Here is a 352957-nt window from a genome sequence, read left to right as displayed (position 1 = left end):
AGAAGGACCTGGAAAGGTCCGCCATAGTGGGTGACAGCCCCGTATGAGAAGCATAATTGGACGTATCAAGTAGGGCGGAACACGTGAAATTCTGTCTGAAGATCGGAGGACCACCTTCGAAGGCTAAGTACTCCTTACTGACCGATAGTGAACCAGTACCGTGAGGGAAAGGTGAAAAGCACCCCGACGAGGGGAGTGAAACAGTTCCTGAAACCGAACGCCTACAAGCAGTCGGAGGCTCCATGCGAGCTGACGGCGTACCTTTTGTATAATGGGTCATCGACTTGGTCTCACGAGCAAGCTTAAGCCGTTAGGTGTAGGCGCAGCGAAAGCGAGTCTTAATAGGGCGAATGAGTTCGTGGGATCAGACCCGAAACCGAGTGATCTAGGCATGTCCAGGATGAAGGTTAGGTAACACTAACTGGAGGTCCGAACCCACACCTGTTGAAAAAGGTCGGGATGAGGTGTGCCTAGGGGTGAAAGGCCAATCAAACTCGGAGATAGCTGGTTCTCCGCGAAATCTATTTAGGTAGAGCGTCGACCGAATACCACGGGGGGTAGAGCACTGGATGGGTAATGGGGCCTCACCGGCTTACTGATCCTAACCAAACTCCGAATACCCGTGAGTACTAGTCGGCAGACACACAGTGGATGCTAACGTCCATTGTGGAGAGGGAAACAACCCTGACCTCCAGCTAAGGCCCCTAATTCATGGCTAAGTGGGAAAGCAGGTGGGACGACCAAAACAACCAGGAGGTTGGCTTAGAAGCAGCCATCCTTTAAAGATAGCGTAACAGCTCACTGGTCTAAATAAGTTGTCCTGCGGCGAAGATGTATCGGGGCTCAAGCCATGAGCCGAAGCTGAGGATGCACATAGTGCATGGTAGCGGAGCGTAGTGTGACTAAACTAATCTCTCTTTATTGCCCTTAGGGGTGATCCGGAGAGAAGGGTTTTTCTGTGAAGCCGGGGCGTGAGCCATCCGGTGGAGAGATCACTAGTGAGAATGATGACATGAGTAGCGACAAACAGGGTGAGAGACCCTGTCGCCGAAAGTCCAAGGGTTCCTGCTTAAAGTTAATCTGAGCAGGGTAAGCCGACCCCTAAGGCGAGGCCGAAAGGCGTAGTCGATGGGAACCAGGTTAATATTCCTGGGCCAGCCAGTAGTGACGGATCGTGAAGGTTGTTCACCCTTATTGGATTGGGTGGGCCGCTAATCGGTTCCTGGAAATAGCTCTGGCATAAGATCGTACCCTAAACCGACACAGGTGGACTGGTAGAGAATACCAAGGCGCTTGAGAGAACTATGTTGAAGGAACTCGGCAAAATACCTCCGTAAGTTCGCGAGAAGGAGGCCCAGTTTCTACGCAAGTATTGACTGGGGGCACAAACCAGGGGGTGGCGACTGTTTACTAAAAACACAGGGCTCTGCGAAGTCGTAAGACGACGTATAGGGTCTGACGCCTGCCCGGTGCCTGAAGGTTAAAAGGAGGAGTGCAAGCTCTGAATTGAAGCCCAGGTAAACGGCGGCCGTAACTATAACGGTCCTAAGGTAGCGAAATTCCTTGTCGGGTAAGTTCCGACCTGCACGAATGGCGTAACGACTTCCCCGCTGTCTCCAACATAGACTCAGCGAAATTGAATTGCCTGTCAAGATGCAGGCTTCCCGCGGTTAGACGGAAAGACCCCGTGCACCTTTACTACAGCTTCAGACTGGCAACAGGACTGGGATGTGCAGAATAGGTGGTAGGCTTTGAAGCAGGAACGCTAGTTTCTGTGGAGCCACCTTTGAGATACCACCCTTCGCATTCTTGTTGTCTAACCGCGGTCCGTTATCCGGATCCGGGACCCTCTGTGGCGGGTAGTTTGACTGGGGCGGTCGCCTCCTAAAGAGTAACGGAGGCGCGCGAAGGTTGGCTCAGAGCGGTCGGAAATCGCTCGTTGAGTGCAATGGCAGAAGCCAGCCTGACTGCGAGACTGACAAGTCGAGCAGAGTCGAAAGACGGCCATAGTGATCCGGTGGTCCCGAGTGGAAGGGCCATCGCTCAACGGATAAAAGGTACGCCGGGGATAACAGGCTGATGGTGCCCAAGAGTCCATATCGACGGCACCGTTTGGCACCTCGATGTCGGCTCATCTCATCCTGGGGCTGGAGCAGGTCCCAAGGGTACGGCTGTTCGCCGTTTAAAGAGGTACGTGAGCTGGGTTTAGAACGTCGTGAGACAGTTCGGTCCCTATCTGCCGTGGGTGTAGGATATTTGAGAAGAGTTGCCCCTAGTACGAGAGGACCGGGGTGAACGATCCACTGGTGTACCAGTTGTTCCGCCAGGAGCAGTGCTGGGTAGCTATGATCGGAAAGGATAACCGCTGAAGGCATCTAAGCGGGAAGCCCCCTTCAAAACAAGATATCCCTGAGAACCGAGGTAGACCACCTCGTCGATAGGCCAGAGATGTAAGCGTGGTAACACGCTCAGTTGACTGGTACTAATTGTTCGATAGGCTTGATTTGATCCAGTGAAAGACAGGAATTGTCGTGCGCCTCGAAAGAGGAGCGACTTTACCTGATCCTCATGGACAATGAAGCATCACCAACACCATACAGTGTTAAAATCTGGATAGTATTGTTACACATCGTGTAGCTTAGCTGATTGTTTGTTTCTTTCTTGGTTTGGTGGTCATAGCGCGAGCAAAACACCCGGCTCCATTCCGAACCCGGCCGTTAAGTGCCGTTGCGCCGATGGTACTGCATCTCAAGGTGTGGGAGAGTAGGTCACCGCCAAACCTAGTAAGAAACAAACATATCTCTCTAACGATACCCAAGCCTCATCATGACCGCACTGGCCACGAGGCGATATTGTCGCGGGATGGAGCAGCCCGGTAGCTCGTCAGGCTCATAACCTGAAGGTCGTAGGTTCAAATCCTACTCCCGCAACCAATAATCTCTCTACTTTAGACGCTTAAGTGCCTCCCTCCGGGAGGTTTTTCGCGTTTTGTGGCCATTTGGAGTTCCGAAAACCGGCTCTGAGGGGCGTTTTGTGGAAAAACACGAAGAAAAACCCGGAAAATTGCCCGAAAATCGGTCCTTTGGAGGGCCATAGGTGGTCGTTTTGAGCATGGAGAGAGGCCGATCTAAGCCCCTTGATGCCATCGAATCCGACCCTAACGTACCGCGCGAAGGCCCAGAATCGTTCGTGCCTGGGCCGGTCCTGAAGGTCGTAGGTTCAAATCCTACTCCCGCAACCAATAATCTCTCTACTTTAGACGCTTAAGTGCCTCCCTCCGGGAGGTTTTTCGCGTTTTGTGGCCATTTGGAGTTCCGAAAACCGGCTCTGAGGGGCGTTTTGTGGAAAAACACGAAGAAAAACCCGAAAAATTGCCCGAAAATCGGTCCTTTGGAGGGCCATAGGTGGTCGTTTTAAGCCAGGGGGAGAGGCCGATCTAAGCCCTTTAATGCCATCGAATCCGACCCTAACGTACCGCGCGAAGGCCCAGAATCGTTCGTGCCTGGGCCGGTGTGGCGACCGGTCGGTCATACTTCGCGCAGAGGTCCACGGCTCGCTCCACCAGCGCTGCGTTGGACGGCGCAAGGGTGTTGCGGTCCAGGCGGATGTTGTCCTCCAGCCCTGCGCGCGTGTGCCCGCCGCGAGAGATCGCCCATTCATTCACCGTCAGCTGAGCCGGGCCGATGCCCGCCGCACACCATTGGGCGGTGGGGGAGAGGCGATTGAGCGTCTCGATATAGAAATCAAAAATCCGCTCGTCCGCTGGCATCGCGTTCTTAACCCCCATCACAAACTGCACGTAGAGCGGCCCTTTGAGCCGACCGTCCGCGGCCATGCGTGCGGCCTGGACAATGTGGCTTAGATCGAAGGCCTCAATCTCGGGTTTCACGTCGTGGGAGATCATCTCGGACGCCAGCCAATCCACCAGATCGGGCGGGTTTTCGTAGACGCGGGTGGGGAAGTTGTTGGACCCCACAGAAAGCGACGCCATGTCGGGGCGAAGCGGCAGCATGCCGCCCCGCTCGGCCCCGGCGCCAGAGCGACCGCCGGTAGAAAGCTGCACGATCATCCCGGGGCAATGGGCCTCTAGCCCCTCTTTCAGGCGGGCAAAACGCTCGGGGTCCGAGGTCGGTTTGCCCGCGTCATCGCGCACATGACAATGGGCAATGCTGGCCCCTGCTTCAAAGGCGGCATGGGTGCTTTCGATCTGCTCGGCGATGGTGACAGGCACGGCGGGATTGTCGGCCTGCGTCGGCACAGATCCGGTGATCGCGACACAGATGATGCAGGGGTTGGTCATGGAAACCTCTTGTCCGGGGCCGCGCAGAATGCGCGTCAGAGGATGACCCTGCCCAATGCCCCCTTAGATGTCAAAAAACACCGTCTCATCCGGCCCTTGCAGATGGATGTCGAAGCGATAAACGCCGTCGCCCTCGGGCTTTGCCATAAGGGTGGGGATGCGGCTTTGATGCTCGATCCGGGTCAGGATGGGATCGGCGGCATTGGCCTCGGACTCGTCCTCGAAATAGATGCGTGTGTGCAGGCCGATGTTGATACCGCGGGCCACGATCCAAGCGGTGATATGGGGCGCTTGCATCCGACCATCGGGGAAGGGGACGGCACCGGGCTTGACCGTGCTGAAGGTGAACTCACCGGTTTCCATATCGCCGGGCGATCGCCCCCATCCGGTGAAATTCGGGTCTGCCGTGCCGCGGGTTTCATTGGCCGAGGGGAACAGCCCCGCCGCGTCCGGCTGCCAGATCTCGACCATCGCATCGCGCAGGGGCGTGCCCATGCCGTCAAAGACCGTGCCTTTGATGGTGATCTCTGTCCCCTGCACGGGGCCGGTTTTCATCGAGGTACCCAGATCGCCGCCATAGATATCAATGCCAGTAAAGTTTGGCGTGCAGCCGATATGCACATAGGGTCCCGCGGTCTGGCTGGGGCTTTCTTTCAGGTAATCCAGCTTGTGAGCCATGATCAAAGCCCCTCCTTACGGTTCTCAAAATAGGTTTGCCGTTGCCCGCGCAGGACCATGTCAAAGCGGAAAGCACGGCTATCCATCGGCACTGTCCGGTTCATGTCGAGCGGCGCGGTCAGGGCGTCCACTGCCTCTTGCGACTTGAGGATACCCACGATGGGGCACAGCGGAATATGGGGGTCGCCCTCAAAATACATCTGCGTAATCAGGCGTTGGGCAAAGCCGTGCCCGAACAGGGAAAAATGAATATGCGCAGGCCGCCAGTCGTTCATGCCGTTAGGCCAGGGGTAGGGGCCGGGCATGATGGTGCGGAACTCGTAGCTGCCGTCTTCCCCCGTGATCGTGCGCCCACAGCCGCCAAAGTTGGGGTCCAGCGCGGCAAGGTAGCTTTCCTTCTTGTGGCGATACCGGCCGCCCGCATTGGCTTGCCAGAACTCGACCAAGGCACCGGGAACGCCGCGCCCCATCTCGTCCATCACCCGACCGTGGACGATAATCCGCGGGCCAATCGCGCTTTCGCCGGGGCGCGCGTAGTTGAGGATCAGGTCGTTATCCAGCTCTCCCAACATATGATGCCCGAACATCGGTGAGGTCTCTTCGCTCAGCGTTGTGGGAAACGACAAAAGCGCCGCCTGAGGGCTGCGTTTCACGCTGGTCTTGTAGGGGGGCGTCAGGGCATCGGGCTGCCAGTTGCGATCCCGAGGGATAAAGCCACCGGCCTTGGGGGGCGTGTTGTGGGTGCTCATAGATCTACTCCCATCTCGGCGTAGGTTTGCTTGGCCAATTTGATCGCATGATTGGCCTTCGGGACGCCTGCGTAAACGGCAACGTGCATAAAGGCCTGCAAAACGTCCTGCGGGCTGGCGCCGGTGTTGGCCGTGGCACGGATATGCATGGGGATTTCCTCAAAATTACCCATCGCCGCCAGAAGCGACAGCGTCAGCATCGACCGTTCGCGGTGCGAGATCGCGTCATCGGCCCAAACCGTGCCCCAGGCACCTTCGGTAATCATCTGCTGGAACGGCGCATCAAAGGCGCTTTTGTTGGCCTCGGCCCGGTCCACATGGGCATCGCCCAGAACCTTGCGGCGCGTGGCCATGCCTTGGGTTTGGCGCTCAGTCATCGGGGATTCCTTCTTGGGGGCGGGCATCAATAGGGCAGGCCAACATAGTTTTCCGCCATGGATTTCTGTGCCGCTTCATTGGAACGCAGAAACTCGATCTCGGCCAATTGCATCTTCAGATCAAAGGGCGATTGGTCCGGGTAAGTGTGCATCAGGGATGAGAACCACCAGCTGAACCGTTCCGCCTTCCAGACCCGCGCCAGCGCCTTTTCCGAGTAGCTGTCGATCCCCGCCGTGCTGGCGTTCTCGTAGAAATCACGCAGGCCGTTATAGAGGTAATGCACGTCCGATGCGGCGGTATTCAGCCCCTTCGCGCCGGTGGGCGGCACGATATGGGCCGCGTCCCCGCAAAGGAACAGGCGGCCCCAACACATGGGTTCCGTCACGAAAGACCGCAGCGGCGCGATGGATTTCTCGATGCTGGGTCCGGTAACGAGCTTGTCGGCCACCGCCGTCGGAATGCGGCGCTTCAGCTCGGTCCAGAACGCCTCGTCCGTCCAATCCTCGGGCCGGTCAGACAAGGAACATTGGATGTAATAGCGGCTGAGGTTTTCATTGCGCATCGAGCACAGCGCAAAGCCGCGGGGCGAGTTGGCGTAGATCAATTCGTGGTTCACCGGAGGCGTTTCCGACAGAATGCCGAGCCAGCCGAAGGGGTAGACCTTCTCATATTCGCGGCGCACATCCAGCGGGATGGTCTGGCGGCTGACCCCGTGGAAGCCGTCGCACCCCGCGACGAAATCGCATTCAATCACGCGGGCCTCGCCATCGACGGTGTAGTGCACCTGAGGCGTGTCGGTATTGGCCCCCTGGATAACCACGTTCTCGACGTTGAATTCGATCTTCCCCCCGGCCTTTTCGCGGGCTTCATAGAGGTCTTGGGTCACCTCGGTCTGACCGTAGACCACCACGGGTGTGCCCGTCAGTTCGCGGAAATCTATGCGGAACTGTTCATCTCCGTAGGACACGATCGTCCCGTCGTGAGGATACCCCTCGGCGTGCAATCGGTCGGCGCAGCCCGCTTCTTCCAGCAAGCGGACCAAACCTTGTTCCAGCACGCCCGCCCGGATGCGCCCCAGCACATATTCCTTGGTCTTGCGCTCCAATACGACGCTATCAATGCCGCGCCTCTGCAGCAGTTGCGACAGGAGCAGCCCGGATGGGCCGCCGCCAATAATTGCTACTTGGGTTTTCATAGCGTCCTCTTGCTTCTTTTGAACATATTACGCTTGTTTGAAGGGGTATTTAAATTGAGATATTGGGTAACTTACTTACCGAAATTGGAATGAGTATGGACCGTCGGATCAAATTTCGCCACCTCGAGGCGTTCAGCGCCATCGCCCGCGCCCGCAGCTTCAAACACGCGGCGGAACAATTGAACCTGACCCAACCCGCGATTTCCAAGACGATGAAAGAGCTTGAGGACATCCTCGGCGTCGTCGTGATGGTGCGCAGCCGGTCTGGCGTGTCCCTTACCCCCGAGGGGGAGGTGTTTCTTCAGTTTGCCGAACAAAGCACCGCGGCCCTGCGCCAAGGTTTGCGTAGCCTGGCTGCCGGGGCCAAAGCCGCAGGGCAATTGAAGGTTGGCGCACTTCCCAGTGTCGCCTCTGCCTTGATGCCCCGCGCCGCTGTCTCCTTTGCCAAGGCCAACCCCGATACCCACCTGGAGGTACACGAAGGGCTGCACCGGGATCTGACAGCACGGCTCCGCAGTGGTGGCCTTGATCTGGTCGTGGGGCGGTTAGGCGCCCCCAATGCGATGGTCGGCCTGGGGTTTCAGCAGCTTTACACGGAAGAGGTGGTGATCGTCACCAACCCCCAAAGCCCCGCCATTCACGTCCGCGACCTTGCCGAGCTGGACCGGTTCCGCGTGCTCTACCCGCCCAAGGATTCCGCCATTCGCCCCCTTGTGGCACGGATGCTTATCGCCCGCAGCGTGCCCCTGTTCCCGCATCGGATTGAAACCGCCGCCCCTGCCTTTGGCCATACGGCGACCTTGGCGGACCCCAACACAATCTGGGTTATCAGCCGGGGCGTTGTGGCCGAGGCGATTGCCCAGGGCCGCCTTGTGCCTCTGGCGATAGACATGAGCGCGACACAGGGCGCGGTGGGTATCATGAGCCGGGCAGAGGATGTCCCCTCGGTCGCGCAGCGTGCCTTCGTCAAAGAACTGCGCCACCTCTGTGAAGGCCCAGGTTTGGGGGCGATCTCGCTTGCTCCGGCCCCGAGGGAACCGTAAGAAAAGGAAACAGAACTGCGCCTGTGTTTGCGCTTATGGAAAGCGTTGTTTCCGAAAGTGACCATCCGCCTCCTCAGAACCCTTGTGGCCGTGGCCGACGCCAAGACCTTTTCGGCCGCCGCCGAGACGGTCCACGTGACCCATGCCGCCGTCAGCCAGCAGATGCGCGCACTCGAGGCTGACTTGGGCGTTGCCCTATTTGATCGCAGCACCCGCACGCCCGAACTCACCCCCATCGCCCACCAAATCGTTGCCAAGGCGCGGGTGCTCTTGTCCGATTACGATAACCTCGTCTCCTCGGTTCTGGACAAAGATGGCCTCAGCGGCGATGTCCGCTTGGGCGCTTTGGGCACCACGTTGACCGGGCTGACGCCCCGCGCGATGGCCGTCTTGAAGGACCGGTTCCCCGGCATCGGCTTGCACATTCGCCCCGGCCTGACCGGCGACCTTCTGGCCGAGGTTGAACGGGGCGCCTTGGACGCCGCAATCGTCACCAAGCCGATGCTACTGCCCCTGCGGCTGCAGTTTCGCCCCTTGGCGCACGAGGCCTTGCAGCTGATCGCCCCCGCCGATGAGCCAAGCGATGATTCCATCGCGTTGCTTCAAAACCGCCCCTTCATCCGTTTCAACCGCAGCGCCGTGCTGGGCGTGTTGATCGAGAACTGGATACTCTCCAAACGCCTGCGCGTGTCCGAGGCGATGGAGCTCAACAGCGCCGAGTCGATTTCCTCCATGGTGCAGGCGGGGCTTGGGGTGTCGATTGTCCCCGATCTGGCCGTGCGCCCCGCCGATGGCGTCACCGTGAAACGCCTGTCCCTTGGGGCCGATGCGCCGTCGCGGACCCTTGGGCTTGTGTACTCCAAAGACCAGTTCAAAACCCGCGTGATCGAAGAGGTTTTTCAATCCTTGCTAAGCGTCATTCCTCCTGAACAGCGGGCCGCACAACCGTGAGTGCGCAACTCATCACCTATCTGCTTTTGGGGGCTGCGGCAGGCGGCTTCATCAACGGGCTATCGGGCACAGGCACGGCCCTGTTCGCGCTGGGGTTCTACCTTGTGGTGCTGGACCCGGTGACCGCCGTGGCGATCGTGGCGCTGATGTCCGTGGTGGCGGGCCTGCAAGGCGTCTGGGTCGTGCGCGAGGCGATCCTTGCGCAACCGCACCGCCTGTTGCGTTTCGTGCTGCCGGGGCTGGTGGGCGTACCCTTGGGCGTTTGGCTGCTGAACGGGCTGGACGCCACGGCCCTGCGCCTTGGGGTGGCCGGCTTCCTGATCCTGTACGGTGGCTACTTCGCCATCCGCCGGTCCTTGCCCGCGTTTTCGCGCCGGACCCCGGTGCTGGATAGTCTGATCGGCGGCTTGGGCGGTATCCTTGGCGGGGCGGCGGGTATGTCGGGGGCGTTGCCGTCGATGTGGATGTCCCTGCGCCCCTGGACCAAGTTTGAGACCCGCGCCGTATTACAGCCCTTCAACATGGTGATGCTGATCACGACGGTGACCCTTTTGTACCTGCGCGGCGCCTACGAGGGCGCAGGAACGGCGCTTCTTATCACCATCCCCACGGGCCTTATCGCGGCGCAAATCGGCATCGCCGTGTTCCGCCGCCTGTCCGATACGGCGTTTCGTTGGGTGCTGATCCTGCTGACCCTCGCCATGGGGATCGGCGTGGGCGCGAGTGAGCTTCTCTAAATAACCTCACCCTGAGGCGGACGCCTCATATCACCTCGTCCGTGCGGTCATCGCTCTCGCCATAGCGCTTTAGGGTCGCCGGCCGCGTGCCCTCATACACCCGCGCCACATTCTCCGCGATCTTGGCGTTTTCGCGCTCGAACAGGCAGTCGCCTTTCATGTCCGAGGCCACGATAAACGGCCCCATCTTGTTGCACTTCAACACCCACATCGCCTGCGCCAGGCCCAACTCCTCGTTCCAATGGACGGCCTCGACGTTCTCCACTCCGCGCCCGAGCAACGCGCCGGTGCCGTAACCCACAGTGGAAAGGTAAACCGCGCCATTGGGCACGAAGTATTCCTTGTAATCCTTGGAGGTCATCCCCCCCTTGCCCACGATCAGCTTTGCGCCGGTCTTCTCCATCCACTCCGGCAACCACTTGGCAAACCGGAAGGACGCCGTGGCCGTCACCGCCCCCATGTCGAAGCTGCCGTCAGGGTTGATCCGTGCCGCCGGAGAGCAATGAAAATTTGCCGCCGATTGCGTGGGCAGTTCCATCGGAATATTCGCGCGGTCTTCCAACGCCCGCATGTAGACGCCTTCGCGAGCGGTATACATCAGGCCCGAGAGGTAGACGATATCGCCCAACCGCAACTGGGCAATGTCCTCGTCCGAGGGGGTGGTCGACAGGATGATTTCACGCAGGCTCATGAGGTGCCTCCTAAAGTTGTGAGGGTGCGGGCCGATGACCTTCGCGATGCGAAGACATCCTTGACCACCCGATGATTTTCTCGGCAAAAAATCATCGTCATTCTGCAGCCTCCAAACCCGCTTCCGGCCAGTCCACCGTTTCCCGACGCTGATAGGGCGTGAACCAATCGGGGTCCGTGCGGTACTCTACCCGACCATCGCCATAGACCCTCGCGACCGCGCGCCGTGACGACAGACAGAAAGCATGCACAGACATCGGCATGCCCCCGGTGTGGCAGTAACCCACCTCGATATTGCAATCGATCACCATGTTCTTGCCCACAAACCCCATGGCCCCCATCCCGATAGAGTTCCCGAGCTCCTTGAACTCATCCTCCATCTCGGCAATGCGCGGGTCCGAGTTGCGCGAGCCAACCACCCGCAAGGTCGAGGCCCGCTTGCCAAGGTTCATGCACACATCCTTGGAGCCCCCCAACCCGATCCCGATGATCGCCGGCTGACACGCCAACCCGCGCTTGCCGAACGCCATCAGACTGTCCAGATAGAATCGCTTGATCCCCTGTACCCCGTCGCTTGGGAACAACATCCGATAATCAGTGCCAAACAACCCGCCCTTGTGAACGGTAATCAGATCGACCCAATCGGCCCCCTCTCCCGGTGCGGCGGGCTCAAATCCATATTCGATCTCAGGCGCCCCGATGCCGACGTTGTTGTTGTGGTCCGTGCGCCACAAGGGATGCACCCTATTGGGCCTCAGCGGCACGCCATTGGTGGCGCTGGCCGTGGCGCGCCTCAACGCGGCCTCCAGCCCCACCATGCCCCCCTCGACGCTGGCATCATTGCCCATCTTCACAAACCAGCGCGGCACGCCGGTATCCCCGCACATCGCGCGGCGATCTTCCTTCGCGGCCTCGTAATTCTCCAACATCGCCTTCAGCACGAAAGACGACAAATCCCCGTCCTCGGTTTTTGCCGCCTCCTGCAACCCATCCAGATAATCCTGGGGGATCTCAATGGCGGCCTTATCCATCAAGGCCTCAGCTGTCTCTTGTATCAACTTAATGGGGATCACGGACCCGCTCCTTCATCTTGGCCTTACAACTCCGGGGAGCGCGAGGGGCAGCGCCCCTCGCCTTGGGCGCCGACACTGTCGGCGCAATCCCTCTATGACTGGCATTGCACCCTATTGCGCCGCCACCAATGTCTCCGGTGCGCCCTCGGGCAACACCGTCTCTCCCGGGCGCACGATGGTGAATTGCACCGGCTGCTTTTCCACTTGAACCACCCCGTCCTGCAATCTCGCCACCGTAAACGCGCTGTCTTCCATCGCGCCCGGCTCAGGGAAATCTTCACGGAAATGCGCCCCGCGAGAGTTCTCTCTCTCGATCCCCGCCTTGGTAATCACCTCCGAGATATCGCAGAGCGACCGTAGGTTCAGCCAATCGTGCCATGTCAGGTTGAACGCCAGGTTCTCCCCGTCCACCCCCACATCCATCAAGGCGTCAGATACCTCTGCGATCCCCGTCAAACCGCGTTTCATCCCCGCTTCGGTCCGCATCACGCCGACCTCTTCCCACATCAGATCCTGCAACTGCTTGCGCAGGGGCAGCACCAGATCGGGCCTGCGCGACAATGGATAAATCGCCCGCTCAAACTCCGCCGCCAACACCTCTTCATCCGGCTCGCGCAGCGCCATGCCCGCCACATCGCGGCCCATCGTGTCGCCCGCGATGCCGCCATAGACGGTGGAGTTTGCAACCCCGTTGCCCCCTAATCGGTTAGAGCCATGGGCCCCGCCCGCGTCCTCTCCGGCCACATACAGCCCTTCCATCGCGGTGCGCGTATCCACATCCACAATCACGCCGCCCATGAAGTAATGGGCCGTCGGCACTACTTCCACCTTGCCAGCGGCCAGATCAAAGCCGCTGTCGGCACAGCGGTTCACCATGCCTTTGAACTTCTTGCGCACAAAGTCCGGGCCAAGGTGGCTCATCGAGATAAAGACCCCCTCCTGCTCGGGGTTATTGTTCTTTCGCATCTCGGCATAGATCCCTCGGGACACCACATCGCGTGTCGCCCGTTCGCCCTTGCCGTCATAATCAAACATGAACCGTGCGCCGGAATGATTAATCAGCTGCCCCCCCGCGCCGCGCAGACCCTCCTCCAATACGGTTCCGGTCATCCGCGTATGATCGCCCGCCAGAAGCCCAGTGGGGTGGAACTGCACCATCTCCATATCGCGCAGGGGCAGCCCGGCCCGCAGCGCCATGGCGAGGCCGTCCATCGTCTTGTCACCGCTGGGCGTGTGATACTTGTACATCGTCGGCCCGCCGCCCGTGCCCATCAGCACCGTCTTGGCCCGCACCAACCGGAACCTGCCCGTCCGCATGTCGATCATCAGAACGCCCGCCAGCGCAGAGCCGTCCTTGGTGGGGATCAGCCCCACGGCCCGGTGCTCCTGCAGCTTCTCGACGCCGCTGGCCAAGACCTTCTCCATCAGGCGGTTGATGATCTCGATCCCAGTCAAATCACCCTTATGAACGGTCCGGTCCGCCGTCTGACCCGCAAAGGCCTTCTGGTGGAGGGAGCCGTCCTTGTTGCGATCAAAGAAGCACCCGACCTCGTTCTCCAACTCTCGGATGCGCACGACGGCCTGTTCACACAACCGCCACGCCATGTCCTGGTTCGGCAACCATTTGCCGCCGTTGATCGTGTCCATGAAGTGCCGCTCGACCGTATCACCGCCGCCAAGGGCCACGTTATAGCCGCCCTGCACCATGCGCGTGCAGCCACATTTGCCGATCAGGCCCTTCACGGCGATGGTGATCTTGGTGCCTTCGGGCGCGGTCTGCTTGGCGTGCAGTGCAGCAAACAGCCCCGCGCCGCCAGTGCCGAGGATCAGGATATCGGTGTCGTGCCGCTCAATGTCCGAAATACGCATCAGATGGCCTGCATGAAAAAGAGGGTTGCGATAAAGAACGACGCGGCGGCGGCGCCTGCGGCCAGCGATTTCTGTGGCCCGCTCCACGGCAGGAACTCCATCGCCATCAGGCGCAGCCCGCCGAACATGTGAACTGCCAGCAAGAAGACGAGGCCGAATTCCGCCACCTTCACAAGGCTGACGCTGGTGACCTCGGCGAAAGCGTCAAAGCGGGCGGGGTTGGTCAGCGCCATCGCCATCACCCAGAAATGCACGGGCAAAAACAGCGCCAAAGCAAGGCCTGAGAGGCGGTGGATAATGAACGCCACCCACAGGGGATGGGCGCGGTTGATGACAGCTTTCATAGCGCCCCCCCGAAGGTCACGGCCCACACGGCGCGGGCGCCAACGGCGAGCAGCCCCGCGCCGATGATCCACATCAAGGCCTCCAGCGCCGGGCCGCGCAGTCCGCCCCATTCATGGGCAAGGACGCGCAGGCCAATGGCCCCGTGGATCGCCACGGCCACAACAAAGGTGCCGTAGAAAAGGAACCACGCGACTGACCCTTGGGTGCGGCCCAGAATTTCCTCGGCCGAGATCCCGCCCTGGATCGCGTAGATCATCACCGCCAAATGGCCCAGAACCAGCGGCGCCATCAGCAGCGCCGTGATCCTTTGCATCATGTAAAGCCTCAGCGTCAGCATGGTTCAGCGCCCCTTCCTGAAGAAGTTCCGCGCGGTTTCCCGCTTTAGTCCCGCAATCGCCGACATCGGGTCCAGATCGTTCGGGCAATAGGCCGTGCACGACCCCATCGAATGGCAGTTGTGACAGCCGCCAGAGCCGGAAACCGCGTCCAAAATCGCCTCGCGCCCCTCGTCCTTGGTGTCGTTCAGGAGCGTCCACGCCCTCTGCAACGCCGCAGGCCCAAGGTAATCTTTGTTGCCCGCCACCGTATCACAGGCTGCATAGCAGACCGAGCAGTTGATGCATTCGATCCCGGCATTGGCCTCCACCCTTCCGGCGCTTTCCTCATCCACGGGGGCGATTGGATCATCGCGAGTCAGCGTGCCATGATGCACGCCCTCGGCGGCGGTCCATTTGTCAAAGAACGGGTCCATATCCACGGCAAGGTCTTTGATGACGGGCAAGTTGCGCAGCGGCCCAATCGTCACCTCGTTGCCGTCCAACACCTTGTTGATGTGGGTGCGACAGGTCCAGCGCGGCACGCCGTTTACCATCATCGCGCAAGACCCGCACATGCCGACCCGACACGCGAAACGGTAGCTGAGCGTCGGGTCCGCGTTTTGCTGCACCCATGATACGACATCCAACACCGTTTGGCTGTCATAGGCGGGCACCTCGAACACATCTTCGCCGTCCGGGCCGCGTTCGATTGTGACTTTCAGCACATCTGTCGTCATGGTGGCTCGCATCTTCCAAAGGGGCTTGCTTTGTGCGCAGTATAACAGGCAACATTACTTTATGAACGTGATATCTCGTTTACGTTTCTGTAAGACTTTCTAACATTGAAATGTCGGAGCTCCAATGGCCACCTCCCTCCCAGACCTCCTGTCGGCCCGCTATAGCGACGCGCCTGAAACGCCGGATATCGCCGCTTTGCAGGGGATGGCCGCGCGGGGGTCGTGCCGCGACTTCACCGATCACCCGGTGCCCGACGCTCTGTTGCAAACGCTCTGCGCCGTGGCCCTTGCCTCGCCCACCAAAAGTGACCTTCAACAACGCGATATCATTCTGCTGAAATCGGCTGAGTGTCGCGCGAGTCTGGCGCAGTTGGTCAGTGGACAGGCGTGGGTTGCTAGTGCGCCGATGATCGCGATCTTCTGCGGCAATAACCGTCGCCAACGGCTGCTGCACCAGTGGCACGACGTGCCCTTCGCCAACGACCACCTTGATGCGCTGGTCAATGCCGCCGCCGACGCCGCCATCGCGCTGGGCGCTTTCGTTACGGCGGCCGAGGCCGTGGGCCTTGGGTGTTGCCCGATCAGCGCCGTGCGAAATGAGGCGCAGGCAGTGTCCGAGATGTTGCACCTGCCCGATCACGTGTTTCCCTTCGCGGGCCTTGCCATCGGCTTCCCCTCGGCGCCGCCGCCAATCTCCAAACGCCTGCCCCTTGCCGTGACCGTCCACACAGATCGCTACACAGAAGACGGGCTGCGAAAGGCGGTCGCAGACTACGACACGACACGCCCCTATGCCGCCCAACGGTTCCCGGACCTGTTCGGCATGTCAGACACCTACGGCTGGTCGGACGATAAAGTGCGCCAATACAGCCAGCCCGAGCGTGCCGATTTCGGGGCGTTCATCCGCGCCAAAGGCTTCACGCTGGACTAATGGCGCAGGCGGCTTAGCGGGTTTCCAGATAATCCAGAAACTTCATCCAACGGATGACGTGCTTCATCCCCATCACCTTGAGGTTGCGCAGCGGGATGCCTGCCACCTTGGTGACCGGGAAGGGCAAGTCTTTGGGCGCGGCCCCCAGAATGCGCTCCGCCATGACGCGGCCCATGACATTGGACATCGCCACGCCGCGTCCGTTGTAGCCAAGGCCCACGATCAGGCCCGCTTGCGGCTCGTGCAGGTGGGGCAGGTGGTCTTCCGTCACCGCGATGTTGCCGCCCCATTTGTGCGTCCAACGCACCCCTTCCAGCTGAGGGAACACCCGCACCGCGTCTTTCATCAGCCAGTCAAACCCCTTCATGCCGCCCTTGCCGTCCGGCTCTCCGTGGCCGCCATAGACCATGCGGTTGTCGGGCTCTCGGCGGGCGTACATGATGACCCTCCGACTGTCCGAGATCGTGTGCCCTTGGGGGAGGATATCCCCGATCACATCGTCGGGCAGGGGGTCGGTGGCGATCTGAATCGGGGTGATGGGGAAGATCGACTTTGCCAGATTCTTCACCAAACCGTCAGAATATCCGTTGGTGGCCACCACCACCCAATCGCTGCGCACCTTGCCGCCCTCGGTCTGGGTCAGCCATGTGGCGCCGTCCCTGGAAATCGCGCTTACGGCGGTTTGGCCAAACACTTCTACCCCGCGGGCCTTGCCAGCGGCGGCCAACCCGCGCACGAACATCAGCGGATGCACCGCGCCGCCTTTGGGGTTGAGCGTGGCCGTGCTGTAGGCGCGGCTGCCCGACAGGGTGGCGACCTCGTCTTGGTCAATCACACGCATGTCCGCCCCCACGGCGTTCCAATCGGCGATATCGGCCTTCGCCTTGCGCTGGGCGGCCTTGGAGTGATGCACCCTCAGCCAACCGTTCTGCCTTGCCTGACACTCTATCTGATAGGTGTTAATCAGCGAAAACACCTCATCGGCTGATCCCAGGGATTGCGCGGCCAACTTCTCAAACGCTTGACGCCCCACGATCTTTTCCACCGTTGCGGGGGCGTTGAAGGGCAGCATCGGGTTCACCTGCCCGCCCGTGCGCCCAGACGCGCCAAAGCCCACGTCGCCCGCGTCCAGCACGATTACCCGCATTCCCGCCTCGGCCAAAGCCAGCGCGGCACGCAGCCCCGTGTAGCCCGCGCCGATTACGGTCACGTCGGCTTCCCGGTCTTGGGTGAGCGGCGGGTTGGGGGTCTCTTCGGGGGCGGTGGTCTTCCAAAGGGATTGCGGCCAAGGCAATGCGGTCGTCATCGGCTTGTCTCTGTCTTGGGGCAGGGGCTTAGATGCAGGGGCGTCGGGGCAGGGGCTTGGAGCAAGGCAATACTGCGCCCCGACAGAGGGGCGTCAAGACCTTGTGGTCATAATTTTGAGCGCAACGGTCTCATTGATTGAGACAGTCTATTTTGCGGGCGACAGGGCATCTGGGCAGTTTTTGCCCCCGAATTGGCCCTATAGAATTTTCTTGACGCAAAGAAACCTCACTGCCTAGCTGTTGCCGAGCGGGGCTTATGTTCCGTTGACTGAACATGGTGAAGCGATGCGAACAGAGGCCGGGAAAACTCGGACAGGCGCGACGCGATTACCGAACAACAAGACGATCCCGACAGGAGAGACCAAATGAAAAAGACAATCGCATCGCTGCTCGCGGGCACCGCGATCCTTGCGTCCGGCCAAGCTGCTCTGGCAGACGGTCACGTAGAAGAAATCACCGTTGCTTACTTCCTTGAATGGCCGCTGCCTCTGTACGACGCATGGGCCAACGGCGAGTTTGAAGAAGCCATGGGCATCGACCTGAACTGGGTCTCCTTCGAGACCGGTACAGCCATGTCCGCCGCCATGGCATCGGGCGACGTGCAGATCGCCGTTTCCCAGGGCCTGCCGCCCTTCGTTGTGGCCGCTTCCGCCGGTCAGGACATCGAAGTGATCGACGTTGCCGTGACCTATGCTGACAACGACAATTGTGTTGTCCGCTCGGACCTGGAAATCGACGCCGAGAACGCGTCCGAGCTTGCCGGCCGCCGTGTTGCTGTGCCGCTCGGCACCGCCGCCCATTACGGCTTCCTGCGCCAGATGGACCACTTCGGTGTTGATCTTGCCGGATTGGAAATCGTTGACATGGCGCCACCGGAAGGTGCGGCGGCTCTGTCTCAGGGCGCTGTGGACTTCGCCTGTGGCTACGGCGGCGGTCTGTCGCGCATGTTGGAATACGGCAACGTGCTTCTGACCGGTGAAGAAAAGACCGAGCTTGGCATTCTGGTGTTCGACGTGATCGCAGCCCCGGCTGAGTTCGTGGCCGAGAACCCCGATCTGGTCGCCCAGTTCCTGGCCGTGGGTCAAGCCGCCAACGACCGTTGGAACAGCAACCCCAACGACGAGATGCTGGCAAATATCGCGAGCGCCGCCGGTATGGAACTGGATGCTGCCCGTGGCGCCATCGGCACAATGGGTTTCCCATCGGCTGAAGAAGTGCTTGGCCCGATCTGGATGGACGGCGGCATGGCCGAGTTCATGGGCGGCGTGGCAAACGTCTTCGTGGAAGCAGGCTCCATCGACGCTGCGCTGGACGACTACACCGACCGCGTAAACGCCGGCCCGCTGACCGAAGCTGCGGCAAACTAAGCGCAAGGCCCACTCTTTGGGCGGGGGTCCGGTCACCGGTTTCAGGGTGGCCGGACCCCTACTTCGCTTCCAACACCTACTTATGACACGGAAGGGCCGCAGATGACCGGCTTGGCCATTCGCAATATCTCCATGCGCTTCGATATCCCCGGCGGCGGGGCGGTGCAGGCGCTGCAAGATGTCTCCCTCGACATTAAACAGGGTGAAATCATGTCTGTCCTTGGCCCCTCGGGCTGCGGCAAGACTACACTTCTCAACATCGTTGCCGGTTTCCTTGCGCCCACCGAAGGCGTGATTGAGCTCAACGGCCACGAGGTCCACGGCCCCGATGCCGAACGCGGCATGGTGTTCCAGAAGGGCGCCTTGTTTGAATGGATGTCGGTGCGCGAAAACGTCAGCTTCGGCCCTCGGATGAAGGGGCAGCGCGAAGCCGAATACGGTGCCAACGTGGACCACTTGCTGGATATCGTCGGCCTGCAAGACTTCAAGAACAAGGCCATCTACGAGCTTTCGGGTGGGATGCAGCAGCGTGTGGCCCTGGCCCGCTGTCTGGCCAACGATCCCGACGTGATCTTGATGGATGAACCCCTGGGCGCGCTGGACGCGCTGACCCGCGAGAAGATGCAAAGCCTTGTGCTGAAGCTGTGGAAAGAGACGGGCAAGACCATCATCCTGATCACCCACTCCGTTGAAGAGGCGCTGCTTCTGGGGGAACGTCTGATCGTCATGGCTCCGCGTCCCGGCCGTATCCACAAGGAATACCAACTTCCCTTTGCCGATGAAGGCGTGGACGCCGACCTGCGCGATGTGAAGAAGAACCCCCGGTTCGCAGAGGTGCGCGAGGAAATTCTGGGCATGATCTGGGACATGGAAGAAGAAATTATGGGCCGGACGGAGGCAGCATCATGATCCCACTGCTCCTTTATATCGCGATCTTTATCGCCTGCTTCTACGCCGTCCGCCTGATCTCTGGCGGGGCAAAGCGCACCGGGTATACGGCGCTCAAGACCGTGACCTTTGGCGACGAAAGCGCCGTGACGCCGAACCGCTGGGCCTCGGTCCTGTCGATCATCACGCTGTTCTTCTTGTGGGGCACGTTCACGGGCTCGGTCATCGTGCCGTCGCCTCTGCACATGCCGGGCCCGCCCTTGGGCGAGCATACGTTCACCCACACGGTTCAGGATGCCGAAGGAAACACCGATGACGCAACCGTCACCTTCCTTCTGTACCAGACAACCGTAGACGCCGAAGGCAACGAATCCGCCGAGCCCGAGCCCCCCGTGGTCGATCCCGGCGATGGCTTCGCCCTGAACGACTCTTTGGTGATCGAGGCTTACGGGTCCGAACTGGCCCCCCTGCAAAACAACGATGTTCTGACCCGGGACGATGGCACCAGCATCATCGCGGTGAACGGGCAACCGATCGCGCCCGGCGATCGGCTGGAGTTCGACTTCGGCACGCTGGCCATGTCTACGCGTGGGTCGATCAACATCTCTCCCGCGCAGGGCATCCAGATGGAGCCGATCTGGCTTCCGCCTCCAGAGGACGTTTTCAACCGGTTCCTGGAGATCAGCTGCATCAACAAGTTTTGGGAGCGCGGCGTCCCCATGGCAGAGCGGTGGAGCAACTTCACCGGATGCGAGGGTTTCCGCAACTACTCGCTTTGGGAACACTTGGGCTTCTCGCTCTACCGTGTTGTCGTGGGCTTCCTTTTGGGCGCACTGGTCGGCATTCCCTTGGGCTACGCCATGGGCCTGTCCAACTGGGCACGGGGCTGGTTTGACCCCATCGTGGAGTTCATGCGCCCGGTGCCGCCGCTTGCGCTGATCCCGCTGGTCATCATCTGGGCCGGTATCGGTGAAAACGGAAAGGTCGTGCTGCTGTTTCTGGCCGCCCTTTGGATCATGGCGATTGCCGCGCGTTCCGGCGTGTCTGGGGTCAACCTGTCGAAGGTCCACGCGGCCTATTCGCTGGGTGCCAGCAAGGCGCAAATCATGCGCCACGTGATTATCCCGAACTCCTTGCCCGAAATCTTCACCGGGGCCCGTGTTGCGATGGGCGTGTGTTGGGGCACGGTTGTGGCCGCAGAACTTGTGGCGGCGGTGCAGGGGGCCGGCATGATGATCATGGTCGCCTCGCGGTTCCAGCTCACGGATATCGTGATCTTGGGCATTATCCTGATCGGCATGATCGGCTTCGGCATCGATATCCTGATGCGCATGGCCGAGAACAAACTCGTGCCTTGGAAGGGGAAGAGCTAGCGCTCAAGTAGCCGAAGGCGGTAGCGCATGAACCGGCGCTCAAGCAGCCGTCAGGCGGTAGCGGAATAAGCACAGGCGTTGGCCCCGGATACGGGCCAGCGCCTTTCTACTGTCCCACCACAACCTCTGCCGGGGCGCGGAACACGAAGCTATCGGCACCGTAGGCATCTGCGGCCCAGTCATAGGGGCCGTGCGTGGGGGCGGGCTTGGCGGTGTTCGCGACTTCGGTCAGTTCCATTGTCGGAAAGACGGGCTGCGGCGCGGTGTAATCTGTTGTTTCCAACATTCTGTGTCTCCTTGTTATTCTGTTTGCGGACCGCTCTCTGTGCGGTGTTAAGCTTTTCTCCATCAATCAGATGGCGCAAACCGGGCCTAGGCCGGGTCAAAACTGTGATTGGATTTGGGGAAATTGAGACTTTCCACGACACTCCGATTAAAAGTGTCCGCAGTGCTCCTTGTTTCACTGGGGCGTATCCATTTCCGGCCCGCAGCGCCCCTGACTTCGGGCAGTCGCCTTTAAGCCGATCTGCTGCTAATCCATCCCCATGACCGAGCAAGCCTTCCACCCGTCGCGATTCCTTCCCTACCTGCTGAACCAGGCGGCCGAGGCATCGAGCCGGGAATTTCAGGCCTACTATCGGTCGCGCTACGGCATGTTGAGGGCCGAATGGCGGGTGCTGTTTCATCTGGGGTGCTACGGCGAACTTTCGGCAAAGCAGATTTGCGAAAAGGCCTCGATCCACAAGACCAAGGTCAGCCGCGCGGTTGCCGCCCTGGCCGAGAAACGCTTCCTCACCCGGCGCCCCAGTGACGCCGACCGCCGGATCGAGGTTCTATCCCTGACCCCCGCCGGAAACGCCGCGTTCAAGGATCTGAGCCGCGCCGCAGAAGGGTTCGACGCCAAGCTGTTGGCGCGCCTTGATCCCGCCGAGGTCGAGGCCCTGCGCCGGGCGCTTCTGGTACTGTCAGATCCCGCGCCTTGAGGCCGAGCGAATCGCGCTTTCGCGAAATCGGACGAAAATTTGCCTCGTGCCGCGAAAATTACTGAACGCAAATTGATATACCATTGATATACCCCCAAAGCCCCTCAGCAACGCCAAACGCCCCTGAGCGGGGGGATTGTTATATCCCTCTCACGTTCCGCGTTGAGCCGCGAAAATAGGGCCTTCGATAACCTGTGGACGGAGAGCTCGCATGTCTTCTATCGTCACGCAAAAGACGAAAAATACAGGACCACCAGATGGACTCTATGGGAGGATTCCAATGACCAAACTGCACACACTGCGGCTTACTTGTGCTGCGACTGCCTTGATGGCGGCAGGCACCGCTTCTGCTGATGATATCACGTTCCTGTGCTACCAAGATGGCAACGAATGCGATGTCTACGCGTCGATCGCGGAAACCTTTAACGCCGAGACAGGTCACAATGTTGTCGTGGATACCGTCAGCTATGAAGTGATCCGCGATCAGTTGGAAAACCAGCTGCAAACAGGCGCCGCCCCTGATGTGGCACGCATTACCAACACAGGCGGTCTGAACCCCTATTACCTTGACCTGACGCCCTATGTGGACGCCGCATATTTCGAAGAAAACTACGGCGCGGCTCTTCCATGGTATCGTGCGCCCGGTGGCGAAGATCGGGGCATTTACGCTTGGCCTTCGCAGTTGACCGTGACCGGCCCCTTCGTGAACGCTACCATGTTCGACGACGCGGGCGTGGACATGCCCGGCGATGGCGCGACGTGGGATGATTGGGCTGCCGCCCTAGAGGAAGTGCAAGAGACGCTCGGCATGGATGCGGCTTTAGCAATGGATCGGACCGCGCACCGTTGGGCGGGGCCAGCGTTCTCGTATGGGGCGCAGTTCTTTGACGACGCAGGAGAGCCGATCCTCGTGGACGATGGCTTCCGCGCCTATGCAGAAACCTTTGTGGGTTGGCACGAATCCGGCCTGATGCCCGCCGACGGTTGGCCCGCAGGTACAGGCACAGCGTTCCGCAACGCCGCGCCATTGTTCCTTGATGGATCTGTCGCCATGCACATGTCTGGCTCGTGGATGATCGGCAACTATGCCGAGAACATCACAGACTTTGAATGGCGTGCGGTGCCGGCGCCTTGTGGCCCCGGCGGTTGTGGCGCAATGCCCGGCGGTGCCGGTGTTGTGGCGTTCGAATCCACCGAGCATCCAGAGGCAGCAGCGGCATGGATTGCCTATCTCGCTCAGGCCGATAACGCAGAGCGTGTCGCGGCCGAGACGCTTTCGATCACCGCGCATCAGGGCCTTCAGGCATCTGGTGTTGACTACGGCGATGCCGACCCAACCGTTGCGCAGGCACTGTCGACCTTTGCAGGGTCCATCGGCGTTGCCGCGGAAACCACTCCACAGGCCTATACGTTCATCGGCTATCCCCAGAACTTCGTGATCTACGGCGTTGTGCCAGATTACATCACGCAGGTTATCACGGGCGAAATGTCCTTGGATGACGCTCTGGCCGCCATCGACGCGGATGTTGCCGCGCAGATCGCGGAATAAGGCTGGGAAAGGGTCAGGCCGATGTGGACGGCGATTGAGAATGCCTTCGCAGGTTCGTCCTGGCCCTTGGCTTTCCTTGTTTACCTCATCGTGGGGGCGGTCATTGCCCGCCCCTCCGGCACCCTCGGCTCTCGCGCCATGGCCGTGCTAGGCTGGCCGATTGAGCTGGCCCAGAAGATGCGCGGTCACGGGCCTTTGCCGTATCTTTTCCTGCTACCTAACCTCTTGGTTTTCGGCGTTTTCACCTTCGCGCCGTTGTTCATCAACGTGGGCTTCTCGGTGACCGAGGGCCAATCCATCAACTTCGCGGATCGCCCCTTTGCCGGCACGGATAACTGGCAACGCCTGTTGGCTGAAACGCAGATTGACACCGGTAATCCCAATCTGGAGGACGACCAATTCTACCGCGCCGTCATGGACACGAGCGTGTTCGTGATCTTTCAGGTGCCGATCATGGTGCTGTTCTCACTGATTACCGCGCTGGTGCTGAACCGCGATATCGTGGCCCGTGGCCTGTGGCGCTCGATCTTCTTTTACCCCGTCATGTTGTCGCCCGTCGTTGTCGGCTTTCTGTGGACGCTGATCCTGAAACGCCAAGGCGTGCTGTCAATCACCCTGATGGAATGGGGCTGGATCGAGGAACCGATCCAATGGCTGGTGGACCCTGCGTGGACGATGTTCTGGTCCGTCTTCGTGTTCACTTGGGCGCATCTGGGCTTCTACATGCTGATCCTTCTGGCAGGCCTGCAAGCGATCCCCTCGGATCTCTATGAAGCCGCCGAGATGGACGGCGCGTCGCCTTGGCGGGTCTTGCGCAAGATCACTCTGCCGCTGTTGATGCCGACGCTACTGGTCGTCACCGTCTTGTCGCTTATCAAGGCATTCCAGGCGTTTGAGGAGCTTTACGCCATGCAGGTCGGCTGGATCTCCATCGTCGCCTACATCTTCGAGACCGCAGGCCTGCGCGGGAACCCAACGCCCAACGGGCTTGGCATCGCGGCGACGGCTTCGCTTATCGTTGCAGGCGCGTTGGCGATCTTCTCGATCATCCAAATCTTCCTCAGCGGAAGGAACGCCCGATGACCGCCCTTTGGGATTTCCTGTCGCGCACCAACGGTCGCGCCAAGTTGAGCTGGACGGATTGGCTGTCCTACGCCTACTTGATTTTCGGCTTCCTGATTATCCTTGTTCCCGTGGTATGGCTTGGCCTGAACTCGGTCAAATCGCAGTTCCAGATCGAAAGCCAGGACCTGTCGCTGCTACCCGGCGACTTCGACCGCGTGGCGCGGGCCACCGTGAATGGACCCGAGGGGCGAGAGATCTTTATCATCGCGGACCTGCCCGATTGGGTGCTGAACTGGTCGGATCTGAGCGCCGAAGAACAAGCCGCCCAAGACGTGAACGGGTTTCTGGCGGGATACGAGGGCAACGCGCTTTACGCCCTACGCTCGCACCTTGGCCAAGTCTCCGCAGCTGCGAGGAGGCAAATCGCCGAGGAGGGGCTGCCAGAATGGCTGAACCGCTACGGCGCGTTGACGCCGCAGGCGCGAGAAGCGTTTGATCTGGACTCCGTCGCCGCGTCTCTGTCCCCCGATCAGGCGCGGTTGATCCTCGAATATCTGGGTGTTGATCCCTATCAGCCCAACCGCATCGTCACCCAAGCCCTTGTGACCGCGCCCCATCCCGAAACCGGAGAGGTCATGGAATGGGCGATCCCCAATCCCAACGCGTCCTCTGCCTTCTTCCCCGGTCGTGCGGTTAATGGCGACGCCAGCCAAGTCGTGCGCCTGCCTGCGGAAAGCGTCACCGCCAACCGCACCATCGCGCCGTCCTGGGGCAACTACTCTGAGCCGCTCACCGGCACCGCTTACGGCGTCAACGTGGACTTCGCGACCTGCATTACCAACTCTGTGCTCGTCACCGTCATCGCGACGCTGATGACCCTGCTGATCAACTCCATGGCCGCTTTTGCGCTGTCGAAATACACGTTCAAGGGCCAAACGCTGTTCCTCGTCGTGATCCTCGCCACCCTCATGGTGCCCGCCACGATCACTCTGGTGGGGGTGTTCAAGGCGATCAACGCGACGGGGCTGTCAGGCAGTATCTGGGGCGTCATCATCCCCGGCGCGGCCACGCCCGCGGGCGTCTTCCTGCTCCGCCAGTACATGCTGACGATCCCCGATGAACTGCTAGAGGCCGCCCGCATGGACTCTGCCTCCGAATGGAAGGTCTACTGGCGCATCGTCCTGCCCCTCGCGCTTCCCGCCATTGCGGCGCTTGGAATCCTTAGCGTGATCTGGCGCTGGAACGACCTGATCATTCCCATGGTCGCCATCGCCACCAATACCGACGCCTACACCATTCAACTGTGTCTGCTGGAATTCCGCGGCGAGCATATCAGCCAGGAACATTACCGCCTTGCGATGACGGTCGTGTCGCTGATCCCCACGACGCTCGTTTTCGTGTTCCTCCAGAAATACATCACCACCGGTATCGCGAATACCGGCATGAAATAGATGCCCTCAAGTAGCGAAGCGGTAGGGCGTAAAAGAAAACCCGCGCTCAAGTAGCGAAGCGGTAGGGCGTAAAAGAAAACCCGCCCTCAAGTAGCGAAACGATAGCGCATAGAAAGTTAAACCATGGCCCTGTTAGAACTGCGCAATGTGAAGAAAGCCTACGGCGAGGTGGAGGTCATCCACGGCGTCGATATCACCGTGCAATCCGGCGAGTTCTGCGTTTTCGTCGGCCCCTCGGGCTGCGGGAAATCCACGCTTTTGCGGATGATCGCGGGGCTGGAGCCGATCACATCGGGCGAGATTGCCATTGATGATGAGGTGCTTAACGACGTCGCCGCCTCCAAGCGCGGGCTGGCGATGGTGTTTCAAAGCTACGCGCTTTATCCGCATATGTCCGTGCGCAATAACCTGTCGTTCGGGCTGGAAAACATCGGCATGGACCGCGCCGAGATTGACCAGCGCGTGGGCGAAGCCGCCCGCATGTTGCAGATCGACGACTACCTCGACCGCCGCCCCGGCCAGCTATCGGGTGGCCAGCGCCAGCGCGTCGCCATCGGTCGCGCCGTGGTGAGGGAGCCGCGCGTATTCCTGTTTGATGAGCCGCTCTCCAACCTCGACGCGGAACTGCGCGTCGCCACAAGGGGCGAGATCAGCGAACTACATCAACGTCTTGGAAACACGATGGTCTACGTGACCCACGACCAGGTGGAAGCCATGACCATGGCCGACAAGATCGCCGTTTTGCGTGCCGGGCGTCTAGAACAATTCGGCCCCCCGCTCCAGCTGTTCAACGCCCCCGCCAACCGCTTTGTGGCGGGTTTCATCGGGTCGCCCAAGATGAACTTCATCCGCGGCACGATGGGCGAGAACGGCATGTTCGTATCCGAAGGCGGGGCGTTTGTGGGGCTGGACGAGAGCCGCTTCAACACCCGACCCGGACAAGCAGTGGAACTGGGCGTGCGCCCAAGCCATACCAACCCCGCCGACGGCGAAGGCGTGCCCCTGCACGTGCGCGCGGTAGAGCAATTGGGCACAGAGACCTTCGTTTACGGGGCCGTGTCGGGATCAGATGATTTTGCCATGCAATTGCCCGGTCAAGTTCACATTCAGGCCAAGACGACGCTTCAGGTCGAGATTGACGCCTCAGCCGCGCATCTTTTCGATCTTGAGACAGGTCTAAGCTGCGCCAAACCCCAGACCGCGTCCTGACTGCGCCTTGACATGGGCCGTGGAACGTTCCAATTATCGCGAAATAGGAACGTTCCAATTTTGTCGGGAGAGCATCATGCGTTGGGGATTGATCGGGGCGAGTACCATCGCGGCAGAGCATATGATCGGAGCCATTCGCGCCTCAGGCGGGGAGGCGGCAACGGTCCTCAGCTCCAGCGCTGACCGCGCCGCCAGCTACGCCAAGACCCACGCCATCGGCAAAGGCGTGACCGATCTGGAGGCGGCGATGGACGGGGTGGATGCGGTCTACATCTCTACCACCAACGAAAAGCACCTGCCCCAAGCCATGGCCGCGATCAAGGCGGGCAAGCACGTGCTGTGTGAAAAGCCTCTGGCGATGAGCGTTGCCGATGCCGTGACCATGGTGAACGCGGCGCAAGCGGCGGGCGTTACCTTTGGCACCAACCACCACCTTCGCAACGCCGGCAGCCATCTGGCGATCCGCGAATTGATCGAGACGGGCCGCATCGGCACCGTCTTGTCCGTGCGCGTCTTCCACGCGGTCCACCTGCCGCCGCACCTGCAAGGCTGGCGCATCGACAATCCCGCCGCTGGCGGTGGCGTCATCCCCGATATCACCGTCCACGACGCCGATACCGTGCGCTTCCATCTGGGCGAAGACCCGGTGGATGTGGTCGCCATGAAGACCGCGAGCGGCATGGGCCAAGGGGTGGAAGACAGCGCTATGTCGGTCTGGTCCATGCCCTCGGGCGCGATGGTTCACACTCACGAAAGCTTCACCCACCGCTTCGCCGGATCGGGGATCGAGGTGCATGGCACCGAAGGCTCGATCATCGCGCGGGGCGTCATGACGCAGCAGCCGGTGGGTGAGGTCACCTTGCGGTTCGAGGGCGGCGAGCAAGCCGTCGAATACGCGACCCACGGTCTCTATGACCGTGCCGTGGACCTGTTCACCAAGGCCTGCGCCGGTGAGGGAAGGCCCGCAGCGGACGGCGTCGACGGTGTGAAATCTCTGGCGGTGGCCGAGGCTGTCGCAAAGGCTGCCGAAACCGGCCAGCGCACTGCCGTTGATTATGGCGGGGTCTGAGATGTCGAAGGTTGTCACAGGGGCACAAGCGGCCGCCCGGATCAAGGACGGCGCGGTGGTGACCGTGTCCGCCAGCTCTGCGCTCGGCTGCCCTGATGCGGTTTTGCAAGCCATCGGCGCGCGGTACGACGCGGAAGGTGCGCCGCGCAACCTGACGACCCTGCACCCCATTGCGGCGGGGGACATGTATGGCGTCAAGGGTGTGGACCACATCGCCAAGGACGGCTTGCTGGCGCGGATTATCGGCGGCAGCTATCCCTCGGGGCCGTCGTCCCTGCCGATGCCCGCGATCTGGCAGATGGTGGTAGACGACCGCGTGGCGGCCTACAATGTGCCCTCGGGCATCCTCTTTGACATGCACCGCGACGTGGCCGCGCGCCGTCCCGGCGTGTTGACACAAGTGGGGCTAGAGACCTTTGTGGACCCGATCCGCGAAGGCTGCGCCATGAATGCGCTTGCGGCGGAAACGCCCATCGTCCACCGCACCGAATTCGCGGGCGACACGTGGCTCCACTTCCCCAATATCGTGCCTGATGTGGCCATCATCCGCGCCACCACGGCAGACGAAAACGGCAACCTGACCTATGAACACGAAGGCGCGTATCTGGGCGGGTTGGATCAGGCGATTGCCACGCGCAACCACGGCGGCCTGGTCATCGCGCAGGTCAAGCGTGTGACAGCGGCGGGCAGCCTGCGGCCCCATGATGTGCATGTGCCGGGACATCTGGTGGATATGATCGTGGTCGACGCCGATCAGAAACAGACAACGGAAACCCCCTATGATCCCGCGATCAGCGGAGAGGTGATGCGCCCGTGGGACAGCTTTGCCTTGGCCGAGCACGGTGTCGAGAAGATCATCGCCCGCCGCGCCGCGATGGAGCTGAAGCGCGGCATGACCGCCAACCTCGGCTTCGGCATATCGGCCATGGTGCCCCGTGTTCTGCTAGAAGAAGGTGCCCATGACGCCGTCACTTGGGCCATCGAACAAGGCGCCGTCGGCGGGATGCCCCTGACCGGGTTCGCGTTCGGCTGCGCCTCGAACGCCGATGCCTTCGTGCCGTCCCCTCAGCAATTCAGCTACTTCCAAGGCGGCGGGTTTGACGTGTCCTTCCTGTCGTTCATGGAGGTGGACGTGGACGGCAACGTCAACGTCTCCAAGCTTGGGAAAAAGCCTTACCTCACAGCGGGGTGCGGCGGCTTCGTGGACATCACCGCCAACGCCCGAAAGATCGTGTTCAGCGGCTATTTCGAGGCGGGCGCTCAGCTCGATATCACCGACACTGGCCTGCATGTCTCCAAGCCCGGCAAGTTCACCAAGATGGTGGACGCGGTGGAGCATGTGACCTTCGCGGGCCGCCGGGCCCGGGCGCGGGGGGCAGAAGTGCTTTATATCACCGAGCGGTGCGTCATGGTTCTGGGTGACAGCGGCCTGATCGCGACCGAGATCATGCCCGGCATCGACCCGGACCGCGATATCATCGCCGCCAGCCAAGGCCGCGTCAGCATCGCGGACGACGCGAAAACCTTGCCGCTATCGTTGCTGCAAGACGCACCAATGGGGATCGCATTATGAGCGCAGTACATCTTTCCATCGACGGGGCCATCGCCCGGATCACGCTGGACAACCCGGCCAAGTTGAACGCGTTTACCGGCGCGATGCTGCAAGAGCTGGACGCCGCCTGCGCGACCCTTGAAACCTCGCCGCTGGTGCGCTGCGTTCTGATTACCGCCAAGGGCGACCGTGCCTTCTGCGCCGGGGCCGACATCGCGGCTTGGGGGGCGCTTACGCCCACACAGTTTGCCCGCCTTTGGGTGCGCGAAGGCCACCGCATTTTTGACCGCTTGGCACGTCTGTCCATGCCAACAATCGCTGTGCTGGAAGGCCATGCCTTCGGCGGTGGGTTGGAATTGGCCGCCTGCGCTGACCTTAGGGTAATGGGCCCAGGCGTGACCCTTGGCTTGCCCGAAGCGCAGGTGGGCATCGTGCCCGGTTGGGGCGGCTGCACGCGCCTGTTGCGGTTGCTGCCCGAACCTGTGGTGAAGGACATGGCGCTGTTCGGCCGCCGGGTAAGCGCCGCCAAGGCAGAGGCCCTTGGCTTTGCGGAAGTCTCCGATACGCCGCTTGCGACGGCTCTTGCCATCGCCAAAGGCGCGATCTCGGCCTCTCCGCGTGCCCACGAGGTTGCAAAGTACCAGATCCACGCGGCTGTCGGCGAAGACCGAGGCGCGATGATCGAGGCGTTGGGCGGCGGCATGGTCGGCGCGACCGACGATAGGGACGAAGGCGTCGCCGCCTTCGCCGAGAAACGCTCACCTGATTTCCGAGGGACCTGACCCATGACAAAGATGACGATTATCCCCTCTGCCGGGGCCACGATGCCTGCACCCTTCGTGGGGCGGCATCTGATTGACGGTCAGTGGCGCGACAGCGCCGATGGGGCCGTGTCGGAACGGCACTCTCCGGCCCATGGCACCCATGTCAGCACCGCCGCCAAGGGCGGGGTGCCCGAGGCCGAAGCCGCGATAGCAGCGGCGCGGGCCACGTTTGATGCCGGCGATTGGGCGTTCTCCAGCGGGGCGTCGCGCGCGGCGATCCTGTTAAAGGTCGCCGATCTGATCGAGCGGGACCTGGACCGCATCGCCCTGTTGGAGACCTTGGAATCTGGCAAGCCGATCAGCCAGGCCAAAGCCGAAATCGGCGGCGCGGCGGACCTTTGGCGCTATGCCGCCAGCCTCGCGCGGATGGTGCATGGCGACAGCCACAACGCCCTCGGCCCGGACATGCTTGGCGTTGTGCTCAAGGAACCCATCGGCGTCGTCTCGATGATTACCCCTTGGAACTTCCCCTTCCTGATCGTCTCGCAAAAGCTGCCCTTTGCCTTGGCCGCGGGCTGCACGGCGGTCATCAAACCCTCGGAACTCACCCCCTCCACCACCTGCATTCTGGGCGAGTTTCTGATCGAGGCGGGCCTGCCCGCCGGTGTGGCGAACATCGTGCTGGGTTACGGCGATCCGGTGGGCGAGGTCCTGTCGACCGACGCCCGCGTCGATATGGTCTCCTTCACCGGCTCCACCGGGGTCGGCAAGCGCATTTCGGCGGCGGCAAGCGGGACGCTCAAGAAGGTCTCGCTGGAACTGGGCGGCAAGAACCCGCAGGTGATCTTCCCCGATGCGGATCTGGATCAAGCCGCCGACGCCATCACCTTCGGCGTCTATTTCAACGCGGGCGAATGCTGCAACTCCGGCTCTCGCATCATCGTCCATGAGGACGTGGCCGAGGAACTCACCGCCAAGGTCGTCGCCCTGTCGCGCAAGGTGCCCTTCGGCGATCCGCTGGACCCCGCGACGCAGGTCGGCGCGATCATCTCGCCCGAGCATATGGCAAAGATCGACGGCTATGTGCAGGGTGCCGTGGCCGAGGGCGCGACCCTCGCCATTGGCGGCGCGGCGTTGGATGTGGACGGCGTCGGCCCGCAGTTCTACCAGCCCACGGTGGTCACCAACCTGCGCCCCGATATGCCCATCGCGCGGGATGAGGTCTTTGGCCCGGTCCTTGCCGTGCTGACCTTCACAACCCTCGATGAGGCCCTAAGCCTTTGCAATGACGCCGCTTATGGCTTGTCTGCGGGCGTGTGGTCCAAGGATATGTCCACCTGTCTTTCTTTCGCCAGACGGGTGCAGGCGGGGACGGTCTGGACCAACACCTGGATGGACGGCTTCCCGGAAATGCCCTTCGGTGGCGTGAAGGAAAGCGGCCAAGGCCGAGAGCTGGGGCGCTATGGCCTGGAAGAATTCCTGGAGGTCAAAACCGTGCAAATGCGCATCGGGGACACCCGTCAACCTTGGGTCGCGGGGTGACCCGATTGCTCGAACTCGGGCATCAGCAGGTGCGTCAGCCCGTCCGGCGGGTTGCCCGCCATGCGGTGCAGAAGCATCTCGGACATTTTGTGGCCGGTCATGCGCAGGTCCTCAAAGACGGAATCGATGCGCGGGCGGATGTTGTCGAAGATCGGAGAGGCGCGTTTGGCAAAAATATCCGCATCGCGCCCCAAAACCGCGCCGCTGTCATACAGGGCCGACAGGGTCACAAGGGCCGTCACCTCGCCCACGCACACGTAGCCATCGGGCGGTGTGGCGGACAAACGGCTTTCGCGGGTGGCCCGCACAATGTCCTCGGACGAGCTATCAAGGGTCACACCTTCCATGATCTCATAATCAACGCCCGCCTCGCGCACGGCACTCAGAAAGCCGTAGCGCAGGTGTTGGGTGAAGGTGAATCGGTCCTCCGGCAGGATCATCGACAGGCGGGTGCGGCCCTTGGCGACCAGTCTTTCAACGGCAGTGCGGGCGAAAGCCTCGTTGTCGAAATCCACATAGGGGTGGGGCGTCGTGAACTCGGTACGGCCATGGCTGACGAAGGGGAAATTGGCCTCCATCAGCAATCGCACGCGGGGGTCAAACGCCTCGGTCCGGGTGAACAAGATGCCATCGGCAAGCTGGTTGCGCAGGATGTTGCGAACCGGGGCCAGGCGGTCCTCGCCCACTTGGTCAGGCACGACGTTCACGGAATAACCGGTGCCGCGCAACGCTTCGGTCATGCCGGCCAGAAATTCATGGGAGAAGCCAAGAAACTCGTGCTCGGTGTTCAGCAGCAATGTCACGACCTGGGTGCGCCCGGTACGCAGGCGGCGCGCCGCACGATCGGGCACGTAACCCGCATCAGCCGCCGCCTGTGCAACAGTGGCCCGGGTTTTTGCAGCGATTCGCGGATCGTCCGCCAAAGCCCGGGAAATCGTCGCCACAGAGAAGCCAGTGGCCTCGGCCAAAGAGCGCAGCGTCGGCTTGTCGCCAGTCTGTGTCAGGCCAATATCTCGGTCCATCGTGAAGGGTCGCCCAAAGTTCACATTCCGCATTGTATTACGCAGGATTTCAAACGTTACAATAGTGCAGATTGCTGCGCTCGTCATTTCTGCAATGCAGAAAACGCCAATGAAATATGCCGCAATGCGGCGAGATTGGCGGGTGTGCGTCGAAATTTCTGGTTGACTTGAACCGGATTTGTAACGTTTTAATTCTTACAGCCCCGGGAGGGGGATCGGTCAATTGGGAGGAAATCGAATGACCATGATGAAAAAACTCTATACGGGCGCCGCTGTCGTTGCGCTCTCGACCAGCGCTGTGATGGCGCAAGAGGTTGAAGTTCTGCACTGGTGGACATCGGGCGGTGAAGCCGCTGCGTTGAACGTTCTGCGCGAAGATCTGGCAGGCAGCGGCATCGGCTGGACCGATATGCCCGTTGCGGGCGGCGGTGGCTCTGACGCCATGACCGTTCTGCGTGCCCGCGTCACCGCAGGCGACGCCCCCACCGCCGTTCAGATGCTGGGCTTCTCGATCCAGGATTGGGCCGCGGAAGGCTCGCTGGCAAACCTCGACGCGCTGGCGGAAGAGCAGAACTGGAACGAAGTTGTGCCCGAGGCGCTGCAAGCGTTCTCCACCTACGATGGCCATTGGGTTGCAGCCCCGGTGAACGTCCACTCCACCAACTGGGTTTGGGCCAATACGGCGCTGATGGAAGAGCTCGGCATCGAGCAGCCCGAGACGTGGGAAGACTTCGTTGCGGCCATGCAGACGGCGCAAGATGCCGGTTACACGGCGCTGGCCCACGGCGGTCAGGCTTGGCAAGACGCCACTGTCTTCGATTCGATGGTGATGGGTGTTGGCGGGCCAGAGTTCTATCAGGCTTCCATGATCGATCTCGACCCCGAGGCGCTTGGCGGCGCGCAGATGGTTGAAGCCTTCGACCGGATGGCCACCCTGCGTGGTTTCGTTGACGACAACTTCTCGGGCCGCGACTGGAACCTGGCCTCGGCCATGGTGATCAACGGCGAAGCGCTGTTCCAGATCATGGGCGACTGGGCGAAGGGTGAATTCGTCAACGCCGGTCAAACCGCTGGCGAAGAATTCCAGTGCTTCCGCGTGCCCGGCACCGAAGGCACCGTGACGTTCAACTCGGACCAATTCGCCATGTTCGGCGTGGACGACGAAGGCGATCAGGCATCCCAGCTTGCCATGGCAACAGCCGTGATGAGCCCTGAGTTCCAGATCGCGTTCAACGTGGTCAAAGGCTCTGCGCCCGCACGGACCGACATCGACGCATCGTCCTTCGATGCCTGCGGTCAGGCGGCCATGGCCGATCTGGCAGCGGCTGGCGAAAGCGGCGGTCTGTTTGGGTCCATGGCCCACGGCCACGCCAACCCACCCTCCATCCAGAACGCGATGTTTGACGTGATTACGGCACATTTCAACGGTGAGTACGACTCCGCCACTGCGGCAGAGGAAATGGTCACAGCGGTTGAACTGAACCAATAATCACCAACCGGACTGGCCCCTTTCGGGGCCGGTCCATCCCCGTCGGGCGCCTCCTGTTTCCTGCCCGCCCGCAACTTCTTGTTTGACCTAAGGAGACGCTCCATGGCCGCAACCGATCCCATGCTATCTGGGGGCGCGGATTTCCGCACACGCCTGCAGAACTGGCTGCCCAAGATCGTGCTCGCCCCGTCATTCGCCGTGATGGTCCTGTTCGTCTACGGCTTTATCGCCTTCACGGTGTACCTCAGCTTCACCGGCTCGCGCATGTTGCCGAGCTTCGATCTGGTCGGTTTTCAGAACTACGAGCGTCTGTTCCGGGTGCGCCAATGGGACACGGCTATTATCAATCTGGGGATCTTTGCGGGCCTCTATATCGTCATCAGCACGATCATCGGACTTTTCCTTGCCATCTTCCTCGACATGAAAATCCGGGGCGAGGGCCTTTTGCGCCCGATCTTCCTGTACCCCATGGCCCTGTCCTTCATCGTGACGGGGACAGCCTGGAAATGGATTTTGGACCCCGCCATTGGGCTAGAGGTCACGGTGCAGCGCTGGGGGTGGGAAAGCTTTCAATTCGACTGGATCAAAGACAGCGACATGGCGATTTATACCATCGTGATCGCGGCCGTCTGGCAGTCGTCAGGCTTTGTGATGGCGATGTTCCTTGCAGGCCTGCGCGGGATCGACAACGAAATCCTGAAAGCGGCCCAGATGGACGGCGCCTCAAACTTTCAGATGTACCGTCGGATCATCCTGCCGCAACTGCGCCCGGCGTTCCTGTCGGCTTTCGTGATCCTGTCGCACCTCGCCATCAAATCCTACGACCTCGTCGTGGCAATGACCGACGGCGGGCCCGGCACCTCCACATGGCTGCCTGCCCTGTTCATGTATGAATACACCTTCACGCGAAACCAGATGGGGATCGGCGCAGCATCGGCTGTGATCATGCTGATGACCATCGCCGCGATCATGGTGCCCTACCTCTATGCAGAGCTGCGGGAGAAGAACTGATGTCGATTGCTTCCAACGATACCGTTATTCGGTCCTCCAAGGTAACGCGGGTGTTCCTGTACCTTGTCCTGGTGCTCTTCGCGCTGTTCTACCTGATGCCGTTGTTCATCATGGCGGTGAACTCGCTGAAACCGCTGGATGAGATTACCAGCGGCGGAATGCTGTCCTTGCCACGCAACTGGACGATCGAGCCGTGGTTGTCCGCCTGGTCCACTGCCCAGATCGGCGTGTCACCCACGGGGCTTCGGCCCTACTTCATCAACTCCATCGCGATGGCCGTGCCGGCGGTGGCGATCTCCACCATCGCGGGGGCGCTGAACGGCTACGTACTGACGAAGTGGCATTTCCGGGGCGCGACATGGGTCTTTGGGCTGCTGCTGTTTTCCTGCTTCATCCCGTTCCAGATCGTCCTGATCCCCATGGCACGTGTCTTGGGACTGCTGAACATCTCTGGCACGACCTATGGGTTGATCTTGGTCCATGTGGTCTATGGCATCGGTTTCTCGACACTCTATTTCCGCAACTACTACGCCGCCTTCCCGACCGAGCTGGTCCGCGCCGCCCAGATCGACGGGGCAGGGTTCTTCCAGATATTCTGGCGGATCATGTTGCCTTCGTCGGGGCCGATCATCGCGGTCTGCTGCATCTGGCAATTCACCAACATCTGGAATGACTTCCTGTTCGGCGCGTCCTTCGCGTCCGGCGGGGCCGCACCGATGACGGTCGCGCTCAATAACCTCGTGAACTCCAGCACCGGTGTGCGCGAATATAACGTTCACTTCGCGGGCGCCATCATGGCCGCCGCGCCAACTCTTCTCGTCTACATCGTGGCCGGTCGGTACTTCGTCCGAGGTCTCATGGCCGGCAGCGTGAAGGGATGAATTTTCGTACGAAAATTCGGGGGGACGATTCTTCGTACGAAGAATCCGTGCTCTCGATCACTGAAAGGACCTGATCCATGGGTTTTCTAGACATCAATAACGTCACCAAATCCTACGGCGCGGTGGAGGTTCTGCATAAGGTCGACATCCAGGTGCAGGAGGGAGAGTTCCTTGTCCTTGTCGGCCCATCGGGCTGCGGCAAGTCCACATTGCTCAACATGATCGCAGGGCTCGAAGGGATCACCTCGGGGGAGATCTCGATCAAGGACCGCGTCGTCAACGATGTGACGCCCTCCAAGCGCAACATCGCCATGGTGTTCCAAAGCTATGCTTTGTACCCGAACATGACCGTGGGCCAGAACATCACCTTCGGGCTGGAAATGCAGGGCACCCCCAAGACAGAGCGGGACGCGGCCATGGCCGATGTCGCCAAGCTGTTGCAGATCGAGAACCTCTTGGACCGCAAGCCCGGCCAGCTTTCCGGCGGCCAACGCCAGCGTGTCGCCATGGGCCGCGCTTTGGTGCGCGACCCCGATGTGTTCCTGTTTGACGAGCCGCTGTCCAACCTCGACGCCAAGCTGCGGGTGGATATGCGGACCGAGATCAAGAAGCTGCACCAGAAGCTTGGCACCACCATCGTCTACGTCACCCACGACCAGATTGAGGCGATGACCCTCTCCACCCGTATCGCCGTGATGTACGACGGCTACGTGCAGCAACTCGGCACCCCGAAAGAGATCTACGACAACCCCGCCAACCTGTTTGTGGCGACGTTTATGGGCTCGCCCGCGATGAATGTGCTGAACGCGCGTCTGATCGAGAAAGACGGCGTGATCCAAGCGGTGTTCGCGGGGGCTGACGGGGCCGATATCCACCTGCGGATCGAAGACGCGCCGGTGGCTTACCGCAATTACATCGACAGCGACGTGATGCTCGGCATCCGGCCCGAGGCAATCACGGATCCCGAAGGGGCCGACCGCAATGCACGCAACATTCAGACGATGACCAATACCGTTAGCGTCACCGAACCCGCCGGGGCTGATACCTTCGTGTCCACGACGCTTTCCGGCAAGGATTGCATCGCGCGGATGCGGGCGGACGCTGATGTTCACGCGGGCCAACCGTTTGAATTTGCGGTGAACATGGACAAAGCCGTCTTGTTTGACCCAAAGACTGAAGACCGCATTGCCTGAATGAACGGACCCGGGTGGAGACGCTCGGGTCTATTTTTTGCTTGAAATTGGAACGTTCCAAATCTAACAGGATGATCATGAACGACGCCGATATCATCATCGTGGGCTCTGGCATGGGGGGCGCGACGCTGGCCGCGGGGCTGGCGGCGACGGGCCTGCGCGTGTTGATCCTGGAGCGGGGGCAATTACTGCACGATTGCCCCGAGGCCCGCGATCCCCTGGCGGTATTCAAAACCGGCCACTACCGCCCGGACGAGACCTGGCTGTCCCCAGAGGGGACGCGTTTCGATCCCGGAAACTACGCCTATGTCGGCGGCAACTCCAAATTCTACGGCGCGGTGATGCTGCGCTACCGTGAGGCGGACTTCAGCCCGATCACCCATATGGGCGGCAGGACGCCCGGTTGGCCGATCAGCTATGAGGACCTCGCGCCATTCTACACGCGGGCCGAGGCGCTTTACCAAGTGCGGGGCCGTAGTGGCCAAGACCCGACAGAGCCGCCCCGTCAGGATTACGCGTTTCCGCCGATCCCCCATGAACCCGCCATCGCCGACCTCGCCGTGCGGCTTGGCCGCGCCGGTCTGCATCCGTCCCCCTTGCCGTTGGCGGTGGATCTGGAACGTTGGATGCAGCGGGGGCGCACCCCTTGGGATGGCTTCCCCGACACCACTGGCGGCAAGCTGGATGCCGAAAGCGCGGCCCTTGTAGCGGCTCTGGCGCACCCGAACGTGACCCTGCGCACCGGGGTCGAGGTCCGCCAGGTCGAGGTTGAAGGAACCCGTGTCACCGGCTTGCTGACGTCCGCGGGCCGGCTATCCGCACCCCGCATCGTGCTGGCAGCGGGGGCGGTCCATACGGCGGCACTGCTGTTGCGCTCGACCTCCGAGGCGCACCCAAACGGGTTGGCCAACCGCTCGGACCAGGTGGGGCGCAACTTCATGAACCACAACGCCAGCGCGGTGCTGGCGCTAAGCACGCGGCGCAATCGCTCGGTCTATCAAAAGACCTTGCAGTTGAACGATTGGTATCTGTCGGGCGGGCCTGACGGCGCGCCCTTGGGGAATGTGCAGCTCCTCGGGCGCGTCTCCGCGCCCATCCTCGCCGCGCAAACGAATTTACCAAGACCGCTGGCCAAAGTGATCGCGGACCGGGCGATTGATTTCTACGCCATGTCCGAGGATTTGCCGAACCCCGATAGTCGCGTCACCCTTCGCGGAGACGATATCGTGCTGGACTGGAAACGGTCAAACTTCGCCGCCCATCAGGCGCTGGTAGCAAAGCTGAAGACGACCCTGAAGCGCATCGGTTTCCCGGTGGTTCTGTCGCGGGCGTTTGATCGCCGTACGCCGTCCCATCAATGCGGCACGGCGCGGATCGGGAAGGACCCAAACCGCAGCGTTTGCGATGCGTTCGGCAAGGCCCATGACCTCGACAACCTCTACATCTGCGATGCCTCCTTGCTGCCGACCTCGGCAGCGGTGAACCCGTCGCTGACCATTGCCGCGCTGGCCTTGCGCCAAGCGGACCACCTCGCGATGACCCTGTCCGCCAACGGCGACACGACAGGGCTTGGAAAGGGCACGACATGAAAGCGCTTATCACTGGCGGCCAGCAGGGCATCGGCCTTGGGATTGCCACGGCCCTCCATAAGGCGGGGTGGGAAATTGCGGTCGCCTCCGAGGCGGCCTCGGCAGAGCTGCCGTTCCCGGCCAGCTATCACCAGCATGACGTGCGCGACATCGCCGCGATCCCGGCGCTTCTGGATGCGGTCGGCCCGATCACCACGTTGATTTCCAACGCGGGCGTGGGGGCGATGGTGCGGGGTGACATGCTTGAAATGACGCCGGAAAGCTACGACCGCTGCCAAGAGGTCAACACCCGTGGCGCGATCTTTCTGGCGCAAGCGGTGGCGAAACGGATGCTGGATATGCCAGCGGAGCCTTACCGCTCCATCACCTTCATCACCTCGGTCAGCGCGACAATCTTGAACCCCACACGCGTTGAATACTGCATCTCCAAGGCGGCCACGGCGATGGCGGCGACAGCTTTTGCGGAGCGTCTTGCGCCCCACAATATCGGCGTCTTCGACATCCGCCCCGGCATCGTCCAGTCGCCCATGACAGCCCCCGTGGCCGCGCGTTACGACGCCACGATCCCCGACATGGTGCCCATGGGCCGTTGGGGCGCGCCGCGCGACATTGCCGACGTCGTCGTGCCCTTGGCGCGGGGCGATTTCGCCTTTGCCACCGGTGCGCAAATTCCCGTGGATGGCGGCCTGTCCATCCAGAAGTTCTGAGGCGGTCCCATGGCTGAAGGTTACGATTTCATCATCATCGGCGGCGGCTCTGCGGGCTCTGTCATCGCGTCCCGGCTGTCGGAAAACCCCGATGTCCGCGTTTGCCTGCTGGAAGCCGGCGGGTCCGACCGCCACCCGTTTTTCCACCTGCCTGCGGGCTTTGCCAAGATGACCAAGGGCATCGGGTCCTGGGGCTGGAGCACGGTTCCCCAAGCCCATATGCAGGGCAAGGTTTTTACCTATACGCAGGCCAAGGTGATCGGCGGCGGATCGGCGATCAACGCGCAAATCTACACGCGCGGGCACCCACTGGATTACGACGAATGGCGGCAATTGGGGTGCGAGGGGTGGAGCTATGAAGATGTCCTCCCCTACTTCCGCAAGTCCGAGGGGAACGACACCTTTTCAGGCCGCTACCACGGACAAGACGGCCCCTTGGGGGTGTCAAAACCCATCGCGCCCCTGCCGATCTGTGAAGCCTATTTTGAGGCCGCCCGCGCGGTGGGCATTCCGTTCAACGAAGACGTGACCGGAGAGGTTCAGGAAGGCGCGGCCTACTATCAGCTCACCCAGAAGAACGCCCGCCGGTCCTCGGCCGCGATGGCGTTCTTGCACCCGAACCGGGGGCGCAAGAACCTGACGGTGAAACTCCGCGCGCAAGTGCGCCGCATCATCGTGGACCATGGCCGTGCCGCTGGGGTCGAGATGATGGACGGAACCCGCCTGATCGCCGACCGGGAAGTGGTGCTGTCCAGCGGGGCCATTGGCTCACCCCGGTTGTTGCAGCTGTCGGGCATTGGCCCCGCAGATCATCTACAAGAACTTGGGCTGCAAGTGGTGCTGGATCAGCCGCAGGTGGGCAGCAACCTGCAAGACCATCTGGACCTTTATTGCATTGCCGAGGTCTCCGGCCCCCACACCTACGACCGCTTCGCCAAACCGCACCTGAGCGTTCTTGCGGGGCTGCAATATCTGACGACGCGCAAGGGGCCTGTGGCGTCCAGCCTGTTTGAAACCGGCGGCTTCTGGTACGCAGACCCCGACGCGCGGTCCCCTGATTTGCAGTTCCACCTTGGCCTCGGGACCGGGATCGAGGCGGGCGTTGCCTCCATGCCCGATGGCGGCGTGACGCTGAATTCGTGCTATCTGCGGCCCCGGTCCCGTGGCTCTGTCCGGCTGGCCAGCGCCGACCCGGCGAAAGCGCCGTTGATTGATCCGAACTACTGCGCCGACCCACGGGACCGTGAGATGTCCATTCGGGGCCTAAAACTGACGCAGAAAATCCTTGGCCAAGACGCACTGTCCCACATGATCCGGGCCGAGCGTTTGCCGGGCCCTGACGTGCGCACCGATGAGGATTACTTCAATTTCATCTGCGCCCATTCCAAGACCTCGCATCATTGCGCGGGCACTTGCGCCATGGGGCCGGGCGACAGCGCCGTGGTTTCGCCGCGATTGGCGTTCAACGGGATCGAGGGGCTGCGGGTTGCCGATGCCTCGATCATGCCGCGCGTCGTGTCCTCCAACACCAATGCACCCGCGATCATGATCGGTGAAAAAGCCGCCGATATGATCCGCGAAGATCAGGGAGTTTAGACCATGTTGTTGCCCACCTACGCCGGCACTCTGGAACCGTATTCCTTAACGGGAGATCCCCTGGTGCCCCGTGCCCCAAAGGTGGCGCTAACCCGCACGGCCTTTGCCGCCGCCCATGTCATCAGCGACCCTGTGGCCGAGCGTGACCCTTGGCAGGGCCGCCCCGCCGTGGATTGGGAAGCGACATTGGCGTTCCGGGTTGGCCTTTGGGATCAGGGGCTTGGGCTGGCCGAGGCGATGGACACCTCGCAGCGGGGAATGGGCGTGGATTGGCCCACCGCGCGGGAATTGATCGACCGCACCATGGCCGCCGCCAAGGCCCACCCCGCGCGGCCCAGGGTCGCTTGCGGGGCAGGGACGGACCACGTGGCGCCAGAGGCGTTAACCACGATCGACGCGATCCGAGAGGCGTACTTTCATCAGATGGAGGCGGTCGAGGCCGCAGGCGGGCAAGTGATCTTGATGGCCACCCGTGCCCTGCCCGCGATCGGCGCAGGGCCGCAGGAATACGCGCGGCTCTATGACGATCTGATAACCCAAGCGCAGGCGCCGGTGATCCTTCATTGGTTGGGCGATATGTTTGACCCGGCGCTGAAAGGTTACTGGGGCAGCGCCGATGTCGCGCAGGCCGACGAGGTGGTGCACGACCTCATCGCGCGCAATGCCACCAAGGTCGATGGCTTGAAAATTTCCCTTCTGAATCAATCTCATGAAGAAGCGTTTCGCGCCCGCTTACCGGATGGCGTCCGCCTCTATACCGGGGATGATTTCAACTACGCCGCCCTGATCGAGGGCGACGGTACCCATCATTCCCACGCGCTTTTGGGCATCTTCGCCGCCATCGCCCCCGCCGCGTCCCAGGCGCTGGAGGCGCTGACCATGGGGGATGGGGAAACCTACCACGCCCTTCTTGCGCCGACCGTGCCGCTCAGCCGTGAGATCTTCAAAGCGCCGACGCAATTCTACAAGGCGGGCATCGCGTTTCTCGCCTGGCTCAACGGGCAGCAGAGCCACTTCATTATGCCGGGCGGCTTCCAATCCTCTCGCGAAATCAGTCACTTCGCCGAAGTGTTCCGCCTTGCGGATAAAGCCCGCCTTCTGTCCAACCCGGACCGGGCGCAGGCGAAAATGGCCAACCTTCTGGCGCTCCACGGGATCGGCGGTTAAGCATTTACCATGACCCGCCGCCCCACCATCCTTGACGTTGCCGCAAAGGCCGGCGTCTCGAAATCCACCGTGTCCCTGGTGTTGCAGAACTCCAAGCAGGTGAAGGCCGAAACCCGCGATGCGGTGCGTGCGGCGATGGCGGAAATCGGCTACGTCTACAACCGCGCCGCCGCCCAGATGCGCAGCCAGTCGGCGGGGCTCGTGGGCCTCGTGATCAACGACCTCCGCAACCCGTTCTTCACCGAATTCGCCACGGTCTTGCAAATGACCCTTGCCGCAAAAGGCTATGCGACGGTCATCGCCAACAGCGATGAAGACCCTGATTTGCAAGAGAAATTGATCGGCTCGATGATCGAACACGGAGTTTCGGCGCTGGTGGTGTCCCCGGCCTACGACGACGCGGGCGACGCCTTCGACCAGATCGAGAGGGCGGGCATTCCGGCGATGCAGGTGTTGCGTAAAACCGACCCGCGCACCGGGCTGTTTCCCTTCGCGTCTTTTGATTACGCGGCGGGCTCGGCCAAGGCGACGCGGCACCTGATGAACCAGGGCGCGAAACGCATCGCCTTCGTCGGCGGCATGGAAGGCCGCGCCATCACGGAAGAGCGGAAGTCCGGCTATCTGGCCGAGATCAAACGCGCCGGGGCCGAGCCGTTCACCCTCCACGGTCGCAGCAGTCGCGCCTTCGGCGTGGAGGCGGTGAAGGAATTACCCTCTGACGTAGATGCGGCCATATGTTTCAATGACTTAGTGGCCTTGGGCATGTTGTCCGGCTTCGCCCGAGAGGGTGTGGCATTGGGCCGGGAATTTCGGCTTGTGGGCTTTGACGACATCGAAGATTGCGCCCAGGTCTGGCCGCAAGTCTCCTCTGTGGGGTGCGATATCGAAGGCTTTGCCCGCAGCATCGCCGACGGGCTTTTGGCGTGGATGTTGAACGGCGACACGCCATTACCCGAACGCCGCTTCCCGGTAGAACTTGTGGCGAGGACCTCCAGCACGGGTAGAGGCGCTTGAAAGTTAACGATTTTCTGCGGGGTTTGTTCGATTGCGCGGTGCGCGTCGCGGACCCGATGCAATCGCTGGCCAGCGCGTTGCCCCCCAAGCCCAAGGGCCGCGTTGTGGTGATCGGCGCGGGCAAGGCCAGCGCCCGCATGGCCGAAGCGGTGGAGGCCGAATGGGGCCCCTGTGAAGGCTTGGTCATCACCCGATATGGCTACGAAAGACCCTGCCAAGGCATTGAAATCGCTTCGGCTTCCCACCCGGTGCCCGACGCGGCGGGGGTGGCGGCGGCCCAGCGGATGCTGGCGTTGCTGGACACGGTGGGGCAGGGGGATTTCGTGCTCGCCTTGATCTCGGGCGGTGGTTCGGCGCTGCTGTGCGCCCCGGTCGACGGTGTGACTCTGGAAGAAAAACAACAGCTTACGGCGGATCTTCTGGCGTCTGGTGCGCCGATCGGCACGATCAACGGCATCCGGAAAGAGCTTTCGGCCGTGAAAGGTGGAAGGCTGGCTGCCGCCGCATATCCGGCGCGGATGTTGGCGCTGATGATCTCGGACGTGCCCGGCGATGACCCCGGAGATATCGCCAGCGGGCCGACGGTTGGCCACGCGGGAAGTGCAGCCAGAGCCTTGAGCGAGTTGGATAATTGGGGCGTCGTGCCCGCGCCCGCCATTGGCGCGTATCTCAGGGCGGGCGGCGATCCGGTCCGCCCCGACGACCCGCGCCTGTCCACCACGACGAACGTGATCTACGCGGCCCCATCGCAATCGCTGGCAGCGGCGGCAGAACAGGCGCAGACGGCAGGCTACACCGTTGAAATATTAGGGGATTCCATCGAGGGAGAGGCGAGAGATATCGCCAAAGCCCACGCCGCCCACGCCCTGAAGGCTGCCCCCGGCACTCTGATCCTGTCAGGCGGAGAATTAACCGTAACAAGGCGCGGTGACGGGATCGGCGGGCCGAATGCGGAATACGCGCTCGCCCTCGCTATCGCGTTGAACGGACAGGAAAATATCCACGCCATCACCTGCGATACAGACGGCGTGGACGGCGCGGCAGAGGTTGCGGGCGCGATCATTGGGCCGGATACGTTAACCAAAGCCACTACGCTTTCGCCGCAGGACGCCCTGGCCAACAACGACGCCCACAGCTTTTTCGCCAGTATCGGCGATCAGGTCGTCACCGGGCCAACCCTGACAAACGTAAACGATTTCCGCGCGATTTTGGTCAAATAGGGCCGAGGGGGGTATATCAATGCTATATCACTTGGTGATGCTGGAGCCCGACGACCCCGGCGCGATGCCTTGGATCGAGGAGGCGATGGCGATCTTGGCCACGCTGCCCGCGCAGCTTTCTGGCTTCACGGAATTCCGCCACGGGCCTAACCGCGATTTTGAACAAAAATCGGAACGCTACCCTTACGGTTTCCTTTGCACCTTTACCGACAAGGCGGCGCTGGATGCCTATACCGCCAATCCCGACCATCGTCGGGCGGGCGCGCTGTTGGTGGCGTCGTGCAAGAATGGCGCGGACGGGATCTTTGTGGTCGATCTAGAGGTCTGACACTGGCGCGGTGCGCCAATTGCGGGCAAGGTAACGCCCGAGCAGCAGATGCGGAAAACCGCCATGAATGACCCCAAATCCCTCGCGCTTTTTTATGTCGCGGACGGCTATCGCCTGGAAAAGCAATCGTGGCTTTTGGCGGCGTCGCTTATGGCGGCCCACAAGGGCGACGATCGGGTAAAGCAATTCGCCTATGCCAGCGCCGAAAACCGGGCCGAGATGCGCGACATCACCCATGCGATCTATGAGGTCTGCGGGGTGGAGCTTCGCACCTTGGCAAAGCCACCGAAGTGGAAGGGTCCGTATCCCCACGGCAACAAGATCATCGCCGCCTGTGATGACCGGGGGGCGACCCATTCGGTGTTCCTCGACACCGATATGGCCTGCACCGGCTCGCTTGCTGAATTCATGGACCTCGCCCCCGATACCTGCGCCGCCGCGCCCGAAGGGCGGCCCACATGGGGCGGCAAGAACGCCCGCTGGACGCGGGCCTACGCGCATTTCGGCATGGAGGTGCCGAAGGAAAGGGTGAAGCTGTTGCGCGGGGCGAAGTTGGAATATGTGCCCTATTTCAACGCGGGCCTGGTCGCCTTCCCCGAGGCCAGGCACGAAGATGGTCGCCGGTTCGGAGAACATTGGTTGGACACGGCGCTGGATTTCGACCGCAATTGTTCCATCGCCAACAAGCGCCCGTGGCTCGATCAGATCACGCTGCCCCTGACGATGAAGCGCTTTGGCTACAAGACGCGGGTGCTGAGCGAGCTTTACAATTACTCGCTGTCGCACCGGATGGATTACACCAAAACGCCGTCGGACGCGGTTATCCTGCATTACCACCGCATGCGGTTCCTGTTTCAGTCACCGCAATGGCCCGCGCTCAGGGATAATCTGATCGACACGATGCCAAGCAAGCACCGTGACGAGTTGGACGTTCACATCAAGGATATCGAAACGTCGCTAGAGGCCGACGCCAGCAGCGCTTCCACCTGATCTCGGCTGCCCATGGAGGCGGCGGTGCCGTGCTTGGTGACGCACAGCGCGGCGGTGGCCGTGGCGAACAGCAGCGCGTCCTTGATGGCTTTGCCCTCGGACAGGGCCGTGGCGAGGCCGCCGTTGAAGGCATCGCCTGCGCCGGTCGTGTCCACCACGGGGCCTGCGTTCATCGGTTTGGTGTGAATGGCCTGGGTCGCGTCCACGTAGAGTGATCCGGCCTCGCCCAATGTGACAACGACGCCCTTCGATACCCCCGCTGCGAGGAGCGGCCTTGCCGCGAGGAGGGCCTCTTCCACCGACGTCACGGGCAGGCCCGTCAGGGCCTCGGTCTCGGATTCGTTGGGGGTGATGTAGTCACACAGCGCCAGCATCCCGTCCGGCAGTTCTGCGGCGGGCGCGGGGTTCAGCATGGTGGTGACGCCACTGGCACGGGCCAGTTCCAGAAAGCGCACCGCGGCGTCCATGGGTTGTTCCAGCTGGGTCAGCGCAACCTTGGCGCCTGCGATATCCTCGGCCCGCGCTTCCACATCGGCGGCAGACAACAGGCCGGACGCCCCCGGCGCGATCACGATGGCGTTGCTGCCCGAGGCTTCCTCGATAAAGATCCCAGCCGATCCCGTGGGCACGTCGGCGTCTTCGATCACCAGCGGCTGCACCCCCGCCTCGGCCCAGACATCGCGGCCCATCTTGCCAAAGGTGTCGGCCCCTATCCGAGAGATAAACGCAACATCTCCGCCCGCTTTCGCAGCCGCCACCGCCTGGTTCGACCCCTTCCCCCCCGGTCCAAGTTGAAAGCTCGTGCCAAGCAGCGTTTCACCGACTGCGGGCATCCGCGCGGTCCGGTAAGCGGCGTCGGCGACGTAGACGCCCAAAATGATGATGTCTGTCATGTACTTGCCCCTTGGAGTTGCCGGCTGACCGAAGCATGATGCCGCCAAACAATGCAAGAGCGCTCAGAGCACAAGGGAAGGATCTTCGATGAAGTTTGTCAGATGGGGTGAAGCAGGGTCCGAGAAGCCCGGGGTTTTGGATCGTGACGGCAAGGTGCGGGACCTGTCCGGGGTGGTCAGCGATATTGACGGCAGCACCTTGGCCACAATGCCCGCCATCACGCCCGAAGATTTGCCGCTGGCGGGCGACGATGTGCGCCTTGGGCCGTGCGTCGGCAACGTGGGCAAGCTGGTTTGCGTGGGCCTGAACTACGCCGATCACGCCGCAGAGGGCGGATGGGATGTCCCGACCGAGCCGGTCTTGTTCATGAAGGCCACCACCTCGATCTCTGGCCCCAATGATCCGGTGATTCTGCCCCCCGGCAGCGAAAAGACCGATTGGGAGGTGGAGCTGGGCGTTATCATCGGCACCCGCGCCAAGAACACCTCCGACGGCGCGTCGCATATCGCGGGCTATTGCATCGTCAACGACGTGTCCGAGCGCGCGTTTCAGCAGGAAATGGGCGGCCAGTGGACCAAGGGCAAATCCTACGACACCTTCGCTCCCATGGGCCCATGGATGGTCACCGCCGATGAATTGGGCGACCCGACGGGCCGCGCGATCTGGCTGGAGGTCGACGGAGAGCGGATGCAGGACGGCACCACCGACACGATGATCTTCAAACCCGATTTCATCGTCGAATACGTCAGCCGTTTCATGACGCTAGAGCCCGGCGATGTCATCACCACAGGCACACCGCCCGGCGTGGGCATGGGCAAGAGCCCGCAAGTCTTTTTGCGGGCGGGCCAAGAGATGCGCCTTGGCATCGACGGCTTGGGCGAACAACGCCTGCCCGTACAGGGGGCATGACAGGCAACATCTGCGTGAAAACATGGGCGGCTGCCTTGTTGCCAAGGACCCAGCCGCCTACATCACATGGAATGAAGCACCTGATCCCCTTCCTCAAATCCGAGCCGAAAGTCGCCGTGATCCGCCTGCAAGGCGCGATTGCCTCTGGATCGCGGGGCGGCATCAGTGATGCCACCTTCGCGCCGGTGATCGAGAAGGCCTTTGCCAAGGGCAAGCCCGCGGCGGTGGCCTTGGTCATCAACTCGCCCGGCGGCTCGCCCGTGCAATCGGCCCTCGCGGCCGCCCGCATCCGCCGTTTGGCCGATGAAAAGAGCGTGCCCGTTCATGCCTTCGTTGAAGATGTCGCGGCCTCGGGGGGCTATTGGCTGGCCTGTGCCGCCGATGATATCTGGGTCGATCCCTCGTCGATCGTGGGCTCCATCGGGGTCGTGTCGGCGGGCTTCGGATTTGTAGAGGCGTTGGGCAAACTGGGGGTGGAGCGCCGCGTCCATACGGCGGGCGAGAACAAAAGCATCCTCGACCCGTTTTCGCCCGAGAAGGCCGAAGATATTGAGCGCCTCAAAAGCTTGCAAATGGACATCCACCAATCGTTCATTGACCACGTCAAAACCCGCCGTGGCGCCCGCCTGAACGAGACGCCCGAAATGTTTACCGGCGCGTTCTGGACCGGGGCCAAGGGTGTGGAACTGGGCCTTGCCGATGGCATTGGCCATCTGGTGCCGAAGATGAAAGACCTCTACGGAGAGAAGGTCAAATTCGCGCCCTACGGGCCGAAAAAGCCGCTGATCCCCCGCTTGGGGGCCCAGATATTGGCTGACCTGGACCAAAGCGTAGAGGAGCGGGCCTTGTATGCCCGATTTGGGCTGACGTAATGCTGAAGATCGTAACCCTTTTTCTGATCGGCATGGCCGTGCTGGCCATGTTCGGCAAACTGCATTGGCTTGGCGGCAACCGCATCGGGCGCAATCGCCAGAACGGTCCCTTGCCCAAACCTCGGACGTGCCCTGATTGCGGCCGGATGAACCTGCGCGGCGGCAAATGTCGCGTCTGTCGTGAGGACACCAATGGCTGAGACGTTTGGCTACGCCGCTCTAGGGCTGGTAATTCTGTTGCTGGCCGGGGACGTGCTTGTGAAAGGCGCGGTGAACCTTGCGTTGCGCTTGGGGATTCCGGCGCTGATCGTGTCGTTGACCGTGGTGGCCTTCGGCACCTCGGCGCCCGAATTGCTGATCTCGGTCCAGTCCATTCTGGACGGCGTGCCGGGGCTGGCGCTGGGCAACGTGGTGGGGTCAAACACGGCAAATGTGTTGCTGGTGCTGGGCGTGCCGGCGCTGATCACCGGCTTGGCGGCCAGCAGCGATTCCTTGCGCGAATATACCTTCATGATGATCGGCACGGCGCTGTTTATCGTGCTGTGTTTTCTGGGGCCGATTACCTGGTGGCACGGGGCGATCTTGCTGTTGGGCCTGGCCATTGTTTTGGGCGACGCCGTGCACTCGGCCCGGGCCCACCGCAAAGCGTCCAACGGCGAAGACCCGATCGACGAGATCGAGGAAGCAGACCCGAACATGCCGTGGTGGCAGGTCGGGGTCTATCTTCTGTTGGGCATGATCGGCCTGCCCCTTGGCGCCTCGCTTCTGATCGACAGCGCCACCACCATCGCCACCGAATACGGCATCAGCGATGCGGTAATCGGCCTGACACTGGTGGCGGTTGGCACGTCGCTGCCGGAGCTGGCAACAACGGTGATGGCCGCAATCCGCCGCCAGGCGGACGTGGCGATTGGCAATGTCATTGGCTCCAACGTGTTCAACCTTCTGGGCATCATTGGCGTGGCGGCTTTCGTCGGCCCGATCCCCGTGGACGCCGAGATCCTCCGCTTCGACCTTTGGGTCATGCTGGCGGCCTCGGTCGTGCTGGCCCCCTTCGTCTATTATCGCTGGCCCATGGGCCGAGGCGTGGGCTTGGTCTTTTCCGCGCTATATGTGGGCTATATCCTATTGCTCTTGATGTAAGGAGCCTGAGCCATGACTGCATTGGTAACCGGGGCCGCCAAACGGTTGGGCCGCGCTATGGCGCTGGAACTGGCCGCACAGGGCCATGACGTAGCGATCCACTACAACAGCAGCGATGACGCCGCCGAGGCCACCGCAGCGGACGCCCGCGCCCTTGGCGTGAAGGCGGTGACGGTGCAGGCGGACCTGCTGGACGAGGACGCCGTGCAGGGGCTGATGCCCCGGGTGATCGACGCGCTCGGCCCGGTGGAGGTGCTGGTCAACAGCGCCTCGGTCTTTGACTACGACAACATCAAAACGGCCACCCGCGCCAATTGGGACGCCCATATGATGTCGAACCTGCGCGCGCCCTTCGTGTTGACGCAGGCGCTGGCCGCGCAACTGCCCGCGCCTGATATCGACGCCGGAGGCGAGCCCGTTGCCCGCGGCCTTGTGGTGAACATGGTGGACCAAAGGGTGCGCAAACTGACGCCCGAATTCATGACCTACACGCTGGCAAAGGCCGGGCTTTGGACCTTCACCCAAACCGCTGCCCAAGCGCTTGCGCCGCGCTGCCGCGTGAACGCCATTGGCCCCGGTCCCACGATGCAAGGCGCCCGCCAATCGGCCGAACACTTCGCCGCGCAACGGGCCGCAACGGTCCTGAACCGGGGCGCCGGCCCCGAAGAAATCGTCGCGGCGCTGCGTTACTTTCTTGCCGCAAAGGCGGTGACAGGACAGCTTATTTGCGTGGATGGCGGCCAACATTTGGGGTGGAAAACCCCCGATGTTCTGGGCGTGGAATGAACGGCCCCGCAAGTATTCTCCACTGGGGCGCTGTTTCGGGTAGCATTTATGAAGATTTGGTAAATTCGCCCACCCCAAGAGTTAACGTAACGTTTTATTTGTTTAAAAACAGTAGCTTGCATAAGTGCCTAAAAAATAGGCAAACCGTAGAACCCTGCCAAAAACAAAGGAAATTTCCTATTCTCAAAGAGTTCTCCGCAGGGTTATCCACAAGATCGGTGGAAAGCTAAGGGGTTGCCAAGGGGATTGCTGCATTGCAGCGCTATGAAGAATCACAAAGCTGTCACATTTGATGAAAAATGAAACCGAAACATCTGAAGACTTTACGCCCGTAAAAACAGGCCATGAGGTCATTGCCGACTACGTTCGGACGCTGGATATGAGCCCCGGCGTCTATCGCATGCTCGACAGCCAAAGCCGGGTTTTGTACGTGGGAAAAGCCCGCGCCTTGAAGCGGCGGGTGGCGAATTACGCGAAACCGACGGGCCATTCGCCGCGCATCGCGCGCATGATCCGCGAAACCGCCTCGATGATGTTCCTCACCACAAGGACCGAGACCGAGGCGCTGCTGCTCGAACAGAACCTCATCAAGCAGCTCAAGCCCAAGTTCAACGTACTGCTGCGCGACGACAAGAGCTTCCCCAATATCCTCGTCTCCGACACCCACGCCTTCCCGCAGATCAAGAAGCATCGCGGCGCGAAGAAGGAAAAGGGCAGCTACTTCGGCCCCTTCGCCAGCGCCGGTGCCGTGAACCGGACACTGAACCAATTGCAGCGCGTCTTTCTGCTGCGCAATTGCACCGATGCGGTGTTCGAATCCCGGACCCGCCCTTGCCTGCTTTACCAGATCAAACGCTGCTCTGGCCCCTGCGTCGGGCACATTTCCGAGGCGGACTACAAGGCCTCCGTGACCGATGCCGTGCGCTTCCTCAAGGGCGACAGCACCGATCTGCAACGGCAGTTGGCCGAGGGCATGGCCGCGGCGTCCGAGGCGATGGAGTTTGAACGCGCCGCCGCCCTGCGCGACCGGATCAAGGCACTGACCAACGTGCAATCGGCCCAAGGCATCAACCCGCAAGGCGTGAAAGAGGCTGACGTGATCGCCCTCCATATGGAAGGTGGGCAAGCCTGCGTGCAGGTCTTCTTCATCCGCGCTAACCAGAACTGGGGCAACCGCGACTTCTACCCCCGTGTCGGCCCCGACATTGACGAACCCGAGGTGCTGGAAGCCTTCCTTGGACAGTTCTACGACAAGAAAGAGCCGCCCCGTCACCTGCTGCTGTCCCATCCGGTGGAAAGCATGGACCTGATGGCAGAGGCGATGGCCGGAAAGCGCGGCGGCAAGGTGGAAATCCTTGTGCCCCAGCGAGGCGAGAAGGCCGAACTGGTGGACGGCGCGCGCCGCAATGCCCGCGAAAGTCTGGGCCGTCGCATGGCCGAAAATCAGGCGCAGGGCAAATTGCTCGACGGTTTGGCGGGGGCTTTCGGCTTGGACGCTCCGCCCAAGAGGGTGGAGGTCTACGACAACTCCCACATTCAGGGTGCCCACGCCGTGGGCGCGATGATCGTGGCGGGGCCGGAAGGCTACCTAAAAAGCCAGTACCGCAAGTTCAATATTCGCGGCGATAGCCTGACGCCCGGCGATGATTTCGGCATGATGAAAGAGGTTCTGACCCGCCGGTTTTCGCGCCTGCTAAAGGAAGACCCGGACCGCGAAACCGAAGCATGGCCGGACCTTCTGCTGATTGACGGCGGCGCGGGGCAAATCTCGGCGGTGAAAGAGATCATGGACGAATTGGGCGTCGATGATGTGCCCTTCATCGGCGTCGCCAAAGGCATTGACCGCGATCAGGGCAAGGAAGAATTCTACGTCCCCGGCAAGTCCACCTTCGCGCTGCAACGCAATGACCCGGTGCTCTATTTCGTGCAGCGGATGCGGGACGAGGCGCACCGCTTTGCCATCGGGGCGCATCGCGCCAAACGCTCCAAAGCGGTCTCGGCGACGCCACTGGACGATGTGCCGGGCGTCGGCGCGGGCCGCAAACGCGCGTTGCTGGCGCATTTCGGCAGCGCAAAGGCCGTGGCCCGCGCCAACCTGTCGGATCTGACGGCGGTGGATGGCATCAGCGAAGGTCTGGCCCAGAAGATCTACGACTTCTTCCACGATCAGGCTTGAGTGGCACAGGCGTCAGGATTTCCGCCACTTCCCAAGGCCGTACCCTCAGATACACTCGGCCCGATCCCCTTTCGGAGCCTCCCATGATCGACTTTCGCAAACCCTCCTTCCTCATTTCCATGGCCCTCATCCCCGGCGGCATCGGGTGGAACATATTCAACACCAACACCTCAAGCACCGAAGTCACGGTGGAGGTCATGCTGCACCCCAGCGGCGAGGTGATCACAGACCTCGCCCAGATCGACGCGTTCGAGACCTATATCCCTGCGGAAGTCGGTGAAGATGGCGGCTATGAGCGTTACGGCCCGATTTTCAACGTCGAGGGTCAGTCCAACGTGTTCCACGTCGATGGCGGGGTTCAGGCCGGGTTTGCGGCACGCGTGGGCGCCACCGATCTGGGGATGATCGCCACAACCGGCGGCGGCGCCGAGACGCGCAACATCACCTTTCCCGCCACCGACGGGCTGGTGCGCCTTTCCGTGCAAACCGACAGCCCGCCCGAGTTCTTCGTGCAAGCGACCTCTGATCTGGCATCGGGAACGCTGGACGTCCAAAGTCAGGGCGCGCCCGAGGATGGCGAGATGGTGTTTCTGCTGCCGCCGGGCGAGTGGACCTTCTCCGCCGTCGATGATGCGTTTGACCAAAACGTCGTTGTCACGGTTCCACCGGGCGATATCGTAGAAGCCTCGCTGGACCTGCGCGCCGACAACTGAACGCCTGCGGACAGGTTTCGTCAGCGTTTATCCTCCGGTCGGCACAAGGTTAACACAAGGTTAATTGGGTCAGGGTTGCATTGTTTTTTCAGTGGCTTAGGTAAGGTGCTCAAGCTTGAGCACCCCTGCAAACCCCGCAGGCCGCGCGCATCCCCTCTGGCAAGTGCCCCGCAACAGCGCTAGGTGTTTCCCATGCAATGGAACGTACCCAATGTCCTGACCCTCGTGCGCCTGATCGCAGCGCCCATGGTGGGGTTCGTCTTCCTCCTTCTGCCGCGCCCCTTCGCGGATTGGGTCGCGTTGTTCCTGTTCATGGGGGCGTCGATGACCGATTATCTCGACGGACTTCTGGCGCGGAAATGGGGTCAGGAGAGCCGCTTCGGCGCGATGTTGGACCCGATTGCCGATAAGGCGATGGTGGTGATCGCGCTGGCGGTTTTGCTGGTTATCATGAGCCTCGATCACGGCTGGTCGGCGCTGATCCTTGTGCCTGTGATTATCATCTTGTTCCGAGAGATTTTCGTCTCGGGATTGCGAGAGTTCCTGGGCGCCCATGCGGGCACGCTGAAGGTGACGAAACTGGCAAAGTGGAAGACCACGTTGCAGATGGTCGCCATCGGTTTGCTGTTCTGCTGGGGGCTGTTCACCCACTATCTCTGGGCGCTGACCTATGGGATGGATGCCACGATGATCGAGAGCATTCTGGCCGGGGATACCGCCGATGAATTCGGTCTGGTCTGGATCGAGTTCGGGTTCTTCTGGAGCGGTCTTGTGGGCAAGGTCTTGCTTTGGCTGGCGGCCCTTCTGACCGCGATCACCGGGGTAGACTACTACCTGAAGGCGCGGCCCTTTTTGCAGGAAGACACCTGATGGACCTGCGGTATTTTTCTTGGCTCAGAGAGCGGATTGGCACGGGTCACGAGGTGGTCGAGACCCAGGCGCGCACCGTGGCTGAGTTGATTGAGGAACTCAAAGACCGCTCGGAAGCCCATGCTTTCGCCCTGTCCGACCTCAAGTCGGTGCGGGCGGCGGTGGACCAGCAGTTGGTCGGCTTTGATGCGCCCCTGGAGGGCGCGCGGGAAGTAGCGCTGTTCCCCCCCATGACAGGGGGCTGAGCGATGGATTTCGTGCGGGTTCAGGAAGCGGCGTTTGACAGCGGCGCGGAGCTGAACGCCTTCACCGAGGCCATGGCAGGCGCAGGCGCTGTGGTGAGTTTCACCGGCGTCACCAGAGATGTATCCGAGGGCGACATGGTCGCCATGGAGATCGAGCATTATCCGGGCATGACTGAATCAGCGCTCACCACGATCCGAGAGGACGCCGTGGCGCGGTTTGAGTTGCAGGGCGCGTTGGTGATCCATCGGTTCGGGCGTTTGGCCCCCGGAGAGGTCATCATGATGGTCGCCACGGCGGCCCGCCACCGGGCAGGGGCGTTCCAGGGCGCGGAGTTCCTGATGGATTACCTGAAGTCCCGAGCCCCATTCTGGAAGCGGGAAATCACCGAGCGGGGGGCCGATTGGGTTGCCGCGAAGGATGATGATGAGGCCGCGTTGGGGCGGTGGTAGGCCGGTGACGGGGTGACTGCCAAGCTGCTTTGGGGAACGGGCTGCGGGCCGGGCGCTTTGGCATACGGGGCTTCGGGCGCGCTGAGGGGGCAGGAGCCTCCGGCGGGAGTTGTAGGGCCAAGATGAAGGCGCAACGCCGCGTTTGGGGCGACGGTTACGTGCCTTGGTTGATGGATTCCACGTAGTTGCGAAGTTCCTCGGACTCGGTCCTGGCCTCGCGCAGGCCTTCCATGGCGGCGCGAAGTTCGGCCTCGGTCTGGCTGAGTTGGTTGGTCAGTTCGCCCTCGCGCTGTTGCAGGTAGGCGATGGCCTGGTCACGGGTTTCTTCCGCATCATGGAGCGCACGGGCGAGGTTTTCCATTTCGCCCAGATCCGCAGAGGATACCTGGTTGAACCGGGTCACGAGCCAATGGGCCAACCAGCCAAGGGCGAAGGCCACGAACAAGATGATCGCAATCGTGATGATGAATTCCAAGCGGTTCATGGGGTCTTGGCTTTCTGTCTAGTTTGCATCGGAGGCCTCGGGGGGGGCGATGGGGCGCGGCAGGGGGCGGATATCGAACGGCCAGTCGGCAATGGCGCCTGCGGCCAGCACGCCGCCACGGGTGCGGGGTTGGTCATCGGCGTCGGCGGCGGCATCCACAATCTCGGCGCTGGCCAAGAGGCGGAAGTCGATACGGCGGTTTTGTTCGCGCCCGTCTTCGGTATCGTTATCGGCAATCGGTTGGCTTTCGCCGTAACCTTGGGCCGTCAGGTTGGATACCAGAACGCCGCGCGCCAAGAGGCCGTTGAGCACCGCATCGGCACGGGCTTGGCTAAGATTGAGGTTCATATCCTCGCCGCCCTGCGCATCGGTGTGACCGCCGATTTCCATGCTCACGTGGAGGCAATCGGGCAGGACGTCGGCAATCTGGTCCAGAACCGCGCCGGCGGCGCGGTTGATCTCGGTCGAGCCGGGGTCGAAGGTGATCTTGGTCTCGTCCTGGATTTCGCGAATGCGAGCTTCGCATTGCTCGGGTGTGGGCTGAGAGGCGATGGGGTCGAGGGTTTCGTCGTAGCGCACATCCATCTGGAAGTTCACACCGGGCCCAAGGTCTTCGGAGAGTTGCCGGGTGAGGCGGGAGATCATCTCGTCATCGCCGGTGCGGCCGGAAAGGCGCAGAACGTCGGGCTCGACCGTGAGCATGCCGTCTTCCAGCTCCGACAGGGCGGTGAGGCCCGCCATGACCCGAACGGACCAACCTTGCGGCAGGTCTGGCACGCCACGGGTGGCGAGATCAGTCCGGTCCGCGCCGAAAATGGCCGTGGCGAAGGATTCAACGGATTCGCCGATACGGCCATCGGGCAAGCGGCCGCGAAGGCGCGCCCCTTGTTCGGCGTCATAGGTGGCGGTGAAACGGGCGGGGCCGGTGCTGGCCAATGTCTCGGGCTCGGGCAGGATCGCTTGCAGGGAGAACACGGCTGGCAGGTCTGCGTCCAGCTCGCCCACGACGGTGTCGAAGTGGTCCTGAGCCGTGCCCTGGGCGGCGATCAGGGTCACGTCAGCATCGGAAAGGGTGACGGAGCCATTGCCCAGTTCCGTCAGTGCCGCCAAGGAGGTGGCGACGGCATCGCCCCAAGAGGGGGACGGCACGCCAAGGCCGATGGTGCAGGGCACGGTGCCGGTGGCCCCGGCGGTGCGTCCGGCAGAAACGATCTGATCGCGGGCCGCGGGGGTGTCGGCGGTACAGGTTTCAAAGCGCGCGCCCCCGGCATCGCGCACGAAGCGCAGGGTGAAGGGGGTGATGACCGGGCGCGGGGCCGAGATATCGAGAACGACCTCGACGCCGGAGGGTTGGTTCTGTTGCAGGCGGGCGACGAATTCGGCCCGCTGTTCCCGGGTTTCGGCCACGGCCTCGACCTCTACCCGGTCGGCAAGCACCGTCACCTTGGAGCGCGGCAGCGCCTCGAGCGCGCGGAGGCCATAAGCGAGGGCGGCGTCCCAGTTCTCGGGCGCGGCGAGGCTGGCGGTTTCGACCATGTTCACCACATCGGCAGAGCCCGCGATATCGGCAATCGCTTCGGCGACGGCGAATGCTTCATCGCCTTCGGGGCCCGGGATCAGGCCGATCAACTGGATGCCATCACCATTGCGCAACATATCGAGGGAAAACCGGGGCGGCTCGGACACTTCGAAGGCGGCGACCTCAAGGCGGTTGATCACCCGGTCCGCATCGACCATGGCGCTGGCGCGGGTTTCGGCGCGGAAGCGCGTGGCCTCGTCCGGGGCGGTGCCATCGAGGAAGACTTGCAAGCCGTTGGCCGACACCTCGACCCAATGGATGCCATCGGCTTCCAGCGAGGTGATGATGTCCTCGGTGGAGCGATGTTCGATCGTGAGGGCCGCGAATATCGCGGTGACAACGGACAGGCCGCCCGCTGCTGCGAAGGAGGCGGGGCCGACCAGTGCGGATATGCGGTCTTTGTTTGACATGGGCGAAGCTACGCGAAATCCCTGCTCGGGGCCTAAATCTTGTATCGCAGTACCGCGTCCTGCGAGGGCTTTCAATCAAACGAGTGCGGCACAGGCGAAAAACAGCACAGGGATCAAGCCGGCATTCCGGTTGGAGCGGAACAGGCGCAGGCAGGTGTCGGCGTCGTGGATGTTCAGGTGGATCAATTGCCAAGACAGGTGCCAGCCCATGGCCCAAACCCCCGCAAGGGCAACGACGAGGGCCAAGACGTTTTGGGACGGCAGCAGCGCCACGATCACGCCCAGGCCGATAAGGCAGACCGTAAGAACGAGGAAGAAGCGCAGCCAGGCCTGGGTGTTGTCGCCAAATAGTCGGGCGGTGGATTTGATGCCAATCATGGCGTCGTCTTCGCGGTCCTGGTGGGCGTAGATCGTATCGTAGAACAGGGTCCAGCTGATGCCCCCGAGGTAGAGAAGGATAGGCGCGGCGGACAGGCTTCCGGTGTGGGCGGCCCAAGCCAGCAAGGCGCCCCAGTTGAACGCGGTGCCAAGAAACACCTGCGGCCACCAGGTGAACCGTTTGGCGAAAGGGTAGATGCAGACCAACGCGCAAGAGGCCACGCCAAGGGCGATGGCGGTCCAGTTGAACGTCAGAAGGATCAGCAGGGACACAAGGGCTTGGGCCACCATCCAGGCCAAGGCCCCTTTTACCGAGACCTGCCCCGAAGGGATGGGCCGAGACGCCGTGCGCGCGACCGAGCCGTCAAGGTGGCGGTCGGTGATGTCGTTCCAGGTGCAGCCCGCGCCGCGCATCAGAAACGCGCCAAGCCCGCAACCGATGAAGATCCAGGCGTCAAAGCTCGTGGCTGTCGCAGGGGCCGCCGCGATGGCCAACATCAGCCCCCACCAGCAAGGCAACAGCAACAGCCAAGTGCCAATCGGGCGATCCGCGCGGCTCAGGCGCAAGTAGGGACGGGTTGCCGCGGGGGCGAGGGTGTCGACCCAGTTACCCGACACGGCGTCAGCGACTTTTACGTCAGCATCTGCCGGAGTGTCTTGTCCATCGCCCTGCGCGCTCATACGTTCCACCCCATGAAAAATCGCCCGAAAATCCGCCTCTATGTAGATCACCCCTTGGGGGAGGCGCAAAGCGTTCCCGTGTCGCGGGACCATGCCAACTATCTGTTCAACGTGATGCGCCTTGGCGTCGGCGCGGAAGTGGCGCTGTTCAATGGCCAGGACGGGGAATGGCGGGCCGAGGTGGCGGCCAAGGGAAAACGCGGCGGCGTGTTGGTCTGCGCCGAGCAGACCGCGCCACAGATGATGCCACCCGATGTGTGGCTGCTGTTTGCGCCGATCAAGAAGGCGCGCACGGATTTTATCGTGGAAAAGGCCGCTGAACTGGGCGCGGCGCGGATCCTGCCCGTGCGTACGGATTTTACCAATTCCGAAAGGCTGCGACAGGACAAGTTGCAGGCCCACGCGATGGAGGCGGCCGAGCAATGCGGCGGGACGTTTGTGCCGCCGGTGGCAGAGATCCAGCCGTTGGAAAAGCTACTGGAGGGGTGGGATGCTTCGCGGATGCTTGTCTTTGCCGACGAGACTTTGGCCGACGATCCTTCCTCGGCCCCTGAGCGGGGCCTCCTCGCAGCGGTGCCTGCGCCAGCGGCGATCTTGATCGGACCCGAGGGCGGGTTCTCCGATGCCGAACGGGCGCGTTTGCGGGCGCTGCCCTTCGTACATACCATGTCCCTGGGGCCGCGCATTTTGCGGGCCGACACCGCCGCCGTTGCGGCCTTGACGCTTTGGCAGGCGGCGCAGGGGGATTGGGGATGATCGCGCGGCCCGCCGCGCGTCTGCATGTGATCCCGGCCATTGGGTGCAAGCTGGCGTTGGTGCTGCGGCGCGGACCATCGCGCCATGTGGCCTCGCTCCTGTGGGACCGGGCGTCCGACGTGGTCAAGAAGGGCCAATGGCTCAAGGGACGCATCTACGAACACCGCACCGACCTATCGCCCGATGGTCGGCACATGATCTACTTCGCGGGCAACGGTCAGCGCTGGTGGACAGCCCTGAGCCGTGCGCCCTTTCTGCGCGCGATCTGCTACCACCCGGTCGATCACACGTGGCACGGCGGCGGCGCGTTTGACGCCGACGGCGGCGTGTTCTTCAATGGGTTCCACGGGCCAGACGCGTTGCCGGACCGGTTGCGGCTCGCCAAGCCGGGTGCACTGCCACCGGCCACGGACGGGGTCCACATGGGCGGGCTTTTCGCGGCGCGTATGGCCTTGCGGGGCTGGCACGACGCGGGGGGCGCAGGCTACCAGCAAACGATGGAAAAGCCCGTGCCCGGCGGCTGGACCTTGCGCCAAACCTATGCCCTTGGCGCCCGCAATCGGGGGCTGCTGTCCAATGCCTATACGTTGATCCGTCAAGGCCAGCAGGTCGCCACCGATTGGGAATGGGCCGAGCCTTGGAAAGGCGGGCTGCAATTGGCACGGGCCGGGGCCATCTGGCACGCGCCGCTGACCAAGGATGGCCTCGGAGAGGCGCGATTGATCCACGATTTCAACGCCATGGCGTTTGAGCCCCTGGAAGCCCCCTATGAAGGCATCCGCGCATGAGTGGCTTTTTCCGCCCCGAAGCCACCGCCGCCGTCGCCCGCTGGCGCGAGGTTCTGGTGGCCGCTGCCATCATCGCCCTTGGCCTTTGGATCGCGGCGAAACCCGGCGGCATGATCATCACCGGCTTCGGCTACGTCCTGATCGGCCTTGGCGCTGTGGCCATGGTCCCCGCCGTGCGCCGCGCGCGGTTCATCACCGGAGGTAACGGGCCGGGGGTGGTGCAAATCGACGAAGGGCGCATCCTGTTCATGGGGCCAGAGACCGGCGGCGCCATGGCGTTGGATGACCTCAGGATCCTGTCCCTGCGCCGCGACCGGGATGGCAAAAGCGCTTGGGTGCTGGCCGATGCGTCGCAACTGCTGGTGATCCCGGTGGATGCCTCGGGGGCCGACGCGCTGTTCGATGCCTTCGCGGCGCTGCCCGGTCTCAACATCGACCGACTGATTGCGTCGGTGCAAAATCGCACGTCAGGGTCGCAAAGGTTATGGGTTCGTGACCGCCCGCTGGCCTTGACACCGTAGACGCTACGGGCGACCTCTTTAGCCCACCCTAGCGGCCCTTCAGCGGGTACACCTTCAGGAGACACGTCCCATGTCCATCCCCCAATCCGGCGGCGGCCCCATCGAGCATTACAGCCAGCTGGCTGAGTATCTGGCCGACGGCTGCAAACCCAAAGCTGATTGGCGCATCGGGACCGAGCATGAGAAGTTTGGCTACTGCCGCGACACCCAGAACCCGATCCCCTACGATGGCGAACGGTCGGTCAAAGCGGTCCTGGAAGGGCTGCGCGACCGCTTCAACTGGTCCCCGGTGATCGAGGGCGGCAATATCATCGGGCTGGAAAAAGACGGCGCGAATATCTCTCTGGAGCCCGGTGGTCAGTTGGAGCTTTCCGGGGCGCCGCTCGAAAATGTCCACCAAACCTGTGACGAGGTAAACGACCACCTGCGCCAGGTACGTGAGGTGGCGGATATCATTGGCGTCGATTTCATCGGCCTGGGCGCGGCCCCGATCTGGCGGCACGAAGACATGCCGCTGATGCCCAAGGGCCGCTACAAACTGATGGACGCCTACATGCAGAAAGTCGGCGCCATGGGCCGGACCATGATGCGCCGAACCTGCACCGTCCAGGTGAACCTCGACTTCGGGTCCGAGGCCGACATGATCCAGAAAATGCGCGTGGCCGTGGCCCTGCAGCCCGTTGCAACGGCGCTTTTCGCCAACTCGCCCTTCCTCGATGGTAACCCCAACGGCCACAAATCCTGGCGTTCTCGCGTGTGGCGCGACCTTGATGCTGACCGCACCGGCACCGTACCCTTCATCTTCGATGAGGGCTTCGGGTTCGAGGCTTGGGTGGAATATGCCCTCGATGTGCCGATGTATTTCGTCTACCGCGATGGCCAATACGTGGACGCCCTCGGACAATCCTTCCGGGATTTCCTCAAAGGCGAACTTCCCGCGCTACCGGGCGAAAAACCCACCCTCAGCGATTGGGCCGACCACCTGACAACACTGTTCCCGGAAGCGCGCCTGAAGAAATTTATCGAAATGCGCGGCGCCGATGGCGGCCCCTGGCGCCGGCTCTGTGCGCTGCCCGCTTTCTGGGTGGGCCTGATGTACGATCAAACGGCACTCGATGCCGCTTGGGACCTCTGTAAAGGCTTCGACGCCGAAACCCGTGACGAAATGCGTGTCCAAGCCTCCGTTGGCGCTCTTCAAGGCTCCGCGGGCGGCTACAAACTGCATGATCTCGCCCGTGAAGCCCTCGCCATTTCAGAAGCAGGCCTCAAAGCCCGTGCCATGCCCGGCGCCGGTGGCCTTGTTCCCGATGAAACGCACTTCCTCAACGCGCTCAAGGACTCGGTGGAAACCGGCCAGGTGCCAGCCGATGAGCTGTTGGAGAAATACAAAGGCGAATGGGCAGGCGACCTGTCGCGCATCTATGGCGAGTACTCCTACTAGACGCGCCGCTCCTCCCTTCATCTTGGCAGATACAACTCCCCCCGGAGGGTCCTCAACCTCCCCCTCATCCAACCGCTGAGGGGGCGCGATGCCTCACGCCCTCCCCAAGCTTACGCCTTCTGGATCGAGGGGAGAACATGGCGCCGATAATATTCCTGTGCTTCCGCTCGGCGGGCCACCTCGGCCTGCTCTCGCGCCTCCCCCTCCAGCGCGCCGGCAAAGGCCGGATGCGACGGAACCGGGCGCTTGCGATCCGGGGCGCTGTCGCCGCCAAAGCGGTTGTTGCCGTAGGTGCCGGGCAGGCACATCAGAACGAAAAACCAGATCGCGCCAATAATCGGGATAAGCTGGATAAAATACCACGCGCCGGACCGGTCCGTGTCATGCAACCTGCGGATCGTCACGGCAAGGCCAGGAAGCCAAAACAAAATCAGGTTCGCAGCCGCGTAATAGCCCGCATAGTATCGGTATTGCTCCACAAACGCCGGGTTTGCGGTCCCGTAGCGTTGAGCCTGTTGCATCTGGTAAGCCAGTTCCGGGCTGTTGATGGCGTAATACCCAATAGCTGCGCCTGCGGCCATGCCTGCGATAATCGTCCACAGCATGAACCACCAGAACTCTGACCGCCGCGCGCGCCCAGAGAAGTGCAACATGTTGCCGTAGCAATGAATAATTGCCTTTGCGAAACCCATACCCATCGTCCCTTGGTACTTATGTGCCTTAGCACCCCGTCATGACGGCGAAATGTGCCAAGGATGCGGCAAACGCGGGACAATCTTTGGGGCATGACCTCGAACGCAAAACGGCCCGCCGGGATGGGCGGGCCGTTTGTTCTGGCAAAAGGGCTGTGGATTATACGGCCACAGGTGTGTCGTAAGGGTCTGGGCCGTAATCGTTCGGGCCAACCGTACCACGCTGTACGAACCAGTAGATGTAAAGGATGATGCCGACGAGAGGGATCAGCACGATCAGGATCCACCAGCCGGATTTTCCGATGTCGTGCATCCGGCGCACGGCGACGGCGATGTTGGGGATCAGCAGGCCGAGGGTCGTGATGATGTAGAGGATCGGCATGCCAATTGCGCCGTCCACGATCTGCGCCACAACGCTGACGATCATGGCGAACAATGCCCACCACCAGAACTCCGAGCGCCGAGCGCGGCCCGAGAAGTTGGCGTAGTTAGCTAAGACGTGCTTAACAGCAGTCATGAAATCCATAGGGGTGTCCTTTCAGGGTCCGAACTTATCTTTGTGACGAAGGCGCGTTTGGGGCGCAAAAGACGCATTGTGGCCATCGTTCATTCACACAATCGCGTGAGGGGTCCGTAAAATCAACGAAATTAACCCTACGGTAAGGAAACCCGTAAGTCTCAGGTTTTCTTGCCAATACGCGGTTCTTGCCCCGTCGCAAGACGCGCGATGTTGGCGTGGTGCCGAATGAAGATCAGCACTGCCAAGGCGATGCAGAACAAGATCGCCGTCGGGAAGCCCAAGGCCCACGCGGCCAGCGGGCTCAGCGCTGCCGCCACCAGCGCCGCAAGCGACGAGATGCGGAACAGGCCAGCGGTCACGGCCCAAGCGGCACATGCGGCCGCCCCGATGGGCCAGGCCAAGGCCAGCAACGTGCCCAAGAACGTCGCCACCCCTTTGCCGCCCTTGAAGCCCAGGAAAATAGGGAAGCAATGGCCCAGAAATGCGGCGAAACCAGCGAGTTGCGCCGCATCTTCCCCGACGAGGAACCGTGCAACCAATACCGCAATCGCGCCCTTCCCGGCGTCCAGAACCAAGGTCAGAAACGCCGCGAGCTTATTGCCGGTGCGCAAGACGTTCGTTGCGCCAATGTTACCCGAACCGACACTGCGCAGATCTCCCAACCCAAAAAGTCGCGCCATCACAATGCCGAACGGCACCGATCCCAAGACATATGCGAGGAGGGCTGTAAGCCCGAGGAGGGGCAGCGCGGTTTCGATCATCGGAATCATAGGCTTGCCTCAAACACAGTTTCACCGCCCACAAGGGTGCGCAGCACCCGGCCTTGCATCCGCGCCGCATCAAACGGCGTGTTCTTGGATTTTGAGTGCAACGTCGTCCGGTCCAGTTGGAACGGCATGTCGGGATCAAACAGCACCAAATCCGCAGGCGCCCCCGCCGCCATCCGGCCCGAGGGTTGCCCAAACCGCCGTGCGGGGTTGAAGGACAAGGCGCGGAACAGCTCTGGCAGGGTCAATTGCCCCGAATGCACCAGCCGCATGGCGGCGGGCAAAAGCGTTTCCAACCCCACCGCGCCCGAGGCCGCGACCTCAAACGGCAGGCGTTTGCTTTCTTCGTCCTGGGGCGTGTGCATGGAGCAGATGATATCAATCGTGCCGTCGCGCACGGCCTCCACCATCGCCTGGCGATCATCCTCGGAGCGCAAAGGCGGCTTTAGCTTGAAGAACGTCCGGTAATCGGCCACGTCGAATTCATTCAGCGTCAGGTGGTGGATCGACACGCCCGCCGTCACGTCCAGCGCGGCCTTGGCGCGAGACAGGGCGGGCAGGGCGGCAGCGGTCGAGATCTGATCCGCATGATAGGCCACGCCTGTCATCTCAACCAGTGCAAGGTCCCGTTCCAGCCCCATGCGTTCGGCCATGGGCGACACCGCCGGCAACCCCCGCAGTGAGGCGAACTTGCCCGAGGTCACAGCCGCCCCGTCGCTGAGCATCGGCTCCTGCGGGTGGCCCACAATCAGAGCGCCAAGGGACCGCGCATAGGTCATGCAGCGGCTGAGCACCTTGGTGTTCTCGGTCACCGCATCGCCATCGGTAAAGGCCACCGCACCGGCATCGCGCAGAAAGCCGATCTCGACCATTTCGCGGCCCTCGCGGCCTCGGGTCAGCGCGGCCATGGGGGCGACGCGCACGGCAGAATGGTCGCGGCCCCGGCGGGTGACGAAATCCAGCACTTCGGGGGTATCAATCGCGGTGGTGGTATCTGGGCGGGTCACCATGGTGGTCACGCCCCCGGCGGCGGCGGCAAGGCCTGCGGTGCGGAAACTTTCCTTGTGGCGTTCGCCGGGTTCGCCCACTTTCACGCCAACATCCACGATGCCGGGCGCAAGGCAGAGCCCGCCGCAATCAACGCCTCCCGAACGCGCACCCTCACCGATTTCGGCAATCAAGCCGTCTTCGATCCGCACCCAACCGAGCTTTTCTGTCCCCGCCTCGGGGTCAATCAACCGGGCGTTGTGAAAAAGCGCATTGGTCATGAGACGTGCCTACCGTGCTGTGCCAGAGAGTGTGCCAGGAAGTGTGCATGAGTGCCCATCAGGACCACCCCACGAAGAAAATGAGCGCCGCCAGTATGGCCATCGCGATCAACGCATAAAGCGCAAGAGGCGGCCCCACCTCGTGGCGGGCCGGGGGCGCTGAAGATGGCAGCGGCGCGACTTTTGCTTTCGGTAAATCCGCCCCGTGATCGGCCTGCGCCAAGGCGAGGCTGGCAATCAACGTGGCTTTCGGGCCGGGCGTCGCAGGCGCGGATAGCGCCTTGTCGGGGGCCAGCAAAACGGCCCCCTCCAGGGCATCAAGGCGCGTCACCGTAGAGGCGGGAATGGCGGTTTCGGGGGCGAAGGCGAGGGTGATGTAATCGCTCAACCCCATGTCGCTCAGGTCGTTGACGGCAAAAAGCTCGATCTCATCGGTGTCGATGGCCTCGACCCCAAGCCATTCGGCCAAGGGCGGCAGAACCGCCACCTCCCCCTTCTGCCGCGTGAGATGCGTGTGAGTAACCGAGATCGGTTCGTTCAGGGCGAAGATGTGAAGCATGCTCATGCCGCCGCCCTCCGTTCGCGAAGGTTTTCAGCGAGGATTTCCATTGCAGCCATACGTACGGCAACTCCCATTTCGACCTGCTCCTGAATCACGGAGCGGTTGATGTCATCGGCCAGGAGTCCGTCAATCTCGACGCCCCGGTTCATCGGGCCGGGGTGCATGATGATGGCGTCATCCTTGGCTACGCTCAGCTTGGCGGCGTCGAGGCCGAAGCGGTGGTAGTATTCCCGCTCTGACGGGATAAACGCGCCGTCCATCCGCTCTTTTTGCAGGCGAAGCATCATCACCACATCGCAGCCTGCAAGGCCGGTTTCCATATCGTCATAGACCTCTACCCCCCAATCACGCACCCCCGATGGCATCAGGGTCGGCGGGCCAATCAGTCGGATGCGGTTTTCCATCTTGCCCAGAAGCATGATGTTGGACCGGGCCACCCGGCTATGGGCGATGTCGCCACAAATGGCGATGTTCAGGCGATGTAGCCGGCCCTTGGCGCGGCGGATCGTCAGCGCATCCAGAAGCGCCTGCGTGGGGTGTTCGTGGCGACCATCGCCCGCGTTCAGCACGGCACAGTTCACCTTGTCGGCCAGCAGCTTCACCGCGCCGGAATGCGGATGGCGCACAACCAGAAGATCCGGGTGCATGGCGTTCAGGGTCAGGGCGGTGTCGATCAGCGTTTCGCCCTTCTTCACGCTGCTGGTCTGCATGGCCATATTCATCACGTCGGCCCCAAGGCGCTTTCCGGCGATCTCGAAGCTGGCTTGGGTGCGGGTCGAGTTCTCGAAGAACATATTGATCTGGGTAAGCCCCTTGAGCGGCGCGCCATGGTCGCGTGCGCCCCGCTCGGCCTCGGCGTGGAGGTCGGCACGATCAAGCAATGTCGTGATTTCCAGCTGCGACAGCTCTTCAATGCCCAGAAGGTGTTGCTTGTTGAATGTCATCGGTACGCCCTTTTGGTTTGCCCGCTTATAGGGGGGGCATGGGCGAGGCGGCAAGTATTAGGGCCGGGTGATTGTGGCGGTGATCTGGTCCGCGTTTCGCATCCGGTGGCGGTATTTGTACAGGTGGCGGCCGACGCGCACCATGTAGCCGGTCAACAGCCCGCTATCGACGACGATCCGATCGGCCCAAATCGCGCCGCCCTCGGTCGGGGTGACGGTAAGCGTATGGTCCCATTGGCGGATCGCCCGACCCTGTTCCCGCGACTGCATCAGGCGTTCCGCAGGGTCGAGGCGTTCCACATGGATCTTGTATTGCGGGTTATGCATCCAGCCCCAGACCGTGACGTAGGTTTGATAGCTCTCATCCGCCTCAAAAGCGCCATCTGGCAGGCCTTGGTAGGTGGCTAGGCCGCGGGTCGCCGCGACCATGCCCGGAATGTTGATGGCTTCTGAAAACACCTGATCCGCTGTGCGAGGGTAAAAGGCGGAGACGGTAAGGATGCGGGCAGTTTTCATGGGCCGTGCTTGGCAGAGCGTTGGCGGCGCTGGCAAGAAGGCGCAGCGCAAGCCGGGCCATTGGAGCCGGGGCGTTGCCGATCCGGCCTACCCAAAACGATAGGATCGCAGCGCTGTCAGAGCGTTTTCACGACGATAGAGCCATCGCACACCCGGCGGCGGGCGGGAATGCGCGATCCGGTTGGTCCAGGACATGCGCCGCTGTCGGATAATGTGGGTCGTGTATCAGGTTCCGACGCGTCAGGTGCTTGCACCGTGGTCAACTCGCAAATGCGGGGGATTGGATCAATGCGCGTGCAGGCCACCCGTGTCTTCGGCATCAGGGGTGCCACCGTAACGGGCGGTTACGGTCAAGATGCGCATGGCTGAGGTATGCGCCCCCTTTCCGCCGCTTCCAATCCCGAATAACCTAGGCACCATGTTGGATGCGCATAACATGGACAGCTGGGGCTATTGGGATACGCTTGCCGCGTTGGAGTGGCAGGTGGAATTGGGCGCGGATGAAGCGATGCTGGATGATCCGCTCGACCGCTTCGATCTGCCCACCCCCGTCGCCATGCCCAAGCCCGAGGGCCGCAAAGCCCCCGCCGGCGCCCCGACGCCTGCCGCGCCCGCAAGGCAGGCCGCGCCCAAGGTCGATGCCGTGGCCATTGCCCGACAGATGGCGGAAGCCGCTGGCACCTTGGAGGCGTTGAAAACGGCCATGGCTGGGTTCGAGCACTGCCAGCTGAGGCGCGGTGCACGCAACCTTGTGTTTGGGGAAGGGGCCCCCTCGGCCCGCGTGATGGTGGTGGGAGAGGCCCCAACCCGTGATGAAGATACGCAAGGCAAGCCCTTTGTCGGCGCGGAGGGTGCGCTGTTTGACAAGATGTTCGCGGCCATCGGTCTGGACCGTGCGAAGGAAGGGGCAGAGGGCGTGTACGTCGCCAACATTCTGCCGTGGCGCCCACCCCAGAACCGAGAGCTCGCGCCCGAAGAGCTGGCGATGATGGCCCCATTCATGCAGCGCCACATCGCCCTGATCGCGCCCGATGTCCTTGTGGTGATGGGCAATGATGCCTGCGCGGGGCTGTTGGGACGGCGCGGCGTGTCGCGGATGCGCGGAAATTGGGGAGAGGTCGCAGGAACGCCAGCTCTGCCGATGTATCGGCCCGGATTTTTGCTACGCAACCCCGCCGCCAAACGAGAGGCATGGGCCGATCTGCTGGCGATCAAAGCGCGGCTGGCGTGAGGGCAGCGCGCCCTCCTCGGCCTATGCCAGGCCTCCTCGCAGGTGACCGTTCCTGCCCCTAACTGACCGTGGACCTCTGATGTCAAACCTTGATCTTTCCCGTGATTTCATCGCCTGCCGCATTGCTGTTCTGGCCGTTAGCGATACGCGCACTCTGGCCGAGGACACCTCGGGCGATTTGCTGGAGCAACGGCTGACGGAGGCGGGCCACCGCTTGGCCGCCCGCCAGATGCTGCGCGACGACCGCGCCGCAATTGCCGAGCAGTTGCGCGAATGGTGCGCGGACCCCGGGATTGACGTGATCCTGACCACCGGCGGCACTGGATTGACCGGGCGCGATGTGACCGTTGAGGCGCACCGGGATATCTACGAAAAGGAGATAGAGGCCTTTGGCACCGTGTTCACCCATGTCTCCATGGCAAAAATCGGCACATCGGCGGTGCAATCACGGGCCACGGGGGGCGTGTCGAACGGCACCTACCTGTTCGCATTGCCGGGAAGCCGGGGGGCTTGCGCGGATGCTTGGGATGAAATTCTCGTGAAGCAACTCGACTATCGGCACCGTCCCTGCAACTTTGTAGAGATTATGCCAAGACTGGATGAACACAAGCGGCGCAAGTGAAGCGGCCCCCTTTGGGTTGTGGGTTGCGGCAGTCTTCTGAACTCAAGGATACTAAATGCGGTTTCTCACTCGTGCTTTGATCGGTCTTTTCCTGACGGCTTGCACGGTGGGCCTTTTCGCTTTGGCAGGCAGCATTACCTACGGCGCGTTGCAGGCCCGCTGGGCGGATGAGGGGCGCCCGCCTCCGACGCGCGAACGGGTTTTTGCGGCAGAGGTGGCCCCCTTGGAGTTTGGGGAGGAAACCCCGATCCTGACAGCCTTTGGTGAAATCAGATCGCGGCGCACACTGGAGCTTCGCGCGCCCGCTGAAGGCACAGTGATCGAGTTGGCCGAGGGGTTTGAAGACGGCGGCGCCGTCACCGCAGGGCAGCTTTTGTTGCGGATTGATCCGGCAGAAGCGCAATCCGCCCGCGACACGGCAGCCACCGATCTGCGCGATGCCGAGAATGAACTGGCGGAAGCGACCCGCGCCTTGGAACTGGCCGAGGAAGAGGTCGCCGCCGCGCGGATGCAGGCCGAAATTCGCAGCCGCGCCTTGATCCGGGCCAGCGATTTGCTGGAGCGCGGCGTAGGCTCTGCCGCGGCGGTGGAAACGGCGGAACTGGCCGATGCCACGGCGCGTCAGCAAATCCTGTCGCAACGCCGCGCCTTGGCGGTGGCAGAGGCGCGGGTCGATAACGCTGATACAGCGCTGGACCGCCGTCGGATCGCCTTAGCCGAGGCCGAGCGGCGCTTGGCGCAAACGGAGTTGCGGGCAGAATTCAGCGGCGTGTTGACCGAAGTGGACGCCGCCGCAGGCCGCTTGGTAAACCGCAACGAACGCCTTGCCGCCTTGATAGACGCTGATGCGCTAGAGGTCGCTTTCAGGATCTCGACCGCGCAATACATCCGCCTTCTGAATGAGGAAGGCGCGTTGACCCAACGCCCGGTGCGCGTGATTTTGGATGTCTTTGGTCTGGATGTGCAGGCCAGTGCCACGCTGACCCGCGAAAGCGGCGCGGTAGAGGAAGGGCAATCAGGTCGCCTGCTGTTCGCCCGCCTTGAGACGCCACGGGGCCTGCGCGTGGGGGATTTCGTGCGCGTAGAAGTAGACGAGCCGACCTTGCCCCGCGTGGCACGCCTGCCCGCGGCGGCCCTCGGGTCCGATGGGCAAATCCTGCTTTTGGGGGAAAACAATGTGCTTGAGGCGGTCGATGTCTCTCTGATGAGCCGCCAGGGCGACACGGTCCTTATTCGCGGTGAACAGGGCGCAGGCCCGTTGCAAGGCCGCGATGTGGTGCTGGCGCGTACACCGGTTCTGGGGGCGGGCATCCGCGTGAACCCGATCCGCCCCGATGCCCCAGACGCCGCCGAAGTGCCCGATACCATCGCCCTCGATCCTGACCGCCGCGCCCGTCTGATTGCCTTTGTAGAGGGCAACGGTTTCATCCCCGCTGATGTCCGCGAACGGATGCTGCGCCAACTGGCCGAGGAAGAGGTGCCAACCCGCATGGTCAACCGCCTCGAAGCGCGGATGGGCAGCTGACATGCGCAATCTTCCCCCTTCGGCCGGCGGCATCCTAAGCTACTTCACCCGGCACAGAACGGCGGCAAACCTTGTCTTGGTGATGATGGTCGTCGCGGGCCTTGCCGCGCTCCCCCAGATGCGGGCGCAGTTCTTCCCCGATGTGGTCTCGGACGACATCACCATCGTCACCACATGGGACGGGGCCGGGGCCGAAGATGTAGACACCGCCATTGTCGCGGTGCTGGAACCGGCCTTGCTTCTGGTGCCGGGCGTCGCGGGAACCTCTGCCTCGTCCCGCGAAGGACGCGCAACGATCACCTTGGAGTTCGACCCCGGCTGGGACATGTCGCGTGCCGCCGATGAGGTGCAGCAAGCCCTCGATGCAGTTACAGACCTTCCCGACGATGCCGACGAGGGCTCGATCAGGCGCGGCAATTGGTTTGACCGGGTCACCGACGTTGTCATCACCGGCCCCGTGGCCACCGAGCAACTCGGGCGCTTTGCCGATGAATTCGTGACCCGCCTGTTCGAGGCGGGCGTGACCAACACGACGATCCGCGGCGTCGCCGCCCCCGAAACCTTGGTGGTTGTGCCCTCGGCCAATCTGATCCGCTACGACGTGTCGATGGCCGAGATTGCCAGCGTCATTGCCGATGCCGCCGATACCGCGCCCGCGGGCGACGTGGACGCTGCCAACGCGCGGGTCCGCACCGGGAGCGAATCGCGCAGCGCCGAGCAGATCGCCGCGCTGACCCTGCGCACCAACGATGATGGCTCTGTGTTGACCATCGCAGATGTGGCCGTGATCCAGGTCAACGGCATCGACAGGGACCGCGCCTATTTCGTCGGCGAAGACCCCGCCATCGTGATCCGCGTCAACCGATCCGAGGCGGGCGACGCCTTGGCCATTCAGGCCGATGTGGAACGCGTCGCCGCCGCGCTGGAGGCAACCCTGCCCACCGGCACCCAGATCGACCTGATCAACACGCGGGCCGAAGCGATCTCTGGCCGCCTGAACATCCTTCTCGATAACGCGCTCATGGGGCTTGGCCTTGTGATCGCGCTGCTGTTCCTGTTCCTGAACGCACGCACCGCGTTTTGGGTGGCCATGGGCATCCCCGTCGCCATGACAGCCGCCATTGCGCTGATGTTCATCGCGGGCATCACCATCAACATGATCTCGCTGTTTGCGCTGATTATCACCCTCGGCATCGTGGTGGATGACGCCATCGTTGTGGGCGAACATGCCGACTACCGTGCCCGGCACCTGGGGGAGCCTCCGGTCGTGGCCGCCGAAAACGCCGCCCGCCGCATGGCTGCGCCGGTGTTCTCGGCCACGCTCACCACTGTCCTTGCCTTCACGGGCCTCGTGGCCGTCGGGGGCCGGTTTGGTGATCTGATCTCGGACATTCCCTTCACCGTGATCGTGGTGCTCTTGGCGAGCCTTGTGGAATGCTTCCTGATCCTGCCCAACCACATGTCCCATGCCTTGGCTCATTCCGCGCAATCGCACTGGTACGATCTGCCCTCGCGCGTGGTGAATACAGGCTTCGATTGGATGAAGCGGGTCATCTTTCGCCCGCTGATGCGTTTCGTTGTCTGGGCCAGGTATCCGGTTATCGCCGGGGTGATCGTGCTCTTGTCCACCCAAACGGCGCAATTCATCCGGGGCGATGTGATCTTCCGCTTCTTCAGCGCGCCGGAAACTGGCAGCGTCACGGCGAATTTTGCCATGGTCGACGGCGCAAGCCGCGAAGACAGCCTTCAGCAGATGCTAGAGATGCAACGCGCCGCCGAAGCCGTCGGTGCCGCGTTTGAGGCCGAGCATGGGGTGAACCCGCTGGCCTATGTTCTGGCAGAAATCGGCGGCAATTCGGGCCGCCAATTGGGCGGGACCGAGAACAAGAGCACCGACCTTCTGGGCGCGCTGTCGATCGAGCTGATCTCAGCCGACCTGCGCCCCTACTCCAGCTTCGCCTTCGCCAGCGCAATGCAGGACGAGGTGCGGCAACTGCCCTTGACCGAAACTCTGGCGTTTCGCGGTGGCCGTGGCGGCCCCGGCGGCGATGCCATTGACGTGCAGGTCTTCGGGGCTTCCACCGATGTGCTGAAATCCGCGTCCCAAGCCCTGCAAAGCGCCTTGGCGGTGTTTGCGGAGGTCTCGGGGCTAGAGGATTCGATGGCTTACGACCGAGAAGAGCTGCTGCTGGAACTCACCCCACAGGGCGAAGCGCTGGGTTTCCAGATCGCAACCCTCGGCCGCACCCTTCGCAACCGCCTGGGCGGGGTCGAGGCCGCGACTTACCCCGATGGCCCCCGCACCGCATCGATCCGCGTTGAACTGCCCGACGGCGAGCTGACCGCAGATTTCCTTGACCGGACGCTGCTGCGCTCGGACAGCGGCCAGTATGTGCCCCTCGCCGATATTGTCACCGTGGCCACCCGTCAGGGGTTTTCCACAATTCAGCGTGAAAACGGCGTGCGGCTGATCTCGGTTATGGGCGACCTGTCCGAGGATGACCCCGCCCGCGCCGAAGCCGTGATGACCGAACTGCGTGAGGTCATCATCCCCCAGATCGAGGAATCCTTCGGCGTCTCCACCCGGCTTTCCGGTTTGGCCGAGGATGAAAACGCCTTCCTCACCGATGCCATGACAGGGTTCATCCTGTGCCTCATCGGCATCTATCTGGTGCTGGCCTGGATCTTCGCCTCTTGGGCGCGGCCCTTGGTGGTGATGTCAATCATCCCCTTCGGGCTGGTGGGTACAATCTTCGGGCATGTGGCTTGGGATGTGCCGCTAAGCATGTTCACGGTCGTGGGCCTGATCGGGATGACGGGGATCATCATCAATGATTCCATCGTTCTGGTCACCACCGTCGATGAATACGCCGAAAAACGCGGCCTGTTTCCGGCCATCGTGGATGGCGCCTGCGACCGCCTGCGCCCGGTTCTCCTGACGACACTGACAACCGTCCTGGGCCTGACGCCGCTGCTTTGGGAAACCTCCCAAGACGCGCAATTTCTCAAACCTACGGTGATTACCTTGGTCTATGGCTTAGGCTTCGGCATGGTGATCGTGCTCCTGGTGGTGCCAGCGCTGCTGGCCATCGGACAAGACGTCGGCCAGCAGATGCGCGGCTTCCGCCGGGCGCTGCACGCGCGTGCCCATAGCCCTGCCACAACCTTCGCATTCGGCGCCCTCACACTGGCAACTGCGGCGATCTTCTCGGCCACCCTTGGGGCGTATATCGTCCAAGGCGCCATGTGGCGCCCGCTTGCCCCCTATGCCTCCTCGGCCCCCATGGCCTTCGTCGTGTTCATCCTCACAACCGCCGTGCTCTGTGGCCTCGGGCTCATCCTCAGCCTGATCGCCACAACCCTGCACAAGCCGCGCAAACGCGCCGCATCGGCCTAGCCCCTTCATCTTTTCAAAAATATCGCGGGGAGTTTGAGGGGCTGGCCTCTCAATTCTTCCCTCTCACCCGGTGCAGCGGTCCAACTCAATCGCCATCCGGCTGCCAATAACCGTGATCCGCAAATCACCCCGGTTCATCGCAAAGGGGCCGTGATCGGCTGGTACAACATCCGCCGCTCCAGTCAGCCAGGCACCCTGTCGCTCCACCGATGCCTCCGACACCCAGATCATCGGATCTCGGTGCTCCACCACCAGCGCCTCGTCATTGCCTGTATCAGGGACCTGAGCGCGAACGGTGACCCGCAAGCCATCGGCGATCGGCTCAATCGCGCAAGTTACAGTACCGGCGCCCGCCTCACGCGCCGTGAACGGGCGATCCGACAAAGCCGCCGCAATCGCGCCGTCGCGTGTTGTAACCTGCGGCAACACCCCCGCCAGATCGACCGAGATCGGCATGCATACGTCTTGGCACACGCCCATTTCCAGCCGCCCGGAAACCTGCGCCACACCATCGGTGTTCAGGGCAAATTCCACCGGCAAAATCACATCGCCCTCATAGCCGATGGAGCGCAACCCGTTCGAGTAAAACACCCTCGGCCGCGGCCAATGCATCGCCATGCCTGCCACGCCGTCAGCCTGCGTCAGGCGCAACACCGTCGGCACCCCGCCATCACCCGGCGCGCGCCAATAGGTCTTCCAGCCCGGTGCCAAACGGATACGGATCGCGGCCATGTGGCGGTCGCCCTCCATCCGGTAGCCGGGCATCAGGCTCACATCCACCACGTCATCGGCGGAAAAGTACTGCGCCGAAGCGGGGAAAGCTGCCAACACCCCAAGGGCTGCGGCGCAAAGGAAACGGATCATACGTGTCATGTAACCTGACCTAGGAACTTGCCGTTGAAATGAAAAGTCACGTTCACGCGACGCGCATCCGCGAAAGGCGATTGATTGAATCCGGCAACAGGCCCATGCTGAGGCTATGACCATGCCCGACCTCTCACACGATCTCACAGGCAAGCTGCTCATCGCAATGCCCGGAATGGAAGATCCGCGCTTTGCAGGCGCGGTTATATTCCTGTGCATCCACTCCCCCGATCAAGCCATGGGCCTTATGGTCAACAAGCCGATGGAGGAGGTCACCTTCCAAGAGCTGATGGAACAACTCGATATCCCCAAGCGCGGTGCGGCTCCGACCGTTCCCGTCTGCTTTGGGGGGCCCGTCGAGATGCGCCGCGGCTTCGTGTTGCATTCCCCCGACTACGCCCCTCGTGGGGAAGAGGCGCTGCGCGTCGATCATCGCTTCGCCATGACAGGCACCCTCGATATCCTCGAAGACATCGCCGGCGGGCGTGGCCCCATGCGGTCGCTTCTGGTGCTCGGTTACGCCGGCTGGGGCGAAGGCCAGCTAGAGGCCGAAATTTCCCGTAACGATTGGCTGACCGCCGATGCGACACCGGAACTGGTCTTTGATCTGGCGATGGGCAAGAAGTGGGACGCCGCTGTGCAAAGCCTTGGCATCAATCCCCTGATGCTCTCGTCCGAGGCGGGGCACGCCTGACCCGCGGTTCCCCTACGTCGCCGCCCGTCGCAAACGATCATTGATCGCGCGCCCCAATCCGACCTCGGGCACATCGGCCACCCGGATCACTTGTGCGCCCTGTGCCTCGGCACGCGTGTCCGCGGCGTGGAGCGTAGCGAACAGCCGCGCGGCGGCCTCAACGAGGTCGCCCCGCTCGGAGAGCGTGAAGTCCCCCGAAACCGCCCCGAACCCAATCGTGACCTCACCGGGCGCGGTAGCGCCCCCAAGCACAACCTTGGTGCGCGGCGCATAATGGCGCTCCATCTGCCCCGGCGCTTCCACGCGGCCCGGCGTCAAATCTGCCGTGACCGGTCCCACCACTGCCTCCACGGCCTCTCGCGAAATACCGCCTTCTCGCAGCAGGCGCACGCCGCCCGGGCCGGGGGCCAGAATCGTCGATTCCAACCCTACGCCGCAGGCCCCGCCGTCCAGCACCGCCTCTACCTTGTCGCCCAGGCCTGCCACCACATGCTCGGCCAATGTCGGGCTGATCTGCCCTGACGGATTGGCCGAGGGCGCTGCGATCGGGCCGCCAAATGCCTCCAGCACGGCGCGGGCCAACGGATGGGCGGGCACGCGGATCGCCAATGTGTCCAACCCACCCGAAACCAGATCCGCCACTTGCCCCTTGGAGGGCACCACAAGCGTCATCGGGCCGGGCCAGAACGCTGTCGCCAAGGCCAACGCCGTGTCGGAAAACACCCCCAATTCCCGCGCTGCCTCCAGCGTCGAGACGTGCACAATCAGGGGGTTGAATGTGGGGCGGCCTTTGGCCTCGAATATCCGCGCCACGGCCCGGCTGTTGCGGGCATCGGCCGCAAGGCCGTAGACGGTCTCGGTGGGTAGCGCCAGCAGCCCGCCGTGGCGCAACACCTCAGCGGCGCGCGTGATGCCCGCGACATTTTCGTGCAACATTTCGGGTTTAGGGCGGGACATCTCGTGACGTAACGTTGAAGTTGCTGAACCAATTGCCGAGGCTCCATTGTTTGCCTCAACACGATAACGGCCCTAGCGCGAAACGTATCCGCGCGCAAATGGCCCCGCTCCGGGAGACCCCTGAAATGACCTATCGCGCCCCCGTTTCCGACATAAGCTTTTGCCTCGATCACATCGTCGGGTTTGACCGCTTGCAAGCTGCCCCCACGTTTGAAGACGCTACGAGCGACGTGGTTCAGGCGATTCTGACTGAAGCTGGCCGCATCTGCGAAGAGGTCATCGCGCCTCTCAATCGCGGTGGCGATCTGACGCCCGCGCGGTTGGAGAACGGCGTCGTGCGCACCTCTCCCGGTTTCGCAGACGGCTACAAGGCGATTGCTGACGCAGGCTTTCTGGCGATATCCGCCGGACAGGATCATGGCGGCATGGGCCTGCCCCTGACCGTGACCACCGCCGTGAATGAGATGATCGGTAGTGCTTGCCTGTCGCTCGAGTTGAACCCCCTGATGACCCAAGGCCAGATCGAGGCGTTGGAGCATCATGCCTCGGACGAGATCAAGGACCTCTACCTGCCCAAGCTGACGACCGGCGAATGGTGCGGCACGATGAACCTGACCGAGCCGCAGGCCGGATCGGACGTGGGCGCCTTGTCTTCCAAGGCGGAACCCAATGGCGACGGCACCTATGCGGTGTCGGGCCAGAAAATCTACATTTCCTGGGGTGACCACGATATGGCCGAAAACATCGTCCATCTGGTCCTTGCTCGCCTTCCCGGCGCGCCCAAAGGCACCAAGGGCATCAGCCTGTTCCTGGTGCCGAAGAAAATCCCCGACGAAAACGGCAACCCCGGTGTCGCCAACACCCTGAGCGTGGTGAGCCTGGAACATAAGTTGGGCCTTCACGGCTCCCCCACCTGCGTGATGCAGTACGACGGCGCGCAGGGCTGGCTGATCGGCGAGGAAAACAAAGGCATGGCCGCCATGTTCACGATGATGAACAACGCCCGCCTTGGCGTCGGCGTGCAGGGCCTGTCGATTGCCGAGGCCGCCTATCAGCATGCGCTGGCCTTCGCGCAGGAGCGCAAGCAGGGCCGCAGCCCGGTAGAGGACGGCACCGGCACGATCCTTGACCACGCTGACGTGCGTCGCATGCTGATCGAGATGAAAGCCGAGGTCTTTGCCGCCCGGGCCATGGCGCTGGATCTGGCGGTGGCGTTGGACCTTGCCAGAACCGGCGACACCGACGCCGCTGCCCGCGCAGCGTTCCTGACCCCGATCACCAAGACCTACGGCACCGAGATGGGGATCAAGCTGGCTAACATCGGTATTCAGGTTCACGGCGGCATGGGCGTGATCGAGGAAACCGGGGCCGCCCAATTCGCCCGCGACGTGCGTGTCACCGCGATTTACGAAGGCACCAACGGCATTCAGGCCATGGACCTTGTGGGCCGCAAGCTGATGGATGGCGGCGCGGCGGCCTTTGCCTTGCTCGACGAGATCGAAGCCGCAGGCGATCCCGCTGTCAACGCCGTGGCGCAAGAGCTTCGCAAGACGACGACGCATCTTCTGGGCCTCGATATGAACGACCGATTCGGAGGCGCTGTGCCTTACTTGATGGCATTTGCCCGTGTGTTGGGGGCGCATTACCACGCCAAGGCAGCCGCGACAGGTGACAAGACCCGCCAAAGCCTCGCCAAGTTCTACTTGTCGCGCCTTCTGCCCGAAGCGCACGGCCTGCTGGCGCAGGCGCAATGTGGGGCCGACGGGCTCTATGATCTGAGCGCTGATGAGTTGGCGGCGTAATCATGGCCGCACAGGGCTTCACGTGGTTGGCGGGCAAAGCTGGCGACGCGAAGCTCTTCCATCACGGCAAATTGGCGACCACCTTGCGGGGGCGAAAAGCGCAGGCCTTCCTTGACCTTACCGCCGCTGGCGACGAGGGTGCGGCACAACTCGAAGCGGCGCGACTTACGGGTAACTACAAGCGCGGCAACGAACGGATTTCCAAAGGACACGCACGCAATGCCTGATGGTAGTTTGAACCCAATTCGCACCCCTTTCCCCGACGCCCCATCCGAGGGCGAGGCTGTTGAGGTGGCCGAAGGCATCCTTTGGCTGCGCATTCCCCTGCCGATGGTTCTGGACCATGTGAATGTCTACGCCCTGCGCGATGCCGATGGCTGGACGATTATTGATACAGGCGTGAACTCCAAGCGCACCAAGGCGCTGTGGGAAACGATTTTCGCGGGCCCCTTGGGCGGTATCCCCGTGACCCGCCTGGTCGTGACGCACCACCACCCCGACCACGTAGGCCTTGCAGGGTGGTTCCAGAACCGCGGCGCGGAGCTGCATATGACGCGCACCGCGTGGTTGTTCTCGCGCATGTTGACGCTGGATGAACAGACCGAAGCCACAGACGAGCAGGTGCAATTCTGGATCAACGCGGGCATGTCCGCCGAAGTGTTGGCAGAGCGTCGCGCGGAGCGGCCGTTCAACTTTGCCGACATTGTCCACCCCATGCCCTTGGGGTTCGAGCGCCTGCACGAGGGGGGCACAATCGACATGGGCGGGCGCACGTGGGACATCCGCTTTGGCCACGGTCACGCGCCCGATCACGCGACATTCTGGAGCCGCGACGGCGATATCGTCATCGGGGGCGACCAATTGCTGGCTACGATCTCTCCCAACATCGGTGTCTACGCGACCGAGCCCGAGGCCGATCCGTTGGGCGACTGGATGGCAGCTTGCGAGGCGTTGCAAGCCCACGCCCGTGAAAGCCAATTGGTGCTGCCGGGCCACAAATTGCCCTTCACCGGCTTGCCCGCACGGATGCGGCAATTGATCGACAACCACCACAGGGCGCTGGTGCGCCTGCGCGATCACATCGCAAAAGGCCCCTGTAGCGCGGCAGAGTGCTTTCCGGCGCTGTTCAAACGCAGGATAGACGGCGGCACCTATGGGTTGGCGCTGGTCGAGGCGGTGGCGCATCTGAACCACCTGCACCAGCTGGGGCAGGTCACCCGGGCGCGGCGTGATGACGGGGCATGGGCCTACACGCTGGCATAGTGGCGCATCGCGGCATTGAGACACGCTTGACCGGGGCTGACATGCTGCGCGTTCTGCGGTATTTCGGGCGCAACAGAATTTTGAAATCTCCGACCCAAGGAACCCAACATGGCCGATCAAGACGACTACAAGCACGGCGAAATGGACATCAGCGAACAGGAAAGAGCGTTTGATGGCTTTATGAAAGCGTCCACAAACGTAGCGATTTTCTGCATCGTCGTGGTGATTTTCCTGGCGATCTTCGCAACATGATCGGGGCGCTGCGGATTGCCTTTGCGGGCCTTCTGGCGCTGACGCTGGGGGGCTGTGTCGGGGAATCCGTTTGGGCTCCGGACGAAGAGGTTGCCCGCGCAACCTATGTGGCGCCGGGCCCTGCGACGGTCACGTTGATCACCTCGATCAATACGCAAAGCAATTCCGGTGCTCATTCCGGGTTGCTGATTGATGGCGCCCAACGCTTGTTGTTCGATCCTGCCGGAAGTTGGCACAACCCCGGCGTGCCAGAGCGTAACGACGTGCTGTTTGGCATGTCGCCCGCCTATATGGATATGTACATGGCGTTTCAGTCCAATGGCGTGTTCGAAGTGCGGACACAGACCGTTGAGGTCTCCGCCGAGGTGGCGCAGCAATTGAGCCACGCCGTGCAAAGCTATGGCGCTGTGGCGCCGGCCTATTGCTCTCGCTCCATCTCAGAGATTTTGGGGAATACGCCGGGGTTCACCTCGATCCGGCAGACGTTCTTCCCGCTGAACACGATGGAACAATTCGCGCAGATTCCCGGTGTGCAAGAAGCAACGATCGTCGGCACCACCGGCGATGAGGATGACGCCAGCGATGCGGTTCTGGCGGCGCAACTGGCGAACTAGCCTTTTGCGTCTTTTCGTAGGGCGCACAAAGAAAAACCCCCGTCAGGCGTGGCCTGCGGGGGTTTTTCAATTCTTGATGATTCGCATGTGCGACCGACGCGGGGCTACTTAGAGCATCCCTTCGCGCTGGAGCTTTTTGCGCGCCAGTTTGCGGGCACGACGGATTGCTTCCGCCTTCTCGCGTGCGCGTTTCTCCGAGGGTTTTTCGTAATGCTGCTTGAGCTTCATTTCACGAAAGACGCCTTCGCGCTGAAGTTTTTTCTTCAGAGCACGGAGCGCTTGATCGACATTGTTGTCGCGAACACTGACCTGCATGTGGTGTCACCACCTTTCTAGGTTAGAATTGCAAGGATCTGCAGGAAGTGGCGCTATAGCAATTGCCCTCTATCTTGTCTAGCCAAGGGATAAGGAGACTGCGAATGACTGATACGAGTGATGCCATCCTAGATGCCGCGCGCCTGCATGTACCTTTCGACGGCTGGTCGGAGGCGACTTTTGAGGCCTCTGCCCATGATGCGGGGGTGTCGATTGCCGATGCGCGGGCGCTTTTCCCGCGGGGGGCCGTTGATCTGGCGATGGCGTTCCACCGCCGTGCGGATCGGGCCTTGGCCGAGACCTTGGCGGGTGCCGATCTGGCCGCAATGCGGTTTCGCGACAGGATCACCTTTGCCGTAAAGCGGCGCTTGGAGCTGGTCGCAGCAGATAAAGAGGCCGTACGCCGGGGGGCGACGTTGTTTGCCTTGCCGATCCATGCCGCCGACGGGGCCAAGCTGATGTGGGAAACCGCAGATGTCATCTGGACCGGTCTGGGGGACAGCAGCCGGGATTTGAACTGGTACACTAAACGCGCAACGCTGGCCGGAGTGTATTCGGCGACGGTCCTGTTTTGGCTGGGAGATCAATCCGAGGGCCATGGGGCCAGTTGGGAATTACTGGATCGACGCATTGGCGATGTGATGAAGATTGAAGAGATCAAAGCGAAGGTGCGCGGATCGGCCCTGATGAAGCCGTTTGCCGCCGGGCTCGACCGCTTCGCGGCCTCCGTGCGCGCGCCGCGCGGGGCGGAGCAAGATGATTTGCCGGGCCGCTGGACGCCTCCGGCGTAAACCCGCCCTTCGGGCGGTGGGGGCGCCTTCGACGCAATATGAACGATGCAAAACGAGGGATGGAAATGGCGGATATGATGCGGGCAGTCGAGATCGCGGAACCCGGCGGGCCAGAGGTGCTGCGGCTGTGTGAGCGCCCGGTCCCGTCGCCGGGGGCGGAACAGATCTTGATTGCGGTGGACCATGCGGGGGTGAACCGCCCCGATGCGCTGCAACGGGCGGGCAGCTATGCACCGCCGCCGGGGGCGTCTGATTTGCCCGGGTTGGAATGCTCAGGCCGGGTGGCCGCCGTCGGTCCGGGCGTGACGCGGTGGGCCGTGGGCGATGCGGTCTGTGCGTTGTTGCCGGGCGGCGGCTATGCCGAGCAGGTCGTGACACACCAAGACCATGCGCTGCCGGTGCCCGAGGGCCTGTCGATGGCCCAAGCCGCGGCTTTGCCAGAGACGTATTTCACGGTTTGGAGCAATGTTTTCATGCGCGCGGGACTAAGGGCCGGGCAGAGGTTTCTTGTCCATGGCGGCTCGAGCGGGATCGGTACGACAGCCATCCAATTGGCGTGCGTCTTGGGGGCGAGAGTGTTTACCACGGCGGGGTCGGCCGAGAAATGCGCTGCTTGCGAGGCCTTGGGGGCGGAGCAGGCGATCAACTATCGCGACGCGGATTTCGTGGCGGCCATGAAGGACGTGGGCGGGGCAGATGTGATCCTTGATATGGTGGGGGGAGAATACCTGCCGCGCAACGTGCAGGCTTTGGCCAATGACGGGCGTTTGCAGCAGATTGCGTTTTTGCAGGGGCCGAAGGTGGAGCTGAATTTCGCGCAAGTGATGGTACGACGGCTGACGATTTCGGGCTCGACCCTGCGGCCGCAATCGGACGGGGCGAAGGCGGAGATCGCAGCCGAGTTGCGCGACAAGGTGTGGCCGTTGTTGGCGGCCGGAAGAGTCGCTCCGGTGATGGACCAGACCTTCGCGTTGGAGCAGGCGGGGGAGGCCCATAGGCGGATGGAATCCAGCGCCCACATTGGGAAGATTGTATTGAAGGTTGCTTGAACGGCCCTTGGGGCGGGCGGCGGTCTGCCAGAGGTTGAGTTAGGTGGCTTTGGCAGAGTGCGGGCTCCCTCCGGGGGGAGTTGTACGGCCAAGGTGAATGGGGCGGCGCGGCCTGCGGTCAGGGCGCGTCGAAGGCCTGCCAGCCGGCGATGTAGCGGGTGGCAGCGGTGACGATACATACCGCAGAGAAGCCCCAAGCGATCCAGGCGAAAGCGGAGGGAAACAGGCAGAAGGCGGCAAAGATGGCGATGGTTTCTGCCCCCTCGGCCAAGCCACCCAGGTAGTAGATGCCCTTGGAGGGGTAGTCGGTTGCTTGCAGGCCGCGCCGTTCTGCGATGATCGAATAGGCAAGGAACGAGGTTCCCGTCAGGACAAAGCAGGCGATCAGGACCGCGCCGGGAAGGCCATTGGTTGCAGGGTCTGCGAAGATGAAGCCGATGGGGAAGGCGGCGTAGAAGACGAAATCCAGGGCGATATCCAGAAACGCCCCACGATCGGTGGGGGCGGTCAGGCGTGCAACGGCGCCGTCCAAGCCGTCGGCCAGGCGGTTCAGGGCGAGGCCCAGAAGGGCCAGGGAATACATCTCGAAGGCGGCAGCAAGTGCGGCCAGCAGGCCGATGCCACATCCAATCAGCGTGATCTGATCGGCGCGTACGCCACGGGCCACCAGCCACCGGGCGGGGGGCTGCATCAGCATTCGCTGCAAGGGCAAGAGGCGGGCGTCGATCATGGGGGCGTCATGGCTTGCAGCGGCATTCCGGTCAATGCACAGGTTTGTTAGCGGGGGCGCCGCTGCCACAATAAAACCGAGAGAAGGCAGGGCAGGCCGCCGATTGCAGCAAGGGCCTGCAACGTGCCGATCGGACCGAATGCGGGCAGCATCCCAAGCCCCACCAGCGGCGCAAGGGCCGAGACGCTAAGGATGGGCAAGGCCAAGCGGGCCATGGTGGCAGGATAGGCCGCCGGGCCGAACAGCGCCAAGGGCACGGTGCCCCGCGCAATCGTCCAGAGGCCCAAGCCCATGCCGTAGATTATGAGACACAGGGCAGCGGGCGCGTGGAGCGACAAGATGGCAAGGCCGCCCGCCACGCAAAAGGTTGAGACGACCATGGTTGTCAGCGGCGAATGACGCCCGCCGCCCAACATCTCGACCAGGCGCGCGCCCACTTGTGAGGGGCCAATGACTGCCCCCAAAGTCGCCGCTTGGGTGAGGCTATAGCCGCTGGCCATCAGAAGCCGGGGCAGGTGAAGGGCGACGGTGGAGAATATGAACACGAGGCAGACGCCCGCCAAGGCGATGGCGCAAAGGCGCGGGTCACGCCAGGGGATCGGGGCAGCGGACGGGGCGTCTTCCTCGGCTGTTTCGGGCGTCAGGGTGGCACGGGGCACCCCGAAACGGCAGAGCGGCAGGGTAACGAGAAGGTGCAAAACGGCGTAGGTGGCGCAGGTGCCGCGCCAGCCCCACGTCTCGACCAGCAGGGCAGAGAGTGGCCAGCAGATTGTGGCGCTGAACCCGCCCACAAGCGTGAGCGCGGTGATGGCGCGCCGTGCCTCTCCGCCGAAGATCTGCGCAAGGGTGGAGAAGGCGGCCTCGTATAATGTGGCGGCCATGGCGCCCCCGATCACGATCCACGCCAAAAGGTAGACGGGCAGGCTTGGGGCGAGCGCGAGCAGAAATAGCCCCATGCTCAACAGTATCACCCCGGCGGACATGACGGCCCGCCCCCCGTGCCGGTTGATCGCGCGGCCCGCCGGTCCGGCGGCCAAGGCCGAGGCCAGAAGCGCGAGAGAGATACCGCCGGTCACGGCATAGGCGCTCCATCCCGTGTCATGGATGATGGGCGGGGCAAGGATCGCCAGAAGGTAGAAAGAGCTACCCCATGTGAGGATTTGGACAGTCCCAAGAGTTGCGGCAAGAACCCGGTGGCTCGGGGCGAAAGGCATCGGTTACCTCACTCAAGCCTATCAATCAGCGCAGTCAGCCCGCCTAGGTCGGGAAGCTCGTGAAATTTCGGATGCCCCTCGGGTGTTTCAGCATGTTCCAGCGCCCAAGCGATGCCGTGGGGGACATAGACCGCATGGGCTCCCACATCGAGCGCGGGACGGATATCGGATTTCATCGAATTACCCACCATCATCGCGTGCTTCGGCCCCATGCCGTGGATCGAAAAGGCGTGTTCATAGGTGGCGGGGTGTTTCTCGGAAACGATCTCGACGGCGGCGAACAAATCGCCCAAGCCGCTGGCGGCCAGCTTCTGCTCCTGATGCAAAAGGTCGCCCTTGGTGATCAAAACCAGCGGATATCTGTCCGTCAGCCGACCCAGGGTTTCCTCCACATGGGGCAGAAGGTGGATTGGGTGGCGCAGCATTTCCTGGCCCATCTCAAGTATCTGACCGATGACATGGCCTTCAACGCGCCCGTCAGTCACCGCGACGGCGGTTTCGATCATCGAAAGCATGAAGCCTTTGATACCAAAGCCATAATGCCCGATATTCTGGACCTCAAATTCCAACAGACGCTCACGCAGGTGGGTATCCTCGGCGTAATCGGCCAGCAATTCAGCGAACCTGTCTTCGGTCAAACGAAAGAAACTTTCGTTTTGCCAAAGCGTATCATCGGCATCAAAACCGATCACGCTTAACCTTTCGCCCATATCACCCTCTTTTCGGAATCGATTGCAGTCTTATATACTGCGGTCTAACCACGGGACTTGGAACCGGGATCAGACTTCATGATGACACTTCAAATGATGGCAGATGAGCCCGACGACGTCGATACCGGAGACGGCGACGTCTCGCTTGCAACGAAGACCAAAACAAAGACCCAACGGCCACCGATGTACAAGGTGATGCTGCTCAACGACGACTACACGCCGATGGAGTTCGTCGTGCATGTGTTGGAGCGGTTCTTTGGCATCACCCATTCCGCCGCTGTGGAGATTATGCTGGTGGTTCACAAGAAGGGGCTTGCGGTTGTGGGCGTCTTCTCGCACGAGATTGCCGAAACGAAAGTGGCGCAGGTGATGGATTTCGCCCGCCGCAACCAACACCCCCTGCAATGCACGATGGAGAAGGAGGAGTAATCCTCCTCTGATCTTATGACCCCCGATAGATGGACCCTCGCCCTTGATAGCGGCGAATTAGAGGCGCCTTCCGGTGCCGTTCTGGTGCTGCAAGCGCGCGCCGACAGCGATTTTTCCGCGCTGGGTGAAGTGACCTGCGTGCAAGGCTTCGCGCCGGATTACGACCGGTTGGAGGCCCGTGGCCAAAACGTGATGGTAGAGGCCGAGGGCCAATTCGCCAGCGCCCTTGTGCAGATCACCAAATCCCGTGCCGGCACGTTTTCGGCGATTGCCGAGGCATTGGGACGAATCCCGCCGGGCGGGCTTTTAATGGTCGATGGCCAGAAAGAAGAGGGGATCGAGGCGATTGTAAAACAGCTCAAGCGGGTGTTTGCGGTCGATCACGTATACTCCAAGGCTCACGGCAAGCTGGCCTGGCTGCGCCGCCCCGATGCGATCCCGGCAGAGGTGCTGGATTGGATCGTAACGCCCGAGGTGGGCGAGCACGGCTATATGACTGTCCCCGGAGGCTTCAGCGTGGATGGGCCCGACCGTGGGTCCGAGATCCTTGTAGCGCTACTGCCAGAACTGAAAGGCCGTGTCGCGGATTTTGGGGCCGGTTGGGGGTATCTCGCTGCCGAGGTTCTGGCCGAGCAGGAGGGGATCGAGACACTTGATCTGATCGAAGCCGACCACGCCATGCTGGAAGCGGCGCAGGTCAACGTTGAAGACCCCCGCGCCGATTTCCATTGGGCCGATGTCACCCGCTTCACGCCGGACGCCCCCTACGACGCGATTATCTGCAACCCGCCCTTCCACACGGGCCGCCGCGCAGATCCTGAAATTGGCCGCGCCTTCATTCAGGCAGCCGCCCGCCACCTGACGGCAAGGGGCCGCTTTTTCATGGTAGCCAACCGGCATCTGCCCTATGAAGAGACCCTCAAATCCTGCTTCGGCTCCGGCTCGATGCTGGGAGAGCTAGAGGGCTACAAAATCTACGAGGCGATGAAGCCTCTTGGAAAACCAAAGCGCTAGAACGCATTTCTCACACATCTAGGGATCATCCAGATGAGCCTTTCCATCCAAGGTAAGACCGCCATTGTGACCGGTGCCGCCAACGGCGTTGGGCTTGCGATTGCCCGCCATTTTATTGACCGGGGCGCGAATGTCATGTTCGCCGACCGTGATAAGTCTCGGCTGAAAGACGAATGCGGAGAGACCGAAGGCAGCGATGAAAACATCCGCTACTTCTCCGGCGACCTGCGCGAACGTCTGACGGTCGAAAACCTGATCTCGGCCACGATCGACGCTTATGACCGGATTGATATCTTGGTGAATGCCTCGCGGCAGGTGATGACAACGGACCCGCTGGACCCGACCGACCCCTCGGTCGAGGCGATGCTGGAACAGAACCTGTACCCATCCCTGCGCCTGTCGCAGGCGGTGGCAAAACGGATGATCGCGCAGGCCGAGGCCGATGGCCACGACGACGGGCCGATTGGCTCTATCGTGAACATCTCGTCCATCGCAGCGCGGCGCACCCACCCCGATCTGTTGGGCTATTCCATCGCCACGGCAGCCCTTGATCAGGCCACGCGCAACCTGGCGGTCGCCTTCGCGCCCCATCGTATTCGCGTGAACGGCGTGGCGTTCGGCTCTGTCATGTCCGCGAGCCTGAAGGATTCGTTGAACGAAACTGACGGCCTGCGCAAGGAGATCCGCGAATGCACGCCCTTGGGGCGCATCGCCTCGGCCCGAGAGGTCACGGCGGCGGTGCAGTTCCTGGCCTCGGACGGGGCTGGTTTCATAACCGGAGAGACCATTACAGTCGATGGCGGGCGCACCTTGCTTGATTCGGTGACAAAAGCGGCCCACTAGGCCGTCGCCGTCGCCGTCGCCGTCGCCGTCGCCGTCGCCGTCGCCGTCGCCGCCGCGCTACCCCGCAATCAACGCGCAAATCGTGGCCATGTCGGCTGGCAGGTTCTGCGCCCATCCATGGGCCACGGGCGTGCCTTGCGTGTCGAAAACCTCCTGATATTCCCACCCGCCGCGCAATGGCCCATGGGACAGCGTAAAGGTCTGACCCGCTTCCACCCGACCCAGTACGGTCATGTTGGTGGAAATCCCGGCGTATAGGGTGATGGGCGCCCCAAGATGACCGCTGCACCCATGTTCGCTATCGGCCCCGACGGGCACGGTAAACAGCGCCATCAGGCGGGCGTGGAAAGGGAGGGCACCAAGGGACAGTCGATTCGCTTCTATATCCACCGCGCAACCGGCCCGCGCCTCTGCTTCCTGCGCCAAGCGCACGATTTCTGCGTCCAACGGGTTCAGGCGAATCTCGGTGTCCACGCAATCGGAATTGTCAAAGACGGCCTGCCCGAGGGCGGATCTGAAGCATTGCCCCGCACGATCCATGACGGTGTTTCGGCTAAGCCAAAGCTCTTGGCAAAACAGGGTGTCTTGCGCGGCAACCGGGGCGGCGGCAAGCATCAGCAATAGGTAAGACAGGTGGCGGATCATGGGGGAATCGTAACAGATCGCCTCAGCAGGGCCAGCCCCAACGGGCGTTACCAGCGCTCTACTACCAAGTCTCGGAACCAATAGCGCCGCCCATCGGATGTCATTAAGCGTCGCCCGTGAAATCGCCCGGTAACAATGCCCAGGGCTTCAGTGCTTTCGGCAAAATCCCGGCGCCAGGCCCCAAGGCGCTTGCCGTGCCAGGTGATGGCCTGAAACAGGTCGCCGTCCGGTGTTGTCAGGTAGCAGCCGTTTTCCACGACGCCCCCCTCTTTGGCGCGGCGGCTTTCCGTGGCGATAAACAATTGGCGAAACATTGCTTTGCGGTCTGCACCATCGGGAACAAGAAAGAACCCCGTCTGCCGGTCACTGGCGTACCAAATTCCGGGCAGACGAGGTTCCATCATCGGGGTTAGCTTTCGTCTTCATCCTCGTCGTCTTCGCTGCTGGCGGGCAGGTTGAAGAACGTGTCGGCGTCTGGCGTATGCTCTGGCTGGTCATCCTCGTCGGGGGTGGAGAGGGTGAAGGTTTCCAGCCCGGCAATTGATGCCGGAACGGCGCTATCGACATCCATCCCAAGCGAGGTTTCCGTGGAAACCAGTTTGCGACGTTCATCATCGGTCATTGCAGCGCCTTCGGCCAGCTTCTTGGCGTTGGCCTTTTGTACGGCGGCGTCCAACTCGGACTGTTTGCACAGGCCCAGAGCAACGGGATCAATGGGTTGGATGTTGTTGATGTTCCAATGAGTCCGCTCGCGGATCGCCTGAATGGTCGGCTTCGTGGTACCGACCAACTTGGAGATCTGACCGTCGGTCAGTTCAGGGTGAAACTTCACCAGCCACAGGATCGAGGCCGGACGGTCTTGGCGCTTGGACAGCGGCGTATACCGCGGACCCCGGCGTTTTTCCTCGCCGACGGCGGCAGAGTAGAACTTCAATTGCAGCTTGTGGTGAGGATCGGCAGTAGCCTTGTCGATCTCTTCTTGGGTCAACTGGTTGTTGACGATCGGGTCAAACCCCTTGACGCCCGCCGCAACGTCGCCATCGGCAATGCCTTGAACTTCCAGCTCGTGCAGGCCGCAGAAATCGCCGATTTGCTTGAAGCTCAGCGTGGTGTTGTCGACCAGCCAAACAGCAGTGGCTTTCGTCATGATAGGTTTGTTCATCTCAAGTCCCTCCGGGTGCGCCTGAGCACAGGGAACAAGGCCGGTGGAAGCGGCTGCAAGGCGGGGCCTTACGGTTCCTCGATTTCAGGAAAATCACGAGGTATATAGGCGCAATGAGGCACTGAGGGAAGACCCAAATGAAACGACTGATACTCGCGCTATTGTTTGCCGCAGGCACAGCCCATGCGGACGGGGAGCCCGCCGGCGAATTTGACTACTACGTCATGAGCCTCAGCTGGACGCCCACATGGTGCCTTCTGGAAGGCGACGAACGCGCGTCGCCACAGTGCGACGACGGCCAGGACTTCGGCTTTGCGCTGCACGGGCTGTGGCCACAATATGAGGACGGCTGGCCCGCCTATTGCCCCACGGTGATGCGCGCCCCGTCACGTGGGATGACCGGCGAGATGGCGGATATCATGGGCACATCGGGTCTGGCCTGGCACCAATGGCGCAAACATGGCGTGTGCACAGGATTGGAGGCGCCGGATTACTACGCCCTCTCCCGGCTCGCCTACGAATCCGTGCAGCGCCCCGACATTCTACGGCGCTTGGATACAGAGGTGCGCGTGCCCGCGTCCGTCATCGAAGAAGCCTTCCTGGAGGTGAACCCGCAACTGGACCCGGATATGCTGACCGTAACCTGCCGCGCTAACCGAATCCAGGAAGTGCGCGTGTGCTTTACCCGAGCGCTTGAGCCTCGGGTTTGCGGTGCCGATGTCATTCGCGATTGCCGCTCGCCAGACGCGTTATTCTCACCGATGCGCTAGGCTACAAACCTGATGGGGGGCTGTCTGCCCCCCAGCGCCCAAAAGGGCGCTCCCCCCGACGGATATTTATGAAAAGATGAAGGGGCCCTTAACGCTTGGTTAAGGAGAATCAGAGACAGTCAGGATACGACGTGTGGCTAAAAGCAACCCCGCACGGACGCAAAAGATCTCATTCGGCGGAGAAGCAGGCCAAGTTTGAGCCCCGGTCGCCGAATGAGCCTTGCACCCAACATTGCGCCCCCCCCAATTCACCTTGGCCTTACAACTCACGGCACAACGGATGAAAAATGCGCTGAAGCTTGTGGTGGACACCCACTTTGGCAAGGGGCCGTCTCTCGTCCTCACAAACGTTTACGGGCCCGCAACGCGGCGGAGATTGTGCCGTCGTCGAGGTAATCCAATTCACCGCCGATCGGGACGCCTTGTGCGAGGGACGACAGGTTCACGCTCGCGGCGGCCAGTTCATCGGCGATGTAGTGCGCCGTCGTTTGTCCATCCACGGTTGCGTTAAGGGCCAAGATCACTTCGGTAATCTCCTCATCCGCCATGCGGGCGCGCAGTTTGGGGATGCCGAGGTCTTCGGGCCCCACATCGTCTAGCGCCGAGAGCGTGCCGCCGAGCACATGGTAGCGCCCCTTGAACGCTTGCCCTCGCTCCATCGCCCAGAGGTCCGCCACGTCCTCTACCACGCATAACTCGCCGGTCGCGCGGCCGACATCCAGGCAAATGTCGCACAGATCGCCGGTCCCGATATTGCCGCAGTTCACGCATTCCCGCGCGTTCTCTGCGACCCGAGCCATCGTTTCCGCCAGCGGGCGCATCAATGCGCCGCGTTTCTTGATCAACGTAAGAACCGCACGCCGCGCCGATCGGGGCCCAAGACCCGGAAGTCGGGCCATGATACCGATCAGCTCTTCAATATCTTGGGGCGTCTCTGCCACGTTTTAGAACGGCAGTTTCATGCCAGCGGGAAGACCGAGCTCTTCGGTCATCTTCTGGATTTCTTCGTTGTGTTTGTCTTGCGCCTTGGATTGCGCATCTTTGATCGCGGCGAGGATCAGGTCTTCGACCACTTCTTTCTCGTTCGGGTCAAAAATCGACGGATCAATGTCCAGAGCCGTCAGTTCACCCTTCGCGGTCGCCGTTGCCTTGACCAAGCCCGCGCCGCTTTCGCCTTGCACGGTGATCGAGGAAAGTCCCTCTTGGACCTCCGCCATCTTGCCCTGCATTTCCTGCGCTTGCTTCATCATCTTGGCCATGTCGCCAATGCCGCCCAAACCCTTCAACATCTCATCTTCTCCAATTAATCTCGTTTGTCCTCAAGTATGCCGCGCGGGCATGGGTCACAAGGTGCCTCGCGTTTCACTCGTCCTCGAAGGGGTCCCAATCGCCAGCTTCTTCCGGGATTTCTTCTAGCGCCGTCGCCGCGGCCTCCTGTGCCAAGTCCGCATGGCTGCGAATTTCCGCGATCCGCGCTTGCGGGAACCGCGATAGTACGGCCTGCATCAAGGGATGTTTTGTGACCTCGGCCTCTACCTCTTTCTGGGCGGCCTGTTCCTGTTCCTGGATCGTCGCGCCGCCGCCCGAGGAAGCCACAGTGATGCCCCAGCGCGCGCCCGTGGCTGTCTGAAGCATACGCCCCAGTCGCGGGATCAGATCGCGGGGGGCGGTGTCTGTCACCTCAAGCTCTAAACGGCCGGGGGAATAGGAGACCAGCCGCAGGGCGGTTTTCACTTCGATCAACAGCTTGATGTCACGGGCCGATTCGATCAGCGCCACTACGGAGTCAAAGGTAGGGTAGGCGGCAAGGTCCGGTCCGGACTGCGGCGCAAGGGCCGCTTGCGCCCCACCGCCCCCAACAGGGGCTGCCCCCGTAGACCGGGCCTGTGGCCCGGGGCCTGACACACCGCCGCCAACACCGCCCGAGGGCGGACCTCCGGCGGGGCGGGGCGTTTCCGCCAGTTTCTTCACCAGATCGCCCGGCGTTGGCAGGTCGGCCACATGGGTCAGGCGGATCACCGCCATTTCGGCGGCCATCATGGCGTTGGGGGCCATAGCGACCTCTTCCAACGCTTTCAGGAGCATTTGCCACATCCGCGTCAGCACGCGCATCGGCAATTTCTCGGCCAAGGCCAGCCCGCGTGTGCGTTCGTCGGGGGAGATCGTGGGGTCTTCGGCCGCATCGGGTGTGATCGAGATGACCGACAGCCAATGGGTGATTTCGGCCAGATCGCGCAGTACGGCCACCGGGTCGGCGCCATCGGAATATTGCGCCCCCAATTCGTCCAACGCCTTGGCGGCGTCGCCGGCCATGATCGCTTCGAACAGGTCCATCACCCGGCCCCGATCGGCAAGGCCCAACATCGCGCGCACCTGATCGGCGGTGGTTTCGCCTGCGCCATGGGCAATGGCTTGGTCAAGAAGGCTCATCGCGTCCCGGACCGACCCTTCGGCGGCACGGGTAATCAGGGCAACGGCATCTTCTGCAATCGCGGCGTTTTCCAGACCCGCGATGCGTTGCAGGTGGGCAATCATCACTTCAGGCTCGATCCGGCGCAGATCGAAGCGTTGACACCGCGACAGCACCGTCACCGGAACCTTGCGGATCTCGGTCGTGGCAAACAGGAATTTGACGTGGGCAGGCGGCTCTTCCAATGTCTTGAGCAGCGCGTTGAAAGCACTCGTCGACAGCATGTGAACTTCGTCGATGATGAAGATCTTGTAGCGGGCCTGCGCGGCGCGGTAGCTGACCGTTTCGATGATCGCATCGCGGATGTTCTGGACCCCGGTGTTCGACGCCGCGTCCATCTCCATCACGTCCACGTGGCGGCCCTCGGTGATCGCCACGCAGTTCTGGCACACGCCGCAAGGGTCCGTCGTGGGGCCGCCTTCGCCGTCTTCGCCAATACAGTTGAGGCCCTTGGCGATAATCCTTGCGGTGGTGGTCTTACCCGTTCCGCGAATACCCGTCAGCATGAAGGCTTGTGCGATGCGGTCGGCCTCGAACGCGTTCTTCAGCGTGCGGACCATGGCCTCTTGCCCGATCAGATCGGCAAAGGTCGCGGGGCGGTATTTCCGCGCGAGGACTTGGTAGCCTTTATCGGGGGTCTCGGTCATATCGCCTCACGCTAGTGTGTGGCGGTAAACTACGGTCCCGCCCGCGCGGCGTCCACCGGATTAGAGCAACCAAAGGATGACACCGGTGAAGATCGCGCCGATGGACAAGATCGTGGCGGTGATTGTCATTGAAGCGTTCGACTTTGGCTCCGCAGCATGGTCGTTCATCCGCGTTTGCGTGGCACAAGACTGCTGACGTGCCGTGAAAAAAATGTAGCACGCCAAGACGATGAAAATGCTCGCGGTCGCTTTGGCGGCCCAAACCGGCTCAAAATCCCCGAACACGGCCTTCATCCCAAGTGCGAGCGCGACTGACGCCATGCCCGTGCGCATCCATCCAGCGAAAGTGCGCTCGTTTGCCATGATTGTGCGATCCTCGGCCCAATCAGTGCGCTCCATCGCCAGTTCAGTTGCGGTTTCTTCTTTGTCGTCCGTCATAGCCAAGAGTTTAGGCCAGCCTGCCGCAATGTCGAGCGGTCAACGACATTGCTTGAGGCGCGGGCGGCATTCGGGCTAGGATTGCACCGCTGCTCGGGGCAGCCTCCAGATCCGCGGAAAGCCGTCGTCGGCCCCCTCAAGACATTCATGACAGACACGCTTTCGGTGTCTCTCGGCCCATGCAGCGGATCGTTGGGCGTTTGTTGAGGGAACCGACTATGAAAACACTCGATCAATTGCGCCGAGATGCGACGGCTCTGAAAAAGGCCTTTGGGGCGCAGGCGGCTGAGGCCGTGCAGCGCGTGATCTCCCACCGGCCTCGCCCGGAAGGAGAGCCGCTGAAGCACGCCGATTTTCTGCATGTGATTGCCCGCGAGCAGGGTTTTGCCACTTGGCCACATCTGAAGGCCGCTGTGGAAACCGAAGGTTTGGACCGGGCGCAGCGGCAACAGCGGTTGGTGGTGGCCTTGAAGAACGGGCAAGATCATGTGACGGAGCAATTGCTGTCGGCTGATCCGACCTTGCCGCAGGATCATTTTGCCCTGAGTGTTCTGCTCTACGACAGGGCGGCCATGGCAAAAATGATCGCCACTGATCCAGCCTTGGCGACCCGCCCCGCGCCGCAACTGCCGCCCCTGACAGTTTTGGCGCAGTCCCGCGCCATTCATCTGTTTCCGGACCGTGAAGCCGACATGCTGGCCATTGCTGACCTGTTGTTGTCCCATGGGGCGGACCCCGATTATGGCGCGCCTCAACAGGGCGATCACGCCTTATCGACCCTCTATTTCGCTCTTGGATACGGCAACAACATGGCCCTGTCTGAATGGCTTTTGGATCATGGCGCGGACCCCAATGACGGAGAGTCCCTTTACCATGCCACAGAGTTGGGTCACCACGGCGGCTTGCGTCTATTGCTGGCCCATGGGGCGGACCCAAAGGGGACGAACGCGCTTTTGAGGGCGATGGATTTCCACGATGTGGAGGCCGTGCAGATGCTGATGGACGCCGGCGCACGGGCCGATGATTTCAATGCCGACGAGGTCGGTGGAGAGGTGCATTGGACCGTCCCCGCCTTGCACCAAGCCGCCCGCCGGATGTCTCCGCCGGACATGGTGGCGTTGTTGTTGCGAAACGGCGCTGATCCCACGCGAGTCTATGAAGGCGTCACGCCCTATGCCTACGCACGTATCTTCGGGAACAGCGCGCTGGCGCAGCAGCTAGAGGACGCGGGCCACGCAACGCCCCTGACCGAGGTAGAGGCGCTTTTGGCGCAGGTGGCCGATGGGGCCGTGCCGGAACGGCGCTACATTGATCCGTCGAAATTGCCTGCAGCGGCCCGCAATATCATCCGCGAGATCCTGCATCTGCCCGGCAAGCTGCCGCATCTGCAACGGCTCGCCGCAGTGGGCGTGGAATATGACCGCCCCGATAGTGCGGGCGTAACCCCGGTACAGGCGGCGGGTTGGGTTGGCTTGCCCGATGTGATGCAGGCGCTGTTGCGCCTGAAACCAGACCTTGGGCATTTGAACAACTACGGCGGCAACCTGTTCTCGACCATCCTGCACGGCGCCGAGAATAACCCGGACCAGACCCGCAGCGACTACATTGCCTGCCTGCAACTGGCGCTGGATGAATGCGTGGCGCTGCCCCGCCGCGCCATTGACCAAGTGGGAGATCCAGAGATCGCGGCGTTTCTACGCAATTGGGCCGCCGACAAGCCGGGGCAGGTGGTGGAGACCGGCCCGAGGTGACGCGGTGCCTTGTGGCGACGGGCGACAGGGCTTGCCCCCCGCAGCAACAAGGGTATCAACAGTGTTGCAACCAAACGCGCGAGGCATCCCATGGACAACACCTATGAGCACCGCATTGCCCGCGCGATGGCAGAACTTGAAGCTTCCTCCATCACCAGCCTCAACTACGCGCCACCAATGTTTCGCATGGCGCGGCGCCTGGGCCTCAAGCCGCGCCCGCCCCACTACATGAGCTTTCTGCGGGCGGTTCTGGTTCTGGGGCCGATGTTCGGTGTGATCTGGGGCGCGATTATGTGGTTCGTGCAGTGGCAGCACGCCGATTTACCCGTCGTCGTCGCGGTGATTTCGGCGCTGATGGCGGGGGTGATATTTGGGTTGTTGATGGCCGGATACTACCGATGGGCCGGGTCGCAGGCGGGCCTGTCGAAGTGGGAAGACCTGTAGAAAAGGCCCTCCCACCCGCTAATTGACGTGACGCGGCTACTTCTTGCCGCGCTTGTGCTTCGACGCGGCAATCACCGTTTTGGTCATTTTCTTGAAGTCTTTCTCTCTCGCGCGGCGTTCATGGGCGGCCTCTTGGTTGATCTCGTCCTCTCGGACCAGCTTCAAGAAACGCTTTACCCGGTCGGCGTCCAGCTTCCCTTCAGCCACGGCCGCTTGCACCGCGCAGCCCGGCTCTGCCACGTGAGAGCAATCGCGGAATTTACATTGGTCCGTCAGCTCTTCGATATCGGCGAAGACCGCACCGATGCCGTCGGCGGCGTCGTTCAGACGCAAAGCCCGCATACCCGGCGTGTCGATCAGCCAGCCGCCAAAGATCGTCGGGGCCAAGCCGCGTGACGTGGTGGTGTGGCGGCCCTTGGCGTCATCCTCTCGGATATCCGCTGTGGCGTCGTCAGCGCCCGTCAACGCATTGGCCAGGGTGGTCTTGCCGACCCCGGATGAGCCGACCAGCGCGAAGGTTTGCCCGTCTTGGGCCCATGGCTTCAACACCTCTGCCGCGTTGTCGGCCTTGGCGTTCATGGCGATAGCCGAGGCCAACGGCGAAAGCGCCTCGGCCCTGCGCTCAAACTCTCGCGGATCGTCGGCCATGTCGGATTTGGTCAGGATGATCAGCGGCAAGCATCCGGCAGAAGCCGCCATGGCCAGATAACGTTCCAGCCGCGCTATGTTGAAATCCGCGTTGCAAGACGTGACGATGCCAAGCGTATCGACATTGGCCGCGATCAATTGTGTCTCTAACCCCGATCCGGCAGCACGGCGGGTCAGAAGGGTGTCCCGCTCCAAGCGGCGCAGCACGATGCCCTGTTCAGCATCGGCCAGAACCCAATCGCCGGTCACGTAATCGCCGGTGCTTTCCTCGCCCTGGGTCACAAGCCGCAAGGGGCCTTGGGCGCTGAATGCAGTGATGCGGGTGCGCGAAACCTTGTTGACTCGGGCAGGCACAGCGCCGGCATCCTCGTCGTTCAGCTGCGCGATACGCCGACCGGTCCAGCCAAGGTCAGCAAGTGTAGGAAGTGTCATTGTAGGAGTTTCCCGAATGGTCATGACGAATGGCGCGGCATCAAGCTGCGCGGTCAATTCTTCGGGCGTGGTCTGATTTCAGACACAGGCCCGGAGAGAGAATGCAATCGGCATAAAACCTCCGGTTGAAACGCCGCCATGCTCGCCATCGGCGGGCGCGGCCTTGGCACGTTGCACCGCAACGCGCTGAAATTTGGTGAGAGGCTGAACAACGACCCAAGCGGGAATCGTTACGGCTGCTTCCTTCCGGATCTGACCGAGTTGGCGAAGTGCTTGCCCGCGCCAACCCCTCGATTGGGTAGATAGGGGCTACGGGCGAAAATCGCAAGACGCAGTTGCGGGAACCCAATAAGCTGAGATGCGTTGACATCAAGATCGCACGAGGAGAGCCGCCCATGCGCCTGCGCAACAGAAGATCCAGCCGCAACGTAATCGACCAACGCCGCCGACGCGGCGGTGGCGGCCCGCGTCTGTCGGGGCGCGCGAGCGGAGGCAGCATCGTGGGCGTTTTGGCCGTCGTTGCGCTGGGCTATTTCTTTGGCGTGGACCTGACGCCACTGCTGGATCAGCAGGGCGCGCCGATGCAACAACAACCCCAATCCCGAGAACTGACTGCAGCCGAAGACGAGGCCGGGCTTTTCGCCAGCCAAGTCCTTGCCACAACCGAGGATATCTGGGCAGACATCTACCCCCAAGCCTTTGGTGAGCAGTACGATCCCCCGTCGCTGGTCTTGTTTTCCGGCGCGACTCAATCGGGGTGCGGTGGGGCGCAGGCTTCCACCGGGCCGTTCTACTGTCCGGCGGATCAACGCGCCTACCTCGATACCGCGTTCTTCGCCTACATGGCACGGGAACTGGGCGCAGGAGGAGACTTCGCAGCGGCCTACGTTATTGCCCATGAGGTGGCCCACCACATCCAACAGGAACTGGGCATATTGGCAGAGGCCAACCGCATCCGTGCGGCGTCTTCCCAGACCCGATCAAATGAGATTTCGGTGATGATCGAACTGCAAGCCGATTGCTTTTCCGGGGTATGGGCCTCTCGGCTGGAGGGTGTCTTAGAGCCGGGTGATCTGGATGAAGCCCTCAACGCAGCCGAGCGGATTGGCGACGATTACCTGCAAGCCCGCGCAGGGCGCGCTGTTAATCCCCATACCTTCACCCACGGCACCTCAGCGCAGCGTCAGCGGTGGTTCACGATCGGGTATGACTCTGGCGATCCGAACGCTTGCGATACGTTTGCGGCAGGGCAACTTTAGGGCCAGCCTGGCCGTTCTCGATTGAAACGCGCATCATGGACAGTGGGAACTGGCCGAGGAATTCATCGAGCTGTTTAGCACGTCTGCCAGCCCGATAGTTCTCTCGGGGGGGCTTGGTGGGACGCGGATGCCGGTAATTGGTTCACCTTCCCCCCTGGCCCGATTCAGGAACCCGGTGTCCCCGCGATGATTGATGTTAGGGGCGCAATCTGGGGGCGTTTGCTGAAAGCGGCGCAGCGACCCGGTAATTTGCGGCGCCGCCCTTGCGCAGGTGGGGACGACAGGCGTACCCAAGGCCCATGCCAGAAACTCAAACCATGCCGCAACGCCCGCTTCGCGGAATTGCCCTGAAGATCGCCTCGGTCTGCGTGTTCGTTGCCATGGCGTCGCTAATCAAATCCTCTGCCAATACGGTGCCGCCGGGCCAAGCGGTGTTCTTCCGTTCGCTCTTTGCCATTCCGGTGATTTTGGCTTGGCTGATGATGAAGCACGACCTTGCCCATGGCTTGGAGACAAAGAACCCCATGGGCCATGTTTGGCGCGGTCTGGTGGGGACGTCGGCCATGGGCCTTGGCTTTGCGGGCCTTGGCCTTCTGCCGCTGCCCGAGGTCACGGCCATTGGCTACGCCGCCCCCATCCTGGTGGTGATCTTCGCGGCGATGTTCCTGGGCGAGGAAGTGCGCATGTTCCGCCTGTCGATGGTGGCTGTGGGTCTTGGCGGTGTCTTGATTGTCCTGTCGCCTCGCTTGGCCGTAAACCCGGAGAACGTCGATACCGGCCAAGCCCTTGGCGCGGTTCTGGTTTTGATGGGCGCGGTCTGTGCGGCGCTGGCGCAGGTCTTTGTGCGCAAGCTGGTGCAGACCGAACGCACTGCGGCGATCGTTTTCTGGTTCTCGATCACGGCGACGGTCTTGTCGCTGCTGACACTGCCGTGGGGGTGGGTGTGGCCCACGCCCGGCCAATACGTCACGCTTATTCTGGCGGGACTAGCGGGCGGTGTGGGGCAGATTTTGCTGACGTCGTCTTACCGCAACGCCGATGCTTCCTTGATTGCGCCGTTTGAATACACGTCCATGCTTCTGGCAATCATCGTGGGCTACTCGGTGTTCGGAGAAGTGCCATCCCTTACCATGCTGTGCGGCGCGGCCCTGATCGTGTTCGCAGGCATCGCGATCATCCTGCGCGAGCGGTCGCTTGGCATCAAGCGGGGCGCACGCCGCGCAGGCACGCCACAGCCCTAAGCGCGGGCGCGGCGGTAATCGTCTTCGGCCAAATTGCCTTGACGAGCCAGCAACCCTTGCAGTCGCTGCATCACTCGCCCCCGGGCCAGCTTGAGCGTTTGCAGCGCCAAGCGCGCCGACAGCGTGCTGGCCGACAGGTCCAGTGTGACTTGCACGCGGGTCATGTCATCGCGCAATTCCAGAAAGGTCATTTCATAGACCGCTTCCATGCCGCCGACGGTGGTGGTGATTTCGCACCGCTCCGGTCCGTTCAACGCGCTGATTTCGGATGTGACGGGTCGCACACGCCCCCGGATTTTTGCCGAACCACGCCAGCCTTTGCCTTGGCTGGCCGTCGTCCAATTACCCACCCGCGACAGGTCCGCGCCGCGTCCGGTTGCCTCGGCCTCGATCCCCGAAAAGTCGGTGAACCGTGACCACGTGATATCCGCTGGCGCGTCTACGTCTTCAGACACCTTGAATTTCATGCCCGTTCCATTTGTTCTTGCTTGCCTCTGATCTGCCCGTCCCTGACCCATTGCGTCAAGCCCGACTACCGGCAAACCCTTCCCATGAGGTTAATCGAGCGTGTCTGCCAGCCAATGATGCAACAGAAAATGCGCAATCGCGCCTTTCCGGGCGGGCAACATGGTGGGGTCGTTCCCGGCAAAGACCTCGAGCATCTGGGACCGGCTGACCCATTTGGCATCCTCGATCTCATCCGGGTCAATCTCGATCTCGGTGCTAAGCGCTTCGCCTTTGCACCCGAACATCAGCGATGCGGGGAAGGGCCAGGGCTGGCTGGCAAGGTAGTCTACGCGGCCCACGTAGACGCCGGATTCTTCAAAAACCTCACGGCGCACGGCGGCCTCGATGGTTTCGCCCGGCTCCACGAAACCGGCCAGAAGGGAATACATCCCCTCGGGCCATCCCGGAGAGCGTCCAACAAGAACACTGTCGCCGTGGGTAATCAACATGATCACCACCGGATCGGTGCGCGGAAAATGCTTGCCGTCGCATCTGGTGCAATCGCGTTGCCAACCAGCTTGCGTCATCGCGCTTTTCGCGCCGCATTTGGCGCAAAACTGATGGGTGGAATGCCACATCATGGTTGCGCGTGCGGTGGCTGCAACCTCGGCCTCGCGGCGGGTGAGGTGGGTCAGCAAGGCCCGCAGCTCCCGGAACCCTGCGCCGGAAAGGCGCTCGGCCGGGTGAATTTGCACGGTGGGATCAAGGAACGTATTAACCGCTGCCTCATCCACTGTCTTCGGCTCCCAAACCGATATATCGAGCGCGAAAACCGGCGTTTCCCCATCTTCGTGCAGGCCGATCAGAATTGGCACTTCATTGGCTTTCGATAAGACCGGGTCGGCCATGGTGCGATAGGCGAGCTTGATGTCGCCATCCTCGGGCTTGCCCTCCACCAGAACCTTGCCCCGCCAAACCGGCAAGACCGGTGATCCCGCCTGCAAGGCTGCCCGCAATCGGTCGGGATCCAACCGCAGAGCCGCCGCGCGGTCCATGCCGGAAGTCCCAAAAGTGACGTCTTCGCTCAGGCGCATCGTTAACCCTTTCGTAACCATTGCCCAAAGGTGTGCCGCCGTGGCAACATATTGCGCAATCCCCTGACATTCGGGGTACAGGCGCTGTGTAGTCCTTCGAAAACCGCGGTCAACAGGCCAAGTTCTGACCAAACACGAGGTAAGGGCGAAAATGACCTTCCCAGAACAAATTGCAACCGCGCAGGGGACAGCGGCGGGCAAATCGGTGCACCTTCGGGTGCTCGCTACCACTGATTTACATGCACATTTGCTCCCGTTTGATTACTTTACCGACCGCCGCGATAGTTCCGTCGGCTTGGCCCAGTTAGGAGAGTTGATCAACGCGGCGCGAGCCGCTGCGAAAAACGTGCTGCTCCTCGACAATGGCGATACCCTGCAAGGCGCGCCTCTGGCCGATGCCGCCGTGGCCGAGATCGTCCCCGCCGGGCGCTTGCATCCGATGATCGTCGCCATGAACGCCCTTGGCTATGACGCGGCCACCCTTGGAAACCACGATTTCGACTTTGGCTTACCGCATCTTTCTGCGTCGCTTGAAGGGGCAGCGTTCCCTATCGTTTCCGCCAACGTTCATTGCACCGCAGGCTACGGCTTTGTGCCGCCGCGCTGCATTCTGGCCCGCGAGGTCACCGATAGTGTGGGCGAGGTTCACACGCTGCGGATCGGCATCACCGGCGGTGTGCCATCTCAGGTGGCACAGTGGAACAAGCCGCATTTGCAGGACTGTATGGCGGTGGGCGATATGCTCGACGCGCTGCGCGGCGAAGTGGCTGCGCTGCGCGCGGAGGATGTTGATATCGTGCTGGCGCTGGCCCACTCCGGCTATGGCCATCTCGACGCTGCGGCAGGCGCGGAAAATGTGGCGCTGCAAGTGGCGCAGATTGCCGGGGTTGATGGCGTCGTGGCGGGTCATACCCATAAGGTGCGGGCTGACGCCACTGACCTTGCATCAGAGGGCACCTACGCCCCTATCGTTCAACCGGGGGCCTACGGCTCTCATCTGGGGTGCATTGATCTGGTGTTGGACCGGGCAGAGGGCCACGGGCCGTGGCGGGTGCGTCAGTCGAGGGCGGCAAACTTTTCGTCCAAGCAAAAGCGGGCTTTGGGAGTGGAGACACGCGGCCGGATTTTCGCGGACAATCCAGAGCTGCGCCAGCAGATTGCGGTAGAGCATCAGGCAACCCGCGCCTATGTGGCGCGGTTTCTAGGGGCCAGTGAAGTGCCGTTGGAAACCTTCTTCTCGGTCATCGCGCCCTGTGCCGCGACGCAAGTTATCGCGGATGCGCAATGGGATATGGCGAAACCCCTGATCGCCACAGACCCGATTTTGGCGCAGCTACCGGTGTTGTCGGCGGTCGCGCCGTTCAAGGCAGGCGGGCGGTCCGGCCCACGTAATTTCACCGATGTGCCTGCGGGCCCCTTGCGGTTGCGCCATGCCGCCGATCTTTATGCCTACCCTAACATACTAAGCGTGTTGCGCCTGACAGGGCAGGAGGTGGTGGAATGGTTGGAACGTTCGGCCTCGCTGTTCCGGCAGATTTTTCCCGGCAAACCCGGTCTCCAGCCACTGATCGACCACGACTTTGCGCCCTATAACTTTGATCGGCTTGCCGGGCTGCGATATCAGATCGACGTGTCACGCCCGGCGCGGACAAATGCCGATGGGGACGCGGTTTTCGACACCGCCGGCCGCATTCGTAACCTCTGCCTGGCTGACGGCACGCCATTGGGCCCGCGCGATGAGGTGTTGGTGATCACAAATTCCTACCGCGCGGCAGGCGGCGGACATATGCATGCCGCCGAAATGGCGGAAGAGGTGATTTCGGCACGGCTGTCGATAAGAGATGCCGTGGCCAGTTACATCAGCAAAAGCGCAGGACCGTTGAACCCGGTGGTAGAGCCGACGTTCAGCTTCACCCCCATCGTGGGCGCTCAGGTGGTGTTTGAGACCGGACCGGGCGCCTTGGCCCATGGCGCGCGCTGTGCCGAATTGGGCCTGACCCCCTTGGGGTTGGCCGAAAACGGGTTCCAACAATTCGCCATGACGCTGCCCTAAGCGGGGTCGCCCCCGAACCGGCGGCGCAAGGTCGCGTCAGTCGCGAGAGGTATCGACCGGATAGGTGCCAAGGATCTTCAGCTTGTCAGTGAAGTACCCCAGTTCTTCCATCGCCAGTTGCACGTTGGCGTCGTCGGGGTGGCCTTCGATATCCGAATAGAACTGAGTCGCGGTGAAAGACCCGTCAACCATGTACGATTCGAGCTTCGTCATGTTCACACCATTTGTCGCAAATCCACCCATCGCTTTGTAAAGCGCGGCGGGGATGTTGCGGACACGGAACACGAATGTGGTCATCATCCGCTCTGCCCGGCGCGTCATGTCGGCCTCGGGGGCCATGACCAGGAATCGGGTGGTGTTGCGGTCATGATCTTCAATATGGCGGGCCAGAACTTCGAGGTCGTAGATGTCGCCAGCCAACTCGGATGCCAAAGCCGCTTTGGTTTTGTCTCCCCACGCGGCCACGTCCCGTGCGGCACGGGCATTGTCGCTGCTGACCCGCCCCTTGATGCCATGTTCGGTCAGGAACTTTCCGCATTGAGGCAATAAAACAAGGTGGCTGTGGGCTTCTGTGACGTCTTCCAGCGTCGCTCCGGGCACCCCAAGGACGTTGATGTGCACGCGCACGAATGCCTCGTCCACGATGTGCAGACCTGATTCTGGCAGCAGGCGGTGAATGTCCGCCACCCGCCCGTAGGTCGAATTTTCCACCGGCACCATGGCTTGCTGTGCCGCGCCTGATCGGACCGCCTCGATAACGTCCTCGAAGCTGGCGCAGGGCAATGCTTCAAGGTCTGGGCGGGCATCAAAGCAGGCTTGATGCGAGTAGGCTCCGGGTTCTCCCTGGAAGGCGATGCGGTCTGTCATTGTCAATTCCAAAGCAAAAAGGTCGTTTGGTCGCGCTCCCTACACCTTGCCATAGGCAGACGGAACACAATAGATACGCCCAACAAGCGACATTCCCGTGGAGCCGACATGTTCGACACGATGACGATCACTAAAGCCGGCGGCGCACTCTGCGTTGCTCTTCTGGTACTTCTTCTGGGCCGTTGGGCCGCTGAGGAGCTTTATAACGTAGACCACCATAGCGAAGACCACGTCAGCGGGTATCGCGTGGCAGTGCCTGAAGATGGCGCGGCTGAGGTCGTTGAAGAAGTGGCCGTCCCGTTTGAAGAGGTTTACGCCGCTGCCGATGCAGGCGCGGGTGAGCGTTTGTGGCGCCAGTGTTCGGCCTGCCACGCCCTGGACGCGGGCCGTAACGGTGTTGGCCCCTACCTTGCCGGTATCGTGGATCGCCCCGTCGCGACCGCCGATGGCTTCAGCTATTCCGATGCCCTCGCCACCTTGGGCGGCGAATGGACCCCTGAGAACCTGTCGGAATTCATCGCCAACCCCCGTGGTTACGCCCCCGGCACCGCGATGAGCTATGGTGGCATGGGCGACATCGAAGATCGCGCCAACCTGATTGCCTACCTCGCAACACAATAAGAATTCGGTCTTTCCGATCCGCAGCGCCGCCCCTTGGGGCGGCGTTTTGCGTTTGTGCCTGGGGAATCGGCAAAAATGCAGGCGATCACCGCCCGATCACGAAATCTCAACTTGAACCTGGGGGGGGCTGGTCACTAACGTCACATGACCCATAATAATGGGAGTGCCGGTAAGAACAAAGCTGGCCAATGAACAAGACGCCCAAAGGGAGGTGCAGATGCAGAACCATGACGCCCCGAAAGCCGCCGCCAAAGCGCGTGAGGATGCGCGCACCCCTTGGCAGGCATTGGCCTTGCCCCTTGCTGGCGCGACGTTGATCCTTGGACTCTTTGCGATCAGCGCGAACGCGCAGGAGATCGGCGAAGATGGGTTGATCCATGCGTCTGGCATCTCGACCTTCGGGGAACCAGGCTATGGCCCCGATGCGCCGCATCTGAACTACGTGAACCCTGACGCCCCCCGTGGCGGCGAAATGTCGTTCTCCTGGTCGTCGGGCTCCTTCGATTCGATGCATCCCTACAGCCGGATTGGGCGGCCTGCGGTATTGTCCTCGATCTTCTTTGAGCCGATGCTTGAAGGCACCGCCGATGAAATCGGCTCGGCCTATTGTCTGCTCTGCTCGGAATTCGCCTACCCCGAAGATCGGTCCTACGTGATCTTCACCCTGCGCGATGAGGTGGCGTTTTCGGACGGCACCCCCATGACCGCCCACGATGTCTTGTTCTCTTACGAAATCCTGCGCGATGAAGGCCTGCCCTCGTTCCAAGCCAATATCCCCAATACAATCGAGAGCGCCGAAGTCATCGACGACCGCTCCATCCGCTACACCTTCAACCCCGATGCGCCCCTGCGCGACCGCATTCAGACAGCGGGCGGCTTGCCGGTGTTCAGCCAAGCCAGCCACGAGGCCAGTGGCCGCGATTTTGAAGAAAGCCGCCTGGAGCCGCTGATTGGTTCTGCCGCATATGTTTTGGGCGAAGTGGACCCCGGCCGCCGCACGGTCTTTGTGCGTAACGACGACTACTGGGGCGACGACCTGTGGCTGAACCAAGGGCGCAACAATTTCGACTCGATCCGTATCGAATACTACGGCGACAGCCTTGCCGCGTTCGAAGGTTTTACAGCGGGCAATTACACGTTCCGCCAGGAAAGCAGCAGCCAGGCCTGGGCCAACAACTATGACTTCCCGGCGCTGGAAAACGGCACCGTGTTGCAGGCCGAACTGCCCGATGGCACCATTGCTTCGGGGCAGTCGTTCATGATCAACCTGCGCCGCCCCCAGTTCCAAGATGTTCGCGTGCGCAGCGCCATTGCCCATATGTTCAACTTCGAATGGTCGAACGAGACGCTGTTCTACGGCCTGTATTCCCCGGTCGTCAGCTTCTGGGAAAACACGTGGATGGAGGCCGAAGGCCTGCCGTCTGCGGCTGAATTGGAACTGCTGGAACCTCTGCGAGACCAGTTGCCGGAAACGGTCTTCACTCAAGAAGCCTATGCCGTTCCCCCCTCTAACCCGGACCGGGCCTTGGATCGTCGCCAGTCGCGCCGCGCTACGGCCTTGCTGGAAGAGGCCGGCTGGACCCCCGGCGATGACGGGCTGTTGCGCAATGCGGAAGGCGACACGCTGGATGTGGAGTTCCTGAACTCTTCCCCGCTGTTTGACCGGATCATCAACCCCTACGTGGAAAACTTGCGCGCCATTGGGGTGAATGCCTCGCTCAACCGGGTGGACAACGCCCAGTTACAGCAACGCCAGCGCGACGGTGATTTCGACATGATTACCGACCATTTCGCCATGGGTTACGAGCCCGGCGCCAGCCTGCGGCAATACTTCGGCTCCATCGGGGCAGACGAGAGCCTTTTCAACGTGCCGGGTCTGGCCGATGAAGGCATCGACGCACTGATCGAGGTTGTGGTGAACGCCGAGACCCGTGACGAGCTGGACGTGGCTGTCACAGCGTTGGACCGGGTGCTGCGTGACCGTGTGATCCGCGTGGGCCAATGGTACAACGCAAGCCATTGGGTCGCCTACTACGACATGTACCGTTACCCAGAAGAGCTTCCGCCCTACTCGCTTGGCTTCCTCGATTTCTGGTGGATTGACGCCGAAGCTGAACAGGCCCTGCGCGACCAAGGGGCGTTCTAAGCCACTATGGGATCTTACATCCTCAGACGATTGTTGCTGGTCATCCCGACCCTTCTCGGGGTGATGTTGGTCAACTTCATCCTCATCCAATTCGTCCCCGGCGGCCCGATTGACCAAGTCCTCGCGCAGCTAGAGGGCGAGGGGGACGTCTTTGCCGGTATTTCGGGCGGAGGCTCGGAAGCCATTGGCGACAATGAATTCGAAAGCCAAGGCGCGCGGGGGTTGCCGCCGCAGTACCTAGATAGCCTGCGGGTGGAATTTCGCTTTGCCCGCATTGTCTGCGAAGACGGCTTCACCGGAGAGCCGGACCTTGATGAGGAAGCCTGCGTTGCCGAAGACATCCCGGTGGCGGAGCAATTCGTGATGATGATGTGGGATTATCTTCGTTTCGATTTCGGCGAAAGCTACTTCCGGTCCATTGGCGTGCTGGAGCTGGTGCAGGAAAAACTGCCCGTTTCGATCTCTTTGGGGCTGTGGTCCACGCTGATCGCCTATGCTGTGTCGATCCCCTTGGGCATCCGCAAGGCGGTGCGCGATGGCACAACCTTCGATAGCGTCACATCTGGCATCATCATTGTGGCCTATGCGATCCCCGGGTTCCTCTTTGCGATCATGTTGCTGATCGTCTTTGCGGGGGGGCGCTACCTGCAATGGTTCCCCCTGCGGGGGCTCACCTCGGACGGGTTCGAGGATATGAACTTCATCCAGCAGATTGGCGACTATTTCTGGCACATTGCCCTGCCGGTTCTGGCCTCCACCATTTCCGCGTTTGCGACCCTGACGCTCCTGACGAAGAACTCGTTTCTGGATGAGATCAAGAAGCAATATGTGATGACGGCGAAGGCCAAGGGCCTGCCGGAACGACGCGTGCTTTATGGCCACGTTTTCCGCAACGCCATGCTGATCGTGATCGCAGGTTTCCCGGCGGTATTTGTCGGCGTATTCTTCGGCGGGTCGATCATTATCGAGACGATTTTCTCGCTCGATGGTTTGGGCCGCTTGGGGTTTGAGGCCGCCGTCAGTCGCGACTATTCGGTGATGTTCGGGACGCTCTATGTCTTTGGGCTGATCGGGTTGGGTGTCGGGATTATCTCGGACCTGATGTACGTCTGGATCGACCCGCGCATCGACTTTGAAAAGCGGGAGGGGTAGCGCGATGGCACGCCGATCCCACACCTCCGCCCCCGAGTTGCGTCAAGGCGGCTGGATTTCGCCACTGTCCCGACGCCGCTGGCGCAACTTCAAGGCGAACCGCCGTGCCTTCTGGTCGCTGTGGATCTTCGCGGTTCTCTACGGGCTTAGCCTGTTTGCCCCGTTTCTGGCCAACGACCGCCCCTTGATGGTGAGCTATCAGGGGCAATCCTACTATCCGATGTTCAACTTTTACCCTGAAACCGCCTTTGGTGGCGATTTCAGGACCGAGGCCGTCTATCGCGATATCGAAGTGCAATGCCTGATTATTTCCGGCGGCCTGCAAGACTGTTGGGACGACCCCGAAGGCGTCATCTCCACGGTCGAGGCCACGGGCGAATATGAAGGGGCCACGATCCAACGCGGCTCGATCACATGGGCGTTGGTGCCCCATAACTACACGTCGATTGTGGACCGTCCGGGCGTGGCCCCCGCGCCTCCCAACGTCATCAACGGCTACTATACCTCGCTTGTTGATCCCGACGCTGATCCGGTCTTCCGGCTGCCTGCCGGGGCCGACCGGGATGATTGGTCCTACAGCTTTGGCTTCTTGCCCGAGTCATTGGCAGGAACCAACATTTTAGGCACCGATGATACCTCTCGGGATTTGGCCGCAAGGGCGATCTATGGCTTCCGTCTATCGGTCAGCTTTGCGCTGATCGTGACATTTCTGGCCTCGGCCATCGGGATATTTGCCGGCGCTGTACAGGGCTTTTTCGGCGGCTGGTTGGACCTGTTGGTACAGCGCCTGATCGAGATTTGGGGCGCAACGCCAAGCCTTTATGTGATCATCATCATGGCCACGATCTTTCCGATGAGTTTCTGGCTATTGGTGGGGCTGATGGTGGCATTCGGTTGGATGGGTCTTGTGGGTGTGGTGCGGGCCGAGTTCCTGCGGGCGCGCAACTTCGAATATGTCCGCGCCGCCCGGGCCCTTGGGGTGGGCAGTGGCAAGATCATGTATCGGCACGTTCTGCCCAACGCGATGGTCGCCACGCTCACCTTCTTGCCCTTCATCGTGACGGGCACCATCGGCAGCCTTGCCTCACTGGATTTCCTGGGCTTCGGCCTTCCGTCGTCCGAGCCGTCCTTGGGCGAGATGACCCTGCAAGCGAAGAACAACCTGCAAGCCCCCTGGCTTGGCTTCACCGCATTCTTCACCTTCGCCATCATGCTGTCGCTTCTGGTGTTCGTGTTCGAGGGCGTGCGCGACGGGTTCGATCCTAGAAAGACGTTCCAATGACCTCTTTTTTCGCAGGCATATCCCGATGACACGCGTGTTGGACGTGAAAGACCTGACGGTGGATTTCGCCCAGGATGGACGCACGGTCCATGCCGTGCGCGGTGTGTCGTTCCATGTGGACAAGGGCGAAACCGTGGCCTTGGTCGGCGAAAGTGGTTCCGGTAAATCGGTGACGGCGCTGTCGTCGGTGGACCTTCTGCCCTCATCGGCCAGTCTGGACGGCTCGATCACCTACAATGGTGAACAGATGGTGGGCGCGTCGGAAGCCAAGCTGCGGCAAGTGCGCGGCAACGACATCAGCTTCATTTTCCAGGAGCCGATGACATCGCTCAACCCGTTGCACACGATTGAACGGCAAATGGCCGAAAGCCTCGTGCTGCACGGAGGCTACACCTATCCCAACGGGTGGCGCCGGATGGCGCGCAACCTGGCCAACGCCAGCCTGGGGCGGGGGCTGATGGTGCTTTGGGGACTTCTGGCGCTGGCGGCGTTCTATTACTTCGCCATTGTCCGCTTTGGCGAGCCGATCTCTTTCGCGTCGCAGTCCTTGAATTCGGGCACCAATGCCTTGGTGCTTCTGCTTGCCGCGGCTGTGGGGGCGGTGGCGCAGGGCTTCATCTGGGCGGCAATCATCGGCGTGCCTCTGTTGTTGCTTCAGGCGCTCTGTCGTGGCTTGGGGATGCGCAATCCGCTGCCGTCGGGATTGCATCAGCGCATTGTCGACCTGCTGAACAAAGTGGGCATCCATGACCCGGAGTCTCGGCTCGGGGCCTATCCGCACCAACTATCGGGCGGACAACGGCAGCGCGTCATGATCGCCATGGCATTGGCCAACGGGCCAGAGCTGTTGATCGCCGATGAACCGACCACGGCGCTGGACGTGACCATTCAGGCGCAAATCCTTGACCTGCTGGCAGACCTGAAGCGCCGCGAAAGCATGAGCCTTCTGTTCATTACCCACGACCTTGCCATCGTGCGCCGCATCGCCGACCGCGTGTGCGTCATGCAAGGCGGAGAGATCGTGGAGCAGGGTCGCACCGTCGATATCTTCGAGAACCCGCAACACCCCTACACCCGCAAGCTTCTGGGGGCGGAGCCGACCGGCGCGCCCGATCCCGTGCCGACGGGCGCGAGAGAGTTGTTGACGACGGACAAGCTGCGTATCTGGTTCCCGATCCAGCGCGGCCTTCTGCGGCGCACCGTGGGCCACGTGAAGGCGGTAAACGAGGCGACAATCTCCATCCGTGAAGGGGAAACCCTTGGCGTCGTGGGGGAAAGCGGTTCGGGCAAGACAACCCTGGCGCTGGCGATCATGCGCCTGATCGGGTCCGAGGGCTCGATCAAGTTTGAAGGGCGGGAACTGCAAGGCCTTGAGAAGGCCGAGTTGCGGGCGATCCGCAAAGACATTCAGATCGTGTTCCAAGACCCGTTCGGGTCCCTCAGCCCCCGGATGACGGTAGGGCAGATCGTGGCCGAAGGGCTAACCGTGCAAGGCAAAAGCCGGGGCCACACGCGGCGCGTCGGTGAGGTGCTGGAAGAAGTTGGTCTGGATGCCGACATGATGCACCGCTACCCGCACGAGTTTTCCGGCGGACAGCGGCAGCGCATTGCCATTGCCCGCGCCATGATCCTGCGCCCCAAATTGGTGGTTCTGGACGAGCCGACAAGTGCGCTCGACATGACTGTTCAGGTGCAGATCGTGGACCTGCTGCGCCGCCTTCAGCGCGAACACAAGCTGGCCTATCTGTTCATCTCTCACGACCTGAAAGTGGTGCGGGCGCTGTCCCATAAGGTGATGGTGATGAAGCAGGGCGATGTGGTGGAAGCCGGCGACGCCGAGCAGCTGTTTGCAGCCCCCCGCACCGCCTATACACGTCAGCTGATGAAGGCCGCTTTCGGGGATAAAAACCCGCTTTGATCCCGCCGTCGCGCGTCACTATGGCAGACCCCAAGCTGTTTCGCCGCAGTTGAGCGTCCCAAGCCTTCTTGGTAAGCGTAAACTCAATGGAAACTGGCGCGTTGAATATGATCGACAGCAGCCAACCCGGTTCTCGCGAACAAGGACCACAACATGAACGAACGTCTGCCCGCCTTCAGCGTCCCCAGTGACTGCTCGGGATGCCCTATCCGGCATCGCGCCGTATGCGCGCGTTGTGACGCCGATGAGCTCGTGCAATTGGACGCGGTGAAGTTCTACCGCACCTACGCGGCAGGCGATGTTATTGCGTGGTCCGGCGATGAAATGACCTTCGTCGCCTCGGTCGTCTCTGGGGTCGCGACATTGACCCAAACCATGGAAGATGGCCGCCGCCAAGTGGTGGGTCTGCTCCTGGCGTCTGATTTCATTGGCCGCCCGAACCGCGACCGGATCACCTATGACGTCACGGCCACCACGGATGTGACCCTGTGCTGTTTCCGCCGCAAGCCCTTCCAGGAGCTTATGGTGAAAACCCCCCATGTCAGCGAGCGTTTGCTGGAGATGACGCTGGATGAGTTGGACGCCGCGCGGGAGTGGATGTTGATCCTTGGCCGCAAGACCGCCCGTGAAAAAATTGCCAGCTTCCTCGCCATTCTGGCCCGTCGCGATGCCAGTGTTTCCGGGACGCGGGCGCAGGCGAACATGCGGTTCGAGCTGCCCCTGACCCGCGAAGCGATGTCCGAGTATCTGGGACTGACGCTGGAAACCGTGAGCCGTCAGATCTCGGGCCTGAAACGGGACGGTGTGATTCTGCTGGAAGGCAAGCGCCAGGTCATCGTGCCGAACTTTGATGCGCTGCTGGTTGAAACCGGCGACGATGCCGAGGGCGGAATTATCGCCTGACAGGCCCTGTGCGCCCGTCGGTGGTGGCTATTAACCCCTGATAAATTAAGGACTTACCCGCAAAGCGGTTGCTTCCGCACGTCTTTTGACTGGCTCGCGCAATCAAAAGGTATTCTCTGCGTTTCTTGATACAGATCAATGTGCTCCCCCACACAATCCGCGATCAAGCGGTCGATGGAACAGCTTTGGCGACAGGATGGGGCGTGCCTCCCTTTCGTGTGAAGCACAATGAAGGGGACGGTCCATGCTTGATTATGTGAAGCTTGCGATCTTGGGGCTGATTACAGTCCTTGCGGCGATTGCCGCGAACTACGGGTTGGATTTTGCCTACAAGGTCCATGCGATCCTGATCATGATGGTGTCTGGCGGGCTATTTCTATGGCAGTTGCGCCGCATTGATGAAGAGAAGGTGCCAGCGCCACAGAATGAGTACATGGACGGCCCGGTGAAAGCGGCGGCGATTGCCACTGTGTTCTGGGGCTGCACGGGTTTTCTGGTGGGCGTTTTCATCGCTTTCCAATTGGCGTTCCCGGTGCTCAACTTCGAATGGGCGCAACCCTATCTGAACTTCGGCAGACTTCGGCCCCTTCACACCTCTGCGGTGATTTTCGCGTTCGGCGGCAACGCTTTGATCGCGGCGACGTTCTACATTGGCCAGCGCACCTGTGCGGTGCGCATGTGGGGCGGCAATCTTAGCTGGTTCGTATTCTGGGGCTACCAGCTCTTCATTGTTCTTGCGGCAACCGGCTATCTGATGGGCACGACCCAAAGCTTGGAATACGCAGAGCCTGAGTGGTACGTGGACCTTTGGCTAACCGTGGTTTGGGTTGCCTTCCTCGTGGTCTACATGGGCACGATCCTGACAAGGAAAGAGCCGCACATCTACGTGGCCAACTGGTTCCTGCTGGCCTTCATCGTGACCGTGGCGATGCTGCACCTTGTGAACAACATGGCGGTGCCGGTGTCGATCTTCGGATCACGGTCGGTGCAAGTCATGTCGGGCGTGCAAAGTGCGATGACGCAATGGTGGTACGGCCACAACGCCGTGGGCTTCTTCCTGACCGCGGGTTTCCTGGGGATGATGTATTACTTCGTGCCGAAACAGGCTGAGCGTCCCGTCTATTCCTACAAACTGTCGATCATCCACTTCTGGGCGCTGATCTTCCTGTATATCTGGGCCGGCCCCCACCACTTGCACTACACCGCGCTGCCCGATTGGGCCGCGACCCTGGGCATGGTCTTCTCGATCGTGCTGTGGATGCCAAGCTGGGGCGGCATGATCAACGGCCTGATGACCTTGCAAGGGGCCTGGGACAAACTGCGCACCGATCCGATTTTGCGGATGATGGTCACCAGCCTTGCGTTTTACGGCATGTCCACCTTCGAGGGGCCGATGATGTCGATCCGCGCCGTGAACTCGCTGTCGCATTACACCGACTGGACCATTGGCCATGTGCATTCCGGCGCGCTTGGCTGGAACGGCATGATTACCTTCGGGATGCTCTACTATCTGTTCCCGAAGCTCTGGAACAAGGCGTCGCTTTACAGTGTGCGGGCCGTGTCCTGGCACTTCTGGCTCGCGACGGTGGGGATCGTTCTCTACGCCTCGTCGATGTGGGTGACCGGCATCATGGAAGGCCTGATGTGGCGTGAAGTGGATGCGCAGGGCTTCCTCGTGAACTCTTTTGCCGACACCGTTGAAGCGAAGTTGCCGATGTATGTGGTCCGGGGTTTGGGCGGGATCATGTTCCTGTCGGGCGCTCTGATCATGGCCTGGAACCTGTGGATGACAGTGCGAAGTGGTGAGGCCGTGGCCGATACCAACTCCGCTGTCCCAGCAGAATAAGGAGAGGGATCATGGGTTTCCTTGACCAACACAAGAAAGTCGAGTCCAACGCGACGCTCCTCCTGGCGCTGAGCTTCGTGGTCGTGACCATTGGCGGCGTGGTGGAGATTGCGCCGCTGTTCTACCTGGAAAACACCATTGAGGATGTGGAGGGCGTGCGCCCTTACTCTCCACTGGAGTTGGCGGGCCGAGAGATTTACATCCGCGAAGGCTGCACCGTCTGCCACAGTCAGATGATCCGCCCCATGCGCGATGAGGTGGAGCGTTACGGCCATTACTCGCTGGCCGCCGAAAGTCAGTATGACCATCCGTTCGTCTGGGGGTCAAAACGCACCGGGCCGGATTTGGCCCGGGTGGGCGGGCGCTATTCCGATGAATGGCACTACGATCACCTGGTTATGCCGCAGTCCGTTGTGCCTGAAAGCATCATGCCGTCTTACGCCTTTCTTGCCGATACGCGGATGGACGGCGAAGCCGTGGGCGACCTGATGGCCACCCACCGCTTTGTGGGCGTGCCCTACACGGACGAAATGCTGGAGAACGCGCGCTTCGATTTTGTCGAGCAGGCCACCGACTTTGGCGATACCGGGGTGCTGGATCGTTACCCCGGCGCGCAACAGCGCGACTTCGACGGCAACCCGGACGTGACCGAGATGGATGCGCTGATTGCCTACCTGCAAGTGCTCGGCACGATGGTCGATTTCTCGACCTTCACGCCGGAAGAAAGCCGATAGGAGAGGACGGAACATGCAAGATTATACGTTTCTAAGGGAACTCTCTGGCAGCATCGGCACCGTGTTTCTGGTGCTCAGCTTTCTGGGGTTCGTTCTTTACGCCTTCCGGCCCGGTTCGCGGGGGGTGCACAGCGATACCGCTGAGATCCCTTTCCGACACGATGATAAACCCGCCTCGGATCACGATATCTCTGCGGCCCACGCAAGGGAGCCCCGCCAATGACCGATCAAGAAAATTCCAACCTGCAACCCGATGATCCCGAAACCACGGGTCATAGCTGGGACGGCATTCAAGAGTTCAACAATCCGCTCCCGCGTTGGTGGCTCTGGTGCCTTTACGCGTCCATCGTATGGGCGGTGCTTTACACGGTGGCCTACCCCGCCTGGCCGATGATATCGGGCGCGACGCCGGGTCTTCTGGGCTATTCCACCCGCGCTGAGGTTGCCGAAGAGATTGACCGATATGACGCGCTTAACGCCGATTTGCGCACACAATTGACGGAAGTTAATCTGGCAGAGGTCACCCAGGAAGCCATGCCAGACCTCTATAACTTCTCTATCCAATCGGGCGGGGCGACCTTTGCGACCTGGTGTTCCCAATGCCACGGACGCGGCGCCAATGGGGTGCAGGCGTCGGGCTACCCCAGCTTGCTGGACGATGATTGGCTTTGGGGCGGCACGGTTGATGACATTCACCTGACCATCGCCCACGGCATCCGCAACGAGGAAGACCCAGACGCCCGCTGGTCCGAGATGACCGCATTCGAGGGGATCTTGTCGGACGAGGAAATCAGCCAGGTGGTGAACTACGTCCTGGCCGTATCGGATCAAGAGGCCGACACCTCGCTGGCCGCCGCCGGGGAAACCGTGTTCCTCGACAATTGCGCGGCCTGCCACGGCGATGACGCCATGGGCGATCGCTATCTGGGGGCACCCAACCTGACGGACCGCATCTGGCTATACGGCGGCTCGCCCGAGGCGATCGAGGAAACCGTGCGCCATTCCCGCTTTGGCGTCATGCCCCCCTGGTCGGGCCGGTTGAGCGAGGCGGAAGTCCGCGCCACCGCGATCTACGTCCACAGCCGGGGCGGTGGCGAGTAGCCCCTGCCCTGACAACCCGGTAACTCGCGGCCTCCATCGTCGCGGGTTCGGCACAGCCCCGCGTCCTGTTCGCACCATCGCGCGGGGCTGTCGCCACAACACGCCGCTGCCACTGCGTCCCTCCGGTTTCCCCGCCGGAGCGGCGTCTTGCTATTCTCGCGGCGACTTGATCCACGTCAAAGCGATACGCCCACAGCACCCCTATTGCTGAGGAGCGAACAGAAACCGATTCTCAGGAAATCCCATGTCTTCCAGTGATGCCCCGCCGAAGCTCTACGCTGCGCAGGAGCCTATCTTTCCCAAGAAGGTGAAAGGTACGTTTCGAAACCTGAAATGGGTCATCATGTTTGTGACCCTTGGGATCTACTACATCACCCCGTGGATCAGGTGGGACCGTGGCCCCAGCCTGCCGGACCAAGCCGTTCTTGTGGACTTGGCCGGACGCCGGTTCTTCTTTTTCTGGATCGAGATCTGGCCCCACGAATTCTATTTCGTCGCGGGCCTGTTGATTATGGCGGGCCTCGGCCTGTTTCTGTTCACCTCGGCCCTTGGCCGTGTGTGGTGCGGCTATACCTGCCCGCAAACGGTCTGGACCGATCTGTTCTACACGGTCGAGCGCTGGATCGAGGGGGATCGCAACGCCCGATTACGGTTGTGGAAAAGCAAATGGGACTTCCGCAAGTGGCGGCTACGGATCACCAAATGGATCGTCTGGCTGCTGATCGCGGTGGCCACGGGCGGTGCTTGGGTTTTCTATTTCGCCGACGCGCCCACGCTATTGTGGGATCTGCTGACCGGGCAGGCGGCTTTTGTGGCCTATGCCACCGTCGGCGTTCTGACCGCCACAACCTTCCTGTTTGGCGGCTTTGCACGGGAACAGATCTGCATCTACGCCTGCCCGTGGCCACGCATTCAGGCAGCCATGATGGACGAGCATTCCCTGACCGTGGCCTACCGCGACTGGCGCGGCGAAGATCGCGGCAAGGGCAAGGACCGCGAAGGGTTGGGCGACTGCATCGACTGTAACGCCTGCGTCAACGTTTGCCCCATGGGCATCGACATCCGCGACGGCCAGCAGATGGAGTGCATTACCTGCGCCCTATGTATCGACGCTTGCGACGAGATCATGGACAAAACCGGCCGCGAGCGGGGTCTGATTGACTACCTCGCCCTGACCGACGAGGCGAACGAGCGCGCGGGCAACCCAAAGGTCCCCGTGATGCGCCACATCCTGCGGCCCCGCACGTTGATCTACACGGCCCTTTGGTCGCTGATCGGAGTGGGCCTTGTGGTGGCGCTGTTTATCCGGTCCGAGATCGGCCTGACCGTTGCCCCGATCCGCAACCCGCAATACGTCATCCTGTCCGATGGCTCGATCCGCAACACCTATGATATCCGCATCCGCAACATGACCCAAGGCGACGCCGTATTCCGTATCGGCCTGACCTCGGACGAGATCCTTCGGGTGGACCTTGAAGGCGGCCAGGACTTGATGGTCGACGTGCCCGCCGACGAAACGCTGTTGCAACGGGTCTATGTCATCGCGCGGCCCGACGATCCGGCGGCCACCGCGGACCGAACCGAACTGCGCTTCTGGGTCGAGGAATTCGGCACCAATGAGCGTGCCTATCAATCGCAATCCTTCATTGGGCAGGGCACGCAATGACCACGCAATCGGATACTCAACGCAAACTCACCGGATTGCATGTTCTGGGCATCTTCGGCGGCTGCTTCGGGATCATCATCGGGGTGAACCTGTTCATGGCGTTCCAGGCGGTGTCGACCTTCCCGGGGCTAGAGGTCTCGTCCAGCTACGCTGATAGCCAGACCTTTGATGCCCGCCGTCACGCGCAAGAGGCGTTGGGGTGGCAAGCCTCGGTCGAAACCGGGCCGGGGCAGGTGATCCTGACCCTTGTGGATGACGCGGGCCGCCCGGTTTACCCCGCAGAGCTAGAGGCGCTTTTGACCCGCCCCACGACCCAGGCTGACGATCAGTTACTTACCCTGACGCGCGGGCCGAACGGCACGTTGATCGCGCCTGCCGATCTGGATGTCGGGCGCTGGCGTTTGCGGATGACCGGCCTGTCGCGCAGTGGCACGGAATATCGCCACAACATCACCTTCTCGGTCGCGCGTCCATGACAGCCCTTGCCGATCCCGCGCGGCCCTCGGCCTGTCCGGCGTGCGATGTGGGGCCCTTGGCCGAGCAGGTCGCCGGAGCCGCGCCAACGCAGGCGCGGCTGATGATCGCCCTGCCGGGCATCCATTGCGCCGGGTGTATTTCGGGAGTGGAGCGGGCTTTGCACGCGCTGCCCGGCGTGCGTGACGCGCGGGTCAACCTGACCCTGCGCCGTGTCGCGGTCGAGGCCGATCTGGACGTTGACACAAATACCCTTTGCCACGCGCTGTCCGATGCGGGATACGAGGCGCACGAGTTGGACCCCGGCGTCCTTGCCGCAACCGAGATTGATGCCACAGGCCGTGCCCTTCTGATGCGCCTTGCGGTGGCCGTTTTCGCGATGATGAACGTGATGCTCTTGTCGGTCGCCGTGTGGTCCGGGGCCGAAGGCGTGACCCGCGACATGATGCATTGGATCAGCGCCGCGATTGCCATTCCCGCCGTCATTTTCACGGGCCAGCCTTTCTATGTCTCGGCCTTCGCGGCGCTGAAGGCGCGGCGCTTGAACATGGATGTGCCGATCACGCTGGCGATTGCGCTGGCCGTTGGCACCTCGCTTTATGAGACGATGCTGTCAGGTGAGCACGCCTACTTCGACGCGGCAATTGCCCTGTGCACCTTCCTTCTGGCGGGCCGTTATCTGGATCACAGGACCCGTGCCAATGCCCGCTCTGCGGCGCAGGAATTGGCCGCGCTGGAAGTGCCTCGCGCGTTGCAGATCACGGGGCAGGGGACGCAATCCGTCAGCATCGCGGACTTGCGTCCCGGTGATCTGGTGCGCGTGCTTCCGGGGGGGCGCATTCCAGTGGACGGCGTGTTGCGCGACGGCTCGACCGAATTGGACCGGTCGATCATGACTGGCGAAACGCTGCCCGCAGCCGCCATGCCCGGCGATAGCGTCCATGCTGGGGAAGCGAACCTGACAGGCGCGATCACGGTCGAGGTTCAGGCGGCGGGGCGCGACACGGAACTGGCGCGGATTGCGGATCTGATCGCTGTCGCCGAGGCGGGGCGCAACAACTATACCTCTCTCGCGGATGCGGCGGCCAAGCTTTATGCGCCGGGGGTTCACATCATCGCGGCCCTTGCGGCGGTGGGGTGGTTTTTAGCGACGATGGACCTGCGCGTGGCCCTGAACATCGCGGCGGCGGTTTTGATTATCACCTGCCCCTGCGCCCTTGGGTTGGCGGTGCCGGCGGTAACCACAGCGGCCTCGGCCCGGTTGTTCCGCAAAGGCCTGCTGATCAAAAGCGGCACGGCGCTGGAGCGTTTGGCGCAGGTCGATACGGTGGTGTTCGACAAGACCGGAACGTTGACTGATGGCGCGCCCACGGCCTTGGGATTGCAGGAGCTGTCCGAGGCGGAACGGGGCGTTGCGCTGGCTTTGGCGCAAGGATCGGCGCATCCTCTGGCGCTCTCCATGGCGCGGGGCCTTGCCGAATTGGGCGTGCATCCGGTGGCCTTGGACGCCGTAAAAGAACACCCCGGCTTCGGGGTGGAGGGGCAATGGCGCGGGCAAACAGTCCGATTGGGCCGCGCGGGATGGGTTGGGGCAGAGGCCTTGGCCACCACGGCGACCTATCTGAAAATCGGGGACGGCGCGGTGCAAGCGATTGCCTTTGACGATGCGATCCGAACCGGAGCGGAAGCGCTGGTGGCGGGGCTGAAAGCGCAGGGCAAGCGTGTGATCCTGCTGTCGGGCGATGTGGAGGCGGCGGTAAGCGCCTTTGCGGCCCGTGTCGGGATCACGGAAGTGATGGCCGAGGCGCGACCCGAAGCCAAGGCCGAGGTAATCATGGCGCTCCGCGATAGCGGCGAGACGGTGTTGATGGTGGGCGATGGGATGAACGACACGGCGGCGCTGACGGCGGCGGATGTATCAATCTCTCCGGCTTCGGCCCTGGAGGCGGCACGGGCCGCGTCGGACATGGTGTTGACGGGCGGCAGCTTGGCCCCGATCCTTGACGCAATGGCCACGTCAGTCGCCGCGAGAAAACGGATCAAGGAGAACTTTACCATCGCCTCTGTCTATAACCTATTAGCGGTGCCTCTGGCGGTTGCGGGCCTGTGCTCGCCCCTGATCGCGGCGCTGGCGATGTCCAGTTCGTCCCTGACCGTATCGCTCAACGCATTGCGGTTGCGCTGATGGAGGTGCTTGGCCTGTTGATCCCGGTAAGCCTGGCCCTTGGGGCCCTGGGGCTTGTCGCGTTTTGGTGGCTTCTGAAGAAAGGCCAGTTTGACGATCCCGAAGGCGACGCGCACCGGATTTTGCGCGACGACTATGACGATAAGCCCAAATAGGGACGAGGAGACGCGGGTCCACAGTTTTGCGGGGCAAAACCGCGAGACCACGCCCCTCCCCCCGTCCCGTAGGGCGGCTGATACAAAAAACGTCCCGTAGGGCGGCTGATACAAAAAATGTCCCGAAGGGCGGCGGATACAAATAGTCCCTTGGGGCAGTGGATACAAAAACGGCGGCTCCGATGGGGCCGCCGTTTTGTCAGGTGTTATGATGCTTCGCTTCAGGGACCAAAGGTCTCGCAGCTAATATTCTGGGCCGACAGTCGGGCGCAGGCTTGGGAGGCCTGATCCTCGGTCATACCGGCGAACCGCGCGTCGTAGCCGCGGCTCACGTTGACGACGCGGCGCAGGGCGGTGTCGAAGGTGCCAAGCTCGGCCAGTGCGGTGCGCAGCAGCAATCGCTCGGCCGCGTGATGGGAGTTCTGCGGCCCCAATGATACGCCATATAGCCGTGAGCCTGTAGACGACGCCCGTGTCACCAGTTCCGGTTCCGGTGGGGGGATCGGCGTGGGTTCGGGCACTGTTGCGGCTTGCGGCTCGGGCCGGGGGGCGGGCCTGTCGGAAGGAATATCGGCGGCGCTCAGCGCGGCTTCCACAGCGGCGGCGACCTCGGCCCCGGGGTCCAACGCCTCGCCTACTGCGCTGTTGATAGCGGCCAGCATATCGGCGTTCACGCCGTTGGCAGGCCGTGTCATGGGCCGCATAGAGCGTTCGGGTGCCCGTTGTCCGCGTGGGGTGCTGCTTTGCCCGGAAGGGCCGCCATCGTCGGCATAGGTGGGCAGGGACGGGGTGCGTAGCGCGACGGAACTCGGCGCCCTCTCAAACCCCATATCAAGCAATTCCATCACCCGTTGGTTGCGCCAAGCCGAGCTTCGCCCGCCAAACACCGTCGCGATAATGCGTTCTTCGCCGCGTTGGGCCGAGGCCACCAAGTTGAAGCCCGCCGCCCGCGTGTAGCCGGTCTTGATACCGTCCGCGCCACGATAGGTGGTCAGCACGACCCGGTTGGTGTTGCGTACCGTAGCGATGCCCGCATCGGCGGTTACACGGGAGAACAGATTATAATATTGGGGATAATCGTAGACCAGCCGCCGCCCCAACATGGTCATGTCGCGGGCGGTGGACAGGTGGCCTTCTTCGGTCAGCCCATTGGCGTTACGGAAGGTTGTGCGGGTCATGCCCAAGGCGCGGGCGGTGCGTGTCATCCGGCGCGCGAAGGCCGCCTCAGAGCCGGAGATCGCTTCGCCAATCGCGGTCGCGGCATCGTTGCCAGAACGAATCGCAGCGGCCCGGATCAGGTAGCGCAGGCGGATCGTGGACCCCGCCCGAAGACCAAGGCGCGACGGCGGCTCATTCGCGGCATTGGCAGAGATCGTAACCTCGGTGTCGAGCGTGATCTCGCCAAGGCGAAGCGCCTCGAACGCGATGTAGAGGGTCATCATTTTGGTGAGGGAAGCCGGGTGCAATCGGGTATCGGCGTTGCGCGAATGCAAAACCTCGCCGTTGCGCGCATCCATCACCATCGCGGCGTAAGGCGCGGCTTGAACCTGACCGGGAAGCACGGTGAAAAACACCATGAGAGCCCCCAAAAGGGCTGCATAAAAATTCCGTACGAACATGAGTTGCTCTATCTGCCTCTGGTGCCGTCTATTGCGGCGATTACGTTCAGCGTACGATAGAATTTCTATAAAATCCATGCCGTAGCGTCGAAAATTCGAGCCTCTGCAAGGAATTGGCAAATGTGGGCGGTGGAGCGGGTCAAGGCTCCATATGTGGGCCATCGAAGCGGCCGCATCATGTGGCGAAGGGGTTTTCGCTCTGCTACAAGGCAGCGAAGTGTTGCAAAAAAGGAAGCCCCCAAGATGCTCGACCTGACCCTCGATCACAAAACGCGGGCGGCCAATTGGTTCCGCAGTTTGCGCAATGACATCGTCGCCGCGTTCGAGGACGTGGAGGAATCCCAGGGCGGTGAGGCCCCGGTGGGGACGTTCGAGGTCAGCGAAACCAAGCGCACGTCCGAGGACGGATCAGACGCGGGCGGCGGCTTGATGAGCGTCATGCGGGGCGGGCGCGTATTCGAGAAGGTCGGCGTGAATGTCTCCGAGGTCTACGGCGTCCTGGGAGAGCGGGCGCAGAAGGCGATGGCTGCGCGCGGCGTGCCGGGGATGGAGACGGACCCAAGGTTCTGGGCGTCGGGCATCAGCCTTGTGGCGCACATGCAGAACCCGCGCGTGCCTGCGGTTCACATGAACACCCGCATGTTCTGGACGCCCAACGCGTGGTGGTTTGGCGGCGGGTCCGACCTGAATCCGGCGATTGAGTATGATGAGGACACGGCCTTTTTTCACAAGACGTTGAAGGATCATTGCGACCCCCATGGCGGCGATCTGTATGATCGTTACAAGAAGTGGGCGGATGAGTATTTCTACGTTCCCCACCGCAAACGCGCCCGTGGCGTTGGCGGGATCTTCTATGACGATCACAACACCGGAGATTGGGAGGCGGATTTCGCCTTCACGCAGGACGTTGGCCGCGCCTTCCTGCCCGCCTTCCTTGGCTGCGTGGAGAAGCGCCGCCATGAGCCGTTCACCGAAGCCGACCGAGAAGCGCAACTGGTGCATCGGGGGCTCTATGCGGAATATAACCTTGTCTACGACCGGGGCACCAAGTTCGGGCTGGAAACAGGCCATGACGCCAATGCCGTGCTGATGTCTTTGCCACCGATCGCTAAATGGACCTGAGGCCCGATCCTCAAACGCTCGACGTGTTGGTGCCGAACTTCAAGAAACGGCTTTCCGGCGTGACGGCAACTATCGTACGGCTGGTGCCGTTGCAGGCCCGCGCCATGGCGTTGGCCGCCGTGTCACCGGATCTGCCTGCCCATGTGCCGCAGATCCGGTTGGGCCAACTGTTAACCATGTCGCGCAATGGGCCCCAAGGCGCCCGTATCTGGCACGCGCGGCGCAATACCGAGATGTTGGCGGGCCTCGCCCTGAAACATCTGCTGCGCAAACGGTTGAAGCTGGTGTTTACCTCGGCCTCTCAGCGTAGGCACACGGGATATACGAAATGGTTGATCGGGCAGATGGACCACATCATTGCCACGTCCCAAAAGACGGCCAGCTATCTGGAGCGCCCCGCCGACGTGATCCTTCACGGGATTGATGTGGCGGCCTTCACGCCCCCCACGGATAGGCCCGCCTTGCGGGCGCGTCTTGGGCTGCCTGACGCCAAGCTGATCGGCTGCTATGGGCGCATTCGGGCGCAGAAAGGCACCGGGGACTTCGTTGATGCGATGATCCCGGTGCTACAGGCCAATCCCGAAGCGTACGGTCTTATCATGGGCCGGGCGACCTCGGACCATGCCGCCTATGAGGCCGGGCTTCGCGCGCAAGTTGCCCAAGCGGGGCTGAGCGACCGATTGCTGTTCAAGCCGGAAGTGCCGGTGCACGAAATGGCCGATTGGTACCGCGTGCTTGATCTTTTCGTGGCTCCGCAACGGTGGGAAGGCTTCGGCCTGACCCCGCTGGAAGCCATGGCCTGCGGCGTTCCTTGTGTGGCCACGAAAGTCGGGGCGTTCCCGGAGCTTTTGACGCCGCACACGGGCACATTGATCGCGCCACAAGACACGCCAGCCATGACAAAGGCCATCACCCGTTACACAGATGATCCCGCCCTTTGCGTTGCCCAGGGCCAAGCCGCCCGCACCCATGTAGAAACGCACTTTCGCATCGAGAGTGAGGCCGAAGCGATCATGGCGATCTACCGGGGCCTTCTTGCAGAGGGCTAAGCCCTTCCACGGGGCGGGTATTGGGGTTAAACGGAATTGTCTCTTACGAAAGTGAACCATGGCTGACCCTTTTCGCAATATTCGCCGCAAATGGCACCTGATGAAGGGTACGTCTTCGTATACCCATAAGGGTGTTCGTTTGCGCACGGGGCCAAAGGACATTCCGTCGGCTGTTCGGGGCCATATCTTCAAGGGAACCTATGAGGCCGTTGAAGCGGAGCTGGTGAAGGAAGTGGTGGCGCCCGGAAATAAGGTTCTTGAAGTGGGCACGGGGATCGGATTCGTGTCGATCCTCTGTGCAAAGATCGCCGGAGAGGGGAACGTAACCTCTTACGAGGCGAACCCCGCAATGGGTGACGTGATCCGCAAGAACTATGCGGAAAACGGTCTCCAGTCGGATTTGCGGATGCACGCGGTCACCGTCAACGGAAGCCCGATCCAGTTCTTCGCAGACGCCAACGTTCTGTCGTCCTCGATGATTGACCGTAATTTGCCGACGACTGAAATCACAGTCGAAAGTGACGCGATGGCCGACGTCATGGAGCGAGTCGCGCCAGACGTGATCGTTATGGACGTAGAAGGAGCCGAGGTAGATTTGCTCTCATCCGCGGACCTTTCCGACGTGCATTCCATGATTGTCGAGGTCCACCCCCATATCGTCGGCGCAGAGAAAATCGCTGCAATGGAGACGGCCTTGGCCGAAAAGGGCCTGTTCCCGGTGAAAGTATTGCACAAGACGGTGTTGTACCAGCGCAGTGCGCCATGACGAATGATATCTGGCCGTCCTACGTAATCAATCTTGCCGACAACAAGGCGCGGATGGAAAACGCCCGTACGCAGTTGGAGGCGCAAGGCATTCATTTCACGCGTGTTGAGGCGGTTTGGGGCGCAGACCTGACGCCCGAGCAGGTCGCGGAAGTGTATGACGAGAAAGCGAATAGCCGCCGCGCAAAGCAAGATCTCGTGGCGGGTGAATTGGGATGCTATCTAAGCCACATCAAGGCTTGGCGGCAGATTGTTGCATCCAATGCGCCCGGCGGCTTCGTCCTTGAGGATGACTTCAAGGTAAAGAGTGATCTGGCCGATGTGCTGCGGGCTTTGAGTTCTACGGAGACACCCAAATGGGATGTTGCAAAGCTGTTTTGCCTGAATCCAGAGCCCAACCTGATTTCTCTGGATCCGTTGACGGGCGGCTATTCGATTGGAACGCCTTACCGTGTTCCTTCGACAACCCTGGGATACGGGATCACGCGCGCCAGCGCAGAAGCGCTGCTCGGCCAATCAATCCCGTTTTTTAGGCCCATTGATGAAGACCACAAATTTTTCTGGGAACACGGGCAGAAAATTGCCCTTGTTCAGCCCAACCCCTTGACCGTCGGAGAGCAAGAGACCGTCACAGGCACGATCGGCGACTCTCGTAGAAGCCGCAGTCGAGGGGGCGCATTGCGTAAAGCTCGTTATCAGTTGGCTTATCAAATCCAACTACGTTGGCACCGCATGAAAGCACGAGCATGACAGATTTGCGAATTCTCAATATCTGCTTCGGCAAAGAGGGGGGGGCAGAGCGCTTTTTTGTTAACCTCGCCCAGGCGTTTCACCGCAGAGGCGGCATCGAGCAGCGTTTTATCATCCGGCCCGACCGCACTTGGCGGAGACACATTGTCGAGATCGGCCCGACAATAGAAAACAATTACCGATACTTGTCGTTGTCTCGCTGGTGGCTTCGGGCTGAGTATCGTCGCATCATCAAGGATTGGAAGCCCGATGTCGTGTTTGCTTTTGCGCCTCGGGCCGGTCGTTTGCAGCAGAACGTTCCCGGTCCGCTGAAAGTTGTTCGGCTTGGTGATTTCCCCCCCCACCTCAAACACTTTCGAAACAACGACATGATTGTCTCCAACACGCCCGCGATCACGGACCACGTAAAGTCATTGGGATGGAAGAAACCGGCCGAGACCATCACGAACTTTGCCCGCCCGGTTAAGGCGCAGCCGATCAGCCGCGCAGAGACCGATACGCCCGAGGGCGCATTTGTTGTCGCCGCTGCGGGCCGCTTTGTGAACCGCAAGGGGCTCGATATGGCGATCCGAGCCGTGGCTCGTATGCCCGGCACGATCCTTTGGCTGATGGGGGATGGCGAGGAAAGGCAAGCGTTGGAAGCACTGGCGGTAAAGGAAGGCGTCGCAGATCGCGTGCGGATGCTGGGCTGGGTCGATGAGCCGGTCCATCATTTCGCGGCTGCCGATGCCGTTCTTTTCCCATCCCGCCATGAGCCGCTGGGAAACGTTGTCCTAGATGCATGGCAAGCGGGAATGCCCGTTGTCGCCGCCCGCTCAGAGGGACCGGGTTGGTTCATTCGAGACGGCATTGACGGGATACTGACTGAAATTGATGACCTTGATGCGATGGTTGCTGGGCTGCGCGCGTTGCAGGACGATGACAACCTGCGCCAGCGCTATGGTGCAGCAGGGCGAGAGCGTCTCGCCACCTTTTTCAGTGAAGACGCGATCGTGGACGCTTATCTGGCCGCCTTCCGGAGGGAGCTAGGCCAGTGAAGGTGCTCGTCATCAACCTCGGCCCTGAAAGCGCGCGAATGTCTTTCATGGCAGGGCAAATCACGCGTCTGGGGTTGGCGTTGTTCCGGCAGGAGGCGGTGACCCCGCAGACACTGACACCTATGAGCGATGATCCCTATTGGCAGCGATGGGAGCGCCCTCTGCGCACGACGGAGATGGCCGCACTGGCCAGCCACCGCGCCGCGTGGGAGCGCGTGGTGGCCGAAGGCGCGCCGATGCTGATCTGTGAAGACGATGCCGTTCTGCACGAAGATACGCCCGCTTTTCTGCACCAGGTCGAGGCGCTGCCGGAGGCCGAGTTGGTGACGCTGGAAACACGGGGGCGGCGCAAGCTGATCGCCCGCACCCCGCATCAGCAGGCCCCCATGCACCGCTTGTGGCAGGATCGCACCGGGGCGGCGGCTTACGTTTTGCGGCCTTCTGGCGCGCGCAAGTTGCTGGAGCGGGTGGCGCAGGCGCCCGGGCTGGCCGATGGTATGATCTGCGCCGCCTATGATGTGACGGCGTGGCAGGCGGTTCCGGCCCTTGCCGTGCAGCTTGATCAATGTGCGGCGCAGGGCCTGACCCCGCCCATTCAAACCGAAAGCGCCATTGATCGAGAGGCGCGGCCGAAAGCTGCTAAGTCCCTTGGGCAAAAGTGGCGTCGTCTATGGGGACAAGTGCGCATGGGGGTTCGGCAAATTCGGCGTTTGCCCGGCGCTCAGAGGGTTATCGTGCCCCTCGCCAAGTCAACCCCCGCGCCCCGTTAGCTACGGATCGCATCCAAGAGGATGTGAACGTTTTCCGGGTCCGCATCGGGGGTGATCCCGTGGCCAAGGTTGAACACATGCGGCCCGCCCTTCAGCGCATCGCGGATACGCCGCGCCTCGGATGCCAAAGCCTCTCCACCGGTGACCATGAGCTTGGGGTCTAGGTTGCCCTGCACACAGCCCGCAACCTGCAAGTTCTGCGCCGCCCATGTGACATCGACCGACGTATCAATCGCCAGGCAGTCGGCCCCCACGGCGTCGGCAAAGCCGATGTATTTCTCGCCGGCTTCGCGCGGGAAGGCGATGACGGGTAGATCAGGGTGGCGCGATTTCAGTTCAGTGATGATTTTCTTGGTCGGGGCGAGGGCGTACTTATCGAACGCTTCACCCTTCAAGGAGCCGGCCCAACTGTCGAACAGTTTCACCACCTCGGCGCCTGCTTGCACCTGCATGTCGAGGTATTCGATCGTCGCATCAGTGATCAAGTCGATCAGCGCCTCAAACGTTGCCGGGTCGCCTTCACGCAGGGCATGGGCGGGGGCCTGATCCGGGGTGCCACGGCCTGCGATCATATAGGTCGCGACGGTCCAGGGGGCACCGGCAAAACCGATCAACGTGGTTTCCTTGGGCAGCTCCTCGGCCAGGATTTTGACTGTCTCGTAGATCGGGTTCAGGGTCTCGTGGATGTCGTCCTTGGTCTTCATCCCCGCCATGCCCGAGGCATCGGTGATCGTGGAAAGTCGGGGGCCTTCGCCGGTCACAAACCAAAGGTCTGCGCCCAGGGCCTGAGGGATCAGCAAGATGTCCGCAAACAGGATTGATGCGTCAAAGCCGAAACGACGAATCGGCTGCAAGGTGACCTCTGCCGCCAGTTCTGGATTGTAGCACAGTGACAGGAAGTCGCCCGCCTGCGCGCGCGTCGCACGATACTCGGGCAGGTAGCGCCCTGCCTGGCGCATCAGCCATACCGGCGGCACGTCCATAGCCTCACCTGCGAGGGACCGGAGGAGCTTTTTCTTATCGGTCATGGCGGTTATCCTCTGGGTGAACTGGTGGGTGCGTGAATTTTCGTTATGAGTGTCACAGACCACCGCCTTGTCAACCCGAGTGTCCCACCGCCAGAGGTCCCATGACGATCAATTTACCAACCCCCGCCGCCCCCCTGCGTATCGGCACCCGAGGCTCGCTCCTTGCGCTGGCCCAAGCCCATGAAGCGCGCGCGCGGCTCATGGCTGCGTGGGACTTGCCGGAAGACACGTTCGAGATCGTGGTGATCAAGACAACCGGAGACGACCGGTCCCTGATTGAAGCGGACGTGGCCCTGAAAACGATTGGCGGTAAGGGCCTGTTCACCAAGGAAATCGAAGAGGCCATGATGAGCGCGTCGATTGATATCGCCGTGCACTCCATGAAAGACATGCCGACCGACCAGCCCGACGGATTGGTGCTGGATTGCAATTTGCCCCGTGAGGACGTGCGCGATGCCTTTGTATCGCTGAATCACGAAGGGCTGGATGCATTGCCCGAGGGGTCCATCGTCGGCTCGTCCTCACTGCGGCGCAGAGCGCAATTGTTCGCCCGACGGCCCGACCTGAACGTGGTGGAATTCCGCGGCAACGTGCAGACGCGGATGAAGAAGTTGGAGAATGGGGTGGCCGATGCGACGTTCCTTGCCATGGCGGGCCTGCGAAGACTGGGCATGGAGAGGGTGGTGAAATCCGCGATTGAGGTGGAAGATATGTTGCCCGCTGTGGCGCAAGGGGCCATCGGGATTGAGCGCCGCGCAGATGATAGCCGTGCCGCCGAAATGTTGGCGGCGATCCACGATGTGGAGACAGGCCAACGGCTGGCGGCGGAACGGGCCTTTCTGAAGGGACTCGACGGGTCTTGCCAGACGCCGATTGCGGCGCTGGCCGAGCTGGACGGCACAACCCTGCGCCTGCGCGGCGAAGTCCTTCGCCCCGATGGCTCGGAAGTCCTGACCGATGACCGCACCGCCCCCATAGAGGACGGCGCGAAACTTGGCGCTGACATGGCCCGTGCCCTGCGCACCCGCGCCGGAGAGGGCTTCTTCGACTGGCACTAGACGCGGCGGTCGCAAACCCTTGCAAGGGTTTGCCCAAAGCCTTGAAAGGCTTTGGTTGCGCCCGTTGCGAGGCAGGCGTCGACATGGCATTGTCGCGCGGAACGGCGGCAGAGCAGGAACCCCCGATGCAGATAGACCAAACGGGCCTTGAGGGGCTTCTAGTGATAACCCCGCCGCGCTTCGGCGACGCCCGCGGTTTTTTTGCTGAGACCTACAGCGCGGCGAAGTTGGCCGATCATGGCGTCACGACCACCTTCGTGCAGGACAACCATTCGTTATCTGCCGAAGTCGGCACGATCCGGGGGCTGCATTTCCAGGCCCCACCCCATGCGCAAGACAAGCTGGTGCGGTGTGGCAGGGGGCGTCTGTTTGACGTGGCCGTCGATATTCGCAAAGGCTCGCCCACCTATGGCAAGTGGTTCGGGATCGAACTGTCCTTTGAGAATGGAAAGCAACTGCTGGTCCCCGCAGGTTTCGCCCATGGCTTCATTACCCGCGAACCGGGGACAGAGATCATATACAAGTGCAGCGATTTCTACGCGCCCGAAACGGAAGGGGCCGTCATCTGGAGCGATCCCGACATTGGCATTGATTGGGGTTTAGAAGGTTCCCCGGTCTTATCGGACAAGGACGCCGTGGCGCCTGCTCTCAAGGATCTCGACAGTCCGTTCATCTACGAGGCCGCCCCATGAAGATTCTTATCACCGGCGGCGCGGGGTTCATTGGCTCTGCCGTGATCCGCCTTGCCGTCGCCCGTGGCCACGAAGTGATCAACCTTGATGCGCTGACCTATGCCGCATGTCTGGAGAATGTGGCGTCCGTTGCGTCTTCAAACCTCTATACCTTTGAGCACGCCGATATTTGTGACCCTGCGGCGATGGCAACCATTCTGGCGCGGCACAATCCCGATGCGATCCTGCACCTTGCTGCCGAAAGCCACGTTGACCGCTCCATTGATGGGCCGGCTGCATTCATCCAAACCAACGTAACTGGCACCACCACCCTGCTTGATGCCGCCCGGGCCCATTGGGAGGCGCGTGGCAAGCCCGACAGCTTCCTCTTCCACCACGTCTCTACCGATGAGGTCTACGGCACCCTTGGTGATACAGGCCTGTTCACCGAAGACACGCCCTATGCGCCCAATAGCCCCTATTCGGCGTCCAAGGCGGCGTCCGATCATATCGTCCGTGCGTGGCATGAAACCTACGGCCTTCCGGTTCTGCTGACCAATTGTTCCAACAATTACGGCCCCTATCACTTCCCGGAAAAGTTGATCCCCGTGGTGATCCTCAAGGCTCTCGCGGGGGAGCCGATCCCGGTCTACGGCGACGGCATGAACATTCGCGATTGGCTGTACGTAGAAGACCACGCCGATGCGCTGCTATGTGTGCTGGAGAACGGCGAGGTCGGCCGCAGCTACAACATCGGTGGCCATAATGAGCGGACGAACATCGACCTTGTGCGGGCCATTTGCGGCCTGTTGGACGCGCGTCGACCGCAGAACGCCCCCCATGCCGATCTGATCACCTTCGTCGCAGACCGCCCCGGTCACGATTTGCGCTACGCGATTGATGCCAGCCGCATTCAGGATGAACTGGGCTGGACCCCTTCCGTGACCGTCGAAGAGGGCCTTGAAAAGACCGTGGATTGGTTCTTGGCCAATGAGCCGTGGTGGCGTGCTTTGCAGGAACGCGACGGTGTTGGGGCGCGTTTGGGGACGAAAGCGTGACCTTGCTGGCGTTTGGGCACACGGGGCAAGTGGCGCAGGAATTGGCACGCCTTGGGGTGCAGACAATCGGGCGCGACGGGGCCGACCTCAGCGATCCAGGTGCCTGCGCCCGTGTGATTGCGACCAGCGACGCGAGCGCCGTGATCAACGCCGCTGCTTACACCGCCGTCGACCAAGCCGAACAGGAAGAGCCTCTGGCCCATACCATCAACGCCGATGCCCCCGCCGCCATGGCGCGGGCCTGCGCTGCAAAGGGCATTCCATTCGTCCAGATTTCCACGGACTACGTTTTCGACGGGGCGGGGAACGATCCGTTCAAACCCTCGGACCCAGTGGCCCCGCTTGGCGCGTATGGCCGCACGAAACTGGCAGGAGAGGAAGCGGTGCGAGCCTCCGGCGCGGCCCATGCAATCTTGCGCACCAGTTGGGTGTTCTCGGCCCATGGCACGAACTTCGTGAAGACGATGCTTCGCCTCGGCGCGGATCGCGACGCTCTGAGGATTGTGGCGGATCAGGTCGGCGGGCCGACCCCCGCCCGCGATATTGCGCAGGCCTGCGTGACCATGGCCGAGGCGTTGCAACGTGACCCGTCCAAATCCGGCACATACCATTTCTCGGGCGCGCCGGATGTTTCTTGGGCGGATTTTGCCCGGGCGATTTTTGCAGAGACAGGGCTAGAGGTCGCCGTCACGGATATCCCCTCAATCGCGTATCCAACGCCAGCCGCGCGGCCGCTGAACTCACGGCTGGGTTGCTCTGATATAACAGCCGCTTTCGGGGTCACACGCCCCGATTGGCGCGCGGGCCTGCGGGCAGTTCTGGGCGATTTGCGTAATTCCTGACGCTCTTCAATCAATCTTAATTATTTGGCGTCAGGAGTCGTAGCTGAGGCGCGTCGTTGGCAATTTCCAAGAAACGCGCTACCCGTGAAGCGGGTTCACGACATGGAGACGCTAGAATGGCGCGCAAAGGAATTATTTTGGCAGGCGGGTCTGGCACACGCCTTTTCCCAGTGACGGTTGGCGTCTCCAAGCAATTGCTGCCGATCTATGACAAACCAATGATTTATTACCCACTATCGGTGCTGATGCTGGCCGGTATTCGGGAAATAGCCATCATCACGACCCCGGAAGATCAGGCGCAGTTCCAGCGCACCCTGGGCGACGGCAGCCAATGGGGCCTGTCGCTTACTTATATCGAGCAACCTAGCCCCGATGGGCTTGCACAGGCCTATTTGCTGGCAAAAGATTTCCTGAATGGGGCCCCGTCGGCGATGGTTCTGGGCGACAACATCTTCTTTGGTCACGGCCTGCCTGAGGTTTTGGCAGCCGCCGATGCACGGCCCAATGGGGGCACTGTGTTTGGCTACCGGGTGATGGATCCGGAACGCTATGGCGTGGTGGATTTTGCCGAGGACGGCAGCGTGACATCTATCGTGGAAAAACCCGATGTGGCGCCGTCCAATTTTGCCGTGACGGGGCTTTACTTCCTGGATGGCACCGCACCGGAGCGTGCGGTCGCCGTTGTGCCTTCCGCGCGGGGAGAATTGGAAATCACCAGCCTTCTTGAAAGCTATCTTCAAGACGGGACGCTAACGGTCGAACGTATGGGCCGTGGATTTGCGTGGTTGGATACTGGCACCCACGAGAGCCTTCTGGATGCTGGCAATTTTGTGCGAACACTGACCCAACGGCAGGGCCTGCAAGTGGGCTCGCCTGACGAAATCGCCTATGCCGCCGGATGGATTGATGCAGACGGCTTGGCCGAGCGCGCAGCTCTGTTTGGCAAAACCCAATATGGCCGCTACCTCGCGACCACAGCGAAGGGATAGTGCGGCCGTGATCCACCGTCTCCAAACGCTCTATTTGCGGTACGCGGGGGTCCATGAAAGCCGATTGCGGGGCGTGGCCCTGGGGCCGGTTGGGCGGCGGATCGGCCAGGTTGAACAAGTTATTCGCCGTGATGACAGGGTCGAGATTACCGGTTGGGTCAACGCCCGCAGACAGCGGGTGACTTGGCCGGGGGGCGAAGTTGCGCTTACCCCCAATATCTATCGCGGCGATGTCGCCGCTCGTCTCGGCATCGCGCCGGAAACGGGGTTTGAGGGGGTGGTTCCCGCCTCGGCCAGGCCGCTGACCTTGCATGTGGAACAAGACGGTGGGCCCGAGCTTTCTGTTGCGCTTCCCCATCCAGCTGAGGCTGCGCCTGCGTCGGCGCACCGTAGGCTAAAGCGAGCGTTTCTCCGTGACCTGTCCCGTGCCGGCCCCAGTATCGCCCGCTACCTGTGGAAGCCCACGGCGCAGTCAAAATCTGCGGTGAAACGCGCCCTTGGCCTAGAGACTGCGGCGCGTGGCCATCGGCTTGATCCGTCATGGCTCCAACAGCCCGTTCCGGTGCCAGCGGTCACGACGGGCATCACCATCATCCTACCAATCTACAACGCCCTGCCATACCTCAAGAAATGTCTCGCGCGGGTGGAGGAGGGCACGGATCTGCCGTGGCATCTGATCGCGGTAAACGACGGCTCCACCGATCCGGAACTTGGCCCTTGGATGGCGCAATGGGCCGCCGCACGGCGCGACCGGGTCACCTATATTCCGCAGGACAAGAACCTCGGCTTTATCGGCGCGGTGAACCTCGCGCTCAGCGTGGCAGAGGCGGAGGATCGCGACGGCCCTATCGTGTTGCTCAACACGGACGCCATGGTGCCAAACGGATGGGCCAGCCGCCTGATCGCGCCGTTACGCGACCCCAACGTGGCCTCCGTCACCCCTCTGTCAAACGCGGCAGAAGTATTGTCCGTGCCGGCGATGGGACCGGGGATCGCGATCGGGGAAGGTGACGTTGACGCGATCGACCGGGTCGCCGCAACTTTCGCAGGAGAGACCTGCCCTGACGTGCCAACCGGCGTGGGCTTTTGCATGGCAATGTCGCGCCAATGGCTCGCGAAAGTGCCGCGCCTCGACCCGGCCTTTGGTCGCGGCTACGGGGAAGAGGTTGATTGGAGCCAGAAGACCAAAGCCTTGGGGGCGCGGCACCTGTGCCAACCGCGCTTGTTCGTGGAGCATGTGGGCGGACAAAGCTTCGGCTCGGACGAAAAGCTGCGCCGCATCCGGGCGGCTAACGCGCTGATCGCGCGGCGGTATCCGGTGTTTGACGCCAATGTGCAGCGCTTTATCGCCCAAGACACCCTGGCGACGCCGCGTTTGGCCCTAGGGATTGCGCTGGCTGCTCAGCGTAACGGTCGCCTGCCGGTCTATCTGGCCCATACCCTTGGCGGCGGCGCGGAAATCGCGCTGCAAATGGAGGTTGAGGAAGTCGGGGCCGCGGTCGTCCTGCGCGTCGGGGGGGCACGTGCATGGCAGGTCGACTTGCAAGTGGACGGGCAAGTGACAGCCGGTCAGACCGATGATTTATCGGTCGTCGCAAAGCTCTTGGCGCCTGTGCCCGCCCTTGATCTGATCTATTCCTGCGGTGTTGGGGACCCAGACCCGATCGGCATTCCCAAAGCGCTCCTTTCCCTTCGCAGGCAGGGCCGCAACGACACGATCGCCCTTCGTCTGCACGATTTTTACCCCGTCTCCCCTTCCTACACGCTGCTGGAGCGGGGGGAGTTTCTGGGCACACCCCATCGCGACAACACGGACCCCAACCATGCTGTCATCCGCCCCGATGGATCGACGGCAACGCTCGCCCAATGGCGCGACGCATGGGGCGCGTTGATTGATGCAGCGTCCGAGGTGACGGCCTTCTCAACCTCCTCAGCCGAGCTTTTCGCGAAAGCGTATCCCCAGGCGCCGCTAAAGGTCCGCCCCCACAAGCTGCCGGTCCCGGTGCGCCCGGCCCGCCCCAAGACGGGGTCGTGCATCGGTATCCTTGGCAATATCAACCACCAAAAAGGGGCTTGGGTGCTGCGGGAAATCGCTCAACAAAACCCGGGGCAGACCTTTGTCGTGATCGGCAACGCGGACAGTTCTATCCCCCTGCCGCGCAACGTAACCCTGCATGGCACATATCGGCGCGAAGAAATCGCGGAAATTGCAGAGAGCTATGGCGTGTGCTGCTGGATGGTTCCCGCGATCTGGCCCGAGACTTTCTCCTTCACCACTCACGAGGCGTTGGAAACCGGGCTTCCCGTGGTCGGCTTTGCCCTGGGAGCGCAGGGAGAGGCCTTGGACAAGGCGGCCAATGGTACCACCGTCGCGCTGGAGCCGAAGGAAACCTCGGTCGCGCGGCTTTTCGCGGCGCTCTGCCCAAAGGTTCCATTGATGGAGGCCGCTGAATGACGGCCTCGCTTCCCCCGCGGGCGTCGGACAAGATGCCTTTGTTTATCGTCGGTTCGATGCGGTCGGGCACCACGTGGCTGCGCGATATGTTGCGGCGGGTGCCGGATTTCATTTGCCCGGAGGAAACGCACTTCATGCGGTGGTCTGACCCGTTCAGGTCACCCGGTGGCATGGGCCCCCACGTCAGCAACACGCTGCTACGCAAACACCGGGAAATGGACGGGGTCAGCGAGGAGGTGTTTGAACTTCTGCTGGAAAATTGCGCTACGAAGGCAATTCTGCAACGGCGCTATATCGGTGCCTTTGCGCAAGCCAAGGGCGTGGCCGAGCCGTTTCGGTGGTTCGATAAGACACCCCAGAATATCTACGGGCTGCCCCTGATCCTGGCCGAGTTTCCCCGTGCCCGCGTTGTGCATCTGGTGCGCAATCCGTTGAATGTGGTGGCCAGCCTGAAGTTGGGGCGGCAGGTCTCGGTGCCGGATATCAACGGCGCGATCAATTGTTGGTCAGAGGCGGTGCTGACATGGGACGCCATGGCACGATCTGCGCCGCGTCGGATGATGGAAATCCGCTACGAGGATATGTTGGCCGATGTGCCCGGCACGTTGTCGGCCCTGATGGATTTCGCCAAGATCGATTCCCCCAAGGATCTATGGCGTCCGTCCGACGCGCACCGAGAAAAAAACCAATGGAAAACGGTTCTGACACCGGAAGAAGCCGCCCTTGTGGCGCGAAGATGTGCCAAGGCGGCGGGCCGCCGTGGCTATGATTTACAGGCCCAGGTAGAGGCTGCGGTCAGCGCGCCTTAGCGCAACCGGGACTCAGTCTTGGCATCGAAGAAATAGGCGTCGGCCACGTCAAACGAAATGCCGGTTGGGGTGCCTGCGGGCGGGGCCTCTTGATCGTGCGCCTCCACCACAATCCGCGATCCATCGGGGGCAGAGACGTAGTGGTAACTCACGCCGCCCAAACGCTCGGACAGATCGACGGTATGGGTCGCACCATCAGACAGCGTCACCTTATTGGGACGCACGCCCACGGTCACCGGGCCGTCGCCGACCATCGAAAGCGGCGCCGCAAATTCCGCGCCGCCAAGGGCAGGCACAACGATAACGCCGCCGGTGCAATGCCCATCAAAGAAATTCATCGCGGGGCTGCCGATGAAGCCCGCCACAAATTTGTTGTCGGGGTCGTTATAAAGATCCAGCGGCGCACCGACCTGTTCGATATAGCCCGCCCGCAGCACCACGATCTTATCGGCCAGCGTCATCGCCTCGACCTGATCGTGGGTGACATAGATCATCGTCGCGCCGATTTCCTTGTGCAGACGCGCAATCTCTACCCGCATTTCAACACGCAATTCGGCGTCGAGGTTCGACAGCGGCTCATCGAACAAAAACACCTCGGGCCCGCGCACGATCGCGCGGCCAATGGCGACACGCTGACGTTGACCGCCGGACAGGGCCTTGGGTTTACGGGCCAGGTAGTCATCCAGTTTCAGGATGCGAGAGGCCTCATTCACCTTCTCGTCGATCTGGGCTTTGGGGTGGCCGTTCATCTTCAGGCCGAAGCCCATGTTTTCGGCGACAGTCATATGGGGGTACAAGGCGTAGGTCTGGAACACCATTGCCACGCCGCGTTCAGCGGGGTCGGCGCGGGTCACGTCGCGTCCGCCGATATCAATCTGGCCCTCGGTGGTTTCCTCCAGCCCCGCGACCATGCGCAAAAGCGTGGACTTGCCACAGCCCGAGGGGCCGACGAAGACGCAGAATTCACCGTCGTCAATCGTAAGGTCGATCCCGTGGATCACCTGAGTTTTGCCATAGCGTTTGATGACGTTTGTAAGTTGCAGGCCCGACATGTGCGGCGTCCTCCCTGGGATTATTCTGCTGCATCGGGAAAACGCCAGTCTTGGGCCTCCCCCGCGATGGATGAAACGGCCGAGCGGATGCGCGGCAGGTGGGCGTCGAGCCCGGCAAGCGACGTTCGCTCTGTCGAAGAGGTGACCGAGACAGCGCCCAAAACCCGGCCCGCACGGGTGCGAATGGGCACAGCAACACAGATAATCCCCGGCTCATGTTCTTCGCGGTCATAGGCGTGGCCGCGCTCGGCAATGGCGGCAAGCTCCTCGCGCAGGGCATCGGCATCGGAGTAGGTGTGGGCGGTGAACGCGTGGTAGCTTTGCTGGCGCAGGATCGGTTGCAGCTGATCTTCGGGCAGAAAAGCGATCATCGCTTTGCCGACGCCGGTGCAATAGCAAGGCGCGACCTTACCTGCTTGGGAATACATTTGCAGCGGATCAGAGGCGTTGATCTTGTCCACATAAAGGACCGAGCCGCCGTCGAGTTGCGCAAGGTGGATCGTTTCGCCGACCTCCGCCGAAAGCGCCTCCAGGTAGGGGCGCGCGACGGGGGCGAGAGATGTGGTTTGCCACGCGGCATGGGCCAGACGCACAAGGCGCAGGCCCGGCGCATAGGTCTGCCGGTCCGGGTCGTAGGTTAGCATGGACTGCTTTGTCAGCACCTGAACCAAGCGGTAAAGCGTGGCCTTTGGGTAGGGGCTGTCGGCTAGAAGTTCGCCGAATCGAACGGGTCGCCCAAAGGACGCTACGGCGTCCAACACCGATAGAGCCTTGCCCACCGTACCATCAGAGCTGTCGGCATTTTCGCCTGCCACGTCATTTCTCCCCTTAATTTATTGGCTGGTGCCCTCAACACCTTCCAACGGATCGCCGCGATTTGCCAGAGGTCGCCGCGCTTTGCTGTTGACAAGACTAGGCAGGTTCGGACTAAGATTTCAATATAAGAAACCAAGTTTCACATAGTGGAACTAGATTTTTTGAGATCCTAGGGAGGACACCATGCGTTCTATTTTCAAGACCGGCGCCACCGCGCTGGCCGCAGCGACCATGCTATCTGGCGCTGCCTATGCAGACGGCCACGGCGTTTCTGGCCCCCTGCGCATCTTCTCGGACATGTCGAACCCAGCACCGCGCGCGGTCATGGAAGGCATGGTCGAGCGCTTCACCGCCGAAAACCCCGACGTTGAGGTTGAGCTGGTCATCACCGACCGCGAGGCGTGGAAGACGCAGATCCGCAACGTGCTGCAATCTGGCACTGCTGACATCGTGAACTGGTACGCCGGTAACCGCATGGGCCCCTACGTTGACGCGGGTCTGTTCATGGACATCTCCGACCTTTGGGAAGAGGGCGGCCTGACAGAAACGCTGGCTTCCACCCAAGGCTCCATGACCATGGATGACGGTATCTGGGGCGTTCCCTACACGTACTATCAGTGGGGCGTGTACTACCGTGAAGACATCTTCGAAGAGCTTGGCCTTGAAGCGCCCACCACTTGGGAAGAAGAGCTTGCAAACTGCGAAGTGATCGTCGAGTCCGGCCGCGCCTGCTACACCATCGGCACCCAGTTCCTGTGGACCGCTGGCGGTTGGTTCGACTACCTCAACATGCGCACCAACGGTTATGACTTCCACATGGCTCTGACCGCCGGTGAGGTTGAGTGGACCGATCCCCGCGTTCGCGCCACGTTCGAGAACTGGCAGACCCTGATCGACATGGGCGGGTTCATTGCTGACCACCAGTCCTACAGCTGGCAGGAGGCGCTGCCCTTCATGGTCAACGGTGAGGCCAGCGCATATCTGATGGGTAACTTCGCCGTTGCACCTCTGCGTGAAGCGGGCCTGTCGGACGATCAGTTGGGCTTCTACCAGTTCCCACAGATCGACCCCTCCATCGAGCCGGGCGAAGATGCCCCCACGGATACCTTCCACATCGCGGCCAACGCCGAGAACGTGGAAGCGGCAGAAGCCTTCCTTCTGTTCGTGGCATCGGCTGAGAACCAGACGCTGATCAACAACGGCGACAACCTGGGTCAGCTGCCCGTCAACTCCGGCTCTGCTGTGGATGACGATGAGTTCCTGAACGCGGGCTTCGACATGCTGTCGAACAACGCGGGCGGTGGCATCGCGCAGTTCTTTGACCGCGACGCCCCTGCTGAAATGGCGCAGGTCGCCATGCAGGGCTTCCAGCAGTTCATGGTTGATCCTTCCACGCTTGATCAGGTTCTGATGATCCTGGAGCAGGCGCGCGGCCGGATTTACTAAGCTACAGTGTTGCGGGCGGCGGGCCAGTGCCTGCCGCCCGCTCACATCCAAGATCAGACGGCGGGAGTGTTCCTGCCAACGGCCCGGACTTGACCGAGCCACGACTTTCAAACGCTTCGCGGGGGACCGGACCCATGGCATCTGTCACGACTGATACGCCTATGCACTCATCGCCAGCCCCACGCCGCAAGATCAGCCAGCAGGCCATCGCGCCGTGGCTGTTCCTTTTGCCCGCGTTCATTTTTTTCGCAACCTATGTGCTCTACCCGATCATCCAGTCGTTCTACATCTCGCTGTATGAATGGAACGGCCTTTATTCCCCGCAATACCGCGGCATCGACGGCTTCACCGATCAGCAATGTCTGGACCTTGGCAACCGCGCAGGGCGCGAGCCGGGGTGTGAGCTGACAGGCGACACGGTTTGGAATGCCGAATACGTGGGCATGGAAAACTACCGCAACCTTTACACCGATCCGTTCTTCTGGACCTCGCTCAAGAACAACGTGATCTGGCTGTTGCTGTACTTTCTGGCCATCCCCGCGGGCCTGATGATTTCGCTGTTCCTCAACCAGAAGGTTGTGGGGATGCGTTTGTATAAATCGCTGTTCTTCTTCCCTTTCGTATTGTCTCAGGTCGTTGTGGGTTTGGTGTTCTCCTGGTTCATGTTGCCGGGAGCGGATGAGGGTCTTTTGAACGTCATCCTCGGCTGGTTCGGGGCCGGGCCGGTCAATATCCTCGGTAATAACTCGACCGCCACCTACGGCATCATCGCCGCGGGCCTTTGGCCGCAGACGGCCTATTGCATGATCCTGTATCTCACGGGCCTGAACGCCGTGGACCCCGAACAGATCGAGGCCGCACGGCTGGACGGGGCCAAGGGGCCAAAGATGCTTTGGTACGTGGTGCTGCCGCAGCTCTGGCCCGCGACCTTCATCGCCATTGTCGTCACGGTCATCGGCGCGTTGCGGTCGTTTGACCTCATCACCATCATGACCAACGGCGGGCCGGGGTTCTACAACACCTCTGTTCTGGCGTTCTACATGTACGACGTGGCGCTGTCCGAATTCGGCTTCCGCATGGGCTATGGCTCTGCCATCGCCGTCATTCTGTTCCTGATCATGATGGTCTACATCGCCGGCTTCCTGTGGAAGATGTGGCGGGACGAGAAGGTATAAGCCCATGTTTCCACGTCCAATTGAACAATCGTCCCCCGCGTTACGCATCGGCTATCAACTTCTGTTGCCGTTCATGCTGCTGGTCTGGTTGATCCCTTTGTTGGCGGTCATGTTCTTCTCGATCAAATCCGGCGAGGATTTCACCCAAGGCAACTACTGGGGCATCGGAGAGGGCGGGCTGCAAGGCTTTGCCAATTACTGGATGGTGTTCACGGAATCTGACATGCCGCGCTACCTGTGGAACTCGGTCGTGATCACCGTACCCACTATGCTTGGCGCGGTGGCGTTGTCGTGCATGACCGGCTTCGCGCTTGGCGTGTACCGTTTCAAGGGCAACCTCTTGATCTTCTTCATGTTCGTTGCGGGCAACTTCGTGCCGTTCCAGATCCTCATGGTGCCTGTGCGGGACCTGACCGACCAGATGGGCCTATATGACACGCGCATGGGGCTGATCCTGTTCCACATCGCGTTTCAAACCGGGTTCTGCACGCTGTTCATGCGCAACTTCATCCGGGCGCTGCCGCGGGAACTCATCGAAGCCGCCCGCGTGGAAGGCGTCAGCGAATACCGCATTTTCTGGTACGTGGTCCTGCCCCTGATGCGGCCCGCCATTGCCGCACTTTGCGTACTGATCTTCACCTTCATCTGGAACGATTTCTTCTGGGCCGTGGTCCTGACCCAAAGCCCCGAAAGCCAGCCCGTCACCGCTGGCATCACCGCCTTCAACGCGCAATTCCGCGCCATGTACCATCTGATGAGCGCGGGCAGCATTGTGGCCGCAATCCCCCCCGTGGCGATGTTCTTCCTGATGCAGAAGCATTTCATCGCGGGGCTAACACTGGGCGCTGTGAAGTAATGGACGGCACGACACAACAAACTGAAACCGCTGTGCGTACATGGCGGCTCGATGATGATGGCCGCCAGACGATGGTGCTGGCCGCCACGGGCGACCGCTTGCCACAGGTCGTCTATTGGGGCGCGCCGCTGCCGATGGAAGAGGATCTGTCGATCCTGCATGCGGCCCATGCCCCGGACATTACCGGGGGCATGTTGGACGAGAACCCCGATCTGTCCCTTTGCCCCGAGGCCGTGCGTACCTTTCCGGGTCAGCCGGGTCTGATCCTGCGCGACGGCGACGGCACGCCCCTGCTGCCCAAGTTCTGCTACAGCTGCGAGGAGCGTAGCGAGGAGGGGCTGGAGCTTCGTTACGAGGATCAGGAAAACGGCCTGACCCTGTCATTCATATTCGCCACGGATCCTTCGACCCGGATCATCACCGCAAAAACCAAGCTGGACGCGACGCGGCCCGTGCACCTGCATTGGCTTGCCGCGCCCGTTCTGCCCGCACCGCAGCAATCGGACGAGATGATAGATTTCTCGGGTCGTTGGTGTGGGGAGTTTCAGCCCAACCGCACCACCTGGTCGCCCGGTATGCGCTACCGGGAGAACCGCACAGGTCGCACCGGGCACGAGCATTTTCCCGGCCTTCTGGTGCCCGTGAAGGGCTGTACGAATACGCAAGGGGAGGCTTACGGTTTCCACTACGGCTGGTCCGGCGGCCACAAGATGATCGCTGAAGAACTGCCCGACGGGCGGCGGCAAATTCAGTTTGGCCATTCCGCCCGAATGGAGACTCAGGCCGCCAAATCATTCGAGTCAGCGACACTCTACATCACCTATTCGCAAACCGGCCTGAACGGATGCGCGGTCAGCTTCCAACGCCATCTGCGCGACCGGATCGTCACATGGCCCGACCCCGACCGCCCGCGCCCGGTGCATTACAATTGTTGGGAAGCGGTCTATTTCGACCATTCCCTCCCGGTGCTCTCCGACATCGCCAAGCGCGCCGCCGATCTGGGGGCCGAACGTTTCGTGCTGGATGACGGCTGGTTCGGCCAACGCGACGACGACACCCGGTCGCTTTCCGATTGGGAGGTCGATGTTCGCAAATACCCCGATGGCCTCGGACCGCTGATCGACCACGTTCATTCCCTAGGGATGACCTTCGGCATCTGGTTCGAGCCCGAGATGATCAACCCCGATAGCGACATCCACCGTGCCAACCCCCATTGGGCTTTGGGCGGGGAAGATCAGACATTGGGTCGCCAGCAAAAGGCGCTCAACATGGCGCTGCCTGAGGTGCGGGATTTCATCTATGACCGCATGGCCGCGATCTTGGCGGCGCATCCAATCGACTATGTGAAGTGGGACCATAACCGTGTGCTTCCCATGCCCGATGCGGACCAGACGCGCGGCTCATATGCCCTGATCGACCGTTTGCGTGCCGCGTTCCCCCATGTGGAGATTGAATCCTGTGCCTCGGGCGGCGGGCGGATTGACTTTGGCATCATGAAGCGCACTCAACGGGTGTGGCTGTCCGACAGCAACGACGCGCTGGAGCGTCTGCGCATCCAACATGATGCGGCGCTGTTCCTGCCCGTTGCCGTGACCGGGTCCCATGTGGGCCCGCGCCGATGCCATACGTCGGGGCGCGTGTTTGATATCTCGTTCCGGGCCTGGGTAGCCGCGCAACGTCATATGGGGTTCGAGATGGACCCCCGAGAGTTGGACGACCACGAAGCCGCCGTTCTGCGTGAGGTAACCGCGTGGTGGAAACACAATCGTCACTGGATGTTGCAGGCCGATATCCTGCGGCTCGACAGTGCCGACAAGGCCGTGATCGCCGAACAGCAAATAACCCGTGAGGGGGAGCGTTTCGTGGTTTTTGCCGGCAAGGCGGCCACCTCCGACCAGATCACCCCGCGCCCCCTCCGTCTGACGGCGTTGGATGAAAAGGCGCGCTACAGGGTCACGCTCATGAACCGAGGCACCGCGCCCGCGCTTAGCCGCGGGATGCCTGCCCTGAAAGAAGGGCCGATCGAAGTGTCAGGCGCGTGGCTGATGCATCAGGGCCTGACCTTGCCATGGAACTATCCCGATACAATGTGGGTGCTGGAGGGCGAACGCCTATGAATGACATTGCGACATATCCCGACCTCAACGGCGCGTCGGTGTTCATCACCGGCGGCGGCTCTGGCATTGGCGCGAGCCTGACCGAAGGCTTCTTGCGGCAAGGGGCCAAGGTGGCTTTCGTGCAGCGCTCTGACGCCACACCCTTCGCCGATGAGATGGAAGCCAAAACAGGCAACCGCCCCCTCGCGCTGGTGTGCGACATCACTGACACCGACCGTCTCAAGGCCTGCATCGCCGAGGCGGCAGAGGCCCACGGCCCGGTCACCGTGCTGGTGAATAACGCGGCCAACGATCAGCGCCACACGACAGCGGAGGTGGACGAAGCGTTTTGGGATTGGTCCCAATCCATCAACCTCAAGGCCTATTTCTTCGGCTGCCAGGCGGTGATCGAGGGTATGCAGAACGCAGGCGGCGGTTCGATCATCAACATGTCGTCGATCAGCTACATGATGGGCAACGCGGGCTATCCCGCCTACACCACGGCCAACGGCGGGATCACTGCCATGACCCGCTCACTCGCGCGGGAATTCGGGCCGGATGCCATCCGCGTGAATGCGCTGGCACCGGGTTGGGTTTTGACCGACAAGCAGCTGGAACTTTGGGCCTCGCCGGAAGATCTGGATGCCCATATGCAAAAGATGTGCCTGAAGGAACATCTGAAGCCGGAAGACATCGTCGGCGGAACGCTGTTCCTGGCCTCCAAGGTGTCCAAAGCGATGACGGGGCAAACCATGGTGATCGATGGTGGCGTAGTGACGACAGGATGACCCAGGCATGAGCAACAGCAACACGACTTACGCAGATTGGATCGCGGTCGATTGGGGCACCACGCACCTGCGCGCATGGGCGATGGTGGGTGATACCGTCAAAGCCGAAGCGTTCAGCGAAGACGGCATGGCGACCCTGACCCGCGACGGATTCGAGCCCGCATTGCTGCGCTTGGTAGAGCCGTGGTTGGACACCGCGCCGATGCCGATTGTCGCCTGCGGCATGGTCGGCGCGCGGCAAGGCTGGTTCGAGGCCCCCTACGTAGCCGTTCCCACCAAGCCCTGCGACCTATCCGTCGTGTCTGCGCCCACCACAGACACGCGTCTGAACCTGATGATCGTGCCAGGCCTGAAGCAAGCCGAACATGCCGATGTCATGCGGGGCGAAGAAACCCAGATTGCGGGTTTTCTGACGTCGAACAAGGATTTCGATGGCGTGCTTTGCCTGCCCGGTACGCACGCGAAATGGGTGCGTATCTCGGCTGAAGAGGTCGTCAGTTTCCAGACCTGCATGACCGGAGAGATGTTCCAGCTGCTGGCAGAGAAATCCGTTCTGCGCCATTCCATCGCAGCACAGGGCGACGCGCCCGAGGCCTTTGTGGAAGCGGTGACTGACATCATCTCGCGCCCTGAAAAACTGTCTCAACGCCTGTTTGGCCTGCGCGGGGAAAACGTGCTCAATGGCCTTGATCCGGTGACAGCGCGCGCGCGTCTTTCCGGCTATCTGATCGGGGCTGAACTCGCAGCAACCAAACCCTATTGGCTGGGGCAGGACGTGGCGCTGGCGGGAAGCCCCGCACTTGTCGCGGCCTATGCCGCTGCGTTGAAAACCCAAGGAGTGGAGGCGCGCAGCTATGACGCCGCCCCCTTGACCCGTGCGGGCCTTGCCCGTGTTTACGCGTCCTTGACGGAGTCTGTCTGATGTCTCGCCCCCTTATTGCGATCCTTCGCGGGATCACGCCGCCCGAAGCCGTCCCCATGGCCGAGGCGCTGATCGACGCCGGGATCGACCGGATCGAGGTGCCCCTGAACTCTCCTGATCCGCTGGACAGCATCGGCGCAATGGCCGCGGCGTGTGGTGACCGGGCGCTGATCGGCGCGGGCACTGTCTTGACGACCGCCGATGTGCAGGGCGTGGCAGATGTCGGCGGCAAGCTGATCGTATCGCCCAACGCCGACGTCGCCGTGATCCGCGAGACCAAGCGCCTTGGCCTGCAAAGTTTCCCCGGTGTGATGACCCCCACGGAATGCTTTGCGGCCCTGCAAGCCGGCGCCGATGGTTTGAAGATTTTCCCCGCCTCGCTGCTTGGCCCCAAGGGGCTTCAGGCAGTGCGCGCGATCCTGCCCAAAGGCACGCTGGTCTTCGCCGTGGGTGGGGCAGGGGCCGAGAACTTTGGTGAATGGATCGACGCCAGCGCTGACGGCTTCGGGATCGGCTCGGCTCTGTATAAGCCGGGGCTGAGCGTGGATGACGTGGCCCGCCGTGCCCGCGCGATGGTGGAAGCCTATGACACCGCCACCAGAGGTCCCCTCGTATGACAATCGAAGTGTTTGATGACCGCGCCTGCACCTTGGGCGAAGGCCCACTTTGGCATCCGACAAGGCGGCAATTGTTCTGGTTCGACATCGTCGGCAAGCGCCTTCTGACGCGCACGGACGACGGCCCGCAGGAGTGGCAGTTTGACCGCCATGTTTCGGCTGCTGGTTGGGTGGATCACGACCGGCTTCTGATCGCGTCGGACGTGGACCTGTTCGTGTTCGACTTGATAGAAGAGACCGAGACCTACCTCGCCCCGCTGGAAGTCGACAACCCGGTGACCCGCTGCAACGATGGCCGCGCCGACCCGCAGGGTGGCTTTTGGATCGGTACGATGGGCCTGAACGCCGAGGCCGGGGAAGGGGCGCTTTACCGCTACTATCGTGGCGAGGTTCGGCTGCTGCGCGATAAGGTCACGATCCCCAACGCCACCTGTTTCAGTCCCGATGGCCGCTTCGCCTATTTCGCCGATACCGCCAGAAACCGTGTTTGGCGCTATGGGTTGGATGCCGAGGGTTGGCCGGAGACGAAGCCTGATCTGTTTCTTGATCACCGGAAAACCGGTTTGAACCCCGATGGTGCCGTTGTCGACGCAGAGGGCAATTTCTGGTGCGCCGAATGGGGCGCATCACGGGTGGCTTGCTATGATGTGGCAGGTAAACTTGTAGAAGAAGTAACCCTTCCCGTGCCGCAACCCACATGCCCCTCCTTCGGGGGCGGCCACCTCTATGTCACCACGGCGCTCCAAGGCCTGCCCGATGACGCTGTCGACACAGCCCCCCTGTCGGGCAAGACCCTGCGCGTGGCAACGGCGGTCCAAGGCCAAAAAGAACACCGAGTCATTCTATGACCCTACAGCGCACCCTCGGCACTTGTTATTACCCCGAGCATTGGCCCGAGGAGATCTGGGCTGAAGACGCCGCCCGCATGGCCGATCTTGGCCTCACTTGGGTGCGCATCGGCGAATTCGCCTGGAGCCGTTTGGAACCCTCCCCCGGAGACCTGCAATTCGACTGGCTCGACCGGGCCATTGACGTGCTGCACGGCGCGGGCCTCAAGGTTGTGCTCGGCACCCCCACCGCGACGCCGCCCCGTTGGATGCTGACAAAACATCCCGATATGTTGGCGGTGGATGCCGACGGGAACCCGCGCAAGTTCGGCTCTCGCCGCCACTACTGCTTTTCTCACGACGGCTACCGAGCCGAATCCGTGCGTATCACAAGTCTTCTGGCGGAACGCTTCGGCCCCAAGGTCGATGCTTGGCAGACCGACAACGAATACGGCTGCCATGACACGATCTACAGCTACTCGGACCCCGCCCGTGTGGCCTTCCGTGACTGGCTGGCGCAAACGTACCAGTCCACCGATGCCCTGAACCGCGCGTGGGGCAATGTCTTCTGGTCGATGGACTACGACAGCTTCGATGACATCGATCTGCCCAATCTCACAGTGACAGAACCCAACCCGTCCCACGCGCTGGACTTCCGCCGCTTCTCCTCCGATCAGGTGGCGCGCTTCAACGCAGCCCAAGTCGCGGCGATCAAGCAACACTCGGATGCGCCCATCAGCCACAATTATATGGGCCGGATCGTGGAGTTCGATCACTTCGCCACCGGCCGCCAGATGGAAATCGCCACATGGGACAGCTACCCCCTTGGCTTTCTTGAGGACCGGCTAGAGGCCACACCCGAGCACAAGCGCCGCTACGCCCACCAAGGCGACCCGGATTTTCAAGCTTTCCACCATGATATTTACCGCGCCGTGGGGCGCGACCGATGGTGGGTGATGGAACAGCAACCGGGCCCGGTAAACTGGGCCCCCCACAACCCCGCCCCCCTGCCGGGCATGGTGCGCTTCTGGACGTGGGAGGCATTCGCCCACGGCGCCGAATGCGTCGCCTACTTCCGCTGGCGCCAAGCCCCCTTCGCACAGGAACAGTATCACGCGGGCCTCCTGCGCCCCGACAGTGTCGAGGCTGAAGGCTTCGCCGAAGCCGCCGCCGTGGCCCGTGAACTCAAAGACATGCCCTCTGTGGAAATCACCCAAGCGCCCGTGGCCCTCGTGTTCGACTACGCCAGTGCTTGGGGCTGGTCCGTGCAACCCCAAGGGGCGGGATGCGACTACTTCCGTCTGGTGTTCGAATTCTACCGTGGCTTGCGGAAATTGGGCCTCTCGGTCGATATCCTGCCGCCCGATGCCGCTTCCCTCGATGGCTATGCACTCGTTCTCGCGCCCGGTGTCCTCACCCTGTCCGAGCCTCTCAAAAAAGCGCTCACCACCACCAACGCCCAGGTGATCCTTGGGCCGCGTACCAACGCCAAGACCCATAACCTCAGCATGCCCCTTCCGCTGCCTCCGGCGATCTCAGGCCTCAACGCCACGATTTCCCGCGTCGAAACCATCAGCGCCGTCATGCCGATCCCAGCCCAGGAAGGCGGCCACGTGAAGCTCTGGTTCGAACAGCTGGAAACCACGGAAACCGCCATCGAGACCACTCAATCAGGCGCACCGATCCTGATCCAATCAGGCGATATCGCGTACCTCGCCGGCTGGCCTGACGCGGGGCTCCTCCAGCGCGTCCTGACCCGTGCCGCCCGCGCCGCTGGCCTCTCCCCCCAGAACCTCCCCCAGGACATCCGCCTCCGGGACACCGGCCAAACCCGGTTCACCTTCAACCACGGCCCCGAACCCGTCACCTTTAACGGCGAAACAATCCCGCCCGCAGGTGTCACCTGGACGTAGGCACCCGGCGCTCCTTCATCTTGGCCATACAACTCTCGGGGGTCCGGGGGACGAGCCCCCCGGCTGGTCGTCCCGGCCATAGCCGGGGCGACACCTCAGAAACCCTTAAACGCCATCGATACAGACGTATTTCGTTTCCAGATAATCTTCCAAACCTTGCGAGCCGCCTTCTTTTCCAAGGCCACTCTCTTTCACTCCGCCAAAAGGCGCCTCAACCGTCGTGATCAGACCCGAGTTGATCCCGATCATCCCGTATTGCAGCCCCTCATTCAGACGGAACGCACGGCCCATATCCGAGGTATAGGCATAGCTCGCCAAGCCAAAGACAGTGTCATTGGCCATCTCGATGGCCTCTTGCTCCGTTTCAAACTTGAAGACCGGTGCCAGCGGCCCGAAGATCTCTTCCTGCGCAAAGGCCATGTCCTGGGTCGCGCCGGTAACCACCGTCGGCTCATAGAACGACCCGCCCAAAGCGTGCGCCTTGCCGCCGCAAGCGACATTGCCACCCTTGGCTGTCGCATCGTCCAACAGCTCCTGCACCTTCGCGACGGCATCGCCGTCGATCAACGGCCCCTGCTCCACGCCTTCTTCGCGCCCATCGCCCACTTTCATCGCTTTTGTCGCAGCCACCAGCTTTTCGACGAACGCATCATGGACGCCCGCCTGTACATAAATCCGGTTGGCACAGACGCAGGTTTGGCCCGAGTTGCGGAACTTGGATGCCATCGCGCCGTCCACAGCCTTATCCAGATCCGCATCATCGAACACGATGAACGGCGCGTTGCCGCCCAGTTCCATCGAGACCTTCTTGACCGTATCTGCCGACTGGCGGATCAATTCCTTGCCTACATCGGTCGAGCCGGTGAATGTTACCTTGCGCACCTCTGGCGCGTCCATCATCGCGCCTGCAATCTTCCGGGCCGATCCTGTCAACACATTCACCACGCCCGCTGGGTAGCCGACGTCTTCAGCCAGTGCCGCCCATGCAAGACCCGAATAGGGCGTGGCCGTCGCGGGTTTCGCCACCACGGGGCAACCCGCCGCCAGCGCAGGGGCAATCTTGCGGGCCAACATCGACGAGGGGAAGTTCCACGGCGTAATCATCCCCACGACGCCCACGGGATGCTTGGTGACCAAGATCCGGCGCCCGTTTACACCCGCAGGAACGATCTCTCCCTTCGCGCGACGGGCTTCTTCGGCAAACCAGCGCACGTATTGCGCTCCGATGCCGATCTCGCCTTTGGCCTCGGCCAGGGGTTTGCCCATCTCGATGGTCAGCAGTTCGGCCAAGGCATCTTGGTTGTCCATCAGCGCGTCGTGCAATTTCCACAACAGCCCGACCCGGTCCATCAGAGGCATCGCGGCGAAGTCGCCAAAAGCGCCTTGGGCGGCGGCGATGGCACGCTCAGTCTCGGCGGTGCCGCAGTTTGGAACATGGCCGAGCACGTCGCCCGTAGCGGGGTTGGTCACGTCGATGGTTTCGCCGCTGTCAGCATTGACCCATGCGCCATCCACATATGCCGCTTCCTTCATCCAAGCTTGCCAATTTGCCATCCTAGGCCTCCGTTCTGTCGTACCGCGCCTTGCGCAGTTCAGGGGGTGTTCCGTTCAAGATTTGCCCCTCCCTAGCACGGCGAAGGGACACCTGCCCGCGTTAACTCTGCAACCTCATCATGCGGGCGACATCCAGCATACGGCAGGAAAATCCCCATTCGTTATCGTACCAGCCAAACACCCGGAGCATTCCCCCCTTAGAGCGTTTGATCTCGGGGCCCGCCACGATCAGCGACTCAGGGCGCGCGCGAAGGTCCGAGCTGACAAGGGGTTTGTCAGTGTAGCCAATCACCCCGCCCACATGTTCTTGCAAAAGCGCGCGCGCCTCGTCGGCCGAAGGCATTTCGCGCGTCATTACCGCAAGGTCCACGCAAGACACGGATGCCGCAGGCACCCGTACCGCTGAACCGGTGATCCGACCTGCCAAATGAGGCAAGACAACATCTACCAACTTCTCGGCCGAGGTTGTTGTGGGCACCATCGACAAGGCCGCCGCCCGCGAGCGGGCCGGGTCACGCATCGGCATATCCACCGTGGGCTGGCTGCCGGTGTAGCAGTGCACCGTTGTCATCAAGGCACTGTCGAGGCCCCATTCCTCGTCGATCAAGCGCACCAAGGGCGCGATGGCATTGGTGGTACACGATGCGTTGGAAACGATCCGATGCTCGGGCCGCAACGCGTCATGGTTCGCGCCCAGGACCAAGGTCAAGTCCGGGTCCGGCGCGGGGCCCGAGATCAGCACCCGGCCAGCGCCAGCGGCCAAGGCAGCCTCGGCCACATCCCGCGCACCGCGTCCGGTGCATTCCATCAAGATATCAACGCCAGCAAGGTCCAGTGCCCCGGTGTCGCGTTCCTGTGTCAGGGGAATATGGTGCCCGTTCACGGTCAGGTCGCCATCAACAATCGAAACGTCGCCGGGAAAGGCCCCAAAGACGCTGTCGTATTCGAACAGATAGGCGCAGGTCTCAGGGGAGGCGATATCGTTGATCGCCACGATCTCCACGTCGGGCCACGTCGGGCCAAGCCGCCCGCCGCCCAAAGCCCAAGCCCGTAGAACGGATCGTCCGATCCGACCAAAACCGTTAATCGCTACTCGGATCGTCATGGGATGCCTCCTATGGAACAAGTGATGCACCCCTGCCGCCCCATGCGCAAGGGACGCGCAGGGGGAGGTGTCATGGGATTTAGTGATTGGTTTCAGTGGCGTTTGTGATGGTTTCGTCGGAGTTGCGGCCCTACCGGCCCACCTTTCCGGCACCGTCTGGCATCGGTTGCCCCGCATGGGCCGCCGCCGCTTTCGCCAAGGCTGAAGCGACCTCTGCACTTGGAAGACTCGTTTTCCGGGTGGTCAGATCGACATGCAAAAGCAGGCTTTCCACGGTAGCTGCCAATGCCCCGTCGCCGCGAAACAATTGGTGAAACAGGTGCAATTTCTTGCCTTCAGCGCTGAGCACCAATGTCTCGGCCCGAAGGGTGTCGCCCGCAAGAACCTCATCCAGATAGCGGACGTGATTTTCCACGGTGAAGTAGCTGCGCCCGCTGGCGATGTAATCGGCGTCGGCACCGACCAACTCCATGAACCGATCCGAGGCTTTTGAACCGGCCTCCAGATAGTGCGTCTCGTTCATGTGGCCGTTATAATCGGTCCAGCCCTGCGGCACCTGCCGGTCCAGCGTCACGGGCAATTCGGTCTTGGGCAGGGCCGCTTCGTGACGGGCCACAACGCCCCCCGCGCCCGAGCCGGAGTGCTTCAGCGCCCGCATGATGCCCACAAGATTGTCGTCGCGCAGCCGTTCCAATTCCCGGATGGAGAGGTGGCCGGACTGGGCATCGGACTGGCCCGCGATCAGGTCGACCAATTCGTCCGTGAACTCGGGCACATCCATCAGCTTGGTCCAGGGCCAGGTCAGGCAGGGGCCGAACTGCGCCATGAAGTGTTTCATGCCGGCCTCACCGCCGGCCACGCGGTAGGTCTCGAACAGGCCCATCTGCGCCCACCGCAGGCCGAAGCCCATGCGGATGGCTTCGTCGATTTCCTCGGTGGTGGCGATGCCGTCCTTGACCAGCCACAGCGCCTCGCGCCAGACGGCCTCGAGGAAGCGGTCGGCGATATGGGCGTCGATCTCCTTGCGGACGTGCAGGGGATACATGCCGACGGTTTTCAGAACCTCGGCGGCGCGCGCGCAATGATCCGCGTCGCCAACCAACTCGATCAGAGGCAGCAGATAGACCGGGTTGAACGGATGCGCGACGATGACCCGGGCGCCTTTTTCGGTCAGCTCAGAGGGTTTGAAACCGCTGGTGGATGATCCGATAACAGCGTGTTCTGGCGACAGCGCGGACAAGTCAGCGTGGACCTTGTGTTTGATGGAGAGTCGTTCCGGTACACTTTCCTGCACCCAATCCGCATCTGCACAGGCCATGGCCAGATCATCGGTGAAGGTCAGGGCGCCCTCCGCCGGTAGCGCGGTGTCATAGAGGGAAGGGAGCGCGCGACGTGCGTTGTCCAAAACCTCTCCTATCTTGCGTTCGGCTTCCGGGTCGGGGTCGAACACCGCGACATTCCATCCGTTCAACAAGAACCGCGCGGCCCATCCGCCGCCGATGACGCCTCCGCCAATGATTGCTGCTTTCATGGGGTTACACTCCAGGTCAGTTGGGCAAGGTCATAGCCGTTGAAATCGAGCACTTCGCGGGCGGCTGTGAGGCGGTCGGCCGGGATGTCCGGGTCGCGGTTCAAGATCCAGCCCACGCGCCCGTCGGGGTTGCCGACCACCGCGGTGCGGTAGCCTTCATCAACCCATAGCACCCAATAAGGCGCGGCCACGGGGACGCCCTGCAGCCGGACTGACAGGCGGCCGAGCCCTTCATCGGTGGCGCTGCCCGTTATTGTGTCAGAGGGCTGACCGCTGGCATCAAGACAGGTGTTCGTCACAGTCAAGACGCCCGGCACATCGGATAGCGCATAGTCGGCAATTGCACCGGGACAATCTTCTTGGAACGGGTTGGGGTAGCGTGCCACCTCGTACCAACGGCCCACATAGCGGGTCGCATCGAAATTGGCAGACGAAGCGATTGTCACGCTCTCATCCCGGTAAGACGGCCCGATGATTGCCCCACAGGCCGCCACTGCGAGGAGGGCTGGGACAAGCCCGAGGAGGAGAGGCTTCATTTCGGTGCCTGCTTGGTCAATCCAAGGTTTGTGCGGACTTGTGCGGGGCCAATGACCTTGGCGCCCATCGCCTCGATTATCCCCACGGCCCGCTCCACAAGCTGCGCGTTGGTCGCGAGTACTCCTTTGTCGAGCCACAGGTTATCTTCCAACCCCACACGCACGTTTCCCCCCGCCAATACCGACGCGGCCACATAGGCCATCTGGTTGCGCCCCAAGGCAAAGGCGCTGAAGGTCCAGTCATCGGGCACATTGTTCACCATCGCCATGAAGGTGTTCAAATCGTCGGGGGCGCCCCAAGGCACGCCCATGCAAAGCTGGACCAGGGCGGGGCTGTCGAGCACGCCTTCCTTCACCAGTTCCTTGGCGAACCAGAGATGCCCGGTGTCGAACGCCTCAATCTCGGGCTTCACGCCCAGATCGGTCATCATCTGCCCCATCGCCCGCAACATGCCAGGGGTGTTCGTCATCACGTAGTCGGCTTCCGCGAAGTTCATAGTCCCGCAATCAAGGGTGCAAATCTCGGGCAGGCACTCGGCGATATGGGCCACACGCTCTGCCGCGCCGACCATGTCTGTGCCCTCTCGCGTGGGTAGGGGGGCATCGGTAGAGCCGAAGACGATATCGCCGCCCATTCCAGCGGTAAGGTTAAGAACCACGTCAACCTCAGCATCCCGGATGCGATCGGTCACCTCCCGATAATAAGCCAAGTCCCGCGACGGCGTGCCCGTTTCTGGATCGCGTACGTGGCAATGCACGACCGCGGCCCCGGCCTTCGCGGCCTCGATCGCGCTATCGGCGATCTGCGCCGGGGAGCGTGGCACATGAGGGCTGCGATCCTGAGTGGAGCCCGAGCCGGTCACGGCGCAGGTGATGAAGACATCTTTGTTCATGGTCAGTGGCATTTGATTTCCTATGTCGCTGTCGCGTTTTCGTACGAAAACGCATGTGTGAATTTTCGTACGAAAATTCGCTACCGCCCTTTCCAAACCGGATCGCGTTTTTCGGCGAATGCCCGCGCGCCCTCCAGTTGATCTTCCGAGCGGTAGAGTTTTTCGACGGTTTCAAACTGGCTCTTGGTGATTTTGTTCAACGCATCCTGGAACTTCATATCTTCCGCCTCGCGCACCACTTCCTTTATCGCGGCGTAGACGAGGGGCGGCCCACTGGCCAGCAGGTCCGCCATCTCTCGGGCTTGATCCATCAGGTCATTCGCCGGCACGACCCGGTTTATCATGCCCCAGCGGGCGGCTTCTTCGGCATCCAACCAGCGCCCGGTGAACAACATTTCCATCGCGATGTGATAGGGGATGCGCTTGGGCAGCTTGATCGAGGCCGCGTCGGCCACAGTACCGGACCGGATTTCCGGCAAGGCGAAGCTGGCATGATCGGCGGCCAAAATGATATCTGCCCCCAACGCCAGTTCCAGTCCCCCGCCGCAGCAGATGCCGTTCACCGCGGCGATCACTGGTTTGTTGAGGCCGCGTAATTCTTGCAATCCGCCAAAACCGCCGACGCCATAGTCCCCGTCCACGGCATCGCCATCGGCGGCGGCTTTCAAGTCCCAGCCAGGGCAAAAGAATTTCTCTCCGGCGCCCGTCACGATCGCTACGCGCAGGTCGGGGTCGTCGCGAAACTCGGTGAAGACGTCGCCCATGATCCGGCTGGTCGCCAGATCTATGGCGTTCGCTTTCCCTCGGTCGAGTGTGACTTCCAGAACGTGGCCCCGGCGGGCGGTTTTGATGGGCGTGTCGGTCATGGGGCCTCTCTTAATTGGATCAGGGCGTCGGCGGCGACGGCGCGGTGGGGTGTGCAGAGAAGCGGGTTGATCTCAACCTCAACCACATTCTGCGCGTGGGTAATGACGTAGTCCTGCACGGCCAGCACCGCGCTGGCAATTGCTGTGATGTCTGCGGGTGGCGCGCCGCGGTACCCCTCAAGGCGCGGCGCCATACGCAAGCAGGAAAGTGCCCTCGTGATCTCGTCTGCCGAGCAAGGCAAAAGCAACTGCGTGGTGTCAGCAAGGATCTCGGTTAGCGTGCCGCCTGCGCCAAGCGTCAGAACGAACCCATGGGCAGGATCGCGCACCACGCCAACCAGCATCTCTATGGCCGGGGGGGCAATCATTTCTTCTACAAGAAATTCATCAGCGGTCATCTTGCCCGCTGCCGCAGCAACAGTTTCAGCGGTAAGCCCCACGCGGACCGCGCCGGCCTCCGTCTTATGGGCGACGCCCATGCCCTTCAGCACCACCGCGCCGCCAAGTGACGCCGCCGCTCGCGCCGTGCCTTCGGCGCCTTTCACCAACAATGACGCAGGAACTTGCACACCAAAAGCCGCCAGGCGCTGCTTGGCCTCAACTTCGGTTAACGCCCCACCGGGCCCGTCCTTTCCCGGCAAAAGAACCGGCGGCGCCGCCTCGACCCGACCCAAACCGGCGGCGACGGCAATCGCTTCCAAGGCGTCTGCGAAACCGCACATGGGCACTATCCCCCGAGCGATCATGGCCCGCGCCATGTCTTCCGGCATCGTGTCGGGCAAGCTGGACAAGATCGCAATGGGGCGGCCCGAGGCCTCTTGCGCATCGGCGACAGCTTCAATGACCAAGCCCCAATCCGGGGCCGGGCAGCGATCGGGGCGCGGGAAATCAAGCACTACGACCCCCAAAGCCAAGGACTCATCCATCATGGCCGCGAAACACGCCGTCATCGCGGCCTGGTCCGCCCAGATGTAGGTGTGATAGTCCAAGGGGTTCGCCAAGGCGACCTTGGGCCCAAGGGCCGCGCGGAGATCAATCCGCTGCCGCTCTGACAACTCGGGGAAATCTACATCAAAAGACAACGCCGTGTCCGCGATCAAACAGGCCTCGCCCCCGGAACACGACATGGAGGCGATGCGATTGGACATCAAAGGACCGGTGGTATGGAGCAGCTTCAACGTCTCTAGCAGGGCAGACAAACTGCTGACTTGCCCAATTCCGATCTTCGCCAGCAATGCCCTCGCGCCCGCATCACTTCCCGCCAGCGATGCCGTGTGGGATATCGTTGCGGCCTGTGCCTGCTCTGACGCGCCCACCTTCAACGCAACGATCGCCTTACCCAGAACGCGCGCCCTGCCTGCCAGCGCCTCCAACCGGCGGATGTCCTGTATCCCTTCAATGTGCAGCCCCAGCGCCGTAACGCGGGGGTCATCCAGCAACGCCATGCCAATCTGCGCCAAATCCCACTGCGCTTGATTGCCCGCCGTGACCACATAAGCCAACGGCAAACCTCGGGTCTGCATCGTCAGGTTGATCGCAACATTCGACGACTGCGTGACAATCGCGACGCCACGATCCACGGGCACCATTCCGTGATGATCAGGCCACAAGGCGACGCCATCCAGCGCGTTGATCAAGCCGTAACAATTGGGCCCAAGGATCGGCATTTCCCCGGCGGCTTCCAACAGGGCCTCTTGTATTTCCGCCCCGTCGGACAGCTCTTCAACCGCTTCTTGAAAGCCCGATGCAAAACAGATCGCGCCTCCGACCCCCATCGCGGACAACGCGGCGATCACCTCGACCGTAGCCCAACGGTTCACGCCGACAAAGGCGGCATCCGGCGCCGCGGGCAACGCCTCCACGGACCCAACCGCGGCCAGGCCTTGGATCTCGACCTTCGTCGGATGGACCGGCCAAATGTCGCCCGCAAACCCGATCTTCTGGCACTCCCGAATGACACTCTCACACCATGCGCCTCCGCCGATCACAGCGATCGAACGCGGCTTCAACAATCGGTCCATCGCGCGCCCCTGCTTCATCTTTTTGAAAATATCGTGGGGGTGCGGGGGGGACCCCCCCGCTTGGTCGCCTTGCGTCGCACAGGGAAATCCACTCTCATGCGCCCAAAGGCCGGAACAGATCGCGACTGATGATATGCCGCTGAATCTCAGAGGTGCCATCCCAGATCCGCTCGACCCGCGCGTCGCGCCAGAATCGTTCAATCGGGAAGTCGTCCATCAACCCCATGCCGCCGAAAATCTGCAGTGTGGTGTCGGTCACCCGGGCCAACATTTCCGTCGCATACAACTTGGCCGAGGCGATCTCCCGGTTCGCCGGAAGGGCCTCGTCCAACCGCCATGCGCCCGCCAACGTCAAATAATCTGCGGCGTCGATCTCGGTAATCATATCGGCGATCTGGAAGCTGACGCCTTGGAACTTGGCGATCTGTTGCCCGAACTGCTTGCGTTGCGCGGCATAGTCTACGGCCATATCAAAACACCGCCGGGCCCGCCCCACGCTGAAGGCGGCGACCGTCAGACGGGTCGCGTAGAGCCATTCATTCATGACGGCGAAGCCGCCATCGACTTCTCCCAGGACCTGCGCGTCGGGTAAACGACAATCGTCAAAAGTGAGGATGCAGTTCTTGTAGCCCTTGTGGCTTACGGAGTTGTAGCCTTCGCGCACCTCAAACCCCGGATGACCGCGATCCACAAGGAAGCAGGTGATCCGCTTCTTGGGACCACGGGGTGTTTCATCCACGCCAGTTGCCACAAAGACGATAAAGAAATCCGCGTGCTCTGCGCCCGAGATGAAGTGCTTGGAGCCGTTCACCACCCAATCCCCGCCGTCACGCACGGCCGCGCATTTCATCCCCCGCACGTCAGACCCAGCATCGGGTTCCGTCATGGCAAGCGCATCCATCCGCTCGCCCCGCACGGCCGGCAGAAGATAACGCTCAATCTGATCGCCTTCGCACGCCATCAGGATATTCTGTGGTCGCCCGAAGAAATGAGTGAGCGCCATGGACCCGCGCCCCAACTCTCTCTCTACCAAGGTGAAATCCAGATGCGACAGCCCGGCCCCGCCCACGCTTTCGGGAAAGTTGCAGGCGTAGAACCCAAGGTCGATGACCTTCTGCTTGATCTCCAACCCCAATTCCAATGGTACTTGGCCCGTTCGCTCCACCTCGGCCTCATGGGGGTAGATTTCATTTTCCACGAAACTACGGACCGTGGATACGATCATTTCCTGTTCGTCGTTCAGGCCGAAATCCATAAGCGCTTCTCCCCACTATGTGAGGGCATGGTTAGGCCTCGTTAAGCGCCTCATATTGCAGTATGCGTTGAAATCATGCCGGATACGTTTTCCATGTTATTGTTTGAGGGGTTCTCTAACCTCTGCCTTGCCAATGCGGTGGAACCGTTGCGCGCGGCCAACACGCTGGCACGCACCGAGCTGTATCGGTGGAATTTCCTGTCCCTTGATGACGCGCCGGTCCGCTCCTCCAGTGGGTTGCCTGTGCAGGCAACGCAACTGTCCTCGCTGCTGTCAGGATCGCACCTGTTCGTGATGCCAAGCTACGGGTACGAGGCGCTTGCCGCGCCCGCCACCGCTCGTGCGCTTCGCGCGTCCGCGCGGCGCTATGATGCGTTGGTAGGCTTGGATACCGGAGCCTACCTCTTGGCCCATGCCGGCCTGTTGGATGGCCGCCGTGCGACGTGTCACTGGGACACTTTGGGGCAGGCCGCAGAGGCATTTCCAGAGGTCGAATTTACCGAAGATCGCTTTGTTGTCGACGGCAACAGGATCAGTTGCGGCGGGGCAAGTACGACGCTGGAGCTGATGCTGGAGTTGATCGAGCGTCGCCACGGTGCGGCCCTATCGCTGGAGGTGGCCGCCCTGTTCATGTACGGAGAACGCCCCCCGGACCTTGATCCACAGCGCCTGATCCCCACCCACCGGACGGTCAAAGCCGCCGCTGCCCTGATGCGCCGCCATGTGGAGGTGCCGCTGGGGATCACGGCATTGGCGGCCGAACTCAACCTGACCCGCCGCGCGTTAGAGCTCGCATTCCAAGCCCATGCGGGGATGTCCCCCGGCGCGCTTTACCGCAGCATCCGCTTGGGCGAAGCGCGGCGCCGGCTGGAGCAAACCCGTGAAAGCGTATCCGAGGTCGCCTTGCGCTCGGGCTACCGGGATGCCACGGCTATGGCACGGGCCTTCAAGGCGGAATTCGGAATCACCCCGTCGGCCGCCAGATTGGCAAGGAAAACACAGGGCACCTAGTGCCCGCGCTAGGATCGGAGAGGTCATGAAACGCACAGTAGGTGAAGTTTTGATCACGCTGTTGGAGCGGCGCGGTGTGGATACGATCTTTGGTATCCCCGGCGTGCATACGGTCGAGATGTATCGCGGCCTCTCCGGGTCCGGCATTCGCCACATCACGCCCCGCCATGAGCAAAGTGCGGGCTTCATGGCTGATGGCTACGCGCGCGCCTCGGGTAAGCCGGGCGTGTGTCTGCTGATTACCGGGCCAGGGGTTACGAATGCGATCACTCCCATGGCGCAGGCCCGTGCGGATAGCATCCCCATGCTGGTCATTTCCGGCGTGAACCGAGTGGCCACCTTCGGGCAGGAGGAGGGCTTCCTGCACGAATTGCCGGACCAGCAAGCGATGATGCGAGAGGTCGCCGTTCTGTCGCAAACCCTGCACCACGCCGAAGATCTGGAGAGGGTCCTGGACCGGGCCTTTGCCGCCATGACAGCCGGGCGTCCCGGCCCGGTGCATATCGAAGTGCCACTGGACGTGATGAAGCAACTGATCGACACGCCGGCCGAACGGTCAATGGTGCCCACGCGAAAAGTAGCGGACCCCGCCATCATCGCGCAGGCCGCACGCCTGTTGGAAGGCGCGACGCACCCATTGATCCTTGCCGGTGGCGGCGCTGTGGGCGCGGCGGATGCGATCACCGAACTGGCAGAGGCGCTTGACGCGCCCGTCGTGACCACAACGAATGCCCGAGGTGTTTTGGGAGGCCACCGCCTTTGTGTGCCCGCCAGCCCGTCGCTCGGGACGGTGCGCCAACTCATGGCCGAGTCCGACGCGGTTCTGGCCATCGGCACCCAATTCGGACGCACCGATTACGATATGTACGAAGACGGCGAAGCGCCCGCGCTGGCGTGCCTGATCCGTGTGGATTGCGACGCGCAACAGGTCACGCGGGGCCGTTTGCCCGACGTGGCGATTGTGGCCAATGCGGAAGTCGCCGTGCAGGCCCTGACACGACAGATTACCGATACCGACAGGAACAAGGGGCAGGGCAACCTGCGGGCCGCGCAGGCCCGTGGGGACAGCCTGGCGGAATTGCCGCCCGCCTACCTTGACCATATCGACGTGATTGATGCGATTACGAAGGCCGTACCCGGTTGCCGTATCGTGGGCGATAGCACGCAGGTGATCTACGCCGGAAACATGTACGCCTATATCAGCCAGCCGCGCGGTTGGTTCAACGCCGCCACGGGCTACGGCGCGTTGGGATATGGCCCCTCTGCGGCCATCGGCGCGGCCTTGGGCGATGCGGCTTCTCCGACGGTATGCATCACCGGTGACGGTGGCTTGCAGTTCTGCCTGTCGGAACTGGGCACCGCGATGGATGAAGAAACGCCCGTGATCTTCATCGTTTGGAACAACAACGGCTACCAAGAGATCGAGCGCTACATGTGCGACAATGTTATTGTGCCGGAGGGGGTCAAACCCTCAGCCCCGGATTTCGTCGCCGTGGCAGGGGCCTATGGCATGGCGGCCGAGAGGATTGAAGGAACCGACGGCTTGCCCGCTGCCCTCGACCGCGCAAAGGCGACGGGCAAGGCGTATTTGATCGAGATGGTCGTGCCGTAAAACGGGCCTCGGCCCGGGGCAGGCCATTTCGGCGCGACTGGACAAGCCGGCTACCGGGCCAAGGCCCGGTCTACCTCAGTTGCCCGCGCCGTCTACCCCTGCGCCTGCGCCACCTGCGGCGCGTTCCTTGAGCAGATCAGTCAGCCAGTCCGGGTCCATCTCGGGGACCGAAGACAACAACAGCTCTGTGTAGGGATCGTGGGGCGGTTGGAACATCTCGGCCTTGGGGCCTTGCTCCACCACGACGCCCTGTTTCATTACCACCACCTCGTCGGCGATGGCTTTCACCGTCGCCAGATCGTGGGTGATGAACATGTAAGCCAAATTGAATTCCCCCTGAAGCTTGTCGAGCAGCTTCAGGATTCCCTCGGCCACCAATTGGTCCAACGCGCTTGTCACCTCATCGCAGATGATGAACTGAGGTTCCGCCGCCAAGGCCCGTGCGATGCCGATACGTTGCTTTTGCCCGCCTGAAAGCTCGGACGGGAGACGGTCGATATAGTCATCCGGCTCCAGTTCGATCAACGACAGCAAATCACGCACCCGTTCTTCCAGCGCGCGCCCTTGCAGGCCCAGATACATCTGCGCAGGGCGTCCGATCAGCTCTCGCAACCTCTGCTTCGGGTTCAGTGCGGTGTCGGCCATTTGATAGATCATCTGCGCCTGTCGCAGTTGTTCCTTGGTCCGCTTGCGATAATCCAGGGGTAGGGCCGTGCCGTTGAACAGCACCTCTCCCGCACGCGGGGGCAGCAGGCCAGTAATCACCCGCGCGGCGGTGGATTTGCCTGATCCGCTTTCGCCCACAACTGCCACGGTGCGTTTGGCATGAATGTCGAAGCTGATGTCCGACAGCACATCCAACGTCCCATAACCCGCCGTCACATTGCGCACGGAAACGACCGGCACCGCGTCTGCGGCCACTGGCGGTTGGTCAGCTCGCGCATGGCTGCGCACGGCCCAAAGGGACTTGGTATACTCTTCCGTAGGGGCAGACAGCATGGTGGCGGTGTCGGCTTCTTCTACCTCTTCGCCCTTCAGCAGCACTTTGATCCTGTCGGCCATCTGCGCCACCACCGCAAGGTCATGGGTGATGTAGATTGCGGCAGTGTTGAACTGTTCCACGATGTCGCGGATGGCCGAAAGAACCTCGATCTGCGTGGTGACATCCAGCGCCGTTGTCGGCTCATCGAAGATGATCAGATCAGGGCGGCAGGACATGGCCATCGCCGTCATCGCCCGTTGCAATTGCCCGCCCGAGACCTGGTGCGGATAGCGGAAACCGATGGTGCCGGGTTGCGGCAGATGCATCTTCTCGTACAGGTGGGTGGCGTCGGCGGCGGCCTCGGATCGGCCCATGACGCGGTGCTCTACCGGGCCTTCGCAATATTGGTCGATCAGCTTGTGGGCCGGATTGAAGCTGGCGGCGGCCGATTGCGCCACATAGGCGATGCGTTTGCCGCGCAGCCCGCGCTTCGCGTCTTCGGAGGCTGTGCGCAGGTCGATCCCGTCAAAGGTGATCTCACCGCCGGAAATGCGGCAGCCGTCGCGGGCAAAGCCCATGGCGGCCAGACCAATGGTGGACTTGCCTGCACCGGATTCACCGATCAGGCCCAGGACCTCTCCCTTGTGGAGGGTCAGATCGACGCCCTTCACGATTTCCAGCCATTCCTCATCGGCACGGCCTTCAATGCGCAGGTCTTTGATCGTCAGAAGGATTTCTTGGTCGGACATCAGATTATTCCTTCAAACCAGAGGCGCGGTGAAGCTGCCAATCAACGACAAAGTTCACGCTGACCGTCAGCAGCGCGATGGCCCCCGCAGGCAGTAGCGGCGTGATGTCCCCAAATGTGATGAGCGTGGCGTTGTCTTTCACCATCGAGCCCCAATCGGCGGTCGAGGGCGGCATCCCAAGGCCAAGGAACGACAGGGCCGAAATCATGAGGAACACAAAGCAGAAGCGCAGGCCAAATTCGGCCACCAAGGGCGCCATGGCATTGGGCAGGATTTCCCTTATGATCAACCGCCACAGCCCTTCGCCGCGGAGCCTTGCGGCCTCGACGTAATCCATGACGACGATGTTCATTGCCACGGCCCGCGCCAAACGGAACACACGGGTGCTGTCAATCAGGGCGATGATGATGATCATGTTGATGATCGACGTGCCCACAATGGTCAGCAACAGCAGCGCGAAAATCAGCGACGGGATCGCCATCAACACATCCACGGTGCGCGACAGAAGCTGGTCCAGCCAGCCGCCAACGATTGCTGCCAGAAGCCCGAGGATTGAACCTACGATGAACGCCAGCGCCGTGGTGACAAAGGCGATGCCCACGGTGTTACGGGCCGCATAGATCATGCGGGAAAGCATGTCGCGGCCCAGATTGTCCGTACCGAGGATATTTTCATCGTTCCAGGCGGAATACTCGCGGCCCACGATCTCGGTTTCTCCAAACGGCGCGATCACGGGGGCCAGGACGGCGACGACCACGTAGATCACGATCATCATCATCCCGAAACTCGCCGTCATTGGCGCGGTGCGCAGCTCTTTCGCGACGCCCTTCGGGGCGACGGCGATGACGCCTTGGCGGAAAAGCAGTCCGAGGCCCATTGCGACAGCAATGGCCACGACCAACCAAACAAGACCCATAAAAAATGCCATGTCCGATCCCCCTCAGCGACGATGCACAAGACGGGGGTTGGACAAGGTTGCCAACACATCCGCGGTAAGGTTCAGCAGCACGTAAGCTGCCGCAAAGACAAGGGCGATCCCTTGCACGACGGGCATGTCACGGGCGGACACGCTATCGACCATCAACTGCCCGAGGCCGGGGTAGACGAACACGACCTCGACCACGACAACGCCAGTAATCAGATATGCAAGGTTCAGGGCCACCACGTTGATGATCGGGGCCAGCGCATTGGGCAGCGCGTGTTTCACGATCACGCGCATCGGCGACATGCCCTTCAGGCGGGCCATCTCGATATAGGGGCTGGCCAGCAGATTGATGATCGCGGCCCGTGTCATCCGCATCATATGGGCGGTAACGACCAGCGTCAGGGTCAGGGCCGGCAGGAAGGCGCGGTGCAGGTATTCGCCAAAGGCCACCTCTCCGCGCATCGACGAGATGGACGGGAACGGCCCGCCTGCGCCTGCAAGGTAGAAGATCAGGATATAAGCCACAAAGAATTCCGGGAACGAGATGGACGTCAGGGCCGACGCATTGGCGAAGCGGTCAAAGAAAGAGTTCCGAAACAGCGCCGCCAGAATGCCCAGAGTCAGCGACAAAGGCACCGCGATGACGGCTGCATACAACGCCAGTGACAAGGTCCAGTTCAACCGCCGCCCGATCAGTTCAGACACCGATTGCCCATTCGCAAGGCTTTGGCCCAAATCCCCTTGCAACACGTCTCCCAACCACGCCGCGTAGCGGACGTGCATCGGGTCGTTCAGGCCCAACTGATCCCGCAAGGCAGCGACGGTTTCGGGGGTGGCGGATTGGCCAAGGATCTCTTGCGCGAAGTCACCGGGCAAAAGCTCGGTGCCTAGGAAGATAATCAATGACACGACGAACAGCGTGACAAGGCCAAGGGCCAGTCGCTGTGCGATCATCGTCAAGATATGTGACATGGGGTCCCTTCGGGGCGGGCATTTGCCCTATTTTTGCTGTTTTTGGTTCCGGGTGGAACGGACGTGGCGCGGACAAAGTAGAACGAAGAACCCCCGGCCAGAAGTCTGACCGGGGGCGTTTCAGATCACGACGCGAAGGACCAGCGTTCTGCGATCCGCTGGCCATCGTTGCGCCAGTTGGCGGCGATGGCGTCTGGACGCACCAGCGCATCGGTATGGGCACCGACGTAAGAGGCGAACATCGGGATAAGCGCCCCACCTTGGTTGGCGCAGATGTCCTGCATCTCGTAGTACATCTCACGGCGCAGGTCTTGATTCAGTTCAGACCGGGCCGTGTTCAGCAGTTCATTGAAACGCTCATGGGACCAATAGGTCTCGTTCCATGCTGCACCCTCGGAATAGGCGGTGGAGAACATGAGGTCTTCCGTCGGACGCCCGCTCCAATAGGTGCCGGCAAAGGGCTTCTGCATCCAAACGTTGGACCAATACCCATCATCGGGCTCGCGCACGACTTCAAGGTTGATACCTGCGGCTGCCGCAGATTCCGCGAACAGAACGCCCGCATCCAATGCGCCCGCGAAGGCGGCGTCGGCAAGGTGGATTTGCACGTCAAGGCTTTCCATGCCCGCCTCACGCAGGTGGAAGCGCGCGCGGTCGGGGTCGTAGCTGTGCTGCTCCAGGTCGGCGTTGTAGAACTGCTGGCCCGAACCGATTGGATGGTCGTTACCGATCTCGCCGTAGCCGTTCAGGATCGTGTCCACCAACTGCTGACGATCAATGGCGAATTTCAGCGCCATGCGGATGTCGTTGTTGTTGAAGGGCTCGGCCCGTGTGTCCATGGGCAAGCCATAGTGCTGCGTGCCTGCAACCGACAGAATCTCGATCCCCGGTGCGCGCTCCAGCAGATGTACCGTGTTCAGGTCGGCGGTGTCGATGTAATCAACCTCGCCCGAGATCAGGGCATTCTGGCGCGCGGCGTTGTCGTGGATCACGATCTGCTCGATCGCGTCGAAGTGCGCGCGATCTGTCTTCCAGTAACCATCATGGCGCGTGTAGCTGGCCGACACACCGAATTCGAGGTCATTGAGAACGTAAGGACCACAACCGTCGGTTGTCATCGGATCAATCGCGCCATCGTTCACGGCGGGCAGGATCGGCAGGTGATAGTCTGACAACACGAAGGGGAAGTCGGCGTTGCCCGAATCCAGCGTGAAGGTCACGGTCATGCCTTCGGCGACAATGTCTGTAATCGGCGCAACAATCGGCGCAGCAGCCGAGGTCGAATCTTCGCCACGGTGATAGTTGATCGACGCAATCACGTCTTGGGCGGTCATGATGTGACCGGAATGGAATGCCACGTTTTCGCGCAGACGGAAGGTCCAGGTGGCCGCGTCGGCGGATGCTTCCCAGCTTTCTGCCAATTCCGGCACCAAGGAGCCGTCAGCCGCGATCTCGGTCAGGTAGTTGTTGCGGGTATGGCCCTGCAAGATCGTGAAGTCGTTTTCCCATGTGCCCGGATCAAGCGAGTCAGTGGTAGAGCCATGGGCCATACCGATCCGCAGCGTACCACCGCGAACAGCTTGCGCGCGCAAAGGGGCGCCCCAAGGGGTAATCAGCGCGGCGGTGCCGACGGCGGCGGTACCCTGAAGCATTGTCCGACGGCTCACGCCACCGGGTCGGTTGAACTTGGTCATAGTAGTCTCCACTGTTGTGACGTCTGGCCGGTTTCCCCGGCCTGTTTGTCAGGTCATTCTGTGCGTGATTGTCTGTGCTTCAAGCTTCATATGCAACAGCCAAGGACACAATGACCGTAGGCCACCGCTGGAACGGGCCCTTTTCGGCAGTGGTTTGGGGCCGCCCAAATGGTTTTCACTAGGCGCAAATCGTTCCTCGTAAGGCCCGTTTCTCCCAGCGCTCTAGGCCCGCTCGGCCGACCCCGACAACCTGTGTCCAACATCAGACGGAACGGGTAATGCCCCCATCCACACGGATGTTTTGCCCAGTAATATAAGCCCCGCCGTCCGAGGCAAGGAAGGCTACGACACTGGCAATCTCGCCCAAAGAGTTGCCGTAGCGCCCCATGGGGATCATCGTGCGGAACTCCTCTTTCTCAGGCAGGCTGTCAATGAAGCCGGGCAGGACGTTGTTCATCCGGATGTTCTCGGCCGCGTATTTGTCTGCGAACAGCTTGGAGAACGCAGCAAGGCCCGCCCGCATGACGCCCGAGGTCGGGAACACGGCGTTCGGCTCGAATGCGGCGAAGGTGGAGATGTTGATGATCGCGCCGCCACCCTGCTTTTGCATGATCGGTGTCACAAGACGCGTAGGCCGCACCGCGTTGAGGAAATAGACCTCCATCCCCTCGTGCCAGTCATCATCCGTCAGTTCCAGCACCGGGGCGCGGGGACCGTGACCGGCAGAATTCACCAACACATCGACGCGGCCCCGCTGGGTCATTGCCGCATCGACGAGGGCCTGCAAATCATCCTCGGATTTGTTGGAGCCGGTGACACCGACGCCGCCCAATTCCTTGGCCAGGGCCTCCCCCTTGCCAGAGGACGAAAGGATGCCGACCTTGAAGCCGTCAGCAGCCAGGGCTCCTGCACTGTCCGCGCCCATGCCGCTGCCGCCTGCGGTGATCAATGCAACTTTTGTGATGATGGTTGTCCTGTTGAGAGTTCAGATATCTTCGCCACGGGCCACAGCAGCGGCTACAGCGGCGATATCGTCGGCTGACAGGCCATAGTCCTGCGCCGCTTCTTCCGCGCTGATGTAGCCGCGTGCGAGGTCGCGTTTGACCAGCGCCGGGTCACGATCCGCTGCTTCGCCGTAGCCTGCGCCGCCGGGGAAGGCCATTTCCACGCGACGCCCCTCAGCCACGAATTGCTTGCCTTTCACGCGCATTTTGGTGCCGTCGTCCTGCACAATCCTTGTGGGCGCACCCTGCTTGCCGCCGCGCCGCCCGCGTGCGGGGTGGTCGCCCCGGTCGAACATGGCTTGAAGGTCCATCTCGTGGCCCGGCATGGCGCTGACGTCCATGTATTGCCCAAGGCCGCCACGGGTCTTGCCCGCACCGCCCGAGCCGGGCCGCAATTCCTTGCGCCAGATGATCACCGGGCCTGCGTGTTCCGTAGCCTCGATCGGCATTGTCATCACGCCAGAGGGGAAGGCGGTGGCGTTCAGCCCATCCACCTCGGGGCGCGCGCCAGAACCGCCAGAGTTGAACGTCAGCACTTCCGCGCGCCGCCCCCCCGGCGCCGTGGGCCGCACCGACATCTGGAAGTTGCACAGACATCCCGCACCTTCCGCCGGAACCAACCCGGGCACGATCTTGTCGAAGGCGTCGAAAACCACATCGGGCACGAAATGTCCCACGATGTGCCGCAACGCGACCGGGGCGGGGTGGACGGCGTTAACGATGGTACCCTCAGGGGCGGTCACCTCGAACGGTGCCAACGAGGCCGCGTTGTTGGGAATTTCCGGCGCGATGGCGACCTTCAGCGCATAGCATGCATAGGCCTTGGTGTAGACCATCGGACAGTTGATTCCCTTCTTGTCGACGCCGCTCGTGCCCGTGAAGTCCGTGACGATCCGGTCCTGTTCCACCGACACGCGGGCCTTCAGCGTGATCGGCACGTCGAAGCCGTCCATCGTCATCTCTCCGTCTGCCGCCATGCGGGGCAGGGCGTTGATCCGCTCCAGCGTGGCGCGGCGGGAGTTGTCGAGGACGAACGCCGCAATGCCATCTAGATCATCCAGCGCGAACTCTTCCATCATGTCGATCAACCGGCGGTGGCCGATCTCGTTACAGGTGGCCAGCGCGTACATGTCGCCGATCAGTTGATCGGGCTCCCGCACATTGCCGCGCACGATCTGGACCAGCGTCTTGTCGACCTCACCCGCCGAAGCAAACCGCATGATCGGCAGGTACAGGCCCTCCTCGTAGACGCTGTGCGCATCGGCGCCGAAACCGCGCCCGCCGATATCCACCACGTGGGCGGTGCAGGCGAAAAAACCCACCAGCGCGCCGCCTTTGAAGGACGGCGTGACCATGGTGATGTCATGCAGGTGGCCGGTGCCTTCCCAGGGGTCATTGGTGATGTAGACATCACCCTCGGCCATGGTCTCGCGCCCGATGCGGCGAATGAAATGCGGCACGGCATCGGCCATGGCGTTGACGTGACCGGGGGTACCGGTGACGGCTTGGGCGAGCATGCGCCCTTGGGTGTCATAGACCCCGGCGGACAGGTCTCCCGCCTCGCGTACCGAAGTGGAGAACGCCGTACGCACCAGAGCCTGCGCCTGTTCTTCCACGATGGAGATCAAGCGGTTCCACATGACCTGATAGGCGACTGTTGAAGCTTGAGTCATTGGGCGTCTCCGGTGGTCACGGGTTTGGTCATCACGTCGATGCAGCCGTCGCTGGACCTCAGCGCATCACGGCTGGCGGGGACGATGATTGTTGTCTCATCCTCCACGATGGCGGCGGGGCCCTGGGCGATCTGGCCCGTCTGCATGGTGCCGCGCGCGACGACCGATGCATCCTGAAATGCTCCCTGCGCCGGGTCGAACAGGCGGCGGGTGCCCTGGGCGTCGGCGGCTCCAGTAATGTCGAAGGCGTCGTTCCGCGCCACGTCCTCGGGCGGGGTGGTGGCGTTCACGGACCAGACGGTGATCTCGATATCCATGCCCGCCACGGTGCGCCCGAACAGCTTGGCGTACTCCTCTTCAAAGCGGGCCTCAAACGTGGCCGCATCGGGAGCCATGGCTTGCGCCTCGGACAGGTCGATGGGGATCTCCCAGCCTTGCCCGGTGTAACGCATGTAGACCTTGAATTCGCTATTGATCGGCGCGTCCGCGTCGCAGGTGCGCACGAAACCCGTGGCCTCTCGCTGCAATTCTTCCAACAGTGCCTTGATTACGTCCGGCGCGAAGTCCGACAGCTTCATGTAGACCGAGCGGTTGGCCTCGAAGCTGAAGGGCGCGCGCAGGAACCCGATGGCACTGCCCACGCCGGCGCCCGGCGGCACAAGGCAGCGCTCGATGCCAAGCTTCTCGCACAGCCGCCCCGCATGCAGCGGCGCCGCGCCGCCGAAGGCGATCATCGTGTATTCCGATAGGTCCTCGCCATTCTCCACCGCATGAACCCGCGCCGCATTGGCCATGTTCTCGTCCACAACCTCTGCCACGCCGAAGGCGGCCTCCGTGGCGTCCATGTCCAGCGTAGCTGCGATGACGTCCGACAGGACGGAAGAGGAGGCGGCCGCGTCAAGGACAATGGAGCCCCCGGCGAAATTGTCCGGGTCCAGCTTGCCGAGCACCAGATCGGCATCCGTCACCGCAGGCCGCTTGCCGCCGCGCCCATAACACGCAGGCCCCGGCTCGGACCCCGCACTCTCCGGCCCCACGCGGATCTGCCGCATCGCGTCCACATGGGCGAGGGAGCCTCCGCCCGCCCCGATCTCCACCATATCAATGACGGGGATCGAGATCGGCATGCCGGAGCCCTTCTTGAACCGATAGGTCCGCGCCACCTCGAACACCCGAGACGTCTTGGGCGTCTGGTTCTTGATCAGGCAAATCTTTGCCGTGGTCCCGCCCATGTCGAACGACAGCACCTTGTCCAACCCGTAGCGCGCCGCGATATGGGCCGCGAAGACGGCACCGCCGGCGGGCCCCGACTCCACCAGACGGACCGGAAAATCCGCGGCGTTCTGGATCGAGATGATCCCGCCGCCCGAATGCATCAGGAAGATGCGGCAGGTCACGCCCTCTTGCGCCAAACGGTCCTCCAACCGGCCCAGGTAACTGGCCATCAGCGGCTTGATGTAGGCGTTTGCCACGACGGTGTTGAACCGCTCATACTCGCGCATCTGGGGCGAGACTTCAGAGGACAGGGACACCGACACCTCGGGCACCACCTCCGCCAGCACATCGCGCACGACCCGTTCGTGATCGGGGTTGAGGTAGGAGTGGATCAGCCCCACGGCGACACTCTCGAAGCCTGCCTCCCTGATCCGCTCGGCCACCGCGCGGACCTCATCCAGATCAAGATCAATCATCACCTCGCCCTTGGAATTCACCCGCTCCGCCACGGTAAAGCGCATCTGACGCGGCAACAGCGGCTCGGGCAGGGACAGGTTCAGGTCGTACTGCTCGAACCGAGACTCGGTGCGCATCTCGATCACATCGCGGAAGCCTTCCGTCGTGATCAGCGCCGTCTTCGCGCCGCGCCGCTCGATCAAGGCATTCGTCGCCAGCGTGGTGCCATGGATGATCTGGGTGATCTGCCCGGGCGTGATGCCCGCCTTGGCGCAGACCTGCCCCATGCCGTCGATGATCGCATTTTCAGGCGCGGCGTAGGTCGTCAGCACCTTGGTCGAAAACTGCGTGCCTGCGCCTTCCAGAACGACATCGGTGAACGTGCCGCCGATATCAACACCGAGGCGGAAAGAGGCGGGAGAGGTCATGGGCTGGTCCTTGGACGATGGGGGTCAGCGCCATAGAACGACATAGGAAAGGAGAGGTCCAATCAATTGAATCGTACAGGGTGATAAGAAAAATCTATTCTGTCAGGCTCACAGCCAACTCGGCAGCAGCGCGAACGAAAAGCGGCGTGCGCTTGGGATCAAAGCGGGCAAAAAGCGCCAGCGTCTCTGGCAGCCAGCCACAGGTGAACTCTTGCAACCGACCGGCGGCGATATCCTCGGCCGCCATCGCTTTGGGCAGCAAGGCGGGCCCCATGCCGTCCACCGCCATGGCCACGCAAGACGTCAGGCTGCTGGAATGAACGATCTGGTTCACAGCCACTCCTTGAGCGCGGGCGTGTTCCGCCAGCCCCGCTGAAGCGCGCGTGTCGCGACCGTGGCTGATAACCGGGCCGTCAAAAAGATCGGCAAACCGGGTCGGCACAGGAAGCGACGGGGCCACAACCCAACAGTAGGGCGCATGACCAAGGGGCAATGTCCCCGCCATTTTGCGCTTGAACGGCCCGGTTTGCAGGGCAAGGTCCAACTGGTTGGCGGCAAGGTCTTTCTCGATCTCGACCGACAGGTTCACGTCCAGCTCTACCCGTACATGGGGGTAGAGCCGCTGAAAGGCACGCAGGAAATCATGCAGCCAGGTGCAGGCGACAAGTTCGGTCACCCCAAGGCGGAGGCGATCGTCGATGAGGTCCTGACGCCCCGCAATGGCAAGGAAGTCCTCGCCCGCCAAAAGCACCTTTCGCGCGGCCTCCAACAAGGTCGCGCCCTTCTCGGTCAGCCGGACAGAGCCGGCATCGCGGTGCATCAACACGGTTCCCAATGTCGTTTCTAGCGCCGCGATCCGGGTCGAGATATTGGGCTGCGTCGTCCCCAAGACATCGGCGGCCTTCCGAAACGTGCCCATATCCACAACGCTGATAAATGCCTCTAGCTGCTTCAGGGTGATCTGGCTTTTTATCATAGGGCGTGATCCGATAAGAAAACATGATCCTACACCGATACGCAGACCAACCGTCAGAGTCTACGCCGCGAAAGTGATCCGAAACCGGGCGCCCTTGGGTGAAGGCTCTAGCGTGATGGCCCCGCCCGTCGCTTCCACAGCAGAGCGCACGATATTCAGGCCCATCCCGGTGCCGCCCGCGCCCCGACGGGTCGTGAAGAACGGCTCGAACACGCGGGCGCGGTTGCCTTCGCTGATACCTCGGCCGTTGTCGGTGATTGTCAGCCCACTGGGGTCGGCCTCGATCTGCACGGACGTCGCGCCGTGATCGGCGGCGTTTTCGAGCAGGTGGGTCAGGACCATGGCCAGCATGTGGCCGGGGATGGGGGCCTTTGCCTGATCCGGCGTGACTGACACCGCCAGCTCCGGAACCGATGGCACCACATCGCGGACCACGCATTCGCCGTGCATGGCCTCGGCTCCCACGGCGGAATAGTCACGCATCCTAGCCAGCAAGTCCTCAATCCGCGTGGCGTCGGCGCGGATGTTGTTCATGAACCGGGCGCGAGCCTCGGGCGGCATATCGTCTTGCATCAACTCTGCCGCGCCCTTGATGGATGTGAGGGGCGTCTTCATCTCATGGCTGACGTGCGCGGTGTAAGTGGTCAGCGTATCGCGCTGGTGGTCCAACCGTTCGGTCAGGGCTTGGAAGCTACGGGCCAATGTCTCCACCTCTCGGGTGCCGTAGTGCTCTAACGGTTCCCATCTGGAGGCCGGTTGCATCTCGTCGGTGCGCCGGATCAGCGCCCGGATCGGTTGTGATACGAAACGCCAGAAAACGAAGCCGATGGCCCCGGTGGACAGCAACACGAAAGCGGCAGCTTGCAGCAGGTTCCACCGTTCCCCGTATAGAAAGTGGAAGATGTGGTTGGGGGTGCGGCTGAGGTAGACAACGCCGATGATGTCGTCGCCCACCATCGCGGGCATGGCCACGAAGATGCGGACCCTTGTGCCTTGGGACAGCCGATAGAGTAACGGCTCCCCCATTGGCCGGACCCGTGTGCGCGCGACCGAGGCGACATCGCCGTTGAGGGCCATGGCGACCTCGTTCACATGACCCAGATAGGTGCCATCCTCGGCACTGCCCGCAATGACCGTGCCGTGACGGTCCAGGAAGCGGTAGCCTGCCAGGGTCTGCTCTTGTGCGCGCAGGGCGATCCGCGACAGCTGCGGCCCGATCTGGGTATAGGCCGCGTCGATGGCCTCTGACGCGGGCAGGGGATCGGGTCGCGGGGGCAGGATCGCCTGAGGGTTCATGGTGACCGAGGGGAACAGCGGTTGATAGCTGCGCGTCCGAGGAGAGATCGCAGGAAGCTGCGGCGTGTCCGTTACGTCGGCAGCATCGCGGTACAGCTGTTCATAGGCGGCGGTCAGGACAGCGGCCTGCATCAACAGGCTTTCCTCGGTCTGTTGCACCAATTGGTTGGCGTAAAAGCGGAACAGGAACAGGCCTGCGATGGGCAAGCACAGGACCAAGGCCAGCACCGCAAGGATTACAAGCCCCAGACCAGGCCGCCATTTGCGCCTTACAGGGTGCATGGGCCCATCCGCAGCCCGACGCCGTGGACCGTGGTTATGGCATCGGGCAGCCCGGCCTCTTTCAGCTTGGCGCGAAGGTTGCGGATGTGGCTGTCAATCGTGCGATCTGAGACGTGGATATTCGCGCCGTAGACCTCATCCACCAGTTGCGCGCGCGACACCACATGATCGGGCCGCCGCATCAGGGCCGTCAGAAGCGCGAATTCCGAGGTCGTCAGGGGCACATCTTGCCCCGCTATCCGGCTTTGGTGCCGTTCCGCGTCCAACGTCAGCGCCCCCCTTGTGAGGGGGGCCACGGCCGCAGGGGCGACCCGCGCTGTGCGTTTCAGGATGGCCTTGATCCGGGCCACCAATTCGCGCGGGCTGAAGGGTTTGGTAACGTAGTCGTCGCCGCCAATTTCCATTCCCAAGACGCGATCAATCTCATCGTCGCGGGCGGTCAGGAACAGGATTGGAACCTCGGACGTGCGGCGCAGGGCTTTGCAGACTTCCAGCCCGTCCATCTCGGGCAAGCCGATGTCGAGCACCACAAGATCAAACGCGCCGCTTTGCGCCTTGGCCAACCCCTCGGCCCCGTCGCTGGCATAGGAGGGCGAGAAACCGGCCGCCTCTACCGCGAAGCCGATGACGTCCTTGATGTTGGGATCATCGTCGATAATCAGGATTTGCGTGGGCATCGGGCAGGCCTTCAAAGATCGTGGTAGGTTTCAAGGTAGCGTTGCAAACGCCAACGGCGAAAGCCCCATTCCTGCCAATCCGTAATCGGATCGAACCGCAGGGCAGGCAAACCGCCCCGCCCGCAAGCGGTGTTGTCGGTGATCTCGCCGAAATCCATCATTGCGGGAATCACCTGTTCGCCAAGATTACACAGGTATTCCAGATCGAGCTGCTCGGGTGCGGTGTGGGACATGTTATAATCGGTAATCAGGTAGGCGAAGTTGATGAAGCAGCAGGCATAAAGCGTGGCCGCCACGGCGACGCCGTTGCCGCGCATCAGCCAAGCGGTCGGGCGCGCCTGCGCCATCTGCACGATGATGAGAACGATGCCGACGAAAATCAGCCCCATCCAGATGAACGCCGCGACCCGCAGGTAGGTAAGCGTATAGGCCTCGACATATAGGCTAAGGCGGAGGGCGGCCGTTAGCACCAGAAACAGGGTTTGCCCCAGCCAAAGGTACATCAGCCCGCGTAGCAATGCACTTTGCGCCACCAAAGGCCGGATCGCTATGGCGAATGCTCCCGACAGCAACGCGGTTATCAGCAAGGGGTAGGCGCCTCGGTGGGCGTAGCTGGCGTAGCTCATCCCGTCGGGCAGGGTCATGCCGCCCGACAGCACGCCGATATCCGAGAATGTCTGTACCGCAAACATCACGTTGAACAGGATCAATGAGGTCCGCACAGAGCCCGCGTTAACCAATCCGGTCAGGGGCAAGGCAATTGCCGTGGGCTTATGGGTGAGCGCCGTGAACCGGCCCGACGCGGTCAGGTAGGGCCACAGCAAGCAAGCCCCGATGACCCAGAACACAACCCTGGAGATCTGGTCAGAGGAAAGCAGATGGAAGGAGGTTACGCGGTCCAATCCGGCCTCCACCAAAGGGTTGGCGCTGGCAAACAGGATCAGAAACAAGCCGCCGATGACAAGGGGCAGCGCCGTGGCGCGCAGCGCGGCCTTTGCGTCAAAGCGAGAGGTGTTAGCCCTTATGTCTGACGCGGCCTCGATCGGGAGGAGAAAAGGTCCGATGAACCAAACCTCGATCAGCATCTTGGTGGTTTGCAACACCTTTGGGTAAGTGCCCGTGGCGATCCACCCCAGCACGCCAATGATCGCCACTGCGCAAAACAGCAGCGAAAGCGGTTGCAGCATTTCCACCACCGGAAGGACGCAAACCGCCACAAAGGCCATCGCTAATCCCGCCTCTTTCCGGGTCACCCCGCCGGGCTTCAATGCCAACATGCAGGCGGCCAACGCCAAGGTGTATAGCGCGACGGATATGCCAAGCTCGGTCTGCCAGAACAGTTGATCCGCCAGAAGAATCATCACCACCAATGCGCCGATTGCCTTGGGCGACATGCGGCCTGTCAGGAATAGGCCCCCCTGCGGCGCGACGGTGTTCGCGGTCGCCGTCTTTTCGCTTGTCTGAGGGGCTTGGTGGACCTCGTCCAGAAACCACCACGCGTCTTTTGCGAGCCGTTCCGGCAGGCCGCAGATCACCAGTTGCGCGTCCATGAAATCTCTCCTCATCGGGTGTGTTTTCCGACGCCAGATGTGACCGCTTGGTTTGCAAATGAGCCGCCCTAGCTGTGCAGTCTGCGGGGGCGTTTTGTGCAGAGTTTGTGCAAGGACCGACCGCGCCGCTTGCGGTACGGCGAGAGGCGCGTTGAAAAGGTCACGGTTTCGCAACATGAAGAAGCGTTCGTTAACGACCGTCACGGAATCGTTGATTTAGTTAGCGTGTCAGCGGTAACAGCGCACGAAAATAGGGGGCCAGTATGACTCAACAACAAGGCGATCCGCGTCACTTGGAGACGCTCGACCGCGACCTCGCGCGATTCTCGTATCTGGAGAACGCCACAAACATGGTTGCACGACCAATGGTGGGGACTGGGGTCTCCTTGGTCTTCGTGTTGTTGGCCGGTTTGGGCGCGATGCTGTTTTTCGGGCAAGCCAACAATACGTTGATTGTGGTCATGGCGGCCTGCCTTGGCGCTTACATGGCGTTGAATATTGGCGCCAATGACGTCGCCAATAACATGGGCCCCGCCGTGGGCGCAAACGCGCTTTCCATGGGCGGTGCCATCGCGATTGCGGTGATTTTTGAGAGCGCCGGCGCGTTGATCGCGGGCGGAGACGTTGTCTCTACCATCGCCAAAGGCATTATTGCGCCAGAAAGCATGGGCACCGCCGCCGTTTTTATATGGGCGATGATGGCGGCCCTGTTGGCCGCGGCCCTTTGGGTGAACCTTGCCACTTGGGTCGGTGCGCCGGTTTCCACGACCCATTCGGTCGTGGGTGGCGTGATGGGCGCGGGCATTGCAGCGGCAGGCTTTGCGGCGGTCAATTGGCCCACGATGGGCGCGATTGCAGCCAGCTGGGTGATCTCTCCGGTTTTGGGCGGCGCTGTGGCGGCCTTGTTCCTGGCCTTGATTAAGTCACGCATCATCTACCGTGAAGACAAAATCGCCTCGGCCCGCGTTTGGGTGCCTGTGCTGGTGGGCATCATGGCGGGCACTTTCGCGGCCTATCTGGCGCTGAAGGGCCTGAAGAAGATTTTGCCGATTGATATGCCCACGGCGCTGATGATTGGCGCGGCAATTGGCGTCGTGGTCTGGTTGGTGATGATCCCCGTGATCCGCAAGCAATCCGAGGGCTTGGAGAACCGCAACAAGTCCCTGAAAGTGTTGTTTGGTATCCCTCTGGTTGTCTCTGCCGCGCTGCTCAGCTTCGCCCACGGCGCAAATGATGTGGCCAATGCCGTCGGCCCCTTGGCCGCCATTGTACAGGCATCGCAATCGGGTGACTTTACCCAGGCCGTTTCGATCCCTTTCTGGGTCATGGTTATTGGCGCGTTCGGGATTTCCTTCGGCCTGTTCCTGTTCGGCCCCAAGCTGATCCGCATGGTCGGCGGTCAGATCACCAAGCTGAACCCGATGCGGGCCTATTGCGTGGCGTTGTCGGCGGCAATCACCGTGATCGTTGCAAGCTGGTTGGGCTTGCCTGTCAGTTCCACCCACATCGCGGTGGGGGCTGTTTTCGGGGTTGGCTTCTTCCGCGAATGGGACGCCGAGCGGCGGATCAAGAACGCCCGCCTCGCCATGCCTGACCGCACCCAATATGCGCCAGAGGAACGCCGTCGCCGCAAGTTGGTCCGGCGGTCGCATTTCATGACGATCATCGCCGCATGGGTCATCACAGTGCCCGCCGCAGCGGTCTTGTCTGCGATCATCTTCTTCCTGATCTCGACCGTTATGGGCTAAGTCCCCTTGGGGCAAGCGCCGCTCATTCGGCGCTTGCCCCCAGATTACCTTAGGCGCGGGCCGTGAGCCACCACGTCTCGATCAGGCCGATACCCTTCACATCGATCTCTCCTCGCGGCTCGAACACGAAATCCTCGCTTAGTTGCGCGTGGGCGGCGGGGGTCACCAGAACGCGCCCCGGTGCGCTGTAGCTTTCCATACGGCTGGCGGTGTTCACGGTCTCTCCCCAGACATCATAGAACAGCTTGCGGTTGCCAATGACGCCCGCCACGACCGGGCCCACATGCAGGCCGATTCTGATCTCGAAGCCCTCAGGCAAGATCGTGGACGACGCCTTGGCGACCTGCAACATATCAAGGGCCATATCAGCGGCACGATGGGCCGGGTCGCCTACGGAATTAGGCATGCCAGCGGCCACCATATAGGCATCGCCGATGGTTTTGATCTTCTCCACCTTGTGGCGGTCGGCCAGCGCATCGAAGTCCGTGAAAACGCTGTTGAGCAGTTCCACTACCTCTTGCGGGTCCAGCCGGATCGAGAGGGGGGTGAAATTGGCGATATCCGCAAACACGATAGCCACATTGGGCAGGCTATCGGCAATCGTGGCATGGGGGGCGGCTTTGAGACGCGTAGCGATTTGGCGGGGCAGAAGACTATAGAGCAGGTCTTCCGAGCGGGCATATTCCGCCTCCAACGATCGCTCGGCCTTGTCGGCATGCAAGAAGCCCACATAAACCCCAAGCGTGGCGAAACAGGTCACCACCACGAAGGCGCTGACTTGCAGGAAGGACAGCAACCCATCCCCCACGCGGATGAAGGAAGCCGGCGCCAGCAGGGCCATTTCAGAATAGACCATGGCCGTTGCGCACAGCAGGACAAGGCCGATCAACATGCCGATGCGTTGCGTGCCAAAGCATACGATGGCGATGACAGGGATGCTGAGGAAATACAGGTGCAGGCCTGACCCTTTTCCCAACAGCCACACCAGTATGGCTTGCACAATCACGGCAACGCTTGCCCCGAATATCCAGGCGGCCAGCATGTTGCGCGCTGCAATCATCGGCCAAAGTAGAAACAGGCCAAACAGCGACACCGCAAGCGCCGCAGGCCACAGCCCCTGTGCATCCACCGTCAAATAGAGAGAGGCATAGGAGCTGCCCGACAGGGGAATAAGCGCCGAAATGACGTTGAGCGTGCGCCGCTGGCGCAATTCCGGCCCTGTCAGGCCCGCCGTGCCATAGCTGACATACCAAAGCGCCCAATCGGGCAGCCGCCAGTTCCCCAGATAGATCCGTGATGGCATCCCGAACACTCCCCGAAAAGGCTGGCCAACAAAGCGCATGCCTTTGCGGGTAGGATAGGCAACGGGGCCACGCGGCCAAGCTCTTTTTGCCACGCCGCTTCGCCTCGACAACGGCGGTGGGGCTGATACGGTCGTTTGACTGGCCTCAGCGCCGTGAAAGCGACCCAACGTGTTGATGAGGAAGCAAGTGTCGGAAAACATCGCCTATGTAGAGCATCCCAGTGATGTGCTTGCCCATGCAACAGGCTTGATCGCGCAGGGCCGAGGTTTCGCGTTGATTACCTCGGTTGCGATTGAAGGCGGTGCGGCGCGGGAAGTAGGCTCTTTGGCGCTGGTGGACGATAGCGGGGCAATGGTCGGATATCTGTCGAACGGCTGTATCGACAAGGATATCCAGTTCCACGCAACCGAAGCGTTGCAAAGCGGTACGAAGCGCGTGGTGCGGTACGGCAATGGCTCGCAATTTCTGGATCTGAAACTGCCCTGCGGTGGCGCGTTAGAGGTGTTGATTGACCCCGCCCCGGATACCGAGGCGCTGACCGCTGCCCATGAAACCCTCGTCGCGCGGCAGCCTGCGACGCTGCGTTTTGAGAGGTCCGAAGGGGCGATTTCGTTCACCTACACGCCCAAGATGCGCCTTGTGCTGGCCGGGCGCGGGGCGGTGTTTCGGGCCACGGCAGAGGTGGGGAAATCGGCCGGTTTCCAGATATTCCTGCTGTCACCGGACGAAGATGATATCGCGGCCACCGCAGCGCTTTGCGAACAGCGGCCGGTGCATCTTACCTCTCTGGGGCAAGGGGTGCCGATGGCGGAACTGGATGAGCATTCGGCCTTCCTGACGCTGTTTCACGACCATGATTGGGAGCCCGAGCTTCTGCGTGCCGCTGTTCAGACGCCCACAAGCTTCATCGGATGTTTGGGCAGCCAGCGCACCCACGCCGCACGATTGGATCGCTTGGCGACCTTGGGGGTGAGCGCCACGGACCTTGCCCGGGTGCGCGGCCCCATCGGGCTTGTGCCCTCCTTGCGCGAAGCGCCGCTGATCGCGCTGTCCGCCATTGCCGAGGTCGTATCGGCCCTGCCAGCGGGTATTCGCGGCGTCTGAACCTAGCGGGTTGCCTTGGGCAAGCCGTCGGCGAATTGCGCCGCGACGACTTCTTGCAGCTTGTCCCACACCCCGGCCGAGGCGCCCATGCAGAGGCCAAGTTTCGCATCGGCGGGGTAGGGATGGGTCACACCGCCCGCCTCTTGGATCATCAACAAACCCGCAAGACTGTCCCAAGGGTTCATCGCCGTTTCCACATAGCCCCCAAGCCGCCCGGCGGCGACACAGGCCAGCATGTTGGCGCCCGATCCGTTGCGGTAGAACATGCCGCCCGCTTGCATCAACCCAAGAATGATCCCAGCGGCTGGTTCAGGCGGGGTCCGGTCCGATGCACCGACGGCCACAAGGCACTGATCTATCCGGCGCGTCGGGTCGAGCGTGCTTTTCACCCCGTCGATGGTGAAGCCTTGTCCCGCACGGGCCATGAATTGTTCACCTTGCAACGGTACGTCGATCACGCCCACCAATGTTTGCGCGCCTTCGATCACGGTAATGACGATGCACCAATGGGGCAGGCCCATCAGGAAGGGCACGGTGCCGTCGATCGGGTCAATCACCCATGTGTAGCCCGAGCTTCCGCCCGCTGCGCCGCCTTCTTCGCCCAAAATGGCATCGTCGGGGAACTGACTGGCGATCTCGGCGCGGATCATGTCCTCCACCGCGCGGTCCGCGATGGTGACAAGGTCCAACTCGCCGTTCTTTGTCTCGATCTCCAGCGCGTCACGGTTGCGGTAATACTCAAGCGCAACTTGCCCCGCGCGACGCGCAAGGTCGGAGGCAAGGGCGGCGCGGGCATCAACGGGATCGGTCATGGGGGTTCCTACTGCACAAGAATAAGGTCGTCAGGATCAAGCGTTTGCCTGACTTTTTCGCTGCGCCAAGCCTAGGCGCAACCCCTCTCGTCCGAGGCCATGCGTCCCGCGGTCATCGGCTCTACCACGCCCGTCGTGCCCCAGAATGTCACCGGAAGCTCCCGCAGGCGGCGCATCGCCAGATATGCAAAGCACTGTGCTTCTGTGGCGTCGCCTTCCCAACCATGATCCTCGGCCTTTTCCACTGCCACAGAGGCATATATGCCGATCATTTTCAGAAGCGTGGGATTGTGACGCCCGCCGCCACACACAATCAAGCGGGAGGGGCGCACGGGCAGGCGGTCCAGGCCGCGTCCGATCGCAGCGGCGGTAAAGGCGGTGAGCGTCGCGGCGCCATCGGCGTCAGACAGGGCGGACACCCAGGCGTGGCCAAAGTCAAAGCGGTCCAAGGATTTGGGGTAAGGTTTGGACAAATAGGGATGCTCCAACGCGCGATTGAGTAGGGTCATGTCAACTGCCCCCGTAGCCGCGAGCCTTCCGTCGCGGTCCATATCGCCCAATCCCCGTAGGCCCATGAAGTCATTTATCGGCGCGTTGGCGGGGCCGGTATCAAAAGCGGCAAGGGTGCCGTCCGCATCGCGTCCCGTGACATTCGCTACACCGCCAAGGTTCAGGATCGCCGTTCCTTCGGCATCATCGAGAGTCGAAAGCAGCGCATCGTGATAGATGGCCGACAACGGCGCGCCTTGTCCCCCGGCAGCCATGTCAGCACTGCGGAAATCATAGACAACTTCGGTGCCCAGACGGTGCGCCATGGCCGGGCCGTCGCCCAATTGCCGTGTCTGCCCAAGTTGCCCAGATGACGGCGCGCGGTGCAGGACAGTTTGCCCGTGAAAACCCACAGCCGCGATGTCGTCCATGGTCAGGCCCGCGTCCTTGACCAATCTTGCCACCGCCTCCGATTGCGCCTGCGTGATCCGCGCCTCGGCCTGCGCGAAAATCGCGGGCTCGGGGCCGTCGAAGGCCCAATCCTTCGCGTCATTCAGGCATTGGGCAAGGATCTCGTTGGTTTCCGTGTCATAGGGATAGAGCGCGTAGGGCCCGAAGGCCCCAATGGTCTCTCCATCGGTTTGCAGGAGGGCGACGTCGATATTCCCGTCCAAAACGGTGCCGGTCATCAAACCTACGCACCAGCGCATTTCAGTGTCATGTGCCATAAAGCGCGTCTCCCACTTCTTGTCTTAGCGTCGCGATCCGGGTCTCGGCATGACGAGAGGGGTGAACGCGATTGGTCAGCAGGGTCCAGACTTGGCCCGCTGCGTGATCCACCCAAAGGCCCGTGCCGGTAAACCCGGTGTGTCCGATCGTTTTCGGCCCACATTTCTGCCCGCCCGACCAATTGGGAAAGCGGATTTCCCACCCGTGGGTGCGCTGGTCGGAAAGGGCCTCGCACGTCAGGTCAGGGCCGCGTCCGAGCAGAGCCTCGCCGAAATTTAGCAAGGCGTCGGCGGTGCCGAACAACCCCGCGTGGCCGGTGCCTTGAAGGGCGTAGCAATTCTCATCATGGACCTCGCCGCGCATGACGCGGCCCCGCCATGTGCAGGCTTCCGTTGCGGCGCAAGCCTCGGGCGGGGGGGTGAAAGTGAAGCCGGGGCCGGGGTCCATGTCGTGGACCAAGCAGCCCTCGACCCGTTCCAACGCGATGCCAAGAAGGATGAAGTTGATGTCCGAGTAGACCGGGTTTTCAACCCGGGGCCATTCCCGTTGCAATACGAAAGCCCGCAGGGTCGCGGGGTCATGGCCGTGGGTATAAATCGGGGCCACGGCGGGGAAGTGCGTGCGATGGCCAAGGCAGTCGCGAAACGTGGTGGCGCGCTCCCAACACTCGGCGTTGTATTGGCGAAAGTCGGGGATGACGCTGGTCAGCGGTGCATCAAGGTCCAACCGTCCGGCGTGGGCATGGGACAGGATGCGTTCCGTTGTAAACACGGGCTTGGTCAGAGAGGCGAGATCGAAGATCGTGTCCCGCGTCACGGGCGCGGGATCGGGCACCAAGGCAGCCGACCCCGCCCAAGCCACATGCCTTCCCTGCCCATTCACCACGCCTAGCACGGCGCCGGGGATACGCCCTTCGTTCACGGCCGCATCAGCCACGGCCCATGCGGCCTGAAAACTCACGCCGACGGCTCCACTGCATAGCGGTGGTGGGGGCCGTTTTCTTGCCACGTCACCGGGGCCGGTTCCCACCCGATGGGGCGCAGGGTGGAGGGGACTTCATCGGTTTCCACCGCGAAATCCACATGGCGACGTTCCAGCGAAGGCACCGCAGAGATCAGCTTGCGCGTGTAGGGATGCTGCGGGGCCGAAAGCACATCGCGCGAGGGGCCGATTTCCACCACCTGTCCTGCATAGATCACCGCAATGCGGTGGGCGATGCGTTCCACCACGCCCATGTCGTGGGACACGAACAGATAGGCCAGATCGAAGTCGCGTTGCAGATCAACCAGAAGGTCCAGGACCTTGGCCTGCACAGACACGTCGAGGGCAGAGACAGCCTCGTCCAGCACAAGGATCTTGGGCTCCGGCATCAAGGCACGGGCAATGCAGATACGTTGCCTTTGTCCGCCGGAAAATTCGTGGGGGAAGCGATCCAGAGTGTCGGACGGAAGGTCCACCTTGCCAAGCAGCATCTGCATCCTCGCCAGTGCCTCGGCATCCACACGTTTGCCCGCCGCGATCACCGGTTCCGCCAGCAGTTGGCGCACCTTCATGCGCCCGTTGAGCGAAGCGTTGGGGTTCTGAAACACCATCTGCACGGCGCGGCTTCCATCGGCCTCGATACGCCCCTTGGTCGGCTCATTCAGGCCAAGGATCGCGCGGGCCATGGTGGATTTGCCCGAGCCGCTTTCGCCCACAATCCCCAAAGTCTCCCCCGGTTGCAGATCAAACGACACGTCCGAGACCGCATGAACAACGCCCTTGGATTTGCGCCGAAAGCCGCCTCGCACGGGGAAACGCACGGCAAGGTCACGGACGCTCAGGGCGGGTTTGGAGCGCGTTTCGGCGGGCGCTCGGGCGGCGTCGCCGTTGCGAAAATGGGGCACCGCGCTGAGAAGGTGACGGGTGTAGGGATGGGTTGCCCGGTCAATGATATCATCGGTCGTGCCGCTTTCCACGACCTCGCCATGTTGCATGACCACGGTTTTATCGGCGATCCCCGCCACGACGCCGATGTCGTGGGTGATGAAGATCAACCCGGTGCCGGTATCGCGCTGCAACTCTGCCAGAAGCGCCAGAATCTGCGCTTGAATGGTTACGTCCAAGGCTGTTGTCGGCTCATCGGCGATCAGAAGGCGCGGCTCTCCGGCCAAGGCCATCGCGATCATGATCCGTTGCAACATGCCGCCCGACATTTGGTGGGGCGATTGATCCAGTCGCCGCGCGGCATCGGGGATGCGCACGCGGTCCAACGCCCGAATGGCCGCCTTGCGCACCGCGCCGCCGCTTAACCCGTGACGCTTGGCGAAGATCTCTCCGATCTGGGTGCCAACCTTCAGAACGGGATTGAGGGAGGTCATGGGTTCTTGGAAGATCATTCCAATCTCGCGCCCGCGCAGGCGCTGCATCTCGGCCTCGGACGCGTTCACGATATCGGTGGCGCCGTCCAAGGTAATGTTGCCCCCCAGCACGCGCCCGCCGCTGAAATCCACCAGCCGGTTGATCGACATCGCCGTCACGGATTTGCCGGACCCGCTTTCGCCCACGATGGCCAAGGTTTCACCCGCGGCCACGTCAAAGCTGACGCCGTGAACGACCTCTTTTTCCTGGCCTTCAACGCCGAATCCGACGCGCAAGTCTTTGACGGATAGAAGCGTCATGCCCGCCCCTCCTGCGATTTGGGGTCGGTGATATCGCGCAGGGCGTCGCCCAGAAGGTTAAAGCCCAGAACCGCCAGCATGATCGTCACCGCAGGATAGATCAGCAGCCAAGGTGCCAGCTCCATCAGGTTGCGGCTGTCCGACAGCATCACCCCAAGGGAGGGCGCGGGCGGCTGCGTGCCTAGGCCAAGGAAGCTAAGCGCGGCTTCTGTCAGAAGCGCCCAAGCCAGCGCCAGGGTGAATTGCACCGTCAGGGGCGCCACAAGGTTGCCAAGCAGATGCCGCGACAGGATGTAGGTACGAGAGCTGCCGAAGGTCCGCGCCGCATCCACAAAGCTGCGCGTCTTCAGTGACAGGGCCGGGCCACGGGCGACACGGGTGAAAATGGGCGTATAGACCAAGGCAATCGCGAGGATCGAGGTCCACATGCTCGCCTGCAAGATCGCCACGATCAACAGCGCCAACAGGATCGCGGGGAAGGCCAGAAGGATATCCATCGTGCGCATGGCGGCCCCGTCCCAAAGTCCGCCGAACCACGCGGCAGTCAGGCCCAGAAATGTGCCAAGGGTCGCGGCGATGGTAACAGAGGACAGGGCCACAAGAAACGAACGGCCCAACCCCTCCATCAACCGGCTCAGCATGTCGCGCCCAAACAGGTCCGTGCCCAGAAGGTAGGTGCCGTCCGGCGCTTGCATCCGCGCAAGGCGGTCTTGGCCCAGGGGATCATGGGGCGTCAAACCCAGCAGCCCCAGAAGCGCTGCGATGCTGAGCATGCCGATGATAATCAAGCTGATGCTGCCGGCCGGATGGCGGGCGAGGGCGCGCAGAAGGCTCATGCGTTGCCTCCATAACGGATGCGGGGATCAAGGGCGGCGTAGGCCAGATCGACCAGAAGGTTTACGAGCATGAAGTTGAAGGCGATGAACAGGATGACCCCTTGAACTAGGGCGTAGTCCCTTTCCAATATCGCGTCGAGCACGACACGGCCCAAACCGGGCAGGGCGAAGATCTGCTCTACGATCACTGCACCGCCCAGAAGGTAGCCGAATTCCACCCCGCTGAGTGTCAGCACGGGGATCAGCGCATTCGGCAGGGCGTGGCGCCAGATCACATAGCCTTGGCTGAAGCCTTGGGACCGGGCCGTGCGCACGTAATCCTCGCCTAGAATATCCATCATTGCGGCCCGTGTGATGCGGGTGACGGCGGCGGCGAAAGCGGTGCCAAGGGCGATGGAGGGCAGGATCATCTGCGCCAGATTGCCCAATGGGTCCTCCGAGAAGGTCACAAAACGGCCCATTGTAGGCAAAACGCCGAAGCCCACGGACAGGATGTAGATCGACAGAAGCGCGACCACGAAATTGGGCATCGACTGCCCCATCATGGCGAAGATGCGCACTATCAGGTCCGATGCCTTGTTGGCCCGCGTCGCCGCGAAAACGCCCGCGGGAAGGCCAATGGCAAGGGCCACGACCATCGACATCAGCGCCAATTGCAGCGTCAGGGGGAAGCGTTCGAGGATGATATCCAGCACCGGCTGGCCGTAGGTGACCGAGATGCCAAGATCGCCCCGGAACAAGCCGCCAAGCCAGCGGAAATATTGCACGGCCCAGTTCTGATCGAGGCCGAAGTAGGCGGCAAGCGCCTCGCGTTGGGCGGGGGTTAGCATCCCGCCTTCGGTGCCCAACATTGCCGTGATGGCATCGCCGGGCACCAATCTGATGGCGACAAAAACGAAGACGGAGACACCCAACATGACCAACGGAAAAACCGCGAGGCGTCCGAGAAGATATTTCATGTTGGGTGCCCTGCCTTTGCTTGCCGTTTATTCCGCCAACGTCACATCGACGAGGCCGAACAGCGTACCCGTGGGGGACGACACGAAGCCCGAAACGCCCTCGGTCTGCGCCGTGTAGGTGTTACCGGTGAACAGCCAGATCCAAGGCGACATTTCGGCCAGATGGCTTTCGAAGTTGCCAAAGATCTCGGCGCGGGCGGCCTCATCGGTTTCGGCGCGGCCCTCGATCATCAACGTGTCCAAGGTGTCGTCGATGTAGTTGGCGACCCCCTGCAGGTTCCCGTCCCGTGTCCAATAGCGGTTGTACATGGTGTAGGGGTCCACGCGGCCGCCGTTCAGGGCCACGGCCATGTCGAAGTCAGCGGCCAACCAGCGGTCAATGTAAACGCTGAGTTCCAGCATCTCGATTTCCAGGTTGATGCCCACTTCAGACAGCTGCGACTGGATCACCTGCGCCACGGCCGAGGCGGTGGGTGGCTCGCCGTTGGCGGCGATCACGGTGGCGGTGAACCCATCTGCGTAGCCCGCTTCGGCCAGCAATTCGCGGGCACGGTCTTGGTCCTGCTCGTAGCAGAACAGGCCGCTTGGGTCGGTGCGATACGCCGGAGAGGTCAGCGGACCGGTCACTTCGCCTTCACCCAGGAGCGCCGCATCCAGCACGTCCTGGCGATCAATAGCGCAGCCGATGGCTTGGCGCAGGGCCAATTCGCCCATAGGCTCACGCGATGCGTTCAGCTGCAATACATAGTAGCTCAGCGTCGGGGCCGTGTTCAGTTGCAGGCCTTCGGTGCGGGGCACCAACGTGGCAACCAGCGGGTCGTTGATAAGCGCGAAATCCGCCTGACCGGCACGCAGGGCGGCCAGCAAAGCGGTCTCGTCCGGCAGCACGCTGATGTTGATGCCGTCGTATGCCACATCGCCGCCGTGCCATGCGTCAAAGGCCGACAGGTTGGCGCTGGCGTTAGGTGTGCGTGCATCCAACGTGAACGGGCCAGAGCCGATGACTTCCGTGCCGAGTGTACCCGCCTCAATGGCCGAGGCCGGAACCACAGCTGCGTTGACGGAAGCCAGACCGTTGAGAAGCGGCGCGTTGGGGGCGTCCAGCTCGAATACCACGGTGGCGTCGTCGGGCGTTTCGATATTGATGATCGACGTGTAGTTCGCCCGCGCAATCGCGCCGGTTTCCTCGTCCAGGATACGCTCAAACGAGGCGCGCACGTCGGCAGAGGTCACAGGCGTCCCGTCGTGGAACATCGCGTCGCCGTCCAGTTGGAACGTCAGCTGCAAACCATCGTCGGAAAAGCTCCAGCTTTCGGCCAGCGCGGGTTGCAATTCCAACCCTTCGTCCAGGCGCACCAGCGGCTCGTACATCAGTTCCAACAGGCGGATCGTGGCAAAGCCCGGTTGCGTGTGCGGGTCAAGGCCCGTGGCGTCCTGGGACCATGCAAGGTCAAGGGTCTGGGCGGCCAGTGGGGCCGCCAGCGCAGTGCTGAGCAGCGCCAGCGCCCGTGCCGTTGTCTTGACGGTGGATGTGATCGTTTTCATTCCAGATATCTCCCTTAGGTTCGTGTCATGAGTGAAGTCAGGCGGCGGAATTCTCTCCCGCTCGTTCAATGGCTTTGCGAAGGAAACCTCGTTCGGCCTCCAGAGTGGTCCGTGCCGTGTCGGCATCGAGCCCGGTGATCTGCATTAAAATGGCCAGCTTCACGCTGCCGTCACTTTGGCGCAACAAATCCTGCGCTTCATCCGCGCTGCACCCGGTGGCATCGCACAGCATGTCGGCCGCGCGGTCTGCGAGTTTCTGGTTCGAGATCGTGACATCCACCATCCGGTTGCCCCAAGTCTTGCCCAAGCGGATCATGCTGGCGGTGGTCAGCATGTTCAGCACCATTTTCTGCGCGGTGCCGGACTTCAGCCTTGTTGACCCGGTCACGACTTCGGGCCCTACCACAGGCGAAATCGCAGCATCGGCAATATGCGCGATGGCCGACCCCGGATTGCACGATAGCGCTGCGGTGAAAGCGCCAAGGTCCTTGGCATAGCGCAACGCGCCGATCACATAGGGCGTGCGGCCGCTGACGGCGATGCCAATCACCACATCGCGGGCGGTCAGGTTAATGGCTTTCAGATCATCCGCACCCTTGGCTGCGTCATCTTCGGCGGCCTCTACCGGGTGGCGCAGGGCGGTATCGCCACCTGCGATCAGGCCCACGACCAATTCGGGCGGCACCGAGAACGTCGGCGGACATTCCGAGGCGTCCAGCACGCCCAAACGCCCGCTTGTGCCCGCGCCGATATAGATCAGCCGCCCACCCTGGTTGATGGCGTCCACGATCCGATCGACGGTGGTAGCGATGGCTGGAAGGGTCAGGGCGACGGCATCGGCAACACCGCGATCTTCGTCATTCATGCAGGCCACGATCTGAGCGGCGGACATCAGGTCGATGTCAGCGGTGCGTGGATTGCTCGCTTCCGACACAAGCGATGCAAGGTCTGTTTTGGCAGCGGTAGACACGGCAGCGACTCCCCTTCTATGCCTTAGGGTGAATTTTTTATTCCACTATGTCAAATTTTTTGTGATAAGTTATTCCAAAGCGAGCCAGCCCGAGGACCAATCCTTGTCTATACTCACCTTGATGCAGGCCCAGTTGGGCACACTGTCCGCTGGCGAGCAGCAGATTGCGAATACGATTCTGGATGATCCCGATGCGATGGCGCGACTGACTTCGATCGAATTGGCGCGAAAGTCGGGGCGGAGCCAATCTTCGGTGGTGAAGTTCTGCCAGAAGCTGGGGTTTTCGGGATATCAGGACTTGCGGATGGAAATCACCCGGGCCGCAGCCGCGCAGACGGTGCCGATTGATGCGGTTCACAGCACGATTGATACCGGCGACGACGCCCTGATGACGGCGCAGAAACTGCTGTCGAGCAAGATCAAGTCACTGCAGGAAACCCTTGGGATCAATCCGCCCGCTCAGCTAGACGCCGCGCGGGATGCACTGAATGCAGCCGCAAGGGTGCAGCTTTCGGGCGTCGGTGCATCATCGCTGGTGGCCCGTGACTTTGCCTATAAACTTCAGAAGCTCGGCATTCCTGTGCTGTTTGACGCGGATAGTCACATCCAGATGGCCCATGCCGCAACGTTGACGCCCAAAGATGTGCTTGTGTCCTTGTCGCAATCGGGCACCAGCCTAGAGACGTTACGGGTGGCGGAAACGGCGCTTCAGCGGGGCGCGACTATTCTGACCGTGACGGGTTTGCAGCCGAACCAACTGGCGGATTTGGCGGGCAACGCTCTGCGCACCGTCACCGATGAAGAACGGGTCCGGTCATCGGCTATCACGTCACGGGATGCGCAATTGATCCTTCTGGATCTTGTATTTCTGCGTCTTGTTCAGATCCGCGATGGGGCGGTCGATTTGATCAGCGGCGCGGCCGAGGCTGTGGCCCCACTGAAGATCTGAGTCCCCCTCAAAAAACCAAAGCCCGCGCGGATGCACGGGCCTTGGCCAAGTGAACAACTTGAAGCGGCGTTACTCCGCTTTTGGGCCCGCCTCCAGCACGTCTTCCAACGTGCGCAGGCCGGTGCGGGGGGCTTGCACCAGTACCGACATATTGCCGGGCTTATGCTCATTCCGGAGCATCTTCAGATGCGCGCCGGGCAGTTCATCCCATGGGAAAACTTCGGACATGCAAGGATCAAGGCGCTGCTCGCACATCAGTTTGTTGGCAGAAGATGCTTGCTTGAGATGCGCGAAGTGGCTGCCCTGCAAACGCTTCTGGTGCATCCACATGTAGCGCACGTCGAAGGTGCAGTTGAAGCCCGAGGTGCCGGCGCAGATCACCACCATGCCGCCTTTTTTACAGACCAAGGTGGACACCGGGAAGGTCGCCTCGCCGGGGTGTTCAAACACCATATCCACGTTGTTGCCCTTGCCGGTGATGTCCCAAATCGCTTTGCCGAACTTGCGGGCTTCCTTGAACCACTCGGCATATTCAGGCGTGTTGACCGTGGGCAATTGGCCCCAGCAGTTGAAGTCGCGCCGGTTGATGACGCCCTTCGCGCCAAGCCCCATGACAAAATCGCGTTTATCTTCGTCGGAGATCACGCCAATCGCGTTTGCACCCGCCGTATTGATCAGCTGGATCGCATAAGAGCCGAGGCCGCCGGACGCGCCCCAGACCAGCACGTTCTGGCCGGGCTTGAGGTCGTGGGGTTCATGGCCAAACAACATCCGGTAAGCGGTGGCGAGCGTCAGGGTGTAGCACGCGCTTTCTTCCCAGGTCAGATGCTTGGGGCGCGGCATCAATTGCTGCGCCTGCACATTGGTGAACTGTGCGAAAGAACCGTCCGGCGTCTCGTAGCCCCAGATCCGCTGGCTCGTGGAGAACATCGGATCGCCGCCGTTGCATTCCTCATCATCGCCGTCGTCCTGGTTGCAGTGGATCACCACCTCATCCCCGATTTTCCAGCGCTTTACCTTGTCGCCGACGGCCCAAACGATGCCTGCCGCGTCTGAGCCCGCGATGTGATACTCTGCGCCGTGGCCATCAAAGGGGCTGATCGGCTGGCCAAGGCCCGCCCAGACGCCATTATAATTCACGCCTGCGGCCATCACGAGGACCAGCACCTCGTTGCTGTCAAGCACCGGCGTATCCACGACTTCAACCTCGAACGCCTTATCGGGCTCGCCATGGCGTTCGCGGCGGATCGTCCAAGCGTACATCTTGGGCGGGACATACCCCATGGGGGGCATTTCACCCATCTCGTAGAGGTCTTTCATGGGCGCATCATAGGGTGCGGCTTGCGTGGGTGCGTCTAGGGCCATGGTACTCTCCGTCATGTCTATGTCCTCGGGCGTGATGCCGCGGTGCGGAATCAAATGCTGCTAATGCGAGAGATATTGGCGGCAGGGTAATATTGCAACCATGAAATGTCATTTTGAGTAATTTTATGTCGCAGCCGTGCTCGTTGTGGGCGAGGTGCGGCAGGCGGGACGTCGCCCGGATGTGGGCCTATGACACTCAGGAACCGTGACCACGCGCGTTCATCCACTCGCGCAGTCGCGCTGCGACCTCGTGGGTGGCCGTGTTGGAGCTATAGACGCGATCAAGCAGAAGGGGATCTTTTCCGGCGAGGTCGAATTGCAAAGTGTGCATGTCATCATCCTCATGAACTGTGATGTTGCAGAACAGGTCAAACGGGATGGTTCGGGTCTTCGCGCCGAGCAGGCCGCGCCAACGGACATGAGCTAGGCGCTGGGTGGCATCAAAGGTTATCCTGGCAGAACTGTTGGATAGGATGCCCCAAACGCCGATGCCGGTGAAAAGGAGACCGATGACGATGAAAAACGCGGTCAACTGTGTGATCTCTGCGATGAGCATGGCACAGGTAAAGGCGGCACCGAATAGAGCAAAAAACGCGAAGCACAGGTCCGCGAAAATCTTGCGGCGGCTGACGATGGTGAAGCGGGTGTCTGTGTCCTCGGTGATTTTCAAGGAGATGAATTCTCCAACCGTTCGACATCCAATAGATGCGCCACCGACGCCGCGTAGTAGTCAATGACGGGCAAGCCGCGCTCGGTCACGGTCAGAGCGCCTCCGTCGCGCTCCACGAAGCCACGCTCCATCAAGGCGCGGAGACCTGCTTCGATCGTGTAATCCAGATCCTCGCGGGCAAGGTGGACGTGGGTTTCCCGGGCCGAGGCCCGGTCTACGCGTTGCTGGACGGCGTCCCTGAGCGAGGCGGCCGTACGCGCACCGTCTTTGAGGGCATGGGCCACAAGGGGGACGGGCACAATCGGGGTCACGGAGGCGATGCGCGCCATCAGCGCCTCGCCCAGGGCCTCTGCGTCGTCCGTGTGCTTGTGGGAAAGGAACTCGTTCAGCGACAGGGGATCGCCAAAACTGACGGCGGCATAGCCGTAGCGGTGAAACCTGCCGGTGATCCGGTGCCAGATTTGGCGGCGCAGGTAGCGGTAGATCGGCAAAAGCGTGAAACGAAAGCCCGCAGTGCCGCCGGATTGCGCGGCGATCAGGTTCCGGTCCTCCATCACCCGGTCGTAGTTGATGGCCACGGGGACGAAGGTGACATTGCGGGATTTGCCCGGCGTGAAACCATCAAGAATGTAAGAGATGAGCCCGAGTTTCGGAGGCCCTAACCCGCCGGTGCGTGACAGGCCGCCTTCGGGGAACACGGCTTGGGTCACGCCGGCCTCGGTCGCCATCTGCACGTAGCGGGCCAGCACCTTGCGATAGAGCGGGTTGTTGTGTCGGCGGCGAATGAAGTAGCCGCCGAGTGCGCGGACAAGGCCCCGCAGCGGCCAGACCCGGGCCCATTCGCCGACGGCATAGGCCAAGGCAGAGCGTTCAGCGACAAGCCAGGTAACCAACACGTAATCCATGTTGGAGCGGTGGTTCATCACGAAAATCACCGTGTCGTCGGTGGGAATACCTTCAAGGGCGTCGGCATTGGGGTCGGTCAGGCGCACCCGATAGAGCGATTGGCTCAAGAAACGCGCGGCGCGGATGGCGAAAGCAAAATAGGTGAATGCCGAGAAGCCGGGGACGATTTCACGGGCGTAACGCTCGGCCTGTTGCGCGGCGACATCTTCGCGAACGCCCTTGGACTTGGCGTGCTCGATAATGGCGGCGGCGACCTCGGGATCGTAGACGAGACGGCGCACCGTATCCATGCGGCGGGCCAGTTTGAATGGTTGGATTGGCGTCTTGAGACGCTTGTTCAGTTTAGCCACCGCGTTTTCGAGGCGGCGGCGCAGGAACCAGCGGACCGAGGGAAAGAGGAAATGAGACGCAAAGGTAACGGCTGCGAACAGGAGGATCAGCACGAAGAGCCAAAGGGGAAGGGTGATGGGCGTCGTCATGGGCGGACGGTGTCAGGAAATGAAGGGCGGCGCAATTGGTGAGGCGGGGCCTGGCGCGGGGAAAGTTGCTGTTGGTGCGCAGGTGGCGACGGGGCGCTGAGAGGGGCTCTGCCCCTACGCCTCCCGCGGGGAGGCGCTTACCCCGGAGGTGTATGGCCAAGGCGAATGGGTGCGTTGCCCAGGTCAGCGCCGCGGTGCAGCTTTGCGCATGCAGCGAATTGACAGGGACATTTTATTCCGCATACATGCACTTTAACGAAATGATATTGCTGATAACGAGTCGGAGCCTCCCATGTCCCAAGCCCCTAAAGACCGCCCGTGGTTGATCCGGACCTATGCGGGACACTCCACAGCGGAGGCGTCGAACGCGCTGTACCGGGGCAATTTGGCGAAGGGGCAGACGGGGCTTTCCGTGGCTTTCGATTTGCCGACCCAGACGGGCTACGACAGCGATCATGTTTTGGCGCGGGGTGAGGTTGGCAAGGTGGGCGTGCCGGTGAGCCACTTGGGCGACATGAGGGCCTTGTTCAAGGACATTCCGCTGGAGCAAATGAACACCTCGATGACGATCAACGCGACGGCGCCTTGGTTATTGGCGCTTTATATTGCCGTGGCCGAGGAGCAAGGCGCGGATGTGCGCGCTTTGCAAGGGACGGTGCAGAACGACTTGATGAAGGAATACCTGTCGCGTGGCACCTATATTTGTCCCCCCAAGCCGTCGATGGCGATGATCGCGGATGTGGCTGAATATTGCTATAAAGAGGTTCCGAAATGGAACCCGATGAATGTGTGTTCCTACCATCTGCAAGAAGCCGGGGCGACGCCCGAGCAGGAACTGGCATTTGCCTTGGCGACAGCGGTTTCCGTCCTGGATGAATTGCGCCCAAGGGTGCCGGAAGAGGATTTTCCGACGTTGGTGGGGCGGATTTCGTTCTTTGTGAACGCGGGCATTCGGTTCGTGACCGAGATGTGCAAGATGCGAGCCTTTGTCGATCTGTGGGATGAGATTTGTGAACAACGTTATGGCGTGAGCGACCCGAAGTTTCGGCGTTTCCGGTACGGTGTGCAGGTGAACTCTTTGGGTCTGACCGAGCAGCAGCCTGAGAATAACGTCTACCGCATTCTGATTGAGATGCTTGCTGTGACGCTCTCCAAGAAGGCCCGCGCCCGTGCGGTGCAATTGCCCGCCTGGAATGAGGCCTTGGGGCTGCCGCGCCCGTGGGATCAGCAATGGTCCATGCGCATGCAGCAGATCATGGCGTTTGAGACGGACCTGCTGGAATACGGCGACTTGTTTGATGGCAACCCGGTCGTCGATGCCAAGGTCGAAGAATTGAAGAACGGCGCAAGAGCGGAATTGGCGAACCTGCAAGGCATGGGCGGTGCCATTACGGCAATTGACTATATGAAAGGCCGATTGGTGGATTCCAACGCGGAAAGGGTTAACCGGATCGAGCGGGGGGAAACCGTGGTCGTGGGCGTGAACAAATACACCGCCTCCGAGCCGTCGCCGCTATTGGGAGAAGACGGTGGAATCATGGTGGTTGATCCGGCGGTGGAGCAGGATCAAATCGCCCGATTGGAGGAATGGCGCATTAGCCGCGAGGACAGTGCCGTGAAAGCGGCGCTGGAGGAGCTGGCGGTTGCGGCTCGGGAAGGGCGCAATGTGATGCCTGCCTCGATTTCTGCCGCAAGAGCGGGCGTTACCACGGGTGAATGGGCCGGGGTTATGCGAGCGGTTCACGGAGAATACCGGGGGCCGACAGGCGTATCAGGGGCCGTTTCCAACAAGACAGAAGGGCTCGAAGATATTCGCGACGCCGTGGACGTGGTGAGCGACAAATTGGGACGGCGTCTCAAGTTTCTGGTGGGGAAGCCGGGATTGGATGGCCATTCCAATGGGGCAGAGCAAATCGCATTTCGGGCCCGCGATTGCGGCATGGATATCAGCTATGAGGGTATTCGGCTGACCCCGGCCGAGATCGTCGCCAGCGCAATAGCGGACAGCGCCCATGTAATAGGCCTTTCGATTCTGTCGGGAAGCCATGTGCCGTTGATTAAAGAGGTGATGGAGCGCTTACGCCAGGAAGGAGTGGATATTCCCGTCTTGGTCGGCGGTATTATTCCCGATGAGGACCGCGCTACCTTGCTGGGATATGGCGTGGCAAGGGTCTATACGCCCAAGGATTTTGAGCTGAACACGATCATGATGGATATCGTGGCTTTGGTGGATTCCTCCGCAATCGCCGCTCAGTAGCCGCGGCCTGATGCTGCTCAAAAAAGGACATGTCCTTTTGTTTACTTGATTTTGAGATCTGAAAACGGCAAACGCCTTTCACTGGAAGCCAATAGTGAAGGGGAATTCGTTATGGCAACATCACTTGAATCAATGAGCCTGGAAGAGCTGCAATCCCATCAACGGGAAGTGGAGGCTACAATTAAAGGCTATGAAAAGAAGCGCAAAGCAGATTGTCTTGCGGAACTGAAGGCCGTTGCAAAGAAGCACGGTTTCTCGCTTGATGAATTTGTGGGCGGAAAAGTGTCTTCGAAATCTGGCCCTAAAGGCGTGGCGAAGTATGCCAATCCTGCGGACGCGAACCAAACCTGGACAGGTCGTGGTCGCCAGCCCAATTGGATCAAGGACGCATTGGCTGCGGGTAAATCTCTGGACGAGTTTGCGATCTGATGACGGTTCATATCGGAGCAAAGCCCGGAGATATCGCTGAAACGGTCTTGATGCCGGGCGATCCGCTGCGGGCGAAATGGGCGGCAGAGCGGTTTTTGGAAGACCCGGTCTGCGTCAATGAAGTCAGAGGCATGTTGGGTTTCACGGGGAAGTGGCGCGGCAATCGCGTAACGATCCACGGTTCCGGCATGGGCATGCCAAGCCTGTCGATCTACGCGAACGAATTGCTCCGCGATTACGGGGCGAAGACGTTGATCCGGATCGGCTCCTGCGGAGCGATGCAGAAATCCGTGAAGCTGAGGGACGTGATCCTGGCGATGACGGCATCGACCCTGTCGACGCCATCCTCGGGCATTTTCCGAGAGCTGAACTATGCTCCTTGCGCGGATTACGGGCTGCTTCAGGCGGCCTACCTGGCGGCGGAAGGCAAAGGCGCGGGCATTCATGTGGGCGGGATTTATTCGTCTGACGTGTTTTATGATGAACGCCCTGACCTGAATGAGCAAATGGTGCGCCACGGTGTCTTGGCCGTGGAGATGGAAGCGGCAGAACTATACACCTTGGCGGCACGCTATGATGCGCGGGCATTGGCGGTTCTGACCGTGTCTGACCATCTGCTGACGGAAGAGGCGTTGCCGTCGGAAGATCGGCAATCCAGCTTCTCGGATATGGTCGAAATTGCGTTGGAAGCCGCGTTTTCATGACAAGGCGATTGGCCGGACATAGCGTCGGGCCAATCGGGCTTGGCTGCATGAGTTTCGGGGGCATTTATGGGGCCACCGACGAAAAAGAGAGTTTCGCCTGCATGCAGGCGGCGCTCGATCTGGGGGTGACCCATTGGGACGTTGCCGAGATCTACGGCGGCGGGGTGAGTGAAACGGTCATTGGCCGGTTCCTCGATGCCACAGGCGCTCAGATCACGCTTGCCACCAAGGCGGGCATCTACACGCAACCGACCCGACATTTCAGCAACGCCGCCAGCGATTTGCGGCGGTCCCTGGAGGGGTCTTTGACGCGGTTGGGCCGTGACAAGGTAGAGCTGTTCTATATCCATCGCCGCGAGCATTCCCGACCCGTGGAAGAGGTGATGGAGATCTTGGCGGGCTTCCTGGACGAGGGGTTGATCGGGGGCATCGGTTTTTCCGAAATCTCACCCGCAACCCTGCGACGCGCGGCGGCCGTGGGGCCCGTGGCGGCGGTGCAATCGGAGTATTCGCTTTGGACGCGTCAGCCGGAACTGGGCATGATCCAGGCCTGCACTGAGGTGGGGGCTGCCTTTGTGGCGTTCTCGCCATTGGGGCGCGGTATGTTGAGCGATCATTTCCAAGGGAGAGAGAATTTCCCCGAAGGTGATTTCCGTTCGGGACAGCCAAGGTTCCAAGACCCGAATTATCAGGCGAACCTGGCGGCGATTGAGGGCTTCAAGGGGTTTTGCGCAGAGAAGGGCTGGTCCGCGTCGACGGTGGCTTTGGCGTGGCTTTTGGCACAGGGCGATCACGTGATTCCGATACCGGGCACACGGACCGCAGCGCATTTGACAGAGTTGGCCGGCGCGACGGAGATTGTGTTGGAGGCGGAGGAGTTGGCTGAGATTGAGCGGCTGTTGCCTGCGGGATTTGCCCATGGGGCAAGGTATGCAGAGGCGCAATGGGCGGCGGTGGAGATCTACGGATAGGGTAGGTTTGTGGGGCTGGTTTCGGCTCTTTGAGTTGTATTTGCCAAGATGAAGGGGAGCCCGTGGCGCTTCCGTGGCAAGGGGCGCGCGTTAACCTTAGCGGAAGGTTAACGCGCGTTTTCGTCAGAGGATCACGACATCGAGGGGCGGGAAGCCGTTGAAGCCGATCGAGGCGTAGGTTGTTGTGTAGGCACCGCAGTTTCTGATCCAGATACGGTCCCCGGCTTTGATGCCGAGGGGAAGGGCCACGGGGCGCTTTTCGTATAGGACATCGGCGCTATCGCAAGACGGGCCCGCGAGGATGCAGGGGCCGGTTGTTTCATGGTCACGGTCGGTGGCGAATTGGTAGCGGATTGCCTCGTCCATGGTTTCGGCGAGGCCAGAAAATTTACCGATGTCCAAGTAGACCCAACGGTGCAGGTCATCGGGGGATTTTCGCGACACGAGGAGTACCTCGGCCGCAATCATGCCCGCGTCGGCGACGAGGCCTCGGCCGGGCTCGGCCATGATGCGGGGCACGTCTTTGAAGCGGGCATGGACGAGCTCCATCACCTTGGCGGCGTAAGCCGTTGGGTGGGGGATGTCATCGCCGTAGAAGGCGGGAAAGCCGCCGCCGATGTTCAGCAGGTCGAGGGCGAAACCAGCGGCATGGGCCGCGTCCCAGACAGCAGCAATACCATCGAGGACCGGGGCCCACATCATGGGGTCACGGGTTTGGGACCCCACGTGGAAGCTGAGGCCAACGGGGCGCAGGCCGAGCATGCGGGCGTGGGCCATCAGGGAAAGGGCGTTGTCGCGGGTGGTGCCAAACTTCCGGGTCAGGGGCCAATCGGCGCCGGAGGCTTCCACCAGCAGGCGGATGTAGACCTGAGCACCGGGAGCGTGTTCCGCGATCTTGTCCAGCTCTTCGGCGGCGTCTGCGGCGAAGACATCGACGCCGACGGCATGGGCGAAAGCAATGTCGGAAGGTTTCTTGACCGTGTTGCCGAAGGAGATGCGCGATGGGGTGGCGCCGGCTTTGAGGCACATCTCGATCTCCACGCGGGAGGCGGCATCGAAGCCGGAACCCATGGCGGCGAGGCGAGAGAGGATCTCGGGCGCGGGGTTGGCTTTGACGGCGTAGTGGATATGCGCCTGCCCGAGACCTGTGGAAAGGACAGTGTACTGCTGCGCCACACGGTCGATGTCGAGGATAAGGGTAGGGCGCTCGAACCCGTGGGCGCGGGCGTAGGCTTCGGCACGGGAAGGGGATGCAGAATGGGCGGGCGAAAGCCCGGGGAAAGTAGCGGTCATCACGTTCTCCAAGTGGACGGAACGCCCCATTCAAGGGGACGCGTTGCATTCAAAGGGAGACGTTACCGTCGCTACGTAACTGCGATGGTTATCCCGATATGTCCCAAGGGAGGGGCAACCGACTTACCATCCGTGACAGAGGCGCGTGCGTTGGCGTCTATATCGCGCATTTGGGGCAAGTCTGGATTCGGATCAAGAGATTTTTTTCGTGTCGCGGAATTTCTTGGGAGGCGGGTCAAATGCGGCGCGGATCGAGGGCCGTTGGGGAGGTCAGGGGCGCTGCCCCTTATGCGCCCCAAGGGGCGCAAACCCCGGAGGTGTATGGCCAAGATGAAGGAGCGGCACGGTAGTGGTTTTTAGCGGCCGTGGGAGCGGTTGTAAGGGTTGGCCGGTGGGGATTGATGGTGGGGTGTGTGAAGGGTGTCGAAGACCTCGATCCGGAGGGGATAGCAGGGGGTGGTGTCCGACGAGTGCTCGGCACTGCAATCGCCACCGGGGCAGGCGGAGAGGGCACCGAGCAGGTCGATCTCGGCGCGGAATTCGAGCGTATCGCCGGGGCGGACGGGGGAGGCTTTCATGAAGTATTGGCCGGTGTCGCGGGTGAAGCCGGTGCACATGAAGACGTTGAGGACATCGTGGACGTGCAGTTCCGCCTTGTGCAGCGGCAGTTGTGCGGCGTCGGCCAGAGCGCGGGTCAGGTTGGAGTGGCAGCAGTGGTGGTATTGGTCGCCGCTGTTGAGCAGCGCGTTGGTGTAGGGATCGCAGCGGGTGCCGATGACGTCGTGGACGGCACCGCCGAAGCTGTCGATGCCGTACCAGTCGAGGCTGTCGTGGGTAATGGTGGCCATCGGGCGCAGGTAGGGCAGGTTGGACCAGAGCGTATCGCCTGTGGTCACATGGGTGCCGTGAAGGGCTCGGGTTTTGCCGGAAAAGAAGCGCTCGGACAGGTCGTGGGCGTTCCAGAGGTTGAGGTCCCCGACCTGGGGGCCATCGACCGAGGTGATGCGGATCGTTTGGCCCGCCTTGGCGTGGAAGCTGGCGGCCTCTCGTGGGGCGGCGGTGTGGGATGTGACGGGCCCCGTGGGCGTGGCGGGGCCGAGGTTATGCGGCTCTGGCAAGGTCTCGGGCGGGTAGCAGACGACCGGCGCCACGGCCCGGCGGGCGGCGGCATCGGAAGGGGCGGGAGATTGCTTGGGACGGCGGTTGGGCATGGGCGGCTCCGTTTCTTTGGATTAGAGTCACCCACGAAACCCGGAGGTGCAAGGTCATGAAGTTGGAAGATTTTTCGCAAGGGGCGAATACGCGGCCGCCAAATCGGTTGGGGCAGAGGTACGATCACCAACACTTCCTGCCGGATCCGGGGAACACTGTGGTGTGCCATCTGGACTTGGACACGGCGGGGGGCGCGGCGGTTTTGCGGGCCCGTCGTAGGATGCAGGCCTTGCCGGAAGCAGAGCGGTTGCTGTTCACCCCGGAAGACAGCCTGCACATGACGGTGTTTGAAGGGGTTCTGGATGCGCGCCGCACGGCGGATGCCTGGCCCGCGGATATAGCGCGCGATGCTGAGGTGGCCGAGGTAACTGCCGCGATGTGTCAGCGGTTGGCGGCATTCGACGCGCCCGCGTCTTTTGCCGTATCGGTCGACACCGTGCGCCTTGGCGGATTGGAGTTGCGCGGCGCGACCCCGGCCGATGAAACCGCGTTGTTGGAGTGGAGAGAGGCGCTGTCGAGGGCATTCGGATATCGCCAAGCAGCCCACGACACCTATCAGCATCATATGACCTTCGCTTACATGCTGGATTGGTTGCCGGACTCCGTTCTGGCTGACTGGAAGCAAGGGTTGGCTGATATCCAAGCGGAATTGCAGGCCGCTGCACCGGTATTGCCGTTGCGGGCCCCGGCCTTTTGCACCTTCAACGACATGACTTGGTTCGAAGAGTTGCTGCCCCTCGCGTAGCGCTATCCAGCGGCCAGATGCCCGGCAAGACCAAGGGCAAAGCCCGCGACAGCACCCAGGGCGGGCCGCGCCTCATCCGTGCCTTTGGCAGCGGGGGCCACGTCTTCGAACACCAGATAGAGAATCCCCCCGGCAGCGAAGATCATGATGCCGCCAAGCAGGGCGCGCTGATCCGATAGCAGGGTGAGGCCGATCACGGCGCAGATCGGGCCGGTAAGCGCCAAGGCTGCAAACAGAAGTAAGGCGCGTGTCTTGGGGAAGGTACCTGCGCGAAGAACCTCTCGGAATGCGGAATAGCCCTCGGGCAGGTTTTGCAGGAAGATCATTGCCGCCAACACCCAAGCGGTCGCCCGGTCGATCACGATCATCGCACCAAGGGCAGCAGCTTCGGGCAGGTAATCCAGCAGCATTGCCAGAAGCTGAGCGCCCGCGCCGCCGGACCGTGCCACGATCTTGTCGACGAAAAAGAACGTCACACCTCCGGCCAGCAGCAAAAGGCACGATAGCCACGGCGGTAAGGTTTCGGCCCCTTCAGGAACCAGCACCAAGGCCACGGCGGAGACCAACGCACCGCCGCCAAAGGCCGTGATCGCGTGATTGATCGGCTCGGGCTCGTCCTTGCGAGAGGCCAGCCACGCCCCAAGGGGCATGGACAGGCCCGCTATGCCCGCCAGAAGGACCGCAAGAAGAAGCGGCTCCACGGCTTAAATTGTCCGTTCGACCATCATCTTCTTGATCGAAGAAATCGCTTTGGCCGGGTTCAGACCTTTGGGGCAGGTCTTTGTGCAGTTCATGATCGTGTGGCAGCGGTACAGCTTGAAGGGGTCTTCCAGGTCGTCCAGACGTTCGCCCGTGGCTTCGTCGCGGCTGTCGATGATCCAGCGGTACGCGTGCAGCAGGGCGGCTGGCCCAAGGTAGCGGTCGCCGTTCCACCAGTAAGACGGGCAGGAGGTGGAGCAGCAGGCGCACATGACGCATTCATACAGGCCGTCGAGTTTTTCGCGATCCTCAATGGATTGCTTCCACTCTTTCTCAGGCCGGCTGGTCTTGGTTTCCAGCCAGGGCATGATGGAGGCGTGCTGCGCGTAGAAATGCGTCAGGTCGGGGATCAAATCCTTTACGACGGGCATGTGTGGCAGCGGATAAATAGCCACGTCGCCGCTGATTTCATCCATGCCGTAGATGCAGGCCAGCGTGTTGATCCCCTTGGTCTTCACGCCGCCGATGTTCATGGCGCAAGACCCGCAGATGCCTTCGCGGCAGGACCGACGGAAGGTCAGCGTGGGGTCGATCTCGTTCTTGATCTTGATCAGCGCGTCCAGAACCATCGGGCCGCAGGTGTCCATATCGACCCAATAAGTATCGAGCGACGGGTTTTTGCCGTCGTCGGGGTTCCAGCGATAAATCTGGAATTTGCGCAGGTTGGTGGCACCCTCGGGCTTCGGCCACGTCTTGCCGCGCGTGATACGAGAGTTCTTGGGGAGGGTGAGTTCAACCATCTTGGCGTTCTCCTTGGGGGCGGTGCTGGTCCGCTTGAATATATGTCATGTGGTGGCTCCGGTGCTGATCCCGATGGTCAGGCCACCGCCGCGCGGGTTCGGTTGCCCGCCCATGCGACGCGCAACACAGTCGCGCAGGGCATCCGCTTCAGAGCGCGGGTTAAAGATATCCGAGGTGATCGTCACGCGGCCCCCGGCGGAGGCGCCAGCATTGCCGCCGCCCACACCGATGTTGCCGGAAATTCCATCAGCCTGACGCGCTTCTTCGACGCAAAGACGCTCGGCCGTCGCGCGGGTCGGCGTCGGCGCCGGGCCACAGGCCGCCAAAGCTGCGAGGAGCGCTGGTGACAGCGCGAGGAGAGGCCGCACGCCCATCAACCAAGCCCCCGGAAGAAGCCGTCAAGGTAGTTGCCCGCCGTGCATTGCAATGTCGCGGGTCGCTGCAAGATATCGCCCACCGTCCCAGAAGCAGCATCGGAATTACCCAACGCTATACCGCCCGCAATTGTCACGATCTCTTGGGCCGAGGCATTGTCGATCACGCAATTGGTGATCGGCGTGGCATCGACGCCGGGAAAGCGGCTTTCAACTTCTGCATTTACAAACGCCCGTGCCTGTTGCCGCGCCAGCTGATCGGCCACGTCTTGGAAACCCACGCAGGCGCTGAGCGACAGGGTGCCAACCAAAACGAGCGACAGCCCCTTCATCCCGTGTACCCAACGCAAATCTCGGTTCCTGCTTGCAAAGCGCCTCGCCCCTCAACACAGCCCACGCCGCGTCTAATGGGGGCAACATAGGTGCCTGTGCCAGTCACCGTCGGGACAACGTAAACGCCCGAGCCGGTCGACGGTGCAGGGGCGGGGACAAGGACAGGGGAAACATAGGTGCCCGCACCCACGGGGGCGACCACGCCGCCGCCCAAAAGCCGGGTCTGAGCACATTGGTTTACGGCGCGCGCCTGCGCGAGGCTGACGCCGTTCCCATCTACCGCAGACACAACCACACGTCCGTCATCGAGACGCAAGACACTGGGCACGAACGGTGCCGCAATACCTTGCTGCTGAAAGCACGCCTCGTGGGCGGCAAGCTGAACCGTCTCGGGCTGCGAGATGATGTAATCGGCCCCCTGCGTGGGGGCGCAGGCAGCGAGAGCCGCAAGAATACCAAGAGAAGTCAGGGCCTTGCCTTGCATCAATACACCCGCGCTTTTGGTTTGATCTTGTCCATGTCAATGCCGCCAGCATCTGTGCCGCTCAGGGGCTCTAGCCCCACGGCGCGGTAGCTGCGCTCCACCTTGTTGCCATCGACCACGGCCAGCGAATGCTTGCGCCAGTTCTTGTCGTCGCGATCTGGATAATCCTCGTGGGCGTGGGCGCCGCGGCTTTCCTTGCGTGCTTCTGCTCCGGCGATCGTTGCCAAAGCGTTAGGCATCAGGTTTGTCAGCTCCAGCGATTCCATCAGATCCGAGTTCCAGACCAAAGACCGGTCCGTTACGGCGATGTCGTCCATTTTACCAGCCACGACCGTCATTTTCTCCAGCCCTTCGGCCAGCGTCTTGTCGGTGCGGAACACGGCGGCGTCGGCCTGCATGGTCTTCTGCATCTCCAACCGCAATTCGGCCGTCGGGATCGCACCACTGGCGTGGCGGACATCGTCAAACCGTGCCAGCGCCTTGTCGATCTGGCTTTGCGGCACATCGGGGTTCGGCGCGTTCGGGTCCACGATCTCACCGGCTTTGATCGCCGCCGCGCGGCCAAAGACCACCAAGTCGATCAAAGAGTTCGAGCCCAACCGGTTCGCCCCGTGGACCGAGGCACAGCCCGCCTCCCCCACAGCCATCAGGCCGGGGACGACTTGATCAGGATTATCTGCGGTGGGGTTCAAGACCTCGCCCAGATAGTTCGTGGGAATGCCACCCATGTTGTAGTGCACCGTTGGCAGAACCGGGATCGGTTCTTTCGTCAGGTCCACGCCGGCAAAGATGCGGGCACTTTCCGAGATGCCGGGCAGGCGCAGGTCCAGGGTTTCCTTGGGCAGATGGTTCAAGTGCAGGTGGATGTGATCCTTGCCCGCGCCCACACCGCGCCCTTCGCGGATTTCCATCGTCATGCAGCGCGAAACAACATCGCGCGACGCGAGGTCTTTGTAGGTGGGCGCATAACGCTCCATGAAACGCTCACCCTCGGAGTTGGTCAGATAACCGCCTTCGCCCCGTGCGCCTTCGGTGATCAGGCAGCCTGAACCGAAAATGCCGGTGGGGTGGAACTGCACAAACTCCATATCTTGCAAGGGCAGGCCCGCGCGCGCGACCATGCCGCCACCGTCACCGGTACAGGTATGTGCCGAGGTGGCCGAGAAATAGGCCCGGCCGTAACCGCCGGTGGCCAGAACGCACATCTTGGAATGGAAAACGTGCATCGTGCCGTCGTCGAGTTTCCAGGCAACGACGCCCACACATTGGCCGTCTTCGTCCATCAGAAGATCGGTGGCGAAATACTCGATAAAGAACTCTGCGTTGTTTTTCAGAGACTGGCCGTAGAGCGTGTGCAAAATCGCGTGGCCGGTCCGGTCCGCTGCGGCGCAAGTCCGCTGCACCGGGGGGCCTTCGCCGAATTCCGTGGTGTGACCGCCAAAGGGGCGCTGGTAAATCTTGCCGTCTTCGGTGCGAGAGAACGGCACACCGTAGTGCTCCAGTTCATAAACCGCCTTGGGGGCTTCACGCGCCAGATATTCCATCGCATCCGTGTCGCCCAACCAGTCCGAGCCCTTCACGGTGTCGTACATGTGCCAGTGCCAGTGATCGGGGCCCATATTGGACAGCGAGGCCGCGATACCGCCCTGCGCCGCAACGGTGTGCGACCGGGTCGGGAACACCTTCGAAATACAGGCCGTCTTTAAGCCCTGCTCGGCCATGCCAAGCGTCGCCCGCAGACCAGAGCCGCCCGCGCCGACAACAACAACGTCATAGGTGTGGTGGGTCAACGCGTAGGCGGGGTCCGTTGCCGGGGATGTCGTGTCATTCATCGTGGAAACCTCAAAGCGCGATTTGCATCAGGGCAACAAGACCACCAGCGGCCAGCCCGTAACAGATAATGGTGGTCGCGATGATCGCGGCCTTTTTGGTCATGCCGTGGGTGTAATCCTCGATCATGATCTGCATCCCGAAACGCAGGTGGTGCATCCCCACCACCAGATAGGCGGCGACGACCAGCGCGGGAACCGGCTTGCCCAGGGTCGCGATAACCTCGGCGTAGTCACTGCCAAGGGCAGAGCCGATGATCGCCAGAAAGAAAGGGGTCAGAACCAGAAGCGCCACGGAAGTGACAGTCATGGTCCAATGCTGCGCGGTGCCGCCCTTTGCAGAGCCAAGGCCAGAAACGCGCTTGCGGTCAGTAAGAAATGCCATGTTGATGTTCCTTAAATCGCGATGAGCGTCAGGAAGGTCAGGGCGACAGAGCCAATCAGCATGCCCCAGCCCATCTTGTCCGACGTATCCGCGTCCAGCCCGTAGCCCGCATCCCAAACAAGGTGCCGAAGGCCGCCAAGGGCGTGATACCAAAGGCCCAGAACGGATAGCGTCATGACGATATCGCCAAGGACGCTGGTGATCAGACCATCGATCGTGGCGAAGTACTCTGGCCCCGAAGCAGCGGCCATCAGCCACCAAACCACAAGGATCGCGGAAACAAGCATCGCATTGCCGGTGATCCGCACGAGAATCGATGTTATCGAGTTCAGTTGCGGTTTGTAGATAGTGAGATGAGGTGAAAGCGGACGATTGCCGCGGTTGACGTCGGCCATGGCTAGAGTCCCCCTTGATTGCGCCGTCAGGTCTGGCTGGTTCCGGTCGTTACCATATCAATAGCGGGTTTTCGGCTGTAGTCACGTCCCCGCGCGGTAAAATTATAGGCAATTGTGGGGCTTAACGCCGCAGAAAGTGATCTTGTGATCACAGCTGAGATTGCTGTGATCACATTTCCTCAGAGAGCTGCCTAGGTCGGAAGCAACGCCCAGTGGTCCAGATCCAACAACACCTCGGGCAGGTATTTCCCGTCCACGCCGCGCAATGCGCCGGCCTCGCCTTTGGTGGCGACAAGACGCAGGCGCAGGGCGCCTACGTGGGGGGTGGATGTGGGCGCGGTGTCGAGAACTTCGGACCAAGCCCGGATCGTGTCACCCGCCATGGCAGGATTGGCGTGAGCGCCGCCGTTGATTGCGGCCAGAAGCTGCGCGTTGGCCAAGCCATTGAACGACAAGGACCGGGCGAGGCTGATGATGTGGCCACCATAGATCAGACGATTGCCGTCGGGGCGCGCGGTGACGTCGAAATGTACCTTGGCCGTGTTCTGCCACAGGCGTGTGGCCATCATATGTTCGGGGTCGGTCAGGGTCACGCCATCGACGTGGTCAATGATCTCACCGACGGCATAATCGCCGTGGCGGTGCGGCTCTCCGGCAGCGGCGAAATCGTAGTTAGACCAGTCCAACGTTTCTGGCACGTGCAGCTCTTCCGCCGCCACGACCTGCGTCAAGTCTGGCACGACGGTTTCCGGGGCAGGGGCGGCCGCGTCGCGTTTTCGCACCATGACCCAGCGGACGTACTCCAGCACCGGCACATCGAAATTGGAGAACCCGCGAGTACGGACCCAGACAATGCCTGTCTTGCCGTTAGAATTCTCTTTCAGGCCAATGACTTCTGATACCGCGTGGATCGTGTCGCCCGATTCCACCCGTGCCAGAAACCGCCCCTCGGCATAGCCCAGATTGGCCACAGCGTTCAGCGAGATATCAGGGACGGTTTTGCCAAATACCGTGTGGAACGTGATCAGGTCATCCATCACAGGGTTGCGCAGGCTGCTGCCAGGCGCGGCAAAATCCCAAGACGATTGCAGCGCGAACCGAGGGCCGTAGAGCGCTTGATACATCGCCACATCTCCATCATGCAGCGTGCGCGGCGTGGCATGTTTCAACACCTGCCCAACGCGGTAATCCTCGAAGAAATAGCCCTGGTTCGTCTTTGACATTATTGCTGTCCCAGCTTCATATCCGGCGAATAAGGCGTGTCGATATCCTTCACCACGGCTTGCCCGCAGCGCATCACGCCGCGCGCCGCGTCGAAGGACATGGTGGGGTCGCCATGAAGGCTCCACCCCTTGGCAATGGCGTCTGACACCTTGTGGCAGAAAGCGGATGTGTCATCTTCGGTGAGTAGTCTGTAGATCAACATGGTCTAGCCCCAAGGTTGCACGCCAAGGGCGTAGTGGATGCCCATGACAATGATAACGACCACGATCGTGGCGATGATTGCGGTGATTTCCTTTTTGACCGGCACCGGATGTGGCGGCACCCAAGCCGCGCCGCGCCGTTTAAGGATGATGACCTGCCCCACGGCCCAAGCCAGCAACCCGCCAAACAGCACGAAAGACGCCAAATCGCCGTTCACCAACAGATGTGCCACGGCCCAGATCTTGAAGCCGGTCAACTGTGGGTTCTTGATTTTCGTGGTGATCCAGGTCTTCGCGCCAGAAGCCGCAAAAAGGTAGAAGGCGAAGATCATCAGAAGGTTATTGATCCCCACCAATGCAGGAGAACGCCCCCACCACACCGGGCCATAGGCCCCCCGGTAGCCAAGCACCATCAGCACGATGGACAAGATAACAAGCCCCGCCACGATGCCTTTGCCCTTATCGCCGAAACCGGCCCGGCTGTCAGGGGCGAGCCGCTTCCAATAGTGGGCTCCGGACCAGAGGGCGATCCCCAAGAGAAGTAGTATCCAAGCCATCAAAGGGCCTCCAATGCGGCGATCGCTTCGGCCTTGGCCAAGGTCGCCCGTGCGGTTTCAACGTGCAGGTTCTCGACGATTTTTCCGTCCACGACGGCCACGCCTTCGCCCTTGGTGAGGGCCTCGGTATAGGCTGCAATCTGGCGCTGTGCGAGGTCGATTTCCGCCTCCGATGGGCCGAAAAATTCGTTTGCAATGGCCACTTGCGCCGGGTGGATCAGGGTCTTGCCATCAAAGCCGAAGTCACGGCCCTGTTGGCATTCGTCGCGCAGGCCGTCTTCGTCCTTGAAGGCGTTGTAGACGCCATCGACGCAGAAAATCCCGTGGGCGCGGGCGGCGAGAAGGCAGATTTGCAGGGCCGAGGTCATCGCCTCACGGGTACGCGCGTTCAGGTCTTTGGCAAGGTCGTTGGTCCCCATCACAAAGCCTGCCATCCGCGGCGCGGCAGCAATCTCGGCGGCGTTGAGGATACCCAGAGGCGTCTCCATCATCGCCCAGATCCGGGTCTCCTTCGTCTTGGGGTTCGCGTCCAGAAGGGCGGCGAGTGCCTTGATGTCCTTGGCGCTGTTGACCTTTGGCAGAAGCACGGCCTGCGGGGCGGCATCCGCTACTCTGGCGACATCATCGGCGCCCCATTCAGTATCAAAGCCGTTGATCCTGACGATCTGCAACCTCGGTCCAAAGCCGCCTTCTTGCAGCGTCTCGGTCAGCGTATCGCGGGCGGCAATCTTTTCATCGGCGGCAACAGCATCCTCCAAGTCGAAGATGATTGCGTCGATCGGCAGGGTCTTGGCCTTCTCCATCGCGCGGGCACGGGACGCGGGGATATACAGGACGGAACGGCAGGGCTGTGACATCGGTTGGGACATGGCTGGCTTCACGTGTTGCTGGTTTCGCCCTTTTGGGACCACATGCAGCGCGCAAGCGCAAGGGTCTTGCTGCAATGCAGAATGTTGCGCAACAAAATTTCACGGCAATTTTACCTAATGTTAATTCCTGATCACGCATTATCCTTTTGTCAGGCACCCCCAGAGGTGCAGCATGGTTGGAGGGGAAGTCCATTTGGACAGGGTCGCCTCAAGCATGTCTGTGACGCGCCCCGCATCAAAAGGGGACATCACCATGAAGAGAATCGCAGTATTCGCCTGGGCTATTCTGGCGGGATCAACGGCCTTACCCGTCGTTGCCCAAAATCAAGCCGTAAATATGTTGTGCGCAGACCGTAGCATCATTGTGGGGGAACTTACGGGCCGCTACGGCGAGGAGGTTCACGGGATGGGTCTGGCCAATCAAAATCGCATCGTAGAGGTCTATGTATCAGCAGAAACAGGGTCTTGGACCATCGCGGTGACCTCTGCGGATGGTACAATGTGCCTGATGGCTGCCGGGCAGCATTTTGCCCAAATGACCCCCAGCATTCCCGGAGAAAACCTGTAGAAAAAAGCGAGGTTCCTCGGATTGGGGCTATCCGCCGCGCCCAGGCTCCTTGCGCCGGAGCCGTGCTAGGTCTACCCCTCCGCCCGACAAAACTCTGAATCCGAGGATCTTGAGATATGGCCAGACCCAAAATCGCGCTGATTGGCGCAGGAAACATCGGCGGCACGCTTGCCCACCTTGCAGCGATAAAGGAATTGGGGGACGTCGTCCTCTTCGACATCGCGGACGGCTTGCCCCAGGGCAAAGCGCTCGACATCGCGGAATCGGGCCCATCCGAGAAGTTCGACGCCCGCATGAGCGGCACAAGCGACTACGCCGACATCGCAGGCGCGGATGTTTGCATCGTGACTGCTGGCGTGGCGCGCAAGCCCGGCATGAGCCGTGATGACCTTCTGGGCATCAACCTGAAAGTGATGAAATCCGTTGGCGAAGGCATCCGCGACCACGCGCCAGATGCCTTTGTGATCTGCATCACCAACCCGCTGGACGCCATGGTTTGGGCGCTGCGCGAATTCTCTGGCCTGCCGCACCACAAGGTTTGCGGCATGGCGGGTGTTCTCGACTCCGCGCGTTTCCGCCACTTCCTTGCGGAAGAATTCGACGTATCCATGAAGGACGTGACCGCGTTCGTTCTGGGTGGCCACGGTGACACGATGGTGCCGCTGACGCGCTATTCCACCGTTGCCGGTATCCCTCTGCCTGACCTGATCGAGATGGGTTGGACCACGAAAGAGAAGATGGACGCGATCGTACAGCGTACCCGTGATGGCGGTGCCGAGATCGTTGGCCTGCTGAAGACAGGGTCTGCTTTCTACGCCCCGGCGACATCGGCAATCGAGATGGCCGCAGCCTACCTCAACGACCAGAAGCGCGTTCTGCCATGTGCGGCCTATGTTGACGGCGCCTTTGGCCTGAAGGGCATGTATGTTGGTGTTCCAACCGTGATCGGCGCCGGCGGTGTTGAGCGCATCGTGGACATCAAAATGACCAAGGACGAGCAGGCAATGTTCGACAATTCTGTCGCCGCTGTGAACGGCCTTGTTGATGCCTGTAAAGCGATCGACGAAACGCTTGGATAAGTTGGTGGGCTGCCAGCCCGCCTTCAAAACTTATGCGGCCGGGTTCAACGCCCGGCCGTTTTCCGTCATGGCATCCAATATCGCGTAATCAGCCTTGTAGAACGCGATGATTTCATCGCGAATTCTGTCGCTCACCTCGATCTTGTTGGCGGTTGAGCGTTTTTCCCAGATTTCCCGGGATGCTGTTTCAGTTCCGGTCACGGCATCGACCCAATCGAAGACCGCATCCATTCCCATTTCTAGCCGGAACAAGACCATGCCGGGCCGCAGAAACTCGGCCTGCGGGCGGATGTGGTTGTCGTAGACGTAGCCGTCGCGGCCATAGGCATCAAAGGCCGCGCGCACCCAATCTTCGAAACTGCGCTGGCCTTCATATCGGTCCAGCCGATAGCGATACTCGCTCACCATGCGCGCAACCGGGTCACGCAGGACCGCAAAGCTTTCATCGTAAAAACCGTCCGGGACAAGGCGCGTATGGACCCGCGCCTCCATATGCTGCGCCGTGGTTTCCGACCAACCAAGACGGCGCTTGAAGCGCAGCGCGACCGCGCCCTTGGCGTCTAGGTAGGTTTCAACGCTCGACCCGCCGGTTTTGGGGATATGCGCGAAGAAAAGGAGCTTGTCGGCAATTCTCGCCAGAGGCATCGGCGTTGTCCTTAGTGACTTTTCGCCACCCTACGCGGCACGAAGGACGGTCGTAAAGACACCTAGATATCCACGCCATTGCGCCGCGCGATCTTGCGCCATGCCGTCACGCGGGGACGCAGGAGGGCGTCGAAGGCGTCGGGCGAAAGGTCCACGGCTTGTCCGGGAAAGACCGCCTCCAAGGCGGGGCCAAGGTTGAAGGTGTCGCGGGTAATATAACCGTCATCCTCCAGCGCGTTGATCTGTTCTGGGGTGTATCCGTTGATCTCTTCATAGAGCCCGCGCAGGGCGTCCGGGTCATCGAGGCAGGCGAAAATGCGGTGCCATTGAGCGATGCGGAACGGCGGCAATTGTTGCAACCGATCCGGGATCAATGCCGCCTGACGCACGAATTTGGCCGCCCAGTGCAGTGGTGTCATGCCGTCGAAATGGACCAGCTCCACCTGATCTGCGGGATAATGCGGCGGCACCACGCGGGCCTTGATGTGGCCGTGGCGCGGGACGTGGATGCCGATGTTCATGCCGATCTTCGTGCGCACGAAGGGTTTACCTGCTGCGTGCCCGGTAAAGCCCATCGGTGTCATATCCGAGGTGCGAAGAGGGGTGCTGGACTGACCTTGGTAGAAGACCTTGAACACCCCCTCGAATATCGAGGTTTGGGCAGCACCACGCACCATGGCGCGTTCAAGGTTGAAGATCTTGGTCCAGGTCAGATGCTCGGGCACCTCGGCCAGTTGCGCAGCAATATCCGAGCGCGGGCGCAGGAACTCATCGGCGTCGCAATGCAGGAGAAACGGCACCTTGCATTGCCTTTGGGCGTGTGTGGCGTTGGCGGATTGTCGGTTATTGTGACGTTTGGGTTTCCACGTCACCGTATTGCGCCAATAGCCCATGTCGCAGCGGGTGACATGAACGGGGGGAAGCCATTCCAGAATGTCGGCCACCGGGTCATGGGGGTCATCCAGGTAGATGTGAATTTCAGAGGCGCCAAGGGACAGATGGTGGGCCACGAAAGCCATAACGAGGGGGGCGGGCTCTGCCACCGTCGCCACGATTCCCCAACGGATATTGTCTGGCATGAATGCCCCGCATCTTGCGCTGAGGCCCAAGATTGCGCCGGATCGCAGGGGCGTGCAAGCCTCTGCCGCCGGGTGAGTCGGGTTGAACGAGGCGGTTGGGCAAGTTTTGTGATCACACAAAATTTTCCGTGATCACAAATGTGAGTTTCTACCGCAAATCCTATGTATCAGGGCATATTCCCGTTCCATTGTTGGGACGGGTTGTGTTTACGTGAGGCGAACATGACCAAAAGAATGGACTTTTTTCATGAACATTCATGAGTACCAGGCGAAAGCCCTCCTCGCGCAATACGGCGCTCCTGTGTCCGACGGACGCGTCGTTTTGAAGGCCGAGGATGCCAAGACCGCAGCGGGCGAAATGGACGGGCCGCTTTGGGTCGTGAAAGCGCAGATCCACGCAGGTGGCCGCGGCAAGGGCAGCTTTAAGGAAGCAGACGCCGGCGAAGCGGGCGGTGTACGCCTTACGAAATCTGCGCAGGAAGCCGCGGAAGAAGCCAAGAAAATGCTCGGCCGCACGCTGGTCACGCACCAGACCGGGCCTGCCGGCAAGCAAGTGAACCGCATCTACATCGAAGACGGCTCCGGCATCGAGACCGAGATGTACCTGGCCCTTCTGGTGGACCGCCAGACCAGCCGCATCAGCTTTGTCTGCTCCACCGAGGGTGGCATGGACATCGAAGAAGTCGCCGCAGCGACGCCCGAGAAGATCCTGAGCTTCTCCGTCGATCCGGCCACCGGCTACCAGCCCTACCACGGCCGCCGCGTTGCGTTCTCGCTTGGTCTGGAAGGCCAGCAGGTCAAGCAATGCGTCAAGCTGATGGGGCAGTTGTTCCAAGCCTTCCAAGAGAAGGACATGGAGATGCTCGAGATCAACCCGCTGATCGTCACCGATGAGGGGAACCTCAAGGTGCTGGACGCGAAGGTTTCTTTCGACGGCAACGCCGTTTACCGCCACGCCGACGTGGCATCCCTGCGCGACGAGACGGAAGAGGACGCCAAGGAGCTGGCGGCCTCCAAGTTCGACCTAAACTACATCGCGCTGGACGGCGAGATCGGTTGCATGGTCAACGGCGCGGGCCTTGCGATGGCGACGATGGACATCATCAAGCTGTACGGGGCCGAGCCTGCAAACTTCCTCGACGTGGGCGGCGGCGCGACCAAGGAAAAAGTGACCGAAGCGTTCAAGATCATCACCAGCGACCCACAGGTCAAAGGCATCTTTGTGAACATCTTCGGCGGCATCATGCGCTGCGATATCATCGCAGAGGGCGTCATTGCGGCCGTGAAAGAAGTTGGCCTGAAAATGCCGCTGGTCGTGCGTCTCGAAGGGACGAACGTCGAGAAGGGCAAAGAGATCATCAACTCGTCCGGTCTTGATGTGATCGCAGCCGACGACCTCAAGGACGGCGCACAGAAGATCGTGAAGGCGGTTAAGGGGTAACCTGATGATTTGCGACCTTCAAAACGGACCCCGGCAAGGCTCGGGGCCCGAAGGCGTAGGGGGCAATCCGCAATGCGGGTTGCGCCCGGCAGCTATTGGTCGCCTGCGGCTCGTCAGGGCAATTGCCGTCGGCGGCTCCAGCGTGTCGCGATTGTCCCAGAACCTATTTGCCCAGGAGGCGTGCGACGTATCGTGACCCAGGCGCGCCCTTGTCCCACTTGCTTTGCTGAAAACCCTGAGGAGCTTCCAAGTCTTCATCGGGACAATTGGCTTATGGGAAAATGCCACGATTGCGATCTTGTCTACCTGCTCAACCCTCCGGGCTATGAAGCTCTGGTGGAAGATTTCGCTTGGGAAAGAACCTGGGCGGCAGAAGCGACCGCCCGGCTTGAAGCTCGGCCGTTTCTGCAACGTGCTGATCTGGCGACCCGCTGGCGACACAAGATCGGACGCAAACCGGAAGCCGTTCGGTACGCAGAGTGGTTTGGAGCGGGCAACCTGCTGAACGTAGGCTGCTCGGGCGCTTCTGCTCAGTACCCCGGTTTCACTCAGTTCGGGATCGAGATTTCGGCCGAATTGGCAGGGCAGGCCAACGAAAACCTTACCCCTCATGGGGGGTACTGCATCCATGGGCCTGGCGCTCTGGCGATCCGAGAGTTTCCGGATGGGATGTTTGAAGGCGTTATCCTACGCTCTTATCTTGAGCACGAGGAACACCCGCGCCCGGTGCTGGAGCATGTGGCCCGAATTTTGAAGCCCGGTGGGCGCGCCTATGTGCGGGTGCCAAACTTCGGCAGTCTCGGAAAGCGGCTTTTCGGTCGGAACTGGGTCGGCCTGCGCTACCCAGATCACGTTCAGTATTACACCGTGGCGACACTGCGCGCGCTGGCCGAACGCACGGGTTTTTCGATGCGCTTGTTGAACCCAGTTCGGCTGCCGTTGGACGACAACATAAACGTCTTGTTCGAAAGGGCAGAGGCATGAGTTGGCGGCGTCATGTCACCTTGGCCGTGACCATAGTGCTCTTGGCTGTTCCGCCGGCACAGGCCCAAGACGATGGCGTTGCGGCCATGGCAAGCATGGCTTTTGCACGTAATTGCTTTAGCCCCTTCATGACCGCTGCCCGCGCCGAGGAGGTGTTGGCCTCGACCGGGGCCAGGGTGGATTTCTATGATCTGGACCCTCTGTCCAACGGGCCGACCTCTCCGGTGGTCGGGCGTCCTGCGACGCCGGGCACGGACCGCCGCTGTGAAGTGGCCTTTGATGGCGACTACGCGCCCCTTGCCACCAGTGCGGCCACGACCGGACTGGACATGGAGGGGATCACGACCGAGGCCCCCGTGCCCGAAAACTACACTCCGACCGAAGGCACCGCGCTCCTGGCGGCCCGTCAGTTGAACCCAAGCCGCGTGGCCGTGGTTCACGTGGGCACACGGCCCGGCCCCAACGGACTCGAGACCTTCATGCTAGTAGAGCGGTTGACGCCGGAGGCGAGCTCTCAATGACCGGGACAATGACGAATTCCGCGCACGGACATGATCCACAACTATCCAATCACCCATGGCGGCCCCGCTTTGCAGGCCGCGCCATGACTAATTCCTATACTCAAACGACCACAGGAGGCCCCGATGGCCGTACTCGTTGATGAAAACACCAAGGTAATCTGCCAAGGTTTTACCGGTTCCCAAGGCACGTTCCACTCGGAGCAAGCCATCGCCTACGGCACCAAGATGGTCGGCGGCGTGACACCCGGCAAAGGTGGCATGACGCACCTTGATCTGCCCGTGTTCAACTCGGTCCATGAGGCCAAGCACGTGACCGAGGCCAATGCGTCGGTGATCTACGTGCCGCCCCCCTTCGCGGCAGATTCCATCCTCGAGGCGATCGACGCCGAGATGGAGCTGATCATCTGCATCACCGAAGGCATCCCGGTGCTCGATATGATGCGCGTGAAGCGGGCGCTGGAAGGCTCTTCTTCCAAGCTGATCGGGCCCAACTGCCCCGGTGTGATCACCCCTGACGCCTGCAAGATCGGTATCATGCCCGGCCACATCCACAAGCGCGGTTCCTGCGGCGTGGTCTCGCGCTCCGGCACGCTGACCTATGAGGCGGTGAAGCAGACAACGGATGTGGGCCTTGGCCAATCCACCTGCGTCGGCATCGGCGGCGACCCGATCAAGGGAACCGAGCATATCGACGTGCTGGAGTGGTTCCTGGCTGATGACGAGACCGAGAGCATCATCATGATCGGTGAAATCGGCGGTTCCGCCGAGGAAGAAGCCGCACAATTCCTGGCTGACGAAAAGAAGAAAGGCCGTTGGAAGCCTACTGCGGGCTTCATTGCCGGTCGCACGGCCCCTCCCGGTCGCCGCATGGGCCACGCAGGCGCGATTGTTGCCGGCGGCAAAGGCGGTGCCGAGGACAAGATCGAAGCGATGAAGTCTGCGGGCATCATCGTGGCAGACAGCCCCGCCACCCTGGGTGAGGCTGTGTTGCAGGCGATTGGCTAAGCAATGACGCAGGGCGGCATGGACATACTGGCAGAGTTGCGGCGCCCGTTCCGAACGCGGGGGCCCATCGGGCGCCGTGCGATGGGCGGCGTTGCGGCTGCCAGCCTGTTCGTGCTCGCCCTCGTCGCAGGGGTGGGGGCAGTGTTGTCCCCCCCACACGGCTCGGAAGGGTGGCTTTTAGAACCTAGCCGCAATGGTATCACCTCTTCGATCGACGCGATCCGCGCGCCGATCTGGCGGATGATGTCGCAACTGGGCACCCTATGGTTGTGGCTGAGTGCGGTCGCGCTGGTGCCGCTTGCCTTTGCGATGATGCGCCGTGCTCATTCAACGGGCTTGCCGCGCGGCTTCTCCATGGCGTTGGTTCTGGTGGCCATCGTTTCGGGGCTGTCGTTGATCTTGGCAGCGGAAGGACGGATCGCCTTCCCGCTTACACGTTTCCTTTGGTTCATTGCCACCGACAGCGGCACAGCATCGGTGGAACAGTCGGTCGGGCTGGTGATTGTCCTGTCGCCCTTTTTCTTTGCTACTGTTGTTTTCGATATCATGCTGATGGTCTTGGTCGGCCTTCTGGCAGTGGTAATAGGGACGATATCCTGGGCGGCATGTGTCGCCCTATGCTTTGTACCAACGCGGAAGGACTTGTCCCCATGAGCGCTTTGCACACCACATCAGCAGGCGTCGAAGGGCGCGGCGATTATCCCCTGAACGCACGGTTTCAGGACGCATATGCTCCCCACACACGCTTTCATTCGAGCCGCCAGCAATGACCTTTAAAGAAGCCATCCGCACCAACATCGTCGAATGCCTCAACTTTCAGGGCCGGTCCCCACGGTCGGCCTATTGGTGGTATGTGCTGTTCGTCACACTCGGCTCGATCGTGACGTTCATCCTCGACATCGTATTCTTTTGGCCGCCCATGGCCGAAATGGGCCCGTTCTTTATCGAAAGCTTCGGCTCGATCAGCGATTTCTACATCAGGGTCATGCCGATCACGACGTTTTGGTACTTGCTGAACTACCTGCCCATTCTGGCCGTAGGGGTGCGCCGGATGCACGATTGCGACCGTCCGGGGTGGTGGTTTATTGCGACAGTGATCTTTGTGACGATCTTCTCGTTGATTGTTTTCCAGGTTGTCGGGCCACAATCAGCCGAGATGATGTCGGTCCTGTTCGATCCCACGGCATCCGCCAGCGAGATCAACGCGATCCTGCTTCAGGCCGAGGATATGAACCGCACCTCCTCGATCCTGTCCGGCATTCAGACCCTGCCAAGCCTGCTGATTATCATCTGGATGGCCAGCAAAGGCACCGACGGCCCCAACCAATATGGAGAGGACCCCTTGCAATGACGTCTTCTTCATCCTTGCTACTTAAGAAGGCCTGCGCGGCCCACCCAAGCGCGACTCAGTCACACCGGAGCGACTACCCATGAACGACCAATCTCCCAACGATCAGCTCCATGCCTCCAGCTTCATGCAGGGGCACAATGCCGAATACTTGGAGCAACTCTACGCGCAATACGCCAAAGACCCCGCCGCGGTAGATGCCGCATGGGCGGATTTCTTTGCGCAACTGGGCGATATTGAGGATGCGCAAGCGCCCGCAGCTGGCCCGTCGTGGGCCCGCAGGGACTGGCCCCCCGTTCCCGGCGACGACCTGACTGCGGCGCTGACCGGTGAATATCCCGCCGCCGAAGAGGGCAAGGAAGCGGGCAAAAAGATCAAGGCAAAGGCCGAATCCAAAGGCATCGAGCTGACCGACGATCAGGTCCAGCGCGCCGTGTTGGACAGCATCCGGGCGCTGATGATTATCCGCGCCTACCGTATTCGCGGGCATCTGGTGGCGGACCTTGATCCTCTGGGTATGCGCGACCAGACCCCTCACCCCGAGCTTGACCCGGCGTCCTACGGTTTCACCGAAGCGGATATGGACCGTCCGATTTTCATCGACAACGTGCTGGGGCTGCAAATGGCCTCGATGCGGCAGATCATCGAGATCGTGCGCCGCACCTATTGTGGCACCTTTGCCCTGCAATACATGCATATTTCCAACCCCGAGGAATCGGCATGGCTGAAGGAGCGGATTGAGGGCTACGGCAAGGAAATCCAGTTCTCCAAGGAAGGCCGCAAGGCGATCCTGAACAAGATGGTCGAGGCGGAAGGCTTCGAAAAGTTCCTGCACGTCAAGTATATGGGCACCAAGCGTTTCGGGCTGGATGGCGGCGAAAGTCTGATCCCGGCGATGGAACAGATCATCAAACGCGGTGGTCAGTTGGGCATAGAAGAGATCATCGTCGGCATGCCTCACCGGGGCCGCCTGTCGGTACTGGCCAACGTGATGGCCAAACCCTACCGGGCGATTTTCAACGAATTCCAGGGCGGATCGTTCAAGCCGGAAGATGTCGATGGGTCGGGCGATGTGAAATACCACCTCGGCGCGTCCAGTGACCGGGAGTTTGACGGCAACTCTGTTCACCTGTCGCTGACCGCAAACCCGTCGCACCTGGAGGCGGTGAACCCGGTGGTTCTGGGTAAGGTCCGCGCCAAGCAGGACCAGAAGAAGGACAAGGATCGCACCAAGGTCATGGGGGTGCTTCTGCACGGTGATGCTGCCTTCGCGGGCCAAGGCGTTGTGGCCGAAGGCTTCGGCCTATCGGGTCTGCGCGGTCACCGCACCGGCGGCACGCTGCACATCGTGGTGAACAACCAGATCGGCTTCACCACCGCGCCGCATTTCTCGCGTTCGTCCCCTTATCCCACGGACATCGCGCTGATGGTGGAAGCACCGATTTTCCACGTGAACGGCGACGACCCCGAAGCGGTTGTTCATGCCGCCCGTGTGGCAACGGAGTTCCGCCAGAAGTTCCACAAAGACGTGGTGCTCGATATCTTCTGCTACCGCCGGTTCGGTCACAACGAGGGCGATGAGCCCATGTTCACCAACCCGATCATGTACAAGAAGATCAAGGCCCAGAAGACCACACTTCAGCTTTATACGGAGCGGTTGATCAAGGATGGCCTGATCCCCGAGGGTGAGATCGAGGACATGAAAGCCTCGTTCCAGTCCTACCTGAATGATGAGTTCGAGGCCGGGAAAGAGTACAAACCCAACAAGGCCGATTGGCTGGATGGGCGGTGGTCGCATCTGGACAAGGAAAAGGGCGAATATGACCGTGGCACGACCGCGATTTCGCCCGAGACCTTTGCGGAAGTGGGCCGTGCGCTTACCACTGCGCCCGAGGGCGTGAGCCTGCACAAGACCGTGGGCCGGCTGCTGGAGACCAAGGCCAAGATGTTTGAAACCGGCAAAGGCTTTGACTGGGCCACCGGCGAGGCGCTGGCCTTTGGCTCGTTGATGACCGAGGGCTACCCCGTGCGTCTGTCGGGCCAGGACAGCACCCGCGGCACGTTCAGCCAACGCCATTCGGGCCTGATCGACCAGAACACCGAGGAACGGTATTACCCCCTCAACAACATCCGCGAAGGGCAGGCGCATTATGAAGTCATCGACTCGATGCTGTCGGAATATGCCGTGCTTGGGTTTGAATACGGCTACACGCTGGCGGAACCCAACGCGCTGACCCTTTGGGAAGCCCAGTTCGGTGATTTCGCCAATGGCGCGCAGATCATGTTCGACCAGTTCATCTCGTCGGGCGAAAGCAAGTGGTTGCGGATGTCCGGCCTCGTGATGCTGTTGCCCCATGGCTATGAAGGGCAGGGGCCCGAACACTCCTCCGCCCGGTTGGAGAGGTTCTTGCAGATGTGTGGGCAGGACAACTGGATCGTTGCCAATTGCACGACGCCTGCGAACTACTTCCACATCCTGCGCCGTCAAATCCACCGCGATTTCCGCAAGCCGCTTGTGCTGATGACGCCAAAGTCTTTGCTGCGCCACAAGATGGCAATTTCCGAGGCCGAGGATTTCACCAGCGGCTCCAGCTTCCACCGGGTGCTGTGGGATGATGCCCAGAAAGGCAATTCCGATACCGAGTTGCAGCCTGACGACAAGATCAAGCAGGTCGTGATGTGTTCCGGCAAGGTTTACTACGACCTGCTGGAAGAACGCGACAATCGCGGGATCGACGACGTGTATCTGCTGCGTCAGGAACAATTCTATCCGTTCCCCGCTCTGGCCCTCACGAAAGAGCTGGAGCGCTTCAAGAAAGCCAAGATCGTCTGGTGTCAGGAAGAGCCCAAGAACCAAGGTGCGTGGTCCTTCATCGAGCCTAATCTTGAATGGGTGTTGACGCGGATCGGCGCCGACACCACCCGGCCACGCTATGCGGGGCGCAGTGCCTCGGCCTCGCCCGCGACGGGTCTGGCCTCCGCCCACAAATCCCAACAAGCAGCACTCGTCGACAGTGCGCTGACCATCGAAGGGTAATTGAGATGTCTGTAGAAGTTCGTGTGCCCACTCTGGGCGAATCCGTGACCGAGGCGACCGTGGCGACATGGTTCAAGAAGCCCGGCGATGCCGTCGCAGTGGACGAAATGCTGTGTGAGCTGGAAACCGACAAGGTCACGGTCGAGGTGCCTTCGCCCTCAGCCGGGACGCTTGGCGAGATTGTTGCAGCCGAAGGCGAAACCGTCGGCGTTGACGCGCTGCTGGCGACGTTGAGCGAAGGCGACAGCGGGTCGACAGCGGCCCCCAAGGCCAAGGAAGCGGCCGAGGATGGCTCTTCCAGCGGTGCGCGCACGGCGGCAGAGCCCGACGCCGATGGCGAAGCGGTGGACGTCATGGTGCCGACGCTCGGCGAAAGCGTCACCGAAGCCACGGTATCGACGTGGTTCAAGAAGGTCGGGGATACCGTCGCCCAGGACGAAATGCTGTGCGAGTTGGAAACCGATAAAGTCTCAGTGGAAGTGCCATCGCCCGCGGCGGGTGTGTTGAGCGAGATCCTGGCGGAAGAAGGCGCGACGGTCGAGGCCTCGGCCAAGCTGGCGGTGATCGGCGGCAGCGCCGGCGCGGTCGCACCGTCTGCCACAGGTGGGCCAGATGTGGCAGCCCCCAACGCCCCCGCTGCGAAGGATGCAGGGAAAGGGGTCAAGAACGCGCCTTCAGCAGAAAAGCTGATGGCGGACAAGGGCTTGTCGGCGGATCAGGTCACTGGCACGGGCCGTGATGGCCGGATCATGAAGGAAGACGTGCTGAACGCGGGCAACGCTCCTGCGTCGGCTCCGGCGCCAGCGGCGGCGGCACCACGCGCACCCGTGGCAGCAGGGGACGAGGAGCGGGAAGAGCGGGTTAAGATGACCCGCCTGCGCCAAACCATCGCGCGTCGCCTGAAGGATGCCCAGAACACGGCCGCCATCCTGACGACCTATAACGAGGTCGACATGACAGAAGTCATGGCGCTGCGGAGCGAGTACAAAGACCTGTTCCTGAAGAAGCACGGCGTGAAACTCGGCTTCATGTCCTTCTTCACCAAGGCCTGCGTCCACGCCCTGCGCGAGGTGCCCGAGGTTAACGCCGAAATCGACGGCACGGATATCGTCTACAAGAACTTCGTCCACATGGGCATCGCTGCGGGCACGCCGCAGGGCCTTGTGGTTCCGGTGATCCGCGACGTCGATCAGATGAGCTTTGCCGACATCGAGAAAGCCATCGGTGAAAAGGGCGCCCGCGCCCGCGATGGCAAGCTGTCCATGGCGGAAATGCAGGGCGGCACCTTCACGATCTCCAACGGCGGTGTCTACGGCTCGCTGATGTCTTCGCCCATCCTCAACCCGCCACAGTCGGGCATCTTGGGGATGCACAAGATCCAGGACCGCCCCATGGCGATCGGCGGAGAGGTCGTGATCCGTCCGATGATGTATCTGGCGCTGTCCTATGACCACCGGATCGTGGACGGCAAAGGCGCGGTGACGTTCCTTGTTCGCGTGAAAGAAGCGTTGGAAGACCCACGCCGCCTGTTGATGGATCTGTAAAAAGGTGCGTGGTCCGACTGCATTGGTTCTGGCACTCGCGGGGCTTGTCCCTGCGGGGGCTACCCATGCGGATTTCATCCCTGACTTCTTCCAGTCAACGGAAGAGCTTTTTTGTCAGGTGTGCGAAGCGCAGATGGTTGAGCGACTGCGGTCCCCGTCCTCCTATGAACGGCTGGAGTGTGAACACTTCGATCTTGAGCCGATGGATGAGGCGGCCTATGCCACGTGGCGCGGCGTCGACACTTTCGATGCACTTGATGAAATGGACCGCCGGATTTTCTCCTATGGCACCAGCTATATCGCGTCTATCTTTCTGACCTATGAGGCCGCGAACGGCTTTGGCGCTCAGATCAGAGGCGTTGCTCGATGCCAGGCCCGTGTGTGGGATGAAAGCGATGCCGGTGACGTTGGCCCCTACGCGATGCGGGTGAACGGTGAGACAAACATTGATTGGATGATGGGGCGCGTGTTGGATAGTTTGGAATAATCAAACCGCCTGCTTCTTCCCAAGAACTGAGCCAGAACATGACCCCCGAACTCACCGCTCTCGCCCTCGCCAGCTTGCTACAGGTTGTGCAATTCGCGCTCTACGCCATTCCGGCGAATAAGGAGCTCGGCACCGGCTACACCAGCTCTGCGCGTGACCGCGAACCATCGCGTGCCATGTCGGACCGCACGGGTCGTCTGGGGCGGGCCTTTGATAACCATTTCGAAGGGCTGATCCTGTTTACGATTGCCGTGGTGGTCGTGACCCTTGCAGATCAATCAAGCGCGGTGACGGCGGCCTGCGGCTGGATCTATCTGGCGGCCCGCGTGGCCTATGTGCCTGCCTATGCCTTCGGCTTGCGTCCTTGGCGAAGCCTGATCTGGTTCGTGGGCTTGATTGCGACCATCACAATGACCGTTGCGGCGCTGATCTGAATGCGCCGCTGCGACCCCTAAAGAACCCCTCTTGCTGCGGTTGTTTGCTGACCTCAGCGCCCCTATTGTATGCCCTGACCAACGACCCTTTGGAGGCCTTCCATGTCCAGCTATGACGTTATCGTAATCGGCTCCGGCCCCGGCGGCTATGTCTGCGCCATTCGCTGTGCGCAACTGGGCCTGAAAACGGCCGTGGTAGAGGGGCGCGATACCCTCGGCGGCACCTGCCTGAACATCGGTTGCATTCCCTCCAAGGCGCTGCTCCACGCGTCCCATATGCTGCACGAGGCGGAACATAACTTCGCCAAGATGGGCCTGAAGGGGAAATCCCCCTCCGTGGATTGGCCGCAGATGCAGGCCTACAAGGACGACGTGATTGGGCAGAACACCAAGGGTGTGGAGTTCCTTCTGAAGAAGAACAAGATTGACTGGCTGAAGGGCTGGGGCAGCATCCCCGAAGCTGGCAAAGTCAAGGTCGGTGATGAGGTGCATAGCGCCAAGAACATAATCGTGGCCTCTGGGTCCGAGCCGACAAGCTTGCCGGGGATCGAGATTGACCAGAAGGTCGTCGTGGACAGCGAAGGCGCGTTGAGCCTTCCGAAAGTTCCCAAGAAGATGGTCGTGATCGGCGCGGGCGTGATCGGGCTTGAACTGGGTTCGGTCTATAGCCGTTTGGGCACGCAGGTAGAGGTTATTGAATTCCTCGACCATATCACACCGGGCATGGATGCAGAGGTGTCCAAGGTCTTCCAGCGCACCCTGAAAAAGCAGGGTATCGGCTTCACTCTGGGGGCGGCGGTGCAATCTGTGGCCGCAACGAAGACCAAGGCAAAGGTCACCTACAAGCTGCGCAAGGATGACAGCGAAGTGACCGTGGACGCCGATGTCGTTCTGGTCGCCACCGGGCGTAAGGCCTACACCGATGGCTTGGGGCTGGAGGCGCTTGGCGTGAAGCTGTCGGAGCGTGGGCAGGTCGAGGTCGATGGCCAGTACCGCACCAACGTGTCGGGCATCATGGCAATCGGCGACGCGATCAAAGGCCCGATGCTGGCCCACAAGGCCGAGGATGAAGGCATTGCCGCCGCCGAAGTGGCTGCCGGCAAGCATGGGCACGTGAACTACGGCGTGATCCCCGGCGTGATCTACACCCACCCCGAGGTTTCCACCGTCGGCGCAACAGAAGAAGCCCTGAAAGAAGCGGGCCAAGCTTACAAGGTTGGTAAATTCAGCTTCATGGGCAACGGCCGCGCGAAGGCTAATTTTGCTGGGGAAGGCTTTGTGAAACTTCTGGTCGATGCCGAAACGGATCGCATTTTGGGTGCGCATATCATCGGCCCGATGGCCGGTGACCTGATCCACGAGGTCTGCGTCGCGATGGAATTTGGCGCTTCGGCCCAGGATCTGGCCATGACCTGCCATGCGCACCCGACCTACTCGGAAGCTGTGCGCGAAGCAGCGCTGGCCTGCGGCGATGGCGCAATCCACGCCTGACACAGCAAGAAGCTAAGGAAGGGGGCGTTTGCCATGAACGCCCCCTTCCACGGCCACATTTTCGGACGATTTGAAGGGAATTAGAGGGACAAGTTTTGCCCCAAGGATTCCCATGCCCGTCTATTATCTGTACGTCTACAGCCCCTCGGATTTTGTCACTGCCCCACCAATCGAAGACGGTGCGCAGGCGGCCGGGAGCCCTACATTCACGCTGCAACTCAAGCCCGGTGCCGTTCCCACGTTGATCGAGGTCAACGATGACGAAGCAGTGTTTGATGAGGTTGACGGCACCCAAAGCCTGAACCAAGCGGTTAATATCGACGGCAGCGCCTACGCCTCTGGCACCACGATCAACACCGCCTATGACCTGATTAACACCACCACCGGCCATAAGGTGACGAGCTTCCATTTCGGCGGCGACGGCTATCAGCAGGGCGCCGTGGATGGCATAGTTTCGACGGTGGAGATGGTGCCGGGCACGTCATACACCTTCAACACGGAACGGACCTCTCATCAGCAGGCCAATGCTTACGGCGATTATGTTGCGTGCTTCGTGGCCGGCACCCGGCTGAGCACTGCGCGGGGCTGGATCGCGGTCGAGGACTTGGCGGTGGGCGATATGGTGCGCACGTTGGACGCAGGCGATCAGCCGTTGCGGTGGGTCGGCAAGCGTCAGGTGCCCGGCATGGGCGTCTTTGCTCCGGTATGTATCCCCGCCGGTTGGAACGGCTTGCAGCGCGATCTTCTTGTGTCGCCACAGCACCGCATGTTGATTTCTGGTGCGGGGTGTGAACTGGCCTTGGGGGCCGATAGCGCCCTCGTATCGGCACGGCAGATGACGCAATTGGGCCTTGCCCATCAGGCCCCGCAACCGCGCGTCACTTATCACCACATCATGTTTGACACCCATCAGATCGTCATTGCTGAAGGCGCGCCAAGCGAAAGCCTTCTGGCCAATGATGAAACCCTTACCGGATTCGACCTGAGCGCCGCCGAAGAAATTCGCGAGTTGTTTCCCAAGCTTAGTGCAAGCCCCATGGCCGTCGCCCGTCCCGTGTTGCGCGGGCACGAGGCGTTCTTGGCCCTGCGTTAAGCCGCCAGAAGCCTTAGCCCTTGGGTCACATCGGCCCGCAGGGCAAGGCGCAGGCCCGGCTCATCCCCTGCGTTCAGGGCCGCAAGGATCAAGCGGTGGTGGGGCGGCGACTCCGTGCGCCCCAATCGCCCATATAGGGCCCGCATCGTTGGCCCCATCTGCAACCAAACCGTTTCCGCCAGCGCCAGCATCGCCGGGGCTTGGGCACGCAGGTATAGCGTCCGGTGAAACTCGAGGTTCAGCTTGATGTAGGCCACCGCATCGCGTTTCGCGATCACATGGGCGATTTGACCGTTGATCGCCTCCATCCTCTCGATCAGCGCGGGGTGGGCGCGGGGCAACGCGCGCGAGGCTAGTTCCGGCTCTAGCAGCGCGCGCAGCGATGCCAACTCCTCAATCCGTTCATTCGACAGCTCGGGCGTCGATACCCGCCCCGAGGTGGACAGAAACAACGCCCCCTCGCTGACCAACCGACGCACCGCTTCGCGGGCCGGGGTCATCGAGACGCCGAATTCACGCCCCACACCGCGCAGGGTCATGGCTTGGCCGGGACTGACCTCTCCGTACATGATCCGGGATCGTAACGCGCGATAGACCCGGTCATGGGCCACGGCGGCCCCGGTCTCGGTTGGGCGAGGGTTCATCAACATGGCACTACTCCTGCGCGTCAAAGCGCCAAGCCAGCAGATCCGCGCCATTGGCACGCATCCAGCGGCGGTGCTGGTCGGTGGTGGGGCAAAGCTGCTTGCACAGCGCCCAGAAGCGGGCCGAGTGGTTCATCTCGACCAAATGCGCAACTTCGTGGGCCGCAACGTAATCCAGCACCTCGGGTGGGGCCATAATCAACCGCAACGAAAACATCAGATCGCCTTTGGACGAACAACTGCCCCACCGCGACCGGGGGTCGCGCAGGGTGATCTTGCCATACCGCTTGCCAATCGCGCCCGCGTGGGTCGCCACGGCGGCGCTAAGCCGTTCGCGGGCCATCGCTGTCAGAAGCGCCTTGATGCGCGGCCCTTCGCGGGGGCCTTGGGGCACATGCAGCGCCCCGTCTTTGAATTGCGCCGCCCGCCCTGATCCGGCGACAACAGGCCGCGGCACGCCACAAATGGGAACATCCGCGCCAATTCTCGCGGCTTTGACGCCGGGATAGCGATCCAGATGTTCTCTTACCCATGGCTCCCGCGCCCGAAGAAAAGCCAAAGCCTCGGCTTCCGGCGCCCAAGTAGGCAGACTCAGCGACACACGTCCATCCGAGCGGCTGACCCGCAGGGAAAACCGCTTTGCACGGGCATTGCGACGCAACAAAACCTCAACCGGAGGGTCTCCGGGAAGAACATGGGTTGAAACCGACGATTGAGCAGCCAAATGTGTAGCTCCATACTGCGAGACGGCGCGCACGGCCGGAAAGGCTTTGACAGCCTGACCCCACTATGGCAGAGCGCGAGTTCCCGCGATAGCGATGATTGAAGCCCGTGAAATAAGGGGGGTATCATGCCCAAAGAGGAATGGGGCGTTAAGCGCGTCTGTCCCACAACCGGAAAACGGTTCTACGACTTGGGTGCAAGCCCGATTGTCAGCCCATATACGGGCGAAGTCGTTGTGCTTGAAACCGGCAAGGGCGGTGCCCAAAGCCTGGTGGCCGACAAGGCCGCGACAAAAGCCAAAGAGACCGATTCGGACGATGAGGATCTGGTGCTCGACGACGACATCGACATTGATGAAGACGATGACGCCGATCTGCCCGACGATGATGTGCTAGACGATGACGACGAGGACACAGTTGCCCTTGACGATATCGCAGACGTAGCCTCGGAAGAGAGCGAAGACTGACCTGGCAATGGACGGTTAGGCCGGGAAATGACGTTCAAGCGGATTTTTCGCTTGCACGGTCTGCGCCCCGGCCTTACACCGCCCGCCAATGGGGCCTTAGCTCAGCTGGGAGAGCGCCTGCATGGCATGCAGGAGGTCAGCGGTTCGATCCCGCTAGGCTCCACCATAAGCTCTTTGCTTTGCAAAGAGCGCAGGCCCGTCAGGGTATTTTCCGCAGGAAAATGTCCCGAGAGGGCAAAAGCTTCTTCAAACTTCGCTATATGTCGGAGCGCATGACCCTTGCGCCGCGTTGCGGTCGCTTGGGGTCAGCGGTTCGATCCCGCTAGGCTCCACCATAAGCTCTTTGCTTTGCAAAGAGCGCAGGCCCGTCAGGGCACTATTTTCCGATCTCCCGGTATTTCCCTAGTCAAGCCGACAGGACGATTCCGCGAAGCGCATGAGCCGCACGTGGAGCGCCCTCGTGCAAAGAAACGCCCGGCCTCCCAACAGGCGGAGCCCGGGCGTTCAATCGCATCATCGAATCTTACTGCGCCATACTCTCCGCCAGTCGCATCAGTTGCACCGCCTCGGTCCGGTAGCCGAATTCGTCCGCGCCCCGGTTGGCATTGGCCAGCGCGATGGCGTCGGCGTAGTCCCAATCGCCCAGGAAATCCGAGCCGCGTAGAAGCTGTCCGAAGCCCGCGATGGCGGCGGCGAATTGCGCGTCTTCCCCCGGTTCGGCCACGGCGCGGGCGATGGGGAAGTCGACCAACTGGCTGTCTTCCGCGCCCGGCTCTTTCCAGCGGAGCGAGATGAAGCCCAACTCGTCACTGAACGGCACGTCTTCCGCGCCGTCATCGGCGGCATAGCGCAGGGGGGCGACCAGTACGGCGGGGGAGCCCACGGGCGTGATCTCGTAGATCGCCGTCACCGAATGACCCGCCCCGATGTCGCCGGCGTCCACGGCGTCGTTGGCGAAATCCTCTCGAGCCAAGGCGCGGGTCTCATAACCGATCAGGCGATATTCGGCGATCACCTCGGGATTGAACTCGACCTGCACTTTCAGATCATCCGCGATGGGGTAGAGCGCGCCCGCCATCTGGTCCACCAACACCCGCTGCGCTTCGTGGAGGGTGTCGATATAGGCCGCCGTGCCGTTGCCGTTCTGCGCCAAGGCCTGCATCGTGTCGTCTTGCAGGTTACCGCGTCCGAACCCCAACACGCTGAGGTAGATGCCCGTCTCGCGCTGTTCGGCGATGTAATCCTCCAACGCAGTGGGGTCGTTGATGCCGACGTTGAAATCCCCATCCGTGGCCAGCAAGACGCGGCTGACGTCGCCGTCATCTGTCATCTCGGCGGCAAGGCGGTAGGCCTCTTCCAGCCCGCCCACGCCGTTGGTGCCACCGCCCGCTTGCAGGGCCGTCAGCGCGGCTGAGATCGTGGCCGTGTCAGAGGCTGCCGTCGGTTCCAGAGCCACGCCCGCACTGCCCGCGTAGGTCACGATGGCGACCTCGTCGTCCGGGTTGAGGCGGTCCAGCATGAGCCGGAAGGATTGGATCAGCAGGGGCAGCTTCGCCGGGTCGTTCATCGAGCCGCTGGTGTCGATCAGGAACACGAGGTTGAGCGGCGGGCGATCTTCCACGGCCGGCATCTCACCCTGAATGCCGATGTGCAAAAGCTGCGTGTCGGGGTTCCAGGGGGTCTGGAAGACCTGCACCGTGGGGCGGAACGGGCTGACGTCGTCCGCCGTGGGGGCGGGGTAGTCGTAGGGGAAGTAATTCACCATCTCCTCGATCCGCACGGCATCGGGCGCGGGCAATTGCCCTCGGTTCAGGGTCGAGCGCAGCAGCGCGTAAGAGGCCGTATCCACATCAATCGAGAAGGTCGAAACCGGATCTTCCGCAACCACCTGCAAGGGATTCGCATCGGCGTTGGCGAATTCTTCCGTTAACGGCGCGGGCGCGGGGGCGAGGTCCTGCACAAGCGGTGCCCTGCGCCCCTGTGGAAGCGCGGCGACCGCAGCGGAATTGCCGTAGCCTTGCTGAGAAATCCCCCCCAGGGGCACGATTGTTCCATCAACTCCGCCCAGTGCCGCATCCCCGGCGGCGGAAAAGACAGAAACCTCGGCCCGGGGGCGCGGGGCCGCGGGGGGGGCGAGTTCTGCCTCCGTATCGGTGTCGGCCATTTCGGCCACGACCATCGGCGCCGCAACAAGCGAGTCGTCTGCCACATCCACCTCGGCTTGGGCCGGAGCGGTAACAGGGGGCGCGGAGGTGATTGGTTCAGGCACCCCTGGCGGGCCTTGCAGCATCTCTTGGCCCTGTGGGCTCAGGAAGAGAAGGCCAACCCCAACAAGGGCGGTGGTGGCGGTCAATGCGCCAGTCGTTCTGGAAATCAACATATCAAAAGCTCCTCTGAAAAAGCCCCGGTCTTTCGGGGTCTCAGAGGTTTGACGCGCCGCATCCTGCGATCCTTGGGCGCGGTTGAAAATTTCTAATGAGCGGGCCATCGCCTCGGCCTTGCGGGCAGCATCGGGCGTCGGCGTGGCATCGGCCATCGCGCGCTTCAGGTCGTCCAGATCGTTGAAGTTATTGGAGGTCATTTGTCCTCCTCCTCTGCTTTCAGTGCCCGTAGCTTCTTCTTGGCTTCCGCTACGCGCCACGAAATCGTGCCCTCGGAGACGCCCAGAATATCGGCGGCCTCGGTATGGGTGACGTCGTCCAGCACCAGCGCTAGCGTGTCACGGAGCGTTGGCGACAGCTCCGCCATCGCGCGATACAGCCACGCCGTTGCCTCGGTGGCTTCCTGCGCCGATTGTACGCGGTCCATCTCCCAATCGGCCCACCCATCGGTGGCCCGCGTGTAACTGGCTTGCCGCCTGCGCCGATCCGTGGCGGCGTTCACCGCGACGCGGTAAAGCCACGTCGTCACCTTCGCCTGCGCCCGATACCCCGAGAGCTTTCCGGGCAGGGCCAGGCAGATGTCCTGGGTCAAGTCTTCCGCCTCGGCCCGGCTTCCGGTGAGCCGGAAACACAGACCAAACAGGCGGTCATAGACGCGGCTCAGCAACAGCTGATACGCGGCCCCGTCGCCACCGGCCGCCGCAAGGGCCAGATTTTCATCACTCACATTCATGCGCATCTCATACCCTATGACGGGTCCCATTCGGCAATCCTTGGGTGTGGGAGCGAATTTTTTGTATTTGACGTGTGGAAGGGCGAATTCGAGACCAGCGTTCTCAAAATGGGCTTGAACTTGATCGTGAAGTGGGTGCAGAAAAAGTCTCTACCCGGTTATGGCTTTTCGCCGCAGACGCTGCACTGGCTTTCGTGGGGCAAGCCGGGTTACACGCAATCACAGCGACAAAAAGGTCCGACCGATATGCAAATCTACCTTCCGATTGCCGAGGTGAGCGTGAACGCGTTCCTTCTGCTGGGGTTGGGCGGACTTGTGGGCATCCTTTCGGGGATGTTCGGTGTCGGCGGCGGCTTCCTTATGACGCCGCTTTTGTTCTTCATCGGTATTCCGCCCGCCGTCGCCGTGGCGACCGAAGCCAACCAGATTGTCGCGTCATCCTTTTCCGGCGTGTTGGCGCATTTCAAGCGAAAGACCGTTGATCTGAAGATGGGCGGGGTGCTGCTGGTCGGCGGTCTGATTGGGGCTGCGATCGGCGTGCAAATCTTTGCAATGCTCACCGCGATCGGCCAAGTCGATTTGCTGGTGAAGCTTTGCTACGTTGTTTTCCTTGGCATTATCGGCGGGTTGATGTTCTTCGAGAGCCTCAACGCGATCCGCAAAGCCCGTAGCGCCGGGGGCGTTGTGCCACCCAAGCGCCGTCATCGCGGCTGGATTCACGCATTGCCGTTCAAGATGCGGTTTCGGACCTCGGGGCTTTATGTCTCGGTGATCCCGCCCGTGGTCGTGGGGCTGTTTGTGGGCGTTCTGTCTGCGATCATGGGGGTCGGCGGCGGCTTCATCATGGTGCCTGCGATGATTTATCTGCTGGGGATGCCGACCAAGGTTGTTGTTGGGACGTCGTTGTTTCAGATCATTTTCGTCACTGCGTTCGCCACGTTGATGCACGCGACGACGAACTACACGGTGGATATGGTCTTGGCTGTCCTTTTGCTGGTGGGCGGCGTTGTGGGGGCGCAAATTGGCGCGCGTATCGGGACCAAGCTGAAGGCCGAGCAATTGCGGATTTTGCTGGCGATCATGGTATTGGCCGTGTGCGGTAAGCTTGGTTTTGACCTGCTGGTCATGCCGGCAGAGCTGTACTCGATTGGCGCGGGGGCAAGCCATTGAGAGTGATCGCGCTTCTCCTCGCTACGCTCCTCGCAGGTGTCTCTGCTGCTGACGCAGAAGAGGTGGTGGCAGGACTGTCGCAAGATGCCATCAACATTACGGCGAACTTTGAAGGCTCGGAGATCATGATCTTCGGCGCCGTCAGCCGGACAGCGCCTGCGCCTCAGGGTGACCTGGAGGTGATCATCACCGTGGAAGGTCCGTCGATGCCCGTGGCCGTACGCCGGAAGGATCGCCGCTTCGGGATTTGGGTCAACACCGACGCCGTCGAAGTGGATTCCGCCCCGTCGTTTTATGCGGTGGCGACCACGGCAGGTTTTGCGGCCACGATCACCGATACAGAGGATTTGCGCCACAGGGTGTCGATCCCCAGAGCCATCCGCGCCGTGGGACTTGGGGTGGCGGATGCCGAAAACTTCACGGAGGCCTTGATCCGCATCAGGGAATCCGAGGAATTGTACCAGTTGAACGAAGGCAGCGTGACGCTGCGTAACGAAACTTTGTTCGACACGGTGATCCAATTGCCTGCGAACCTGGTTGAAGGTGACTACCGCACGCGCATAATCTTGACCCGTGGGGGCGAAGTCCTCGACGTATATGAGCAAGACATTGCGGTGCGGAAAGTCGGTTTGGAACGGTTCATCTATAATCTCGCCCACGAGCGGCCTTTGGTCTACGGCATCTTGTCGTTGACGATCGCCATTCTGGCAGGATGGATGGCCTCTGCCGTATTCCGCTACATTCGCGCGTGAGCTTGGTGGCGCTCTGGAGGCGCCCATGAGTTCTGCCTCCCAGAGGGTCGTACGCGGATTCTGGAAGGCTATGGCCAGCAACGATTTCCATGCGGCGAGCCTTTGTTTGACAGAAGATTTCCGGCTTCAGTGGCCGCAATCCGATGAAGTGATCGAGGGGCGGGAGAACTTTGCCGCAGTGAATGCGGCTTATCCGGCCAAGGGGCCGTGGACCTTTGAGTTGCGCCGCATTGTGGGGCAGGGGGATCAGATTGTAACCGAGGTTTGTGTGAGCGATGGGGACGTGCGGGCCACGGCGCTGACGTTCCACACGGTGCGAGGGGATTTGATTGCTTTGCAAAGAGAGTTTTGGCCCGACCCGTTTGAGGCGCCGACCTGGAGATCGGAATGGGTGCGGAAACCGGGCTGAGTCCTTTTGTAATTTGGGGGGCGCTGCCCCCAAGACGGCCCCGGAGGGCCCGCCTTCCCCCCGCGATATTTTTGAAAAGATGAAGCTGGAGCTAACCGCGCCCCACGTAGGGCATGTTGGTGGCGAGGATGGTTTGGAACAGCACATTGGCGGAGGCAGGCATGTTCGCCATATGCAGGACGGATTGGGCGGCCTCGGTCACATTCATCATATCCATCAGAGGTTTACCGTCTGAGATACGGCGCTCATTCAGGGCATCGACAAGGTCGGTGCGGGCGTTGCCGATGTCGATCTGGCCCGCTGCAATGCCGAAGGGGCGGCCATCGAGGCTGAGGGTTTTGGTCAGACCGGTGACGCCGTGTTTAGTGGTCGTGTAGCAGATCGAGCCTTCGCGGGGGGAGTGGGCGGAGAGGGAGCCGTTGTTGATGATTCGGCCGCCCTGGGGGTCTTGGGCGCGCATTTGGGCGAAGGCGGCGCGCGCGGTGTTGAACATGCCCGTGAGGTTGACAGAAACGCTTTGATGCCAGTCATTTACGTCGATTTCGTCAATGGTGCCCTGGGGCGAGAAAATGCCGGCGTTGTTGAAAACGGCGTCCAGGCGGCCCCAGGTCGTGGCGACCTTTGCCACGGCGTTTTCCATGTCGTCCAAGCGCGTCACGTCGCCCGGCAGGGCGAGGGCGTTCTCGTGCCCACGGGTCACGTCTGCGAGGAGCGCGCGGCGGCGCGCGAGGAGGGCGACGCGCCAGCCGTCGGCCAAAAAGGCCTCGGCTGTGGCGCGGCCGATGCCGGAGCTGGCGCCGGTGATGAGAATGGTCTTCATGGGGTTTCTCCTACAGCAAGATCGGCCTGTGACATCTGTACACCGGGGCGTACACATCCCGTACACTGAATTGCGCCTTCGTCAGCCGGGCGTCATGCCCTCTGGATCGTCTTCTGCCTCCAGCGCCAGAGGGGCGGCCTTCACGATCAAATCGTCCGTTCCCAGATCAGCCACCGGGCGCGACAGCATGTAGCGTGTCACCCAGATCAGCCGCTCTTCCGCGCGGGTGATCGCGACATAGGCCAGCCGTTTCCAGAGCGCCTGTCCGGCCTCCATCCGGCCCGCCCGAGAGGCGGCGTAGAGATCGGGCGCGAAGACCTGCACTTCGGGCCATTGCGAGCCCTGCGCCTTGTGCATTGTCACCGCTGCGCCATGGAGGAACGCGGCCCCCATGCGGGCGGCGTAGGGGAGGAAGGGTTCTTCTTCCCCCGGTTTCTCGATCTTCACAATCGAGGCGGCAGAGAAGCGAGGGGTTTCCGCGCCCATGACATGCAATCGGGAAAAGCCCGGTTTATTGCCCGGCCCCAGATAGACCACGGGCGCGCCTTTGATCAGGCCGCGGGCTTCCAGGTCGATGCGTTTCTTGCGGTGTTTGAGGGGCAACTCGATGCCGTCGCAGATCAGCGGTTCGCCGGGCAGGATCTCATCATCGCCGGCGCCGAACGCGGATCGGAACGCGGCAATCAGCCGGATGCGCGTGGCGTTGCGCCAGACCAGCACCGGGGACCGCGCCATCATGTCGGAATTGGCCCGAGGGCTGACAATCACCCGGTCGTCACGGGCGGCGGCCTCTTCTATCATCTGCTCGAAGTCGCGGAATTCCAGTTGCGGATCGCCCAGGGCGTGGGCCAGATCGAGGATCGGGTTATCGGCGTCCTGGCGATGGACCCGGCCCAGATGCAGCAGGTTGTCGCCTTTGAAACGGTCGAAGATCATCGCGCCCGATTGGCCCACGGGGGCAAGTTGGGCCGGGTCGCCGAACAGGACGAGGGTTGGGAAGATCTCTTTCAAATCCTGGAACTGCTTGTCATCGAGCATGGAGGATTCGTCGATCAGACCGATATCCAGCCCATCTTCGCGCCGCTTCCATCCGGTGATGAAGTCGGAGCCGCGCAGGCCCGCGGAGGCAAGGGCCGCGGGGACGGATTTGGTGGCCTCGTAGACCTCTTTCGCGCGGTCCATGGCGGCATCGGTCAGGGCCTCGATCTCGGGCCGCTCGCCTTGACCCGCCAGCCATTCGGCGACCTTCTCGAATTCCGGGTCATACATGGGCGTATAGAGGATGCGATGGATTGTTGTGGCCGGAACGCCCCGGTTCCGCAGCACCGAGGCCGCCTTGTTGGTCGGCGCAAGAACGGCCACGGTGCGCCGTTCCTTTCGGCGTTTGCCTTCCCAATCGCCCGAGACGATCTCCACCCCGGTGCGCTCCAACGCCTTGACCATCTCGGCCAGCAGCAGCGTTTTGCCTGATCCCGCCTTGCCAGTCACGGCGAGCACCTGTGAGTGGGTGTCTTTGGCAGGCACAAGGGTGTCGTTGTCGATATCCACGCCCATATCCCGCAAAACCTCGGTTATGCGGTCGTAAGCTTGGGCTTGATCGTCGGAGAAGGTGGGGGCGAGCGTGGTCATGGGCGGACCCTACCTGCGCCCCGGGGCGAGGGGTAGAGCCGAGGCACGCTTGAGCCGCGTTTTCTAAAGCAGAAGATCGCCAAGCCGGACGCGGTTAAGATCGTCGCGAATGTGGGAAAGGTCGTCGGCGGCTTTCACGAGGGTGAAGGCCAGAGAGCGGGCGAGTTCTGCATCGACACGACCCGTTGAGGTGCCCGCGAAGGTCTCCAATATCACCTGATCCGCCGCCAGAAGCGCCCGGATCACGGCAATTGCCGGGGCATCGGCCAAGGAGTTGCGTAGGGTTGTGGCAAGGCTGAGGGCGTCGGTCTCGGGGGCCATGACGGCTGCGAGAACGGTTTCCAGAAGGGCTTCGGTGTCTTTGCGCATGTGATTTTAGGGTCCGTGGCGATCCGTTCGGATCGATGGATTGACTGGGTTCTCCCGCGCGGTGGTCTGTTTCATCGACGTCAATGTTGAAAGTTGAACACGACGTAGCCGCGCCGGGGGGAACGGACAAGGTCGCGTTTGGAAACAGATAATTTTAGGTAATTGGTTAAGGTGCTTAGTGCATGGTTAACGGCCCATGGGACCATCATCCGTGCCTAACACAAAGGCACAGTCACCGGGTTTGATAAGGCCTGGAACGTGGCGCGCAGAGACAAGCCCCGAGCGTTGAGCATAGAGGGTGTGCGGCGGGCTTTGCAGATCCTGGGTCGCGTAGATATGGGCGAGGGCTTGGTCTCGGGCGACCCTATCGCCAAGGGTTGCAAGGGGGTGGAACAGCCCGCCGCGGGTGGAGAAATGAAAGCCCAAAGGGTCGGACAGGTCGAGGCCACGGGTCGGCGCGGGCGCGGGAGCGGCAGAAAGAATGCCATGATGGGCCAGCGTGCGCAGCAACCCATCGAGCGCCACCGCGGCAGAGGCGGGCGTAGAGGTGCCCGCGCCGCCGATTTCGGTGGTGACAAAGGTTTTACCGGCCCGCTCGGCCGCGCCATCGAACATGCCCGCGTCGTCGATTTCCCGAAGGCGTGCCGTATAGGGCGCACCAAAGGCCCGCGCGGCAGCGGCACAGCGGGCGTCTTGATCCGCATCGTCGAGGATATGGCTGATGGCCATGGGCAGAAAGTCGAGGGTCTTGCCGCCAGAGTGGAAGTCGATAACCAGATCCGCCGGGGGAATGAGGTGGTCATTCACGAACGCCGCAAGGCGCTGGGTGAGCGTTCCGGTGGGATTGCCGGGGAAGGCTCGGTTGAGGTTCACGCCGTCGATGGGGGAGGTGCGGGTCGCGGCCTCAAACGCGGGCATGTTGAGTTGGGGGATCAGGATCAGGCGGCCTGTGGTTGTCTCGGGCGTGGCGGTGTTGATGAGTTGGCGGATGGCGATCGGCCCCTCGTATTCATCCCCATGGTTGGCACCGGTCACCAGAGCCGTGGGGCCGTTGCCGCCGTTGACCACGCAGACGGGCACCATGACATGGCCCCAGGCACTGTCGTCGGCGGAATGGGGCAGGCGGATGTGGCCGTAGTGTTTGCCGGGCGTATCGAGGGGAACGGTGAGGGTCATGGTAAAGCCCTTCGGGCATTGGCGGCGTCGTCTCGTCCGGCCCGACGGGCCGTCCTCGCAGCGGTGAACGGATGGGTTATTTAACGAAGACTTCCCGTGGGAGGGAAGAGAGACATTCGACGCCGGTATCGGTAATCAGGATCGGTTCGGTGATTTCGATCCCGCCGTCGTCCAGCCAGAGGGCCGGCATGAAATGGAAGGTCATGCCCGGTTCCAGCACCGTCGTATCGCCAGACCGGAAGGACATCGTCCGCTCGCCCCAATCGGGCGGATAGCTGAGACCGATGGCGTAGCCGCAGCGGCTGTCCTTCTCGTATCCCAACCGGTTCAGCGTGGTGTTGAACGCGCGGGCGATGTCTTCGCAGGTGTTGCCCGGTTTGGCCGCCGAAAGCGCTTGTGCGCTGGCCTCGAGCACTGCCTCTTCGGCGCGTTTGTAGCTGTCGGGCATATTGCCCAGAAACAGGGTGCGCGACTGGGGGCAATGGTAGCGGCGGTAGACGCCTGCGATCTCGAAGAACGTGGCCTCTCCCTGCGCCATGGGTTTGTCATCCCACGTCAGATGCGGTGCAGTGGCGTCCATGCCCGAGGGCGTCAGGGGCACAATCGCGGGGTAATCGCCCCAAGCCTCATCCGTGCCCAACACCGAGGTGCGCAGGATCTCGGCCACCAGATGGTGCTTGGGCAGGCCCGGTTCGGCCACCTCCAGGATACGGCGGTGCATGGCCTCGACAATGCCGGCCGCTTTGCGCATCCGGTCAATCTCGGCGGGGGATTTCACGGCGCGTTGCCAGTTCACGAGGCCCGTGGCATCGACCAAGGCGGCGTCGGGCAGATGCGCCAGAAGCGTATGATGGGCAGCGGCGGAGTAGTAGTAATTGTCCAGCTCCACCCCAATCCGTGCCTTCCCTGCACCGCGTTCCAGCAGCAAGGCGGCCAATGTCCCATGGGGGTGCTTTTCGGGGTTCTGGACGTAGGTGTCATCGTAGCCCACCACATGATCGTCGGGCATATAGACAGTGCGCAGCGCCCCCAGTGCATCCATCGCGCGGCCCCACCAGACCGGCAGACCCGTGGGCCCCACAACCACGGCTTGATGGACGTAGAACGACCAGCCGTCATAGCCCGATATCCACGCCATGTTGGACGGGTCGGTGATGATCAGCCAGTCCAGCCCTTGTCCGTCCATCGCCGCGCGTAGCTTGGCCAGACGGGCATGGTAGTCTTCATCGGCGAAATTGAGATTGTTGCTGGCCATGGCCGTGTTCCCCATATTGCGGGCTCTGCTGCAAGAGCCTCGGTTTTTGGGGGAGTGTGGGCGGGGCGCAGTGGCGCGTCCCGCCCATTTGCGACACTTTAGGGGGCTCTACAAACTGCTGCTGCTGCTCTCGAAACGGGCGCGCACTTCGGCGGCAGATTGGTTGCCCGCGGGAATTTCCAGTCCGCGATCAATCATGATCTGCTCTTGCACTGCGGCGTAGTCGGCATAGGTACGCGTTGCCTGAGAGGAAGCAGATTGCGTCGTGGCATATTCATAATTGGCGGCATACTGGGTCTGAAGGTCGGCGTCGCTCAGAATGTTGGGGTCAGACCAGCCGGCATAGGTGCTTTCCGCCCAATTGCGGCCTTCAGCGTCGGTGCCCCAAGATGCGCCGTGTTGGTTGGCGAGGTTATCGTAGCTCCCCCAATCCATTCCAACTGATGCCGAAGTGAATTCTGTGATGATCTCCTGACTGGCCAATTGACCGCTAATATCACCGGATAAGTCCGAGATACCGCCAGACACGACACCAGTAGTAGCAAGGCCAAGTCCAGCGAGGGCGGCTGTGAGGACAACCCAGTCAACAGTGACAGCGCCGCTGTCGGATTTGATAAATGCATTGAAATTCATAACGTCTGTCCCGTTTGGTGTTTTAGGTTGGCAATTGGTTTGACGACGAAATGTGGCGAGGATCGGCGCATTTGTGTGAAATTTTGTGAGATTTGACATCAAACAATGTGACTTGCAAAAGTCGGCAAGGTGCGTGTGAACTGCGCGAAGACAAACGGCCCCCTGCGAAGGTGGGCCGTCAATCACTTTCAGCTAAAGGAGTGGCGCTATGCTGACGAACGACCAACTAAGCCGGTGGGATCAGGACCACTTCTTTCACCCCTCCACCGCGCTGGGGGCCCATGCGCGGGGTGAAGCACAGGGGATGATCGTCAAGACCGCCGAGGGCTGTCACATCATCGACCGCGACGGCAACCGGATGCTGGACGCATTCGCCGGGCTCTACTGTGTGAATATCGGTTATGGCCGCCAAGAGGTGGCCGAAGCCATCGCCGCCCAAGCGCGAGAGCTGGCCTATTATCATTCCTACGTGGGCAATGGCACCGAGGCCTCGGTCACGCTGGCCAAGATGGTGGCGGATCGCGCGCCGGAGGGGTTGAACCGCGTGTTCTTCGGGCAAGGCGGCTCGGACGCGAACGAGACCAACATCAAGTTGGTCTGGTACTACAACAACATCCTTGGACGGCCCCAGAAGAAGAAGATCATCTCTCGCTGGCGGGGCTATCATGGGTCCGGCTTGATGAGCGGCTCCCTCACGGGCTTGAGCCTGTTCCACAAGAAGTTTGACCTGCCGCTGGACACGGTGCGACACACGACTGCGCCCTATTATTACCAACGAGAAGACGCCAATCAGTCCGAGGCCGATTTCGTCGCCATGTGCGTGGCGGACCTGGAGCAGATGATTGCCGACGAGGGCGCGGACACCATCGCGGCCTTCATCGCAGAGCCGGTGATCGGGACGGGCGGCATTGTCCCCCCGCCTGAGGGCTATTGGGCCGCGATCCAGAAGGTACTGAAGCAGCACGATATCCTGTTGATCGCCGATGAGGTTATCACCGGCTTCGGGCGGTTGGGGACCATGTTCGGGTCAACGCACTACGATATGGACCCCGATATCATCACCATCGCCAAGGGCCTTACCAGCGCCTATGCGCCGTTGTCGGGTTCCATCGTCCATGACCGCGTGTTCGAGGTTCTGGCCAAGGGCACCGACGAGAACGGGCCATTGGGCCACGGTTGGACATACTCCGCCCACCCCATTGGCGCGGCAGCGGGGGTGGCGAACCTGAAACTGCTCGATAGCCTGGGGCTGGTGCAGAACGCGGGCGAAGTCGGCCCCTACCTGACGCAACAGATGCGCAACGCGTTCGAGGGCCACGACCATGTGGGCGACATTCGTGGCGTCGGCATGATGACCGCGCTGGAGCTGGTCGCGGACCGTGACAGCCGCGCGGGGTTTGACCCGGCGGCCAAGGTGGTGCCCCAGATCTCGGCGGCGATGGCCAAGCGTGGGGTGATCGCGCGGGCGATGCCGCAGGCCGATATCGTCGGCTATTCCCCGCCCTTCTGCCTGACCCGAGAGGAAGCCGACACCATCGTCGGCGTCACCGTCGAGGCTGTGGCCGAGGTTCTGGGCTAGATCGGCCCGGCGCACGGAGCGGCGTTCAGAGGTAAGGAATTCCAGCGGGGGAGGTGCGATCAGCGCTTCCCCCTTTACGCATCGGCATCGGTCCGACTAGTATCAACCCATTCATGATCAACACGATTTCGGACCAGCGCCTTTATGACTGACACCCACGTCACATGCCCTAATTGCGGTTATGGCCACGACAACCTCCGAAAATCGACGCGGATGTTTGATTGCCCCGCCTGTGGCACAACGCTGTTCCGAGAGAATGAGACGGTCGCGCCGGTCGGCAATAGCGGCGAAATGCACGATTATCCGATGCTGTTCGGGATCGGCGACACTGTCCACGTCGATGGTCAGAAATACGTCATCCAAGGCCATGCGCGCTACGATTACGGGCGCGGAACATGGGACGAGATGTACGGAGAAAACAGCAAGGGCGAGGGCGCCTGGATCTCGATTGATGAGGGCGATGTCGTCGTCCAATACCCCTTCGAGGGCAATGCAGGCCCGCGCCGCAGTGACCCGCCCGCCGTGGGCACGAAGTTCAGCTATTCCAGCAAAGACTACGTCGTCACCGAAGCGGATACCGCCAAGTGCATCGCCGTGCGCGGGCAATTTCCCGAGCTGATCCAGGTCGATGACGAACACTATTTCATCAACGCCTCGGGGTCATCGGGGCAGCTTTTGTCCGGAGAGTTCTGGGAGGGCGGCCACCAATGGTATGATGGCGCGTGGCTTGATCCGTTCACGTTGAAAGTGGATCGCCAAGACGGGAGTTCTGGCCCATGACAAACGCGGCGGGGCTGGGATCAGTCAATTGCACCTCTTGCGGGGCCGGCCTGTCCGTATTGGGCGGTGGCCGCGTATTGTCCCACGTTTGCGGCTATTGCGGCGCGGTTCTGGACACGCAGGACGGCTACAAGGAAGTCGACAACATCGGCAAACGCAACCATCCCGACAGCCCCGTGCAGATCGGCATGGCGCTGACGCTGGAAGGGGTCGAATTCACCGTCATCGGCACGCTGGGCCTGGTTGAGCACTATGGGGGGCAGACGTGGAAGTGGGTGGAGCATCAGCTGTACTCGCCCACACACGGCTATGGGTGGCTGAATGTCGAAGACGGGCAGCTGACCTGGTCGCGTAAAGTGCGCGATTTCAACATGAATCATTGGTTGAGCGCCTCGACGGTCGAACGGTCCGAGGTGCCGCCAACGCGCACCTATAATGGCGAGAAGTACCGTTATTATGACATGGCGGTTGCTCAGATCGACTTCATGGAAGGCGAATTCAACTGGGTGCCCAAACTGGGTGACAAGAACACGGTCATCAACCTGCTTGGCCCTGACGGGATGCTGACGCTGGTCAAATCCCCGACCGAGCGTGAGGTGGAGTTTACCCGCCTTCTGCCCCGCGCCGAAACCGCCAAAGACCTTGGGTTTGAGGCATCCGCCCTTGGCGCGGTGGGCGATGTGCATCCTCTCACGCCCTATACGCCGCTGCCCGAAGAAGGGCTGTTGCGCAAGGTTCTGGGGCTTGTGGCCATTGTCGCCGCCGTACTTGGCTTGGTGTTCATGTTCTCGGGCGGGCGCGAGATCCTTGAGACGCCCTACAACGACGTCACCACCCTTCCGAGGTCGTTCGAGTTCCAGATCGACAACACCACGCAATTGGCGCAGGTGCAGTTCTTGAGCACGTTCAACAACCAATGGGCCACCCTGGGCACCGAAATTCGCGGCCCCGACGGCGTCGTCGTATTGTCTGGCGAGCGCACGATTTCCTATTATTCCGGCCGCTCCGGCGGTGAGAGCTGGTCCGAGGGCAGCCGCCGCAACACGTTCCGATTCCGCCCGTCACAGGCAGGCACCTACACGGCCTCGCTGGTGCAGACCCAAGGGTCGAACCCCGACCAAGGCACCGTGGCGCTGCGCGTGTCCCAAGGCAAGCCGACAGGCTTCTGGCTGCTTGGCCTTGCGATCATCGCGGGCATCGGGTGGCTGATCGTCACCGGACGCCGGGCGCTGCACACGAAACGCCGGTTCGCCGGCTCTGACTGGAATGACGACTGATGGCCCCAATTCGTCTTATCATCATCGGCGGCGCCGTTATCGCGCTACTTGGGGCCAGCTACCTTAGCTATTACGGCGTGGGCCGCGAAAGCCGCGACCTTACCGCCAGCGCACCCTCGGTGCGATCAGGATCAACAGGTTCGGGCGGCGGCTTTTTCGCCTTCGGTCGGATCAAGTAAACACCATTTTGCAACAGGAGCCTCTGCGCCATGCTTGAACAAATTATCCTCGCCGAGTTCATCTCGATGCTGTTTTACAGTGTCATCGGCATGCTGCTGATGTTCATCGCCTACAAGATCATCGAATTCATGTCGCCCTTCCCGATCGTCAAGGAAATCGAAGAAGATCAGAACACCTCGCTCGCCATCCTGATCGGGTCGGTGTTCGTAGCGATGGCGATCATCATCGCGGCCGTTATTCTTTCGTGAGCGAGACCACAGGGGGGCAGGCCGAGCCGGAGAACGGCGGGCTGACCCCGAAGGTTGCATGGCTGCTGGCAGCTACGTTTATCGTGGCCGTCGCGGGCCTGATCTATGAGCTGATTGCGGCCACGATATCCAGCTATCTGCTGGGGGATTCGATCCGCCAGTTCTCCTTCGTCATCGGCGTATTCCTCAGTGCCATGGGCGTGGGAGCCTGGGCGTCGCGCTTTGTGGGCGACGCATTGGCGGCCTTTGTGCGGGCTCAGATCGCCTTGGGGGCCATCGGCGGCGCGCTGGGGCCGGTGCTGTTTTTCAGCTACGCGATCTATGGCTCGGTCGGGTTGCCGCTCTATGGCGGGCTTGTGGCTATTGGGGTGCTGTCGGGGATGGAAATCCCCCTGATCAGCCGGGTGATGAAAGAGATCGGCGCGGCGGAATTTCGGTTTGAGAACGTCCTGACTGCCGACTACATCGGCGCATTGGCCGCGTCCCTGGCGTTCCCCCTGCTGATCGTGCCCAACCTGCCGCTGATGAGCGCGTCGCTTGCCTTCGGCATCCTCAACCTGCTGGTCGCAGGTTTCTCTCTCTACCTGTTCTCGGACCGCTTGGCGCGGGGCTTGTGGTGGGCATGGGGCGCGCTCCTCCTCGCTTCGCTCTTCGCATTTGGGATGAGTGAACGGATGGTGTCCGCCGTCGACGCAAGGCTCTTCCAGGATGAGGTGATCTTCTCGGAAACCACAGCGTACCAAAGCATCGTGATCACCCGGTTCGACGAGCGCTACCGCCTGTTTCTGGATCATTCGATCCAGTTCGATAGCCTTGATGAGCATCGCTACCACGAGGCGTTGGTGCATCCGGCAATGGGGCTTGTGGCAGACGCGCGGCGGGTGCTGGTTTTGGGCGGAGGCGACGGCATGGCGGTCCGAGAGGTGTTGCGCCATGAGGACGTGGAACATGTGACATTGGTGGACCTGGATCCCCGCGTCACCGAGTTGTTTGCGACGCACCCCGATCTGGTATCGCTTAACGATGGCGCTCTGACTGATCCGCGGGTTGAGATTGTGAACGCGGATGCCTGGGTCTGGGCCGCAGAGGCGGAAGGCACCTTCAATGTGATTATCGCCGACTTGCCGGATCCCAAGAGCATCGCGCTGAGCAAGCTCTATTCCCTCGAATTCTACGCCATGCTGACGGAGCGCTTATCGAGCCACGGCTTGCTAGTGACGCAAGCAGGATCGCCCACCTTCGCGACCGAAGCGTTCTGGATCACGGAAGCCACCCTCGCGGCCACACGCAACCCAATCGCGCCAGGAGAGACCCTGGAGACGGTGGCGTATCAAACCTACCTTCCGAGTTTCGGTAATTGGGGTTTCGTGATGGCGGGCCAAATGCTCCCCGCCACAGATCGCTCTCCAGAATTACCAGATGGGCTGCGGTATCTCACAGCAGACGTGTGGCGAGCGGCGCAGGCCTTCGGCGTGGATCAAGCGCGACCAGAGAATGTGCCCATCAATACGATCCAAGGACATCCACTGGTGGCCGCCTATCAACGCGGTTGGGAATATTGGTTCCGTTAACTGCCCGCCAGACGCTGACCGAGGAAGGGGGCCAGCCCCCTATGCCCCTCCCTAGAGAGGGGCATACCCCCGGAGGTGTATTTGCCAAGATGAAGGGAGCGGCCCCTCCGCCCGTGCGGCAGCGTATTCATTTGGGTCGGGTCAACCTGATGTTAACCTTAACATGCCAGAGTGGGGACGCGCCGATAGCTGGAGAGTGAAGCGGCGTCCAAGGTGAAGCCTCGGACCCCGGACACGCCGGTAGCCAATCCGGTAGAGCCAGGGCCGGGGTGGAGCTTGGTGCAGCGCGCGTGACCGGGCGCGCCTCCCTGCTTCATCTTGGCAAATACAACTCAATCCCAAAACCTGCGGCGGGCGCTGCGGTTTATTTTTAGCGCATGGTTTGCCCTAGCGTTCTTTGACGTAGGGCTCTCCCCCCGCACGGGGCGGGATAGCACGGCCGACGAAGCCTGCGAGGATCACGACCGTAAGGATGTAGGGTAGCGCTTGCATGAACTGCACCGGCACTGTGATCGAGAAGATCTCGATATTCTGGAACCGGTTGCCGACGGCATCCAGCAGGCCGAACAGGAGGCAGGCGTATAGGGCGTACCAGGGGCGCCATTTCGCGAAGATCAGGGCGGCGAGGGCGATGAAGCCACGCCCTGCGCTCATCTCTTTCACGAAGCCTGCGGAGAGGCCTGTCGCCAGATAGGCCCCGGCCAATCCGCACAATACGCCGCAGATTACGACGGCCGCATAGCGCAAGGCGACCACGGAGATGCCTGCGGTATCCACCGCACCCGGGTTTTCGCCCACAGCACGCAAGCGCAACCCGAAGCGGGTCCGATAGAGGACCCACCAGGAAAGCGGCACGATAAGCAGCGAGATGTAGACCAAGATTGAATGGCCCGAGATCAGCTCGGAATAGATTTGCCCCAGAGGCCCCAACTCGGCGATGTCGCGGATGCGCGATGCGGCGCCCGGTAGGACGACCTCGTTAAAACGGGAGGCCCCGGTCAGAGGCGGCGTGCGCCCCCCTTGCGAGAACCAGGTTTGCGCAATCACCACCGTCAGGCCGCTGGCGAGGAAGTTTAGCGCCACGCCCGAGATCAGTTGATTGCCCCGGAAGGTGATCGACGCCAGCCCGTGCAGGAGAGAGAGGACAATGGACGCCAAGATCCCCGCCCCGAGGCCGATCCAAACATTGCCCGTCGTGAAGGCGATTGCCGCCGAGAAAAACGCGGCCGCCAACATCTTGCCTTCCAGCCCGATATCGAAGATCCCCGCCCGCTCAGAGAATAGCCCGGCGAGGCAGGCCAGCAGAAGGGGTGTCGCAAGGCGCACCGTGCTGTCGAGCAATTGCAGGATGGTCATGAAATCCATGGGCTCAGCTCCGAGTAGTCGCAAGTTTGAAGGCGGCGAAGGTGAAGAACGCGCCCAGGGCGCCCTCGATATAGCGGCGGGTGTGGTGGTAGGCGCGGCGCGCAGGCGTCGCTGACAGCGCCAGCGCCCAAGCGGCATGGCAGGCGAAGGAAATCACCCACATGGACGCCATGAACAGGCCAATCACCCACAGCGGCGCGTTTGCCGTGGCCCCGACGCCCGCGATGGCCAGCCAAAAGGCGATGGCTTTCGGGTTCGTGATTTGCAGCAGATAGCCCTTGGCAAACAGGGCAGGCGCAGTTTGGCGTTTCACCTCGATCGCCGCGATCTTCGGCGGGTGAAGCGCCTTTCTGAACGCACCATAGGCCAGATAGAGCAGATAGGCAGACCCAAAGACCCGTAGCGCCATCATCGCCCAAGCGGCTTGGCTCAGGATCAGGCCGACGCCCGTAATCGTCAGCAGGTTGATCGTGGCCGACCCCGTGGCGATGCCCGCACAGGCGATCAGCCCGGCACTGCGCCCTTGCCCCACGGAAATGCCCATCAACATCGCCACAGCCGGCCCCGGAGAGGAGGCGCCGACAAGCAAGATGCCAGAGGCAATGGCGAAGGCGGGCAAAAAGGGGAGGAGCGTTTCCATCATGTCAGCCCCGGCGCCGCATTGCGCGGAAAAGTTTTTCCATCGGCATCCGAACCATATTGTCCAACGCGCCGGTGAACAGGATCACGAGGGCCTGGATCACCAGGATCATCTCTCGGTTGACGGCGGGCATCTCGAACGCCAATTCAGCGCCGCCTTGGTAGAGCATTCCAAACAGCAGCGCGGCAAGGCATATGCCAATGGGGTGCGAACGGCCCATAAGCGCCACGGCGATGCCCACGAAGCCCGCGCCGCCGACGAAATCCAGCCGCAGCTGCTCACTTTCGCCCTGCACGGCATTGACCGCCATAAGACCCGCCAAACCGCCTGAAATCAGCATGGCGATCATGGTGATCTTGACGGGGTTGATCCCGGCATAGACGGCAGCGGTTTCCGAATGGCCAAAGGCACGGATCTCGTACCCCAGTTTCGTGCGCCAGATCAGCAGCCAGACGCCCACAGCGGCAAGCAGCGCCAGAAAGAAGCTGACGTTCAGGGGGGTCGAGGCGCGAAAGCCCAGAAAGCCTGCGAATTCCCCTGCATTGGGCAGGTGGGTGGCCTCGGGGAAACGAATGCTGGCCGTTTCAGCCGAGCCGGGGATCGTGAAGACGTTGTTGAGCACATAGATCATCAGCGACGCAGCGATAAAGTTGAACATGATCGTGGTAATCACGATGTGGCTGCCGCGTTTGGCTTGCAGATAGGCCGGGATTGCGGCCCAAGCCGCGCCACAAAGGGCGGTCAGCACAATGGTGCCCAACAGCGCAAGCGACCAATGGGGCCAAGGGATCAGAAGGCAGGCAACCGCCGCGCCGATGCCCGCCACATAGGCCTGACCTTCGCCGCCAATGTTGAACAGGCGGGCGTGGAAGGCCACGGCCACGGACAGGCCGGTGAACATGAAGTTCGTCGCATAAAACAGCGTGTAGCCCCAGCCATAGGCCGAACCAAACGCGCCGTTAATCATGATCGTCATGGCGCGAAACGGGTTCTCGCCGATCAGGGCCACAACGGCCCCGGACACGATCAGCGCAAGGATGATCGAGATCAGCGGGATCAGCGTCACATCGGCCCACATGGGCATCCCGCCCGAGGTGGTCTTGCCAGAGCCGAAGAAAATACGCTCGATATAGGTGGTTTCGGCCATGTTACGCAGCCCCCTTGCTGTCGTTCACACCGGCCATCAACAGGCCGAGATCACCTTCGTTGGTTTCATCGGGCAGACGCTCGCCGCTGATTTCGCCGTCAAACATCACGGCGATGCGGTCGCTGAGACCGAGGATTTCATCCAGCTCCACACTCACCAACAGCACGGCCTTGCCGGCATCGCGCAGGGCGATGATCTGCTTGTGAATGAACTCGATCGCGCCGATATCAACGCCCCGCGTGGGTTGGCCGACCAGCAGCAATTCGGGCTGGCGGTCCATTTCGCGGGCGACCACGATCTTTTGCTGGTTCCCGCCCGAGAAGTTCCGCGCCGGAAGCCGGGGGTTGGGGGGGCGCACGTCGTACCGCTCCATCTTCTCGGCGCAATCGGCTTTGATTGCCGCGTTGTTCATCAGCATCCCCGATTGGTATTTCGGGTCGTGGTGGTAGCCAAAGGCCACGTTTTCCCAGGCCTCATAGGGCATGATCAGCCCTTCGACCTGACGATCTTCCGGCACATGGCCGATGCCACGGGCACGGCGGCTTTGACCGTTGCTGTAGCGGCCCGTGATGTCGATCGGTTCGCCGTGAAGCGTGATCTCGCCCGAGGTCGCGGGGATCATGCCGCCAAGCACCTCCAGCAGTTCGGACTGACCGTTGCCTGCCACGCCCGCGATACCCAAAATCTCTCCGGCACGGATCTGGAACGAGATGCTTTTGACCCGTTCCACCCCGGTTGCGTCCACCACGCGCAGGTTCTTCACGTCCAGCACAACGTCGCCCACAGACGGCGGGGCTTTGTCCACCTCCAGCAGCACTTTGCGGCCCACCATCAGCTCCGCCAATCCAGCGGGTGAGGTCTCGGCGGTCTTCACCGTCGCCGTCATCTCGCCCCGGCGCATGACCGACACGGTGTCGGTGACATCCATGATCTCGCGCAGTTTGTGGGTGATGAGGATGATCGTCTTCCCCTCTTCCTTCAGACGTCCCAGGATGCGGAACAACTGGTCCGCTTCGGCCGGGGTCAGCACCCCTGTGGGTTCATCGAGGATCAGGATTTCGGCCTGACGATACAACTGCTTGAGGATTTCGACCCGCTGCTGGTGGCCAACGCTCAGGTCTTCGACAATCGCATCCGGGTCCACGTCCAGCCCGTATTCCGTGGCCAGTTCCGTCAGGATGCGCCGCGCCTTGCGCAGGGAAGGCTGCAACATGGCGCCATCCTCGGCGCCAAGCACCACGTTTTCCACGACGCTAAAATTCTCGACCAGTTTGAAGTGCTGGTGCACCATCCCGATACCGGCGCGAATGGCGGCCTGGCTGTCGGGGATATGGGTATGTTTGCCGTTGATCCAGATCTCGCCCGCATCTGCTTTGTAGAAACCGTAAAGGATCGACATCAGCGTTGATTTGCCCGCGCCGTTTTCTCCGACGATCCCGTGGATCGTGCCCTTGGCCACTGAAATAGAGATGTCTTTATTTGCTTGAACCGGTCCAAAGGCCTTGGAAATGCCTTTGAGTTCAATAGCCGGAGAGGGGGCAGGTGCCGTCATGCGCGCGGTCCTTGGCAAGAAAGGAGACGGGCCGCGTCCGGATGGGGCGCGGCCCGAATTGGTGCGGAAAGGTCGGGCCGCAAAGGGCCCGACAATCCGGTGCTTACTGCATCTCGACGGGGCAGGAGCCGTCGTCGGTGTAGTTGTGAACCGAAATTTCGCCCGCGATGATCTGCTCGCGCGCCGCGTCAACGGCTGCGATCATCTCTTCTGTGACCAGCTCTGCGTTGAACTCGTCCATCGAGTAGCCGACGCCGTTTTCGGCAAGGCCATAAACGAAGATGCCGGGCTCAATGGAATCGGCGTTGGTGAAGCTGTCATAAACAGCCACGTCCACGCGCTTGACCATGGAGGTCAGGACCGAACCGGGGTGCAGGTAGTTCTGGTTGGCGTCAACGCCGATGGACAGGATGCCTTCGTCCGTCGCGGTTTGCAGAACGCCCAAGCCGGTGCCGCCTGCGGCGGCGAACACAACGTCAGAGCCTTGGCCGATCTGACCGCGCGTCAGCTCGCCACCGCGTACCGGGTCGTTCCAAGCGGCAGGCGTTGTGCCTGTCATGTTGGCGATAACCGTCGCATCGGGGTTAGCCGCAACCGCGCCTTGGGCATAGCCACAAGCGAAGCGAGAGATCAGCGGGATGTCCATGCCGCCGACGAAGGAAACCGTGCCGGTTTCCGACGCCATGCCGGCCATCATGCCCACAAGGTACGACCCTTCATGCTCGGAGAAGATGATGGATTGGACGTTTGGCGCGTCAACCACACCGTCGATGATGACGAAGGTGGTGTCAGGGTAGTCAGGTGCCACAACTTCCAGCGCAGAGGCCTGGCTGAAGCCCGCCATCACGATGGGGTTGGAGCCCGCCTCGGCCAGGCGGCGCATGGCTTGCTCGCGCTGAGCGTCGTTCTGAAGCTCGATCTCACGGTAGGTGCCGCCGGTTTCCTCGGCCCAACGCTCGGCACCGTTGAAGGCGCTTTCGTTGAACGAGCGGTCAAACTTGCCGCCAAGGTCAAAGATGATCGCAGGGCCGTCGGCCAGAACGCCGGTGGCTGTAATGGCAAGCGTGGCGCAAGCGCCGAGCAGGGTTTTCATCATGGTCATAGGGTCGTCTCCCAGGTCAGGTTACGGGGCGCATATTATCGGGCCTTATCGTGGCCTTGCGTCCCCAATCACGTGGTCCTCCGCCGGTTGGCGGAATCCTCATGGGGAATAAGGGCAAAGGGTGACCGGGGGGTCAAGCCGATTCCGCTAAACAAGGGGTGTGAAAGCGCCGCTTTACGCTACGTGCCTGCAGGTAGGGTAGTGGCCATAAGCACGGCATCGCTGCGGCTGCCATCGGGATGGGCGTAGTAGCCTTTGCGTCGGCCTGTGCGGTCGAATCCCGCTGCGGCGTAAAGCGCCAAGGCTGGGGCATTGTGGGCATCAACCTCTAGAAAGACCTGCGATACCCCCCGTTGTGATGCGGCGAGGAGGGCTTGCCCGAGGAGCCGTTGGCCCTCGCCTTGCCCGCGCAGGGCCGGATCGACCACAATCGTCAACACCTCCGCTTCCGGCGCAATCACTTGCAGGATCGCGAAACCCGCTTCGGTACAGGCCAGCAGCGTCGTGGGTTTGTCCAGAAGTTGCGTCAGCTCTGCTTCCGACCAGCCGCGCGGGAAACTTGCGGCGTGAAGCGCTGCCATGCGTGCCGGGGTCATGGGTTTCACAGGATCGTCGGCCCCTGTTCGCGCGACGGGGCCGCGTCGGCGGGCTTGATATAAAGCGGCGCGGGCCGAGGTTGCGGCGTCGCAAGCCGTTCCGCTGCGATGTGGGCAATGGCAGAGGCGGGCGCAAAGGCGGCGGGGGCATGGGGGATGCCAAGGGCCTGCGAGAGTTCCGGTGAGTCCTGCCCGATCAGCGTGATCCCCGGTGTGATCCAATCGGCCATGTCCGCCTTCGCGATCATCGTCGCAGGCCGTGCCACGCTGTCTCCGAAGCTTTGCACGTAGGCCATGTCGCGGGGCGCGTTGATCGTGGCAAGGCAGGGCCGGGGCGCGCCGTAGGCCAGTGCATCCAGAAGGCTCACCCCAATCGCAGGCACCCCAAGGGCCAGTGCCATTCCCCTTGCCGCCGAGACCGAGATGCGAATTCCGGTGAAATTCCCCGGCCCGATGCCCACACCCACGGCGTCGAGTTCAGGCAAGCCTACCTCCGCCTCGCGCAAGGTTTGCTGGATCAGGGGCATCAAATGTTCGGCCTGACCCTTCTTCATGTCGACGTAATGAGCGGCACAAACGTCCCCGTCGCGCAAAAGCGCGGTTCCGAGCCACGGGCCAGAGGTATCAAAAGCGAGAATAACAGGATGCGCCATGGCAGCGGCTTAGCCGCTGTTGCCCTTGCCTTGCAAGCGGAGGCTAAGTCGAAGGGCAGGGCGGTGCGCGGCGGGCCTGTGTGCGGCCCGCCCACGCGTATGTCTTCAGGTGTTAACGGGGCGCACTTCCACCACTTCAGGAATGTAGTGGCGCAGCAGGTTCTCGATCCCCATTTTCAGGGTCAGTGTGGACGAGGGGCATCCGGCACAAGCACCCTGCATATGCAGGTAAACCACGCCGCGATCGAAGCCGTGGAATGTGATGTCGCCGCCGTCTTGGGCCACGGCGGGGCGCACGCGGGTATCCAGCAGGCTTTTGATCTGGCCGACGATTTCACCGTCTTCCCCGGAATGCTCGGCGTGGCCGCCAGCGGCTTGCTCATCACCCTTCATTACGGGGTCGCCCGACTGGTAATGCTCCATGATTGCGCCAAGGATGGCGGGCTTCACATGGTCCCACTCCACCGCTTCGGCCTTGGTCACCGTCACAAAGTCGGTGCCGAAGAACACGCCTGTCACGCCTTCAACCGCAAAGATTCGCGATGCGAGAGGCGATTTCCCCGAGGTCTCGGAAGTCGGGAAATCAGCGGTACCCATTTCCAGCACGGACTGGCCGGGCAAGAATTTCAGGGTCGCGGGGTTCGGCGTGGATTCGGTTTGAATGAACATGGGGGCATATCCTTACTGGTTGTGTCAGATATGCGACCGGTAGGGCGCAGAGTCAAGTGACTTGGAATCATTCTAAAGTGGAAATTCTGTGATCGCAGAGCTGCCGTCGCGAACGATATCCTGATTTCAGGTAATCGCTTCCAACTGCTCTTTGCTCAGCTCCACCGGTACAATCGTCAACGGCGCGGGCAGGTTGCCCGCCATCTTCGTCATCGCCGTCACCAGCGGCCCCGGCCCGCCTTTGCCCGAGTTCGCCCCCAGCACCAGCACGCCGATTTCCTTGTCGGCCTCGATATGGGCAAGGATCTGCTCTTCCGGCACGCCTTCGCGGATCACCAGGGTCGGATCAATGTCTTGCTTGTCGCGCATCCACTTGGCGAAGACGTTGAAATGCGCCTCGATCCGTTCGCGAGCCTCGGCGCGCATGATGTCACCAACGCCGATCCAGTGGTTGAATTCATCGGGCGGGATCACCGACAGGATTTCCACCCCGCCGCCGGTATTATGGGCGCGCATGGCGGCAAATCGCATGGCGTTCAGGCATTCACGGGTGTCATCGAGGACGACGAGAAATTTACGCATGAGCTTGGTCCCTTTTCCGAGGACCGACCATGACGATTGCAGCCGCGCCTGTCTAGCGGTTTACGCGGCCGAACTCGCCCAATCCCAGTACAGTTGCCGGGCTCGCTTGGTGATGGAGCCGTGCTGATAATGGGTCCCGTCAAATTCAAGAACCGGTGTCACTTTGTTGAGGTTACCGGACATGAACACCTCATCGGCGGCGCGGAAATCATCAAAGGTCAGCACCGCTTCATGGACGGTCACGCCATCGGCACGCAGGTTGGAGATGTGGCGCTGGCGGGTGATCCCATTGAGGAAGGTACCGTTGGGCACGGGGGTAAAGACCTCTCCGTCGCGGGCCATGAAAATGTTCGCCGTGGCGGTCTCGGCAACGTTGCCAAGGGCATCGGTCACCAGCGCATTGTCATAGCGTTTGGCGCGGGCCTCCATCAGCATCCGCGCATTGTTGGGGTATAGGCATCCGGCCTTGGCATCCAGAACAGCGGTGGCCAACACGGGGCGGTGGAATTGCGTTGTCGCCAGCCGGGAGGCTGCATCGGGCGCCGCCATGGGAACTTCTTCAAGGCACATGAAGAACCCGGCTTCTGTCTCGGCTGGAATGATCCCGTAGGGGCCGCCATCAATGCCAAAGAAGTTCGGGCGCACGTAGACCGCAACGTCCTTGGGGTAGCGGCTGAGCCCTTCCCAAGCGATGTCGAAAACCTCTTGCCCCGTCAGGCCGGGGTTGAGGGACAGCGCACGGGCCGAGCGGACGACCCGTTCACAATGGGCCAAGAGATCGGGCGCCAGGCCGTTTACATAGCGGGCGCCGTCAAAGACCGTCGTGGCCTGCCAGGAGGCATGGTCACCGGCCCGAATGACGGGCACATCGGCATCGTGCCAAGCGCCGTCGAAGTAAGTTTTGATGTTGGTTCCAATGGCCATCGAAGTTCCCCCAAATGAGTTGGGGGGAACGTAAGCCGAGCTTAGACCGAAGGTCCAGAGGTGAAGCCCATCTGGTAGTCCATGCTAACCCCTTTGGGGGCGGCAGAATGTGCGGTCGCCCGCGCGCTCTTGTGTTCTGTGCGGGCTGGTTTGGCCTGCTTAGGACGGACGGTCGTGGCGGTGGCCGCGATACGGTCTGTCACATGGGTAGAGTCGGTGCGATTATCGAGACGCCTGTTCATACAGTTCCCCTAAAATGGATAGCGATGTCTGGTTTTGCTGCAATCTTATATGCAGCGACTTGAGTTAATGTCCAGTTAACGAATTGAAATCGATAGCCGAAGACCGAAAAACGACGCCACGTAATGGGCTTTCGCCGCCCTTAGCCGGCCCGTTTCAGCCTGCCATCGGCCAACATTTCCTTGGTTTCGGCCACGTAATCGCGGATCGACAGGGGCGCGTTTACCATCGTCAAATTGCCCTCTGCATCCGTTGGCCATTCATCCCTTGGGTGATCGACGTAAAGCTCCACCCCGTTGCCATCGGGGTCGCGCAGATAGACCGCCGCAGACACGCCGTGGTCGGCAGCCCCGTCAAAGGGAATACCGGCCTCCGCAACCCGTTGGATAACATCGGACAAGGCAACGCGATCGGGGTAGAGGTAGGCGCCATGGTACAGCCCACTATGCCCCGGAGGTGGCGGTGCGGCACCCCGGCTTTCCCACACATTCAGCCCGATATGGTGGTGATACCCGCCCGCGCCCAAAAACGCGGCGCTGTTGCCCATGCGCAAGGTCACCGGAAACCCAAGGACGCCCTCGTAGAACGCGATGGCGCGGTCAAGATCCGCCACCTTCAAGTGAATATGGCCGACGCGGGTGCCGGCAGGGGCTATGGCAGTCATCGTGGTCTCCTTCGGATCGCCCAAAGGTGTGGGCGATGGGGCGAAGGAGCAAGCGCCATGGGCGCACAGGTTCTGCGCTTAACTGCGCAGCATCCCGACGATGTCGTAGGTCTTCTCTAGGATCGGCACCGTGATCTCCCGCGCCCGCTCGGCGCCACGGCCAAGGATGCGGTCGATCTCGGCGGGGTCATCCATCAGCCGGGACATCTCGTCGGAGATCGGAGACAGCTTTGCCACCGCCAGATCCGCCAAAGCCACCTTGAAGTGGCCAAACAACGCGCCCGCGTGCTCATCCAGCACGACTTGCGGATCAATATCCGCCAGAGCGGCGTAGATGTTCACCAGATTGCGGGCATCGGGGCGATCGGCCAGACCAGCCACCGCATCGGGCAGAGGGTCCGGGTCCGTCTTGGCCTTCTTGATCTTCTTGGCAATCGTATCGGCGTCGTCGGTCATGTTGATGCGTGTCTTGTCGGCCGGGTCGGACTTCGACATCTTCTTGGTGCCGTCTTGCAGGTTCATCACGCGCGTCGCGGCACCCTCAATCACCGGCTCGGTGATGGGGAAGAAATCAACGCCGTAGTCGTGATTGAACTTGGCGGCGATATCGCGCGTCAGCTCCAGATGCTGTTTCTGGTCATCGCCCACGGGAACATGGGTGGCATGATAGATCAGAATGTCCGCCGCCATCAGCGCCGGATAGGCCAACAACCCAAGAGAGGCCCCTTCCGTATCCTTGCCGGATTTGTCTTTCCACTGGGTCATGCGGTTCATCCAGCCCATGCGGGCGACGCAGTTGAAAATCCAGGCAAGTTGCGCGTGTTCCGGCACTTGGGATTGGTTGATCAGGATGGATTTCTCAGGGTCCACACCAGACGCAAGGAAGCCTGCGCACAGCTCGCGCGTGTTGTTGCGCAACTCATCGGGGGACAGAAGGCGCGCCGTGATGGCGTGCATGTCGACCATGCAGAAAATCGTTTCGTGGGTGCCAGCATCCTGCGTTTGGGCAAAGCGTTTCAACGCGCCCAGATAGTTACCAAGGGTCAACCCGCCCGAAGGCTGGATGCCCGAGAATGCCCGTGGTTTGAACTGTGTCTCGGCCATGGTCGTCGTCCCTTGAAACGCTTGAATAATTGCGCCGGCCCTACTGGCCAATCAGCGCCATCGGGCTTACCCATGAGGGCACGGATCGTCAACCAAGGGACCGTTGCCATGGACCAAAACAACACCTCGCCGTTCAACGCGCTGCCCCCTGTGGTTGTGGCCCTTGCGGTGGTGATTTTCGGGCTGGAGATCATGTTCCAAGCCGCCACTGCGGGATTTCTGGGCGGCCAGGGCGGCGTCGGCTGGCGATTGGCAGCGATCCAGGATTACGCCGTGTTGAACGCGGTCTGGGATTGGATGACCTCCACCGGGCAATATCCGGCGGGGCATCTGGTGCGCTTCATTGCTTACCCGCTGATCCACGGCAGCTTTATCCACGCGGCCTTTGTGGTGGTGTTCATCCTCGCCCTCGGCAAGATGGTGGCCGAGGTCTATTCGGTCGCGGCCTTCCTTGCCGTCTTCTGGTTCTCTTCCGTCATGGGGGCGCTTGGCTTCGTGATTTTCACCAACAGCGAGTACCCGTTGCTCGGCGGCTACCCCGGCGTTTACGGGCTAATCGGCGCGTTTACCTTCTTGGTTTGGATGCGGGCCGAGGCCGAGGGCACGGGGCAGATGCGCGCGTTCTCCTTGATTGGGGTGCTCTTGGCGATCCAACTGCTGTTTGGCCTGATCAACGGAGAGTTCGGCAACGTCGTGGCCGATTTCTCGGGGTTCGTGACGGGGTTGGCCCTGTCGTTTGTGGTCAGCCCCGGCGGTTGGCGTCGCATGTTGTCGCGGTTGCGTCAGCGGTAATGGATTGAGGAAAGACACAAGCATGAAGCTATTTCTGAGCGCGGCATTGGCCGCAGGTGCCATAGCCACACCCGTAGTGGCGCAAAACGCCGATGCGCTGCGGGCGCAGTTGTCTGGCCAGGTGCTGAACCTGCGCGGCTATGACGACGCGAACCAACGCACCGGGGAAACCGTGCGGTTGCAATTGTATGATAGCGGCGCGGCGCGGGTCCGTTTCAACGCCTTTGAGGGCGACGAGGGCATGGAGGGCTGGATGCTGTGGCGGGTCAGCCCAAGCGGGCAATTCTGCACGACCTTTGCCGTGCAGGATGCCCGTGGCGCGCTTCGTCCCGATGACGAGGAAGACTGCCTGGACTTCCGCCTGGACGGCAACCGCATTGGCCTGAACTTCTACGGGAGCACCGGCAACATCGACCGTTACTCGGGCACTTTGCGGCCCATGTGATCGGGGCCTAGTGGCCCCGCATGGTGCCGCGAAGCTCGCGCAGGTTGAACGCACCGAAAAGGCGGGCGAAGCCGAAGTAGCTGACAAGGCCAAGGGCCACCAAAAGCGCCAGCGCCACGTAGCGAAGGCCCGGTTCACCAAAGAACGGGCCAAGCATCAGGGCGCTGGCAAATAGCACGATCCCCATCGCGACCGAAGCCGCGCAGATGCGCCAGATCCGGGTTCGGAAACGGTCGTCGAATTGCGCCACGTCGCCCAAACCGCGCCGCCCGCGTGAAAGCAACCCTACCATAACCCAAGCTGCCGCCGTGGTGGCAATGGCCGCCCCCAGAAAGCCGATGAAGACCGACAGACCGATCGCCACAAGGGCGTTCACGAACATCGCTACCAACGCATAATGAAACGGCCGGCGGGTGTCTTCGCGGGCGAAGTAAACCGGTTGCAGCACCTTTTGCAGCACGAAGGCCGGCAGGCCAAATGCATAGACCGTCAGCGCCAGCGCCGTGGCTGCGGTATCGTCAGAAGTGAACTCTCCGCGCTCGAACAGGACCGAGACCAGCGGCACCGAGATGACCGCCAAGGCCACCGCCGCCGGAATGGTGAGGGCCATCGACAGCTCTCCGGCGCGAGAGAACGCGAAACGCCCGCCTGCGTCATCTCCCGCCCGCAGACGGCGCGACAGGTCGGGCAGCAGCACGATGCCAATGGCGATGCCCACGACGCCCAAGGGCAGCTGATACAGACGGTCGGCGTAGTAGAGCCACGCAATCGCGCCCTCAAAATAGCTCGCCACGAACCGCCCCACCAACAGGTTTACCTGCACTACGCCCCCCGCCAGCATGGCAGGCAGGGCGATCAGGGCCAGTTTGCGCATGTCGGGCGTCAGGCGCGGCAGGCGCAGGTTGATCCGATATCCTTCCCGGTACACGGCGAACCAGACCAGCGCCATTTGCGCGATCCCCGCCACGGGCACCGCCCATATGAGGGCGCGGCCATAGGCCTCGGCCGGGTCCACAAGGGTGGTCATCTTGCCGTCCGGCACCGACCATGACACCCCAAGAAGCACCCCCACGAGAATGATATTCAGCAGCACCGGCGCGGCGGCGGCGGCGGCGAAACGCCCCGTGGCGTTCAACATGCCCGAGAACAGCGCCGCGAGAGAGATGAACAGGATATAGACGAAAGCGATGCGGCCATAATCGACGGTCAGGGGAAACCTCTCATCCCCCGCGAAACCGCCCGCCATGGCCAGCACCAGCCAAGGCATGGCGAGCTGCGCCACAAGGGTCAGAACGATCAGGATCGAGGCAAGGCCCGAGAAGGCATCTTGCGCAAATCCTTCCGCATCCGAGCCGTCTTCCACCTTCTTGGAGAACATCGGCACAAAGGCGGTGTTGAACGCGCCTTCGGCAAAGAAGCGGCGGAACATGTTCGGCAGGGCAAAGGCGATCAGGAACGCTTCGGCCACGGGGCCCGCGCCTAGAAACGCGCCGATCAGGATGTCACGGGCAAAGCCGAAGATACGGCTGGCCAATGTCCAGAAGCCGACGGTGAAAATCCCGCGCATCATGCGGATCGGCTTGGCGCTGCCGCTTGGCGTGGTTGGGCGGGCGGGCTCCACTACGCGCCAGCCCGTTCTGCAACCCGTGCAATGGCGTCGCGCAATTTCTTCTCCAACGCGGCACGGCGCGGTACGGAATGCAGCTTCAACCCGAACATATCCTTCACGTAGAAAGTATCCACGACCTGTACACCGTAGGTCGCGATGGTGGCCGAAGAGATGTAGATATTCGCCGCCGCCAGTGTTTTGGTCAGGTCATATAGCAGACCGGGACGATCCCGGGTATCGACCTCGATGATCGTGTAGATCTCAGACCCTTCGTTATCGAAAGTGATCGTTGTGGGCACATCGAAGGGGCGTTCACGCTTTTTGATCTTGTCGCGTTTTTCCATTGCTTCCGAGGCGACGACTTCGCCGCGCAGGGTCTTGCGGATCATCGAAGTCAAACGCGGCAGACGCGCCTTTTCGTAGGGGTGGCCATCGCCATCCTGCACCCAGAACACCGCCGTGGCGTAGCCATCTTTCGACGTATAGGTCCGCGCGTCCACCACATTGGCCCCCACAAGGCTGATCGCGCCCGCAAGGCGGGAGAAGATGCCGGGGTGATCGGCCAGCGCAAAGCAAATCCGCGTGGCGTCGCGGTCTTCGTCTTGCTTGGTGTCGATTTTGATCTCGGTTGCTTTCAGGCCGCTGAGCATCTTGGCGAAGGTCATCTGCGTTTGCAGATCTAGCCCCTGCCAATAGGGGCCATAGTGGCGGTCCACTTCGGTCTTGATGGCGGCCTTCTTCCAGTCCTTCAGGGCGGCGCGCAGGCGTTTCTTGGCCTCGCCCTCCAATTGTTCCCGGTTGAGATCTTCGAGCCCGGTTTCCAAAGCCATCGCGGTAGAGCTGTGCAGTGCCCGGATCAGCGTCGCTTTCCAGTTGTTCCAGGTGTTTGGCCCAACGCCGCGAATATCGCACACGGTCAAAACGGTCAGCAGATCCAGCCGTTCGCGTGTTTTTACCGCCTTGGCAAAGTCGCGCACGGTGCGCGGGTCCGCGATATCGCGTTTCTGTGCCATGTCGGACATCAACAGATGGTAGCGGACCAGCCATTCAACGGTTTCGCATTCCGCTGGTTTCAGCCCCAATCGGGGCGCGATGCTACGCGCCATGCGCGCGCCGAGGATCGAGTGATCCTCGTTCCGGCCCTTGCCGATATCATGGAGCAGGCAAGCCACGAACAGCACCTTGCGATTGACACCGCGCTTGAGCACGCCCGAGACCAGGGGCAGTTCCTCGACCAGTTCCTCGCGTTCGATCTGGGCCAGCGTCGAGACGACCTGAATCGTATGCTCGTCCACGGTGTAGCTGTGGTACATGTTGAACTGCATCATCGCCACGATATGGGCGAATTCCGGCATGAAGGCGGCCAGAACGCCAAGCTCGTTCATCCGGCGCAGGGCGCGTTCCGGGTTGCCGTGCTTCAACATCAGGTCAAGGAAAATCCGGTTGGCTTCCTTGTTACGGCGCATCGTGTCGTCGATCAGATCCAGCCGTGCGGTCGCTTCGCGCATGGCGTTGGGGTGGATCAGGTAGCCGGTGCGCAGGCCTTCTTCAAACAGCCGCAAGATGTTCAGCGGGTCTTCAAAGAACGTCTCGGGGGACTGGATATCAAGGCGGTTCTGGCGCAGGGCATAGCCGGGCTTCAGGCGCTTGCGGCGGGTCACGCCGCGCAGAAACCCAAGAATGGCCGGTTCCTGCTTCACGTGGCGGGCTTCCAGTTCGGTCAGGAAGATGCGCGTCAACTCGCCCACTTGGGTGGCATGAAGGAAGTAATCCTGCATGAAATGTTCCACCGCGCGGCGGCCCGAGTGGTCCTCGTAGCCGAGGCGTTCAGCCACTTCGACTTGCATGTCAAAGCTCAGGACATCCTGGGCCCGACCCGCAATCAGATGCAGATGGCAGCGCACGGCCCAAACGAACCGCTCGGCGGCGTCGAAGGCTTGGAATTCTTCGGGGTGGAAAACATCAAGCTCCACCAGTTCCGCCGCCTTGACGACGTTGTGTTCATACTTCGCGATCCAATAGAGTGTCTGCAAATCCCGCAGACCGCCTTTGCCTTCCTTGACGTTCGGTTCCACCACGTAGCGCTGACCGCCCTGCTTCTTGTGACGGGTGGCGCGCTCTTCCAGCTTGGCCTCGATGAACTCGCCGGTGGTGCCGTCGAACAATTGCTCACGCAGGGTGGTTTGCAGTTCAGCGCTCAGCTGTTCATCGCCGCTCAGGTGGCGCATCTCCAGAAAGGTCGTGCGGATCGTGTAGTCTTCCCGCCCCAAGCGCAGGCAATCCTTGATGGTCCGAGAGGAATGCCCAACCCTCAGGCGCAAATCCCAAAGCATGTAGAGCGTGCTTTCGATGATGCTTTCGATCTTTCCCGTCACTTTCCAAGGGGTCAGGAACAGCAGGTCCACATCAGAGAAAGGGGCCATTTCGGCACGGCCATAGCCGCCCACGGCCATAACGGCGATCCGTTCGGCCTCCGATTGGATGTTGGTGGGGTGAAGGTAGGTCTGGGCGACACGCAATACCTCGGTCACCAGCACGTCGGTTAGATAGGCGTAGGACCGGGTCGCCCGACGCGCGGCAAGGGGCTGTGCGGTGATCGCCGCGGCCAAGGCCGCCCGCGCGGATTTCTGGGCGTCTGCCAGCGCGGCCACCGTGGCGGCGCGAACGGCGCTGGCGCCTTTGGCATCAAGGCAAGCGGCATCTATGCGCGCGGCCACGGCCGATCGGTCAATAATCTCGTCTCCGGGCAGCAGAAGCGTACCCGGAGAGGAAGCAGCGGAAAGGCTTGGATTTAGCGGCCGGTCAGAAGCCGGCACCGCCAAGTCTGCTTGGGGCAGGGTCAATGACATTTACCTGTTGGTTTGCAATCTCGGCCACGGCCAATGCCCGTTCGATTGTGCCGTTGTTAAGGAAGCGGAACGCGCCGCCGGAACCGTCAATCTGGCCTGCCGCAATCAGATCCGCAGACCCCATACGGCCCGAAGCTGCTGTTGCTGCAATGGCGCGGATGGCGTCATAGCCAAGCCCGCCAAGGGTATGGGGCGCGCCCCCGTTTACAGCGGCGTAGCGAGCATTGAAGCTGGCCGTGGCGTTGGGGTCTGGCAGCGCAAACCAACCACCTTGCAAGCCGGTGAATTGAAGCGTTGCGGGTGGGATATCCCAACGGGTCAGGCCCATCATTTGAATGCTGGAGGTATCCAACCCATTCTCGGGCAGAAGCTGTGCGAACAACGGCAAGGCACCGGCGCTGTTGGACGACAGGAGAATGGCGTTACCACCAGAGCGCACCGCAGACACGACCTGTGGCACGGCGTTCACCACGCCATTCTGGCTGAACTCGTAAGGAACGGTTGCTGTGATCGTCGCGCCGGACCGGGAAGCTGCACTGCGCACGGCGTCGCGGGCAACCTCACCGGCCAGGTTGTTGGCGTGAACCAGCACGATATTGCCGCGGCCTTGGCGGGCCGAATAGGTCACGATTCGCGAAGCGGTGTTGGCAAACGTGTGGCCGAGCACGAGGACGTTGCCGCCCGCGATCTCGGTGTTGTTGGAGAAGCTTAGAACCGCGATGTTGGAGTTCGCGACAGCCACACCCACAGCCGCGGCCGCATCGGACCGAAGCGGGCCCACGATGACGTCGGCGCCCGCCGACACGGCCTCTTGGGCGCGGGTGGCCGCGGTCGCCGCGTTACCTGCGGTGTCGTAAACGGTGATCTCAATCGTCGCGGACCCGGCAACATCGGCCGCGGCCAGACGTGCGGCGTTTTCCAGACTGCGCGCCAACAGGGCGTCCCCGCCCGAGCCGCTGACGGGCAAAAGCATTGCGACCTCAACGGTTTGGCCGACACGCGGCCCCGTTCCGAGCCCAATAGGGCCGCCGCCGATCTGACAGGCCGTGAGGACAAAAGACAAAAGAAGGGCGACCAACGCGCGCAGCGGGTTGCGAAGTGTGCTGAAACCGGAAACCATAGGATGAAGGCCCTCCCCAAGAGGCATAACAGAAATAGACGTGGCGAGAGGCCCGCAGATGCACGCTACGGCGATAATCCGTTCAAGTAAACGCAACACCCGATGCCGCATGCCCCTCGGCTTGGCTAATGGACCGGAATGCCGGGCCATTTCAATGGGAGAGGACCGCATTGTTTCACCGCAGGCGGAGGCACGCCCATGAGCGTGGCCATTTCCATCGCCCCCGGCCTGCATTTTGTGGCCACGCCCATTGGCTCGGCCCGTGATATCACCCTTCGTGCCCTGGATGTGTTGCGCGGGGCGGATGTCATTGCCGCCGAAGACACGCGAACGGCCCGCAAGCTGATGGAAATTCACGGCGTGCCGGTCAACGGCCGCCCGATGATTCCCTACCACGACCACAATGGCGCAGAGGCGCGGCCCCGTGTGTTGGGCGCGTTGGATAAGGGTCTGTCCGTGGCCTATGTCTCCGAGGCGGGCACGCCCTTGGTCGCCGATCCCGGCTATCAATTGGGACGCGCTGTGATTGATGCGGGCTATTCGGTATTTTCCGCCCCCGGCCCGTCGGCCGCACTGGCTGCCTTGACGGTGTCGGGCCTTGCATCGGATCGGTTCTTGTTCGCGGGCTTTGCGCCGAGCCAGACGGGCGCTCGGGCGAAGTGGCTCAACGGCCTCGATGCGGCGGGGGCCACGGTGATCGTCTATGAAAGCCCCAAACGCATTCACCGAATGTTAGGTGAATTGTGCGAGGCTCTGGGCGATGATCGAGAGGTGGCGATTTGCCGGGAACTGACCAAACGTTTCGAAGAAGTGATACGCGGCACCTGTGGACAGGTCCGAGAGTTGCTGGCGGACCGTACGTTGAAGGGCGAAATCGTGGTGGTGATCGGCCGCGCCACAGCCCAGACCCCATCGGAACAGGATGTGGAAACGGCCCTGACCATAGCGTTGGAAGACATGCCGCTGAAAGCCGCGTCAAACCATGTGGCCGAGATGTTGGGGATGTCCAAACGGGACGTGTATCAACTGGGGCTGCGGCTGAAAAACGGCGGCTAAGGGGGCAGGCGTCCTATCTCAAGGGCAAAGCCGCAGAAGACAGTGCGTTGCGTGTCTACCTTGATCATGGCCACCGGCTTGTCGCCCGCCGCTGGCGCGGCCCCGCCGGTGAAATTGACCTGATCCTTGAAAAAGACGGAGAAGTTGTTTTCGTCGAGGTGAAATGCTCCAGCACCCATGCCCGCGCGGCTGAATCCCTGACAAGACGCCAGATCGGGCGCCTCCTGCGTAGCGCGGAACACTGCCTTGGTACCTTCCCCAAGGGACTGGCAACACCGATGCGGTTTGACGTGGCCCTGATTGATGGGCAGGGCCGTTTCGACGTGATCGTGAACGCGCTCTCTGCTTGATCCCCCATTGCACCTGCGCCCTTGGCGCGTCACATAAAGGGCCAGAGCCAATACCGGAGGGGCAGATATGTTGATCGCGTTTCAGATGGATCCGATTGAAGACGTTGATATTGACGCGGATTCGACGTTCCGATTGGCGGAAGAGGCACAGGCCCGTGGCCACGAGCTGATGGTCTACACCCCTGACGATCTCTTCTACCGCGAAGACAAGGTCTGCGCCCGCGTCCGCCGCATCACTGTTCAGCGCGAGAAGGACGCCCATGTCACGGCCCAAACCGCCGAGATTGTGGATTTGGCAGAGGTAGATGTGATCTGGCTGCGCCAGGACCCGCCGTTCGACATGGGGTACATTACCACGACGCATTTGCTGGATCGCCTGCGCGGTAAGACATTGGTGGTGAATGATCCATTCTGGGTGCGTAATTCACCAGAGAAACTGTTGGTGCTCGACTATCCCGATCTGACCCCGCCCACGATGATCGCCCGCAACATCGACATGTTGAAGGCGTTCAAGGAAGACCACGGCGACGTGATCCTGAAGCCGCTTTATGGCAACGGCGGCGCGGGTGTGTTCCGCCTGACGCCTGAGGACCGTAACCTGAATTCTCTGCATGAGCTGTTTACCGGCATCAATCGAGAGCCGTTGATCATGCAAAAGTTCCTGCCCGACGTGTCGGCAGGCGATAAGCGGGTGATCTTGGTGGACGGGGAGCCGGTCGGTGGCATCAACCGCGTGCCCGCCAAGGGGGAGGTGCGCTCTAACATGCATGTGGGCGGCAAGCCGGAGGCCACGGCCCTGACAGAGCGAGAGAAAGAGATTTGCGCCATCATCGGTCCCCGCCTGAAAGAGATGGGGCAGGTGTTTGTCGGTATCGACGTGATTGGCGGTTGGTTGACCGAAATCAACGTGACCTCGCCGACGGGTATTCAGGAGTTGGAGCGGTTCGACGGTGTGAACATTGCCGCGAAGATCTGGGAAGCGATCGAGGGGCGTGTTGCCGCGATGGCGTGAGACGCGCCTTCGGCACGGGGTTTTGCATGGCGCCTTCGGCGTGAGGGGCTCCGCCGCGCCTTCGGCGCCCTAGTCATCGCACCTCCGGTGCGTTTCCAGGCGATGCACCTCCGGTGCTTTCTTCCTAAACTTCGCGCACCGCGACAAGCCGATAGCCGATGGCTTCGGCGATATGGGGAAGGCCAACCGTCGTAGCCCCGTCAAGATCGGCGATGGTCCGCGCCAAGCGTAAAACGCGATGGTAACCGCGCGCGGTGAGTTTGAACTTCTCAGCCGCTTGCAACAGCATCGCCTTGCCCTCCGCATCGGGCGTGGCGATTTCGTCCAGCAATGCCCCCTCGGCATCGGCGTTCACCCGCGCTGACGCCCCCAGGGCGGAAAAGCGAGCCGCCTGCACGTCGCGCGCCAGCGCGACACGCGCGGCGATGGTGGCGCTGGTGTCGCCGGAGGCGGGAAGATCGAGGTCCGAGAAAGCAACCGGGGGCACCTCCAGTCGCAAATCAAACCGGTCCATGAGAGGACCCGAGATCTTTCCCATATAGTCCTGCCCGCAGATCGGCGCACGGCTACACGCGGCATCAGCATCATAGAGGTTCCCGCAGCGGCAAGGGTTTGCCGCCGCGATCAGCAGGAAACGGCAGGGGTAGGTCACATGGGCATTGGCCCGCGCCACCATGACATCACCGGTTTCAATCGGTTGGCGCAGGGTTTCCAGAACCGCGCGGGGGTATTCGGGGAACTCATCAAGGAACAGCACGCCGTTGTGGGCAAGGCTGATTTCCCCCGGTTTCGCGCCGCGCCCGCCGCCCACGATTGCGGGCATGGAGGCCGTGTGATGCGGCGCCCGGTAAGGCCGGGTGCGCGATATGCCGCCCTCGTCCAGCAACCCGGACAGGGAATGGATCATCGAGGTCTCTAACGCCTCGGCCGCGGAGAGCGGCGGCAAAATCCCCGGTAGCCTGGCCGCCAACATGGATTTACCAGACCCCGGAGAGCCGACCATCAGCAGGTGATGCCGCCCCGCCGCGGCGATTTCCATCGCCCGTTTCGCGCGTTCCTGCCCGCGCACTTCGGACAGGCATTTCTCACCCGGATCGGCGGCAACCTCACCCGGTGCCGCGGGCTCCAAGGGGGCGCGGTCGGTGAGATGAGCGATCAAATCGCCCAAGGACGCAGCCGCGAAAACCGGCGTCGCACCCACCCAGGCGGCTTCCGCGCCGCAGCCAGTGGGGCACAGTAATGTGCGGTTATCCTCTCCCGCGGCAAGGGCGGCGGGCAGCGCGCCCAACACTGGCACCAAGCGTCCGTTGAGGGAGAGTTCACCAAGGGACAACGCCTCTTCCACCCGCTCTTTCGGCAAGATGCCCAAGGCTGCCAAAAGCGCCAAGGCGATGGGCAAATCGAAGTGGGAGCCCTCTTTCGGTATATCGGCGGGGGATAGGTTCACGGTGATCCGCCGCGACGGCAGGGCGATGGCCATGGCCTGCAACGCCGTGCGCACCCGTTCGCGGGCCTCGGACACGGCCTTGTCGGGCAAGCCCACAATAGCAAAGCCCGGCAGACCCGAGGTTACGGCGCATTGCACCTCGACCCGGCGGGCCTCCAGCCCTTCAAAGGCCACGGTATGGGTCAGGGCAAGGGCCTCGGGGCTGGCGGCTTCAAACATGCCGCCAAGTCTGGCCCGAAGATGGTTAGCGAATGGTTAACGCACCCGTGTTTGCATTAAGAGCACCGCCCGCATCAAGAATACGTCGGGAAAGGAATCCGTTCCAGCGGCGCCTTGTCGTAGCGCGCGATTTCTTTGGTCTCTTTCATGCCCGCATCACGCCACTCAACAAAGGAAGGGTGGGTGACGACGGCTTTCGCATAGGCCGCTGCCCGATCAGACATGGGCAGACCATACGTCAAAAGGCGCGTCGCCAAGGGGGCGTAGAAAGCATCGGCCAAGGTGAACGCGCCAAAAAGGAACGGCCCACCGGGCCGGGAAACGGCCCGCGCCAAGATCTCTTCAAACCGGGCGACATCGGCCAAAACCTCGGGAGAGGGCTCAAAACCAGCCCAAGCGTTGCGGAGGTTTACCTGGCATGCGCCGCGAAGGGCCGCGAAACCGCCGTGCATCTCGGAGATGATCGACATCGCCTCGGCCCGGTCAACGGGATCGGCAGGTAATACGCCCCGATCGGCAAAGGTCTCGGCCACATGCCATGTAATCGCCATGCTATCGGCCAGCATCCCGCCCTCAGGCGTGCGGGCGGCGGGCACGGTCCGGTTGCCGCCGAAGGCTACGACGTCCTCAAAGAAGGTGTCGCCGTAAATCTCGACCTTATGGAGCGTGACGGGAATGCCGAAGGGCGCGAAGGACAGCCAGCCGCGAAGGGACCAACTGGAATAGGACTGTTGTCCGACAAGAAGTTCATAGGTCATGGGGGCAATAAGCCGTTCAGGCACGGGCGCGTCAATCGAAACGCAGTGACGGGGCCACGATCAGGGCCCACCTTCAGGGACAGTGGTTTACCGAGGTCAGAGACCAGTGCGACCCGTGAAAATGCAACTCGGATACCGACAGGGGATCAATCTTCTGGGCGATAGTTTGTTTCGGCGTCTGTCCGGTCAGAAGACCAATCTGGCACAGGATCGCGCCGAAATGCGCCACCACCACAAGATCGCCGGGCCGATTCGCCATGTGTCGGGTGACAGCGCCGCTGACACGGGTCGCCACGTCGTTCCAGCTTTCGCCACCCGGCGGCGTGATGTCGCCCGGGTCATCCCAGAAGGCCCGGCTCAGGAACGGGTCGCGTTTGCCAACCTCTTCAAACCCCAAACCATCCCAAGCGCCGAAGTCAAATTCCCGCAGGTCGCGGTCATGGGGCAGCCGCACCCGCCCGCCCGCGATGGCGTCGGCTGTTGCCACACAGCGTTTCAGATCAGACGAGACGATTGGCGCATCGGGCGGTAGATGATCGCGCATCCGGGCCACGGCGGCGGTGTCGGACAGGTCAGCGGGCACATCACGCCAGCCGGTGAAGACCGTCTGATGGGTCGGCCCGTGACGGATCAGGAAAAGGCGGCGCGGGGTTACCAAGGCTCATCCACGTCATCCAATTGCGGCTCCCCTTTCAGGACCGTGGGCAGACCCGCCGTGACATAGACCACCAGATCCGCTTGCGCGGCGAGGCGTTGGTTCACCACACCCTGAGCCCGCTGAAACGCGCGGGCCAGCGCGTTCTCGGGGACAACGCCGCCGGAAACATCGTTGCTGACCAGCACAACGGGAGCGCGCATTTGCACCAAGACGTCGAGCAAGATCTCCAGCTCTTCATCCCAATCGCCATCGTCGATCATCAGGTTTGTCAGCCAAAACGTGACGCAGTCCAGCAGCGCGATTTCGCCTGCCTCTATCTGCGTCAAAGCGGTGGCGGTTTCGTGGGGGGCTTCAACCGTGCGCCATCCCTGACCCGCCCGCTGTCCCCGATGTTTGGTGATCTTCGTCTTCATTTCGCCGTCGCGCGCCTCGGCGGTGGCGACGTAGACTTTGGCCAGACCGCTTTGACGGACCATGCGTTCGGCAAAAGCGGATTTTCCGCTGGAGGCGCCCCCAAGGACGAGGCTGATAGGAGGCAGGCGCAATTTTCTGTCCTTAAGAGTGATCCAACCGACGAGCCCCTGCGTAACACAATTAAAGGCGCCGTACATGCGCGTCTGATGTGCAGGAAAAACCGGGGGGTCAAAATGGCTGTGGATCGGAGTGGAGAGTTCAACATCTCCCGTCGCGCGATGAAGGCAGAGATGCTGGACGCAGAAACGGAACTGAAGCTGGCCTATGCTTGGCGCGATGACCGCTGCGAGGAAAGTCTGCACCGGTTGATCACCGCCTACATGCGGCTTGCGATCTCCATGGCGGCCAAGTTCAAACGCTACGGCGCGCCGATGAATGACCTGATCCAGGAAGCGGGCCTTGGCCTGATGAAAGCTGCCGAAAAGTTTGACCCCGATCGCGGCGTGCGTTTTTCGACCTATGCCGTGTGGTGGATCAAGGCGAGTGTGCAAGACCACGTCATGCGAAACTGGTCGATGGTACGCACCGGCTCGACCTCTTCACAGAAAAGCTTGTTTTTCAACATGCGCCGGGTCCAGGCGCGGTTGGAGAGAGAGGCGCTGAAAACCGGTGAGCCGCTGGACAAGCACCAATTGCTCGAGATGATCGCGCAGGATGTGGGCGTGCCGCTTCATGACGTGGAAATGATGGACGGGCGGCTGTCAGGGTCTGACTTCTCTTTGAACGCCACGCAATCGGCCGAGGATGAGGGACGAGAGTGGATTGACGCGCTGGAGGATGATGCGGAGCAGGCCGAGCATATCGTCGAGCATTCCCACGACACGGCGCAGTTGCGCGAATGGCTGATCGCGTCGATGAACGCGTTGAATGAGCGTGAAAGGTTCATCGTGCGCGAGCGGAAGCTGCGCGATGCCCCCCGTACGCTGGAAAGCCTTGGCGGAGAATTGGGCCTGTCGAAAGAACGCGTGCGCCAGTTGGAGGCCGCAGCTTTCGCCAAGATGCGCAAGACCCTGGATGCGCAATCGACTGAGGTGCGGGCCTTTCTGGGGGCCTAGGTCACTGGGCGTGATAGCCCTTGGGAAATCAACTTGGTGCCGCGTCCGACTGCCGAGAAACCGCGTTTCGCATTGAAGGGAAGGCGCGACGCGCCTACCGTTGCCCGCAGTAATTGGGGAGCGGTCTGAAATGCTGACAGGCAAGCGTGTTTTATTGATCATCGGCGGCGGGATCGCGGCGTTCAAGTCCTTGGATCTGATCCGGCGGTTGCGTGACCAAGGGGCAGAGGTCGTGCCGGTTCTGACCCGTGCTGCAGAGGAATTTGTGACGCCCTTGTCGGTGTCGGCCCTGGCCGCTCAGAAAGTTTACCGGGATCTGTTTGATCTGACCGACGAGGCCGAGATGGGGCACATTGAGTTGTCCCGTGCGGCTGATCTCGTGGTGGTTGCACCGGCGACAGCGGATTTGATGGCGAAGATGGCTTCGGGGTTGGCCAATGATTTGGCTTCGACCCTGTTGATGGCCACCGACAAGCGCGTTCTGATCGCCCCGTCGATGAATGTGCGCATGTGGGAACACCCGGCGACGCAGCGAAATCTGACGGTGTTGCACGGCGACGGCATCTTGGTGGCGGGGCCCGACAAGGGCGCAATGGCCTGCGGCGAATTCGGACCGGGTCGCATGGCCGAAGTGCCTGAGATCATCGACGCGATTGACGCTGCCCTGAGGGACGGGCCGTTGAAGGGCCGCCATGTGATTGTGACCTCGGGGCCGACCCACGAGCCGATTGACCCGGTGCGCTATATCGCCAACCGATCCTCGGGCGCGCAGGGTACGGCGATGGCGGAGGCGCTGAGGGACTTGGGGGCGACGGTGACGTTTGTGACCGGGCCTGCCGACGTCGCGCCGCCGCCCGGTGTGGACGTGGTAAGGATCGAGACGGCACGAGAGATGTTGGCAGCGGTGCAGGCGGCTCATCCGGCCGACGCGGCCGTCTTCGCCGCTGCTGTGGCGGATTGGCGGGTGGAGAATGCCAGTGGTTCCAAGATGAAGAAGGATGGGTCGGGGAAGGCTCCGGCGTTGGAGTTTGCGGAGAACCCGGACATTCTGGCGACCGTGTCACAGATGGATGAGGGCCGCCCCGGATTGGTCGTTGGCTTTGCGGCGGAGACCGATGATGTGGTGGAGAATGCCACGGCAAAGCGGTTGAGAAAGCAATGTGATTGGATTGTGGCCAATGACGTCTCGGTTGAGACGGGGATCATGGGCGGCGACGAGAATGCGATCGTGCTGATTGATGCGGAGGGGGCAGACGTGTGGCCTCGGATGGCGAAGCGGGATGTGGCGCGGTTGCTGGCGCAGCGCATTGCCGATGCTGTTGGCGCCCGTTGAGGGGTGGGGATTGAGTTGTATGGGCCAAGGTGAAGGGGAAGGCACGCGCGTGATCGTGCGGGTGGTGCGAGAGGCTTGGGCGGACCCGAGTGTGGCCTTGCCGGAATATGCGACGGCGGGGGCTGCAGGCGCGGACTTGCCGGCGAGTTTTGAGGATCGAGGGGCGTTGGTATTGGGCCCGGGCGAGAGAGCCTTGGTGCCGACGGGGTTGAGAGTGGCGATTGCGGAGGGGTTTGAGATGCAGATCCGCCCCAGATCGGGCCTGGCCTTGAAGCATGGAATAACTTTGGCCAATGCGCCCGGCACGATTGATGCTGATTATCGCGGGCCTTTGGGGGTGATCTTGGTGAACCTCGGCACGGAGCCTTTTGTGGTTGAGCACGGCGCACGGATTGCTCAGGCGGTAGTGGCGCCGGTGGTGCAGGCCGCGTTCGAGGCGGTGGATGTGTTGGATGATACGCCGCGCGGGGGCGGCGGGTTCGGCTCCACCGGGACGGGCTGATGGGATTTGTCTTGCTGCTTGCCGGTGTCCTGTGGGGCATCGGCTATGTGATGAAGGTGCCGGTTGCGGTGCGTTTGCGCCTGTTGGGCGTTTTGTATCTGGCGGTGATTGCGGTGCAGGTCATGTTTCCGGACGGGCATCCGTTGCGGGAGGTGACGGGGGGATCGGCGGCGCTGTGGTTGCTGTTGGGGGCAGGATTGGCGCTGGTGCTCGGCTATCGGGCACTATTGCGTAAGATACGCGACCGAGCGGCACAGGCGGATATCGCAAGGGGCGATGCGGAGGCCATGCCGGAGGGGCCGTTTCTGGGCGTCGAGTTAGAGCGTTATGCCCGCCACATCACCTTGCCGGACATTGGAGGCGGCGGTCAGCTGGCTCTGAAACGGGCGCGCGTGTTGGTGGTGGGGGCCGGGGGCTTGGGCTCTCCGGTGTTGTTGTACTTGGCGGCGGCAGGCGTGGGGCGGATCGGGGTGATTGACGATGATGTGGTTGGCCTGTCGAACCTGCAACGGCAGGTGATCCACACCGATGCCCGCAGCGACATGGCGAAGGTGTTCTCTGCCGAGATCGCCATGAAGGCGCTGAACCCCCATGTGGATGTGCGTCCTTACAAGCGCGTCCTGACCGACGACATCGCGACTGAGCTGTTTGCTGAGTACGATCTGATCGTCGATGGCACCGATAGTTTCGCGGTGCGCGATATGATCAACCGGGCCGCCGTTGCGGCGGGTAAGCCGTTGATCGCGGGCGCGATCTCGGCTTGGGAGGGGCAGGTGACGTTATACGACCCCAAGAACGACGCGCCTTGCATGGCTTGTATTTTCCCCAATGCCCCTGCGCCGGGCCTCAGCGCCACCTGCGCCGAGGCGGGCGTCGTGGGGGCGCTGCCGGGAATTATCGGGTCGATGATGGCGCTGGAGGTCGTGAAAGAGATTACCGGCGCGGGCGAGGGCCTGCGCGGGCGGATGCTGATCTACGATGCGCTGTACGCGGAAGCACGGGTGATTGCCGTGAAACGCCGCCCCGATTGCGCGGTCTGCGGCGCCGTTTAGCGCGGCGGGGCTGGACGACAGCCACAAGGACGCCATACTTACCTTCAAACATCAGGGAGCTTGCTATGACTCGTTTTATCGCCGCCGCTTTGGCCGCAATGATGCCACTGACCGCCGCCGCCGATGGGCATTTGCCCGATCTTGGCGGCCAAGAGGTCGTTGTGGTCACAGAGAACGCCTACCCGCCGTTGCAGTTTGTCGATCCGGTCTCGGGTCTTGCGATCGGCTGGGAATATGATGCGCTGGAAATCTTGGCAGAGCGTCTGAACTTCACCCCGGTGATCGAGAACATCAGCTGGGACGCGATGATCCCAGCGGTGTCCGGCGGGCAGTACGACATGGGGATGACGGGCATCACGATCCGCGAAGATCGTGACGAACTCGTTGATTTCTCAGTGCCTTACATGGTTAGCCAGATGCGTATGCTGGTGGCTGCCGATGAAACGCGCTTCACTGACGCGGAAAGCTTTGCTGCCAATGAAGAGCTGTTGATCGGCACACAGGCGGGCACGACGCCGTTCTATGTGGGTGTCTATGACGTGCTGGACGGCGACGAGGCGAACCCCCGCCTTGTGCTGCTGGAAACCATTCCGGGCGCGATTCAGGCGTTGCTGACGGGCGACGTGGATATGGTGCTGGCCGATAGCGCGGGCGGGCAGGGGTACGTCAGTGCCAACCCCGACCAACTTCAAATGATCGGAGAGCCCCTGGGCACCGAGGAGTTCGGCTTCATCTTCCCCAACGATAGTGAGCTGACCGCCGCCATCGACGCGGGCATCGCCAGCATGCGAGAGGACGGCACCCTGGCCGAGTTGGACCACCGCTGGTTCGTTGACTACGCCCTTGGCCAATAACACCTTTTTGGCGCGCCGGGACCCACTGGCGCGCCGCATATGATGATGTCCCCCTCCCCCCAAGATGATGACTTCCCGTGGTGGCTGGTCGCGCTGGCGGCCTTTGGCCTCTATGCGCTGTGGCAGCTCCTAAGCAGTGATATCTATTGGCAGGTGTTCAGCACCTTGCAACGGGGCATCCTGATCACGGTGATCGTGACGCTTGTGGGCTTTGCCATGGCAAGCGCTGCGGGCTTGGGGCTGGCGTTGATGAGCTTGTCGCGCCACCTGATCCTGCGCCAGATCGCGCGGCTGTATATCGAAATCGTGCGCGGCGTGCCGATCATCGTGCTGTTGCTTTACGTGGCTTTCGTTTTCGCGCCGGGGATCGTGGCGGGCTATAATTGGCTGGCGGAAAACACCGGCATGGACACGATCCGCACACGGGATTTTCCGCTGCTGTGGCGGGCCGTTATCGCGTTGGCCATCGGCTATTCTGCCTTCATCGCCGAGGTGTTTCGTGCCGGACTGCAATCGGTCGACCCCGGTCAGATCGAGGCTGCGAATGCCTTGGGCCTGAGCCGTTGGAACCGCTTTCGCCATATCATTTTTCCGCAGGCGATCCGCACGATCTTGCCGCCTTTGGGTAATGATTTCGTGGCGATGGTGAAGGATAGCTCGCTTGTGTCGGTGCTTGGGGTGTTGGACGTGACGCAATTGGGCAAGGTCATTGCCGCGTCGAACTTCCGCTATTTCGAGACCTACAACGTGGTCGCGCTGATCTATCTGACAATCACCGTGACCCTATCGCTTTTACTGCGACGTTTGGAAAAGCGGATGCGGCGAGGACATCGCCGCTAGGGGGTGTTGCCCGTCGATATCTCGCCTATGTGTAGGGAAAGGAGAATTCGATGAGTAATGCGCTGCTGGAAACTTGGGACACACCGTTTGAACTGCCGCCGTTCGCGCGGATTACGGACGACGATTTTGGCCCGGCGTTGGAGGCAGCCTTGGATGAGGGCCGCGCAAGGGTGCAGGCGATCGCCGAGCAGGTTGAGGCGCCGACTTTCGCCAATACGATCGACGCGCTGGAATTGGCGGATGCTTTGCTGGACCGCGTGGCGGGCGTCTTTTTCAACCTCGCAGGCGCCGATGCGACCCCGGCACGAGAGGCGTTGCAGCGCGAATACGCACCCAAGTTTGCCGCCTACTCATCGGAAATTACCAATAACGAACAACTGTTTGCCCGGATCGACGCCCTGTGGTCGCGCCGCGAGGAGCTTTCTTTAAGCGAGGAGCAGTCGCGCGTTTTGATGCTGACGCATCGATCCTTTGTGCGCGCAGGTGCAGCGTTGAAAGGGGCCGAAGGCGACCGGTTGACCGAGGTAAAATCCCGCCTCGCGGTGTTGGGCACCGAGTTCATGCAGAACCTTCTGGCCGACGAACGGTCCTGGTTCATGGAACTGCAAGAGGCTGACCTTGAAGGATTGCCCGATTTCGTCATCGACGCGGCCCGTGCGGCGGGCGAGGAGAAAGGCGCAGGTGGCCCCGTTGTGACGCTCTCGCGCTCGTTGATCGTGCCCTTCCTCCAGTTTTCGCCGCGCCGTGATCTGCGCGAAAAGGCCTACCGCGCGTGGGGTGCCCGGGGCGCGAATGGGGGGGACACCGACAACCTTGGCATCGCGGCCGAGACATTGGCCTTGCGCGAAGAACGCGCCAAGCTGTTGGGTTACAAGGATTTTGCGGCCTTCAAGCTGGAAACCGAGATGGCCGGGACTGCCGACAACGTGCGTGATCTGCTGATGGCCGTGTGGCAACCCGCCAAGGCGCAGGCCGAGGCAGACGCGGAAAAACTGGCCGCGATGATGGCCGATGACGGCGTGAACGGCCCGTTAGAGCCGTGGGATTGGCGCTACTACTCCGAGAAACGTCGCAAGGCCGAGCATGATTTGGATGAGGCGGAGTTGAAGCCCTACCTCTCGCTTGATGCGATGATCACGGCGGCGTTTGATTGTGCCAATCGCCTGTTCGGCCTGTCCTTCGCGCCGTTGGATATTCCCCTCTACCACCCCGACGCGCGGGCGTGGGAAGTGACGCGAGATGGCAGGCATGTCGCTGTTTTCATTGGAGATTACTTCGCCCGAGGGTCCAAGCGTTCCGGCGCGTGGTGCTCGGCCATGCGCAGCCAGAAGAAGCTTGGCGGGGACACGCGGCCCATCGTTGTGAACGTGTGCAACTTCGCCAAGGGTGACCCGAGCTTGCTGTCTTATGACGATGCGCGGACGTTGTTTCACGAATTCGGCCATGCGCTGCATCAGATGCTGAGTGATGTCACTTATGGCTCGATCAGCGGCACCTCTGTCGCCCGGGACTTCGTGGAATTGCCAAGCCAGCTGTATGAGCATTGGCTGGAAGTGCCTGAAGTACTTGAGAAATTTGCTGTTCACGTGGACACGGGGAAGCCGATGCCCAAGGCGCTGTTGGAGCGGCTCTTGTCGGCGCAGACCTATGACATGGGTTTCTCAACCGTGGAATATGTCGCCTCTGCCCTTGTGGATCTGGATTTCCACGATGGCGATGCTCCTGCCAACCCAATGGAATCGCAGGAAAAAACCCTTAAGAACCTCGGCATGCCCCACGCGATCGAGATGCGCCACCGCACGCCGCAATTTGCCCATGTTTTTGCGGGCGATGGCTATTCCAGCGGCTATTACAGCTACATGTGGTCCGAGGTGATGGACGCAGATGCCTTCGCGGCCTTTGAGGAAGCGGGCGGGCCGTTTGACCCTGTTTTGGCCAAGTCGTTGGAAAAGAACATTCTTTCTGCTGGCGGCAGCCAAGAGGCCGATACGCTCTACACCGCTTTCCGGGGCCGGATGCCGGGGGTGGAGGCGCTGCTGAAAGGGCGCGGATTGGACAAGGTGGGCTAAGCGGAAGACGGTAGGGGCAAGCTCCGCCCGACGGCTTTAGGGTAGATCAATGGTATATCAATTTGCCCTGAGCCTGTTCAGCGCGGCACTGCTTGCGGCCCCGAATTCGCCATGCTCGGGAGCAACCGCGCGTTTCGGGATGTTTTCCTGGGCTGTTCCCAAGTGAATGATCCGACCCTGACCCATATCGTGCCAAATGGCGTGCAAGCGGCCTCGGACGCAGAGAGGATCGCCTTGATGCGGCATTGTCTGGAGCGGGCCGAGGAACATGGTTTGAAGCCCTAGGGGCGATCAGTCGAAAACCTCGCCGGGCTCAACGCCCCAAATGGCATTGGCATCGACCCAACCCTGGTAGCCGCCGACCTCCATCATGCACCAACCGGGGACGCATTCGTCCAGATGCCCGGTCACGCCCACTTCGGCATGGGCCCGGATGGTCGAGGTGGGGTCCGGGCGCGCATAAAGCGGCAGCATGTCGGTTTCCACAATCGCGGCGCGTTCGCCGGATAATAGCGTGTAGTGCATCCAGCCGCCCGCGCCGTCACGGTCCACCACACGGCGCCAATGGCCATGTTCGGCCACGATCATCATCGGCATGTGGCGACGGGTGAACACCCAATCGATTCGGTGACTGCGCGAAGGGCCGCGCCGGGCATTGCCCTCGGTCGCGCGCATGGTGACGTAGCGGGGCAGGGGGTAGCCTGTCACGGGGCCCACGCGACGCTCGGCCGCTTCTGCATCATCGCCGGATTGCGCCAACGCGGGCGTGCTGGGGGCCATAAACACGGCAAATATAGAAAATAGGCCGATCAGAATGATCCGCATGGGGCTGCCTCGATCCGAAGGGGCGCAAAATGGCCCCGGTGTTGTCCTCAATCGTTCCCGCGATCTTGCGCCTCGGGTAACGATAAGAGAGTGTCACGATGAAAGATCAAAATCCATAAGACGGAGCCGCCCCATGCCATCTACGCGTCTAAGTGTTGTCGTTACGCGACGGTTACCCGAAGCGGTCGAGACGCGGATGAGCGAATTGTTCGACGTAGAACTGCGCGAAGACGACCGCCCCATGACCCGAGACGAGCTGGTAGAGGCCATGCGCCGCGCCGATGTTCTGGTGCCGTGCATCTCAGATCGGATTGGGGGGGGCATGTTGGGGCAAGCGGGAGATCGGCTGAAGCTGATCGCCAACTACGGGGCGGGGATTGACCATGTTGATGTGTCGACCGCGCGGCAGAGGGGGATTCTGGTTTCCAACACGCCGGGCGTGATGACCGATGACACCGCCGATATGGCCATGGCCCTGATCCTTGGCGTGTTGCGCCGGGTGCCTGAAGGCATGGCCGTGATGCAGGAAGGCAATTGGGCCGGATGGGCCCCGACCGCGTTCATGGGCGGACGTGTGGGCGGGAAACGCCTGGGCATTCTGGGCATGGGCCGGATTGGCCAGGCCGTCGCCAAACGCGCGGCGGCTTTCGGGATGCAGGTGCATTACCACAACCGCCGGCGCTTGCATGAAGATGTAGAGACCGCGTTGGAGGCCACCTATTGGGAAAGCCTCGACCAGATGATTGCACGCATGGATGTGGTCAGCGTCAACTGCCCGCATACGCCAAGCACCTTTCACCTGATGAACGCGCGACGGTTGAAGCTGATGAAGCCCGACGCGGTGATCGTGAATACCTCTCGCGGGGAGGTGATCGACGAAAACGCCCTGACACGGATGCTGCGCGCGGGCGAGATCTCGGGCGCGGGCTTGGACGTGTTTGAAAAGGGCCGAGAGGTGAACCCGAGGTTGCGAGAGCTGCCCAACGTGGTGCTGCTGCCCCATATGGGCAGTGCCACCCGAGAGGGGCGGGCCGAGATGGGGGAGAAGGTCCTTGTCAATATCAAGACGTTCGCCGACGGGCACCGCCCACCTGATTTGGTCGTCCCGAGCATGCTATGAGCGATCCGGGCGACTTTATCCGTCCCGAGCCGCCGCTACGTGCGCCAGAAATGCCCGAGGCAAGGCCAGAAGTGAGGCCCGAATTACGCCATGGGGCCAAGCCGAAGCGCTCTGGACTGAAGCCCGGTCTACGGCTGGTGGCGTTTGTCGCGGTGGGGTTGGTATGCCTTTGCGTGGGTCTTCTGGACCTGTCGCGGGGCGGCGGAGTGAACCCCGCCCTACCGCCTGCCAGAGCCGCCGCACAAGATATCGCCGTGGTCACGGCCAGCGTTTACGTGTCCTTGAGGGCGATCAACGCGGCGCTATCGGCAGCGCAAGAGATCGAGATTGGCGCCTCCATCGGGGCGCAGGCGTCTTTGCAGCCGCTCAAGGTGTTGGAGCCGGTGGATGACACCGTTGAACGGGTCGCCGACGTGGTGTTCAGCGTGGCGGCCGGGGCGGCCTTGGTCGCCGTGGGACTGGAGCCTGTGGCCGCGATTGGCTTGGTTGTGCTGGGTATTGGCCTGATCGGCCTGGGCTGTGCCGCCATGGCAAGCGGCGCCAGCATGGCCGCCGCCAGCCTGAGGGCGGTGCGCCTTGGGGCGGCCCTGGGCCTTGTCCTGCCACTGGTGTTCGCGGGCGGCGTTTGGCTGGGAGAGAGGGCGACAGCCCCCCAGTGGAATTCCGCGATGGCGCAGTTGGAACACGTCACCGGAGAGGCGCAGGTGTTGATCGGCGCGGGCGACGCCGAGCTCCTGTCAGAGGCCGAGGATGGCGGTTTTTTCTCGGGCTTTCTTGGCGCGGTAAGTGATGCGACAACCTCGGTTCAAAGCTACGCAGCGGCGGCGGGGGTCTTCACGCAACAGGCCGACGCCCTGTTCAACGCGACGCTGACGATCATCGGCATCTTCGTACTGCGCACACTTGTATTGCCGGTCCTGCTGATGTGGTCCGTCATGGCGCTGCTACGCAAAAGCGTGGGCTGACGCGCAGATTGACTCCCTGAAAATCCGGGCGTAGCGGTTCCGTTGTAGGCCCGCCGGGACGACCCGGCATCGAGGGGGCGTGTGAAGTCAGGACGACCTGAGTGACAGGAGGTTGAAATGGCGTGGGTATATCTACTTACAGCTGGTGCATTGGAAATCGTCTGGGCGACGGGCCTGAAGCGGCTTGGCGATAGTTTCTCCTGGGGCGGTGTTCTGGTCACGGCCGTGGCCTTGGTCGCCAGTATGGTGGCACTTTATGCAGCGACCGCCCGCTTGCCCTTGGGCATCGCCTATCCGATCTGGACGGGCATCGGGTCGGTGGGGTCTGTGATCGTGAGCGTCGTGATCTTCCAGCAATCCATGAGCATTTACGGCGTGTTGGGCGTGTTTCTGATGATCAGCGGAATGGTGTTGTTGGGGGCCGAGGCGCACTAGCGAGGGCCAACACAAGGGGTGCGGGGATCAAGAAGGCGCGAACTCTGCACCAAATCGCCCGTTTTGGACCCAATGTGCCCTTGCCATTTTAGGGCAGTTTCGCGCATTTTGTGTTGCCAGCCAAAACAGGAAGTTTCGTGTCCCTATTCATCATCGTTGCCTTGCCATTCCTCGGTGCCTTGTTGCCGGGGCTCATGAATTCAGCGGGGCGGTCTGCCTGTGCGGGTGTCACTTTTACCGTGTCCTTGGCGGCGTTTGTCGGCCTTCTGACCAACCTGCCCGCGATCATTGCCGGAGAGGTCGTGACCGCGCGGATTGATTGGATGCCGGTGCTGGGGCTGAACTTCACGTTGATGCTGGACGCGCTGGGGTTCTTTTTCGCGCTGCTGATCCTTGGCATTGGCCTTCTGATTATCATCTACGCCCGCAACTACCTGAGCCGTAAGGATAATATGGGAGAGTTTTTCACCTATCTGCTGCTGTTCCAAGGCGCGATGGTGGGCATTGTCTTAAGCGATAACATCCTGCTTCTGCTGGTGTTCTGGGAACTGACGTCAATGTCGTCCTTCCTGCTTATCGGTTTCTGGAAGCACCTGCCCGAGGGGCGCCAAGGGGCCAGAATGGCCCTGACGGTGACGGGCGCCGGCGGGCTGTCGATGATCGGCGGTATGCTCATTCTGGGCCAGATCGTGGGCAGCTACGATCTGAGCGTGATCCTGCAAAACCGAGAACTCATTCAGGCCGACCCCCTGTATCTGCCGGCGCTGATTCTGATCCTTCTGGGCTGTTTCACCAAATCGGCGCAGTTCCCGTTCCACTTCTGGTTGCCCCACGCGATGGCTGCGCCGACGCCGGTGTCTGCCTATCTGCACTCGGCCACGATGGTCAAAGCGGGCATCTTCCTGATGGCCCGCATGTGGCCGGTTCTGGCGGGCACGCCGGAATGGTTTGCGATCGTGACCACGGCGGGGATCGTCACCATGGTCCTTGGCGCGGTGATCGCGCTGTTCAAGCACGACCTGAAAGCGCTACTGGCGTTCTCCACGGTCAGCCACCTGGGCCTGATCACCTTGTTATTGGGCACCGGAACGGCCTTTGGGGCCATGGCGGCCGTGTTCCACATCCTGAACCACGCCACCTTCAAGGCGGCGCTGTTCATGTCGGCGGGGATCATCGACCACGAGACAAACACCCGCGACATTCGCCGTTTGGGCGGGCTGCGCAAGCTGATGCCGGTGACCTTTGTGATCGCCACGCTGGCCGCTTTGTCGATGGCGGGTATCCCACTGCTCAACGGGTTTTTGTCGAAAGAGATGATGCTGGAGGAAGCCAGCCACACGACGCTTTATGGCACGCCTTGGCTTGTGCCTGCGTTGGCAACCGTGGGCTCGCTTTTCTCGGCCGCTTATTGCTTCCGCCTGATCGGCCATGTGTTCTTTGGCCCGGTGCGCGATGATTATCCCGCCCACCCCCATGATCCGCCCGCGGGCATGTGGTTGCCGCCGGCGACCCTTGTGGTTCTGGTCGTGGCCATTGGCGTCGCGCCGTTCCTGGTAGAGCCCTTCGTGAAGCTCGTCACCGGGGCGCTCATCGGTTCTGCCGCCGAGATGCCGAGCGCGCATCTGCAAATCTGGCACGGCCTGACCCCGGCGCTTTACATGTCTATCGTCGCCGTAACCGGGGGCCTGTTGATGTTGGCGCTGTTCCGCCCCGCCTTGCGCCTGTGGGATGCTGCGCCCCGGCCCGAAGCCAAAACCATCTTCGAGGCCATCGTCGAGTCCTCCGCCGCTGCCGCCCGCCTGTTGATCCTGCCGCTCCATAACGGCGCGTTCACCCGCTATGCGGCCATCGGCACCGTGGCGATCCTGGCGGCGGGCTTCCACGCATGGACCACCGGGACAATCGCAGAGGCCACCCGCGAGATGCAAAGCGCGGGTCCGGTGCCTATTGCCGGGTGGCTGATGCTGGTGACCGCGACCGTGGCGCTGGTGTTGTTGCACCGCAATCGCCTGCTGTCGCTGATCCTGATTGGGATCGTGGGCTTGATGGTCTCTATCGGGTTCGTGTTCTTCAGCGCGCCTGACCTTGCGATGACGCAATTCACCGTTGAGGTCGTGACAATCATCCTGCTGCTTCTGGCGCTCAATTTCCTGCCCAACCGGACGCCGATAGAAAGCACCGTGCTGCGCCGGGTGCGCGATGCGGGCGTGGCGATTGCGGGGGGCTTGGCCACCTTTGCGCTGGCCTATCACTATCTGCTGCGCGATGCGGTCACGACGCCGATTTCGGAATTCCATCTGACCAATTCCTACGAGGGCGGCGGCGGCACCAATGTGGTGAACGTGATCCTGGTCGATTTCCGGGGCTTTGATACCTACGGAGAGATTATCGTATTGGGCATTGCGGCGCTGCTGATCTACGCGCTGACGGAAACGCTGTTGAGCGGCCCGGTGAGGGCGCGGTTGCTGAACCGTCTGCCAAGCCACACCATCTCGGGCGATGCCCATCCGATGATGATGGTGGTCCTGACACGGGTCATCATGCCGGTGGTGATGATGGTTGGTTTCTACATCTTCCTACGCGGCCACAACGAGCCGGGCGGCGGCTTCATTGCCGGTCTGATCGTGTCGATCGGCGTGGTGATGCAATACATGGCCAGCGGTTTTGCCTGGACCTCGGCCCGCTTGAAGTACCCCTATCACGGGGTCATCGGGGCGGGCGTGTTGATTGCCGGGCTGACCGGGATCGGGGCGTGGTTCTTCGGCAAGCCGTTCCTGACTTCGAATTTCACCTATATCCGCATCCCTCCGTTTGACGAGTTCGAGGTCGCCACCGCCGCCCTGTTCGATCTAGGCGTTTTCCTGGCCGTGGTCGGCGCGGTAATGCTGTCGCTTGAAAGCTTCTCGCGCCTCGCACGGCGAACCCATGTGCCAGATAGTGAGCATCCTATGGACATCGACCCTTCCAGAAAGGCCCCAGTGGAACCGGCCCCGCCATCGCCAACGCCTGTTGGCCAGATACCTGCGAAGGGGGACGTGTAGGATGGAGTTTCTAGTAGCTTCAGCCATTGGCATTCTGACTGCGGGCGGCCTGTACCTTGTGCTCCGCCTGCGCACCTTCCCGGTCATCATGGGTATTTCCTTGCTGACCTATGCGGTGAACGTGTTCATCTTCGCCTCGGGCCGTCTGACAACCGGCGCGCCCCCGATCCTGCGCTACGGGGTCGAGACCTATACGGACCCGCTGCCCCAAGCCCTCGTCCTGACGGCCATCGTGATTTCCTTCGGGATGACTGCCGTGGTGGTGATGATCGCCTTGGGCGGCTTTCTCGGCTCGGACGATGACCATGTAGATGACCAGCCCGTGACGGGCACCAAACCGGCGGAAACCGAAGTATGACCCACTGGATTATCGCCCCCGTCGTTCTGCCGGCGATCCTTGCGCCGTTCATCGTGCTTGCGGCCCGCTATCACATTGGCATTCAGCGCGTTCTGTCCGTAGCCGGAGTGCTGACCCTGATCGCGGTGGCCTTGGGCCTGTCGATACAGGCCTCGGACGGCAGCATCTTGCTGTATCAGCTTGGCGATTGGGCCGCGCCTTTTGGCATTGTGTTGGTGGGCGACAGCCTGTCGACGATGATGGTGCTCCTCACCGCCATTCTGGCGCTATTCGTGCTGCTCTACGCCATCGGCTCGGGGTGGGATAAGCGCGGCTGGCACTTCCACGCGCTGTTCCAGTTCCAGCTTATGGGCATTATGGGCGCGTTCCTGACCGGGGATTTGTTCAACCTGTTCGTGTTCTTCGAGGTTTTGCTGATCGCCTCTTACGGGTTGATGATCCACGCGGGCGGCAACGAAAGACTGCGGGCGGGGGTGCAATATGTGCTGTTCAACCTGATCGGCTCGACCCTGTTTCTGTTCGCTTTGGGCTCCATCTACGCTGAGACGGGGACGCTCAACATGGCCGATCTGGCCAACCGTGTGACGCTGATCGGGCCCGAGGAAACCGTGGGCATCCGCGTGGCGGCTGTGCTGCTTTTGCTGGTCTTCGCGATCAAGGCGGCGCTGGTGCCGCTGCATTTCTGGCTGCCCTCCAGCTACGCCGAGGCGCCGGCCCCGGTGGCGGCGTTGTTTGCGATCATGACGAAGGTGGGCGCCTATGCGATCATCCGCGTCTACACGATGATTTTTCCCCCAGAGCTCGAGGTCACAAGCGGGTTGCATGACGTCTGGCTGCTGCCCGCAGCACTGGTGTCGTTGGCCCTTGGGATGGTGGGTGTCTTGGCGGCCAAGCGGTTGGACCGGTTGGTGGCGTTCTCGGTCATCGGGTCGATGGGAATGGTGATGATCTCCATCGCGCTGTTCACGCCGGAAGGCATCGCCTCGGCGCTGTATTACATCGTGCATTCGACCTTGGCGGGGGCGGCCTTGTTCCTGATCTCGGACCTTGTGCGCAGCGGGCGCGGCAACGTGGACCTGACGGCGCAACCGGCCATGACCGGAACGTCGCTGACGGCGGGCCTTTTCTTTGTGGGCGCGATTGCCATGGCGGGCCTGCCGCCCCTGTCGGGCTTTCTGGGCAAGTTGCTGGTGTTGGACGCCGCCTTTGACACCGATTTGATGGTATGGATTTGGGCGATTGTTCTGGGGTCCAGCCTGATCAGCATTGTCGGGTTCTCTCGCGCCGGTAGCATCCTGTTCTGGAAGGCCCACAGCGTCACCGCGCCGGACGAGGCCGAGGTTCTGCCCCGCCCTGAAACCCTGTCTTACGTGGCGGTGGGCGGGCTGATCGCGCTGCTGTTGGCCCACACCGTCTTTGCCGGCCAAGTGCACAGCTACACCACCCGCATGGCCGCGCAATTGTTCGCCCCCGGCCCCTATATCTCGACCGTGTTGGACACGCCGGGCCGGTTGAGCACCCCGTCGTCGGAAGAGGAGCACTGATATGGCCCGCGCATTCTACTGGTTGGTGCCGCACCCATTCCTGACCCTGCTGTTGGCGGTCGTCTGGATCATCTTGCAGAACGAGGTGTCGGCGGGCATGGCCGTCTTTGGCCTGATCCTTGGCATCCTGATCCCTTGGGCCACGTCGATCTGGTGGCCGGACACGCCCCAGGGCTTCCGCTTGGGCAAAATGACCTCTTACGCGGTGATCGTGTTGTGGGACATTTTGGTGGCCAACGTCCAGGTCGCCTGGATCGTGCTGAGCGTTTCAAACGCCAAGCTCAAGCCCGCATGGATCGTGGTGCCGCTCGACCTGCGCCTGCCCGAGGCGATTACGCTTCTGGCGGGAACGATCACACTGACACCCGGCACGGTGTCGTCAGATATCTCGGATGAGGGGCATAGCCTGCTGGTCCATGTGTTGCATACCGACGATCCCGACGCCGTGAGAGACGATATCAAGAACCGCTACGAGCGCCGCCTGAAGGAGATTTTCTCGTGATGAGTGCAGAAGGACTTTTGAACATCGCCTTGGGCGTGACCTTCGTGACGCTGGTTCTGGGGCAAGTGCTGTCGATGGTGCGGCTCATCATAGGGCCCACGCAGGGGGACCGGATTTTAGCCCTTGATACGATGGTCATCAACGCGCTGGGGTTGGTTGTCATTCTGGGCGTTCACCAAGGCGTGCAAATCTACTTCGAGGTGGCTTTGCTAATCGCCATGCTCGGCTTTGTATCCACCGTGGCTTTGGCACGGTTTCTGTTGCGGGGGGACATCATCGAATGAGCGTTCAGATTATCGCCACCTACGCCGCCGCCGTGTCCCTGTTTATCGGGTCGTTCTTCATTCTGGTGGGTGTCATTGGCCTGCTGAAATTCAATGATCCCATGACCCGCCTGCATGCACCGACGAAAGTGGGCACAGTGGGGATCGGGATGTTGCTGCTGGCCTCGATCCTGCATTCGTTCGCTTTGGGCGACGCATCGTCCCACGAGCTGTTGATCATGGCGTTCCTTTTCGTGACCGCGCCGATTTCGGCGAATTTCATCGCCAAGGTGAGCATCCATAGTCGGTCGTGCGATACGCCGCCCGCTCCACCGACCGATGACACATGGTCCACCCTGGATGTCCCGAAAACCGACGCTTAGGCTTGCGGACAGAACCAGGGTTTGTGCCTGAAGATCGGGCTGCCCCAAGGGCAAGTCTTTCGCGTTGCAAGGGCCGGAATGCGGCTTGCAAACAACGCTTTGCACAAGGGGCGCACTTTTCTGTGCGGAGATGGGGGGTTTATGGTGGCCACCCTCTTGATATTGAGCGGTGACGCGCCGACCTCACCACGATAAATTGTCAGAACACCGACCGCGGTGCCGGTGCATGCTCAGCCCCAAGGAGACACTCATGTTCATCAAGTTCAGCGCCGCAACGGTGCTTTGTCTCATGTTGTCATCCTTGCCCGCCGTGGCCGACGCGCCCTTCGTCCGGTTGGAAACCGTCACCGCCAGCGACGCCGAAGTGCGGCGCGTGTTCTTCGGGCGGGTTGTGGCGCGGGAAACGGTGGATCTGGCGTTCCAGGCCGGGGGGCAGATCGTTGATTTCCCGGTAGAGGAAGGCGCCTTCGTGCCCGCCGATGACGTCGTGGCAACGCTGGATCAGGTGCCGTTCGAGCTGGCCTTGGAAGAAGCGCAGGTGCAGCACGAACAAGCCCTGCGCACGGTCACAAGGTTGCGCGCGCTCTTGGGCAGCGCCGTGAGCGAAACTGCCGTACAAGACGCAGAGACAGAGCTGAACCTGGCAGAACTGGCGGTGCGCAACGCCGAACGTGCCCTGTCACAAGCTACCCTGCATTCGCCGTTTGACGCCTTGGTGGCGGCCCGCTTGGTGCCGAACTTCTCGACTGTGGGAAGCGGCACAGCGGTTTTGCGGATGCACGATATGTCTGACCTGCGGGTGGAAATCGACGTGCCGGAAACGCTGTTTCAACGGGCGGGCCAAGACCCGGACGCGTCGTTCGCGGTCCAGTTCCCCTCGGGCGAGGAAAGCTATGATTTCGATATCCGCGAGGTCAACGCCGAGACCGCCCCCATCGGGCAGACCTACACCATCACCTTGGGCCGAGAACCGCTGGAGGGCCTGACCATCTGGCCCGGATCATCGGCAACGGTTGAAGCGGTTCTGGGCACCAGCGGTGGGCGCATTGTGATCCCCGCATCGGCGGTTGTGGTGGAAAACGACGGCAGCACCAGCGTGGTGGTTTTCAACCCCACGGGGGCATCGGCGGGAACGGTCGCGAGAACGCCGGTGGAGATCATCCCCACCGACAACGGTCGCGTGCAGGTGATCGACGGGCTGGAGCCCGGCCAGGAGATCGTGACAATTGCCGGAGGACAGCTAGCCGATGGCACGCAAGTCCGGCGCTTCGTTGGCTTTGAGGAATAGGTCGGATCATGGATATCGCACGTTTCTCGATTGATCGGCCCATCTACACATGGATCGTCATGCTGATTTGCCTGATCGGCGGCATCTGGGGCTTCGCCAACCTGGGGCGGCTGGAAGACCCTGCCTTTACCATCAAGACCGCGATTGTGGTCACGCAATATCCCGGTGCCTCGGCGGAGGAAGTGGCGCTGGAGGTCTCGGAGGCGATCGAGTCCGAGATCCAGAGCATGGGCGAGGTGGACGACATCGTCACCATGAACCAGCCCGGCCTGTCGTGGATCGTGGTCAACATGCGCGACCAATATGACGGCACCGAGTTGCCCACCATCTGGTCAGACCTGCGCAACCGTGTGGCCGATGCCGCCCTGCCAAGCGGCGCGTCCGATCCCTTTGTGAACGATAATTTCGGCGACGTGTTTGGCCTCTATTTCGCGGTGACGGCGGACGGCTACACCGACGCCGAGATCAACGGCATCGCCGCTTTCTTGCGCCGCGAATTGCTCGCGGTGGACGGGGTAGCCGATGTGGCGCTGTCGGGTCTGCCCAACGAGGTCATCTATGTGGAGCCGGATCTGGCCCTGACCACGACTCTTGGCATTCCCCCCGCGGCCATGCTGGCCGCCATTGCGGGGGCCGACGAGATGGTGGACGGCGGCACCCTGCAATCGACCGAGGGGCGCACGCTTATTCAGCGGCCCCAAGGGTCCGATACCGTGTCCGCGATCGCGACGCTCTCGGTGGGTGTCGGCGGAGAGATCATCAACCTGACCGACGTGGCCGAGGTGTTCCGCGCCCGAGAAGCCGCGCCCAACCTGATCGTGCGCCACAACGGGACCGAGGCCTTCACCCTGGGCGTTGCCGGGATATCGACCGAGAACATCGTCGAAGTGGGCCACCGCGTCGATGCGCGTCTGGCCGAGTTGGAAAGCGTCATTCCCCTGGGCGTCTCGGTCGAGCCCGTCTACCAGCAGCACATCGTTGTGGAAGAAGCATCCAATGCCTTCCTGGTGAACCTGTTGATGTCGGTGACCATCGTTGTGGTGGTTCTGGCGGTGTTCATGGGATGGCGGGCCGCCGTGGTCGTGGGCAGCACCCTTCTGCTGACCGTGGTGGGCACGCTGTTTTTCATGATGTTGTCCTCCATCGAGATGGAGCGGATTTCCCTGGGCGCGCTGATTATCGCCATGGGGATGCTGGTCGATAACGCCATTGTGGTGGCGGAGGGGATGCAGATCGCCATGGCGCGGGGCAAATCGTCCCGCGATGCTGCGACAGAGGCGGCCAACAAGACGCAAATCCCGCTGTTGGGCGCCACGGTGATCGGGATCATGGCCTTCGCCGGAATCGGGTTAAGCCCTGACGCCACGGGAGAGTTCCTGTTCTCCCTCTTCGCGGTTATCGCAATTTCGTTGCTGCTGTCTTGGGTGCTGGCCCTTACCGCCACGCCTCTTTTGGGGCATTACTTCTTCAAGAAAGGCACCACCGGCGAAGGGGCGGGCAGCTACGATGGCGCGTTGTTCCGGGGCTATGCCTCGGTGCTGCGGGTCTGCCTGCAATTCCGCTGGATCGTGGTCGCTGCGCTGATTGTCACCACGGTCGCGTGCTACGCGATGTTCGGGCAAATCCGGCAGCAGTTCTTTCCAGACAGCAACACGCCGCTCTACTTCGTGCACTACCAATTGCCGCAAGGGGCCTCGATCCAACAAACGACCGAGGACATGGCGGTGTTGGAAGATTGGTTGAGCGAGCGTGAAGAAGTGGAGGCGGTGACGTCCTTCTCCGGGATGGGCGCGTCACGCTTCATGCTGACCTACGACAGCGAAGACCCGAACCCCAGCTATGGCCACCTGATCGTGCGGGTCACGTCACTGGACGTGATCGAAGAAGAAATGAACGAGCTGGAGGCCTTTGCCGCCAATGCGGTGCCCCAAGGGGAATTCCGCGTCATGCGGCTAGCCTTCGGGCCGGGTGGCGGCGCGCCGATCGAAGTGCGCTTCCTTGGCCGTGACCCAGACGTTCTGCGCGATCTGGCGGATGAGGCAATGGCAAGGATGGCCAGTGTCTCGGACAACATCATCTCGCCGCGCCACGATTGGCGAGAGCGTGAATTGGTGCTGCGCCCGGTCTATGCCGAAGACCGTGCCCAAGATGCGGGTATCTCGCGGTCTCAAATTACCGAGATGATGCAGTTCGCCAGCGAGGGTCTCGCTGCCGGTACGTTCCGCGAAGGGGACCGCCAGATCCCCATCGTTTTGCGCGGGCCACAAGATGGCAGCATCGCCCTGACCGACTACCTGCTGTATTCCGACAGCGGCAACGGCTTCGTGCCGATGCATCAGGTCATCAACGGGTTCACGTTCGAGCCGCAAGACACGCTGGTGCACCGCCGGGACCGGGCCAATGTCATTACGGTGGGGGCCGATATCCCGCGCGACATGACGGCCAGCGAAGTGCAGATCGAGGTGCGGGAGATCATTGAAGAGATGACCCTGCCCGAAGGCTACGCGATGGAATGGGGCGGAGAGCTTGAAAGCTCCACCAATGCGCAGGCTTCCCTTGCAGGGCAATTGCCGGTCAGCCTGATCGTGATGGTCCTGATCTCGGTCCTGTTGTTCAACGCCTTGCGCCAGCCGATCATCATTTGGCTAATGGTGCCGATGGCCGTGAACGGGGTCAGCCTTGGGTTATTGGGGGCGGGTTTGCCCTTCACCTTCACCGCGCTTCTGGGGCTTCTGTCCCTGTCAGGGATGCTGATCAAGAACGGCATCGTCCTGGTGGAAGAGATCGACCTGACCCGAGAAGCGACGCCGGACATGCCTTTGAAAGACGCAATTGTCGAAGCCTCTACATCGCGTTTGCGGCCGGTGTTCCTGGCGGCGGCCACAACGATCCTTGGGATGCTGCCGCTGATCTCGGACGCGTTCTTCCAGTCGATGGCAGTGACGATCATGGGCGGGTTGGCGTTTGCCTCGGTGCTGACATTGATCGCGGCGCCAGTGTTCTACTTTCTGTTCTTCAAGCGCGCGGATCAACGGGCGCGTTTGGCAGGGTAGGGATGCCCCCCGTTGCCCCCTCTGGCGCTCTGCCGGGGGGGCAACGGGGACGTCAGAGTTTGTAGCGCGGCAACACGTCGAACGCATCGCGCAAGGCATCGCCCCACCCGTCCGAGATTTGTTGATAAATCGGGTCATCGGCCGTGATCCGCGTCGTGCGGCCCACCGAGAAGCTGTCATTCTCATAGATTTGCAGGTCGAACGGGAGACCGACAGAGAGGTTGGATTTCACCGTGGAATCGAACGACACCAACAGAAGCTTCACGGCGTCGTCAAAGTCCATCGCCGCATCATAGACGCGCACAAGGATCGGCTTGCCGTATTTGGTTTCGCCAATCTGAAAGAACGGCGTGTCATCGGTGATCTCGATGAAGTTCCCTTCCGGGTAGATCATGAAGATCGTGGGCTTGCCGCCCTTGATCTGCCCCGCAACGATGATCGACGCGCCGAACTGATCCTCGGACGTTTGCCCCGACGCAGACGAGGTTGAGATCACCTCGCGCAGGGTCGCCCCGACCAGCCGCGCCACCTGAAACATCGTGGGCTCTTGCAAAATGCTGGGATCGCGGTCCTGTTCGGAGACGGAGCGCTCTTCCAGCAAGCTGATCATGGATTGCGTGGTGGCAAGGTTGCCGGCGGTCATGATGGTAATCGCCCGTTCGCCGGGGACTTCCCAAGTGAACATCTTCTTGCTGACGGCAAAATTATCGACGCCCGCGCTGGTGCGCGTGTCCGACATCAGAACCAGCCCGCGGTCCAGTCGCATTCCGATACAGTAAGTCATGAAGCTCTACATTCAGATTAGAAGGGTGCGCGCCCTGTCTACTGTTGGACTTGTAAAGATACCATAAGCGTTTCTTGGGCTGTCCCTAAACGAAGTCCCTCGATCGGAGCGGCGTCGCGGGCGTCGCGGCCCACGGCGATGCGGACATATTTTTCATCCGGGGACACGCCGTTGGACACGTCAAACCCAACCCAGCCAATCCGATCCACATAGACCTCGGCCCAGGCGTGGGTGGCTTCCTGGACGACCTGATCGTTGATCATCAGGTAGCCGCTGACATAACGCGCCGGAAGGCCGGATTGTCGGGCGGCGGCAACGAAAATCTGCGCGTGATCCTGACATACGCCGCTGTTGCCTTGCAGGGCCTCTTCGGCGGTTGTGTCCACCGATGTCGTGCCCGTCTTGTAGGGCAGGGCCTCCAGGATCGTGGCGGAAAGAGCGTGGAGCGCGGGGAGTTGCGCCTCGGGCTCGGGCGGGACGCGAGGCAAGGCGGCAATCGCCGCGCCCGGCATGGTCAGAACCGTGGGTTGGCGGAAATGCCACAGCGGCGCACGGCCATGGACGGGGCCAAGCACGCCCGTGTCGTTCAGGGTTGTGACATTTCCGCTGGCCGTGATGCGCAGCACTTGTTCGCCGGGCGTGATGCTGACCAGATCAACGTGATTGCCGTGATGGTCCCTGTAGCTCGCCTCGACCTTGCCGCCGGATACCTCAAGCGACCAATCCGCCAGCGATTGCATGACAGAGGCCAGAGGGCGCAACCGCACTTTTTGCAGCGCGTAGTCCACCGGGGCGCTATAGGCGTATTCAGTTGTGTGGGTGATGCTGAGGTCCATCATGCCGCGAACCTATAGTCCAGCTCGATCTGGTGAGCGAGGCCAGCTGTCTTGTCGATCAGCGAACGAACGAATTCGTGCAGGCCTTCCTCGAAGATGGAGTCGATATCGCGATTTACCAAACGGGCACAGAGAACGTTCGCCATCTCATGGGATTCAGGCGATGCGCCGTAGTTCTCGCCCAGTTTTTGCAGGCTTTTGACAACCTTTCCGGCACTGAAGGCCAAGGCACGAGGCATTCGGCGGTCCAGTATCAGGAACTCGGCAATGGTGGAGGCGTTGAAATCCTCTTCCACCGCCCACCGAAATGACCGATGCGCCGAGACCGACCGCAGCATGGTTTCCCATTGCACGTTATCCAAGCGACTGCCCACGAAGGACGGGGCAGGCAGAAGCGAGTAATACTTCACGTCGATGATCCGCGCGGTGTTGTCCATCCGCTCGATAAACGTGCCAAGGCGGCAGAAGTCATAAACGTCGTTGCGCAACATGGTGCCGTGCAACGCCCCGCGCACCAACCCCGATTGCTGCCGGATCGTGGCCAGAATGGCGGGCAGTTCCGTTTGCGGAATTTCGTCTTTCAGAAGGTCAGTGAACAACATCCAGGACTCGTTCACCGCTGACCAAACCTCGGTTGTCAGCGCCGTGCGCACCAGCCGCGCGTTGTCACGGGCCGACTTGATGATCGACAGCACAGAGCTGGGGTTGGTCGGTTCGCGCAACAGGAAGTTAACCACCTGCGCACTATCGTAGCCGTCGTAAATCGCCTCATAGGCCTGCTGCGCGGCCAGCGTTTGAATGACCGAGCGCCATTCAGCCTCGGCGTTATTGGAGCGGGTCAATGCGATCCGAAAGCCCGCTTCAATCAAACGTGCTGTATTCTCGGCCCGTTCCAGAGACCGGAACATCCAGTAAAGCCCACCTGCGGTTTTTCCCAACATATCAGTCTTCCAATACCCAAGTGTCTTTGGTGCCGCCGCCTTGGCTGGAGTTCACCACCAAAGAGCCCTCGGTCAATGCCACACGGGTCAACCCGCCGGGCGTGATGTCCACCCCCTTGGGCGAGACCAGCGCGAAGGGGCGCAGATCGACGTGGCGCGGCGCAAGGCCGCTTTCGGTGAAGATCGGTACCGTCGACAGCGACAGCGTCGGCTGAGCAATGTAATTGTCGGGGCGCGCGCGCAGTTTGTCGGCGAAATCCGACAGCTCTTTCTTGCTGGCAGCGGGGCCGACCAACATGCCGTAGCCCCCTGAGCCGTGGACCTCTTTCACCACCAGATCAGCGAGGTTTTCCAAGACGTATTTCAAGCTGTCCGGCTCCGAGCACCGGAAGGTCTGCACGTTCTTCAGGATCGGCGGCTCTCCGGTGTAGAAGCGTATGATATCAGGGATATAGCTGTAGACCGCCTTGTCATCAGCCACGCCCGTGCCGGGGGCGTTTGCGATGGTGATATTGCCCGCGCGATACACATCCATGATGCCGGGAACACCCAACATCGACGCAGGATTGAAGGTCAGCGGGTCCAGATATTCATCATCCACGCGGCGGTAGATCACGTCGATCTTGCGGTACCCTTTGGTAGTGCGCATGGCGATGTGGCCATCGACCACCCGCAGGTCATGACCTTCGACAAGCTCGACCCCCATCTGGTCGGCCAGGAAGCTGTGTTCAAAGTACGCAGAGTTGTGAATCCCCGGCGTCAGGATCACCACGCAGGGCCGCCCGGAGCAACTTTTGGGCGCCGACGCCTCAAGCGAGCGGCGCAGGTTCTTGGGGTAGTCGCTGACCGGCTGCACCCGAATGCTGCTGAACAACTCGGGAAACATTTGCAGCATGGTTTCGCGGTTTTCCAGCATGTAGCTGACGCCCGATGGGGTGCGGGCGTTGTCTTCGAGGACGAAGAAATCATCCTCTCCGGTGCGCACAATGTCGGTGCCGACGATATGGGTAAAGACATCGCCGGGCGGGCTGAAGTCCATCATCTGCGGCAAGAATGCTTCGTTCTGGGCGATAAGCTGGGTCGGGATAACGCCCGCCCGCAGGATTTCCTGGCGGTTGTAGATATCGTGGAGAAAGGCGTTGATCGCGTAGACGCGCTGCTCGATCCCTTTTGAGAGTTTGGTCCATTCCCGAGACGAGATAATGCGCGGCACCAGATCAAACGGGATCAACCGTTCCTCGGCATCTTGCTGTCCGTAGACGTTAAACGTGATGCCGGTGCGGCGAAAGAAGGCCTCGGCCTCTTGCGACTTGGTGGCGAGCCGGGCGTTGTTCTGGCCGGCGAACCAAGCATCGTATTTGGTGTAGGGGCTGCGCGGGGTGCTGCCGGCATACATCTCGCTAAAGTGCGATTGTGGTTTGTCCATTCGTCAACGCTAGAGGTTTTGGCCCTTAATGCAACGTGATGCGGCAGGAGCGTGCTTTCGCATCAACTTTTCGATGAAAATATAGACAAGGATCAGAGGCTATTGTTTGGATTGCCGATCCATAACGCAAACCGGGCCCGATCAGGTCGTGCCCCCCACGCAAAAAGCCCGCTGGATGACTTTGGTGGCTATGGTGAAGACCCGAACTCTGTCACCAAGGCGCGCGCTTCAGGCCCCTAATTCGGGCCCATGCGTATTTTGTCGTGCGCGGCCTCTTCCCGGACCCGGCCAGAGGCGCTACACCGCGCCGTAGCGGGCCCATAGCTCAACTGGATAGAGCAGCCGACTTCTAATCGGCAGGTTGAGGGTTCGAGTCCTTCTGGGCCCGCCATTCCCCCCTGAATCCAGCAGTAACCCGGCGCGAATCGGGTGTTAAGCCCGGCGATTATTGAGACCGCCAAGGGGGTGCAGCCCCCCCCGGATCGGTGAAATCCTGCTTGGAAACAGGCGTTTGGCAAGGGCTTGCCGCGGAAATGGATGGCTTTAGAGTATTCACTAAGCGGTGAATGTGGGTATAGTGCCAGCTAATCGGCACTGCCACGCCGCGAATGATCCTTGGGGGATGATCCATGATACGATCCGAACTGATTCAGAAGCTTTCTGATGAAAACCCACATCTTTTTCAGCGTGATGTTGAACGGATTGTTAATTCGATCTTCGAAGAAGTAATTGATGCATTGGCCGCGGGTGATCGCGTTGAGCTGCGCGGTTTCGGCGCCTTTTCGGTGAAGAAACGGGATGCCCGCATCGGTCGCAATCCGCGCACCGGCGAAAGTGTCTCGGTCGAGGAAAAGCATGTGCCTTTCTTCAAGGCCGGGAAACTGCTACGCGACAGGCTGAACGGTCACGAAAGCTAGGTGCGGCGGTCCTTGGTGGCCGTAGAGGCCCAAGGGGGATGCTTTGAAAATTCTGCGGTTTATTAAACTTCTGTTCCTGGCGCTGGTTCTGCTGGCGCTGGTGTTCCTGTTTTTCGCCAATCGCGAAACGGTGACGCTTAACCTGATGCCGCAGGGCATTGCCGACGCCCTGAGCATCCGGAACGCGTGGAACGTATCGTTGTTCGTTGTCGTGGCTGCGGCACTTCTGGTCGGCATCGTCGTGGGGTTCATTCTGGAATGGCTGCGAGAGCATCGCTTCCGCGCGGAAGCCAGAACCCAGCGCCGCAAGGCCAAAGAGCTGGAGCGTGAGGTCGTCGCGGTCAAAGGTCGCAAGAGCGAAAGCCAGGATGACGTCCTCGCCATTCTCGAAGACGCCGACACTGCGCGTTGATCCTTTGGCAGACGTTTCGATCAAGTTCTGCGGGTTGAGCCGCCGCGAGGACGTGGCCGCCGCCGCCGCTGCGGGCGCACGCTACGTGGGCTTTGTGTTTTTTCCGAAGTCGCCGCGCAATGTCTCGGTCGCGCAGGCGCGAGCCTTGGCGCTGGAGGTGCCTGTGGGCATCGCCAAGGTGGCGCTGGTGGTGAATGCTGACGATGCGACGCTGGATGAGATCGTGGGGCAGGTGCCTCTGGATATGTTGCAGCTCCACGGCTCCGAGACGCCAGAGCGCGTGGCCGAGATCCGCGCCCGCTACGGCCTGCCGGTGATGAAGGCCATCGCGGTGGCCGAGGCGGGGGATCTGGCGGCGATCGACACCTACGCCGAAGTTGCGGATCAGCTGCTGATTGATGCCAAGAAGCCCAAGGGCTCGGACTTGCCGGGCGGCAACGGGGTGACGTTTGATTGGACGCTTCTGGCCGGCCGCAAATACTGGACCGTGCCGTGGATATTGGCCGGAGGGTTGACGCAGGGCAACGTGGCCGAGGCGGTGCGCGTGACTGGCGCGCGCCAGGTGGATTTATCCTCGGCGATCGAGTCGGCGCCCGGCGTGAAAGACGCCGCCAAGATGATGGCCTTTGCCGGCGCGCTAGAGGGGTGAAGGTGTTTCGCCGCGCTTCGCGCGTCGACCGGCTGGGGGCAAGCCCCCAGACCCCCAGGATGCTACCAGTTATGCAGGCCCCCCGTGGCCCAAGTTTCTTTCAGGGGGGCTTGCCCCCCTGGCCCCCCAGGATATTTAAAGAACGAGGAAGGGCAGGGCGTGCCCAAGGATATGGAGACGCGATATGCCGGACGACATTTTGAACAGCTTTATGACGGGCCCCGATGAGAAGGGCCGGTTTGGGGATTTCGGCGGGCGGTTTGTGTCCGAGACGCTGATGCCGCTGATCCTTGAGTTGGAGAAGCAGTACGAGTTCGCCAAGACTGACGATAGTTTTTGGGCCGAGATGCACGATCTGTGGACCCATTATGTGGGGCGGCCCTCGCCTCTGTATTACGCCGAGCGGCTGACGGAACGGTTGGGCGGCGCGAAGATTTACCTCAAGCGCGATGAGTTGAACCACACGGGCGCTCATAAGATCAACAACGTGTTGGGCCAGATCATTTTGGCGCGGCGCATGGGAAAGACGCGGATCATCGCGGAGACGGGCGCGGGCCAGCACGGTGTGGCGACGGCGACAGTTTGCGCCAAGTTCGGGCTGAAATGTGTGGTCTATATGGGGGCCACAGATGTGGAGCGTCAGGCCCCAAATGTGTTCCGCATGAAATTGTTGGGCGCGGAAGTTGTGCCAGTGACCAGCGGGCGCGGCACGTTGAAAGACGCCATGAACGATGCGTTGCGTGACTGGGTGACCAACGTGCGCGACACGTTTTACTGCATCGGCACGGTCGCGGGCCCACATCCGTACCCTGCGATGGTCCGTGATTTCCAAGCCATTATCGGAAAGGAAGCCAAGGAGCAGATGATGGCCGCCGAGGGGCGTTTGCCCGATACGTTGATTGCCGCGATTGGTGGAGGCTCCAACGCGATGGGGCTGTTCTTCCCGTTTCTTGACGACAAGGACGTGAATATTATCGGGGTCGAGGCAGGGGGCCACGGCGTTGATCAGAAGATGGAGCATTGTGCATCCCTGACCGGAGGGCGCCCCGGCGTGCTGCACGGGAACCGGACCTATCTGCTGCAAGATGACGATGGGCAGATTCTTGAAGGGCATTCCATCAGCGCAGGGCTCGATTACCCCGGTATCGGGCCGGAACACGCATGGCTGCACGAGATTGGTCGGGCGCAATATGTTTCAATCACTGACAGGGAGGCGCTGGAGGCGTTCCAGCTGTCGTGTGAGACCGAGGGTATTATCCCGGCGCTAGAGCCATCCCACGCGTTGGCCCATGTGGCCAAGATCGCGGGTGATTTGCCCAAGGATCACTTGATCTGCATGAACATGTGCGGGCGCGGCGACAAGGATATCTTCACCGTGGCACGCGCCCTTGGCTGGAACATGAGCGAGATCGCGTGACCACCCCTAAGGCGGTTGTCTGGGTGTTGCTCGCGGGCTTGGCGGTGATGGGGTGTTTTATCGTCAGCCTTGTTGCGGCCGCTTTTCTGCTGCCCCCTGACGCCTTGATGCAGGCAGCATTCGCTGTGCCCGTGTTTCTGATTTCAGGCAGCGCCTGCGGCGCGGCGATGTTACGGCGGGCGGGCGCGGTGGTTCCGAAATGGATCGTGGCGCTGGTGCTGGCCGTTGTTCTGGCGATAGTTGTTGCAAGCATTGTGCTTGGCCTGACAACGCCGGGAGAGACGGCGCTGTTGGCGTCGGTACTGTTCACGGCGGCACTTTGGGGGCTGTGGCAGCGGTCCTTTAGGGGGCGGCGTTCGCCTCCAGCAACTCCAGAGGGATAATCTCCAGCGCGCGCTTATGGGTGGCCGAGAGGTTGACCAAGGGCGCGGCATGTTCCTCGGCAGCCTGCATCCAACGGCTGGCGCAGAGGCACCAGCCGTCGCCGGGTTTGAGGCCCGCGAACCCGTATTCGGGGCGCGGGGTTGAGAGGTCGTTTCCGACATATTTGGAATAGGCCAGGAATTCAGCGGTCATGACGGCGCAGACGGTATGAGAGCCAGTGTCTTGGGCGCAGGTGTCACAGGCGCCGTTGCGGAAGTAACCTGTCAACGGCTCGGTCGAGCAGGGGGCGAGGGCGTCGCCGTAGACGTTCAGGGAAGGGTCTTTGGGCAAGGCCATGGCGGCGTCCTTTGGGGTTAGCGGAACTTGTCGGCCAGTTTTTGCAGGGCGCTGCGCGTGTCTTCAGACGGCTCCTCAGCCGCGGGTGCGGCTTCCTCGCGGCGGTTTGGCGCCTTGGGTTTTGAAGTGGACGACCGGGGCGGGGCGGTGCGCAGGGCGACTGCGTTCAGGAACTTGCCGCCATCGCCTTTGGCCAGCTGCGGCGCGCCGTCGGAAAGGCCACGGAGCACGTCATCCAGCCAGTCAGCATCCGCCTTGGCGAAGTCACTAAGCACATAGCCCGCCACGCGGTCTTTGTGGCCGGGATGCCCCACGCCAAGCCGCACGCGATCGTAATGCGGGCCGATATGCTGGTGGATCGAGCGCAGCCCGTTGTGACCCGCGTGGCCACCGCCCGCCTTGACGCGGACTTTGGCGGGGGCGAGGTCCAACTCATCATGCCAAACGGTGACATCGGTGCTGTCGAGTTTGTAGAACCGCATCGCCTCGCCGACCGACTGACCCGAGAGGTTCATGAAGGTTTCGGGCTTGAGCAGCAGCACTTTCTCGCCGCCAATGACGCCCTCGGTCACTTTGCCCTGAAACTTGCTGCGCCAAGGGGCAAAGCCGTGATCCTCGGCGATCCGGTCCACGGCCATCCAGCCGATATTGTGGCGGTTGCCCGCGTATTTCGCGCCCGGATTTCCCAGACCGACCCAAAGTTGCATGACTGGCCTCATATGATGGTGCTCAGTTGATATGGGCTGGGGGCGGAATTGCCAAGGCAAGGGGCATGGCGGGCAAGTTGGAGGCGCGGCATGCGCTGCCGCTGGGTGTGGCGGCAGTGCACCCGGGGTTTCGCGGGCCTGTTCACGGGGCCTGTCGCGCCCTATTACTGCCTGAATCCCCGGTTAGCGCGCAGAGTATGACAGAGATGACCCTACCCCATAACGCCCAAGCGGATGCTGTTTATCGCCTGAACGGGGTGGATCTTGGCCTGCCGGAGGGATTGGCCACTGAGGCGATTATCGAGAAACTGGCCGATGGCACCTATGAGGGCGACGAGGCACGCTCGGTTGATCGCTGTGTGCGGCCCGGGTTTCGGGTGCTCGAATTGGGGGCGGGGCTGGGCTATATCGGCACCTTGGCCGCCAAGAAGACCGAGCCGGAAAACGTCTTGTCGGTGGAGGCAAACCCGGACCTGTTGCCGGTGATCCGCGCCAACCATGTTCGCAATGGTGTGGAGGAGGTAAGCCTGATGCATGGGGCAGTTGTGGGCCATGCCGAGGACGGCGCGACGGCGCATTTCCACATTGCCGGAGGGTTCACCGGATCGCGGCTTGGGGCCAAGGGCGGGCGGCAGGTGGAGGTGCCGCTGATCGGGTTTCACGAGCTGATCCGGGCCCATCGCCCCCATGTGGTGTTGATGGACGTGGAGGGGGCTGAGGCTGGCTATTTTGACAGGCCTTGGAAGTGCCCGCTGAGGTTTTGCGTGATGGAGATCCATCCCAGGCAATATGAGGCGGCGGTCATCAAGAAGATCATCGACCGGATGAGCGCCATGGACATGACGTATGATCCGGTCACGTCGCGGGGTAAGATCCTTGGGTTCCGGAAGGTCTGGGGCGAGGGGAGCTGAGGCGCTGCCGTAATGAAGCTGCGTGTTCGGGGCTTGCCGTGGGATTGAGTTGTATTTGCCAAGATGAAGGAACGGGCGCGTATATAGCGGGCGCGCGTGATCGGCCTTGAGTAGTATCCGTGGCCCGCGTCGTTGGTGTGGATGTCGCGGGTTTTCTGGTTTTGTGCCCTGTCGCGGATTGCGGGGCACGCCTCGGCGTTGGGGATGGCGCGATTGCCTGCGCCGTTGGTCGGAACAGCGGGGCCGCGTTCGCGCGTCCGGACGTTCAGCCATGATCCCGACCCCAAAAAGGCTCAGAGCCGTTCCCAGGTTTTTCCGACGCGTTATCTGCATTGCCTGCCCCGAGTCTGCGCTGGATCTATGACAAAAAAAACGCCGCCCGGCATCCCGGACGGCGTTAAATCTTCGGCGAGGCTGGCGCTCAGTCTTCGTTGACTTCGATCGCGGGCACTTCGTCGGCTGGCGGCGTGTCATCGTGGTCGGCTTCGCTCTCGGCGCTGACGAGGCCGGAAGGCGCTGTCAGGTTGGCGATCACGAAGTCGCGGTCGATGGTCGCTTTCGCGCCGGAGGGCAGATCCACGGAGGAGATCGTGACGGTGTCGCCGATTTCCAGACCGGAGAGGTCGATGGTGATCGCATCTGGGATATCGCCAGCAGTCACACGCAGTTCAACCTCGGGGCGAACCATGGTCAACACGCCACCCTTCTTGAGGCCGGGGCATTCTTCTTCGCCAACAACTTCAACAGGGATAAACAGCGTCACCTTCGAGGTGCGCTTGAGGCGCATGAAGTCAACGTGCGTGGGCAGGTCTTTGACAACATCACGCTGGACGTTGCGGCAGATCACGCGGACGTCTTCCTGGCCCTCAACCTTCAGGTTGAACAGGGTCGAAAGGAAGCGACCATCTTTCAAGCGCTTGAACAGCACGTTGAAGGGGATGTTGATCGCGAGCGGGTCTGTACCGCCACCATAAACGATACCGGGCACGTTGCCATCACGGCGTGCTTGACGAGCGGCCCCCTTGCCTGTCCCCGTCCGTGCCTCAGCGATAAGATCAGGAATCTCACCAGCCATTGGAATTCTCCTAGAGTTATGAGCCGCCTCCAAGGGTGTCGGCTCTGGGTTCGTAAGTCCGCGCGTATAGGGGGTGTGGGCGCTTTTGGAAAGCCCCTATTGCGTCCGGCGCTGGGCCGTGACAGCGGTTGCGTCCATGTCAGTTCTGTCCGCCCTATCGCTATCGCGTCGCCCTTTGGTTGCCTTCATGATTGTGGGGGTGTTCTGGGGCAGTTTTGCCGCACAGGTTCCGGTGCTGAAAGAGGGGATCGGGGCCGATGACACCCAGTTCGGTGTGATCTTGTTGGGGACGTCCTTTGGCTTGGTCGCCACGATGTGGCTGGCACCCTTGTTTGACCGATGGTTGGGCCCTTGGGCGATGCCCGCGGCGGGGTGCATTTTTGCCGTGGCGGCCCTTGGCCCGGCATGGGCCAGCGCGCCCATCGCGTTTTTTGTGGCGATGGTGTTGGCGGGGTTTTGTTCGGGTCTGCTGGACGTGGTGATGAACGCCCGCGTGTCCGAGTTGGAGGCGCGTCACGGGCGCAGTCTGATGAACGCCAACCACGCCATGTTCTCGGTCGCCTACGCGATTTCGGCCATCTTGACGGGGCTGGCCCGAGAGGCGGGGTCCACCCCGGAGCAGATCTTCGCCGTGGTGGCGGTTGCCATCGCGGTGATGGCTTTGCCCTTGCGGATGGATGCCGAGCAGGTGGATGACGCCGCCCGCCGCGCCAACCGCTTTCCCTGGGGCACCGTCGTTTTGTGCGGGGCGATCGTGCTGGTCGCTTTCTTCGTGGAAGCCACGGTAGAGGCCTGGTCGGCCCTGCATATTGAGCGCACCCTGGGCGGGCGCGCGGCAGAGGGCGCGTTTGGCCCGGCGGTTCTGGGCCTGACGATGGCGGTAGGCAGGTTCTCGGGGCAAGCCCTGACCGAGCGGTTCAGCGAGCACGCGATAATCGTCATCGGCACCGGCATGGCGATGGTCGGCGCGGTGATTGCGGCAGCCGCCCTGTCGCCCCTGATGGCCTATGTGGGCTTTGGCGCGATGGGTTTGGGGATTGCAGCCGTGGGGCCCGTTGGCCTTGCCATTGTGGGGCGGATGGTGCGGCCCGAACATCGGACCGCTGCCGTGGCCCGCGCCGCTGTGATCGGCTTTCTGGGCTTCGTTCTTGCGCCCTCGTTGATGGGCTTCATCTCGGGCGCTGTGGGCTTGCGGTGGGCGTTCGCCGCTGTCGCGGCGGTGGCGCTCCTCGCTCCGCTCCTCGCCGTATATCTACGCGGGCGTCATTCCCATTCGCCTTGAAAGCCCTTCGGGACCAGCACGTTCTGGCGGCCCAGATCGTGGACGGAACGCTCTCCACATAGGCCCATGGTGGTGTCGAGTTCCTTTCGGATGACCTCGAGCGCTTCCATGACGCCCTGTTCGCCGCGCGCGCCCAAGCCATAGACAAACGCGCGCCCGATCATGGTGCCCTTGGCCCCCAGCGCCAGCGCTTTCAGCACGTCCTGCCCCGAGCGGATGCCGCTATCGAGGTGCACCTCGATCTTGTCGCCCACCGCATCCATGATCTGCGGCAACATGCGGATCGACGACAACGCGCCATCCAACTGCCGCCCGCCGTGGTTGGAAACAGTGATGGCATCGGCCCCGACCTCGACCGCTTTGCGGGCATCGTCGGCGTCCAGAATGCCCTTCAGCACCACCGGGCCATCCCACCACGAGCGCAACTCGCGGATGCGGTCCCAGTCGAGCGCATGGTCAAAGGCCTCGGCCGTCCAGGAGGACAGTGACGAGGGGTCCGTCACCCCCTTGGCATGGCCCACGATGTTGCCGAAAAAGCGCCGTTTCGTCCCCAGCATCTCCAGCCCCCAAGGGACCTTGGTCATCATGTTGGCAATGGATTTCGGCGTCAGTTTGGGCGGGGCGGAGAGGCCGTTCTTGATGTCCTTGTGACGCTGGCCCATGATTTGCAGGTCGACGGTAATCACCAGCGTGGTGCAGCCCGCCGCCTTGGCCCGCGCAAACAGGCGCTTCATGAAGTCGTCGTCCTTGAGAGTGTAGACTTGGAACCAGAACGGTTTGTTGGTGTGTTCGGCCACGTCCTCGATCGAGCAGATCGACATGGTGGACAGGCAAAACGGGACCCCGAAACGTTCCGCTGCGCGGGCGGCTTTGATCTCTCCGTCGGCGGACTGCATCCCCGTCAGGCCCACAGGCGCGAGTGCTACGGGCATGGAGACGTGCTGGCCCAACATCTCGGACGCGGTGGAGCGCCCGGTCATGTCCCGCGCGATGCGTTGGCGCAGGCGGATCAGGTCAAAGTCCGAGGAATTCTCGCGGAATGTCTGTTCCGTCCAGCTGCCGCTTTCGGCGTAATCGTAGAACATCTTCGGCACGCGCCGTTTGTAGATGCGCTTGAGGTCTTCGATTTCGGTGATGTCGGCCATGGGGCTCTCCGCGATGTGGTAAGAAATGTTTACCAATACGAGAGGGCGGAGTCTATGGGGTGCTATTTCAAAGCTTCAACCGAAGGGCGAGCGCGATATCGGCAAGGACAAATTCAATTGCCAGATAGCTGACTTTGCGCTTTGCTTCAGGACCATCATGCGCAGGCAATTGATTTGGCGATTATATACTTGAGAAAGCAGATAGCGGATGCTATATAAGGTTCAAGGAGTTAAGCCATGAACCTCACCGACCCCATCTTCACCGACAAGGACGCTGCTCGCGCCTATATGGAAGCGCAGCGTTGGGCTGATGGTGTCTTCTGTCCTCATTGTGGCGGCACTGACAAGTGCAAGCGCCTTGAGGGCGCAAAGCACCGCCCCGGCTTGTTTCAATGCGGCGATTGCCGCAAGCAATTCACTGTCACTGTTGGAACAGTATTTGAGCGCTCTAAGGTTGCGCTGAATAAGTGGATGCTGGCAACGCACCTGATGGCATCTTCAAAGAAGGGCTTTTCTGCCCATCAACTGCACCGTTCCATCGGCGTCACCTATAAGACTGCGTGGTTCATGTGGCATCGCATCCGCGAAGCCATGACCGACAACACCAATTCGGATTTCGGCGCGGGTGGTGGAGTTGTTGAAGTTGACGAGACCTTCATTGGCCGCGAACCGGGTAAGCCTGTGCGCCGTGGCGTCGGTCACAAAATGAAAGTTCTGACGCTGGTAGACCGCTCCACTGGCCGCGCCAAAAGCGTTGTTGTGGACGATCTCAAGATCAAGACGCTAATGCCGATCCTAGAAGCACACATCGCCAAGGAAGCCATCATCCACACCGACACAGCGATCCAGTATGACAATCTCGACCAGCACTTCTCCAAGCATGAGTCCGTCAACCATGGCGCTGACGAGTATGTGCGTGGTGATGTGACCACAAACACCGTGGAAGGCTACTTCTCCATCTTCAAGCGCGGCATGAAGGGCGTCTATCAGCATTGCGACAAGCAACACCTGCACCGCTACGCCGCTGAGTTCGCCTTCCGTTACTCCAACCGCACTGCCAACGGCATTGACGACACCGCCCGCGCCGCCCTGATTATCAAGGGTGCAGAAGGCAAGCGCCTGACCTATCGGCGGACTAACTCAGTCTTCGTCTGAGTTCCGCGACTTGGTAGGCCGCTTGCTGGACGACTGGTCCTCATCAGATTGACTCTTGGATAGATCGGAGTCCCCACTGTGGGGCTTCGGTTTCATTGCCAAGAGGTTTTTCACTATGTCTTCGAACGACGATTCAGCCACAATCACTCCACCTTTTCGTGACGCCGGTCTAAAGGCTCATTGGGCCCTTAAAAACATCTACAACCTTGACGCCATCCTCAATAGTTATGTCAACGACGGGCTTTCCGCCATCATCTCTGAACCAGATCTTCGGCACGAGTTTCGCGAAGTCAAGATGATGGCAAAGCCGTTTGACTTCCCTCTCTCTCTCAACGTAGGCGATATCATCAGAAATCAAAGGGCCGCGCTTGATTTCGCGGTTAGCGCCATTTTCGAGTTCGTTGGTGCCAACCCCCAACATGCTTACTTCCCCATTTCGAACAACCGGACCGGGCTTAGTAGTACCATTAAAGGCGGATTGGAAAAAGCGGGTCTCGAAGCATTGACCCCGTTCTTTCTCAACGAAATAGACGCGACACAATCCGGGAAGGGACACGCCCTTTGGATTTTGAATCAGCTCGATAGAATCAACAAACACAGGAACTTGATCGTTACGACCGTAATCCTGTTTGCCCCCGAACCAAATTTCGTCGCTCACGGTTCGACCTCTGGAACCACCATCTCGCGAGACAACTACAGACTGCTCCAACCAGGCCAAGAATCTGTGTTTAGAATCCCCGCAAACGCTCATATCGAAGACTATTCCAATCCCAAAGCATCCGTGGAAATAACCTTCGGCAAATCCGAAATATTGCCTGGCACGCACATTGTCCCATTTCTGGTCGACATGCAAAATACTGTCATTGATGTTCTTAAAAGCACGCAAAAAGCGTTCATCAAAGAAGTTCGCCATTAGCTTTGCTTTCTCAAGTATATAATTGCCATTGATTTTGCTGCAAACCTTTCTTTTCAGGAGCATTCCCTTTGGATCGTCGCCGTTTTTCACTTCTTGGTCTGTCCTTCGGACTTAGCCTTATTCCCGCGGCTGGCAGTGCCGACGGACATCAGCGGCCTGTCGCCATAATCGCAACCGGACAGGGCCAGAGCAGAACCGTGCTGCGTCTTTATCAGGGGCGAGGGGCCACATCCTTCCTGTTGCACCTGCGCCAGTCCGGTGAAGATATGGTCTTCAACCTGGAGACAGACCCGGACGCTATGCTGGATATGCGCGACATATCCCGCGGCACAAATTTCGAGGTGGTGTTGGAGGGGGAACAATTTCCCGTTGCCGTCTCTGCCCTTGAGGGCGGGCAGCGTCAGGCTTTCACAATTGACGGCGCGTTGCGCGGAGAAATGATCGCCGACACCGCGTTCGGTCTGGTGGTCACGTTGTTCATGATCCTGTTGATCGTCAACGTGATGGGGTTGAACCTCATTCTTGAAAAGATCGAATCTGGATACGTTACGACTGCGGAAGGGCAAAGAATCAGAGCAGCGATTGCCAGCCTTCAACAAACACAATCCGGTGGAAGCAACATCATAGCCGACCCCAGCTGTGACGGTCCGCCTGTTTTGTTGTGTTGATCGCTGGCGGGGCACCTAGCCCCGGTGCGCGCCGTCAGCGAGGGATTTCACGAACGCCAGCACATCCTCGACGCTTTCACCCGAAGCGATTTGCGACACGATGGCAGATCCCACAACGCAGCCGTCAGCGATGGAGGCGATGCTTCCGGAGGCCTCGGGCGTGTTGATGCCGAAGCCCACGATGACGGGGAGGTCTGTTTTGGATTTGATCCGGGCCACTTCAGGTGCCACGTCGCTGGCTTGGGCGGCGGCGGCCCCGGTCGTGCCGGTGACAGAAACGTAATAGACAAAGCCCGACGTGTTGGTCAGCACCTTGGGCAGGCGGGCGTCGTCGGTGGTGGGGGTGGCGAGGCGGATGAAGTTCAGGCCGGCGGCCTGGGCGGGAATGCAGAGTTCATCATCTTCTTCCGGGGGCAGGTCCACGACGATCAGCCCGTCGATGCCGGCGGCTTTCGCATCCGTCAAGAACTGGTCCACACCGCGCGAGTAGATCGGGTTGTAGTAGCCCATGAGGACGATGGGTGTGGTGTCGTCGCCCGCCCGAAAATCTCGGGCCATTTGCAGGGTTTTTTCCAGCGTCATACCGCCGTCCAGCGCCCGTTGCCCGGCCAATTGGATCGTCGCGCCATCGGCCATGGGGTCGGTGAAGGGCAAGCCAAGCTCGATGATATCGACGCCCGCCGCTGGCAGGCCCCGCATCACCTTTAGCGAGGTGTCATAATCGGGATCGCCGGCCATGATGTACGAGACAAAAGCCTTTTTGCCAGAGGCGGAAAGGCGCGAGAAGGTGTCGTCGATACGGGTCATGGTGGGGCTCTCAATTAGCTGTCGTCTGGGTGGTTTGACCCAAGGGAGGGCAGAAATCAATGGGAGGGTGTTATCAGTGGGCGGTGGTATCGCACGCGCCGCGTTGGCCGATCGGGGGCCGATTGGGGGCCGCAGGGGAAAGATTGCGAGATTTTCCCACCGACTATGGAACCAACGCGGGGGCATCCCCATTTACCTACCATGAATTACTTACTCGCCATTCTGCTTCCGCCCCTTTCCATCTTTCTTGCCGGACGGGTCATCCTGGGCATCATCATTGCGCCGATCTGGATCTTGGCGCTGATCTTCTCGGGGGGATTGACCCACCCGATGTTTGTCCTGTTGGCGTGGTTTGTTATCTTCGAGCGGCGCGAGAAGCACGGATAACGGATAACAGCTTGGCCGGGCTCAAGCCCGGTTTGCGTGTGGCACCGTTGGGGTCGTAAGGCGCCAGAAGCGCCAAGGCAGTGCAACGGCAGCTACTGCCAGACCAAGGGTGTAGCCAAGCCAAATTCCCATAGCTCCATACCCCAAAACGATTCCGAGGACGTAACTGCCGGGAAGTGCCAGCGGCCAATAGATGATCAGCGTTATGACGGTGGGGCGGTTCATGTCCGACATGCCCCGCAATGCCCCGAGGGAGGTGCCCTGGATGCCATCGGCGATCTGCATCATCGCCATGACAATGAACAAATTCGTGGCCAGTTGAATAACGGCAGGGTCGCTGGACATCGCTTCAGCCAGCAGACGCCCTCCGAAAATGAACACGCTTGTCGCCATTGCCTGCCACAACACCACCATCAGGAACGATGCCTTCAGGATCGGGCGCAACCGATCGTGGCGGCCCGCGCCGACCGCATTGCCGATGCGGATGGATACGGCGCCCGCCATGCCGAGCGGGATCACATAGGCCACCCCGCCCAAGGCGTTGACGATCTGGTGGGCGGCCAGGGCCTCGGCCCCCAGCCAGCCGATCATCAGGCCGATCATCGCATAGGCCCCGCCTTCGCCCGCATAGCCAAGGCAGAGCGGCACGCTGTCGCGCAATTGCGCCCGCACGTCTGTCCACGCCACGGCAATCGTTTGGCGATAGACGCGCAACCCCTCGGCCCGTGAGACCACCAGCCAAGCCGCGATCAGCGACAGGCTTTGGGACAGGATCGAGGCCAACCCCGCCCCCAGAATTCCCATGTCCAGGATGTGGATGAAGGTGTAATTGGCCGGAATGTTGGCCACCACGCCGATATAGCTGAGCCCCACGGCCGCCCACGGCCATTCCACCGCGTCAAACAGCGCTTTCAGGCCGAAAAACAGGGTGAAGGGGATGATCCACAACGACATGCTCAGCCAGTAGGGGAACAGGATGTCCAATACCTCTTGCGGCTGACCCAAAGGCCCGAGAAGGGGATAGACCGCGATCATGACAAACGCGGCGAGGGTGCCTCCGATAAGGCAGAGGAGCAGGCCGGAGCGGAACGCTATCGCCACACGGGCCGGGTCGCCCGCGCCCTCGGCCTGACTGATCTGCACGGAGATGACCGTCAGAAGGCCCCAAAGGGCCGAAATCAGGATGATCAGGACCGCCGTCGTTACCCCGGCGGCGGCCAAGGGCACCGTCCCGAGCGGAGAGATCATCACCGTGTCCACAACGCCGATCAACAGCGCCGCCGTCAGGCCAACCATCAGCGGCACCGCAAGGCGGATCAGGGGCGCGAGTTCGGCCTTGGTCGTGGGGGCGTTGTTCATGGATCCCGTCTACGCCTGTGGCGGGGTATGTCAATTGGCGCGCAGGCGCTGAACGGCTCCTCCGCCAAAGCGTCCTCGCCGCGCCGCCCTGTCTGGCAGAGCCTTGACCTTTCGCCCTTGCACGACCTACATGCGCCCTTGATTTTTAGCTTTAGCCGGAGTGCGTCACATGGGTTTCAAAATGGGCATCGTGGGCCTGCCGAACGTCGGCAAATCGACCCTGTTCAACGCGCTGACCCGCACGGCGGCGGCGCAGGCGGCGAACTTTCCGTTCTGCACGATTGAACCCAACGTGGGTGACGTGGCGGTGCCTGACGCGCGCCTTGATAAGCTGGCGGCGATTGCGGCCTCCAAATCCATCATCCCGACGCGCATGACCTTCGTGGATATCGCGGGCCTTGTAAAAGGCGCGAGCCAGGGCGAAGGCCTCGGCAACCAGTTCCTTGCCAACATTCGCGAAACAGATTCCATCGCTCACGTGCTGCGCTGCTTTGAGGATGGCGACGTGGTGCACGTCGACGGCCGCGTCGACCCGATCGCCGATGCCGAAACCATCGAGACCGAGTTGATGCTCGCCGATCTGGAAAGCATCGAGAAGCGCATGGCGAACCTCGTGCGGAAAGTACGCGGCGGCGACAAGGAAGCCGTGCAGCAGGAGCGCCTGTTGAACGCCGCCAAAGCGGCACTGGAAGATGGCAAACCCGCCCGGACTGTCGAAGTTGACGAAGAAGACGCCAAAGCCTGGAAGATGCTGCAACTGCTCTCCACCAAGCCGATTCTCTACGTGTGCAACGTGGAAGAGGCGAATGCGGGCACGGGCAACGCGCAATCGGCCCGCGTGGCGGAAATGGCTGCGGCCCAAGGCAACGCCCATGTGGTGATCTCTGCCAAGATCGAAGAGGACATCAGCCAGCTGGACCCCGAGGACGCCGAGATGTTCCTTGAAGAATTGGGGCTGGAAGAGCCCGGCCTCGACCGTTTGATCCGTGCCGGGTACGAGTTGCTGAACCTGCAAACCTATTTCACCGTCGGCCCGAAAGAGGCCCGCGCCTGGACCATCAAGGAGGGCACCCTTGCCCCCGCCGCCGCCGGCGTGATCCATGGTGATTTCGAGGCCAAGTTCATCCGCGCCGAAACCATCGCCTACGACGATTACGTCACCTTGGGCGGTGAAAACCCGGCGAAGGAAGCGGGCAAGATGCGCGCGGAAGGCAAGGGCTACGTCGTGAAAGACGGCGATGTGCTGCACTTCCTGCATGGCGGCTGAGGCCCGCGCCTGAACGAAAGCGGGCCGGTCACCCCCTTGGAGGCAACCGGCCCTGAAATTCTGTCAGATCAGACGCAAGTTAGCGAATGATGGACACAATCGTGCGGTTCTCGGTCGAGACAACAGCCGGGACGCCGTTCACGTAGACGTAGCTGTACTCGGTGTCAGGCACGGCCTGCAGTTCGACTTCGGCCGGAATCCCGGCGCCGACGACGACTTCACCCTCAAGATAGACGGGCTCGACTTCGTTGGTCCGAACGTAGGTCACAACTTCGTCCGGGACGCTGTCGACTGCGGCAGCACCGGCGATCGTTCCGCCGACGACGGCGCCCACGGGGCCCGCGACCAGCGACCCTACGATGGCACCGAGGGTGGCACCGCTGGCACCAGCGCCGACTTCGGCGGCGATGTCATCGTAGCGTACGATCTCGACTTCGACTTCTGGCGTCTGACTCACGACAACGGCCGAGCCGTCCATCGAGGCAGTGAGGTAATCGGCAAAGGCCCAACCAGTCTGACCTTCATAGGTCACTTCACACCAGTTGCGGGCTTCAAGGCAGGAAGTAACAGTCACTTCACCCTCGCCGCTGATCACGTCGATCACTTCGAACTGCGGCCCGGGGCCGGCGCGGAGGTTGAGGTCGGTGGTGGCGTTGGCGGTAACGGCTGCGGATGCGGCAGTGCCCATCAGGAGGCTTGCGGCAGACAGACCAAGGATAATGTTCTTCATGTCAGTTTCCTTTCACTTCTCACTTCATTACGGGCACCAGCTTGGCGCTCCGTCGATGTGGCAACGGACAGGACGAGGGTTCGTTCCGAAGAATTCGGCGCTTGCGTGTAGAGTCAGGTTCGGGGCGCTCGGGTGGCATTTTTCCGCAGGTGTGCCGGGGCGCCATGGGCGGATCTGCGCCGACATTTCCCCACGTTATCAATGAGCTGTCACGGAGTGCGGCAGGGAGCCATCGCACGAGGCTAGCGTCGATGACACGGGAACACAGTCGCACCGTGAGGGGTGGGCGATCCGTGATCTCCCGCTTCACAAATTTTCATTTGCCCCCACCCCGCGCTTCAGGCTTTCTCCGCCCGATATTAATCCTGAAAGCGACAGCCCATGGCCGATACCTCCGACGACACGCCTGCGGGCTATGCCTATGCGGTCAGCGCCTATTTTCTGTGGGGAGGTTTGCCGATCTACCTGAAGGCGCTGTCGCACCTGCCCGCGATGGAGGTCGTGGCGCACCGGGTGATCTGGTCGCTTCCGATCATCGGTGTGCTGATCCTGATCACGGGCCGTACGGCGGATCTGAAAGTGGCGCTGCGCTCTCCGAGAATGCTGGCCATGGGGGCGCTGACGGCGCTGTTTATCTCGATCAACTGGGGCATTTATATTTGGGCGATCGCCAACGAACGCACCCTGGATGGCGCCTTGGGCTACTATATCAACCCGCTGGCCACCGTGTTCCTTGGCGCCGTGCTGTTGGGCGACCGGCTGGGCCGCTTGCAATGGACCGCCGTGGGCCTTGCCGCGTTGGCCGTGATCATTCTGACGATCGAGGAGGGCGGCCTGCCTTGGGTGGCGCTGGGTCTGATGTTGAGCTGGGTGGCCTACGCTTTCTGCAAACGCCAGCTACCCATCGGCCCGAACCAGGGCTTCTTTCTGGAGGTCGCGATTCTCTGCGTGCCGGCGTTTGCTTATGTGGCGTGGATGGGCGCGACGGGACAGGGCAGCTTCATGGCCGGTGTGGCATCGGACACCTGGCTATTGATGGGCTGTGGCCTGGTCACGGCCGTGCCGCTGATTTTCTACGTGAACGGCGCGAAGCTCTTGCGGTTGAGCACCATAGGCATCCTGCAATACATCGCCCCCACACTGATTTTCCTTGTGGCGGTGTTCCTTTTCGATGAGCCCTTCGGCCCCGCCCGCATGATCGCCTTCCCAATGATCTGGGCCGCCTTGGCGCTCTATTCCGTGGCCTTGTTCCGGCAATCCCGAAAGGTCGCGCAGAGGTAACAATTCTGGCTTGTTTTCCCCGGTTCCCGACATTAGACGGGTCAGCGGAGACGTGGCCGAGTGGTCGAAGGCGCTCCCCTGCTAAGGGAGTAGGCGGGAAACTGTCTCGAGGGTTCGAATCCCTTCGTCTCCGCCACCATACATAACGTGTGACATGCTGGCCTGATGAGATTGCGCCCCCGGATCGCCAGGGCGGCAATGAAATCGGCCTTTTGCCTCTTTTCCCCAAGCCTTCTGCGGCACGCACGGCGTCGTGCCGACGAATCTGGCCATGCGGGGTGGGGAGGGCGACGCCGATTTTCTCACGTGTGATCATTCGGGCGACCTGCTTGTCTTCGCAGCACCTTGGTGTCGGGCGGAACGGCTTGATGGGGCGTAGGGGCGATGTTCCTGCTGGCCACCGAACACGCACAATGGCAATCAGTGCTGGCACACTTTTGCGCCGGGATCGGCGCCATCTGGGTCGGTCCAACTCGGCCCTTTATCCAGAAGGGTATTCTCTATGACATCGTCTCAGACCGTCGCCGGTGATCTTGTCCGGGCCATCGAGACTTTCTCAGACGCGCCTGCCATGTCCGACCGGGATAAAACGATCACCTACGGGCGGCTCGGTCAGTTTGTAGAGACCCTTGGACGCGATCTGGATGCGCCGCAGGTGGTGGGGATTTTCGGCTCTCCGGGGATCGCCATGGCCGCGAGCGCGGTGGCTTGTGTCATCAGCGGGCGCCCTTTCGTGCATCTGGACCCGGCAATGCCACAAATGGTGTTGCACAACATCATTTCCGAGCTGGACGTCAGCTTGGTCGTCACGTGCCAGACGCCTGCGCCGGGGCATCTGCCGGGCGATTGCGCGACGGTGGATGCAGTAGCCTTGTCGCAAGAAGAGCCCGCGCCATATCAGCCGTTGCAACCGGGCCATGTGCTGCCGACCGATCCGATCTACATGGTTGCCACGTCGGGCACCACGGGGCGACCCAAATGCATCCCCGTATCACAGGACGCGGCCTATCTGTCCTACGCGTGGCGGGACGAATTTACCCCTTACGGTCCCGGCACAAGGGTTGGCATCTACGTCTTCGCGATATGGGAGATGTTTCGCCCCCTGCGCAAAGGCGGGGCGCTGTGGTTTCCCGATGCCAACACCTTGTTTTCGCCTAGCGAGCTGGCCGATTTCCTGATTGCCCATGATGTGGACGAGATGCTGTTCACGCCCTCGTTCTATGACACCTTCCTGACGGCGTTGGATACGGACCGCGCCAAGGCTTTGCCGCTGTCTCGCGTGGTTCTGAACGGGGAAGTTGTGGGTGATGATCTTATCACCACGTCGCTTGGGAAACTGCCCGATACCGCGCTTTGGAACCTCTACAGCATTTGCGAGACCCATGATGTGTGCATGTCGCATCTGACCAAACCGGCGGGGGCGGGGCCTGCCTCGGTTGGGGTGCCGATGCAGCACCTGAGCGCCATTATTCTGGATGAGGCGGATCAACCCTGTCCGGCGCGCACGTCGGGGCAATTGCATTTCGAAGGGCCAAGAATGCTGGGGCAAGGCTATATCAACCGCCCCGAGGAAACCCTTCTGCGGTTCCGGGAGCTTTCCATCAACGGACGCGACACGCGGCTTTATGATACCGGGGATCTGGCATGGGTCGATGACCAGGGCGCGCTTCATATCGAAGGGCGCATCGCCCATATGCTGAAGCTGCGCGGCTTCTCGATCCAGACACGAGAGTTGACGGAAACCCTGCGCGACAAGCTGGCCTTTACCAGCGCCGCCCCTTGGGTGGCAGAGGTCGGCGCGCGGGGGCAAAGCCTGATCTTCTACTTCGCCGCCGACGCCACGCAGGCCAAGGCCAATGCAGACGCCTGGGGGCTGAGCGCCGGGACCAACCGGATGCCGCCCGCCCTTGCCACGGCTTTGCGCGACGTGCTGCCGGCCTACTGCGTGCCGTCCTTCCTTGTGCAAATGGACACGCTGCCGCTGCACCCGGTGTCGGGCAAGGCCGACATGCGGGCGTTGCCCCCGGTCACAGATGACAGCGCCACCGGCACCGCGGCTGAGGACGCCGTGATCGCCGCCGCGGCGTTGGCCATGTCGTGCGACCCAACGCAGATCGACCCGTCGCGGAACTTCCACGATCAGGGAGGCGACTCTTTGATGTGCGTCACCCTGATGTTGGAGCTGGAAAAGGCCTATGGCCGTCCGATCGACTTTGAACTGGCGATGAATGTGCCATTGCACCGGTTGGATCAGCTAATGACCCAAGAGGCCGACACCCCCGCGCCCACCAACACCTTTGACCGGCCGGGCATTCTGCTGACCGGGGCCACAGGGTTCCTTGGCGGTCACGTCTTGGCCCAAGCCGCCCGTGATTTGCGGCGCGGAGAGGTCGTTTATTGCCTAGTGCGCGACAAGAACCGGGGGGCAAGGGACCGTCTGGACGATGTGGCCCGCGCCCACGGCGTGGCCGACGACAAATATATCATGGTGCCCGGAACCTTGGACGCCCCCAACTTTGGGCTGGCGCAGGGGCCTTTTGACACACTGGCCGGCTCGGTCACCAAGGTCGTGCATTGCGCGGCGATGGTGAACCTTGCCATTGGCCGAGAGGAAATGCTGGATTGGTCCGCACGCGGGATGAACACCGTGCTGGATTTCTGCCTGGCGGCCAAGGCGGATCTGCGGTTCACCTCCTCCAGCGCGGTGTTCCCTGATCGGGGCGGCCCATGGCCCGAAATGCTGCCAGCCCAGTGGGACGGTTGCACCGGCTACGGGGCCGCCAAGATCGCGGCGGAAGAGGTCATTCGCGCATCGGGCGTTTCTGCGGCGATTGTGCGCTTGCCCTCTCTCTATGATCTGGGCGCGCCCAACCCGCGCGACATTTACGAGATTATCCTGGAGGCCTCGTTCCGCGCCGGTCACATGCCCCAGGGCCTGACCTTCCCGATGACCGACGTGACCGCTGCCGCCGCGTTTCTTTTGGGCCCGGTCACGGGGCCAGAGGCGCCGATTTACAATCTGATGGCCGATCACCGCGTCACCCCGACAGGCGCCCCCCAATTGGCGGCAAGGGAGTGGTTGGCAAAGGTCGAGATTGCCCCCGGCATCGCCAATGTGATCGAGACGTTTCCAGATACGCTCTGCGCCGATGCAACCTTCCAGAACACGGACGCCCGCGCAGCGTGGGCGCGGGTGACTGACCAGCCCTATGAGGGGATCTGCGATGCGGAGGCCCTGCTATCGCGGCGCGAGGGCGATTACCAAAGCGACCCGGCGTTGATCTGAAAATCTTCCATCGTCAGGGCGCGGGCGGCGTCGCTGACCAGGAAGGCGGCAAGCTCGGCTACCTCGGTCGGTTGCACCAGTTGATTCTGCGGGTTCGACTTGGCGTATTCGGCGCGGACCTCTTCCAAGGATTGGCCGGTGCTGGCGATGTCGGCGTCGATGAATCGTTTCAGCATCTCGGTTTCGACCCATGTGGGGCTGATCGACACGCAGGTCACGCCATGGGCCGCCCCTTCAAGGCTGACGCAGCGCCCAAGCCCTAAAAGCCCCGCCTTTGACGTGCAATAGGCGGCATTGTTGGCCATGCCATTATGGGCGGCAACCGAGGCGATGTTTACAATCCGCCCCCAGCCGTTGCGCTTCATATGGGGCATCACGGCGCGGATCGTGCGGAAGGACCCGCTGAGGTTCGTGTCTATGTGATCGTCCCAGACCGCATCGGGATGGTCGATCACGGCGGCTTCCTCGTAGACGCCTGCGGCATTCACCAGGATATCGACGCTGCCGTGGGATGAGACCACCTGGGCCACGAAGTCGTCGACGCTTTGGGATGATCTGACATCCAGCGCGGCGGCTTCGATGCGGCCGCTGTCCTCGCCCAGAACTTGCCGCGCATAATCCGCGTTGCCAGCGCTTCGGGCACCGACCACAACGTGGGTGCCACCGCTTGCCAATTTACGCGCAATCGCAAGACCCATTCCCGATAGTCCACCTGTGACGATCGCTGTTTTGTTCCCGTTTGCCATGCCGCTTTTCATCCTTGCCGATGTTGACTGCCCTTGAGTTAAGACAATTCCAGCATGAGTGCATCGCAAATCCGCCGGCTGTGACCCTTCACCTCTGAGGGGGCGGGCGCGACCTGTTTCGGCGGTGTCAGTAGGTGCCGTCTGCCTTCGCCATAAGCGCTGCTTGGGTGCGGTTGTTTACGCTCAGCTTGGCGAGGATGTTCTTGACGTGCAGCTTCACCGTGACTTCGGCCAAGTCCAGAGCACGGGCGATTTCCTTGTTGGACGCGCCATTGCACAGGTGCTGCAATGTTTCCATCTCACGGGGGGACAGGCCCTTGTAATTTTTGGGCTGGTCCGGGGCAGGAGGGGTGAAATCGAACGGGAAATACTGCTCGCCCGACAGCACGAACCGGATTGCATTGACCATGGAGGTTGCGGTGGCCGATTTCGGCAGAAACCCCTTCGCCCCGATCTCCATCGCCGATTGCGCCACATCCGGGGTGGCGATGCCCGACATCAACACGACCTTGATATGAGGATAGGTCTTCACCACGCTTTCAAGGCCCGACAGACCGTCCATCCCCGGCATGTTGTAATCCAAGATAACAAGGTCAAAGGGCGTTTGCCCGGCCAACAGCGCCTGGGCCTGCGGAACACCGGAGGCCGTGGACACGGTGAAATCACCTTGCTGGCCCAAGTAGGCCGCAATTGTGTCGCGCACTAGGTCGTGATCATCGGCAACAAGAATATTTGGCATATGAGGCCCCTTGGCCCTTCACTGGGCCTATCGAATAGCGAGGTAATAAAGCATGGGGCGGGGCGCGCCTATACCTTTGTATAGTCACCTATCCCTTTTCACTCCGCCGCCAATCAAGTGGCGATGTATCGACAGAGCGATCCTTCATTTTGAAAGGCCCCGTATCATGATGAGTTGCCTTCACCGTTTCATGCTGTCCGCTTTGGCCCTCACGGCGATGTCACTGCCTTCGGCGGCGCAAGACCCCAGCGCCCTGCAGGTCTCGGATGGGGAAGGGACGATTGTGTCCTTCGCCCTAAGCGATCTTGACGGGTTGCCGCAGGTCGAGATCACGACCACGACGCAGTGGACCGCGGGTGAAAATACCTTCACCGGGCCGTCTCTTCGCGATGTGTTGGACGTGGCAGGGCTGGGTGATGATGACCTGACCCTGACAGCGCTGAATGATTACGCCATCGAGATGCCCGCCCCAGAGGCCGGTGCCACCTATCCTATCGTCGCCTCGCGGATGAATGGTGTGCCTATGTCGGTGCGCGACAAAGGACCCTTCTGGATCATTTTCCCCTATGACAGCGAGCCCGACTTCCAGACGGAAACGATCTACGCGCAGAGCATCTGGCAATTGGATGCTATCGAGCTGGCGGAGTAGGCGGCGTGAAACTCAACCAACGCAGCCGACCCGTGGGCGGAAGTATGTATAGGCGCATCGGTGTTCTGATTATCGTGTCCCTGCTTGTCGGGCTGCTGGCGGTGCTTGGCACTAACCTTTGGCGTGAGTTGCGCAACCTTTCCACCGCAGGCACAGACAGCCTGCTATGGACGACCCAGCAAATCGAGACTGAGTTCGCGAACTTCGCCGTCGCGCTGAGTGACGCGGTGGCAAGCGAAACGCCCGACGAAGACAACGTACGTTTGCGCGCCGACATCGCCTTGAGCCGTCTGCTGATCGTTGAACAGGGCGCTGCACTGGATCTGTTTTCGCAAGATGCCGCGCCCATTTGGGATCAGGTTATCGCCTACCAGAATGCGATCATCGACATTCTGGACGCCGATCCAGAGCTGTCGCGCGACGACATATTGGCGATGCGCGATCTGACCCGAGACGTGCGGCCCCAGATGCGAAGCCTCGTTCTATCGGGGCTAGAGACGGGGGTCCAACGGACCGAGGCCCGTCGCTTGGCTTTCGCCGGACACCTGGCATTCACGGGCGCCATTGCCATCGCGGTGATCCTTGGCCTGTCCGTAGTCTTAATGGCGCTAGACCGTCTATTGGCCCTCACGGCACGCCGGGGCGCAGAACTTCTGGTATCAACCGCGCGGTTGCACGCTACGGTGGAAGCCTCCCTCGATGCGATTGTGACGTCGAACGAGGACGGTGTTGTGGTAGAGTTCAATTCTGCGGCTGAGCGCATCTTTGGCTGGAGCAGGGATGAAATCCTGGGCCAGAAGATGGAGCATACGATTATCCCTCAGGAGCACCGGGCCGCCCACGGCGCGCGGATGAAAAGGTACCTTGAAACCAAGGTGCCGCGCATGGTCGATGCGGGGCGGGTAGAGCTTTCGGCGGTGCGAAAGTCGGGCGAAGAATTTCCGATCGAATTGAACATTACCACGGTTGAAAGCGCAGACGGACAATTGTTCATCACCTATTTGCGCGACATTTCCCAACGTAAGATCGACGACGAGAAATTGATCGACGCCCGTGACCGGGCCGAAACGATGGATCGCGCCAAATCGCAATTTCTCGCCGTGATGAGCCACGAGATGCGCACCCCGCTGAACGGTATCCTTGGGGTGCTTGATCTGCTGCGTCACACAGACCTGACACAGCAACAGGACCGCTACGCGCGTGTTGCCTCGGCCTCGGGGGAGATATTGCTTGAGCAGGTGAATGAAGCGCTGGATATCACCCGGATTGAGATGGGGGCGATGAAGCTATCGCCGCACCGCTTCGAGATGCGCGATATCGTGAAGGTCTTCATTGAAGTGTTGACCCCCTTGGCACAGGAAAAAAACCTGTTCCTTCAGGTAGAGTTCAGTCCCGGAATGGATCGGGCCTTCGATGGCGACGGCGGGCGGATTGGTCAGATCCTGACAAACCTGATCGGCAATGCGATCAAGTTCACCGATACGGGCGGCATCAAGGTTTTCGTCGATGGCATCCACTCGGCCGATCACACCATCGCAACGATCACCGTGACCGACACGGGCCAGGGCATCCCCGCCGAGCATCTGGAAGATATCTTTGAGGATTTCGTCGCCCTCGCCCATTCCGAGGGGCGGCAAGTGCGCGGTGACGGGCTTGGTCTGTCGATCTCGCGCAAGGTGGCGCGGTTGATGGGGGGCGATTTGACGGTGCAATCGGAAGTGGGCACAGGCAGCACGTTCAGGCTGCGCGTTCCCTTGAACCGGGCGCAACCGGGTGCAGTTCCCCCCGGTACAGAGCGTGCAGGCGATACGGACCTTTCGGCGGCTCGGACCGCGATGGCTGTGCTGATTGTCGAGGACAACGCCGTCAACCGCTCGGTGCTGCGCGACATGCTGGAGCGTCTTGGCCATAACGTGTCTGAGGCCACCAATGGCCTGCAAGGTGTGCGGGCAGCTCAGGAAAAGACCTTCGATCTGATCTTCATGGATGTCTCGATGCCGGTCATGGGGGGCATCGAGGCCGTGGGACGTATCCGGGCGGAAGAGGGGCCGAACCAGCGCACCAGGATTTACGGCCTGACCGCCCACGGCAGCGAGGATTATCGCGACAACGCTTTGGCGGTAGGCATGGACGCGTTCTTCACCAAGCCCATTCGCCTCACCGCCCTGCAAAAGGTGTTGGCCGAGCCAAGCGTCGTGTCACCACATACAGCTGATGTGTCGATTGACACAGAAGTCATCGACGAGCTCATTGCGGCTCTTGGGCCCGAGAAAGCTCATACCGCCGCAACCGCCTTCTTTGCCGAAGCCGAAGCAGCGGCCACCGAATTGAGCGACCCGACCGCAGACGCAGCCGCCGTTTTGCACAAGTTGCGCGGTGGCGCCGCGCTGCTGGGGCTTGGCGGTTTGGTAGCGACCATTGATGCGACCGCGCCCGACGGGGTTGATGCGGAGGCTGTATCAGCTCTGCGAGAGGCTGCGGCGGCGAGCCAGGATCGCCTGTGGCGCCATCTGCCGGTGCACGCCCCCAAGGGGTAAGGAGATCTATCTCAAGGGATGCGGGCGCTGCCCGATATACCCTAAAGGTGCCCCCCACAGGGCACCACTATTGGCGAAAGGCACCCGGGCACCAGTGTCGAGTGATGCTGCGGTGGGCCGACGGCGCCTAGACGTCAGACGGGATGCCGAAAGCCAATCGGGCCCTGCCAAAGCATATGATTTCCCGAGTTCTGGGGGCGTTGCAGGGCGTCCTAAAGCATGTCCGCGAAACGCTCTGGCAGGGTCACAACCATGATTTTGTTGACCCAAGGCTTCTCGACGTCGTGGCCGTAGATCGCGTTGTGTGTCTTCAGATCCCGTGGCCGGGTGGCGCTGCCTTTGCCGCGCTTGCCGATCTCGTTGTAGATCTTCTGGGCAATCTCATCGTAGGGAACCACGTCTTCACAGGCCGCGACATTGCGGGTCAGGCTGAGGCGACCCGACGTGTGATTGGTGAAGGTCACGCCCACCTGTTCCGCTGTGCGCACGCCCACCTTCATCTCCAGATGCAGAAGCGACGCATTCGCCATATGCATCATCAGCAGATCGTCGGACATCACCACCGGTTTGCCGACGGCAACGTGCCCGCCGATGGTCAATTCGGTCGGTCCCGTCACGATGTTGGGTTTTACGTAAAGCTTGCTAATCGCGCCCACGGATCGCTGCCCCATCAGGGGTTTCGTCGGGTCCAGGGGGGCCTCGCCGGGGACTTCGACGACCTCGATGCCTTTGGTGTAGCGGTAGCCAATATCCATTGCGTCTTGCACCGCCTCCTGGAAGCTGCGCCCGCTTTGGGGATCGACACAGACAAGTTCATCACAATCGCCACGCACGAACAGATCATACTGATCATCCAGCTCGGTCATCAAATCCCAATGGGCTTTGATGAAGCGTTCATTATCGGCAATACGATGCCCCGAGCGGCCCTTCATGTAGCTGACGTTCACGCCGCTTAGATCGACCTCGGTCTTCCAGTCGTCACCGTCCAACATCACGTATAGATGCTCTCGACCCAGAATCTGGCCATAGTGTTTGACCCAGATATCGAGGAAGAAATCGTCCTTCCGCACATGGGTTACTGCCGCAATGCGCAATGCCATAGTGTACTCTCTCGCCTTGTTTTCCATTGCTCATACTTATCTTTGTCTGATGCAAGGACTGCTGATGGGGTCGGGGATGTCGCTGTGACGCGACGCCTTGGTGCGTGGTCGGGGGGGGCTATTCGGGATTGGCGTAGGCCGCGGTAATTTCCGTCAAATCATCGGCGGGAAGCGCCGTTGGCTTGATCTCGAACCGGGCCATCCGCCCGGCGGTCTGGGACGGCTTCACGTATTTTTCAATCCAGTGGTAGTTGATCCGCCCTGTGTAGTCATCAAACAGCAGGGTGACGGGCTTCTTGGTTCTAAACAGCGTGGTCAGGAAACAAGCGACCCGAAACCGCCCGTCCACAAGAACCACGTCTGGTTGCTGGAACTGTACGAGATCCCAGACGCTGGAAGGATATCTGGAATAGCGCCCATATCCCTGCGCGTTGGAGGGCTTGCCCCAAGCCTTCGTCGGGCCGACATCCACGTATTGTACCGTGAAATTGGCATGGGGGTGCGCGGCTTGCAGTGTATCGTGGATCGTCAGGGCCCAGGAACGGTCCGATTCAACGGTAAATAGCGTCTTGTCGCCGCTTTCCAGCGCCACAAAACTGGACCCACCGCTGCCGTACTCCAAGATCGTGTCGGCCTTGGCATATTCCTTGCGGACAAGGGCGGCCTCTTCGTCCGGCAAGGTCAGGGGGAACGTGCGCGGCTCAGCTCGGGCCGGACGCGTGGCGATACAGGCATCGAGGAAAGACGCCGGGATGTCGGCGACGCGGCTGGCGAGGTCTTCGTGCACAAGCGCCTCGGCCTTCGCCACGCCCGTCAGGGCGCGGATGCGGTCCATCTCGGTTCCGGTCGCCGCTTCAAGGCGCAGGATGCGGCGGTCCTGGGTGGCGACATGGTTCTGGTCGCGGTACGCCTCAACGGTGTTTTGTTGCGTGTCGCCATCGGCCAGAGCTTGGGCGATGTCCTGCCCGGCAAATCGCTCGAGGGCGAAGATTTCCGGCGTGCGCAGGGCGTAGCTGTTGATCTGCGCAAGGGCGTAGCCGTGCTCATCGGGCTGCATCTTGTCGATCCGGTTAAATTCCTCTCCCCGGAGCCAGCGGCGATGGGGGCGGTGGCGCATGTCGATCCCGTTGCCGCTGGCCATGACGAAATTCAGTTCCGCAGGATCAACCCCTTCGCGGATCTTGGGGCGATGGTAGCCAAAGCGAGAGAAACCTTCGATATGCTTGGTGCAGCGAAACAGCGTCTTCATTTGCAAGTTGCTGTCATCTTCGGCCGCGGCGGCATCGGTGAACTGCTCGGACACGAAACGTCCGGGGAACCGATCATTGCCGCCATCCCCCATCATGCGCCGGGGGATCAGCATCCCGTCACGATCGGCAAGCGTTTCGAGGAGCGCCTTCAGTGTGCCGTCGCCGGTAGAGACCACAAGAAACTCATCCCCATCCAGCCACATGGCCCACTCAACGTCCTTGAGCATCGTTGCGTCGTTCGCAAGATTGATGGCACTGGCCTGAATCGAACTGCCGGGTTCGGGACCTTGGAGGTGAAGTTCAATAACCTTTTTCGCGGCCAAAGCCTTCAATAGTGCCGTCGTGTTCACGTCGTCGACGTAAGCAAACACCACAATACGATCAAACCCGAGCTCCCGGTGGTAAGCGACCCATTCGACGATGAACGGCGCTTCGGCGTCGATTGTCATGAATAGCAGACGTGCGCCGGCCTTCTTGCGGGCGGTTACCCTTTTAGCCATTTTTCTTTCCATCTTTATATTTGGCGGACCTGCTCAACCATTTCCGCAGTGGCACTTTAGGGTATCGGATGGATTTCAAACAAGGAAAGTGATCAAGGCGACAGCAAAAGCCCGAAGGGTCGCGCTATTTTGGCCATAGTATGCGGTGCCACAATGGCTACGACGTCACGGGTCGCGCGGTGCATCCTGTCCGAGGGTCGACGCCCCGCCCCCAAGACGACAAGACGCCGGATTTCTCAATCCGGCGTCCCGCAGTGTTAAACAGTTAAGAGGTCGTCTCGGTCTAGTTCAATGTCGCGTCGAAGAGGTAAACCTTCTCATCTGGGCGCGGGGTCCAGTTGACGCGGTTGCTGACGCCGTAGAAGTCAGGCTGGAAGTAGAGGTGCAGCCAAGGGCCATCGTCGTAGAAAACTTGCAGCATCTCGTCGATGATCTCGCGTGTTTCCTCTTCCGTCTCGGCAGCAGCGATGTCTTCCCAACGGTCGAACCAGCGGGGGTCATCCCAATGGGTGTAGTTGGTGCCGGCATCGACAGCGGCCAGATCGGTCATGTCGTAGAGCGGGCTCCACAATGCGCCACCGGAACCGATGAAGTAGAGGGGGCCTGCGTTACGCTCACGAATGATCGGGATGTAGACGCTGGACCATTCCATGATCTGAAGATCAACATCCAGACCCACATCACCCAGCATCTGAGCAATGGCTTGCACCACGTTGGCGTCGTTCAGGTAGCGGCCCTGACCGGCTTGGAACGCGATGGAGAAACGGACACCGTCGTCGCCACGGGGCCAACCGGCCTCGTCCAGAAGACGCTCGGCCTCTGCGGGGTCATAGGGGTAGGGCTCCAGATCCTGATTGGCGTTGGGCGGGTTCACGATGCCGGTCATCCGCTCACACTCGAAGTTGAGCAGCTGGGAACAGATCGCGGGCACGTTGACCGCATATTGCAGCGCACGGCGCACGGCAGGATCCTGGATCGCATCGCCACCGGGCTGTTCTGCCATCGCGTCAGACAGGTTGAAGCCCACATACATGCGGCGCGTGCCTTGGATGGGGTTCACTTCGGCCACGCCGGAGTTGTTGATCACGTCCATCTGGTCGGGCGCGACGTTGGTGATGATGTCCACGTTGCCGGCCATCAGCTCGGCCGAGCGGGTGGAGGCTTCGGGGATGATCCGCCAGATGATGTTCTGGAAGCCTACGTCGGCACCTTCAACGGCCTCCAGGACCACTTCGGAACCACGGCTCCATTCGACCAAACGGTATGCGCCGGAGCCGATGGGGTTGCTGGTTGCTTCGTCGAGGGTCATCGCCTCGTAGCTATCCATACAGTGGATGAAAACCTCGGCAATCAGGCCGAACGCGATCGGATTGGGGGCGCCGATGTTGATCTGAACACGCAGATCATCCAGTGCCTCGGCGCTTTGGAAGTCGATGGACGAGAAGATGAAGCCGGGCGTGTTGCCGGTGAACGCATTCTCCGGGTCGGCGGCGCGGTTGAACGAATAGGCCGCATCTTCCGCGGTCAAAGGTTCACCATCGTGGCAGGTCAGACCTTCGTTGAGGGTATAGACATAAGCCAACCCGTCGTCGGAGATTTCCAGATTGTTGGCCAGATCAGGGTTGGCAACACCGTCGCCGCCCATGCTGTACAGCGTCCCAAAGATGTGACGGGCAATGTTGGAGTTATCGCGCGACGAAATCGGGGCAGGGTCGAGCGTGACGATATCGGCACTAAGACCAACGACAATCGTGTCGTCGGCTTGCGCGAAAGCCCCCGTGGTAAGCGCGAGGCTTGCAACACCGGCGGCAAGCACGTTGAGTAGTTTTGGCATTAGCTTTCCTTTCACCTGTTGGATGATCTTCGGAGGACTGAGGGGTCGTGTTTTTAGTTGGTCTTGATCAGTCCAGTTCGTGTTGCTCCGAAGTTATCCGTCAGGCGAAGGGCGCCGTTTGTCAGAACTTCGAAGTCACATTGCCTGCACAATGCCCGCCGGATCGAAGGCGGCCAGAGCGCGGGTGTGATCGGAGATAAGAGAGATAGCGCGATCGGCGTCGCCGTCGGCTATGGCTTGAACGATGGGTGGGTGGTTGCCTGCCACCTCTTCCAGATTGCGCTCATCGCGGTTGCGAAGGGCCATGATCTGGTGGATGCGCAGGTAGAGGTTCCGCCAAGATGCCGCGAGCAGGTCGTGATCGGCCAAGCGGATCAAAGCGTGGTGGAATGCTTCATCCGCAGCGACCAATCTGGCGAAGTTGTCAGCCTTCGCGGCGGCAGTCATCTCGTCGCAATGGGTGCGCAGGGCATCAAGGGGGGCGTTGTTTTCCAGGATGCGGCGCACGGCCATCACCTCGAACACTTCGCGAAGCGAATAGGTTTCGGCCACTTCGCGGGCCGTAAGCGGTTTCACGCGCTTGCCTTTGTAAGCAATCGTTTCCACGAGGCCGTCATTTTCGAGAATTTGGATGGCTTCGCGGATCGGCGCGCGGGACACCTTCATCTGCTCGGCCAGCGCAGTCTCCACCAGACTTGTTCCGGGCCGAAGCCGACCGCTCAGAATCGCGGCACGCAATTGGTCTGCCACTTGAACACGCAGGGGCACATTCTCAATCGGGGCAATGTCGTGGGGCATCGGCGCGTCAAAAGCCGCTTTGGCATCGGTCATATCGTGGCTCCTCCTAGGCATGCACTCTCTGCCCGCCGAACGAATGACGCCAATTCCGAGTCACACAAACGTCCGAAAGGAAGATTGCCCAGCATATTGGAATGCGGCCGATGTCTTGCAACAGCAATCAGCATGGCACGGGTCGATTGCATACAATCCGTGACATCTGCCACGGGATGCTGCGTTGCGCCAAGTGTTGTGTGTTGTCGACAATCCATAAGTGGACAATGCTGCATGGTGGAAACGCTTGTCAAGCATTCATGCGAATTCATTGACGATGACCTGCGACCTGCCTGTTTTAATGGGTTCTTTTTGGGCAGGCTGAAACAAAAATAAAGCAGGCAGGCAAAACCTGCCCGCTTGCGGGTCGTGTCCATGTGGGTGTTAACAAAACGAAGCCTAAGTTGTGTGAATACAGGCGCTTACATGGCCTTCGCCCACGGCTTTCAGCTCTGGCACTACGGTGGCACAAGCGTCCGTCGCCATCGGGCAACGGGTGCGGAATACGCATCCGGTGGGGGGATTGATCGGGCTAGGAATGTCCCCCTTCAATATCACCCGGTCCCGCCGTCTACCCGGCTCTGGGATCGGCACAGCGGACATGAGCGCTTGCGTATAGGGGTGGTTGGGCCGCGCATAAAGATCCGCAACCGAGGCGATTTCCATCACCCGACCCAGATACATGACGATCACCCGATCGCAGATATGCTCCACCACGCCCAGATCGTGGGCGATAAACAGCATCGTCAGGTTAAGCTCAGTCTTCAGGTCTTCCAGCAGGTTGATAACCTGCGCCTGGATCGACACATCGAGCGCCGAAACAGGCTCATCCGCGACGATAAACTCGGGCTCCACAGCCAGAGCGCGGGCGATTCCGATGCGCTGCCGCTGGCCGCCGGAAAATTCATGGGGGAACCGGTCCAGGTGATCGCGGTTCAGCCCCACTTTCTCCAACAAGGCAACCGCACGGTCTTCATGCTCCGACGCCGTGCCAATATTATGCAAGCGAAGCGGGTGGGTCAGGATATCGCGCACTTTTTCGCGGGGATTGAGGCTGGCGTAGGGGTCTTGGAAAATAATCTGCATCCGCTTCCGGTAACTACGCAGATCGGCGGTATTCAGCGCCATCACGTCGGCCCCATCGAATCGCACCGCGCCGCCCGTCGCTTCTTCCAGCCGTAAGATCGTGCGCCCGACGGTGGTTTTGCCCGAGCCACTTTCGCCCACCAACCCCACAACCTCGCCCGCGTTGATCGAGAACGAGATGTCGTTGACCGCCTTCACGTTGTTGACCACGCGCTGAAGAACGCCGCCATGGATCGGAAAGTACTTTTGCAGCTTGTCTACTTCTAACAGCGGTGCGTTCATGACGCTTGCCTTTCGCTTAGGTTCAGCTCTCGCCAACGGGCGCAGCGGATCAGGTGGTCGCTCTCAGCCGCCTCAAGCGGGGGCAAGGCACGGGTGCAGGCTTCGGTGGCGAAGGCGCAGCGGGGATGGAAGCGGCAGCCTTGCGGCAGGTTCGTCAGGGCAGGCACGCTGCCGGGGATGGCCTCTAGCCGGATCTTGTTAACCGAAGACCCCAAGCGCGGGATCGAGTTCATCAGGCCCGCCGTGTAGGGCATCTTGGGGCTTCGGAAGATCTCTTCCACGTCGGCCGTTTCTACAACCTGCGCGGCATACATCACCACCACACGGTCCGCGACTTCGGCCACAACGCCCAGGTCGTGGGTGATGAACACAATCGCCATCCCTAGCTTCTTCTGGAGATCATCCATCAGTTCAAGCATCTGCGCTTGGATGGTCACGTCCAGGGCCGTCGTCGGCTCATCCGCGATCAAAATGCGCGGCTCGCACGAAAGCGCCATCGCGATCATCGCCCTTTGGCGCATTCCGCCCGACATCTCGTGGGGGTAGTTGTCCACACGTGTCGACGGCTCTGGAATGCCCACGAGGTCCAACATCTCAATGGCGCGGGTCCGCGCCTTTGCCTTGGAGACCTTTTCGTGGCGGATCACCATTTCAGCGATTTGCTGGCCGACGGTGTGCACCGGGTTGAGGCTTGTCATCGGCTCTTGAAAGATCATCCCGATCTCTTTGCCGCGTATTTCCCGCATTTCCGTATCGTTCAGGGTGGTGATTTCGCGGCCATTCAGCTTGATGCTGCCACCGGAAATGCGGCCCACGTCCTTGGGCAACAGACCCATGATAGACAGGCTTGTCACGGATTTCCCCGACCCACTTTCGCCAACAATCGCAAGGGTTTCGCCTGCGTGAACGTCAAAGCTCACCCCGTCTACGGCACAGACAGAGCGGGTCTTGCTAAGGTCAAAAGTGGTTTGGAGGTCTCGGACTTCTAGCAAGGGCACGCGTTTGGCGCTGTCGGAGGGGTCATGCGTCATGGGTGTGCGGTCCTTGTTGCAGCGTCAGGGCAGGGCGAGTGAACACGCGGAAGGCAAGGGAAGGCAATCGCCGGGCAAAAGTTGCTCGTTTATTGGTCACAAGGGCCCCCTTGTCCGGCGTTGTGCATCGACCTTCCTGTCGGCGCTTGGTTTCTCGATTTGCGCGCTTGACGCATTGATGGTTGCATGGTCTTGTTGTTCTACTGTCGACAATCTATAATCCACATTGGGAGAATATCAAATTGATTGTCAAGCTTCCCGAGGATGGAACTTTGGATAAGTCGAGAAGTGATCACGTTCGGCACCAACTGGGCCGGGGTAAGATTATTATTTTGGCAAGGTGCGATGGCGCATCTTGCGGAACGCGACGCGCACGTAAAGGGCACTACTAACATGTGGACATTTCTCGCCAGGCGTCTGCTGCAAAGCATTGTCGTAATGATTGGCGTTACGCTGATCAGCTTCGTATCGCTCCAGATTGGGGGAGATCCGACCTATCTATTCGTGTCAGAGAACGCGAGCACAGAAGAGATCGAGGCCGCGCGTATCGCGCTTGGGTTCGATCGCCCGCTTTACGTGCAATACGTCAGCTATATCTGGAATGCGTTGCAGGGCGATTTCGGAAACTCCCTCAGCTACCGGGAACCCGCCATGGGTGTTGTCCTGGAGGCGATGCCCGCGACCATTGAATTGACCGCCTTCTCTCTGATTCTCGCCATTGGCCTTTCGATTCCTTTGGGGATCTTCGCCGCCTTGCACCGGGGCAAGCCGATTGATGGTGGGATCATGACGGTGGCGATGCTGGGTCAGTCGATTCCGAATTTCTGGATGGGAATCATGATGTTCCTCTACTTTGGGCTGTACTTGGGCTGGTTCCCGATCTCGGGCCATGTCGCCTTTCTGGAGCCCTTGTTTGATGGCAATTTCTCAGAAGCCTTCGGAAACCTTCCCAGCGCGCTGCATCATTTGATCATGCCTGCTCTGGCGGTCGGGACCTACACTTTGGCGCGAAATGCGCGGCTGGTGCGGTCGTCTATGCTGGAGGTGTTGCAGCAGGACTATGTCCGCACCGCGCGCTCCAAGGGTATCTCGGAGGGCCGCGTTGTGATGAACCACGCGATGCGCAATGCGTGGTTGCCCGTCGTCACGATGATCGGGCTAGAGTTCGGTTTCCTGCTTGGCGGCGTCGTCGTGGTCGAGACGATTTTCTCATATCCGGGCATTGGGCGATTGGTTTTCACAGCGATCAACCAGCGCGACATCCCTGTCGTGCAGGCCTCGGTAATCTTGCTGGCTGGCATCTTCATCTTGCTGAACTTGCTTGTCGATCTTGTCTACGCGCGGCTTGACCCGCGTGTGAAATTGTAAGGGGACGAAATATGTCAGAGGTCGCTCCAGCGCCAAGCGCGGCAACCACGCAAGAGGTTGGTGGCATGGCGAATTCCTATCGCCGCCGCGAACTTCGCCGCGCCTTCCAAAGCATGCTGACCAGCCGTTGGGCGTTGATTGGGATGTTAATTCTATTGATCGTGACTTTCGTGGCGATCTTCGGCCCTTGGCTGGCGCCGTTTGACCCCAACAGGCAAAACATCATGATGCGTTTGCTTGAGCCCGGCCAGCCCGGCGCGGGTGATCTGACATATTGGCTTGGGTCCGACCAACTGGGCCGAGATACGTTCTCTCGGCTGCTATACGGCGCACGGGTATCCCTGCTTGTGGGCGTGGCCGCCATTGCGGTCGGCGGCACTTTGGGCACGGTAGCGGGGTTGGTTTCGGGCTACTTCGGTGGCTGGATCGACGATGTCATCATGCGTTTGGGCGATATCCAGCTGGCATTCCCGTTCATCCTTCTGGCGATCATGTTCCTTGTCGTTCTTGGGCCGGGGCTGGTTAATATTATCCTCGTACTGGGGATTGGGCAGTGGATTACCTATGCGCGGATTGTGCGGGCGCAGACCCTTAGCCTTCGGGAAAAAGAATATGTCGAGGCCGCGCGAGCCATGGGGGACAGCACGTTCTCGATTCTGTTCCGCACCATCCTGCCCAACATCATCGCTCCTCTGACCGTGATTGCATCGTTCAACGTGGCGGGCGTGATCCTGTCGGAAGCTGCCTTATCGTTCCTTGGCCTTGGCGTGCCGCCCGATGTGCCGACTTGGGGCAGCATGTTGTCGGAAAGCCGCGATCACCTGTTGTCGAACAAATGGTGGTTGGCCGTCTTCCCTGGTCTGGCGATTGTCTTCACCGTGCTGGCCTTCAACATCATCGGCGATTGGCTGCGCGACTTCCTGGACCCCCGCTTGAAAGAGAACGGCTAAGCGGGGCGGCCACCAGGCAAACAAAAAGGGCGGCACCTTCGGGGAGCCGCCCTTTTTCTGTCTGCAATACGGGTCAGGAACTTTGCACCTCACCCGGATCAATGCTCGCGTTCGGCACGTCATCAAACGACGCATAATTCACGCTGTATAGCTGCGCATACAGGCCGTTCATCGCCATCAGCTCATCATGGTTGCCCTGCTCCAACACTTCACCAGCTTGCAAGACGATGATCCTGTCGGCGTCACGGATCGTGGCCAGACGGTGGGCAATCACAAGGCCCGTGCGCCCCGTCAAAAGCGTTTCCAGCGCCTTTTGGATCAGCATCTCTGTATAGCTGTCGATGCTGGCTGTGGCCTCGTCGAGCACAAGGATGCGGGCATCAGCCACAAGGGCGCGGGCGAAGCTGATAAGCTGTCGTTGACCAAGCGATAGCGTGCCGCCCCGCTCGCCCATCACCGTCTGGTAGCCCTTGGGCAGCGCCATGATGAAGTCATGGGCCCCGACAGCCTTGGCAGCTGCGATAACGTCCTCTTCGGTCGCGTCTGATTTGTTGTAGCGGATGTTCTCCAACAAGGTGCCGCTGAACAAGTAGGGTTCTTGCAAGACCATGGCGATCTCACGCCCGATGGAGGCTTGGGTCACCTCGCGCACGTCTTTGCCGCCGACAAGGATCTCGCCGCTTTGCACGTCATAGAACCGGTTGAGCAGCGACATGGCGCTGGATTTGCCCGATCCGGTGGGTCCGACAAGGGCCACCGTTTCGCCGGGTTGCACCTTGAAGCTGACGTTCTTGAGCACCGGATTGGCGGGATTGTAGCCGAAGGTCACATCCTTGAACTCAATCGCGCCGTCCATATCGTGGGGCAGGTCGACGGCGTCCTCGGCGTCCTTGATGTCGACGGGCACGTCCAGCACGTCGATCAACCGCTGGCCCGAGGCCATCGCCCGCTGCATCACCGAATACTGCATCGTAAGCGAGCGGATCGGGTCAAAGAAGCGTTGAATGTAGAACAGGAAGGCGACCATCACGCCGACTTCCAGCTGTTGGTTCAGCACTTTCGAGCCACCAACCACAACCACCACGGCCATGGCGATCCCTGTCAGGCTATCGACGATCGGCACCATAACTTGCGCGAATTTGGAGGCGGTGCGATGCGCCAACAAGGTTGCCCGCGCCTTGTCGGTATAGAGCGCAAAGTTGACCGGCTGGCGGTCCATGCTTTGGACGGTGCGCACGCCGTGGATCGCTTCGGCCAATGCGCCATTGGCGACGGAATTTGCCTCGTGCGCGGCCATGAACGCGGCGCGTGCGCGGGGCAGCCAGACAATGCGGACGATGAACAAAACCGGCAGCACGCAGAGCGTCAGAAGCCCCAACTGTACGTTAAGCCACAGCATCGAGATGATGATCCCGAACAGCAAAACGATATCGCCCACAGACAGGACGGAGGTCTCCAGAAATTCCTGCATCGCGTTTACGTCACCTTGCAGACGCGACATCAGGCGGCCCACTTCGGTCTTGTCCATGAAGGTCAGCGAGACGTCCTGCAAATGGCTGAACATGGCGGTGCGGATGTCGAACAACACGTTCTCGGCTGCTTTGCCGACGATGCTTTCCTGCAACCAAGCTGCGCCGTAGTTCAGGCCGATGGCGATCATGAAGGCGATCATCGCCGCGCGCAGGGCCGATTGCCCGGCAAGGTCTGCGGTCAGGCCGTTGTCGATGCCGTAGCTGATGATCAAGGGGATCGCGATCTGGGTGGCGGTGAAGACGAAAACCGCAAGAACTGCGATGATAATCTGCCGCTGGTAGGGGCGGACGAAATCCCAGATGCGGGAGGTGATGGCTCGGTCAAAGACGCGGCCAAACATCTCCTCCTCAATCCGATGAGAGCCTACAACCGCACGGGGCGGGCGACGGCCATTATCGCGAATATCGCCGCGTTCAACTTCGAGTTCTTCGCTCATTGGGCGGGCTCCTCTGGTCTGATTTGGAGGTCATGCAGGGCGCGGTAACGCCCGCCAAGGGTCAGCAGCTCCTCATGGGTGCCGCGTTCGACAATCTGGCCGTCCTCGACAAACAGGATCTGGTCGGCATGCATCAAAGAGTTCAACCGATGCGCCACGATGATGGTCACACGCTCGCTCGCCTGCGCTTGAATGGTGGTCCTGATCCGCTGCTCGGTGCCTGCGTCTACGGCGGCGGTGCTGTCATCGAAAATCAGCACGCTGGGGCGCAGCATGAGCGTACGGGCAATCGTCATGCGTTGCCGCTGACCACCCGACAGGGACGCGCCACGCTCACCCACGATCGTCTCGTATCCGGCGGGCAGGGTGGCGATGAACTGGTGCAATTGCGCCGAGGCGCTCGCATCGGCAATACGCGAGGGCGGGGCCCAAGGATCGCCGTATGCGATGTTGTTTTCCAGACTGGTTGTGAACAGGAACGCATCCTGCTGCACGGCGACCACCTCATGACGGAGCGATTTGAGCGTCACGTCACGGACATCCTGGCCATCAATTGTAATCGCGCCGCTGGTCACGTCGTAGAAGCGGGGGATCAGATGGGCGATGGTGGATTTGCCGCTGCCGGGCGGGCCGATCAGGCCGATGGTCTCGCCTCGTTTTGCGGTGAAACTAAGCCCATGTAGCGTGGGTTTCGAGGCGCCGGGATAGGTGAAGCCGACATTGTCGAATTTCAGGACGCCGCTTTCCACTTCCAGATCACGGGCATCTTCCGCGTCGGTGATCGCAAGGTCCAGATCCAGCAGAGCGAACACACGTTCCCCACAGGTCGCGGTGCGGGCGAAGGAATTGACCAGCATCCCCAACTGGCGCACCGGCATTTGCAGGATTGTCATGAAGGTCAGGAAGGACGCCAAGGTGCCCACAGTAATGTCGCCTGCGACCACCTTGTTGGAGCCAACCCAGAGCACCAAGCCCATGGCCAGCAGGAAGGAAAAGGTCATCATCGACGTGTTGCGCACCCGGATATCGACCCGTTCGTGGGCAAGGTCGAGGGCGCTGGTCGAGGCTTCCTCGTATTTCGCCATCTCGTAGGGTTTGGCCGCAAAGGCACGGACCACACGGATGCCGCCAAGGTTTTCTTCCATCACACGGCTCAGCACGGATAGGCGGTTTTGCAGCTCCAGCCACGTGCCGCGCAGCTTGAGTTGCGTCACGGAAGACCGCCACGCCACGAAGGGCACAAAGCTAAGCGCCAGAAGGCCGAGGACGAAGTCGGTGGACAACAGAAGGTAGCCGCCGACACCGATCAGGATGCTTAGAAGGAGAATACGCACGAGGCCGGTAGAGAAGAACATCCGCACGCCTTCCAGATCCAACATGCCCAAGGTGATCAAGTCTCCCGAATGCATGCGGTCATGAAAGCCGAAGCTAAGGCGTTGGATCTTCTCGTAATACTCCAACCGCAGCATATAGCCGACGTTGTGGCCCACGCTTTCGCTGAAGTAGTTCTGAAACACGGTGAACAGTCCGCGTGTCACCATCACGCCAAGCACCAACAACGCAGTCGTCCAAAGGCCTGCGGCCGCCGTGTCGGCGCTGGAAGGGTCGGAGACAAGGCGCTGCGTTTGGTCAACGGCTCGCCCCAGCAGGACCGGCACCAGCAGTTGCAGCACCGAGGCCACAACGGTTGATCCAAGCGCAATCGCCACCATCCAAGGAGACTTCAGCGCCAGCGCCGTGACCCGTTTGATGGTGTTAAACCCGCTTTTCCAACCGACGGTGTCGGTGGGGCGCATGATCTCATCAGCCACAGCCATGAGCGTCCTCCCTCTAGAGCAAGGGCCAGACGCTTGGGGCGTCTGGCCGCTATCTATATTTTTTCGTCATTTCCCGGCGGCTGGGGTCACAAATTCCCCCGCGCCTTGTGCGCCTATAACGGCGCCGTCTTTGAAAACCGTTTTGCCTTGAAGGATCGTCTGCGCGACGTTGCCTCGCAGGTGTCGCCCTTCAAAAAGACGCGCAACTTCGCGGGCATGGGTGTGGAGCGTTGCAGAGGACAACACCGTCTCTCCGTTCAGATCCACAATTGTCACGTCAGCCGCGCTTCCCGGAAGAAGTGCGCCTTTGAACGGGTAAAGTCCATACCGTCTCGCTCCGTTCGAGCAGATCAACTCATGGGCGCGTTTCAGGCTCAGCCGGCCCTGGGCCACGGCGTCGAGCATGGCTGGCAAAATGAACTCGATCCCCGGCACGCCGGGAGGGGCGGCGGGGAAGTTACCTTCGGCCGCCTGCTTTTCGGCTTTCGCGAAGGGGGCATGGTCGGTGGTAACGTAGTTGATCACACCGTCCTCGATCGCTTGCCATAACGCATCCTGATCCGCCTGATGGCGGATCGGCGGGTTCACCTTGGCGTAAATGCCAGCCTTCGCCACGTCCTCTTCCGTCGTGAAAAGATACTGGGGGCAGGTTTCAGCGGTGAAATCCGAGGTTCCGGCAAAGGCCCGAAGGACTCTCACTGTCTCGGCGCTGGTGACGTGGGCGATGTGCAGTTTCGCCTGCGCGGTCATGTTCATTGCCAGCAGCTTGGCAACCGCCACGGTTTCGCAGATCGCCGGGCGCGATATGCCGTGGGTCGCCGCATCGGCTGGGTCCAACGCTTTCGCGGCGTCCTCGAAATACGCCAACAGCGAGGCGCTTTCGGCATGCACGACAATGGGCATCCCCGTATCCGCCAACAACTGCAACGCGCGCAGCTGGTCTGCTTCATCAGGGAAGGCGAGGCCTTCAAATTCATCGGCGCGGCCCGCGGGGGAGGGGGTGGTAAAAATCTTCCAGGCTATCGCCCCGATATCCATCATCTTGTCGCGGCTGGCCTCGGTCAGATCACCGGGCGCAGCATAGAGCGCAAAGTCGATGACAGCGTTTTCGCTGAAGTGGTCCCGACGGCGGGTCAGTTCTTCGGGGGTGGAGCAGCAGGGCTTCGAGATTGGCATCTCGAACAGCGTCGTCACACCACCTGCCGCTGCGGCCCGTGTCTCGGACAGGACCGTGCCGCGTTCGGGGTAGGCGGGTGCGCGGACGTGGAAATGGATATCCACGATGCCCGGAAGGATGGTTTTGCCGGTTGCGTCGATCGTCTCGGCCGCAGTTGGGGCGGTGCCGGGGCTGTAGACCCCCGCGACCTTTCCGTCTTTCAGGCCCAAATCAGCCTTCACCAAGCTATCGGGCAGCAACACGTCGCCGCCCGAAATCAATGTATCCAGAATGTTCATTTCAGCCCCAGTTCAGTCAGGGCTTTGGCCACTCCGTCCAGATTTGTCAGGTGCATGGAAGCATAGTTGGGCGACAGCACAACACCGTGCCCGCCCGCGCGATAGGTCGCCATTACCGAGCGATAGGCGATATCTGGCGTGCATTTCGCCTGATCGGCCCGGACGCGGGGCGCGTCAATGCCGAGGCCCATGAAGACCTTCGCCTTGTCGTGGACGCCCTTCAGCGCCTCGGCGCATTGGCCGTAGACGTAGGTATCGGGGTCGAGACCGTCCTGGATCACCGTATCGATGCCCGAGCCTTGAATGCTGAGGATCCCGTCGAGGATCTTCATCGCTACCTCCGGATCGAAATCGCGCAGGATGGTCTTGTGGAAGAAGCCGAATTCCTTGTGCCAGATTTCGCCGGATTGGTGCTGGTAGGTGATCGGCTTGACCCAGTCGGCGTACATCGTTTGCTCTTCCCACGGCCATTGGGCACGGCGGAAGATGTTGAAATGATTGCGGTTCCAGACGTTGAGCCCGAAGGGCAGGTTCGGCTTGCACCACTTCACAAGACCATAGAGCTCTCGGTCGAGGTCCTTGTTGCGCTCCAGCCAGAAGCGTTCCCAGATTAGCACTTCCGGGTTTTGCATCAGCACCCGGATAAAGGTGATAAACGCGCCGTCGTCAAATTCCTTGCCGCCAAGCGCGTCCTGCATGAAATCATACATCACGATGCAGGCGCGGCGGCAGGCTTCCACGTCGATGCCACGGGCAATCGCCTCATTCCGGCTGGCTTCTGAGAAGTCACCGGGGGCTTGACCCTGCATCATCTGATCCAGCGGAGAATTCCGCTCGTTGCACCACATGATGCCGTCGATATCGTAGTTGCGTACCTGGTCCTCGATGATTGCATGCATCCAGTTGCGGTAATCGGGGTTGGAGGTGCTTGGCTCGTCCTTGCGGACGCCGAAGACATCGACCTCCATGCAGGAGGCGAGGTTCGGGATCTCGATGTTGTTGACCGAGCCATGGCCCGCATATTTGAAGAAGGGCTCCATCAGCTCGACGTAGACCTTCATGTCGCGCTTGTGGGCCTCGGGGATGACGAGGTCGAGAATGTCGATCCCCTCCATCTCTTTGTCGGTGGCGCGGAAGTCTTTGATCAGCGTCTTGGAGAAATAGCGCGGATCGGGGTTGTAGTAGGCGCCGCCCCTCATGGTGAAAGGCTCGGGCACGCCGTGGTCGGGCCAGCCGTCCAGCTCGTGGGCGATGGAGCGGCCGGTCTTCAGGCCAAGCCAGCTTACCGTGCCGAGCATCAGGACATTGACACCGACGCGATCCTTGAGGGTGTCGAGCACCGTGTCGACGCCTTCGTCGATGAAGCTGATCGGGCTGACTTGGATGCCGACGAATTTCTCGTCCGGGTTCGGGGTCATGTTGCTCATGCGATGGCCTTCTTGTTGGCGGTGATGAAGCCTTGGATGCGTTGCATCGCCTCCTGAATGACGGGGAGCGGCTGCAGGTAGCTGATGCGGATGAAATCGCTGTCAGGCTCGCCAAACATGTCGCCGGGAAAGACCATGACACCGGTCTCGCGCAGCAGGTTCTCGCAGAAGGGCTTGGCCTTCATGCCGGTGCTGGAGATGTTGGTGTAGATGTAGAAGGCCCCGCCCGGTGCGCCGTAGGACAGGCCTGCCGCGCTGAGCGCCTCCATGAGGTAATCGCGGCGCGCGGCATAGTCGCGGAACGTCGCCTCCATCTCGTCCTGCGGGCCGGTCAGCGCGGCCAGCGCCGCGTGCTGCGACACGGTGCAGGTGTTGATCGACAGCGTGTGGCGCGGCTCGGTCAGCTTTTCCACGAAGTCCGCCGGGGCGGCCATGTAGCCGACGCGCCAGCCGGTCATCGCGTAGGTCTTGGAGAACCCGTTCAGCGTGATCGTGCGCTCCTTCATGCCGGGCAGGGTGGCCAGCGAGAGATGCTTGTGACCGGGATAGATCAGCTTGGCGTAGATCTCGTCCGCAATGATCAGAATGTCATGCTTGATCGCCAGATCCGCGATCTTGCGGATCACGTCGGGCGGGGTCACGGCGCCGGTGGGGTTGTTGGGAGAGACCATCACGAACATCCGCGTCTTGTCGGTGATCCGCTTCTCGATCTCGTCCACGTCCAGCGCGAAGTCGTCCTTCTGAAAAGTCGGCACCGGCACCGGCACGCCGCCGCATAGGTGCACGGCGGTGTCGTAGGTGGTGAAGCGCGGCGAGGTGATCAGTACCTCGTCGCCCTCCTGCACCAGACCCAACATGCACAGCATGATGCTTTCCTGCACCCCGGCGGTGACGATGATCTCGTCCGCGTTGTAGTCCAGCCCATATTCGGCCTTGAGGTTGTCGCAGATCGCCTGGCGCAGGGGCGGCAGCCCGGTGGGGCCGGTGTAATGGTGCTGGTTGTCGTCCAGCGCGGCCTTAGCGGCCTCCACGATATGGGCCGGGGTGTGGAAGTCGGGATCACCGCGCCCGAGCGCGATGACATTGTCGAGGCCAGATGCGATATCAAGCATCTTGGTGCGGAAGGAGCCGTCTTCCTCGACGATCCGGGGGGCGGTGCGTTGCAGCAGTAGCGAAGTCATCCGTGCATCCTTTTGCCGTCGATGAAGGTCATTTCGACTTTTTCCAGTGCGGTAAGGTCCTGGTCGGGTTTGCCGTCGACCACGATCATGTCGGCCAGCTTCCCGGCCTCCAGCGTGCCAAGCGTGTCGCCCATGCCGTTGAGAACGGCCGCCCGCGCGGTGATCGCACGCAGGGCATCGAGGTTGTTGGGGCAGACGCCCACTTCCACCATGAAGCCCAGTTCCGGCACGATGCGGTCATGCTCCACCGCCGGGCTGCCGGCGTCGGTGCCGAAGACGATCGGCACGCCGGCCTTGGCCGCGCGCACCAGCCCGTCGAAGCGGGATTTGTCGGCCACGGCGCGCTTGCGCTCTTCGATCTTCCACTCGGGGATGCCGAAATCGCGGGCGATCTTCTCGTTGGCTTGAATGACAAGGGCCGAGAAGGTCGTGACGATCGGCAGTTTCTTGTCGAGCAATAGTTGAATGGTCTCGTCGGTCATCGAGCCGCCGTGCTCGATGCAATCGATCCCGGCCTCGGCAACCCGCGCGATGCAGTCGTTGTAGGTCGCATGGGCGGTGATCGGCAGCTTGTTGCGGTGGGCCTCGTCGATGACGGCGTGCAGTTCCTCGTCGGTGAACTCCAGCGTGTCGTGGCAGGCCATGATCTTGATCAGGTCGGCCCCGCCCTTCACCTGGTCGCGAACGGCACGGCGCATCTCATCGGCGCCCGAAGCCTCGCGGCAAACCCAGTAAGTGTGGCCGCCGGTCTGGATGATGCTTTCACCCGACACCAGAAGACGCGGACCGGGGAAGATGCCTTGGGCCACGGCCTGTTTGGTGAACAGATTGGCGTTGTGCACGCCCAGGTCGCGAACCAGCGTGATGCCGGCGCGCAGGCTCTTGATCATGTTGCCCGCCGCCTTGTAGGCGCGGATTTCCGGCGCGTCGTACATGCTTTGCTGGCTGAGTTCGTGAATGCCGTCCCACGACAGGTGCGCGTGGCTGTTCATCATGCCGGGCATCAGGGTCTTGCCCTCGGTGTCGAGGGTCTCGACGCCCTCGGGCGCCTCGGCGCGGGGGCCCACGGCGGCGATCTTGCCGTCCTTCACGTGGACGAAGCCATCTTCGATGATCTCGTCACCGACGCAGGTGATGACACGGCCAAAGAACACACAATCCTTGGCCTCGGCCTCGAACATCGGTTTGGTGATTTTCTGGTAATGCCAGGCGGCTGGTTCGGGCATCTCTAAGCTCCTCAGATTGCGATGACGCGGGCGTCGATGGGGGTGGTGGTCTGGAAACGGGACGGGATATCGACCCCGTCCTCGGTCACGACCATCGTGTTAATCGTGCGGTATCCGTCACGGCCGGGGCGGTAGACGCCGGGCTCGTTCGAAAAGATCATGTTGGTTTGAATCGGTGTGTGGTCGCCGGGGGCGAGCCAGGGGGCCTCGTGACCTTCCAGCCCCATACCGTGGCCGATCCGGTGGCGGATCGTGTCGCCAAGGCCCGCCTCGCGCAGGGCGTCGAGCGCGGCATCATTGGCCTGAGCACACGTGGCGCGGGCAGCCAAAGCGGCAACACCGGCATCGTTGCACGCCTCCATCGCCGCCATGATCCGGCGCTGTTCGGCGCTGATTTCACCCACGATCAGGGTCACGCCACTTTCGGCGTGATAGCCGCCAAGGCTGCCGCCGATCCCGGCGATCAGGGTCTCTCCGGGTTGCGGAACCCGCTCCAGAACCGCGCCATGGGGCAGGGCCGCACGGGGGCCGGAATGGACCGAGGCGGTGATGCCCATCGGTGTGCCGGCAAAGGCGGTTTTGTGTTTTGCAAACAAGGCGCCACGGGCATGACCCATGGCGTCGGCCATCAGGTCGGCTTCGGTGCCGCCTTGGGAAATAATGTCACCTGCGGCGTTGTGCAGGCGCGTCAGGAAGAGGTCAGCGAAACTAGCGGCCTCGATCGTCAGCGCGATCTCTTCGGGTTCCTTTATCGCGCGGACCTGCATGGCGTAGTCGGTCAAGTCGAGCCGCGCGACCATTGTTTTTGCGGCATCCAGAAGCTGCGCGTCCATCAGGTCTACCGCAATGCGCTTTCGCCCGATTTGGTCGAACATCCACAGGACGGCCGGCACCTCACCGGGGAATTCATCGTAGAACCGCTGGTCTTTTATACCCGTGCCTTCCGCGTTCTCCCGTTCCAGCGCGGGCAGCATCAGGATCGGATCTCCCACAACTGGAACCCAGACGCCCATGGGACGTTCGTTGGCGGAAAGGAACAGACCCGTCGCGTAGGCCAGATTGGGGGCCCGCAGGAGGAGCAGGCCATCAACACCCGCGGCTTGCGCCCGCGCGCGCAACCGGTCACGCGCGCGGGCAAAGAAATCTGCACCAAGGGGGCGGAGGCTCATAGGAAGTCGCCCGTGTAGGGGCCAAGCTCATCAAGGGGCGATTTCAGGCCCAATTCCTTCGCAAGCTCTTTCATGTCAGCCAAAACCACAGTGTCGATTGGCACGCCGTTCTCGGATTTGGCGGCGGTGCGACGGGCTTCTTGCTCACCGGGGACGAGAATTTCGTCGAAGCCGGGGCGCAGGGCGCGGGTCTTGGCCATCTGGACGAATTCACCCATCCGGGTGGCGTAATCCTCGGGGTCCATGAACCAAGAGATATCAATGGCCTGGAAGTAGTGGGAGACGTCCAATTTCTTGGGGTCGGAGTAGGGTTTCAGACCAAATCCACCCCCCGAAAGCACGCCGGTCAGCGCCTCGGTCATGAAGGCGAGGCCATAGCCCTTGTGCCCGCCAATCGCGAGAAGCGGGCCTTTCAAAGCGGCAGCGGGGTCGTCGGTTTCCTCGCCGTCCGGGGTGATCGCCCAATCCAGCGGCATCTTTTTGCCCTCTCGGATCAGCCAGTTCATCATGCCCTTGCCCGCCGTCGTCAGCGCGATGTCGAGCACGGTGGGGAAGCCTTGGTCCGACGGGGCGGCAATGGACCACGGGTTGGTGCCCGTGACGCCCTCGCGCCCGCCCCAGGGGGCCATTTCGGGGCCCGCGTTGGTGAAGGCCATGCCGATGCAGCCGTGTTCCAGGGCTTGGCAGGCGTGAACGGCGCTTGATCCGTAATGCGTCGAGTTGCGCACGATTACGGTGCCGATCCCGCCTTCCTTGGCCTTCTTGATCGCTAGCGACATCGCCTTGGATGCTGCCACGGTGCCGATCCCGTTATGGGCATCCACCAGCGCCAGCGCGGGGCCTTCCTTCACGACGGACCATCCGGCCTGAGGATCGACCTCTCCATTCCCGATCCGCTCGTGATAGCGGCGCAGGCGGGCGACGCCCTGGCCTTGGCCGGGGTGAAACCGCAGTTCCGAGAAGATCAGCGCATCGGCAAAAATGCCTGCATCCTCGGCGGTCAGGCCAAGCGCCTCGAACCCTTCCGAGACAAAGGCCCGCAGTTGTGCGCGGTCGACGTTGGTCATTTTGATGACGCGGGCAGGGGTTTGTTCAGTGGTCATGCGGAGAGTCCTAGAATGTCTGCGATATTGGTGCCGGGGGCCTCGAAGCTGCCCAGTTGGCCTGCGGGCGCGGTCATCACGACAGTCATGCCGGGGCCATAGCCTGCGCGGGGGCCGTCGGTCTGGCCCACGATGCCAATGCTCATCGCGTCGCGCAGATAGCCGTGGTTGTAGCGGCTGTCGGTGTCCTGGATCGCGACAACATCACCAAGGCGTAGGTTATCGAGCCCGTGTTCCGCCAGAGCGGCACGGTCGGTGGATTGGATATGAAGTGAGCCACCTTCCGACGTAAGCCCTGCACCGGCACCCACGAAATGCGGCGGCACCGTTGCGACCACACCGATTTTCAGAACATCGCCCTCCATCTTTTTGGGAAGCGCGTCGAAAAGGGCGGGGGACAAGGATTTGAAGGCAACATCGGGGCAATCGGGCACCGACAGACCCACTCCTTCGCTTTTGACCAGAATTTGATCATCCACAGCGATTTTGCGGCGGGTCTCTGTGTCGAAGTGAACGATGACCTGGTCCGAGAACCGCCCGGATTTGCCCGTCACCACACCGCGCGCGCCTTTGGCAGCGCCGCTGGCAACCATCGCCTCGTTGCCGACGCATGCAAAGACGTTGAGACCCCGGTTCTTGTTTGCATCGGGGTGCGAGATGCTGATGGATGGGTGGATGCAATCACCCGCCCATCCAAAGGCGCTATCACCCACGGTGACATTATAAACGATGCCGCCGAAGGTGGGCCAAAGGAAGGCCTTGCCGTCTGCGTCCAATCGGTAGGGTTCTGCCGGAAGGCCAGAAAGGGAGGGGTTCGCGACCTGTCCCATGACAGAGACGGTGACAATATCGGCGGCGTTGGTTTGGATGCTCATATCAGGCTCCGAGCTCGAGAAGAGTGGCAAGGTTCGCGGAGGGATCGACAGTGAAGTCGATCTCACCCTCGCGTGCGGTCATTAGGGTAAGGATGCCGGGGCCGTGGCCTGTCATGATGCTATCGCCGTGGATGCACAGGCAGATAGAGACGGCGCCTTCACGGTAGGACCGGCCCCAGTGGTGGTCGGCGTGGCGGATGGCGATCACATCGCCAAGGCGCATCTGGTCAATGCCCAGTTCCGCCATTAACGCGCGGTCGCCCGACATCAGATCTTGGTCGACATATTCTGAGTTCAACTCGGCCCCCGATCCCATGATGCGGATCGGCAGCTCCATCGCGACATTCACATGGAGGCGCCCGGCGCTTTCCGTGATGCCGAGGGCATGGAACAGGCGCGGGCTCATCTTCTTGAGAGCGACACCGGGATAATCAGTCAGGGCAAGGCCTTGACCCTTGGTCATGACCTGAATGCGATCGCCCGGTGCCATAACATCGTGCGCGTCGGGCGAAAATTGCACAAGAATGCGGGCATGTTCTCCGACGACGATGCCCCGCGCACCGGCGGCCATGCCAGAGGTTACAACGGCCTCATTCCCGATACAGTTGAGGTAATGCAGCGCGTGGTGACGCCCCGAATCCGATTCGTCATCTATGGAAACACCCGGCTCCACATGGTCGCCCGCCCACCCAAAGGCACGATCGCCACAGCGGACGTTATAGGTGATCCCGAACATGCCCGGCAGGACCGTCGCGCGGCCATCGGGATGGGGAATGTATTGGCCGGGGCGCACCGCAGGCGTGGTGATTACGCCTGATACGGCCATCTCGACCAAGGCGGCTTCGTTGGTGGTTGGGGTAGACATTTAGCGTCACGTCCTTTGCGGGCAGGGGCGGCAGAATTGGACAATGTTTTGGTTTGACTTCCGATGACTTCCTTGCCATCAGTAGATTGTCGACATTGTACTTGTTCAAATGAGATACACGAGCAGGTTAGATAGTCAACACCCCGTATCGACGACGTTGCCGCCTGAAAGGTGGGACCGTTTCGCAAGCAACATCCGAGTGGAGAGCGCCCAAAAATGAGTTACGCTGGATTGATCGAAGTCACCGGTCGTGTGAACGATTTCTTGAATGCCGGATCGGTCCTGTCGTGGGATGCACGCACGATGATGCCAAAGGGCGGGGCAGAGACACGCTCCAAGCAATTGGCCACCTTGGCGGTCGCTGCGCGCAACCTACTTTGCTCCGATGAGATGAAGCGCGCCCTTGATGGGGCCGAGGCGGAGGTCGCCGGTAAACCCGATGACAGCCCAGAGGCGCGGATCGTTGCGCAGGTGCGCGAGGCGATCGGGTATCACGAACGCATCCCGGCAGAGTTGCTGCGCCGCAAGACGGAATTAGGCTCTGCCGCCCATGAGGTTTGGGCCGAGGCGCGCGAGAAGGCCGACTTCTCTATCTTCGCGCCCGCGCTGACTACGATGGTCGATATCAACCGCGAAATGGCCGAGGCGCTTGGCTATGAAGACCACCCTTATGACGCGCTGATGTATCGGTTTGAACCGGGCACGACGACGACAGGCCTCACCAAGCTGTTCGGGCGCTTGCGCGAAGGGATGATCCCGCTGATCCGCGCCATTGCCGAGGCCGAAAAGCCCCGCGCTGAATTCCTTTACCGTGATTTCCCGGAAGACGCGCAGATGGCATTTGCGCTGAACATGGCCAAGAAGATTGGCTACGACACAGATCGCGGCAGGCTCGACACCACAGTTCACCCATTCGAGGTGTCTTTTACCCGTAATGATGTGCGTATCACGACACGGGTGAACAAGAACTACATGCCCATGTCACTGTTCGGTGCTTTGCACGAAGCAGGCCACGCGATGTATGAGCAGGGCGTTGATCCTGCCTATACGCGCACTCCGCTCGCGACCGATTTGATCAGCCTTTACGCTGTGGGTGGCGTCAGCTTCGGCGCCCATGAGAGCCAGTCTCGCCTATGGGAAAACCACGTGGGGCGCAGCCGAGGCTTCTGGAAAAACCACATGGGCGACATCCGCGCCGCGTATCCCGGTTTGCTGGATGATGTGAGCGAGGAAGAATTTTACCGCGCCGTGAATCGCTCGGAACCCTCGTTTATTCGGGTGGAAGCGGACGAGCTGACCTATGATTTCCACGTCATGGTTCGGTGTGAGCTAGAGGCCAAGATGGTCGACGGCTCCCTGGAGGTCGCGGACCTGCCCGAGGCTTGGAACGCGGCAATGAAGGAATACCTTGGCGTCGAAGTGCCCGATGACGGGCAAGGCGTTTTGCAAGACGTGCATTGGTCGTCAGGCCAGATCGGCACGTTCTGCAACTATACGATCGGCAACATCATGGCGGCGCAGTTGTTTGATACCGCAACCAGTACCAAGCCCGAAATTCAAACGGCCCTCGACAATGCGGACTACACGCCGCTGCGCAATTGGCTGACCGACAACGTGGCGCAACACGGGCGCCGGTTCTCACGCGATGAACTGTTGGAGAAGGCCACCGGGCGCACGCTCGATCCCGAACCCTACATCGCGCATCTCACCAAGAAGTACTCTGAAATCTACGCGCTGGCCTAAGCGAGAAGGACAAAACCATGACCACACCTAATACCGCTCGCCTTGCGAACCGCGTGAAACTTTCAGACGGCGCCTTGATCACCAAGATGTTGGATATCGCCGAGGGGCTTGATGACGTCATCAAGCTAGGCCGCGGCGACCCGGATCTGGATACGCCCGAACATATCATCAAGGCGGGCCAGGACGCGCTGGCCAATGGGGCCACGCACTACACACACCCCTTGGGCATTCAGCCGCTGCGTGAAGCCATTGCGGACAACATCCGCACCTACGGCGGGGCCGATTACGCGGCCGATGAGATCATGATCACGCCTGGCGGCCAGCAGGGCATGTTCATCATCGCGCTGTCGCTTCTGAACCCGGGAGACGAGATCATCGTGCCATGCCCCGGTTATAATCCATATGGTCAGGCCGCCGAAATGGCGGACGCCAAGGTCGTTCAAATCCCCATGACCATGGAGACGAACTTCACCCTCACCGCAGAGATGGTCGAAGCCCATATCACGCCCAAATCCAAGATCCTTGTGCTGATCAACCCCAACAACCCCACGGGCTCTGTCACGCCCCCTGATGAGGTGCGCAAGATCGCGGAGGTGGCAAAGAAACACGACCTTATCGTGATCTCGGACGAGATTTATGCGCGTCTGACCTTCGGTAACAACACCGTGCTGCCGGTCGCGTCTTTGCCCGACATGAAAGAGCGCACGATCACGCTGTCGGGTTTCTCCAAGGCCTATGCGATGACGGGTTGGCGCATAGGCTATCTGGCCGGACCGCGCGATCTGATCATGCCGATGTCCGAAGTGAACCACGCCTTCGCAATCTCGACCGCTGCCGTGTCGCAGCACGGTGCATTGGCGGCGATGACCGGCTCGCAGGATTGCGTGGAAGAGATGCGCCAAACCTATGACGCGCGTCGCGCGGCAATCTGCAAGGGGCTCGACGCCATCGGCATGAGCTACGCCGAGCCGCAGGGTGCGTTTTACGTCTATGCCAATGTCGCAAGCCTTGGGTTCGGCATCACCGCGGGGGCGTTTTGTGAACGGCTTTTGGCCGAGGGCAAAGTGATGATGTACCCCGGCACCATCTACGGCGACCACACCGATGACTTTGTGCGGATGTCGATGACCCAACCTGTCGACCGCATTGAAATCGCTATGCAACGCATGGCCGCCGTCGTGGAAAGCTTCCGCGCCGAGCAAACCGAACCTGCTGAGTAAGGACCACCTCCGATGACCGTAAAATCTGACAACCCGAACATCAAGAGCATCAAGCACATGGCCTTTGCGGTCAGCGATGCTGAAAAGGCATTGGCGGCCTATTCCCAGTTCCTGCACGTCCCCAAGGATACCGAGATCACCCATTTCGCGAAGTCAGGCAACAAGGTGGCTTTGTTCTATCTGGGCGGGATTGAATACCAGCTTTGCCAATCGACCGAACCGGACGGGCGCTTTGCCACCTGGATCAAGGAACGTGGCGGCGAAGGCCTGCACCACATTTGCTATGAGGTCGACAACATCGACGACGCCCTTGAACACGCGAAGTCCCAAGGCGCGGATCTGCGGATCTGTCAGGCCTGCGGTGTCTACGGCTCCCACGCGCATCCCGAAGGATGGGTCGCGTTCCTTGATAACGACGCGGGCGGGATCGAGATCGAATTCATGCAGGTCTACACGCCCGAGCAATTGGCCGAATGGGAAAACAGCAAGGCAGAAGCAGTATGAGCACGACAGGCAACGAAAGCGTCACCGTAGGCTCCGCCACGGCGGCTCCGGGTGAAATCAAGCGCGGCGCGATTGCCGCCGGTGATCTGGCGGGCGGCGTCAAAGTCGAAATCCCCGTGGTCGTCATCAATGGCGCGGGCGCAGGTCCGACGTTCTGGGTCAACGCCGCGATCCACGGCGATGAGCCCGAGGGGCCTTTGGCCTGTGCCTTGGCTTCCAAGCGGATTGATCCGGCCAAGCTGAAGGGGGCGGTGGTTCTGGTGCCGTGCGTGAACCCGCTGGCGTTCTCGGCGGCGGAACGGGGCAACCCGCTCGACACATTCACCTACGACATGAACCGTATCTACCCCGGCAAGCCCGATGGCTATTTCTCGGACCGCGTGGCCCACGCCCATTGGGAAGCCATGAAGGACGTGGCCGATCTGGAAATCTCGATCCATTCAGGCGGTGCCCACAGCTTCCTTGATAAAGCGATCTTCGTGGATGAGCGCCCCGAAAGCGTCGAACTGGCGAAGGCGATGGGCGAAGGCTGGGGCTGCATCATGTCCAACTTCACCAAAACCGGCAGCCCCATGGCCGCGATGAATAACGCAGGCAAAGTCGGTATCACGGTGGAGCTTGGCGGTCGGTCCTATACCTCGCCCGAGCGGTTCCGCTACGTGGGCGAAGAACTGGCGAAATCCATCGTCAACATCTGCTACCACTACGAGATGCTGGAAGGGCAGGCGACCTACCCGGACGACGCCACCAAAGGCCAGCAAGAGGCGCTATTGGCGCCGGCATCCGGTATCTTCCTGCCAGAGCCGGGCGTCGATTTCCTGACGATGATGAACAAAGGCGACACCATCGCCCGGATCATCAACATCTTCGGGGATGAAGTGGGCGAGTTGAAAGCCCCCGCCGACGGCATGTTCTTCGGCTTGCGGGCCTTGCCCAACGTGAACCAGGGCGATTGGTGCTGCTTCTTCAACAAGGTGGAGGGGCCTCGTGACTAAGCATTCCCCCTCCAAAGGTGAGCGCTCATGAACCGGGCGCGTGATCTTGCAGGATATGGGGCCAACCCGCCCGATATCTCTTGGCCCGGTGGCGCGCGCCTTGCCGTGAACTTCGTGCTGAACGTCGAGGAAGGGTCCGAATACTCCATCGGTGACGGAGATGGACGATCCGAGAGCGCGCTCAGCGAAGTTCGGGCCTCTCGCATCCCGGAAGGCTCGCGGGATCTGGCGGCTGAATCAATGTATGAATACGGCAGCCGCGTCGGCTTCTGGCGCATTCATGATCTGTTCCGGGATCGGGGGTTGCCGTTAACGATCTTCGCCAGCGCCTTGGCCCTTGAACGCACCCCCGGCATTGCCGCTGCAATTGCAGCGACGGACTGGGATATTTGCGCCCATGGGTATCGATGGGTGGAGCAGTATCACCTTGATCCCAAAGCCGAAGCCGACCATGTGGCCCGCGCCCACGATAGCCTTCTGAAAAGCGTCGGGCGGGCGCCGCGCGGGTGGTATTGCCGATACTCTGCTTCCACCGCGACACGCGGGATCGTGGCCGCCCATGGGGGGTATGATTACGACAGCGACGCCTACAATGACGATCTGCCCTATTGGACAGAGGTAGAGGGTAAGCCGCATCTCGTCGTGCCCTACACCATGGTAAACAACGATGCGAAATTCCTTGCGGGGGACGTCTTCTCACCCCGAGATTTTTCCGATTTTCTGATTGATAGTTTTGACGTTTTGCGGGCTGAGGCCCAAACGAAGCCGAAGATGATGTCCGTGGGGCTTCATAGTCGGATTGTCGGACACCCCGGCCGTTTCGCCGCACTCGTTCGCTTTTTGGATCACATTGCGCAATGTTCAGATATCTGGGTGTGTGGTCGGGGCGACATAGCGGACTATTGGACACAGTACGTACCGGCAGGGCCCGCTCAATGACGGGCCATGTTGTCACGCTTCAGACGCCCGATCCTGTCGCCTTCGCGCCGTATGGGCAGTTTGTGACAGCCCCAGATCAACCGGGCAAACGGCAATTCTACAGCGATGCCTTGCATCCCCGCAGCCCCAGCAGCGCACCGGTGCTTCACGTCAATCACGTCTTGCCCAAGACCTTTCCGATCGAAGTGACCGGGATCGAACGCCATCCCTACGCCGCGCAATGCTTCTTCCCCATCGACGTCGCCCGATATGCCGTCATGGTGATGCCCTCGGACGAGACAGGCACCCCGCTTCTGGACCAAGCCCTTGGGTTCATGGTGCCCGGCACGATGGGGGTGATCTACAACCGCGGCGTCTGGCATCTTGGCGCAACAGTGCTTGAGCGCACGTCCCATTTCGCGGTCCTGATGTGGCGCGGCGGGGCGCAGCAAGATGACGACTTCCTTACAATCGACCCGATGACGCTGGTGGAGCCTCTCTGAGGCCTCCGCGCGTCCCCTAATCTTGAAAGCTATCCGACATGAGCACCCGCAAAATTGAACTCTTTGTGCCTGCAATCACGCCTTTCGCTGCGGACCTCTCGATTAATACCGTGCGTTTTGTGGCGAACGCGAAAGCGCTGTTGGCCAATGGTGCCCACGGCTTGGCCCCGTTTGGCACCACGAGCGAGGCGAATTCTCTTTCCGTGGCCGAGCGGATGGCCGCGCTAGAGGCCCTGATCGATGCCGGTATCGACCCGGCGCAGCTAATCCCCGGCACCGGTTGTTGTAACGCGGCCGACACGATCGCCCTGTCGGCCCATGCCACAAAGTTGGGGTGCCGTGGTGTCCTGATGCTGCCGCCGTTTTACTACAAAGGCGTCAGCGACGCGGGTGTCTTCGCGGCCTACGCCCAGGTGATCGACGCCGTGGGCGCGGATCTGCGCGTGTACCTCTATCACATTCCTCAGATGACGGGCGTGCCGATCACTTTGCCGCTGATCGAGATGCTGCTGGAAGCCTACCCCGATGTCATTGCCGGGTTGAAGGACAGCTCGGGCAGTTGGGAAAACACAGCCTCGGTTATCAAAGCCTTTCCGCAGATTGATACTTATTCCGCCTCGGAATCGCGTATCCCTGACAATGTTGCGGCGGGCGGGGCAGGGTGCATCAGCGCCAGTTCCAACGTGAACCCCAAAGGCATCCGTGCGTTGATTGACGGGCTGGACGGACCCGATCACGCCGCCTTGCACGATCAGGTCAGCGCCGTGCGCACGATCTTCGAAAACGTGCCTCTGATCCCGGCCATCAAAGCCGCCGTCGCGGCGCAACTGGATGATGCAGAATTCGCCCGCGTGCGCCCCCCCTTCATGGCCCTGGGCGCAGAGCATTCGGAGGCGATCGCAAAAGCGGTGCGTATCGCAGGGGAGCAAGCCGGAGCATGAGCAATGGCGCGATCCTTGTGACAGGCGCAGGCGGGTTTGTCTGCTCCGAAATCGTCTTGGCGCTGCACCGGGCCGGGCGCAAAGTGATTGCCGTCGATCAAGCCTTTGACGCTGCAACACGGGCGCGTCTGGCGGGCGTGGAAATGGTCGAAGGCGCGCTGAGCGACGGCACCCTAGCGGCGGTCACAGCGCCGCTGTTTGCCGTCATCCATGGCGCGGCCATCACCGCCTCGCCTGAGCGGTTGGGGGTTTCCAACGCAGCGCACGTACGCCGGAACATGGACGTGTTGACCGCGACGCTCGACTTCGCTCGCAACGCCGGGGCCGAAAGGTTCCTGTTCATCAGCTCCATGGGGGTGTTTAACCCTGACGATACCCCCGTCACCGACGGGCTGATCACCGAGGCCACCAGACCCACGGCGACCTGCACCTACTGCGCAGCCAAGCACGCCGGTGAGTTGCTGGTCCAAGCCGCCCGGGACGATAACTTTACGACCCTTAGCCTGCGTTTGGGCAATATCACCGGCCCCTACGAGGCTGTACGCGAAACCCGGCAACACCTGTGCCTTGTGGCCCGGATGGTGGCCGAGGCGAAGGCTGACGGGGTGATTACCGTTCAGACGCCGGATGCATTGCGCGAATGGTCGTGGTTGCCGGATTTGGCAGGTGCCATCGCCGGATTGATTACTGACACGCCATGGGATGGCCCCACCGTCATTCATACCGGAACGCCGCCCACGATTAGCGACCTCGATCTGGCTCGCGCTGTGGCGGATCGGATCTTGGGCACCACCATCCGCCTCGCCAGCCCACCCCACGCGCAGATCCGCCCGCCAATGGGCAGCAAAGCTGCGGCGCTACGCGGCGTGAATTGGACAACAATGGAGGGTGTCTTGGACAACCTTATCCCGGTGGAGGCACCTCAATGAACCCCATTCGCTTGATCATCGTGGGCCTTGGTGCCCGGTCTCGGACCTGGGTGCAGGTTGCGATGGCCAACCCCGACATCGAGATCGCGGCGCTTTGTGACCCCGACCCAACTGCCCGCGCCCGTGCCGCCGAGGCGTTTCCCGATGTGCCCATTGGCGCGGATATTGCTGAGATCATCGGCATCGCCGCCGATGCCGTTCTGCTTTGCACGCCGCCCGGAAAACGCGACGCCCAGATCGAGGCCTGTTGCGCCAACGGCCTTGCGGTTCTTGCGGAGAAGCCTCTGTCCGATAGCATCGTGAGCGCCGCGCAGTTTGTGGACATGGCTGAAGAAGCCAATGTGCCCCTGATTGTGGGCCTCAACTTCCGCTACCTCGCTGTGACCCAGGCGATGCGGAACCTTCTGCGCGACGGCACCATTGGCAAGCCCGAGTTTGGGCGCTTCATCTATGAACGCTGGCGCGATGGCACGCAGGATTGGTTGAACTCCTACCCGCTGACGATGGACCATCCGATGTTGTGGGAACAATCAATTCACCACTTCGACCTGATGCGTTACGTCTATGACGCCGAACCCGCCTACATTCAGGCCCATACCTTCAACCCCAGTTGGACGATGTATGAGGGCGATACCAACGTGTCCGCCCTGATCGCGTTCGAGAACGGGATGAGTGTGAACTACCAAGGCACATGGCAATCGGGCCATGAGCCGATGAACTTCAACTGGCGCACCGATGCATCCGAAGGGATCGTGGTGCAGCGCGAGATGTTCGGCGATCTGGCCTATGCCAAGCGATTGGATGCCGAGCTGACGGAAATTCCGCTGCCTGAACATAAGGCGTGGATCACCGATGCCACCGCCTTGCTGGCGTCGTTCGTGGATACCCTGCGCGGCACCTCTGCGCCCGAATGCACGGGCCGCGACCACCTGCAATCATTGTTCATGTTGGAGGCTTGCATCCTTGCCTCTGACCGTCGCGCGACCGTCTGGATCGACGAAGTCCGCGCTCTTACAACCTCAAAGGAGTTAACATGATTAACGTCGGCATCATTGGCGCGAGCTTCGCGCGGGACGCGTATCTTCCTGCGTTCGAACATATCCCCGGCGCAAAAGTCGTGGCGCTGGCCTCGGGCCGGATCGAAAGCGCCAAAGCGGCAGCTGAGCCTTTTGGGATTACGGCGGTCTATGACGATTGGCAGAAGATGCTGGACGAGCACGCCCTTGATCTGGTGTGCATCGCGACGCCCACGGTCATGCACGCGCCCATGGCGCTGGCCGCGATTGCCAAAGGCGCCCATGTCCTGTGTGAGAAGCCCACGGCGATGAACGCGGACGAGGCGCGGCAAATGCTCGATGCGGCACGCAAGGCCAACCGTCTGCACATGATCGACCACGAGTTGCGCTTCAACCCAACCCGCGCTCGCATCGCCGAACTGATCCACGG

At 61.5% G+C, this 352957-nt stretch carries 336 protein-coding genes, 4 tRNA genes, 2 rRNA genes, 1 other RNA gene and 1 pseudogene (2 of these 344 only partly in view); 190 read left to right on the top strand and 154 right to left on the bottom strand.

The window, feature by feature from the left end:
• The 3 genes from AADW23_RS02300 to AADW23_RS02290 all read left to right on the top strand — a co-directional run.
• Positions 1 to 2507, top strand: a 23S ribosomal RNA gene (locus tag AADW23_RS02300) (it extends 323 nt beyond the left edge of the window).
• A gap of 158 nt (positions 2508 to 2665) precedes the next feature.
• Positions 2666 to 2780: ribosomal RNA gene (gene rrf / locus AADW23_RS02295) — 5S ribosomal RNA — on the top strand.
• A 76-nt stretch (positions 2781 to 2856) separates the two neighbouring features.
• Positions 2857 to 2933 (top strand) — tRNA-Met (locus tag AADW23_RS02290).
• 533 nt (positions 2934 to 3466) lie between these two features.
• Here AADW23_RS02290 and AADW23_RS02285 read toward each other — a convergent pair.
• From AADW23_RS02285 to pobA, 5 genes are all read right to left on the bottom strand, one after another.
• A complete protein-coding gene (locus AADW23_RS02285) occupies positions 3467 to 4300 on the bottom strand; it encodes a 3-keto-5-aminohexanoate cleavage protein (RefSeq protein WP_341862915.1) in 834 nt (277 codons plus the stop codon).
• 63 nt (positions 4301 to 4363) lie between these two features.
• Positions 4364 to 4978, bottom strand: a complete 615-nt coding sequence (gene pcaG / locus AADW23_RS02280) for a protocatechuate 3,4-dioxygenase subunit alpha (protein ID WP_341862914.1) — start codon at positions 4976 to 4978, stop codon at positions 4364 to 4366.
• A 2-nt stretch (positions 4979 to 4980) separates the two neighbouring features.
• Complete coding sequence (pcaH, locus tag AADW23_RS02275) at positions 4981 to 5727, bottom strand: protocatechuate 3,4-dioxygenase subunit beta (RefSeq protein WP_341862913.1); 747 nt, start codon at positions 5725 to 5727, stop codon at positions 4981 to 4983.
• Positions 5724 to 6104 carry a 4-carboxymuconolactone decarboxylase gene (gene pcaC, locus AADW23_RS02270; RefSeq protein ID WP_341862912.1) on the bottom strand — a complete coding sequence of 127 codons (381 nt, stop codon included), beginning with the start codon at positions 6102 to 6104 and terminating at the stop codon, positions 5724 to 5726. The genes pcaH and pcaC overlap by 4 nt, the downstream gene beginning before the upstream one ends.
• A gap of 26 nt (positions 6105 to 6130) precedes the next feature.
• Positions 6131 to 7300: a 4-hydroxybenzoate 3-monooxygenase gene (pobA, locus tag AADW23_RS02265; RefSeq protein ID WP_341862911.1), complete on the bottom strand. Its 1170-nt coding sequence runs from the start codon at positions 7298 to 7300 to the stop codon at positions 6131 to 6133.
• A gap of 95 nt (positions 7301 to 7395) precedes the next feature.
• Here pobA and pcaQ point away from each other — a divergent pair, with 95 nt between their 5' ends.
• From pcaQ to AADW23_RS02250, 3 genes are read left to right on the top strand one after another with little or no spacing between them, the layout of a single operon-like run.
• Positions 7396 to 8343, top strand: a complete 948-nt coding sequence (gene pcaQ, locus AADW23_RS02260) for a pca operon transcription factor PcaQ (protein WP_341862910.1) — start codon at positions 7396 to 7398, stop codon at positions 8341 to 8343.
• 57 nt (positions 8344 to 8400) lie between these two features.
• Positions 8401 to 9294, top strand: coding sequence for a LysR family transcriptional regulator (locus AADW23_RS02255; RefSeq protein ID WP_341862909.1), 894 nt, complete (start codon positions 8401 to 8403; stop codon positions 9292 to 9294).
• Positions 9291 to 10031 (top strand): sulfite exporter TauE/SafE family protein, encoded by a 741-nt coding sequence (locus AADW23_RS02250; RefSeq protein WP_341862908.1) that lies wholly within the window; start codon positions 9291 to 9293, stop codon positions 10029 to 10031. Before AADW23_RS02255 ends, AADW23_RS02250 begins: the two co-directional genes overlap by 4 nt.
• A gap of 25 nt (positions 10032 to 10056) precedes the next feature.
• Here AADW23_RS02250 and AADW23_RS02245 read toward each other — a convergent pair whose 3' ends face one another.
• The 6 genes from AADW23_RS02245 to AADW23_RS02220 all read right to left on the bottom strand — a co-directional run bounded on the left by AADW23_RS02245 (position 10057) and on the right by AADW23_RS02220 (position 15062).
• The gene (locus AADW23_RS02245; protein WP_341862907.1) at positions 10057 to 10722 is read right to left on the bottom strand and encodes a fumarate hydratase C-terminal domain-containing protein; all 666 of its coding nucleotides are present in this window, start codon (positions 10720 to 10722) and stop codon (positions 10057 to 10059) included.
• 97 nt (positions 10723 to 10819) lie between these two features.
• Entirely contained in the window at positions 10820 to 11794 is a 975-nt protein-coding gene (locus AADW23_RS02240; RefSeq protein WP_341862906.1) for a fumarate hydratase, read from the bottom strand.
• 111 nt (positions 11795 to 11905) lie between these two features.
• Positions 11906 to 13663, bottom strand: coding sequence for an FAD-binding protein (locus AADW23_RS02235; RefSeq protein WP_341862905.1), 1758 nt, complete (start codon positions 13661 to 13663; stop codon positions 11906 to 11908).
• Positions 13663 to 14007: a succinate dehydrogenase, cytochrome b556 subunit gene (sdhC, locus tag AADW23_RS02230; RefSeq protein ID WP_341862904.1), complete on the bottom strand. Its 345-nt coding sequence runs from the start codon at positions 14005 to 14007 to the stop codon at positions 13663 to 13665. Before sdhC (AADW23_RS02230) ends, AADW23_RS02235 begins: the two co-directional genes overlap by 1 nt.
• Positions 14004 to 14345 carry a succinate dehydrogenase gene (locus AADW23_RS02225; RefSeq protein ID WP_341862903.1) on the bottom strand — a complete coding sequence of 114 codons (342 nt, stop codon included), beginning with the start codon at positions 14343 to 14345 and terminating at the stop codon, positions 14004 to 14006. The genes sdhC (AADW23_RS02230) and AADW23_RS02225 overlap by 4 nt, the downstream gene beginning before the upstream one ends.
• Positions 14346 to 14348: 3 nt before the next feature.
• Positions 14349 to 15062 carry a 2Fe-2S iron-sulfur cluster-binding protein gene (locus tag AADW23_RS02220; RefSeq protein ID WP_341862902.1) on the bottom strand — a complete coding sequence of 238 codons (714 nt, stop codon included), beginning with the start codon at positions 15060 to 15062 and terminating at the stop codon, positions 14349 to 14351.
• Positions 15063 to 15186: 124 nt separating this feature from the next.
• Here AADW23_RS02220 and AADW23_RS02215 point away from each other — a divergent pair, with 124 nt between their 5' ends.
• Positions 15187 to 15993 (top strand): nitroreductase family protein, encoded by an 807-nt coding sequence (locus tag AADW23_RS02215; protein ID WP_341862901.1) that lies wholly within the window; start codon positions 15187 to 15189, stop codon positions 15991 to 15993.
• A 13-nt stretch (positions 15994 to 16006) separates the two neighbouring features.
• On the opposite strand, the gene AADW23_RS02210 is transcribed toward AADW23_RS02215, so the two are convergent.
• Positions 16007 to 17299: an FAD-dependent oxidoreductase gene (locus AADW23_RS02210; RefSeq protein ID WP_341862900.1), complete on the bottom strand. Its 1293-nt coding sequence runs from the start codon at positions 17297 to 17299 to the stop codon at positions 16007 to 16009.
• Positions 17300 to 17665: 366 nt separating this feature from the next.
• On the opposite strand from AADW23_RS02210, the gene AADW23_RS02205 reads away from it, so the two are divergent.
• The 3 genes from AADW23_RS02205 (at position 17666) to AADW23_RS02195 (ending at position 20928) form a co-directional block, all read left to right on the top strand.
• Positions 17666 to 18667 carry an ABC transporter substrate-binding protein gene (locus tag AADW23_RS02205; protein WP_341862899.1) on the top strand — a complete coding sequence of 334 codons (1002 nt, stop codon included), beginning with the start codon at positions 17666 to 17668 and terminating at the stop codon, positions 18665 to 18667.
• A gap of 102 nt (positions 18668 to 18769) precedes the next feature.
• Positions 18770 to 19576, top strand: coding sequence for an ABC transporter ATP-binding protein (locus AADW23_RS02200; protein WP_341862898.1), 807 nt, complete (start codon positions 18770 to 18772; stop codon positions 19574 to 19576).
• Positions 19573 to 20928 carry an ABC transporter permease subunit gene (locus AADW23_RS02195; RefSeq protein ID WP_341862897.1) on the top strand — a complete coding sequence of 452 codons (1356 nt, stop codon included), beginning with the start codon at positions 19573 to 19575 and terminating at the stop codon, positions 20926 to 20928. The genes AADW23_RS02200 and AADW23_RS02195 overlap by 4 nt, the downstream gene beginning before the upstream one ends.
• A gap of 106 nt (positions 20929 to 21034) precedes the next feature.
• Here AADW23_RS02195 and AADW23_RS02190 read toward each other — a convergent pair whose 3' ends face one another.
• Positions 21035 to 21214, bottom strand: a complete 180-nt coding sequence (locus AADW23_RS02190) for a hypothetical protein (RefSeq protein ID WP_341862896.1) — start codon at positions 21212 to 21214, stop codon at positions 21035 to 21037.
• 259 nt (positions 21215 to 21473) lie between these two features.
• On the opposite strand from AADW23_RS02190, the gene AADW23_RS02185 reads away from it, so the two are divergent.
• From AADW23_RS02185 to AADW23_RS02145, 9 genes are all read left to right on the top strand, one after another.
• The gene (locus AADW23_RS02185; protein WP_341862895.1) at positions 21474 to 21911 is read left to right on the top strand and encodes a MarR family transcriptional regulator; all 438 of its coding nucleotides are present in this window, start codon (positions 21474 to 21476) and stop codon (positions 21909 to 21911) included.
• A 280-nt stretch (positions 21912 to 22191) separates the two neighbouring features.
• The gene (locus AADW23_RS02180; protein WP_341862894.1) at positions 22192 to 23460 is read left to right on the top strand and encodes an extracellular solute-binding protein; all 1269 of its coding nucleotides are present in this window, start codon (positions 22192 to 22194) and stop codon (positions 23458 to 23460) included.
• Between the two features lie 21 nt (positions 23461 to 23481).
• Positions 23482 to 24543 carry a sugar ABC transporter permease gene (locus AADW23_RS02175; RefSeq protein WP_341862893.1) on the top strand — a complete coding sequence of 354 codons (1062 nt, stop codon included), beginning with the start codon at positions 23482 to 23484 and terminating at the stop codon, positions 24541 to 24543.
• A complete protein-coding gene (locus tag AADW23_RS02170) occupies positions 24540 to 25976 on the top strand; it encodes a carbohydrate ABC transporter permease (RefSeq protein ID WP_341862892.1) in 1437 nt (478 codons plus the stop codon). Before AADW23_RS02175 ends, AADW23_RS02170 begins: the two co-directional genes overlap by 4 nt.
• Before the next feature lie 123 nt (positions 25977 to 26099).
• The gene (gene ugpC, locus AADW23_RS02165) at positions 26100 to 27185 is read left to right on the top strand and encodes a sn-glycerol-3-phosphate ABC transporter ATP-binding protein UgpC (RefSeq protein ID WP_341862891.1); all 1086 of its coding nucleotides are present in this window, start codon (positions 26100 to 26102) and stop codon (positions 27183 to 27185) included.
• Positions 27186 to 27261: 76 nt separating this feature from the next.
• A complete protein-coding gene (locus AADW23_RS02160; protein ID WP_341862890.1) occupies positions 27262 to 28254 on the top strand; it encodes a Gfo/Idh/MocA family oxidoreductase in 993 nt (330 codons plus the stop codon).
• 1 nt (position 28255) lies between these two features.
• A complete protein-coding gene (locus AADW23_RS02155; RefSeq protein WP_341862889.1) occupies positions 28256 to 29827 on the top strand; it encodes a CoA-transferase in 1572 nt (523 codons plus the stop codon).
• Positions 29824 to 30588 carry an enoyl-CoA hydratase/isomerase family protein gene (locus tag AADW23_RS02150; protein ID WP_341862888.1) on the top strand — a complete coding sequence of 255 codons (765 nt, stop codon included), beginning with the start codon at positions 29824 to 29826 and terminating at the stop codon, positions 30586 to 30588. The genes AADW23_RS02155 and AADW23_RS02150 overlap by 4 nt, the downstream gene beginning before the upstream one ends.
• Before the next feature lie 3 nt (positions 30589 to 30591).
• Positions 30592 to 32112 (top strand): aldehyde dehydrogenase family protein, encoded by a 1521-nt coding sequence (locus AADW23_RS02145; protein WP_341862887.1) that lies wholly within the window; start codon positions 30592 to 30594, stop codon positions 32110 to 32112.
• Here AADW23_RS02145 and AADW23_RS02140 read toward each other — a convergent pair.
• Positions 32091 to 33134 (bottom strand): LacI family transcriptional regulator, encoded by a 1044-nt coding sequence (locus AADW23_RS02140; RefSeq protein WP_341862886.1) that lies wholly within the window; start codon positions 33132 to 33134, stop codon positions 32091 to 32093. The two genes, AADW23_RS02145 and AADW23_RS02140, sit on opposite strands and share 22 nt — an antisense overlap.
• Positions 33135 to 33372: 238 nt before the next feature.
• On the opposite strand from AADW23_RS02140, the gene AADW23_RS02135 reads away from it, so the two are divergent.
• The 12 genes from AADW23_RS02135 to AADW23_RS02080 all read left to right on the top strand — a co-directional run bounded on the left by AADW23_RS02135 (position 33373) and on the right by AADW23_RS02080 (position 46319).
• Positions 33373 to 34623 carry an ABC transporter substrate-binding protein gene (locus AADW23_RS02135; protein WP_341862885.1) on the top strand — a complete coding sequence of 417 codons (1251 nt, stop codon included), beginning with the start codon at positions 33373 to 33375 and terminating at the stop codon, positions 34621 to 34623.
• A 102-nt stretch (positions 34624 to 34725) separates the two neighbouring features.
• Positions 34726 to 35634, top strand: coding sequence for a sugar ABC transporter permease (locus tag AADW23_RS02130; protein ID WP_341862884.1), 909 nt, complete (start codon positions 34726 to 34728; stop codon positions 35632 to 35634).
• A complete protein-coding gene (locus AADW23_RS02125; RefSeq protein WP_341862883.1) occupies positions 35634 to 36515 on the top strand; it encodes a carbohydrate ABC transporter permease in 882 nt (293 codons plus the stop codon). Before AADW23_RS02130 ends, AADW23_RS02125 begins: the two co-directional genes overlap by 1 nt.
• 77 nt (positions 36516 to 36592) lie before the next feature.
• A complete protein-coding gene (gene ugpC, locus AADW23_RS02120; protein ID WP_341862882.1) occupies positions 36593 to 37708 on the top strand; it encodes a sn-glycerol-3-phosphate ABC transporter ATP-binding protein UgpC in 1116 nt (371 codons plus the stop codon).
• 77 nt (positions 37709 to 37785) lie between these two features.
• A complete protein-coding gene (locus AADW23_RS02115) occupies positions 37786 to 39297 on the top strand; it encodes a GMC family oxidoreductase (protein ID WP_341862881.1) in 1512 nt (503 codons plus the stop codon).
• Positions 39294 to 40004 (top strand): 3-ketoacyl-ACP reductase, encoded by a 711-nt coding sequence (locus AADW23_RS02110; protein ID WP_341862880.1) that lies wholly within the window; start codon positions 39294 to 39296, stop codon positions 40002 to 40004. Before AADW23_RS02115 ends, AADW23_RS02110 begins: the two co-directional genes overlap by 4 nt.
• A gap of 9 nt (positions 40005 to 40013) precedes the next feature.
• Positions 40014 to 41600 (top strand): GMC family oxidoreductase N-terminal domain-containing protein, encoded by a 1587-nt coding sequence (locus tag AADW23_RS02105; protein WP_341862879.1) that lies wholly within the window; start codon positions 40014 to 40016, stop codon positions 41598 to 41600.
• Between the two features lie 3 nt (positions 41601 to 41603).
• Positions 41604 to 42767 carry a dihydrodipicolinate synthase family protein gene (locus tag AADW23_RS02100; RefSeq protein ID WP_341862878.1) on the top strand — a complete coding sequence of 388 codons (1164 nt, stop codon included), beginning with the start codon at positions 41604 to 41606 and terminating at the stop codon, positions 42765 to 42767.
• Positions 42768 to 42776: 9 nt separating this feature from the next.
• Positions 42777 to 43781, top strand: coding sequence for a LacI family DNA-binding transcriptional regulator (locus AADW23_RS02095; RefSeq protein WP_341862877.1), 1005 nt, complete (start codon positions 42777 to 42779; stop codon positions 43779 to 43781).
• Positions 43778 to 45001, top strand: coding sequence for a glycerate kinase (locus tag AADW23_RS02090; protein ID WP_341862876.1), 1224 nt, complete (start codon positions 43778 to 43780; stop codon positions 44999 to 45001). The genes AADW23_RS02095 and AADW23_RS02090 overlap by 4 nt, the downstream gene beginning before the upstream one ends.
• A 19-nt stretch (positions 45002 to 45020) precedes the next feature.
• Positions 45021 to 45329 (top strand): Dabb family protein, encoded by a 309-nt coding sequence (locus AADW23_RS02085; RefSeq protein ID WP_341862875.1) that lies wholly within the window; start codon positions 45021 to 45023, stop codon positions 45327 to 45329.
• A 63-nt stretch (positions 45330 to 45392) separates the two neighbouring features.
• Complete coding sequence (locus AADW23_RS02080) at positions 45393 to 46319, top strand: hypothetical protein (protein WP_341862874.1); 927 nt, start codon at positions 45393 to 45395, stop codon at positions 46317 to 46319.
• Here the strand turns inward: AADW23_RS02080 and AADW23_RS02075 are convergent.
• On the bottom strand, positions 46262 to 47212 hold the full coding sequence (locus AADW23_RS02075; protein ID WP_341862873.1) for a ribokinase: 951 nt from the start codon (positions 47210 to 47212) through the stop codon (positions 46262 to 46264). The genes AADW23_RS02080 and AADW23_RS02075 overlap by 58 nt on opposite strands.
• 88 nt (positions 47213 to 47300) lie before the next feature.
• Here AADW23_RS02075 and AADW23_RS02070 point away from each other — a divergent pair, with 88 nt between their 5' ends.
• The 10 genes from AADW23_RS02070 to AADW23_RS02025 all read left to right on the top strand — a co-directional run bounded on the left by AADW23_RS02070 (position 47301) and on the right by AADW23_RS02025 (position 55377).
• On the top strand, positions 47301 to 48122 hold the full coding sequence (locus tag AADW23_RS02070; protein ID WP_341862872.1) for a fumarylacetoacetate hydrolase family protein: 822 nt from the start codon (positions 47301 to 47303) through the stop codon (positions 48120 to 48122).
• Positions 48123 to 48193: 71 nt separating this feature from the next.
• A complete protein-coding gene (locus AADW23_RS02065) occupies positions 48194 to 48994 on the top strand; it encodes a S49 family peptidase (RefSeq protein WP_341862871.1) in 801 nt (266 codons plus the stop codon).
• Positions 48994 to 49194: a hypothetical protein gene (locus AADW23_RS02060; RefSeq protein ID WP_341862870.1), complete on the top strand. Its 201-nt coding sequence runs from the start codon at positions 48994 to 48996 to the stop codon at positions 49192 to 49194. Before AADW23_RS02065 ends, AADW23_RS02060 begins: the two co-directional genes overlap by 1 nt.
• On the top strand, positions 49187 to 50137 hold the full coding sequence (locus tag AADW23_RS02055) for a calcium/sodium antiporter (protein WP_341862869.1): 951 nt from the start codon (positions 49187 to 49189) through the stop codon (positions 50135 to 50137). The genes AADW23_RS02060 and AADW23_RS02055 overlap by 8 nt, the downstream gene beginning before the upstream one ends.
• Before the next feature lie 12 nt (positions 50138 to 50149).
• Complete coding sequence (locus AADW23_RS02050) at positions 50150 to 50923, top strand: SDR family oxidoreductase (RefSeq protein ID WP_341862868.1); 774 nt, start codon at positions 50150 to 50152, stop codon at positions 50921 to 50923.
• A 292-nt stretch (positions 50924 to 51215) separates the two neighbouring features.
• A complete protein-coding gene (gene uvrC / locus AADW23_RS02045; RefSeq protein WP_341862867.1) occupies positions 51216 to 53099 on the top strand; it encodes an excinuclease ABC subunit UvrC in 1884 nt (627 codons plus the stop codon).
• Positions 53100 to 53182: 83 nt separating this feature from the next.
• Positions 53183 to 53812: a hypothetical protein gene (locus AADW23_RS02040; protein ID WP_341862866.1), complete on the top strand. Its 630-nt coding sequence runs from the start codon at positions 53183 to 53185 to the stop codon at positions 53810 to 53812.
• 192 nt (positions 53813 to 54004) lie between these two features.
• Positions 54005 to 54682, top strand: a complete 678-nt coding sequence (gene pgsA, locus AADW23_RS02035) for a CDP-diacylglycerol--glycerol-3-phosphate 3-phosphatidyltransferase (RefSeq protein ID WP_341862865.1) — start codon at positions 54005 to 54007, stop codon at positions 54680 to 54682.
• Complete coding sequence (moaD, locus tag AADW23_RS02030) at positions 54682 to 54927, top strand: molybdopterin converting factor subunit 1 (RefSeq protein ID WP_341862864.1); 246 nt, start codon at positions 54682 to 54684, stop codon at positions 54925 to 54927. Before pgsA ends, moaD begins: the two co-directional genes overlap by 1 nt.
• 3 nt (positions 54928 to 54930) lie before the next feature.
• Positions 54931 to 55377, top strand: coding sequence for a molybdenum cofactor biosynthesis protein MoaE (locus tag AADW23_RS02025; protein WP_341862863.1), 447 nt, complete (start codon positions 54931 to 54933; stop codon positions 55375 to 55377).
• Between the two features lie 154 nt (positions 55378 to 55531).
• Here AADW23_RS02025 and AADW23_RS02020 read toward each other — a convergent pair whose 3' ends face one another.
• The 3 genes from AADW23_RS02020 to ubiA all read right to left on the bottom strand — a co-directional run bounded on the left by AADW23_RS02020 (position 55532) and on the right by ubiA (position 58909).
• Complete coding sequence (locus tag AADW23_RS02020) at positions 55532 to 55861, bottom strand: hypothetical protein (protein WP_341862862.1); 330 nt, start codon at positions 55859 to 55861, stop codon at positions 55532 to 55534.
• An 18-nt stretch (positions 55862 to 55879) separates the two neighbouring features.
• Entirely contained in the window at positions 55880 to 57850 is a 1971-nt protein-coding gene (locus tag AADW23_RS02015; protein ID WP_341862861.1) for an OmpA family protein, read from the bottom strand.
• A 75-nt stretch (positions 57851 to 57925) separates the two neighbouring features.
• The gene (gene ubiA, locus AADW23_RS02010; RefSeq protein ID WP_341862860.1) at positions 57926 to 58909 is read right to left on the bottom strand and encodes a 4-hydroxybenzoate octaprenyltransferase; all 984 of its coding nucleotides are present in this window, start codon (positions 58907 to 58909) and stop codon (positions 57926 to 57928) included.
• A 12-nt stretch (positions 58910 to 58921) separates the two neighbouring features.
• On the opposite strand from ubiA, the gene AADW23_RS02005 reads away from it, so the two are divergent.
• The 4 genes from AADW23_RS02005 to AADW23_RS01990 all read left to right on the top strand — a co-directional run bounded on the left by AADW23_RS02005 (position 58922) and on the right by AADW23_RS01990 (position 62415).
• Complete coding sequence (locus AADW23_RS02005) at positions 58922 to 59665, top strand: 16S rRNA (uracil(1498)-N(3))-methyltransferase (RefSeq protein WP_341862859.1); 744 nt, start codon at positions 58922 to 58924, stop codon at positions 59663 to 59665.
• Positions 59662 to 60453 (top strand): hypothetical protein, encoded by a 792-nt coding sequence (locus tag AADW23_RS02000; RefSeq protein WP_341862858.1) that lies wholly within the window; start codon positions 59662 to 59664, stop codon positions 60451 to 60453. Before AADW23_RS02005 ends, AADW23_RS02000 begins: the two co-directional genes overlap by 4 nt.
• Positions 60450 to 60974 carry a hypothetical protein gene (locus AADW23_RS01995; RefSeq protein WP_341862857.1) on the top strand — a complete coding sequence of 175 codons (525 nt, stop codon included), beginning with the start codon at positions 60450 to 60452 and terminating at the stop codon, positions 60972 to 60974. The genes AADW23_RS02000 and AADW23_RS01995 overlap by 4 nt, the downstream gene beginning before the upstream one ends.
• A gap of 70 nt (positions 60975 to 61044) precedes the next feature.
• Positions 61045 to 62415: a glutamate--cysteine ligase gene (locus AADW23_RS01990; protein ID WP_341862856.1), complete on the top strand. Its 1371-nt coding sequence runs from the start codon at positions 61045 to 61047 to the stop codon at positions 62413 to 62415.
• 110 nt (positions 62416 to 62525) lie between these two features.
• Here the strand turns inward: AADW23_RS01990 and AADW23_RS01985 are convergent, their stop codons facing one another.
• From AADW23_RS01985 to AADW23_RS01955, 7 genes are all read right to left on the bottom strand, one after another.
• Positions 62526 to 63107 (bottom strand): DUF805 domain-containing protein, encoded by a 582-nt coding sequence (locus AADW23_RS01985; protein WP_341862855.1) that lies wholly within the window; start codon positions 63105 to 63107, stop codon positions 62526 to 62528.
• Between the two features lie 160 nt (positions 63108 to 63267).
• A complete protein-coding gene (locus AADW23_RS01980; protein ID WP_341862854.1) occupies positions 63268 to 63633 on the bottom strand; it encodes a DUF805 domain-containing protein in 366 nt (121 codons plus the stop codon).
• A 152-nt stretch (positions 63634 to 63785) separates the two neighbouring features.
• Positions 63786 to 64394, bottom strand: a complete 609-nt coding sequence (plsY, locus tag AADW23_RS01975; protein WP_341864259.1) for a glycerol-3-phosphate 1-O-acyltransferase PlsY — start codon at positions 64392 to 64394, stop codon at positions 63786 to 63788.
• Entirely contained in the window at positions 64394 to 65662 is a 1269-nt protein-coding gene (pyrC, locus tag AADW23_RS01970) for a dihydroorotase (protein WP_341862853.1), read from the bottom strand. The genes plsY and pyrC overlap by 1 nt, the downstream gene beginning before the upstream one ends.
• A gap of 58 nt (positions 65663 to 65720) precedes the next feature.
• Positions 65721 to 66227 carry a hypothetical protein gene (locus AADW23_RS01965; RefSeq protein WP_341862852.1) on the bottom strand — a complete coding sequence of 169 codons (507 nt, stop codon included), beginning with the start codon at positions 66225 to 66227 and terminating at the stop codon, positions 65721 to 65723.
• On the bottom strand, positions 66224 to 67168 hold the full coding sequence (locus tag AADW23_RS01960; protein WP_341862851.1) for an aspartate carbamoyltransferase catalytic subunit: 945 nt from the start codon (positions 67166 to 67168) through the stop codon (positions 66224 to 66226). The genes AADW23_RS01965 and AADW23_RS01960 overlap by 4 nt, the downstream gene beginning before the upstream one ends.
• Before the next feature lie 57 nt (positions 67169 to 67225).
• Complete coding sequence (locus AADW23_RS01955) at positions 67226 to 67684, bottom strand: hypothetical protein (protein WP_341862850.1); 459 nt, start codon at positions 67682 to 67684, stop codon at positions 67226 to 67228.
• Between the two features lie 436 nt (positions 67685 to 68120).
• On the opposite strand from AADW23_RS01955, the gene AADW23_RS01950 reads away from it, so the two are divergent.
• From AADW23_RS01950 to AADW23_RS01935, 4 genes are all read left to right on the top strand, one after another.
• Positions 68121 to 68915 carry a uracil-DNA glycosylase gene (locus AADW23_RS01950; RefSeq protein WP_341862849.1) on the top strand — a complete coding sequence of 265 codons (795 nt, stop codon included), beginning with the start codon at positions 68121 to 68123 and terminating at the stop codon, positions 68913 to 68915.
• Between the two features lie 79 nt (positions 68916 to 68994).
• On the top strand, positions 68995 to 69537 hold the full coding sequence (gene moaB / locus AADW23_RS01945) for a molybdenum cofactor biosynthesis protein B (protein WP_341862848.1): 543 nt from the start codon (positions 68995 to 68997) through the stop codon (positions 69535 to 69537).
• Positions 69538 to 69592: 55 nt separating this feature from the next.
• On the top strand, positions 69593 to 71062 hold the full coding sequence (locus AADW23_RS01940) for an HlyD family efflux transporter periplasmic adaptor subunit (RefSeq protein WP_341862847.1): 1470 nt from the start codon (positions 69593 to 69595) through the stop codon (positions 71060 to 71062).
• A 1-nt stretch (position 71063) separates the two neighbouring features.
• Positions 71064 to 74459, top strand: coding sequence for an efflux RND transporter permease subunit (locus tag AADW23_RS01935; protein ID WP_341862846.1), 3396 nt, complete (start codon positions 71064 to 71066; stop codon positions 74457 to 74459).
• A 63-nt stretch (positions 74460 to 74522) separates the two neighbouring features.
• Here AADW23_RS01935 and AADW23_RS01930 read toward each other — a convergent pair whose 3' ends face one another.
• Positions 74523 to 75332 carry a protein-disulfide reductase DsbD domain-containing protein gene (locus AADW23_RS01930; protein ID WP_341862845.1) on the bottom strand — a complete coding sequence of 270 codons (810 nt, stop codon included), beginning with the start codon at positions 75330 to 75332 and terminating at the stop codon, positions 74523 to 74525.
• 106 nt (positions 75333 to 75438) lie between these two features.
• Here AADW23_RS01930 and AADW23_RS01925 point away from each other — a divergent pair, with 106 nt between their 5' ends.
• Complete coding sequence (locus AADW23_RS01925) at positions 75439 to 76017, top strand: YqgE/AlgH family protein (RefSeq protein ID WP_341862844.1); 579 nt, start codon at positions 75439 to 75441, stop codon at positions 76015 to 76017.
• Positions 76018 to 76029: 12 nt separating this feature from the next.
• On the opposite strand, the gene AADW23_RS01920 is transcribed toward AADW23_RS01925, so the two are convergent.
• Positions 76030 to 76974: an L-threonylcarbamoyladenylate synthase gene (locus AADW23_RS01920; RefSeq protein WP_341862843.1), complete on the bottom strand. Its 945-nt coding sequence runs from the start codon at positions 76972 to 76974 to the stop codon at positions 76030 to 76032.
• A gap of 125 nt (positions 76975 to 77099) precedes the next feature.
• Between AADW23_RS01920 and AADW23_RS01915 the strand changes: the two genes are divergently transcribed.
• The 5 genes from AADW23_RS01915 (at position 77100) to AADW23_RS01895 (ending at position 80905) form a co-directional block, all read left to right on the top strand.
• Positions 77100 to 78776: an acyl-CoA dehydrogenase gene (locus AADW23_RS01915; RefSeq protein ID WP_341862842.1), complete on the top strand. Its 1677-nt coding sequence runs from the start codon at positions 77100 to 77102 to the stop codon at positions 78774 to 78776.
• Between the two features lie 2 nt (positions 78777 to 78778).
• On the top strand, positions 78779 to 79003 hold the full coding sequence (locus tag AADW23_RS01910) for a hypothetical protein (RefSeq protein WP_341862841.1): 225 nt from the start codon (positions 78779 to 78781) through the stop codon (positions 79001 to 79003).
• The gene (locus AADW23_RS01905; RefSeq protein WP_341862840.1) at positions 78996 to 80039 is read left to right on the top strand and encodes an MBL fold metallo-hydrolase; all 1044 of its coding nucleotides are present in this window, start codon (positions 78996 to 78998) and stop codon (positions 80037 to 80039) included. Before AADW23_RS01910 ends, AADW23_RS01905 begins: the two co-directional genes overlap by 8 nt.
• A 108-nt stretch (positions 80040 to 80147) precedes the next feature.
• Positions 80148 to 80291 (top strand): aa3-type cytochrome c oxidase subunit IV, encoded by a 144-nt coding sequence (locus tag AADW23_RS01900; RefSeq protein WP_341862839.1) that lies wholly within the window; start codon positions 80148 to 80150, stop codon positions 80289 to 80291.
• On the top strand, positions 80288 to 80905 hold the full coding sequence (locus AADW23_RS01895; protein WP_341862838.1) for a hypothetical protein: 618 nt from the start codon (positions 80288 to 80290) through the stop codon (positions 80903 to 80905). Before AADW23_RS01900 ends, AADW23_RS01895 begins: the two co-directional genes overlap by 4 nt.
• 108 nt (positions 80906 to 81013) lie before the next feature.
• Here AADW23_RS01895 and rpsU read toward each other — a convergent pair whose 3' ends face one another.
• The gene (gene rpsU, locus AADW23_RS01890; protein ID WP_011457005.1) at positions 81014 to 81220 is read right to left on the bottom strand and encodes a 30S ribosomal protein S21; all 207 of its coding nucleotides are present in this window, start codon (positions 81218 to 81220) and stop codon (positions 81014 to 81016) included.
• A gap of 104 nt (positions 81221 to 81324) precedes the next feature.
• Here rpsU and AADW23_RS01885 point away from each other — a divergent pair, with 104 nt between their 5' ends.
• Together AADW23_RS01885 and AADW23_RS01880 are read left to right on the top strand one after the other, a co-directional pair.
• Positions 81325 to 82011 carry a COQ9 family protein gene (locus AADW23_RS01885; RefSeq protein ID WP_341862837.1) on the top strand — a complete coding sequence of 229 codons (687 nt, stop codon included), beginning with the start codon at positions 81325 to 81327 and terminating at the stop codon, positions 82009 to 82011.
• A gap of 65 nt (positions 82012 to 82076) precedes the next feature.
• Entirely contained in the window at positions 82077 to 83060 is a 984-nt protein-coding gene (locus AADW23_RS01880; protein ID WP_341862836.1) for an NAD(P)H-quinone oxidoreductase, read from the top strand.
• Between the two features lie 118 nt (positions 83061 to 83178).
• On the opposite strand, the gene AADW23_RS01875 is transcribed toward AADW23_RS01880, so the two are convergent.
• The 3 genes from AADW23_RS01875 to AADW23_RS01865 are packed head-to-tail and all read right to left on the bottom strand — an operon-like array spanning position 83179 to position 85714.
• The gene (locus tag AADW23_RS01875; RefSeq protein ID WP_341862835.1) at positions 83179 to 83790 is read right to left on the bottom strand and encodes a CDP-alcohol phosphatidyltransferase family protein; all 612 of its coding nucleotides are present in this window, start codon (positions 83788 to 83790) and stop codon (positions 83179 to 83181) included.
• 47 nt (positions 83791 to 83837) lie between these two features.
• A complete protein-coding gene (locus tag AADW23_RS01870) occupies positions 83838 to 85004 on the bottom strand; it encodes an MFS transporter (RefSeq protein WP_341862834.1) in 1167 nt (388 codons plus the stop codon).
• Between the two features lie 8 nt (positions 85005 to 85012).
• Positions 85013 to 85714, bottom strand: a complete 702-nt coding sequence (locus AADW23_RS01865; protein WP_341862833.1) for an HAD family hydrolase — start codon at positions 85712 to 85714, stop codon at positions 85013 to 85015.
• A gap of 93 nt (positions 85715 to 85807) precedes the next feature.
• Here AADW23_RS01865 and clpS point away from each other — a divergent pair, with 93 nt between their 5' ends.
• Genes clpS through AADW23_RS01850 form a run of 3 tightly spaced genes read left to right on the top strand, consistent with a single transcriptional unit; the run spans position 85808 to position 88000 of the window.
• Positions 85808 to 86143, top strand: coding sequence for an ATP-dependent Clp protease adapter ClpS (gene clpS, locus AADW23_RS01860; RefSeq protein ID WP_341864258.1), 336 nt, complete (start codon positions 85808 to 85810; stop codon positions 86141 to 86143).
• A gap of 15 nt (positions 86144 to 86158) precedes the next feature.
• Positions 86159 to 87157, top strand: coding sequence for a class I SAM-dependent methyltransferase (locus tag AADW23_RS01855; RefSeq protein ID WP_341862832.1), 999 nt, complete (start codon positions 86159 to 86161; stop codon positions 87155 to 87157).
• 33 nt (positions 87158 to 87190) lie between these two features.
• Positions 87191 to 88000 carry an SDR family oxidoreductase gene (locus tag AADW23_RS01850; protein ID WP_341862831.1) on the top strand — a complete coding sequence of 270 codons (810 nt, stop codon included), beginning with the start codon at positions 87191 to 87193 and terminating at the stop codon, positions 87998 to 88000.
• A 57-nt stretch (positions 88001 to 88057) separates the two neighbouring features.
• On the opposite strand, the gene AADW23_RS01845 is transcribed toward AADW23_RS01850, so the two are convergent.
• The 3 genes from AADW23_RS01845 to AADW23_RS01835 are packed head-to-tail and all read right to left on the bottom strand — an operon-like array spanning position 88058 to position 89807.
• Positions 88058 to 88645, bottom strand: coding sequence for a DUF4453 domain-containing protein (locus AADW23_RS01845; protein ID WP_341862830.1), 588 nt, complete (start codon positions 88643 to 88645; stop codon positions 88058 to 88060).
• A gap of 47 nt (positions 88646 to 88692) precedes the next feature.
• Positions 88693 to 89049 (bottom strand): hypothetical protein, encoded by a 357-nt coding sequence (locus tag AADW23_RS01840; RefSeq protein ID WP_341862829.1) that lies wholly within the window; start codon positions 89047 to 89049, stop codon positions 88693 to 88695.
• Between the two features lie 5 nt (positions 89050 to 89054).
• Complete coding sequence (locus AADW23_RS01835) at positions 89055 to 89807, bottom strand: cell cycle transcriptional regulator TrcR (RefSeq protein WP_341862828.1); 753 nt, start codon at positions 89805 to 89807, stop codon at positions 89055 to 89057.
• Positions 89808 to 89944: 137 nt separating this feature from the next.
• Between AADW23_RS01835 and AADW23_RS01830 the strand changes: the two genes are divergently transcribed.
• Positions 89945 to 90577, top strand: coding sequence for a ribonuclease T2 (locus AADW23_RS01830; protein ID WP_341862827.1), 633 nt, complete (start codon positions 89945 to 89947; stop codon positions 90575 to 90577).
• Between the two features lie 341 nt (positions 90578 to 90918).
• Here the strand turns inward: AADW23_RS01830 and recR are convergent, their stop codons facing one another.
• The 4 genes from recR to AADW23_RS01810 form a co-directional block, all read right to left on the bottom strand.
• On the bottom strand, positions 90919 to 91518 hold the full coding sequence (gene recR, locus AADW23_RS01825) for a recombination mediator RecR (RefSeq protein ID WP_341862826.1): 600 nt from the start codon (positions 91516 to 91518) through the stop codon (positions 90919 to 90921).
• 3 nt (positions 91519 to 91521) lie between these two features.
• Positions 91522 to 91866 (bottom strand): YbaB/EbfC family nucleoid-associated protein, encoded by a 345-nt coding sequence (locus tag AADW23_RS01820; RefSeq protein WP_341862825.1) that lies wholly within the window; start codon positions 91864 to 91866, stop codon positions 91522 to 91524.
• A 73-nt stretch (positions 91867 to 91939) separates the two neighbouring features.
• Positions 91940 to 93694: a DNA polymerase III subunit gamma/tau gene (locus AADW23_RS01815; protein ID WP_341862824.1), complete on the bottom strand. Its 1755-nt coding sequence runs from the start codon at positions 93692 to 93694 to the stop codon at positions 91940 to 91942.
• A gap of 60 nt (positions 93695 to 93754) precedes the next feature.
• Entirely contained in the window at positions 93755 to 94132 is a 378-nt protein-coding gene (locus AADW23_RS01810; RefSeq protein ID WP_341862823.1) for a DUF202 domain-containing protein, read from the bottom strand.
• A 218-nt stretch (positions 94133 to 94350) separates the two neighbouring features.
• Here AADW23_RS01810 and AADW23_RS01805 point away from each other — a divergent pair, with 218 nt between their 5' ends.
• Together AADW23_RS01805 and AADW23_RS01800 are read left to right on the top strand one after the other, a co-directional pair.
• A complete protein-coding gene (locus AADW23_RS01805; protein WP_341862822.1) occupies positions 94351 to 95883 on the top strand; it encodes an ankyrin repeat domain-containing protein in 1533 nt (510 codons plus the stop codon).
• Between the two features lie 90 nt (positions 95884 to 95973).
• Complete coding sequence (locus AADW23_RS01800; protein WP_341862821.1) at positions 95974 to 96327, top strand: DUF6404 family protein; 354 nt, start codon at positions 95974 to 95976, stop codon at positions 96325 to 96327.
• Positions 96328 to 96363: 36 nt separating this feature from the next.
• Here AADW23_RS01800 and rsgA read toward each other — a convergent pair whose 3' ends face one another.
• The gene (gene rsgA, locus AADW23_RS01795; RefSeq protein ID WP_341862820.1) at positions 96364 to 97407 is read right to left on the bottom strand and encodes a ribosome small subunit-dependent GTPase A; all 1044 of its coding nucleotides are present in this window, start codon (positions 97405 to 97407) and stop codon (positions 96364 to 96366) included.
• Between the two features lie 194 nt (positions 97408 to 97601).
• Positions 97602 to 97700, bottom strand: an RNA gene (gene ffs, locus AADW23_RS01790) — signal recognition particle sRNA small type.
• 102 nt (positions 97701 to 97802) lie between these two features.
• Between ffs and AADW23_RS01785 the strand changes: the two genes are divergently transcribed.
• Both AADW23_RS01785 and AADW23_RS01780 read left to right on the top strand, forming a co-directional pair.
• Positions 97803 to 98666: a neutral zinc metallopeptidase gene (locus AADW23_RS01785; protein WP_341862819.1), complete on the top strand. Its 864-nt coding sequence runs from the start codon at positions 97803 to 97805 to the stop codon at positions 98664 to 98666.
• Positions 98667 to 98965: 299 nt separating this feature from the next.
• The gene (locus AADW23_RS01780) at positions 98966 to 99907 is read left to right on the top strand and encodes a DMT family transporter (RefSeq protein ID WP_341862818.1); all 942 of its coding nucleotides are present in this window, start codon (positions 98966 to 98968) and stop codon (positions 99905 to 99907) included.
• Here the strand turns inward: AADW23_RS01780 and AADW23_RS01775 are convergent.
• Positions 99904 to 100374 (bottom strand): SRPBCC family protein, encoded by a 471-nt coding sequence (locus AADW23_RS01775; protein WP_341862817.1) that lies wholly within the window; start codon positions 100372 to 100374, stop codon positions 99904 to 99906. The genes AADW23_RS01780 and AADW23_RS01775 overlap by 4 nt on opposite strands.
• A 90-nt stretch (positions 100375 to 100464) precedes the next feature.
• On the bottom strand, positions 100465 to 101448 hold the full coding sequence (gene nudC / locus AADW23_RS01770) for an NAD(+) diphosphatase (protein ID WP_341862816.1): 984 nt from the start codon (positions 101446 to 101448) through the stop codon (positions 100465 to 100467).
• 151 nt (positions 101449 to 101599) lie between these two features.
• Between nudC and AADW23_RS01765 the strand changes: the two genes are divergently transcribed.
• The gene (locus AADW23_RS01765) at positions 101600 to 103501 is read left to right on the top strand and encodes a bifunctional 2',3'-cyclic-nucleotide 2'-phosphodiesterase/3'-nucleotidase (protein ID WP_341862815.1); all 1902 of its coding nucleotides are present in this window, start codon (positions 101600 to 101602) and stop codon (positions 103499 to 103501) included.
• Between the two features lie 36 nt (positions 103502 to 103537).
• On the opposite strand, the gene AADW23_RS01760 is transcribed toward AADW23_RS01765, so the two are convergent.
• Positions 103538 to 104368 (bottom strand): prephenate dehydratase, encoded by an 831-nt coding sequence (locus AADW23_RS01760; RefSeq protein ID WP_341862814.1) that lies wholly within the window; start codon positions 104366 to 104368, stop codon positions 103538 to 103540.
• 108 nt (positions 104369 to 104476) lie between these two features.
• On the opposite strand from AADW23_RS01760, the gene AADW23_RS01755 reads away from it, so the two are divergent.
• The 14 genes from AADW23_RS01755 to ccoS all read left to right on the top strand — a co-directional run bounded on the left by AADW23_RS01755 (position 104477) and on the right by ccoS (position 120551).
• Positions 104477 to 104989: a cytochrome c family protein gene (locus AADW23_RS01755; protein WP_341862813.1), complete on the top strand. Its 513-nt coding sequence runs from the start codon at positions 104477 to 104479 to the stop codon at positions 104987 to 104989.
• A 217-nt stretch (positions 104990 to 105206) separates the two neighbouring features.
• Complete coding sequence (locus AADW23_RS01750; RefSeq protein ID WP_341862812.1) at positions 105207 to 107135, top strand: extracellular solute-binding protein; 1929 nt, start codon at positions 105207 to 105209, stop codon at positions 107133 to 107135.
• Positions 107136 to 107141: 6 nt separating this feature from the next.
• Positions 107142 to 108287 (top strand): microcin C ABC transporter permease YejB, encoded by a 1146-nt coding sequence (yejB, locus tag AADW23_RS01745; protein ID WP_341862811.1) that lies wholly within the window; start codon positions 107142 to 107144, stop codon positions 108285 to 108287.
• 4 nt (positions 108288 to 108291) lie between these two features.
• Positions 108292 to 109569 carry an ABC transporter permease gene (locus tag AADW23_RS01740; RefSeq protein ID WP_341862810.1) on the top strand — a complete coding sequence of 426 codons (1278 nt, stop codon included), beginning with the start codon at positions 108292 to 108294 and terminating at the stop codon, positions 109567 to 109569.
• Between the two features lie 25 nt (positions 109570 to 109594).
• Positions 109595 to 111487, top strand: coding sequence for an ABC transporter ATP-binding protein (locus AADW23_RS01735; protein ID WP_341862809.1), 1893 nt, complete (start codon positions 109595 to 109597; stop codon positions 111485 to 111487).
• Between the two features lie 153 nt (positions 111488 to 111640).
• Positions 111641 to 112390, top strand: coding sequence for a transcriptional regulator FnrL (gene fnrL / locus AADW23_RS01730; RefSeq protein WP_341862808.1), 750 nt, complete (start codon positions 111641 to 111643; stop codon positions 112388 to 112390).
• 244 nt (positions 112391 to 112634) lie between these two features.
• Complete coding sequence (gene ccoN, locus AADW23_RS01725; RefSeq protein ID WP_341862807.1) at positions 112635 to 114236, top strand: cytochrome-c oxidase, cbb3-type subunit I; 1602 nt, start codon at positions 112635 to 112637, stop codon at positions 114234 to 114236.
• 11 nt (positions 114237 to 114247) lie between these two features.
• Positions 114248 to 114970 carry a cytochrome-c oxidase, cbb3-type subunit II gene (ccoO, locus tag AADW23_RS01720; protein ID WP_341862806.1) on the top strand — a complete coding sequence of 241 codons (723 nt, stop codon included), beginning with the start codon at positions 114248 to 114250 and terminating at the stop codon, positions 114968 to 114970.
• Positions 114971 to 114983: 13 nt separating this feature from the next.
• Positions 114984 to 115193 (top strand): cbb3-type cytochrome c oxidase subunit 3, encoded by a 210-nt coding sequence (locus AADW23_RS01715; protein ID WP_341862805.1) that lies wholly within the window; start codon positions 114984 to 114986, stop codon positions 115191 to 115193.
• Entirely contained in the window at positions 115190 to 116071 is an 882-nt protein-coding gene (ccoP, locus tag AADW23_RS01710) for a cytochrome-c oxidase, cbb3-type subunit III (RefSeq protein ID WP_341862804.1), read from the top strand. The genes AADW23_RS01715 and ccoP overlap by 4 nt, the downstream gene beginning before the upstream one ends.
• Positions 116072 to 116315: 244 nt before the next feature.
• Positions 116316 to 117737 (top strand): cytochrome c oxidase accessory protein CcoG, encoded by a 1422-nt coding sequence (gene ccoG / locus AADW23_RS01705; protein ID WP_341862803.1) that lies wholly within the window; start codon positions 116316 to 116318, stop codon positions 117735 to 117737.
• Complete coding sequence (locus tag AADW23_RS01700) at positions 117734 to 118213, top strand: FixH family protein (RefSeq protein WP_341862802.1); 480 nt, start codon at positions 117734 to 117736, stop codon at positions 118211 to 118213. Before ccoG ends, AADW23_RS01700 begins: the two co-directional genes overlap by 4 nt.
• Positions 118210 to 120396, top strand: a complete 2187-nt coding sequence (locus AADW23_RS01695) for a heavy metal translocating P-type ATPase (protein WP_341862801.1) — start codon at positions 118210 to 118212, stop codon at positions 120394 to 120396. The genes AADW23_RS01700 and AADW23_RS01695 overlap by 4 nt, the downstream gene beginning before the upstream one ends.
• The gene (ccoS, locus tag AADW23_RS01690) at positions 120396 to 120551 is read left to right on the top strand and encodes a cbb3-type cytochrome oxidase assembly protein CcoS (protein WP_341862800.1); all 156 of its coding nucleotides are present in this window, start codon (positions 120396 to 120398) and stop codon (positions 120549 to 120551) included. The genes AADW23_RS01695 and ccoS overlap by 1 nt, the downstream gene beginning before the upstream one ends.
• Positions 120552 to 120772: 221 nt before the next feature.
• On the opposite strand, the gene AADW23_RS01685 is transcribed toward ccoS, so the two are convergent.
• Entirely contained in the window at positions 120773 to 122170 is a 1398-nt protein-coding gene (locus AADW23_RS01685; RefSeq protein WP_341862799.1) for a D-alanyl-D-alanine carboxypeptidase family protein, read from the bottom strand.
• A gap of 243 nt (positions 122171 to 122413) precedes the next feature.
• Between AADW23_RS01685 and hemF the strand changes: the two genes are divergently transcribed.
• From hemF to AADW23_RS01655, 6 genes are read left to right on the top strand one after another with little or no spacing between them, the layout of a single operon-like run.
• Positions 122414 to 123292 (top strand): oxygen-dependent coproporphyrinogen oxidase, encoded by an 879-nt coding sequence (hemF, locus tag AADW23_RS01680; protein WP_341862798.1) that lies wholly within the window; start codon positions 122414 to 122416, stop codon positions 123290 to 123292.
• Entirely contained in the window at positions 123283 to 124341 is a 1059-nt protein-coding gene (locus tag AADW23_RS01675; RefSeq protein ID WP_341862797.1) for a glycosyltransferase family 4 protein, read from the top strand. The genes hemF and AADW23_RS01675 overlap by 10 nt, the downstream gene beginning before the upstream one ends.
• Before the next feature lie 58 nt (positions 124342 to 124399).
• A complete protein-coding gene (locus tag AADW23_RS01670) occupies positions 124400 to 125107 on the top strand; it encodes an FkbM family methyltransferase (RefSeq protein ID WP_341862796.1) in 708 nt (235 codons plus the stop codon).
• Positions 125104 to 125856, top strand: a complete 753-nt coding sequence (locus AADW23_RS01665; RefSeq protein ID WP_341862795.1) for a glycosyltransferase family 25 protein — start codon at positions 125104 to 125106, stop codon at positions 125854 to 125856. The genes AADW23_RS01670 and AADW23_RS01665 overlap by 4 nt, the downstream gene beginning before the upstream one ends.
• A complete protein-coding gene (locus AADW23_RS01660; RefSeq protein WP_341862794.1) occupies positions 125853 to 126893 on the top strand; it encodes a glycosyltransferase in 1041 nt (346 codons plus the stop codon). The genes AADW23_RS01665 and AADW23_RS01660 overlap by 4 nt, the downstream gene beginning before the upstream one ends.
• The gene (locus AADW23_RS01655; protein ID WP_341862793.1) at positions 126890 to 127663 is read left to right on the top strand and encodes a glycosyltransferase family 25 protein; all 774 of its coding nucleotides are present in this window, start codon (positions 126890 to 126892) and stop codon (positions 127661 to 127663) included. Before AADW23_RS01660 ends, AADW23_RS01655 begins: the two co-directional genes overlap by 4 nt.
• Here the strand turns inward: AADW23_RS01655 and hemE are convergent.
• A complete protein-coding gene (gene hemE, locus AADW23_RS01650; protein WP_341862792.1) occupies positions 127660 to 128691 on the bottom strand; it encodes a uroporphyrinogen decarboxylase in 1032 nt (343 codons plus the stop codon). The genes AADW23_RS01655 and hemE overlap by 4 nt on opposite strands.
• Positions 128692 to 128792: 101 nt before the next feature.
• Between hemE and hemC the strand changes: the two genes are divergently transcribed.
• The 7 genes from hemC to AADW23_RS01615 all read left to right on the top strand — a co-directional run bounded on the left by hemC (position 128793) and on the right by AADW23_RS01615 (position 136573).
• Positions 128793 to 129749 (top strand): hydroxymethylbilane synthase, encoded by a 957-nt coding sequence (gene hemC, locus AADW23_RS01645; RefSeq protein WP_341862791.1) that lies wholly within the window; start codon positions 128793 to 128795, stop codon positions 129747 to 129749.
• Positions 129750 to 129874: 125 nt separating this feature from the next.
• On the top strand, positions 129875 to 130441 hold the full coding sequence (rfbC, locus tag AADW23_RS01640; protein ID WP_341864370.1) for a dTDP-4-dehydrorhamnose 3,5-epimerase: 567 nt from the start codon (positions 129875 to 129877) through the stop codon (positions 130439 to 130441).
• Positions 130438 to 131478, top strand: a complete 1041-nt coding sequence (gene rfbB, locus AADW23_RS01635) for a dTDP-glucose 4,6-dehydratase (protein WP_341862790.1) — start codon at positions 130438 to 130440, stop codon at positions 131476 to 131478. Before rfbC ends, rfbB begins: the two co-directional genes overlap by 4 nt.
• Positions 131475 to 132320 (top strand): dTDP-4-dehydrorhamnose reductase, encoded by an 846-nt coding sequence (gene rfbD / locus AADW23_RS01630; RefSeq protein ID WP_341862789.1) that lies wholly within the window; start codon positions 131475 to 131477, stop codon positions 132318 to 132320. Before rfbB ends, rfbD begins: the two co-directional genes overlap by 4 nt.
• A gap of 116 nt (positions 132321 to 132436) precedes the next feature.
• A complete protein-coding gene (gene rfbA, locus AADW23_RS01625; protein ID WP_341862788.1) occupies positions 132437 to 133309 on the top strand; it encodes a glucose-1-phosphate thymidylyltransferase RfbA in 873 nt (290 codons plus the stop codon).
• A 7-nt stretch (positions 133310 to 133316) separates the two neighbouring features.
• Positions 133317 to 135764 carry a glycosyltransferase gene (locus tag AADW23_RS01620; RefSeq protein WP_341862787.1) on the top strand — a complete coding sequence of 816 codons (2448 nt, stop codon included), beginning with the start codon at positions 133317 to 133319 and terminating at the stop codon, positions 135762 to 135764.
• Positions 135761 to 136573, top strand: coding sequence for a sulfotransferase (locus AADW23_RS01615; RefSeq protein ID WP_341862786.1), 813 nt, complete (start codon positions 135761 to 135763; stop codon positions 136571 to 136573). Before AADW23_RS01620 ends, AADW23_RS01615 begins: the two co-directional genes overlap by 4 nt.
• Here the strand turns inward: AADW23_RS01615 and ugpC (AADW23_RS01610) are convergent.
• Positions 136570 to 137625, bottom strand: coding sequence for a sn-glycerol-3-phosphate ABC transporter ATP-binding protein UgpC (ugpC, locus tag AADW23_RS01610; RefSeq protein WP_341862785.1), 1056 nt, complete (start codon positions 137623 to 137625; stop codon positions 136570 to 136572). The two genes, AADW23_RS01615 and ugpC (AADW23_RS01610), sit on opposite strands and share 4 nt — an antisense overlap.
• Before the next feature lie 20 nt (positions 137626 to 137645).
• The gene (locus AADW23_RS01605; protein ID WP_341862784.1) at positions 137646 to 138440 is read right to left on the bottom strand and encodes an IclR family transcriptional regulator; all 795 of its coding nucleotides are present in this window, start codon (positions 138438 to 138440) and stop codon (positions 137646 to 137648) included.
• Between the two features lie 184 nt (positions 138441 to 138624).
• On the opposite strand from AADW23_RS01605, the gene AADW23_RS01600 reads away from it, so the two are divergent.
• From AADW23_RS01600 to AADW23_RS01560, 9 genes are all read left to right on the top strand, one after another.
• Positions 138625 to 139887: an ABC transporter substrate-binding protein gene (locus AADW23_RS01600; protein WP_341862783.1), complete on the top strand. Its 1263-nt coding sequence runs from the start codon at positions 138625 to 138627 to the stop codon at positions 139885 to 139887.
• Between the two features lie 134 nt (positions 139888 to 140021).
• Positions 140022 to 141062, top strand: coding sequence for a sugar ABC transporter permease (locus AADW23_RS01595; protein WP_341862782.1), 1041 nt, complete (start codon positions 140022 to 140024; stop codon positions 141060 to 141062).
• A gap of 4 nt (positions 141063 to 141066) precedes the next feature.
• Positions 141067 to 141918: a carbohydrate ABC transporter permease gene (locus AADW23_RS01590; RefSeq protein WP_341862781.1), complete on the top strand. Its 852-nt coding sequence runs from the start codon at positions 141067 to 141069 to the stop codon at positions 141916 to 141918.
• Positions 141918 to 144035 carry an alpha-galactosidase gene (locus tag AADW23_RS01585; protein WP_341862780.1) on the top strand — a complete coding sequence of 706 codons (2118 nt, stop codon included), beginning with the start codon at positions 141918 to 141920 and terminating at the stop codon, positions 144033 to 144035. Before AADW23_RS01590 ends, AADW23_RS01585 begins: the two co-directional genes overlap by 1 nt.
• Positions 144032 to 144802 (top strand): SDR family oxidoreductase, encoded by a 771-nt coding sequence (locus AADW23_RS01580; protein ID WP_341862779.1) that lies wholly within the window; start codon positions 144032 to 144034, stop codon positions 144800 to 144802. Before AADW23_RS01585 ends, AADW23_RS01580 begins: the two co-directional genes overlap by 4 nt.
• A gap of 7 nt (positions 144803 to 144809) precedes the next feature.
• Entirely contained in the window at positions 144810 to 145724 is a 915-nt protein-coding gene (locus AADW23_RS01575; RefSeq protein ID WP_341862778.1) for a 2-dehydro-3-deoxygalactonokinase, read from the top strand.
• Complete coding sequence (locus AADW23_RS01570; RefSeq protein WP_341862777.1) at positions 145724 to 146341, top strand: 2-dehydro-3-deoxy-6-phosphogalactonate aldolase; 618 nt, start codon at positions 145724 to 145726, stop codon at positions 146339 to 146341. The genes AADW23_RS01575 and AADW23_RS01570 overlap by 1 nt, the downstream gene beginning before the upstream one ends.
• Positions 146338 to 147189 (top strand): SMP-30/gluconolactonase/LRE family protein, encoded by an 852-nt coding sequence (locus AADW23_RS01565; RefSeq protein WP_341862776.1) that lies wholly within the window; start codon positions 146338 to 146340, stop codon positions 147187 to 147189. Before AADW23_RS01570 ends, AADW23_RS01565 begins: the two co-directional genes overlap by 4 nt.
• Positions 147186 to 149081, top strand: a complete 1896-nt coding sequence (locus AADW23_RS01560) for a beta-galactosidase (RefSeq protein ID WP_341862775.1) — start codon at positions 147186 to 147188, stop codon at positions 149079 to 149081. The genes AADW23_RS01565 and AADW23_RS01560 overlap by 4 nt, the downstream gene beginning before the upstream one ends.
• A gap of 105 nt (positions 149082 to 149186) precedes the next feature.
• Here the strand turns inward: AADW23_RS01560 and AADW23_RS01555 are convergent, their stop codons facing one another.
• The 8 genes from AADW23_RS01555 to AADW23_RS01520 form a co-directional block, all read right to left on the bottom strand.
• Positions 149187 to 150635 (bottom strand): NAD-dependent succinate-semialdehyde dehydrogenase, encoded by a 1449-nt coding sequence (locus AADW23_RS01555; RefSeq protein ID WP_341862774.1) that lies wholly within the window; start codon positions 150633 to 150635, stop codon positions 149187 to 149189.
• 100 nt (positions 150636 to 150735) lie between these two features.
• Complete coding sequence (locus AADW23_RS01550; RefSeq protein ID WP_341862773.1) at positions 150736 to 151740, bottom strand: glyceraldehyde 3-phosphate dehydrogenase NAD-binding domain-containing protein; 1005 nt, start codon at positions 151738 to 151740, stop codon at positions 150736 to 150738.
• Positions 151741 to 151870: 130 nt separating this feature from the next.
• On the bottom strand, positions 151871 to 153271 hold the full coding sequence (locus AADW23_RS01545) for a carnitine 3-dehydrogenase (RefSeq protein WP_341862772.1): 1401 nt from the start codon (positions 153269 to 153271) through the stop codon (positions 151871 to 151873).
• On the bottom strand, positions 153268 to 153807 hold the full coding sequence (locus AADW23_RS01540; RefSeq protein WP_341862771.1) for a lipocalin family protein: 540 nt from the start codon (positions 153805 to 153807) through the stop codon (positions 153268 to 153270). The genes AADW23_RS01545 and AADW23_RS01540 overlap by 4 nt, the downstream gene beginning before the upstream one ends.
• Positions 153804 to 154712, bottom strand: coding sequence for a 3-keto-5-aminohexanoate cleavage protein (locus tag AADW23_RS01535; protein ID WP_341862770.1), 909 nt, complete (start codon positions 154710 to 154712; stop codon positions 153804 to 153806). The genes AADW23_RS01540 and AADW23_RS01535 overlap by 4 nt, the downstream gene beginning before the upstream one ends.
• 68 nt (positions 154713 to 154780) lie before the next feature.
• Positions 154781 to 155566, bottom strand: coding sequence for a carnitinyl-CoA dehydratase (locus tag AADW23_RS01530; protein WP_341862769.1), 786 nt, complete (start codon positions 155564 to 155566; stop codon positions 154781 to 154783).
• Positions 155563 to 157587 carry an acetate--CoA ligase family protein gene (locus tag AADW23_RS01525; RefSeq protein WP_341862768.1) on the bottom strand — a complete coding sequence of 675 codons (2025 nt, stop codon included), beginning with the start codon at positions 157585 to 157587 and terminating at the stop codon, positions 155563 to 155565. The genes AADW23_RS01530 and AADW23_RS01525 overlap by 4 nt, the downstream gene beginning before the upstream one ends.
• 94 nt (positions 157588 to 157681) lie before the next feature.
• Positions 157682 to 158842: an acyl-CoA dehydrogenase family protein gene (locus tag AADW23_RS01520; protein WP_341862767.1), complete on the bottom strand. Its 1161-nt coding sequence runs from the start codon at positions 158840 to 158842 to the stop codon at positions 157682 to 157684.
• A 75-nt stretch (positions 158843 to 158917) separates the two neighbouring features.
• Here AADW23_RS01520 and AADW23_RS01515 point away from each other — a divergent pair, with 75 nt between their 5' ends.
• Positions 158918 to 159853, top strand: coding sequence for a helix-turn-helix domain-containing protein (locus AADW23_RS01515; protein WP_341862766.1), 936 nt, complete (start codon positions 158918 to 158920; stop codon positions 159851 to 159853).
• A 25-nt stretch (positions 159854 to 159878) separates the two neighbouring features.
• Positions 159879 to 161465, top strand: a complete 1587-nt coding sequence (locus tag AADW23_RS01510) for a 5-guanidino-2-oxopentanoate decarboxylase (protein ID WP_341862765.1) — start codon at positions 159879 to 159881, stop codon at positions 161463 to 161465.
• 75 nt (positions 161466 to 161540) lie between these two features.
• On the opposite strand, the gene AADW23_RS01505 is transcribed toward AADW23_RS01510, so the two are convergent.
• From AADW23_RS01505 to AADW23_RS01455, 11 genes are all read right to left on the bottom strand, one after another.
• Positions 161541 to 163196 carry an ABC transporter ATP-binding protein gene (locus AADW23_RS01505; RefSeq protein ID WP_341862764.1) on the bottom strand — a complete coding sequence of 552 codons (1656 nt, stop codon included), beginning with the start codon at positions 163194 to 163196 and terminating at the stop codon, positions 161541 to 161543.
• 4 nt (positions 163197 to 163200) lie between these two features.
• The gene (locus AADW23_RS01500; RefSeq protein WP_341862763.1) at positions 163201 to 164124 is read right to left on the bottom strand and encodes an ABC transporter permease; all 924 of its coding nucleotides are present in this window, start codon (positions 164122 to 164124) and stop codon (positions 163201 to 163203) included.
• 12 nt (positions 164125 to 164136) lie between these two features.
• Positions 164137 to 165093 carry an ABC transporter permease gene (locus AADW23_RS01495; RefSeq protein WP_341862762.1) on the bottom strand — a complete coding sequence of 319 codons (957 nt, stop codon included), beginning with the start codon at positions 165091 to 165093 and terminating at the stop codon, positions 164137 to 164139.
• 125 nt (positions 165094 to 165218) lie between these two features.
• Positions 165219 to 166787 (bottom strand): ABC transporter substrate-binding protein, encoded by a 1569-nt coding sequence (locus AADW23_RS01490; protein WP_341862761.1) that lies wholly within the window; start codon positions 166785 to 166787, stop codon positions 165219 to 165221.
• A 262-nt stretch (positions 166788 to 167049) separates the two neighbouring features.
• Positions 167050 to 167751, bottom strand: coding sequence for an SDR family oxidoreductase (locus tag AADW23_RS01485; protein ID WP_341864369.1), 702 nt, complete (start codon positions 167749 to 167751; stop codon positions 167050 to 167052).
• A gap of 21 nt (positions 167752 to 167772) precedes the next feature.
• The gene (locus AADW23_RS01480) at positions 167773 to 169464 is read right to left on the bottom strand and encodes a hydantoinase B/oxoprolinase family protein (protein ID WP_341862760.1); all 1692 of its coding nucleotides are present in this window, start codon (positions 169462 to 169464) and stop codon (positions 167773 to 167775) included.
• Positions 169461 to 171563, bottom strand: coding sequence for a hydantoinase/oxoprolinase family protein (locus AADW23_RS01475; RefSeq protein WP_341862759.1), 2103 nt, complete (start codon positions 171561 to 171563; stop codon positions 169461 to 169463). Before AADW23_RS01475 ends, AADW23_RS01480 begins: the two co-directional genes overlap by 4 nt.
• Positions 171564 to 171657: 94 nt before the next feature.
• Positions 171658 to 172539, bottom strand: a complete 882-nt coding sequence (locus AADW23_RS01470) for a LysR family transcriptional regulator (protein ID WP_341862758.1) — start codon at positions 172537 to 172539, stop codon at positions 171658 to 171660.
• A gap of 60 nt (positions 172540 to 172599) precedes the next feature.
• Complete coding sequence (locus AADW23_RS01465; RefSeq protein ID WP_341862757.1) at positions 172600 to 174117, bottom strand: ATP-binding protein; 1518 nt, start codon at positions 174115 to 174117, stop codon at positions 172600 to 172602.
• Positions 174105 to 174794, bottom strand: a complete 690-nt coding sequence (locus AADW23_RS01460) for a response regulator (protein ID WP_341862756.1) — start codon at positions 174792 to 174794, stop codon at positions 174105 to 174107. The genes AADW23_RS01465 and AADW23_RS01460 overlap by 13 nt, the downstream gene beginning before the upstream one ends.
• Before the next feature lie 11 nt (positions 174795 to 174805).
• Positions 174806 to 176344, bottom strand: a complete 1539-nt coding sequence (locus tag AADW23_RS01455) for a DUF4173 domain-containing protein (protein ID WP_341862755.1) — start codon at positions 176342 to 176344, stop codon at positions 174806 to 174808.
• Between the two features lie 263 nt (positions 176345 to 176607).
• Between AADW23_RS01455 and AADW23_RS01450 the strand changes: the two genes are divergently transcribed.
• On the top strand, positions 176608 to 178092 hold the full coding sequence (locus AADW23_RS01450) for an inorganic phosphate transporter (RefSeq protein WP_341862754.1): 1485 nt from the start codon (positions 176608 to 176610) through the stop codon (positions 178090 to 178092).
• A 49-nt stretch (positions 178093 to 178141) separates the two neighbouring features.
• Here the strand turns inward: AADW23_RS01450 and AADW23_RS01445 are convergent, their stop codons facing one another.
• The gene (locus AADW23_RS01445; RefSeq protein ID WP_341862753.1) at positions 178142 to 179395 is read right to left on the bottom strand and encodes an adenylate/guanylate cyclase domain-containing protein; all 1254 of its coding nucleotides are present in this window, start codon (positions 179393 to 179395) and stop codon (positions 178142 to 178144) included.
• Positions 179396 to 179570: 175 nt separating this feature from the next.
• On the opposite strand from AADW23_RS01445, the gene AADW23_RS01440 reads away from it, so the two are divergent.
• On the top strand, positions 179571 to 180500 hold the full coding sequence (locus AADW23_RS01440; protein WP_341864368.1) for an XdhC family protein: 930 nt from the start codon (positions 179571 to 179573) through the stop codon (positions 180498 to 180500).
• 2 nt (positions 180501 to 180502) lie between these two features.
• On the opposite strand, the gene AADW23_RS01435 is transcribed toward AADW23_RS01440, so the two are convergent.
• The 8 genes from AADW23_RS01435 to murQ all read right to left on the bottom strand — a co-directional run bounded on the left by AADW23_RS01435 (position 180503) and on the right by murQ (position 189500).
• On the bottom strand, positions 180503 to 181312 hold the full coding sequence (locus tag AADW23_RS01435; protein WP_341862752.1) for an inositol monophosphatase family protein: 810 nt from the start codon (positions 181310 to 181312) through the stop codon (positions 180503 to 180505).
• A 71-nt stretch (positions 181313 to 181383) separates the two neighbouring features.
• Positions 181384 to 182529 carry an anhydro-N-acetylmuramic acid kinase gene (locus AADW23_RS01430; RefSeq protein ID WP_341862751.1) on the bottom strand — a complete coding sequence of 382 codons (1146 nt, stop codon included), beginning with the start codon at positions 182527 to 182529 and terminating at the stop codon, positions 181384 to 181386.
• Complete coding sequence (locus AADW23_RS01425) at positions 182519 to 183490, bottom strand: serine hydrolase (protein WP_341862750.1); 972 nt, start codon at positions 183488 to 183490, stop codon at positions 182519 to 182521. The genes AADW23_RS01430 and AADW23_RS01425 overlap by 11 nt, the downstream gene beginning before the upstream one ends.
• The gene (locus AADW23_RS01420; RefSeq protein ID WP_341862749.1) at positions 183487 to 185190 is read right to left on the bottom strand and encodes an ABC transporter ATP-binding protein; all 1704 of its coding nucleotides are present in this window, start codon (positions 185188 to 185190) and stop codon (positions 183487 to 183489) included. Before AADW23_RS01420 ends, AADW23_RS01425 begins: the two co-directional genes overlap by 4 nt.
• On the bottom strand, positions 185187 to 186026 hold the full coding sequence (locus AADW23_RS01415; protein ID WP_341862748.1) for an ABC transporter permease: 840 nt from the start codon (positions 186024 to 186026) through the stop codon (positions 185187 to 185189). The genes AADW23_RS01420 and AADW23_RS01415 overlap by 4 nt, the downstream gene beginning before the upstream one ends.
• Entirely contained in the window at positions 186023 to 186985 is a 963-nt protein-coding gene (locus AADW23_RS01410; protein ID WP_341862747.1) for an ABC transporter permease, read from the bottom strand. The genes AADW23_RS01415 and AADW23_RS01410 overlap by 4 nt, the downstream gene beginning before the upstream one ends.
• Before the next feature lie 27 nt (positions 186986 to 187012).
• Positions 187013 to 188530 carry an ABC transporter substrate-binding protein gene (locus tag AADW23_RS01405; protein ID WP_341862746.1) on the bottom strand — a complete coding sequence of 506 codons (1518 nt, stop codon included), beginning with the start codon at positions 188528 to 188530 and terminating at the stop codon, positions 187013 to 187015.
• A gap of 37 nt (positions 188531 to 188567) precedes the next feature.
• Positions 188568 to 189500 carry an N-acetylmuramic acid 6-phosphate etherase gene (murQ, locus tag AADW23_RS01400; RefSeq protein ID WP_341862745.1) on the bottom strand — a complete coding sequence of 311 codons (933 nt, stop codon included), beginning with the start codon at positions 189498 to 189500 and terminating at the stop codon, positions 188568 to 188570.
• Positions 189501 to 189603: 103 nt separating this feature from the next.
• Here murQ and AADW23_RS01395 point away from each other — a divergent pair, with 103 nt between their 5' ends.
• On the top strand, positions 189604 to 190449 hold the full coding sequence (locus AADW23_RS01395) for a MurR/RpiR family transcriptional regulator (protein WP_341862744.1): 846 nt from the start codon (positions 189604 to 189606) through the stop codon (positions 190447 to 190449).
• Between the two features lie 69 nt (positions 190450 to 190518).
• Here the strand turns inward: AADW23_RS01395 and ccrA are convergent, their stop codons facing one another.
• From ccrA to AADW23_RS01380, 3 genes are all read right to left on the bottom strand, one after another.
• Positions 190519 to 191814 carry a crotonyl-CoA carboxylase/reductase gene (gene ccrA, locus AADW23_RS01390; protein WP_341862743.1) on the bottom strand — a complete coding sequence of 432 codons (1296 nt, stop codon included), beginning with the start codon at positions 191812 to 191814 and terminating at the stop codon, positions 190519 to 190521.
• A 196-nt stretch (positions 191815 to 192010) separates the two neighbouring features.
• A complete protein-coding gene (locus AADW23_RS01385; protein ID WP_341862742.1) occupies positions 192011 to 192484 on the bottom strand; it encodes a hypothetical protein in 474 nt (157 codons plus the stop codon).
• On the bottom strand, positions 192481 to 193869 hold the full coding sequence (locus AADW23_RS01380; RefSeq protein WP_341862741.1) for a 1-acyl-sn-glycerol-3-phosphate acyltransferase: 1389 nt from the start codon (positions 193867 to 193869) through the stop codon (positions 192481 to 192483). The genes AADW23_RS01385 and AADW23_RS01380 overlap by 4 nt, the downstream gene beginning before the upstream one ends.
• 292 nt (positions 193870 to 194161) lie before the next feature.
• On the opposite strand from AADW23_RS01380, the gene AADW23_RS01375 reads away from it, so the two are divergent.
• The 4 genes from AADW23_RS01375 (at position 194162) to AADW23_RS01360 (ending at position 198230) form a co-directional block, all read left to right on the top strand.
• Complete coding sequence (locus tag AADW23_RS01375; protein ID WP_341862740.1) at positions 194162 to 196126, top strand: protein meaA; 1965 nt, start codon at positions 194162 to 194164, stop codon at positions 196124 to 196126.
• Between the two features lie 111 nt (positions 196127 to 196237).
• Positions 196238 to 196555, top strand: a complete 318-nt coding sequence (locus AADW23_RS01370; RefSeq protein WP_341862739.1) for an H-NS histone family protein — start codon at positions 196238 to 196240, stop codon at positions 196553 to 196555.
• On the top strand, positions 196555 to 197259 hold the full coding sequence (gene deoD, locus AADW23_RS01365; protein WP_341862738.1) for a purine-nucleoside phosphorylase: 705 nt from the start codon (positions 196555 to 196557) through the stop codon (positions 197257 to 197259). Before AADW23_RS01370 ends, deoD begins: the two co-directional genes overlap by 1 nt.
• Entirely contained in the window at positions 197256 to 198230 is a 975-nt protein-coding gene (locus AADW23_RS01360; RefSeq protein ID WP_341862737.1) for an aldo/keto reductase, read from the top strand. Before deoD ends, AADW23_RS01360 begins: the two co-directional genes overlap by 4 nt.
• A gap of 123 nt (positions 198231 to 198353) precedes the next feature.
• On the opposite strand, the gene AADW23_RS01355 is transcribed toward AADW23_RS01360, so the two are convergent.
• Positions 198354 to 199523 carry a type III PLP-dependent enzyme gene (locus tag AADW23_RS01355; protein ID WP_341862736.1) on the bottom strand — a complete coding sequence of 390 codons (1170 nt, stop codon included), beginning with the start codon at positions 199521 to 199523 and terminating at the stop codon, positions 198354 to 198356.
• A 356-nt stretch (positions 199524 to 199879) separates the two neighbouring features.
• Positions 199880 to 200734 carry an urea carboxylase-associated family protein gene (locus AADW23_RS01350; protein ID WP_341862735.1) on the bottom strand — a complete coding sequence of 285 codons (855 nt, stop codon included), beginning with the start codon at positions 200732 to 200734 and terminating at the stop codon, positions 199880 to 199882.
• Between the two features lie 56 nt (positions 200735 to 200790).
• On the opposite strand from AADW23_RS01350, the gene AADW23_RS01345 reads away from it, so the two are divergent.
• Positions 200791 to 201480, top strand: coding sequence for a DUF1868 domain-containing protein (locus AADW23_RS01345; RefSeq protein WP_341862734.1), 690 nt, complete (start codon positions 200791 to 200793; stop codon positions 201478 to 201480).
• 2 nt (positions 201481 to 201482) lie between these two features.
• Here the strand turns inward: AADW23_RS01345 and AADW23_RS01340 are convergent, their stop codons facing one another.
• From AADW23_RS01340 to AADW23_RS01285, 12 genes are all read right to left on the bottom strand, one after another.
• On the bottom strand, positions 201483 to 202181 hold the full coding sequence (locus AADW23_RS01340) for a ZIP family metal transporter (protein ID WP_341862733.1): 699 nt from the start codon (positions 202179 to 202181) through the stop codon (positions 201483 to 201485).
• Positions 202182 to 202184: 3 nt separating this feature from the next.
• The gene (locus AADW23_RS01335; protein ID WP_341862732.1) at positions 202185 to 202979 is read right to left on the bottom strand and encodes a succinate dehydrogenase iron-sulfur subunit; all 795 of its coding nucleotides are present in this window, start codon (positions 202977 to 202979) and stop codon (positions 202185 to 202187) included.
• A gap of 45 nt (positions 202980 to 203024) precedes the next feature.
• A complete protein-coding gene (locus tag AADW23_RS01330; protein WP_341862731.1) occupies positions 203025 to 203354 on the bottom strand; it encodes a hypothetical protein in 330 nt (109 codons plus the stop codon).
• Positions 203354 to 203704: a succinate dehydrogenase gene (locus AADW23_RS01325; protein WP_341862730.1), complete on the bottom strand. Its 351-nt coding sequence runs from the start codon at positions 203702 to 203704 to the stop codon at positions 203354 to 203356. Before AADW23_RS01325 ends, AADW23_RS01330 begins: the two co-directional genes overlap by 1 nt.
• Positions 203683 to 204171, bottom strand: a complete 489-nt coding sequence (locus AADW23_RS01320) for a hypothetical protein (RefSeq protein WP_341862729.1) — start codon at positions 204169 to 204171, stop codon at positions 203683 to 203685. Before AADW23_RS01320 ends, AADW23_RS01325 begins: the two co-directional genes overlap by 22 nt.
• The gene (gene sdhA, locus AADW23_RS01315; RefSeq protein ID WP_341862728.1) at positions 204171 to 206003 is read right to left on the bottom strand and encodes a succinate dehydrogenase flavoprotein subunit; all 1833 of its coding nucleotides are present in this window, start codon (positions 206001 to 206003) and stop codon (positions 204171 to 204173) included. Before sdhA ends, AADW23_RS01320 begins: the two co-directional genes overlap by 1 nt.
• A 10-nt stretch (positions 206004 to 206013) precedes the next feature.
• Positions 206014 to 206385, bottom strand: coding sequence for a succinate dehydrogenase, hydrophobic membrane anchor protein (gene sdhD / locus AADW23_RS01310; protein WP_341862727.1), 372 nt, complete (start codon positions 206383 to 206385; stop codon positions 206014 to 206016).
• An 11-nt stretch (positions 206386 to 206396) separates the two neighbouring features.
• Complete coding sequence (gene sdhC / locus AADW23_RS01305) at positions 206397 to 206780, bottom strand: succinate dehydrogenase, cytochrome b556 subunit (RefSeq protein WP_341862726.1); 384 nt, start codon at positions 206778 to 206780, stop codon at positions 206397 to 206399.
• Between the two features lie 191 nt (positions 206781 to 206971).
• On the bottom strand, positions 206972 to 208003 hold the full coding sequence (locus tag AADW23_RS01300) for a MaoC family dehydratase (RefSeq protein ID WP_341862725.1): 1032 nt from the start codon (positions 208001 to 208003) through the stop codon (positions 206972 to 206974).
• The gene (locus AADW23_RS01295; RefSeq protein ID WP_341862724.1) at positions 208003 to 208206 is read right to left on the bottom strand and encodes a DUF1737 domain-containing protein; all 204 of its coding nucleotides are present in this window, start codon (positions 208204 to 208206) and stop codon (positions 208003 to 208005) included. The genes AADW23_RS01300 and AADW23_RS01295 overlap by 1 nt, the downstream gene beginning before the upstream one ends.
• Positions 208207 to 208209: 3 nt before the next feature.
• A complete protein-coding gene (locus AADW23_RS01290) occupies positions 208210 to 208761 on the bottom strand; it encodes an NnrU family protein (protein ID WP_341862723.1) in 552 nt (183 codons plus the stop codon).
• Entirely contained in the window at positions 208761 to 209630 is an 870-nt protein-coding gene (locus AADW23_RS01285) for a CoA ester lyase (RefSeq protein ID WP_341862722.1), read from the bottom strand. Before AADW23_RS01285 ends, AADW23_RS01290 begins: the two co-directional genes overlap by 1 nt.
• Positions 209631 to 209883: 253 nt before the next feature.
• Here AADW23_RS01285 and AADW23_RS01280 point away from each other — a divergent pair, with 253 nt between their 5' ends.
• Positions 209884 to 210198 (top strand): hypothetical protein, encoded by a 315-nt coding sequence (locus AADW23_RS01280; RefSeq protein WP_341862721.1) that lies wholly within the window; start codon positions 209884 to 209886, stop codon positions 210196 to 210198.
• Positions 210199 to 210314: 116 nt separating this feature from the next.
• On the top strand, positions 210315 to 211277 hold the full coding sequence (gene mdh, locus AADW23_RS01275; protein ID WP_341862720.1) for a malate dehydrogenase: 963 nt from the start codon (positions 210315 to 210317) through the stop codon (positions 211275 to 211277).
• Between the two features lie 30 nt (positions 211278 to 211307).
• Here the strand turns inward: mdh and AADW23_RS01270 are convergent, their stop codons facing one another.
• Together AADW23_RS01270 and AADW23_RS01265 are read right to left on the bottom strand one after the other, a co-directional pair.
• On the bottom strand, positions 211308 to 211922 hold the full coding sequence (locus tag AADW23_RS01270) for a sulfotransferase family 2 domain-containing protein (protein WP_341862719.1): 615 nt from the start codon (positions 211920 to 211922) through the stop codon (positions 211308 to 211310).
• A gap of 62 nt (positions 211923 to 211984) precedes the next feature.
• Positions 211985 to 213001 (bottom strand): glycosyltransferase family 2 protein, encoded by a 1017-nt coding sequence (locus tag AADW23_RS01265; RefSeq protein WP_341862718.1) that lies wholly within the window; start codon positions 212999 to 213001, stop codon positions 211985 to 211987.
• 247 nt (positions 213002 to 213248) lie between these two features.
• Here AADW23_RS01265 and sucC point away from each other — a divergent pair, with 247 nt between their 5' ends.
• From sucC to AADW23_RS01205, 12 genes are all read left to right on the top strand, one after another.
• Positions 213249 to 214442, top strand: coding sequence for an ADP-forming succinate--CoA ligase subunit beta (gene sucC / locus AADW23_RS01260; RefSeq protein ID WP_341862717.1), 1194 nt, complete (start codon positions 213249 to 213251; stop codon positions 214440 to 214442).
• 273 nt (positions 214443 to 214715) lie between these two features.
• The gene (locus tag AADW23_RS01255) at positions 214716 to 215426 is read left to right on the top strand and encodes a class I SAM-dependent methyltransferase (protein WP_341862716.1); all 711 of its coding nucleotides are present in this window, start codon (positions 214716 to 214718) and stop codon (positions 215424 to 215426) included.
• Complete coding sequence (locus AADW23_RS01250) at positions 215423 to 215947, top strand: succinyl-CoA synthetase subunit beta (protein WP_341862715.1); 525 nt, start codon at positions 215423 to 215425, stop codon at positions 215945 to 215947. The genes AADW23_RS01255 and AADW23_RS01250 overlap by 4 nt, the downstream gene beginning before the upstream one ends.
• 123 nt (positions 215948 to 216070) lie before the next feature.
• Positions 216071 to 216952, top strand: a complete 882-nt coding sequence (gene sucD, locus AADW23_RS01245; protein ID WP_341862714.1) for a succinate--CoA ligase subunit alpha — start codon at positions 216071 to 216073, stop codon at positions 216950 to 216952.
• An 18-nt stretch (positions 216953 to 216970) separates the two neighbouring features.
• Positions 216971 to 217606: a hypothetical protein gene (locus AADW23_RS01240; RefSeq protein ID WP_341862713.1), complete on the top strand. Its 636-nt coding sequence runs from the start codon at positions 216971 to 216973 to the stop codon at positions 217604 to 217606.
• 112 nt (positions 217607 to 217718) lie between these two features.
• A complete protein-coding gene (locus tag AADW23_RS01235; RefSeq protein ID WP_341862712.1) occupies positions 217719 to 218303 on the top strand; it encodes a DUF805 domain-containing protein in 585 nt (194 codons plus the stop codon).
• Positions 218304 to 218382: 79 nt separating this feature from the next.
• Positions 218383 to 221337: a 2-oxoglutarate dehydrogenase E1 component gene (locus AADW23_RS01230; protein WP_341862711.1), complete on the top strand. Its 2955-nt coding sequence runs from the start codon at positions 218383 to 218385 to the stop codon at positions 221335 to 221337.
• A gap of 5 nt (positions 221338 to 221342) precedes the next feature.
• A complete protein-coding gene (gene odhB, locus AADW23_RS01225) occupies positions 221343 to 222881 on the top strand; it encodes a 2-oxoglutarate dehydrogenase complex dihydrolipoyllysine-residue succinyltransferase (protein WP_341862710.1) in 1539 nt (512 codons plus the stop codon).
• A gap of 4 nt (positions 222882 to 222885) precedes the next feature.
• Complete coding sequence (locus AADW23_RS01220; protein ID WP_341862709.1) at positions 222886 to 223368, top strand: hypothetical protein; 483 nt, start codon at positions 222886 to 222888, stop codon at positions 223366 to 223368.
• A 38-nt stretch (positions 223369 to 223406) separates the two neighbouring features.
• The gene (locus tag AADW23_RS01215) at positions 223407 to 223802 is read left to right on the top strand and encodes an MAPEG family protein (RefSeq protein WP_341862708.1); all 396 of its coding nucleotides are present in this window, start codon (positions 223407 to 223409) and stop codon (positions 223800 to 223802) included.
• Positions 223803 to 223904: 102 nt separating this feature from the next.
• Positions 223905 to 225293 carry a dihydrolipoyl dehydrogenase gene (gene lpdA / locus AADW23_RS01210; protein ID WP_341862707.1) on the top strand — a complete coding sequence of 463 codons (1389 nt, stop codon included), beginning with the start codon at positions 223905 to 223907 and terminating at the stop codon, positions 225291 to 225293.
• A 112-nt stretch (positions 225294 to 225405) separates the two neighbouring features.
• Entirely contained in the window at positions 225406 to 226386 is a 981-nt protein-coding gene (locus tag AADW23_RS01205; RefSeq protein ID WP_341862706.1) for a Hint domain-containing protein, read from the top strand.
• Here AADW23_RS01205 and AADW23_RS01200 read toward each other — a convergent pair.
• Positions 226383 to 227036, bottom strand: coding sequence for a GntR family transcriptional regulator (locus tag AADW23_RS01200; protein WP_341862705.1), 654 nt, complete (start codon positions 227034 to 227036; stop codon positions 226383 to 226385). The genes AADW23_RS01205 and AADW23_RS01200 overlap by 4 nt on opposite strands.
• Before the next feature lie 4 nt (positions 227037 to 227040).
• Positions 227041 to 227754 (bottom strand): SprT family zinc-dependent metalloprotease, encoded by a 714-nt coding sequence (locus tag AADW23_RS01195; RefSeq protein ID WP_341862704.1) that lies wholly within the window; start codon positions 227752 to 227754, stop codon positions 227041 to 227043.
• A 126-nt stretch (positions 227755 to 227880) separates the two neighbouring features.
• On the opposite strand from AADW23_RS01195, the gene AADW23_RS01190 reads away from it, so the two are divergent.
• A complete protein-coding gene (locus AADW23_RS01190; RefSeq protein ID WP_341862703.1) occupies positions 227881 to 228219 on the top strand; it encodes a TIGR02300 family protein in 339 nt (112 codons plus the stop codon).
• Positions 228220 to 228309: 90 nt separating this feature from the next.
• Positions 228310 to 228385: transfer RNA gene (locus tag AADW23_RS01185), tRNA-Ala, on the top strand.
• Between the two features lie 357 nt (positions 228386 to 228742).
• Here AADW23_RS01185 and AADW23_RS01180 read toward each other — a convergent pair.
• Positions 228743 to 230800: a von Willebrand factor type A domain-containing protein gene (locus tag AADW23_RS01180; protein ID WP_341862702.1), complete on the bottom strand. Its 2058-nt coding sequence runs from the start codon at positions 230798 to 230800 to the stop codon at positions 228743 to 228745.
• Entirely contained in the window at positions 230797 to 231363 is a 567-nt protein-coding gene (locus AADW23_RS01175; RefSeq protein ID WP_341862701.1) for an RNA polymerase sigma factor, read from the bottom strand. The genes AADW23_RS01180 and AADW23_RS01175 overlap by 4 nt, the downstream gene beginning before the upstream one ends.
• Before the next feature lie 216 nt (positions 231364 to 231579).
• Between AADW23_RS01175 and AADW23_RS01170 the strand changes: the two genes are divergently transcribed.
• The 3 genes from AADW23_RS01170 to AADW23_RS01160 are packed head-to-tail and all read left to right on the top strand — an operon-like array spanning position 231580 to position 233664.
• The gene (locus tag AADW23_RS01170) at positions 231580 to 232503 is read left to right on the top strand and encodes a sulfite exporter TauE/SafE family protein (RefSeq protein WP_341862700.1); all 924 of its coding nucleotides are present in this window, start codon (positions 231580 to 231582) and stop codon (positions 232501 to 232503) included.
• Positions 232500 to 233255, top strand: coding sequence for a TIGR02186 family protein (locus AADW23_RS01165; RefSeq protein ID WP_341862699.1), 756 nt, complete (start codon positions 232500 to 232502; stop codon positions 233253 to 233255). The genes AADW23_RS01170 and AADW23_RS01165 overlap by 4 nt, the downstream gene beginning before the upstream one ends.
• A gap of 25 nt (positions 233256 to 233280) precedes the next feature.
• The gene (locus tag AADW23_RS01160) at positions 233281 to 233664 is read left to right on the top strand and encodes a nuclear transport factor 2 family protein (RefSeq protein WP_341862698.1); all 384 of its coding nucleotides are present in this window, start codon (positions 233281 to 233283) and stop codon (positions 233662 to 233664) included.
• Between the two features lie 91 nt (positions 233665 to 233755).
• Here the strand turns inward: AADW23_RS01160 and AADW23_RS01155 are convergent, their stop codons facing one another.
• The 6 genes from AADW23_RS01155 to AADW23_RS01130 all read right to left on the bottom strand — a co-directional run bounded on the left by AADW23_RS01155 (position 233756) and on the right by AADW23_RS01130 (position 239645).
• Complete coding sequence (locus AADW23_RS01155; RefSeq protein WP_341862697.1) at positions 233756 to 234484, bottom strand: SDR family oxidoreductase; 729 nt, start codon at positions 234482 to 234484, stop codon at positions 233756 to 233758.
• Positions 234485 to 234565: 81 nt separating this feature from the next.
• Positions 234566 to 236113 (bottom strand): AAA family ATPase, encoded by a 1548-nt coding sequence (locus tag AADW23_RS01150; RefSeq protein ID WP_341862696.1) that lies wholly within the window; start codon positions 236111 to 236113, stop codon positions 234566 to 234568.
• Positions 236114 to 236176: 63 nt separating this feature from the next.
• Positions 236177 to 236482 carry a hypothetical protein gene (locus AADW23_RS01145; protein ID WP_341862695.1) on the bottom strand — a complete coding sequence of 102 codons (306 nt, stop codon included), beginning with the start codon at positions 236480 to 236482 and terminating at the stop codon, positions 236177 to 236179.
• Between the two features lie 186 nt (positions 236483 to 236668).
• Positions 236669 to 237658: a succinylglutamate desuccinylase/aspartoacylase family protein gene (locus AADW23_RS01140; protein WP_341862694.1), complete on the bottom strand. Its 990-nt coding sequence runs from the start codon at positions 237656 to 237658 to the stop codon at positions 236669 to 236671.
• Positions 237659 to 237734: 76 nt separating this feature from the next.
• Positions 237735 to 238913, bottom strand: coding sequence for a M24 family metallopeptidase (locus AADW23_RS01135; RefSeq protein ID WP_341862693.1), 1179 nt, complete (start codon positions 238911 to 238913; stop codon positions 237735 to 237737).
• A gap of 108 nt (positions 238914 to 239021) precedes the next feature.
• Positions 239022 to 239645, bottom strand: coding sequence for a hypothetical protein (locus AADW23_RS01130; protein ID WP_341862692.1), 624 nt, complete (start codon positions 239643 to 239645; stop codon positions 239022 to 239024).
• Between the two features lie 109 nt (positions 239646 to 239754).
• Between AADW23_RS01130 and AADW23_RS01125 the strand changes: the two genes are divergently transcribed.
• From AADW23_RS01125 to AADW23_RS01100, 6 genes are all read left to right on the top strand, one after another.
• The gene (locus tag AADW23_RS01125) at positions 239755 to 241125 is read left to right on the top strand and encodes an aspartate aminotransferase family protein (protein WP_341862691.1); all 1371 of its coding nucleotides are present in this window, start codon (positions 239755 to 239757) and stop codon (positions 241123 to 241125) included.
• 144 nt (positions 241126 to 241269) lie between these two features.
• Positions 241270 to 241905, top strand: a complete 636-nt coding sequence (locus tag AADW23_RS01120) for a DUF4178 domain-containing protein (RefSeq protein ID WP_341862690.1) — start codon at positions 241270 to 241272, stop codon at positions 241903 to 241905.
• Positions 241902 to 243182 carry a DUF4178 domain-containing protein gene (locus AADW23_RS01115; RefSeq protein WP_341862689.1) on the top strand — a complete coding sequence of 427 codons (1281 nt, stop codon included), beginning with the start codon at positions 241902 to 241904 and terminating at the stop codon, positions 243180 to 243182. Before AADW23_RS01120 ends, AADW23_RS01115 begins: the two co-directional genes overlap by 4 nt.
• The gene (locus AADW23_RS01110) at positions 243182 to 243361 is read left to right on the top strand and encodes a hypothetical protein (protein WP_044006330.1); all 180 of its coding nucleotides are present in this window, start codon (positions 243182 to 243184) and stop codon (positions 243359 to 243361) included. The genes AADW23_RS01115 and AADW23_RS01110 overlap by 1 nt, the downstream gene beginning before the upstream one ends.
• A 30-nt stretch (positions 243362 to 243391) precedes the next feature.
• Positions 243392 to 243610, top strand: coding sequence for a DUF350 domain-containing protein (locus tag AADW23_RS01105; protein WP_341862688.1), 219 nt, complete (start codon positions 243392 to 243394; stop codon positions 243608 to 243610).
• Positions 243607 to 245181, top strand: a complete 1575-nt coding sequence (locus AADW23_RS01100; RefSeq protein WP_341862687.1) for a polyamine aminopropyltransferase — start codon at positions 243607 to 243609, stop codon at positions 245179 to 245181. The genes AADW23_RS01105 and AADW23_RS01100 overlap by 4 nt, the downstream gene beginning before the upstream one ends.
• Positions 245182 to 245568: 387 nt before the next feature.
• Here the strand turns inward: AADW23_RS01100 and AADW23_RS01095 are convergent, their stop codons facing one another.
• The 12 genes from AADW23_RS01095 to trpS form a co-directional block, all read right to left on the bottom strand.
• Positions 245569 to 246546: an ABC transporter permease gene (locus AADW23_RS01095; RefSeq protein WP_341862686.1), complete on the bottom strand. Its 978-nt coding sequence runs from the start codon at positions 246544 to 246546 to the stop codon at positions 245569 to 245571.
• Between the two features lie 4 nt (positions 246547 to 246550).
• Positions 246551 to 247189, bottom strand: coding sequence for a LysE family translocator (locus AADW23_RS01090; RefSeq protein ID WP_341862685.1), 639 nt, complete (start codon positions 247187 to 247189; stop codon positions 246551 to 246553).
• Between the two features lies 1 nt (position 247190).
• Positions 247191 to 248270, bottom strand: a complete 1080-nt coding sequence (locus AADW23_RS01085) for an ABC transporter permease (protein WP_341864367.1) — start codon at positions 248268 to 248270, stop codon at positions 247191 to 247193.
• Between the two features lie 64 nt (positions 248271 to 248334).
• Positions 248335 to 249885, bottom strand: coding sequence for an ABC transporter ATP-binding protein (locus AADW23_RS01080; protein ID WP_341862684.1), 1551 nt, complete (start codon positions 249883 to 249885; stop codon positions 248335 to 248337).
• A 103-nt stretch (positions 249886 to 249988) separates the two neighbouring features.
• Positions 249989 to 250987, bottom strand: a complete 999-nt coding sequence (locus AADW23_RS01075) for a BMP family ABC transporter substrate-binding protein (protein ID WP_341862683.1) — start codon at positions 250985 to 250987, stop codon at positions 249989 to 249991.
• Between the two features lie 179 nt (positions 250988 to 251166).
• Positions 251167 to 251583: a GNAT family N-acetyltransferase gene (locus tag AADW23_RS01070; protein WP_341862682.1), complete on the bottom strand. Its 417-nt coding sequence runs from the start codon at positions 251581 to 251583 to the stop codon at positions 251167 to 251169.
• A gap of 5 nt (positions 251584 to 251588) precedes the next feature.
• Positions 251589 to 252236, bottom strand: coding sequence for a tRNA (adenosine(37)-N6)-threonylcarbamoyltransferase complex dimerization subunit type 1 TsaB (gene tsaB, locus AADW23_RS01065; RefSeq protein ID WP_341862681.1), 648 nt, complete (start codon positions 252234 to 252236; stop codon positions 251589 to 251591).
• Between the two features lie 105 nt (positions 252237 to 252341).
• Positions 252342 to 252905, bottom strand: coding sequence for a NifU family protein (locus AADW23_RS01060; RefSeq protein WP_341862680.1), 564 nt, complete (start codon positions 252903 to 252905; stop codon positions 252342 to 252344).
• Positions 252906 to 253031: 126 nt separating this feature from the next.
• Positions 253032 to 253487 carry a universal stress protein gene (locus AADW23_RS01055; RefSeq protein ID WP_341862679.1) on the bottom strand — a complete coding sequence of 152 codons (456 nt, stop codon included), beginning with the start codon at positions 253485 to 253487 and terminating at the stop codon, positions 253032 to 253034.
• Between the two features lie 60 nt (positions 253488 to 253547).
• Positions 253548 to 254411, bottom strand: a complete 864-nt coding sequence (locus tag AADW23_RS01050) for a branched-chain amino acid aminotransferase (protein ID WP_341862678.1) — start codon at positions 254409 to 254411, stop codon at positions 253548 to 253550.
• A 382-nt stretch (positions 254412 to 254793) separates the two neighbouring features.
• A complete protein-coding gene (locus AADW23_RS01045) occupies positions 254794 to 255315 on the bottom strand; it encodes a VOC family protein (protein ID WP_341862677.1) in 522 nt (173 codons plus the stop codon).
• Between the two features lie 78 nt (positions 255316 to 255393).
• On the bottom strand, positions 255394 to 256419 hold the full coding sequence (gene trpS, locus AADW23_RS01040; RefSeq protein WP_341862676.1) for a tryptophan--tRNA ligase: 1026 nt from the start codon (positions 256417 to 256419) through the stop codon (positions 255394 to 255396).
• A 108-nt stretch (positions 256420 to 256527) separates the two neighbouring features.
• Between trpS and AADW23_RS01035 the strand changes: the two genes are divergently transcribed.
• Positions 256528 to 257211: a rhomboid family intramembrane serine protease gene (locus AADW23_RS01035; RefSeq protein ID WP_341862675.1), complete on the top strand. Its 684-nt coding sequence runs from the start codon at positions 256528 to 256530 to the stop codon at positions 257209 to 257211.
• A gap of 22 nt (positions 257212 to 257233) precedes the next feature.
• A complete protein-coding gene (locus AADW23_RS01030) occupies positions 257234 to 257656 on the top strand; it encodes a hypothetical protein (RefSeq protein ID WP_341862674.1) in 423 nt (140 codons plus the stop codon).
• Between the two features lie 7 nt (positions 257657 to 257663).
• Here the strand turns inward: AADW23_RS01030 and murJ are convergent, their stop codons facing one another.
• From murJ to AADW23_RS01015, 3 genes are read right to left on the bottom strand one after another with little or no spacing between them, the layout of a single operon-like run.
• The gene (murJ, locus tag AADW23_RS01025; protein ID WP_341864366.1) at positions 257664 to 259226 is read right to left on the bottom strand and encodes a murein biosynthesis integral membrane protein MurJ; all 1563 of its coding nucleotides are present in this window, start codon (positions 259224 to 259226) and stop codon (positions 257664 to 257666) included.
• Positions 259227 to 259276: 50 nt separating this feature from the next.
• The gene (locus AADW23_RS01020; protein WP_341862673.1) at positions 259277 to 262114 is read right to left on the bottom strand and encodes a [protein-PII] uridylyltransferase; all 2838 of its coding nucleotides are present in this window, start codon (positions 262112 to 262114) and stop codon (positions 259277 to 259279) included.
• A complete protein-coding gene (locus AADW23_RS01015; protein WP_341862672.1) occupies positions 262068 to 263234 on the bottom strand; it encodes an ABC transporter substrate-binding protein in 1167 nt (388 codons plus the stop codon). The genes AADW23_RS01020 and AADW23_RS01015 overlap by 47 nt, the downstream gene beginning before the upstream one ends.
• Before the next feature lie 198 nt (positions 263235 to 263432).
• Between AADW23_RS01015 and rsmI the strand changes: the two genes are divergently transcribed.
• The 3 genes and pseudogenes from rsmI to gshB all read left to right on the top strand — a co-directional run bounded on the left by rsmI (position 263433) and on the right by gshB (position 265652).
• A complete protein-coding gene (gene rsmI, locus AADW23_RS01010; protein WP_341862671.1) occupies positions 263433 to 264290 on the top strand; it encodes a 16S rRNA (cytidine(1402)-2'-O)-methyltransferase in 858 nt (285 codons plus the stop codon).
• A 44-nt stretch (positions 264291 to 264334) separates the two neighbouring features.
• Positions 264335 to 264640, top strand: a pseudogene (locus tag AADW23_RS01005) (YraN family protein); the annotation flags it as partial.
• Positions 264641 to 264707: 67 nt separating this feature from the next.
• A complete protein-coding gene (gshB, locus tag AADW23_RS01000) occupies positions 264708 to 265652 on the top strand; it encodes a glutathione synthase (protein WP_341862670.1) in 945 nt (314 codons plus the stop codon).
• Positions 265653 to 265776: 124 nt separating this feature from the next.
• Here the strand turns inward: gshB and AADW23_RS00995 are convergent, their stop codons facing one another.
• The 4 genes from AADW23_RS00995 to cobU all read right to left on the bottom strand — a co-directional run bounded on the left by AADW23_RS00995 (position 265777) and on the right by cobU (position 269279).
• A complete protein-coding gene (locus AADW23_RS00995; RefSeq protein WP_341862669.1) occupies positions 265777 to 267318 on the bottom strand; it encodes a YifB family Mg chelatase-like AAA ATPase in 1542 nt (513 codons plus the stop codon).
• A gap of 74 nt (positions 267319 to 267392) precedes the next feature.
• On the bottom strand, positions 267393 to 268100 hold the full coding sequence (locus AADW23_RS00990) for a glutathione S-transferase (RefSeq protein ID WP_341862668.1): 708 nt from the start codon (positions 268098 to 268100) through the stop codon (positions 267393 to 267395).
• A gap of 49 nt (positions 268101 to 268149) precedes the next feature.
• Complete coding sequence (locus AADW23_RS00985) at positions 268150 to 268734, bottom strand: histidine phosphatase family protein (protein ID WP_341862667.1); 585 nt, start codon at positions 268732 to 268734, stop codon at positions 268150 to 268152.
• On the bottom strand, positions 268728 to 269279 hold the full coding sequence (cobU, locus tag AADW23_RS00980) for a bifunctional adenosylcobinamide kinase/adenosylcobinamide-phosphate guanylyltransferase (protein ID WP_341862666.1): 552 nt from the start codon (positions 269277 to 269279) through the stop codon (positions 268728 to 268730). The genes AADW23_RS00985 and cobU overlap by 7 nt, the downstream gene beginning before the upstream one ends.
• Before the next feature lie 102 nt (positions 269280 to 269381).
• Between cobU and AADW23_RS00975 the strand changes: the two genes are divergently transcribed.
• The 8 genes from AADW23_RS00975 (at position 269382) to AADW23_RS00940 (ending at position 277198) form a co-directional block, all read left to right on the top strand.
• Entirely contained in the window at positions 269382 to 270263 is an 882-nt protein-coding gene (locus tag AADW23_RS00975; protein ID WP_341862665.1) for an RNA polymerase factor sigma-32, read from the top strand.
• 130 nt (positions 270264 to 270393) lie between these two features.
• Entirely contained in the window at positions 270394 to 271596 is a 1203-nt protein-coding gene (gene coaBC, locus AADW23_RS00970) for a bifunctional phosphopantothenoylcysteine decarboxylase/phosphopantothenate--cysteine ligase CoaBC (protein WP_341862664.1), read from the top strand.
• A gap of 19 nt (positions 271597 to 271615) precedes the next feature.
• Entirely contained in the window at positions 271616 to 272098 is a 483-nt protein-coding gene (gene dut, locus AADW23_RS00965) for a dUTP diphosphatase (protein ID WP_341862663.1), read from the top strand.
• Positions 272098 to 273150 (top strand): molybdopterin-synthase adenylyltransferase MoeB, encoded by a 1053-nt coding sequence (gene moeB / locus AADW23_RS00960; protein WP_341862662.1) that lies wholly within the window; start codon positions 272098 to 272100, stop codon positions 273148 to 273150. Before dut ends, moeB begins: the two co-directional genes overlap by 1 nt.
• A 65-nt stretch (positions 273151 to 273215) precedes the next feature.
• The gene (locus AADW23_RS00955; protein ID WP_341862661.1) at positions 273216 to 274004 is read left to right on the top strand and encodes a transporter substrate-binding domain-containing protein; all 789 of its coding nucleotides are present in this window, start codon (positions 273216 to 273218) and stop codon (positions 274002 to 274004) included.
• Between the two features lie 42 nt (positions 274005 to 274046).
• Positions 274047 to 274844, top strand: coding sequence for an amino acid ABC transporter permease (locus AADW23_RS00950; protein ID WP_341864365.1), 798 nt, complete (start codon positions 274047 to 274049; stop codon positions 274842 to 274844).
• A gap of 50 nt (positions 274845 to 274894) precedes the next feature.
• On the top strand, positions 274895 to 276913 hold the full coding sequence (locus AADW23_RS00945) for a M3 family metallopeptidase (RefSeq protein WP_341862660.1): 2019 nt from the start codon (positions 274895 to 274897) through the stop codon (positions 276911 to 276913).
• 111 nt (positions 276914 to 277024) lie between these two features.
• Positions 277025 to 277198 carry a hypothetical protein gene (locus AADW23_RS00940; protein WP_341862659.1) on the top strand — a complete coding sequence of 58 codons (174 nt, stop codon included), beginning with the start codon at positions 277025 to 277027 and terminating at the stop codon, positions 277196 to 277198.
• Positions 277199 to 277204: 6 nt separating this feature from the next.
• On the opposite strand, the gene AADW23_RS00935 is transcribed toward AADW23_RS00940, so the two are convergent.
• A complete protein-coding gene (locus tag AADW23_RS00935; RefSeq protein WP_341862658.1) occupies positions 277205 to 277738 on the bottom strand; it encodes an SH3 domain-containing protein in 534 nt (177 codons plus the stop codon).
• Positions 277739 to 277871: 133 nt separating this feature from the next.
• Here AADW23_RS00935 and AADW23_RS00930 point away from each other — a divergent pair, with 133 nt between their 5' ends.
• From AADW23_RS00930 to AADW23_RS00880, 11 genes are all read left to right on the top strand, one after another.
• Positions 277872 to 278858, top strand: a complete 987-nt coding sequence (locus tag AADW23_RS00930) for a D-glycerate dehydrogenase (RefSeq protein ID WP_341862657.1) — start codon at positions 277872 to 277874, stop codon at positions 278856 to 278858.
• A complete protein-coding gene (locus AADW23_RS00925) occupies positions 278855 to 279823 on the top strand; it encodes a hypothetical protein (protein ID WP_341862656.1) in 969 nt (322 codons plus the stop codon). Before AADW23_RS00930 ends, AADW23_RS00925 begins: the two co-directional genes overlap by 4 nt.
• 117 nt (positions 279824 to 279940) lie before the next feature.
• Positions 279941 to 280258 carry an SMR family transporter gene (locus tag AADW23_RS00920; protein WP_341862655.1) on the top strand — a complete coding sequence of 106 codons (318 nt, stop codon included), beginning with the start codon at positions 279941 to 279943 and terminating at the stop codon, positions 280256 to 280258.
• Positions 280259 to 280395: 137 nt separating this feature from the next.
• On the top strand, positions 280396 to 283299 hold the full coding sequence (locus AADW23_RS00915) for a monovalent cation/H+ antiporter subunit A (RefSeq protein WP_341862654.1): 2904 nt from the start codon (positions 280396 to 280398) through the stop codon (positions 283297 to 283299).
• A gap of 1 nt (position 283300) precedes the next feature.
• Positions 283301 to 283657 (top strand): Na+/H+ antiporter subunit C, encoded by a 357-nt coding sequence (locus AADW23_RS00910; protein ID WP_341862653.1) that lies wholly within the window; start codon positions 283301 to 283303, stop codon positions 283655 to 283657.
• Entirely contained in the window at positions 283654 to 285201 is a 1548-nt protein-coding gene (locus tag AADW23_RS00905; RefSeq protein WP_341862652.1) for a monovalent cation/H+ antiporter subunit D, read from the top strand. The genes AADW23_RS00910 and AADW23_RS00905 overlap by 4 nt, the downstream gene beginning before the upstream one ends.
• Before the next feature lies 1 nt (position 285202).
• The gene (locus AADW23_RS00900; protein ID WP_341862651.1) at positions 285203 to 285703 is read left to right on the top strand and encodes a Na+/H+ antiporter subunit E; all 501 of its coding nucleotides are present in this window, start codon (positions 285203 to 285205) and stop codon (positions 285701 to 285703) included.
• The gene (locus AADW23_RS00895; RefSeq protein WP_341862650.1) at positions 285703 to 285987 is read left to right on the top strand and encodes a K+/H+ antiporter subunit F; all 285 of its coding nucleotides are present in this window, start codon (positions 285703 to 285705) and stop codon (positions 285985 to 285987) included. Before AADW23_RS00900 ends, AADW23_RS00895 begins: the two co-directional genes overlap by 1 nt.
• A complete protein-coding gene (gene mnhG / locus AADW23_RS00890; protein ID WP_341862649.1) occupies positions 285984 to 286349 on the top strand; it encodes a monovalent cation/H(+) antiporter subunit G in 366 nt (121 codons plus the stop codon). The genes AADW23_RS00895 and mnhG overlap by 4 nt, the downstream gene beginning before the upstream one ends.
• 250 nt (positions 286350 to 286599) lie before the next feature.
• Entirely contained in the window at positions 286600 to 287637 is a 1038-nt protein-coding gene (locus AADW23_RS00885) for an efflux RND transporter periplasmic adaptor subunit (RefSeq protein ID WP_341862648.1), read from the top strand.
• Positions 287638 to 287645: 8 nt separating this feature from the next.
• Complete coding sequence (locus AADW23_RS00880; protein ID WP_341862647.1) at positions 287646 to 290690, top strand: efflux RND transporter permease subunit; 3045 nt, start codon at positions 287646 to 287648, stop codon at positions 290688 to 290690.
• A gap of 52 nt (positions 290691 to 290742) precedes the next feature.
• On the opposite strand, the gene AADW23_RS00875 is transcribed toward AADW23_RS00880, so the two are convergent.
• The 4 genes from AADW23_RS00875 to AADW23_RS00860 are packed head-to-tail and all read right to left on the bottom strand — an operon-like array spanning position 290743 to position 294677.
• Positions 290743 to 291474, bottom strand: coding sequence for a peptidase (locus AADW23_RS00875; protein WP_341862646.1), 732 nt, complete (start codon positions 291472 to 291474; stop codon positions 290743 to 290745).
• A gap of 38 nt (positions 291475 to 291512) precedes the next feature.
• Positions 291513 to 292310: a transglutaminase family protein gene (locus AADW23_RS00870; RefSeq protein ID WP_341864364.1), complete on the bottom strand. Its 798-nt coding sequence runs from the start codon at positions 292308 to 292310 to the stop codon at positions 291513 to 291515.
• Positions 292310 to 293251 carry an alpha-E domain-containing protein gene (locus tag AADW23_RS00865; RefSeq protein ID WP_341862645.1) on the bottom strand — a complete coding sequence of 314 codons (942 nt, stop codon included), beginning with the start codon at positions 293249 to 293251 and terminating at the stop codon, positions 292310 to 292312. Before AADW23_RS00865 ends, AADW23_RS00870 begins: the two co-directional genes overlap by 1 nt.
• A 1-nt stretch (position 293252) precedes the next feature.
• The gene (locus tag AADW23_RS00860; protein WP_341862644.1) at positions 293253 to 294677 is read right to left on the bottom strand and encodes a circularly permuted type 2 ATP-grasp protein; all 1425 of its coding nucleotides are present in this window, start codon (positions 294675 to 294677) and stop codon (positions 293253 to 293255) included.
• A gap of 314 nt (positions 294678 to 294991) precedes the next feature.
• Here AADW23_RS00860 and AADW23_RS00855 point away from each other — a divergent pair.
• The 6 genes from AADW23_RS00855 (at position 294992) to AADW23_RS00830 (ending at position 298455) form a co-directional block, all read left to right on the top strand.
• Positions 294992 to 295068: transfer RNA gene (locus tag AADW23_RS00855), tRNA-Arg, on the top strand.
• 238 nt (positions 295069 to 295306) lie between these two features.
• Positions 295307 to 295594 (top strand): integration host factor subunit beta, encoded by a 288-nt coding sequence (gene ihfB / locus AADW23_RS00850; RefSeq protein WP_341862643.1) that lies wholly within the window; start codon positions 295307 to 295309, stop codon positions 295592 to 295594.
• A gap of 43 nt (positions 295595 to 295637) precedes the next feature.
• Positions 295638 to 296006, top strand: a complete 369-nt coding sequence (locus AADW23_RS00845; protein WP_341862642.1) for a LapA family protein — start codon at positions 295638 to 295640, stop codon at positions 296004 to 296006.
• A 4-nt stretch (positions 296007 to 296010) separates the two neighbouring features.
• A complete protein-coding gene (locus tag AADW23_RS00840) occupies positions 296011 to 296655 on the top strand; it encodes a phosphoribosylanthranilate isomerase (RefSeq protein ID WP_341864363.1) in 645 nt (214 codons plus the stop codon).
• Positions 296656 to 296839: 184 nt separating this feature from the next.
• Complete coding sequence (gene trpB, locus AADW23_RS00835) at positions 296840 to 298072, top strand: tryptophan synthase subunit beta (protein WP_341862641.1); 1233 nt, start codon at positions 296840 to 296842, stop codon at positions 298070 to 298072.
• A complete protein-coding gene (locus AADW23_RS00830; protein ID WP_341862640.1) occupies positions 298069 to 298455 on the top strand; it encodes a hypothetical protein in 387 nt (128 codons plus the stop codon). Before trpB ends, AADW23_RS00830 begins: the two co-directional genes overlap by 4 nt.
• On the opposite strand, the gene AADW23_RS00825 is transcribed toward AADW23_RS00830, so the two are convergent.
• Positions 298415 to 298786, bottom strand: a complete 372-nt coding sequence (locus tag AADW23_RS00825; RefSeq protein ID WP_341864362.1) for a DUF2237 domain-containing protein — start codon at positions 298784 to 298786, stop codon at positions 298415 to 298417. The genes AADW23_RS00830 and AADW23_RS00825 overlap by 41 nt on opposite strands.
• A 23-nt stretch (positions 298787 to 298809) precedes the next feature.
• Positions 298810 to 299499: an aminoacyl-tRNA hydrolase gene (gene pth / locus AADW23_RS00820; protein ID WP_341862639.1), complete on the bottom strand. Its 690-nt coding sequence runs from the start codon at positions 299497 to 299499 to the stop codon at positions 298810 to 298812.
• Positions 299500 to 299696: 197 nt separating this feature from the next.
• Between pth and AADW23_RS00815 the strand changes: the two genes are divergently transcribed.
• Positions 299697 to 300410 (top strand): FkbM family methyltransferase, encoded by a 714-nt coding sequence (locus AADW23_RS00815; protein ID WP_341862638.1) that lies wholly within the window; start codon positions 299697 to 299699, stop codon positions 300408 to 300410.
• A gap of 421 nt (positions 300411 to 300831) precedes the next feature.
• Here AADW23_RS00815 and AADW23_RS00810 read toward each other — a convergent pair whose 3' ends face one another.
• Positions 300832 to 301485: a 50S ribosomal protein L25/general stress protein Ctc gene (locus tag AADW23_RS00810; RefSeq protein ID WP_341862637.1), complete on the bottom strand. Its 654-nt coding sequence runs from the start codon at positions 301483 to 301485 to the stop codon at positions 300832 to 300834.
• Positions 301486 to 301621: 136 nt separating this feature from the next.
• Here AADW23_RS00810 and AADW23_RS00805 point away from each other — a divergent pair, with 136 nt between their 5' ends.
• The gene (locus AADW23_RS00805; protein WP_341862636.1) at positions 301622 to 302767 is read left to right on the top strand and encodes an MFS transporter; all 1146 of its coding nucleotides are present in this window, start codon (positions 301622 to 301624) and stop codon (positions 302765 to 302767) included.
• Here the strand turns inward: AADW23_RS00805 and AADW23_RS00800 are convergent.
• Positions 302749 to 303912, bottom strand: coding sequence for an alpha-hydroxy acid oxidase (locus AADW23_RS00800; protein WP_341862635.1), 1164 nt, complete (start codon positions 303910 to 303912; stop codon positions 302749 to 302751). The two genes, AADW23_RS00805 and AADW23_RS00800, sit on opposite strands and share 19 nt — an antisense overlap.
• A 237-nt stretch (positions 303913 to 304149) precedes the next feature.
• On the opposite strand from AADW23_RS00800, the gene AADW23_RS00795 reads away from it, so the two are divergent.
• Positions 304150 to 305067, top strand: a complete 918-nt coding sequence (locus tag AADW23_RS00795) for an IS1595 family transposase (RefSeq protein WP_341862634.1) — start codon at positions 304150 to 304152, stop codon at positions 305065 to 305067.
• A 169-nt stretch (positions 305068 to 305236) separates the two neighbouring features.
• Here the strand turns inward: AADW23_RS00795 and AADW23_RS00790 are convergent, their stop codons facing one another.
• Complete coding sequence (locus tag AADW23_RS00790; RefSeq protein WP_341862633.1) at positions 305237 to 306073, bottom strand: hypothetical protein; 837 nt, start codon at positions 306071 to 306073, stop codon at positions 305237 to 305239.
• Between AADW23_RS00790 and AADW23_RS00785 the strand changes: the two genes are divergently transcribed.
• Positions 306052 to 306651: a hypothetical protein gene (locus tag AADW23_RS00785; protein ID WP_341862632.1), complete on the top strand. Its 600-nt coding sequence runs from the start codon at positions 306052 to 306054 to the stop codon at positions 306649 to 306651. The two genes, AADW23_RS00790 and AADW23_RS00785, sit on opposite strands and share 22 nt — an antisense overlap.
• A gap of 15 nt (positions 306652 to 306666) precedes the next feature.
• On the opposite strand, the gene trpA is transcribed toward AADW23_RS00785, so the two are convergent.
• Positions 306667 to 307458 (bottom strand): tryptophan synthase subunit alpha, encoded by a 792-nt coding sequence (gene trpA / locus AADW23_RS00780; protein ID WP_341862631.1) that lies wholly within the window; start codon positions 307456 to 307458, stop codon positions 306667 to 306669.
• 201 nt (positions 307459 to 307659) lie between these two features.
• Here trpA and AADW23_RS00775 point away from each other — a divergent pair, with 201 nt between their 5' ends.
• The gene (locus AADW23_RS00775; protein WP_341862630.1) at positions 307660 to 307845 is read left to right on the top strand and encodes a hypothetical protein; all 186 of its coding nucleotides are present in this window, start codon (positions 307660 to 307662) and stop codon (positions 307843 to 307845) included.
• A 21-nt stretch (positions 307846 to 307866) separates the two neighbouring features.
• Here AADW23_RS00775 and AADW23_RS00770 read toward each other — a convergent pair whose 3' ends face one another.
• Positions 307867 to 309204, bottom strand: coding sequence for an MATE family efflux transporter (locus AADW23_RS00770; protein WP_341862629.1), 1338 nt, complete (start codon positions 309202 to 309204; stop codon positions 307867 to 307869).
• Between the two features lie 169 nt (positions 309205 to 309373).
• On the opposite strand from AADW23_RS00770, the gene ychF reads away from it, so the two are divergent.
• On the top strand, positions 309374 to 310471 hold the full coding sequence (gene ychF, locus AADW23_RS00765) for a redox-regulated ATPase YchF (RefSeq protein ID WP_341862628.1): 1098 nt from the start codon (positions 309374 to 309376) through the stop codon (positions 310469 to 310471).
• Positions 310472 to 310550: 79 nt separating this feature from the next.
• On the opposite strand, the gene AADW23_RS00760 is transcribed toward ychF, so the two are convergent.
• Complete coding sequence (locus AADW23_RS00760) at positions 310551 to 311201, bottom strand: DUF1236 domain-containing protein (protein WP_341862627.1); 651 nt, start codon at positions 311199 to 311201, stop codon at positions 310551 to 310553.
• Between the two features lie 381 nt (positions 311202 to 311582).
• On the opposite strand from AADW23_RS00760, the gene rarD reads away from it, so the two are divergent.
• The 3 genes from rarD to AADW23_RS00745 all read left to right on the top strand — a co-directional run bounded on the left by rarD (position 311583) and on the right by AADW23_RS00745 (position 315768).
• Positions 311583 to 312482 (top strand): EamA family transporter RarD, encoded by a 900-nt coding sequence (rarD, locus tag AADW23_RS00755; protein ID WP_341862626.1) that lies wholly within the window; start codon positions 311583 to 311585, stop codon positions 312480 to 312482.
• Positions 312483 to 312528: 46 nt separating this feature from the next.
• Positions 312529 to 312618: transfer RNA gene (locus AADW23_RS00750), tRNA-Ser, on the top strand.
• Between the two features lie 366 nt (positions 312619 to 312984).
• Positions 312985 to 315768: an AMP-binding protein gene (locus tag AADW23_RS00745; protein ID WP_341862625.1), complete on the top strand. Its 2784-nt coding sequence runs from the start codon at positions 312985 to 312987 to the stop codon at positions 315766 to 315768.
• Here AADW23_RS00745 and AADW23_RS00740 read toward each other — a convergent pair.
• Both AADW23_RS00740 and AADW23_RS00735 read right to left on the bottom strand, forming a co-directional pair.
• A complete protein-coding gene (locus AADW23_RS00740) occupies positions 315741 to 316514 on the bottom strand; it encodes an SDR family oxidoreductase (RefSeq protein ID WP_341862624.1) in 774 nt (257 codons plus the stop codon). The genes AADW23_RS00745 and AADW23_RS00740 overlap by 28 nt on opposite strands.
• A 127-nt stretch (positions 316515 to 316641) precedes the next feature.
• A complete protein-coding gene (locus AADW23_RS00735; protein WP_341862623.1) occupies positions 316642 to 317253 on the bottom strand; it encodes a response regulator transcription factor in 612 nt (203 codons plus the stop codon).
• A 166-nt stretch (positions 317254 to 317419) separates the two neighbouring features.
• Between AADW23_RS00735 and AADW23_RS00730 the strand changes: the two genes are divergently transcribed.
• Complete coding sequence (locus AADW23_RS00730; protein WP_341862622.1) at positions 317420 to 317902, top strand: molybdopterin-dependent oxidoreductase; 483 nt, start codon at positions 317420 to 317422, stop codon at positions 317900 to 317902.
• Positions 317903 to 317946: 44 nt separating this feature from the next.
• A complete protein-coding gene (locus AADW23_RS00725; RefSeq protein WP_341862621.1) occupies positions 317947 to 320439 on the top strand; it encodes an ATP-binding protein in 2493 nt (830 codons plus the stop codon).
• Positions 320440 to 320651: 212 nt separating this feature from the next.
• On the opposite strand, the gene AADW23_RS00720 is transcribed toward AADW23_RS00725, so the two are convergent.
• The 6 genes from AADW23_RS00720 to AADW23_RS00695 form a co-directional block, all read right to left on the bottom strand.
• Positions 320652 to 321539, bottom strand: a complete 888-nt coding sequence (locus AADW23_RS00720; protein WP_341862620.1) for a hypothetical protein — start codon at positions 321537 to 321539, stop codon at positions 320652 to 320654.
• Positions 321540 to 321657: 118 nt separating this feature from the next.
• Positions 321658 to 323289: a glycosyltransferase family 2 protein gene (locus AADW23_RS00715; protein WP_341862619.1), complete on the bottom strand. Its 1632-nt coding sequence runs from the start codon at positions 323287 to 323289 to the stop codon at positions 321658 to 321660.
• A gap of 283 nt (positions 323290 to 323572) precedes the next feature.
• Positions 323573 to 325123: an ABC transporter substrate-binding protein gene (locus AADW23_RS00710; RefSeq protein ID WP_341862618.1), complete on the bottom strand. Its 1551-nt coding sequence runs from the start codon at positions 325121 to 325123 to the stop codon at positions 323573 to 323575.
• Positions 325124 to 325258: 135 nt separating this feature from the next.
• Complete coding sequence (locus AADW23_RS00705; protein ID WP_341862617.1) at positions 325259 to 325954, bottom strand: GntR family transcriptional regulator; 696 nt, start codon at positions 325952 to 325954, stop codon at positions 325259 to 325261.
• 399 nt (positions 325955 to 326353) lie between these two features.
• Positions 326354 to 327322 carry an oligopeptide/dipeptide ABC transporter ATP-binding protein gene (locus AADW23_RS00700; RefSeq protein ID WP_341862616.1) on the bottom strand — a complete coding sequence of 323 codons (969 nt, stop codon included), beginning with the start codon at positions 327320 to 327322 and terminating at the stop codon, positions 326354 to 326356.
• A complete protein-coding gene (locus tag AADW23_RS00695; RefSeq protein WP_341862615.1) occupies positions 327319 to 328353 on the bottom strand; it encodes an ABC transporter ATP-binding protein in 1035 nt (344 codons plus the stop codon). Before AADW23_RS00695 ends, AADW23_RS00700 begins: the two co-directional genes overlap by 4 nt.
• A gap of 393 nt (positions 328354 to 328746) precedes the next feature.
• On the opposite strand from AADW23_RS00695, the gene AADW23_RS00690 reads away from it, so the two are divergent.
• Positions 328747 to 329721 carry an ABC transporter permease gene (locus tag AADW23_RS00690; RefSeq protein ID WP_341862614.1) on the top strand — a complete coding sequence of 325 codons (975 nt, stop codon included), beginning with the start codon at positions 328747 to 328749 and terminating at the stop codon, positions 329719 to 329721.
• 11 nt (positions 329722 to 329732) lie between these two features.
• Positions 329733 to 330671 carry an ABC transporter permease gene (locus AADW23_RS00685; RefSeq protein WP_341862613.1) on the top strand — a complete coding sequence of 313 codons (939 nt, stop codon included), beginning with the start codon at positions 329733 to 329735 and terminating at the stop codon, positions 330669 to 330671.
• Positions 330672 to 330744: 73 nt separating this feature from the next.
• On the opposite strand, the gene AADW23_RS00680 is transcribed toward AADW23_RS00685, so the two are convergent.
• From AADW23_RS00680 to AADW23_RS00635, 10 genes are all read right to left on the bottom strand, one after another.
• Positions 330745 to 332640, bottom strand: coding sequence for an ABC transporter ATP-binding protein (locus tag AADW23_RS00680; protein ID WP_341862612.1), 1896 nt, complete (start codon positions 332638 to 332640; stop codon positions 330745 to 330747).
• Positions 332637 to 334457: an ABC transporter ATP-binding protein gene (locus AADW23_RS00675; RefSeq protein WP_341862611.1), complete on the bottom strand. Its 1821-nt coding sequence runs from the start codon at positions 334455 to 334457 to the stop codon at positions 332637 to 332639. Before AADW23_RS00675 ends, AADW23_RS00680 begins: the two co-directional genes overlap by 4 nt.
• Positions 334458 to 334523: 66 nt before the next feature.
• On the bottom strand, positions 334524 to 335912 hold the full coding sequence (locus AADW23_RS00670; protein WP_341862610.1) for a dihydroorotase family protein: 1389 nt from the start codon (positions 335910 to 335912) through the stop codon (positions 334524 to 334526).
• Positions 335909 to 337339, bottom strand: coding sequence for a hypothetical protein (locus AADW23_RS00665; protein WP_341862609.1), 1431 nt, complete (start codon positions 337337 to 337339; stop codon positions 335909 to 335911). Before AADW23_RS00665 ends, AADW23_RS00670 begins: the two co-directional genes overlap by 4 nt.
• The gene (locus AADW23_RS00660) at positions 337336 to 338520 is read right to left on the bottom strand and encodes a pyridoxal phosphate-dependent aminotransferase (RefSeq protein WP_341862608.1); all 1185 of its coding nucleotides are present in this window, start codon (positions 338518 to 338520) and stop codon (positions 337336 to 337338) included. The genes AADW23_RS00665 and AADW23_RS00660 overlap by 4 nt, the downstream gene beginning before the upstream one ends.
• Positions 338517 to 339746, bottom strand: coding sequence for an amidohydrolase family protein (locus AADW23_RS00655; protein ID WP_341862607.1), 1230 nt, complete (start codon positions 339744 to 339746; stop codon positions 338517 to 338519). The genes AADW23_RS00660 and AADW23_RS00655 overlap by 4 nt, the downstream gene beginning before the upstream one ends.
• Before the next feature lie 11 nt (positions 339747 to 339757).
• Positions 339758 to 340915 (bottom strand): Xaa-Pro peptidase family protein, encoded by a 1158-nt coding sequence (locus AADW23_RS00650; protein ID WP_341862606.1) that lies wholly within the window; start codon positions 340913 to 340915, stop codon positions 339758 to 339760.
• Positions 340912 to 342018: an Ldh family oxidoreductase gene (locus AADW23_RS00645; RefSeq protein ID WP_341862605.1), complete on the bottom strand. Its 1107-nt coding sequence runs from the start codon at positions 342016 to 342018 to the stop codon at positions 340912 to 340914. Before AADW23_RS00645 ends, AADW23_RS00650 begins: the two co-directional genes overlap by 4 nt.
• Positions 342015 to 342893 carry a DUF4438 domain-containing protein gene (locus tag AADW23_RS00640; protein WP_341862604.1) on the bottom strand — a complete coding sequence of 293 codons (879 nt, stop codon included), beginning with the start codon at positions 342891 to 342893 and terminating at the stop codon, positions 342015 to 342017. The genes AADW23_RS00645 and AADW23_RS00640 overlap by 4 nt, the downstream gene beginning before the upstream one ends.
• 1 nt (position 342894) lies before the next feature.
• On the bottom strand, positions 342895 to 343758 hold the full coding sequence (locus tag AADW23_RS00635) for a DUF4438 domain-containing protein (RefSeq protein WP_341862603.1): 864 nt from the start codon (positions 343756 to 343758) through the stop codon (positions 342895 to 342897).
• A gap of 216 nt (positions 343759 to 343974) precedes the next feature.
• On the opposite strand from AADW23_RS00635, the gene AADW23_RS00630 reads away from it, so the two are divergent.
• The 10 genes in view from AADW23_RS00630 to AADW23_RS00585 are tightly spaced (at most 38 nt apart) and all read left to right on the top strand, a layout consistent with a single transcriptional unit that may run on beyond the window.
• Positions 343975 to 345501: a carboxypeptidase M32 gene (locus AADW23_RS00630; RefSeq protein ID WP_341862602.1), complete on the top strand. Its 1527-nt coding sequence runs from the start codon at positions 343975 to 343977 to the stop codon at positions 345499 to 345501.
• A 17-nt stretch (positions 345502 to 345518) separates the two neighbouring features.
• Positions 345519 to 346721: a pyridoxal phosphate-dependent aminotransferase gene (locus tag AADW23_RS00625; protein WP_341862601.1), complete on the top strand. Its 1203-nt coding sequence runs from the start codon at positions 345519 to 345521 to the stop codon at positions 346719 to 346721.
• A gap of 12 nt (positions 346722 to 346733) precedes the next feature.
• On the top strand, positions 346734 to 347225 hold the full coding sequence (locus AADW23_RS00620) for a VOC family protein (RefSeq protein ID WP_341862600.1): 492 nt from the start codon (positions 346734 to 346736) through the stop codon (positions 347223 to 347225).
• A complete protein-coding gene (locus tag AADW23_RS00615; protein ID WP_341862599.1) occupies positions 347222 to 348220 on the top strand; it encodes a M14 family metallopeptidase in 999 nt (332 codons plus the stop codon). Before AADW23_RS00620 ends, AADW23_RS00615 begins: the two co-directional genes overlap by 4 nt.
• A gap of 27 nt (positions 348221 to 348247) precedes the next feature.
• Positions 348248 to 349159 (top strand): polysaccharide deacetylase family protein, encoded by a 912-nt coding sequence (locus tag AADW23_RS00610; protein ID WP_341862598.1) that lies wholly within the window; start codon positions 348248 to 348250, stop codon positions 349157 to 349159.
• Positions 349156 to 349641, top strand: a complete 486-nt coding sequence (locus tag AADW23_RS00605) for an ureidoglycolate lyase (RefSeq protein ID WP_341862597.1) — start codon at positions 349156 to 349158, stop codon at positions 349639 to 349641. The genes AADW23_RS00610 and AADW23_RS00605 overlap by 4 nt, the downstream gene beginning before the upstream one ends.
• A 38-nt stretch (positions 349642 to 349679) precedes the next feature.
• Positions 349680 to 350582 (top strand): dihydrodipicolinate synthase family protein, encoded by a 903-nt coding sequence (locus tag AADW23_RS00600; RefSeq protein WP_341862596.1) that lies wholly within the window; start codon positions 349680 to 349682, stop codon positions 350580 to 350582.
• Positions 350579 to 351511 (top strand): NAD(P)-dependent oxidoreductase, encoded by a 933-nt coding sequence (locus AADW23_RS00595; protein ID WP_341862595.1) that lies wholly within the window; start codon positions 350579 to 350581, stop codon positions 351509 to 351511. The genes AADW23_RS00600 and AADW23_RS00595 overlap by 4 nt, the downstream gene beginning before the upstream one ends.
• Entirely contained in the window at positions 351508 to 352548 is a 1041-nt protein-coding gene (locus AADW23_RS00590) for a Gfo/Idh/MocA family oxidoreductase (protein WP_341862594.1), read from the top strand. The genes AADW23_RS00595 and AADW23_RS00590 overlap by 4 nt, the downstream gene beginning before the upstream one ends.
• On the top strand, positions 352545 to 352957 hold the start of the coding sequence (locus AADW23_RS00585) for a Gfo/Idh/MocA family oxidoreductase (RefSeq protein WP_341862593.1). It continues 670 nt past the right edge of the window; the window shows 413 of its 1083 coding nt (coding positions 1–413); it begins with the start codon at positions 352545 to 352547; the stop codon falls past the right edge of the window. Before AADW23_RS00590 ends, AADW23_RS00585 begins: the two co-directional genes overlap by 4 nt.

This window comes from Gymnodinialimonas sp. 57CJ19 (assembly GCF_038396845.1).
In the GTDB taxonomy this organism is placed as follows: domain Bacteria; phylum Pseudomonadota; class Alphaproteobacteria; order Rhodobacterales; family Rhodobacteraceae; genus Gymnodinialimonas.
Note: the sequence above shows the minus strand (reverse complement) of the source record. Positions and strands in the feature narration are given on the sequence as shown.

Bases quoted from the DNA above. Each gene is read 5' to 3' on its own strand.
- AADW23_RS02285 (WP_341862915.1), bottom strand. From the start codon at position 4,300: ATGACCAACCCCTGCATCATCTGTGTCGCGATCACCGGATCTGTGCCG.
- pcaG (WP_341862914.1), bottom strand. From the start codon at position 4,978: ATGGCTCACAAGCTGGATTACCTGAAAGAAAGCCCCAGCCAGACCGCG.
- pcaH (WP_341862913.1), bottom strand. From the start codon at position 5,727: ATGAGCACCCACAACACGCCCCCCAAGGCCGGTGGCTTTATCCCTCGG.
- pcaC (WP_341862912.1), bottom strand. From the start codon at position 6,104: ATGACTGAGCGCCAAACCCAAGGCATGGCCACGCGCCGCAAGGTTCTG.
- pobA (WP_341862911.1), bottom strand. From the start codon at position 7,300: ATGAAAACCCAAGTAGCAATTATTGGCGGCGGCCCATCCGGGCTGCTC.
- pcaQ (WP_341862910.1), top strand. From the start codon at position 7,396: ATGGACCGTCGGATCAAATTTCGCCACCTCGAGGCGTTCAGCGCCATC.
- AADW23_RS02245 (WP_341862907.1), bottom strand. From the start codon at position 10,722: ATGAGCCTGCGTGAAATCATCCTGTCGACCACCCCCTCGGACGAGGAC.
- AADW23_RS02235 (WP_341862905.1), bottom strand. From the start codon at position 13,663: ATGCGTATTTCGGACATTGAGCGGCACGACACCGATATCCTGATCCTC.
- sdhC (WP_341862904.1), bottom strand. From the start codon at position 14,007: ATGAAAGCTGTCATCAACCGCGCCCATCCCCTGTGGGTGGCGTTCATT.
- AADW23_RS02225 (WP_341862903.1), bottom strand. From the start codon at position 14,345: ATGCTGACGCTGAGGCTTTACATGATGCAAAGGATCACGGCGCTGCTG.
- AADW23_RS02220 (WP_341862902.1), bottom strand. From the start codon at position 15,062: ATGACGACAGATGTGCTGAAAGTCACAATCGAACGCGGCCCGGACGGC.
- AADW23_RS02215 (WP_341862901.1), top strand. From the start codon at position 15,187: ATGGCCACCTCCCTCCCAGACCTCCTGTCGGCCCGCTATAGCGACGCG.
- AADW23_RS02210 (WP_341862900.1), bottom strand. From the start codon at position 17,299: ATGACGACCGCATTGCCTTGGCCGCAATCCCTTTGGAAGACCACCGCC.
- AADW23_RS02205 (WP_341862899.1), top strand. From the start codon at position 17,666: ATGAAAAAGACAATCGCATCGCTGCTCGCGGGCACCGCGATCCTTGCG.
- AADW23_RS02200 (WP_341862898.1), top strand. From the start codon at position 18,770: ATGACCGGCTTGGCCATTCGCAATATCTCCATGCGCTTCGATATCCCC.
- AADW23_RS02195 (WP_341862897.1), top strand. From the start codon at position 19,573: ATGATCCCACTGCTCCTTTATATCGCGATCTTTATCGCCTGCTTCTAC.
- AADW23_RS02190 (WP_341862896.1), bottom strand. From the start codon at position 21,214: ATGTTGGAAACAACAGATTACACCGCGCCGCAGCCCGTCTTTCCGACA.
- AADW23_RS02185 (WP_341862895.1), top strand. From the start codon at position 21,474: ATGACCGAGCAAGCCTTCCACCCGTCGCGATTCCTTCCCTACCTGCTG.
- AADW23_RS02180 (WP_341862894.1), top strand. From the start codon at position 22,192: ATGACCAAACTGCACACACTGCGGCTTACTTGTGCTGCGACTGCCTTG.
- AADW23_RS02175 (WP_341862893.1), top strand. From the start codon at position 23,482: ATGTGGACGGCGATTGAGAATGCCTTCGCAGGTTCGTCCTGGCCCTTG.
- AADW23_RS02170 (WP_341862892.1), top strand. From the start codon at position 24,540: ATGACCGCCCTTTGGGATTTCCTGTCGCGCACCAACGGTCGCGCCAAG.
- ugpC (WP_341862891.1), top strand. From the start codon at position 26,100: ATGGCCCTGTTAGAACTGCGCAATGTGAAGAAAGCCTACGGCGAGGTG.
- AADW23_RS02160 (WP_341862890.1), top strand. From the start codon at position 27,262: ATGCGTTGGGGATTGATCGGGGCGAGTACCATCGCGGCAGAGCATATG.
- AADW23_RS02155 (WP_341862889.1), top strand. From the start codon at position 28,256: ATGTCGAAGGTTGTCACAGGGGCACAAGCGGCCGCCCGGATCAAGGAC.
- AADW23_RS02150 (WP_341862888.1), top strand. From the start codon at position 29,824: ATGAGCGCAGTACATCTTTCCATCGACGGGGCCATCGCCCGGATCACG.
- AADW23_RS02145 (WP_341862887.1), top strand. From the start codon at position 30,592: ATGACAAAGATGACGATTATCCCCTCTGCCGGGGCCACGATGCCTGCA.
- AADW23_RS02140 (WP_341862886.1), bottom strand. From the start codon at position 33,134: ATGGACCGAGATATTGGCCTGACACAGACTGGCGACAAGCCGACGCTG.
- AADW23_RS02135 (WP_341862885.1), top strand. From the start codon at position 33,373: ATGACCATGATGAAAAAACTCTATACGGGCGCCGCTGTCGTTGCGCTC.
- AADW23_RS02130 (WP_341862884.1), top strand. From the start codon at position 34,726: ATGGCCGCAACCGATCCCATGCTATCTGGGGGCGCGGATTTCCGCACA.
- AADW23_RS02125 (WP_341862883.1), top strand. From the start codon at position 35,634: ATGTCGATTGCTTCCAACGATACCGTTATTCGGTCCTCCAAGGTAACG.
- ugpC (WP_341862882.1), top strand. From the start codon at position 36,593: ATGGGTTTTCTAGACATCAATAACGTCACCAAATCCTACGGCGCGGTG.
- AADW23_RS02115 (WP_341862881.1), top strand. From the start codon at position 37,786: ATGAACGACGCCGATATCATCATCGTGGGCTCTGGCATGGGGGGCGCG.
- AADW23_RS02110 (WP_341862880.1), top strand. From the start codon at position 39,294: ATGAAAGCGCTTATCACTGGCGGCCAGCAGGGCATCGGCCTTGGGATT.
- AADW23_RS02105 (WP_341862879.1), top strand. From the start codon at position 40,014: ATGGCTGAAGGTTACGATTTCATCATCATCGGCGGCGGCTCTGCGGGC.
- AADW23_RS02100 (WP_341862878.1), top strand. From the start codon at position 41,604: ATGTTGTTGCCCACCTACGCCGGCACTCTGGAACCGTATTCCTTAACG.
- AADW23_RS02095 (WP_341862877.1), top strand. From the start codon at position 42,777: ATGACCCGCCGCCCCACCATCCTTGACGTTGCCGCAAAGGCCGGCGTC.
- AADW23_RS02085 (WP_341862875.1), top strand. From the start codon at position 45,021: ATGCTATATCACTTGGTGATGCTGGAGCCCGACGACCCCGGCGCGATG.
- AADW23_RS02080 (WP_341862874.1), top strand. From the start codon at position 45,393: ATGAATGACCCCAAATCCCTCGCGCTTTTTTATGTCGCGGACGGCTAT.
- AADW23_RS02075 (WP_341862873.1), bottom strand. From the start codon at position 47,212: ATGACAGACATCATCATTTTGGGCGTCTACGTCGCCGACGCCGCTTAC.
- AADW23_RS02070 (WP_341862872.1), top strand. From the start codon at position 47,301: ATGAAGTTTGTCAGATGGGGTGAAGCAGGGTCCGAGAAGCCCGGGGTT.
- AADW23_RS02065 (WP_341862871.1), top strand. From the start codon at position 48,194: ATGAAGCACCTGATCCCCTTCCTCAAATCCGAGCCGAAAGTCGCCGTG.
- AADW23_RS02060 (WP_341862870.1), top strand. From the start codon at position 48,994: ATGCTGAAGATCGTAACCCTTTTTCTGATCGGCATGGCCGTGCTGGCC.
- AADW23_RS02055 (WP_341862869.1), top strand. From the start codon at position 49,187: ATGGCTGAGACGTTTGGCTACGCCGCTCTAGGGCTGGTAATTCTGTTG.
- AADW23_RS02050 (WP_341862868.1), top strand. From the start codon at position 50,150: ATGACTGCATTGGTAACCGGGGCCGCCAAACGGTTGGGCCGCGCTATG.
- uvrC (WP_341862867.1), top strand. From the start codon at position 51,216: ATGAAAAATGAAACCGAAACATCTGAAGACTTTACGCCCGTAAAAACA.
- AADW23_RS02040 (WP_341862866.1), top strand. From the start codon at position 53,183: ATGATCGACTTTCGCAAACCCTCCTTCCTCATTTCCATGGCCCTCATC.
- pgsA (WP_341862865.1), top strand. From the start codon at position 54,005: ATGCAATGGAACGTACCCAATGTCCTGACCCTCGTGCGCCTGATCGCA.
- moaD (WP_341862864.1), top strand. From the start codon at position 54,682: ATGGACCTGCGGTATTTTTCTTGGCTCAGAGAGCGGATTGGCACGGGT.
- AADW23_RS02025 (WP_341862863.1), top strand. From the start codon at position 54,931: ATGGATTTCGTGCGGGTTCAGGAAGCGGCGTTTGACAGCGGCGCGGAG.
- AADW23_RS02020 (WP_341862862.1), bottom strand. From the start codon at position 55,861: ATGAACCGCTTGGAATTCATCATCACGATTGCGATCATCTTGTTCGTG.
- AADW23_RS02015 (WP_341862861.1), bottom strand. From the start codon at position 57,850: ATGTCAAACAAAGACCGCATATCCGCACTGGTCGGCCCCGCCTCCTTC.
- ubiA (WP_341862860.1), bottom strand. From the start codon at position 58,909: ATGAGCGCGCAGGGCGATGGACAAGACACTCCGGCAGATGCTGACGTA.
- AADW23_RS02005 (WP_341862859.1), top strand. From the start codon at position 58,922: ATGAAAAATCGCCCGAAAATCCGCCTCTATGTAGATCACCCCTTGGGG.
- AADW23_RS02000 (WP_341862858.1), top strand. From the start codon at position 59,662: ATGATCGCGCGGCCCGCCGCGCGTCTGCATGTGATCCCGGCCATTGGG.
- AADW23_RS01995 (WP_341862857.1), top strand. From the start codon at position 60,450: ATGAGTGGCTTTTTCCGCCCCGAAGCCACCGCCGCCGTCGCCCGCTGG.
- AADW23_RS01990 (WP_341862856.1), top strand. From the start codon at position 61,045: ATGTCCATCCCCCAATCCGGCGGCGGCCCCATCGAGCATTACAGCCAG.
- AADW23_RS01985 (WP_341862855.1), bottom strand. From the start codon at position 63,107: ATGGGTTTCGCAAAGGCAATTATTCATTGCTACGGCAACATGTTGCAC.
- AADW23_RS01980 (WP_341862854.1), bottom strand. From the start codon at position 63,633: ATGGATTTCATGACTGCTGTTAAGCACGTCTTAGCTAACTACGCCAAC.
- pyrC (WP_341862853.1), bottom strand. From the start codon at position 65,662: ATGACCAATGCGCTTTTTCACAACGCCCGGTTGATTGACCCCGAGGCG.
- AADW23_RS01965 (WP_341862852.1), bottom strand. From the start codon at position 66,227: ATGAGCATGCTTCACATCTTCGCCCTGAACGAACCGATCTCGGTTACT.
- AADW23_RS01960 (WP_341862851.1), bottom strand. From the start codon at position 67,168: ATGACATTCAACAAGCAACACCTTCTGGGCATTGAAGAGCTGTCGCAG.
- AADW23_RS01955 (WP_341862850.1), bottom strand. From the start codon at position 67,684: ATGAAAACTGCCCGCATCCTTACCGTCTCCGCCTTTTACCCTCGCACA.
- AADW23_RS01950 (WP_341862849.1), top strand. From the start codon at position 68,121: ATGGACAGCTGGGGCTATTGGGATACGCTTGCCGCGTTGGAGTGGCAG.
- moaB (WP_341862848.1), top strand. From the start codon at position 68,995: ATGTCAAACCTTGATCTTTCCCGTGATTTCATCGCCTGCCGCATTGCT.
- AADW23_RS01940 (WP_341862847.1), top strand. From the start codon at position 69,593: ATGCGGTTTCTCACTCGTGCTTTGATCGGTCTTTTCCTGACGGCTTGC.
- AADW23_RS01935 (WP_341862846.1), top strand. From the start codon at position 71,064: ATGCGCAATCTTCCCCCTTCGGCCGGCGGCATCCTAAGCTACTTCACC.
- AADW23_RS01930 (WP_341862845.1), bottom strand. From the start codon at position 75,332: ATGACACGTATGATCCGTTTCCTTTGCGCCGCAGCCCTTGGGGTGTTG.
- AADW23_RS01925 (WP_341862844.1), top strand. From the start codon at position 75,439: ATGACCATGCCCGACCTCTCACACGATCTCACAGGCAAGCTGCTCATC.
- AADW23_RS01920 (WP_341862843.1), bottom strand. From the start codon at position 76,974: ATGTCCCGCCCTAAACCCGAAATGTTGCACGAAAATGTCGCGGGCATC.
- AADW23_RS01915 (WP_341862842.1), top strand. From the start codon at position 77,100: ATGACCTATCGCGCCCCCGTTTCCGACATAAGCTTTTGCCTCGATCAC.
- AADW23_RS01910 (WP_341862841.1), top strand. From the start codon at position 78,779: ATGGCCGCACAGGGCTTCACGTGGTTGGCGGGCAAAGCTGGCGACGCG.
- AADW23_RS01905 (WP_341862840.1), top strand. From the start codon at position 78,996: ATGCCTGATGGTAGTTTGAACCCAATTCGCACCCCTTTCCCCGACGCC.
- AADW23_RS01900 (WP_341862839.1), top strand. From the start codon at position 80,148: ATGGCCGATCAAGACGACTACAAGCACGGCGAAATGGACATCAGCGAA.
- AADW23_RS01895 (WP_341862838.1), top strand. From the start codon at position 80,288: ATGATCGGGGCGCTGCGGATTGCCTTTGCGGGCCTTCTGGCGCTGACG.
- rpsU (WP_011457005.1), bottom strand. From the start codon at position 81,220: ATGCAGGTCAGTGTTCGCGACAACAATGTCGATCAAGCGCTCCGTGCT.
- AADW23_RS01885 (WP_341862837.1), top strand. From the start codon at position 81,325: ATGACTGATACGAGTGATGCCATCCTAGATGCCGCGCGCCTGCATGTA.
- AADW23_RS01880 (WP_341862836.1), top strand. From the start codon at position 82,077: ATGGCGGATATGATGCGGGCAGTCGAGATCGCGGAACCCGGCGGGCCA.
- AADW23_RS01875 (WP_341862835.1), bottom strand. From the start codon at position 83,790: ATGATCGACGCCCGCCTCTTGCCCTTGCAGCGAATGCTGATGCAGCCC.
- AADW23_RS01870 (WP_341862834.1), bottom strand. From the start codon at position 85,004: ATGCCTTTCGCCCCGAGCCACCGGGTTCTTGCCGCAACTCTTGGGACT.
- AADW23_RS01865 (WP_341862833.1), bottom strand. From the start codon at position 85,714: ATGGGCGAAAGGTTAAGCGTGATCGGTTTTGATGCCGATGATACGCTT.
- clpS (WP_341864258.1), top strand. From the start codon at position 85,808: ATGATGGCAGATGAGCCCGACGACGTCGATACCGGAGACGGCGACGTC.
- AADW23_RS01855 (WP_341862832.1), top strand. From the start codon at position 86,159: ATGACCCCCGATAGATGGACCCTCGCCCTTGATAGCGGCGAATTAGAG.
- AADW23_RS01850 (WP_341862831.1), top strand. From the start codon at position 87,191: ATGAGCCTTTCCATCCAAGGTAAGACCGCCATTGTGACCGGTGCCGCC.
- AADW23_RS01845 (WP_341862830.1), bottom strand. From the start codon at position 88,645: ATGATCCGCCACCTGTCTTACCTATTGCTGATGCTTGCCGCCGCCCCG.
- AADW23_RS01840 (WP_341862829.1), bottom strand. From the start codon at position 89,049: ATGATGGAACCTCGTCTGCCCGGAATTTGGTACGCCAGTGACCGGCAG.
- AADW23_RS01835 (WP_341862828.1), bottom strand. From the start codon at position 89,807: ATGAACAAACCTATCATGACGAAAGCCACTGCTGTTTGGCTGGTCGAC.
- AADW23_RS01830 (WP_341862827.1), top strand. From the start codon at position 89,945: ATGAAACGACTGATACTCGCGCTATTGTTTGCCGCAGGCACAGCCCAT.
- AADW23_RS01820 (WP_341862825.1), bottom strand. From the start codon at position 91,866: ATGTTGAAGGGTTTGGGCGGCATTGGCGACATGGCCAAGATGATGAAG.
- AADW23_RS01815 (WP_341862824.1), bottom strand. From the start codon at position 93,694: ATGACCGAGACCCCCGATAAAGGCTACCAAGTCCTCGCGCGGAAATAC.
- AADW23_RS01810 (WP_341862823.1), bottom strand. From the start codon at position 94,132: ATGACGGACGACAAAGAAGAAACCGCAACTGAACTGGCGATGGAGCGC.
- AADW23_RS01805 (WP_341862822.1), top strand. From the start codon at position 94,351: ATGAAAACACTCGATCAATTGCGCCGAGATGCGACGGCTCTGAAAAAG.
- AADW23_RS01800 (WP_341862821.1), top strand. From the start codon at position 95,974: ATGGACAACACCTATGAGCACCGCATTGCCCGCGCGATGGCAGAACTT.
- rsgA (WP_341862820.1), bottom strand. From the start codon at position 97,407: ATGACACTTCCTACACTTGCTGACCTTGGCTGGACCGGTCGGCGTATC.
- AADW23_RS01785 (WP_341862819.1), top strand. From the start codon at position 97,803: ATGCGCCTGCGCAACAGAAGATCCAGCCGCAACGTAATCGACCAACGC.
- AADW23_RS01780 (WP_341862818.1), top strand. From the start codon at position 98,966: ATGCCAGAAACTCAAACCATGCCGCAACGCCCGCTTCGCGGAATTGCC.
- AADW23_RS01775 (WP_341862817.1), bottom strand. From the start codon at position 100,374: ATGAAATTCAAGGTGTCTGAAGACGTAGACGCGCCAGCGGATATCACG.
- nudC (WP_341862816.1), bottom strand. From the start codon at position 101,448: ATGCGCCTGAGCGAAGACGTCACTTTTGGGACTTCCGGCATGGACCGC.
- AADW23_RS01765 (WP_341862815.1), top strand. From the start codon at position 101,600: ATGACCTTCCCAGAACAAATTGCAACCGCGCAGGGGACAGCGGCGGGC.
- AADW23_RS01760 (WP_341862814.1), bottom strand. From the start codon at position 104,368: ATGACAGACCGCATCGCCTTCCAGGGAGAACCCGGAGCCTACTCGCAT.
- AADW23_RS01755 (WP_341862813.1), top strand. From the start codon at position 104,477: ATGTTCGACACGATGACGATCACTAAAGCCGGCGGCGCACTCTGCGTT.
- AADW23_RS01750 (WP_341862812.1), top strand. From the start codon at position 105,207: ATGCAGAACCATGACGCCCCGAAAGCCGCCGCCAAAGCGCGTGAGGAT.
- yejB (WP_341862811.1), top strand. From the start codon at position 107,142: ATGGGATCTTACATCCTCAGACGATTGTTGCTGGTCATCCCGACCCTT.
- AADW23_RS01740 (WP_341862810.1), top strand. From the start codon at position 108,292: ATGGCACGCCGATCCCACACCTCCGCCCCCGAGTTGCGTCAAGGCGGC.
- AADW23_RS01735 (WP_341862809.1), top strand. From the start codon at position 109,595: ATGACACGCGTGTTGGACGTGAAAGACCTGACGGTGGATTTCGCCCAG.
- fnrL (WP_341862808.1), top strand. From the start codon at position 111,641: ATGAACGAACGTCTGCCCGCCTTCAGCGTCCCCAGTGACTGCTCGGGA.
- ccoN (WP_341862807.1), top strand. From the start codon at position 112,635: ATGCTTGATTATGTGAAGCTTGCGATCTTGGGGCTGATTACAGTCCTT.
- ccoO (WP_341862806.1), top strand. From the start codon at position 114,248: ATGGGTTTCCTTGACCAACACAAGAAAGTCGAGTCCAACGCGACGCTC.
- AADW23_RS01715 (WP_341862805.1), top strand. From the start codon at position 114,984: ATGCAAGATTATACGTTTCTAAGGGAACTCTCTGGCAGCATCGGCACC.
- ccoP (WP_341862804.1), top strand. From the start codon at position 115,190: ATGACCGATCAAGAAAATTCCAACCTGCAACCCGATGATCCCGAAACC.
- ccoG (WP_341862803.1), top strand. From the start codon at position 116,316: ATGTCTTCCAGTGATGCCCCGCCGAAGCTCTACGCTGCGCAGGAGCCT.
- AADW23_RS01700 (WP_341862802.1), top strand. From the start codon at position 117,734: ATGACCACGCAATCGGATACTCAACGCAAACTCACCGGATTGCATGTT.
- AADW23_RS01695 (WP_341862801.1), top strand. From the start codon at position 118,210: ATGACAGCCCTTGCCGATCCCGCGCGGCCCTCGGCCTGTCCGGCGTGC.
- ccoS (WP_341862800.1), top strand. From the start codon at position 120,396: ATGGAGGTGCTTGGCCTGTTGATCCCGGTAAGCCTGGCCCTTGGGGCC.
- AADW23_RS01685 (WP_341862799.1), bottom strand. From the start codon at position 122,170: ATGTTCGTACGGAATTTTTATGCAGCCCTTTTGGGGGCTCTCATGGTG.
- hemF (WP_341862798.1), top strand. From the start codon at position 122,414: ATGCTCGACCTGACCCTCGATCACAAAACGCGGGCGGCCAATTGGTTC.
- AADW23_RS01675 (WP_341862797.1), top strand. From the start codon at position 123,283: ATGGACCTGAGGCCCGATCCTCAAACGCTCGACGTGTTGGTGCCGAAC.
- AADW23_RS01670 (WP_341862796.1), top strand. From the start codon at position 124,400: ATGGCTGACCCTTTTCGCAATATTCGCCGCAAATGGCACCTGATGAAG.
- AADW23_RS01665 (WP_341862795.1), top strand. From the start codon at position 125,104: ATGACGAATGATATCTGGCCGTCCTACGTAATCAATCTTGCCGACAAC.
- AADW23_RS01660 (WP_341862794.1), top strand. From the start codon at position 125,853: ATGACAGATTTGCGAATTCTCAATATCTGCTTCGGCAAAGAGGGGGGG.
- hemE (WP_341862792.1), bottom strand. From the start codon at position 128,691: ATGACCGATAAGAAAAAGCTCCTCCGGTCCCTCGCAGGTGAGGCTATG.
- hemC (WP_341862791.1), top strand. From the start codon at position 128,793: ATGACGATCAATTTACCAACCCCCGCCGCCCCCCTGCGTATCGGCACC.
- rfbC (WP_341864370.1), top strand. From the start codon at position 129,875: ATGCAGATAGACCAAACGGGCCTTGAGGGGCTTCTAGTGATAACCCCG.
- rfbB (WP_341862790.1), top strand. From the start codon at position 130,438: ATGAAGATTCTTATCACCGGCGGCGCGGGGTTCATTGGCTCTGCCGTG.
- rfbA (WP_341862788.1), top strand. From the start codon at position 132,437: ATGGCGCGCAAAGGAATTATTTTGGCAGGCGGGTCTGGCACACGCCTT.
- AADW23_RS01615 (WP_341862786.1), top strand. From the start codon at position 135,761: ATGACGGCCTCGCTTCCCCCGCGGGCGTCGGACAAGATGCCTTTGTTT.
- ugpC (WP_341862785.1), bottom strand. From the start codon at position 137,625: ATGTCGGGCCTGCAACTTACAAACGTCATCAAACGCTATGGCAAAACT.
- AADW23_RS01600 (WP_341862783.1), top strand. From the start codon at position 138,625: ATGCGTTCTATTTTCAAGACCGGCGCCACCGCGCTGGCCGCAGCGACC.
- AADW23_RS01595 (WP_341862782.1), top strand. From the start codon at position 140,022: ATGGCATCTGTCACGACTGATACGCCTATGCACTCATCGCCAGCCCCA.
- AADW23_RS01590 (WP_341862781.1), top strand. From the start codon at position 141,067: ATGTTTCCACGTCCAATTGAACAATCGTCCCCCGCGTTACGCATCGGC.
- AADW23_RS01585 (WP_341862780.1), top strand. From the start codon at position 141,918: ATGGACGGCACGACACAACAAACTGAAACCGCTGTGCGTACATGGCGG.
- AADW23_RS01580 (WP_341862779.1), top strand. From the start codon at position 144,032: ATGAATGACATTGCGACATATCCCGACCTCAACGGCGCGTCGGTGTTC.
- AADW23_RS01575 (WP_341862778.1), top strand. From the start codon at position 144,810: ATGAGCAACAGCAACACGACTTACGCAGATTGGATCGCGGTCGATTGG.
- AADW23_RS01570 (WP_341862777.1), top strand. From the start codon at position 145,724: ATGTCTCGCCCCCTTATTGCGATCCTTCGCGGGATCACGCCGCCCGAA.
- AADW23_RS01565 (WP_341862776.1), top strand. From the start codon at position 146,338: ATGACAATCGAAGTGTTTGATGACCGCGCCTGCACCTTGGGCGAAGGC.
- AADW23_RS01560 (WP_341862775.1), top strand. From the start codon at position 147,186: ATGACCCTACAGCGCACCCTCGGCACTTGTTATTACCCCGAGCATTGG.
- AADW23_RS01555 (WP_341862774.1), bottom strand. From the start codon at position 150,635: ATGGCAAATTGGCAAGCTTGGATGAAGGAAGCGGCATATGTGGATGGC.
- AADW23_RS01550 (WP_341862773.1), bottom strand. From the start codon at position 151,740: ATGACGATCCGAGTAGCGATTAACGGTTTTGGTCGGATCGGACGATCC.
- AADW23_RS01545 (WP_341862772.1), bottom strand. From the start codon at position 153,271: ATGAAAGCAGCAATCATTGGCGGAGGCGTCATCGGCGGCGGATGGGCC.
- AADW23_RS01540 (WP_341862771.1), bottom strand. From the start codon at position 153,807: ATGAAGCCTCTCCTCCTCGGGCTTGTCCCAGCCCTCCTCGCAGTGGCG.
- AADW23_RS01535 (WP_341862770.1), bottom strand. From the start codon at position 154,712: ATGCCACTGACCATGAACAAAGATGTCTTCATCACCTGCGCCGTGACC.
- AADW23_RS01530 (WP_341862769.1), bottom strand. From the start codon at position 155,566: ATGACCGACACGCCCATCAAAACCGCCCGCCGGGGCCACGTTCTGGAA.
- AADW23_RS01525 (WP_341862768.1), bottom strand. From the start codon at position 157,587: ATGGACCGATTGTTGAAGCCGCGTTCGATCGCTGTGATCGGCGGAGGC.
- AADW23_RS01520 (WP_341862767.1), bottom strand. From the start codon at position 158,842: ATGGATTTCGGCCTGAACGACGAACAGGAAATGATCGTATCCACGGTC.
- AADW23_RS01515 (WP_341862766.1), top strand. From the start codon at position 158,918: ATGCCGGATACGTTTTCCATGTTATTGTTTGAGGGGTTCTCTAACCTC.
- AADW23_RS01510 (WP_341862765.1), top strand. From the start codon at position 159,879: ATGAAACGCACAGTAGGTGAAGTTTTGATCACGCTGTTGGAGCGGCGC.
- AADW23_RS01505 (WP_341862764.1), bottom strand. From the start codon at position 163,196: ATGTCCGACCAAGAAATCCTTCTGACGATCAAAGACCTGCGCATTGAA.
- AADW23_RS01500 (WP_341862763.1), bottom strand. From the start codon at position 164,124: ATGGCATTTTTTATGGGTCTTGTTTGGTTGGTCGTGGCCATTGCTGTC.
- AADW23_RS01495 (WP_341862762.1), bottom strand. From the start codon at position 165,093: ATGTCACATATCTTGACGATGATCGCACAGCGACTGGCCCTTGGCCTT.
- AADW23_RS01490 (WP_341862761.1), bottom strand. From the start codon at position 166,787: ATGACCAAGTTCAACCGACCCGGTGGCGTGAGCCGTCGGACAATGCTT.
- AADW23_RS01480 (WP_341862760.1), bottom strand. From the start codon at position 169,464: ATGACTCAAGCTTCAACAGTCGCCTATCAGGTCATGTGGAACCGCTTG.
- AADW23_RS01475 (WP_341862759.1), bottom strand. From the start codon at position 171,563: ATGACCTCTCCCGCCTCTTTCCGCCTCGGTGTTGATATCGGCGGCACG.
- AADW23_RS01470 (WP_341862758.1), bottom strand. From the start codon at position 172,539: ATGATAAAAAGCCAGATCACCCTGAAGCAGCTAGAGGCATTTATCAGC.
- AADW23_RS01465 (WP_341862757.1), bottom strand. From the start codon at position 174,117: ATGCACCCTGTAAGGCGCAAATGGCGGCCTGGTCTGGGGCTTGTAATC.
- AADW23_RS01460 (WP_341862756.1), bottom strand. From the start codon at position 174,794: ATGCCCACGCAAATCCTGATTATCGACGATGATCCCAACATCAAGGAC.
- AADW23_RS01455 (WP_341862755.1), bottom strand. From the start codon at position 176,344: ATGGACGCGCAACTGGTGATCTGCGGCCTGCCGGAACGGCTCGCAAAA.
- AADW23_RS01450 (WP_341862754.1), top strand. From the start codon at position 176,608: ATGACTCAACAACAAGGCGATCCGCGTCACTTGGAGACGCTCGACCGC.
- AADW23_RS01445 (WP_341862753.1), bottom strand. From the start codon at position 179,395: ATGCCATCACGGATCTATCTGGGGAACTGGCGGCTGCCCGATTGGGCG.
- AADW23_RS01440 (WP_341864368.1), top strand. From the start codon at position 179,571: ATGAGGAAGCAAGTGTCGGAAAACATCGCCTATGTAGAGCATCCCAGT.
- AADW23_RS01435 (WP_341862752.1), bottom strand. From the start codon at position 181,312: ATGACCGATCCCGTTGATGCCCGCGCCGCCCTTGCCTCCGACCTTGCG.
- AADW23_RS01430 (WP_341862751.1), bottom strand. From the start codon at position 182,529: ATGGCACATGACACTGAAATGCGCTGGTGCGTAGGTTTGATGACCGGC.
- AADW23_RS01420 (WP_341862749.1), bottom strand. From the start codon at position 185,190: ATGACGCTTCTATCCGTCAAAGACTTGCGCGTCGGATTCGGCGTTGAA.
- AADW23_RS01415 (WP_341862748.1), bottom strand. From the start codon at position 186,026: ATGAGCCTTCTGCGCGCCCTCGCCCGCCATCCGGCCGGCAGCATCAGC.
- AADW23_RS01410 (WP_341862747.1), bottom strand. From the start codon at position 186,985: ATGAAATATCTTCTCGGACGCCTCGCGGTTTTTCCGTTGGTCATGTTG.
- AADW23_RS01405 (WP_341862746.1), bottom strand. From the start codon at position 188,530: ATGAAAACGATCACATCCACCGTCAAGACAACGGCACGGGCGCTGGCG.
- ccrA (WP_341862743.1), bottom strand. From the start codon at position 191,814: ATGGCCCTAGACGCACCCACGCAAGCCGCACCCTATGATGCGCCCATG.
- AADW23_RS01380 (WP_341862741.1), bottom strand. From the start codon at position 193,869: ATGACGACGCCCATCACCCTTCCCCTTTGGCTCTTCGTGCTGATCCTC.
- AADW23_RS01375 (WP_341862740.1), top strand. From the start codon at position 194,162: ATGTCCCAAGCCCCTAAAGACCGCCCGTGGTTGATCCGGACCTATGCG.
- AADW23_RS01370 (WP_341862739.1), top strand. From the start codon at position 196,238: ATGGCAACATCACTTGAATCAATGAGCCTGGAAGAGCTGCAATCCCAT.
- deoD (WP_341862738.1), top strand. From the start codon at position 196,555: ATGACGGTTCATATCGGAGCAAAGCCCGGAGATATCGCTGAAACGGTC.
- AADW23_RS01360 (WP_341862737.1), top strand. From the start codon at position 197,256: ATGACAAGGCGATTGGCCGGACATAGCGTCGGGCCAATCGGGCTTGGC.
- AADW23_RS01355 (WP_341862736.1), bottom strand. From the start codon at position 199,523: ATGACCGCTACTTTCCCCGGGCTTTCGCCCGCCCATTCTGCATCCCCT.
- AADW23_RS01350 (WP_341862735.1), bottom strand. From the start codon at position 200,734: ATGCCCAACCGCCGTCCCAAGCAATCTCCCGCCCCTTCCGATGCCGCC.
- AADW23_RS01345 (WP_341862734.1), top strand. From the start codon at position 200,791: ATGAAGTTGGAAGATTTTTCGCAAGGGGCGAATACGCGGCCGCCAAAT.
- AADW23_RS01335 (WP_341862732.1), bottom strand. From the start codon at position 202,979: ATGGTTGAACTCACCCTCCCCAAGAACTCTCGTATCACGCGCGGCAAG.
- AADW23_RS01330 (WP_341862731.1), bottom strand. From the start codon at position 203,354: ATGGGCGTGCGGCCTCTCCTCGCGCTGTCACCAGCGCTCCTCGCAGCT.
- AADW23_RS01320 (WP_341862729.1), bottom strand. From the start codon at position 204,171: ATGCAAGGCAAGGCCCTGACTTCTCTTGGTATTCTTGCGGCTCTCGCT.
- sdhA (WP_341862728.1), bottom strand. From the start codon at position 206,003: ATGAATGACACGACATCCCCGGCAACGGACCCCGCCTACGCGTTGACC.
- sdhD (WP_341862727.1), bottom strand. From the start codon at position 206,385: ATGGCATTTCTTACTGACCGCAAGCGCGTTTCTGGCCTTGGCTCTGCA.
- sdhC (WP_341862726.1), bottom strand. From the start codon at position 206,780: ATGGCCGACGTCAACCGCGGCAATCGTCCGCTTTCACCTCATCTCACT.
- AADW23_RS01300 (WP_341862725.1), bottom strand. From the start codon at position 208,003: ATGTCAAAGACGAACCAGGGCTATTTCTTCGAGGATTACCGCGTTGGG.
- AADW23_RS01295 (WP_341862724.1), bottom strand. From the start codon at position 208,206: ATGTTGATCTACAGACTACTCACCGAAGATGACACATCCGCTTTCTGC.
- AADW23_RS01290 (WP_341862723.1), bottom strand. From the start codon at position 208,761: ATGGCTTGGATACTACTTCTCTTGGGGATCGCCCTCTGGTCCGGAGCC.
- AADW23_RS01285 (WP_341862722.1), bottom strand. From the start codon at position 209,630: ATGTCCCAACCGATGTCACAGCCCTGCCGTTCCGTCCTGTATATCCCC.
- AADW23_RS01280 (WP_341862721.1), top strand. From the start codon at position 209,884: ATGAAGAGAATCGCAGTATTCGCCTGGGCTATTCTGGCGGGATCAACG.
- mdh (WP_341862720.1), top strand. From the start codon at position 210,315: ATGGCCAGACCCAAAATCGCGCTGATTGGCGCAGGAAACATCGGCGGC.
- AADW23_RS01270 (WP_341862719.1), bottom strand. From the start codon at position 211,922: ATGCCTCTGGCGAGAATTGCCGACAAGCTCCTTTTCTTCGCGCATATC.
- AADW23_RS01265 (WP_341862718.1), bottom strand. From the start codon at position 213,001: ATGCCAGACAATATCCGTTGGGGAATCGTGGCGACGGTGGCAGAGCCC.
- sucC (WP_341862717.1), top strand. From the start codon at position 213,249: ATGAACATTCATGAGTACCAGGCGAAAGCCCTCCTCGCGCAATACGGC.
- AADW23_RS01255 (WP_341862716.1), top strand. From the start codon at position 214,716: ATGGGAAAATGCCACGATTGCGATCTTGTCTACCTGCTCAACCCTCCG.
- AADW23_RS01250 (WP_341862715.1), top strand. From the start codon at position 215,423: ATGAGTTGGCGGCGTCATGTCACCTTGGCCGTGACCATAGTGCTCTTG.
- sucD (WP_341862714.1), top strand. From the start codon at position 216,071: ATGGCCGTACTCGTTGATGAAAACACCAAGGTAATCTGCCAAGGTTTT.
- AADW23_RS01240 (WP_341862713.1), top strand. From the start codon at position 216,971: ATGGACATACTGGCAGAGTTGCGGCGCCCGTTCCGAACGCGGGGGCCC.
- AADW23_RS01235 (WP_341862712.1), top strand. From the start codon at position 217,719: ATGACCTTTAAAGAAGCCATCCGCACCAACATCGTCGAATGCCTCAAC.
- AADW23_RS01230 (WP_341862711.1), top strand. From the start codon at position 218,383: ATGAACGACCAATCTCCCAACGATCAGCTCCATGCCTCCAGCTTCATG.
- odhB (WP_341862710.1), top strand. From the start codon at position 221,343: ATGTCTGTAGAAGTTCGTGTGCCCACTCTGGGCGAATCCGTGACCGAG.
- AADW23_RS01215 (WP_341862708.1), top strand. From the start codon at position 223,407: ATGACCCCCGAACTCACCGCTCTCGCCCTCGCCAGCTTGCTACAGGTT.
- lpdA (WP_341862707.1), top strand. From the start codon at position 223,905: ATGTCCAGCTATGACGTTATCGTAATCGGCTCCGGCCCCGGCGGCTAT.
- AADW23_RS01205 (WP_341862706.1), top strand. From the start codon at position 225,406: ATGCCCGTCTATTATCTGTACGTCTACAGCCCCTCGGATTTTGTCACT.
- AADW23_RS01200 (WP_341862705.1), bottom strand. From the start codon at position 227,036: ATGTTGATGAACCCTCGCCCAACCGAGACCGGGGCCGCCGTGGCCCAT.
- AADW23_RS01190 (WP_341862703.1), top strand. From the start codon at position 227,881: ATGCCCAAAGAGGAATGGGGCGTTAAGCGCGTCTGTCCCACAACCGGA.
- AADW23_RS01180 (WP_341862702.1), bottom strand. From the start codon at position 230,800: ATGACCTCCAATAACTTCAACGATCTGGACGACCTGAAGCGCGCGATG.
- AADW23_RS01175 (WP_341862701.1), bottom strand. From the start codon at position 231,363: ATGGGACCCGTCATAGGGTATGAGATGCGCATGAATGTGAGTGATGAA.
- AADW23_RS01170 (WP_341862700.1), top strand. From the start codon at position 231,580: ATGCAAATCTACCTTCCGATTGCCGAGGTGAGCGTGAACGCGTTCCTT.
- AADW23_RS01160 (WP_341862698.1), top strand. From the start codon at position 233,281: ATGAGTTCTGCCTCCCAGAGGGTCGTACGCGGATTCTGGAAGGCTATG.
- AADW23_RS01155 (WP_341862697.1), bottom strand. From the start codon at position 234,484: ATGAAGACCATTCTCATCACCGGCGCCAGCTCCGGCATCGGCCGCGCC.
- AADW23_RS01150 (WP_341862696.1), bottom strand. From the start codon at position 236,113: ATGACCACGCTCGCCCCCACCTTCTCCGACGATCAAGCCCAAGCTTAC.
- AADW23_RS01145 (WP_341862695.1), bottom strand. From the start codon at position 236,482: ATGCGCAAAGACACCGAAGCCCTTCTGGAAACCGTTCTCGCAGCCGTC.
- AADW23_RS01140 (WP_341862694.1), bottom strand. From the start codon at position 237,658: ATGACCCTCACCGTTCCCCTCGATACGCCCGGCAAACACTACGGCCAC.
- AADW23_RS01135 (WP_341862693.1), bottom strand. From the start codon at position 238,913: ATGGCCAGCAACAATCTCAATTTCGCCGATGAAGACTACCATGCCCGT.
- AADW23_RS01130 (WP_341862692.1), bottom strand. From the start codon at position 239,645: ATGTCAAATCTCACAAAATTTCACACAAATGCGCCGATCCTCGCCACA.
- AADW23_RS01125 (WP_341862691.1), top strand. From the start codon at position 239,755: ATGCTGACGAACGACCAACTAAGCCGGTGGGATCAGGACCACTTCTTT.
- AADW23_RS01120 (WP_341862690.1), top strand. From the start codon at position 241,270: ATGACTGACACCCACGTCACATGCCCTAATTGCGGTTATGGCCACGAC.
- AADW23_RS01115 (WP_341862689.1), top strand. From the start codon at position 241,902: ATGACAAACGCGGCGGGGCTGGGATCAGTCAATTGCACCTCTTGCGGG.
- AADW23_RS01110 (WP_044006330.1), top strand. From the start codon at position 243,182: ATGGCCCCAATTCGTCTTATCATCATCGGCGGCGCCGTTATCGCGCTA.
- AADW23_RS01105 (WP_341862688.1), top strand. From the start codon at position 243,392: ATGCTTGAACAAATTATCCTCGCCGAGTTCATCTCGATGCTGTTTTAC.
- AADW23_RS01095 (WP_341862686.1), bottom strand. From the start codon at position 246,546: ATGGATTTCATGACCATCCTGCAATTGCTCGACAGCACGGTGCGCCTT.
- AADW23_RS01090 (WP_341862685.1), bottom strand. From the start codon at position 247,189: ATGATGGAAACGCTCCTCCCCTTTTTGCCCGCCTTCGCCATTGCCTCT.
- AADW23_RS01085 (WP_341864367.1), bottom strand. From the start codon at position 248,270: ATGCCCATGTGGGCCGATGTGACGCTGATCCCGCTGATCTCGATCATC.
- AADW23_RS01080 (WP_341862684.1), bottom strand. From the start codon at position 249,885: ATGACGGCACCTGCCCCCTCTCCGGCTATTGAACTCAAAGGCATTTCC.
- AADW23_RS01075 (WP_341862683.1), bottom strand. From the start codon at position 250,987: ATGACCATGATGAAAACCCTGCTCGGCGCTTGCGCCACGCTTGCCATT.
- AADW23_RS01070 (WP_341862682.1), bottom strand. From the start codon at position 251,583: ATGACCCCGGCACGCATGGCAGCGCTTCACGCCGCAAGTTTCCCGCGC.
- tsaB (WP_341862681.1), bottom strand. From the start codon at position 252,236: ATGGCGCATCCTGTTATTCTCGCTTTTGATACCTCTGGCCCGTGGCTC.
- AADW23_RS01060 (WP_341862680.1), bottom strand. From the start codon at position 252,905: ATGTTCATTCAAACCGAATCCACGCCGAACCCCGCGACCCTGAAATTC.
- AADW23_RS01055 (WP_341862679.1), bottom strand. From the start codon at position 253,487: ATGCGTAAATTTCTCGTCGTCCTCGATGACACCCGTGAATGCCTGAAC.
- AADW23_RS01050 (WP_341862678.1), bottom strand. From the start codon at position 254,411: ATGGCCATTGGAACCAACATCAAAACTTACTTCGACGGCGCTTGGCAC.
- AADW23_RS01045 (WP_341862677.1), bottom strand. From the start codon at position 255,315: ATGACTGCCATAGCCCCTGCCGGCACCCGCGTCGGCCATATTCACTTG.
- trpS (WP_341862676.1), bottom strand. From the start codon at position 256,419: ATGGCCGAGACACAGTTCAAACCACGGGCATTCTCGGGCATCCAGCCT.
- AADW23_RS01035 (WP_341862675.1), top strand. From the start codon at position 256,528: ATGGACCAAAACAACACCTCGCCGTTCAACGCGCTGCCCCCTGTGGTT.
- AADW23_RS01030 (WP_341862674.1), top strand. From the start codon at position 257,234: ATGAAGCTATTTCTGAGCGCGGCATTGGCCGCAGGTGCCATAGCCACA.
- murJ (WP_341864366.1), bottom strand. From the start codon at position 259,226: ATGATGCGCGGGATTTTCACCGTCGGCTTCTGGACATTGGCCAGCCGT.
- AADW23_RS01020 (WP_341862673.1), bottom strand. From the start codon at position 262,114: ATGTCATTGACCCTGCCCCAAGCAGACTTGGCGGTGCCGGCTTCTGAC.
- AADW23_RS01015 (WP_341862672.1), bottom strand. From the start codon at position 263,234: ATGGTTTCCGGTTTCAGCACACTTCGCAACCCGCTGCGCGCGTTGGTC.
- rsmI (WP_341862671.1), top strand. From the start codon at position 263,433: ATGAGCGTGGCCATTTCCATCGCCCCCGGCCTGCATTTTGTGGCCACG.
- gshB (WP_341862670.1), top strand. From the start codon at position 264,708: ATGTTGATCGCGTTTCAGATGGATCCGATTGAAGACGTTGATATTGAC.
- AADW23_RS00995 (WP_341862669.1), bottom strand. From the start codon at position 267,318: ATGTTTGAAGCCGCCAGCCCCGAGGCCCTTGCCCTGACCCATACCGTG.
- AADW23_RS00975 (WP_341862665.1), top strand. From the start codon at position 269,382: ATGGCTGTGGATCGGAGTGGAGAGTTCAACATCTCCCGTCGCGCGATG.
- coaBC (WP_341862664.1), top strand. From the start codon at position 270,394: ATGCTGACAGGCAAGCGTGTTTTATTGATCATCGGCGGCGGGATCGCG.
- dut (WP_341862663.1), top strand. From the start codon at position 271,616: ATGGGCCAAGGTGAAGGGGAAGGCACGCGCGTGATCGTGCGGGTGGTG.
- moeB (WP_341862662.1), top strand. From the start codon at position 272,098: ATGGGATTTGTCTTGCTGCTTGCCGGTGTCCTGTGGGGCATCGGCTAT.
- AADW23_RS00955 (WP_341862661.1), top strand. From the start codon at position 273,216: ATGACTCGTTTTATCGCCGCCGCTTTGGCCGCAATGATGCCACTGACC.
- AADW23_RS00950 (WP_341864365.1), top strand. From the start codon at position 274,047: ATGATGTCCCCCTCCCCCCAAGATGATGACTTCCCGTGGTGGCTGGTC.
- AADW23_RS00945 (WP_341862660.1), top strand. From the start codon at position 274,895: ATGAGTAATGCGCTGCTGGAAACTTGGGACACACCGTTTGAACTGCCG.
- AADW23_RS00940 (WP_341862659.1), top strand. From the start codon at position 277,025: ATGCTCGGGAGCAACCGCGCGTTTCGGGATGTTTTCCTGGGCTGTTCC.
- AADW23_RS00935 (WP_341862658.1), bottom strand. From the start codon at position 277,738: ATGCGGATCATTCTGATCGGCCTATTTTCTATATTTGCCGTGTTTATG.
- AADW23_RS00930 (WP_341862657.1), top strand. From the start codon at position 277,872: ATGCCATCTACGCGTCTAAGTGTTGTCGTTACGCGACGGTTACCCGAA.
- AADW23_RS00925 (WP_341862656.1), top strand. From the start codon at position 278,855: ATGAGCGATCCGGGCGACTTTATCCGTCCCGAGCCGCCGCTACGTGCG.
- AADW23_RS00920 (WP_341862655.1), top strand. From the start codon at position 279,941: ATGGCGTGGGTATATCTACTTACAGCTGGTGCATTGGAAATCGTCTGG.
- AADW23_RS00910 (WP_341862653.1), top strand. From the start codon at position 283,301: ATGGAGTTTCTAGTAGCTTCAGCCATTGGCATTCTGACTGCGGGCGGC.
- AADW23_RS00905 (WP_341862652.1), top strand. From the start codon at position 283,654: ATGACCCACTGGATTATCGCCCCCGTCGTTCTGCCGGCGATCCTTGCG.
- AADW23_RS00900 (WP_341862651.1), top strand. From the start codon at position 285,203: ATGGCCCGCGCATTCTACTGGTTGGTGCCGCACCCATTCCTGACCCTG.
- AADW23_RS00895 (WP_341862650.1), top strand. From the start codon at position 285,703: ATGAGTGCAGAAGGACTTTTGAACATCGCCTTGGGCGTGACCTTCGTG.
- mnhG (WP_341862649.1), top strand. From the start codon at position 285,984: ATGAGCGTTCAGATTATCGCCACCTACGCCGCCGCCGTGTCCCTGTTT.
- AADW23_RS00885 (WP_341862648.1), top strand. From the start codon at position 286,600: ATGTTCATCAAGTTCAGCGCCGCAACGGTGCTTTGTCTCATGTTGTCA.
- AADW23_RS00880 (WP_341862647.1), top strand. From the start codon at position 287,646: ATGGATATCGCACGTTTCTCGATTGATCGGCCCATCTACACATGGATC.
- AADW23_RS00875 (WP_341862646.1), bottom strand. From the start codon at position 291,474: ATGACTTACTGTATCGGAATGCGACTGGACCGCGGGCTGGTTCTGATG.
- AADW23_RS00870 (WP_341864364.1), bottom strand. From the start codon at position 292,310: ATGGACCTCAGCATCACCCACACAACTGAATACGCCTATAGCGCCCCG.
- AADW23_RS00865 (WP_341862645.1), bottom strand. From the start codon at position 293,251: ATGTTGGGAAAAACCGCAGGTGGGCTTTACTGGATGTTCCGGTCTCTG.
- AADW23_RS00860 (WP_341862644.1), bottom strand. From the start codon at position 294,677: ATGGACAAACCACAATCGCACTTTAGCGAGATGTATGCCGGCAGCACC.
- ihfB (WP_341862643.1), top strand. From the start codon at position 295,307: ATGATACGATCCGAACTGATTCAGAAGCTTTCTGATGAAAACCCACAT.
- trpB (WP_341862641.1), top strand. From the start codon at position 296,840: ATGCCGGACGACATTTTGAACAGCTTTATGACGGGCCCCGATGAGAAG.
- pth (WP_341862639.1), bottom strand. From the start codon at position 299,499: ATGCAACTTTGGGTCGGTCTGGGAAATCCGGGCGCGAAATACGCGGGC.
- AADW23_RS00815 (WP_341862638.1), top strand. From the start codon at position 299,697: ATGACAGAGATGACCCTACCCCATAACGCCCAAGCGGATGCTGTTTAT.
- AADW23_RS00810 (WP_341862637.1), bottom strand. From the start codon at position 301,485: ATGGCTGGTGAGATTCCTGATCTTATCGCTGAGGCACGGACGGGGACA.
- AADW23_RS00805 (WP_341862636.1), top strand. From the start codon at position 301,622: ATGTCAGTTCTGTCCGCCCTATCGCTATCGCGTCGCCCTTTGGTTGCC.
- AADW23_RS00800 (WP_341862635.1), bottom strand. From the start codon at position 303,912: ATGGCCGACATCACCGAAATCGAAGACCTCAAGCGCATCTACAAACGG.
- AADW23_RS00795 (WP_341862634.1), top strand. From the start codon at position 304,150: ATGAACCTCACCGACCCCATCTTCACCGACAAGGACGCTGCTCGCGCC.
- trpA (WP_341862631.1), bottom strand. From the start codon at position 307,458: ATGACCCGTATCGACGACACCTTCTCGCGCCTTTCCGCCTCTGGCAAA.
- AADW23_RS00775 (WP_341862630.1), top strand. From the start codon at position 307,660: ATGAATTACTTACTCGCCATTCTGCTTCCGCCCCTTTCCATCTTTCTT.
- AADW23_RS00770 (WP_341862629.1), bottom strand. From the start codon at position 309,204: ATGAACAACGCCCCCACGACCAAGGCCGAACTCGCGCCCCTGATCCGC.
- ychF (WP_341862628.1), top strand. From the start codon at position 309,374: ATGGGTTTCAAAATGGGCATCGTGGGCCTGCCGAACGTCGGCAAATCG.
- AADW23_RS00760 (WP_341862627.1), bottom strand. From the start codon at position 311,201: ATGAAGAACATTATCCTTGGTCTGTCTGCCGCAAGCCTCCTGATGGGC.
- rarD (WP_341862626.1), top strand. From the start codon at position 311,583: ATGGCCGATACCTCCGACGACACGCCTGCGGGCTATGCCTATGCGGTC.
- AADW23_RS00745 (WP_341862625.1), top strand. From the start codon at position 312,985: ATGACATCGTCTCAGACCGTCGCCGGTGATCTTGTCCGGGCCATCGAG.
- AADW23_RS00740 (WP_341862624.1), bottom strand. From the start codon at position 316,514: ATGGCAAACGGGAACAAAACAGCGATCGTCACAGGTGGACTATCGGGA.
- AADW23_RS00735 (WP_341862623.1), bottom strand. From the start codon at position 317,253: ATGCCAAATATTCTTGTTGCCGATGATCACGACCTAGTGCGCGACACA.
- AADW23_RS00730 (WP_341862622.1), top strand. From the start codon at position 317,420: ATGATGAGTTGCCTTCACCGTTTCATGCTGTCCGCTTTGGCCCTCACG.
- AADW23_RS00725 (WP_341862621.1), top strand. From the start codon at position 317,947: ATGTATAGGCGCATCGGTGTTCTGATTATCGTGTCCCTGCTTGTCGGG.
- AADW23_RS00720 (WP_341862620.1), bottom strand. From the start codon at position 321,539: ATGGCATTGCGCATTGCGGCAGTAACCCATGTGCGGAAGGACGATTTC.
- AADW23_RS00715 (WP_341862619.1), bottom strand. From the start codon at position 323,289: ATGGCTAAAAGGGTAACCGCCCGCAAGAAGGCCGGCGCACGTCTGCTA.
- AADW23_RS00710 (WP_341862618.1), bottom strand. From the start codon at position 325,123: ATGCCAAAACTACTCAACGTGCTTGCCGCCGGTGTTGCAAGCCTCGCG.
- AADW23_RS00705 (WP_341862617.1), bottom strand. From the start codon at position 325,954: ATGACCGATGCCAAAGCGGCTTTTGACGCGCCGATGCCCCACGACATT.
- AADW23_RS00700 (WP_341862616.1), bottom strand. From the start codon at position 327,322: ATGAACGCACCGCTGTTAGAAGTAGACAAGCTGCAAAAGTACTTTCCG.
- AADW23_RS00695 (WP_341862615.1), bottom strand. From the start codon at position 328,353: ATGACGCATGACCCCTCCGACAGCGCCAAACGCGTGCCCTTGCTAGAA.
- AADW23_RS00690 (WP_341862614.1), top strand. From the start codon at position 328,747: ATGTGGACATTTCTCGCCAGGCGTCTGCTGCAAAGCATTGTCGTAATG.
- AADW23_RS00685 (WP_341862613.1), top strand. From the start codon at position 329,733: ATGTCAGAGGTCGCTCCAGCGCCAAGCGCGGCAACCACGCAAGAGGTT.
- AADW23_RS00680 (WP_341862612.1), bottom strand. From the start codon at position 332,640: ATGAGCGAAGAACTCGAAGTTGAACGCGGCGATATTCGCGATAATGGC.
- AADW23_RS00675 (WP_341862611.1), bottom strand. From the start codon at position 334,457: ATGGCTGTGGCTGATGAGATCATGCGCCCCACCGACACCGTCGGTTGG.
- AADW23_RS00670 (WP_341862610.1), bottom strand. From the start codon at position 335,912: ATGAACATTCTGGATACATTGATTTCGGGCGGCGACGTGTTGCTGCCC.
- AADW23_RS00665 (WP_341862609.1), bottom strand. From the start codon at position 337,339: ATGAGCAACATGACCCCGAACCCGGACGAGAAATTCGTCGGCATCCAA.
- AADW23_RS00660 (WP_341862608.1), bottom strand. From the start codon at position 338,520: ATGACTTCGCTACTGCTGCAACGCACCGCCCCCCGGATCGTCGAGGAA.
- AADW23_RS00655 (WP_341862607.1), bottom strand. From the start codon at position 339,746: ATGCCCGAACCAGCCGCCTGGCATTACCAGAAAATCACCAAACCGATG.
- AADW23_RS00650 (WP_341862606.1), bottom strand. From the start codon at position 340,915: ATGAGCCTCCGCCCCCTTGGTGCAGATTTCTTTGCCCGCGCGCGTGAC.
- AADW23_RS00645 (WP_341862605.1), bottom strand. From the start codon at position 342,018: ATGACCACTGAACAAACCCCTGCCCGCGTCATCAAAATGACCAACGTC.
- AADW23_RS00640 (WP_341862604.1), bottom strand. From the start codon at position 342,893: ATGAGCATCCAAACCAACGCCGCCGATATTGTCACCGTCTCTGTCATG.
- AADW23_RS00635 (WP_341862603.1), bottom strand. From the start codon at position 343,758: ATGTCTACCCCAACCACCAACGAAGCCGCCTTGGTCGAGATGGCCGTA.
- AADW23_RS00630 (WP_341862602.1), top strand. From the start codon at position 343,975: ATGAGTTACGCTGGATTGATCGAAGTCACCGGTCGTGTGAACGATTTC.
- AADW23_RS00625 (WP_341862601.1), top strand. From the start codon at position 345,519: ATGACCACACCTAATACCGCTCGCCTTGCGAACCGCGTGAAACTTTCA.
- AADW23_RS00620 (WP_341862600.1), top strand. From the start codon at position 346,734: ATGACCGTAAAATCTGACAACCCGAACATCAAGAGCATCAAGCACATG.
- AADW23_RS00615 (WP_341862599.1), top strand. From the start codon at position 347,222: ATGAGCACGACAGGCAACGAAAGCGTCACCGTAGGCTCCGCCACGGCG.
- AADW23_RS00610 (WP_341862598.1), top strand. From the start codon at position 348,248: ATGAACCGGGCGCGTGATCTTGCAGGATATGGGGCCAACCCGCCCGAT.
- AADW23_RS00605 (WP_341862597.1), top strand. From the start codon at position 349,156: ATGACGGGCCATGTTGTCACGCTTCAGACGCCCGATCCTGTCGCCTTC.
- AADW23_RS00600 (WP_341862596.1), top strand. From the start codon at position 349,680: ATGAGCACCCGCAAAATTGAACTCTTTGTGCCTGCAATCACGCCTTTC.
- AADW23_RS00595 (WP_341862595.1), top strand. From the start codon at position 350,579: ATGAGCAATGGCGCGATCCTTGTGACAGGCGCAGGCGGGTTTGTCTGC.
- AADW23_RS00590 (WP_341862594.1), top strand. From the start codon at position 351,508: ATGAACCCCATTCGCTTGATCATCGTGGGCCTTGGTGCCCGGTCTCGG.